At 35.0% G+C, this 461,373-nt stretch carries 411 protein-coding genes, 12 tRNA genes, 1 rRNA gene, 2 other RNA genes and 64 pseudogenes (2 of these 490 only partly in view); 273 read left to right on the forward strand and 217 right to left on the reverse strand.

What is annotated here, in order from left to right; genetic code table 11:
• A pseudogene (locus OPR17_RS00605) lies at window positions 1-540 on the reverse strand (complex I NDUFA9 subunit family protein) (it extends 413 nt beyond the left edge of the window).
• Between the two features lie 50 nt (window positions 541-590).
• Window positions 591-2,120: a UDP-N-acetylmuramoyl-tripeptide--D-alanyl-D-alanine ligase gene (locus OPR17_RS00610; protein ID WP_265021744.1), complete on the reverse strand. Its 1,530-nt coding sequence runs from the start codon at window positions 2,118-2,120 to the stop codon at window positions 591-593.
• Window positions 2,121-2,303: 183 nt separating this feature from the next.
• Between OPR17_RS00610 and OPR17_RS00615 the strand changes: the two genes are divergently transcribed.
• From OPR17_RS00615 to mdh, 7 genes are read left to right on the forward strand one after another with little or no spacing between them, the layout of a single operon-like run.
• Entirely contained in the window at window positions 2,304-3,098 is a 795-nt protein-coding gene (locus tag OPR17_RS00615) for a hypothetical protein (RefSeq protein ID WP_265021745.1), read from the forward strand.
• 16 nt (window positions 3,099-3,114) lie between these two features.
• Window positions 3,115-3,372 carry a hypothetical protein gene (locus tag OPR17_RS00620; RefSeq protein ID WP_265021746.1) on the forward strand — a complete coding sequence of 86 codons (258 nt, stop codon included), beginning with the start codon at window positions 3,115-3,117 and terminating at the stop codon, window positions 3,370-3,372.
• A gap of 3 nt (window positions 3,373-3,375) precedes the next feature.
• Window positions 3,376-3,744 carry an HIT domain-containing protein gene (locus OPR17_RS00625; RefSeq protein ID WP_265021747.1) on the forward strand — a complete coding sequence of 123 codons (369 nt, stop codon included), beginning with the start codon at window positions 3,376-3,378 and terminating at the stop codon, window positions 3,742-3,744.
• Window positions 3,745-3,762: 18 nt separating this feature from the next.
• Complete coding sequence (locus OPR17_RS00630) at window positions 3,763-4,116, forward strand: NADH-quinone oxidoreductase subunit A (protein ID WP_006279576.1); 354 nt, start codon at window positions 3,763-3,765, stop codon at window positions 4,114-4,116.
• Window positions 4,117-4,119: 3 nt separating this feature from the next.
• A complete protein-coding gene (locus OPR17_RS00635) occupies window positions 4,120-4,626 on the forward strand; it encodes a NuoB/complex I 20 kDa subunit family protein (RefSeq protein WP_265021748.1) in 507 nt (168 codons plus the stop codon).
• Complete coding sequence (locus OPR17_RS00640; RefSeq protein WP_265021749.1) at window positions 4,619-5,191, forward strand: NADH-quinone oxidoreductase subunit C; 573 nt, start codon at window positions 4,619-4,621, stop codon at window positions 5,189-5,191. The genes OPR17_RS00635 and OPR17_RS00640 overlap by 8 nt, the downstream gene beginning before the upstream one ends.
• A gap of 3 nt (window positions 5,192-5,194) precedes the next feature.
• On the forward strand, window positions 5,195-6,142 hold the full coding sequence (gene mdh / locus OPR17_RS00645; RefSeq protein WP_265021750.1) for a malate dehydrogenase: 948 nt from the start codon (window positions 5,195-5,197) through the stop codon (window positions 6,140-6,142).
• Between the two features lie 338 nt (window positions 6,143-6,480).
• Here the strand turns inward: mdh and OPR17_RS00650 are convergent, their stop codons facing one another.
• The 3 genes from OPR17_RS00650 to OPR17_RS00660 are packed head-to-tail and all read right to left on the reverse strand — an operon-like array spanning window position 6,481 to window position 8,364.
• Window positions 6,481-7,269 carry a TatD family hydrolase gene (locus OPR17_RS00650; RefSeq protein ID WP_265021751.1) on the reverse strand — a complete coding sequence of 263 codons (789 nt, stop codon included), beginning with the start codon at window positions 7,267-7,269 and terminating at the stop codon, window positions 6,481-6,483.
• Entirely contained in the window at window positions 7,266-7,712 is a 447-nt protein-coding gene (locus OPR17_RS00655; RefSeq protein WP_007548581.1) for an RNA pyrophosphohydrolase, read from the reverse strand. The genes OPR17_RS00650 and OPR17_RS00655 overlap by 4 nt, the downstream gene beginning before the upstream one ends.
• 34 nt (window positions 7,713-7,746) lie before the next feature.
• Window positions 7,747-8,364, reverse strand: coding sequence for an AAA family ATPase (locus OPR17_RS00660; RefSeq protein ID WP_265021752.1), 618 nt, complete (start codon window positions 8,362-8,364; stop codon window positions 7,747-7,749).
• 179 nt (window positions 8,365-8,543) lie between these two features.
• Between OPR17_RS00660 and rsfS the strand changes: the two genes are divergently transcribed.
• From rsfS to tyrS, 3 genes are read left to right on the forward strand one after another with little or no spacing between them, the layout of a single operon-like run.
• Window positions 8,544-8,861: a ribosome silencing factor gene (gene rsfS / locus OPR17_RS00665; protein ID WP_320109855.1), complete on the forward strand. Its 318-nt coding sequence runs from the start codon at window positions 8,544-8,546 to the stop codon at window positions 8,859-8,861.
• A complete protein-coding gene (locus OPR17_RS00670; RefSeq protein WP_265021753.1) occupies window positions 8,852-9,091 on the forward strand; it encodes a hypothetical protein in 240 nt (79 codons plus the stop codon). The genes rsfS and OPR17_RS00670 overlap by 10 nt, the downstream gene beginning before the upstream one ends.
• Window position 9,092: 1 nt before the next feature.
• Window positions 9,093-10,343, forward strand: coding sequence for a tyrosine--tRNA ligase (gene tyrS, locus OPR17_RS00675; protein ID WP_265021754.1), 1,251 nt, complete (start codon window positions 9,093-9,095; stop codon window positions 10,341-10,343).
• Window positions 10,344-10,956: 613 nt separating this feature from the next.
• Here tyrS and OPR17_RS00680 read toward each other — a convergent pair.
• Both OPR17_RS00680 and trmB read right to left on the reverse strand, forming a co-directional pair.
• A pseudogene (locus OPR17_RS00680) lies at window positions 10,957-11,867 on the reverse strand (IS982 family transposase).
• A gap of 236 nt (window positions 11,868-12,103) precedes the next feature.
• Window positions 12,104-12,767 (reverse strand): annotated as a pseudogene (gene trmB / locus OPR17_RS00685) (tRNA (guanosine(46)-N7)-methyltransferase TrmB).
• A gap of 140 nt (window positions 12,768-12,907) precedes the next feature.
• Here trmB and OPR17_RS00690 point away from each other — a divergent pair.
• The 3 genes from OPR17_RS00690 to OPR17_RS00700 all read left to right on the forward strand — a co-directional run bounded on the left by OPR17_RS00690 (window position 12,908) and on the right by OPR17_RS00700 (window position 15,267).
• Complete coding sequence (locus tag OPR17_RS00690; protein WP_265021755.1) at window positions 12,908-14,560, forward strand: 30S ribosomal protein S1; 1,653 nt, start codon at window positions 12,908-12,910, stop codon at window positions 14,558-14,560.
• Window positions 14,561-14,589: 29 nt separating this feature from the next.
• Window positions 14,590-14,868 carry an HU family DNA-binding protein gene (locus tag OPR17_RS00695; protein ID WP_265021756.1) on the forward strand — a complete coding sequence of 93 codons (279 nt, stop codon included), beginning with the start codon at window positions 14,590-14,592 and terminating at the stop codon, window positions 14,866-14,868.
• A 72-nt stretch (window positions 14,869-14,940) separates the two neighbouring features.
• Entirely contained in the window at window positions 14,941-15,267 is a 327-nt protein-coding gene (locus OPR17_RS00700; protein WP_065094745.1) for a cell division protein ZapA, read from the forward strand.
• On the opposite strand, the gene OPR17_RS00705 is transcribed toward OPR17_RS00700, so the two are convergent.
• Window positions 15,242-15,520, reverse strand: a complete 279-nt coding sequence (locus OPR17_RS00705; RefSeq protein ID WP_006279484.1) for an FAD assembly factor SdhE — start codon at window positions 15,518-15,520, stop codon at window positions 15,242-15,244. The two genes, OPR17_RS00700 and OPR17_RS00705, sit on opposite strands and share 26 nt — an antisense overlap.
• Before the next feature lie 99 nt (window positions 15,521-15,619).
• Here OPR17_RS00705 and rseP point away from each other — a divergent pair, with 99 nt between their 5' ends.
• The 8 genes from rseP to surE all read left to right on the forward strand — a co-directional run bounded on the left by rseP (window position 15,620) and on the right by surE (window position 27,832).
• Window positions 15,620-16,738 carry an RIP metalloprotease RseP gene (gene rseP, locus OPR17_RS00710; RefSeq protein ID WP_265021757.1) on the forward strand — a complete coding sequence of 373 codons (1,119 nt, stop codon included), beginning with the start codon at window positions 15,620-15,622 and terminating at the stop codon, window positions 16,736-16,738.
• 7 nt (window positions 16,739-16,745) lie between these two features.
• Window positions 16,746-19,082 carry an outer membrane protein assembly factor BamA gene (bamA, locus tag OPR17_RS00715; protein WP_265021758.1) on the forward strand — a complete coding sequence of 779 codons (2,337 nt, stop codon included), beginning with the start codon at window positions 16,746-16,748 and terminating at the stop codon, window positions 19,080-19,082.
• On the forward strand, window positions 19,083-19,634 hold the full coding sequence (locus tag OPR17_RS00720; protein ID WP_265021759.1) for an OmpH family outer membrane protein: 552 nt from the start codon (window positions 19,083-19,085) through the stop codon (window positions 19,632-19,634).
• Between the two features lie 4 nt (window positions 19,635-19,638).
• Window positions 19,639-20,070, forward strand: a complete 432-nt coding sequence (gene fabZ / locus OPR17_RS00725; protein ID WP_065094742.1) for a 3-hydroxyacyl-ACP dehydratase FabZ — start codon at window positions 19,639-19,641, stop codon at window positions 20,068-20,070.
• A gap of 45 nt (window positions 20,071-20,115) precedes the next feature.
• A complete protein-coding gene (locus OPR17_RS00730) occupies window positions 20,116-22,998 on the forward strand; it encodes an FAD-dependent oxidoreductase (RefSeq protein WP_265021760.1) in 2,883 nt (960 codons plus the stop codon).
• A 303-nt stretch (window positions 22,999-23,301) separates the two neighbouring features.
• Entirely contained in the window at window positions 23,302-24,861 is a 1,560-nt protein-coding gene (locus OPR17_RS00735; protein ID WP_265021761.1) for a proton-conducting transporter transmembrane domain-containing protein, read from the forward strand.
• The gene (gene ffh / locus OPR17_RS00740) at window positions 24,846-26,189 is read left to right on the forward strand and encodes a signal recognition particle protein (RefSeq protein ID WP_265021762.1); all 1,344 of its coding nucleotides are present in this window, start codon (window positions 24,846-24,848) and stop codon (window positions 26,187-26,189) included. Before OPR17_RS00735 ends, ffh begins: the two co-directional genes overlap by 16 nt.
• A gap of 890 nt (window positions 26,190-27,079) precedes the next feature.
• Window positions 27,080-27,832 carry a 5'/3'-nucleotidase SurE gene (gene surE / locus OPR17_RS00745; protein WP_265021763.1) on the forward strand — a complete coding sequence of 251 codons (753 nt, stop codon included), beginning with the start codon at window positions 27,080-27,082 and terminating at the stop codon, window positions 27,830-27,832.
• Between the two features lie 20 nt (window positions 27,833-27,852).
• Here the strand turns inward: surE and hisS are convergent, their stop codons facing one another.
• The gene (gene hisS, locus OPR17_RS00750) at window positions 27,853-29,079 is read right to left on the reverse strand and encodes a histidine--tRNA ligase (RefSeq protein ID WP_265021764.1); all 1,227 of its coding nucleotides are present in this window, start codon (window positions 29,077-29,079) and stop codon (window positions 27,853-27,855) included.
• Window positions 29,076-29,639 carry a NifU family protein gene (locus tag OPR17_RS00755; protein ID WP_265021765.1) on the reverse strand — a complete coding sequence of 188 codons (564 nt, stop codon included), beginning with the start codon at window positions 29,637-29,639 and terminating at the stop codon, window positions 29,076-29,078. Before OPR17_RS00755 ends, hisS begins: the two co-directional genes overlap by 4 nt.
• A 195-nt stretch (window positions 29,640-29,834) precedes the next feature.
• Here OPR17_RS00755 and OPR17_RS00760 point away from each other — a divergent pair, with 195 nt between their 5' ends.
• Window positions 29,835-30,059 (forward strand): DnaJ domain-containing protein, encoded by a 225-nt coding sequence (locus OPR17_RS00760; protein WP_265021766.1) that lies wholly within the window; start codon window positions 29,835-29,837, stop codon window positions 30,057-30,059.
• Between the two features lie 19 nt (window positions 30,060-30,078).
• On the opposite strand, the gene OPR17_RS00765 is transcribed toward OPR17_RS00760, so the two are convergent.
• The gene (locus OPR17_RS00765) at window positions 30,079-31,608 is read right to left on the reverse strand and encodes an N-acetylmuramoyl-L-alanine amidase (protein ID WP_265021767.1); all 1,530 of its coding nucleotides are present in this window, start codon (window positions 31,606-31,608) and stop codon (window positions 30,079-30,081) included.
• Window positions 31,609-31,706: 98 nt separating this feature from the next.
• Between OPR17_RS00765 and OPR17_RS00770 the strand changes: the two genes are divergently transcribed.
• Both OPR17_RS00770 and OPR17_RS00775 read left to right on the forward strand, forming a co-directional pair.
• A complete protein-coding gene (locus OPR17_RS00770) occupies window positions 31,707-32,600 on the forward strand; it encodes an IS982 family transposase (RefSeq protein ID WP_265021768.1) in 894 nt (297 codons plus the stop codon).
• Between the two features lie 89 nt (window positions 32,601-32,689).
• Window positions 32,690-33,256 (forward strand): hypothetical protein, encoded by a 567-nt coding sequence (locus tag OPR17_RS00775; protein ID WP_265021769.1) that lies wholly within the window; start codon window positions 32,690-32,692, stop codon window positions 33,254-33,256.
• A gap of 221 nt (window positions 33,257-33,477) precedes the next feature.
• Here the strand turns inward: OPR17_RS00775 and bioA (OPR17_RS00780) are convergent, their stop codons facing one another.
• The 8 genes and pseudogenes from bioA (OPR17_RS00780) to OPR17_RS00815 form a co-directional block, all read right to left on the reverse strand.
• Complete coding sequence (gene bioA / locus OPR17_RS00780) at window positions 33,478-34,758, reverse strand: adenosylmethionine--8-amino-7-oxononanoate transaminase (protein ID WP_265021569.1); 1,281 nt, start codon at window positions 34,756-34,758, stop codon at window positions 33,478-33,480.
• Between the two features lie 6 nt (window positions 34,759-34,764).
• Window positions 34,765-35,373, reverse strand: a complete 609-nt coding sequence (gene bioD, locus OPR17_RS00785; RefSeq protein ID WP_265021570.1) for a dethiobiotin synthase — start codon at window positions 35,371-35,373, stop codon at window positions 34,765-34,767.
• Window positions 35,358-36,116, reverse strand: a complete 759-nt coding sequence (locus OPR17_RS00790) for a methyltransferase domain-containing protein (RefSeq protein ID WP_265021571.1) — start codon at window positions 36,114-36,116, stop codon at window positions 35,358-35,360. Before OPR17_RS00790 ends, bioD (OPR17_RS00785) begins: the two co-directional genes overlap by 16 nt.
• Window positions 36,117-36,687: 571 nt before the next feature.
• Window positions 36,688-37,551 (reverse strand): annotated as a pseudogene (locus OPR17_RS00795) (IS982 family transposase); the annotation flags it as partial.
• Window positions 37,514-37,987, reverse strand: coding sequence for a helix-turn-helix domain-containing protein (locus OPR17_RS00800; protein WP_265021770.1), 474 nt, complete (start codon window positions 37,985-37,987; stop codon window positions 37,514-37,516). The pseudogene OPR17_RS00795 and the gene OPR17_RS00800, both read right to left, overlap by 38 nt.
• 20 nt (window positions 37,988-38,007) lie before the next feature.
• Window positions 38,008-38,295 (reverse strand): helix-turn-helix domain-containing protein, encoded by a 288-nt coding sequence (locus tag OPR17_RS00805; RefSeq protein WP_220468131.1) that lies wholly within the window; start codon window positions 38,293-38,295, stop codon window positions 38,008-38,010.
• A gap of 149 nt (window positions 38,296-38,444) precedes the next feature.
• The gene (locus OPR17_RS00810; RefSeq protein ID WP_265021771.1) at window positions 38,445-39,104 is read right to left on the reverse strand and encodes a JAB domain-containing protein; all 660 of its coding nucleotides are present in this window, start codon (window positions 39,102-39,104) and stop codon (window positions 38,445-38,447) included.
• An 84-nt stretch (window positions 39,105-39,188) separates the two neighbouring features.
• Window positions 39,189-39,311 carry a hypothetical protein gene (locus tag OPR17_RS00815; RefSeq protein WP_255317433.1) on the reverse strand — a complete coding sequence of 41 codons (123 nt, stop codon included), beginning with the start codon at window positions 39,309-39,311 and terminating at the stop codon, window positions 39,189-39,191.
• 122 nt (window positions 39,312-39,433) lie between these two features.
• On the opposite strand from OPR17_RS00815, the gene OPR17_RS00820 reads away from it, so the two are divergent.
• Together OPR17_RS00820 and OPR17_RS00825 are read left to right on the forward strand one after the other, a co-directional pair.
• Window positions 39,434-40,273 carry a polysaccharide deacetylase family protein gene (locus tag OPR17_RS00820; protein ID WP_320109856.1) on the forward strand — a complete coding sequence of 280 codons (840 nt, stop codon included), beginning with the start codon at window positions 39,434-39,436 and terminating at the stop codon, window positions 40,271-40,273.
• Window positions 40,228-41,802: a penicillin-binding transpeptidase domain-containing protein gene (locus OPR17_RS00825; RefSeq protein ID WP_265021773.1), complete on the forward strand. Its 1,575-nt coding sequence runs from the start codon at window positions 40,228-40,230 to the stop codon at window positions 41,800-41,802. The genes OPR17_RS00820 and OPR17_RS00825 overlap by 46 nt, the downstream gene beginning before the upstream one ends.
• Window positions 41,803-41,817: 15 nt before the next feature.
• Here the strand turns inward: OPR17_RS00825 and OPR17_RS00830 are convergent, their stop codons facing one another.
• A complete protein-coding gene (locus tag OPR17_RS00830) occupies window positions 41,818-42,753 on the reverse strand; it encodes an IS982 family transposase (RefSeq protein ID WP_458694340.1) in 936 nt (311 codons plus the stop codon).
• 884 nt (window positions 42,754-43,637) lie between these two features.
• Here OPR17_RS00830 and secF point away from each other — a divergent pair.
• Window positions 43,638-44,516: a protein translocase subunit SecF gene (gene secF, locus OPR17_RS00835; protein WP_265021774.1), complete on the forward strand. Its 879-nt coding sequence runs from the start codon at window positions 43,638-43,640 to the stop codon at window positions 44,514-44,516.
• Here secF and OPR17_RS00840 read toward each other — a convergent pair.
• Entirely contained in the window at window positions 44,513-45,028 is a 516-nt protein-coding gene (locus tag OPR17_RS00840) for a TIGR02281 family clan AA aspartic protease (RefSeq protein ID WP_265021775.1), read from the reverse strand. The two genes, secF and OPR17_RS00840, sit on opposite strands and share 4 nt — an antisense overlap.
• Window positions 45,029-45,162: 134 nt before the next feature.
• Here OPR17_RS00840 and yidC point away from each other — a divergent pair, with 134 nt between their 5' ends.
• The 3 genes from yidC to nusB are packed head-to-tail and all read left to right on the forward strand — an operon-like array spanning window position 45,163 to window position 47,760.
• The gene (gene yidC, locus OPR17_RS00845; RefSeq protein WP_265021776.1) at window positions 45,163-46,872 is read left to right on the forward strand and encodes a membrane protein insertase YidC; all 1,710 of its coding nucleotides are present in this window, start codon (window positions 45,163-45,165) and stop codon (window positions 46,870-46,872) included.
• Window positions 46,850-47,278, forward strand: a complete 429-nt coding sequence (locus tag OPR17_RS00850) for a 6,7-dimethyl-8-ribityllumazine synthase (RefSeq protein WP_265021777.1) — start codon at window positions 46,850-46,852, stop codon at window positions 47,276-47,278. Before yidC ends, OPR17_RS00850 begins: the two co-directional genes overlap by 23 nt.
• The gene (gene nusB / locus OPR17_RS00855) at window positions 47,278-47,760 is read left to right on the forward strand and encodes a transcription antitermination factor NusB (RefSeq protein ID WP_064125037.1); all 483 of its coding nucleotides are present in this window, start codon (window positions 47,278-47,280) and stop codon (window positions 47,758-47,760) included. The genes OPR17_RS00850 and nusB overlap by 1 nt, the downstream gene beginning before the upstream one ends.
• A 26-nt stretch (window positions 47,761-47,786) precedes the next feature.
• Here nusB and OPR17_RS00860 read toward each other — a convergent pair whose 3' ends face one another.
• The 4 genes from OPR17_RS00860 to OPR17_RS00875 form a co-directional block, all read right to left on the reverse strand.
• Window positions 47,787-47,936 carry a hypothetical protein gene (locus tag OPR17_RS00860; RefSeq protein WP_265021778.1) on the reverse strand — a complete coding sequence of 50 codons (150 nt, stop codon included), beginning with the start codon at window positions 47,934-47,936 and terminating at the stop codon, window positions 47,787-47,789.
• Window positions 47,937-48,378: 442 nt separating this feature from the next.
• A complete protein-coding gene (locus OPR17_RS00865; RefSeq protein ID WP_265021779.1) occupies window positions 48,379-48,825 on the reverse strand; it encodes a hypothetical protein in 447 nt (148 codons plus the stop codon).
• Between the two features lie 280 nt (window positions 48,826-49,105).
• On the reverse strand, window positions 49,106-49,567 hold the full coding sequence (gene dut / locus OPR17_RS00870; RefSeq protein WP_265021780.1) for a dUTP diphosphatase: 462 nt from the start codon (window positions 49,565-49,567) through the stop codon (window positions 49,106-49,108).
• A 546-nt stretch (window positions 49,568-50,113) separates the two neighbouring features.
• Entirely contained in the window at window positions 50,114-50,710 is a 597-nt protein-coding gene (locus OPR17_RS00875; RefSeq protein ID WP_265021432.1) for a transposase, read from the reverse strand.
• Between OPR17_RS00875 and OPR17_RS00880 the strand changes: the two genes are divergently transcribed.
• Complete coding sequence (locus OPR17_RS00880) at window positions 50,703-50,852, forward strand: hypothetical protein (protein WP_265021431.1); 150 nt, start codon at window positions 50,703-50,705, stop codon at window positions 50,850-50,852. The two genes, OPR17_RS00875 and OPR17_RS00880, sit on opposite strands and share 8 nt — an antisense overlap.
• The gene (locus OPR17_RS00885) at window positions 50,815-51,735 is read left to right on the forward strand and encodes an IS982 family transposase (RefSeq protein ID WP_265021781.1); all 921 of its coding nucleotides are present in this window, start codon (window positions 50,815-50,817) and stop codon (window positions 51,733-51,735) included. The genes OPR17_RS00880 and OPR17_RS00885 overlap by 38 nt, the downstream gene beginning before the upstream one ends.
• Window positions 51,736-52,024: 289 nt before the next feature.
• Here the strand turns inward: OPR17_RS00885 and OPR17_RS00890 are convergent, their stop codons facing one another.
• From OPR17_RS00890 to OPR17_RS00900, 3 genes are all read right to left on the reverse strand, one after another.
• A complete protein-coding gene (locus tag OPR17_RS00890) occupies window positions 52,025-52,525 on the reverse strand; it encodes a hypothetical protein (protein ID WP_265021782.1) in 501 nt (166 codons plus the stop codon).
• Entirely contained in the window at window positions 52,526-53,464 is a 939-nt protein-coding gene (locus OPR17_RS00895; RefSeq protein WP_265021783.1) for a hypothetical protein, read from the reverse strand.
• Window positions 53,465-53,531: 67 nt separating this feature from the next.
• Window positions 53,532-56,177, reverse strand: coding sequence for a valine--tRNA ligase (locus OPR17_RS00900; RefSeq protein WP_265021784.1), 2,646 nt, complete (start codon window positions 56,175-56,177; stop codon window positions 53,532-53,534).
• A 299-nt stretch (window positions 56,178-56,476) separates the two neighbouring features.
• On the opposite strand from OPR17_RS00900, the gene OPR17_RS00905 reads away from it, so the two are divergent.
• Together OPR17_RS00905 and OPR17_RS00910 are read left to right on the forward strand one after the other, a co-directional pair.
• Window positions 56,477-56,905 (forward strand): hypothetical protein, encoded by a 429-nt coding sequence (locus OPR17_RS00905; protein ID WP_265021785.1) that lies wholly within the window; start codon window positions 56,477-56,479, stop codon window positions 56,903-56,905.
• A 29-nt stretch (window positions 56,906-56,934) separates the two neighbouring features.
• Window positions 56,935-57,528: a hypothetical protein gene (locus OPR17_RS00910; protein ID WP_265021786.1), complete on the forward strand. Its 594-nt coding sequence runs from the start codon at window positions 56,935-56,937 to the stop codon at window positions 57,526-57,528.
• Window positions 57,529-57,717: 189 nt separating this feature from the next.
• Here OPR17_RS00910 and OPR17_RS00915 read toward each other — a convergent pair whose 3' ends face one another.
• Window positions 57,718-58,233, reverse strand: coding sequence for a gamma carbonic anhydrase family protein (locus OPR17_RS00915; RefSeq protein WP_265021787.1), 516 nt, complete (start codon window positions 58,231-58,233; stop codon window positions 57,718-57,720).
• A 144-nt stretch (window positions 58,234-58,377) separates the two neighbouring features.
• On the opposite strand from OPR17_RS00915, the gene secG reads away from it, so the two are divergent.
• The 3 genes from secG to OPR17_RS00930 are packed head-to-tail and all read left to right on the forward strand — an operon-like array spanning window position 58,378 to window position 60,738.
• Window positions 58,378-58,698 carry a preprotein translocase subunit SecG gene (gene secG / locus OPR17_RS00920; RefSeq protein ID WP_265021788.1) on the forward strand — a complete coding sequence of 107 codons (321 nt, stop codon included), beginning with the start codon at window positions 58,378-58,380 and terminating at the stop codon, window positions 58,696-58,698.
• Window positions 58,698-60,302, forward strand: coding sequence for a CTP synthase (locus OPR17_RS00925; RefSeq protein WP_265021789.1), 1,605 nt, complete (start codon window positions 58,698-58,700; stop codon window positions 60,300-60,302). Before secG ends, OPR17_RS00925 begins: the two co-directional genes overlap by 1 nt.
• A gap of 25 nt (window positions 60,303-60,327) precedes the next feature.
• Window positions 60,328-60,738, forward strand: coding sequence for a nucleoside deaminase (locus OPR17_RS00930; RefSeq protein ID WP_182319297.1), 411 nt, complete (start codon window positions 60,328-60,330; stop codon window positions 60,736-60,738).
• Window positions 60,739-61,114: 376 nt separating this feature from the next.
• Here the strand turns inward: OPR17_RS00930 and OPR17_RS00935 are convergent, their stop codons facing one another.
• On the reverse strand, window positions 61,115-61,711 hold the full coding sequence (locus OPR17_RS00935; protein WP_265021432.1) for a transposase: 597 nt from the start codon (window positions 61,709-61,711) through the stop codon (window positions 61,115-61,117).
• Between OPR17_RS00935 and OPR17_RS00940 the strand changes: the two genes are divergently transcribed.
• The 7 genes from OPR17_RS00940 (at window position 61,704) to OPR17_RS00970 (ending at window position 65,464) form a co-directional block, all read left to right on the forward strand.
• On the forward strand, window positions 61,704-61,853 hold the full coding sequence (locus tag OPR17_RS00940) for a hypothetical protein (protein WP_265021431.1): 150 nt from the start codon (window positions 61,704-61,706) through the stop codon (window positions 61,851-61,853). The two genes, OPR17_RS00935 and OPR17_RS00940, sit on opposite strands and share 8 nt — an antisense overlap.
• The gene (locus OPR17_RS00945; protein WP_265021790.1) at window positions 61,816-62,715 is read left to right on the forward strand and encodes an IS982 family transposase; all 900 of its coding nucleotides are present in this window, start codon (window positions 61,816-61,818) and stop codon (window positions 62,713-62,715) included. Before OPR17_RS00940 ends, OPR17_RS00945 begins: the two co-directional genes overlap by 38 nt.
• A gap of 19 nt (window positions 62,716-62,734) precedes the next feature.
• Entirely contained in the window at window positions 62,735-63,475 is a 741-nt protein-coding gene (locus OPR17_RS00950; RefSeq protein WP_265021791.1) for a riboflavin synthase, read from the forward strand.
• Window positions 63,476-63,532: 57 nt separating this feature from the next.
• Window positions 63,533-64,123: a CvpA family protein gene (locus tag OPR17_RS00955; protein WP_265021792.1), complete on the forward strand. Its 591-nt coding sequence runs from the start codon at window positions 63,533-63,535 to the stop codon at window positions 64,121-64,123.
• A gap of 124 nt (window positions 64,124-64,247) precedes the next feature.
• Window positions 64,248-64,584: a transfer-messenger RNA gene (gene ssrA, locus OPR17_RS00960) on the forward strand.
• A 23-nt stretch (window positions 64,585-64,607) separates the two neighbouring features.
• On the forward strand, window positions 64,608-65,045 hold the full coding sequence (locus tag OPR17_RS00965; RefSeq protein ID WP_006279412.1) for a ClpXP protease specificity-enhancing factor SspB: 438 nt from the start codon (window positions 64,608-64,610) through the stop codon (window positions 65,043-65,045).
• A 200-nt stretch (window positions 65,046-65,245) separates the two neighbouring features.
• On the forward strand, window positions 65,246-65,464 hold the full coding sequence (locus tag OPR17_RS00970) for a hypothetical protein (protein WP_265021793.1): 219 nt from the start codon (window positions 65,246-65,248) through the stop codon (window positions 65,462-65,464).
• A gap of 119 nt (window positions 65,465-65,583) precedes the next feature.
• On the opposite strand, the gene OPR17_RS00975 is transcribed toward OPR17_RS00970, so the two are convergent.
• The 5 genes from OPR17_RS00975 to OPR17_RS00995 form a co-directional block, all read right to left on the reverse strand.
• The gene (locus tag OPR17_RS00975; RefSeq protein ID WP_265021794.1) at window positions 65,584-66,498 is read right to left on the reverse strand and encodes an IS982 family transposase; all 915 of its coding nucleotides are present in this window, start codon (window positions 66,496-66,498) and stop codon (window positions 65,584-65,586) included.
• Window positions 66,461-66,595 (reverse strand): hypothetical protein, encoded by a 135-nt coding sequence (locus tag OPR17_RS00980; RefSeq protein WP_265021795.1) that lies wholly within the window; start codon window positions 66,593-66,595, stop codon window positions 66,461-66,463. The genes OPR17_RS00975 and OPR17_RS00980 overlap by 38 nt, the downstream gene beginning before the upstream one ends.
• Before the next feature lie 117 nt (window positions 66,596-66,712).
• The gene (locus tag OPR17_RS00985; RefSeq protein ID WP_265021407.1) at window positions 66,713-66,946 is read right to left on the reverse strand and encodes a transposase; all 234 of its coding nucleotides are present in this window, start codon (window positions 66,944-66,946) and stop codon (window positions 66,713-66,715) included.
• Window positions 66,947-67,178: 232 nt separating this feature from the next.
• Window positions 67,179-67,994: an SDR family oxidoreductase gene (locus tag OPR17_RS00990; protein WP_265021796.1), complete on the reverse strand. Its 816-nt coding sequence runs from the start codon at window positions 67,992-67,994 to the stop codon at window positions 67,179-67,181.
• A 5-nt stretch (window positions 67,995-67,999) separates the two neighbouring features.
• Window positions 68,000-68,644, reverse strand: coding sequence for an alpha/beta hydrolase (locus OPR17_RS00995; RefSeq protein WP_320109874.1), 645 nt, complete (start codon window positions 68,642-68,644; stop codon window positions 68,000-68,002).
• A gap of 240 nt (window positions 68,645-68,884) precedes the next feature.
• Between OPR17_RS00995 and OPR17_RS01000 the strand changes: the two genes are divergently transcribed.
• Window positions 68,885-69,106 (forward strand): hypothetical protein, encoded by a 222-nt coding sequence (locus tag OPR17_RS01000; protein WP_265021798.1) that lies wholly within the window; start codon window positions 68,885-68,887, stop codon window positions 69,104-69,106.
• Between the two features lie 37 nt (window positions 69,107-69,143).
• Here OPR17_RS01000 and OPR17_RS01005 read toward each other — a convergent pair whose 3' ends face one another.
• From OPR17_RS01005 to OPR17_RS01025, 5 genes are all read right to left on the reverse strand, one after another.
• Window positions 69,144-69,509 (reverse strand): hypothetical protein, encoded by a 366-nt coding sequence (locus OPR17_RS01005; RefSeq protein WP_265021799.1) that lies wholly within the window; start codon window positions 69,507-69,509, stop codon window positions 69,144-69,146.
• A gap of 121 nt (window positions 69,510-69,630) precedes the next feature.
• Window positions 69,631-71,298, reverse strand: coding sequence for an aminopeptidase P family protein (locus tag OPR17_RS01010; protein ID WP_265021800.1), 1,668 nt, complete (start codon window positions 71,296-71,298; stop codon window positions 69,631-69,633).
• An 8-nt stretch (window positions 71,299-71,306) separates the two neighbouring features.
• Window positions 71,307-73,241, reverse strand: coding sequence for a tRNA uridine-5-carboxymethylaminomethyl(34) synthesis enzyme MnmG (gene mnmG / locus OPR17_RS01015; RefSeq protein ID WP_265021801.1), 1,935 nt, complete (start codon window positions 73,239-73,241; stop codon window positions 71,307-71,309).
• Between the two features lie 102 nt (window positions 73,242-73,343).
• Complete coding sequence (locus tag OPR17_RS01020) at window positions 73,344-73,817, reverse strand: hypothetical protein (RefSeq protein ID WP_265021802.1); 474 nt, start codon at window positions 73,815-73,817, stop codon at window positions 73,344-73,346.
• Window positions 73,818-73,882: 65 nt separating this feature from the next.
• Window positions 73,883-73,958 (reverse strand) — tRNA-His (locus OPR17_RS01025).
• A gap of 150 nt (window positions 73,959-74,108) precedes the next feature.
• Between OPR17_RS01025 and murJ the strand changes: the two genes are divergently transcribed.
• From murJ to OPR17_RS01040, 3 genes are all read left to right on the forward strand, one after another.
• Complete coding sequence (murJ, locus tag OPR17_RS01030; RefSeq protein ID WP_265021803.1) at window positions 74,109-75,596, forward strand: murein biosynthesis integral membrane protein MurJ; 1,488 nt, start codon at window positions 74,109-74,111, stop codon at window positions 75,594-75,596.
• Between the two features lie 3 nt (window positions 75,597-75,599).
• A complete protein-coding gene (locus tag OPR17_RS01035; protein ID WP_265021804.1) occupies window positions 75,600-78,152 on the forward strand; it encodes an AsmA-like C-terminal region-containing protein in 2,553 nt (850 codons plus the stop codon).
• Between the two features lie 96 nt (window positions 78,153-78,248).
• Complete coding sequence (locus OPR17_RS01040; protein WP_265021805.1) at window positions 78,249-78,788, forward strand: hypothetical protein; 540 nt, start codon at window positions 78,249-78,251, stop codon at window positions 78,786-78,788.
• 182 nt (window positions 78,789-78,970) lie between these two features.
• Here OPR17_RS01040 and OPR17_RS01045 read toward each other — a convergent pair.
• A pseudogene (locus tag OPR17_RS01045) lies at window positions 78,971-79,237 on the reverse strand (phage portal protein); the annotation flags it as partial.
• Between the two features lie 88 nt (window positions 79,238-79,325).
• Between OPR17_RS01045 and OPR17_RS01050 the strand changes: the two are divergent.
• From OPR17_RS01050 to OPR17_RS01060, 3 genes and pseudogenes are all read left to right on the forward strand, one after another.
• Window positions 79,326-80,206, forward strand: a pseudogene (locus OPR17_RS01050) (IS982 family transposase).
• Window positions 80,207-80,224: 18 nt separating this feature from the next.
• Window positions 80,225-80,932, forward strand: a complete 708-nt coding sequence (locus tag OPR17_RS01055; protein WP_182319620.1) for a uroporphyrinogen-III synthase — start codon at window positions 80,225-80,227, stop codon at window positions 80,930-80,932.
• A complete protein-coding gene (locus OPR17_RS01060) occupies window positions 80,932-81,711 on the forward strand; it encodes an exodeoxyribonuclease III (RefSeq protein ID WP_265021411.1) in 780 nt (259 codons plus the stop codon). Before OPR17_RS01055 ends, OPR17_RS01060 begins: the two co-directional genes overlap by 1 nt.
• Window positions 81,712-81,731: 20 nt before the next feature.
• Here the strand turns inward: OPR17_RS01060 and OPR17_RS01065 are convergent, their stop codons facing one another.
• The 4 genes and pseudogenes from OPR17_RS01065 to OPR17_RS01085 form a co-directional block, all read right to left on the reverse strand.
• Window positions 81,732-82,856 (reverse strand): hypothetical protein, encoded by a 1,125-nt coding sequence (locus OPR17_RS01065; RefSeq protein WP_406828476.1) that lies wholly within the window; start codon window positions 82,854-82,856, stop codon window positions 81,732-81,734.
• A 49-nt stretch (window positions 82,857-82,905) separates the two neighbouring features.
• Window positions 82,906-85,482, reverse strand: coding sequence for a DNA polymerase I (gene polA / locus OPR17_RS01070; protein WP_265021409.1), 2,577 nt, complete (start codon window positions 85,480-85,482; stop codon window positions 82,906-82,908).
• A 171-nt stretch (window positions 85,483-85,653) separates the two neighbouring features.
• Window positions 85,654-86,387 (reverse strand): annotated as a pseudogene (locus OPR17_RS07570) (IS3 family transposase); the annotation flags it as partial.
• Window positions 86,383-87,267, reverse strand: a complete 885-nt coding sequence (locus OPR17_RS01085) for an IS982 family transposase (RefSeq protein ID WP_265021329.1) — start codon at window positions 87,265-87,267, stop codon at window positions 86,383-86,385. The pseudogene OPR17_RS07570 and the gene OPR17_RS01085, both read right to left, overlap by 5 nt.
• A 153-nt stretch (window positions 87,268-87,420) precedes the next feature.
• On the opposite strand from OPR17_RS01085, the gene der reads away from it, so the two are divergent.
• The 5 genes from der (at window position 87,421) to OPR17_RS01110 (ending at window position 92,028) form a co-directional block, all read left to right on the forward strand.
• Window positions 87,421-88,830 carry a ribosome biogenesis GTPase Der gene (gene der / locus OPR17_RS01090; RefSeq protein ID WP_265021807.1) on the forward strand — a complete coding sequence of 470 codons (1,410 nt, stop codon included), beginning with the start codon at window positions 87,421-87,423 and terminating at the stop codon, window positions 88,828-88,830.
• Window positions 88,827-89,348 carry a disulfide bond formation protein B gene (locus tag OPR17_RS01095; protein ID WP_065094847.1) on the forward strand — a complete coding sequence of 174 codons (522 nt, stop codon included), beginning with the start codon at window positions 88,827-88,829 and terminating at the stop codon, window positions 89,346-89,348. Before der ends, OPR17_RS01095 begins: the two co-directional genes overlap by 4 nt.
• Window positions 89,323-89,865 carry a demethoxyubiquinone hydroxylase family protein gene (locus tag OPR17_RS01100; RefSeq protein ID WP_006279362.1) on the forward strand — a complete coding sequence of 181 codons (543 nt, stop codon included), beginning with the start codon at window positions 89,323-89,325 and terminating at the stop codon, window positions 89,863-89,865. Before OPR17_RS01095 ends, OPR17_RS01100 begins: the two co-directional genes overlap by 26 nt.
• Before the next feature lie 579 nt (window positions 89,866-90,444).
• Entirely contained in the window at window positions 90,445-91,425 is a 981-nt protein-coding gene (gene mraY / locus OPR17_RS01105; RefSeq protein WP_265021808.1) for a phospho-N-acetylmuramoyl-pentapeptide-transferase, read from the forward strand.
• Between the two features lie 6 nt (window positions 91,426-91,431).
• Window positions 91,432-92,028: a ribonuclease HII gene (locus OPR17_RS01110; RefSeq protein ID WP_015589381.1), complete on the forward strand. Its 597-nt coding sequence runs from the start codon at window positions 91,432-91,434 to the stop codon at window positions 92,026-92,028.
• A 14-nt stretch (window positions 92,029-92,042) separates the two neighbouring features.
• On the opposite strand, the gene virB9 is transcribed toward OPR17_RS01110, so the two are convergent.
• The 3 genes from virB9 to OPR17_RS01125 all read right to left on the reverse strand — a co-directional run bounded on the left by virB9 (window position 92,043) and on the right by OPR17_RS01125 (window position 93,786).
• A complete protein-coding gene (virB9, locus tag OPR17_RS01115) occupies window positions 92,043-92,828 on the reverse strand; it encodes a P-type conjugative transfer protein VirB9 (RefSeq protein WP_064125428.1) in 786 nt (261 codons plus the stop codon).
• 185 nt (window positions 92,829-93,013) lie between these two features.
• Window positions 93,014-93,469, reverse strand: a complete 456-nt coding sequence (mlaD, locus tag OPR17_RS01120; RefSeq protein WP_007548591.1) for an outer membrane lipid asymmetry maintenance protein MlaD — start codon at window positions 93,467-93,469, stop codon at window positions 93,014-93,016.
• Window positions 93,470-93,471: 2 nt separating this feature from the next.
• Window positions 93,472-93,786: an NADH-ubiquinone oxidoreductase subunit NDUFA12 family protein gene (locus OPR17_RS01125; RefSeq protein ID WP_265021809.1), complete on the reverse strand. Its 315-nt coding sequence runs from the start codon at window positions 93,784-93,786 to the stop codon at window positions 93,472-93,474.
• A 64-nt stretch (window positions 93,787-93,850) separates the two neighbouring features.
• Between OPR17_RS01125 and OPR17_RS01130 the strand changes: the two are divergent.
• The 3 genes and pseudogenes from OPR17_RS01130 to purF all read left to right on the forward strand — a co-directional run bounded on the left by OPR17_RS01130 (window position 93,851) and on the right by purF (window position 97,884).
• Window positions 93,851-95,316: pseudogene (locus tag OPR17_RS01130) on the forward strand (proton-conducting transporter transmembrane domain-containing protein).
• A 53-nt stretch (window positions 95,317-95,369) separates the two neighbouring features.
• Window positions 95,370-96,473 carry a rod shape-determining protein RodA gene (gene rodA / locus OPR17_RS01135; RefSeq protein ID WP_320109857.1) on the forward strand — a complete coding sequence of 368 codons (1,104 nt, stop codon included), beginning with the start codon at window positions 95,370-95,372 and terminating at the stop codon, window positions 96,471-96,473.
• A 25-nt stretch (window positions 96,474-96,498) separates the two neighbouring features.
• The gene (purF, locus tag OPR17_RS01140; RefSeq protein ID WP_265021811.1) at window positions 96,499-97,884 is read left to right on the forward strand and encodes an amidophosphoribosyltransferase; all 1,386 of its coding nucleotides are present in this window, start codon (window positions 96,499-96,501) and stop codon (window positions 97,882-97,884) included.
• 19 nt (window positions 97,885-97,903) lie between these two features.
• Here the strand turns inward: purF and OPR17_RS01145 are convergent, their stop codons facing one another.
• Window positions 97,904-98,413, reverse strand: coding sequence for a DNA-3-methyladenine glycosylase (locus OPR17_RS01145; protein WP_265021812.1), 510 nt, complete (start codon window positions 98,411-98,413; stop codon window positions 97,904-97,906).
• Between the two features lie 63 nt (window positions 98,414-98,476).
• Complete coding sequence (locus OPR17_RS01150) at window positions 98,477-98,893, reverse strand: hypothetical protein (RefSeq protein WP_265021813.1); 417 nt, start codon at window positions 98,891-98,893, stop codon at window positions 98,477-98,479.
• Window positions 98,894-99,176: 283 nt separating this feature from the next.
• Here OPR17_RS01150 and OPR17_RS01155 point away from each other — a divergent pair.
• The 6 genes and pseudogenes from OPR17_RS01155 to OPR17_RS01180 all read left to right on the forward strand — a co-directional run.
• Window positions 99,177-99,710: pseudogene (locus OPR17_RS01155) on the forward strand (AAA family ATPase); the annotation flags it as partial.
• A gap of 22 nt (window positions 99,711-99,732) precedes the next feature.
• Window positions 99,733-100,540, forward strand: a pseudogene (locus OPR17_RS01160) (AAA family ATPase).
• 32 nt (window positions 100,541-100,572) lie between these two features.
• Window positions 100,573-101,061, forward strand: coding sequence for a hypothetical protein (locus OPR17_RS01170; RefSeq protein ID WP_265021816.1), 489 nt, complete (start codon window positions 100,573-100,575; stop codon window positions 101,059-101,061).
• On the forward strand, window positions 101,046-102,242 hold the full coding sequence (locus OPR17_RS01175; protein ID WP_265021817.1) for a helicase RepA family protein: 1,197 nt from the start codon (window positions 101,046-101,048) through the stop codon (window positions 102,240-102,242). The genes OPR17_RS01170 and OPR17_RS01175 overlap by 16 nt, the downstream gene beginning before the upstream one ends.
• Before the next feature lie 35 nt (window positions 102,243-102,277).
• Complete coding sequence (locus tag OPR17_RS07265; RefSeq protein ID WP_320109858.1) at window positions 102,278-103,012, forward strand: hypothetical protein; 735 nt, start codon at window positions 102,278-102,280, stop codon at window positions 103,010-103,012.
• A 35-nt stretch (window positions 103,013-103,047) separates the two neighbouring features.
• Window positions 103,048-104,385, forward strand: a complete 1,338-nt coding sequence (locus OPR17_RS01180) for an AAA family ATPase (protein ID WP_320109859.1) — start codon at window positions 103,048-103,050, stop codon at window positions 104,383-104,385.
• A 380-nt stretch (window positions 104,386-104,765) separates the two neighbouring features.
• On the opposite strand, the pseudogene tnpC reads toward OPR17_RS01180, so the two are convergent.
• Window positions 104,766-106,096, reverse strand: a pseudogene (gene tnpC, locus OPR17_RS01185) (IS66 family transposase).
• Between the two features lie 1,050 nt (window positions 106,097-107,146).
• Between tnpC and OPR17_RS01190 the strand changes: the two are divergent.
• Window positions 107,147-108,565: an AAA family ATPase gene (locus tag OPR17_RS01190; protein WP_265021818.1), complete on the forward strand. Its 1,419-nt coding sequence runs from the start codon at window positions 107,147-107,149 to the stop codon at window positions 108,563-108,565.
• Between the two features lie 650 nt (window positions 108,566-109,215).
• Here OPR17_RS01190 and OPR17_RS01195 read toward each other — a convergent pair.
• Window positions 109,216-110,331, reverse strand: a complete 1,116-nt coding sequence (locus tag OPR17_RS01195) for a hypothetical protein (RefSeq protein ID WP_265021819.1) — start codon at window positions 110,329-110,331, stop codon at window positions 109,216-109,218.
• The gene (locus OPR17_RS01200) at window positions 110,297-111,529 is read right to left on the reverse strand and encodes a hypothetical protein (RefSeq protein ID WP_265021820.1); all 1,233 of its coding nucleotides are present in this window, start codon (window positions 111,527-111,529) and stop codon (window positions 110,297-110,299) included. The genes OPR17_RS01195 and OPR17_RS01200 overlap by 35 nt, the downstream gene beginning before the upstream one ends.
• Window positions 111,530-111,746: 217 nt before the next feature.
• Between OPR17_RS01200 and OPR17_RS01205 the strand changes: the two are divergent.
• The 14 genes and pseudogenes from OPR17_RS01205 (at window position 111,747) to OPR17_RS01260 (ending at window position 124,017) form a co-directional block, all read left to right on the forward strand.
• Window positions 111,747-112,241, forward strand: a pseudogene (locus OPR17_RS01205) (crossover junction endodeoxyribonuclease RuvC).
• Between the two features lie 78 nt (window positions 112,242-112,319).
• Window positions 112,320-113,531 carry a DNA modification methylase gene (locus OPR17_RS01210; RefSeq protein WP_265021821.1) on the forward strand — a complete coding sequence of 404 codons (1,212 nt, stop codon included), beginning with the start codon at window positions 112,320-112,322 and terminating at the stop codon, window positions 113,529-113,531.
• A gap of 7 nt (window positions 113,532-113,538) precedes the next feature.
• Complete coding sequence (locus OPR17_RS01215; protein ID WP_015588412.1) at window positions 113,539-114,018, forward strand: hypothetical protein; 480 nt, start codon at window positions 113,539-113,541, stop codon at window positions 114,016-114,018.
• 3 nt (window positions 114,019-114,021) lie between these two features.
• A complete protein-coding gene (locus OPR17_RS01220; protein WP_265021822.1) occupies window positions 114,022-115,497 on the forward strand; it encodes an ankyrin repeat domain-containing protein in 1,476 nt (491 codons plus the stop codon).
• Window positions 115,494-117,323, forward strand: a pseudogene (locus OPR17_RS01225) (phage terminase large subunit family protein). The gene OPR17_RS01220 and the pseudogene OPR17_RS01225 overlap by 4 nt, the downstream one beginning before the upstream one ends.
• The gene (locus OPR17_RS01230; RefSeq protein ID WP_265021823.1) at window positions 117,316-117,540 is read left to right on the forward strand and encodes a gpW family protein; all 225 of its coding nucleotides are present in this window, start codon (window positions 117,316-117,318) and stop codon (window positions 117,538-117,540) included. The pseudogene OPR17_RS01225 and the gene OPR17_RS01230 overlap by 8 nt, the downstream one beginning before the upstream one ends.
• Window positions 117,541-117,566: 26 nt before the next feature.
• Window positions 117,567-118,597: pseudogene (locus OPR17_RS01235) on the forward strand (PDDEXK nuclease domain-containing protein).
• Window positions 118,597-120,009: a phage portal protein gene (locus OPR17_RS01240; RefSeq protein ID WP_265021824.1), complete on the forward strand. Its 1,413-nt coding sequence runs from the start codon at window positions 118,597-118,599 to the stop codon at window positions 120,007-120,009. The pseudogene OPR17_RS01235 and the gene OPR17_RS01240 overlap by 1 nt, the downstream one beginning before the upstream one ends.
• 33 nt (window positions 120,010-120,042) lie before the next feature.
• Window positions 120,043-121,038, forward strand: coding sequence for a S49 family peptidase (locus OPR17_RS01245; RefSeq protein ID WP_406828659.1), 996 nt, complete (start codon window positions 120,043-120,045; stop codon window positions 121,036-121,038).
• Between the two features lie 140 nt (window positions 121,039-121,178).
• Window positions 121,179-121,253 (forward strand): annotated as a pseudogene (locus tag OPR17_RS07270) (head decoration protein); the annotation flags it as partial.
• 161 nt (window positions 121,254-121,414) lie between these two features.
• Window positions 121,415-121,636 (forward strand): annotated as a pseudogene (terL, locus tag OPR17_RS07275) (phage terminase large subunit); the annotation flags it as partial.
• A 106-nt stretch (window positions 121,637-121,742) separates the two neighbouring features.
• Window positions 121,743-122,606: pseudogene (locus OPR17_RS01255) on the forward strand (IS982 family transposase); the annotation flags it as partial.
• Complete coding sequence (locus OPR17_RS07280) at window positions 122,586-123,299, forward strand: hypothetical protein (RefSeq protein ID WP_406828661.1); 714 nt, start codon at window positions 122,586-122,588, stop codon at window positions 123,297-123,299. The pseudogene OPR17_RS01255 and the gene OPR17_RS07280, both read left to right, overlap by 21 nt.
• Window positions 123,300-123,357: 58 nt before the next feature.
• The gene (locus OPR17_RS01260; RefSeq protein ID WP_265021826.1) at window positions 123,358-124,017 is read left to right on the forward strand and encodes a conjugal transfer protein TraJ; all 660 of its coding nucleotides are present in this window, start codon (window positions 123,358-123,360) and stop codon (window positions 124,015-124,017) included.
• A 6-nt stretch (window positions 124,018-124,023) separates the two neighbouring features.
• On the opposite strand, the pseudogene OPR17_RS01265 reads toward OPR17_RS01260, so the two are convergent.
• From OPR17_RS01265 to OPR17_RS01285, 5 genes and pseudogenes are all read right to left on the reverse strand, one after another.
• A pseudogene (locus OPR17_RS01265) lies at window positions 124,024-125,507 on the reverse strand (proton-conducting transporter transmembrane domain-containing protein).
• Window positions 125,508-125,842: 335 nt separating this feature from the next.
• Window positions 125,843-126,214: a holo-[acyl-carrier-protein] synthase gene (locus OPR17_RS01270; protein WP_182320717.1), complete on the reverse strand. Its 372-nt coding sequence runs from the start codon at window positions 126,212-126,214 to the stop codon at window positions 125,843-125,845.
• Complete coding sequence (gene proS / locus OPR17_RS01275; protein ID WP_265021828.1) at window positions 126,211-127,479, reverse strand: proline--tRNA ligase; 1,269 nt, start codon at window positions 127,477-127,479, stop codon at window positions 126,211-126,213. Before proS ends, OPR17_RS01270 begins: the two co-directional genes overlap by 4 nt.
• 60 nt (window positions 127,480-127,539) lie before the next feature.
• On the reverse strand, window positions 127,540-128,055 hold the full coding sequence (locus tag OPR17_RS01280; RefSeq protein WP_265021829.1) for a hypothetical protein: 516 nt from the start codon (window positions 128,053-128,055) through the stop codon (window positions 127,540-127,542).
• A gap of 8 nt (window positions 128,056-128,063) precedes the next feature.
• Entirely contained in the window at window positions 128,064-128,684 is a 621-nt protein-coding gene (locus OPR17_RS01285) for a hypothetical protein (protein ID WP_265021830.1), read from the reverse strand.
• A 299-nt stretch (window positions 128,685-128,983) separates the two neighbouring features.
• Between OPR17_RS01285 and OPR17_RS01290 the strand changes: the two genes are divergently transcribed.
• Window positions 128,984-129,874 (forward strand): IS982 family transposase, encoded by an 891-nt coding sequence (locus OPR17_RS01290; RefSeq protein WP_265021831.1) that lies wholly within the window; start codon window positions 128,984-128,986, stop codon window positions 129,872-129,874.
• 46 nt (window positions 129,875-129,920) lie between these two features.
• Here OPR17_RS01290 and OPR17_RS07575 read toward each other — a convergent pair.
• The 5 genes and pseudogenes from OPR17_RS07575 to OPR17_RS01325 all read right to left on the reverse strand — a co-directional run bounded on the left by OPR17_RS07575 (window position 129,921) and on the right by OPR17_RS01325 (window position 133,917).
• Window positions 129,921-130,902, reverse strand: a pseudogene (locus OPR17_RS07575) (IS3 family transposase).
• Window positions 130,903-131,111: 209 nt separating this feature from the next.
• On the reverse strand, window positions 131,112-132,041 hold the full coding sequence (locus tag OPR17_RS01310; protein ID WP_265021834.1) for an AEC family transporter: 930 nt from the start codon (window positions 132,039-132,041) through the stop codon (window positions 131,112-131,114).
• 103 nt (window positions 132,042-132,144) lie between these two features.
• On the reverse strand, window positions 132,145-133,032 hold the full coding sequence (locus OPR17_RS01315) for an IS982 family transposase (RefSeq protein WP_265021835.1): 888 nt from the start codon (window positions 133,030-133,032) through the stop codon (window positions 132,145-132,147).
• Complete coding sequence (locus OPR17_RS01320) at window positions 132,995-133,120, reverse strand: hypothetical protein (RefSeq protein ID WP_265021836.1); 126 nt, start codon at window positions 133,118-133,120, stop codon at window positions 132,995-132,997. Before OPR17_RS01320 ends, OPR17_RS01315 begins: the two co-directional genes overlap by 38 nt.
• A gap of 720 nt (window positions 133,121-133,840) precedes the next feature.
• A tRNA-Met gene (locus OPR17_RS01325) sits at window positions 133,841-133,917 on the reverse strand.
• A 60-nt stretch (window positions 133,918-133,977) separates the two neighbouring features.
• Here OPR17_RS01325 and OPR17_RS01330 point away from each other — a divergent pair.
• From OPR17_RS01330 to OPR17_RS01405, 16 genes and pseudogenes are all read left to right on the forward strand, one after another.
• Window positions 133,978-135,933, forward strand: a complete 1,956-nt coding sequence (locus tag OPR17_RS01330; RefSeq protein ID WP_265021837.1) for a ComEC/Rec2 family competence protein — start codon at window positions 133,978-133,980, stop codon at window positions 135,931-135,933.
• A gap of 66 nt (window positions 135,934-135,999) precedes the next feature.
• Window positions 136,000-136,863, forward strand: a pseudogene (locus OPR17_RS01335) (IS982 family transposase); the annotation flags it as partial.
• A gap of 30 nt (window positions 136,864-136,893) precedes the next feature.
• Window positions 136,894-137,789: pseudogene (locus OPR17_RS01340) on the forward strand (IS110 family transposase).
• 219 nt (window positions 137,790-138,008) lie between these two features.
• Window positions 138,009-139,238 carry a lipoprotein-releasing ABC transporter permease subunit gene (locus tag OPR17_RS01345; RefSeq protein ID WP_265021839.1) on the forward strand — a complete coding sequence of 410 codons (1,230 nt, stop codon included), beginning with the start codon at window positions 138,009-138,011 and terminating at the stop codon, window positions 139,236-139,238.
• On the forward strand, window positions 139,231-139,962 hold the full coding sequence (locus OPR17_RS01350; RefSeq protein ID WP_265021840.1) for a hypothetical protein: 732 nt from the start codon (window positions 139,231-139,233) through the stop codon (window positions 139,960-139,962). The genes OPR17_RS01345 and OPR17_RS01350 overlap by 8 nt, the downstream gene beginning before the upstream one ends.
• Complete coding sequence (locus OPR17_RS01355; RefSeq protein ID WP_265021841.1) at window positions 139,959-141,179, forward strand: heme biosynthesis protein HemY; 1,221 nt, start codon at window positions 139,959-139,961, stop codon at window positions 141,177-141,179. Before OPR17_RS01350 ends, OPR17_RS01355 begins: the two co-directional genes overlap by 4 nt.
• A 198-nt stretch (window positions 141,180-141,377) precedes the next feature.
• Window positions 141,378-142,250, forward strand: a complete 873-nt coding sequence (gene atpG, locus OPR17_RS01360; protein ID WP_265021842.1) for an ATP synthase F1 subunit gamma — start codon at window positions 141,378-141,380, stop codon at window positions 142,248-142,250.
• Between the two features lie 18 nt (window positions 142,251-142,268).
• Window positions 142,269-143,603: a TldD/PmbA family protein gene (locus tag OPR17_RS01365; RefSeq protein WP_265021843.1), complete on the forward strand. Its 1,335-nt coding sequence runs from the start codon at window positions 142,269-142,271 to the stop codon at window positions 143,601-143,603.
• A gap of 174 nt (window positions 143,604-143,777) precedes the next feature.
• A complete protein-coding gene (locus OPR17_RS01370) occupies window positions 143,778-144,029 on the forward strand; it encodes a cold-shock protein (RefSeq protein ID WP_006279919.1) in 252 nt (83 codons plus the stop codon).
• A 35-nt stretch (window positions 144,030-144,064) separates the two neighbouring features.
• Window positions 144,065-145,291 (forward strand): DEAD/DEAH box helicase, encoded by a 1,227-nt coding sequence (locus OPR17_RS01375; protein WP_265021844.1) that lies wholly within the window; start codon window positions 144,065-144,067, stop codon window positions 145,289-145,291.
• A gap of 203 nt (window positions 145,292-145,494) precedes the next feature.
• Window positions 145,495-147,801 carry an AAA family ATPase gene (locus OPR17_RS01380; RefSeq protein ID WP_265021845.1) on the forward strand — a complete coding sequence of 769 codons (2,307 nt, stop codon included), beginning with the start codon at window positions 145,495-145,497 and terminating at the stop codon, window positions 147,799-147,801.
• A gap of 110 nt (window positions 147,802-147,911) precedes the next feature.
• Window positions 147,912-148,805 carry an IS982 family transposase gene (locus tag OPR17_RS01385; protein ID WP_265021846.1) on the forward strand — a complete coding sequence of 298 codons (894 nt, stop codon included), beginning with the start codon at window positions 147,912-147,914 and terminating at the stop codon, window positions 148,803-148,805.
• Between the two features lie 59 nt (window positions 148,806-148,864).
• Window positions 148,865-149,923, forward strand: coding sequence for a hypothetical protein (locus OPR17_RS01390; RefSeq protein WP_265021847.1), 1,059 nt, complete (start codon window positions 148,865-148,867; stop codon window positions 149,921-149,923).
• Window positions 149,924-150,160: 237 nt separating this feature from the next.
• Window positions 150,161-150,976, forward strand: a complete 816-nt coding sequence (locus OPR17_RS01395) for a hypothetical protein (RefSeq protein ID WP_265021848.1) — start codon at window positions 150,161-150,163, stop codon at window positions 150,974-150,976.
• Between the two features lie 62 nt (window positions 150,977-151,038).
• A complete protein-coding gene (locus OPR17_RS01400; protein ID WP_265022135.1) occupies window positions 151,039-152,211 on the forward strand; it encodes a porin in 1,173 nt (390 codons plus the stop codon).
• 207 nt (window positions 152,212-152,418) lie between these two features.
• A pseudogene (locus OPR17_RS01405) lies at window positions 152,419-152,616 on the forward strand (IS4-like element ISWosp8 family transposase); the annotation flags it as partial.
• Between the two features lie 7 nt (window positions 152,617-152,623).
• On the opposite strand, the gene OPR17_RS01410 reads toward OPR17_RS01405, so the two are convergent.
• Window positions 152,624-153,505 (reverse strand): IS982 family transposase, encoded by an 882-nt coding sequence (locus tag OPR17_RS01410; RefSeq protein WP_265021320.1) that lies wholly within the window; start codon window positions 153,503-153,505, stop codon window positions 152,624-152,626.
• A gap of 77 nt (window positions 153,506-153,582) precedes the next feature.
• Between OPR17_RS01410 and OPR17_RS01415 the strand changes: the two are divergent.
• The 8 genes and pseudogenes from OPR17_RS01415 to OPR17_RS01450 all read left to right on the forward strand — a co-directional run.
• Window positions 153,583-154,431, forward strand: a pseudogene (locus tag OPR17_RS01415) (DNA-methyltransferase); the annotation flags it as partial.
• 7 nt (window positions 154,432-154,438) lie between these two features.
• Window positions 154,439-154,918 (forward strand): hypothetical protein, encoded by a 480-nt coding sequence (locus OPR17_RS01420; RefSeq protein WP_015588412.1) that lies wholly within the window; start codon window positions 154,439-154,441, stop codon window positions 154,916-154,918.
• Window positions 154,919-154,921: 3 nt separating this feature from the next.
• Window positions 154,922-156,397, forward strand: a complete 1,476-nt coding sequence (locus OPR17_RS01425; RefSeq protein WP_265021822.1) for an ankyrin repeat domain-containing protein — start codon at window positions 154,922-154,924, stop codon at window positions 156,395-156,397.
• Window positions 156,394-158,223, forward strand: a pseudogene (locus tag OPR17_RS01430) (phage terminase large subunit family protein). The gene OPR17_RS01425 and the pseudogene OPR17_RS01430 overlap by 4 nt, the downstream one beginning before the upstream one ends.
• A complete protein-coding gene (locus tag OPR17_RS01435) occupies window positions 158,216-158,440 on the forward strand; it encodes a gpW family protein (protein ID WP_265021823.1) in 225 nt (74 codons plus the stop codon). The pseudogene OPR17_RS01430 and the gene OPR17_RS01435 overlap by 8 nt, the downstream one beginning before the upstream one ends.
• A 26-nt stretch (window positions 158,441-158,466) precedes the next feature.
• Window positions 158,467-159,497 (forward strand): annotated as a pseudogene (locus OPR17_RS01440) (PDDEXK nuclease domain-containing protein).
• Window positions 159,497-160,909, forward strand: coding sequence for a phage portal protein (locus tag OPR17_RS01445; protein ID WP_265021824.1), 1,413 nt, complete (start codon window positions 159,497-159,499; stop codon window positions 160,907-160,909). Before OPR17_RS01440 ends, OPR17_RS01445 begins: the two are co-directional and overlap by 1 nt.
• A 33-nt stretch (window positions 160,910-160,942) precedes the next feature.
• Window positions 160,943-161,938, forward strand: a complete 996-nt coding sequence (locus OPR17_RS01450) for a S49 family peptidase (RefSeq protein WP_406828659.1) — start codon at window positions 160,943-160,945, stop codon at window positions 161,936-161,938.
• Between the two features lie 543 nt (window positions 161,939-162,481).
• Here the strand turns inward: OPR17_RS01450 and OPR17_RS01460 are convergent.
• Window positions 162,482-163,504: an IS110 family RNA-guided transposase gene (locus tag OPR17_RS01460; RefSeq protein ID WP_265021361.1), complete on the reverse strand. Its 1,023-nt coding sequence runs from the start codon at window positions 163,502-163,504 to the stop codon at window positions 162,482-162,484.
• Window positions 163,505-163,707: 203 nt separating this feature from the next.
• Here OPR17_RS01460 and OPR17_RS01465 point away from each other — a divergent pair, with 203 nt between their 5' ends.
• The 3 genes and pseudogenes from OPR17_RS01465 to OPR17_RS01475 all read left to right on the forward strand — a co-directional run bounded on the left by OPR17_RS01465 (window position 163,708) and on the right by OPR17_RS01475 (window position 165,389).
• Complete coding sequence (locus OPR17_RS01465; RefSeq protein ID WP_265021849.1) at window positions 163,708-163,986, forward strand: hypothetical protein; 279 nt, start codon at window positions 163,708-163,710, stop codon at window positions 163,984-163,986.
• Between the two features lie 180 nt (window positions 163,987-164,166).
• Window positions 164,167-164,463: a transposase gene (locus OPR17_RS01470; protein WP_265021288.1), complete on the forward strand. Its 297-nt coding sequence runs from the start codon at window positions 164,167-164,169 to the stop codon at window positions 164,461-164,463.
• A 65-nt stretch (window positions 164,464-164,528) separates the two neighbouring features.
• Window positions 164,529-165,389, forward strand: a pseudogene (locus OPR17_RS01475) (IS256 family transposase).
• Window positions 165,390-166,031: 642 nt separating this feature from the next.
• Here OPR17_RS01475 and OPR17_RS01480 read toward each other — a convergent pair.
• Entirely contained in the window at window positions 166,032-167,435 is a 1,404-nt protein-coding gene (locus tag OPR17_RS01480; protein ID WP_265021850.1) for an NAD(P)H-dependent flavin oxidoreductase, read from the reverse strand.
• A 423-nt stretch (window positions 167,436-167,858) separates the two neighbouring features.
• Here OPR17_RS01480 and coaE point away from each other — a divergent pair, with 423 nt between their 5' ends.
• Window positions 167,859-168,446: a dephospho-CoA kinase gene (gene coaE / locus OPR17_RS01485; protein WP_265021851.1), complete on the forward strand. Its 588-nt coding sequence runs from the start codon at window positions 167,859-167,861 to the stop codon at window positions 168,444-168,446.
• Between the two features lie 95 nt (window positions 168,447-168,541).
• Here the strand turns inward: coaE and OPR17_RS01490 are convergent, their stop codons facing one another.
• The 4 genes from OPR17_RS01490 to OPR17_RS01505 all read right to left on the reverse strand — a co-directional run bounded on the left by OPR17_RS01490 (window position 168,542) and on the right by OPR17_RS01505 (window position 171,493).
• On the reverse strand, window positions 168,542-168,670 hold the full coding sequence (locus OPR17_RS01490; protein WP_265021852.1) for a hypothetical protein: 129 nt from the start codon (window positions 168,668-168,670) through the stop codon (window positions 168,542-168,544).
• Between the two features lie 254 nt (window positions 168,671-168,924).
• Window positions 168,925-170,103 (reverse strand): ribonuclease D, encoded by a 1,179-nt coding sequence (locus OPR17_RS01495; protein ID WP_010962422.1) that lies wholly within the window; start codon window positions 170,101-170,103, stop codon window positions 168,925-168,927.
• Between the two features lie 37 nt (window positions 170,104-170,140).
• Complete coding sequence (locus OPR17_RS01500) at window positions 170,141-170,377, reverse strand: hypothetical protein (protein WP_265021853.1); 237 nt, start codon at window positions 170,375-170,377, stop codon at window positions 170,141-170,143.
• A 225-nt stretch (window positions 170,378-170,602) separates the two neighbouring features.
• Window positions 170,603-171,493 carry an IS982 family transposase gene (locus OPR17_RS01505; RefSeq protein ID WP_265021854.1) on the reverse strand — a complete coding sequence of 297 codons (891 nt, stop codon included), beginning with the start codon at window positions 171,491-171,493 and terminating at the stop codon, window positions 170,603-170,605.
• A gap of 166 nt (window positions 171,494-171,659) precedes the next feature.
• Between OPR17_RS01505 and OPR17_RS01510 the strand changes: the two genes are divergently transcribed.
• The gene (locus OPR17_RS01510; protein ID WP_265021855.1) at window positions 171,660-171,863 is read left to right on the forward strand and encodes a hypothetical protein; all 204 of its coding nucleotides are present in this window, start codon (window positions 171,660-171,662) and stop codon (window positions 171,861-171,863) included.
• 213 nt (window positions 171,864-172,076) lie between these two features.
• Here the strand turns inward: OPR17_RS01510 and pyrF are convergent, their stop codons facing one another.
• The 3 genes and pseudogenes from pyrF to OPR17_RS01525 form a co-directional block, all read right to left on the reverse strand.
• Window positions 172,077-172,745: an orotidine-5'-phosphate decarboxylase gene (gene pyrF / locus OPR17_RS01515; protein WP_265021856.1), complete on the reverse strand. Its 669-nt coding sequence runs from the start codon at window positions 172,743-172,745 to the stop codon at window positions 172,077-172,079.
• A 230-nt stretch (window positions 172,746-172,975) separates the two neighbouring features.
• Window positions 172,976-173,839 (reverse strand): annotated as a pseudogene (locus OPR17_RS01520) (IS982 family transposase); the annotation flags it as partial.
• Between the two features lie 196 nt (window positions 173,840-174,035).
• Complete coding sequence (locus OPR17_RS01525) at window positions 174,036-174,506, reverse strand: hypothetical protein (RefSeq protein ID WP_265021857.1); 471 nt, start codon at window positions 174,504-174,506, stop codon at window positions 174,036-174,038.
• Between the two features lie 352 nt (window positions 174,507-174,858).
• On the opposite strand from OPR17_RS01525, the gene nuoE reads away from it, so the two are divergent.
• From nuoE to OPR17_RS01540, 3 genes are all read left to right on the forward strand, one after another.
• Window positions 174,859-175,359: an NADH-quinone oxidoreductase subunit NuoE gene (gene nuoE / locus OPR17_RS01530; RefSeq protein WP_265021858.1), complete on the forward strand. Its 501-nt coding sequence runs from the start codon at window positions 174,859-174,861 to the stop codon at window positions 175,357-175,359.
• The gene (gene tgt, locus OPR17_RS01535) at window positions 175,360-176,574 is read left to right on the forward strand and encodes a tRNA guanosine(34) transglycosylase Tgt (RefSeq protein WP_265021859.1); all 1,215 of its coding nucleotides are present in this window, start codon (window positions 175,360-175,362) and stop codon (window positions 176,572-176,574) included.
• A gap of 275 nt (window positions 176,575-176,849) precedes the next feature.
• Window positions 176,850-177,074, forward strand: coding sequence for a WD_0736 family protein (locus OPR17_RS01540; RefSeq protein ID WP_458694341.1), 225 nt, complete (start codon window positions 176,850-176,852; stop codon window positions 177,072-177,074).
• A gap of 6 nt (window positions 177,075-177,080) precedes the next feature.
• Here the strand turns inward: OPR17_RS01540 and OPR17_RS01545 are convergent, their stop codons facing one another.
• Both OPR17_RS01545 and OPR17_RS01550 read right to left on the reverse strand, forming a co-directional pair.
• Window positions 177,081-178,352, reverse strand: a complete 1,272-nt coding sequence (locus OPR17_RS01545) for a M16 family metallopeptidase (protein ID WP_265021861.1) — start codon at window positions 178,350-178,352, stop codon at window positions 177,081-177,083.
• A gap of 1 nt (window position 178,353) precedes the next feature.
• Window positions 178,354-178,971, reverse strand: a complete 618-nt coding sequence (locus OPR17_RS01550) for a superoxide dismutase (RefSeq protein ID WP_265021862.1) — start codon at window positions 178,969-178,971, stop codon at window positions 178,354-178,356.
• An 843-nt stretch (window positions 178,972-179,814) separates the two neighbouring features.
• Here OPR17_RS01550 and OPR17_RS01555 point away from each other — a divergent pair.
• On the forward strand, window positions 179,815-180,717 hold the full coding sequence (locus OPR17_RS01555) for a transposase (RefSeq protein ID WP_265021314.1): 903 nt from the start codon (window positions 179,815-179,817) through the stop codon (window positions 180,715-180,717).
• An 874-nt stretch (window positions 180,718-181,591) separates the two neighbouring features.
• On the opposite strand, the gene gatA is transcribed toward OPR17_RS01555, so the two are convergent.
• Window positions 181,592-183,061 (reverse strand): Asp-tRNA(Asn)/Glu-tRNA(Gln) amidotransferase subunit GatA, encoded by a 1,470-nt coding sequence (gene gatA, locus OPR17_RS01560; protein ID WP_265021863.1) that lies wholly within the window; start codon window positions 183,059-183,061, stop codon window positions 181,592-181,594.
• A gap of 389 nt (window positions 183,062-183,450) precedes the next feature.
• Here gatA and mtaB point away from each other — a divergent pair, with 389 nt between their 5' ends.
• Window positions 183,451-184,677, forward strand: coding sequence for a tRNA (N(6)-L-threonylcarbamoyladenosine(37)-C(2))-methylthiotransferase MtaB (mtaB, locus tag OPR17_RS01565; RefSeq protein WP_265021864.1), 1,227 nt, complete (start codon window positions 183,451-183,453; stop codon window positions 184,675-184,677).
• A 45-nt stretch (window positions 184,678-184,722) separates the two neighbouring features.
• Complete coding sequence (locus OPR17_RS01570) at window positions 184,723-185,682, forward strand: P44/Msp2 family outer membrane protein (RefSeq protein WP_265021865.1); 960 nt, start codon at window positions 184,723-184,725, stop codon at window positions 185,680-185,682.
• Window positions 185,683-185,689: 7 nt separating this feature from the next.
• Here OPR17_RS01570 and OPR17_RS01575 read toward each other — a convergent pair whose 3' ends face one another.
• From OPR17_RS01575 to OPR17_RS01590, 3 genes are all read right to left on the reverse strand, one after another.
• Window positions 185,690-187,192: a type II secretion system protein GspD gene (locus OPR17_RS01575; protein WP_458694342.1), complete on the reverse strand. Its 1,503-nt coding sequence runs from the start codon at window positions 187,190-187,192 to the stop codon at window positions 185,690-185,692.
• Window positions 187,193-187,311: 119 nt separating this feature from the next.
• Complete coding sequence (locus OPR17_RS01580; protein WP_320109860.1) at window positions 187,312-188,676, reverse strand: ankyrin repeat domain-containing protein; 1,365 nt, start codon at window positions 188,674-188,676, stop codon at window positions 187,312-187,314.
• 766 nt (window positions 188,677-189,442) lie between these two features.
• Window positions 189,443-190,117 (reverse strand): septal ring lytic transglycosylase RlpA family protein, encoded by a 675-nt coding sequence (locus tag OPR17_RS01590; protein WP_320109861.1) that lies wholly within the window; start codon window positions 190,115-190,117, stop codon window positions 189,443-189,445.
• A 26-nt stretch (window positions 190,118-190,143) separates the two neighbouring features.
• Between OPR17_RS01590 and OPR17_RS01595 the strand changes: the two genes are divergently transcribed.
• The 4 genes and pseudogenes from OPR17_RS01595 (at window position 190,144) to cgtA (ending at window position 194,361) form a co-directional block, all read left to right on the forward strand.
• Entirely contained in the window at window positions 190,144-191,706 is a 1,563-nt protein-coding gene (locus OPR17_RS01595) for a UDP-N-acetylmuramate--L-alanine ligase (RefSeq protein ID WP_265021868.1), read from the forward strand.
• Window positions 191,707-191,899: 193 nt separating this feature from the next.
• Window positions 191,900-192,019 (forward strand): annotated as a pseudogene (locus OPR17_RS07365) (WPE palindromic element domain-containing protein); the annotation flags it as partial.
• Window positions 192,020-192,076: 57 nt separating this feature from the next.
• Entirely contained in the window at window positions 192,077-193,351 is a 1,275-nt protein-coding gene (eno, locus tag OPR17_RS01605; protein WP_265021869.1) for a phosphopyruvate hydratase, read from the forward strand.
• A complete protein-coding gene (cgtA, locus tag OPR17_RS01610; RefSeq protein ID WP_265021870.1) occupies window positions 193,339-194,361 on the forward strand; it encodes an Obg family GTPase CgtA in 1,023 nt (340 codons plus the stop codon). The genes eno and cgtA overlap by 13 nt, the downstream gene beginning before the upstream one ends.
• Before the next feature lie 101 nt (window positions 194,362-194,462).
• On the opposite strand, the pseudogene OPR17_RS07580 reads toward cgtA, so the two are convergent.
• The 3 genes and pseudogenes from OPR17_RS07580 to OPR17_RS01625 form a co-directional block, all read right to left on the reverse strand.
• Window positions 194,463-194,543, reverse strand: a pseudogene (locus OPR17_RS07580) (WPE palindromic element domain-containing protein); the annotation flags it as partial.
• A 354-nt stretch (window positions 194,544-194,897) separates the two neighbouring features.
• On the reverse strand, window positions 194,898-195,800 hold the full coding sequence (locus tag OPR17_RS01620) for a transposase (RefSeq protein WP_265021237.1): 903 nt from the start codon (window positions 195,798-195,800) through the stop codon (window positions 194,898-194,900).
• A 344-nt stretch (window positions 195,801-196,144) separates the two neighbouring features.
• Window positions 196,145-197,992, reverse strand: a complete 1,848-nt coding sequence (locus OPR17_RS01625) for an actin-bundling T4SS effector WalE1 family protein (protein ID WP_320109862.1) — start codon at window positions 197,990-197,992, stop codon at window positions 196,145-196,147.
• 155 nt (window positions 197,993-198,147) lie between these two features.
• Here OPR17_RS01625 and OPR17_RS01630 point away from each other — a divergent pair, with 155 nt between their 5' ends.
• The 5 genes and pseudogenes from OPR17_RS01630 to OPR17_RS01650 all read left to right on the forward strand — a co-directional run.
• A complete protein-coding gene (locus OPR17_RS01630) occupies window positions 198,148-198,363 on the forward strand; it encodes a hypothetical protein (protein ID WP_265021872.1) in 216 nt (71 codons plus the stop codon).
• An 82-nt stretch (window positions 198,364-198,445) separates the two neighbouring features.
• Window positions 198,446-199,480, forward strand: a complete 1,035-nt coding sequence (hflK, locus tag OPR17_RS01635) for an FtsH protease activity modulator HflK (RefSeq protein WP_265021873.1) — start codon at window positions 198,446-198,448, stop codon at window positions 199,478-199,480.
• A gap of 2 nt (window positions 199,481-199,482) precedes the next feature.
• Window positions 199,483-200,355, forward strand: coding sequence for a protease modulator HflC (gene hflC, locus OPR17_RS01640; RefSeq protein ID WP_265021874.1), 873 nt, complete (start codon window positions 199,483-199,485; stop codon window positions 200,353-200,355).
• A gap of 3 nt (window positions 200,356-200,358) precedes the next feature.
• The gene (locus tag OPR17_RS01645) at window positions 200,359-201,834 is read left to right on the forward strand and encodes a DegQ family serine endoprotease (RefSeq protein ID WP_265021875.1); all 1,476 of its coding nucleotides are present in this window, start codon (window positions 200,359-200,361) and stop codon (window positions 201,832-201,834) included.
• A 116-nt stretch (window positions 201,835-201,950) separates the two neighbouring features.
• Window positions 201,951-203,192, forward strand: a pseudogene (locus OPR17_RS01650) (phage terminase large subunit); the annotation flags it as partial.
• 237 nt (window positions 203,193-203,429) lie between these two features.
• On the opposite strand, the gene OPR17_RS01655 reads toward OPR17_RS01650, so the two are convergent.
• From OPR17_RS01655 to wmk (OPR17_RS01680), 6 genes are all read right to left on the reverse strand, one after another.
• On the reverse strand, window positions 203,430-204,452 hold the full coding sequence (locus OPR17_RS01655; protein ID WP_265021361.1) for an IS110 family RNA-guided transposase: 1,023 nt from the start codon (window positions 204,450-204,452) through the stop codon (window positions 203,430-203,432).
• Window positions 204,453-204,834: 382 nt separating this feature from the next.
• Window positions 204,835-205,755 (reverse strand): WO male-killing family protein Wmk, encoded by a 921-nt coding sequence (wmk, locus tag OPR17_RS01660; protein WP_265021876.1) that lies wholly within the window; start codon window positions 205,753-205,755, stop codon window positions 204,835-204,837.
• Window positions 205,756-205,780: 25 nt separating this feature from the next.
• A complete protein-coding gene (gene wmk / locus OPR17_RS01665; RefSeq protein ID WP_265021877.1) occupies window positions 205,781-206,695 on the reverse strand; it encodes a WO male-killing family protein Wmk in 915 nt (304 codons plus the stop codon).
• A gap of 88 nt (window positions 206,696-206,783) precedes the next feature.
• Entirely contained in the window at window positions 206,784-207,938 is a 1,155-nt protein-coding gene (locus OPR17_RS01670; protein WP_265021878.1) for a hypothetical protein, read from the reverse strand.
• A 100-nt stretch (window positions 207,939-208,038) separates the two neighbouring features.
• Window positions 208,039-208,695, reverse strand: a complete 657-nt coding sequence (locus OPR17_RS01675) for a JAB domain-containing protein (RefSeq protein ID WP_265021879.1) — start codon at window positions 208,693-208,695, stop codon at window positions 208,039-208,041.
• 173 nt (window positions 208,696-208,868) lie between these two features.
• Complete coding sequence (gene wmk / locus OPR17_RS01680; protein ID WP_265021880.1) at window positions 208,869-209,780, reverse strand: WO male-killing family protein Wmk; 912 nt, start codon at window positions 209,778-209,780, stop codon at window positions 208,869-208,871.
• Between the two features lie 120 nt (window positions 209,781-209,900).
• Here wmk (OPR17_RS01680) and OPR17_RS01685 point away from each other — a divergent pair, with 120 nt between their 5' ends.
• The 7 genes from OPR17_RS01685 (at window position 209,901) to OPR17_RS01705 (ending at window position 216,518) form a co-directional block, all read left to right on the forward strand.
• A complete protein-coding gene (locus OPR17_RS01685; RefSeq protein ID WP_265021881.1) occupies window positions 209,901-210,800 on the forward strand; it encodes an Rpn family recombination-promoting nuclease/putative transposase in 900 nt (299 codons plus the stop codon).
• Complete coding sequence (locus tag OPR17_RS01690) at window positions 210,801-211,340, forward strand: pyrimidine dimer DNA glycosylase/endonuclease V (RefSeq protein ID WP_265021882.1); 540 nt, start codon at window positions 210,801-210,803, stop codon at window positions 211,338-211,340.
• Window positions 211,316-211,513: a hypothetical protein gene (locus OPR17_RS01695; protein ID WP_406828598.1), complete on the forward strand. Its 198-nt coding sequence runs from the start codon at window positions 211,316-211,318 to the stop codon at window positions 211,511-211,513. Before OPR17_RS01690 ends, OPR17_RS01695 begins: the two co-directional genes overlap by 25 nt.
• 108 nt (window positions 211,514-211,621) lie before the next feature.
• The gene (locus tag OPR17_RS07285) at window positions 211,622-212,128 is read left to right on the forward strand and encodes a hypothetical protein (protein ID WP_320109863.1); all 507 of its coding nucleotides are present in this window, start codon (window positions 211,622-211,624) and stop codon (window positions 212,126-212,128) included.
• 218 nt (window positions 212,129-212,346) lie between these two features.
• Window positions 212,347-213,069, forward strand: coding sequence for a hypothetical protein (locus OPR17_RS07290; protein WP_320109864.1), 723 nt, complete (start codon window positions 212,347-212,349; stop codon window positions 213,067-213,069).
• A 13-nt stretch (window positions 213,070-213,082) separates the two neighbouring features.
• Window positions 213,083-213,985 (forward strand): hypothetical protein, encoded by a 903-nt coding sequence (locus OPR17_RS07295; protein WP_320109865.1) that lies wholly within the window; start codon window positions 213,083-213,085, stop codon window positions 213,983-213,985.
• Between the two features lie 280 nt (window positions 213,986-214,265).
• Entirely contained in the window at window positions 214,266-216,518 is a 2,253-nt protein-coding gene (locus tag OPR17_RS01705; protein WP_320109866.1) for a hypothetical protein, read from the forward strand.
• 278 nt (window positions 216,519-216,796) lie between these two features.
• Here the strand turns inward: OPR17_RS01705 and bioA (OPR17_RS01710) are convergent, their stop codons facing one another.
• Genes bioA (OPR17_RS01710) through OPR17_RS01730 form a run of 5 tightly spaced genes read right to left on the reverse strand, consistent with a single transcriptional unit; the run spans window position 216,797 to window position 221,124 of the window.
• Window positions 216,797-218,077: an adenosylmethionine--8-amino-7-oxononanoate transaminase gene (gene bioA / locus OPR17_RS01710; RefSeq protein WP_265021569.1), complete on the reverse strand. Its 1,281-nt coding sequence runs from the start codon at window positions 218,075-218,077 to the stop codon at window positions 216,797-216,799.
• A gap of 6 nt (window positions 218,078-218,083) precedes the next feature.
• The gene (bioD, locus tag OPR17_RS01715; RefSeq protein ID WP_265021570.1) at window positions 218,084-218,692 is read right to left on the reverse strand and encodes a dethiobiotin synthase; all 609 of its coding nucleotides are present in this window, start codon (window positions 218,690-218,692) and stop codon (window positions 218,084-218,086) included.
• Window positions 218,677-219,435, reverse strand: coding sequence for a methyltransferase domain-containing protein (locus tag OPR17_RS01720; protein WP_265021571.1), 759 nt, complete (start codon window positions 219,433-219,435; stop codon window positions 218,677-218,679). The genes bioD (OPR17_RS01715) and OPR17_RS01720 overlap by 16 nt, the downstream gene beginning before the upstream one ends.
• Window positions 219,398-220,051: an alpha/beta hydrolase gene (locus OPR17_RS01725; protein ID WP_265021572.1), complete on the reverse strand. Its 654-nt coding sequence runs from the start codon at window positions 220,049-220,051 to the stop codon at window positions 219,398-219,400. The genes OPR17_RS01720 and OPR17_RS01725 overlap by 38 nt, the downstream gene beginning before the upstream one ends.
• Entirely contained in the window at window positions 220,048-221,124 is a 1,077-nt protein-coding gene (locus OPR17_RS01730) for an aminotransferase class I/II-fold pyridoxal phosphate-dependent enzyme (RefSeq protein WP_265021573.1), read from the reverse strand. The genes OPR17_RS01725 and OPR17_RS01730 overlap by 4 nt, the downstream gene beginning before the upstream one ends.
• Before the next feature lie 78 nt (window positions 221,125-221,202).
• Here OPR17_RS01730 and bioB point away from each other — a divergent pair, with 78 nt between their 5' ends.
• From bioB to OPR17_RS01760, 6 genes are all read left to right on the forward strand, one after another.
• Window positions 221,203-222,153: a biotin synthase BioB gene (gene bioB / locus OPR17_RS01735; RefSeq protein WP_406828663.1), complete on the forward strand. Its 951-nt coding sequence runs from the start codon at window positions 221,203-221,205 to the stop codon at window positions 222,151-222,153.
• 403 nt (window positions 222,154-222,556) lie between these two features.
• Window positions 222,557-222,766 carry a hypothetical protein gene (locus tag OPR17_RS01740; RefSeq protein WP_265021575.1) on the forward strand — a complete coding sequence of 70 codons (210 nt, stop codon included), beginning with the start codon at window positions 222,557-222,559 and terminating at the stop codon, window positions 222,764-222,766.
• Window positions 222,742-223,938 carry a host RNA manipulator TomO gene (locus OPR17_RS01745; RefSeq protein WP_265021576.1) on the forward strand — a complete coding sequence of 399 codons (1,197 nt, stop codon included), beginning with the start codon at window positions 222,742-222,744 and terminating at the stop codon, window positions 223,936-223,938. Before OPR17_RS01740 ends, OPR17_RS01745 begins: the two co-directional genes overlap by 25 nt.
• A complete protein-coding gene (locus OPR17_RS01750) occupies window positions 223,901-224,833 on the forward strand; it encodes an IS982 family transposase (RefSeq protein ID WP_458694344.1) in 933 nt (310 codons plus the stop codon). The genes OPR17_RS01745 and OPR17_RS01750 overlap by 38 nt, the downstream gene beginning before the upstream one ends.
• A gap of 56 nt (window positions 224,834-224,889) precedes the next feature.
• Window positions 224,890-225,468 (forward strand): hypothetical protein, encoded by a 579-nt coding sequence (locus OPR17_RS01755; protein ID WP_265021883.1) that lies wholly within the window; start codon window positions 224,890-224,892, stop codon window positions 225,466-225,468.
• 125 nt (window positions 225,469-225,593) lie between these two features.
• Window positions 225,594-225,827 (forward strand): hypothetical protein, encoded by a 234-nt coding sequence (locus tag OPR17_RS01760; protein ID WP_265021884.1) that lies wholly within the window; start codon window positions 225,594-225,596, stop codon window positions 225,825-225,827.
• Window positions 225,828-226,238: 411 nt separating this feature from the next.
• On the opposite strand, the gene OPR17_RS01765 is transcribed toward OPR17_RS01760, so the two are convergent.
• The 4 genes from OPR17_RS01765 to OPR17_RS01780 all read right to left on the reverse strand — a co-directional run bounded on the left by OPR17_RS01765 (window position 226,239) and on the right by OPR17_RS01780 (window position 231,192).
• Window positions 226,239-227,165 (reverse strand): IS982 family transposase, encoded by a 927-nt coding sequence (locus OPR17_RS01765; protein WP_458694345.1) that lies wholly within the window; start codon window positions 227,163-227,165, stop codon window positions 226,239-226,241.
• A 218-nt stretch (window positions 227,166-227,383) separates the two neighbouring features.
• Complete coding sequence (gene ftsH, locus OPR17_RS01770) at window positions 227,384-229,222, reverse strand: ATP-dependent zinc metalloprotease FtsH (protein ID WP_265021885.1); 1,839 nt, start codon at window positions 229,220-229,222, stop codon at window positions 227,384-227,386.
• Window positions 229,223-229,234: 12 nt separating this feature from the next.
• On the reverse strand, window positions 229,235-230,530 hold the full coding sequence (gene tilS, locus OPR17_RS01775; protein ID WP_265021886.1) for a tRNA lysidine(34) synthetase TilS: 1,296 nt from the start codon (window positions 230,528-230,530) through the stop codon (window positions 229,235-229,237).
• A 182-nt stretch (window positions 230,531-230,712) separates the two neighbouring features.
• Window positions 230,713-231,192: an OmpA family protein gene (locus OPR17_RS01780; protein WP_182319815.1), complete on the reverse strand. Its 480-nt coding sequence runs from the start codon at window positions 231,190-231,192 to the stop codon at window positions 230,713-230,715.
• A gap of 275 nt (window positions 231,193-231,467) precedes the next feature.
• Here OPR17_RS01780 and OPR17_RS01785 point away from each other — a divergent pair, with 275 nt between their 5' ends.
• From OPR17_RS01785 to ppa, 5 genes are all read left to right on the forward strand, one after another.
• Window positions 231,468-232,892: a gluzincin family metallopeptidase gene (locus OPR17_RS01785; protein WP_265021887.1), complete on the forward strand. Its 1,425-nt coding sequence runs from the start codon at window positions 231,468-231,470 to the stop codon at window positions 232,890-232,892.
• Between the two features lie 20 nt (window positions 232,893-232,912).
• Window positions 232,913-233,989, forward strand: coding sequence for a rod shape-determining protein (locus OPR17_RS01790; protein WP_265021888.1), 1,077 nt, complete (start codon window positions 232,913-232,915; stop codon window positions 233,987-233,989).
• A 316-nt stretch (window positions 233,990-234,305) separates the two neighbouring features.
• Entirely contained in the window at window positions 234,306-235,418 is a 1,113-nt protein-coding gene (mnmA, locus tag OPR17_RS01795; protein ID WP_265021889.1) for a tRNA 2-thiouridine(34) synthase MnmA, read from the forward strand.
• Between the two features lie 106 nt (window positions 235,419-235,524).
• Window positions 235,525-236,796, forward strand: coding sequence for a WD1261 family protein (locus tag OPR17_RS01800; RefSeq protein WP_265021890.1), 1,272 nt, complete (start codon window positions 235,525-235,527; stop codon window positions 236,794-236,796).
• A 69-nt stretch (window positions 236,797-236,865) separates the two neighbouring features.
• Window positions 236,866-237,372, forward strand: a complete 507-nt coding sequence (gene ppa, locus OPR17_RS01805; RefSeq protein WP_265021891.1) for an inorganic diphosphatase — start codon at window positions 236,866-236,868, stop codon at window positions 237,370-237,372.
• Between the two features lie 71 nt (window positions 237,373-237,443).
• Here the strand turns inward: ppa and OPR17_RS01810 are convergent, their stop codons facing one another.
• Window positions 237,444-237,605: a hypothetical protein gene (locus OPR17_RS01810; protein ID WP_253302306.1), complete on the reverse strand. Its 162-nt coding sequence runs from the start codon at window positions 237,603-237,605 to the stop codon at window positions 237,444-237,446.
• Window positions 237,606-237,950: 345 nt separating this feature from the next.
• Here OPR17_RS01810 and OPR17_RS01815 point away from each other — a divergent pair.
• The 4 genes from OPR17_RS01815 to OPR17_RS01830 all read left to right on the forward strand — a co-directional run bounded on the left by OPR17_RS01815 (window position 237,951) and on the right by OPR17_RS01830 (window position 240,597).
• Window positions 237,951-238,041, forward strand: a tRNA-Ser gene (locus OPR17_RS01815).
• 167 nt (window positions 238,042-238,208) lie between these two features.
• Window positions 238,209-239,354 carry a SurA N-terminal domain-containing protein gene (locus tag OPR17_RS01820; RefSeq protein ID WP_265021892.1) on the forward strand — a complete coding sequence of 382 codons (1,146 nt, stop codon included), beginning with the start codon at window positions 238,209-238,211 and terminating at the stop codon, window positions 239,352-239,354.
• Between the two features lie 87 nt (window positions 239,355-239,441).
• Window positions 239,442-240,062 (forward strand): ferredoxin reductase domain-containing protein, encoded by a 621-nt coding sequence (locus OPR17_RS01825; protein ID WP_265021893.1) that lies wholly within the window; start codon window positions 239,442-239,444, stop codon window positions 240,060-240,062.
• Entirely contained in the window at window positions 240,046-240,597 is a 552-nt protein-coding gene (locus OPR17_RS01830) for a 5-formyltetrahydrofolate cyclo-ligase (protein ID WP_265021894.1), read from the forward strand. The genes OPR17_RS01825 and OPR17_RS01830 overlap by 17 nt, the downstream gene beginning before the upstream one ends.
• 41 nt (window positions 240,598-240,638) lie before the next feature.
• Here the strand turns inward: OPR17_RS01830 and OPR17_RS01835 are convergent.
• The 3 genes and pseudogenes from OPR17_RS01835 to OPR17_RS01845 all read right to left on the reverse strand — a co-directional run.
• Window positions 240,639-241,499, reverse strand: a pseudogene (locus OPR17_RS01835) (IS256 family transposase).
• 65 nt (window positions 241,500-241,564) lie between these two features.
• Window positions 241,565-241,861 (reverse strand): transposase, encoded by a 297-nt coding sequence (locus OPR17_RS01840; protein WP_265021288.1) that lies wholly within the window; start codon window positions 241,859-241,861, stop codon window positions 241,565-241,567.
• A gap of 320 nt (window positions 241,862-242,181) precedes the next feature.
• Window positions 242,182-243,045 (reverse strand): annotated as a pseudogene (locus OPR17_RS01845) (IS982 family transposase); the annotation flags it as partial.
• A 353-nt stretch (window positions 243,046-243,398) separates the two neighbouring features.
• Here OPR17_RS01845 and recA point away from each other — a divergent pair.
• The 6 genes and pseudogenes from recA to plsY all read left to right on the forward strand — a co-directional run bounded on the left by recA (window position 243,399) and on the right by plsY (window position 249,647).
• Entirely contained in the window at window positions 243,399-244,466 is a 1,068-nt protein-coding gene (gene recA / locus OPR17_RS01850) for a recombinase RecA (protein WP_265021895.1), read from the forward strand.
• A 171-nt stretch (window positions 244,467-244,637) separates the two neighbouring features.
• The gene (locus OPR17_RS01855; protein ID WP_265022137.1) at window positions 244,638-245,330 is read left to right on the forward strand and encodes a phosphatidylserine decarboxylase; all 693 of its coding nucleotides are present in this window, start codon (window positions 244,638-244,640) and stop codon (window positions 245,328-245,330) included.
• Entirely contained in the window at window positions 245,327-246,097 is a 771-nt protein-coding gene (locus OPR17_RS01860; RefSeq protein ID WP_265021896.1) for a CDP-alcohol phosphatidyltransferase family protein, read from the forward strand. Before OPR17_RS01855 ends, OPR17_RS01860 begins: the two co-directional genes overlap by 4 nt.
• Window positions 246,098-246,119: 22 nt before the next feature.
• Window positions 246,120-247,456, forward strand: a pseudogene (locus OPR17_RS01865) (alanine/glycine:cation symporter family protein).
• Between the two features lies 1 nt (window position 247,457).
• Window positions 247,458-248,924, forward strand: coding sequence for an alanine/glycine:cation symporter family protein (locus OPR17_RS01870; RefSeq protein WP_320109867.1), 1,467 nt, complete (start codon window positions 247,458-247,460; stop codon window positions 248,922-248,924).
• Between the two features lie 147 nt (window positions 248,925-249,071).
• On the forward strand, window positions 249,072-249,647 hold the full coding sequence (gene plsY, locus OPR17_RS01875) for a glycerol-3-phosphate 1-O-acyltransferase PlsY (protein WP_265021897.1): 576 nt from the start codon (window positions 249,072-249,074) through the stop codon (window positions 249,645-249,647).
• Here plsY and OPR17_RS07585 read toward each other — a convergent pair.
• A pseudogene (locus OPR17_RS07585) lies at window positions 249,638-250,741 on the reverse strand (hypothetical protein); the annotation flags it as partial. The gene plsY and the pseudogene OPR17_RS07585 overlap by 10 nt on opposite strands.
• On the opposite strand from OPR17_RS07585, the gene OPR17_RS01890 reads away from it, so the two are divergent.
• Both OPR17_RS01890 and OPR17_RS01895 read left to right on the forward strand, forming a co-directional pair.
• Window positions 250,710-250,853 (forward strand): hypothetical protein, encoded by a 144-nt coding sequence (locus OPR17_RS01890; RefSeq protein ID WP_265021900.1) that lies wholly within the window; start codon window positions 250,710-250,712, stop codon window positions 250,851-250,853. The pseudogene OPR17_RS07585 and the gene OPR17_RS01890 overlap by 32 nt on opposite strands.
• The gene (locus OPR17_RS01895; RefSeq protein WP_265021901.1) at window positions 250,816-251,700 is read left to right on the forward strand and encodes an IS982 family transposase; all 885 of its coding nucleotides are present in this window, start codon (window positions 250,816-250,818) and stop codon (window positions 251,698-251,700) included. The genes OPR17_RS01890 and OPR17_RS01895 overlap by 38 nt, the downstream gene beginning before the upstream one ends.
• A gap of 311 nt (window positions 251,701-252,011) precedes the next feature.
• Here OPR17_RS01895 and OPR17_RS01900 read toward each other — a convergent pair.
• The 5 genes and pseudogenes from OPR17_RS01900 to ndk form a co-directional block, all read right to left on the reverse strand.
• Window positions 252,012-252,374, reverse strand: a pseudogene (locus OPR17_RS01900) (KAP family P-loop NTPase fold protein); the annotation flags it as partial.
• On the reverse strand, window positions 252,374-253,255 hold the full coding sequence (locus OPR17_RS01905; protein ID WP_265021903.1) for an IS982 family transposase: 882 nt from the start codon (window positions 253,253-253,255) through the stop codon (window positions 252,374-252,376). The pseudogene OPR17_RS01900 and the gene OPR17_RS01905, both read right to left, overlap by 1 nt.
• Window positions 253,256-253,328: 73 nt before the next feature.
• Window positions 253,329-254,201 (reverse strand): annotated as a pseudogene (locus tag OPR17_RS01910) (P-loop NTPase fold protein); the annotation flags it as partial.
• Window positions 254,202-254,204: 3 nt separating this feature from the next.
• The gene (gene recR / locus OPR17_RS01915; protein ID WP_265021905.1) at window positions 254,205-254,810 is read right to left on the reverse strand and encodes a recombination mediator RecR; all 606 of its coding nucleotides are present in this window, start codon (window positions 254,808-254,810) and stop codon (window positions 254,205-254,207) included.
• A gap of 1,072 nt (window positions 254,811-255,882) precedes the next feature.
• Window positions 255,883-256,302, reverse strand: coding sequence for a nucleoside-diphosphate kinase (ndk, locus tag OPR17_RS01925; RefSeq protein WP_265021906.1), 420 nt, complete (start codon window positions 256,300-256,302; stop codon window positions 255,883-255,885).
• A gap of 113 nt (window positions 256,303-256,415) precedes the next feature.
• Here ndk and OPR17_RS07300 point away from each other — a divergent pair.
• The 3 genes and pseudogenes from OPR17_RS07300 to OPR17_RS01945 all read left to right on the forward strand — a co-directional run bounded on the left by OPR17_RS07300 (window position 256,416) and on the right by OPR17_RS01945 (window position 259,081).
• Window positions 256,416-257,241, forward strand: a pseudogene (locus OPR17_RS07300) (hypothetical protein).
• Entirely contained in the window at window positions 257,242-258,189 is a 948-nt protein-coding gene (gene hemH / locus OPR17_RS01940) for a ferrochelatase (protein ID WP_265021909.1), read from the forward strand.
• Between the two features lie 70 nt (window positions 258,190-258,259).
• On the forward strand, window positions 258,260-259,081 hold the full coding sequence (locus OPR17_RS01945) for a hypothetical protein (RefSeq protein ID WP_265021910.1): 822 nt from the start codon (window positions 258,260-258,262) through the stop codon (window positions 259,079-259,081).
• A gap of 3 nt (window positions 259,082-259,084) precedes the next feature.
• On the opposite strand, the gene gshA is transcribed toward OPR17_RS01945, so the two are convergent.
• A complete protein-coding gene (gene gshA, locus OPR17_RS01950; protein ID WP_265021911.1) occupies window positions 259,085-260,245 on the reverse strand; it encodes a glutamate--cysteine ligase in 1,161 nt (386 codons plus the stop codon).
• 115 nt (window positions 260,246-260,360) lie between these two features.
• Between gshA and hslV the strand changes: the two genes are divergently transcribed.
• Both hslV and hslU read left to right on the forward strand, forming a co-directional pair.
• The gene (hslV, locus tag OPR17_RS01955) at window positions 260,361-260,915 is read left to right on the forward strand and encodes an ATP-dependent protease subunit HslV (protein ID WP_077188416.1); all 555 of its coding nucleotides are present in this window, start codon (window positions 260,361-260,363) and stop codon (window positions 260,913-260,915) included.
• Between the two features lies 1 nt (window position 260,916).
• A complete protein-coding gene (gene hslU / locus OPR17_RS01960; protein WP_265021912.1) occupies window positions 260,917-262,407 on the forward strand; it encodes an ATP-dependent protease ATPase subunit HslU in 1,491 nt (496 codons plus the stop codon).
• 68 nt (window positions 262,408-262,475) lie between these two features.
• Here the strand turns inward: hslU and OPR17_RS01965 are convergent, their stop codons facing one another.
• Both OPR17_RS01965 and OPR17_RS07535 read right to left on the reverse strand, forming a co-directional pair.
• The gene (locus OPR17_RS01965) at window positions 262,476-263,417 is read right to left on the reverse strand and encodes an FKBP-type peptidyl-prolyl cis-trans isomerase (protein ID WP_265021913.1); all 942 of its coding nucleotides are present in this window, start codon (window positions 263,415-263,417) and stop codon (window positions 262,476-262,478) included.
• Window positions 263,410-264,417, reverse strand: a complete 1,008-nt coding sequence (locus OPR17_RS07535) for a polyprenyl synthetase family protein (protein ID WP_265021914.1) — start codon at window positions 264,415-264,417, stop codon at window positions 263,410-263,412. Before OPR17_RS07535 ends, OPR17_RS01965 begins: the two co-directional genes overlap by 8 nt.
• A gap of 145 nt (window positions 264,418-264,562) precedes the next feature.
• Between OPR17_RS07535 and acpP the strand changes: the two genes are divergently transcribed.
• The 6 genes from acpP (at window position 264,563) to thyX (ending at window position 269,480) form a co-directional block, all read left to right on the forward strand.
• Window positions 264,563-264,823 (forward strand): acyl carrier protein, encoded by a 261-nt coding sequence (acpP, locus tag OPR17_RS01975; protein WP_006279836.1) that lies wholly within the window; start codon window positions 264,563-264,565, stop codon window positions 264,821-264,823.
• Window positions 264,824-264,836: 13 nt separating this feature from the next.
• Window positions 264,837-266,108 carry a beta-ketoacyl-ACP synthase II gene (gene fabF, locus OPR17_RS01980; RefSeq protein ID WP_265021915.1) on the forward strand — a complete coding sequence of 424 codons (1,272 nt, stop codon included), beginning with the start codon at window positions 264,837-264,839 and terminating at the stop codon, window positions 266,106-266,108.
• A gap of 3 nt (window positions 266,109-266,111) precedes the next feature.
• Window positions 266,112-266,237: a hypothetical protein gene (locus OPR17_RS01985; protein WP_265021916.1), complete on the forward strand. Its 126-nt coding sequence runs from the start codon at window positions 266,112-266,114 to the stop codon at window positions 266,235-266,237.
• A 122-nt stretch (window positions 266,238-266,359) separates the two neighbouring features.
• A complete protein-coding gene (locus tag OPR17_RS07590; protein WP_458694346.1) occupies window positions 266,360-267,184 on the forward strand; it encodes a lysostaphin resistance A-like protein in 825 nt (274 codons plus the stop codon).
• A gap of 154 nt (window positions 267,185-267,338) precedes the next feature.
• Window positions 267,339-268,616, forward strand: a complete 1,278-nt coding sequence (gene murA, locus OPR17_RS01995; protein ID WP_265021917.1) for a UDP-N-acetylglucosamine 1-carboxyvinyltransferase — start codon at window positions 267,339-267,341, stop codon at window positions 268,614-268,616.
• A 9-nt stretch (window positions 268,617-268,625) separates the two neighbouring features.
• A complete protein-coding gene (gene thyX / locus OPR17_RS02000) occupies window positions 268,626-269,480 on the forward strand; it encodes an FAD-dependent thymidylate synthase (RefSeq protein ID WP_015589436.1) in 855 nt (284 codons plus the stop codon).
• Window positions 269,481-269,552: 72 nt separating this feature from the next.
• Here the strand turns inward: thyX and OPR17_RS02005 are convergent, their stop codons facing one another.
• Window positions 269,553-271,319 carry a hypothetical protein gene (locus OPR17_RS02005; RefSeq protein WP_265021918.1) on the reverse strand — a complete coding sequence of 589 codons (1,767 nt, stop codon included), beginning with the start codon at window positions 271,317-271,319 and terminating at the stop codon, window positions 269,553-269,555.
• Window positions 271,320-271,470: 151 nt separating this feature from the next.
• On the opposite strand from OPR17_RS02005, the gene priA reads away from it, so the two are divergent.
• Complete coding sequence (gene priA, locus OPR17_RS02010) at window positions 271,471-273,813, forward strand: replication restart helicase PriA (RefSeq protein WP_265021919.1); 2,343 nt, start codon at window positions 271,471-271,473, stop codon at window positions 273,811-273,813.
• 18 nt (window positions 273,814-273,831) lie between these two features.
• Here the strand turns inward: priA and petA are convergent, their stop codons facing one another.
• The 6 genes and pseudogenes from petA to OPR17_RS02040 form a co-directional block, all read right to left on the reverse strand.
• Window positions 273,832-274,431, reverse strand: a complete 600-nt coding sequence (petA, locus tag OPR17_RS02015; protein ID WP_265021920.1) for a ubiquinol-cytochrome c reductase iron-sulfur subunit — start codon at window positions 274,429-274,431, stop codon at window positions 273,832-273,834.
• Between the two features lie 92 nt (window positions 274,432-274,523).
• On the reverse strand, window positions 274,524-277,226 hold the full coding sequence (gene gyrA, locus OPR17_RS02020; protein ID WP_265021921.1) for a DNA topoisomerase (ATP-hydrolyzing) subunit A: 2,703 nt from the start codon (window positions 277,224-277,226) through the stop codon (window positions 274,524-274,526).
• A gap of 52 nt (window positions 277,227-277,278) precedes the next feature.
• Window positions 277,279-277,351: transfer RNA gene (locus tag OPR17_RS02025), tRNA-Val, on the reverse strand.
• A gap of 496 nt (window positions 277,352-277,847) precedes the next feature.
• Complete coding sequence (locus OPR17_RS02030; RefSeq protein WP_264707461.1) at window positions 277,848-278,723, reverse strand: tetratricopeptide repeat protein; 876 nt, start codon at window positions 278,721-278,723, stop codon at window positions 277,848-277,850.
• Window positions 278,724-278,891: 168 nt separating this feature from the next.
• A complete protein-coding gene (locus tag OPR17_RS02035; RefSeq protein ID WP_265021922.1) occupies window positions 278,892-279,281 on the reverse strand; it encodes a DUF1284 domain-containing protein in 390 nt (129 codons plus the stop codon).
• A pseudogene (locus OPR17_RS02040) lies at window positions 279,278-279,724 on the reverse strand (biotin transporter BioY); the annotation flags it as partial. The gene OPR17_RS02035 and the pseudogene OPR17_RS02040, both read right to left, overlap by 4 nt.
• Here OPR17_RS02040 and OPR17_RS02045 point away from each other — a divergent pair.
• The 5 genes from OPR17_RS02045 (at window position 279,693) to radA (ending at window position 283,659) form a co-directional block, all read left to right on the forward strand.
• Complete coding sequence (locus tag OPR17_RS02045; RefSeq protein WP_265021923.1) at window positions 279,693-279,848, forward strand: hypothetical protein; 156 nt, start codon at window positions 279,693-279,695, stop codon at window positions 279,846-279,848. The pseudogene OPR17_RS02040 and the gene OPR17_RS02045 sit on opposite strands and share 32 nt — an antisense overlap.
• The gene (locus tag OPR17_RS02050; protein WP_265021329.1) at window positions 279,811-280,695 is read left to right on the forward strand and encodes an IS982 family transposase; all 885 of its coding nucleotides are present in this window, start codon (window positions 279,811-279,813) and stop codon (window positions 280,693-280,695) included. The genes OPR17_RS02045 and OPR17_RS02050 overlap by 38 nt, the downstream gene beginning before the upstream one ends.
• A 98-nt stretch (window positions 280,696-280,793) precedes the next feature.
• Complete coding sequence (locus OPR17_RS02055) at window positions 280,794-281,519, forward strand: putative folate metabolism gamma-glutamate ligase (RefSeq protein WP_265021924.1); 726 nt, start codon at window positions 280,794-280,796, stop codon at window positions 281,517-281,519.
• A gap of 558 nt (window positions 281,520-282,077) precedes the next feature.
• The gene (locus OPR17_RS02060) at window positions 282,078-282,212 is read left to right on the forward strand and encodes a hypothetical protein (protein ID WP_265021925.1); all 135 of its coding nucleotides are present in this window, start codon (window positions 282,078-282,080) and stop codon (window positions 282,210-282,212) included.
• Window positions 282,213-282,315: 103 nt separating this feature from the next.
• A complete protein-coding gene (radA, locus tag OPR17_RS02065; protein ID WP_265022140.1) occupies window positions 282,316-283,659 on the forward strand; it encodes a DNA repair protein RadA in 1,344 nt (447 codons plus the stop codon).
• On the opposite strand, the gene ftsY is transcribed toward radA, so the two are convergent.
• Window positions 283,646-284,557 (reverse strand): signal recognition particle-docking protein FtsY, encoded by a 912-nt coding sequence (gene ftsY / locus OPR17_RS02070; protein WP_265021926.1) that lies wholly within the window; start codon window positions 284,555-284,557, stop codon window positions 283,646-283,648. The genes radA and ftsY overlap by 14 nt on opposite strands.
• 203 nt (window positions 284,558-284,760) lie before the next feature.
• Here ftsY and iscU point away from each other — a divergent pair, with 203 nt between their 5' ends.
• The 4 genes from iscU to OPR17_RS02090 are packed head-to-tail and all read left to right on the forward strand — an operon-like array spanning window position 284,761 to window position 287,850.
• A complete protein-coding gene (gene iscU / locus OPR17_RS02075) occupies window positions 284,761-285,153 on the forward strand; it encodes a Fe-S cluster assembly scaffold IscU (RefSeq protein ID WP_182319561.1) in 393 nt (130 codons plus the stop codon).
• Window positions 285,154-285,163: 10 nt separating this feature from the next.
• Entirely contained in the window at window positions 285,164-285,568 is a 405-nt protein-coding gene (locus tag OPR17_RS02080) for a HesB/IscA family protein (RefSeq protein ID WP_077188307.1), read from the forward strand.
• Window positions 285,561-286,019: an iron-sulfur cluster co-chaperone HscB C-terminal domain-containing protein gene (locus tag OPR17_RS02085; RefSeq protein WP_077188306.1), complete on the forward strand. Its 459-nt coding sequence runs from the start codon at window positions 285,561-285,563 to the stop codon at window positions 286,017-286,019. Before OPR17_RS02080 ends, OPR17_RS02085 begins: the two co-directional genes overlap by 8 nt.
• Window positions 285,997-287,850, forward strand: coding sequence for an Hsp70 family protein (locus OPR17_RS02090; RefSeq protein ID WP_265021928.1), 1,854 nt, complete (start codon window positions 285,997-285,999; stop codon window positions 287,848-287,850). The genes OPR17_RS02085 and OPR17_RS02090 overlap by 23 nt, the downstream gene beginning before the upstream one ends.
• A 7-nt stretch (window positions 287,851-287,857) precedes the next feature.
• Here the strand turns inward: OPR17_RS02090 and lepB are convergent, their stop codons facing one another.
• The 3 genes from lepB to OPR17_RS02105 form a co-directional block, all read right to left on the reverse strand.
• Window positions 287,858-288,604 carry a signal peptidase I gene (gene lepB / locus OPR17_RS02095; protein ID WP_010962911.1) on the reverse strand — a complete coding sequence of 249 codons (747 nt, stop codon included), beginning with the start codon at window positions 288,602-288,604 and terminating at the stop codon, window positions 287,858-287,860.
• 948 nt (window positions 288,605-289,552) lie between these two features.
• Entirely contained in the window at window positions 289,553-290,440 is an 888-nt protein-coding gene (locus tag OPR17_RS02100; protein ID WP_006280416.1) for an aspartate carbamoyltransferase catalytic subunit, read from the reverse strand.
• Between the two features lie 203 nt (window positions 290,441-290,643).
• Entirely contained in the window at window positions 290,644-291,669 is a 1,026-nt protein-coding gene (locus OPR17_RS02105; RefSeq protein ID WP_265022141.1) for an extracellular solute-binding protein, read from the reverse strand.
• A 614-nt stretch (window positions 291,670-292,283) separates the two neighbouring features.
• Between OPR17_RS02105 and OPR17_RS02110 the strand changes: the two are divergent.
• Window positions 292,284-292,869: pseudogene (locus OPR17_RS02110) on the forward strand (DUF6444 domain-containing protein); the annotation flags it as partial.
• A gap of 7 nt (window positions 292,870-292,876) precedes the next feature.
• Here the strand turns inward: OPR17_RS02110 and OPR17_RS02115 are convergent.
• Window positions 292,877-293,905 (reverse strand): annotated as a pseudogene (locus OPR17_RS02115) (IS4 family transposase); the annotation flags it as partial.
• A gap of 239 nt (window positions 293,906-294,144) precedes the next feature.
• Entirely contained in the window at window positions 294,145-295,167 is a 1,023-nt protein-coding gene (locus OPR17_RS02120; RefSeq protein ID WP_265021361.1) for an IS110 family RNA-guided transposase, read from the reverse strand.
• Window positions 295,168-295,370: 203 nt separating this feature from the next.
• Between OPR17_RS02120 and OPR17_RS02125 the strand changes: the two genes are divergently transcribed.
• Window positions 295,371-295,949: a Fic family protein gene (locus OPR17_RS02125; protein WP_265021929.1), complete on the forward strand. Its 579-nt coding sequence runs from the start codon at window positions 295,371-295,373 to the stop codon at window positions 295,947-295,949.
• 257 nt (window positions 295,950-296,206) lie between these two features.
• A complete protein-coding gene (locus OPR17_RS02130; protein WP_265021930.1) occupies window positions 296,207-297,241 on the forward strand; it encodes an efflux RND transporter periplasmic adaptor subunit in 1,035 nt (344 codons plus the stop codon).
• A 36-nt stretch (window positions 297,242-297,277) separates the two neighbouring features.
• Here OPR17_RS02130 and OPR17_RS02135 read toward each other — a convergent pair.
• Window positions 297,278-297,557, reverse strand: a pseudogene (locus OPR17_RS02135) (IS66 family transposase); the annotation flags it as partial.
• Between the two features lie 87 nt (window positions 297,558-297,644).
• On the opposite strand from OPR17_RS02135, the gene OPR17_RS02140 reads away from it, so the two are divergent.
• The 4 genes from OPR17_RS02140 (at window position 297,645) to OPR17_RS02155 (ending at window position 300,324) form a co-directional block, all read left to right on the forward strand.
• The gene (locus tag OPR17_RS02140; protein ID WP_265021931.1) at window positions 297,645-298,529 is read left to right on the forward strand and encodes an IS982 family transposase; all 885 of its coding nucleotides are present in this window, start codon (window positions 297,645-297,647) and stop codon (window positions 298,527-298,529) included.
• Window positions 298,530-298,578: 49 nt separating this feature from the next.
• Entirely contained in the window at window positions 298,579-299,481 is a 903-nt protein-coding gene (locus OPR17_RS02145; protein WP_265021237.1) for a transposase, read from the forward strand.
• A gap of 442 nt (window positions 299,482-299,923) precedes the next feature.
• Window positions 299,924-300,259, forward strand: a complete 336-nt coding sequence (gene cutA / locus OPR17_RS02150) for a divalent-cation tolerance protein CutA (protein ID WP_265021932.1) — start codon at window positions 299,924-299,926, stop codon at window positions 300,257-300,259.
• Window positions 300,250-300,324 (forward strand) — tRNA-Gln (locus OPR17_RS02155). Before cutA ends, OPR17_RS02155 begins: the two co-directional genes overlap by 10 nt.
• A gap of 610 nt (window positions 300,325-300,934) precedes the next feature.
• Here the strand turns inward: OPR17_RS02155 and OPR17_RS02160 are convergent.
• A complete protein-coding gene (locus tag OPR17_RS02160) occupies window positions 300,935-301,222 on the reverse strand; it encodes a hypothetical protein (protein WP_265021933.1) in 288 nt (95 codons plus the stop codon).
• Window positions 301,223-302,042: 820 nt separating this feature from the next.
• A complete protein-coding gene (locus OPR17_RS02165; protein WP_265021934.1) occupies window positions 302,043-304,064 on the reverse strand; it encodes an ATP-dependent DNA helicase RecG in 2,022 nt (673 codons plus the stop codon).
• Window positions 304,065-304,240: 176 nt separating this feature from the next.
• On the opposite strand from OPR17_RS02165, the gene OPR17_RS02170 reads away from it, so the two are divergent.
• The 3 genes and pseudogenes from OPR17_RS02170 to rnpB all read left to right on the forward strand — a co-directional run bounded on the left by OPR17_RS02170 (window position 304,241) and on the right by rnpB (window position 307,326).
• Complete coding sequence (locus tag OPR17_RS02170) at window positions 304,241-304,549, forward strand: hypothetical protein (RefSeq protein WP_265021935.1); 309 nt, start codon at window positions 304,241-304,243, stop codon at window positions 304,547-304,549.
• Window positions 304,550-304,605: 56 nt separating this feature from the next.
• A pseudogene (locus OPR17_RS07595) lies at window positions 304,606-305,469 on the forward strand (IS982 family transposase); the annotation flags it as partial.
• Between the two features lie 1,507 nt (window positions 305,470-306,976).
• Window positions 306,977-307,326, forward strand: an RNA gene (rnpB, locus tag OPR17_RS02180) — RNase P RNA component class A.
• A 51-nt stretch (window positions 307,327-307,377) separates the two neighbouring features.
• On the opposite strand, the gene OPR17_RS02185 is transcribed toward rnpB, so the two are convergent.
• The gene (locus tag OPR17_RS02185; RefSeq protein WP_265021937.1) at window positions 307,378-308,148 is read right to left on the reverse strand and encodes a response regulator transcription factor; all 771 of its coding nucleotides are present in this window, start codon (window positions 308,146-308,148) and stop codon (window positions 307,378-307,380) included.
• Window positions 308,149-308,473: 325 nt separating this feature from the next.
• Here OPR17_RS02185 and OPR17_RS02190 point away from each other — a divergent pair, with 325 nt between their 5' ends.
• Genes OPR17_RS02190 through OPR17_RS02205 form a run of 4 tightly spaced genes read left to right on the forward strand, consistent with a single transcriptional unit; the run spans window position 308,474 to window position 311,907 of the window.
• Window positions 308,474-309,457, forward strand: a complete 984-nt coding sequence (locus tag OPR17_RS02190) for an NAD(P)H-dependent glycerol-3-phosphate dehydrogenase (protein WP_265021938.1) — start codon at window positions 308,474-308,476, stop codon at window positions 309,455-309,457.
• 19 nt (window positions 309,458-309,476) lie between these two features.
• Window positions 309,477-309,959 (forward strand): phosphatidylglycerophosphatase A family protein, encoded by a 483-nt coding sequence (locus OPR17_RS02195; RefSeq protein ID WP_265021939.1) that lies wholly within the window; start codon window positions 309,477-309,479, stop codon window positions 309,957-309,959.
• Window positions 309,949-310,728, forward strand: coding sequence for a GNAT family N-acetyltransferase (locus tag OPR17_RS02200; RefSeq protein WP_006280097.1), 780 nt, complete (start codon window positions 309,949-309,951; stop codon window positions 310,726-310,728). The genes OPR17_RS02195 and OPR17_RS02200 overlap by 11 nt, the downstream gene beginning before the upstream one ends.
• 42 nt (window positions 310,729-310,770) lie before the next feature.
• Entirely contained in the window at window positions 310,771-311,907 is a 1,137-nt protein-coding gene (locus OPR17_RS02205; RefSeq protein ID WP_320109868.1) for a hypothetical protein, read from the forward strand.
• Between the two features lie 3 nt (window positions 311,908-311,910).
• Here the strand turns inward: OPR17_RS02205 and OPR17_RS02210 are convergent, their stop codons facing one another.
• The 7 genes and pseudogenes from OPR17_RS02210 to OPR17_RS07605 all read right to left on the reverse strand — a co-directional run.
• A complete protein-coding gene (locus OPR17_RS02210) occupies window positions 311,911-312,699 on the reverse strand; it encodes a succinate dehydrogenase iron-sulfur subunit (protein ID WP_265021941.1) in 789 nt (262 codons plus the stop codon).
• 86 nt (window positions 312,700-312,785) lie between these two features.
• On the reverse strand, window positions 312,786-313,238 hold the full coding sequence (ybeY, locus tag OPR17_RS02215) for an rRNA maturation RNase YbeY (protein WP_096616572.1): 453 nt from the start codon (window positions 313,236-313,238) through the stop codon (window positions 312,786-312,788).
• A 237-nt stretch (window positions 313,239-313,475) separates the two neighbouring features.
• Complete coding sequence (locus OPR17_RS02225) at window positions 313,476-313,874, reverse strand: EVE domain-containing protein (protein WP_096616568.1); 399 nt, start codon at window positions 313,872-313,874, stop codon at window positions 313,476-313,478.
• Window positions 313,874-315,070, reverse strand: a complete 1,197-nt coding sequence (gene ftsZ, locus OPR17_RS02230) for a cell division protein FtsZ (protein ID WP_265021943.1) — start codon at window positions 315,068-315,070, stop codon at window positions 313,874-313,876. Before ftsZ ends, OPR17_RS02225 begins: the two co-directional genes overlap by 1 nt.
• 247 nt (window positions 315,071-315,317) lie before the next feature.
• Window positions 315,318-315,770 carry a hypothetical protein gene (locus tag OPR17_RS02235; protein ID WP_265021944.1) on the reverse strand — a complete coding sequence of 151 codons (453 nt, stop codon included), beginning with the start codon at window positions 315,768-315,770 and terminating at the stop codon, window positions 315,318-315,320.
• Between the two features lie 84 nt (window positions 315,771-315,854).
• Window positions 315,855-316,331 carry a magnesium chelatase subunit ChlI family protein gene (locus OPR17_RS07600; RefSeq protein ID WP_265022142.1) on the reverse strand — a complete coding sequence of 159 codons (477 nt, stop codon included), beginning with the start codon at window positions 316,329-316,331 and terminating at the stop codon, window positions 315,855-315,857.
• A gap of 27 nt (window positions 316,332-316,358) precedes the next feature.
• Window positions 316,359-317,222, reverse strand: a pseudogene (locus OPR17_RS07605) (IS982 family transposase); the annotation flags it as partial.
• Between the two features lie 405 nt (window positions 317,223-317,627).
• Between OPR17_RS07605 and OPR17_RS02250 the strand changes: the two are divergent.
• Window positions 317,628-318,413: an enoyl-ACP reductase FabI gene (locus tag OPR17_RS02250; protein ID WP_265021945.1), complete on the forward strand. Its 786-nt coding sequence runs from the start codon at window positions 317,628-317,630 to the stop codon at window positions 318,411-318,413.
• Between the two features lie 16 nt (window positions 318,414-318,429).
• Here OPR17_RS02250 and secD read toward each other — a convergent pair whose 3' ends face one another.
• The 4 genes and pseudogenes from secD to OPR17_RS02275 form a co-directional block, all read right to left on the reverse strand.
• A complete protein-coding gene (gene secD / locus OPR17_RS02255) occupies window positions 318,430-319,935 on the reverse strand; it encodes a protein translocase subunit SecD (RefSeq protein ID WP_265021946.1) in 1,506 nt (501 codons plus the stop codon).
• Between the two features lie 164 nt (window positions 319,936-320,099).
• Window positions 320,100-321,081: pseudogene (locus OPR17_RS07610) on the reverse strand (IS3 family transposase).
• A gap of 67 nt (window positions 321,082-321,148) precedes the next feature.
• Window positions 321,149-321,244, reverse strand: a pseudogene (locus OPR17_RS07385) (IS110 family transposase); the annotation flags it as partial.
• A 294-nt stretch (window positions 321,245-321,538) separates the two neighbouring features.
• A complete protein-coding gene (locus tag OPR17_RS02275; protein ID WP_265021947.1) occupies window positions 321,539-322,249 on the reverse strand; it encodes a class II aldolase/adducin family protein in 711 nt (236 codons plus the stop codon).
• Between the two features lie 280 nt (window positions 322,250-322,529).
• Here OPR17_RS02275 and OPR17_RS02280 point away from each other — a divergent pair, with 280 nt between their 5' ends.
• Window positions 322,530-323,147, forward strand: a complete 618-nt coding sequence (locus OPR17_RS02280) for an AAA family ATPase (protein WP_320109870.1) — start codon at window positions 322,530-322,532, stop codon at window positions 323,145-323,147.
• Between the two features lies 1 nt (window position 323,148).
• On the opposite strand, the gene tsaB is transcribed toward OPR17_RS02280, so the two are convergent.
• From tsaB to OPR17_RS02295, 3 genes are all read right to left on the reverse strand, one after another.
• On the reverse strand, window positions 323,149-323,733 hold the full coding sequence (gene tsaB, locus OPR17_RS02285) for a tRNA (adenosine(37)-N6)-threonylcarbamoyltransferase complex dimerization subunit type 1 TsaB (RefSeq protein WP_265021948.1): 585 nt from the start codon (window positions 323,731-323,733) through the stop codon (window positions 323,149-323,151).
• Window positions 323,733-324,863 (reverse strand): dicarboxylate/amino acid:cation symporter, encoded by a 1,131-nt coding sequence (locus OPR17_RS02290; RefSeq protein WP_265022143.1) that lies wholly within the window; start codon window positions 324,861-324,863, stop codon window positions 323,733-323,735. Before OPR17_RS02290 ends, tsaB begins: the two co-directional genes overlap by 1 nt.
• A gap of 138 nt (window positions 324,864-325,001) precedes the next feature.
• Window positions 325,002-325,991: a ribonucleotide-diphosphate reductase subunit beta gene (locus OPR17_RS02295; protein ID WP_265021949.1), complete on the reverse strand. Its 990-nt coding sequence runs from the start codon at window positions 325,989-325,991 to the stop codon at window positions 325,002-325,004.
• A gap of 131 nt (window positions 325,992-326,122) precedes the next feature.
• On the opposite strand from OPR17_RS02295, the gene OPR17_RS02300 reads away from it, so the two are divergent.
• Entirely contained in the window at window positions 326,123-326,461 is a 339-nt protein-coding gene (locus OPR17_RS02300) for an outer membrane protein assembly factor BamE (RefSeq protein WP_006279908.1), read from the forward strand.
• An 11-nt stretch (window positions 326,462-326,472) separates the two neighbouring features.
• Here OPR17_RS02300 and OPR17_RS07540 read toward each other — a convergent pair whose 3' ends face one another.
• Window positions 326,473-326,688, reverse strand: coding sequence for a hypothetical protein (locus tag OPR17_RS07540; protein WP_265021950.1), 216 nt, complete (start codon window positions 326,686-326,688; stop codon window positions 326,473-326,475).
• A 78-nt stretch (window positions 326,689-326,766) separates the two neighbouring features.
• On the reverse strand, window positions 326,767-327,387 hold the full coding sequence (locus tag OPR17_RS02310; protein WP_265021951.1) for a hypothetical protein: 621 nt from the start codon (window positions 327,385-327,387) through the stop codon (window positions 326,767-326,769).
• Between the two features lie 171 nt (window positions 327,388-327,558).
• Between OPR17_RS02310 and OPR17_RS07395 the strand changes: the two are divergent.
• Window positions 327,559-328,590: pseudogene (locus OPR17_RS07395) on the forward strand (PDDEXK nuclease domain-containing protein).
• A gap of 195 nt (window positions 328,591-328,785) precedes the next feature.
• A complete protein-coding gene (gene recO, locus OPR17_RS02330; protein WP_253303463.1) occupies window positions 328,786-329,508 on the forward strand; it encodes a DNA repair protein RecO in 723 nt (240 codons plus the stop codon).
• 381 nt (window positions 329,509-329,889) lie between these two features.
• Here recO and OPR17_RS02335 read toward each other — a convergent pair whose 3' ends face one another.
• The 3 genes and pseudogenes from OPR17_RS02335 to OPR17_RS02345 all read right to left on the reverse strand — a co-directional run bounded on the left by OPR17_RS02335 (window position 329,890) and on the right by OPR17_RS02345 (window position 332,409).
• A complete protein-coding gene (locus tag OPR17_RS02335; protein ID WP_320109876.1) occupies window positions 329,890-330,219 on the reverse strand; it encodes a hypothetical protein in 330 nt (109 codons plus the stop codon).
• An 8-nt stretch (window positions 330,220-330,227) separates the two neighbouring features.
• Window positions 330,228-331,091, reverse strand: a pseudogene (locus OPR17_RS02340) (IS982 family transposase); the annotation flags it as partial.
• Window positions 331,054-332,409, reverse strand: coding sequence for a hypothetical protein (locus tag OPR17_RS02345; protein ID WP_265021954.1), 1,356 nt, complete (start codon window positions 332,407-332,409; stop codon window positions 331,054-331,056). The gene OPR17_RS02345 and the pseudogene OPR17_RS02340, both read right to left, overlap by 38 nt.
• Before the next feature lie 168 nt (window positions 332,410-332,577).
• Between OPR17_RS02345 and OPR17_RS02350 the strand changes: the two genes are divergently transcribed.
• Window positions 332,578-334,653 (forward strand): heme lyase CcmF/NrfE family subunit, encoded by a 2,076-nt coding sequence (locus OPR17_RS02350; RefSeq protein WP_265021955.1) that lies wholly within the window; start codon window positions 332,578-332,580, stop codon window positions 334,651-334,653.
• A 10-nt stretch (window positions 334,654-334,663) separates the two neighbouring features.
• On the opposite strand, the pseudogene OPR17_RS07400 reads toward OPR17_RS02350, so the two are convergent.
• The 7 genes and pseudogenes from OPR17_RS07400 to OPR17_RS02385 form a co-directional block, all read right to left on the reverse strand.
• A pseudogene (locus tag OPR17_RS07400) lies at window positions 334,664-334,864 on the reverse strand (transposase); the annotation flags it as partial.
• A 130-nt stretch (window positions 334,865-334,994) separates the two neighbouring features.
• Entirely contained in the window at window positions 334,995-335,144 is a 150-nt protein-coding gene (locus OPR17_RS02360; RefSeq protein ID WP_265021956.1) for a hypothetical protein, read from the reverse strand.
• A gap of 28 nt (window positions 335,145-335,172) precedes the next feature.
• Window positions 335,173-335,631 (reverse strand): transposase, encoded by a 459-nt coding sequence (locus tag OPR17_RS02365; protein ID WP_265021957.1) that lies wholly within the window; start codon window positions 335,629-335,631, stop codon window positions 335,173-335,175.
• Window positions 335,632-335,706: 75 nt separating this feature from the next.
• The gene (locus OPR17_RS02370; RefSeq protein WP_265021958.1) at window positions 335,707-336,042 is read right to left on the reverse strand and encodes a hypothetical protein; all 336 of its coding nucleotides are present in this window, start codon (window positions 336,040-336,042) and stop codon (window positions 335,707-335,709) included.
• A gap of 343 nt (window positions 336,043-336,385) precedes the next feature.
• Window positions 336,386-338,773, reverse strand: a complete 2,388-nt coding sequence (gene gyrB, locus OPR17_RS02375) for a DNA topoisomerase (ATP-hydrolyzing) subunit B (RefSeq protein ID WP_265022146.1) — start codon at window positions 338,771-338,773, stop codon at window positions 336,386-336,388.
• A 95-nt stretch (window positions 338,774-338,868) separates the two neighbouring features.
• Window positions 338,869-339,780: an IS982 family transposase gene (locus OPR17_RS02380; RefSeq protein WP_265021959.1), complete on the reverse strand. Its 912-nt coding sequence runs from the start codon at window positions 339,778-339,780 to the stop codon at window positions 338,869-338,871.
• Entirely contained in the window at window positions 339,743-339,898 is a 156-nt protein-coding gene (locus tag OPR17_RS02385) for a hypothetical protein (RefSeq protein ID WP_265021960.1), read from the reverse strand. The genes OPR17_RS02380 and OPR17_RS02385 overlap by 38 nt, the downstream gene beginning before the upstream one ends.
• A 543-nt stretch (window positions 339,899-340,441) precedes the next feature.
• Here OPR17_RS02385 and OPR17_RS02390 point away from each other — a divergent pair.
• The 4 genes and pseudogenes from OPR17_RS02390 to OPR17_RS02405 all read left to right on the forward strand — a co-directional run bounded on the left by OPR17_RS02390 (window position 340,442) and on the right by OPR17_RS02405 (window position 343,734).
• Window positions 340,442-341,548, forward strand: coding sequence for a D-alanyl-D-alanine carboxypeptidase family protein (locus OPR17_RS02390; RefSeq protein WP_265021961.1), 1,107 nt, complete (start codon window positions 340,442-340,444; stop codon window positions 341,546-341,548).
• Between the two features lie 114 nt (window positions 341,549-341,662).
• Window positions 341,663-341,962 (forward strand): DMT family transporter, encoded by a 300-nt coding sequence (locus OPR17_RS02395; protein ID WP_244662759.1) that lies wholly within the window; start codon window positions 341,663-341,665, stop codon window positions 341,960-341,962.
• 16 nt (window positions 341,963-341,978) lie between these two features.
• Window positions 341,979-342,323: a DMT family transporter gene (locus OPR17_RS02400; protein ID WP_006279756.1), complete on the forward strand. Its 345-nt coding sequence runs from the start codon at window positions 341,979-341,981 to the stop codon at window positions 342,321-342,323.
• A gap of 266 nt (window positions 342,324-342,589) precedes the next feature.
• Window positions 342,590-343,734, forward strand: a pseudogene (locus OPR17_RS02405) (transposase).
• A gap of 31 nt (window positions 343,735-343,765) precedes the next feature.
• On the opposite strand, the pseudogene OPR17_RS02410 reads toward OPR17_RS02405, so the two are convergent.
• A pseudogene (locus tag OPR17_RS02410) lies at window positions 343,766-344,622 on the reverse strand (Rpn family recombination-promoting nuclease/putative transposase).
• Window positions 344,623-344,832: 210 nt separating this feature from the next.
• On the opposite strand from OPR17_RS02410, the gene ppdK reads away from it, so the two are divergent.
• Complete coding sequence (gene ppdK / locus OPR17_RS02415; RefSeq protein ID WP_265022147.1) at window positions 344,833-347,568, forward strand: pyruvate, phosphate dikinase; 2,736 nt, start codon at window positions 344,833-344,835, stop codon at window positions 347,566-347,568.
• Window positions 347,569-347,653: 85 nt separating this feature from the next.
• Here ppdK and OPR17_RS02420 read toward each other — a convergent pair whose 3' ends face one another.
• Entirely contained in the window at window positions 347,654-348,178 is a 525-nt protein-coding gene (locus OPR17_RS02420; protein WP_265021962.1) for a hypothetical protein, read from the reverse strand.
• A gap of 252 nt (window positions 348,179-348,430) precedes the next feature.
• Window positions 348,431-348,922 carry a hypothetical protein gene (locus tag OPR17_RS02425; RefSeq protein ID WP_265021963.1) on the reverse strand — a complete coding sequence of 164 codons (492 nt, stop codon included), beginning with the start codon at window positions 348,920-348,922 and terminating at the stop codon, window positions 348,431-348,433.
• Between the two features lie 67 nt (window positions 348,923-348,989).
• Between OPR17_RS02425 and glpX the strand changes: the two genes are divergently transcribed.
• Window positions 348,990-349,907 carry a class II fructose-bisphosphatase gene (gene glpX, locus OPR17_RS02430; protein WP_265021964.1) on the forward strand — a complete coding sequence of 306 codons (918 nt, stop codon included), beginning with the start codon at window positions 348,990-348,992 and terminating at the stop codon, window positions 349,905-349,907.
• Window positions 349,908-349,998: 91 nt separating this feature from the next.
• A complete protein-coding gene (locus OPR17_RS02435; RefSeq protein ID WP_265021965.1) occupies window positions 349,999-350,781 on the forward strand; it encodes a hypothetical protein in 783 nt (260 codons plus the stop codon).
• Between the two features lie 339 nt (window positions 350,782-351,120).
• Here the strand turns inward: OPR17_RS02435 and OPR17_RS07545 are convergent, their stop codons facing one another.
• On the reverse strand, window positions 351,121-351,321 hold the full coding sequence (locus OPR17_RS07545; RefSeq protein WP_265021966.1) for a hypothetical protein: 201 nt from the start codon (window positions 351,319-351,321) through the stop codon (window positions 351,121-351,123).
• A gap of 179 nt (window positions 351,322-351,500) precedes the next feature.
• Window positions 351,501-351,996 (reverse strand): annotated as a pseudogene (locus tag OPR17_RS02445) (hypothetical protein).
• Between the two features lie 205 nt (window positions 351,997-352,201).
• On the opposite strand from OPR17_RS02445, the gene carA reads away from it, so the two are divergent.
• From carA to OPR17_RS02625, 36 genes and pseudogenes are all read left to right on the forward strand, one after another.
• Window positions 352,202-353,293 (forward strand): glutamine-hydrolyzing carbamoyl-phosphate synthase small subunit, encoded by a 1,092-nt coding sequence (carA, locus tag OPR17_RS02450; RefSeq protein ID WP_265021968.1) that lies wholly within the window; start codon window positions 352,202-352,204, stop codon window positions 353,291-353,293.
• Between the two features lie 114 nt (window positions 353,294-353,407).
• A tRNA-Tyr gene (locus OPR17_RS02455) sits at window positions 353,408-353,490 on the forward strand.
• Window positions 353,491-353,494: 4 nt separating this feature from the next.
• A tRNA-Gly gene (locus tag OPR17_RS02460) sits at window positions 353,495-353,565 on the forward strand.
• 78 nt (window positions 353,566-353,643) lie between these two features.
• A complete protein-coding gene (tuf, locus tag OPR17_RS02465; RefSeq protein ID WP_265021207.1) occupies window positions 353,644-354,816 on the forward strand; it encodes an elongation factor Tu in 1,173 nt (390 codons plus the stop codon).
• Between the two features lie 14 nt (window positions 354,817-354,830).
• Window positions 354,831-355,151 carry a 30S ribosomal protein S10 gene (gene rpsJ / locus OPR17_RS02470; RefSeq protein ID WP_012673184.1) on the forward strand — a complete coding sequence of 107 codons (321 nt, stop codon included), beginning with the start codon at window positions 354,831-354,833 and terminating at the stop codon, window positions 355,149-355,151.
• Window positions 355,152-355,160: 9 nt separating this feature from the next.
• The gene (gene rplC, locus OPR17_RS02475) at window positions 355,161-355,883 is read left to right on the forward strand and encodes a 50S ribosomal protein L3 (RefSeq protein ID WP_265021969.1); all 723 of its coding nucleotides are present in this window, start codon (window positions 355,161-355,163) and stop codon (window positions 355,881-355,883) included.
• A 2-nt stretch (window positions 355,884-355,885) separates the two neighbouring features.
• Window positions 355,886-356,500: a 50S ribosomal protein L4 gene (gene rplD, locus OPR17_RS02480; protein WP_064124641.1), complete on the forward strand. Its 615-nt coding sequence runs from the start codon at window positions 355,886-355,888 to the stop codon at window positions 356,498-356,500.
• A complete protein-coding gene (locus OPR17_RS02485) occupies window positions 356,497-356,784 on the forward strand; it encodes a 50S ribosomal protein L23 (protein WP_265021970.1) in 288 nt (95 codons plus the stop codon). Before rplD ends, OPR17_RS02485 begins: the two co-directional genes overlap by 4 nt.
• Before the next feature lies 1 nt (window position 356,785).
• Window positions 356,786-357,610, forward strand: coding sequence for a 50S ribosomal protein L2 (rplB, locus tag OPR17_RS02490; RefSeq protein WP_064124643.1), 825 nt, complete (start codon window positions 356,786-356,788; stop codon window positions 357,608-357,610).
• 3 nt (window positions 357,611-357,613) lie between these two features.
• Window positions 357,614-357,898 carry a 30S ribosomal protein S19 gene (gene rpsS, locus OPR17_RS02495; protein ID WP_265021971.1) on the forward strand — a complete coding sequence of 95 codons (285 nt, stop codon included), beginning with the start codon at window positions 357,614-357,616 and terminating at the stop codon, window positions 357,896-357,898.
• A 5-nt stretch (window positions 357,899-357,903) separates the two neighbouring features.
• Complete coding sequence (gene rplV / locus OPR17_RS02500) at window positions 357,904-358,251, forward strand: 50S ribosomal protein L22 (RefSeq protein WP_007549821.1); 348 nt, start codon at window positions 357,904-357,906, stop codon at window positions 358,249-358,251.
• A gap of 39 nt (window positions 358,252-358,290) precedes the next feature.
• Entirely contained in the window at window positions 358,291-358,905 is a 615-nt protein-coding gene (gene rpsC / locus OPR17_RS02505) for a 30S ribosomal protein S3 (protein ID WP_264329534.1), read from the forward strand.
• A 14-nt stretch (window positions 358,906-358,919) separates the two neighbouring features.
• Window positions 358,920-359,333, forward strand: coding sequence for a 50S ribosomal protein L16 (rplP, locus tag OPR17_RS02510; protein ID WP_265021972.1), 414 nt, complete (start codon window positions 358,920-358,922; stop codon window positions 359,331-359,333).
• Window positions 359,334-359,344: 11 nt separating this feature from the next.
• Window positions 359,345-359,548, forward strand: coding sequence for a 50S ribosomal protein L29 (gene rpmC, locus OPR17_RS02515; protein ID WP_064124648.1), 204 nt, complete (start codon window positions 359,345-359,347; stop codon window positions 359,546-359,548).
• On the forward strand, window positions 359,541-359,777 hold the full coding sequence (gene rpsQ / locus OPR17_RS02520; protein WP_064124649.1) for a 30S ribosomal protein S17: 237 nt from the start codon (window positions 359,541-359,543) through the stop codon (window positions 359,775-359,777). The genes rpmC and rpsQ overlap by 8 nt, the downstream gene beginning before the upstream one ends.
• A 13-nt stretch (window positions 359,778-359,790) precedes the next feature.
• Window positions 359,791-360,150, forward strand: a complete 360-nt coding sequence (rplN, locus tag OPR17_RS02525) for a 50S ribosomal protein L14 (protein WP_006279348.1) — start codon at window positions 359,791-359,793, stop codon at window positions 360,148-360,150.
• Window positions 360,150-360,467, forward strand: coding sequence for a 50S ribosomal protein L24 (gene rplX, locus OPR17_RS02530; protein ID WP_406828619.1), 318 nt, complete (start codon window positions 360,150-360,152; stop codon window positions 360,465-360,467). Before rplN ends, rplX begins: the two co-directional genes overlap by 1 nt.
• 6 nt (window positions 360,468-360,473) lie before the next feature.
• Window positions 360,474-361,007, forward strand: a complete 534-nt coding sequence (gene rplE, locus OPR17_RS02535) for a 50S ribosomal protein L5 (protein WP_265021973.1) — start codon at window positions 360,474-360,476, stop codon at window positions 361,005-361,007.
• Window positions 361,008-361,023: 16 nt separating this feature from the next.
• Window positions 361,024-361,332 (forward strand): 30S ribosomal protein S14, encoded by a 309-nt coding sequence (gene rpsN, locus OPR17_RS02540; RefSeq protein ID WP_265021974.1) that lies wholly within the window; start codon window positions 361,024-361,026, stop codon window positions 361,330-361,332.
• Between the two features lie 21 nt (window positions 361,333-361,353).
• Window positions 361,354-361,749, forward strand: coding sequence for a 30S ribosomal protein S8 (gene rpsH, locus OPR17_RS02545; RefSeq protein WP_265021975.1), 396 nt, complete (start codon window positions 361,354-361,356; stop codon window positions 361,747-361,749).
• A 16-nt stretch (window positions 361,750-361,765) separates the two neighbouring features.
• Window positions 361,766-362,311 carry a 50S ribosomal protein L6 gene (rplF, locus tag OPR17_RS02550; RefSeq protein ID WP_007551152.1) on the forward strand — a complete coding sequence of 182 codons (546 nt, stop codon included), beginning with the start codon at window positions 361,766-361,768 and terminating at the stop codon, window positions 362,309-362,311.
• Between the two features lie 5 nt (window positions 362,312-362,316).
• Entirely contained in the window at window positions 362,317-362,688 is a 372-nt protein-coding gene (gene rplR, locus OPR17_RS02555; RefSeq protein ID WP_006279867.1) for a 50S ribosomal protein L18, read from the forward strand.
• 12 nt (window positions 362,689-362,700) lie between these two features.
• Window positions 362,701-363,213, forward strand: coding sequence for a 30S ribosomal protein S5 (gene rpsE, locus OPR17_RS02560; protein ID WP_265021976.1), 513 nt, complete (start codon window positions 362,701-362,703; stop codon window positions 363,211-363,213).
• A gap of 3 nt (window positions 363,214-363,216) precedes the next feature.
• Complete coding sequence (gene rplO, locus OPR17_RS02565; RefSeq protein WP_265021977.1) at window positions 363,217-363,687, forward strand: 50S ribosomal protein L15; 471 nt, start codon at window positions 363,217-363,219, stop codon at window positions 363,685-363,687.
• Between the two features lie 3 nt (window positions 363,688-363,690).
• Window positions 363,691-365,019 (forward strand): preprotein translocase subunit SecY, encoded by a 1,329-nt coding sequence (gene secY / locus OPR17_RS02570; protein ID WP_010962747.1) that lies wholly within the window; start codon window positions 363,691-363,693, stop codon window positions 365,017-365,019.
• Window positions 365,016-365,657 (forward strand): adenylate kinase family protein, encoded by a 642-nt coding sequence (locus OPR17_RS02575; RefSeq protein ID WP_265021978.1) that lies wholly within the window; start codon window positions 365,016-365,018, stop codon window positions 365,655-365,657. The genes secY and OPR17_RS02575 overlap by 4 nt, the downstream gene beginning before the upstream one ends.
• A 59-nt stretch (window positions 365,658-365,716) precedes the next feature.
• Window positions 365,717-366,085 carry a 30S ribosomal protein S13 gene (gene rpsM, locus OPR17_RS02580; RefSeq protein WP_010962745.1) on the forward strand — a complete coding sequence of 123 codons (369 nt, stop codon included), beginning with the start codon at window positions 365,717-365,719 and terminating at the stop codon, window positions 366,083-366,085.
• Window positions 366,086-366,106: 21 nt separating this feature from the next.
• Window positions 366,107-366,493 carry a 30S ribosomal protein S11 gene (gene rpsK, locus OPR17_RS02585; protein WP_265021979.1) on the forward strand — a complete coding sequence of 129 codons (387 nt, stop codon included), beginning with the start codon at window positions 366,107-366,109 and terminating at the stop codon, window positions 366,491-366,493.
• A gap of 21 nt (window positions 366,494-366,514) precedes the next feature.
• Window positions 366,515-367,582 carry a DNA-directed RNA polymerase subunit alpha gene (locus tag OPR17_RS02590; protein ID WP_265021980.1) on the forward strand — a complete coding sequence of 356 codons (1,068 nt, stop codon included), beginning with the start codon at window positions 366,515-366,517 and terminating at the stop codon, window positions 367,580-367,582.
• 7 nt (window positions 367,583-367,589) lie between these two features.
• On the forward strand, window positions 367,590-368,018 hold the full coding sequence (gene rplQ, locus OPR17_RS02595; RefSeq protein ID WP_007550873.1) for a 50S ribosomal protein L17: 429 nt from the start codon (window positions 367,590-367,592) through the stop codon (window positions 368,016-368,018).
• 23 nt (window positions 368,019-368,041) lie between these two features.
• Window positions 368,042-368,392, forward strand: a pseudogene (locus OPR17_RS07315) (YraN family protein).
• A gap of 41 nt (window positions 368,393-368,433) precedes the next feature.
• The gene (atpH, locus tag OPR17_RS02605; RefSeq protein ID WP_010962742.1) at window positions 368,434-368,994 is read left to right on the forward strand and encodes an ATP synthase F1 subunit delta; all 561 of its coding nucleotides are present in this window, start codon (window positions 368,434-368,436) and stop codon (window positions 368,992-368,994) included.
• Window positions 368,991-370,532, forward strand: coding sequence for a F0F1 ATP synthase subunit alpha (gene atpA, locus OPR17_RS02610; protein ID WP_265021982.1), 1,542 nt, complete (start codon window positions 368,991-368,993; stop codon window positions 370,530-370,532). Before atpH ends, atpA begins: the two co-directional genes overlap by 4 nt.
• Window positions 370,533-370,541: 9 nt before the next feature.
• Window positions 370,542-371,036 (forward strand): transcription elongation factor GreA, encoded by a 495-nt coding sequence (gene greA / locus OPR17_RS02615; RefSeq protein ID WP_007549342.1) that lies wholly within the window; start codon window positions 370,542-370,544, stop codon window positions 371,034-371,036.
• Window positions 371,037-371,042: 6 nt separating this feature from the next.
• Window positions 371,043-371,687 (forward strand): 3,4-dihydroxy-2-butanone-4-phosphate synthase, encoded by a 645-nt coding sequence (ribB, locus tag OPR17_RS02620; RefSeq protein WP_265021983.1) that lies wholly within the window; start codon window positions 371,043-371,045, stop codon window positions 371,685-371,687.
• Window positions 371,688-371,758: 71 nt separating this feature from the next.
• The gene (locus OPR17_RS02625; RefSeq protein ID WP_265021984.1) at window positions 371,759-373,039 is read left to right on the forward strand and encodes a M48 family metalloprotease; all 1,281 of its coding nucleotides are present in this window, start codon (window positions 371,759-371,761) and stop codon (window positions 373,037-373,039) included.
• A gap of 21 nt (window positions 373,040-373,060) precedes the next feature.
• Here the strand turns inward: OPR17_RS02625 and OPR17_RS02630 are convergent, their stop codons facing one another.
• Together OPR17_RS02630 and fabG are read right to left on the reverse strand one after the other, a co-directional pair.
• On the reverse strand, window positions 373,061-373,396 hold the full coding sequence (locus OPR17_RS02630; RefSeq protein ID WP_265021985.1) for a TrbC/VirB2 family protein: 336 nt from the start codon (window positions 373,394-373,396) through the stop codon (window positions 373,061-373,063).
• A gap of 89 nt (window positions 373,397-373,485) precedes the next feature.
• Window positions 373,486-374,220: a 3-oxoacyl-[acyl-carrier-protein] reductase gene (gene fabG, locus OPR17_RS02635; RefSeq protein ID WP_265021986.1), complete on the reverse strand. Its 735-nt coding sequence runs from the start codon at window positions 374,218-374,220 to the stop codon at window positions 373,486-373,488.
• A 266-nt stretch (window positions 374,221-374,486) separates the two neighbouring features.
• Between fabG and OPR17_RS02640 the strand changes: the two genes are divergently transcribed.
• Window positions 374,487-376,007 carry an HlyD family type I secretion periplasmic adaptor subunit gene (locus OPR17_RS02640; protein ID WP_265021987.1) on the forward strand — a complete coding sequence of 507 codons (1,521 nt, stop codon included), beginning with the start codon at window positions 374,487-374,489 and terminating at the stop codon, window positions 376,005-376,007.
• Window positions 376,008-376,978: 971 nt separating this feature from the next.
• On the opposite strand, the gene OPR17_RS02645 is transcribed toward OPR17_RS02640, so the two are convergent.
• From OPR17_RS02645 to OPR17_RS02670, 6 genes are all read right to left on the reverse strand, one after another.
• A complete protein-coding gene (locus tag OPR17_RS02645; protein ID WP_265021237.1) occupies window positions 376,979-377,881 on the reverse strand; it encodes a transposase in 903 nt (300 codons plus the stop codon).
• Between the two features lie 587 nt (window positions 377,882-378,468).
• Complete coding sequence (gene folD / locus OPR17_RS02650) at window positions 378,469-379,356, reverse strand: bifunctional methylenetetrahydrofolate dehydrogenase/methenyltetrahydrofolate cyclohydrolase FolD (protein ID WP_265021988.1); 888 nt, start codon at window positions 379,354-379,356, stop codon at window positions 378,469-378,471.
• Window positions 379,340-379,915 (reverse strand): UbiX family flavin prenyltransferase, encoded by a 576-nt coding sequence (locus OPR17_RS02655; protein WP_265021989.1) that lies wholly within the window; start codon window positions 379,913-379,915, stop codon window positions 379,340-379,342. The genes folD and OPR17_RS02655 overlap by 17 nt, the downstream gene beginning before the upstream one ends.
• Window positions 379,908-380,174 (reverse strand): DUF2312 domain-containing protein, encoded by a 267-nt coding sequence (locus tag OPR17_RS02660; RefSeq protein ID WP_265021990.1) that lies wholly within the window; start codon window positions 380,172-380,174, stop codon window positions 379,908-379,910. Before OPR17_RS02660 ends, OPR17_RS02655 begins: the two co-directional genes overlap by 8 nt.
• A gap of 13 nt (window positions 380,175-380,187) precedes the next feature.
• Entirely contained in the window at window positions 380,188-381,471 is a 1,284-nt protein-coding gene (locus tag OPR17_RS02665) for an HlyC/CorC family transporter (RefSeq protein ID WP_265021991.1), read from the reverse strand.
• An 88-nt stretch (window positions 381,472-381,559) separates the two neighbouring features.
• Entirely contained in the window at window positions 381,560-382,738 is a 1,179-nt protein-coding gene (locus OPR17_RS02670; protein WP_265021992.1) for an aspartate aminotransferase family protein, read from the reverse strand.
• Window positions 382,739-383,013: 275 nt separating this feature from the next.
• On the opposite strand from OPR17_RS02670, the gene OPR17_RS02675 reads away from it, so the two are divergent.
• Window positions 383,014-384,186: an NADH-quinone oxidoreductase subunit D gene (locus tag OPR17_RS02675; protein WP_265021993.1), complete on the forward strand. Its 1,173-nt coding sequence runs from the start codon at window positions 383,014-383,016 to the stop codon at window positions 384,184-384,186.
• A 51-nt stretch (window positions 384,187-384,237) separates the two neighbouring features.
• On the opposite strand, the pseudogene OPR17_RS07615 reads toward OPR17_RS02675, so the two are convergent.
• A pseudogene (locus tag OPR17_RS07615) lies at window positions 384,238-384,971 on the reverse strand (IS3 family transposase); the annotation flags it as partial.
• Between the two features lie 86 nt (window positions 384,972-385,057).
• Between OPR17_RS07615 and OPR17_RS02690 the strand changes: the two are divergent.
• The 7 genes and pseudogenes from OPR17_RS02690 to OPR17_RS02720 form a co-directional block, all read left to right on the forward strand.
• A pseudogene (locus tag OPR17_RS02690) lies at window positions 385,058-385,921 on the forward strand (IS982 family transposase); the annotation flags it as partial.
• Between the two features lie 96 nt (window positions 385,922-386,017).
• The gene (gene dnaE / locus OPR17_RS02695) at window positions 386,018-389,347 is read left to right on the forward strand and encodes a DNA polymerase III subunit alpha (RefSeq protein WP_265022149.1); all 3,330 of its coding nucleotides are present in this window, start codon (window positions 386,018-386,020) and stop codon (window positions 389,345-389,347) included.
• 48 nt (window positions 389,348-389,395) lie between these two features.
• Window positions 389,396-390,169, forward strand: a complete 774-nt coding sequence (locus OPR17_RS02700; RefSeq protein WP_265021995.1) for a 30S ribosomal protein S6 — start codon at window positions 389,396-389,398, stop codon at window positions 390,167-390,169.
• On the forward strand, window positions 390,169-390,444 hold the full coding sequence (gene rpsR, locus OPR17_RS02705; RefSeq protein WP_007548890.1) for a 30S ribosomal protein S18: 276 nt from the start codon (window positions 390,169-390,171) through the stop codon (window positions 390,442-390,444). The genes OPR17_RS02700 and rpsR overlap by 1 nt, the downstream gene beginning before the upstream one ends.
• A 7-nt stretch (window positions 390,445-390,451) precedes the next feature.
• A complete protein-coding gene (rplI, locus tag OPR17_RS02710) occupies window positions 390,452-391,006 on the forward strand; it encodes a 50S ribosomal protein L9 (RefSeq protein ID WP_265021996.1) in 555 nt (184 codons plus the stop codon).
• A gap of 236 nt (window positions 391,007-391,242) precedes the next feature.
• Window positions 391,243-392,535 (forward strand): adenylosuccinate lyase, encoded by a 1,293-nt coding sequence (purB, locus tag OPR17_RS02715; RefSeq protein WP_265021997.1) that lies wholly within the window; start codon window positions 391,243-391,245, stop codon window positions 392,533-392,535.
• A tRNA-Met gene (locus tag OPR17_RS02720) sits at window positions 392,535-392,607 on the forward strand. The genes purB and OPR17_RS02720 overlap by 1 nt, the downstream gene beginning before the upstream one ends.
• Window positions 392,608-392,777: 170 nt before the next feature.
• Here the strand turns inward: OPR17_RS02720 and OPR17_RS02725 are convergent.
• Window positions 392,778-394,058: an iron-containing alcohol dehydrogenase gene (locus OPR17_RS02725; protein ID WP_265021998.1), complete on the reverse strand. Its 1,281-nt coding sequence runs from the start codon at window positions 394,056-394,058 to the stop codon at window positions 392,778-392,780.
• Window positions 394,059-394,100: 42 nt separating this feature from the next.
• On the opposite strand from OPR17_RS02725, the gene dapE reads away from it, so the two are divergent.
• A complete protein-coding gene (dapE, locus tag OPR17_RS02730) occupies window positions 394,101-395,297 on the forward strand; it encodes a succinyl-diaminopimelate desuccinylase (protein ID WP_265021999.1) in 1,197 nt (398 codons plus the stop codon).
• Between the two features lie 117 nt (window positions 395,298-395,414).
• Here the strand turns inward: dapE and nth are convergent, their stop codons facing one another.
• Both nth and OPR17_RS02740 read right to left on the reverse strand, forming a co-directional pair.
• Window positions 395,415-396,053, reverse strand: coding sequence for an endonuclease III (nth, locus tag OPR17_RS02735; RefSeq protein ID WP_265022000.1), 639 nt, complete (start codon window positions 396,051-396,053; stop codon window positions 395,415-395,417).
• Between the two features lie 21 nt (window positions 396,054-396,074).
• A pseudogene (locus OPR17_RS02740) lies at window positions 396,075-396,593 on the reverse strand (molecular chaperone DnaJ); the annotation flags it as partial.
• An 83-nt stretch (window positions 396,594-396,676) separates the two neighbouring features.
• Here OPR17_RS02740 and OPR17_RS02745 point away from each other — a divergent pair.
• The gene (locus OPR17_RS02745; protein ID WP_265022002.1) at window positions 396,677-397,561 is read left to right on the forward strand and encodes an IS982 family transposase; all 885 of its coding nucleotides are present in this window, start codon (window positions 396,677-396,679) and stop codon (window positions 397,559-397,561) included.
• 315 nt (window positions 397,562-397,876) lie between these two features.
• Here OPR17_RS02745 and OPR17_RS07620 read toward each other — a convergent pair.
• The 5 genes and pseudogenes from OPR17_RS07620 to OPR17_RS02765 form a co-directional block, all read right to left on the reverse strand.
• Window positions 397,877-398,302: pseudogene (locus OPR17_RS07620) on the reverse strand (J domain-containing protein); the annotation flags it as partial.
• Between the two features lie 21 nt (window positions 398,303-398,323).
• A pseudogene (locus OPR17_RS02750) lies at window positions 398,324-399,187 on the reverse strand (IS982 family transposase); the annotation flags it as partial.
• Window positions 399,188-399,467: 280 nt separating this feature from the next.
• Window positions 399,468-400,289, reverse strand: a complete 822-nt coding sequence (locus tag OPR17_RS02755) for an AAA family ATPase (protein WP_265022003.1) — start codon at window positions 400,287-400,289, stop codon at window positions 399,468-399,470.
• Between the two features lie 44 nt (window positions 400,290-400,333).
• Window positions 400,334-400,894 carry an L-threonylcarbamoyladenylate synthase gene (locus OPR17_RS02760; RefSeq protein ID WP_265022004.1) on the reverse strand — a complete coding sequence of 187 codons (561 nt, stop codon included), beginning with the start codon at window positions 400,892-400,894 and terminating at the stop codon, window positions 400,334-400,336.
• A 118-nt stretch (window positions 400,895-401,012) separates the two neighbouring features.
• A complete protein-coding gene (locus OPR17_RS02765) occupies window positions 401,013-401,483 on the reverse strand; it encodes a hypothetical protein (protein ID WP_096616617.1) in 471 nt (156 codons plus the stop codon).
• A 75-nt stretch (window positions 401,484-401,558) separates the two neighbouring features.
• Between OPR17_RS02765 and miaA the strand changes: the two genes are divergently transcribed.
• A complete protein-coding gene (gene miaA / locus OPR17_RS02770) occupies window positions 401,559-402,443 on the forward strand; it encodes a tRNA (adenosine(37)-N6)-dimethylallyltransferase MiaA (protein ID WP_265022005.1) in 885 nt (294 codons plus the stop codon).
• Here the strand turns inward: miaA and OPR17_RS02775 are convergent.
• From OPR17_RS02775 to OPR17_RS02785, 3 genes and pseudogenes are all read right to left on the reverse strand, one after another.
• Window positions 402,440-402,994: pseudogene (locus OPR17_RS02775) on the reverse strand (hypothetical protein); the annotation flags it as partial. The gene miaA and the pseudogene OPR17_RS02775 overlap by 4 nt on opposite strands.
• A 14-nt stretch (window positions 402,995-403,008) precedes the next feature.
• A pseudogene (locus OPR17_RS02780) lies at window positions 403,009-403,871 on the reverse strand (IS982 family transposase); the annotation flags it as partial.
• Window positions 403,834-404,019, reverse strand: a complete 186-nt coding sequence (locus tag OPR17_RS02785) for a hypothetical protein (RefSeq protein WP_265022006.1) — start codon at window positions 404,017-404,019, stop codon at window positions 403,834-403,836. The gene OPR17_RS02785 and the pseudogene OPR17_RS02780, both read right to left, overlap by 38 nt.
• 299 nt (window positions 404,020-404,318) lie before the next feature.
• Here OPR17_RS02785 and sdhA point away from each other — a divergent pair, with 299 nt between their 5' ends.
• Window positions 404,319-406,124 carry a succinate dehydrogenase flavoprotein subunit gene (sdhA, locus tag OPR17_RS02790; RefSeq protein WP_265022007.1) on the forward strand — a complete coding sequence of 602 codons (1,806 nt, stop codon included), beginning with the start codon at window positions 404,319-404,321 and terminating at the stop codon, window positions 406,122-406,124.
• Here sdhA and OPR17_RS02795 read toward each other — a convergent pair.
• The 5 genes from OPR17_RS02795 to ychF form a co-directional block, all read right to left on the reverse strand.
• The gene (locus OPR17_RS02795) at window positions 406,096-408,216 is read right to left on the reverse strand and encodes an ankyrin repeat domain-containing protein (RefSeq protein WP_265022008.1); all 2,121 of its coding nucleotides are present in this window, start codon (window positions 408,214-408,216) and stop codon (window positions 406,096-406,098) included. The genes sdhA and OPR17_RS02795 overlap by 29 nt on opposite strands.
• A 734-nt stretch (window positions 408,217-408,950) precedes the next feature.
• Window positions 408,951-409,556, reverse strand: a complete 606-nt coding sequence (gene gmk, locus OPR17_RS02800) for a guanylate kinase (RefSeq protein ID WP_265022150.1) — start codon at window positions 409,554-409,556, stop codon at window positions 408,951-408,953.
• Window positions 409,540-411,345, reverse strand: a complete 1,806-nt coding sequence (locus OPR17_RS02805) for a pentapeptide repeat-containing protein (RefSeq protein WP_265022009.1) — start codon at window positions 411,343-411,345, stop codon at window positions 409,540-409,542. The genes gmk and OPR17_RS02805 overlap by 17 nt, the downstream gene beginning before the upstream one ends.
• A complete protein-coding gene (locus OPR17_RS02810; protein WP_265022010.1) occupies window positions 411,338-412,531 on the reverse strand; it encodes an ankyrin repeat domain-containing protein in 1,194 nt (397 codons plus the stop codon). Before OPR17_RS02810 ends, OPR17_RS02805 begins: the two co-directional genes overlap by 8 nt.
• Window positions 412,532-412,619: 88 nt before the next feature.
• Complete coding sequence (gene ychF, locus OPR17_RS02815; protein ID WP_265022011.1) at window positions 412,620-413,714, reverse strand: redox-regulated ATPase YchF; 1,095 nt, start codon at window positions 413,712-413,714, stop codon at window positions 412,620-412,622.
• 117 nt (window positions 413,715-413,831) lie between these two features.
• Between ychF and OPR17_RS02820 the strand changes: the two genes are divergently transcribed.
• Window positions 413,832-414,776: an OTU domain-containing protein gene (locus tag OPR17_RS02820; protein ID WP_265022012.1), complete on the forward strand. Its 945-nt coding sequence runs from the start codon at window positions 413,832-413,834 to the stop codon at window positions 414,774-414,776.
• Between the two features lie 75 nt (window positions 414,777-414,851).
• Entirely contained in the window at window positions 414,852-416,024 is a 1,173-nt protein-coding gene (locus tag OPR17_RS02825; protein WP_265022013.1) for a CCA tRNA nucleotidyltransferase, read from the forward strand.
• Here OPR17_RS02825 and OPR17_RS02830 read toward each other — a convergent pair.
• From OPR17_RS02830 to OPR17_RS02850, 5 genes and pseudogenes are all read right to left on the reverse strand, one after another.
• Window positions 416,021-417,781 carry a coiled-coil domain-containing protein gene (locus tag OPR17_RS02830; protein ID WP_265022014.1) on the reverse strand — a complete coding sequence of 587 codons (1,761 nt, stop codon included), beginning with the start codon at window positions 417,779-417,781 and terminating at the stop codon, window positions 416,021-416,023. The genes OPR17_RS02825 and OPR17_RS02830 overlap by 4 nt on opposite strands.
• A 125-nt stretch (window positions 417,782-417,906) precedes the next feature.
• Window positions 417,907-418,799 (reverse strand): annotated as a pseudogene (locus OPR17_RS02835) (IS982 family transposase).
• 49 nt (window positions 418,800-418,848) lie between these two features.
• Window positions 418,849-419,307, reverse strand: a pseudogene (locus OPR17_RS02840) (hypothetical protein); the annotation flags it as partial.
• Between the two features lie 52 nt (window positions 419,308-419,359).
• Window positions 419,360-420,271: a cation diffusion facilitator family transporter gene (locus OPR17_RS02845; RefSeq protein WP_265022016.1), complete on the reverse strand. Its 912-nt coding sequence runs from the start codon at window positions 420,269-420,271 to the stop codon at window positions 419,360-419,362.
• A gap of 11 nt (window positions 420,272-420,282) precedes the next feature.
• Window positions 420,283-420,355 (reverse strand) — tRNA-Val (locus OPR17_RS02850).
• A gap of 100 nt (window positions 420,356-420,455) precedes the next feature.
• On the opposite strand from OPR17_RS02850, the gene OPR17_RS02855 reads away from it, so the two are divergent.
• Window positions 420,456-421,403 (forward strand): IS982 family transposase, encoded by a 948-nt coding sequence (locus OPR17_RS02855; protein WP_458694347.1) that lies wholly within the window; start codon window positions 420,456-420,458, stop codon window positions 421,401-421,403.
• A gap of 218 nt (window positions 421,404-421,621) precedes the next feature.
• On the opposite strand, the gene OPR17_RS02860 is transcribed toward OPR17_RS02855, so the two are convergent.
• From OPR17_RS02860 to OPR17_RS02880, 5 genes are all read right to left on the reverse strand, one after another.
• Window positions 421,622-422,380: a cell division protein FtsQ/DivIB gene (locus OPR17_RS02860; protein WP_006280710.1), complete on the reverse strand. Its 759-nt coding sequence runs from the start codon at window positions 422,378-422,380 to the stop codon at window positions 421,622-421,624.
• Window positions 422,361-423,314, reverse strand: a complete 954-nt coding sequence (locus OPR17_RS02865; protein ID WP_265022017.1) for a D-alanine--D-alanine ligase — start codon at window positions 423,312-423,314, stop codon at window positions 422,361-422,363. The genes OPR17_RS02860 and OPR17_RS02865 overlap by 20 nt, the downstream gene beginning before the upstream one ends.
• Window positions 423,315-423,374: 60 nt before the next feature.
• Entirely contained in the window at window positions 423,375-424,283 is a 909-nt protein-coding gene (locus tag OPR17_RS02870) for an RDD family protein (protein WP_265022151.1), read from the reverse strand.
• Window positions 424,273-424,419 carry a hypothetical protein gene (locus OPR17_RS02875; protein WP_265022018.1) on the reverse strand — a complete coding sequence of 49 codons (147 nt, stop codon included), beginning with the start codon at window positions 424,417-424,419 and terminating at the stop codon, window positions 424,273-424,275. Before OPR17_RS02875 ends, OPR17_RS02870 begins: the two co-directional genes overlap by 11 nt.
• Before the next feature lie 188 nt (window positions 424,420-424,607).
• Complete coding sequence (locus OPR17_RS02880) at window positions 424,608-424,982, reverse strand: ferredoxin family protein (RefSeq protein WP_077188509.1); 375 nt, start codon at window positions 424,980-424,982, stop codon at window positions 424,608-424,610.
• A gap of 61 nt (window positions 424,983-425,043) precedes the next feature.
• Between OPR17_RS02880 and dprA the strand changes: the two are divergent.
• A pseudogene (gene dprA, locus OPR17_RS02885) lies at window positions 425,044-426,130 on the forward strand (DNA-processing protein DprA).
• Between the two features lie 82 nt (window positions 426,131-426,212).
• Here dprA and OPR17_RS02890 read toward each other — a convergent pair.
• Both OPR17_RS02890 and OPR17_RS02895 read right to left on the reverse strand, forming a co-directional pair.
• Window positions 426,213-426,941 carry a triosephosphate isomerase gene (locus OPR17_RS02890; RefSeq protein WP_265022019.1) on the reverse strand — a complete coding sequence of 243 codons (729 nt, stop codon included), beginning with the start codon at window positions 426,939-426,941 and terminating at the stop codon, window positions 426,213-426,215.
• Window positions 426,942-426,965: 24 nt separating this feature from the next.
• A tRNA-Thr gene (locus tag OPR17_RS02895) sits at window positions 426,966-427,038 on the reverse strand.
• A gap of 78 nt (window positions 427,039-427,116) precedes the next feature.
• On the opposite strand from OPR17_RS02895, the gene rsmA reads away from it, so the two are divergent.
• The 5 genes and pseudogenes from rsmA to OPR17_RS02930 all read left to right on the forward strand — a co-directional run bounded on the left by rsmA (window position 427,117) and on the right by OPR17_RS02930 (window position 432,452).
• Window positions 427,117-427,929 carry a 16S rRNA (adenine(1518)-N(6)/adenine(1519)-N(6))-dimethyltransferase RsmA gene (rsmA, locus tag OPR17_RS02900; protein WP_265022152.1) on the forward strand — a complete coding sequence of 271 codons (813 nt, stop codon included), beginning with the start codon at window positions 427,117-427,119 and terminating at the stop codon, window positions 427,927-427,929.
• Window positions 427,930-428,053: 124 nt separating this feature from the next.
• Window positions 428,054-429,538, forward strand: coding sequence for an IMP dehydrogenase (gene guaB, locus OPR17_RS02905; protein WP_265022020.1), 1,485 nt, complete (start codon window positions 428,054-428,056; stop codon window positions 429,536-429,538).
• A gap of 63 nt (window positions 429,539-429,601) precedes the next feature.
• Window positions 429,602-430,583: pseudogene (locus OPR17_RS07625) on the forward strand (IS3 family transposase).
• A gap of 139 nt (window positions 430,584-430,722) precedes the next feature.
• Window positions 430,723-431,016, forward strand: a complete 294-nt coding sequence (locus tag OPR17_RS02925; RefSeq protein ID WP_265022021.1) for a hypothetical protein — start codon at window positions 430,723-430,725, stop codon at window positions 431,014-431,016.
• Between the two features lie 104 nt (window positions 431,017-431,120).
• The gene (locus OPR17_RS02930; RefSeq protein ID WP_265022022.1) at window positions 431,121-432,452 is read left to right on the forward strand and encodes a DNA recombination protein RmuC; all 1,332 of its coding nucleotides are present in this window, start codon (window positions 431,121-431,123) and stop codon (window positions 432,450-432,452) included.
• Window positions 432,453-432,887: 435 nt separating this feature from the next.
• Here the strand turns inward: OPR17_RS02930 and pstB are convergent, their stop codons facing one another.
• The 8 genes from pstB to OPR17_RS02970 form a co-directional block, all read right to left on the reverse strand.
• Window positions 432,888-433,646 (reverse strand): phosphate ABC transporter ATP-binding protein PstB, encoded by a 759-nt coding sequence (gene pstB / locus OPR17_RS02935; RefSeq protein ID WP_065094809.1) that lies wholly within the window; start codon window positions 433,644-433,646, stop codon window positions 432,888-432,890.
• Window positions 433,643-434,428, reverse strand: coding sequence for a 4-hydroxy-tetrahydrodipicolinate reductase (gene dapB, locus OPR17_RS02940; protein ID WP_151808073.1), 786 nt, complete (start codon window positions 434,426-434,428; stop codon window positions 433,643-433,645). The genes pstB and dapB overlap by 4 nt, the downstream gene beginning before the upstream one ends.
• 378 nt (window positions 434,429-434,806) lie before the next feature.
• Window positions 434,807-435,841, reverse strand: coding sequence for a Fic family protein (locus OPR17_RS02945; protein ID WP_265022023.1), 1,035 nt, complete (start codon window positions 435,839-435,841; stop codon window positions 434,807-434,809).
• A 169-nt stretch (window positions 435,842-436,010) separates the two neighbouring features.
• The gene (gene holA, locus OPR17_RS02950; protein WP_265022024.1) at window positions 436,011-437,003 is read right to left on the reverse strand and encodes a DNA polymerase III subunit delta; all 993 of its coding nucleotides are present in this window, start codon (window positions 437,001-437,003) and stop codon (window positions 436,011-436,013) included.
• A gap of 5 nt (window positions 437,004-437,008) precedes the next feature.
• On the reverse strand, window positions 437,009-437,188 hold the full coding sequence (locus OPR17_RS02955) for a hypothetical protein (protein ID WP_265022025.1): 180 nt from the start codon (window positions 437,186-437,188) through the stop codon (window positions 437,009-437,011).
• Window positions 437,189-437,319: 131 nt separating this feature from the next.
• Window positions 437,320-438,129, reverse strand: a complete 810-nt coding sequence (locus OPR17_RS02960; RefSeq protein ID WP_265022026.1) for a metal ABC transporter permease — start codon at window positions 438,127-438,129, stop codon at window positions 437,320-437,322.
• Window position 438,130: 1 nt separating this feature from the next.
• Entirely contained in the window at window positions 438,131-438,487 is a 357-nt protein-coding gene (locus OPR17_RS02965; RefSeq protein ID WP_406828633.1) for an Mth938-like domain-containing protein, read from the reverse strand.
• A 3-nt stretch (window positions 438,488-438,490) separates the two neighbouring features.
• Complete coding sequence (locus tag OPR17_RS02970; RefSeq protein ID WP_265022028.1) at window positions 438,491-439,357, reverse strand: 4-(cytidine 5'-diphospho)-2-C-methyl-D-erythritol kinase; 867 nt, start codon at window positions 439,355-439,357, stop codon at window positions 438,491-438,493.
• An 81-nt stretch (window positions 439,358-439,438) separates the two neighbouring features.
• Between OPR17_RS02970 and OPR17_RS02975 the strand changes: the two genes are divergently transcribed.
• The gene (locus OPR17_RS02975) at window positions 439,439-442,855 is read left to right on the forward strand and encodes a UvrD-helicase domain-containing protein (protein ID WP_265022029.1); all 3,417 of its coding nucleotides are present in this window, start codon (window positions 439,439-439,441) and stop codon (window positions 442,853-442,855) included.
• 39 nt (window positions 442,856-442,894) lie between these two features.
• Here the strand turns inward: OPR17_RS02975 and OPR17_RS02980 are convergent, their stop codons facing one another.
• From OPR17_RS02980 to OPR17_RS03000, 5 genes are all read right to left on the reverse strand, one after another.
• Window positions 442,895-443,083 carry a hypothetical protein gene (locus OPR17_RS02980; protein WP_265022030.1) on the reverse strand — a complete coding sequence of 63 codons (189 nt, stop codon included), beginning with the start codon at window positions 443,081-443,083 and terminating at the stop codon, window positions 442,895-442,897.
• 161 nt (window positions 443,084-443,244) lie between these two features.
• Window positions 443,245-443,919: a RadC family protein gene (radC, locus tag OPR17_RS02985; RefSeq protein WP_265022153.1), complete on the reverse strand. Its 675-nt coding sequence runs from the start codon at window positions 443,917-443,919 to the stop codon at window positions 443,245-443,247.
• Window positions 443,894-444,124, reverse strand: coding sequence for a hypothetical protein (locus tag OPR17_RS02990; RefSeq protein WP_041573522.1), 231 nt, complete (start codon window positions 444,122-444,124; stop codon window positions 443,894-443,896). The genes radC and OPR17_RS02990 overlap by 26 nt, the downstream gene beginning before the upstream one ends.
• Window positions 444,125-444,266: 142 nt before the next feature.
• Entirely contained in the window at window positions 444,267-444,863 is a 597-nt protein-coding gene (locus OPR17_RS02995) for an RDD family protein (protein ID WP_265022031.1), read from the reverse strand.
• Between the two features lie 24 nt (window positions 444,864-444,887).
• Window positions 444,888-444,970: transfer RNA gene (locus OPR17_RS03000), tRNA-Leu, on the reverse strand.
• 109 nt (window positions 444,971-445,079) lie between these two features.
• Between OPR17_RS03000 and OPR17_RS03005 the strand changes: the two genes are divergently transcribed.
• The 3 genes from OPR17_RS03005 (at window position 445,080) to OPR17_RS03015 (ending at window position 447,864) form a co-directional block, all read left to right on the forward strand.
• On the forward strand, window positions 445,080-446,519 hold the full coding sequence (locus OPR17_RS03005; RefSeq protein WP_265022032.1) for a replicative DNA helicase: 1,440 nt from the start codon (window positions 445,080-445,082) through the stop codon (window positions 446,517-446,519).
• A 116-nt stretch (window positions 446,520-446,635) separates the two neighbouring features.
• Complete coding sequence (locus OPR17_RS03010) at window positions 446,636-447,274, forward strand: hypothetical protein (protein ID WP_265022033.1); 639 nt, start codon at window positions 446,636-446,638, stop codon at window positions 447,272-447,274.
• Window positions 447,256-447,864: a hypothetical protein gene (locus tag OPR17_RS03015; RefSeq protein ID WP_265022034.1), complete on the forward strand. Its 609-nt coding sequence runs from the start codon at window positions 447,256-447,258 to the stop codon at window positions 447,862-447,864. The genes OPR17_RS03010 and OPR17_RS03015 overlap by 19 nt, the downstream gene beginning before the upstream one ends.
• A gap of 73 nt (window positions 447,865-447,937) precedes the next feature.
• Here OPR17_RS03015 and metG read toward each other — a convergent pair whose 3' ends face one another.
• Entirely contained in the window at window positions 447,938-449,575 is a 1,638-nt protein-coding gene (gene metG / locus OPR17_RS03020; protein ID WP_265022035.1) for a methionine--tRNA ligase, read from the reverse strand.
• A 139-nt stretch (window positions 449,576-449,714) separates the two neighbouring features.
• On the opposite strand from metG, the gene OPR17_RS03025 reads away from it, so the two are divergent.
• Window positions 449,715-449,882 carry a hypothetical protein gene (locus tag OPR17_RS03025; protein ID WP_265022036.1) on the forward strand — a complete coding sequence of 56 codons (168 nt, stop codon included), beginning with the start codon at window positions 449,715-449,717 and terminating at the stop codon, window positions 449,880-449,882.
• A 66-nt stretch (window positions 449,883-449,948) separates the two neighbouring features.
• Entirely contained in the window at window positions 449,949-450,833 is an 885-nt protein-coding gene (locus tag OPR17_RS03030; RefSeq protein ID WP_265021329.1) for an IS982 family transposase, read from the forward strand.
• On the opposite strand, the pseudogene OPR17_RS03035 reads toward OPR17_RS03030, so the two are convergent.
• The 5 genes and pseudogenes from OPR17_RS03035 to OPR17_RS03055 form a co-directional block, all read right to left on the reverse strand.
• Window positions 450,829-451,146: pseudogene (locus OPR17_RS03035) on the reverse strand (sugar phosphate nucleotidyltransferase); the annotation flags it as partial. The gene OPR17_RS03030 and the pseudogene OPR17_RS03035 overlap by 5 nt on opposite strands.
• A gap of 116 nt (window positions 451,147-451,262) precedes the next feature.
• Window positions 451,263-452,507 carry a hypothetical protein gene (locus OPR17_RS03040; RefSeq protein WP_265022038.1) on the reverse strand — a complete coding sequence of 415 codons (1,245 nt, stop codon included), beginning with the start codon at window positions 452,505-452,507 and terminating at the stop codon, window positions 451,263-451,265.
• 76 nt (window positions 452,508-452,583) lie between these two features.
• Complete coding sequence (gene sdhD, locus OPR17_RS03045) at window positions 452,584-452,949, reverse strand: succinate dehydrogenase, hydrophobic membrane anchor protein (protein WP_265022039.1); 366 nt, start codon at window positions 452,947-452,949, stop codon at window positions 452,584-452,586.
• Window positions 452,946-453,323, reverse strand: coding sequence for a succinate dehydrogenase, cytochrome b556 subunit (gene sdhC, locus OPR17_RS03050; protein ID WP_265022040.1), 378 nt, complete (start codon window positions 453,321-453,323; stop codon window positions 452,946-452,948). The genes sdhD and sdhC overlap by 4 nt, the downstream gene beginning before the upstream one ends.
• A gap of 100 nt (window positions 453,324-453,423) precedes the next feature.
• Window positions 453,424-454,928: ribosomal RNA gene (locus OPR17_RS03055) — 16S ribosomal RNA — on the reverse strand.
• 153 nt (window positions 454,929-455,081) lie between these two features.
• Here OPR17_RS03055 and OPR17_RS03060 point away from each other — a divergent pair.
• From OPR17_RS03060 to OPR17_RS03085, 6 genes are all read left to right on the forward strand, one after another.
• Window positions 455,082-455,696, forward strand: a complete 615-nt coding sequence (locus OPR17_RS03060; protein ID WP_265022041.1) for a hypothetical protein — start codon at window positions 455,082-455,084, stop codon at window positions 455,694-455,696.
• A gap of 507 nt (window positions 455,697-456,203) precedes the next feature.
• Window positions 456,204-456,374 carry a hypothetical protein gene (locus OPR17_RS03065; RefSeq protein ID WP_265022042.1) on the forward strand — a complete coding sequence of 57 codons (171 nt, stop codon included), beginning with the start codon at window positions 456,204-456,206 and terminating at the stop codon, window positions 456,372-456,374.
• Window positions 456,337-457,281 (forward strand): IS982 family transposase, encoded by a 945-nt coding sequence (locus tag OPR17_RS03070; RefSeq protein ID WP_458694348.1) that lies wholly within the window; start codon window positions 456,337-456,339, stop codon window positions 457,279-457,281. Before OPR17_RS03065 ends, OPR17_RS03070 begins: the two co-directional genes overlap by 38 nt.
• A tRNA-Ser gene (locus OPR17_RS03075) sits at window positions 457,259-457,346 on the forward strand. Before OPR17_RS03070 ends, OPR17_RS03075 begins: the two co-directional genes overlap by 23 nt.
• 168 nt (window positions 457,347-457,514) lie before the next feature.
• Window positions 457,515-458,531, forward strand: coding sequence for an NAD(P)/FAD-dependent oxidoreductase (locus OPR17_RS03080; protein ID WP_265022043.1), 1,017 nt, complete (start codon window positions 457,515-457,517; stop codon window positions 458,529-458,531).
• A 610-nt stretch (window positions 458,532-459,141) separates the two neighbouring features.
• Window positions 459,142-459,333: a hypothetical protein gene (locus OPR17_RS03085; RefSeq protein ID WP_265022044.1), complete on the forward strand. Its 192-nt coding sequence runs from the start codon at window positions 459,142-459,144 to the stop codon at window positions 459,331-459,333.
• Here the strand turns inward: OPR17_RS03085 and OPR17_RS03090 are convergent.
• The 3 genes in view from OPR17_RS03090 to rpmF are tightly spaced (at most 10 nt apart) and all read right to left on the reverse strand, a layout consistent with a single transcriptional unit that may run on beyond the window.
• Window positions 459,286-460,242: a beta-ketoacyl-ACP synthase III gene (locus tag OPR17_RS03090; RefSeq protein WP_265022045.1), complete on the reverse strand. Its 957-nt coding sequence runs from the start codon at window positions 460,240-460,242 to the stop codon at window positions 459,286-459,288. The genes OPR17_RS03085 and OPR17_RS03090 overlap by 48 nt on opposite strands.
• Window positions 460,235-461,272 carry a phosphate acyltransferase PlsX gene (gene plsX, locus OPR17_RS03095; protein ID WP_265022154.1) on the reverse strand — a complete coding sequence of 346 codons (1,038 nt, stop codon included), beginning with the start codon at window positions 461,270-461,272 and terminating at the stop codon, window positions 460,235-460,237. The genes OPR17_RS03090 and plsX overlap by 8 nt, the downstream gene beginning before the upstream one ends.
• Window positions 461,273-461,282: 10 nt before the next feature.
• Window positions 461,283-461,373: the final stretch of a 50S ribosomal protein L32 gene (gene rpmF / locus OPR17_RS03100; protein WP_010962967.1), read on the reverse strand. 92 nt of this gene lie beyond the right edge of the window; the window shows 91 of its 183 coding nt (coding positions 93-183); its start codon lies off the right edge, out of view — the gene reads right to left on this strand; its stop codon occupies window positions 461,283-461,285.

Genomic DNA, 461,373 nt, shown 5'->3' on the forward strand with positions numbered 1-461,373 from the left:
TTGCCAATTAGTGGTAAGCAAGGAAGAATAGTTGCTAATCTTGCAAATTTATTAAAGAAGTTGTCTTCTTTACCAAATACAAGGCTTGGCCTAATTATTATTGCTTTTTGAAATGCTGAAGTTACAGCTTTTTCACCTTCCAATTTACTTTTGGCATATTTTGACAACTTGCTATTTTCTATTCCCATAGCAGAAAAATGTATCATCATAGATACATTTTTCATTTTTGCAGCTTTTGCTATCCTTTCAGCTATTTTAACGTGAACAGCGTAAAAATCGTGCTTTTTTGCTTCATATAATATTCCCACTAAGTTTATAGCTACATCACATTCTTCCATACCCTCCAGAACTGATTTTTCATCAAAAAAAATCGCCTTTAAATATTGATATTTGTCCTAAATTGCCACACAATTTTAAACAAGCAGCTTTTTCCTGATTACGAGTGAATATCTTTATCAAATATCCTTCTGCTGCCAAGCGTCTTACGATGTGTTTCCCTATAAACCCCGTTCCACCAAAAATAATTACACGTTTTGTCACGATTAAAGTTCCTAACAATTTATTACTGTAAATTAATACAATGATTTTACTTAATATTCTATTATGAATTCTTGTATAATAAGGTCCATTTTCATTCCTCGTGAGCCTTTAACTAGAATTGCGTCATTATTCTGAATAATGTCAGCTAAATTACTTTTCAATTGATTAGAATCATTAAAATGCGCGCCTCTTATATTATCTGGCAAAAGCTCATGCAATTCTAACATAAATTTACCAACTGTATAAACTTTATCTATATTATTTCCTGTGATAATCTTAACCAAATCTGTATGAAACTCTATGCTTTCATCACCAAGTTCCAACATATCACCAAGCAAAGCTACTTTTCTCTGATTAGAATATGTACTCAAAGTTTTTATCGCAGTTTTCATCGAAGCAGGGCTGGCGTTATAGGAGTCATCAATTAAATGTATATATTTTCTATTGCATTTGACCTTATGAATATTGCCTCTACCTTTCGCTACACTAAAATTCTTAAGTGCAAGTGGTAATTTTGATAAATCAAGTCCGAGGCTTTGCACAACTGCTGCAACAGCAAGTAGCGAATAAGCAAAATGCTCACCTTGTACACGTAAATTACAGTTTATAATTTGATTATCACTCAGCCTGATTTTTAAACTTAATCTATTAGCAACTCGGTTTAATGTCATTCCAGCGCGTGACGCTGGAATCCAGTCTTTATTATACAACCGTCTGATATGCTCATTTGCAATTGAACTTCCTGGATCCAAGTAGTCAAGCACTGGGATGACAGAAGATAGTGCTGAAATGACAGAAGATTCATCGTTTCTTATTAAGTTTAGTAAACAAACTTCAGCATTTTTATCTTTACCGAAGCTTATTACATTTCTATTGGCGTGTGATGAGAGATAATCATAATATTTATTATCTCTGCTTAAAACCAAAGTACCGTTATTTTTCATACCATACAGAATTTCTAACTTCGCTTGTGCAACGTCAAATAGTGATGAAAAATTTTCAGTATGTGCAGGTTCGATGTTGGTAATAACTGCAATATTCGGATTACTAATTTTTGATAATTCTTTTATTTCACCAGCTTTATTCATTCCCATTTCAAGAATTAAGTACTGGCAGTTTTTTGGAGCTTTCAGAATTGTCAAAGGCAATCCTATATTATTATTTAAGTTACCTTCGTTTGCATGGGACACTCCATATTGCGATAAAACAGTATGCAGCATATCCTTTGTAGTGGTTTTCCCGACACTGCCTGTAACTGCAATAACTTTAGCATCAATAAGAACATTTCTAATGTAGTATGATGCCATATCGTGCAAAGCTTTCAGGGTATCTTGTACAATCATGAGAGGGAAACTTTTATATTTACCCTCACTCACTATTGCAGCGACAGCCCCTTTTAAAAACGCTTCATGCAAAAAATTATGGCCATCAAAATTCTTTCCCTTGAGGGCAATAAATAAATCACCTTTTTTTATGCTTCTTGTGTCCGTTGAAATATTTGAGCTATGTATCCAATTACAACCATTTACGTCTCTTCCGCCAGTTGCATCAATGATATTATTTGTGTTCCATTTAAACATAATTTAGAGTATTCTTTATAATAAATTGAACAATAAAAGTAGCGAAAATACTACATGTTTTAGACAATGTGCAAATAATGGTTGCAATCCCTATAATTCTATCTTATAATGGATATAGAAATTTAAATTTTTTCGTCTATAATTAAAATGTATTTAGTTATAGAAACTACCTTGGAGGTATGTATGGCAGAATCTATTTGGGCTAAGATAGGCGGAGCAGTTAAAACAGGTGTAGAAGCTACAGGTCGGGTGTTTGCTCTTGTGCCTAAAGCACTTATTTACCCTATAAAGAAGCCGTTTGCTTCAACGGGTGAAATGAAACATGATGCTACAGTTTCGTTAAAGAAAGCTGTTGGTATAGATGTACCTGAAGAAGAAAGGGAATATGATCCACCTATAGAAACCACACAGGCTAGCAAGGATCTTGGTGTACAAATAACAGAGCAAAAGAAAGGGATAGAAAAGGTAAGTTTTTTAGTGTCAAGAACTCTGACGGGAGATATACCTTATTTGAATGATGAACAATTGAATAAAATAAAAGCACTAAAAAGTGAGTATTCAAACATCACTATACATAGAGAAGAAAATAAAATTGTAATTGAAGTTGATGTTAAAAAAATAATTGAAGACATTAAAACTGACTATAAAGGAAAGAGTCCAGAGGAGATAAAAAAGCTTGCTATTGAAGAAATTAAACAAAAAGTTGACGGTAACCTTAAAGATCTAGCAAAAATTACTGGTGGAGAATTTAAAGTTCACACAGACTTAAAATTGCTGTATGGTATTGCAGAAAAATTGTATAAGGAATATGATAATCAAAAGCAGTCATCAGAAGCTACGAAACCTGCAGGACTTACAAGTAGCGAAGGGTTACTAAAGGCTGGTCAGCCTTCAGAAACTATAGCTTCAGGTGAGAAAAAATGGGCGCAAGAAGCTATAAAGCTAGGTAATTCGCAAAGTTGTGGAATGCAAAAATAAGTTATAGGGGAGTATTATGAGTGAAGCTAAAAAAATAGAGGAAAGACATCATAGTCTAACTGTTCCTGGGGATATGTATCACTTACAACCAGGAGTTATTACTGGAAAAAGGGTAAGTGGAATAGAACCCTTTTTGAAAGAACAGCAGGACATGGTAAAAGTAAGGGAACTTGTAGGCTCTTTAAATCTTGAAGATGCTTCTGGTGAAGCGATAAAACCACTATCTACACCTAATGTAGAGAAAAACGAAGAAAGAGGGAAAGGTCGCTCTTAAAATATGAGCAATGAAGTTTATGATAGCGATAACATCTTTGCTCAAATATTAAGAGGTGAGTTACCTTGTGAGAAGGTATATGAAAATGAAAATGTACTAGCTTTTCGCGATAAGTACCCTGATGCACCAGTTCACATTTTAGCTATACCCAAAAATCAATATATTTCATACGATGATTTTATTCTAAAAGCTTCTGAAGAGGAGATAGCAAATTTCTTCAAAACTGTAAGAGAGATAGCACATAAATATAATCTAGAAAAAACAGGGTATAGGTTAGTCACTAACTACGGTGAAAATGGAGAGCAGGTTGTACCACATTTTCATGTGCATATTTTAGGTGGTAAAAAGTTAGGAAAGCATGTAAACTCATAGTGTTATATGTTTTGTTAAATGAGCGAATATTTAACCATAGTAATTTTTATCTGCGTATCAATTGTAGTATCTTTTGCTTTAGGTATATTGCCTATGTTTCTTGCAGTGAGTAAGCCAGATGGTGAAAAGCTTTCCACATATGAGTGTGGCTTCAACCCACTATCCAGTGCAAGAAAAAATTTTGACATTAAATTTTACCTAGTTTCAATATTATTTATAATATTTGACTTAGAAATTGCTTTTCTTTTCCCTTGGGCTGTTTCTTTATCTAAGATAAGCTATGGTGGATTTTGGTCTATGATGGTATTTCTTGCAATACTCACTATAGGCTTTATCTATGAGTGGTGTAAAGGTGCATTAGAGTGGGAGTAGTTTATGACAAATCAAATTCTATCTAATGATGACTGGGGTCGTTATAAAAAAGAAGGGTTTCTTGTCACTAAATTTGGTGATTTAACAGATTATGTAATGAATTGGGCAAGGTCTGGTTCATTGTGGCCAATGACATTTGGTCTTGCATGTTGCGCAGTTGAGATGATGCATACTGCATCCAGCCGTTATGATCTTGATAGATATGGTATAATGTTTCGTGCAAGCCCACGTCAATCAGATGTGATGATTGTTGCTGGCACACTAACTAATAAAATGGCAGCAGCATTGCGCAAGGTTTATGATCAAATGGCAGACTCGAAGTATGTTATTTCCATGGGAAGTTGTGCAAATGGTGGTGGTTATTACCATTACTCTTATTCAGTAGTCCGAGGCTGTGATAGAATTGTGCCAGTTGACGTGTATGTCCCTGGATGCCCACCAACCGCTGAGGCGTTGCTATATGGAATGCTATGCCTACAAAACAAAATAAAACGGACTCGGAATGGATAAAACTGCAAAGTATATACAAAAAAAGACCAAATGCGAGTGCATTCAAAAAGATGATGGCATTATTGTAATATATTCAACTTTAGATGAAATTGAAAAGCACCTATTCTTTCTACGTGATGATGAAAAGTGTAGGTTTGAACTATTAGTTGATATTTTTGGGGTTGACTATCCAAATAGAGAGAAGCGTTTCGAGCTAATATACAATCTGCTCAGCATTGTGCATAATATTAGAGCACACATAAAGCTTCAGTTATGTGAAAGCGACATGCCTCCAAGTGTAGCGAAGATATTTAGTACGGCTTTGTGGTTTGAGCGTGAAGTGTTTGATATGTATGGAATAGAGTTTTCTGATCACCCTGATTTGCGTAGGATTCTAACAGACTATGGATTCAAAGGTCATCCAATGTTAAAAGATTTCCCTCTCACTGGTTATGAGGAAGTAAGATATGATATAGAGACAAAAAAGGTTGTGTATAATCCTATAGATTTACCGCAAGATTTTCGTATGTTTGATAGCTTATCGCCTTGGGAAGGTAAAACCATAAAAGTAAATACAAAGGAGTAGAAAATGACAGTACAAAGAAAAAAAATATCTTTAATCGGTGCAGGAAATATCGGTGGAACTCTCACCCATATGATTGCACTAAGGGAACTCGGTGATGTTGTTTTACTTGATATTAGTGATGGAATACCACAAGGTAAAGCACTCGACATAGCAGAATCATCCCCTATTGATGGATTTAATGTCAATATTACTGGCACAAATAGGTATGAAGATATAAAAAACTCCGATGCAATTATAATAACCGCTGGCATCGCTAGAAAACCTGGAATGAGCAGGGATGACCTCCTGCAAACCAATGCTAAAGTAATGAAGGAGGTTGGCGAAAATATTAAAAAATATTCTCCAAACGCGTTTGTAATAGTGGTTACCAACCCTTTGGATACCATGGTTTCAGTGGTGCATAAATTTTCAAACCTTCCAACTAATATGATTGTTGGCATGGCAGGAGTGCTTGATTCTTCCCGTTTTCGTTACTTTCTTGCAAGTGAGTTAAATATCTCAGTTGAAGATATATCTGCTTTTGTGCTTGGAGGACATGGCGACACTATGGTACCACTAATCAATTGTGCTTCAGTTGCTGGAGTTCCACTTACTCAAATTATCGATATGGGTCTTATCACACAGAAAAAAGTCGATGAAATAGTTGAACGCACTCGCAATGGCGGTAAAGAAATAGTTGATCTGCTTAAGTCTGGATCTGCATACTACGCTCCTGCATCTTCAGCTATATGCATGTTAGAATCATATTTAAAAGATAAGAGGCGCATATTACCATGTGCTGCTTACCTTAATGGTGAATATGGTGTAGAAGAGTTGTTTATTGGTGTTCCTGTAATTATTGGAAAAAACGGAATTGAAAAGATCCTAGAAGTTAAAATGAATGATAGTGAACAAGAAATGTTTAATAAGTCTGTAAACTCGGTGAGAGAGCTGGTGAAACTTCTAAGCTAAATTAAGTATCCGTTCAGCGGAGTGGCAAAATAAGGTAGACAAGATAAATCAAAAAATCAAGAAAAAGTGAGTTTACAACAAATGATGTCATCCCAGTGCTTGACACTGGGATCCAGGGATTTTGATTGGATACTGAGTATAAAAGTAGCTAACCTTATGTTAAAACACAATATTTTTGGTGAGGGGTTGCATTAAAAGCTGGATTCCAGTGTCAAGCACTGGAATGACACAACCATAAAGTGAAACTAGATCCCAGTGTCAGCTACTTGCATAACACCACTTTTGCTTCAATATTTGCATATTAGCCACGCCCTTGAACAGATACTAAATTAATTGCTCTATAGAGTTTCTTTGAGCTTAAGTTTCGTAAATAGCCTAAAAAAGTTGTTTGTAGTTATCTCTGCCACTTTATCAGGTGACTCATTCCACAACTCTGCCAAACAATCAACAACGTATTTCACCATTGCTGGTTCATTCTTTTTCCCCCTATAAGGCTCAGGTGATAGATATGGTGCATCAGTTTCGACTAAAACACGCTCGCGTGGTACATTTTGTGCAATTTCTCTGAGTAAGCTCGCATTTTTAAAAGTAATAATTCCAGAAAATGAAATACATAACCCCAAATCTATAGATTGATAAGCAAGTTCTTTAGAGGAAGCAAAGCAGTGCATTACTCCACTAAAAGCACCGGCTTTCATTTCTGACCTTAACATATCGATCATCTCATTATCAGCGCTTCTTGTGTGAATAACTAAAGGTAGTTCAGTTATTCTTGACGCTTCTATATGTAATGCAAAACTTTTTTTCTGATTGTCTTTGTTGTCAGATTTATAAAAATCTAACCCGGTTTCACCGATACTAATTACCTTTTGGTTCTTGGTAAATTCAACTAATTCATCAACATGTATACACTCACCGTTTTCTATAGCAGCATCAAGCGGATGTATACCAACAGAGGAGTAGACCTGATCATAGGATGAAGAAATTTTTAATAACTTAGGAACATCGTCAATGCTTACGCATATGTTATGCAAAACCTTTACACCATTTTGCTCTGCCCTTGAAATTACTTTTGGTATTTCATCGTCAGAAAAATAAATCAAGTGGCAATGAGAATCTACTATCATGAGCTTATTGTTGAGGCTTTTATTATAGAAGAAAACTCTTCTATCACTGTTTTATAAACTTCTTTTTTAAATGATATAGCACTGGCTACTAAACTATCTATACCTTGCCAACGCCACTCTTTGAACTCTGGATGACCAGTATAATTAATATCAATGTCCTCATCCTCTCCGCAAAACTTCATTAAGAACCACCTTTGCTTTTGACCAGAATATTTTCCATTCCAGCATATTGGTATAACTTCTTCAGGCAAGTTGTAGTATATCCAATCCTTGCTTTTAGTTATAACCTTTACTTTATTAGTACCAACCTCCTCTAGCAACTCACGTAACGCTGCTTGTTCCAGTTCCTCACCATCATCAACACCTCCTTGTGGCATCTGCCAGTAAGAATCGCTATCAAAGCGTTTTCCAATAAAGGCATGTCCTTGTCTGTTAAATAGCATTATGCCAACACAAGGACGGTACTTATCTTTCTGCTCAACCACGAGTACGCTCTGTTTTTAAATGATTTGTTACAGAAGTTTTAATTAATTTTCCATTTTTTTCTTTCTTCATCTCTTCAACAATTTTCTTTGCAACTTCCTTTGCACTCAAGTTCGAGTTATCAATTTCAAGCGAACCCTCAGGTATAAATAGCCTTTTCCCTTCAATTTTCTTTATAGCAAAATCCGGATCAGTAATTTTATTTTCCTGATATCTCTCTTCTGATTGGACACGTCTTACTAGTTTTTCATTATTACAATGTAATACTACAGAAAAAATTTCCATGTCCATTTTTTTACTTAAATTTACCACTGAGTTATATAATCTTTGGTCATAGGGATCACCCTCTATCAATTCATTTGTAAATATATAATGTTTTGATTTTACGTAGTGTTTTTCCAGTATTGCTAATACATTTTCCCTAACTGCAAAAATTTTTTCCCATAGGTCATCTGGAACTTCAGAGTTTTGTAATTTAACAATATCAAATATAATATTATTGAATAGATTATTGCTTACTATTACTGCACCAATGATTTTACACAGTTCCTTTGCAGTAGTAAACTTACCACTGCCTGGAAAGCCGATTAAGTAGATGAGAGTCTTGCCCATAATGAATACTAGTAAAAAGCTATTTTCAATTATATAAAAAGTATATACATTGTACATGCTAAAAACATGATGATAAAATAGATGCAGGTAATACCTTTAACAAGTAGTTGCGTTGAAAATAGTTCATATTTAGAAATTTTGAGTATATAATTATAAATGAATCATATAACCTGTAAACAATGTTTAGCAATATGGAATCGATAAGAAGTACAATTGAAGAGATAATAGATCAAAATAAAGGTCATGATATAGTAACTTTTGATGTGCAGAATAAAACCGTTATTGCAAAATACATGATTATTGCATCTGGTGATTCAAGCCGTCACGTTAAAGCTTTAGCTGAGCACGTAATAAAAAGCCTCAAGCCACATGATAAAATAGATGTAGAAGGTATGGATGAAGGCAATTGGGTGGTTTTGAATTTTCAAGGCATAATGGTTCACATATTCAGGCCGGAAGTAAGGGAGTATTATAAAATAGAAGAGTTATGGAATTGATTATCCAGATAGCTGGTACACAATTGCACAAACGTTGTAATTTTGAAGGCAACTCCTGTACAGGTAGTGGTGTCATGAAAGTAGCTGACACTGGAATCCAGTTTTTCATGCAATTTCATCGAAAACGTTGTATAGTGTGCTTGTTTATAATTAAGTTCCAGTGTCTGGGCACTGGCTTCTCTATTAGGGTTACCTTCGGCATTAATGACAGGATAGACTGGAGTTTATAAAATGAAACACGCATCTGAATTTTTAAATTTCATCCAAGAAAGAGGGTACCTATACCAATGCACAAACATTGAAGGACTAGATCAATTATTATTGCAGAGCAATTATATAGTTGCATACATTGGGTTTGATTGCACAGCACCAAGTCTTCATGCTGGTCACCTAATTCAGATTACGATGCTCTGTCACCTACAAAAATTTGGTTATAAGCCGATAGTCTTACTTGGAGGTGGCACAACAAAAATTGGTGACCCATCCTTCAAAGATAAAGCAAGAAGCATCTTGCCTGTAGAGAACATCAATCAAAATACATCCAGTATAAGGAGAATATTAGAGAAAATGGTGTCTTTTAATGACAGCAAGACTGGTGCAATGATAGTAAATAACGCAGATTGGTTGGATAACATAAAATACATAGATTTTTTGCGTGATATAGGAGCTTATTTTTCTGTAAATCGTATGCTAAGTTTTGATAGTGTGAAAACCAGGCTGGATAGAGAGCAAACCTTAAGCTTTCTGGAATTTAATTACATGCTATTGCAAGCTTACGACTTTATTGAATTAAACAAAAAATATGATTGTCGTCTGCAGATTGGAGGGTCAGACCAGTGGGGAAATATAGTAAACGGAATTGAACTTGGAAAAAAGTTGAATTTACCTGAGCTATTTGGCCTTACCATGCCTCTTTTATTAAATGCACAAGGAAAAAAAATGGGCAAAACTGAAAGTGGAGCAGTGTGGCTTGATGATAATATGCTAAAGCCTTACGACTACTGGCAATATTTTCGCAACGTTGATGATCAAGATGTTGGACGTTTTTTAAGATTGCTCACTGATGTGCCAATTGATGAGATTAGAAAATTAGAGTCTTTAAAGGATCAAGAAATAAATGAAGCAAAAAAGGTCTTGGCAACAGAAGTGACAAAAATATGTCATGGTGACAAAGAAGCGGAACTTGCACAATTTGCTGCAATTTCTGCTTTTGAGAATGAAGATAGCTCACTACTTCCTGATTACATCATAAAAAAAGAACAAGTGGCAAGCGGCATATCCTTAGTAGACCTACTACATGACACCGGTTTTGAACCTTCAAAAGGCGCTGCAAAGCGTTTAATACAGGGCAACGGATGCAAGATTAATGATAATGTTGTAAACAATATTGATCATGTAATAAATTTCGAGAGCTTTAAAGATCAGCCATTTATAAAATTATCTGCAGGAAAGAAACGCCATATAAAAGTTGTGGTAGATTAGGTCTCGAAGTAAGAAAACAAATTTTATACAAGTGAGAAATTAGATATGGAGCAAATTTTCAAAATTCGAGAATTATGTATAAAACAACTGGAAAGATAGTAGAAAGCGAAATTCTATTATATATAGCTAAAGTGGCTTAGGTTTACCTACAATTTGAAAAACAACAAATTCGTCATTCTGCTACTCATTAGCGGAATCTATACCGCGAATGAATCCATAGCTGTACGGACATTGCAATTTGGGCCTACCAGGAGGGCAATGCCTCTTATCCAAGTACCCTCTTCTTGTCATCCCAGTGCTTGACACTGGGATCCAGGAATTTTATTAAGTTGGTAAGTATAAAAGTAGCCGTTTTATGTTAAAACACAACGTTCTTGATGAGATTACGGCAAGGCTGGATTCCAGTGTCAGCTACTTTCATGACACCATTTGCTGTGCAATTTACCTTCAAAAATGAATGTTCATACAGTTATGGAATGAATCGCGGTATGACGTAGGGAAACCTTTCTTGAGTTAGCTATAGCACTATAAAATTGTCCGCAGGGCCATATAAAAGTCGTGGTGAGTTAATAAATTTTTATGGAAGAAAGGATATATTAGAAAATTGAGGGTTTTAAAGGAGGTAAAAATGAGACTGTATTATAAACGCGAATTCTGGATTAAGGAAGGAAGTATAGGAAATAGAAGGCTTTTTGGATTTGATGGAATAGGAGATGAGAGTAGAAAAGATATGAACCAAGAAATCAACAGGGGATCTATGGCGAGTGTGTTCAATTTCTAGTCTATTTTTTAGGTAACCAAAAACAGTCTCAATGATAGACCTTTTTCTCAGTAAAATCTTCTCATTTAGCGAAATTAATGTATTTTTCATACCTTTTTTCACCTTGGTAACAAGTTTCAAACCTCGGTCAAACAGCTTCTGAAAAAGCTCTTTTGCAATATAACCTTTGTCACCAAACAAAAGGCCGGTTAATTTTTCCGTCAAATTTGGCACAGGTATCCTATCATCAACATTGCCTTTTGTTAGCGTAAGTGCATGAATTTCACCATTTTCATTGATTACCATATGTAATTTGAAACCAAAAAACCAGCCGTAAGTACTCTTGCTTAATTTTGCAATTCCAGCAAAAACTTTGTTTTTGGATATTCTTTTTGCATGACAAACTGCAATGGGAGTTGTGTCTATATATGAAATTCCAGTGTTTTCTGACTGTCCACAAAGCCAATGCAACAACATTGCTAAATGCCACAAAACCCTAGGCTTTAGAGCAACAAACCTGGTATATGAAGGCAACTTTGGAAACTCTGATTTGTAGAGCAACGTTAGGTAATGTAGATAGAAAGTTTTGAAATTTTTACACGGAGATTGTTGATATAGCAGGATTATTGTCATGATTTCAGAGTGCTCAATTTCCGTTGTTCTTGTGGGTTTTTTACCATTTGGCAGTAGTTTGCCTGCAAAATTTTCTCTATATCTCTGCAAAAATCATCGACCAAACAAAACAGTTTTGTTATATCTTCCATGGGTAACCTCATCTATTTTTTTATAATTGCTGAGTTTACCCTGTTTTCTGCCTTTTCTATTCTCCTTTAATCCAGAATTCGCGTTAATTGGATGATACCTTTTTTCTACTTAGTTTGGGTTATGCAAGAAGTCTATTCCTTCATAAGGAGAAGTAGTTAAAGGAATTTACTCTATTTCTCCCTCTTTTTTTATTATTTTTAATCTATAGTTAACGTAAAAGAGATATGCAAAAACTCTATTGATCCATAGTCTGCAAATTATTAATAACACTTACTTTAAAGAACCTCACTTTACGCTGATCTTTGAGCGCTCTTCTGTGGTATTTTGTAAGAGTATAACTTGTGAAATCGTCTTCCCTATAGATTAAAGAGTTACACTGCTTTATATGTGATGCTATCCACTCTGCATAGTCCTGATGATCGGTTGCAATGAATATTTCCCCTGTTATAAGTATTTTTTTCTAATAAATTTAAAAATTCCGTATTAATTAATCGTCTTTTATTGTGACTTCTTTTTGGCCATGGATCTGGAAAGAGAATAAAGAATCTTTCAACACTGTTATCAGGAAAATTTGCAATCAATTCTCTTGCATCTTCTGTCCACATTAAAATATTTTTTATGTTTTGTATTTCTATGTTTGTTAGCAAGCGAGAAACCCCCTTTAAGTAGGGCTCACATCCTATAAACAATAGATCAGGTTCATTGAGCACCTGGTAAAGCATATTTTCACCGTTGCCAAAGCCTATTTCTACCCATATTCTTTTGTGCGAGTTTATGATCTCTTCTATAGATTTCTTACTATTTTGGATAGAATATTTTTCCAATGTTTCATCAACATCCGGTTTTAATCTGGACCTTCTGGAAAACGACCTAATCCACTTACTATCCTTAAATAGCATATTCTTAGTACATATACAATTTTCTCACTATAGTTTTATATAGCTCAAATAATTCTCGAAATGAATTAATGAAAAATTACTTGTCAATAATTGTTAATATTATATAATATATGAATTCTAATAAAGTTTAAGTTAAAGGTATGAATAATAATAATCCAGTTGTAAATCTACCGGTTACTATCAGAAAGCTATCATCAAACAAGTTTATAGAAGAGATATTTCAAGGTCAATTTGAGGATCAGGATAATGTCCTATTTGAGGATTCTTTTATTAATAAAATTAAAGAAGGAGATGTGGTAGAAGGTGTAATTACAAGAATAAACCCTAACGACGTTGTGGTTGATATTGGTTTAAAATCTGACGGGAGAATTCTGATCAAGGAACTCGGTTGTAATGATGAGGTCATTATTGGCTCGAAAATTAGAGTTTATGTGGAAAGAATTGAAGATTATCATGGTAATGTTGTTCTTAGTCGTGAAAAAGCAATTAGGGACGAAAAATGGAATAAGTTGGAAGAAGATACAGTTACAAGGGCTGAAGTAAGCGGAGTTATTAAACGCTCAATTAAATGTGGCTTTATTGTTGATCTTGGTGACGGAATAAGCGCTTTTTTACCGCTGAGTCATGTGGATTTGAAGCAAGTAAAAGATGCGAAGCACCTTATTGAAACTGAACAAAAGTTCATCGTGCTTAAAATGGATAAGAAGCAAGGTAATATTGTAGTATCAAGAAAGCTGGTGTTAGAAAAATTGCACGCTGGTGAAAAAATTAAATTTTTAGGATCTTTAAATGAAGGCGATGTAATAGAAGGAAAAATAAAAAGCATCACTCATTACGGTGTATTTGTCGGTATTCACGAATCAGATACAGTGGGAGTTATAGATGGATTGCTACATATTACAGATATCTCTTGGAGTAGAGTAAGTCATCCGTCTACAGTTTTTACTTGTGGTCAGACTATAAAAGTTAAAATTATAAAAATAGACAAGGAAAATGCTAAAATTTCCTTGGGTGTGAAGCAGCTAGAAGATAGCCCTTGGCAAGATGCAGAGTCAAAATATCCAGTTGATAGTGTGCATAAGGGTTATGTAACAAGCATAGAAGATTATGGATTATTTGTTGAGCTTAGACCTGGAATTGAAGGTTTAGTGCACTCGTCAGAAATAACTTGGGTTAAGAGTAATTTACCAGTTAGTAGTCTCGTAACAAGGGGACAAGAAGTATATGTAAAAATCCTCAGTATTGACATTGCTAAGAGTAGGATGAGTTTAAGCATGAAAAGGTGTGTAGACAACCCTTGGCAAGTATTTATCAATAAATATCCTCCTGGTTCTATTGTTTCTGGTGAAGTGAAGAATAATACCGGCTCATATGTATCTGTTGCTTTCGGTGATTCTGAAATAGATGAGAACGTAGAAGGGACAATATATGTGAAAGATTTTAGTTGGTCTAAAAATAGTTCAGATGAGATAAAGAAGTATAATGTAGGTGATAAAATAGAAGCAAAAGTAATAAGGGCTAACGTGAATCAGGCAAGAATTTATCTTGGAATAAAACAAATAGAGTATGATCCTCTTGAAGAACTGATAAAGAAAGTTGAGGTAGGCGATAAAATACAGGTTACTGTAGGTAAGAGAGAAGAGAATGGACTAGTCGTTGAAGTTGAGAACGATGTAACCCTTCTAATAGATCAAGAGCATTTACCAGAGAATAAAAAATTCTCTATATCAGAAAAAATAGAAGTTGAAGTATTGGGTGTTGAAGAATATAACATAGCATTATCTGCTAAGTGATAAGGTTTACTTATTTTGGCTTCATATAAATGGCAACAAAGTCTGATATAATAGCGAGGGTAGCAAAAAGACATCCTTTTTTAGATAAGATTGTTATAGCAGCTATAGTTGATAGATTTTTTGGGATACTTTCAAGCACATTGAAACATCATAATAGAGTTGAAATTAGGGGGTTTGGTTCTTTTTCAGTTAAAAGTTATAACTTGAAAGAAACAAGCCATTTAATGTTACAGAAGTTTACAAAGAATCAATACTTTAAAACATATTTTCGTAGCAGTAAAAAATTATCTGATTTGATAAATGAATAAAAATTTATACCATAAATAAGATGAAAGTAGGGGTTTGAGTTTATACTGTACGATAGAAATTTTTAGCACCATATGCAAGTAGTAGAAATAGTTATACGTAATAACACATATAAAATATCTTGCGAAAGTGGGAAGGGGAATCATTTATTACGCCTTGCTAATAGTTTTGACAAGTTAGTTAGTTCTGTATCTCAAAAAACTGGAGGTAAGGGTTCGGATGCATTAAATTTCTTACTTGCAGCACTAATTCTTGAGGATAAAATTTTAGAATTAACAAAGCGATTAGATGAAGTAAATCAAGAGCGCGCAAAGTATAGAAATGAGAAAAGAATAGAATATACTGAGGTACTAGATAAGGTAAATAAGATTATCACTAATCTTGAGTGCATAAAGGATTAGCTTCAATAAAGCAAGCAATTAAATTGACTATCTGACTATTCAAGCCAGGAGGGAGGTTTGTCTTACGAGTTATGTAACAATATAATTCGTAATCATCAAGATCAACTATTTTTTCGTATTCGATTAGTTCGCTTAAGGAAAATTTATCAAGATATTTCAATGCGAAATGCCCTAAAAGTATATCGGTTTCTTTGCAACCCCTATGCCAGCTTCTATATATTAATTTTCTTCTGAGTAGTGAGGTATCTGTCATTACAATTAAACTTTTTTTAATTTAAAAGTTAAACTAAATACTTGTCAAGCGAGGCGCATTTTAATATACTTAACATTTTGTTAAGATCTAAATATACAGGTGGAATTAATTTCTAATCTTATCCATCAATTTAGCGATGGAATATATTATTTTTTATCATTTTCTTTAATAATTTCTGTCATAGTATTCGTGCATGAATATGGGCATTATGTTGTTGCCAAAGCATGCAAAGTTAAAGTTGAATCTTTTTCTATAGGCTTTGGCCCTGAAATTTTTGGTTTTAACGATAAGTCTGGAACTAGATGGAAATTAAGCGCTGTTCCATTAGGTGGTTATGTTAAAATGCTAGGAGATACTAATGCAGCGAGTGTTCCAGCTGATCAACAAGAATTAACGGAAGAAGAAAAGTTGTATTCATTTCATACAAAACCGCGGCATAAAAAAGCAGCAGTAGTTTTTGCAGGGCCTTTTGCAAACATGGTATTTGCTGTTATAGCTTTTACAATATTTTTTAGCATAGCAGGTTATTATCGCACTCCACCGGTGATTGAAAATGTAATCGAAGGTAGTGCAGCTAAGCAAGCTGGTTTGTTGCCAGGTGACACTATTACACAAATCAATGAGCATAAAATAAAATACTTTGAAGATATTTCACGTGTGGTAATGTCGAATCCCAAGACGAGGATGGAAATTAAGTATAGCAGAAATAATGAGGAGCATAGAACTAGCCTGACTCCATTGACAGTTGAGGGTAGAGATGTCTTTGGCAACACAATAGAAAGAGAAACTATAGGGATTATTTCAGTCAATACATTAAAGCAGTCGTCTTTTCTTGGGGCTGCGAGCTTATCAGTCAGTGAAACTTACCACACTATGTGCTTAACGATCAAAGCTATCTTTCAAATTATCGTTGGTAAGAGAAGTGCAAGTGAAATAGGTGGACCAATAAAAATTGCAAAATATTCAGGGCAATCAGCCAAAAAAGGATTTATTATGGTTGTGTATCTCATGGCAATTATTTCAGCTAATTTAGCTGCGATTAACTTGCTACCAATTCCACTACTGGATGGTGGGCATTTATTTCGTTATATTATAGAAGCAGTTATACGTAGAGATTTAAGTTTGAAATATCAAAAATATGAGGCTACCTTTGGTGCTTTCATTTTGTTCTTGCTGATGGCAATTGCAATTTCGAATGATATTAGGAGTCTTTTTTAAAATAAATATGAAAAAGCTATTTTACATACTAATAGTAATTTTTATCTCCTTTCCCGCTCTACTTGTTGCTTTAGAAAACAAGGAAAAAATGCAGATAAAAGATATCAAATATATTGGTAATGAGCGTGTAAGCAATCAAACAATAGGTTTTTATATAAAATTGGAACCTGGTAATTATGTAAACGACGATGATATAGATTCGATTATAAAAGGTTTATATAAAACAAAGCTATTTGCTAGTGTTAATGCTTACATAGATGATAAAAAAAAATTAGTAGTAAAAATTCAAGAAAATCCACTAATTAACAAGATAATATTAAAGGGTAATAAATTATTTAACAGCAAAGAGCTGCTAAATAATGTAATTCAGTCAAAATCGCTAACTATTTTTACTGAAACAAAATTGCAAAACGATTTAGTGAATTTAGTCACTACTTATAGAAATAACGGTAAGGTTGGTGTTAAAATTGAATATGAGCTGAATAAGCTTGATAGTAATAGGGTCAATCTAATTTTCAAAATAAAAGAAGGTAAAACCTCTAAAATCAAGGATATAAGATTTATAGGCAATAAAAACTTTTCTGAAAATGAGCTAGAGCAAGTTATCAAAAGACATAGTAATGACATATTTAGTAAGTTATTTAGAGCCATTTTTAAAGGCGGAAATCATTATTCACCGCAATATCTATTGATTAACACAGAATTGCTCGATCGTTTTTATTCGTCCAAGGGATATATTCAAAATAATATTCAACCAATTGTTGAGGTTAATAATAACAATCAAACAGAGTTAACTTTTTTGATTGACGAAGGACAGCAGTATTTGTTTGGAAATAATGAGGTTAATATTGAAACTGAAATTCAGGATTTGAGCCTAAAAGAAGAAATATTGGACTTTATAACAGAGGAAAACGATAAGATATTTAATAGAGTTAAAATTAATAATACAGTAGAAAAAATAAACAAATATTTAAATGAGAAAGGATATATATTTGCAAAAGTTAATCCAGAGTATGCGCAGCGTGACAATGTTGTAGATGTAACCTACATAGTGCTGCCAGGTAAAAAGATTTATATAAATCAAATTACAATTGATGGTAACGATCGCACTTTAGATAAGGTGATCAGAAGTAAGCTAAGTATAGCAGAAGGTGATGCATACAATATATCTGAGATTCAAAAATCACGTAAAAAACTAATGAGTAGTGATTTTTTTGAAACAGTGAAAGTAAATAGTTACGCAGTTAATGACGATGCAGTAAATCTTGACTTAAATGTTAAAGAAAAAAGAACTGCCTCATTATCTTTAGCAGGAGGTATGTCCTTTCCTGGCGGAGTATTTGTAAAAACTAATTTCACAGATCGTAATTTATTTGGTAGTGGTAAAGAGCTCTCTTTTGCTCTTGAGAAAAATAAATATTCACTTTCTACTAATGTAGAGGTTGTTGAAAATAATTTTAACGATTCTGATACATCACTAGGTGTGGGCATATTTTATGAAAAACAAGATAAACCACACACTAGCTTCGATAGTTGTGACATGGGATTTTCAACAAAATTATCATACAAAGTTATAGAAAACTTAACTAATTCCATTCGCTACTCTTACAAGTATAATCGTATAAACATGGATAATAAGGGTGGAAAAGACAATGACATTTCTGATATAATAAAGGGGCAAGAAGGTGAACATCAGATTTCATCAGTAGGATACACATTAGCGTATAATAAACTGGATAATCTTTATGCTCCAAAAGAAGGATATTTATTGCGTATAAGTCAGGATATTTCAGGATTGGGAGGGAATGTAAACTTCCTAAAATCTGAGTTCTTGTCTTTTTACACGCATCCTATATTAAGTAAAATTGACGATAGCATAATACTACGCTTTAAGATGGCGGCAGGTCATATTTTTTCTTATACCGATGAAGATTTAAACATTGGCCAGCACTTTTTTAAAGGGGGTAATGAGATTAGAGGGTTTGATCTTTCTGGTATCGGACCAAGAACAATAGACAACGATAAAAGTTCGTTAGGAGGCAAAACTTATTTTAATTTAACACAGCAAGTAGATTTTCCACTACCAAAACTATATGACTATGCTGGTATCAAAGGCTCATTATTTGTTGACTATGCAACACTTTTTGGCTTAGATGATAAAAATGGGAAATGTAAAGATCCATATAATGATAGTAAGCTTATAAGAGTGTCACCAGGTTTTGGCTTTTCAATACCTTCTCCTTTTGGTAGACTTAGATTAGATTTTGGGTTTCCTTTAGTAAAGGAATCTTATGATATAATACCATCACCAAATGTTAAATTTTCTATTGAAGCGGGGATTTGAATGAAATATATACAGTTATTTATATCAGTTATTGCCTTAATTATTTCCTTATTTGTGGGGTATAAGTTTGTAGGATATCAACCTCAGAACACAAAGGCTGCCATTATTGATAGTGATAAAGTTATCAATGAATCACTTGCTCTGCAAAACATACAACAACAAATAAAGGAGCAGAATTCTAGATTACAACAAGAATTTGAAAGTGAGTTAGAAAAACTTAAGCCATCAAAAGAAGAATTTGAACTTTTGTCAGAAGAAGCAAAAAAAGAAAAGACAGAACAGTTTAATAAGCACACTGTAAATACTAGAGATAATTACGCTAAAAAAATGTTACATTTAGAAGAAAGCTATAGAGACGCAGTAGAGAGTGTTTTTAACAAGATAAAAGAAGTCGCTAAAAAAACGGCAGAAAAAAACAACATAGATTTGGTACTATTTATTTCAAAAAAGAACCAAGTTTTATACTCCATGGATGAAGTTGATTTATCGGATGTGGTATTAAACAATATAAATGAGGAAATACCTGAATTTGCTTTAAAAGGCATTGAGTAGGCTTATGCAATTTAATATCAGTGATATTATAAAAATACTACCACATTCTTATCCGTTTCTCTTAGTAGATAGGGTTATAGAGTGTGATCCTGGTAAAAGTATAAAAGCAATCAAAAATGTGACTTTCAATGAGCCATTTTTTATTGGCCATTTCCCTGGTCATCCAATAATGCCAGGAGTCTTGATAATTGAATCTCTAGCTCAGGCATCTGCTATATGTGTTCTAGGTAAAGAAACAATAGAAAATAAAGTTGTTTACTTGAGATCCATTGAAAATGCAAAATTCAGAAAGCTAGTTACTCCAGGGGACACATTGATTCTTCAAGCTAACATTCAAAGTGTGTGTTTAGGTGTACACAAATTTAGGTGTATTGCATCTGTTAGCGAAGAAAAAGTTGCAGAAGCAACAATCTCAGCAGTATTGCAAAATAAATAAAATCTTCATCTGTAAGAAACAGCATGTACACTGTATAGTATAGCAATGAAGCTGAATTTCAACATCTCATTTTCTAATCTATATACTCGCAATGGATTAATAAAATTAGATGAGACATTTTTGAATTATATCAAATCATGTGATGAGAGCTTGTTTTGTTCATTAATTGAAGCAAGAGAAAAAGCAGCTTCTTCTTCGATGTCATCCCAGTGTCACCTCCCATCATCCCAGTTTCACCCCCCGTCATCCCAGTGCTTGACACTGGGATCTAGAAAACAAGAAGGACGGTCAGCTACTTGGATGACAGATAGTCAGTTAATAGTAGACCTCTCATATTTACTTGATGAATTTATTGCAAAACTTTTCAATGTTGAAAAAGAAATAGAGGAGCTAAAGAAAAAGCACAACGACTTTGCTGTAATATATAAGTGCAAAAGATTATTTGTCCAACGCTATGCATTGAAGAAATACACTAATGTGGCGAATATAGATATTACTAACAAACTAAGTCATTTTCTCACTTTGCCAACAACAGAAAAAAATTTTGCTGAGCAGGTGATGCATTGGTTTGAAGATAAAGAAAATCACAAAGAAGAAATAGAACTTGCAGCACAATATGCAGTGTGGAGAGTAAAAAATAAACAGAGTATATTATTCAGTATTCATAAAAAAATCGACCACGAAAACCTCATACCATTTTCTAAAAAAGAAGTAGACAAAGTTAAAGTACTGCATTCAAATGAAGTAAAAAGACGATATGGTTTTGATCTAACAAGCAAAAAGGTGAGTTTGAATAAAGCACTAGATAATGCTCACTACTGCATATTTTGTCATAAGCAAAGTAAGGACAGCTGCTCAAAGGGGCTAATTAATAACGACAATACTTTTAAACAATCTCCACTAAAAGTTGAACTGCACGGCTGCCCACTAGAGCAGAAAATATCAGAAATGAATCTGGTGAAAAGCGAAGGGTACAGCATAGCAAGTCTTGCAATTGTGATGATAGATAACCCGTTATGTGGAGCTACTGGACACAGAATATGCAATGACTGCATGAATTCGTGCATATATCAAAAACAAGAACCCGTAAATGTGCCAGCAATTGAAACAAGGATTCTGGATGATGTGCTCAGTTTACCGTACGGATTTGAAATATATTCTCTGCTCAGCCGTTGGAATCCTTTAAATTTTCAGCGTCCATTGCCAAGAGGAAACACTGGAAAAAATGTTCTAGTTGTAGGCCTTGGTCCTGCTGGTTTTAATTTAGCTCATCATTTGTTGAATGATGGGCATAACGTTATCGCCATTGATGGACTAAAGATTGAACCTTTGATCGATAATTTCCAGCTAATTAAAGATTTCAAACACGAAAAATTGAGTGAACGCGTGGCAGGAGGGTTTGGTGGGGTGGCAGAATATGGTATTACTTCTCGGTGGGATAAGAATTACTTAAAGATTATTAGATTACTGCTGGAAAGACGTGAGCATTTTGCACTTTATGGAGGCATTCGTTTTGGTGGCACGATTAATGTTGATGACGCGTTCAACTCGGGTTTTGATCACATTGCCCTAGCACTTGGCTCTGGCAAGCCACGAATGATCAAAATAAAGAATATACTAGCTCGTGGAGTGCGTATGGCATCTGACTTTCTTATGTCGTTACAACTGACTGGCGCTCTTAAATTTGATTCTATAGCAAATCTGCAAGTTCGTATGCCGATAGTTGTAATAGGGGCTGGGCTTACTGCAATTGACACTGCCACTGAAGCTTTAGCGTATTATCCAATTCAAGTAGAAAAATTTCTTCTTCGTTATGAGATATTAGTTGATAAGTATGGAAAGGACTGTGTTGAAAAAGATTGGACAGAAGAAGAGCGCGAAATTGCGAATGAGTTTATATCACACGCACAATTGATCCGAGAAAAGCAAAAGTTAGCAAAAAAAGAGAATAGAGAAATAAAAATATTAGAGTTGATGCAGAGTCTCGGGGGAGTGAAAGTTATATATAGAAAAGAGCTAAAAGATTCACCAAGTTATCGATTAAATAGCGAAGAGGTGCAAAATGCGCTGTCAGAAGGGATTTACTTTATTGAAAACTTAGAGCCAGTTGAAGTTGTGACGGATAAATATAACCATGCTGAATCAATAAAACTAATAGACACAAAATCCGGCGAAATCAAACGTATAAAAGCACGTTCTATTTTTATAGCAGCAGGTACTGAGCCAAATACGGTTATTGCAACAGAAGATGAAAAGCATTTTAAATTAAGTAATGGGTATTTTGCTCAATTGAATTCATTGGGAAAAGAAATAGATCCAATATTTCCTCCAAAAATGCCAAATAAAGATAGAATATTAGTGTATAAGCAAGGCAATAAAACAATCAGCTTTTTTGGTGATCTTCACCCTTCGTATAGTGGCAGCGTCGTGAAAGCTATGGCAAGTGCTAAGAACGGCTACCCTATTATTTCTCAGCTTTTGAGTGGAGTTAATAGCTTCGTTTCTGTCATTCCAGTGTGTGATGTTGTGGGCCAGAAAAAAAATGCGTGGTCAAGTGTTGAAGACCTGGCTAATAAAGAATTCTTTAATAGAATCAAAGAGCAATTCACTGCAAAGGTTATAAAAGTTCAATATTTAACAGACAAAGTTGTGGAAATAGTGATCAAAGCACCACTTGCGGCAAAGAATTTTAAGCCTGGGCAATTCTTTAGATTGCAAAATTTTGAAACCAATGGCAGAAAAGCCAATAATACAAACCTTGCTATGGAAGGTATAGCCGTAACCGGCACTGAAGTAGACAAAAAAAAAGGAATTATTTCCACTGTTGTGCTTGAAACTGGCGGCTCCACTAATTTATGCAGACACTTAAGAGAAGGTGAGCAAATAATTCTTATGGGTCCAACTGGCAGCCCTACTGAGGTTTACTAAGTCTCAATATTAAAGTGATGCCAAATTTTATTTCAAAAAGTAAATAATTTACTAACGCTCGTGCACAAATTAAAAATAAATTATGCACGAGTGTAGCATTGTGAACTAAGAATGCTATATTAAAGCTTACCTCACTATTAAAGCTATCGGTCAGATTAGATTAAAAACCTAATCTGACCGGTTTCTCTATAACCCTCTAAACTCTGATATAATTATATGATAATTAGTTTAATTAGTGGTTAATATGCAAATTGATTTTATTCATATATTGAGATAGCATAAACCATATTGGTTTAAATTATTGTGCAATTTTATAAATCGTCACTGTTACTTCTACTGACTGTATTAATAGTTATAGTCCTAAAATTACCTGAAAATTTGAGCATTGCAGTAAATTGGTCTCTCCCAATTCTAGATTTTGATTTATCTTTTCGTACCATACTAATATCTTTTTTATCAGTTGCATTTTTAGCTGTTCTACCAGCACAAAATTTGACTTTTTCAGAGATGCTATCTTTTGCTGCTTACACTATTAGTTCACTTTATGCAGTTTTATCTGAACATATGATATTGGTTATAATATTCTGTGAATTAATGACCGTCAGTGCATTTTTTACTATCGCAGCTGGCTGTAGAGATAGTGGACCTGCAATAAGGTACGCTTGTGTACACTTTTTCGTTGGAGTTATATTAATAGCAGGATTGGCACTTCAAAGCACTAACCTGATAATTTTGGGTTTATTGATAAACTGCGCTTGTTTTCCTTTTTCATTTTGGGTTGTTGATGCATATCCTGCTGCATCGCTACATGGCACCACATATCTCTCTTTATTTACCACTAAAGTCTCTTTTTTAGTGATGCTTTTACACACTTATAACCTATGGCAAGATTGTACTGAAATATTAGCGCTTGTAGGCGCCATCACTGCAATTTACAGTATTGTATTTGCTTCTCTTGAGCAAAATATTCGCAGATTTTTATGCTATAACGTTGTAGGACAAATGGGCTTGCTGATTATTGCAGGAAGTTTGCTCAGTCCTTCGGAAAAAGCAATACCAATTTTGATACTGCATATAATCTTCTCTCTTGTTTATCAATCATTATTGTTTGTGGTTAGTAATTCGATTATTTCACAAACAAAAACAATTAGTTTTAATGGAGTGGGTAAACTGATATCAATGGAAGGCATGTGTGCTATAATCGCAATACTTACAATGGCTGCATTTCCTGGAACCGTTGGATTTATCAGCAAATCATATATCACAGCTGAAATTGAAATGAACACTGTTGCCTTAAAAGGGTACAAAAATTTATATAAGGTTCTAAATTTGCTGCTTCATTTAAGCGTTGGGCTAAAGTTTCTTTATTACTTATTTATTGCAAAAAGTAAGTCAAAACCTTTAGCAGAGAGGGGAGGCAAAATGACTATGATTATTTTAGCATTTATATGCGTAATCGCTGGCAATCCTTACTTACCTATTTACAATAAACCTTCGATTTTCGATTTTGTGTACAACACAAAAAATATTTTGTCGCAATTTAATTTGTTACTATGTACCACTTTATTGTTTATTCCTTTACGCAAGTTATTTTACCCGAGAGTAAATTTTAAAATGGATGTTGATTGGATTTTTAGAGTTTTCATATCCTATATTGTCTTGCTGTTCAATCAGTTAGTCTCTAAAACTAGAGAAATATTTGCCAGCGTAGTGCAAAACTTGACTAATTCACTTACTGGTTTATACTTTAATAATATTACTAAACTTAAAGAAGTGCTGGGTTATAACTCAGTGAGTTTTGTTTCAGCTTCTTCTCTCTTTTTAATGAGTATTCTACTAATGCTATTATGTTTAAATCGTTAACTGAAAGTTTAAATTCTGTATTTAGTAAACTGAGAGGAAAGTCAATCATTTCTGAAGATGATTTTAATCTTGCCATGCGTGAAATACGTATAGCTTTAATTGAAGCTGACGTTTCACTTGAAGTTGCAAAAAAATTCATCAACGACATTAAAGATAAAGTGATTGGGGAAAAAGTCATAAAAAGTGTTTCTCCAGCACAAATGATAATTAAAATTGTGCAGGATAATTTAGTTGCAGTTCTCGGGTCAGAGAAAAGTGACTTAAATCTAGCAATTAAACCCTCTGCTGTGATTATGATGGTGGGCTTACAAGGTGCAGGTAAAACAACCACCTCAGGAAAGCTTGCTTTAAAGCTAAAAAAGCAAAAGAAAAAAGTGATGCTTGCCTCTTTAGACATTTATAGGCCGGCTGCCCAGAAACAACTTGAGGTGCTGGGTAAACAAATAGACGTACAAACTTTATCTATAGTAATAAATGAAGGGCCTATTGCAATTACAAAAAGGGCACTAGCAGCAGCAAAGAACGATAATTATGATGTATTAATACTAGACACCGCAGGCAGGCTTCATATTGACAATAATATGATGAATGAGTTGAAAGCCGTAAAGGAAATAGCTTCACCTGCAGAAGTTATTTTAGTAGCCGACGCAATGATAGGCCAGGATGCGGTCAACATTGCCAAATCATTCAATGAGGTAATAGGTGTAACCGGCATTATTCTCACCCGTGTTGATGGTGATGCACGTGGTGGTGCTGCTCTTTCTATGAAAATGATCACCGATTGTCCAATTAAATTTATTGCTTGTGGTGAAAAATTAAGTGACCTCGATGATTTTTATCCCGATAGAATTGCAAAAAGGATACTTAGCATGGGTGATGTTGTATCATTGGTTGAAAAAGCTGCTGAGATTGTTGGTCAGGAAGAAATTGATAAGTTACAAAAGAAAGTAAAAAAGGGTAAATTCGACCTAAACGATCTAGTGGGAATGTTAAAAACTCTGAGTAAAATGGATGGCATTAGCAACATAATGAAATTCATCCCTAGTTCATTCACAAAAAAGCTAAGCAGTGGAGTGCCAGATGATAGTAAAGTGAAAAAATATATAGCTATCATAAACTCAATGACTGAAAAAGAAAGGCAAAACCCAGATATTTTAAATGGCAAAAGAAGACTTAGAATTTCTAAGGGGTCCGGAACAAGTGTAACTGACGTTAATCTTCTGATTAAGCAATATAATCAAATGAGCTCTATGGTAAATAAGTTCAGTAAAGTTGACCATAGTAAACTCAAAGAATCTGATTTGATGGATATGCTAAGCAGAAAGTAAGTCAGCAGGTAGTGGAATGAGACAAATCATCAGTAAACCTTTAGCTATATCAAAAGCGGCTTAGGTCTCGCAGAAAAATTTACAGCTTCTTGCTAGCCAAGAAATTTATTATTAATTTTAAGAAATACTATAGCTGACCCAAGCAACACGTCATACCGCGATTCATTCGCGGTATCTCATCCGCTAACAAGCAGCGAGATACTATACCGTCATGGTATCTCTAGATCCCGCTAACAAGTAGCGGGATGACGGTTGTCGTTTAGCTACAAACATTAAGAAATTTACCAAACGAAAAAAAAGGCAAAAGAAGCCCCGTGGTGGTTGGCTATTTACTATGTACTAAAATATCGGCGTTTTTTTATTCTAAAACGCTTGATTAAGAGCGATTTAGCTGCTTTTAACTTGCAACTAACCTACACCGCAAGTGTTTAAGAAATTTACTAAGCAGGAAAAAAGGCAAAGAAACCCCGTAGTAGCTAGCATTCAAATTCTCCCTTGTCAATTTGACGTTTTTTGCTGTCTTAAACGCTTTGTAAGCGCGTTTCGGCTTATATAGGTAAAAACCCAGAAATTTTTAAAGACATGCGATGCACGTAGTGCGAAAAATTAAACATGAGACACCAAATACCCTAAGTTTTTTGTCATTAACCTGCACAGATTGCGAAGATAAATAAATAGCTTCAGTTTCATGATAAGGGGGCTGGCGGAGTTTGTCAAGTAAGTTTTTTCTTTTCTATTGTAATGACAGTTATGGCCTGTGCAAGAAATCTATTGATTTACAGCAGGTTCTTTGTTACAGTTCACAGTTATGCAAAGAAACTTAAAGCCTCATGAGTTTATTTACAGCCAGTGGTTTACATAATTTGGAACTGTATAGCTGAGTATTGTATATGATAATATTGATAACAAACGATGATGGCTTTGGAAGTGAAGGAATAAAATTACTCAAAGAGATTGCACGGAATTTTGCGCCAGAAATATGGATAGTGGCACCAGATACTGATAGAAGCGGAGCTGCAAGATCTCTTGATTATCCAGTGAAACAATCTATTGGAATAAAACAACATAGTGAAAGGGAATTTAGTGTGTCTGGTACTCCTGCAGATTGTGTCATTATTGCGCTAAATAAAGTTATGAATAAAAAACCAGACTTAATATTGTCCGGAGTAAATATTGGATCAAATGTCGGGGACGATATTTGTTATTCAGGAACAATTGGTGCTGTAATGGAAGGTGCTGCAAGGTCTATACCTTCTATTGCGCTGAGCCAAGTTTATCATGATAAAATAGACTGGCACAATACAAAGGTTTTTGCACCAAAGGTTATTGCCAAGCTAGTTAAGGTTGGTTGGCCTAAAAACATAGTGATGAGTGTAAATTTTCCTGCTACGGAAAAAGTAAAAGGAGTAGAATTTGCTGAACAAGGTGAATATAACATTGATGGGGATTTAACTTTTACTGAAAATTCGAATGGCTCTTTTAGCTTAAATTGGTCTCGAGAGCACTCAGGCAGTGGTAGTGTAAATAAAATAAAAGAAGGATTTATTACTATCACACCAGTAAAATTAGATTTTACAGATTATGATACATTGAATGCTATGAAAAATTCTTGTGCAGACGAATTTTCTTCTATAGCTGACTAAGAAAAACATTTGCATTGCTCCTAATAGATATTTTCTATTGTGTTATCGCGAGCAATTATTTTTTCTTCACCTGTATCCATGTTTTTAATCTTTAAAGTTTTACTATTCAATTCTTCATCGCCAAAAATTAAAGCAGCTTTAGCATTTGCTTGATTTGCTTTTTTCATTCGGGTTCTGAGCGTTCCGCTATATTCATAGATTACATATAAACCATTTCTGCGCAATTCATTTGCAAGTGTTAAAGCATGTTTTTCAGCCTCTCTACCGATTGGAATTAGGTAAATAGGTCGCTCTTCTTTCGGAGAATAATTGATTAACTCCATTATGCGCTCAATACCCCCTGCAAATCCTATTGCTGGAGTGTGTTTTCCACCTACTGAAGATACTAAATTATCGTATCTTCCACCGGCAAAAACTGCCCCTTGTGCACCTAAATCCTCTGTAACAAACTCAAACACTGTGTGGCAATAATAATCCAAACCTCGAACTAGTTTATTGTTTACGGTATAAGGTATATCAAGAATTTTTAATCCATTTAGTATTTGTTCAAAGAAATCTGAGGACTCTTTCGTATAATAATTGCTGATTTTAGGCGCATCAGAAATTATTGATTTATCTTTCTCATCCTTGGAATCCAGTATTCTGAGTGGGTTTTTGATCAACCTATTTTTGCTATCTTCTGATAGATCATTTTGATACTTTGTAAAGTATAAGATCAAAGCTTCTCTATACTTAGTTATTGTTTCACCATCACCTAAAGAGTTGATTTCCAGCTTTACATTTTTATTGATGCCAAATTCAGTTAGTAAGTGCTGAACGAGTGATATCAATTCAATATCAGCTTTTGGATCTTCTATGCCAAAAACCTCAAAATTTATCTGATGAAATTGCCTTTGTCTTCCCTTTTGCGGTCTTTCATAGCGAAATGCAGGTCCTGTTGAGAATAATTTTATCGGTGTTTGCAGTTTTTTTTCAATGAGTAGCCTGACAATCGCTGCAGTGAACTCAGGACGTAAAGTTATGCTCTTTCCCCCTTTATCATTGAAGCTATACATCTCTTTAGTGATGATATCTGAGCTATCACCTAAGGTTTTTGTAAAAACCTCCGTGTATTCGAATATTGGAGTTTGGGCGGGCAAAAAGCCGTATAGACTTGAGATTCTATTTGCTGTTTGCTGAATGTATTTAAACTTGTACCATTCATCAAACAGGAGATCTTTTGTTCCTCTAACCGTTTGATTAGTCATAGTGTGGTCTCTATACCCGCAACCTCTGGTATGTGGTAGCTCAGCATATTCTGCACTCCTTGCTTGAGGGTAATTGCAGCACTTGGGCATCCAGAGCAGGCTCCTTGCAGCTCAACATAAACTATTCCATCTTTATAGCCACGGAATTTGATATCACCACCGTCTTGAGCAACTGCAGGTTTGATATAACTTTCCATCAATTCTTTTATTCTATTTACAATTTCTATATCACTTTCATCAAAAAATTCCTTATCTGTATCATTCACTTCTTCTTTATCTAGTGCTTTTCCACCTGAAGTAAAGTGATCCATAATTGTAGTTAAAATTTCTACTTTTAATATATCCCAATTAATTCCACCCAATTTTGTTACTGAAATAAAATCATGACCAAAAAACACTCTTACCACATGTTCTATTTGAAAAAGATTTGCTGCTAGTTTAGAATTTTTTATCTCATTTGCATTTGAAAAATCAGCCGTTTCTCCTTCGTTTAAAATTTCAAATCCAGGAAGGAATTTTAGCGTATTTGGGTTTGGTGTTTCTTCAATCTGGATGAACATGTTATTTACCATGACGATTATAATTGTTACTATTTAATCATAAAATGATAAAAAATATACATGTCATTCATCTTTTTCCTTTTTTTGATATTCATAGTAGTTACATTTGTCTTGCCTAGCGTTGTTGTATTTTTTCTTTTCCTGACAAAAAAAAATAACATAAGTTTCATGATGAACTCTATATTGAGTAAGTTTTTGAACGAATTTAATAGCAGTAGAAGTTGTACTGAAAATTACACTGGTGATAACATGTCCAAAGATGAAGCATTAAAGATACTAGGGCTGAATCCTGAGGCAAGTCAAAATGAAATCAATAAAGCATATCAAAATTTAATGAAGTTAGTTCACCCAGATAAGGGAGGCTCGGAATATTTTGCACAAAAGTTAAACGCGGCACGTGATAGGTTGCTGAAAAAATGATCTTAAAAAAAGTTTTCGTTTAACAAATTTCTTCCTTTGCTTTTTCTAAATACTCCAATATTGCTTCATGTAGCGCAGTCCATGTTATCTGTTCTTCCAGGGAAGGTATAAATTCTTGTCTCCAAGCATTCTTAAACTCCTGAAACCACTGTTTTTCAAAACCCTGAAATTCTAAAGAAATATCTACTTTAAAGCTATCAATTAAACTGGAAACTTCTGCAGCTTTAGAGCTATCTAGTGATTTTAAAGATAACACTCCACTCTTTAAAATGTCTAACTCTTCCAATACATTAAGCTTAAATGGTTCATAGAGTGAAGACCATATGCGATATTTTAAATAAGAATCATAGTATAACTTAATTTTGTACATTAAAGTGGTAGATGCATCAGGAGAAATGTTATTCTCATATTGTGCAAGAGAAGATAATAAATTCTCATAATCTACTTTGCTTAAACATGGTTGTAGAGTCGATTTAATTTTTTCACTAAAGGTTAGATAGCTAGAAGAAATACCATGACTATATTTACTAAAGAATTCAGGAAATATATCCGCTTGTTCTAATTTCAGAAGTAAATCTTTTCTAATTTCTCTTGGTAAATTATGTATTGAAAACTGATAAATAACCCATGCAAAATTCTCATCAAACTCATCTGAGTAATCAGCATTATTATCAGGAAAAATTACATTACCTTTCTTATCATTCCAGGGTAGTATCTTATAGAAAAATTTGTTCAGCCTTTGTTTTAATTTCAAAATACCTTCATTTCTATCACCTGCTTTATACAATATTTCGCCCATTTGCTGTTTAGCATTTTTAGGGTTTATTCTATCACTTATGTGCAATCCAATTCCATTTTTCTCTAATAACTCCCAATCAAACAATTTGTGTGGATCTGGTTTACGCATTGTATAGCTAAGCTCTGGATCATGCACTATAGTTCCTATTTCAGAATGACTAAATATCATATCCCTTTTAATTTTAAAACGCTCCATAAGGTATAAAATCAGCTCTTTAACAGATCTCATTTGCTCTTCCGGAAAAGGCTCAAGTCCTGTGTTTACAATTTCAATACCTACAGAATAATTGTTAAGCTTCTGCAGCTCTTCAAGCTTGCTATTTATCTTAACTCTTGCATAACTAATACCAGCATGCCATGCTTCTTTCTCTAATGGAACCATTAAGGTAACGCTGCCGTCCCTATCGACAATAAAATGAACTGACAATCCTCTAGCATTCAGCATATCTTTTGTACCTTTTAATGTTGATGTTTCAGTATGGTGAACTATAACCATTAACACTTTTTCACCGGCCCTATCACTATAATTTAAAGCTGAAGCTGGATCTAAAAATAACAAATCCTGATCTTTCAATAATGGTAATTTTTCTTGTAAATCTTGAAAATCATTCTCGATACTGCTTGAACTGGATACTTGCCCAGATATGAGAAATGCTGAGACAGTAATCAGTAAAACTAATAAATATTTGTTGATTTTAGATAGTTGGATTTTCATACCATCTTCATAAACACTTTGTAGATAACTTTTCATTATATAGTTAGAGTACGCGAATTCTGGATTAAAGGAGAATAGAAAAGGCAGAAAACAGGGTAAACTCAGCAATTATAAAAAAATAGATGAGGTTACCCATGGAAGACATAACAAAACTGTTTTGTTTGGTCGATGATTTTTGCAGAGATATAGAGAAAAATTTTGCAGGCAAACTACTGCCAAATGGTAAAAAACCCACAAGAACAACGGAAATTGAGCACTCTGAAATCATGACAATAATCCTGCTATATCAACAATCTCCGTGTAAAAATTTCAAAACTTTCTATCTACATTACCTAACGTTGCTCTACAAATCAGAGTTTCCAAAGTTGCCTTCATATACCAGGTTTGTTGCTCTAAAGCCTAGGGTTTTGTGGCATTTAGCAATGTTGTTGCATTGGCTTTGTGGACAGTCAGAAAACACTGGAATTTCATATATAGACACAACTCCCATTGCAGTTTGTCATGCAAAAAGAATATCCAAAAACAAAGTTTTTGCTGGAATTGCAAAATTAAGCAAGAGTACTTACGGCTGGTTTTTTGGTTTCAAATTACATATGGTAATCAATGAAAATGGTGAAATTCATGCACTTACGCTAACAAAAGGCAATGTTGATGATAGGATACCTGTGCCAAATTTGACGGAAAAATTAACCGGCCTTTTGTTTGGTGACAAAGGTTATATTGCAAAAGAGCTTTTTCAGAAGCTGTTTGACCGAGGTTTGAAACTTGTTACCAAGGTGAAAAAAGGTATGAAAAATACATTAATTTCGCTAAATGAGAAGATTTTACTGAGAAAAAGGTCTATCATTGAGACTGTTTTTGGTTACCTAAAAAATAGACTAGAAATTGAACACACTCGCCATAGATCCCCTGTTGATTTCTTGGTTCATATCTTTTCTACTCTCATCTCCTATTCCATCAAATCCAAAAAGCCTTCTATTTCCTATACTTCCTTCCTTAATCCAGAATTTGCGTTAGAAGGTATATAAAAGTTATACAAGATAAAAATATAGGCAGTAACCCTACTGGAATAGATAAAAGAGAAAAAGGTAAAAAAACTGATTTAGGAAGTAAAATATTGAGTTATATACCATGGAGAACAGCACTAATGCTTGCTGCCTTTGCTATTCCAGTTGCTGGTCCTATTGCTGGCACAGCTGTTGGAACTTTTTTGTACGGCAACTATAGAAACAATAATAGAACTGAAAACTCTGCTGCCACAAAGGAAAATAGAGCAGAAAGTGCAAAACCAAGTCTCACAAAGAAATTCTTGTTTAGAGTTGGTACTATTGCAATTGGTTTCCTTTTTGGAGGGCCGATTGGTGTTGTAATTGCTTTAGGTATTGTAGCTGTTGATGTCATATCAAATGGTAAACTTATTCAAGGGGCAGAAAAAGTACTGGATGCAGGTTATGATGCATTAAGTGCTGTAGGGGAAGAAATTTTAAATGTAGGGAAGACAGCATTCTCAAAGATTAAGGAAACTCAAGAACTGTCAAAAAGAGATATAGAAGTAAGTGACTCTAACCATTCTTCTAAATCTCATGTAACTTCCGAAGGTGAACCAAAAGCTAAAAGTCAAGTCGAAGCTGAGTTAAAAAGAAGAGCAAATGCAGCAAGTCAAGAGCAAAGTGTTGGGCGGTAGATAAGCCGGTATAGATAGGTAAATCCATATTAGAGAAAGCTAACTGCACTGAAGGTCTATTTTGCTATAAATTTACCATGAGTTTTTCTAATTACTCCCAAGTGAATTAATATTAATTTGGTATAAAATGCTACTAAAAACTTAAACAATATAACCATTTCTAGCAACCAAAAACCGCCGTACGTGAGAAGAATTTTTCTTGGAATTGGTAGGTAAAGTCACTATGAAAAAATCCTGAGAATATTTCTGATCTTATTATAAGCTTCTTCAAGCTCAAAAGTGCTTATTGAATAAGGCGGTAGTAAGTAAACTGAATTACCAAGTGGCCTGATTAAAAGTCCTTGCTCTAAAAATTTTATCTTTAGTGTTTGTGCATCATGAACATCAAAAGCTGCTATTGTACCAGTCACACGTGCACGCTCGACGTTCTTACAAGCTTCAGACAAATTTACTAATTCCTTTTTATGTATACTATGAATCCTCTTAATTGACTCCATGGTATCGTGTTTAACTAACGAGTCTAAAGAAGCAATTGCGGCTGCACAACCCAGGGGATTGGCAGTGTAGGAGTGACCATGAACGAACGCTTTAGTAAAATGTTCACTTAAAAATGCCGAGTAAACTTCTTCGGTAGTAATTGTGAGAGCAAGCGGAAGAAAACCTCCTGTTAATCCTTTAGAAATACACAAAAAATCAGGTATAATTTGAGTTTGTTCAAAAGCAAAATAAGTACCAGTACGTCCAAAGCCGGTCATAACTTCATCACAAATTATCAAAATTCCATGCCGGCGTACTAAATTGACAACTTTTCTAACAAACTCTGGACGGCACATCCTCATACCACTTGCCCCTTGTACTAAAGGCTCTAGAATTAATGCGGCAATTTTGTGAGAACCAGCACGTAAGTGACCCTCTAGTACTTTAAGAGAATGTTCCTCTTTATTTTCTATTTCTTCATCTTCGTCCCAGGTTTCTGGAAAAGGTATTGTTAAGACAGAAAATAACAGATTTGAAAATGCGTCATGGAAGCCGGACTTAACGCCTACACTCATCGCGCCAAATGTATCTCCATGATATCCACCTTCAAAACTCAGAAAAGTAGTTCTTTCACGGTTACCTTGATTCCACCAATACTGATAGGCCATTTTTAGTGCTACCTCAACGGCAGTAGAACCATTGTCTGAAAAGAAAAATCTGGATAATTTATCTGGTAATAAAGTTTTCAACTTTTCACAAAGCGTTACTGCAGGCTCATGGGTAAACCCTGCAAAAATTACATGTTCCAAAGTCATGCTTTGCTCATATATAGCCTGAGCGATCTTGGGATGAGCATGACCGTGCAGATTTACCCACCAACTGGAAATCAGATCCAAGTATGCTTTGCCATTTTCATCATAAAGATATGACCCATGGGCTTTTTTAATTGCAATTGGAAGTTTAGCTACTTTCTCTTGCGTAAAAGGATGCCATATAATTTTTCTATCGCGTTTGCTTAAATTCATAGTTGTTTAACTAAAAATAGCTTTTAATCGATTTGAGAGTGGTATTTGCATTAAACGTTCCATATTGACCTGCTGTAGTTTGGGTACTGATGCTAATACCTGTACTCTACCATAAAATTCTATTGCTTCAAGATTATCTTGGTTAGGTGGTCCATTTAAGATCACCCCCAAAATAGGAATATTTCTAGCACGTAGGGCTCCTAAACTAAGTAATGTGTGATTAATTGTGCCAAGTGTAGACCTTGCAACTAAAATTGTTGGAGTGGCAAGTTTTTTGATTAAATCAACCATTAGTAAGGTTTTATTGATTGGAACTAAAACTCCTCCAGCACCTTCTATGATTAAGTTACGTGCTTTGGGCAAGCTAATCCTATCGATATTAATGCTATCATTCTCTAGTAACGCTGCCAAGTGAGGAGATAGAGGTCTTTTATAAACAAAATTTTCTTTATAAACATTGGCGTTAGTCAAATTGCTTATTTGATGGCTGTCTGTACCTAGAATACTTCCAGTTTGGATAGGTTTGAAATACGAATACCCAGTGTGTAAGCAGAGCCAGCTGCTTACGGTAGTCTTACCAATGTCGGTATCTGTTCCTGTTACAAAGATCTGCATCTACTTAAAACTCCAAAAAATACTTTATAGGTAACATGAATCTTGCCAGTATAGGTTTGAACTACCTTCCTTAGGCCAGGCAGAGGAATTGTCTGACTACTTAAATTTGCTCCCAAATTTTTGAGATATCTGATAAATTCACTTGCACTTGGAAAACACAATATAAATTCTTGCGAATCGAAAAAATACCTTTTTGGCTCTAGGTGAAGTAGATAACTTTCTAATTCTTGTTTAGATGGATACTGATAAGTTGGTACAGGTAATGAGGATTTCATGAAAATCTTAGTCCATTCACTGAATGTACCATCTAGTAAACACGAAAAAACAAAGACATTTGAACTATTGTATGATTTCTTTATCATCTTTTTTAAATTGCACACCCATTGAAGTGCCAGGTTTGAAATGACAAGGTCGTGGAAACTAAGATTTAGCGTTTCCATGTCACTTAAGATGAATTCAACCTTTTTATACCCTACTAACTTTTCTCTTGTTTTTGCCAGCATATTAGGTGATATATCATTTAAAATAAATTTGCTCTGTGGAAACAAACTAAACAAAACCTCTGTAGCATAGCCTGTACCTGTTCCCAAATCTAAAATAGAGCGTGGGTAAAATCCAGGAAGATAACTTTTTAATAAACCGACTAGTTTTGCAGCACATTCTTTTTGGACAAAAGCTACATTATCATAAGACGAGCTTGCTCTGCTAAAATTGTCCTGTATATATCTCTTTTGTAATTCCATTACAAAAACTTATAATTTGCTCGTACACAAAATAACATTCACGTAAACCTAGATTATGGTAACCTCTGCTATGCATAACAACTTTAACATCTTTATTGAAGTTATCATAGATAAGTTCCTGGGGTACAATTGTATCATTTGTTGCACCTAATATTAATAGTGGTATGTGTGGTAGCTGATGTACTGTGGTGAGTAGCTCTAAATCTTGCATTAGTTTTGCTTTATTCAACCGATTAAAAGAGTTGTAGTTTACACCGCATCTTTTATGGAAGGATATCAGGGTATCTACTGGATCCATTTGAAAGTGCTGTGTCATTGCTTTTAACTCTAACTTGCGTTTTTTGTGTAAACGCAAATTAAATCCCAAAAAATTGGTAAAAGCTTGTATGCCGATAAGTGCGTTAAACTTTACATTTAAGGAAGCTAGCTTTATCAGTCCAAGGGAATGGCCAACACCAGTAAATGTACTATCTTCTGGTAAGTCAAGATTTTCTTCTCCAAAATAACCAAGATCCAAACAATGGTAGGGAACTTGAGAGAAATATTCATTTATAAACGCGAATTCTGGATTAAGGAAGGAAGTATAGGAAATAGAAGGCTTTTTGGATTTGATGGAATAGGAGATGAGAGTAGAAAAGATATGAACCAAGAAATCAACAGGGGATCTATGGCGAGTGTGTTCAATTTCTAGTCTATTTTTTAGGTAACCAAAAACAGTCTCAATGATAGACCTTTTTCTCAGTAAAATCTTCTCATTTAGCGAAATTAATGTATTTTTCATACCTTTTTTCACCTTGGTAACAAGTTTCAAACCTCGGTCAAACAGCTTCTGAAAAAGCTCTTTTGCAATATAACCTTTGTCACCAAACAAAAGGCCGGTTAATTTTTCCGTCAAATTTGGCACAGGTATCCTATCATCAACATTGCCTTTTGTTAGCGTAAGTGCATGAATTTCACCATTTTCATTGATTACCATATGTAATTTGAAACCAAAAAACCAGCCGTAAGTACTCTTGCTTAATTTTGCAATTCCAGCAAAAACTTTGTTTTTGGATATTCTTTTTGCATGACAAACTGCAATGGGAGTTGTGTCTATATATGAAATTCCAGTGTTTTCTGACTGTCCACAAAGCCAATGCAACAACATTGCTAAATGCCACAAAACCCTAGGCTTTAGAGCAACAAACCTGGTATATGAAGGCAACTTTGGAAACTCTGATTTGTAGAGCAACGTTAGGTAATGTAGATAGAAAGTTTTGAAATTTTTACACGGAGATTGTTGATATAGCAGGATTATTGTCATGATTTCAGAGTGCTCAATTTCCGTTGTTCTTGTGGGTTTTTTACCATTTGGCAGTAGTTTGCCTGCAAAATTTTTCTCTATATCTCTGCAAAAATCATCGACCAAACAAAACAGTTTTGTTATATCTTCCATGGGTAACCTCATCTATTTTTTTATAACTGCTGAGTTTACCCTGTTTTCTGCCTTTTCTATTCTCCTTTAATCCAGAATTCGCGTTATTAGTAAGAGCCTTTATCACTGAATGAATAATATCACGCAACGTTCCATCTTTAATTTTCCTGTATTCCCTCACTAGCCTTGATATTTCTTTACTACTTGTATCGCTATGGAAGGCCTTATCATGTAAATCCTCAGAGGCTTTTGTAAAAAAATATGACATATCAACTGACAAAGCTTCTGCCAAATTATACAACCTATCAACTACAAGCCTTACTTCTCCAGTTTCATATCCTTGTATACGCTGAAATGAAATTCCAAGCTTTTTTCCTAAGTCTCTTTGGCTAAAACCACACATTAGCCTTCTTTTCCTTATCCTTTCACCTATTTGTTTATCAATAGGATGTTGCATACCCATTTTTTAAAGAAATACTAACTCTTATTGTAACTTTGAGAAAAAGATTTTACTAACATATAAACTACACTACGCAACCTTTTGCTCTTAATTTCATTATATCCTTTGACTAACTTTAACACCTCTTCATCGTAAGCTTCATGTGAGTCAGCGTGCATATCAGTAAAAAAGTTAGCAACATCTATCGATAGGGCTTTTGCTAAGTCATATAGTCTACTGGCTAAAATGTAATTCGAACCATTTTCGTACCTTTGTATCTGTCTATATGAAACACCTATTCTTTTTCCTAATTCAGTTTGTGTCAAACCACAGTATAACCTAAGTTCCTTTATTTTTTTGCCTAATTCCACCTTTCATTGCTAATTTTATTTGTTCAAGCTTACAGCGAATTTCTTAATTCATAAAGTGGAAAAAAAAGAAGGAAAGCTAGAGAACTTTCCTTCCGGGTTACAGATTACAATAAGCCACTGTCATAAAAACTAAAGTGGCTCTTCTGTGTTACGATTATATGATCTATCAATTTCATTCCTACATTTTCGCAGGTTGCAGCTAATGTGAGTGTGTTATCCTCATCCTCCTTTGATGGTTCTATATCTCCGCTTGGATGATTATGTGAAATTGCAACAGATGCTGCATCAATCAGTAATCCCTGTTTTATTATTTCCCTCACATACAGAGGTACTCTGTCTATAGTTCCACAGTCTTGAATATACTCATATATTAAATGACCACCTCGATCTAAGTATACCACTCGTAAGCTTTCCTTTCGTGACTGCCCTATTGCTGCTTTAAAGTATTTTAGTAGCTCTTCTCTATTATCAAGAATCGACAGCTTTTTTAACTTGCCTTTCAATATCCTATCAAAAATCTCTTTCAGACAAAAGATACTTGCTATTGCTCCATCATTCATTCCTGTAACATTTTTTAGCTCATGAAAATCAGCATTAATTACCCTTCCTAAACTACTAAAGAGCTCCATTAGCCTTTTGGCAATTTCTCTTCCTTCTGCATATCCAGACAGAGTACGTTCTAGTAGCTCGTGATCCAATAAAGACCTGCCTCTGCTTGATAGAATACGAGTTTCCAATTTTTCTTTTCTCTCACTATTATTCATAAAAACCTCCAAGGTCAACATTATATACAAATTCAGCGCCAGCTTTCTGACGCAATAGTTCTCGAGGAACAACCCTTTTGAACTCTAAATTTGCAATGTTGTCCTTGTTGCTTTAAAAGCTGGAATACCATTTGCCATATGAATTTGTGCATTGACATTTACTGTGCTAATTCCCTGAAGCGCAACGGTATTTATATTTGCAATCATAATATATTATATAAAATTGTTAATACAATATATTAAAGAAGCGATGAAGTAAAGGCTACAGCAATTAAAGATGGCTTAACTTAGCAAAAAAGTGTAGTATTCTATCACTTTGCTGATTACAAATGTTTATAAGGATAATCACTTTTTTCTTACTATATTCAAGTACGGCTTTTTGTAGTGATTGTAATTTTAATTTACCATACTGTGGGCTCAGTTGTAATCTGGATCTATCATATAGAAATTTAAGTAATATAAAAAAATTATTGAATAACGACGATAAGTTTGTTGCGCTTACGTTTGATGATGGGCCTTCCAACAATAGAATAAACGATATTATTAATGTTCTGGAAAGCTATGAAGCAAAAGCAACATTTTTTGTGCTTGGTGAACGTATAAATGAAAAAACGTCTGAAATAGTAAAGAAAATTCATGAATCAGGTCATGAGTTAGGCAATCACTCTTGGTCGCATAGGAAGTTGACATCACTTTCAAGTGAGGAACAATTGCAAGAACTAGAAAAGACAAATACAGCAATTAAAAATGCAATAAAACAAGATGTAAAATGGTTTCGTCCGCCATATGGATGTTATGACGATAATCTGATTGAAAATACTGATCAATTAAATATGTATTCAATATTATGGACAGTTGATTCGCTAGATTGGCAAGGTGATAAGCCAGAAACTTTAGTTGAAAGAGTTTTAAGTAATGTACATAATGGAGCAGTTATACTGTTTCATGATCACAATAACAGGTCAAACACAATTGAAGCTTTACCTCATATTATTAAAATACTAAAAAAATCAGGTTATAAGTTTGTGACCTTAAGTGAGTGGGAAAAAAGGGTTTGTAATACGGTAAAAGCCAGAAGTGTAACAATAAAAGAGGGGGAAAAAGTGCGTTTTGAAGGAATGTTATGTGGACAAAAAACAAAGTCTTTAACCGCAGAGCATTCATATTAGGTGGTATTCAGCTTACCATTTCTGCGGTTTTTAGTTGCAGGTTATATAATTTACAAATACGAAACAGACAAAAGTACGAAGCACTATCTAATAGTAATAGAATAAGAGTTGCTACTATTATGCCTAAGCGGGGCAAAATTTTAGATAGGAATAGCATTGAACTTGCGGTAAACAAAATTTCGTATGTTGTTTTGTTTGATGGTTCTGGTAAGGAAGTTGATTTGCAGACATTATCAGAAGTCGAGTCTAAAATAGCAAAATCGTCAGAAAAAATAACTGCTCTTTATAAACGTTATTACCCGTTTGGTTCAATGTGTTCTCATGTAATCGGATATACAAAAAGACAGCAAGGCATAAGCGAAGTAGGAATCAGCGGTATTGAATATACATATGATCATATATTGAAAGGCAAGTCAGGAAAATCTGAGCAGGAAATAAATTCTAAAAAACGCGTCATAAAAGAATTATCAAGCATACCACAACAAGACGGACAAGATGTACAACTGACAATTGATATTAATCTGCAAGAGAAAACCGCAGAGGTATTTAAAGATCACCAAGGCTCCGCAGTGGTAATTGATGTAAATAATGGAGAAATTTTAGCATTATATAATTCACCTTCTTACGATAATAATCTTTTTGCTAGCAGGCTATCAAATGAGACTTGGGAGAGCTTGAATGCTCCTTCATTGCCGCTTGTGAATCGTGCATTGTCGTATCAAATTCCACCTGGTTCAATATTTAAAATCATAGTTGCGCTTGCAGGCTTAAAGGACGGAATAATCACACCAGAAGAAAAATTCTCGTGTAAGGGCTATATGAAAATAGGTGAGCGGAAATTTCGCTGCTTGAGAAGTAAAGTCCATGGGTATGTATCTTTAAATGAGGCAATGGCATTATCATGCAACACTTACTTTTATAATATAGGGAAAAAAATAAGTGTAGACTCTCTGGTAGAAATGGCCAGAAAATTTGGTATTGGAAGTGGGCCACTGATTGGAACGTTTAAAGAAGAAGCTCCAGGGTTGTTGCCAGATAGAGATTGGCGTACACGAAAGCTATATTCGCAGTGGTATTTAGGTGACACTATCAACTTAGTTATAGGACAAGGGTATATGCTTACAACACCACTACAGCTTGCAGTTCTTGCAGCGAGGATTGCAACAGGAAAAGAGGTAATTCCCCGCATTAAGATGAATGAAACAATACAAGATTTTCCCGATATTGATGTGGATTGTGAGCATCTTAGCATAGTTCGAAAAGCTATGTTTGATGTGGTGAATTCTAAAACTGGAACCTATAAGAAAGGGCTAAGCGGTATACAAATTGCCGGCAAAACCGGTACACCAGAAATAAACTCTAAGGGCGAAAGTCATAAGTTATTTATCGCCTATGGCCCTTACCATAACCCGCGCTATGCAATCTCTGTGTTTATAGAACACGGCAAAGCCCCACGCCAAGATGTTGCTATAGCTAATGAAATATTTCAGTATATGCTTGAAACTATGAGTATTAAACTTCTTGTATAACCATATAACAAACTTTTATTGGGAATAGAAACGAAAAAACTTACTTGACAAACTCTGCCAGCGCCCTTCTAACGCAAATTCTGGATTAAGGAAGGAAGTATAGGAAATAGAAGGCTTTTTGGATTTGATGGAATAGGAGATGAGAGTAGAAAAGATATGAACCAAGAAATCAACAGGGGATCTATGGCGAGTGTGTTCAATTTCTAGTCTATTTTTTAGGTAACCAAAAACAGTCTCAATGATAGACCTTTTTCTCAGTAAAATCTTCTCATTTAGCGAAATTAATGTATTTTTCATACCTTTTTTCACCTTGGTAACAAGTTTCAAACCTCGGTCAAACAGCTTCTGAAAAAGCTCTTTTGCAATATAACCTTTGTCACCAAACAAAAGGCCGGTTAATTTTTCCGTCAAATTTGGCACAGGTATCCTATCATCAACATTGCCTTTTGTTAGCGTAAGTGCATGAATTTCACCATTTTCATTGATTACCATATGTAATTTGAAACCAAAAAACCAGCCGTAAGTACTCTTGCTTAATTTTGCAATTCCAGCAAAAACTTTGTTTTTGGATATTCTTTTTGCATGACAAACTGCAATGGGAGTTGTGTCTATATATGAAATTCCAGTGTTTTCTGACTGTCCACAAAGCCAATGCAACAACATTGCTAAATGCCACAAAACCCTAGGCTTTAGAGCAACAAACCTGGTATATGAAGGCAACTTTGGAAACTCTGATTTGTAGAGCAACGTTAGGTAGTGTAGATAGAAAGTTTTGAAATTTTTACACGGAGATTGTTGATATAGCAGGATTATTGTCATGATTTCAGAGTGCTCAATTTCCGTTGTTCTTGTGGGTTTTTTACCATTTGGCAGTAGTTTGCCTGCAAAATTTTTCTCTATATCTCTGCAAAAATCATCGACCAAACAAAACAGTTTTGTTATGTCTTCCATGGGTAACCTCATCTATTTTTTTATAATTGCTGAGTTTACCCTGTTTTCTGCCTTTTCTATTCTCCTTTAATCCAGAATTCGCGTTTTATACTATAACGAAAAAACTTACTTGACACCCTTCGCCAGCCCCCCTATCATGGTACTGAAGGTATTCAGTTATTTTCATCTGTGCAGATTAAACAGCAAAAAAACAACGTAGTTGGCGTCTTATTTTTAATTTTTTGCACTATGTGCACCTTATCTCTTCACAACATTTCTGGGTTTTTACCTGTATAAGCTGAAACGCGCTTATAAGTCGTTTAAGACAGTATAGTACGCCAATTTGCAGGATTAGAAAGTGACAACTAGCTAACACGGGGTTTCTTTTGCCTTTTTTTCTGCTTAGTAAATTTCTTAAACATTTAAACTAAGGTGAGTTGCATTTAAAAGCAGCTAAATTGCAGTGTTTAAGACTTAAAAAACGCCAATACTGAAAATAGACAATGACTAGGGCTTCTTTTGCCTTTTTTTTCGTTTGGTAAATTTCTTAAATATTTGTAACTAAAGATTGCACGAATGTTGCAATTACAAAAGCGATTTCTACTAGGGTGTCATCCCAGTGCTTGACACTGGGATCCAGTTTTCCATGTAATCTCATCGAAAACGTTGTAACCACTTTCTATGCTAGTTTGCTTGTGAGCAACCTGGATCCCAGTGTCAAGCACTGGGATGACACCATTCTTTTTTCTGGATTCCAGACTGGAATGACACCGAAGGGGCTACTGTGATGACACCCTTTTGGATGGAACCCAGTGTCAGCTACTTGAATGACAGAGAAGTCCAACCACAAAATAAACTAGTGAATTTTTTGAAAAGTATATAAAATTCAAGTTTAAGTAAATAGCATGGCACTTAGACTCATTCCAGATAAACTCAATATCAAGTTTAGTAAATATAGGGATTTGACTGCACTCGTTAGCATTATTCTTATCATCTTTTCAATGCTCATTGTTGTGCTGCGTGGAGTGAACTTAGGCATAGACTTTGCAGGCGGAATTTTGATAGAGATAAAATCTTCAGATGAGAATCACTCTATTCTCGATGCATTAAAAGAAAATGGTTTTACAGTGCAGAGTTCAAAAGCGGGTGATAATTTAGTCATGCGTTTTAAAGATGAGGGAGACGAAAATAAAATCAAAAAGATAAAAAGCATACTAGAAGAAAAGCTGGGGAGCTCAATAAGCTATCGTAAAATAGACTATGTTGGCCCACAAATAAGCTCAACACAAATATTTGAAGGAATGTTATCCATGTTGATCGCAATTGTTGGAATATTTTTTTACGTTTGGTTTAGATTTAATTGGCAATGTGGATTCAGTGGAATAACAGCACTGATTCATGACGTGATTTTAACTGTTGGTTTTATTAGCCTAACTGGCATTGAGTTTAATATTTCATCAGTTGCAGCCCTTCTCACTGTCATTGGTTATTCAATCAATAACTCAGTAATTATATACGATCGAATTCGAGAATATCGCAAGAGTGGTAAAAGTGGGCAGATGAGTGAGGTAGTAGATGCAAGTATCAACGCTACATTATTTCGCACTATATTAACCTCGGGTACAACCCTTCTTGCTGCTCTTCCTTTGGCATTAATCTGCACAGATGCAGTGAAAGACTTCAGCTTGATCATTTTTTTTGGTATTTTGATTGGCACTTGTTCTGCAATATTTATTTCTGCTCCTATATTGACCTACAGAGCTTTAGATTGTAGAAGTGTTTAGTCGCGGTATAATATCAACTTATTATCTCTTATAGTGAAATGAAAATATCTTAAAAAGCTCATTCCAAGTAGTGAATGAGACATAGAATGAGTGTTAACGCTCGCCTGTACATCATTAACTAAAAAATTCCCTATTTTTACCTGAGGGATGTGAACAACACCAGCTTTTATTTGACCTTTCGCAGTTTCATATATTTTAAAATCCTGAACGTTTTGTAAGTTAATACCAACATGTAATGCGTCTTTTTGTGATAGAACAATATCGGTTGCTCCGGTATCAAGCAAAAACGTTATATTGCGATCATTGACTTGAGCCTGAATATAAAAGTGTCCATCATATGACTTCGTAAATTCGATACTTCCACTATTCTGACCACTATTTTGAATTCTTCCTTTATATGGTAAGAAAGTACTGAGAAATCTGTCGCTTAGTTTGTCCCTTTGTGAATCAATAAGCATTGCAGTAGTGGCTATTATTAGCAACCAAATAACTAGATTTTTCACCGCGTTCATATTGTTAAAATTTGAAGCTATTAAAATAAATTTTAAAGATCAGCGTTAAAAGTTATTATTAAAAATAAGTAAATTTCATTGTTTTAGTACAATATTTAGTATACACTTTAAGAAGATATGTTTGATTTAATTTCATGTCAGAAGCAAAAAGTTTAATTTTAGCAGCTATCCTTTCCATGTTGATCATGGTATCTTGGCGCATTATTTATGATAATTTTTTTAATGCAAACCAAAATCAGCCATTGATTGAAAATATTGAACATATCGAATCTTTTAACGACCTTGCTCCTATAATACACCAAAATCGTTCTGAAATTATTAATTCTACTCGAGAACAGAGGGTTAGTTTAACCAATAACATGATTAAAGGATCAATTTCTCTGAAAGGTGCAAGGTTTGATGACTTAATTTTAACTAATTACCACTTAGAACCGAGTTCTTCTTCTCCACAAGTGGTGTTACTGTCACCTGCAGAATCAAAAAATGTATATTTTGCAGAATTTGGGTGGCTCGATCCGAATAAAAAGATTAAAATTCCAGATTCTAAGACAGTCTGGCAAGCAGATAAACTCAATCAAAAAGAGGTGATTTTATTTTTGGACAATGAGAATGGCATTGTGTTTAAAATGAAAATTAGCCTTGACGATAACTACATGTTTAAAATTGAGCAGATTGTTGAAAATAACACAAAAGATAATGTAGTTTTGGTTCCTTATGGTAAAATTAACCGTAAACGTGACAATATCAACGAATCTTATTGGATATCCCATGAAGGAGTACTGGGTGCATTTGATAATAAACTAGAGGAGTGGACATATAAGGATATTTCCAAAAAACATTTAGTAAAAGCAAGCACGAGTGAAAAAAATTGGTTTGGTTTTGCTGATAAATACTGGCTTACAGCCATCATACCTGAGAAATCCGATAAAATAAATGTAAGCATTAAACACACAAACGTTAATAATACTGATAAATTCCAAGTAGATTTTGTCAAACCTTACAAGAGCATACTTCCTGGTGCAAGCGTTTCTAATGTGAATTATTTTTTTGCTGGAGCAAAAAAGTTGAATTTACTGGATTCTTATAAGGATACTCTCAATATACCTTTATTTGATAAAGCTGTAGATTTTGGTGTTCTTTACTTTATAACTAAACCAGTGTTTTTACTGCTTGAATACTTTAACTTCGTTTTAAAGAATTTTGGCTTAGCAATATTATTGCTGACTTTAGTAATCAAACTTTTGATGCTTCCCTTATCTACTAGATCATATATTTCGATGTTTAAGGTAAAAAGCCTGCAGCCTGAAGTAACTCGTATAAAAGAACTATATAAAAATGATAATTTAAAGCAGCATAAAGAAATAATTGCATTATACAAGAAAAATAATGTAAATCCAATGTCAAGCATTCTTCCTATGCTAATACAAATACCGGTATTTTTTGCTTTATATAAAGTATTATTTGTTACTATAGAGATGAGACACGCCCCTTTTTGTTTATGGGTTAAAGATCTTTCAGCTCCTGATCCAACGAACATTTTTACATTATTTGGGTTGTTTAATTACAATTTCCCTATTTCTATAGGCATTTTGCCTATAGTTTTTGGTATTACTATGATAATCCAGCAGAAGCTAAGTGAAAAAGATCAAACCAGCAAAGATGATATTCAAGTAAATGTTATGAAGTTTTTACCTTGCATTTCTGTCTTTATTTTTTCTTCTTTTCCTGCCGGCCTGGTAATATATTGGATATTTAGTAATATTATAACTTTAATTCAACAATTATTAATAAAGTTGTTTTTAACGAAAAAAGTGGTAGTGAATGTCGAAAATACTAATAGTTAATTCGATTTATTATACTGAAATAGCGAACCTTTTGCTTGAAGGTGCAATTGATAAATTAAAAGGCAGTAATGCCAGTTACGATGTAGTTGAGGTTCCTGGTACATTTGAGATACCAGCTACAATTCTTTTTGCAGTCAAGAGTGGGCATACTAATTATGACGGTTATTTAGCTCTTGGGTGCGTAATTCGTGGTGAAACTGATCATTATCAATATGTTTGTAAAGGAGTAATTGAAGGCTTAAATGCAGTTGTTATGCATTATGCAATGCCCCTTGGTATGGGCGTAATTACCGCTGACAGCAAAGATAAAGCACTAGTTAGAGCTGACAAAAACAAAAAGAACGTTGGTGGCCATGCAGCCTCAACTGTTTTGCATATGATAGATTTACACAATAAATTAAAATAATGGAGGAAAAACCAGTAGATAAAAAGTGGCGCATAAAAAGAAGCACGGCAAGATTTCTTGCTGTACAAATTGCTTATTCAAATATTTTCGTAGGTTACAACAAAAGCACTTTTAAACTGGAAAATTGTGAGCTTAAGGACTACATAAGTAAGTTGAGAGATATATTTGAATGTGAAGAATTTGAACATCAGTTCTTAGAAAACTTGTTATATAAGGTTATAAAAAGCAGTGAAGAATATGATAAAATAATAGAGTCTTACTTGCACCCAAGCTGGTCCCTCTCACGGTTAAATCTTATAAGCTTATCTATCTTGCGCGTTGCAATATGTGAGTTAGCTAATTGTGATACACCAGTTCCAGTTGTTATCAATGAGTATACTAACATTGCATCTGATTTGCTTGATAAACCAAGCGAAATTGGTTTTATTAATGGGTTATTAGATAAAGCAAAAGATGCAGTTAAATTAAATAAAAATCCTTAGCAGTTATAACCAGCAAGCACAAGGTGTCATCTGAGTAGCTGACACTGGCTTCCATGTAACCTCATCAAAAATAGACTTCTTGCGTTATCTCCTGTCATCCCAGTGCCCAGACACTGGGATCCAGTCCTTTCGCACAGTTCCATCAAAAACGTTGTAAAGGCTTTCGTGTTTATCAACTTAGTGCCCAATCTGGATCCCAGTGTCAAGCACATAACTGTACGAACATTGTAGTTTGGGCCACCAGTGGGGTGTCATCCCAGTGCCCAGACACTGGGCCAGCTTCTATTCAACTTAATTAAAAACGTTTATTTTAGCGTAAGACAACTACCTTTAGCTCATCAGCTCAGTTATAAGCAAAATTTCTGGATTCCAGTGTCAAGCACTGGAATGACATCATCTGTTGTGCAATTTACCTTCAAAAATGAATGTTCGTACAGTTATATGTCAAGCACTGGGATAACAAGAAAGGGAACACTGGAATTTTTGTTTCAGCATTAGCCATGCATCTAAACAGATACGTTGCCTTGAGAATCGCAACATCCATGCAGTTATGCGCGTAACACTGAAAATCAAAAAAACAAAGAGGCAGACTTAATCTACCTCTTTTATTTCACTTGGCTATGCTGCCTCTTTTCCTTGTTGTTTAGAAGCAACTTGTTCAACAATCAGTGAGCCTAAATAAGTGTTAACCCCTTTAGCACCATCTTTGTCTAAACCTAATGTTTTATTCCACTTTGTTTCATTTACTGCCTCGAACTTACCTTCATCATTTTTCTCTTTTAGTGAACCTATCTCGAAGAGTAAAGTATTGCCTAGCGTATTGGCAAGCTGATTAATATCAACAATAATACGGTAGTTCTTGCCTTCTAAGCTGAAGGCTATATAATATTTACCCTTTTCTACCTTACCTTCTTCATCTTTAACTTGGTTATTCCTTGCCATTTCCTTAAATGTGTCTTTTGTTACTAGCAATGCTGTTTCTTTACCGTTTTTTCTATCGTTATTAACAACAATCTTCGGAGCTCTCAACTCAGATATTTCATTGTTTTTGCTGATAGCGTACATTGCTGAACTAACCAGTGCAACAGCAACAATTGCTAATATACCGATTCCAAGTGGTGTAGCTGCAAAAGCTGCAAGTGGAGCAAGCGTGCAAGTTTGAAGACACCCAATATGGTGCTGAAAGTGCTACTGCTGCGCCTATGACATACAAAGAAGTAAGTGCAACAAGTGCAGTATTTGTTTTGTGGAATTGACCACAGTGATTTTTGAAAGTTAGCATAAACGACCTCAAATATTAATATGCTTAAATAAAAAAACTGTCATAGTCAAGATTTTTCGTAAGCTACCTGCCGCTTGAGCCAAAGCCCCCTGCATTGCGACCGGTTTCTTCTGCGCAGAATTCTTCTCTGTCATCCCAAATTACCTGAGATACAGGAGAAATAAGGATTTGTGCGATTCTATCTCCTCTTTTTATTTCGTATGGCTGATTATTTAGATTAATTAGACAAATTTTAACTTCACCTCGATAATCAGAGTCTATAGTGCCCGGAGAATTTAAGACAGTGATTCCATGTTTTGCAGCAAGACCAGAACGTGGGCGGATTTGCCCCTCAAAACCGTTTGGTATTGCAATCACAATTCCAGTTGGAACAAGTAATCTTTCAAGTGGATTTAAAACAGCAGAATCATTCAATGCAGCATAAAGATCCATGCCAGCACTCTGCGTAGTTGCATAACATGGAAGAGACAAGTCTTCTCCGTGTGATAATCTTTTTATTTCTACTTTAATTTTACTTCTTTGCACTCCAATTTACCATCTATGAAGACTCAATTATAGCATGTAAATTGTATCTGCAAAAGTGATAAATGTAAATGATGTCATTCCAGCGCGTGACGCTAGGCCATAAAATTCCTTGACAAGTTCAGTGCTCCTTTTTTTGTCATCCCAGTGCCTCTATGATGTCATTCCAGTCTGGAATATAGTCCTTATTATGCAGCCACTTGGTTGAAATTAAGTCTTCTGGATCCCAGTGTCAAGCACTGGGATGACATCATAGGGGCGCTGGGCATAAGTGTTGAAAGTATCAAAAATAACGTGATATGAGATGATCAACGGCATGTAAATTACCTCCCGACAGTAAAACAATCGAACGTATAAAAGAGTCATTTAGATCCAATGTGAATTGCAGTAATGCTATTTTGAACCCATGTAGATTATTTTTGATTTTATAAACAAGAAATAACAAAGCCGTAATAATAATCATGTAAATATACACCTTCATGCCATTCATAGTATGGCTTAAAAAGTGCTTATATCCAAGATTTTGCTTTATAAATTTAAAGAACACTTCTATATCCATCTGCGCCTATATAGCTCTGTTACTTCATAAGCTGGCATTTCAAACAAGTTTGTCAAAAACCATATTTCATCTCCAATTTTATTTCTGATTTTTATTAGCCGTAGATCATGCTTTTCTGCCACTTTACCTCGTGCACGATAAAGATTAACTATTATATCTTCTAAAATCTCTGATCCATCCGATTTTTGTTCTCTTATAACTTTGTTCCTGCTTATAACATCATGTTTTCTTCCTACTTTAACTCTTGTGATAAATTTGTACTCCTTTTCATCAAATTCGGCAAAAGTTCCAACTTTTCTGATTCCTCTATCAAATAATAAAATATCCTCTTTTTCAACTTTAGCTTCATTAATTGCTCTCACTAATGCCATATCTTCACTACTTTCTTCTTGTCCTTTACAAAATCTTATACTTGTCGGCAATTGATCCTTTAATCCTACACTCACTTTAACTTGACTGTCGTTACTTTTACCGCCTATTTTTAGCCCATCTTTTATGAGATATCCCGATAAATTTATGATCGTCGAATCAAACTTATGTAAGTTATTTGATGTTTTTTGGGGTAATAGCTTTTTAATCTTGCTCATCAAATCAATATATACTCCCTTAAAATATTCTGGATTAAAGGAGAATAGAAAAGGCAGAAAACAGGGTAAACTCAGCAATTATAAAAAAATAGATGAGGTTACCCATGGAAGATATAACAAAACTGTTTTGTTTGGTCGATGATTTTTGCAGAGATATAGAGAAAAATTTTGCAGGCAAACTACTGCCAAATGGTAAAAAACCCACAAGAACAACGGAAATTGAGCACTCTGAAATCATGACAATAATCCTGCTATATCAACAATCTCCGTGTAAAAATTTCAAAACTTTCTATCTACATTACCTAACGTTGCTCTACAAATCAGAGTTTCCAAAGTTGCCTTCATATACCAGGTTTGTTGCTCTAAAGCCTAGGGTTTTGTGGCATTTAGCAATGTTGTTGCATTGGCTTTGTGGACAGTCAGAAAACACTGGAATTTCATATATAGACACAACTCCCATTGCAGTTTGTCATGCAAAAAGAATATCCAAAAACAAAGTTTTTGCTGGAATTGCAAAATTAAGCAAGAGTACTTACGGCTGGTTTTTTGGTTTCAAATTACATATGGTAATCAATGAAAATGGTGAAATTCATGCACTTACGCTAACAAAAGGCAATGTTGATGATAGGATACCTGTGCCAAATTTGACGGAAAAATTAACCGGCCTTTTGTTTGGTGACAAAGGTTATATTGCAAAAGAGCTTTTTCAGAAGCTGTTTGACCGAGGTTTGAAACTTGTTACCAAGGTGAAAAAAGGTATGAAAAATACATTAATTTCGCTAAATGAGAAGATTTTACTGAGAAAAAGGTCTATCATTGAGACTGTTTTTGGTTACCTAAAAAATAGACTAGAAATTGAACACACTCGCCATAGATCCCCTGTTGATTTCTTGGTTCATATCTTTTCTACTCTCATCTCCTATTCCATCAAATCCAAAAAGCCTTCTATTTCCTATACTTCCTTCCTTAATCCAGAATTTGCGTTATTTTATACGAAAGTGCAAGCACCAAAACAGATAATGTAGCTAAAGCAAGAATTAGAGGAAGAGGCACATTAGAAGTTACAATAAACGCTAAAGATGTAAGTAACGTAAGAGTAGCTAAGGAACTGGCTATAAAATAAAATGTGTTAGCCTCACTAAGCAAATTGCTCATTACTCCCCTCCTCCCCCCACGTTCAGCAGTCTTGTATATATTTATTAAAATTCTCTTATCTATGGAGGAATTATAGTGCTGCACCTACAACAAACTTCCCATCTTCAGTCTGCTAGCTAAAAATGGCTAAGGATTTATGTATCCAGTGTACAACTGTACTCAAAATGTGTGGCAGCTATTGGTTCGGGTAGAACATCCACTAAAATATCCGGAATCACATGAAGCATCATTCAGCTCTTTATATGGCGGTCTTATTGGAGTGGATATATAAGGTGGTTTTGGTTTCGGGAACTGTTCATTAACAGACTTATTTTCACCTATTCCTTCAAGTTCTGATAAATGTTCACTGCTTATATCTGAAGAAATGGAATGACTTTGCTTGTCTTCCTGCCCAATTACTGCTTGCAGACGTTTAACTTTTCTTTTCAAATCAGAATTATGTTCTCTTAATTCATTGCATTCGTCATCCAACTTTTTTTCGCTACTTTTCAACTCACTGTTATTATCGCGCAACTTTTCATTAAGTTTTTTTAACTCTCCGATCTTATCAAGATTTTCATTGTTTTCCTCTTCTAATTCCTTGCATAGTTTTTCTTCTTGTTCTAAATCTGCAGCTAGCTGGATCGTTTCTTGCGCTTTTTCACTTAACTCTTTTTTCAATCATCTTTCTCTTTCTACTACATCCCCTAATTCAGATTGTAAACAAGAAGTTTCGCCTTTTTCTTTTCTTAACTGCACTACTAATTCTCCTACTTTTTTCCTTTTCTTTTCTAAACATGTTTCCAATTCTGTTATTCTTTCTTCTAATAAAAGAGCTAAAATTCCTTCATATTTTAATTCATCTAACTGCCTTTTTAAGGAATCTATTTCTTTTTGAGGTTGAGATAATTCCTCCATTAAAGAATCCACTCTTTCATTCAATCTTACATTTTCATCACGTAACTCTTGGTATTCAAGAGAAAGCATCTCCTCCTTATGTTCTAACTGACCTTGTACTTTTGCACTCAATTCTGTATTTTCATCGTGTAAATCTTTGTTCTTATTATTAAGAGCACCTATCTTACCCTCTAATTCTCGGATTTGATTACCTTTATTATTTAACTCTTTTGTAGCATCATCTAATTTTTGCTGTGCATCATCTTGTTGTTTCTTTAACTGCTCTATTTCCTTATTTAACCCTGCAATTTCGCTTTCCAAATCTTGCTTTTCTCGAGTTAATTGATCTTTTAATTCCTTCACTTCTTTATTTACAGCTTCTTTAGCTTTTTCTCCCAGAGCTATTTTACTTTCTAACTCTTGTACCCTACTCTCTGATTGTTGTTTTACGCTTTCTAACTCTTGCTCTTTTTCAGCAAATTTATTTTTCTCAACCTCTATTTTCTTATTATTACTAATTATTTTACATGAAAGTGCAAGCACCAAAATAGAAAGTATAGACAAACTCAAAGCAACAGGAAGAGCTACATTAAAAGCTGCAACTGAAGACAAGAACTTAACATAAGGGGCAACAGCAAGTGTCCCAGACGCAAGCAATACCAAAGTAGCAAGAGCACCAGCTATAAGATATGGTGCATTGGCTTTATTATATAAATCCCCCATTATTATTCTCTCACAACCAATAATGACTATGATAGCATAGATATCAAAGGAAGTGAAGCTATAAAAATCAGTATAAGTCTATATTCACTATGTATTTCCCGTCTTCAGTTTCAAGCTCAGATTGCATCCACTCTATCGTTTCCGCATTGCACACTGCCTGCAAATCATCCTGTGCGGATTGATCCAACTTATCCTCTCGTAGATCTGCTTTTATCATCAACTTTTTTATCAGATGCTTAACTGATACATTATTATCTGCCTTTATCTTTCTGATAATATTTAATATCTGAATAACATTATCTCCCATTTCCTCTAAATATTTATCGTAGATAAGTTCTTCTTTGCTCGGCCAATTACTTTGATTGTGTACAGAATTATAACTATACAACTGGTGGTATATCTCTTCTGTAATGTAAGGCAAGAAAGGTGCAAATAACCGCAAAATAATATTCAGTACATATGCCAAACTTTGCTTTGCACTTAAGTTTGTTTCGCTGTCTACTTTATCTCCATATGCGCGCTTTTTTGCTAGTTCCAAGTAGTTATCACAAAAATCCTTCCAAAAAAATTCCTCTATTACGCCCAAAGCTTCGCAGTATTCAAACTGTAATAGGTTATTTGTTGCTCTACCTATTACTTTGTACAGCTTAGACAGTATCCATTTATCCATCGTCTCACTGATGGAATTTATGCTTACTGTTTGATGCTTTTCCATGAACATGGAAACGAACTTGCTAGCGTTCCAAAGTTTTGTAACGAGGCGCTTGCCAATTTTGAATATATTTTCAGAGTAGACTGTATCAACTCCAAGCCTTGAGTTCGCTGCCCAATAGCGCACTACATCAGCTCCATAAGTTTCAAGTATTACATGAGGAGTGATGATGTTACCCTTTGATTTACTCATCTTTTTCTTATCATCTGCTAAACACCAACCGCTGATCATAATGTTTTTCCAAGGTAAAGAATTTGCATGATAATGTGCCTTTAAAATAGTATAAAAAGCCCAAGTTCTGATTATCTCATGGCTCTGGCCGCGCAGATCTGCAGGAAATATCGTATCATAGCGATGATTTGGTAAACTAAACTCACTGTTTACTGCCAGTGCACTCAGTTGAGGAGTAATTGAACTTGTGGCCCAGGTATCCATTACATCTTGATCTGGGATAACCTCTTCTTTGCTATACACTTTTGGCAAATCTTTCAATGGATCTATAGGCAGGTCCTTTACTTCAGCTAGAATAATTTTACCTTCTTCTCCCTTACGTTTGGAATACCATGCTGGAAATGGCACACCAAAATAGCGCTGCCTTGAAATGCACCAGTCCCAATTTAGCCCTTCTATCCACACTTCCATGCGTTTACGCATATTGCTTGGATACCAATTGCATTCTTTTACTTTATCTAATACTTGAGCTTTTTGCTCTAAAGTCTTGATAAACCATTGATAAGTAGGTAATATCTCAAGTGGTGCACCGGATCTTTCTGCGCACTTAACAGAATGAGAAATGTTAGTGCTTTCTATCAAAAGTCCTTTTTTAGTTAGGATTTCGATCATCCTCTTTCTTGCTGCTACAATTTTTAGTCCATTTATTTCATTTAGTATATCGTCTGTCATCCGAGTAGCTGACACTGGGATCCATTCTTCTTTCTGATCACACCCACCCTCTTTTGTCATCTGAGTAGCCCCTTCGGTGTCATCCGAGTAGCTTGACACTGGTTTTTTTTTCTGACCATACGCTGACATGATATCTTCCTCTGTCATCGCTGGCATTGGCTCTTTTTCCTGGATTCCAGTGTCAAGCACTGGAATGACATCATAAAGGCTTATCCTCCCATCCTGATCGATGATAATTTTCATTGGTAGATTATGCTTTTGCTGCCAATATATGTCGAGTTCATCACCGAATGTACAACACATAACAAGCCCGGTGCCTTTATCTATTTTAACCTTATCATCTGCTATTATTGGAACTTTCTCCTCTGTTATTGGCACTACCGCTGTTTTTCCGATCAGATGAGTGTAGCGCGTATCCTCTGGATGACAAAAAACTGCAACGCATGCTGGAAGTAGTTCAGGTCGCGTAGTTGCAATATTGATCTGCTCATTTTCTTGAGTAGAGAAAACTATCGTGTTTAAGGATGACTCAAAAACTTTATCTTCTATTTCTGCTTGCGCAATTGCTGTTTTATCAACCGGGTCCCAAAGGATGGGCTGCATTTTTCTATATGCATATCCCTTATTATATAGATCAATAAACGACATCTGTGAAAGCGTCACAGTTTCCTTGCTGATCGTGTGGTATTCCAAATCCCAGTCATAACTAATGCCGACCGATTTAAATAGTTCCTTGAATTCTTGCTTTGATTTTTCAATAACCTCATGGCACATCTCTATAAATTTTTCCCTGCCAACTTCTTTTGCGCGGGTTTTATAGGTTTGCTCAACCAATCTTTCAGTGGGAAGCCCATTATCATCAAACCCAATTGGGTAAAACACATCTTTTCCCAGCATGCGCTGAAACCTTGCAATAAAGTCCGTGTGGCAATAGCTAAATATATGGCCAATATGCAATTTACCCGATATTGTCGGTGGAGGTGTGTCTATAGTGAAAGTGTTATCCTTTTCACCATTCCACCTGTAAACTTTACTGCCTTCCCACAATATGTTGCATTTGTCTTCAATTTCTTTAAAGCCGTATTTTTCTTTTAACATAAATATTTCTCAATTTTAAACCATAGCTAACTATATATTAACTAAGTTTCCTGGATCCCAGTGTCAAGCACTGGGATGACACCCTACCATGATTACATAACGCCTAAAACCATGTCATTCCAGCGCGTGACGCTGGAATCCCACTTATTGCTTTAGCTATAGCACAATTAAGTAAACACGGCAATTTTACGCCAAAATTTTTTGTTTACGAACATAAATTTTCTATGCTATGATAAAATATTACTTGACCTTGGGTTCTAAAGGTATTATGTAATGTTAAATTATAATTGAGGTTCGTTATGCTAAGCTTAAAGAATGGTACAATACAGGTTGCCGATGATAAAATAGTGCTTGTTATAAAAAAAGATGATTATGAAGAATTTAAAAAGTATAAAAACGTAGATAAGAGTGGTGCTATAATTGATGACAAGTTTTATGTGGGCTGTACGCTAAATGATCAACAACTATATATTACTGGTTCTTATCCTCAAGAAGAACTAGGAGATAATACAATCATGAATGTAAAATCCGTTGGGAGAAAGGGTGGCAAATATTTTAGTCGCCTAGAAGAAATGAAAAATCTGTTAGGCCTTAACGATGGGAAAGAGGAGATTATGGTAAAAGCCCTATCTTGCCATCCCACAGTACAATTGTTAGAGGAGAAAAATGTTAAAACAACAGAATTGGAAGCTGCAGAAGAGCAGTTAAAGGGGAAAATGAAGAATTAGAAGCTGCAAAGAAGAAAGCTGAGGAGGAATTGAGAACCAAAACACAAGAATTACAAGATCAATTGGACACAGCTCAGCAGGAAAAACAAGACTTAGAAGCTGAAGTGGAAAAACTAAAGGCAATAGATTCTACAGCGTTACAGCAGCAGTTAGAAGAAAAAAATGCTAAAATAACAGAATTGGAAGCATTAGATGCTGTGGCGTTACAGCAAAAGTTAACAGAGAAAGAGAATGAAATAATAGCATTAAAAGCTCAACCAGATGCTGCTGTTACGAAGTTAGAGGGTGAAAAAACAACACTAACAAATAAAATAAAAGATTTAGAAGCACAGTTAAACAACCAACCAAATGCTGCTCAGTTAAAGGATAAAGAGGATAAGATAAAAGAATTAGAAGCTAAAATAAACCAACCAAATGCTGAAGTTGAAAGCCTAAAGAAAGACTTACAAGCTCGAAATGCTCGAGTTCATCAGTTAGAGAAGGAAAATAAAGAACTAGAAGCTAAAAACAAAACAACTGAGCAACCAAAACAAGGCAATGGAGCACGGTACACTGCTACTGTTGGTATGGGTCTTGCTGCTGGACTGATAGCATTTACTGCACTTGAACGTACAGTGGATTAGATATTTGGGTAATGGTTGGTATAGCAGTAGTATCTACACTCGCAGTTGGTAGTATTACATATGCAGCATTACCTAGCACTCAAGTGAATGGAGCGGAAGTGCAAGGAGTAAGTGGGGGAAAAACAAGGCAGCTTAACACAGTTTGTTGAGCTGAGACGTACGTGTCAAGTAAAACACTTGACGCGAACTTCAGTTTTTGTATTCCTTCATTAACATAATATAATTTTGTGCCGACTGCGCGATATGTTTAATTTCTTCATTTGACATTTTTTTGAAGAATTTTGCTGGTCTACCAGCCCATATTTCTCCACTTTTTATCACTTTTCCGTGTGTCACTAGTGAGCCAGCAGCTACCATAGCTTCAGACTCCACAACTGCATGGTCCATCACGGCAGAGCCCATACCAATAAACGCTCTATCATGCACCGTGCATGCGTGCAACATACAAAAATGTCCCACTGTTACCATGCTGCCAATAATTGTGTCACCACCTGGGTTTCTATCCACATGAATTACCGTTCCATCTTGAATATTTGTTCCATCACCTATTTTTATTGATCCAACGTCCCCTCTGATTACACAATTAAACCAGATGCTCGCATTTCTTCCTATTTCAACCTTGCCTATGATATGCGAACCACCTGCAATGAAAGCACTTTCGTCTATTTTTGGTTCATAATCTTTGTATTTTAAAATGTGATACATATTAAGCCCAAAGTCTTATGCATATGTTAATCAAAATAAGGTAAGCAGTAAATACATACTTAGATTTCAAACTACTTGGGTGACAGATGTTCTTGACTTACGTGCTTTGTACTGCTAAGATTTTTATTTTCAGCCCTATCTATAATGTCAGTAGCGGTATTAAGTATATTTCAAATAATATTGGTTGTTGTGTTAGTAATTTTAGTGCTCTTGGAGCCACCTGGAAGTAGTTCGTTAAGTGGTTTTAGTAATACACAACAGGGGGTCAATTCGATGATTCCGGTGAAATCTTCTGAAAACCCGCTCAGCAGAATAACGGCTATTGTTGCTGGATTGTTTATTATAAACACATTGCTATTGTCAGGATTATGTTCAAAAGACGTACATAAAAAATCGATCGCAGAAAAAATTATATTAGAAAAAAAGCAAGAAAGTGAATCTACTTCTGTTCCATTTGAAAATTAATGAAGGAAGCTAAATTTATCTTTGTCACAGGTGGAGTTGTGTCATCGCTTGGTAAAGGCTTAGTTGCTTCGAGTGTTGGTGCGCTTCTTCAAGCTCACGGTTTTAAGATCCGTATCAGAAAACTTGACCCGTATCTCAACATTGATCCTGGGACAATGAACCCAACTCAGCACGGAGAGGTATTTGTTACCGAAGATGGTGCTGAAACTGATTTGGATCTTGGGCATTATGAGCGTTTTACTGGAATTAAAGCAACAAAAGATGACAATATAACAACTGGTAAGATATATCATGAGTTATTGAAGAAAGAGAGGCGTGGTGATTATCTGGGCAAAACTGTGCAAGTCATTCCTCATGTGACAGATTTGATCAAATCGTTCATTTTTAATGGTACGGAAGGTTTAGATTTTGTAATATGTGAAATAGGCGGAACTGTAGGTGACATTGAAAGCCAACCATTTTTGGAGGCTATACGCCAAGTTAACTACACATTAGGAAAACAAAGAGTTATCCTGATTCACTTAACTTTAATACCATATCTTACCGCAGCGCAAGAATTAAAGACAAAACCAACGCAGCATTCAGTTCGAGAGTTAAATTCCGCGGGGTTACAACCAGATATTATATTATGCCGCAGTGAGAAAGAAATTTTCGATAATCAAAGAGAGAAAATAGCCAAGCTTTGCAATGTTTCTTTATCCAATGTGATACCTGCCCCTGATGTGAGTCATATATATGAGTTACCGGTGTTGTATAGCCAATGTGGGCTTGATACGCAAATTTTGGAGCACTTTCATTTAAGTGAGCCAAAACCAAGCTTGATTGAATGGGATCAAATAGTGCATTCCATAAGGCACCCAACACAGGAAGTTACTGTGTCTATAGTGGGAAAATACACCGAATTCCCTGATGCGTATAAATCACTAGTTGAAGCATTAAATCATGGTGCGATTAGTAATAAAGTCAAAGTAAGGATAAATTGGGTTAACTCAAGAGAGAAGGAAGAAAAACCTATAAATGAAAAACTTATAGGAGAGAAATTACAGAATTCTCATGCAATCCTTGTCCCAGGGGGATTTGGTGATGACGGAGTAGAGGGTAAAATATTAGCAATAAATTATGCCCGTACAAATAATATCCCATTTTTCGGAATTTGCCTTGGCATGCAGCTTGCAATTATTGAGTTTGCTCGTAATGTTGTTAAGCTTGAAGATGCACACTCTGAAGAATTTCATAACTGTAAACATCCAATCGTTAAGTTAGCTGGCGATCAAGATGACGATCTTGGTGGAACCATGAGACTTGGGGCATACAAATGTAATATAAATGCAAACTCTAAAATGATGGATGCATATAGTAACACTACTATTTCAGAAAGACACAGGCATAGATACATAATCAATTCAGATTATAAAGATGATTTGGAAAAAAATGGGCTGCTATGCAGTGGCATATCAGAAGATGGAACGTGCATAGAGGCAGTGGAGTTAGAGAGTCATCCGTGGTTTATTGGTGTGCAGTTTCATCCAGAATTTCAATCAAAGCCGTTTTCTCCTCATCCTCTTTTCGTGTCGTTCGTTAAAGCAGCAATTGATAAGAAATAAGTGCCTAGTGTTTAAGTATCAATATATGGAGCTTGCCATAGAGCAAGCCAAACTCGCTCAAAAAAATGATGAGGTGCCCATAGGTGCTGTAATAGTGAGTGGAGACAATATCATTTCTTCTGCACACAATATATCCAGCGATCCAACTGCACATGCAGAGATGTTAGCGATCAGACAAGCATTTTCAACTTCCACGCTTTGTGATGCTGATATGTACGTAACATTAGAACCATGTCCGATGTGTGCTCAAGCTATTTCCTTTGCCAGAATTAAACGATTGTACTTTGGAGCTTATAATCCAAAAGGTGGAGGAATTGAAAATGGTGCTAAGATATTTCAATTTTGCAGCCATATACCTGAAGTTTATGGTGGAATATTAGAAACAGAATGCTCTTTTTTGTTAAAGGATTTTTTTGAGAAACTAAGGAACATTTGATAAATCGTCATGCTACTTGTTTTCCGATACAAAATCGTCATCCCGCTACGTGTTAGCGGGATCTATGCTAGGAGACACCGTGACGGTATGGCGCATAAGTGTTGAAAGTATCAAAAATAACGTGATATGAGATGATCAACGGCATGTAAATTACCTCCCGACAGTAAAACAATCGAACGTATAAAAGAGTCATTTAGATCCAATGTGAATTGCAGTAATGCTATTTTGAACCCATGTAGATTATTTTTGATTTTATAAACAAGAAATAACAAAGCCGTAATAATAATCATGTAAATATACACCTTCATGCCATTCATAGTATGGCTTAAAAAGTGCTTATATCCAAGATTTTGCTTTATAAATTTAAAGAACACTTCTATATCCATCTGCGCCTATATAGCTCTGTTACTTCATAAGCTGGCATTTCAAACAAGTTTGTCAAAAACCATATTTCATCTCCAATTTTATTTCTGATTTTTATTAGCCGTAGATCATGCTTTTCTGCCACTTTACCTCGTGCACGATAAAGATTAACTATTATATCTTCTAAAATCTCTGATCCATCCGATTTTTGTTCTCTTATAACTTTGTTCCTGCTTATAACATCATGTTTTCTTCCTACTTTAACTCTTGTGATAAATTTGTACTCCTTTTCATCAAATTCGGCAAAAGTTCCAACTTTTCTGATTCCTCTATCAAATAATAAAATATCCTCTTTTTCAACTTTAGCTTCATTAATTGCTCTCACTAATGCCATATCTTCACTACTTTCTTCTTGTCCTTTACAAAATCTTATACTTGTCGGCAATTGATCCTTTAATCCTACACTCACTTTAACTTGACTGTCGTTACTTTTACCGCCTATTTTTAGCCCATCTTTTATGAGATATCCCGATAAATTTATGATCGTCGAATCAAACTTATGTAAGTTATTTGATGTTTTTTGGGGTAATAGCTTTTTAATCTTGCTCATCAAATCAATATATACTCCCTTAAAATATTCTGGATTAAAGGAGAATAGAAAAGGCAGAAAACAGGGTAAACTCAGCAATTATAAAAAAATAGATGAGGTTACCCATGGAAGATATAACAAAACTGTTTTGTTTGGTCGATGATTTTTGCAGAGATATAGAGAAAAATTTTGCAGGCAAACTACTGCCAAATGGTAAAAAACCCACAAGAACAACGGAAATTGAGCACTCTGAAATCATGACAATAATCCTGCTATATCAACAATCTCCGTGTAAAAATTTCAAAACTTTCTATCTACATTACCTAACGTTGCTCTACAAATCAGAGTTTCCAAAGTTGCCTTCATATACCAGGTTTGTTGCTCTAAAGCCTAGGGTTTTGTGGCATTTAGCAATGTTGTTGCATTGGCTTTGTGGACAGTCAGAAAACACTGGAATTTCATATATAGACACAACTCCCATTGCAGTTTGTCATGCAAAAAGAATATCCAAAAACAAAGTTTTTGCTGGAATTGCAAAATTAAGCAAGAGTACTTACGGCTGGTTTTTTGGTTTCAAATTACATATGGTAATCAATGAAAATGGTGAAATTCATGCACTTACGCTAACAAAAGGCAATGTTGATGATAGGATACCTGTGCCAAATTTGACGGAAAAATTAACCGGCCTTTTGTTTGGTGACAAAGGTTATATTGCAAAAGAGCTTTTTCAGAAGCTGTTTGACCGAGGTTTGAAACTTGTTACCAAGGTGAAAAAAGGTATGAAAAATACATTAATTTCGCTAAATGAGAAGATTTTACTGAGAAAAAGGTCTATCATTGAGACTGTTTTTGGTTACCTAAAAAATAGACTAGAAATTGAACACACTCGCCATAGATCCCCTGTTGATTTCTTGGTTCATATCTTTTCTACTCTCATCTCCTATTCCATCAAATCCAAAAAGCCTTCTATTTCCTATACTTCCTTCCTTAATCCAGAATTTGCGTTAAGAGATCTTTCATGGTAAAATTATTTATTTTCACCATATGTTCAAAGGAATTATCACGGATATCGGGACTATAACTGATACTACCACTCACTCCAACTCTGATCAAATTTTCCATATCAAGACACAAAATTTATCCTCTATAAATAAAGGAGATTCAATAGCTTGCTCTGGTGTGTGTTTAACTGTTGTTGATATAATGAGCGATACATTTACAGTCCAAGCATCTCAAGAAACTATGAAGGTTGCTAACTTAAATACGTGGAGAATAGGAAAAAAAATAAATCTCGAACAAGCAATGAGATTAAGCGATAAGATCGATGGCCACCTGGTTCAGGGTCATGTTGATGGGATAGTAAAAATTTTAACAATTAATCAAAATTTAGATTCTCATGAAATCAAACTATCGTGCCCACAAGAATTAATTAAATTTGTTGCAAAAAAAAGCTCCGTTACACTAGATGGGGTTTCCCTCACAGTGAACTCAGTTATCACCAGACCCCTTTCGAAATTTGTTTGTGGTGAGAAATTTTTAGGAGAAGCACAGGCGAGCACCGCAGAATACTTAAATGTATTTGAGGAGCACAGTCAAGCTTTGACAACAAAATTGCCATCAGAAATCGAATTTCAAAAGTGGTCTGCCGAATTTACAGTAAATATAATTCCCTACACATGGGAAAATACAACTTTTCAGTACAACAAAGTAAATGATTATTTGAATTTAGAAATTGACATAATCGCTAGGTATTTAGATCAATTGATGCAGCATAAATACAATTAATTTTACAACCTTGTTATTTACAACTATTATATCTTGAAAACCATATAGATATAAAACATGCTTTTCGATAGCCTAATTATCTTCATTGTTGTTCTATGCGTAATAATCTCGGTAACTAGAGGCTTTATAAAAGAGCTATGCGCACTAATGTTTCTATTTTTATCGGTCTTTCTGACAGCTAATCACTATGATTTTTTCACTCCAAATTATAGTAAATATTTTGATTCTAAAGTTACACTAAACATACTTTCTACAATCTCTGTATTTATTATACTTAATCTTATATTCATGATAATAAATAACTGGCTAATGTACATATTATCACCCATAAGGTTGGGGTTTATCGATAGAGTTACTGGAATCTTTCTCGGAGTGCTTAAAGGAATATTGCTCTCTTATGTATTATTTTTTGCTGTGCACTTATATTGCTACACAGTATATGACAAAAAAGATGGAGAGTATAAAATAGAAGCAGAAGACATATTGCCTAATTGGATAATAAATTCACACTCTTATCAGGCTTTATTTGTGACAGCAGAAGAAGTAATTGACATGTATGTACCAGAGTCGTTGATACTAAAAATAAAAGAGATCGGTGGAGAAATGGTTGATCAAGAAAAACCTAAAAACAATAAAAAAGAAGAGTAAATATTTATTTATAAATATTTTCATTGGGAGTATTCAAAAAGCCATATGTGTCAGGTTAAGAGCACAGAATTTTTTACTGGAAATATTAATTTTGTTTTAGCAATAAATCAACTTAAGGTCATAATATCTTGACATTTATTTAATGTTGCTATATAATAGCTATGTACATTTTGTGTACTATAGCAATAAAATTACCTTGTAATAGGTGTATTGGACCCGAGGGCAGTACTCGGCGTCTCCACCATGTTTTTTAATTTATACGGGGACGAATAAGGATCGACATGCATAGTAAAGATGGTAGCTTTGCTCGGTTAGACACCACCGCTAAGAGTTCATAATTTAAATGCAAACGATAACTTTGCTGCTGGTAGTAATGAATGTTGTGTTGCTGCTTAATTTAGCACAACCAATTTATTACTAAAGCACGGTTCAGGGAACGCCGGGTAACAGAAGTTCCCCCAAAATTTACGTATGTGAAAGTTATATGGAGCAAACAGATTACAAAAAACTGCTTAATTCTGCTAAGTTTCAAGTTATCAAAAAGACTTTAGATGTTATATCAGGTAATGGTTTTATCCCTCACTTAGAAATATTATTTTTCACATATTTTAATGGTGTGACCATGCCAGATCGTTTGAAAAAGTCATACCCTACTCAAATGCTTATTATATTACAGCATCAATTCTATGATTTAAAAGTTTCTGAGGATAAATTTAGCGTCAGTTTGAGTTTTCAAGGAAAACAAGAGCGAATCACTATACCGTTTTTTGCTATTAGTGAGTTTCGTGATAAAATTTCAGGAGATGTTTTAATATTTGACAAAATCAGTATCGACTCTGATAAAGAATACAAAAGTGAAAAATGTACTGAAAAACTATCAAACGGTAGTATTATATCCATAGATCAACTGCGTGATGAGTAACTGCTCATCTTTATAAACAAAAAATATTAATAGAAAAAAGTGGTCTAACTTAAGTAATAGAATAGAGGGTAGATAAATATGCTAAATCTTTAATTATTTATTAACGCAGGTGGCAAAATTTTTCTTACATATCATCAACTTCCTTTATTGAAAAATTCAGAAAAATGTTGTATAATTATTAGTAGACTTTGGTAAAACATATGACAGATTCAGGAATTAGTATAACTTTTGACCAAAAAACTTCACATAACCTTACTAAGTTAGCTGAAATCACCAAGGAATCCGTTCAAGAACTAGTAAAAAGGTTAGTCATCGAAGGAATCGAGTGCGAAGTAGAAGATATTGCGTTATATAAAACTATTAAGGAATGTGAGGATGTAGACTGGAACACAGTACTATCTGAAAGGGAGAGGACATAAACTGAAATACGATATTGTCTACTCAAAAAACTTTACTGAAAGAGATTTTCTAAATCTGCCAAAAACAATAAGATCAAGGATTACAAAAGCGATAAACGAGCGGCTTACAACTGATCCAATTAAATTTGGTAAACCATTACGTGGCAGGCTAAAAACGCGAATTCTGGATTAAGGAAGGAAGTATAGGAAATAGAAGGCTTTTTGGATTTGATGGAATAGGAGATGAGAGTAGAAAAGATATGAACCAAGAAATCAACAGGGGATCTATGGCGAGTGTGTTCAATTTCTAGTCTATTTTTTAGGTAACCAAAAACAGTCTCAATGATAGACCTTTTTCTCAGTAAAATCTTCTCATTTAGCGAAATTAATGTATTTTTCATACCTTTTTTCACCTTGGTAACAAGTTTCAAACCTCGGTCAAACAGCTTCTGAAAAAGCTCTTTTGCAATATAACCTTTGTCACCAAACAAAAGGCCGGTTAATTTTTCCGTCAAATTTGGCACAGGTATCCTATCATCAACATTGCCTTTTGTTAGCGTAAGTGCATGAATTTCACCATTTTCATTGATTACCATATGTAATTTGAAACCAAAAAACCAGCCGTAAGTACTCTTGCTTAATTTTGCAATTCCAGCAAAAACTTTGTTTTTGGATATTCTTTTTGCATGACAAACTGCAATGGGAGTTGTGTCTATATATGAAATTCCAGTGTTTTCTGACTGTCCACAAAGCCAATGCAACAACATTGCTAAATGCCACAAAACCCTAGGCTTTAGAGCAACAAACCTGGTATATGAAGGCAACTTTGGAAACTCTGATTTGTAGAGCAACGTTAGGTAGTGTAGATAGAAAGTTTTGAAATTTTTACACGGAGATTGTTGATATAGCAGGATTATTGTCATGATTTCAGAGTGCTCAATTTCCGTTGTTCTTGTGGGTTTTTTACCATTTGGCAGTAGTTTGCCTGCAAAATTTTTCTCTATATCTCTGCAAAAATCATCGACCAAACAAAACAGTTTTGTTATGTCTTCCATGGGTAACCTCATCTATTTTTTTATAACTGCTGAGTTTACCCTGTTTTCTGCCTTTTCTATTCTCCTTTAATCCAGAATTCGCGTTTATAGTAGCCACTAGCAGAAAATCCTACATAATTCCTGTACTTTATAGCAGTTACTATATAAAAAATATTTTACTCTTTTTGACTGGCCAGGGCTTTTTTTTAAATGTCTCTTTTCCTTGTTACTCTTGCTAACTCTCTTTGTAAATCAAACCTCTCTTTGTCGTAAGGAGCCATGTTACCTCTACCTGGAAATGCTTCTGCTGCCGACTTTTTTCGTTGTGTTTCTTTATCCATTTTCCTAATAAACCACCCTTTATTCCTAAATCCTTTGCTGTTTTTGTAATTGTTTGACCTGCCTTTCTTTGTTCATTTGCCAGTTTAACAGCTTCCAATTTGAATTCTGCTGTATATTCTCTTACCATTTCTAATCCTCCAAAATTTTATTTTACCCAAAAAAACTCTTTTCTTTCTCTCCACTTTTTCTGGGTAAGGTCACTATTTCTTAAGTAATTTACACTTCAGAGTTTATCTGCTTTAAAGTTTACTCTATTCTGTTTCAGTATTTGTCATAAATCCTTAATTATTTCTGACTTTTTAGTTCAGTTTTTAACCATTCTTTCCTTAACTTAATGGCAGTGACAATAAGCCTATCTATCATTCTGATGTGATTTCAGTTTTTTTTACATGCAAACTTTCTAATCCCACCTTGTAGTTAGGGTAAATTAGAGAGACATTAAGATCTTTTTTAATTTTAACATTACTTACTTTTTTTGATCCTAAATAAAAACTCTGTGCATAATCTGGTAGGGAAGAAGCCTCAATTGGTTCTGGAGGGCTAACATTGAGAAGTTTGGTCGCATATATTACCACTTCAGATTGTGTAGTGGGTAAATCGTCTGCACAATTGTATATTTCACCAGGTTTTATGTTTTGCATGGAAGAAAATAAAATATTCGATATATCTTCAACGTGAATACGAGAAAAAAAATGCCCTTCCTTTTTCACATTTCTTGCTTTGCCAAGCTGCAAGTCAATTAACACGTTCCTATTAGGGCCGTATATTCCAGCTAAGCGAAAAATATGTACAGGCAATCTGCTATTTAGCCACTTCTTTTCAGATTTAAGGCGCTTTTCTCCTCTGATTTCTATAGGTTTTGTTTCAGATTCCTCATCCACCCAATTACCAGAGTGATCACCATAGACGCTAGTTGCAGACAAATAACCAAGCCATTTGACATTTTGCAGGCAATCACCATATCTCTCCACAACATCATCACCATCTGGAGGAATAGAAATTAAAACGTGCGTTGCGCTTTTAAGTAGATCTTGGCTAACTTTCTCATAATTAAAGAGGATTACATTTTGTATATTTTTACTTCTTGATGTGCCACTAACTTTCCAACCTAAGTTCAGTAATTTTTTCGATAAAAATTTAGCTACATATCCATAACCAAAGCAAAACAAGTGCATGAAAATTAATTTTTAAAATTCTTCTTGATAAATTCTACTCCTAATTTTATTCCCTCTTCATTAATAATATGCCCTAATGCATGAATTGGATGCCCTTCAACATTTACCCCTGTTTCTTTCAGAGCTTTAACCGCTAAGTCGAGGGACGAAAAAGGTACTACGTCGTCAGCATCACCATGAATAACACATATGTTAGGTTTTGACTTGATCTCTGGTGCAGTTTTTGAAGGTGAAAGAAATCTACCAGAGTATGCAACAACTGATGCACAGGATTGAGAGCGGGTGAGAGCTGTATGTATTGCAAGCATTGCTCCTTGAGAAAATCCAACTAAAGAAAGTTGCGTATCTTTTAAATTAAGCTCCTTTAATTTTGTATCAATGAAATGATTTACAATTGATGTAGCATTTTTTACTCCATTATATAGCGCTTCCTCACTACGATCTTCCAAGCTGAACCACTGATAACCATCACCTATTTCTCTTTCAAACGGAGCATTGGGTACTGCAAAATATGAACCCAGTAAAAACTTGCTCATAACTTTAGCAAGGTGAATGAAATTATCGCCACTTGAGCCCCAACCATGTAAAAAAATAATCAAATTTTTCTTATTTCCGCCTGCACAAATTTCTGGGCCTTTAAGTTCAATCATTTCTTTTCCTTTTGCATTTATATTTTTATTTAACACTAATTTTCAAATTTGTAAAAACCCATGTGCAATTATGTACACTAGCTCATAACTGTATGAACATTGCAATTTGCAGGCAATTCGCGTGGCAGATTCCAGTGCTTGACACTGGAATCCAGCTTTTGATCGAAAATGTTGCATAGTGCACAATCAATTTTCTAGATCCCAGTGTCAAGCACTGGGATGACACCCTCCTGCTAGACAATGTTCGTACAGCTATGGAATGAATCGCGGTATGACGTAGGATTGCTGTCATTCCAGTGCTTAACACTGGAATCCAGGAAACTTAACTTTACACCAGGTAATAAGAACTGGATCCCAGTGCCAAGCACCGGGATGACACCTCTGGGCACTGCCGTCATAAAGGAACCAGTGTCAGCTACTTTCATGACATCAATAATTGACCTCGACTTACCGTCCAACTAGAAAGTTGTATATAGAATGACAGAAATCCAGATGTTATTTACTTACTTTCGATCTTTTCTATCAATTTTTTAACTAAGCCTCTTAGCTTTTTACTGGATTCATCAAGCTCTTGAATCTGCGAGCTGTGCTCTTTCATTAGTTCCTTATAGTTACCTCTTATGTAGTAAATCATTTCCTTCATCTGAGCAATCATCTTGTTAACATCCATACTGCCCAAATCAGGTATCATGCCAGGCATATCCCCTTCTAACATACCGCCAGCCATAAGCTGCTGAGACATTTGCATAAATGGTTTTAAAGTCTGATTAAGCAATTCAGGATCCTTGGCTAATTTTTCTATTTGCTCTTTGCAAGTATCCATATACTGCTTCATAAATTCATCTTCTTGCCCTTTGTCTATCATAATTATAACCTACCTAAAAATACGTGCTCTTTATTATATATTATTTTAAAATTAAAAACAATACAAAATACCTGTCACAATTGCATTAATACTTTTTAAATAATAAAAAATGCTCCTTTGCTTATAAAGGGTCACATACCTTCTTTAACCATTCCTTATCTTTTACGCTATTTTCTAAGTTTTTATAGACAAATTGATGGTAGCCATTTATCCATTCAATTTCATCCTTAGTAAGCATTTGCACATTTATTAGTCTTCTATCATATGGAATAGAGGTCAGTTGTTTAAAGTTTAAGAAGCCATTCTCTTGCCTGTCAACATATATCAGATTTTCAATTCTTATTCCATACTCTCCCGGAATGTAATAGCCAGGTTCGTTGGAAAGTATCATCCCTGGCGTGAGTTTCACTTTATTACTTTTTGATATTGCTTGTGGTCCTTCGTGTACTGATAGGTAACTCCCTACTCCATGCCCTGTACCATGCATATAGTCCATTCCAAATTTCCATAAATGCGTACGTGCCAATATATCCAATTCTCCACCAGTAGTGCCGGGGGGAAAGACAACACTTGCTATAGAAATGTGAGCTTTCAACACTATTGTATAGTGGGTTATTTGCTCATTAGTTGGACTGCCAATTGCTACAGTTCTTGTCACATCAGTTGTGCCGTCAAGGTATTGGCCACCAGAGTCAATCAAATATAGTCCACTTTTCTGAATTACCTTATTCGTCTTACTGTTTGCACGATAGTGAATTATTGCTCCATTCTCATTAAATGCTGAAATTGTTGGAAAACTTAGTTGCTTAAACAAATTCTGCTCTTTTCTGTATTCTAAGAGTTTCTCTTCAGCTTCAAGCTCTGTACCAACATTATTTTCAAGCCAATGTAGAAAGTTTGTAACTGCCACTCCATCTCTGATGTGCGCATTTATAGCCCCAGCTATTTCAGTTTGGTTTTTTACTGCTTTATGAATTAAACAAGGATCTTCTCTTTCAGCTACCTGTTTATCTTTTATTACAGCCATGATACTCATTGGAGTTGTGTTTGGATCTATAACTATTGAATTTAGCTTGTGCAGCGAATTTTCTAGCTCACTAATATCAAAAATATTTATATGATTGCCTAAATTTGCTTCTATAGTTGAATGTTCTTTATCTTGAATAAACAAATCAACATTACCGCTTTTATACAATATAGCACGGCCCAATATACATGGAGTATATTTAGCATTTTCATTTCTTAAATTTAATAACCATGAAATTGAATTTGGATCAGTTAAAAGCACTACTTCAGCTTCTTTATCTATGCTTTTAGCGACTTTTTCACATTTATTCTTGCTACTTTCACCAGCATATTTAATAGAATGTAAAACCACTGCTTGTTTTCGATAGTCACTTTTTTTTCCAGCTAAACAGGGTATTAATTTACAGATATTCTCATACTTTCTTATATCTTTTACGGTAAAATATTGCAAATAATAACCTAGTGAGGCAGTCGATGTTAAGTTTGCTTTTATCCATTCGCGTGGATCCTCTTCTTGTATATTATATACTTGAAAATTGCCCTGATCGAGCTGATTGTGAGCTTGTGTGATATAGCGTCCATCCGTAAAAAATGGGCACTTGTTGTCCTTTGTAACGATAAGTAGCCCATTTGTTCCTGTAAAGCCACACAGCTTTGTTAGCTCCTCTGAATACTCATTTAAATATTCATCTTTAGTATGCAATATAAATGCGTCAACATTTGTTTCACGCATAAAAGATCGAAATTCTTCGATTTTTGACATAGAACACCTCATACAAAATTAGCAGCCACTTTCGTTTTCCTGTTTCTCAAATACACTAATATGCTCACTATCGCTGCAGGAGTGATGCCTTGTATTTGCTTTGCAATGCCAATCGTCGCTGGTTTTATCGTCTGCAACTTTTCTATTACTTCACTTGACAGGCCTTTAACTTGTGAATAGTTGAAATCAATTGGAATTTGAGTGTTAATTTCCTCTCGTAAAAACTTCATATCCGCTTCTTGTCTTATTAGATAAGGTTTGTATTTTGCTTCAATTTCAACCGCTTCGCATATTTCATTCTTAGCTCTATTACCCGCTTTGGTGTGTCCCATTTTGTCATTCCAGCGCGTGACGCTGCTTAACTCCGGCCATATTTCTTGTAATTTATTCCAGTCGATGTTTGGATAGCTAAGTAAATCTAGTGCCGTTTTTCTTATCCCATCATAAGATATTTTGATACCATAAGACCTAAGCTGCTCAGGAGTAATCGTCAGACTCCCTAACTTCTCTTCAAGCTGCTTAATGGATTCAAGTTTATTCTGTAAAACAGAGTATCTCTCATGCAAAACAAGGGAAATATCATAACCTTTTTGTGTTAATCTTCTATCTGCATTGTCTGACCTGATAGCTAGCCTATATTCTGCACGCGAGGTAAATAATCTATAAGGTTCGATCACCCCTTTGATGACTAGATCATCTATCATTACGCCGATATATGAGTCTGTGCGATGAAGAACAAAGCTTTCTTTTTTTTTAGATGCAGAAAGTGCTGCATTGATCCCGGCAATAATTCCTTGCCCTGCTGCTTCTTCATATCCAGTGGTGCCATTAATTTGGCCAGCAAAATATAGGCCTTTAATTTTCTTAGTTTCAAGAGTATGGCTTAGTTCTCGTGGATCAATATAGTCATACTCAACTGCATATCCAGGCCTTAGTATTTCTGCGTTTTCAAGTCCCTTGATACTCTTTATCATTTCACACTGCACTTCAATAGGCAATGAATTTGAAATTCCGTTCGGGTATATAGTGTTATCGTCAAGCCCTTCTGGCTCTAGAAATATTTGATGACTACTTTTTTCTGCGAATTTTTTAACTTTAACTTCAATTGATGGGCAGTATCTTGGTGCAACAATATCATCTAAATATGAAGAAGCTGACCTGTGCAGATTCTCTCTAATTATTTTATGCGTGTTTTCATTAGTATGGGTAATAAAGCATGATACCTGAGGTTGGTTAATTTTTTCTGTTAAGTAAGAAAACGGCACAGGTGGATTATCACCCACTTGTTCTTGCAATATTGACCAGTTTATAGTGCCACGATCGAGCCTTGGCGGAGTTCCGGTGCGCAATCTACCTAATTTAAAATTATATTTCTTCAACGTATTTGCAAGTTCTACTGCAGGCTTATCTCCCATTCTCCCTGAAGGAGTTACCTGCTCTCCTATATGAATTACACCTTGCAGGAAAGTTCCCGTAGTTAAAACAACTTTACCTGTTAGTATATGTTCCCCTGAGCTTGTTATTACAGCTTTAATGCACGGTTTTCCATTGCCATTACTTTCTATAAGAAAATTGTCAACTGACTCTTCTTTTACCGTCAAATTGTTATAATTTAGAATAATTTCCTGTATTGCCTGCTTATATAATTTTCGGTCTGCCTGTGCACGCGGGCCCCATACTGCTGCACCTCTGCTACTATTTAAAATGACTGAGTGTATGCTTGCTTGATCGATTGTTCTTCCCATTATTCCATCAAGAGCGTCAACTTCCCTGACTACAACACCCTTTGCAACTCCTCCGATTGCTGGATTGCAGGACATTTCCCCTATAGTTGAAATTTTATGAGTTATAAGCAGCGTGTTTGCACCAAGGCGAGCTGCCGCTGCAGCCGCTTCGCACCCTGCATGGCCACCACCTACTACTACTACGTCATATTTATGCATGCTTTCTTGAGTAATTCTTACTCTACTAATATTCTAATTATTAGCGGTTAATGTCAAATTTTGTTATTCCAATGCTGCACACTGGAATAACAGAAACCTTACTTAATTGGTTTTAGGTGATTCGTACTCCTCCCCTTTTGAAGAAAAGTGCTCAATTATAGGTGATATAATATATTCATTCACTTTTTCAGCTGCAAGTGATATAGCTCCAACCACAAGTGTCCCTGCTACCAGCGCTATTACTCCTATTGTTGCACCTGCTAAAGCTGCATCAAGCATTGCACCAGGAAAAATAGCAGTTGCGGATGCAGCAAGACCAACCCCGATAGCAGAGCTTACGGGTGTTGTAATACTCCAACTGATAAGCCTAGCTTTTTCAATAGGATCTTTTTTGAAAAATTTATATAATGAGTCTACTATGCAAGAAACTGCCAAGCATGCTGGGACTATAGAACCAACAATTCCACCTACTACCAAAGGTGACAAAGCTGTAAAACTCAATCCCAAACCTGTCAATGCTCCTATTACTGATGCTGCACCACAAAGCATTAAAAAATCTTTAGTGTCGTCATCCATACAACCTCCATAATTAATTGATATATTACCATTTATTCATATTTTTGTAAAGCAGGAAATTTTAGTGGGGCGAGCGACCAGGATCGAACTGGCGACATTCAGTACCACAAACTGACGCTCTACCAACTGAGCTACGCCCGCCAAGATATAAAATATCTAACATACAAGCGCAAATAGTCAATTGATTATTTAACTCTCCTTTTGCAGAGGGTTTTAAGTTTAGCCAATAAATATTTTCATTGATACTTTTACTATTATAGTTAATTGTATTGATACTAATGAAGTAGTGGTATGTTTAAAAGTATTTTCACATTTAGTTTTTTTACAGCTATTTCAAGGATCTCAGGGTTAATAAGAGATGTATTGATTGCTACGGTTATTGGTGCAAACTCTCTTGCAGACATATTTTTTTCTTCGTTTCGCTTTGCCAATCTATTTCGCGCATTTTTTGCAGAGGGAGCATTTACCACGTCCTTTATACCGTTATATTCAACAGAATCACATGATAATAAGAAGGCATTTAATTTTGCAAGTGGTGTAATATCCATTACGTTTATTATCTTAGTAATTTTTTGCCTTATCATGCAAACTTTCTCTCCTTATATGATTCAAATTTTTGCTCCTGGATTTGACCAAAGTAAGTTTACCCTTACTGTTACTTTATCAAGAATTATGATGCCCTACATAATTTTTGTGTCAATTGCATCACTAATTGGTGGAATGCTGCAAGTAAAGCAGCATTTCGCTTCAACAGCTATTGCACCAATCGTTTTGAATCTCTGTTTAATCATCAGTTTATTTGTGCCTTATATAAAAACCTCAGCGCACAACCTTTCTATAGCTGTGCTAATCGGAGGGATTTTACAGTTACTTCTGATACTGTTTAGTGCATACAAGTTAAAGGCAGCTTTTTCTTTTAGCCTTGAATTAAGCAATGAAGTAAGGTTGTTTTTTAAGCGTGTAATACCTGCAACTATCAACAATTGTGTAATACAAATAAGTGTATGGATTGACACAATCATGGCGAGTTTTATACCAAATGCGGTGTCCTATATATATTATGCCGATAGACTAAATCAACTACCGCAGGGAATAATCGGTACTGCAATTGGTACAGTGCTTCTTCCTTTAATTTCAAAACAGGTGAATAATACTGAAAATATAGTCAAAATACAAAGCAAGGCTCTCAACATAGGATTAATGTTAATTATGCCAACAACTGCTGCCTTTATCATTATTCCCGACATAATTTTACTTACGCTTTTTTCTTACGGCCGGTTTGATCATTATGCAGTGCAGCAAACTGTTCCCACTTTAATAGCATTTTCTTTTTCTTTACCTGCATTTATTATAAATAAAGTATTGCTACCTACATTTTTTGCTAAAGACAATCTGAAAATACCAACTATGTTTTCACTAATGTGCCTTGGAATTAATGTAGTGCTAAACCTTTTGTTAATGAACGAGTATCAGCATACGGGGATTGCTATTGCTACTTCCGTTTCCACTTGGATAAATTCTATTCTATTAATTAGTTATTTAACAATAAATAAAATGTATAAGGTTAGCCAAGCGTTATTGTTAAATATCATGAAAATTTTTGTAGCAACGGTAGTCATGTCAATAGCTCTTTATATTTTTAATTCTTTGTTGGCAGGATTATTTTTTGATAAAATGTTAGCTCGTATTGTTTATTTAACAACTTTAATAGCTTTGAGTGTTATTGTTTATTTTGGTACTCTTTACCTAACATTTATAGGGAATTTTAAACATGTGTAAATTATGAGACTTTCTTTATATGCTATATTATCAATCTCGCTGCTATTAATTCTCATGCATGTTACTGCAACTTTTAAGGATTGGAGTGGCTACAAGGGATATGTTATAAAAGAGTTGGAGAAGACGTATGATGCTAAAGTGCATATTGGAGGAAAAATCAAAGTTTCATTGATTACCCCAAAGCTCACTATTTATAATGTGTATATACAATACAACGAAAATAAAGAGCAAAAGTTGTCAGATTTAATTAGTGTAAGAAAAATTGAGGTAAAACCGTCACTCCTATCGTTGTTTTTATTTTCGTTGCAACCAAAGTCAATCACATTGTTTGGCATGGAAAGCAATAAAGAAAATTTAATTAATATTATAAATACAAAAGCCAGTGGTAACACAGTCGATATAGTAATAAAAGACAGCCAAGTAAGTTTTAAGAATGATTTCGCTAATTATAGCAGCATTGTTAATATAAAGGAGGTTGCTGTAAAAAAAAATAGGCAATTCTCTGGTAAAGTAAAGGTAGGTGATAATAATTACGATTTTTCAGGAAAGGTTAATATCACAAAAAGGAATGTACACATTAGTGTTGAATCAAATTTTGTAAATTTGCTATTTACAGGTAACAGAAATCAAGAAGAACTCCAGGGTAATTTAACACTAACGATTAATAATAGTTTCGGTTCTGTGAGTGATTTAGCAAAAATCATTAATCTTAGCTTTTTCTCTTGTGTTATTCCTAGCGAAAATATCAAGATATCATCCAATATAAATCTTAATGAAAGTGAGTTTACGGTAACTGACTTAAAAATTGATTCCAAAAGCATGCAAGCCAGTGGTACAATACAAAACGATAGAAAAGGCAATCACACTAATCTCAATATTAGCTTCAGTAAAGTTGACTTAGATTCCATACAAAATGATTCACAAAGAACAACGAATATAAAAGACCTTCTGGAATGTTTTAGAGCAGTTGTGCCAAAGAACTTGAGCTTAAATTTTAATATGGAAGCTTCTAACATTCAATATCAAAACAAAATATTGGACAATTTCCGTGCTGTACTAAAATCCACTGATGGCAAAGTAAAAGTTAATACGCTTCTTAAATTTCCTGGAATCAATAATATATCTTATTTATCAGGAGAGATCTCAAACAATAATGTCCTATCTGAATTCAACGGTGATTTATTAGTCGAAGGAAATGATTTTGAGTCATTCATTTCATGTTTTTTCCCTTCTATAAAGATGAAAGAAAACCAGAAAAATCAATTTACACTAAGTTCTAAACTGCACCTTGCACCAAGAATATTATCTATCTCAGACATTAGACTGCTAAATAATAAGGAATCCTTGCAAGGATCAATTAGAGTAAGCCACACAAAAAAACGCAGTGTGATCGATGGTGAATTTAGCATGCATAATCTTGATGCAGATAAATATGATCATTCATTATTTAGCAGTTTACCTAAAATGCAATGGCTGAAAAATTTTCAGTATGATACAAATATAAAGGCCCGTGTTAATAACCTTACATTGAATGATACGAAAATTAAAAATTTGGATTTTTTGCTAAAAATGGAAAAAGGTAAGCTAGTTGCAGATAAAATAAAACTATCTGGAGAAGATTTCGATATTACCGGTAATGCAAAAATATTAGCAGATCAAAAATACGCCAAACCTTTATTAGATGTTAACCTTACGGGCAGTAAATTTAATGGAAAAATTATTACATTACCGAATTTAGTAGAGACGAAAAGAAATTCAAGAAATGAGATAGATCAAATTCAATGGTCAACAAAGCAGATTGATTTTTTGGATGACAAAGAAGGCTTTGATGCAAATGTGCAAATCAATACTGCAGAATTTAAAACCGAGCATAATGTTTTGAAAGATTTTAATTTGGATGCGGTAATAAGAAACAACACTATCACTATCAGGCAGGCAAGTTACGTATTAGAACGCAGGCAAGTGTTTTTTCAGGGTTATTTAAGATCAGGCTCAATGAATACAAGGTTTTCTATTGTAAATTTGGACACTAAAAAGATTGGTAAGGTTATAGGAATTGACAATGTAAATGGTCAGGTAAGCTTAAATGGTGAAATCAAAACTCAAGGAAAAAGTTTCCATGATTGGGCTAGTAACTTATCAGGAGATGTAAACTTACAAGCGCAAGGAATAGAAGTTACTAATGTAGATTTCAATTCATTTATCACTAATTTGTTAAGCAGTAAGAATAAATCTGAAATTTCCACACTTGCTTATATTGATATATATAACGGTAAAACATTTTTTGAAAATATTAGCGGAAAAGCAAGTATTAAGAGTGGTATATGTTCAACTAGTTTACAGTTCGGGATTGATCAAGCATCAGGATCAATCTCTTCTAATTTAACCTTATCTAACTTCGCTTTAAATTCTATATTCAGGTTCTTTTTCATACCACCAAATTATAGTAATCCAATCTATATCGATATGCATTTGGATGGCCCTATTTGGCGTCCTAAGATGAGTTTTGATGTAGACCAAATCTTCATCGCTCTGGTTGGCAAGAAAAATAGTTAATTTACTAACATCTGTTTATAAGAGTCATATGTGCTTGACACCTGGTTAATATTAGGTTAATATACTGATATGAGCGTTAAGTTGTAGGTAAAAAAAATGTTTAGCATGCTTTCGAATCTTTTTGGCAGAAGTTCTAATAATCCAAGTATTGTTGGAAGTGATGTAGAAGTTAGCCCTATAAAAGAAACAGTGGCTCCTGTAGATATTGATGAGGGTTTTGAAGAGATCGATCTTGCAGAAATTGATGAGGAAGAATTTTTTGAATGTGCAGCAACACAAGAAGAACTAAATTCGTTGCTTGAATCTGAATCACAAGGTAAAACTATTTCTTATGCCCTTAAGCCATTGCTTTATACTGCAAAATATGGAGCTAAAGCGCTATCAGCAACAACGGTAGTTGTATCATACGCCTTAAATGGGGCTTTATATGGTGTAGTTGGTATGTCTTATATTCCCCATAGTGCATCAAAAGTGCTTAAAAAATGCAAAGGAGAAGATAAAAACACAGTAGGGTATAAAATTACCACTTCTTCTCAGAACTTACTAGATTTTACGTCAAGTGCTATGTACGTTGTGTCATATGTACCATATGGTGCTGGAGTAGTTTTAAATGGACTGTTTGGTATAGCGAATTAATTAGATTCCTCTTTATCTTCTGAGAAAATAGAGCAGATCTGCACTAAATCAGATTTGTTTGTAGACAACTTATCCAGTAAATTAGAGGGAATAAAAATAGAGAATTTTTCACAAGCTCTAGCGGTAGCTTGTTAGACGTGTACGGTTTAGGGGACAATAAACTCATCTGAACGGATACAAACTTAACCTAACTCATCACCACCTGGCAGTGGTGGCAAGCCAAATGCTTCTCTCTTTTCGTTGAGCGTCATGAAGCTTGCGTTTTCTACGTATTTCCACAACTTTTGTCTTTTTTTCATGAGAATTTCTATTGCATCTTTGTCGTACGACAAGCACAGATCTTCACCAAATTTTGGTGTTAGCCAAGAATTCAGGTGATAGATAATATTTTCTAGCGTTGGTAAAACCGTCTGCTCCCAGAGGGACAAGCGTGCTTCGACTAAATTGCTATTAACGCGAATTCTGGATTAAAGGAGAATAGAAAAGGCAGAAAACAGGGTAAACTCAGCAATTATAAAAAAATAGATGAGGTTACCCATGGAAGATATAACAAAACTGTTTTGTTTGGTCGATGATTTTTGCAGAGATATAGAGAAAATTTTGCAGGCAAACTACTGCCAAATGGTAAAAAACCCACAAGAACAACGGAAATTGAGCACTCTGAAATCATGACAATAATCCTGCTATATCAACAATCTCCGTGTAAAAATTTCAAAACTTTCTATCTACATTACCTAACGTTGCTCTACAAATCAGAGTTTCCAAAGTTGCCTTCATATACCAGGTTTGTTGCTCTAAAGCCTAGGGTTTTGTGGCATTTAGCAATGTTGTTGCATTGGCTTTGTGGACAGTCAGAAAACACTGGAATTTCATATATAGACACAACTCCCATTGCAGTTTGTCATGCAAAAAGAATATCCAAAAACAAAGTTTTTGCTGGAATTGCAAAATTAAGCAAGAGTACTTACGGCTGGTTTTTTGGTTTCAAATTACATATGGTAATCAATGAAAATGGTGAAATTCATGCACTTACGCTAACAAAAGGCAATGTTGATGATAGGATACCTGTGCCAAATTTGACGGAAAAATTAACCGGCCTTTTGTTTGGTGACAAAGGTTATATTGCAAAAGAGCTTTTTCAGAAGCTGTTTGACCGAGGTTTGAAACTTGTTACCAAGGTGAAAAAAGGTATGAAAAATACATTAATTTCGCTAAATGAGAAGATTTTACTGAGAAAAAGGTCTATCATTGAGACTGTTTTTGGTTACCTAAAAAATAGACTAGAAATTGAACACACTCGCCATAGATCCCCTGTTGATTTCTTGGTTCATATCTTTTCTACTCTCATCTCCTATTCCATCAAATCCAAAAAGCCTTCTATTTCCTATACTTCCTTCCTTAATCCAGAATTTGCGTAAGTAGTGAAATAAATCAGAATGAAGTCTATTTTATTAACAAGGCCTTTATTGGACTCGTTCAATACAAGAAATATATTGAGAAAGTATGGATACAAAGTTTTTATAGAACCAGTATTCACAATAAAGTACTTAAATCCTGATATATCTGCGTACGAATTTGACGTTGTGATATCTACAAGTAAAAACAGTGTAAAGGCTTTTAGTCAAATATGCAAAGAGGATGACTTTCCGATTATTACAGTTGGTAATTCAACCATGCAGGCTGCAAAAAATTTGGGATTTTCTGATATAATCTCAGCAGACAGCAACGTTGATGGTCTGATATCATTCATAAAAGCTCATTATTCAAACGCAATAAAGTTCTTGTATATAAGGGGACAAGAAGTATCATGTGACCTAAAAAAGAGATTATCTGAAGAAGATTTTAACGTAAGAGAAGTTGTACTCTATAAAACAATTATAAAAAGGAATCTAACTAATAGGTGTAAAAATTTACTATTGGATGGTAAAATTGATAGTGTTGCTTTTTTTTCCTCACAGACAGCAAGGATATTTTGTTCATTAGTTCTAAAAAGTGGGCTATCTCATGTGATGAATAATGCAGTTGCATATACCATGAGTAAAAACATTGCTGATAGTTTAAAGTTAATCAAATGGAAAAAAATTATAACATCGAGGTTGCCTACTGGAGAGAGTTTAATTGATATAATTAATAAGGATTGTTGATGCTAAAGATTGCAACTTGGAATGTAAACTCCATACGTAAAAGAGTTAACCAACTTTGTAGTTTTATAGTTGATAGTCAGATAGATATAATTTTGCTGCAAGAGATAAAATGTATGGAAGAGCAATTTCCTTATGCAGAGATAGAGAAGCTGGGATATGAATGTGCTGTCTATGGACAAGTTGCAAGAAATGGCGTTTGTGTTTTATCTAAATATCCGATACTGGAGAAGTTTAAGATTGATATCGTAGAAGGTTATCAAGAAGCGCGTTATATAGAGTGCATAATAAAGCACAATAATCAGAAGGTAAGGGTGGGAAGTGTATACGTTCCAAACGGTCAAAGCCCGGACTCTCAAGCATTTGAATATAAACTCAAGTTTTTTGATAATCTATATGAAAGGATGAGCACTTTGTTAAAGAATGAAGAGTTAACTATTATAGCTGGCGATTATAATGTTGCACCTGATGAAATTGATGTCTTTGATTCAAACTTATTGAATGGCCAAGTGTGCTTTCATATAAGAGAACGTGAGAAATTAAGAGCGATCTTGAATCTTGGGTTTAAAGATGCGTTTAGAATATCTCACCCAAACTTGCAACAATTCACTTGGTGGCATTATCAAGGCAATTCACTCAGAAATAATCAAGGAATGCGAATAGATTATATGCTGTTATCACCACAAGCTGTAGATAAATTGGAAATATGCTACATAGATGATAGATTGCGTAAGCTAGAAAATCCGTCTGACCATACTCCTGTTGTATGTGCTATAGAATAATAGCAGATCTCTTACACAATTCACTTTTGGCAAACCTGAGTAGTCTTACCTTTGCTGCTCTGTGGTTTTTCCCTTCGTTTGTTTTCCTTTCCTGTCCAAGATTGATCGTGCTGCTCACTTTTTTCGTTTCCTACCTGGGAAATTTGCTCAGGAACAGGCTGTTGTTCACTCTTTTCTTTTCCTTGGGAAATTTGTTCAGAAACAGAGGTGCCTTTCTCAACTTCTGTAACTGGGGTTTTTAAAATATCATCAATGCCCTCGAGAATTTTTCCATTCAGTTTTTCTCTCTTTTCTGTATCATTTTTATCTTGTGAGTTAGGGTCATACAAAGTACCTTTTTTGTTATTTGAAAAAAGAACTCCCACTCCTCCTTTTATAGCAAATATTGCACCAATAGCAGCAACAACTACCGCAAGTGTAGTAGGACCAAAAATTGATATTGAAGCAATGGAAAAAAGAATAGGAAGAAAGATCTTACGTAAGAACGTTGTTACCATCTCTTCATCACTGAGTGGTGGTTCATCCTCTTCTTTTTCATCTTTACCTAAGAATGGTATTTTTTCTTTTACCCCATTCATAAAAGAGCTGGAAATATTTTTAGGATCTACCTTTATTCCAAACGGCCACCCGAGAAGCTTTATTAGTGAATCTTTAGCTTCTGTTTTACGTATATCAGCTATGCAATCATTTACTACTTGCTTTATTTTACCATTTTCTAAATTCTCTTCATTAGCTAAATTTTCTTTTTTAATTTTTTTAGATACGGAAACTAAAAACTGAAGAAAATTTTCTTCACTTAGTAACTTTATATCTTCTTGATTAATATTCTTGAATATACCTTCATGATTTTTTGATATAAAAGTAAAAATTTTCTTTTCATTTTCATCCTGTAATCGAGGTAACCGTTCCTTTAATGACTTCAGATCACTCTGTAATTTTTGTTTTTCTTTCAATTTCTGTTTCTTCTTTTCTATTTCCTGTTTCGTTTGCTCTTCTAGTTTTTCTGGATTTTTAAAAATATCTAGGAAAGTACGATAGATTAACTGATGTTTCTCTTTTTCAAATTTAAAAACTTTCTCATCTTTGTTAGTTACCTGAGTAGGTAACTTTGGAGGTTTTGAACTTTTTACTTGTGGGCCTGTCATGGCTGACCTATTTGCATTTGCTATGTTCTATTCTAACATATTTTCCGTATTAGTTCAAATGATTTATACTCCTAGAATTCACGATGTTTAAGTCATAATTAAGGGAATTTAGACCCCAGTTGTCGCCAACTTTTATTTCTACTTCAAGTGGTACAGAAATTTCTATTGCATTTTCCATTATATCTTTCATAAGTTTTGCTGTTTCTTGTACCTTTTCGTCCTCTACTTCAACCAGTAGTTCATCGTGAACCTGGAGGATTATTTTACCTACTTTCAATTGGTCAAAAAGCTGAATTGTCGCACGTTTTATTATATCAGCAGCGGTTCCTTGCAGTGGTGCGTTTATTGCTGCCCTTTCTGCAAATTGTCTTATATAAGGAATTGTATTGTTTATGTCTCTTACAAAGCATCTCCTGCCAAACAAAGTTTCTACATAACCATGCAATCTTGCGATAGACACTGCTTTTTCCATATAGGCCTTTATTTCTGGGTAACAGGAAAAATAGTAATTAATGTATTCAGCAGCTTCCGCAATGGTAATTCCAAGCCGCTTTGCAAGACCAAATGGGCTAATGCCATATATAATTCCAAAATTGATGGATTTTGCTTTGCGTCTTAATTGCTCATCTATTTCTTGCACTCCAAAAACTTGCCTTGCGGTGATCTCATGAATATCTTGTCCGTTTGCAAAAGCTTCTTTAAATGCTGCAACGTTTGCAACGTGTGCCAGGAGTCTTAATTCTATTTGCGAATAGTCAGCAGAAATTATCTTATGCCCTTTTGGCGCAATAAATGCTTGTCTGATAAGATTTCCCTCTTCGCTTCTGATAGGAATATTCTGTAAATTAGGATTGCTGGAGCTCAGCCTTCCAGTTGCAGTTGCAGTCGTTGAAAAGCTTGTGTGTATTCTACCATCAAGTGAATCAACTTGCTTTATTAATGCATCAGTGTAGGTGCCTTTTAATTTACTTAAATGTCGCCAATTTAAGATTTTACTTGCGATTTCTACCCCTTCTTCTTCGAGTGCCTCTAGAACTTCATAATTGGTGCTATACGATCCAGATTTTTTTGACCTTTTCTTTTTATTAAGCCCCATTTTGTTGAATAAAACATCACTTAATTGTTTTGGCGAAGCAATATTAAATCTTTCTCCTACCAAATTATATATCTCATCTTCAAGCACGGCAATTACCTGCTGAAATTTATCGGACAGCTCCTGTAATTTTTGTATGTTCAGTAATATCCCATTTTTCTCCATATCAAATATTACTTTCATAAGTGGCTTATCGAAGCGCTCGTAAATTGTGAACAATTTTTCCTGAAATAACCTTTGCTTTAGCTTTTCATGAATTGCTATTAAAGTTTTTGCCGAGAAAATTTCTGCATTTTCACTCAAATTATGCGCAACTATGTTTGGAATACTGTGATCGTGTTTTCCTGTATCCAAGCTATACGACATTATCATCAAATCATCAACTGAATCTAGCATCTTCTCTACTGTAGGGAAGATTTTCCTGATTTCTTTAATGTTATGTATTATTTTAAGCACTCCATTTGAGAGCAAAGTTAAGTTAATTATAATGAGTGCATCTTGTATGCTGTCTTGCTCTATATAAAAAATATTACTTTCGCTATAAGATAGACTTAATACATTGTTTTCAAGGTGGTAATGAATTGCAATTTTGCCTTCATATCTACAGTGCTCTAAAAATTTCTCTAACTCTTCACTACTATACTCTATTTTTTCTTCTGTGCTAGACCCACTATAGGAAAAAAGCTTTTCCACTTTCCCTATCAAGGAATTGAATTCATACTTCTTTAAAAAGGATAACAATTTCTCCATGTTTGGAGAATGGACTTCATATTTTGCAATATCATGTTGAAGGTCTACTTTTTCGCATAGTGATAAAAGTTCTCTTGAAATTAGTGCTTTTTCCTTATGTTCGGTAAGAATATTACGAATCCTCGTTTGCTCGATGTTATCAATGTTCTCTATAATATTATTCAATGAATCAAATTCATCTAATAATTTAGTGGCAGTTTTTGGGCCTATTCCTGGAACGCCTGGAATGTTATCAGATGCATCACCAGTTAGAGAAAATAAATCAAGAAGCTTGTGTGAGTTTACACCAAATTTTTCTACTACTCGTTTTTCATCTATGTATATATTTTTAATGGGGTCGAATATTAAAACATTGTGGTTCAAGAGTTGAAACAAATCTTTATCTGATGAAACGACTACCACTTTAAAGTCTTGGTGGTTGGCGTATTTTGCAGCTAGTGTTGCGATTATGTCATCTGCTTCATAACCTTCAATTTCTTCATAGCTGAAGTTAAAAGCTTCTACCGCTTCTCTCAATATTGCAAACTGTGAAGTGAGATCCTCAGGAGGCGTTACTCTGTTTGCTTTGTATTCAGAATATAAATTGTGCCTAAAATTCTTTTTCCCTGCATCAAGTGCTATAATTAAGTAGTCCGAATGGGCAATGTACTTAAGAATCATATTCAGAAAGCCATATACACCACCTATTGGCATTCCTGTTGTGGTAATTAAGTGAGGTAGTACATAGTAAGCTCTGAAAAGAAAACCATAGCCATCGATGATTGTGAAAGTTTTTTCTTTCATTGTAGATATTTATGCGTGCTTTTGATGGTCCACTATTTAGCTGAGAAAATCAAGTTTTTGTTTTTCTGCTTTTGAGCGTTGTAAGAGATTTTACCGAAAATAGCATTCATGATGGGGATGTACACATATGACCTTACCCAGAAAAAGTGGAGAGAAAGTTTGGAATGTTTTTTACAAAAAGAATGATGCATCAAATTGTTCTGGAATGCAATAGTTAATAGTGACGTTGTTTGTTATAAAAAATTTCTAAGTATTCAAATATTGCAGTTCTAGTTTGTTGAGCAGAGTGTTGTGAAGTATCAATAAGTATTTCTCTTTTCAATGAGCTAAAGAAGCTTTCTGCAACAGAATTGTCGTAACAACAGCCTTTGTTACTCATCTATATTGTTTACAGCTAAGAGATATTGATACCCTTGCGCAGTATATTGTGAACCTTGGTCACTGTGCAGCAGTAGATTTTTAACAGGTTTACGCCTATTAATGGCCATTAATAAAGAGTTCATAACCAATTGTTTATTTATTGCACTACTCATTAACTACCATACGTGAGAATTATTGCTGCCAAATATAGCCATCCCTCCTTGGTTTTGATGTAAGTAATCCCATACTTTATTTGGTTGATCAACAATAAAGTTTTGATCTAGTATATTGGGAGCTACAGCTCTATTATCTGTTTGTTGTTTTTTAATTTTAAACTTTCTTCTCAGTATAGCCCTGATGTCATTTTTCTGCATAATACTTTGCACCGTTTTTAAATTGCAACTTTTACCCAAAGCCTTCAATTCAGCATGAATTTTAGGAGCTCCATATCTACATTTAGAAACTTGATATATTTTTTGAATAGCTGCGAGTAGCTCTTTATTTGCTGATTCTCTACTGCTTATTTTCCTTGTGGTCCACTTATAACGCAAATTCTGGATTAAGGAAGGAAGTATAGGAAATAGAAGGCTTTTTGGATTTGATGGAATAGGAGATGAGAGTAGAAAAGATATGAACCAAGAAATCAACAGGGGATCTATGGCGAGTGTGTTCAATTTCTAGTCTATTTTTTAGGTAACCAAAAACAGTCTCAATGATAGACCTTTTTCTCAGTAAAATCTTCTCATTTAGCGAAATTAATGTATTTTTCATACCTTTTTTCACCTTGGTAACAAGTTTCAAACCTCGGTCAAACAGCTTCTGAAAAAGCTCTTTTGCAATATAACCTTTGTCACCAAACAAAAGGCCGGTTAATTTTTCCGTCAAATTTGGCACAGGTATCCTATCATCAACATTGCCTTTTGTTAGCGTAAGTGCATGAATTTCACCATTTTCATTGATTACCATATGTAATTTGAAACCAAAAAACCAGCCGTAAGTACTCTTGCTTAATTTTGCAATTCCAGCAAAAACTTTGTTTTTGGATATTCTTTTTGCATGACAAACTGCAATGGGAGTTGTGTCTATATATGAAATTCCAGTGTTTTCTGACTGTCCACAAAGCCAATGCAACAACATTGCTAAATGCCACAAAACCCTAGGCTTTAGAGCAACAAACCTGGTATATGAAGGCAACTTTGGAAACTCTGATTTGTAGAGCAACGTTAGGTAATGTAGATAGAAAGTTTTGAAATTTTTACACGGAGATTGTTGATATAGCAGGATTATTGTCATGATTTCAGAGTGCTCAATTTCCGTTGTTCTTGTGGGTTTTTTACCATTTGGCAGTAGTTTGCCTGCAAAATTTTTCTCTATATCTCTGCAAAAATCATCGACCAAACAAAACAGTTTTGTTATGTCTTCCATGGGTAACCTCATCTATTTTTTTATAATTGCTGAGTTTACCCTGTTTTCTGCCTTTTCTATTCTCCTTTAATCCAGAATTCGCGTTATAAAGTCAATAGTTAAATTGAAAAATTTTGGTTATAATCTACTTTACATAGAAGATGCCCTTAAATTATGCTAAAAATCGCCATAGTAGGCCTACCAAATGCTGGAAAATCGACCCTATTCAACAGATTAGTGGGAAGAAAAGCAGCAGTAGTGAGTAATATCCCAGGGGTGACGAGGGATAGACGTGAGGGAATAGGGAGAATTAGCGATTTGGAGTTTAAAGTTATAGATACAGGAGGATGGAACGACCAAACTAGTTTTTCACTGCAAGTTATTGAGCAAATAGAGTTTTCTTTATCCAGTTCAAACATAATTTTCTTTCTTGTTGACGCAAAAGTGCAAAATGAGCGAAATAAAGAGTTTGCAAAGTGGCTGAAGAGAAAAATGAATAAACCTGTAATCCTCATAGCAAATAAATGTGAGAGTCATAAATCCGAAAATGTTGATTATTTGCAGTTTTTTGATTTTCTTGGCCCGGTGTATATCTCTGCCGAACATAATCTTGGTATGGTTGATCTTTATGATGCGTTGGCTAGTGTTATTGAAAATATCAGTGCAAATAGTCCTCCTTTCGTTGTCATCCCAGTGCTTGACACTGGAATCCAGAAAAAAAATAGTATGGATCCCAGTGTCAAGCACTGGGATGACAATAAGAGCTCTAATGAGTCCGGTAAATTAAGAATTTCGATAATCGGTCGCCCAAACGTAGGCAAGTCAACTTTTTTAAACAGCCTACTTACAGAAAACAGACTAATAACAAGTTCAGAGCCAGGTACCACACGTGATTCTGTGGATATTACATATGATCATGATGGAGAGTTAATTACTCTAATTGACACTGCTGGAATCCGCAGAAAGGCGAATGTTGTAGATGGCTTAGAATCAAGATTTGTTGAGAAAAGCATGGAATCAATCAAGCGCTCTCATGTGGTAGTTTTAATGCTAGACTCCCTAGTTGGTATTGAGCAGCAGGATTTATCAATTGGTGAAGCTGCAATTAAGGGAGGGAAAGGGATTATTGTTGTTTTAAATAAGTGGGATTTAATAGGTAAGGATGACAGAAGCAGGTTAATAAAATTTGTCAAACAACAGGAAGTAACCAGGTTATTCTTGGAAGTGCCAACTATAACAATTTCTGCGTTAAAAGGCATGCGCTGCGGTGATGTGATAGATAAGTGTCTTGAAGTGAGTGAATCCTTGAACAAGAAGATCAGCACTGCAAAACTGAATAAGTGGCTCATAGATGCTGTAGGAAAACATTCTCACCCTCTTGTAAAAGGCAAAGCAGTTAAAATGAAGTATATCGCTCAAATTGGTACTAAACCTCCAGCTTTTTCTTTGATATGTAACATACCTGAAAGTGTTGATGAAAGTTACAAACGCTATTTAATTAACGATCTCAGAAAAAATTTCTTTGCAGACGGTGTGCCAGTTAGATTGCTTTTGAAAAAAAATAAAAATCCCTATGTAAAATGAATACTCTGCTTTATACTTTCAGGGATAATTTACTTAAAGTTATGTGTAATAATTCCAGAATTCCTGCAATCTTTCTGCTGTCGAGTGCCGCTGCTCTAATTTTTGCATATGTGCTAGAATACTTTTTCAACATGCTGCCATGCAAGTTATGTACATACGAGCGAATAGTTTACTATATCGCCGGATTACTTGCAGTAGCGTGCATGCTTAAAGACAACAAAATTCTAATCTATGCAATGTTTTGCAGCTACCTCATAGGTGCAGTAATATCTTTTTATCATGTAGGTCTTGAACTCCACTTATTTCATGATGTTTTAGGTTGTACAGAGCAAGCAAGTGGTAACGTTAGTATAGAAGAGCTCAGAAATAATCTACTAAATCCTAATTACTCTCCATCTTGTGACAGACCTCATTACGTTCTAGGTGTTTCCTTAGCAACATGGAATCTAATTTATCTCATAGTAGCTCTGTTCGTATCAGGTAAGGTGTATTGTGGAGAAAGAAAGAAATCTAAATAATTTAAGGTACAGCAACAATCAGTTCTTGCAACAGGCAATTAGAGTAGATCACGCTGGAGAATATGGAGCTATTTGCATTTATTCTGGTCAAAAATTTATTCTTAAGAAATCTTCTATAATCAATGAAATAATTGAAATGGAAGAGCAGGAAAAAAAGCATTTTCACTATTTTAATGAGAAAATCAAAGAGCAAAAAGTTCGTCCTACTGTTTTGTTGCCTGTTTGGCGTGTTTTAGGAGTGTCGCTTGGCGTTGCAACTGCCATTATGGGCAAAAAAGCTGCTATGGCTTGCACTGCTGCAGTTGAAGAAGTTATCGGGGAGCACTACAAAGAGCAAGTTTCACATTTAGAAGATGGGGAATTAAGAGAAACTATAAGTAAATTTCGCGACGAGGAGTTAGAGCACAAAGATATTGCAATTCAGCACAATGCTGAAAGCGCATTTGGCTACAACATTTTATCATCATTCATAAAAACAGGCTGCAAAACTGCTATTTACTTGTCTAAGTTAATTTAACTAAGCAGCTTTCTTAAAGTGTTTTAAATGTTCTGATAACAACAGAAACCAGGAAGGAATTCAAGTGTAACAATTATTTTATAACTATATTTACATATCACCATTATTAATAAATAATTAGTATTTGTAAATTAAATACATCTAAAGTATAGACTGCAAAGGAGGCAAAAGTGCGTTTTAATTTAGAAGAGGGAAATGCTCTTATGTAATACCTGCCACAGGTTCACAACTGTACGAACATTCATTTTTGAAGGTAAATTGACAGCAAATGGTGTCATTCCTGTCTGGAATCCAGAAATTTTGCTTATAACTGAGCTGATAAGCTAAAGGTAATTGTCTTACACTAAAACAAACGTTTTTAATTAAGTTGCATAGAACCAGTGTCTGGGCAATGGGATGACACCCCACTGGTGGTTCAAACTACAACGTTCGTACAGTTGTGGATTCCAGACTGGGATGACACCCTACTGATGGGCCCAAATCACAATGTTCGTACAGTTGTGGGTCAGGCTATAGGATGACAGAAGTTGACTTTATTAGCTATAGGTGGTATGACACTTAGTCAATTTAAGTAAGCAGATGATCTTAGCTACAAAAGTATTTTTTACCTCATTTGTTTTTGGGTTTATTCTTTTTCCCTATTTTATAAAGCTTCTAAAAAAAATAAGCAAAGATGGGCAACCAATTAGATCATGTGGACCAGAAAGTCATTTAATAACAAAAAAGAATGTACCACCTATGGGCGGAATAATAATACTGATTTCTTCTTTATTACCAATTTTACTCTGGGCTCAGTTAACACCAGAAATCTTGCTGCTGATATTGATAACTCTATTTTTTGCTCTACTTGGATTTATTGATGATTATTTAAAATTGAAGACAAATCACTATCGAGGTTTAAGTGCAAAAACCAAAATACTTATTCAGTTTATTGTTGCTCTGGTTGGTGTGTTTATACTTAAGCTATACTCTGCTGAAGGTTTTACAAAAACATCCCTATTTAAAGGAGTAATAATAGATTTTGGCTATCTATATGTTCCGTTTACTGCGTTTGTAATTGTCGGCTCTTCTAATGCTGTGAATCTCACAGATGGTTTGGATGGCCTTGCTGCAACTCAAGTTATCACTTCCTTTGCTTTTTTGGGGCTAATTGCATATATAACTCAGGCAGATATGAATATTACTTTATTCTGCATTGCATTTATAGGAGCTATTCTAAGTTTCTTGTGGTTTAACACACATCCAGCAAAAATATTTATGGGTGATGTTGGTAGCTTGTCGGTAGGTGCGGCTTTAGGGTTAACTAGTGTCCTAATTAAAAGAGAAATGCTTTTTGCCATTATTGGAATAATCTTTGTAATAGAGACTCTATCTGTTATTATTCAGATATCATATTTTAAATATACAAAGTTTAAGTATGGAGAAGGAAAAAGAGTTTTTCTTATGGCACCAATACATCATCACTTTGAGAAGAAGGGATGGTCAGAAAATGCAATCGTTATGAAATTTTGGATAATTTCTATTATCTGTTCAGTTTTTACTATAACTTTCTTATTATAAAAACCTATGAAATACCCAGACTTTACATTAGAAAATAAATTATCAGGAGTGATAGCAGGAGTGGATGAAGTTGGAAGAGGTCCGCTAGCTGGTCCAGTAATATCCGCAGCCGTAGTGTTTATTGATAGAAATACAATTATTGATGGAATCAACGACTCGAAAAAGTTGACTCCTCAATGTAGGCAAGTCCTATATGAAAAAATAATATCCGTTGCAAAATTTGGTATAGGAATGGCAAGCGTAGAAGAAATAAATTCATACAATATCTTGCAAGCAACAAAACTTTCAATGAAACGTGCGTTGATAGACTTGGACCTAGAGTTAGATTATGTGCTAGTTGATGGTAATCAACCACCTGAAGTGAAATGGCAAGTGAAATCCATAGTAAATGGTGATAATTTGAGTACATCAATTGCAGCAGCTTCAATCGTTGCAAAAGTTACGAGAGATCGGCTTATGCAAGAATTGCACAATAAGCATCCTGAATATAATTGGTATAAAAATAAAGGATATGGGACAAAAGAGCACCTTAACGCTATTGGCCTTTATGGAATTACAGAACATCATAGAAAAAACTTTGCACCCATATCTCGGGCATTATAGCCTTTAGATAGTAATCACTTACCTTTTTTGAAAGGCATGTTTTCATTAAATAGGCAAACTGTACTCGATCCATTCCTTAAGGTAAACACTGAACTTACCCTTTCGATTATCAGATAGTTGTCAACTGTACGGAAATTTACTAAAGACTCATATCCTGCAGAATCAACCATAAAAACTGCCGGGAAATCAGAGTTTATTTTATTGAATTGTAGATATGTAAATTTTCCATCATCAAAAACCTTGATTGGTATTATTGACTGACTGCCTTTAACGTGCGAGATGGAATAATTAAAATTTAAACCCTTCTTTACAACTTCAATATCGTTTATATCAGGAATAATGGTATGACTAGCTTGTTCGAGGATATCACCGTTATTTGTTGTGTAAATCTCATCACTGCTAAATAGTGGATAAAGAAACCTTACTTCATATGCTAATCTTGGATCATCTAGTCCAGTTGCTTCTTCAGCATGAAGTTCAAAGTAATAAACTCTTTTATTGGTAATTATAGTTGCGTTAGTATCGGCAATATCATCTATAGGCTTAATAAACAATCTGTTACCTTGAGGAAGGAGTTGCCAACCAGTTGAATCACCCATTGAAAGGTTTTGTATTACTTCCCCTGGTTCAAACAATATACTGGACTGATAACCATAAAAACCCGTATACTTATGTATAGCCTGTGGGTTATAATTTATTACCTTTATGTGATTATCTCCAGCTATTGAACGTGGCTCTTGTTTTGCAAGTGCATCACTACCACAGAGGAACAATAGTACGGCAAACAGTAAACCAATCATAATATCAAAATGAATTAATCTTCATTTTATCATTAATAGACATGCACTGCAACTGTTAAGGCACTTTCTATACTATAAACCCCAAAGCAAGCGGTAGAAAAGGCAAGAAATAAGGCAAACTCCTTAAATACTTTAGAACTACAGGAGGCTTTACCTGAACGGATATACTTGGAATCCTGCCATTTTCACTTTGTAAACATACCAAGAATTCTGTCCATTATTCCACCCATATTTGCTTCAGCTTGAGTATACTCTATTTTACCACCATGCAAGATTAGTTTAATATCTGATCCAGGTGATATATTAACAAATTTACTGCCAACAACTCCACTGCTAGTGATCAGAGCTGAACTATCAATTGGCAATTTTATGTCTTTGCTTATACACATATCGATTCGTGCTACGTAGGTAGCTTTGTCAAGTGATACACCAGTTATGCTTCCAACATCTACACCAGAGATCTTGACACTATCACCAACTCCTATACCGTTAGCGTTAGCAAAAAGACCATATATTTTATAGCAATCCTTATAGTTTTTCTTTATGTAAGATAGCTTATCAATAGCAAAGAAAATCAGAAAAATAGTAAAAATTAATACAAATAATCCAGCGGTTATTTCAAGTATATTTGACCTTCGCATCTTTAGTTATCAGGACTCCAGCTTTTATAGTAATTTTTCACTTTTTGGTTTGGATAGTATGCATCTTTTGTACCCGTTAAATTAGGAGTATGTTTTACTTTTCTTTTTTTATTATTAACTGTTACTACATTATCAGTATAGTGAAGCCATATATGCCATTCCGGAGGCACTGTTGTAGGCTCAGAAACACTGCTATACATAACCCACCTTTTTCCTTTACTTGATTCATAGTAAGAATTTCCATTTTCATCTCTTCCTACAAATTTATCTTCTCTTCGTAATAGGCGTTTTATTGCTTTACAAATTTTAGATAACATAAGGGTATTAAAACAAAAAGTATTATATATAATAATACTTTAACGATATATTAACAACAATTTAATGCAATTACCAATCTTACAAGTTATTATCCCAATAATTGCATCAATGTTTTGCTTTCTTGCCAAGAAACACAAGGTATCTTGGTTTATTTCTTTTATTGCAACAACAATCACTCTTATCATTTCATCAATACTACTCATTAAAACATATAAAGGTGAAATTATAACTTATCACCTTGGAAATTGGGCTCCTCCGTATGGAATAGAGTTAAGAATCGACGTGTTAAATTCCTTAATTCTAACCCTAGTGAATTTTATAGCGCTGATTAGTGTGCTTTATAGCTTTTATATTAACGAAAAAGAGATTAGCAAAAACAAAATCACTGGTTTTTACTCTCTATTTCTACTGTGCTTAAGCGGACTGCTCGGGATTCTAGTAACAAACGACATATTTAACCTTTACGTTTTCTTGGAAATTTCATCTCTTTCTTCTTATGTATTAGTTTCAATGGGAAGGGATAAAAAAGCCTTGGTTGCAGCATTTGAATATCTAATTAGTGGAACAATAGGCGCAACATTTTATTTATTTGGCATCGGGCTCTTGTATTCAATGACTGGAACGCTCAATATGTCTGACATGGCTGAAAGAATAGTTCCATTATACGATAACAACATCATAAAACTTGGCACGTTGTTCATTTTTGTTGGTCTCTCAATCAAAATGGCACTGTTTCCATTAAGCAGGTGGCTGGTTAATGCATATAGTGAGGCGCCAAGTTTCATTAGCATATTCTTTTCAAGCACAGTGACAAAAGTGATGATATATGTTTTCATCAGAATCTTTTATACTGTTTTTCATCAAAATTTTTTCTTGTTTAAGCCGCTACTGGACAATGTGATAATTATCCTCGCACTTTGCGCTATTGTATTTGGGTCGATATTTGCAATAACCGCAAAAGACATAAAAAGACTGCTTGCTCACTCTAGTATTAGCCAAATTGGTTATATAATTTTAGCACTGAGTTTTAACTCAAAAACAGGTGTATTTGCAGCAATTCTTCACATAGTAAACCACAGCATAATAAAAACATCTTTATTTATGGCTGCAGGATGTATTTCTTACAAATTTGATACAACAAAAATAGAGAATTTATCGGGACTCAAGAAATCAATGCCTTATACAGCACTTGCGTTCACTCTACTCAGTTTAGCATTAATCGGTGTGCCTTTAACAAATGGCTTTGTAAGCAAGTGGTATATAATGAAAGCAATTATCGAATCTCGCGCGTGGATTTCCCTGATAGCTTTTGCTGCCGGTTCTTTTCTTGCACTAATATACATGTGGAAGATGGTAGAGAAATGTATTTTGAAAATGATGCAACGTCACGCACTAGAATGACACTAGGCAAAATTAATGATGTGCCATTTCCTATGCTTTTCTGTCTATTGTTTATGGCAGCTTTAACAGTAGTAACTGGAATATATAGCACTCCAATTCGGTTAGTAGTTGAGAAGTTGGTTTTTTGATTTTTATCTTTGTTTCATATTTTACTATACTTTAAGGTTATAAGGTCTTTATTGTGGGTAGGCTGAAGAAGATTCATTGGTTATTAGTCATTAACGTGATAGCGCTGTTTTGCGTTGGCATTGTTGTTCAATACTCTTCTGCTGGAGGAAAGTGGGTGCCATTTGCGATTCACCAACTGGTCATATTTTCCTTCTTTTTCCTACTCGCTATAGCTATGTCATTCATAGAGCTAGATTTTTATTTGAAGTACGCCTACTTTTTTTATATAGCAGCAGCGATTTCACTATTAGCAGTAAATTTTTTTGGCTCACACATAATGGGTGCAACAAGGTGGATAAGAATTGGATCAATTAGTTTGCAACCATCAGAATTTGCAAAAGTAGGCTTAATACTTGCGCTTGCTCGCTATTTTGATAAGCAGAGTATGTATAAAATGATGGAATTTAAAAGATTGCTTAAGGCACTTATAATTATTTTCTTACCCGTGTTCTTGGTGTTAGAGCAACCTAATTTAGGCACAGCTATGATAATGTTATTTATAGGGATGTCAATTATATTCACAGCAATAATAAAAAGATCTCATTCGATAATATGTGGAACGCTTGGCATTTTTGCAGTACCAGCTATTTGGCCTTTTTTACGTCCTTATCACAAGCAAAGGATATTGTCATTTTTGGATTCATCAGTGGATCCACTTGGAATAGGTTATAATGCGCAGCAATCTCAAATAGCTATTGGTTCAGGAGGTTTGCTTGGTAGGGGCTTTGTTAACGGAAGTCAAACTCAACTTGGATTTTTGCCGGAGAAACGTACAGATTTTGCTTTTGCAGTGCTGAGTGAGGAATGGGGATTTTTAGGTAGCATGGCTTTAATTTTACTCTATACTACATTGCTTGCTATAATGCTCTCTATTGCTTATAGGTCAAAAAATTATTTTTCTAAGTCGGTATCTATCGGCATTTTTGCCTTTTTTAGTGCTCATTTCTTTATAAACATCGGAATGACAATGGGCCTCTTACCTGTAATAGGCGACCCATTGCCATTTCTGTCCTATGGAGGAAGTACAACTGCTGCAAGCTTAATATGTATAGGGCTATTGCTAGCAATAAAAGCAGATGAACAACAAAATACTTGTATTTTACCTATGCTAAAGTAAAATTTAACTTTACTTAATAGTTTTTATGCTAGATGAAATACGTGAGGAGTGTGGAGTATTTGGCATAAGTTGCAACCAAAGTGCTGCTTTTAACTCTATACTTGCTCTCCACGCTTTGCAGCATAGAGGTCAAGAGTCTTTTGGCGTAGTAACCAGTAACAACGATAAGCTGCACTCTTATCACTTTCAAGGTCAAGTGAGCAGCGTATTTGATGATATAGATGAAATAAAGAAATCCTTACCTGGAGATTGTGCAATAGGTCACGTTCGATACTCAACAAGTGGTAATAAGTTTGGAGTGCAGCCCATGCTTGGCAAAAGTGGCAAATTTGGGGATTTTGCCATAGCACATAATGGTAATTTAATTAATATTTCTCCAATACGCGAACAATTAATTAAACAAGAGTGCGTTTTTCAGTCAGATATTGATACAGAAGTAGTAGTGCATCTGACAGCAAGCGGTGAAAAAGATAGCTTCTTAGAGAGTTTTATATATGCATTAAAGCAAATACAAGGTGCTTATTCTTTTGTGGCAATCAATCAAGAAGTAGTTATTGGAGTACGTGATCCGTCTGGAATCAGGCCTCTTGTTTTAGGGAAGTTAAACGGTTCTTATGTTCTTGCATCTGAAACTTGTGCTCTTGATATAGTAAATGCAGAGTTTGTTAGAGAAATAGAACCAGGTGAGTTAGTCACCATTGATCGAAATGGTAATCTAGCTTCAGCATTTCCTTTCCCACAGCAAAAATCAAGTTTTTGTATTTTTGAATACGTTTATTTTTCAAGACCAGACAGCATAATGGAGAATAGGTCCATATATGATATAAGAAAAGAAATAGGAAGAATACTTGCAGAAGAGAGCCCACCAAAAAACAATATGGATATGGTTGTACCAATACCTGATTCTGGAATACCTGCAGCTATTGGATATGCAAAGCATTCAGGGTTACCTATGGAACTGGGAATAATTCGTAATCATTACATAGGAAGAACTTTTATACAACCAACCGCTGAAGTACGTAAAGTTAGAATAAAATTAAAATTCAATGCTAATAAGCACATTTTGAAAGGTAAAAACATAATTTTAATAGATGATAGTATAGTGCGTGGTAGTACGTTAACAAATATAATAGTTATGTTAAAGGATGCAGGAGTAAAAGAGATTCACCTCAAAATTTCAAGCCCACCAATTAAGCATTCTTGTTTTTATGGAATAGATACGCCAGAGTGCAAAGATTTAATTGCTGCAAATAAATCTGTAGAGGAAATTAAGGAAGTTATAGGAGTAGATAGCTTAGCCTTCTTGAGTATTGATGGACTATATCAGGCTGTTAAAGCAGAAAAGCGTAACAATGCTACACCACAATATTGTGATGCTTGTTTCACTGGTGATTATCCGATTGGCAAATAGTCTACGCAAGGTCTTAAGTTTAGAAAATCTTAAACCGCCAAAATTTCTCTTGGCCTTTACTAATTCCGATTCTCGGGGTGCAAATATAATCTGGTTTGAGGTAAGATTCATAAACACAAAATTCGTGGCTTATAGTAAGGTCCTGTTTGTTATGTTCTTTTGTAATATTTAATCTTTTACACAATATTCCTGGCCCACCTAAATTTGCCTCAAGCGGTTCAATGAGCTTTAATCCCCGTATTAACACTGCTGCTGGGAACCCTTCTGCTTCTGTTACAATATTTAAACAGTAATACATCCCATATATAAAGTACACGTATGAAAACCCCGGCATACCAAACATTACTGAGGTTCGGCTAGTATAACCCTTAGCTGCATGACAAGCTGGGTCACTCATTCCTATATAGGCTTCAACTTCGGTTATTATTCCACTAAAGTTAGAAAATTTGAGGACTTTTCCCAATAACTCTCCAGCTACAGTTAAGGTCGGCCGCCCGTAGAAATTTCTTGGTAGTATTATGTTGCTCATTATAAGAGTATAAGTTACTTGCAGGTGCAAGCAACTTATACTAATTACTACTTTTGTTTTTTCTTACTTACTCATTTGAGCAGCAGGAGCCTGATGTTTTTGTGTTGTGCTCTCTGTTACATCTGTTGAAGGTTGCGACAAAATTTTCACTGCTTCAGAGCTTTTTTGTCGTAATTGTGGTGCTAGCGCTTCATGTAAAGGTTTTGCTTCATATTGCCTTCCTACTTTTACTTCTTTATGTGCAGCTAATTGCTCCATAGTAACACCATTACCCTCAATAAGTTTTATAGAACCATCATCGTGAATGCTAATTTTTATGTTACACTCTTTTCCTTGAGCATTCCACTTCAGAGTCATCTCATATGACCCATTTGCCACTTCATAAATTCTTGTTCCATGTTTATCAACCCGGCAACGTAGCCCCCTTGCTTTACTTTGAGGTAGCAATAATGTAATTGCTTCACGCCATATTGTTTGCACAAATCGTTATTTAGAATGTCACTCATGCTTATTTCTTTTGTATTACTACCCATCGCAATTCTTACGGCAGGCTCAATAATATTATCTTCATTTTTGCTTTCTTTAAGTTTTATAAATTCTATATCATTATTTTCTATATTTTTAGATATCGCTTCTTTAATTTGTTCAGCAACTTTGCCTATAATGTTCTTACCACCATATTTATTCTCATCCCGAGCAGTATATGTATATATACCATTACTATCCTTATGAATATAAGGTGTTGGTTTCTTTTTATTCGCGTTATGAGCATGTCTGTAGCAAGCACAAAGATCTTCTTTCTGAAGTTTCTAAATACCGATGCATCTTTGTGGATAGTATAACCGTTGCTTCACGTTTATGTCTATTATGGGCAAGGATGCAACCTGAAGCTTTTTCTGATAGATCAGGAAAAGAAGATAAAAGAGCTGCTTATGGGTTACTTGCTCAAGAGATGATGGCTTGGCTCAATCAGTTTCAACATATCAGAGATAAAGACATCATCATAGTTGGCACATTAGGTCAATATCTCGATGACTGCAATCGTCCAACTTGGCTACCTCAATGTGAAGGAGCTAAAACTGCTAGTGAGATTTCAGGGATAGTTGATGAGGTAATCAGCATGGTTGGAATCAAGAAAGATGATGGTACAGAGAAACGTTCATTTGTCTGTCAGACTATTAATACTTGGGGATACCCTGCTAAAGATCGAAGTGGCTGCCTTGATATGGTTGAAGAACCTCATCTTGGTAGATTACTTGCGAAAATTAAAGCCAAAACCTTGGCTTCTGTTGCCTAAATTTAATTTTAAAAGGAGTAATATGGAACAAAGCTTTTTCAACATCGGTCAAAAAATTCCCTTTTTCAGTGTGAAAGAATACTTGAATGATCAAACGCCAATACCAGAAGATATAATCTCACCAAGAATTTTAACGAAAAGAGGTCTATTGGTACTGGGTGGCCCACCTAAAATTGGCAAAAGCGACTTTTTGATCTCTTGGCTTGTTTACATGGCTGCAGGTAGATCATTTCTTGGTATGACACCAAATAGACCTTTAAAAATTTTCTACATGCAAACTGAAATTGAATATGAATATATGAAAGAACGTTTGCAACAACTTCAACTGGATAACGAACTCTTGAATGTAGCTGCCAATAACTTAATTATCACGCCAAGAGTGCAATTATCATTTAGTAGTGAAGAAATAGATGAAATTAAAAATGTTGTCAAAGAGCGTTTCAAACCTGATATTATCGCCGTCGATCCTCTTCGCAACATCTTCAACTCAAGTGAATATGGTAATGAAAATGACAACAGCGCTATGCTATTCTTTTTGCAAAAAACGCTTGAAAGACTGAGGAACATTATTAATCCAGATGCAGGTATAATCCTCACTTACCACACAAAAAAAACTGTCCAAAAAGATGCTGGAAGAAGATCCATTTCAAGGCCTAAGCGGTGCTGGATCTTTACGTGGATTTTATAGCACTGGCATGGTGATGTTTGCTCATGATGAAGAAAGCACTACCCGTCAAATAGTGTTTGAGCTGCGAAATGGTGAACGTGTGGCAAGCAAGCTTGTCGATAAGATAAATGGTCGTTGGAAACTTGTAGACCAATGGAGTTGATTCTTTTTTTTACTTAATTTATAGGGAACAATATGCTAACAGATTTTTTAACTGATTTTAATAACACGAAACTGCAAAGCAGTTTAATACCGAAAGGTACAATAGTCAAGGTAAAAATGGCAATAAAGCCTGGAGGCTATGAGAATTGGTTCACGAAAAGCTACACTACTGGCAGCATCTATTTAAACGCTGAATTTACTATCACTGAAGGTCCATATGCAAAACGCAAGATTTTTCAGATTATAGGTGTCAAAAGTGGCAAAGCAGAAGGTGAAGAAGACATCTGGGGAGAATCTGGTCGTTCTATGCTTAGAAGCATTTTGGAGTCAGCACGAAATATTCATGCACATGACACTTCAGAGAAAGCAGTTAATGCTAGAAAAATCAACTCTATAGCTGACTTTAACGGGGTAGAGTTTACTGCAAAAGTTGGTATTGAAGCTGATCGGTATGGAGAAAAGAACAAGATTGCTACGGTTATTACTCCAGAACAATCTGAAGTTGATTGGTTGCCATTTTGAAGTACGACGAAGAGAAGCTCTGGATTGCTGTAATTGAGAGAGCTATCAAAGATGCAGCAGGAAAAAATCTAGAGCTAAAGAAAGAAGCAATTAAATGGTTTGATTCAGAGTCTTTTGAAACTGTTTGTGAGCTAGCTAATCTCAGCTCTAAACGTATGAAAAGTATGTATGGGGGTTTTATGCAGAGAAAAGAAATAAAAGGATTATTAATTGATAATATTAAGAAGTGTGTACCTTACCTAATTCCAAACGGTAATTTTTATCGAGAGAGGACTTATGTTGGCAACTGTGACGGGGATATGATTACAGTTAAAATAGTGGGTAAAGAAGCTGGAAATTGGCGTAATTTTACCAAAGGGACTAGTGGTGACATTATTGATCTTTGGACTTTAGTTAAAGGTGATATAAATTCCGCTAAGAAGTGGTTAAATACTAAAGAAAACACAACAGAACATAAAATTACATCGTTTTCAGCAAGGCATTACTTAAATGATAAATCACCAATGCCAAAAGATATAATAGGCCCAAGAATTCTAACTCCAAGTGGTCTTTTGGTCATAGGTGGAACTCCAAAAATAGGAAAAAGTAATTTTCTACTTTCCATGTTAGTACATTTAGCTGCTGGAGTATCATTTCTTGGTATGAAGCCTGCAAGGCCACTTAAGATATTCTATCTACAGAATGAAATGGAATATGATTACATAAGAGAGCGCTTACAGAAGCTAAGAATCAGCAAGAAAATTCTTGATGAAGGAACAGAAAACTTAGTTATTACTAAAAAAGTACAGTTAACTTTGAATGTGGAAAAAATAAAAGAAATTATGTCGGAAAATCTCGATGTAAAAACAGTTGATCTTATAGTAATAGACTCTGTTTTTGATTATAGGAGTATGATCTCTTTTCTGCAAAATAGTATTGATGAACTACGCTCTATAACTAATCCTGCTGCTGGAGTAATAGTTACACATTACACCAAAAAAGTGTCAACAACCACGTTAAAAAAGAATCCATTTCAAGCATTGAGTGGTGCTAATGTTTTAAGAAGTTTATATACATCTGGAGTAATGATATTTAGGCCAGAAAGGAATACTCTGCAATTGATGTACGAACTTAAAAACGGCAAACCAATACCAACAAAATTCATAAACATGGTTAACGGACGCTGGATAGCTACAGCTTAACCAAATTTCTAAACTTTAAATATATTGGAGATTTTATGGATATCTATTGTGATTTTAATACTGTAGCTTTCAAAAAAAATGGAAATTCTAAATTATCAGAAGAGAAAGAACAGCTAAAAGATCAACTTTTACTAAATATCAGATCTTGTCTTTCATACCTATTACCAAGAGGGATTTTTCGTGGTGATAAGTTTTATGTAGGCAATATACAAGGTGATAAAGGTAAGAGTTTAGTAGTAGAATTAAGTGGCAGTGAAGCTGGCCTATGGCATGATTTTGCAACAGGAGAAGGTGGTGATATCATTGATCTTTGGGCAGGAGTACATAGAAAAAGTACGAGAATAGAGTTTCCTGAAGTAATGACTTCTATAGCTCAGTGGCTTGGTCATTTCAAAACTTCAAGTAGTCCAACTGCATATTGGGATTATTACGATGAAAACGGCCAAGCTATTGTTAGAGTCTATCGTTATGATAATAATAATGGAAAGCGATATCTTCCTTTTGATATAAAAAAATCTGACTTTGGTGCACCAAAGATAAGGCCACTCTATAATATTCCAGGTATTTTGAAATCCGATAAAGTTATTTTTGTTGAAGGGGAAAAATGTGCAGAAGCGCTGATAGAGAAAGGAATAACTGCAACAACAGCAATGTCAGGAGCAAATGCACCTATTGAGAAGACAGATTGGACTCCACTTAAAGGTAAACACATTATTATATGGCCAGATAATGATGCACCAGGTAAGAAATACGCTGAAAATCTGCTATGAAACTTACTTATCTTGGAGTTGAAGAACTTTGCATTTTGGAAATACCTAAAGATAAACCAAAGGGTTGGGACGCTGCTGATTGTGTGAAAGAAGGTGTAAATGTTGAAGAGTTCATCCTTAGTACAAAAAAGGCTCCTTCAAAAAAATCGTTGAGAATAGATACCAGAGCTTGGGCTAATATTGCTCCAGAAAGAGAATGGATTGTTAAAGATTGGCTTCCTATTGGAAGTGTTACGGCTCTCTACGGTGATGGTGGTATGGGAAAGTCTCTACTTGCTCAACAACTAATGACAGCAGCGAGCACAGGTAAATCTTGGTTGGGAATGGAAATTGAGCAGATGAAGACATATGGTGTATTTTGTGAAGATGATACAGAAGAGCTATGGCGAAGACAGTGTGCTATAAATAGATTATATCAGTTAGATATGGAATCCTGTGACTTTCATGATAATATTGGCTTTTTATCGAGAGTGTGGAAAGATAATCTACTCATGGTATTTGATAACAAAGATATAGGTAAATTAACTCATTGCTTTGAAGAATTACTTGAAGATATTAAATTGTTTCAACCAAAGCTAGTAGTTTTAGATACAGCAGCAGACTTATTTGGTGGCAATGAAAACAATCGCTCTCATGTGAGACAATTTATTCAAAGTTGTTGTGGAAAAATAGTAAAAGTAATAAAAGGAGCTGTATTATTATGTGCTCATCCTTCTGATTCAGGAATAATACGTAAAACAGGTACAGGTGGTTCAACTGCGTGGAATAATACAGTAAGATCTCGTTGGTACTTGTCAAAGCCAGATAAAGCTGATGCTTCTGGTAATGAACGAGTACTTTGCCGTAAGAAGTCAAATTATTCTGCATCTAACGAAGAAAAGATTTCATTTTATTGGCATAACGGTGCGTTTGTACAATCTGATGATACATTAAATTCAGAAAGAATAGTAAGGTCTAGCTATAATACTAAATTGGATTTAGAACGTCTAAGAAGATGTGATATAATTTTAGAGTTAATTGCTAATGAAGCATATAAAGGCGAAACTTACACCGCGGCACACTTTGCTAGGTATTTTGAGGGAAAGCTAGGCCTTGGAAGTGAACGTAGCATCCGTGAAAGGATTAGCCATCTTGCAGCTCTTGGCCACATAAAGTTCTTTAAGGAAGCTCTTGGATATAAAGTATCAAGCACTAAATCAAAGTACGGCTATTTATGTGTTAAAGACATGGAGTTAAAAATTTCTGAAAATCAACATGTGCTGGTAAAGCCAGATTATTATCTTTCACCAAATAACGGAGTAACCTTACCAGTTGAAAATCCAGACGTTTGGGTGATACATAATTCTACAAAACAAGATGGCAAAATAGTATAGTAAGTTGGCAAGATGGCAAGTTGGCAAACTGAAGAATCTGCCATTCTACCAACTTAAGATTGATAAAAATATAAGAAAATCAATAGTTTAAAGAAATAGTAAGATGGCAAGTTGGCAAAAAGTTGCCAACTAGATAGCATGGGTAAAGTCCTCTTCTATAGCGGGTTTAGGGAAGTTGGCAAGATGGCAAAAATCTATATATATAAATATATACTATGCTATAGTACATAGTATATATCAGTTAAGAGAAGAACTTAACGTTTTTTGATGTTCTTTCATAATTTTGCTTTTTCTATGGAGTTGCAACCTATAATAAAAATATAAAGTAAAGGCAGTGAAAAACAAATGATCCATAATAGGTATCCGTTCAGAGGTGTGGCTTAAGAAACAACAGCCAGCAGGTTTTGAAAAGGGTTTAGCTCCTTTTGTCTCCAAGTCAGATACAACGAAATTATTCGTTCAAGGAATCTATTCCCTCGCTCTGACTGTGCAAAATATGAATTCTTACGATAAACAACATAATGCCGTATTTGTCGCTCAACATGATTATTCGTTAATGCCTGGGTCATCCAAAAATGTCCACATCATTGGCTCGGATTTTATAATACCCTTTACTGTTCGTGAAGCTCCTTTTGCTTCAAGTATATAAGATATTTTTATCATGCAGTACTGTATGTATCTTCGTAACTCTTTGGCTTAACTTTGAAATACTAATTTCATTTTCTGATAAAGCGTTTCTTAATACAAACAATCCATTAGCTGCATCTTTTAAACAATGGCCAAGTCTCATTACTTCACTATTCCAACTATGAGATAACCTCTCGAAATTTCTCAATAAGTGAGCCCAACAAATTTGTCGTTTTTCATCACTGAAGTGGTTGTAAACTGCATATCTGTCGGTAATTACCAGGTTTTTGTAATCACAAAATGTACTATTCTTTAAAAATTTCATTCCTTTTGTATCTGCTAACTTCATAAGACTTGCTTTATTGTTGGCAAACACCATCCCAATTTGCCTTTGTTGTAGTGACTGGTTTCATCAATATGCAAAATTTCGCCTGCTTTTACCTCTTCCTCTATTTGTTCATAGGCTTCTTTACATTTTGACGAAACCCTTGCTTCACTATTGGATATACTACCAACACTTATACTCATGTTAAAGATGTCTTTCATAATATTTGTTATTTCTCTCTTTGAGTTCTTGTAAAACCCACTCAATGCCGCAATTACTGACTTAACTCTAGGACCAAAGGTATCAGATGTAACTCCTTCTGGTAGTTTGCTGCTTTTTCTTTTTCCACACTTACAACAGCGACCGTGCTCTAGTTGATATTCAACAACATAAGGCTTAATCTCTGGCAGATCAACTTTTTGATAAATATAGGGCTTTCCTGATATTGCAATTTCTCCACCACACTTGCATTTATTTTGTAACTCCACTTTTACTACCTCATCTGCTTCCATTTTAGATCGATAATTTCCTTTATGTCCGATCTGACCACCTATCTTTCTATTACTTTCTGACTTATCTTTTAATGTATCTTTTTTTTATTTTATATAGCTCTTTAGAAGTTGGTATTGATGAATTCCTTGAATTTAGACCAAGTCTTTCTCTCAGCTCAGCATTCTCTATTTTTAAGATCTTATTTTTCTCTTCAAGCTTTACTACTTTCTGCTCTAAGTTTTTACATAACTCTACAATACTGATCAACAATTGGAGCATCTAGCCTTACCTTACTATCAACATTTTATGTTATTATTACTTTAGTATATTATGTCAATTATTTTTTATCCTTACCACACCTCTGAACGGATACCATAATAGCGTTTTAAAAAGATTCTATGACTTCAGGGTACAATTATACCACCAAGACCTAAGTTACTCATGTAGGGTAGCTTAAAACTCGATTACGAGGCATCTTAATACCCCAAACTTTTATTTATTAGAAAAAACCCTACAACTAGTTTATCATGCTTTTTGTTGATTGCAAAGAAAATTTTTTGAACCTAAAGAACAAATGGTTAGTAGACTTTTTGAAACATTATTTTTGCAATAGCTTTACTTCTACCATAAGTTTAACAGAGGCTCTAACCCTCATCTTTTTTTTAACAAACGCATAACGCTGGTCTACTGAGTTTAATAGCTGAACTAAGAATTCAGATCTCCGGATTTTCCGGAATACTCAATAACTTTCAAGTGAGCTGGGTCTAGTTGCTTTAATAAGGCTTTTATGCAAGCGCGATGAAGACTTGAGGTAGAAAAGATTGAAGAAAGCAAAATAAACAGCTTTATATTCTTAATTTTTTTAGATGAGGCAAAAGCTGCATTTTAAAGCTATCTGTAACTTTAGGGTAAACTTACTAGCCACACTAAAGAACGCTTATAATGTCCTCTAAAACGCAAATAAAAGGCATCTTTAGTAAACTTACTAGTAAGTTTAACACATTTTTTACACTTTGCAAAGAAAATTTTTCAAAAAAGATTGAACAACTTATGGTGAGTATAAGGGGTTATGGAGACTATTATGGGAATATAACAACTTTTATCGCAAACCTCTGAGCAATTAATTGCAAAACTCTCAGTAATGAAATTAGCAAATTGTAGAGGTAGCTCAAGGAAAAAAGTTTGAAGTTGCTGCCATAAACATAAGCTACAAAACCCTCTCAATAGTTCAAGATGGAGACAAAGATCTAAATTTATTTATTTACGTCTCCAATTTTATCTCGTATAACGGAGACAAAGATTTATATTTCGTATTTTATGTCTCCATTATTTATTGGTAGGCAAACTGAGTTAAAGCAACTACTGGAGCTTACAAAAAAAAATACTGCGTCTTTTGTAGTAGTAAAAGGAAGGCGTCGTATAGGAAAAAGTCGTTTAATTCAAGAGTTTGGTAAGCATTTCGAGCAGTATTACTCATTTATAGGTTTGCCACCAGAAAAGCATACTACAACATCCCACCAACTTAATGAATTTTCTAGACAAGTTGCTAGACAATTTAATACATCTTTTGCTAGATATGACGACTGGAGTGACTTACTATGGGCAGTTGGTGAACGTCTACTATCAGGGAAAATATTATTGCTATTTGATGAAATTTCTTGGATGGGCTCAAAAGATCCAACTTTTTTAGGCAAAATAAAGAATTTTTGGGATATACAGCTAAAAAATAATAACAAGCTAATTTTTGTCGTTTGTGGATCTGCATCATCTTGGATCGAGAAAAATATACTTAGTAGTACTGGTTTTGTAGGAAGAATATCGTTGACTTTAACACTCGGGGAGTTATCACTTTCTGATTGCAATGAATTTTGGCCAAAAAACATTTCAGCATACGAAAAGTTTAAGGTGCTTGCAGTAACCGGTGGAATTCCAAAATATTTAGAAGAGGTAAATTTTAGACACAGTGCTGAAAGAAATATTAAAACGCTTTGTTTTACAAAAGGTGGATTTTTAGTTGAGGAGTTTGACCAAATATTTTCAGATCTATTCATGCGAAAAACAGCTTTTTATAAGCAAATAGTGAGAGCTCTTTCTACTGGAGCTAAAGAACAGGAAGAAATTTGTACTGCTTTAAACATTGCAAGACATGGACGCATTTCTGAGTATCTACATGAGCTGGAGCTTGCCGGTTTTATTGCAAAGGATCACACTTGGAATATAAAAACGGGTACTGATTCACGACTCAGGAAGTACAGACTTCAAGATAATTATTTAAGGTTTTATCTAAAATATATCGAAAAAGATCTAGGAAAAATTAGTCGTGACACCTATTCTATAGGGTTCTTACCAGAGTGGTATACAATTATTGGGCTTCAATTTGAAAATTTGGTGCTGAACAATAGAAAGAGTATACATAATATCTTAGGAATTGATGGAATAATAAGCGAGAATCCATTTTTTCAGAAGAGAACGCGTAATAGTGCAGGTTGTCAAATTGATTATATGATTCAAACGAAGTTTAACACTCTCTACATTTGCGAAATCAAATTTTCAAAAGATAAAATTGGTCATTCAATAATACAAGAGGTACAAAAGAAAATAGATGCACTAAATCGTCCAAAAGGCTTTTCATGTCGTCCAGTCCTTATCCACGTCAATGATGTAAGTGATGATGTTATAGATAGTGATTACTTTTCAAACATAATTGATTTTGGAGAATTATTAAATTGTAAGTGATGTTTTTTCTGACTTTAAAAAATAATAGTTTCTATAGTTATTCTTAAGTTTATAGAGTTTGCTAACATTAGTATCTTTAGCTTTACAAGAAGGGAATGGAGCCAAAATAATCTCTCTACTACAATACCATTCTTTAAAACGTCTTTAGAGGGCTATTATAGCGTTATTGATGATTTAGATAGGTTTTGTATGTTTTTACCAAAAACTCATGTAATCTCTTTTCAGCTCAAGTAAAAAGTTGTTTCCAAAATGGAAAGGACTCAAATAGCGAAGATTTCTGTTGTAAAAGACATAATGCTCTTTTTAATTTCTTAGCTGTCTTAAAATTATTTTAACTTTTTTTTTCAGAAACTCCCGGAAAAAGTGGTCGGTATATATTAGTATAGGGGCATTGAATGTAGATGTGCTTCAAACACAAAAGTCGGCAAACGAACAGAGTAGAAAAGATTGAAGAAAGCAAAAGAAATTTAGGCTTTTACGTAATTGAGAATTTGTATTTTTTTTAGATAAGGCAAAAACTGTATTTTAAAGCTAGATGTGACTTTAGGGTAAAATACCAACCAAAGAACGCTTCTTTAAAACTTGATCACAAGCCTTGTCACAAATTTTACTTTTTCCATTGTAACATCTTTTACTTCTCTTCAACACAGTTAACGAACTACTTTTATCAGCACAGTGAAAGGGTTAATACGGTAACCATAATCTTTACGCGATGATCCAGGCCAACCAACTGTTTGAATCACATCATTACGTTCGATGTTTAATCCTAACTTTTTAGCTAAGGTGGTTTTTATTGTTCTTTGGATTGTATTTAGTGGTTTTCTGATGTGATGTTCTGGGTCTGCTTCTGGATCAAGATTTAGGCGTTTTTCTATTTCAGTTATGCTAAGCAACATGTGTTTTTCAGGAGGTAATTCTTTTTTACAATCATTCAAAAATTGTTCAAATAATACGCGCAAAACTTTCATACATGCTACAGCTTTCTTATTTAGAATCTCTATATTGTTTACGTAAAGTGAGCCCTCTATCAATTGCAACTTTAATAATTCCTTCTCTTTAGGAGGTTCAATTAGATTAAGTGCAGTATGTAAGATTTGCATTGAAGTATTTGGTATGAACTCTAGTACTCCTCTTTGTGCTGCTTCTTGGAATACTTCAATTAAAGTCTTATGCTGAAAGAAAAGGTCAACCATTTTTACTGTGGGCAAATCAAGAGGTATGTTTGATGGATTTTTTCTCAGTATTATTAATACAGTTGGATTAGCTTTAAGCTTATCTATCGTTAAGAATGTTGGATTGGTGCAAAAATCAAGTATGATTAAACTTACAATCTTACCTTGTCCACCAACATGATAAACTCCGCTTTCCACTTTTTGCCACATAAAATTTGTATCACTTAGCTGACCTTCAAACCAATTCATAAATTTCTCTGGGTTTAAATATGCAGATAAGCGGTGAAATCTTTGCTTCTTGTAGGTATTAGGTAAAATATCACGGTTGCAGTTTTCACAAATTATATTATCGCATGCTTCGTTAAAGTCCTCATCAATGAAAATCTCATTGTTACAGTATGGATCAACTATATTTGGCCAATCTAATTTATCTTGTCTACGAGAGCAGATAATGTAAGACCTCTCTTGCATCTTAATTAATTCAAGATCCGACAAATACCTTGCTGCTTCGATGTAATTTTGATTTGGATTAACCCAAGAGCTGCCAGAATTAAGAAGATCAGAGATTTGCTCTTGGCAAGATTGTAAGACCATAAAATTGTTTTATGTATGCTTTAAAATCCTCTCTTTCCCTTTTATTCAGAGGATGTTCAGAGTAGTAAATTGCTATGTACTCATCACTTCGCTTGAAAAATAAGCCTATCTTTTTGCCTTGAAATATTACTTTAATCGACTCTATAAATGGCACTATGTCTCCTACAAATGGCTTTAAAACATGCAATTCCGGTGCAATAGGATCATATGGAGCAACAGTCAAAGTGATATTAGTATAGCTGTAATTGAAACGATTTGACTGAAACTTTAACTCAAAAACACGAATATTTGAATCAGATTCATTAATACAAGTTTCTATAAATTTATGCACCTGTTCCGCGAAGTTTTTATCCTGCACATCTACAAAAATACATTCGCAACCAAAGTAACAACTTGCAATGCTATTTGCTATTTCTATAGCTTGATCAATATTTCTAGCACCAAGATCTACCTGAGTGCCATTTAGTAGAAAATCCAAAATCATCCACTCTGCCTTATGGCCATGAATAACTTTGTTTGAATTTAACAACAAATCTATATCGCTAGCTTTGCGTATTAACACATATAAACGATTCTGATGATAGAAGAAACCTTGTAGTTGATTCTCGAAACTGTCATTTCTCTTAATGTTATCTTCTTTCAGTATTTGTTGTATGATTTCCTCTGAGATAAAGTCTTTAAATGGAGTACTTGGTCGTCTTGGTATTTTTTGTAAGGCAAAAGACATGAAACTCTTTCTTTGTATTTTTTCAAAGTGATAGACAGACTTTAAAAGATTGTAATCTGCATGAAACAGTAGAAACAGCAAAGACTTCTTGTCATATTTATTATTATTTTTCACAAGGTAGGATTTCATGAGTTCCGTAGTTAATGCAGATCTTGCAATTTCACTGACAGTAACTTCTAGTTTTGCACGGTCAAAACAGGTAATCAAGTAGTAAGTAACGAGAGAATCGGAATAATTAGCAATCACTTTACGTTTGTATTGTACAGATGTATTATCGTAACTTTCATCATCAAAGAGTTGAGCATTTAATTTATCTTTAAAGGAGTTTTGAAAAATAATATTTAATTGCTTACCAGAAAGTGAATCTATCCAAGACTGACGTATTTTTGTATTGTGAAAACGGTCAAGGAAATGGTTAACAGGGACTTCTAAATCATCTTCCCAAAATTTACGATTTGGATAAATGTTCATAAGAAACTAACCACACCATAATAACATAATAGACTATTTAAATAGTTAAGATAGAAATCTGAAAGTCTTGACCAATAATTATGCAAGGGCTGTTTACTGATTTTTAACCAAGTTTTTTCTAAAAAGTTTGCTTAAGAAGAAGATTTTTTGGACAAAAATTTTCCAAATCCTGAATATATATTATATAGCACTCTAGCGAAACAAATTCTGAATATAAATGTCAATCCTAACACTGGACCTCGGCAAGCAAATGGGCTGGGCAATTCTAACAGATGGAGTAATTGAAAGTGGAAGCAAAAGCTTTCATGGTAGCCGTTTTAGCGGAGGTGGCATGTGCTTCTTGAATTTTCGTAATTGGCTTAATTCTTTGAAACATGAGTTCACTGCAGTGTATTTTGAAGAAGTGAGAAGACATCTAGGAACTGATGCAGCGCATTGCTATGGCGGTTTTCTCGCAGTTCTGTCTGCTTGGTGTGAAGAGAACAATATTCCCTACTAAGGTGTTAATGTTAAAACTATAAAACGCTTTATAACAGGCAAAGGCAATGCAAGTAAGAGTGAAGTTATTGAAGCGATACGTGAAAAAAGTTTTTTACCTAGAGATGATAATGAGGCCGATGCTTTGGCATTAATGTTCTATATTAGTAAAGATATTAATAAGACAAAAAAACCCATAAAAAGTGGGTCCTTTCAGCCAGAATGGCGGGTTTAGTGGGTTGGACCTCAGGCCTTCTCTAGCGTCAGATATATTTTGAATATTAACTTTTTAATTATTAAGGATTTAAATTATATGAATTTAGCAATCCACTACTATCCTGTTGAAAACCTAGTTGAATATGAGCGTAATCCACGTAAAAATGACGATGTGGTCAACAGAATGTGTGCTTCTATTCGAGAATTTGGCTTTCGTATTCCAATAGTTGCAAAAAGCGATGGCACTGTGGTTGATGGTCATTTAAGACTTAAAGCAGCAAGAAAACTTGGTATGGAGAGTATTCCAGTGGTCTTAAGTGATAATTTAAATGAACCACAAACTAAAGCTTTTCGGTTACTGGCAAATCAATCAGCTAATTGGGCAAAGTGGGACGATGATCTTTTGAGAGTGGAAATTCAAGAGTTAGAAGATTTACAGTTTGATCTTAAAATGACTGGATTTGAGCTAGAAAAAGTTCAAAACTTTCTTGATGATTTAGATGGTGAAGAAGAAGATCTTTCTGACTTAGTTGTTGATGACAAAAAAGTAGAAGTAACAAAACCAGGGGATTTATGGATTTTAGGTGATCATAGAATCTATTGTGGTGATAGCTCTGTAGTTGAATTATATAAAGCGTTGTTAGATGATAAAATGGCAGACATTACTGTTTGTGATCCTCCATATAACGTTGATTATGGTAATAGCCAAGATAAAAAGATATTAAATGATAATCAAGGTGAAAAGTACGAACTTTTTCTCTACGACATCTGTTCCCATATTTTAGCATATACGAAAGGTGCAATTTACATCTGCGTATCATCATCAGAGTTTTCAACGTTGCAAAAAGTATTTGAGGAGGCAGGAGGAAAATGTTCAACATTTATCATTTGGGCAAAGAGTCACTTTACGCTAGGAAGGTCTGATTATCAAAGACAATACGAAGCAATGCTCTACGGTTGGAAAAATGGCAATAAACGTGAGTGGCATGGAGGTAGAAATCAAAGTGATCTGTGGTTTTATGATAAGCCAACACACAATACACTACACCCAACAATGAAGCCAGTAGAGCTAATGGAGAGAGCAATAGTAAACAGCAGTAGACCAGGAGACATAGTTCTTGATCCATTTAGCGGCTCTGGAAGTACGCTGATTGCATGTGAGAGAACAGGAAGAATTTGTAGGACAATAGAGCTAGATTCAAAATTTGTAGATGTAACGATAAAACGTTGGCAAGTGTACACAGGCAGGGAAGCAATTCTTTCTGGTACTGGTAAAACCTTTTCAGAGATTCAAGAAGAAAAACAGTAAGAAAAAAGTGGAAAAGATAACGCAAACAGAATGGGCAAGAGAGATAGGAGTTTCAAAGCAATATGTCTGTTATTTAGTAAAAAAAGGAATAGTTGAGTTGGAGGATGGTTTGATCAATAGAGAACAGGCAAATGAAGCAGTGGCAGCAATAAGAGATCCAAGTCAGCCACTGAGGAGGAAAAATCCAGAAAACGAAAATACAAGTAACCTTTCTACAATGTTGCTAAAAACGCGAATAAAAAATGAGATGGAACGTGGCAAATTGCTTGAGGCAAAAGCTAAGGCTGAAATAGGAGAACTTGTAGCAGTAGAAGAAGTAAAAAGTGAGGCATTTAACGTAGCAAGAGTTGTACGTAATAATTTGCTTAATATTCCAAATAGAGTTTCAGCACTGCTTGCATCACTGAGTGACACTGAAAAGATTCATATGGCGCTAACCGAAGAGATTACAAACTCATTACAAGAATTATCTAATATTAAGTTTTAAATAATGTCTGCTAACTTAAGTTTAGAATTAATAAAGTGTCTCATTAATCAGCAAGGAGTGGATGTAAATGTTAGAGGATTAAATGGGAAAACCCCACTACATTATGCAGTAGAAATTAACGAGCTTAGTATGGTTGCGCTTTTACTAAATAGGAAAAATATTAATCCACTGATCACTGATGATGATGGTAAAAGTGCGCTCTCTTGTGCAAGAGAAGAGATATTACAAGCACTAATCAATCACAAATATGGATTGGAGAAAGATAGCTTACTTCATTTAGCTACGATGTTGAATGAAGCAAATGCTGTAAGGTTTTTACTCGACAAAGGGGTTAATGTTAATGAGCAGAATGCTTTACTACATACACCATTACATTTAGCATCAGGAGCTGGGCATGAAAAAATAGTAGAAATTTTAATTAAAGAAGGAAATGCGGACAAAGATGTTCTTGATGCAAGAAATCATGCAGCAATGCATTATGCAGTAAACAACAAGAGAATAGGAGTAGTAAAAAAACTAGTAGACCTTGATGCAAATGTAAATAGGACCGGTAGTGGAGAAAATGCAACAAAGTTATCACCTCTTCACAATGCTGTAAGCGTTAGCAATTATGATGAACGAGATTTGTGTTTGGATATTGTAAGGTGTTTAACAAATGCTCCAAACTCCAAGGTCAATTTACAAGACTATGAAAATAAAACACCATTACATTATGCTGAAAGACTTAAAACAATAGAGGTTTTACTAACCCGAGAAGATATAGATCCTTTGATTAGAGATGATAAAGGCAAAACACCATTTTGTTATGCAAGAGAAAGGAATAAACAAGATATAGTGGAAATTTTAGTGAGTAGTAAATATGGAGAAGATAAAAACAGTTTACTTCATTTAGCTGCAAAAAAAGGATATGAGGAGTTCCTAGAAGAGATTTTAGAAGAGGGAGTTGAAGTAGATATTTTAAACAATAAAGGAGAATCAGCGATATATCTTGCAGCAATAAATAGACATTTTAATATAGTAAAATTACTGCTAAAGAAAAGAGCAGATGCTACAGATGTTTTTCAGTACGCAATAACAACAAATAACGTAAAACTGATAAAGTTATTAAGCAAAGAAAAAGATATAGTTTTATTTGGAAAAAATGACAACTTTCCAACGTTTCATTTATTGAGCAATAAATATTTTGAAGAAAGGAAAATAGCAGACAAAAAAATAAAGAAATGCATCAATATCATCTGTGTTTCTATAACAGTATGTGCAATAGCGATAGTAGGAATTTACCCTAACATTATAGCTGCGGTAATGGTGGGAATAGTTGCGCTCATAGCTGCAATAATAATGAGTAATTTAATTCAGAAGTATATAGAAGAAGCGCTTGAAAAGAAAATGTTTATTGAACTCGAAAGTGGGAAAACAAGTAGTCCTAATTTAAGTGATGTGGAAATATCATCTAATGATGGTGAAGAGCTAGCAATATGATATACGCCACATCTTTTTCTGAAGGTTTAAAACCGGATCCGCAGCTTAAAGTGTCAGAGTGGGCAAATGAGTATCGAGTTTTAGCTCCAACTGCAGCATCAGAGCCAGGTAAATGGAGAACAGAGAGAACTCCTTATTTAAAAGAAATCATGGATTCACTATCTCCATCTTCACCAGCAGAGAAAATAGTATTCATGAAAGGAGCACAGATTGGGGGAACAGAAGCTGGTAACAATTGGATAGGCTATATTATAGATCAGACTCCTGGTCCAATGTTAGTTGTGCAGCCAACAGTTGAAATGGGAAAGCGTTGGTCAAAAGGAAGATTTGCACCGTTAATAGAGAGTACACCATGTTTAAAAAGTAAAGTAAAAGACCCAAGATCAAGAGATTCAGGGAATACTGTACAAAGTAAGGAATTTCCAGGTGGAATAGTAGTAATAACCGGAGCAAATAGCAGTGTAGCACTGAGATCTATGCCAGTAAAATATCTCTTTCTTGATGAGATTGATGCCTATCCAGGAGATTCGTGAGGTGAAGGAGATCCAGTTTTACTCAGCATAGCCCGTACTAATACATTTGCACGGAGAAAGATTTTTTTAGTATCGACACCAACGATTCATGGAATAAGCAGAATTGAGAAAGAATTTGAAGCAACAGATAAGAGATATTTTTTTGTACCATGTCCATATTGTAATTACTATCAAGTTCTGAAATGGTCACAAATTAAATGGGAAGATAATGACTCAAGAACAGCACATTATGTCTGCACTGAATGTAGCGGCAAAATAGAAAATCATCAAAAGACAGAGATGCTTGAACGTGGAGAATGGAGGCCTACTAATAGAGTAAAAGGTGAGAAAAAAGGATTTCATCTTTCAAGTCTTTATAGTCCAGTTGGGTGGTATAGTTGGACTCAAGCAGTAGAGGATTTTCTCCATGCAAAAGAAAGTGAACAATTACTGAAAGTTTGGATAAATACTACGCTTGGAGAAACCTGGGTAGATAAAGGAGAAGTACCAGACTGGAAGCAATTATTTAACAGAAGAGAATTTTTTCAGATTGGCACAGTACCAAGGGGCGAAGTAGTTCTCACAGCAGGAGTTGATGTTCAAAAAGACCGTTTAGAAGTAGAAGTTGTAGCATGGGGAAGAAGCCGTGAAAGTTGGTCAATAGACTACCAAGTATTTGAAGGAGATACAGGAGGTGGAGAAGTATGGGGAAAACTCTCTGAGCTCTTAAATCATCATTTTATCGGTGAAAATGGGCTTGAATATATGATAAGCATGATGGCGGTTGATGCAGGGTATGCAACACAAGAAGTATACAACTGGGTGAGAGGTCATCAAGGATCTGGAAGAGTAATGGCAGTGAAAGGTGTAAATAAAGCACTAGTACCACTTAGCAGCCCAAGTAGAGTAGATATAACAGTTGGTGGTCAAAAGCTAAAAAGAGGAATAAAGCTTTGGCCAGTGGGAGTATCGATATTAAAGTCAGAGCTTTTTCAATTACTTAATGTTTTAAAAGAAGAAGAGGGAAAAGCTCTACCTGGATACTGTCATTTTCCGGAGTATGCACCTGAATATTTTAAGCAGCTAACGGCAGAGCAATTAGTCAGCAAGGTAGTAAAGGGATATACCAAACAAGAGTGGCAAAAGGTAAGAGAAAGAAATGAAGTACTAGATTGCCGAATTTATGCCAGAGCTGCATCTATTGCGCTTGGAATTGATCGTTGGCCAGAGAGTAAATGGAATAGTCTGAGTGGAAAAATGGAAAGTAAAAAGCCTAAAAAAGTAAGACAGAGTAAGTGGTTGAAAAATGTATAACGAAGAGTATTTGTTTCAAGTTGAACAAGCAATAAAGAAGCTGCAAAACGGAGAGCGAGTAGTATCAATTGCATATGGTGACCATGTAGTGAGATATGCTGAAGTTCAGATAAATGACTTGCTGAATCTACGGCAACGTATTAAGGCTGAATTGAAAATTGCAGGTATAAAGCAAAAGAGAAAGATTGTTTTTTCAACGAGTAAGGGGATCATATAATGATAAAAATCGTTGAAAGGAACTCTATGACAAAAATTATAGCAAAAGAATATACAGATTTTTAGAGCAGCTCAAAGAACAGATTGCTACTAGTCGTTATAAAGCAGCAAGAACAGTAAATAAAGAGCTACTACTACTTTATCATTATATTGGAACACAGATTCTAGAAAAACAAAAGAGCCAAGGTTGGGGATCCAAAGTAATTGAGCAGTTAAGTAGAGACTTAAAGGCTGAGTTTCCAGAAATGAAAGGTTTTAGCACAAGAAATCTAAAATATATGAGGCAGTTTGCAGGGGAATATCAAGATATTGAATTTGTGCAACAACTTGTTGCCCAATTGCCATGGGGACATAATGTATTTCTGATGGACTTAGTTCGGGACAAAGAAGCGAGGCTATTCTACATAAAAGAAGCTATAGAACATGGCTGGTCAAGAAACATTATGGTAATGCAGATTGAACTTGGGTTACATAAACGTCAGGGAAAGGCTATCACTAATTTTAAAGAGAAGTTACCTTCACCTCAATCAGATTTAGCGCATTATACATTAAAAGATCCATATATTTTTGATTTTTTGAGTATAGGAGACGATGCTCACGAAAGAGAAGTAGAAAAAGGACTTGTAGGCCATGTAGAGAAGTTTTTGCTTGAGCTAGGGGAAGGATTTGCGTTTGTTGGTAGACAATTTCATTTAGATGTTGGCGATGACGATTTCTACATAGATTTATTGTTTTACCACTTGAAGCTACGTTGTTTTGTGGTGATTGAATTAAAAGATAAAAAATTTAAACCTGAATATGCAGGAAAAATGAATTTTTATCTTTCAGCCGTTGATGATTTACTGAAGCATGAGACAGATCAACCATCTATAGGATTAATTTTATGTAAATCTAAAAATGATGTACTAGCAAAATACACGCTAAAGGATATGACGAAACCGATAGGCCTTGCTGAATATCGAATAACTGAAAACCTACCAGAAGAGATAAAAACAGCGCTACCAACAATAGAAGAGCTAGAGGCTGAATTATTGAAAATTTCAGATAAGGAAAAGTAATGCTATTAAAATCGTTCAAACAACTATTTAGCAAGCCAAAAATCAAAAGTTCAGCCTGGGATGCGTCAGGCTCAGGAAGAAGGGTAATGTATTGGCAAGGAGAAACAGGAAGTATAAATAATTTACTTTCTCAGAGCCTTGAGCACTTGCGTAGCCGCTCTCGTGACATGGTAAGAAAAAATCCTTACGCTGCAAGTATAATTGATACAATAGTAAGTAACTCTATTGGAACAGGAATAAAGCCGCAATCAAAAGCAAGAGATGGAGAATTTCGAAAGAAGGTGCAAGAATTATGGCTAAGATGGACAGATGAAGCAGATAGTAACGGAGTAAGTGATTTTTATGGATTACAAGCTCTGGTATGTAGGAGCATGATAGAAAGTGGAGAGTGTTTTGTACGCCTCCGACATCGTAAACTCGAAGATGGATTTTCTGTACCATTGCAACTTCAAGTATTGGAATCAGAGCATTTAGATAACAAAAGTAATCAAACACTTGCAAATGGCAATATTATTCGTAGTGGTATTGAATTTAACCGACTTGGTCAAAGAGAAGCATATTACTTATTTAAAGAACATCCTGGTGAAAGTACCTTTGGAGAGTCAGTAAGAGTGCCAGCAAACGATGTTTTACATATCTATAAACCACTGAGACCTGGGCAAATTAGAGGAGAGCCATGGCTTTCGAGTATACTGCTAAAGCTTTATGAGCTTGATCAATACGATGATGCAGAATTAGTAAGAAAAAAGACAGCAGCGATGTTTGCAGGGTTTATTACGAGACTTGATCCTGAAGCAAATATTTTAGGAGAAGGTGAAGCGAATGAGCAAGGAGTAGCACTATCAGGTTTAGAGCCAGGAACAATGCAGCTTTTAGACCCAGGAGAAGATATAAAGTTTTCAGAGCCGTCTGATGTTGGAGGAAGTTATGAAGCATTCATGAGACAGCAGCTTAGAGCTATTGCAATAGGCACAGGAATAACATATGAGCAACTAACAGGAGATTTAACCGGTGTTAATTATTCATCCATTCGAGCAGGGCTGATAGAGTTTCGCAGAAGGTGCGCAATGTTACAGCACAACGTGATAGTGTTCCAGTTTTGTAGACCTATTTGGAATAGATGGCTAGAATTAGCAGTACTTTGTGGAGAACTGAGTATAGATGAAAAAGTAGTAAAAGCAGTGAAAGAAGAAGTAAAATGGATACCACAGGGATTTGATTGGGTGGATCCGCTAAAAGATCAGCAAGCACAGCAAATGGCAGTAAGGAATGGATTTAAGAGTCGAGCAGAGGTAGTATCAGAAATGGGTTACGATGTAGAAGAAATTGACCAAGAAATAGCAGAAGATCAAAAGCGTGCTAATTCTTTTGGACTTTGTTTCGATTCTGATGTTAATCACAAAGTAGAATAAAGGGAGGAAGTGGTGTGGATAAATAAACCAGTAATGGTAGAGAGAAGAAGCTTTGAACTACTATCATTATATAACAGCAAACAACCTATCTTTAAGAACTCAAAGTATTTTCATATAAACCCAAAAGGAATAGCAATAATACGTATTTATGGAGTTTTGACTAAAAAAACAGAAGCTTTTGATCATATTTTAGACATGACTTCGTATGAAAATATTCATGAAGAGATAGAGAGTGCTTTAGAAGATAAAAGCATAGAGACGATTCTACTTGACATAGACAGTCCAGGAGGGGAAGTAAAAGGTGTCTTTGACCTAGCTGATTTTATCTATAGTGCAAGAGGAAAAAAGAGGATAATAGCAATAGCAAATGATGATGCATATTCTGCTGCATATGCTATAGCTTCTAGCGCTGAAAAGATTTTTCTCACCCGCACTTCAGGAGTTGGGAGTATAGGAGTAATAGCAAGTCATATAGATCAAAGTAGGTTTGATGAAAAGCAAGGTATTAAGTACACCACAATCTTTGCTGGTAGTCGAAAGAATGATTTAAACCCACATGAGCCAATGACGTCTGAAAGTCTGGGAAGCTTACAAAAAGAAGTAGACCGACTATATGAAATGTTTTTGCAGCTAATAGCAAGGAACAGAGGTCTTTCAATTGAAAAGATTCGATCAACAGAGGCAGGGCTATATTTTGGGGAGAAAGCAATAGAAATAGGTCTTGCAGATGGAGTTACAACATTTTTTGAATTTATCAACAATCATAGGAGTGTTAGTATGACAACTATTGAGGAAGGCTACGAGAACTGTCGTAGAGAAGTTTTAGAGATAATAAGATTATGTAATGTATCAAAGATGCCAGAAAAGATAGGAGAATTTATTGAGCAAAGCGTAAGTGTTGAGCAAGCAAGGGAGGTTTTAATGGAATTACTTGCAGAAAGAACGAAGAAGACAGAGATACTGAGTGCAGTACCACGGAATTCGCAGGAAGATTTGATGACACAGGTAGCGAAAAGTCGGTGCATTTAAATTTTATAACCGCCATATATAGTGCTCTGCGGTAAATAAGTGTCCAAAATGCGCCATAATGGCTAATTATAAGGTAATAACCGCGGTGTATAGCAGTTATAAACACGGCGGTAAAAAATAAAAAAAGGAGAGAAAAAGACATGATAAGTATAACTGAAGGAAATAATTTAGGCGATCTTCTGAAATATGAAGTGTCCAACCTATATTCAAGAGAATTAGAACCATTTAGGTTTTTCTACGATACCGTCCAGCCTATACTTTTGAGAAGGGAACTCTTATCTCTTGCACAGATTTTATATCTAAGCCAAATGCCAGAGTTTTTCCCTTCTCCATCTAATGCTTAAGCTTAAAACATTAAATGCTTTTTACAAGATACAAGCTAAAGGCAAATAGCGATCTACCGATTATTGAAATAGTGCCACACAATGACAAGCTCACTCGATTTTATCAAATTGTTCCGGTGATAGAGTCCGGCAGGGTTTTTCTGCCACAGCAAGCGGTATGGCTCAATGATTTTGAGTACGAAATTTTAATGTTCCCAGAAGCTCGCTATGATGATCAAGTGGATAGTACGGTACAATACTTACAATGGACAAGAAAAATTAACACCAGTGCTTTCAACGCGAATTCTGGATTAAAGGAGAATAGAAAAGGCAGAAAACAGGGTAAACTCAGCAGTTATAAAAAAATAGATGAGGTTACCCATGGAAGATATAACAAAACTGTTTTGTTTGGTCGATGATTTTTGCAGAGATATAGAGAAAAATTTTGCAGGCAAACTACTGCCAAATGGTAAAAAACCCACAAGAACAACGGAAATTGAGCACTCTGAAATCATGACAATAATCCTGCTATATCAACAATCTCCGTGTAAAAATTTCAAAACTTTCTATCTACATTACCTAACGTTGCTCTACAAATCAGAGTTTCCAAAGTTGCCTTCATATACCAGGTTTGTTGCTCTAAAGCCTAGGGTTTTGTGGCATTTAGCAATGTTGTTGCATTGGCTTTGTGGACAGTCAGAAAACACTGGAATTTCATATATAGACACAACTCCCATTGCAGTTTGTCATGCAAAAAGAATATCCAAAAACAAAGTTTTTGCTGGAATTGCAAAATTAAGCAAGAGTACTTACGGCTGGTTTTTTGGTTTCAAATTACATATGGTAATCAATGAAAATGGTGAAATTCATGCACTTACGCTAACAAAAGGCAATGTTGATGATAGGATACCTGTGCCAAATTTGACGGAAAAATTAACCGGCCTTTTGTTTGGTGACAAAGGTTATATTGCAAAAGAGCTTTTTCAGAAGCTGTTTGACCGAGGTTTGAAACTTGTTACCAAGGTGAAAAAAGGTATGAAAAATACATTAATTTCGCTAAATGAGAAGATTTTACTGAGAAAAAGGTCTATCATTGAGACTGTTTTTGGTTACCTAAAAAATAGACTAGAAATTGAACACACTCGCCATAGATCCCCTGTTGATTTCTTGGTTCATATCTTTTCTACTCTCATCTCCTATTCCATCAAATCCAAAAAGCCTTCTATTTCCTATACTTCCTTCCTTAATCCAGAATTCGCGTTTGAAAAAGGAAAGGAGTTGTTAAGCGGCATTTATGAAGCAAATTTTAAGCTAAATAAGACAATCAATATAGCTGCTTTACCAAAAATTGGCTATCATATGCTCAATGATGAGCTTGTTGTACGTAATCATATTACGGAAGAGGAAGTAAAGATTCCTAGAGATTTTCATTACCTTAAAGTCGTTAAATCCGATCATGATAATTATAAATTAACGTTTTGTAATTTTTTAGGTAATGAGTTTTTTGAATATAAAAAGTATGATCCACAATATTCTTGCGTTTCAGATGAATATAAATTTGTGGATTTTGGTAGTGTAAAAAAGACTCATAATCTAAAATTTAAGGAATATGTTGGTCATGCACCTAAGTTTTTTGCTGCAGAAGGTCCTATTGAGCCTGGATCTCAAAACCACGCAATTGATCTATTTAGGCTAGTCAAAGATGGTAAAGGTAGCAAGGTGGGAACCCTCGCTGATGAATTTGGTTATTTTGATGATCAAAATAAATTACATTATTATAATTATCACAAAAGTGCTGAAAGTAATATTTACAATCCTGAAAATTTCAGTATAAAAATGATAGATATAGATGTGAGCAAAATCGACAAATTCTACCTTATTGGGGAACAAGGTGATATAATCATTCATCCTATTTTGGAAAATTTAGACATATTTTAAAGTTTTTTAGAGTATCTAATCTTGTTGTTATTATAATTGGATTTGGTAGCATTGTGTTATGGAAGATAAATTGCTTGAATCAGTAAAAAACAAAAGTTATTTTAGTAAAGCAGTCGAATGGTATTGCCATAGGTATCTGTTTTGTGTAGCAGAAAGATCTTGGATGGCATTAATAGTATCGCTTCTCCTAGTATGTATATGTTTATTAACATTAAACATATACCTGTTGTTTCCTATTAAAAAAGATTTAAATTTTGTGAAGTATATGAACCACACAGAAGATGAGTTCTCTGCAATGCATAAGCTTAGTTTCAGTAAAAAGGAAGATGAATACACTTCCACAGCGAGGTACTTAGTAAGTAAATACATTGAAATATACGAGTCCATTAAGATCGTTGAACCGAAGTACCAAGAAAATTTTATAAGAAATAATTCTATACATAAAATCTATCAAGGCTTTCAGGAAAAAACGAACAATGAAGCTGTTTCATCCAAAAGAAAAATTGCCAACATAAATGTAATAACATTATCTATTGATCGATCGACCAAGGACTTAGTTACATTTGCTGGAAATGCTACTGTAGTTTTTGCAACCGAGCAAAATAAGGGGGTGAAAAATCAGGCTGTTGAGATTAGCTTCACTTTGTCGAATATAAAAGCAACTCTGGCTGGTATAATACCATTTAAATTTATTGTTAATGGTTATAAGTACAGATAATCACGTTTAAAATATTACTTGGTAGCTAAAAAAAAATAACCAAGGTGCACATAGCAGTAATAACTGGAGGTAAAACTAGAAGAATTGGCGTTTTTTTAATGAAGTAATTCTGAGAAGGTTTTAAGAAAAAGGCATTGTAAATCATCGGTAAAAAGTACAGAGCGTTGAGTATAGTACTAACAATTAACACTAGAGTTACAAACACAGAAAGTATTACATTGCCAGAGTTGAAAACAGCTTGAAAAATGAGAAATTTACCCCAAAAAGTTGGAGCAGGCGGCACCCCTATCATAGACAACGCACCTATAGCAAATGCTGTCATGCTAATTGGCATACTGCGTCCTATACCGTAAATCTTATCTATATATTTCTCACCTGCTCTCGTTATTATTGCTCCGGCAACGAAAAACAAAGTGATTTTTGCAAATGCGTGGCAAACTAATTGAAAAATTGCAACCCTCATGCTGAGCTCACTAAAAATTGAAGCGAACAATATAATATATGACAATTGAGAGATGGTAGAGTAAGCAAGCAATTTCTTTAATTCTTTTTGCTTTAGTGCAATCAATGATGCAGTAATAATAGTAAATCCAGCAGCGTACGGAAGCCACCCTCCAGCAAACCAATTTTGCTGCACAAAACGTTGCATGTTATCGACGCCAAAAGTGTATAATATAACTTTTATGATGATGAAAACTCCGGATTTCACAACAGCAACAGCATGCAGTAGTGCACTCACAGGAGTTGGTGCAACCATTGCTTTTGGTAACCAAAAATGCATTGGCATTAATGCAGCTTTTCCTATTACGTAAATTAGCATAGCAAAACACACTGCAATAAAAGTGATGAGTGAAGTATCAAATTTGAATATTCCACCACTTACAAAGTCTAAAGTATGAAATTCATTATATAAAAGGCCTATTGCAGGAAAAAATAATACCAAAGAAGAGAAAAATAGCACGCCAAAGTAATAGCGTCCTGCAATCATTGATCCATTTGTTGAGTTGTAAGTAACCAGAGGGTATGTACTAATAGTTAGAAGCTCATAAAAGACAAATGTAGTGAGCAAATCTCCAGAAAAAGCAATAAACATTGCACAGCTAATCGATATTGAAAAAAAAGCATAGAAAACTTGAGTGATTGCTATCAGCATAGTTATTCTGCATATAACATATTGCATATATACTGGTTAGTATCCATAAAAACGATATCAATAAACTGAATATTACTCCGGTAGACTCTAGCTTTAAACTAATGTGCAAATTATTACCAAAATCCATGAGGATAAATTGAGAATGATCACCATACACCCAATATAAAGCGCACAGACACGTATACGCAAATAGAAGTAGAGAAGAAGTGACAGTAATACTATTGTTCACTCTGGGCCATTTACCAGTAAAAAAAATAGCTAACGCACTTAAAAGTGGAATCAACGCAGTAATTAATAAATAATTCTCAGTAATAAAAAATGGTAAGGAAAGATACATTGACATTAAATTTTTTGTTTAGGTAAAGTTAGAATTATACTCAAATCATAGAAAAACCGCTATGTTTTTTTAGTTATTTGTGTATGCTATAGCTATACTGCGATTCATTCCACAACTGTACGAACATTTGTTTTTGTTAAACACAACAAAGATGTCATCCCAGTCTGAGACCTAGGAAAGTTTGCTTGTGAGCAAGCAAACTAGCATAGAAAAACGTTTTCGGTGAGATTGCAGAAACCAGTGTCTGGGCACTGGAATGACACCATTTGCTGTACAGTTTACCTTTAAAAATGAATGTTCATACAGTAAGCCATAAGATGACAAAAGAGTAAACTTTATCTGTGTGAGCTATAGACGCAAATTATAACAAATGCAGTAGCGTAATCTCCATCGTCACTCAGAGAAAGATGAATTTTGGAGATAAAATCCTTGCTAACGGTAAGATATGGCTTGCCTCTTACATCATTGTATATTTCTATATCTTTCATTATAATACCCTGACCACTACCTCGTGCTTTAACAAAAGCCTCCTTTGCTGCAAAGCGCTTAGCGAAATACCTTGCTCGCATTTCTTGACTATTATACTTTCTACTTAGCTCTATTTCTTTTTCAGTGTAGATTCTATTGAGAAATTTTTCCCCGTATTTTTGTAATATCCTCGATACTCTTGGTATATATACTATGTCAGTGCCGATACCGTGTATCATTTTGTGCTAAAGTGATTTATTGCTTCCTCAATCTGCATTTCCTTTACCTCTCCAGTTGCTCTATTTTTTACTTCAACTATCTTTTCATCTATTGCCTTTTTTCCGACAATTATTTGCCACGGCAAGCCTATCAGATCCATTCTAGAAAATTTTACTCCTACACTTCCTTCCGTGTCATCGTAAAGCACTTCATCACTTTTCAAAGCTTTATATATTTTATCTGCAGCCTCCGTTACTTTCATTTGTAAATTGATTAAACCAATTCTGAAAGGAGCCACCGATTCTGGCCAGATAATTCCTTTATCATCATGAAAAGCTTCTATTATTGCACCGACAAGCCTTGAAACTCCAATGCCATACGAACCCATATGTATATTGACATTTTTTCCATCTTGAGAAGTAACACTTGCCTTCATAGGCTTCGAATATTTATCACCAAAATAAAAAATATGCCCTATTTCAATACCCTTACTAACATTTAACTGTTCTTGTGATATAGGGCAAGTCTCAGGATCATGCATATCATCTGCAACTGCATATATAATCTTTAAACTTTCAATATCTTCACTCTCTAGTAGTTCAGAAAATTTATTGTCATAATATAAAGTGCTCTCACCAGTGTTTGCCAATATATGAAACTCGTGGCTCAAATTTCCTCCAATTGGCCCCGTATCAGCTCTCACTCCAATTGGGGTAAGTCCCATGCGTTTGAAGATTTTTATGTAAGCTTTGTACATCAAATTATATGAATTCAGTGCACCTTCGTAATCTACATCAAAACTGTATGCATCCTTCATCAAAAATTCCCTGCCCCTCATAACACCATAACGTGGTCTTACCTCATCACGGAATTTCCATTGAATTTGGTATAAACAAAGTGGCAAATCTTTGTAACTTTTTACCACATCTCTAATTAAATCAGTTGCCACCTCCTCGTGCGTTGGACCAAAAAGCATATCTTCCTCATGCCTATCCTTTATGCGTAGCATTTCCTTACCGTAATCATCGTAACGCCCTGATTCTCGCCAAAGACTTGCTGGTTGCACACAAGGCATTAATGCTTCAATAGCACCGGATTTGTTCATTTCATCTCTGATAATATCTTCAATATTCTTAAGCACTAAGAGACCAAGTGGTAACCAGGAATAAATGCCAGATGCTATCTGCTTTATTAAACCTGCACGTAAAGAATATTGATGGGAGATAATTTTAGCATGGGCAGGCTTTTCCTTTAGAGTTGGTAGGTAATATTTGGATAAACGCATATAATAGATCTGATTGTATTAAGTAATCTTAATACAGTCAGACCTGTAGGTAAACTTATTTTAAGAAGAGCGTGGAACACCTCCCTTTGAAGCAGAAAATTTTGCGTGGTCCTCGATAGGAGGAATAGATAAATCTTGCACCTTATTATCCACTGGGTTAACACTCTTTACTTGTGCTATAGAAGATGAATTAACATGCGAACTTGGTGGCTCCTCTGTCTTTTGTTCAAAATATAACGGAGATGTGGCTCTAGATCCTATACCACTGTCAAGACCCCCGCTTCCTTCTTCCTTGCTTGATGGGGAATTTGTGTGTTTTGTCTGCTCCTCTTTTTCCTGCTCTATCTCTTTCTGTTTGTCTTTGCTTTCATCTGTAGTCCAATCTGAATCGCTAATAGAATCAGAATGCTCACTTTCACTATCTGAGAATTGCATGACTGCTACTCTCTCCTTAAGTCTCTTTGTCCAATCTGAATCATTATCATCCAACTTCTTTCTCTCTGCTTGCTCCCTATCTATTCTTGCAGCAAACTCTTCTGGTGTTTCTTTTTTGTCAGTGCCCCCACTACTTTCCAATTTTGCTTTCAATTCATTTGTAAAATTTTGTTGCTGCTCACTCTTTTTAACGTAGTGCCTCCTCTTATCTGTTCAAACAGAGTAGAATGATTATTATTCTCAGGTTCACCAGCCTTCTTCGGTGCATCATTCTTAGGTTGCTCCGTACGCTTGGAAGCTGTAAAAAAATGCGGAGGTGGAGGTGGTAGTGCAGCATCTTGTGGCAATGGAGGAGGTGGTGGCGGTGGCGGTGGTGGTACACTGACACTTGGATTTGGTTGTGTACCCAATGTTACTGGAGGCGGTGTAGGAGTAGGCACACTTGATTTATTCTCCAGATTAGTACAATTTTCACACACAAATTTTTGTGGTTCTTCTTTCTTATTGTCAGCTCTAGAAACGGCCAGTCTAATGAGATATATTTTTGAAATCAATGCAACAGCCGTAGAAACAGCAAAAATTGCTAAAGGAACTGCTGCAATAGGACTAGAACCAGAAACTGCTATAATAACATAAGGAAGATATTGACCAGATATGAAACTAAATATAGATAATAATGAAACAGCAATTAAAGGTTTCCATATAGTCTGCTTAGTTTTAGTAAGCTCCTGACTATCTTTTAGCAATGAAGAATTATTGGATATCATCATTTCTTTGCCTCACTTGTTAACGATAATTTAATAATAACCCAATTAATAATTTCTGTCAATAATTAATTATGAAAAACAAAGTTGCAATTTGAATAGATAAGCTATAAGTAATATACGACCAGCAATAGCCATACAATAGACTTCTTGTATAACCCACACTAAGTAGAAAAAAGGTGTCATCCAAGTAGCTGACACTGCTCTCCTTTGTCATTCCAACGCGAATTCTGGATTAAAGGAGAATAGAAAAGGCAGAAAACAGGGTAAACTCAGCAGTTATAAAAAAATAGATGAGGTTACCCATGGAAGACATAACAAAACTGTTTTGTTTGGTCGATGATTTTTGCAGAGATATAGAGAAAAATTTTGCAGGCAAACTACTGCCAAATGGTAAAAAACCCACAAGAACAACGGAAATTGAGCACTTTGAAATCATGACAATAATCCTGCTATATCAACAATCTCCGTGTAAAAATTTCAAAACTTTCTATCTACATTACCTAACGTTGCTCTACAAATCAGAGTTTCCAAAGTTGCCTTCATATACCAGGTTTGTTGCTCTAAAGCCTAGGGTTTTGTGGCATTTAGCAATGTTGTTGCATTGGCTTTGTGGACAGTCAGAAAACACTGGAATTTCATATATAGACACAACTCCCATTGCAGTTTGTCATGCAAAAAGAATATCCAAAAACAAAGTTTTTGCTGGAATTGCAAAATTAAGCAAGAGTACTTACGGCTGGTTTTTTGGTTTCAAATTACATATGGTAATCAATGAAAATGGTGAAATTCATGCACTTACGCTAACAAAAGGCAATGTTGATGATAGGATACCTGTGCCAAATTTGACGGAAAAATTAACCGGCCTTTTGTTTGGTGACAAAGGTTATATTGCAAAAGAGCTTTTTCAGAAGCTGTTTGACCGAGGTTTGAAACTTGTTACCAAGGTGAAAAAAGGTATGAAAAATACATTAATTTCGCTAAATGAGAAGATTTTACTGAGAAAAAGGTCTATCATTGAGACTGTTTTTGGTTACCTAAAAAATAGACTAGAAATTGAACACACTCGCCATAGATCCCCTGTTGATTTCTTGGTTCATATCTTTTCTACTCTCATCTCCTATTCCATCAAATCCAAAAAGCCTTCTATTTCCTATACTTCCTTCCTTAATCCAGAATTCGCGTTTTTATCATAAGAATAAATTGTGCAGGAATGCAATAGTTAATAGTAGAATGTCTACGTTATTTGTTATAAAAGATTTCTATGTATTCAAATATGGCAGTTCTGGTTTGTTGAGCGAGAAGTATCAATAAGCAGCTCCCTTTTAAGTGAACTTTTCTGCAACAGAGTTATCGTAACAACAGCCCTTATGGCTCATGCTGGAAATGATGTTTTTTGTATTCAATAGAAATTGGTAATTTTGAGAGGTATACTGTGACCCTTGATCGCTATGTAACAGCAGATTTTTATCGGGTTTGCGTTTATCAACGGCCATCAATAAAGAATCTTATAACTAATTATCATGTTACTCATTAACCACCATGCGTGAATATAGGTCAATTATTGCCGCCAACAACCTTCTTTAGTTTTTATGTAGGTAATCCCAAACTTTATTTGGCTGATCAGTAGTAAAATTTTGATCCAATGTGTTCGGAGCCACAACTCGGTTGCTTATTTGCTGTTTTTTATTTTTGAACTTTCGTCTAAGCTTGGCTTTAATGCCATTTTCTTGCATAACACTTTGTACTGTTTTAATTTTTGCCTAAAGCTTTTAATTCAGCGTGAATTTTAGGGGCTCCATATCTGCATTTAGAAGCTTGATGTATTTTTTGAATATCTGCTAGAAGCCCTTCTTTTGCTAATTCTTTACTGCTTTTTTCCTTAGCACCCCATACCACCAGCACAAAACCCTACATAGTTCCTGTGTTTTATAGCAATTTCTATATAAAAGAATACTTTACTCTTTTTCTTTGCCCAGGGCTTTTTTTAAAATGTCTCTTTCTCTTGTTAGTTCTTTTTTTAGATCAAATCTTTCTTTGTCATAAGGAGCCTTTGCCTGGAAATGCGTATGCTCCAGACATTTTTTCATCATATTTTCTTACTTAACATACTGCCATCTATACCTAGATCTTTTGCTATTTTTGTACTTGCTTGACCTGTTTCTTTAACCAGCTTAACAGCTTCTAATTTGAATTCTGCTGTATATTCTCTTCTATTTGTCATATTTTGAAAAAACGTTTTATTTTACTCCAAAAACGTCTTAACTTTCTCTCTACTTTTTCTGGGTAAGGTCAATTTACCGCCGCGGCGCTAACTAGTAGCGGGATGACGGGTTACCAAATTGTAGAAGTTGCTTTAGCTATAAATTCAAGTTTTATCAATGTCTTGTGTTGTTACCCAAATAATGGTTGTGCAAGCGCTTAATTTTTTGATCAAAAAGGAACAAGTTTAGTAAAAAATAATGATATTATTAGTGGAACATAAAACAGTCCCACTGCAGTACTGATTAGAAGCAACAGAGTAGCTTTATCTGGTTGATAATTCAAGATATTAGCAAGTATTATACTGGACCCAGAAACTGGAATAATAGCTAGCAACATCAGTGCTTTATATATGCTCTCATCGTATATACCTATAACATGCTTGTCTAAAAGGACAATTCCTAAAACAAACAGTGGCCAGAATACGTACTTTGCTGTAATAGTGATCAAAGCAAGCTTCCAATCTACTTTAAAGCTTGTAATATTCGCAATGCTCACTCCAAGTAGCACCATTCCTAATGTGACAAATGTACTTCTAATATTCATCATAACATCTGTTAAAAAAGTAGGTATCTGTATATCGTATATACTTAAAAAGAAGCCCAGAACCATCGCATAAAGCGAAGGAAGTTTGAACAACTTTAATATGCATTCTTTTGCGGTATAAATACCATTTGCAGCTATGTAAAATCCTAAGCTGTTTTCAAATAGCGCCATTCCTATATAACAAACAACATATACAGATACTGAATCTTCATCAAATAAAGCCATGGCAATCGGCAGGCCAAAATAACCCATACTTGTGCTGCCTGAGCTAAATGCTAATATGTTTCTCGTGTTATCCTTAAATAAAAAAGAAGAAAGATAATACACTGATAAGGACATAGTGCTACCTATAAACCATATCAAAATCGGCAGAGAAATTACTTTTAAATTAACTTCTGTATGAGAAACTCCATATAAAATCACTATTGGATTAGCTATATAAAAGAGTATTTGAGATATAGTGTTTCTATCAATTTTAAGACATTTTCCTGCTAAATAACCAATAAATATCGTAATATAAATAGGTAATATTTTTAAGAAAAGAGTAAAGAACATACTAGCCTATTGTGATACTTTTGACTGATAAAGTGATATTAGATCTTAAGGTATTGTAAAAGTAAACAAAATTTATTTTCCAATTTATCCAGCTCATAGTTAATTAAATTAACGCAAATTCTGGATTAAGGAAGGAAGTATAGGAAATAGAAGGCTTTTTGGATTTGATGGAATAGGAGATGAGAGTAGAAAAGATATGAACCAAGAAATCAACAGGGGATCTATGGCGAGTGTGTTCAATTTCTAGTCTATTTTTTAGGTAACCAAAAACAGTCTCAATGATAGACCTTTTTCTCAGTAAAATCTTCTCATTTAGCGAAATTAATGTATTTTTCATACCTTTTTTCACCTTGGTAACAAGTTTCAAACCTCGGTCAAACAGCTTCTGAAAAAGCTCTTTTGCAATATAACCTTTGTCACCAAACAAAAGGCCGGTTAATTTTTCCGTCAAATTTGGCACAGGTATCCTATCATCAACATTGCCTTTTGTTAGCGTAAGTGCATGAATTTCACCATTTTCATTGATTACCATATGTAATTTGAAACCAAAAAACCAGCCGTAAGTACTCTTGCTTAATTTTGCAATTCCAGCAAAAACTTTGTTTTTGGATATTCTTTTTGCATGACAAACTGCAATGGGAGTTGTGTCTATATATGAAATTCCAGTGTTTTCTGACTGTCCACAAAGCCAATGCAACAACATTGCTAAATGCCACAAAACCCTAGGCTTTAGAGCAACAAACCTGGTATATGAAGGCAACTTTGGAAACTCTGATTTGTAGAGCAACGTTAGGTAATGTAGATAGAAAGTTTTGAAATTTTTACACGGAGATTGTTGATATAGCAGGATTATTGTCATGATTTCAGAGTGCTCAATTTCCGTTGTTCTTGTGGGTTTTTTACCATTTGGCAGTAGTTTGCCTGCAAAATTTTTCTCTATATCTCTGCAAAAATCATCGACCAAACAAAACAGTTTTGTTATATCTTCCATGGGTAACCTCATCTATTTTTTTATAATTGCTGAGTTTACCCTGTTTTCTGCCTTTTCTATTCTCCTTTAATCCAGAATTCGCGTTCAAAGGGAGAGTTAGAAATTATCTATCAACGCATTGTTCATGGTGAAGAGCAAGTGTTAAAGGCTAAGCAGTCTGTATTGGATCTTAAGTTCACTCAGCAGTCATTAGTAGTTTAGTTATGCTCTTTGTTCATGGTTTTCCCATTTTGAGCAATAATTTTTTATATAAGCATTTTTGTTGCCTATCCTCAACACTTTCCACATTAGTGTTACTAGCAGAAGTTACTCTTAAATGTTTGTTCATGTTAGCTAAAAACGTTAAGAAATTTACCAAATAAAAAAAAGGCAAAAGAAGCCCCGATTACTATCTATTTTCAGTATTGGCGTTTTTTAAGTCTTAAACGCTGCAATTTAGCTGCTTTTAAATGCAACTCACCTTAGTTTAAATGTTTAAAAAATTTACCAAGCAGAAAAAAAGACAAAGAATCTCCGGAGTAGCTAGTTATTCCTCTCTTTATTTTAAAATTTGACGTTGGGTGATGTCTTAAACGCTTTATAAGCGCTTTTCAGCTTACGTGGGTAAAAACCCAAAATTTTTATAAAGACATAGTATGCATATAGTGCAAAAATTAAACAATAGTACGCCAAATACAAGTCTTCTTGTCGTTTTAACTTGCACAGATTGGGAAGTTAAATAATATAGCTTCAGTTTCATGATAAGGGGGCTGGCGAAGGGTGTCAAGTAGTTTCTACCTGAAACCACAATATTCGCACAGTTGGAAAATGGTTGCGGGAGTAGGATTTGAACCTACGGCCTTCAGGTTATGAGCCTGACGAGCTACCGAGCTGCTCCATCCCGCGTCGTTGTTTATTTAGTTATTATATATACAATAATAGAAAATAAAAGAACAAAATCACCCCATGGTTGTAACTTTTCTCGACATAATAGTTAGTTATATACGTCATAATGAAAAATATAACTTGATACTGTGGCTTCCTGTTTTTCAGTGTGCAGGAATTTTAACCTATTTTTCCCTAAGTTTTGAACCAAGCTGCATATCTATTTTTCTTTTGCTTTTACCCACACTAATTTTGATTGCAATATTGTATAAAAGGTACGCGATATTGTGTATCGCTTTAATTGCAGTGCTCATAGGATTTACAGCTAGTAAATTAAGAACAGCTTTAGTTGATACTCAAATTCTTGATAAAGAGAGATATGTAAAAGATATCGTTGCCACAGTGAAGGATATTAACGACAGGGGCTCATATAAACAATTTCTGCTTTCTGTTGAAAAATCCCCTACTATCTCAAAATCCTCTCCTGTTATCCCAGTGCCCCCTTTTGTCATCCCAGTACTTGATACTGGGATCCAGAAAAAAAAGATATGGATTCCAGCGTCACGCGCTGGAATGACACCGGATAGAGCTCTAGATAACATCAGAATATCAGTTAGAACCAAAGTGGAAAAAGGCATTAAAATAGGCGATCAAGTAAAATTATCAGCAAAACTCTTCCCTCTAAAGATTGCGCCTTCGGAGTATGCATACGATTTTGCAAGAATAGCATATTACCAGAAAATAAGTGCAACAGGTTTTGCAACAAGCAAAATAGCCCTACACAAAAAGGCTGAAGCAAGGCAATTTCTAGAGTATATAGAATCTTTCCGTCAATACATTTATGAAAACCTGCAGCAAAATATCAAAAAACCACATGCGGATATAATCTCTGCATTACTGATCGGTAAAAAAGATGGCATAGATCAAAAAACTATGGACGCGATACGAGATTCAGGTATAGCACATTTGTTTGCCATATCTGGTTTGCATTTATCATTTGTTGCTGGTCTGTTTTTTATAGTGTTTCGTAATTTATTCGCAATATCTGAAACTTTGACTCTTAAGTATAACACCAAGAAAATATCTGCATTTCTTACTATCTTGCCAACCACGTTCTATTTGTTGATTACCGGTATGCAAATTTCTGCTCAGCGTGCCTACATCATGGTGATTTTAGTACTCGTTGCAATAATGATAGAGAGAAAATATCGAGGGTTAATAGCAATTGCGTTTGCTGCTGCAGTGATACTTATCATAGAACCAGAAGTAATTTTAAAGCCTGGCTTTCAGATGTCATTTTCTGCTGTTTTGGCACTGGTTGCCAGTTATCAAATTAATGCTAATAAATTGTTCAAAATAAAAATAATGAAATATTTTGTGTCGATAATGATTAGCTCAGTAATAGCAAGTTTAGCAACTGTTCCGTACACGATATACAATTTTAATTATTTTTCAATTAGTGGCATTATCACAAATTTAGTTGCTATACCAATAGTTACATTAATTATTATTCCACTTGGAATAATCTATGTTTTGTTGATTCCTTTCGGTATTGAATGGATTATAGCGCCACTTATAGAACGCCCAATTGACAGCATTTTGTATATAACAAACGCTATCGCTAGTCTTCAGTATTTGGTTATTCCCATTCGCACTTTTCCTGCATCATCAATTATTATAATAACACTTGGTTTATTGTGGCTGTGCTTGTGGGAAAGAAATTGGCGTTTCTTCGGAATTTTCTTTATTGTGCTGGGTATTTGCTTTAGCACCGCATATAAAACCCCCGACATACTAATAAATGCTGATAATGTTGCTGTAAAAGAAAGTGATAACTTACTATATTCTCTCACCAGGAAAAATAGGAACTTTGTTGTCAAAACATGGGCGAAGCAAAATGGGCAGAACCAAATTTTGAATCATAAAAAATACAATAACTCAGATAAAAGTCTAAAGTGTAACGATTATGGCTGCATATATAATAAAGGAAATAATAAATCAGTGTTGCTAGCTTATAAGACGCGAATTCTGGATTAAAGGAGAATAGAAAAGGCAGAAAACAGGGTAAACTCAGCAATTATAAAAAAATAGATGAGGTTACCCATGGAAGACATAACAAAACTGTTTTGTTTGGTCGATGATTTTTGCAGAGATATAGAGAAAAATTTTGCAGGCAAACTACTGCCAAATGGTAAAAAACCCACAAGAACAACGGAAATTGAGCACTTTGAAATCATGACAATAATCCTGCTATATCAACAATCTCCGTGTAAAAATTTCAAAACTTTCTATCTACATTACCTAACGTTGCTCTACAAATCAGAGTTTCCAAAGTTGCCTTCATATACCAGGTTTGTTGCTCTAAAGCCTAGGGTTTTGTGGCATTTAGCAATGTTGTTGCATTGGCTTTGTGGACAGTCAGAAAACACTGGAATTTCATATATAGACACAACTCCCATTGCAGTTTGTCATGCAAAAAGAATATCCAAAAACAAAGTTTTTGCTGGAATTGCAAAATTAAGCAAGAGTACTTACGGCTGGTTTTTTGGTTTCAAATTACATATGGTAATCAATGAAAATGGTGAAATTCATGCACTTACGCTAACAAAAGGCAATGTTGATGATAGGATACCTGTGCCAAATTTGACGGAAAAATTAACCGGCCTTTTGTTTGGTGACAAAGGTTATATTGCAAAAGAGCTTTTTCAGAAGCTGTTTGACCGAGGTTTGAAACTTGTTACCAAGGTGAAAAAAGGTATGAAAAATACATTAATTTCGCTAAATGAGAAGATTTTACTGAGAAAAAGGTCTATCATTGAGACTGTTTTTGGTTACCTAAAAAATAGACTAGAAATTGAACACACTCGCCATAGATCCCCTGTTGATTTCTTGGTTCATATCTTTTCTACTCTCATCTCCTATTCCATCAAATCCAAAAAGCCTTCTATTTCCTATACTTCCTTCCTTAATCCAGAATTCGCGTTTCTAGGTACAAAAATGGCTAGAACAGTTTTCATTGGTATTGATGTTTCAAAAGAAACACTTGATATCTCAATCAACAATAAACATCAGCGTATAGAAAATGTAGAGACAGCTATATCTGAGTTTATAAAGTCAAAAATGGCTAACGTATTTGTTAAGTTATGTGTAAACAGGTGGTTATGAAAAACTTGTCACAAAGTTGTATAACATAGCTGTTCACAGAGCTCACCCAAATCGGGTATATGCATTTGCAAAAGCCTGCAACCACTTTGCAAAAACAGATAAATTAGATGCAAAATTACTAGAAAAATATGCTGAATTTATCACAAAAAATGACGAGGTAGTAGAATACATAGTTTCACAAAAGCAAGAAGAACTAAAAGAGCTAAGAGCAGTTGAGCGCAATCTAAACGATGAAGTTCACGCAAATAAGTGTCGTTTGCATAAGGTTACAGGAAAAGCCAGGGAATATATAGAAAAACAGATAGAATTTGCAAAAAAACAATTAGAGCAAATTAGGCAAGACATAGAAGATATAATAAACTCTGATCCTGATTTGAAGAAAAAAAGCAAACTGCTAACTAGCTATAAAGGTGTTGGACGGAAAACCGCAAGTATCCTACTCATAGAGGTTAGCAGGTTAGATAATAAGGAAATAGCTTGTCTAGTTGGAGTTGCACCAAAAACTAGTGAAAGCGGAAGGAAAGTGAGCAAAGCCCAGATCATAGGTGGCAGATTTTATGCTCGAAAAGCATTATACATGTCTGCTGTGGTTGCAATGCGTCATAATAAAAAAATGAAAGCAGCGTTTAGTTGACTCTGGCAAAGTCGCTTTAGTTGCTGTAATGAGAAAAATCATCATTTGTTTAAATACTATGATAAAAAACAATAATTCTTATCTTGATGTTTAAGACGGTAGATGCCAGTGTCAAGCACTGGCATGACACCATTTACTGTATGAATTACCTTAACAAAAACAAATGTTCGTATAGCTGTGTGTTAAGGTATTGAATATATTCTATAAGCCTGCTAAATTTAAGGAAGCAAAAATCTCTAGTTTTCAAATAAAGAAAAGTCTACAATTATATGAAGTTTCAAAAATATAATGTTTAACCTCAAAATATTTTGTAATGTCCATTGCCTTTGAAATTACTATGGCTGCTTGCTATTTGCGAGCGAAAAATGCCAGATTTTGCTCTACAATGACTTTGTTCTCTATTATCGGCATTGCCCTTGGAGTTGCAACACTAATAGTGGTGATGTCTGTGATGAACGGATTCAGAGCAAGGTTGCTTGACTCAATACTTGGCATTGATGGCCATATTAACGTTTATTTTGATAGGAACATAAATTCAGATTACTACGCAGTTTCAAAATCTATTGAGAGAATTCCTGGTATATTAAAAGCTACTCCTATGACCAATGATCAAGTTATTATTGTAGCAAATGGTAAAATTGCAGGTAGCGTAGTGCGAGGTGTATCAACTAAAGATTTGCTTGATAGTACTGCCGTTACAAATAATGTAATTATAGGTGATGTAAAAAAATTTGATGAAGGGGTAATAATAGGAGCACGATTGGCAGAAGCTTTGAACATTGACTATGGCGACGAAATTACGTTTATATCATCTGAAGAATTTGATGCATTACTTGGTGAAATGCCGCGAATGAAAAAATATAAAGTTATAGCAATATTTGATATGGGTATGTTTGAGTATGATAATACCTTGATATATATGCCTCTAAAATCAGCACAAGCCTTTTTTAATTATAAAAATAGCATAAAAAATATAGAAGTACTTGTAGACGACGTTACTAGAGCTGATAAGCTGGCAGATGCTATAGAAAAAGAAATAGGAATGGAAGCTGAGAGTTGGCAATCACAGCAAAGCCATTATTTTAGTGCTTTAAAAACTGAAAGAAATGTGATGTTTTTAATTCTTACTTTGATTATAGTTGTAGCAGCGTTTAATATTATCTCAAATTTAATGATGATAGTGCAAGAAAAGAAATCCGCGATTGCAATTATGCGCACATTTGGTGCAACAAGTGGAAGCATTATGCGCACATTTTGTGCTTGTGGTCTATTAATCGGTTTTACGGGAACTTGTCTTGGCTGTATTATAGGTGTCGTTTTTTCTCTCAATATCGAAAGTATTAGAGTGTTTTTAGAAAACATTACTAACGTCAAGCTGTTTGATCCTATGATATACTTTTTTTCAAGTTTGCCAGTGATATTAGTACCCCAAGACGTAGTAAATATTTCTGCACTTGCGTTATTCTTATCATTTTTAGCGACAATTGCTCCTGCGTTGCGGGCAGCTGCACAAGATCCTGCGGAGATACTACGTTATGAATAATACTCAGCAAAAGTACATAGGTTGGTTCTTAATTGTATTGTTATTTACCGGTTACATCACAATAAATAACATAAACTTTTTAAAAATAAATCAGCAAGAGAGTGAAAACAATGTGAAAGCTTTAACGGAAAACATGGATGAATTTAGAATGTTGCTTGAAGTTAATCAATCTAGAATAGAAAAAAAGATATTTGACCTCAAGAGAAGTCAGCATACTCAATGTGAGCAAGGTGATAATAACTCAAGATGTAAGAACCTTGCAAAATTGCTATTACTTGTGGTTAAAATGAAGAATTCGTTATTGCGAGAAGCAAAATTTGATAACCATATAAATTCAATAAAGCCTTTGATATCAGAGCTTGATGATCCAGAGATAGAAAATGCAGTAAATGAATTGGAAAGTTTGAAAGAGGTAGATACTTTACGTGAGTTGAAGTTATCTTTTGAGAAGACTATTGCTGTTATTAACTACAATAAAAGTACATTGTCTAAAAAAATCATTTCAAACTGGATTAGAATACAAAATAAAAATGACCCATTAAGGGCAAAATTCCCAGAAATTGAGGAGTCAATAAATGATAATGATTGGCAAAATATAACTGTTACAGCAAGCAATTTAACGCATTCAGAATTCAAGCCATGGCTGAATAAATTGAATGGTTTTATTGTAGCTTCTAAGAATATTTCAACAATATATCATCACTTGTTACAATATATCTCATGATTTATTTTATAATTTTCGCTTTTTCGTTTTTATTTGGTATATGGGTCAAGGTAAGTGGTGAAGTAATAAAATTGGAATTAGGCAATTACACTATAAGTATTGATCTATATTTCATTATTTTTACTTGTGTAGTTTTATTATTTTTATTAATTACACTTGTACGCTTTTTTTCCTCCATTTCATCAACATTTGCCAACATAAGAAATAGAAGAAGGGATAGGGAAGAATTGCTTCTCTTTGAAGCTTTCTTTAGCATAGACTTAGACAATATAGAGAATGCCCAAAAGCTAGTTAAAAGTCTGAGTGAGGAGAGCGATAGGTTGTCTTTAATAAAGCTCTTTAACTCAGGTAAGACGGGAAATTACAGCTTTTTCAGTAACGGTTTAACAAATATTGCAAATAAAAATCGTAACTTAGCTCTACTTCTAGCCAATAAGCTGATTGTCCACCTCAAACAAGAAAAAGTAGTCTTTCAAAAATTTATAGAATATTGCTCTAGTTCAATTAATGATAAAATGCTATCTATTCCCTTTCAAATAGAGCATTGCATATTGAAAGAAGATTGGATTAATGCAATTTTGAGGTTGAAGGAAGCAGTTAAGTCCAATATTTTTCTCCCCTTTGATCATAAAGAAATGTTTGCAGTGTTTTATTGCGCTTTAGCAAAGCAATATGAAAGTAAAGGAAATTTTAAGGAGGCTATAAAATCTTTATTTAGAGCACAACGTTATAGTGCAATTTTTCAGCCCATCAATTATTTAAAGGCAGAATTATATATTAAACTTGGAAAAATCAGAAAAGTTTCTGCAGTGCTAGAGGCAGAGTATACAGTAAATCCTACTCCTCAGTCAGCTAAAATGTACATCAATTTAAATAGTAAAGGTGCTGAAAGACTATACAACTTACGCCCTGATTATTATTTTAGTTACTGTTTACTTGCTTTGTCCTCAATGAGTTCAGGTAAATATGATCTTGCAAGTCAATATTTAGACACTGCTATGAAAAAAGCTAATTACATGTCAATCTACTTTGTTGTAATACAACTTAAGGTTACATTGCAAGAACACGACAAGGTAATTTATTGGCTAAACAAGATGGGCTCAGAAGCTTTGCCTGATCCAGGCTGGAAATGTAAAAATTGTAACAGGGAACTAGAACAATGGGATCATAAGTGTTCAAGTTGTAATAGTTTTAATTGTGTTTATTATATATTATAAAATTCCACAAAGTGTAGAAATTACCATTAGGCTACTTTCACATTGATATTGCTGAAGTTAGAGCACTTTCTTAATATAATCCTTATCTCCAAACAATAAACCTGCAAGTTTCTTAGCTAGACTTGGTTTTAATGTCAAAAAAACTTGCTTTTAGACACTAACAGTTATATATTTTAATAAATCAGGGTTGTATACAAAATGAAGAGCTTAAAGGAATTATCCTTAAGAATTAAGAATATTAGGTCTGTACAGAAAACCACGAAAATAATGCAAATGGTTTCTGCAGCAAAGTTGTTACAAAGCCAAAAGAAGTTATTAAATTCAAAATTATATGTATCTAAGCTGCATAACATTATTTCTTCATTAATGCTATCAGTTGATCAAGAATTACTGGCAAAAATTCTAAATGTCAGTAACGACGGTTCTTACCTAGTATTCATTGTTGCGTCTGATCGTGGCTTGTGCGGCAACTTTAACTCTTCTATTGTCAAATTTAGTCAAGAGCGTGTAAATAAGTCAATCGCAAATGGCAAAAAAGTAGATATTGTATTTCTTGGTAAAAAAGCTTTTGATGTAGGTAAAAATAGATTTGACTCTAAAAGTATCTTAAAAATTGAAAATAGTAAGGGAATCACGTTAAAGCACGTAGAAGCTTTGGTTGGTGGTATAGATCTAAGTAAATACGATAAAGTTAAAGTTTTTTATAGTAAATTCTATAATACCTTCACGCAAAAGCCAATGTTGGAAACAATAAAACCATGGAGTGAAGACTCATCCTTGATTGACAACTCTCTGGCTGGTCCAACAACAGATTACGGCTACGAGTATGAACCACAAAATATTGAATTTATTTTAAAATCTTTGGTTCAAGATTACGTTGTAATTGCTCTTTACTCTGCTTTGCTTGAAAGTGCAACAAGTGAGAATAGTGCTAGGATGGTTGCCATGGAATCAGCAAACAGAAACACTAAAGAGATGCTGAACAAACTAGCATTGCTTTATAATCGTTCTCGTCAAGCAGCAATTACAACTGATTTAATTGAAGTGATAGGTGGTGCAGAGTCTTTATAAAAATCTAAGGAATAGAAAATGAATATATTAAATATTGCAGCAGATATCACTAAATTAATAAAAAAGCAGAATCAAGACGCGGAAGTTACAATATATGAAACTAATAAGACTTCAGTTTCTCAGCGTCTATCAAAAATTGAGCAAATATCACAATCTAAAAATTGCACTGTAGGAATCAGAGCTATAGCAGGTAAAAACAAAGCTGCGTATATTTCTACAAACGATTTGAATAATCTTAGTGATACGGTAAGCCAAGTGGTAGAAATGGCAAAGAATGCGCCAGAAGATCCTTGCATTAATTTTGCTGTAAATGGTAGTAATTATACCTCTTCTGCAGATTTAAGTATCTCAGATAATAATGTTGTAACCGTTGATAACCTAAAAGAAATTGCTGAAGCTGCAGAAAATTCAGCCCTTGCACATAAGAGTATCACTAATTCTGAAGGAGCCTCTTCTTCATACGCTTTAGTGAATACAGTATTATCGACTGTTTCTGGTTTTATTGGCTCATTTAGTAAATCAACCTTTGCTAATTGGGTCTCTGTTGTTGCTGGAAGAGAAAGTGAAATGAAGGTTGGTTACGATTATGATATAGCATGTAATTTTAGTGATTTAAAGTTGCCAGAGTTAATAGGAAAAGAAGCAGCAAAAAGAGCAGTTGATCAATTGAATTCACGTACAATTAAAACTGGCAAATTTCCAGTTATTTTTGAAAAAAGAGCAGCAAAAGGGCTAGTAAAAAGTTTTGCTTCTGCTATAAATGGGAGCAGTATTATAAGCAACAGTTCTTTCTTGAGGGGTAGTTTAAACGCTCAGATTTTCAATGATAGAATTAACATTATTGATGATCCATTGTTGCCAAGATGCATAGCATCGAGACCATTTGACGGAGAAGGGATAACTAGCAAAAAAAATATATTTGTAAAAAACGGAATATTACAAAATTGGATTTTAGACTTATACTCGGTTAGAAAATTAGACTCAGAAACAACCGGAAGTGCAACTCGTGCAAGTAATGCTGCAGTTATTCCTGCAGCTAGTAACCTCTATATTGAGAATGGTAATGTATCGTTTGAAGAATTAATTCAGGAAGTGAAAGAGGGAATATATGTAACTGATTTATTTGGTTTTGGTGTCAATTTAATCAATGGCGATTACAGCCAAGGCGCTTCCGGATTTTTTATAGAAAATGGAAAAATAACGTATCCAATACATGAGATTACCATTGCTAGCAATTTGAAGGATATGTTTAGCAATTTAGTCGTTGCAGATGATCTAACTTTTTGTGGGCAATTTAATTCACCAACGATTAAAGTTAGCGAAATGACGGTTGCAGGTTCGCTTAACGATTAAAAAATTTATTTGCATCAAGTACAACAATTGTGTATTATTGTCATGTAATGTTAAGAATAGACTATGGAGTATAAAGGTTTAGTTTCAATAGCTAAGCTTAAAGCATTCTCAATCGTAATTTCAAAGTTTTTCATCACATTAGTAATGTTAGTTAATAATTTAGGAGTTGTTTAAATGGAATTTGGTAATGTAAAATGGTTTAATGCCGAAAAAGGCTATGGTTTCATCAAGCCAGAAGGTAAAGGGGGTGACGTTTTTGTACATATTAGCACGTTGGAACGTTCAGGAATAAGGCCTGAGGCACTTAAAGGAGAGAATAAAGAGAAAGGAATAAAAGGGGAAAGGGTGAGTTATGAGGTTAAAGAGGAGCGCGGTAGAAACGGAGAAGATAAAAAATCTGCAATAAATTTAAGATTGGAAGATTAATCTATTATGAAGTCTTTTAATAGGATTAACGTATTGTGAATAATTTTCATGAGATGGGTCTCCCAGTTTCGCTTACACAAGCTCTAGATAAAAATAATCTTTTTGTCCCGACCCCAATTCAAATACAAGCGATCCCTTTAGCCCTGCAGGGTAAAGATATTCTCGGATCTGCTCAAACAGGAACTGGAAAAACTTTGGCATTTGCTATTCCGTTGGTTGCTAAGTTGCTGAATGAGCCTAACACTGGTTCAGCTTTAGTCGTTGTGCCAACCAGGGAGCTTGCGCATCAGGTAACAAATGAGATAAGAAAACTCTTATTTCAAAATTCTGCACTAAGGGTCGCTTTGTTGATTGGTGGTGAGCCTATTTTTAGGCAGCTAAATCAACTTCAGAAAAAACCACAAATTGTAATAGGTACTCCTGGTCGTATTATAGACCATATTGGGCGTAAAACTTTGATTACTCGCAATGTTAGCGTTCTTGTGCTTGATGAAACGGATCGTATGTTTGATATGGGCTTTGGAATTCAAATTGAAGAGATCATGAAATATCTGCCAAAAATACGGCAGACTCTTATGTTTTCTGCAACTCTTCCTGGAGATATAGTAAAACTTGCTGAGAAGTACCTTAATCGACCAGAACGTATTTCTGTTGATTGTGAGGCTACAACTTCTGTAAAAATTAAGCAAGAAATTGTTTATGCATCAGAATCAGAAAAATATGAAAAGCTTGTTACACAACTATGTCAGCGCGAAGGATCAATCATTATCTTTGTCAAAACAAAGCGAGGAGCGGATCAGCTAGCTAACAGATTGCACAAAGATGACTATAGCGCTTTAGCAATTCATGGTGATTTAAGGCAGCACAAGCGCGAAAGGGTCATTAATTCTTTTCGTCGTGGCCGTAATCAAATCATGGTTGCAACAGATGTTGCTTCTCGCGGCCTTGATATTCCCCACATTCAACATGTTATCAATTATGATGCACCACAATCGCAAGCTGACTATATTCATCGTATAGGTAGAACTGCACGCGCTGGAGCTGAAGGATATGCGCTATCTTTTGTTACACCTCAAGATAAGAGAAGACTGCCTGCACTGGCAGACAAAGAAGGAGAGCTAAATTTTGATTGTAGTGTGCAATTTAAAAAACGTAACAGCAAAAAGGTCTTTAAAAGGCCAAGTACGTTAAAGACTAAATACGGTAGAAAAAAGATCAATGCATTTAAGAAGAAAAGCAGAGTACTAGAAAAAGCGTATTAAATAGGATTTACCTACAATTTGATAAGCGTAAAACTCGTCATTCCGCTACTCATTAGCGGAATCTATGCTGAGATATTGCGGTGCTATGACGTAGATCCAGAGTGGGATTCAAATTGGCTACAGCGAACTGCTGGATTTCAATTTTTTTAATAATTGTGTGCTATTCATTATATATGAGTTCCCACTTTTAAAGAGAATAGGAGATGATTTCCAAAAACTTAGAGGCAAGTTTGAATAGAGCACTATTCATTGCTTCTAATTTTAATCTTAAATATGCGAAAGTAGAACATCTATTGCTGGCGTTAACTAAAGACGTGGATGTAAATTACGTTTTATCAAGATGTAATATCAGAGCCGATGAAATCATCAATATGGATAACATTCTATCAAGATGCAATATTAAGGCTAATGATTATAATAATAATATAAAAGGGTTTTTACAAAGCAGTTCTGAATTGATTATCAGTGGAGTTAAACCTAGCTCAATGTTTCAATGCATAATACACAGAGCAATAATACGGGCTCATAGCTTGGGGAAAAAAGAAATAAATGGAGCAAGTGTTCTAGTAGAAATTTTGTCTGGGCAAGATTTATATGTTGAAGATCTATTGCAGAAACAAAGTGCGAAAGATTCCAATTTGATTTACCACATATCTAACATGAAATACTCTAACGATATAGATGAATACACCACTAATCATAAAGTAAAACTTGATAAAAATAATGACGCTCCTACTACAGTAAATAAAGGTGAGCTACTAAAAGATGAAGAAATTCTACAAAGTTATTGTAAAAATTTAAATGACTATGCAAGAAGCAAAAAAATAGATTATGTTATTGGTCGTGATTATGAATTAAATCGCACTATAGAAATATTATTGAGGCGTAGAAAAAACAACCCTTTATATGTTGGAGACCCAGGTGTTGGCAAAACAACAATAATTGAGGGTTTGGTATTAAAGATCATTGAAGGCAGTGTTCCGAGCGCACTCAGGTCCAGTATAATTTATGCTTTGGATTTAGGATCACTCCTTGCAGGGACACGCTACAGAGGTGATTTTGAAGAGAGAATAAAATCTATAATAAAAGCGATTGAGGCAAAACCAGGTGCTATCCTTTTTATTGACGAAATACACACTATCATTGGAGCAGGTTCTACAAGTGGTAGCTTTCTTGATGCAGGTAACCTACTCAAACCTGCGCTTGCAAGAGGTACACTGCGTTGTATAGGTGCAACCACATATAGAGAATACAGCGCTAGTTTTGAAAAAGATAAAGCACTAGCGAGAAGGTTTCAAAAAATTAATATTAAAGAATCTTCTGTTAATGAAACGATAAAGATACTAGATGGTATAAAGCACTACTATGAAGGGTATCATGGAGTATATTATACAAAGAATGCCATTAGGTCTGCGGCTGAACTTTCGCATAAGTATATTACTGGGCGAATATTACCTGATAAAGCGGTTGATGTTATTGATGAGGCAGGGGCATATTGTAAATTGCTAAGAAACAGGGGTAAAATTGTAAATAGTAGAGATATTAAGAATACCATTACTAGAATTACAAATGTGCCTTGCGGATCTGAATCTGATGATTTGCAGAAAGTAAAGTCTTTAAAAGCTAATCTAGAAAAGGTGATTTTTGGCCAAGAGCAGGCAATAGAATCTCTTGTTAGTTCTATTAAAATTGCTAAATCTGGGTTGAGAAATTACAATAAGCCTTTAGCAAATTATCTTTTTGCAGGGCCAACTGGTGTTGGTAAAACCGAGCTAGCAAAACAATTAGCAGAAAGCATGGGCATGAATCTTATACGCTTTGATATGTCCGAATATATTGAGTCTCATACGATATCAAGGATGATTGGTTCTCCTCCTGGATATGTAGGTTATGATCAGGGTGGATTACTCACAGAGTCTGTATCTAACAATCAATATAGTGTTGTGTTGCTTGATGAAATTGAAAAGGCCCATAGCGATATCTATAATATATTGCTACAAATTATGGATTATGGTTGTGTTACAGACACTTACGGACGTAAAGTTAACTTTTCCAATATAATCTTAATTATGACAACTAATGCAGGAGCAGCTGAACGTAGCAAAAGTTTTGTTGGCTTTGGGCATAAAAAATTTAACACTGGTGATAGTGAAAAAGCGATAGAACAGGTTTTTAGCCCTGAATTTCGTAATCGTCTTGATGCGATTATTTCTTTTTCTGACTTAAATGCGGATATAATTCTGCATATTGTAGATAAATTTATTCAGGAACTGAAAAAGCAGCTGACGCAAAAAGGCATAAACTGCTTGGTAGAAGATGAAGTGAAATCTTATCTTGCACAAACAGGTTATAGTAAGAAAATGGGAGCACGTCCGATAGAGAGACTTATTGAAAAGGAGATAAAAAGTTACTTAGCGGAAGAAATACTGAATCGTAAATTAATAAAAGGAAAGAAATTAAGAATCTATATGAGTAAAGTAGAAAATAAAATTGCTTTTGATATAGTTTGAAATTCTTGTTTTTTATTACACTGATAACGCGAATTCTGGATTAAAGGAGAATAGAAAAGGCAGAAAACAGGGTAAACTCAGCAATTATAAAAAAATAGATGAGGTTACCCATGGAAGACATAACAAAACTGTTTTGTTTGGTCGATGATTTTTGCAGAGATATAGAGAAAAATTTTGCAGGCAAACTACTGCCAAATGGTAAAAAACCCACAAGAACAACGGAAATTGAGCACTCTGAAATCATGACAATAATCCTGCTATATCAACAATCTCCGTGTAAAAATTTCAAAACTTTCTATCTACATTACCTAACGTTGCTCTACAAATCAGAGTTTCCAAAGTTGCCTTCATATACCAGGTTTGTTGCTCTAAAGCCTAGGGTTTTGTGGCATTTAGCAATGTTGTTGCATTGGCTTTGTGGACAGTCAGAAAACACTGGAATTTCATATATAGACACAACTCCCATTGCAGTTTGTCATGCAAAAAGAATATCCAAAAACAAAGTTTTTGCTGGAATTGCAAAATTAAGCAAGAGTACTTACGGCTGGTTTTTTGGTTTCAAATTACATATGGTAATCAATGAAAATGGTGAAATTCATGCACTTACGCTAACAAAAGACAATGTTGATGATAGGATACCTGTGCCAAATTTGACGGAAAAATTAACCGGCCTTTTGTTTGGTGACAAAGGTTATATTGCAAAAGAGCTTTTTCAGAAGCTGTTTGACCGAGGTTTGAAACTTGTTACCAAGGTGAAAAAAGGTATGAAAAATACATTAATTTCGCTAAATGAGAAGATTTTACTGAGAAAAAGGTCTATCATTGAGACTGTTTTTGGTTACCTAAAAAATAGACTAGAAATTGAACACACTCGCCATAGATCCCCTGTTGATTTCTTGGTTCATATCTTTTCTACTCTCATCTCCTATTCCATCAAATCCAAAAAGCCTTCTATTTCCTATACTTCCTTCCTTAATCCAGAATTTGCGTTTTTAAAGCATTAGAAGAATTCTTTGTTGGCAATATATTTAATATAGATGATCGAAAAGGATTCAAAGATTCTTTGGTAGAGTTAGTTATGAAACATTATTACTTTGGCAATAAAATTTTAACTTTAACTCTACCAAGAGAAGCAATACCTAATTCTTTCGCTTTAGAGCTTTTGTCTTCACTTTATAAAGAAAATGCGCTAGCTTTACCTATTATATTAAAATACCTTGTTCACAGGAATTTATCCAAAGATTTTGATGAGATCAGTAAAAAATTACAGGCCGAAATGGATCAAGATATACAAGAAGCGGAGCTACAACACAATTCTAAAATTTCTAAAGAAATTGAGGTATGCAAACAAGACATTTTAAATGTTCTGGATGGTGGTAAATCAGTATTGAGTGATCAATTGAAGCAAAAATACTATTCTATACTAGAAAATGAGGTTAAAGAATTAAAGGCTGAGATTTCAAAAGAACTAGAAGACTATACTAACAACACTAACATTCATGAAATATATCAAAGCCTTAATAACAAAAGAAAAGAAAAAGAACATTGTGAGGAAATAGGAGTTCCTGCACTTTGTACTTCTGGTATTGCCACACTTTGTATGTTGTTTTTTGCTCCACTTATAGCAATCCACATTTGTGATTTTAGAAGGGGTGGTATAGGTTTTTTAGAGGCTCTTATGTATACAGCAGCTCCATTTTTGATTGTTGCAACGTTAGCACTTATAATAGCAGGTGTAGCTTACTTAGTAAATAGGAACTATGAGAAAAGTTTTATAAAAGAAATGCAAAACTTTGTAGAAAAACCAAAATGTATGGATAAAGCAACTAATACTGAAGATGTGAAGAAGTTAGAACAAGAAGAAACAGGAGTAGGCGATTATGGTAAAAAACCTTCAGCACTACCATACGATGGACCTAAGCAGCCAGCAGATCTTTCAGAAGCACAACCACCATCATACGAAGAAGCTTGCAGCACTATCGTGCAATTGGAAGATTCAGGACCAAGCAGTAATCTTGATTTTGCTGAGCAGCTAAAACCTGGTACAGATCTTTTAGGGAGTCTTTCAGAACAACAAAAAGCAAAATTGGGTCCTGTTCTACTTCCATCTAATACAATGTAATAAAGGGGTATAACTCAGAGCTAGAGGTTATGATTGTAATAAAGACATAAAAAAACGGACAAGTCAAGCAAAGTTACAAATGTAATTTTGCTTGACTATCCATTTATTACCACCTAAAGCAGCTAACAAAGCCATCCCATATGACATTTTGCCTATACCCAATTAAGCATATTAATAAGTAAGTAAATCTTAATATAATCTTATTATACTTATAAATACGCTGTATAGAATGAAAGTATGGATGATTTCATAACTGCAAGAAGAAAAGATGATGCTGTGGTATCTGTTTGTCAGGATAATAAGAAAAAAAACGTGTTAATTTTAGGGCTCAATCAAGCCGCAAGGAATTTGTTAAAATACGAGGAAGGGAATTTACTTAATAAGCCGTTAATCAATATTTTAAGTGCAAGAGCAGCTGACGACATGAAGAATTATTTAGAGTATACCGAAAATGGACACGATTTACTTGATATACTACCTAAAGTGATAGATTTTTCCTTAATTGATGCTAAGGGAGAAGATATCAGGACAAAAGTAAAAGTTTTCCGCACTGCACAATTTGCCAGTAATAAAATAAATTATGAGCTGTTAATACGTGATATCAGTTTGTCCCATAAATTAGGAATCTTTAGAGATGAATATCTAATGGGTAAAAAATATAAAAACCATGACTTATTCGATATACCGGGCAATGAGTCCACTATTCTAGAGTTATACGTTATATTGAATTTCGCCTTTCAACATCAAATTAATGCAGCTATAGGAATAATTGGCTTAAATAGTAGCTGTAGCGAGACAAATGATGCACTGAAAGTTGTCATAGAACATTTTTATAAAAATTGCCGTAGTGATGATTTTCTAGGGTATATTGATGAGAATAAAGTGCTTTTTGTTTTGATTAACTGCGATGTAAAAAGTACATCTAAAATAATTAATCGTATACATTCTGCCATTAATAAGCAGTTATTAATGCAAAAATTACCAAGTGTATCAATAATTTATGGGAATATAGCTCAAAAACAGGCAGCAAAATCTACCAGCGGTACCTTCTGAAAAGTTGTTTTTTATTTATATTGAGTTTAAACTTAAATTTTTATAAAGATTTAAGTTTATTTATGAAGTTAAAGTACTACCTGGTAGCACTGCTTTCATCATTGTTTTTGCAGAATAGTGCTAGCTCTAAAACAATTTTGGATAAGGAAATATTTTATGCAGAACTAGACGGAAAAATAGATTTGAGATTCGGCTACGCCTTCAACAGAGATTCTTTCAATGCTAAGCCTAAGGATAAAACTTCAAGTGATTCATACTTGCGCTTTCTTTATTTACAGCAAGTTTATCCAAATACTCAAATGGGGGTTAATGTTAAGGCAGGGGTTTCTGGTATTGCAAACCTAAAAGCGTTAGACATAGAAAAGTTAGACATGGAGGAATGGTATTTTATCATAAAAAACCAGGAACTTGGATCAATTGAATATGGTAAAAGAAGTTTAGTTAGTCAGAGCATGTTAATTAACACTTCAAAAATTTATGCAGCTGCTGGAGGAGTAAATGGTTGCTGGGCAAACTATGCAAATTTGCGCGGTGATCCTAAAAAAGATGGTGACCCTGGATATGATAAAGACAAGGTATTTTTGGTAAAACCCAACATTTACAGTGAGTATAATGGGCTCGAACTAGGGTTAAAACAATCATCAATTAACTACATCTCCCCTAAAATCTATAACTTTCAACTCGGGTTCAGTTACGTCCCAGGAAAAAATAACTTACAATATAGCAATCTAATTGCTGCTGGCCTTTCCTATAAAAACAGCTTGTCAGATGATATAGGTTTTACTACTGCCTTAACTGGTGAATTTGCAAGAGAAAATTTAACTGATTGCTCAGATGGGACTTCTAAAAATTATGAATGCCGCAATCAATTACTACACTGGAATTTTGGTTTGAAGCTAAAATTGTTCGATCTTGATTGCATTTTTTCGTATGGTAATGGTGGTAAATCTGGTGAGAAGCGTAATCCTGAAACAAATAATACGTATTATATGAATGCAGGTATCGCTTACCGTTCTGATTCTTACAAATCGAGCTTAACATATTTTAGTAGTGGTAGAGATATTGCAGGCGAAGGTACAAACGAGTTAACATCATATGCTTTAAGTCTTGAAAATTCTCTTTTTTTAGGTACTTCATACTATTTCGATATTGTAAAGTTTAGTACAAAAGAGCCTAAAATAGAAAATAACAACTCTGGTTATGTGTTCTTGGCTGGACTGAAATTAAGTTTTTAATATTGCCTCCTTCCAATACTCTTTTCTGTCATCCAAGGTAACTGTTCACACAATGGCGTCAACTTAAGGAAAAATATCAGCGATAGTGTATAAAATTTCTCTCTAAAACTTTTACCATTAAATTATCCAGAAGCCGCAGGAAACAGCACTTTTGTTTCTATTTTATTTCAACAAAGAAGTTTAAAATGTGTCCTTTTTAGGTGAAACATGCAAAAAGGAAAAAATTTTATTCTACAAATTAAAAATATAATATACTCGAAAGCTTTTCAGAGAATCCATTGTGTTGGAAAGAACAGTTTCACGCGAACAAGAAAACTCCCTTTTACGACAGTATTTTCTATGATTTTAAAGTTAGTTAAAAAAAGTTTGGGAATAGAATGTGAACTTATGGAGCCATTGACATGTACCCTACTTACGCGAATTCTGGATTAAGGAAGGAAGTATAGGAAATAGAAGGCTTTTTGGATTTGATGGAATAGGAGATGAGAGTAGAAAAGATATGAACCAAGAAATCAACAGGGGATCTATGGCGAGTGTGTTCAATTTCTAGTCTATTTTTTAGGTAACCAAAAACAGTCTCAATGATAGACCTTTTTCTCAGTAAAATCTTCTCATTTAGCGAAATTAATGTATTTTTCATACCTTTTTTCACCTTGGTAACAAGTTTCAAACCTCGGTCAAACAGCTTCTGAAAAAGCTCTTTTGCAATATAACCTTTGTCACCAAACAAAAGGCCGGTTAATTTTTCCGTCAAATTTGGCACAGGTATCCTATCATCAACATTGCCTTTTGTTAGCGTAAGTGCATGAATTTCACCATTTTCATTGATTACCATATGTAATTTGAAACCAAAAAACCAGCCGTAAGTACTCTTGCTTAATTTTGCAATTCCAGCAAAAACTTTGTTTTTGGATATTCTTTTTGCATGACAAACTGCAATGGGAGTTGTGTCTATATATGAAATTCCAGTGTTTTCTGACTGTCCACAAAGCCAATGCAACAACATTGCTAAATGCCACAAAACCCTAGGCTTTAGAGCAACAAACCTGGTATATGAAGGCAACTTTGGAAACTCTGATTTGTAGAGCAACGTTAGGTAATGTAGATAGAAAGTTTTGAAATTTTTACACGGAGATTGTTGATATAGCAGGATTATTGTCATGATTTCAGAGTGCTCAATTTCCGTTGTTCTTGTGGGTTTTTTACCATTTGGCAGTAGTTTGCCTGCAAAATTTTTCTCTATATCTCTGCAAAAATCATCGACCAAACAAAACAGTTTTGTTATATCTTCCATGGGTAACCTCATCTATTTTTTTATAATTGCTGAGTTTACCCTGTTTTCTGCCTTTTCTATTCTCCTTTAATCCAGAATTCGCGTTAGAAAAAGTTCAAAACTTTCTTGATGATTTAGATGGTGAAGAAGAAGATCTTTCTGACTTAGTTGTTGATGACAAAAAAGTAGAAGTAACAAAACCAGGGGATTTATGGATTTTAGGTGATCATAGAATCTATTGTGGTGATAGCTCTGTAGTTGAATTATATAAAGCGTTGTTAGATGATAAAATGGCAGACATTACTGTTTGTGATCCTCCATATAACGTTGATTATGGTAATAGCCAAGATAAAAAGATATTAAATGATAATCAAGGTGAAAAGTACGAACTTTTTCTCTACGACATCTGTTCCCATATTTTAGCATATACGAAAGGTGCAATTTACATCTGCGTATCATCATCAGAGTTTTCAACGTTGCAAAAAGTATTTGAGGAGGCAGGAGGAAAATGTTCAACATTTATCATTTGGGCAAAGAGTCACTTTACGCTAGGAAGGTCTGATTATCAAAGACAATACGAAGCAATGCTCTACGGTTGGAAAAATGGCAATAAACGTGAGTGGCATGGAGGTAGAAATCAAAGTGATCTGTGGTTTTATGATAAGCCAACACACAATACACTACACCCAACAATGAAGCCAGTAGAGCTAATGGAGAGAGCAATAGTAAACAGCAGTAGACCAGGAGACATAGTTCTTGATCCATTTAGCGGCTCTGGAAGTACGCTGATTGCATGTGAGAGAACAGGAAGAATTTGTAGGACAATAGAGCTAGATTCAAAATTTGTAGATGTAACGATAAAACGTTGGCAAGTGTACACAGGCAGGGAAGCAATTCTTTCTGGTACTGGTAAAACCTTTTCAGAGATTCAAGAAGAAAAACAGTAAGAAAAAAGTGGAAAAGATAACGCAAACAGAATGGGCAAGAGAGATAGGAGTTTCAAAGCAATATGTCTGTTATTTAGTAAAAAAAGGAATAGTTGAGTTGGAGGATGGTTTGATCAATAGAGAACAGGCAAATGAAGCAGTGGCAGCAATAAGAGATCCAAGTCAGCCACTGAGGAGGAAAAATCCAGAAAACGAAAATACAAGTAACCTTTCTACAATGTTGCTAAAAACGCGAATAAAAAATGAGATGGAACGTGGCAAATTGCTTGAGGCAAAAGCTAAGGCTGAAATAGGAGAACTTGTAGCAGTAGAAGAAGTAAAAAGTGAGGCATTTAACGTAGCAAGAGTTGTACGTAATAATTTGCTTAATATTCCAAATAGAGTTTCAGCACTGCTTGCATCACTGAGTGACACTGAAAAGATTCATATGGCGCTAACCGAAGAGATTACAAACTCATTACAAGAATTATCTAATATTAAGTTTTAAATAATGTCTGCTAACTTAAGTTTAGAATTAATAAAGTGTCTCATTAATCAGCAAGGAGTGGATGTAAATGTTAGAGGATTAAATGGGAAAACCCCACTACATTATGCAGTAGAAATTAACGAGCTTAGTATGGTTGCGCTTTTACTAAATAGGAAAAATATTAATCCACTGATCACTGATGATGATGGTAAAAGTGCGCTCTCTTGTGCAAGAGAAGAGATATTACAAGCACTAATCAATCACAAATATGGATTGGAGAAAGATAGCTTACTTCATTTAGCTACGATGTTGAATGAAGCAAATGCTGTAAGGTTTTTACTCGACAAAGGGGTTAATGTTAATGAGCAGAATGCTTTACTACATACACCATTACATTTAGCATCAGGAGCTGGGCATGAAAAAATAGTAGAAATTTTAATTAAAGAAGGAAATGCGGACAAAGATGTTCTTGATGCAAGAAATCATGCAGCAATGCATTATGCAGTAAACAACAAGAGAATAGGAGTAGTAAAAAAACTAGTAGACCTTGATGCAAATGTAAATAGGACCGGTAGTGGAGAAAATGCAACAAAGTTATCACCTCTTCACAATGCTGTAAGCGTTAGCAATTATGATGAACGAGATTTGTGTTTGGATATTGTAAGGTGTTTAACAAATGCTCCAAACTCCAAGGTCAATTTACAAGACTATGAAAATAAAACACCATTACATTATGCTGAAAGACTTAAAACAATAGAGGTTTTACTAACCCGAGAAGATATAGATCCTTTGATTAGAGATGATAAAGGCAAAACACCATTTTGTTATGCAAGAGAAAGGAATAAACAAGATATAGTGGAAATTTTAGTGAGTAGTAAATATGGAGAAGATAAAAACAGTTTACTTCATTTAGCTGCAAAAAAAGGATATGAGGAGTTCCTAGAAGAGATTTTAGAAGAGGGAGTTGAAGTAGATATTTTAAACAATAAAGGAGAATCAGCGATATATCTTGCAGCAATAAATAGACATTTTAATATAGTAAAATTACTGCTAAAGAAAAGAGCAGATGCTACAGATGTTTTTCAGTACGCAATAACAACAAATAACGTAAAACTGATAAAGTTATTAAGCAAAGAAAAAGATATAGTTTTATTTGGAAAAAATGACAACTTTCCAACGTTTCATTTATTGAGCAATAAATATTTTGAAGAAAGGAAAATAGCAGACAAAAAAATAAAGAAATGCATCAATATCATCTGTGTTTCTATAACAGTATGTGCAATAGCGATAGTAGGAATTTACCCTAACATTATAGCTGCGGTAATGGTGGGAATAGTTGCGCTCATAGCTGCAATAATAATGAGTAATTTAATTCAGAAGTATATAGAAGAAGCGCTTGAAAAGAAAATGTTTATTGAACTCGAAAGTGGGAAAACAAGTAGTCCTAATTTAAGTGATGTGGAAATATCATCTAATGATGGTGAAGAGCTAGCAATATGATATACGCCACATCTTTTTCTGAAGGTTTAAAACCGGATCCGCAGCTTAAAGTGTCAGAGTGGGCAAATGAGTATCGAGTTTTAGCTCCAACTGCAGCATCAGAGCCAGGTAAATGGAGAACAGAGAGAACTCCTTATTTAAAAGAAATCATGGATTCACTATCTCCATCTTCACCAGCAGAGAAAATAGTATTCATGAAAGGAGCACAGATTGGGGGAACAGAAGCTGGTAACAATTGGATAGGCTATATTATAGATCAGACTCCTGGTCCAATGTTAGTTGTGCAGCCAACAGTTGAAATGGGAAAGCGTTGGTCAAAAGGAAGATTTGCACCGTTAATAGAGAGTACACCATGTTTAAAAAGTAAAGTAAAAGACCCAAGATCAAGAGATTCAGGGAATACTGTACAAAGTAAGGAATTTCCAGGTGGAATAGTAGTAATAACCGGAGCAAATAGCAGTGTAGCACTGAGATCTATGCCAGTAAAATATCTCTTTCTTGATGAGATTGATGCCTATCCAGGAGATTCGTGAGGTGAAGGAGATCCAGTTTTACTCAGCATAGCCCGTACTAATACATTTGCACGGAGAAAGATTTTTTTAGTATCGACACCAACGATTCATGGAATAAGCAGAATTGAGAAAGAATTTGAAGCAACAGATAAGAGATATTTTTTTGTACCATGTCCATATTGTAATTACTATCAAGTTCTGAAATGGTCACAAATTAAATGGGAAGATAATGACTCAAGAACAGCACATTATGTCTGCACTGAATGTAGCGGCAAAATAGAAAATCATCAAAAGACAGAGATGCTTGAACGTGGAGAATGGAGGCCTACTAATAGAGTAAAAGGTGAGAAAAAAGGATTTCATCTTTCAAGTCTTTATAGTCCAGTTGGGTGGTATAGTTGGACTCAAGCAGTAGAGGATTTTCTCCATGCAAAAGAAAGTGAACAATTACTGAAAGTTTGGATAAATACTACGCTTGGAGAAACCTGGGTAGATAAAGGAGAAGTACCAGACTGGAAGCAATTATTTAACAGAAGAGAATTTTTTCAGATTGGCACAGTACCAAGGGGCGAAGTAGTTCTCACAGCAGGAGTTGATGTTCAAAAAGACCGTTTAGAAGTAGAAGTTGTAGCATGGGGAAGAAGCCGTGAAAGTTGGTCAATAGACTACCAAGTATTTGAAGGAGATACAGGAGGTGGAGAAGTATGGGGAAAACTCTCTGAGCTCTTAAATCATCATTTTATCGGTGAAAATGGGCTTGAATATATGATAAGCATGATGGCGGTTGATGCAGGGTATGCAACACAAGAAGTATACAACTGGGTGAGAGGTCATCAAGGATCTGGAAGAGTAATGGCAGTGAAAGGTGTAAATAAAGCACTAGTACCACTTAGCAGCCCAAGTAGAGTAGATATAACAGTTGGTGGTCAAAAGCTAAAAAGAGGAATAAAGCTTTGGCCAGTGGGAGTATCGATATTAAAGTCAGAGCTTTTTCAATTACTTAATGTTTTAAAAGAAGAAGAGGGAAAAGCTCTACCTGGATACTGTCATTTTCCGGAGTATGCACCTGAATATTTTAAGCAGCTAACGGCAGAGCAATTAGTCAGCAAGGTAGTAAAGGGATATACCAAACAAGAGTGGCAAAAGGTAAGAGAAAGAAATGAAGTACTAGATTGCCGAATTTATGCCAGAGCTGCATCTATTGCGCTTGGAATTGATCGTTGGCCAGAGAGTAAATGGAATAGTCTGAGTGGAAAAATGGAAAGTAAAAAGCCTAAAAAAGTAAGACAGAGTAAGTGGTTGAAAAATGTATAACGAAGAGTATTTGTTTCAAGTTGAACAAGCAATAAAGAAGCTGCAAAACGGAGAGCGAGTAGTATCAATTGCATATGGTGACCATGTAGTGAGATATGCTGAAGTTCAGATAAATGACTTGCTGAATCTACGGCAACGTATTAAGGCTGAATTGAAAATTGCAGGTATAAAGCAAAAGAGAAAGATTGTTTTTTCAACGAGTAAGGGGATCATATAATGATAAAAATCGTTGAAAGGAACTCTATGACAAAAATTATAGCAAAAGAATATACAGATTTTTAGAGCAGCTCAAAGAACAGATTGCTACTAGTCGTTATAAAGCAGCAAGAACAGTAAATAAAGAGCTACTACTACTTTATCATTATATTGGAACACAGATTCTAGAAAAACAAAAGAGCCAAGGTTGGGGATCCAAAGTAATTGAGCAGTTAAGTAGAGACTTAAAGGCTGAGTTTCCAGAAATGAAAGGTTTTAGCACAAGAAATCTAAAATATATGAGGCAGTTTGCAGGGGAATATCAAGATATTGAATTTGTGCAACAACTTGTTGCCCAATTGCCATGGGGACATAATGTATTTCTGATGGACTTAGTTCGGGACAAAGAAGCGAGGCTATTCTACATAAAAGAAGCTATAGAACATGGCTGGTCAAGAAACATTATGGTAATGCAGATTGAACTTGGGTTACATAAACGTCAGGGAAAGGCTATCACTAATTTTAAAGAGAAGTTACCTTCACCTCAATCAGATTTAGCGCATTATACATTAAAAGATCCATATATTTTTGATTTTTTGAGTATAGGAGACGATGCTCACGAAAGAGAAGTAGAAAAAGGACTTGTAGGCCATGTAGAGAAGTTTTTGCTTGAGCTAGGGGAAGGATTTGCGTTTGTTGGTAGACAATTTCATTTAGATGTTGGCGATGACGATTTCTACATAGATTTATTGTTTTACCACTTGAAGCTACGTTGTTTTGTGGTGATTGAATTAAAAGATAAAAAATTTAAACCTGAATATGCAGGAAAAATGAATTTTTATCTTTCAGCCGTTGATGATTTACTGAAGCATGAGACAGATCAACCATCTATAGGATTAATTTTATGTAAATCTAAAAATGATGTACTAGCAAAATACACGCTAAAGGATATGACGAAACCGATAGGCCTTGCTGAATATCGAATAACTGAAAACCTACCAGAAGAGATAAAAACAGCGCTACCAACAATAGAAGAGCTAGAGGCTGAATTATTGAAAATTTCAGATAAGGAAAAGTAATGCTATTAAAATCGTTCAAACAACTATTTAGCAAGCCAAAAATCAAAAGTTCAGCCTGGGATGCGTCAGGCTCAGGAAGAAGGGTAATGTATTGGCAAGGAGAAACAGGAAGTATAAATAATTTACTTTCTCAGAGCCTTGAGCACTTGCGTAGCCGCTCTCGTGACATGGTAAGAAAAAATCCTTACGCTGCAAGTATAATTGATACAATAGTAAGTAACTCTATTGGAACAGGAATAAAGCCGCAATCAAAAGCAAGAGATGGAGAATTTCGAAAGAAGGTGCAAGAATTATGGCTAAGATGGACAGATGAAGCAGATAGTAACGGAGTAAGTGATTTTTATGGATTACAAGCTCTGGTATGTAGGAGCATGATAGAAAGTGGAGAGTGTTTTGTACGCCTCCGACATCGTAAACTCGAAGATGGATTTTCTGTACCATTGCAACTTCAAGTATTGGAATCAGAGCATTTAGATAACAAAAGTAATCAAACACTTGCAAATGGCAATATTATTCGTAGTGGTATTGAATTTAACCGACTTGGTCAAAGAGAAGCATATTACTTATTTAAAGAACATCCTGGTGAAAGTACCTTTGGAGAGTCAGTAAGAGTGCCAGCAAACGATGTTTTACATATCTATAAACCACTGAGACCTGGGCAAATTAGAGGAGAGCCATGGCTTTCGAGTATACTGCTAAAGCTTTATGAGCTTGATCAATACGATGATGCAGAATTAGTAAGAAAAAAGACAGCAGCGATGTTTGCAGGGTTTATTACGAGACTTGATCCTGAAGCAAATATTTTAGGAGAAGGTGAAGCGAATGAGCAAGGAGTAGCACTATCAGGTTTAGAGCCAGGAACAATGCAGCTTTTAGACCCAGGAGAAGATATAAAGTTTTCAGAGCCGTCTGATGTTGGAGGAAGTTATGAAGCATTCATGAGACAGCAGCTTAGAGCTATTGCAATAGGCACAGGAATAACATATGAGCAACTAACAGGAGATTTAACCGGTGTTAATTATTCATCCATTCGAGCAGGGCTGATAGAGTTTCGCAGAAGGTGCGCAATGTTACAGCACAACGTGATAGTGTTCCAGTTTTGTAGACCTATTTGGAATAGATGGCTAGAATTAGCAGTACTTTGTGGAGAACTGAGTATAGATGAAAAAGTAGTAAAAGCAGTGAAAGAAGAAGTAAAATGGATACCACAGGGATTTGATTGGGTGGATCCGCTAAAAGATCAGCAAGCACAGCAAATGGCAGTAAGGAATGGATTTAAGAGTCGAGCAGAGGTAGTATCAGAAATGGGTTACGATGTAGAAGAAATTGACCAAGAAATAGCAGAAGATCAAAAGCGTGCTAATTCTTTTGGACTTTGTTTCGATTCTGATGTTAATCACAAAGTAGAATAAAGGGAGGAAGTGGTGTGGATAAATAAACCAGTAATGGTAGAGAGAAGAAGCTTTGAACTACTATCATTATATAACAGCAAACAACCTATCTTTAAGAACTCAAAGTATTTTCATATAAACCCAAAAGGAATAGCAATAATACGTATTTATGGAGTTTTGACTAAAAAAACAGAAGCTTTTGATCATATTTTAGACATGACTTCGTATGAAAATATTCATGAAGAGATAGAGAGTGCTTTAGAAGATAAAAGCATAGAGACGATTCTACTTGACATAGACAGTCCAGGAGGGGAAGTAAAAGGTGTCTTTGACCTAGCTGATTTTATCTATAGTGCAAGAGGAAAAAAGAGGATAATAGCAATAGCAAATGATGATGCATATTCTGCTGCATATGCTATAGCTTCTAGCGCTGAAAAGATTTTTCTCACCCGCACTTCAGGAGTTGGGAGTATAGGAGTAATAGCAAGTCATATAGATCAAAGTAGGTTTGATGAAAAGCAAGGTATTAAGTACACCACAATCTTTGCTGGTAGTCGAAAGAATGATTTAAACCCACATGAGCCAATGACGTCTGAAAGTCTGGGAAGCTTACAAAAAGAAGTAGACCGACTATATGAAATGTTTTTGCAGCTAATAGCAAGGAACAGAGGTCTTTCAATTGAAAAGATTCGATCAACAGAGGCAGGGCTATATTTTGGGGAGAAAGCAATAGAAATAGGTCTTGCAGATGGAGTTACAACATTTTTTGAATTTATCAACAATCATAGGAGTGTTAGTATGACAACTATTGAGGAAGGCTACGAGAACTGTCGTAGAGAAGTTTTAGAGATAATAAGATTATGTAATGTATCAAAGATGCCAGAAAAGATAGGAGAATTTATTGAGCAAAGCGTAAGTGTTGAGCAAGCAAGGGAGGTTTTAATGGAATTACTTGCAGAAAGAACGAAGAAGACAGAGATACTGAGTGCAGTACCACGGAATTCGCAGGAAGATTTGATGACACAGGTAGCGAAAAGTCGGTGCATTTAAATTTTATAACCGCCATATATAGTGCTCTGCGGTAAATAAGTGTCCAAAATGCGCCATAATGGCTAATTATAAGGTAATAACCGCGGTGTATAGCAGTTATAAACACGGCGGTAAAAAATAAAAAAAGGAGAGAAAAAGACATGATAAGTATAACTGAAGGAAATAATTTAGGCGATCTTCTGAAATATGAAGTGTCCAACCTATATTCAAGAGATACCGTCTCGCCAGTCAACAAGAAAATTATAAAAATTGAATCTTAAGCTGCATTGTAAAATCAAAAAGTACTTCCAACTGTGTAGCGGTATACCGTCTCGCCAGTCAACAAGAAAATTATAAAAATTGAATCTTAAGCTGCATTGTAAAATCAAAAAGTACTTCCAACTGTGTAGCGGTATAGTTAATGTATATATTGATAAGTAAATTTCTGTTGTTTTGTATGTATAAAACTAATTTACTTATCAATATATACACTAACCAACTACATTCAATAAATTTGTATAAGATAATATTTTACATAAGATAAAATGGAAGCATTTTTTGATTTTAAAGCACTAAACCTTCAGTCAACATCCTAGCTCTGTAGTTCTTGATATGATTTGGATCAAAAGCACTTTTGGATGTCAGAATACCGAAAATGATATGGAGTAACTTACGCATTGCAGCACCAACGATGGCCATATTATGCTTACCCTTTTCCTTTAATCTTTGGCAAAAACTCATAATGATAGGATTGTGATTCTTAGCTACTATGGCAGGAAAGAACAGAGCCTTGCGTAGTGTTCGTGAACCTGATTTACTTAATCTGGGCTTGGCATGTACAGATGAACCTGACGTTATATTTTGTGATATAGTTCCTGCATATGCTGCCAATTGCCTGGCATTTATAAAATCCTTTATGTCAGGAATTTCCGCTAAAATAGCTATTGCTGATTCCTCTCCTATTCCTGGAATAGTCAGTAGAAGTTGAAAATTTTCCAACAACTCTTTGTGTTGCTTTAATAATTCACGTATGGAGTTTTTTATTGTTTCTATTTTTTGCTCTATGTTCATTGCAAGGTCTTCCCAAGCATTTGCAACTTCTTTAGGCAGTCTCTCTTTTTTTTCTAAGTGGTTATTTACTAATGTCAATTCATCTTTTAACGCAGCCGAGCAACGATAAAGATGTTTTAATTTTTTCTTTTCGGGAGAAGGTGGTGCCCAGCGAGTTGGTTCCTGCCTTTGGCAATAATCTGCAATAATTTCTGCATCGGTCTGATCATTCTTTTGTCGTACAAGCTTACTCCTCGCATAAGATTTTATGCAATAAGGATTTACAACACTAACAAAATATCCAGCATTGTGAAGAAATTCAGCCAAAGCTTCACCATAACAACCAGTAGCTTCCATACAGGCTTTTACTTCTTCTACATTATGTTTTTGTAGAAAGTCCTGCAAACCTTGAAACCCAGAATCCTCGTTTTTAAAATTCCTTTTCCTAGTTTCACGTTTTCCTTTTTTGCTTATGAATGAAAGAAAAACATCAAAGCGATCTTTTGATATGTCTATTCCTAAAAAGTTGTTGATCATATATAACCCCATACGTTACCATTAAAAATGAAAAGTAAGGCTTACCTTGTGAATACAGAATTAGAACCATTTAGGTTTTTCTACGATACCGTCCAGCCTATACTTTTGAGAAGGGAACTCTTATCTCTTGCACAGATTTTATATCTAAGCCAAATGCTAGAGTTTTTCCCTTCTCCATCTAATGCTTAAGCTTAAAACATTAAATGCTTTTTACAAGATACAAGCCAAATGCTTCCAATAGCCTTGCTTCTGCTGCATGCTTTGATAATGGATCTAGCAAAGAAAATACTGCAGATAAAAAAGAAAAACCATCAATGCAACAAAGACAAGCAATCACGGCTGGTAGTGTTGGTGCGGCGTTACTAGTCAGTAGTATTATAGCTTATATATTGAAAATGTATGCTATAGCGGTGATTGGGGGAATAGTTGGATTAGCTTGTGTGGTATCCGTTCAGCTAAGCAGTGTGAGAGATGATAGATAAGAGGTTTTGGAAAGGATGGAGACCCCTTTGTTTCCATGTCAAGTATAATGAAATTATCCGTTCAAGGAATGCATTTCCCCGCTTCGATTGGGTAAAATATGAATTTTGCGGGAATGTTCAAAAAAGTGTGTCAAACCGAAAAAAAGTAATAAATTGATATAAAAAAATGGAGGTTTGACAATGAGTCAGAAAGTAGTAAACAGAACTACCGGATTGGTAGATTATAAAGAGTTGGAAACAAATATCCTGTCGTCTATACGAGAAGGAAGACCGTTGACAGGAAGGGACGGAGCATTAACACCATTTATAAAAAAGCTGCTGGAGGCAAGTTTGGAAGGTGAAATAGAAAACCACTTGTTGGCTGAAAGCGAAGAAAATAATCGAAGAAATGGGAGAAATGGAAAGACTTTACGGACAAGTGCAGGTTCATTTGAGCTTTTGACGCCAAGAGATAGGGAAGGAAGTTTTGAGCCGTAAATAGTCAAAAAAAGGCAAACAAACCAGAGCTTGAAACGAAGATTTTGAGCACATTTGCCAGTGGTATGAGCTATAGAGATATAGCGTCACACGTTGAGGAAATTTATGATCACAAAATATCGGTTGCAGAGATATCAAGTATTACCGACAAATTACTGCCTATAATAAATGAATGGCGTAGTCGTCCACTGCAATCAGTATACCCGATAGTATTTATGGATGGGATGTTCTTTAAGGTCAAAGAGGATGGACATTGCGTAAGTAAATGTATGTACAATATATTGGGCATAGACCAAAATGGCAGAAAAGAAGTCTTGGGCTTTTATTTTGCTGAAAGTGAAGGAGCTAACTTTTGGTTGGGAGTGCTAAATGACCTCAAAGAAAGAGGAGTAGAAGATATTCTGATTGCATGTGTAGATGGGCTAAAAAGCTTTCCTGCAGCTATAAATAGTGCGTTTCCTAAAGCAGAAGTACAGCTATGTATAGTGCATCAGATAAGGAATTCACTGAAATATGTATCAAGCAAAGATGTGAAAGTTTTCATGAATGATCTGAAAAAATATATCGTGCTGCAAGCAGAGAAATTGCCGAGAATTACTTACTTGAGCTAGAAGAAAAATGGGGAGAAAAGTACCCATTGGTTGTAAAATCGTGGCAGAATAATTGGATCCGGCTATTTTAAGTATTCTGGCCCAATCAGGAGGCTAATTTATACTACCAATCCTATTGAGGGGTTGCATAGACAGATTAGAAAATTCACTAAAACTAAGGGCTCATTTACTAGTACAAATGCCTTGTACAAACAGGTATATTGTGCTATAAAAAAGGTAGAGGAAAAGTGGACGATGCCTATATCTGATTGGGCATTAACTATCTCTCAACTTGATATTTTCTTTCCTGATAGATTGAAAATTGAGTTGAACTAAAAATGCGGTTTGACACACTTTTTTGAACATTCCCTAACAAACAACGTCACTATTAACTATTGCATTCCAGAACAATTTGATGCATCATTCTTTTTGTAAAAAACATTCCAAACTTTCTCTCCACTTTTTCTGGGTAAGGTCAGAAAGGGTTTGGTTGGAAGAAGTGGAGTAGCGAATGGATATACAAAACGCTGGGTCTATATTCAGACTACAGAATAAGGTATTACAAACCGAAAGCATCACCAGCACAATATGTTATAAACTTTGGTAAAGAATCTGCTAGGAAAGCGTAGTGCGGATGCTGCGTTTGACGAGGCGGGAGCTGGAAACGTTAACATGGGAATTTGGATTGAGGCCTGTTGTGAAAACAATGGATCAGCCACCAAACCCTAAAGTAGGCGCGCCAGTTCTCGACCCTACATATTTTTTTGAAGGTTAAATCCAGCTTAGGGTCGAGAAACTTAGATAAAGCCATAGTAAAAATACTGAGAAAAGATTAATAATTATACACTATTCTATACAAATATTCAATCTTTTTTGATATTCGTTCAAGTGTGGCAGAAGAACTTATTCAAATAAAGTAGGTAGTAAAATATAAACATTTTATAAAGTGAAAAATGGACTTTTCAGGCCACTGCTGACTCAATACCCAGTCAATATCCTTTCCACCAGTTCTTTTACTGCCGGTACGTAGCCATTCTCATAAAATGGATCTTGCTTAAATTTGTACACATTGTGCCCGGAAAACATGAGTTCGTTCTCAATATCACCATCGTGTATAACGTTTTGCAGTGTTTTTTGTATGCAAAAACTACGCGGATCTGGCTTTCGTCCTGTTGAATGGTCACCATGATCTTTCCAATTGCTAAACAAACAATGACTTAAGCATCCCATACAATTGATTTGATCTTGTCTTATCTCTGCAAACCTGCCTGGCGTCACAAAAATAACAGTTATATCTGGAGTTTTCATTGCTTCTGTATACCCTGCTTTAGTCCATGTATTTGCCAGTTCTTTGTCTTTTGCAGTAAGGTAGATCTTTCTACCTCTGCTACCCATTGCAAATTCATTATTAAATTCTTCGCTAGCATTTTCTGAAAACTTTATTTGACGTGAATTCCGTTCCTGCAACTCACGTATGAAGTTATTTTTTACTGCAGATGAGTAAAACCCTGTTGGACTGAATTTATTTAAAAATACATCACCTTCTTCTAAAGTGAGTAGCTTCTTTTTCCACTCTGCAGAAATTGGGCTTTCTTTCGTCAAAAGTGGACGAGTGCCAAACTGAAAAGCTATTGGTCCAATTTGCAGATTGTCAAACCAATGTTCCCAATCTTTCAAATGCCACACTCCTCCTGCCATAACAATTGGTGTTTCTGAAAGACCGATCTCGTTCATGAAAGATCTAAGCTCTGCAACTCTTTCAAATGGAGCCTGTGGTAGCTCTGGGTCTTCACTGTTACTCAGTCCATTGTGCCCTCCAGCAAGCCATGGATCTTCATACACTACTCCACCAAGCAAATAGGAAGATATTTTTTGGTAAGTACGTTTCCATAATGCTTTAAAAGCACGCACTGATGAGATAATAGGGTAATAATAAACCTGATATTTAGCTGCAATTTCCCCAAGCCTATAAGGCATACCAGCACCGCAGGTAATACCATGAACTAAGCCTTTTGCTCTTTCCAATATGCCATAAAGCACGCGTTCTGCTGCCCCCATCTCCCAAAGTACATTCATGTGTATTCTTCCATGGCCTTTTGATATTTCATTTGCTATTTTTGCCTGACTAATTCCAGCTTTAATACTATACTCAATCAATTCATTATGCTTTTCATTTCTTGTTTTGCCTTTGTGAATCAGTGGCACTAACTCACCATTATCATCAATAAGCTTAGCATTTGCACCAGAAAATGTACCCACAGCATCTGCTGCAGCAAATGCTCCGCTTGATCTTCCATCACTAACTGCAATGCCTTTGCCGCCCTCGATGATTGGCCACACTTCCTTTCCTGAAATTACTATCTTTTTTATCTTATTTTTCAAAACTTCCTCGCAATCTTTCACTCTATTTTACTTAATTACTAAAAAAATGATAGCTGTTTATTTTTTCTTGTATCATCAGAGCCTCTATAGCTAACAAAGCCTATCCTATCCACGCTGCACAAATATTGTAGTTTGAGAGCAATTTCCACCGGAAGGGTGTCACTCCAGTGCTTGACACTGGAATCCAGTTTTTGATCAAAAATGTTGCTATAGTGCACAATCAATTTTCCTGGATCCCAGTGTCTGGGCACTGGGATGACATCTTTGTGTTTGAGGCAAAATCGGCTATAACATTTAACACACTGCCTTCGCAAATAAATGTTCGTATAGTTATGTGCTTGACATTGGGATCTAGAAAATCTAGTTAATATATATAGAGAAACCTTAGCTATAGTTTCAAAAGAAGTTAATGCATTTTGCTATATGATTATAGGTTTAACAGGTGGGATTGGAGTAGGAAAGAGCTTTGTAGCCAATTACTTTAAAGAGTTTGGTGCTGCTGTATTTGATGCTGATTCTGTTGTACACCAACTTTATAAAGTGGATAAAAGCATAATAAGTTATGCAGAGAAAAATTTTCCTGGAGTGGTGGCAAATGATGAAATAGATAGAACAGTACTGTCTAAATATTTTTTAGCCTATGATGAAAGTTGGAAACAATTTCAATCTTTGGTTCACTCTGCTGTGCTGCGTGAATTAGAATTTTTTATTGCCAAGGAAAAAAAGATCGATAGAAAACTTTTAGTTTTAGATGTGCCACTTCTATTAGAAACAAAATTTTATTTATATTGCGACCTTATTGTTTTTGTTCATGCAGATAGCGTTGTGCAAGCTCAAAGACTTAACGAACGCAACATAGATAAAGAAAAACTTAATCTAATCTCCGATGTTCAGTTATCTATTGAGGAGAAAAGGAAGATGAGTGACTTTATTATCGATACCAGTGTAAGCAAAGAGTATGTTTTTTCTCAAGTAAAAAAAATAGTGGATTCATTAAACCTAAACACGTAGCTCTACGTCATACCGCCGCGGTATCTCTAGATCCCGCTAACAAGCAGCGGGATGACGGTTGTCAGGGTGTCATCCTAAGTTGACACTGGTTCACTCTATAATGGTGTCATCCCAGTCTGGGATCCAGGAAAGTTTGCTTGTAAACTAGCACGGAAAGTGGTTACAACGCTTTCGATGAGATTATATGGAAAACTGGATTCCAGTGTTAAGCACTGGAATGACATCCTTTTTTAGTCCTCTAAGTAGCCTCCTTCTCCTGTCATCCAAGTAGCCCCTATGGTGTCATCCCAGTGCCCAGACACTGGGATCTAGCTTTTTGGTAATTTTATCGAAAATGTTTGCTCGTTTACAATCAATTTTCCTGGATCCAAGTAGTCAGGGCACTGGGATGACACCCTACTTAACCGTCATACCGCCGCGGTATCTCTTAGCCACTAACACGTAGCGGGATGACGATTGTCGATAAATCTAAGTTACTTTAGCAACAGTTATTCTCCACTAAATTACTCTGAATTTTGGTTATATTATTTGCGGATTTCACTGCTGAAATCTCAAATTTTGAGCTTGTGTTCAAAAATGATTCAACTGACCTGCCAAAAAAATCATATCTCCATCCCTTGAATAATTTATCTGTCTGTCCAGATATTGACCCGGTTAACTCATCTTTTGAAGAAACTAATTTCCTTGATATGTTACTTTCTTTACATTTACTATCTAAAATAATTGAGAGTATATCAAGTACAGATTTGTCATAATTACTCGATAAGGTGTTGTTCTGCTGCATCCAATTTCTCTCATTTTCATTAAAAATATTCACAAACTCTAGTAAATCCGCATCTTTTATATTTTTTGTATTCCTCTTGAGATCATCTAAAATCTCATCAACATGCTCTACATTTTTTTCAATAAAATCAGCTATTACAGCATTATTGATTATTTTATTACGGTTCATATTATAGCGCTGTGCTAAGGTTTCTTGCCACTCACTAACTGCTTTAACAGTTAGTATCAATCTTGGATTTACTTCATAATTAAATTTAATCCTCTTCCATGCATCTTTTGGGCTATGTAAATACTTATTTATATCAACTATTGATTCCATCTCTTCTTGAAACCAACCCATCCTATTATTTTCTTCAAGTTTATTGCACAATATTTGGTATAGGTCATATAGGTGTACCACGTCGTTTACTGCATAATCTAACTGATCTTCGGACAACGGACGCCTTAACCAATCTGAATTTTTAGCTTTAATTTTATCCAGTGCTATTCCTTGATATTGCTCCACTACTTTTGAGTAACCAATAAAGTCATGATAATAATGACAAAACATAGCAGCAACTTGGGTATCAAAAATGGGAGTGGGAATACATTTAAACACAGTGAGTAAGGATTCTATATCCTGCCGGCAGCTATGAAACACTTTGGTTATCCCCTGATTTAGCATTATTTTCTTAATGAATGATAAATCAATTTCTGGCACTAATGCGTCTACAATAAAACTCTTCTCTCCGTAAGAAATTTGAATTAACGATAATTTTGGGTAGTAGATTAAATTATTTCTAATGAACTCCGTGTCAACTGCTATAAATTTCGGCTTTTTTGCTATTAACTCTTCACATGTATTCTCCAGTTCTGATGTTGTACTAATTAGCATATATTTTTTATTCAGTGGATTTATTTTATAATTTATATTAAATTTTTGCAATTAATGACTTATTGTAGGACTTTCTATCACTCATTGGCATCACACAAATAGCCTTTTCCATCCCAATTCCAGTGCTTCCTTCTCCTGTCATCCCAGTGCCCTGACTACTTGGATCCAGAAAAAAGAATGGTGTCATGAAAGTAGCTGACACTGGTTCCTTTATGACAGCAGTAGCCCCTTCGGTGTCATTCCAGTGCTTGACACTGGAATCCAGCTTTTTCATAATCATTAAAACGTTGTATTTTAAGATAAAACAGCTATTTTTATGCTCGCCAACTTAATAAAATTCCTGGATCCCAGTGTCAAGCACTGGAATGACACCATTTGTTGTATTTAACAAAGTTCGTACTTAGCTTCATGTTAGCTATAAATATTAAGAAATTTACCAAATAAAAAAAAGGCAAAAGAAGCCCTGGGGTTATTATCCGCTTTAAAATATTGGCGTTTTTTATGTTTTAAACGCGAATTCTGGATTAAGGAAGGAAGTATAGGAAATAGAAGGCTTTTTGGATTTGATGGAATAGGAGATGAGAGTAGAAAAGATATGAACCAAGAAATCAACAGGGGATCTATGGCGAGTGTGTTCAATTTCTAGTCTATTTTTTAGGTAACCAAAAACAGTCTCAATGATAGACCTTTTTCTCAGTAAAATCTTCTCATTTAGCGAAATTAATGTATTTTTCATACCTTTTTTCACCTTGGTAACAAGTTTCAAACCTCGGTCAAACAGCTTCTGAAAAAGCTCTTTTGCAATATAACCTTTGTCACCAAACAAAAGGCCGGTTAATTTTTCCGTCAAATTTGGCACAGGTATCCTATCATCAACATTGTCTTTTGTTAGCGTAAGTGCATGAATTTCACCATTTTCATTGATTACCATATGTAATTTGAAACCAAAAAACCAGCCGTAAGTACTCTTGCTTAATTTTGCAATTCCAGCAAAAACTTTGTTTTTGGATATTCTTTTTGCATGACAAACTGCAATGGGAGTTGTGTCTATATATGAAATTCCAGTGTTTTCTGACTGTCCACAAAGCCAATGCAACAACATTGCTAAATGCCACAAAACCCTAGGCTTTAGAGCAACAAACCTGGTATATGAAGGCAACTTTGGAAACTCTGATTTGTAGAGCAACGTTAGGTAATGTAGATAGAAAGTTTTGAAATTTTTACACGGAGATTGTTGATATAGCAGGATTATTGTCATGATTTCAGAGTGCTCAATTTCCGTTGTTCTTGTGGGTTTTTTACCATTTGGCAGTAGTTTGCCTGCAAAATTTTTCTCTATATCTCTGCAAAAATCATCGACCAAACAAAACAGTTTTGTTATATCTTCCATGGGTAACCTCATCTATTTTTTTATAATTGCTGAGTTTACCCTGTTTTCTGCCTTTTCTATTCTCCTTTAATCCAGAATTCGCGTTTTGAAAATGAAATTAGAATGGAAATAAGGTAATAGGAACGGCACCCATAGATGTTTCCCACAGTTGTACGAATATTGCAATATGGTACATAGTAAACGATGTCATTCCAGTGCTCCCTTTCTTGTCATCCCAGTGCTTGACACTGGGATCCAACTTCTATGCAACTTAATTAAAAACGTTTGTTTTAGCGTAAGACAACTACCTTTAGCTCATCAGCTCAGTTATAAGCAAAATTTCTGGATTCCAGACTGGAATGACATCATCTGTTGTGCAATTTACCTTTAAAAATGAATATCCGTACAGTTATGTGCTTGGCACTGAAATGGCATCATTTTTTATCTGTTGAAAATGTAAACCGGAAAATAGCGTGGCACTCTGTGCCACGCTTAGTACTGTAAGCTTAATCCAGTAATTAAATTAAGCGAGGTAAAATGAAAGGTAATAGCACTATATAACGTTTGTTTTTTTTGTGTCAAGCACTTTTTTTATCTACTTCAATTAGATAAGGGATTTCAGTATTAATTCTGCACTACTTGCAGTTTTTGTAATGGGTCTGCCAATGACAATATAATCAGCTCCTGAATTTATTGCTTCTCTTGGTGTTACTGTTCTTTTTTGGTCGTCATGACCTGGATCTATACGAATTCCTGGAGTAATAATTTTAAAGTCTTCACCGCATTCTCGGCGCACTTCTTGAGCTTCTAATGCAGAACAGACTATTCCATGGAGTCCAATCTTTTTTGCAAGCTTTGCAAGCAAAATTACCTGTGATTTTACCTCTCTTGCTACTCCAAGCTCGTTTAAATCCTCATTGTTCATACTAGTTAGCACTGTCACTCCAATCAGCTTTATTTTTGTGCCTTGCACTACACTTAGCGCTTCTTCAAGCATTTTTGTTCCACCGCTGATGTGCAGAGTTAACATTTCAATGTTCAGAATTTTTATTACTTCAACTGTTTTGGCTACAGTGTTTGGAATATCATGCAATTTCAGATCTAAAAAAATTGGTACATTGCATTTTGCAACTTCTTGGACTCCAGAAAGACCTTGAGCAGCAAAAAATTCTAATCCCAGCTTTACCATGCCAACTTTACCACACAGAGCATTAGCTAGAGAAATAGCCTCATTTAAGTCTTGTGTATCCAGTGCACATATTATTGGGTTCATTATCTTGCATGGTTTATTTTATAATAAGACTAATTTGTTGTATTGTCAAGTTCTACATTCCGAAATTGACTGCGTTTACAACGTTCTGTCCACGGTAAATCTGGCAATTTGATCGGAGTGGATGAGCGACTGACAAATAATGATTCATATCCAAGATCTTCCAGCGAAGAAGAAGGCGTTTCGTCTGGCAAAAGCCGTGCAATTTCTCCTTGTAACGCAAATTCTGGATTAAGGAAGGAAGTATAGGAAATAGAAGGCTTTTTGGATTTGATGGAATAGGAGATGAGAGTAGAAAAGATATGAACCAAGAAATCAACAGGGGATCTATGGCGAGTGTGTTCAATTTCTAGTCTATTTTTTAGGTAACCAAAAACAGTCTCAATGATAGACCTTTTTCTCAGTAAAATCTTCTCATTTAGCGAAATTAATGTATTTTTCATACCTTTTTTCACCTTGGTAACAAGTTTCAAACCTCGGTCAAACAGCTTCTGAAAAAGCTCTTTTGCAATATAACCTTTGTCACCAAACAAAAGGCCGGTTAATTTTTCCGTCAAATTTGGCACAGGTATCCTATCATCAACATTGCCTTTTGTTAGCGTAAGTGCATGAATTTCACCATTTTCATTGATTACCATATGTAATTTGAAACCAAAAAACCAGCCGTAAGTACTCTTGCTTAATTTTGCAATTCCAGCAAAAACTTTGTTTTTGGATATTCTTTTTGCATGACAAACTGCAATGGGAGTTGTGTCTATATATGAAATTCCAGTGTTTTCTGACTGTCCACAAAGCCAATGCAACAACATTGCTAAATGCCACAAAACCCTAGGCTTTAGAGCAACAAACCTGGTATATGAAGGCAACTTTGGAAACTCTGATTTGTAGAGCAACGTTAGGTAATGTAGATAGAAAGTTTTGAAATTTTTACACGGAGATTGTTGATATAGCAGGATTATTGTCATGATTTCAGAGTGCTCAATTTCCGTTGTTCTTGTGGGTTTTTTACCATTTGGCAGTAGTTTGCCTGCAAAATTTTTCTCTATATCTCTGCAAAAATCATCGACCAAACAAAACAGTTTTGTTATATCTTCCATGGGTAACCTCATCTATTTTTTTATAATTGCTGAGTTTACCCTGTTTTCTGCCTTTTCTATTCTCCTTTAATCCAGAATTCGCGTTTGTAGATGAGGAGAGGATAAAGTATCTAAAACTATATAATCTATCCTAAAGGCAAAATTCGCTATGTATTGTACAGATTCCGCTAACAGGTAGCGGAATCGCAAGTTTTGACTAAGATTTTTGTTGACTCTTTCCTAGGGCTTCTGCCTTTAGCTCATCCATAATTGTTTGAACCTCAGGAAGCATTTGATGTTTTTCGTAATCTGATCCATATTTTTCCCTTTTATCAGAAACTTTATATTCGTTTTCTTGATAAAGTGAATATAAAAATCCAACTCCAAAAATAACAATTGATGCAAGTGCCATGTATTCAAGCGGTCTTTGCACTTTTTCTCTTAAATCAAAATATCGAGACAACAGAATCAGAGCACAAGATGCTATCACTACTGCACCAGAAGCAAATTTATTTTCTCTAAAATGCTTTTGATTATGACTCTGTTCATAATTTCTATAAATAGTTGTGGTATGAGCTCGAAGCCTTTCTTCTCTATCTTTTTCCTCACTGCCTAATATTGACGTAGTAAATTTTCTAAAATTCTCTTCACCAGTTTCCTGTATCCATAAGTTTAATTGTTTACTCATAGTTTAACCTCATATTAATAAATATAGTTTATTATACACAACATTTATAATAAATGTCAAGAATAGTATATTTATAAATAATATACCATAATTTCTTAAGCATTTTTTAAAGTAGTTAGCTGTAGCTAAAATAATTGAGATTTACCGAAACAAATTTATGGTTACGTCAAATAATTGAAGCTAGCGCATGACCAGATTTTGTTTAACTGAACCCTATAGCCAAGCCAAAAGAATTTACAAGTTGGGCAGTATGGGTAGTATGATACTGCAAAACGCTATTTCTCAAAAAACCAACAATTGCAATCATTGGTTCTACAGGTATAATCTGTTAAAGTTTACACGAGTCTCATGAATGATAGAAAAAGAAGAGCAGTTTAGTTTTACATCAGAAAACCTCAAGAAAGCGGGAAAGTTTATAGAGATGTATCCCAAAGGTAGAGAAGGTAGTGCTGTTATGCCTTTACTATATCTGGTTCAAGAGCAATGCGGATGGGTTTCTGAATCTGCTATGCGTTATGTTGCTGATATGCTGCATATTCCACATATTCGTGTATATGAAGTGGCAAATTTTTACACCATGTATAATTTAAAACCAGCAGGCAAATATCTAATACAAATTTGTAGAACAACTCCTTGCTGGTTGTGCAATAGTGAAGAAGTTTTAAATACCTTTAAAAGAAAACTTGGAATCAATATCGGTGAGACTACTAAAGATAATTTGTTCACTTTAAAAGAAGTTGAATGTCTCGGTGCATGCATTAATGCTCCCGTTGTGCAGATCAATAATGACTTTTATGAAAATCTTACTCCTGAGAAAGTAGAAAACATCATAGCAGAACTTTCAGGCAAATAGATGAAAAAAGAATTTGCATTTAAGATAATCAAGCAGTCAGGTTCTGCAAGAGTTGGAACAATTAAAACTCCAAATGGAAACGTAGAAACACCAGCTTTTATATTCTGCGCAACAAAAGCTGCAATTAAAGCTGTAGATACCGAAAGAATAAGTGAATCAGGTACTCAGATAATACTTTCCAACACCTATCACCTAATGCTTCAACCAGGAGAGAATACCGTTGCAAAACTTGGTGGTTTGCACAAGATGATGGGATGGAATGGGCCAATGCTAACTGACTCAGGTGGATATCAGATATTTAGTTTAGGCCACGGATCTGTTTCGGAAGAGATAAAAGGAATAAGAAAAAAACAAAAAACTCTGATCAAAATTAATGAGGATGGAGCAATTTTTCGTTCTTACATCAATGGCAAAACTTATTGTTTAACCCCTGAAAAATCTATACAAATTCAACAGAAATTAGGTGCAGATTTAATCCTGGTTTTAGATGAATGCACTCCATTTCACGTAAGCAAAGAGTACACAGCAAAATCAATGCTCATGAGCCACAGATGGGCTGAACGTTCTTTAAATGAATTTGAAAAAAACAATAATGGCAAGCAGGCACTGTATGGAATTAGTCAAGGCGGAATATATCACGATCTGCGTAGAGAAAGTTGTGATTTTATCAACGATTTGCCATTTTTTGGTCAAGCAATAGGTGGATCACTTGGTCAAAGTAAAGAGCAGATGTACGATGTAGTTTCTTTCACTATGGACCACCTGAAAAAAGACAGGCCTACTCATTTGCTTGGTATTGGTGGGATTGTGGACATCTTTCGCGGAGTTAGTCTTGGAATTGATACATTTGATTGTGTGCATCCAACCCGCTTAGCAAGGCATGGTGGCGCACTTGTTAAAGTAAAAAACAGAAATTCTATTTCTTCAAAGTGCAAAGAGCATATTAATTTGCGGAATCAACAATTTGAGTTGGATGATAACCCAATTGAAAGTGACTGTTTATGTTTTACCTGCAGAAAACATTCAAGAGCTTATATACACCATTTACTGAAAGCTAAAGAGCTCCTGGCTTACACGCTCGTTACCATTCATAATATTTTCTTCATGAATAAGTTAATGGCATCAATAAGGCAGGCTATATTAGATGATAGGCTAGATCGGGAGAAAAATAATTGGATTAGTGAGATACCATTACACTGTGAATTATACACCTAGTTCATATTTTTCTACGCTTATTTTATATTCCCTAAAACAGAAAAAGCCTTCCTCTTTCTTCCTTGGCTAATCCATAGTTAGCGTCTTTTGCACATGTGCGTTGCATTTTTTAATCTTCTTTAAAAACTTGACAATACATGATAACACTGGTATGTTAGAAATATAGTTTTTGTGAGGTATTTATGGTTAACAATAAAGAAAAACATCAAATAGCGTTTTGCGTTTAAGCCGTTACATTCTTAGCTGGGTTATCATTAATCGCAACTGCAATTGCAGTGGGTACCGTACCTGCTATAGCTGCTTGTCTAGTGATAGGAGGAATTTTGACTGTCTTGTCTGGTGTACAAGCAGTAGAAAGCTATTTATTTTTACGAAACAGCGAGAAAACTTTGAATAAACTGATGAGTAATATACGCGATGGACCAGAAAGCAAACTTTTTATAGAAAGGATTTTGCAACCGTTCATTGAACTTTTTAGTGAGCTTAAGCAACATAATTAAAGTACACTAAGCTTTAAGCATAGAAACCACTTTATCGTAACTTGGCAATGATTTAATTTCTCCAATTGCAGCTAGAGTGGTTTTTTCATGCTGAGATAACAATTCTTTTGCTGCTTTTTTTACGTTAGCAGTGGTAACTGCGCTAATTTTTTCTATTAATTCATTTTTACTGATATATTTATTATAGTTACCGTAGTAGTGCCCCAATGTTTCAGCACGTGAGCTCACGCTTTCGCGCGACATTAAAATTTGGGATTTTACTCGCTCTTTCACTCTATTTACTTCTTCTTCCTTCAAATCATCTGTAGACAACTTCTTCAACTCTGTTGTTATAGATTTTAAAAGCTTATCTAAGTTACTACTGTCTGTACCAGCAAAAATGGAAAATATTCCTGTATTAGTATAGCTGGAATTAAATGAATAAACAGAGTAAGCGAATCCCTGCTTTTCCCTTACTTCCTGGAATAAACGTGATGACATTCCGCTCCCTAATATAGAATCAAGCACTTGAAACGTGTGATATTTATCGTCATGGCGAGAAACACTAGGTAGACCAATTAGCAAGTGTACCTGATCTAATTTACGATGTTCTAAATACTCACCACCAGTACAGCTCGCATTTTGGCTTTTTTTCAGCTTTTTAGAATGAATCTTTGAGAGAAAATCTTTGGTTAATGCAACAACTTCTTCATGTTCAACATTTCCTGCAACGGCAAATAGCATATTCTCACCAAAGTAATGCTCATTTATGTAATTATCTAGATCTCCTCGAGTAAAAGATTTTACAGTATCTTGCGTGCCTAAGATTGACCTGCCGAAAGGTTGGTCTTTATAAGCTGCCTCAAAATATTTGTCGAAAATAATGTCACTTGGTGAATCATTAGTTTGAAAAATCTCTTGTATTACAACACCCTTCTCACGTTCCAATTCATCTTCTGGAAACGTAGAATTCATCAATATATCTATTAATATATCAATACCAGTTTTTATGTCTTTCTTGAGGACTTTTGCATAATAGGTGGTGCTTTCTCTGCCGGTGCTAGCGTTGAAAACTCCACCTATGTCATCAAAAGCTTTTGCAATTTCAAATGCAGTCCTTGTCTTCGTCCCTTTGAAAGCCATGTGTTCTAGAAAATGGGATATTCCATTTTGATTTGCACTTTCCGCTCTACTGCCAACACCAACTCGTATGCTTAAAGCTACGGAATCAACATCACGCACCTGCTCAGTTATTATGCGCAGACCTTTATCTAATTTTGTTACCTGGGGTACATTCATCTTATGTGTTCTTTTTTAAATTTTCTTCTGCAAAATCCCAATTAATTAAATGGTCAAGGAAAACTTTTATGTAGTCAATTCTACGATTTTGACAATCTAAATAATAGGCGTGCTCCCACACATCCATAGTGAGTAATGGAACTTGACCATAAATTAATGGCAAATCTGCATTTGGAGTTTTGGTGATCTTGAGCTTTCCTAACCTACCTTTTTCGAGCACTAACCATACCCATCCACTGCCAAACTGGCTTACTCCATGACTCGAAAATTCTTCATAAAATTTATCAAAGCCACCGATATCGTCTTGAATTTTTTTTGCTAGAAGACTACCATCTTTAGGCTTACCACCACCATTTTTTTTCATTGAATTCCAATAAAAAGTGTGATTCCAAACTTGTGCTGCATTATTAAATATAGGCAAGTTGCCTCTATTACCATGCACTTTTGTTATTAATTCCTCAATTTTTACATGTTGATAATCCGTATTTTCAACTAGCTCGTTGAGTTTATTTAAATATCCTTTATGGTGCTTATCATAATGAAAATCTAAGGTTTTTGCAGATATATAAGGCTCCAAAGCTGTTTTATCGTATGGTAATTCAGGTAAAGTAAAACTCATAAAAACCTCTTTATTTCTAACCTACTTGGATGGTAGGGCAATATATGCTTTTGTGCAACATATAATTAATAGCTAAAACATTTAGGTATCTATTGCATTATTCTAAATTATACTACAATAACGATTATTATATAAGCCATAGAAATGGATTAAATGCAAAAGTTACTTGACACCCTTCGCCAGCCCCCTTATCATGAAACTGAAGGTATTCAGTTATCTTCATCTGTGCAGATTAAACAGCAAGAAAACAACGTAGTTGGCGTCTTATTTTTAATTTTTTGCACTATGTGCACCTTATGTCTTCACAACATTTCTGGGTTTTTACCTATATAAGCTGAAACGCGCTTATAAGTCGTTTAAGACAGTATAGTACGCCAATTTGCAGGATTAGAGAGTGACAACTAGCTAATACGGGATTTCTTTTGCCTTTTTTTCTGCTTAGTAAATTTCTTAAACATTTAAACTAAGGTGAGTTGCATTTAAAAGCAGCTAAATTGCAGTGTTTTAGACTTAAAAAACGCCAATACTGAAAATAGACAATGACTAGGGCTTCTTTTGCCTTTTTTTTCGCTTGGTAAATTTCTTAATGTTTGTAGCTAACATGAACAAACATTTGAGAGTAACTTCTGCTAGTAGGGTGTCATCCCAGTGCTTGACACTGGGATCCAGGAAAGTTTGCTTGTTTACAAGCAAACTAGCATAGAAAGTGGTTACAACGTTTTCGATGAGATTATATGGAAAACTGGATTCTAGTGTCAAGCACTGGAATGATATCACAGGGGCACTGGGCATAAGTGTTGAAAGTAACACAAAAAAGACATAAAGAACTATTATTGCAAGAAAATGGAGGCAATAATGGATCAAATAGAAAGAGTACTAAATTTAATAAAAGATGAGGATTTAGAAAGGCTAGGAAAATTAAGTGAAGTAGATAAATGTAATACTAAATTGTTGGGCAAGATTATATTTAAAGGTCTAATGAAGTTAATATTAATGGGGCAAAAAACAAGCCTAAGAGCGCTAGAAATGGTAATAGACAGGTGTATAATGGATAAGAATAGCGATAAAAGTACAGTAACATACAGTGATTTGTCAAAAAGGTTAAAAGTTATAAATCCAGAATATTTTAAGGGAGTATATATTGATTTGATGAGCAAGATTAAAAAGCTATTACCCCAAAAAACATCAAATAACTTACATAAGTTTGATTCGACGATCATAAATTTATCGGGATATCTCATAAAAGATGGGCTAAAAATAGGCGGTAAAAGTAACGACAGTCAAGTTAAAGTGAGTGTAGGATTAAAGGATCAATTGCCGACAAGTATAAGATTTTGTAAAGGACAAGAAGAAAGTAGTGAAGATATGGCATTAGTGAGAGCAATTAATGAAGCTAAAGTTGAAAAAGAGGATATTTTATTATTTGATAGAGGAATCAGAAAAGTTGGAACTTTTGCCGAATTTGATGAAAAGGAGTACAAATTTATCACAAGAGTTAAAGTAGGAAGAAAACATGATGTTATAAGCAGGAACAAAGTTATAAGAGAACAAAAATCGGATGGATCAGAGATTTTAGAAGATATAATAGTTAATCTTTATCGTGCACGAGGTAAAGTGGCAGAAAAGCATGATCTACGGCTAATAAAAATCAGAAATAAAATTGGAGATGAAATATGGTTTTTGACAAACTTGTTTGAAATGCCAGCTTATGAAGTAACAGAGCTATATAGGCGCAGATGGATATAGAAGTGTTCTTTAAATTTATAAAGCAAAATCTTGGATATAAGCACTTTTTAAGCCATACTATGAATGGCATGAAGGTGTATATTTACATGATTATTATTACGGCTTTGTTATTTCTTGTTTATAAAATCAAAAATAATCTACATGGGTTCAAAATAGCATTACTGCAATTCACATTGGATCTAAATGACTCTTTTATACGTTCGATTGTTTTACTGTCGGGAGGTAATTTACATGCCGTTGATCATCTCATATCACGTTATTTTTGATACTTTCAACACTTATGCTCTTAGCCGCTAACACGTAGCGGTATGACGATTGTCGTTTAACTATAAATATTTAAGAAGTTTACCAAATGAAAAAAAGGCAAAAGAAACCCCGTAGTGCGAGTTTTGACTCTCTAATACTTTAAATTGGCGCTGTAATAATGTGCTGACGCTTAGTTTAAGCGCGATTTGACTGAATGTAGAAAAATTTTAAAAGACATGCAGCCGCTATAATTTTATGTAATCCGCCAAAAGATACCCTGAGTTTTTTACTGAATTTTGTCATTGAGCCTGCAGGTCAAAAACAAGTTTTGAGTCATAAATACCCTTAATGCCATAATAAGGGGGTTGGCAAAATGTGTCAAGCAAGTTTTTTCGTTTCTATAAATCTGGATTTCAGCGTTATGCGCTGGAATGACAACGTGAGGTAAATTTTTCAACATCCCAAAATTACAGAATTCAGTCTGTTTAATCAAGTGTGAACTGTTACACGAAAATTTTGTAAACAGATTAATATACCCTGTTTTTGCTATTCATCTAAAAATGGAACCATAGAGTACGTTGAGGAGCGTAAGCAAATTTTAATGCAAAAATTACTATCAAAAAATAGATTATGCAAGAGGTCTAATTATTCTGCCGCAATTTTGCTCTATCACGCTTGCCACATTTAATATTCCAGCTTCGTCATAATAATTTCCAATCACTTGCAAGGCAAGTGGTAAACCCTCATTGGAGAGCCCAACAGGAACAGAAATAGCAGGCAATCCTGCCAGACTTGCCGGTACAGTAAACACATCATTGATGCACATAATTAGCGGATCTGGCTTTTCATTTAAGCCAAAAGCTTCTGTTGGAGCAGATGGCACAAGTATGTAATCTATTTTTTCAAACGCTTTTATAAAATCATTTCTGATTAATGCTCTAATGCACTGCGCTTTTTCGTAATATTCATTATAATGACCTGAAGAAAGCGCATAAGCGCCAATTAAAATTCTTCTTTTCACCTCTTTACCAAAACCTTCTGCTCTTGTTAGTGAATACATTTCTTCAAGGGTATCAGCATCAACCCTTAATCCATAACGCACACCATCGTAACGAGCAAGATTGGATGAAGTTTCAGCAGAACAGATTAAATAATAGACTGGTATTGCATATTTAGTATGTGGCAGAGTAATGTCAACAACTTCAGCGCCATTTTCTTTTAAATAGGAAGTAACTCTTTCCCAATTATGAACTATTTCCTCTGAAATTCCATCCATCCTATATTCTTTTGGTATACCAATACACTTACCCTTGACATCACCATTTATAAAGCTAGAAAATTTAGGCACTGGCTTTTCGCTCGATATTGAATCTTTTGTATCATAGCCACAAATTGCTTCCAGCATTAATGCTGAATCAGAGACAGAACGAGTAATGACTCCTGCTTGATCCAGAGAACTCGCAAATGCAATCATACCAAAACGCGAGCATCTTCCATAAGTTGGCTTTATTCCAACTACTCCACAATAAGCTGCTGGTTGGCGTACAGATCCACCGGTGTCGCTTCCTAACGCTCCAGCGCATAAAAATCCAGCAATCGATGCTGCAGATCCACCAGATGATCCACCAGGAACAACTTTTTCCCCATCACTTTCTCTAATCCACACATTTTCAACAGGGCCAAAATAGCTGTTTGTGTTCGCAGAACCCATAGCAAATTCATCCATATTAAGCTTACCGAGCATGGCTGCTCCACTTTTTAAAAGCAAGTCAGATACCGTAGATTCGTAAGTCGGAACGAAATTTTCCAGCATTTTTGAGCATGCTGTTGTTTTTATTCCTTTTGTACAGAATAGATCTTTGATGCCAACTGGTACACCCATGAGCGGCGAGATTAAATCATCCTTTTGCCTAGAGAAATGTTCATCTGCAGCTTTAGCAGCTTTCATTGCTATCTCTGGGGTTTTTGTTATAAATGCATTTAATTTCTCATTTTCAACCGCACTGATGTGCGCCTCTACGAGTTCAACGGCAGAAAAACTCCTTTTTTTGAGCCCGTCATGCATTTGTGTAATACTTAACTTTCTTAGTTCATTCATCAATATTTAATTTTTAGCAAGACGTTAATTATAACATGGCACGATAAAAAATCCATACATTTATAGTTACAGCTAGAAATGTAGCTAAGGTAACTTAGATTCACCGACAATCGTCATCCCGCTACTTGTTAGCGGCTAAGAGATACCGCAGCGGTATGACGTAGAAGCTATACTTTTATACTCACCAACTCAGTATCCAATCCGGATTGTATCTTAAAAAGGTCAAAAGACTATAATAAGCAAAGGAGTGATACTGTGTCTGAGTGAAAATCGTTGAGATCCCAGTGTCTGCTGCTTGCATAGCATTTATTTACAAAAAAATAGTCATGCAAGAGACTTTGCTTGGATATTTGATATAATTTAGGTCTATTAAAGCAAAAAATACTAACATGAATGAAGTGATAACATTTGGTTGTCGTCTAAATTTTTACGAGAGCGAGTTAATCAAAGAAGCATTAAAAAAAGCAAAGAGAGAAAATGTTGTTGTGGTGCATAGCTGTGCAGTGACAAACGAAGCAGAACGTCAGGTAAAGCAAAAGATACGTAAGATTTACAAAAATGATCCAAATAAAGAAATTATCGTAGTTGGTTGTGCTGTTCAGTTGGATCCTGAATCGTATAGTGATATTCCTGGTGTAAGTAAAGTGCTCGGTAATCAAGATAAGCTAAAAGCTGAAAATTACTTACTAAATGACGATAAAATCTTAGTCAGTGATAGCCAAGTAGAACCTGTTCTAATTAATGGATTTGAAGATAAATCAAGGGCATTTATTGAAATTCAAAATGGTTGTAATCATAGCTGCACATTTTGCTCAATTACTGAGGCAAGAGGGAATAATCGATCTGTGCCAATAAACAGTATTATAGAGCAAATCAGGATCTTTGTAGAAAATGGATATCAAGAAGTAGTGTTTACAGGGGTTGATATTACTGACTTTGGTACAGATTTGTTGGGTAAGCCATCACTTGGTTCAATGATTAGGAGAGTTTTAAAGGATATACCAGAGTTGAAGAGGCTAAGACTTTCCTCTATCGATGTTGCTGAAGTTGACGACGAATTAATGGATTTAATAGCTAATGAGTCAAGACTTATGCCTCATTTACATTTGAGTCTACAATCTGGTAATAATTTAATACTAAAGAGAATGAAGCGTCGTCACAACAGAGAACAAGTGATAGAATTTTGTCATAAAATGAAGAGCTTGAGGCCTAATATAGCATTTGGCGCTGATATTATTGCTGGATTTCCAACAGAAACTGATGAAATGTTTCAGGATACAGTTGATTTACTAAAAAAAACAAATATAGTTTACCTACATGCTTTTCCATATTCAGAGCGGAAAAATACACCTGCTGCACGAATGCCACAAGTACCAGAGAATGTGCGTAAAGAACGAGTAAAAAATTTAAGAGAAGTAAATAAAGAAATTATGAGCAGTTTTTGTCAATCCTTGATCAACACTAAGCAAAGTGTTCTGGTTGAGCAAAATAATGTCGGTAGAGCAGAAAATTTTGCATTAATAAAGCTTGAATCAAGAGCGCAAGCTAAAAGTATTGTGAAAGTTAATGTTACAGGCGTAGAGAATAATTATTTAATTGGAAATACTCTTTCTTAATTTTTGTACATTAAAGAAATATATGATATGATGGTTATACTATAAATGATAATTATGGGTTCATTTGTTATAACTAAAATATCTATTACTTTATTTTTGATTTTCATTCCATGTGTCTATTTTTTTGTTACTTATATTAGTAATACACACATTGAGCAAGTACAACCCTTAAAATTAGAAGCAGACAATAATGAAAGTGTAATACGTTCTGAAGAGGTTACTGAAAAAGAAATACTAATAAATGATTTAAAATATCAAGAACTTGAAAGTAGTTCTATTGAACAACCTTCTATTCTCCAAGTAGCTGATCAGAAAAATATGTGGTCACGTATTGCAGATCAGGCTGATAATGAGCAGATTACAAAGGAAAAATCAAAAAAACTTGATTTTTATGTTAGCGCTAACGGTGGTAAGGTATACCATGATAATTCAGAAACATTTGTGAAGGGTATACGTGCAATAGGAAAAAGAGTTCTTGCTTTAGCTGAGGGCCGTTATGGTAGTTTTCTTTTAGATCTATTTTTAGGAGATGAAATTAAGAGTATACGGCAGTTTAACGGTAAAATTAATTTCCAATGGCTTAACAGCATATCTTTAGGTTACTATGCTGGAGAAAATGGCCGAGTTGATTTTGAAACCATGTATTCTAGAGCCAATATTGAAGATAGTAATTCTCCTCCGGTATTTGATAAATCAGCAAGTGTATTTGCGTTTTTGTTAAACTTCTATTATAATCCCAGCATTCAGGGTACACAATTTGCTCCGTACATCGTTCTTGGTATAGGGCCAACAGTTTTTAGATTAAAAAGGATTAGTGGGTCACCCCAAAATTCAATGCCACTTAATGTTCCTTGGTTTGCTTATCAAATAAAACTTGGTGTTGATTATTCAATAATCCCAGAAGTCAAAACCTTTCTCGGCTATCGTTACTTTAGCGTTCCGATACCTGTTGCAGATGACATATCTACTCACAATATTGAAGTTGGTTTGATATTTAATTTTTAGTGATAATTTAATATATATATAAATTCTTATCTTTTCTATCTAACAAACCAAATGTTGGTACGATTGTTGCTTTTAAAAAAATGACAGTTTCTACTGTTCTAATATTATTCGCTAGCCTTTTTGATTTCTGATGCAATAAGCTTTGCTTATCTTCTCTATGTTCTATAAGCCCGCCGATTACCATAATTTCACCGCTCTTAATTTTTAACATAGAGTTCATTTCTCTGATTTCAACAATTGGAATGTCGCTATTTAATTTCATTTTACTCTGCTGTGCAACGTACTCTATATCTGGATCTTTAGTGTAGCCGTTAATTCTTGATAAAGTTGGATGTATATCCATGAATATTTCACTAGTATCAATGTTAATGCTTGGGTGGATTATTAGCACAACACCTATTGGGACGCTATTCATCTTGGTAATTAAGGTCTGATTAGAGTTTCTAGTATCTTTTTGTATATCGGAGGTAAAATAAATATGGTTTTTAGTAAATGAAATCATCGCTTGCTGATTATTTATAGCATGTACTCTGGGGCTTGAAATTACAGTTGAAGTGCCAAATTTGTCTAAATTTTTTACTAAATCTCCTAGATCATTCGCACCAAAGTTCATTGCTAGGTTAATAATGGAGTTATCTTGATTTATTATAGACTTAGTTCCATCTTGTAAGTCATTTAAGTTCATACCAGAAAGGTATTTGTCATCTAGCACAACTTCAACTATTTTTGCCTCTATCATTACTTGAGAAGACGCTAACTTCTTAACCTTATTAATATATTCTTCAACAGCTTTGTGGATATCTTTTCTAGCATTCAAAATAATAACACCAGCTTCTCTGTTGGATGAAAGGAATTCGCCATCATCCACCCCGTTAACATCCATTATTGCATTCAAGCCTTTTTCTAATGAATTCCATAAGTCACTACTGTATTGAGACTTCATAACATTGTTATAGTCCCTATCAACGTTACTTCCATCACTGTTAGTAATATTGTTATTAATGACGAAACTGCTTTGAGCAGAATGTTGAATATTGATGAAGTCTACGTAATAATTTTGCGCGTATGGCAAGTCCTGCTCAATTCTAATTACACCATTACTTATTGAGTAACGCAGTTTGGCGCTATTTGCTATACTCTGAATTACTTCGTTTATATCCTTATCTTTTAGCTTTAAAATAATATTACCTGATATTTTTGGGTCCATATCCAAGTTAACGTCAGAAAGTTCTCCTATCTCAATCAGCAAATCTTTTACTGATACTTCTTCACTAACATTAATAGAAATAAGCTGATTACTGATTGTGAGATCGGGAAACTCTATTGGTAAAGGCATAATTTCTGGTATTGCCGGTTCATTAATCTCCAAAGAGGTGTTATATTGTTGCAACGGATAATCGTGCTTATAATTGTCTATGTTAATAGGATATTGCTTGGTAGGTAGATGTGTGCAAGAAATAATGAAGAGGAGTATTAAGCATTTAAAAATAGCCATTAGAACAGCATACAAAATCTATACTAATAGATTTCTATAAAAATATTAAAAATGTATTTAATCTCATTTTCATCGAGCAGATAATTGTCGTGTATTAGCTTTGGCTATGTATTTTTTGTATACTCTTCTTGTACTTAAATGTAGACCAGCATAGCCCTAATTTTTTTATATATTTTACTTCTTTCTCTGTATTTAATAATAGGCTTGAAAATAAATGGTAAGCCTATAATTGTTAAGCTTAGAGCTAGGGTTGAAAGTATACAACAGGCTTTGTGTTTACTATGTAGCTCTTTCAGGTAAAGCATCAAAAATCTACAAAATTTTTTGTAATTTTCTTCGATGTTTTTTTTGCTATGAGCCTTGCTAATGAACATATCTATTGCGGTATGACCGTTATTGCACTTAATGTTAAGGTCTGCACCTTTTTCTGTTAACAACTGAGCTATATCAAAATAATCCTTTTGAACAGCAAGATGTAGAGGTGCAAAACCTTGTTGTTCACAAATGTTCATATTGGCTCTAACTTCCAATAACATTTTCACAATTTGTGTATGGCCTTTTTTAACTGCGAGTAGCAAGGGAGTTCTGTTACATTTAGTAACAGCATTAACGTTTACCTTAAGCTTCAATAAGAGCTTAACTGTTTTAGTGTTACCATTATGGCTAGCTTTATGCAGCCTAGCGTTACCATTAAAATCTTGATCGTTTGCTTCTATTCCCTTTGAAACAAGAAATGTTACCATTTTTCTATTATTATGCTCAATAGCGCAATCTAACGCATCAAAACCATGGTTGTTTTTTGTGCAAAAAAACTCTTTAAGTTTAATTTTATCGTTACTTGCTTGCTGTTTTTTTGCAATAAGTTTTACTATTTGCATTTTGTTGTTATACGCTGCTAGGAAAAGCGTAGTGTTATTTTCTGCATCTTTGGCTTCTATATTTGCACCTTTCTTTATCAGATATTCTATAATTTCTGCTCTGCTGTCATAATGTGCGGTGCATTGATAAATGGTTAAAAACAAAGGAGTACGAAAATTGTTATCTTCACATTCGAGATTTGCTCTGCTATCAATTAAAATTTGGACGCTTTTTTTAGAACCGTATAGTGAAGCTATATGAAGAGGAGTATAGCCCTTTTTGGCATCTTTTTCATTAATTTTTGCGCCTTTTGTTATCAAAAAATCTATTAATTCCGTGTCATCTTGTAGTGCAGCAAGGTGCAGTGGAGTGAATCCATTTTTATCCTTGGAATTAATTGTCAGTTGGTTAACAAAAAGTTTAGCAACTTTCTTGTGTCCATGCATAATGGCGTAATGCAGAGGGTTTCTATTTTCGTTGTCTACGACATTGAAATCAGCTTCGTGCTCTAGTAATGACTTTACTCCAACTAAATCGCCTTCTTTTGTGAACTTATGCAAGAGAGTGATTCCACTTGCATCTTTTGAGTTAATATCAAATCCATTTTCTACTAATTGGTTTATATCTTCCTCACGCGCCATATCACTTAAATCTCTAATTAAACTCTTTTCGCGTTAATAATACCCCTACTTGATTAAGTTTAAATGAATCTGTGAGAAATGGCTAGTGCATTCTTGCATAACAAACTTTTGGCAGCGCATTGGATGAAACGAAAAACTTACTTGACAAACTCCGCCAGCCCTCCTGTCATGAAACTGAAGCTATTTATTTATCTTCGCAATCTCTGCAGTGGATTAATGACAAAAAACTTAATGTATTTGGCGTAAATCATGCTTAATTTTTTGCACTATGTGCACCTCATGTCTTTATAAAACTTTTAGGTTTCTACCTATACAAGCCGAAACGCGCTTATAAAGTGTTTAAGACAGTAAAAGACGTCAAATAGACAAGGGAGAATTTGAATACTAGCTACCCTAGGGTTTCTTTGCCTTTTTTTTCATTTGGTAAATTTCTTAATATTTATAGCTAAACGACAACTGTCATCCCTGTAAAGGTCAAGTATCCCGCTACTTGTTAGCGGGATCTAGAGATACCGTGACGGTATGACGTAGGATTGCTGTCATTCTGCTACTTGTTAGCGGCTGAGATACCGCGAATAAATCGCGGTATGACGGTTAGCGGTGGCGTGACGATAAGCTCGTCATTCCGCTACGTGTTAGCGGCTAAGAGATATCGCGGTGGTATAGCTATAAATTGTTGATATCTTTTTTATATCACATTTTTAACTTACAATAGTTAGCCAGCGTTCCTTACATTAACCAAATCTTTCAAATTCTGCACTCACCACTACCTATAACTCACTTTCACGCAATATTGATCGTTCTTAAAAAGCAATCTAACATTTTTTATTCCTTGATTGCGAAGCTTTGATGCAGCTGATTTAGCAGCCTGAGCACTTTTAAAAAATGCAACATATCCCTTACTTTCTGCACTGTCTTGTTTCGGGTGACGTTTCTGCATTTCTTTTTCATATTGCTTTCTGTAATGAGGAGTATTTTGTATCAATTGTTCTGACATCTTTCTTAGGTATTGAACTTTTACTTTTGCAAGCCCAGATTTATGAAATCCTAAGACTTGAGCTGCTTTTTCTGATAAGTCTATTATTCTGCCTTCAATAAAAGGCCCTCTATCGTTAACCCTTGTAACAAACTTTCTTCCATTTTCTAAATTAGTGACAAGAACAAAGCAGGGTAGGGGCAAAGTCTTATGCGCTGCAGAGATCAAGTGACGGTTAAACACTTCACCATTTGCTGTAAGCGTGCCATGATCTTCTATTCCATACCACGACGCTATCCCTATCTCTTCATAGTGTTTACAGTTTTTTGGATAATAAGTTATACCATTTATTGTGTAGCTGCTGCCAATTTTATAATGACCTGCAGTGCAGTTAAACCTGTTGCTAAAACTGCAGCTACTTATCAAAACAAATATTAGACATAGAAAGGTTAGGTTTTTTATCATTGTATTCGGTAAGAGGGTTCGATACTATGAGGATTTTAAATTATACTATAATAAATTTAGTAATGAGTAAACATCTACTGCTAAATATTAACAAAACTCAAAAAGGAATAATACATATTATTGGTATAGGTGGAATCGGAATGAGCGCTATTGCTGAAATTCTTCACAATTCCAATTACAAAGTTCAAGGCAGTGATGCACAATCAAACGACAATATAAATAAGTTACAAAAGCTAGGTATAGAGGTTTATATTGGTCACAATGCTAATAATATAAGCCAAGCTCAAATAGTTGTACATTCTTCTGCAATAGAATCTGATAATGTGGAGTTAATTGCGGCAAAAAATAACAATAAAACCGTTTTGCATAGATCAGACATACTTGCTGACATTATGAAAGGTAAATATGTGGTAGCGGTTTCAGGTTCAAGCGGAAAGACAACAACAACGGCTATGATTGCTTCCATTTTTGATCATTCTAATATTGATGCAACTGTAATTGTAGGAGGAATACTAAATTCGTATCAGAGTAATTCAAAACTTGGAAAGAGTGACACTTTTCTGATCGAGGCTGATGAGTCTGATGGAACTATGCTAAAAATTCCTGCAAATATTGCTGTTATAACGAGTATTAACGACGATCATATGGATCATTATGGTACATTCGACAATATTAAAAATGCGTTTTTTCAGTTTATAAGCAAAGCAGATTTTGCAGTTTTGCCTGATTCTGTAGGCATTAATTATGATGCAAGTAACTCTATGATGTTTGGGTTTGAGGATGCCAATATTAAAGCTGTTAATATTAAGCAGCATGCTAACAGCATAGAATTTGATGTGTTTATTGATGATAGTTGTATGGTTCAAAATAACTGGATCCCAGTGTCAAGCACTGGGATGACAAAGGAGAAGGAGCAACAGGAAAAGACGCTGATGTTGTTTCAAAAAAAATGGGTGTCATCCCAGTGCTTGACACTGGGATCCAGAAACATAAAAAATGTAATACTATCAAACGCAATAGGGATGCATAAGGTCAGCAACGCCTTAGCTGCAATATCAGTTGCGATAAAACTCGGGATTAGCGATGCAGATATTAAAAAAGGCCTTTTGGAATTTCAAGGAGTAGCAAGAAGATTCTCTTTGATTGCCAATATTAAAGGTGTTAAGTTAATTGAGGATTATGCCCATCATCCAAATGAAATATATGCAACTTTAACGGCTGCACGTTCGATTACTAAAGGAAAAGTAATAGGAATTATCGAACCACTTCGTTTTGCTCGCATTCGTAATTTTTTTGATGAATTCATACGAATTTTCATGATGTTTGATTATGTCATCCTTACTCCTGTTCATCCTCCAGAAGATAAGCCCATTCCTGGTTGTGGAATTGATGATATACAAAAAGCTTTAATCAGTAATGGATTTAATAACACAAAAATTATGAATGATGCTTTGCTCATTTCACATTTTATTAGTGATTCGACAAGTCCAGGTGATATAGTATTATTTATTGGTGCTGGTAGTAATATAGCTAAATTGGCAAAGGAAGCTGCAAAGCTCATAGCAGAAACTATACAAACATCTAGTTAAACGATAGAATAAATGCAAGTACTGGTGTCATGCAAACTGGAATCCAGTCAATTATATATGTGGAAAATGAATTTAATCGAGAAAGAGAATCCAGACTGGGAGGATTTATATGATAAAATTGTGTAATAAGGCTGGATCCCAGTGTCGAAGCACACAACTGTACGAACGTTGCGATATGGGGGTAACTTCCACTAAGAATGATGTCATCCCAGTGCCCAGACACTGGGATCCAGAAAACTTAATCGTAAATGAGCACACCAGGTGGCTGTATAGTAAAAGCTGGATTCCAGTGTCAAGCACTGGAATGACAACTAGAATTATCTTCAGATCACACGTTTGTACAGAAAGTTTACAGTAGGGATTTAATGCAATGAATAAGATAATCAATAACGTATTTGCAAGAGAAATTTTAGATAGCAGGGGTTACCCCACTGTTGAGGTGGGAATTGAACTCTGTGATGGAGCAATAGGCAGAGCATCTGTACCTTCTGGAGCTTCAACTGGTAAATTAGAAGCCTTGGAACTCAGGGACCAAGATGAGAAAAGGTATTGTAGTAAAGGAGTGCTGAAAGCTGTTCAAGCTGTAAATGGGATAATAGCAGATGAAATCATTGGAATGAATGCAGCGGACCAAAATGCAATTGATAAAGCATTAATTGAACTGGATGGAACAAAAAATAAATCTAAACTTGGAGCAAATGCAACTTTGGGTGTGTCTCTTGCAGTTGCAAAAGCAGCAGCAAACAGTTTCAAAGTGCCGCTCTACAGATATTTGGGAGGAGAGCAGACGAGTGTTATGCCGGTTCCGTTAATTAACATAATTAATGGTGGAGTACATGCAGACAATAAGCTCGATTTTCAAGAATTCATGATTCTTCCGGTCGGTGCCGAGACTTTCAGTGAAGCAATCAGAATGTCTGCGGAGGTGTTCCACAACTTACGTAGCATTCTTAAGAAAAAAGGTTATAGCACAAACGTAGGAGATGAAGGTGGTTTTGCACCAAATATTGAAAGTACTGAAGAAGCACTTGATTTGATCATATACGCTATAGAATCAGCAGGTTATTCAGCGCAAAGTGATTTTGCACTAGGCCTTGATGTTGCTTCATCTACTTTTTATGAAGATGGAATTTACAAATTTGAAAACAAAGAACTTACTTCGGAAGAATTGGCTGAATACTATTGTAACCTTGTGGAAAGATATCCAATAATTTCTATAGAAGATGCAATGAGTGAGGAGGATTACGAAGGTTGGAAATTACTTACTGCAAAATTGGGGAATAAAGTGCAATTAGTAGGGGATGATTTGTTTGTTACAAATTGTGAACTGATATGCAAAGGAATAGAGGAAAAAATGGCAAACGCTGTACTGATCAAGCCAAACCAGATAGGGACGTTAACAGAAACTTTTGCTGCTATTGAAATGGCAAAATCAAATGGCTATAAAGCTGTGATTTCTCACCGCTCAGGTGAAACAGAAGACACAACAATATCCCACATAGCAGTTGCATCAAATTGTGGGCAAATAAAAACCGGATCACTATCGCGTTCTGATAGGCTTGCAAAGTATAACGAGCTAATGAGAATAGAAAGCACATTAGGAAAAGATGCTAAATATTATCGTGGGTTAGCATGGGTTTTATAGACGAAGTAAAATTGTGTTTAAAAGCCGGTGACGGTGGTGACGGTTGTGCAAGTTTTCGTCGAGAAAAGTTCATTGAATTTGGTGGTCCAAATGGTGGTAATGGAGGAAAGGGGGGAGGTATAATTTTCATCAGCGATGCTAACCTTAACACTTTGCTTCATTTTCGTTATAGAAGACACATTAAAGCAGATAGTGGAAAAAATGGTGCAGGCAGGGATAGATCTGGCACAGCAGGGAAAGACGTTATGCTTAAAGTTCCAGTTGGTGCACAAATAATTGATGAAGAAAGTGAAGAGATAATAGTCGATCTTGACAAGCCTGATATGGAATTTTTAATAGCACAGGGTGGAAAAGGTGGACTTGGAAATACTAATTTTAAATCTTCTACTAATAAGGCACCAAGACATTTTACTTACGGTCAGCCTGGCGAAGAAAAACATGTATTATTAAAACTAAAAGTTTTATCGGAAGTTGGAATTATTGGCATGCCAAACGCAGGTAAATCAAAATTTTTGACTCGCTGCTCAAATTCCGATACAAAAGTAGGCGATTATCCATTTACCACCGTAAGACCCCACTTAGGTGTGACAAAAGTGGATGATAGCGAAGTTATAATAGCAGATATTCCTGGAATAATCACCGATGCTCACCTTGGAGTTGGGCTCGGACATAAATTTTTAAAGCACATAGAAAGGTGTAAAATTTTACTTCATTTAATCGATGTAACTCATGATGATGTTATTTCGGCTTATAATTGTATCCATAATGAATTGGAACTTTACAATAGTGATCTTGTTGAAAAAGAAGAGATTGTAGTACTGAACAAATGCGACTTATTGAGGGAAGCAGAAATTCTGGAAAAGAAGAATCACCTAGCTAATTATCTTAATAAAGAAGTGCTGTGCTTATCAATTAATGATGATTTACAGCCCATTTTGAGATTATTAAGTGAAAAATTGAAAAAGAGTAATCCTAAGAAAATCGATGTATATGATCCTTTTAAGATGTGAATTTCATTTATTTTATCATATAACTAGAATATATTTGTGCGAACATTTGTTTTTGTTGAACACAACAAATCCCAGTGTCAGCTACTTGCATCTACCACACAACTGTACGAACATTGCAATTTGCAGGCAATTTGCGTAGCAGATGGTGTCATCCCAGTGCTTGACACTGGGATCCAGCCTTTTCATAATCATCAAAATGTTGTATTTTAACATAAAATGGCTACTTTTATGCTTACCAACTTAATAAAATTTCTGGATCCCAGTGTCAAGCACTGGGATGACATCATAGGGGTGCTGGGCATAAGTGTTGAAAGTATCAAAAATAACGTGATATGAGATGATCAACGGCATGTAAATTACCTCTGTGAATTGCAGTAATGCTATTTTGAACCCATGTAGATTATTTTTGATTTTATAAACAAGAAATAACAAAGCCGTAATAATAATCATGTAAATATACACCTTCATGCCATTCATAGTATGGCTTAAAAAGTGCTTATATCCAAGATTTTGCTTTATAAATTTAAAGAACACTTCTATATCCATCTGCGCCTATATAGCTCTGTTACTTCATAAGCTGGCATTTCAAACAAGTTTGTCAAAAACCATATTTCATCTCCAATTTTATTTCTGATTTTTATTAGCCGTAGATCATGCTTTTCTGCCACTTTACCTCGTGCACGATAAAGATTAACTATTATATCTTCTAAAATCTCTGATCCATCCGATTTTTGTTCTCTTATAACTTTGTTCCTGCTTATAACATCATGTTTTCTTCCTACTTTAACTCTTGTGATAAATTTGTACTCCTTTTCATCAAATTCGGCAAAAGTTCCAACTTTTCTGATTCCTCTATCAAATAATAAAATATCCTCTTTTTCAACTTTAGCTTCATTAATTGCTCTCACTAATGCCATATCTTCACTACTTTCTTCTTGTCCTTTACAAAATCTTATACTTGTCGGCAATTGATCCTTTAATCCTACACTCACTTTAACTTGACTGTCGTTACTTTTACCGCCTATTTTTAGCCCATCTTTTATGAGATATCCCGATAAATTTATGATCGTCGAATCAAACTTATGTAAGTTATTTGATGTTTTTTGGGGTAATAGCTTTTTAATCTTGCTCATCAAATCAATATATACTCCCTTAAAATATTCTGGATTTATAACTTTTAACCTTTTTGACAAACCACTGTATGTTACTGTACTTTTATCGCTATTCTTATCCATTATACACCTGTCTATTACCATTTCTAGCGCTCTTAGGCTTGTTTTTTGCCCCATTAATATTAACTTCATTAGACCTTTAAATATAATCTTGCCCAACAATTTAGTATTACATTTATCTACTTCACTTAATTTTCCTAGCCTTTCTAAATCCTCATCTTTTATTAAATTTAGTACTCTTTCTATTTGATCCATTATTGCCTCCATTTTCTTGCAATAATAGTTCTTTATGTCTTTTTTGTGTTACTTTCAACACTTATGCCCAGTGCCCCTGTGATATCATTCCAGTGCTTGACACTAGAATCCAGTTTTCCATATAATCTCATCGAAAACGTTGTAACCACTTTCTATGCTAGTTTGCTTGTAAACAAGCAAACTTTCCTGGATCCCAGTGTCAAGCACTGGGATGACACCTTCCCTAGTGGAGAAATTACAATGTTCATACGGTTGTACTCGTACCGCTGGGATCTAGGATTTTTCTATAGTTTAAAAACAAAAAAAGGATGTTACTCATTGAGTAACATCCTTTTGGAGAAGGTGGATAGCTTTGTTTAGTTCGTTTTCACAGCTGTTTGTGCAGCTTGCTGTTGAACGTCAGTGTCAACAGCTACTTTCGTAGAAGGCTGTTCCACCAGTTCATTCAGATAACCTGTCTCTTTCAAATTTGCACGAGCTTCGGATAAGTTATTTTGAAAAAGATTTAGCTTCTTTGGTATAAGAGGATTAGGTAAATCTCCACTATCAATCCTGCCAAAGGGGTCCAAATTAATAAAAGGACTTTTTCTTTTCGGTGTAGAAGAACCAGATGAACCTCTTCCACTATCAAAAGAATTACTGCGAGTTAGAGTTCCTTCATTCGAATTACCAAAATATTGGTTTACTTTAGGATCACTGAGAACATCTTCACTGAAAGAACTTTGTCCATTTAAGTTAGTCAATGAGGCGCTTCTAGTTGGTACTTCTGGAGTTCCTACCCTAGTAAGGTTGCCAGTACTACCACGTCGTGCAACTCCTGGTCTTCCTCCTATTGTTGCAGTTTTATTAGTATTCTCAATTGGAGTAGGAGTATCAACGCAAAAACGACTATTTCCTACTCGTCTAGACGACGTGTCTGGTTCAGAAAGATCTTGATATTTAATGTTAGTAGTTTCTTCTGGTGCTTTCTTACCCCCAAGCCATGATGGCATTTTTTCTCTAAATGAAGAAGGTGCTTTTACTTCTTTATGCTCCGCAGGATTTAACAATTCCGCTTCGCTGCTAATGGTACTGTCAGTCCTTACAGAATTTAGTGAATTGCTTCTTGACAAGCTGTTAGATTGTTCAGAGCCTTTTCTTCCCAGTAAAGAGAATGATGGTAATGAAAAAGACTTACTAGCTTTTCTTTCTTCTACGTCTTTTGCGTTGTTACGCCTCACAGATTGATCAAATTCGTATTCTCTTTTACATTCTCCAACAATCCTCTTAATTTCATCGTGATGGTCAGAGAAAATTTCATAAAGATTGTTATTATCTTTAGATAACAAATTTTGCAACTTCTTAGCGTCTAATTTATTGACAAAATCTACTTGCTGTTTCAACTGATTGATCAACTGGTCCTTTTTGAAACCTGATTGACCATCAACAGAATAAGCTTTCTCTAATATTTTTCCCTTCAATTCAGAGAATATCTTTTTAATTAAAACAGAGTTATCTACGGCTTTATCTTCAAGAACTTCCTTAATAAACATCTCCTTTACACTATTGAAATTCCTTGTTTTTTCTTCTGTTTTCAAAACAACAGTTTGACCTTCGTTACCTATTGAATATGGAATGGCGTTTAAACTAGACATACTTTCACTTAAATTACTTAAACTGCGCCCCATTTTTCCTAACGTAGTACCAGTTCCCTCTCTTGTTGCTCGTCCCACAGAACTCACAGCTTCTTTTACTGAGTCCCTAACATGCACAGCACCATCTCTAACTTTTCCTGCAGCATACGTTGACGCGTCCTTAACTTTCCCGGCAGTATATTTCGACCCATCAACTGTCTTTTCTGCTGACCACTTGAGCCCTTTATATCCAGATTGAACTGCTTTTACAGCGACTTTTACAGCGAAATATAAAGCAAGACCAACTATAGCACCCGGTATAGCAAGTGTTGCACCAACTGCCAAAAGTGGTAGTACTGCCGTAAATAACCCACTTGCTGTACTTACTACAAGAATCTTATCTCCTTGTTTCATCTTAGAGAATTCTGTATCTCCTTTTAACAGGTTAGTCATTCTTTCTTTTAGCTTCTTGTGATCATTAGCAATATCTGAATTTGGTAGATTTTGCATCGTTTTATTCAAATCAAAACTATCTTCTGGTTGGTTTTGTTGAGTTCCAACAGAATTTGAATTTTTTTCATTATGTAACATTTTAAACCTCACTATTAATTAAATATATTATAATTGTATTCCTTGATTCTTAAGTTAGTGTTAAATTGATTGCCAGTATTTATTTGTCTTCAAATAATTTCGCTTGACGTGTTTTGTGGTAGCGTAGAAAATTAGGTCAAGAAGCTGCAGCATTTATGAAGTATAGAAAAAGAACACTCATCTTTTTGGCTGTTATAACTTTAATAATAATGGTTTTATTATTCAGCTATCATTTCCATTTTCACGAAGACGTAGTGCACTTAAAGAGTGACAACAAAGAATTCAAAAAAAAGCCAGAAAATTCCATAGAGTCGACCATATTACATAGAGAAAAGGAAGTGTACGATCATGTTTTCCATCCTGATGATTAATTTGTAAATAAAATAGCAATTTATGTTTGCATTTTCTTATTAAAGAAGTAATATTAGCGTATTAATTATAGAATCAATCATTATGTTTGATGATAATAATCCTTGGAATCTGGAAAAGAAACCGGTAGGGAACAAAACTCCTAATAATGAAGATATTTTAAGTAAAGCTGTATCTGATATAAGGTTCTTTCTTAATGGATTAACCAGAAACAGGGGCAAAAAACCTTATTTCATCATTTTCATTATTTTGCTGTTCTATGCTTGCACTGGCTTTTATATTGTCCATCCTAGTGAAGAAAGTATAGAACTTACCTTTGGTAAATATTCTAATACGGAAACACCTGGTTTGCGTTATCACTTCCCCCACCCTATTGGCAAGGTTTTTAAAGTGAACGTTAAGGAAGTAAATCGTGAGGAAATTGGGGTAAGTAGTTCTTATGGGCGAGATACAGATCGCGGTGAAGGTGTGATGCTAACTGGAGATGAAAATATAGTCAACGTTAACTTCGAGGTTCAATGGCGCGTTAGAGATGCTAAGGACTATTTATTCAAAGTGCGGGATTACAAACCCGGTTTCAGTGTTAAAAATGCTGCTGAAAGTGCCATGAGAGAAATAATAGGTAAAAACACGATCTCTTTTGCACTTGGTCAAGGCAGACCAGAAATTTCTAGAGATACTAGAATCCTATTGCAGCAGATTCTTGATGGATACCAAATGGGCATAGAGATTTTATCTGTTCAAATGAAAAAAATTGATCCACCAGAAAAAGTAATCAGTTCGTTTAGAGATGTACAAAGTGCTCGTGCAGACAAAGAGCGTACTATAAACGAAGCATATGCTTATAATAATGACATTATACCTCGAGCAAAGGGTGAAGCGATAAAGATAAAATTAGATGCACAAGCATATGAAAATGAAATAATAAATGAAGCAAAAGGTAATGCAAATCGCTTTTTATCTCTTTATGAGGAATATAGACAGAATCCTTCTCTCGTTAAGAATCGTATTTATCTTGAAACTATGGAAAATATTTTCAGTAAGGTAGATAAAGTTGTTGTAACTGATGATCTGAAAGGTATGTTTTCTTATTTACCTCTTACAAATTTAGGAAAATAACCATGAGTAGTAATATTAAAATTGTTTTTGTTTCTGTATTTGTTGTTTTATTGATTGTTTTATTTAATTCAATATTTGTTGTGCAAGAAACAAAGCAAGCGATAGTTATACAACTCGGTAAAGTTGTAAGAGATGTTAGGGAAAGTGGCTTATATTTTAAGTTACCATTCATAAATAGTGTAGAGTTTCTTGATAAAAGAGTTTTAGATTTAAGTCCTGATAAGATCCCAAGGGAAGTGATAACAGCGGATCAAAAACGTATTATAGTAGATGCATATGCAAAATATAAAATAACAAATCCTGTTATTTTTTACCAGGCTGTGAGGAATGAATCAGGGCTGGTTAGAAGATTATATCCGGTTATAGAAGCACACATAAGAGAAAATATAGGCAGATTTTCGTTGATTAGCTTGTTGAATGAAAAAAGATCAGAGGTTATGCAGTTAATTCAGCGTGGAGTTTATTCTGAAGCTGAAAAATTTGGCATAGAAATAATAGATGTAAGAATTAAGAGAGCAGACTTACCAGAAGAAAATAGTTCTGCAATATTTCGCCGTATGCAAACTGAAAGGGAAAAAGAAGCAAAAGAAATTAGAGCAGAAGGAGAGCAAGCTGGGCAGGAAGTTAGATCAAAAGCTGATAAATTAAAAAGGGAAATTATCTCTAGTGCAGTAAAAGAATCGTACGAAATAAGGGGCCGTGGTTATGCTGAAGCAACTAGAATTTATAATGAGGCATTTAAGGTCGATGAAGAGTTCTTTAACTTTTATCGTTCTATGAGCGCTTATAGTAAATCATTTACCGAAAATAATACTAAATTTGTACTTTCACCAAATAATAATTTTTTAGATATTTTAAATAAGGGGTGGAAATAGTCTATGAAAATTATTTTATCTATATTTGCATGTTTTTTGATTTCATTCTCTTCATACGCTAATGTGTTCGACTGGAACGCAAAAAAAGTTGTTGATGCTAGCACTACTGCATGCAACTGTAATCAAGGACTTGCCGATTTAGTGGAAGAACTCATTCCTGCGGTTGTAAATATTTCAAGCGAACAAATCATCAAACAAGAAAATAACAGCAAAACTAGAGTTCCATCTATGCCAGGAAATAATTTTTTTGATGATTTTAGAGAGTTTTTTGAGCACTTTGATCAGTTTTTTATGGATAGGGGCCCTAGTGTTAACAGAGAGGTGGTGTTGCTTGGCTCTGGGTTTATTATAGATAAAGGTGGAATCATAGTAACAAATTATCACGTTATTAAAAACGCCCAAGATATCACAGCTACCATGAACGATAATACTCATTTTAAAGCAGAAGTTTTAGGCTATGATGCAAGAACTGATCTTGCTGTGCTTAAGATCCATTCTGATAAAGACCTTCCTTTCGTCGCATTTGGTGATTCTGATGCAGCAAGGGTTGGCGATACTGTTATTGCAATAGGTAACCCATTTGGTTTGGGTAGCTCCGTTAGCAAGGGAGTTGTATCTGCAAGGTCTAGAGACATTAGTATCGGCACTATGAATGAATTTATTCAAACCGACGCTGCAATTAATAGAGGCAACTCTGGAGGGCCATTATTTGATTTAAATGGAAAAGTTATAGGCATTAACACCGCTATCTATTCCCCATCTGAGTCTGGCGGCAACGTGGGTATAGGCTTTGCTATACCATCTAATTTAGCTATGTCAATTATTGACACATTAAAAAGTGGCAAAAAAATAAAACATGGTTGGTTTGGTGTGCAAGTTCAGCCTATAACGAGAGAATTCGCTAAGTCCTTGGGTTTAAAAGATACAAAAGGTGCACTGGTTGCAAGTATAGTAAAGGATAGTCCTGCAGAAAAAGGTGGAATTAAGGTGGGTGACATATTATTAGAATTTGATGATAAAAAAATTGATAGAATGACACAACTGCCTCAAATGGTTTCAAGAACTGAACCTGGAAAAAAAGTACAAATTAAGTTACTTAGAAAGAGCAAAGAGGTCAATATTAAGGTTGTGATTGAAGAATCTGCAAATGATGGTCAAGGTAATAATCAAGAAGAAAATAAATCAACATCCGATTACATAACTGGTTTAACTGTTTCAAACCTGCCAAAAGAATCAAAAGAAAGTAATCCTACAAAAGGTGTGATAGTTACTAATGTAGATAGTAACAGTAATGCCACGCTGCGTGGTATTAAAAAAGGAGACATTATTATCCAATTAGATGGAACCGATATAGAAAATACTAATGATTTTCAAAAACAAGTTGATTCAGCAGTAAAGAAAAACGGTAAAGATTCAATAATGTTGCTCATTTACCGCAATGGAAATCAATTCTTTACTTCGATAAAGTTGAAGAAATAGCACTCATAGGTTATTTACTAAATTAGCAGCATTGTAAGCCTGCCATTGTAACACCTCAATCTTACAAGATAAATCAAAACTATTAAAGTCTACATTCCATTCACTAAAATACACATATGGATAATATAAATTTTCTAAAATTCATTGAACTGTGCTTTCAAACGGTGGTGCCGGAATGTGAGTATAATGATTATCAGTACATAAAAGTCATAGCAGACAGGCTGGAAGCAGCGAATGCTGGCGAAGCAAGGCGCATAATATTCAATATGCCTCCGCGCTCAATGAAGTCCATATGTGTAAGTGTTGCGTAGCCCGCATGGATACTGGGAAATCAGCCAACTGCAAGAATAATAGTTGCAAGTTATTCTAAGTTGCTTAGCGAAAAACATTCGCTCGATACGAGGTGCATAATGCAATCTGATTGGTATAAAAAGCTATTTCCAGAGGTAGAACTATCCAAAGACCAGAACACTAAATATAAATTCCAAACAGTGCAGAGAGGATACAGAATCGCAACATCAGTTGGAGGAACATTAACCGGTGAAGGTGGCGACTTTATTATTGTGGATGATCCGCTTAACCCTGCTCAAGCTTTGAGTGAAACATTTAGAAAACGTGTTACAAATTGGTTCGATCAGACTTTGGTAACGAGACTCAACGATAGAAAAAAGGAGTAATTGTGCTTGTGATGCATAGGCTCCACCTGGAAGACTTAACTGGGCACCTCTTATCCAAGCCAAAAAACATATGGCATCACATTTGTTTGCCAATGATTTCTGAAAATAAGGAGGTTATTTATTCAATTAATAACCATACTGGTGTCATTCCACCCCCCTCCTGTCATCCCAGTGCCCAGACACTGGGATCCAGAAAATTCAACCGCAAAAGACTGGATTTCAGCATCAAGTGCTGGAATGACACTACCTGCAAGAGTATTATACTCAAGAGAAGAAAATGAGTTATTATATCCCCTGGAGGGAGGAAGAGAAGAAGTTGAGATGATAAAAGTTGAACTCGGGAGTTACGCTTTTGCTGCTCAATATCAACAAAACCCCCTGCCGCTTTCAAGTGGTATAATAAAACAAGAGTGGCTAAAGCGCTATAAAAATTTCCCTGATAATCTCTCACATGTAACTCAAAGCTGGGACACTGCAGTTTCAACAAACGATTCCAGCGACTTTAGCGTCTGCACCACCTGGGCAAAAATAGATAATAAATTCTATTTACTTGATGTATATCGAGCAAAGCTTGAGTACCCAAAGCTTAAAGAGCAAGTTCTGTCACTAGCTGCAAGATGGGCACCACACGCAATTTTGATCGAAGCAAAAACAAGTGGTCAACAATTAACACAAGAGATACCGTCTCGCCAGTCAACAAGAAAATTATAAAAATTGAATCTTAAGCTGCATTGTAAAATCAAAAAGTACTTCCAACTGTGTAGCGGTATAGTTAATGTATATATTGATAAGTAAATTTCTGTTGTTTTGTATGTATAAAACTAATTTACTTATCAATATATACACTAACCAACTACATTCAATAAATTTGTATAAGATAATATTTTACATAAGATAAAATGGAAGCATTTTTTGATTTTAAAGCACTAAACCTTCAGTCAACATCCTAGCTCTGTAGTTCTTGATATGATTTGGATCAAAAGCACTTTTGGATGTCAGAATACCGAAAATGATATGGAGTAACTTACGCATTGCAGCACCAACGATGGCCATATTATGCTTACCCTTTTCCTTTAATCTTTGGCAAAAACTCATAATGATAGGATTGTGATTCTTAGCTACTATGGCAGGAAAGAACAGAGCCTTGCGTAGTGTTCGTGAACCTGATTTACTTAATCTGGGCTTGGCATGTACAGATGAACCTGACGTTATATTTTGTGATATAGTTCCTGCATATGCTGCCAATTGCCTGGCATTTATAAAATCCTTTATGTCAGGAATTTCCGCTAAAATAGCTATTGCTGATTCCTCTCCTATTCCTGGAATAGTCAGTAGAAGTTGAAAATTTTCCAACAACTCTTTGTGTTGCTTTAATAATTCACGTATGGAGTTTTTTATTGTTTCTATTTTTTGCTCTATGTTCATTGCAAGGTCTTCCCAAGCATTTGCAACTTCTTTAGGCAGTCTCTCTTTTTTTTCTAAGTGGTTATTTACTAATGTCAATTCATCTTTTAACGCAGCCGAGCAACGATAAAGATGTTTTAATTTTTTCTTTTCGGGAGAAGGTGGTGCCCAGCGAGTTGGTTCCTGCCTTTGGCAATAATCTGCAATAATTTCTGCATCGGTCTGATCATTCTTTTGTCGTACAAGCTTACTCCTCGCATAAGATTTTATGCAATAAGGATTTACAACACTAACAAAATATCCAGCATTGTGAAGAAATTCAGCCAAAGCTTCACCATAACAACCAGTAGCTTCCATACAGGCTTTTACTTCTTCTACATTATGTTTTTGTAGAAAGTCCTGCAAACCTTGAAACCCAGAATCCTCGTTTTTAAAATTCCTTTTCCTAGTTTCACGTTTTCCTTTTTTGCTTATGAATGAAAGAAAAACATCAAAGCGATCTTTTGATATGTCTATTCCTAAAAAGTTGTTGATCATATATAACCCCATACGTTACCATTAAAAATGAAAAGTAAGGCTTACCTTGTGAATACAGAATTAGAACCATTTAGGTTTTTCTACGATACCGTCCAGCCTATACTTTTGAGAAGGGAACTCTTATCTCTTGCACAGATTTTATATCTAAGCCAAATGCTAGAGTTTTTCCCTTCTCCATCTAATGCTTAAGCTTAAAACATTAAATGCTTTTTACAAGATACAAGCCAAATGAAATGATAGAGGACAACCAGAAATTAATAGATAAACTTTGCGATTTCATATCTTAATTTATACCAAGCAAAATTCAACTGAGCCAAAAAAGTTGGTTAGCAAATTCTACTGGTTAAATCATTAACTAACTTTACTTATATCTTAAACACATTCAATTTTCACACTCATCAGCAGTTAGGCCACTTGCTCGCACAATAATATCAATAGCAATACCTGCCTTAACTAGATCTTTTGCAATCTTTATTTTCTCTGCTTTTTTAACTTTTTCCTTGCCGCTTTTCATATCTTCAGATAGAGATTTAACTAACGCATCTAATGATTCTTGTTCTCTGTACTCGTCTATTAAACTCAATAGCCTATTTTCTTCTTTGCTTTCTCTTGTTTTAGGCAGCAGAACTTTAATATTCACTGATAATCCTTCTGCTATTTGATATAATTTGTCAAATGATATGGCAGTGTATCCTATTTCATACTCGTATATTTCCTTGAGTGTTAAACCAACTTTGTTTGCTAAATCTTTCTGAGTATACCTTTTTATCAATCTCCATTCTCTTATTCTTTGCCCTACTCTGTAGTATATAGAATCAGTGCAGACTTCTTTCTCTGTATTATCATACTCGTAAATAGATAAGCCGGTTGCTTGGGAAATTATGTCAACTGAAACTCCTTCTTTCACTAGATTTTTTGCTATTTCCAACCTTGCCTCCTCTTGATTGATTTTCTCGCTAATATGAACAAACCTGACTAATGAAGGTACTATTTTACCTAACTTTTGATTCTCGTATATTTTTGTTAAATAGAATATTTCTTCGTCTTCATCTTTATACTCTCTTACTACTACTAGTTCAGGTAGCAGATCTATAGCACTAACCGATAGTTCTTTTGCTATCGTATATAATACTTCAATTGGAATAGCGCTATAGCCATTTTCATAATTGTTTACTTTTTGATATGCTACCCCGATTTTACTTGTTAGTTCTACTTGATTATACCCTTGCATTAACCTGCAATTTTCCACTCTTTGCCCTATTTCGTAGTTTATAAAACTAACGCCACTTACAGAAACAAACATATACCTCAATTAAAAAAATAAACTTTTATGCAAATTGGTCAGCAGATAAGCCGATTATTTGCAAAATAATATCAACAGAAATTCCTTCTTTCACTAAATCCTTTGCAATTTTGATTCTTTCCTCTTTCCTCACTTTTTCTTCACAAATACGTATCCCTTCAAACAAAGATTTTATTAATGCATTACGTAGTTCTTGGCTCTCAATTTCTTTGTATTCTTTAATCAAATCAGGCAGCTCATTTTCTACTTTACTACCTTCATCTTCTTCTATTAGTAGATCTGTAATATTAATCGATAATGCTTCTGCTATTTCATATAATTTATCAAGTGGAACAGCAGTCCTTCCTTGTTCATAGTTGCTTATTTCGTCACGTGTTGTACTCATTTTCTCTGCTAAATCTTTTTGAGTATACTCTCTCACTAGCCTCCATTCTTTTATCTTCTTTCCTATTTTGTAGTAGATAGAAGCTGTTTTTTCTTCAACACATTCATCAGCAGATAGGCCAATTGTTTGCAATATAACATCAACAGAAATTCCTGCTTTAACCAAACCCTTTGCAATTTTTACTTTCTCTGCTTTCCTACTACTTTTTTCACTCACTTGAACAAATTTGGTTAGTAAACAAAACATTCTACGCAACTCTTGATCATTAACCTTTTTATATTCCCTTACTAGATTTAATATTTCTTCTCCTTCATCTTCAAGACAGCTTTTTGATACAGGAATAAGATCGGTAATATTGATTGATAGTGCCTCAATTATAGCATATAATCTTTCAATTGGAATTCTACGATTCCCTTTTTCATATTGAAGTATTACCCAGTACTTTACACCAAGTTTCTTTGCTAAATCTTTCTGAGTGTACCCTCGCTCTAACCTCCAACTTTTTAATTTTTCTCCCATTTTATAATCTAGACTTTTTTCCACAAAAAGAACCATACATATAATATTTTCTACTATAGCTCAAAGGCTCCAGATATAACGGTAAGAAAAAACCTCTGGAACCTTAAACTTGGCTGTAGACACATTAAAGTTTTCTAAAGGTTTCTTTACTACCTCCACATACCCTATTTACCCACGAAGACAATACTTCATTATTGCTAATATCTTTTATAGCATACTTTTCACTCCATATGCCACATCTAGTGAAATTACCTCTTTCTACCACTTCCTTAAGTTTCACTCCCCCAAAAAGGCAATTTTTTCCAATTTCTTCTCCTCTTTTTTGTAATTCAGCCCACATTTCCTTATCCGCTACTTTTACTTGTACCTGACTGCAGTTTTTTACGTCCTGGTACAATACAATATTTAGCTTACCAAGGCTTGTAGGAAATTCTAACACAACGGAGCTACCATCTGATACATCAACGTAATTTCTTGCACCTCCTTCCTCCCTTCTGATCTCAACTGCATTATTACCCATTTTTAAAATGTTACTCCCTAACTCTCTTTTTGCTTCCAGTATTTTGGCTACCTCTACCTTGCTATTCCCAGAAAACTCTATGTACGATGTTGTATTATCTATCTCAACATCTATTAATTCTCCTTTTTGCACAGCACTTTCGCCAGCTTTCTCTAGTTCTTCTAGTCTCTCATCTATCTGTGGCTGAACTTCTGGTTGTAGCTCATTATAGATTTCACCTATCAGTTTATTCTGTAGTAGAGTATCATGAAACTCTGCACCACTTAGCATTAGCTTACGCATTATCTTTTTTCGATCACTTTTTTCTAATCTGTGAAAGTGTGTGCCCAATATCATGTATTCTGCGAAGCTCCACTCCCCATCATTACATGCATTTACTCTTGCTCCAGAGGCTAATACTTGCTCTATAACTTTATGCAATGCATTTACGTTTTTTGTCTCTACTACAGCACTCTTAAACCAGCTCAACTTTTCACTTTCGCTTGCACTTGGTTTTATTTTTTGCAAATTTGAAGCAAATGGATTTAAATCTTCTGCTTGATCATTTAAAGGTTTTGTGCCATAAACATAGTCAAGGCTTTTCCCGTAGTTGATTTTGTTTTCGCGAATGTTTCTGCTAGGGGAAGCCTCCCGGTTTATCTCCTTCTGGTTATTAATTTTACTCACAAATTTAGACTGCTTTATATCAACGCCTTCAAGAGCACCAAATATTTTCTTGTGATTAACATTAGTCTTTTTATTCCGATCTTTACTAGTCATATAAACCTCATATTAAAAATACTTTTTAAGCGTACAATAAACTTTATACATCTTACTACTCATTATAAATTATAATGAGTAGATTTGCAAATACTTTCTACTATAACAATCCATTTTCTCGAAAGCTGAAATAGCCTCCACTTGTGATGATAATATGGTCAAACAATTTTACGCTTACAGTACTACATGCTGCTGCTAAGCTCTTCGTTACTGCTTGATCTTCTTCTGAAGGTTCTAAGCTTCCTCCAGGATGGTTATGTGACATTATTATTGATGTTGCATTTTTTATTAATGCTTTTCTTGTAATCTCCTTTATATACACTGGTGCTTTTTCCATTTCACCAATATAGGATTCTTCTCCAATTAGTTGACGCCTTTTATTCAAGTACAGTATTTTTACACATTCCCTCTCTGCATGACCTATACTGACGTTTAAGTACTCTACTAGCCCTTGTAAGTCCATTATTGGCTCACTCTTAAGCTTTTCTCTCAGTACCCTTTTTAGTGTTTCCTTAACGCACATAATCATTGCTACTGCAGAATCAGTTACTCCTTCTATAACTTTCAGGTCATCCATTTCTCGGCCTAAAATCCTTCCTACTCCCGTATAAGTATTCACCAGATTTTTAGCAATTTCTTGAGCTTGCGGCCTTTCATGTACTGCACTTAGAAACGTTTCCATTATTTCACAATCAAGTAGTGCTTTGCCTTTGCTTTCTAATATTCTGAATTCGATTTCTTCTTTACTTTTATTCATATAATTTACCCTTCACTAACAACAAACTTTTTTTTTAATATTTACTGCTGTTTTTTTTATCAGCATTGGCATAGAGCCATAGCTTCGGAGTGAAGTCAAATCAATTTTTAAATCTTTTTTACTTATTTTTTTATTAAAAAGTGAAGATATTAATATATGATGATTTTTTTATTTTAAACTTGTTGAATTTCGTCTAAAGAGAGGCCTACCGCTTGCAAAATAATATCAATAGAAATTCCTCCTTTTACTAAATCCTTTGCAATTTTCATCTTTTCTGCTCTTTTCACTTTCTCTTCGCAAATTTGTATGCTTTTATACAGAGATTTCATTAGTGCATTACGTAGTTCTTGGCTTTCTATCTTTTTGTATTCTTTTATTAAATCAGGTAGTTCATTTTCCACTATCTCATCTTCTTCTATGAGCAGATCTGTAATACTAATCAATAATGTTTTTGCTATTCCATATAATTTATCAAGTGGAACAGCAACCCTTCCTTGCTCATAGTTACTTATTTCGTCACGTGTTGTATTCATTTTCTCTGCTAAATCCTTTTGAGTATACTCTCTCACTAGCCTCCATTCTTTTATCTTTTTTCCTATTTGGTAGTAGATAGAACCAACTTTTTCTTCAATACATTCATCAGCAGAGAGGCCAATTGTTTTTACAACAATATCAACAGAAACTCCTGCTTTAACCAAACCCTTTGCAATTTTTACTTTCTCTGCTTTTTTACTATTTTTTTCACTAACTTGAATAAATTTGGTTAGTAAACAAAACATCTTACGTAACTCCTGACTGCTAATCTTTTTGTATTCTCTTATTAAATTTAGTATCTCTTCTTCCTTATTTTTAAGGCAGACTTTCTCACTTGATACAGGAATAAGATCCGTAATATTAATTGATAATACCTCTGCTATAGCGTACAACTTCTCAATCGAAATTTTACGTGTTCCTTTTTCATATTGTAGTACTATTTGATATGTTACACCGATTTTCTCCGCTAAATCTTTTTGAGTATAACCTTCCTTTAACCTCCAGCTTTTTACATTTTGTGCTATTTTGTACTCTATCGAGATATTTGCCATAAATATTGTATAGGTTAATACTACCAAATAAAGATATACAAAAACTTCTATGTTTGCATTTTAGTTGAATATTTCTTCACAATTGTGTATAATTATTAGTGCTTTTTAACTTACTTTCTCATGGCTTTTTCTAAATTTCTAGATCCTAAATTTGACCTGTCCTTCAAACGAGTGTTCGGCACTGAGAAAAACAAGAATATCCTTATTCACTTTTTAAATGATATCTTAGGCTTTACTGGTGTTAACACTATACAAGATGTTGAGTTTCTTAGCACTATTATGGATCCTGAAATTGCTTCTGATAAACAAAGTATCGTTGACGTTTTATGTAAGGACTCATATGGAAATAGACATATTGTGGAGATGCAGCTCGCTAGGGACAAGGGCTTTGAAAAACGTGCACAACTTTACGCTGCTAAAGCCTACTCAAGACAATCTGGCAATTACATTGATTTCAAAAAAGTATTCTTTATTGCTATTTCCAATAGTACGCTATTTCCTCCAGAGGTTGAATATCTTTCCACTCATAATATACGAGAGATAAAAACTAATGGCCATTATCTAAAGGATTTTCAATTCGTCTTTATTGAGTTGCCGAAATTTGCAAAAAACAAAGTAGAGCAACTAGAGAGCACAGTAGAAAGGTGGGTTTTCTTTTTTCGGTATGCAGAAAATACTACAGATGAAGACCTAAAAGATATTGCAGAGAAAGCCCCAATAATAAAGCTAGCATATGATGAATTAGACAAATTTAGTTGGAATGAAAAGGACCTAGCAGCATACGAAGAAAGAGTCTTGAATGTACAGAAAGAAGAGGCTATTTGGGCTCAACGTCTTGATGATGCTACTGAAAAAGGCATCCGAATCGGACATGAAAAAGGCAGAGAAGAAGGTGAGAAGCAAGCTAAAATAGCAGTTGCAAAGAATCTACTTAAAGCAAGGGTTTCTACCGATATCGTAGTTCAAACTACTGGTCTTACAGTTAACGAAGTCAAAGACTTAAGCTCTTTGGGTGTCTAGATGAACATCTTTATACTAGATGAAAACCCAGCAATTGCGGCTCAAATGTTATGTGATAAGCATGTAGTAAAAATGCCATTAGAAACTGCTCAATTATTGAGTAATGTTTTTTCAACAGCATTGAAAGTGCAAAATCCTTTTGTCAGTATCATAAATCAGAATATAGAAGTCCCATATAAACTGACTCACAACAATCATCCTTGTTCTTTATGGGCCAGACAATCAGAAGGAACCTTTCGTTGGTTGATAAAGTATGGGAAAGAGTTGTGTACAGAGTATACCTGGCGATACAAAAGAAAGCATAAATCAGAGGAAGTAATAAATTGGTGTGATAGTAATAAGGATTTACTCATTTTTCAATCAACCGATATACAAGCTTTTGTACAAGCACTGCCTGATCGCTATAAATGTAGTAGTCCCATAAAAGCCTATAGAAAGTACTACCTACATGAAAAGATGAGACTTGCTAAGTGGGAAAAGGGCAGAGAAGCACCTGATTGGATAATAGGGAATCATTGCACTACGGTTATCAGCCAATAAACACAGAAGTCATCCTCATCGGACATGAAAAAAGCAGGGAAGAGGGCGAAAAACAGGCTAAAATTGCTGTGGCTAAAAATTCTCTTAAGGCCGGTGTCTCTATAGATGTTATTGCTGAAATAACAGGCCTTTCTGTTGATTATATTAAGAAAATTCAAGAAAAGGAGTTTTAGCCATAACGTTTTTTTACTAAATCCTCTATTCTAGTAGTTTTAATGTTGCAATCCATTCTAATGTCTATACAATGCCTTTTTTACATAAATACTTAATAGGAGGGGTTAATGCCAACACAGAAAGAGCTTCGGGCTATGATGTCCAAAAAATTACAGGAAGCTATTAAACATCCAGATCCAACAGTTGCTGCTGGGAGGAAGTCAGCTATCAAGAGATGGGTGGGAGTCCTTCAAGATAACTTTATGGAGCACATAAAATACTTTAAGGGTGATAAGTTGAAGTTTTTGCACAATGTATTCCAAGATGAAGGTTGCTGGTCAGGTGTAAGGTTGGATAATGCTGCTTTAGGTCAAAGGTTTACTGAAGAAAAAATAGGTGGAATAGATAATCCACTTCGCAAATATGAGATGGCTTGTAGTTACTGTGTGGTAGATAAAATTCATCCACTCTTTCAAAAAGCATTTGAATCCTACAAAAATGGATTTTCTTCTGATGAACTTGATAGTAGAGGTAATCCTATAACTGATGAGTACATACGAAACTCGCTTTTGGGTGGCATTGGAAGGAAAGGTCCTGTATTTGATTCTGGATCGATAGAGAATCTGGGGAATTAAAGAAGTATGATGCAGTAGAAGGTTTTGACAGTGCTGTAAAACTTAAGTGGAGTGAAGGAGTAGAGTATTTTTATAATCATTTAAAAGAAGAAGATAAGGAAAAGAAACTTACAGAAGCTATTATTGCTCTGTCTCGCGTTCAATCTATTGAGAAAGATGCTCCTATTTTAGATTTTTGTGTAAGGAATATAGGTGATAAAGATACTCTTTTACAGAAATTGCTGCAGAAAGATAAGGGAGTATATTCCCTTCTTGCTGAATTAATAGAGTCATGTTTTTTTGATACGGTTCATGATTTGGTACAGTGCTGGTGTTATAAAGGCGTTTCAGCAGGAGGAGACTGTTCGGACAAAATATTCTCACAGGATGAGTATGACCTCCTTCTTTACTCACTTTCAAATATGATGTTGAAAAATCCTGAGTCAAGCGTTCAAGCTAGGTCTATTATTATGGAAATTTGGAAGTGTGGCCGCTTTGTTGAATACAGAAAGGCTTCTGTTAATATTTCTAATTATATAGTTCCTATACAGGACATGCTTGCAGGGTTAATAATTAACTGGAAACGAGAAGACATTTATAAGTCTGATGAGGAAAAAGAAGTAGAGAAAAGAGAAATATTAGATGTAATATTATTTGCTAAAGATTGCTTTCCTGAAAAGTTTGAGTTCTTTAAAAAATTAATAACAAGAAATCTTAGATTATGTGGTAGGGAAGGAATGGAAGAAAGTATAAACTACGATGATTTGGCGAAAGAATTGTTTTCTGAGTTAGAGAAAACAACTTTACCTCCTGGAGGTGATGGTCCTAGGTATAATTTACGGACACGATCTCAAGCTCATGATAGTAAGAAAACATCTTTGCCACTTGATGGTTCTGGTGATGGTCCACAGTCCAAGTTTGAAGCTCCTAGTGTGAGTGGTGTTTCTAGCCGTAGAAAATAGAGGGGTATCTTATATGAATAATGGTGATGGACTTATTAGGAGTTTAGTGGATGGAGATCTTGAAGGTTTCAGACAAAGGTTTGAATCTTTTTTAGATCAATGTCCATCTTTCTTGTATCATGTGAGTGCAGGTCGTTTCCTTCCTGTATTCTTTTTTAGCATGTTTGCTACTGCACATGATGCTGATATCTTGGATGCAAATGAGAGAGTCTATTTTCGTTTTGATAATCATGGTATTGATACAGATGGTAGGAATAGAAATACAGGAAACTTAAAGGTTGCTGTTTTAACTCGTAGTCGTAACGGACAGAGAGTTGTCAAGTGTTACAGCATTTCTGATCGCCCTAACAGTGACGGGTTAAGGTTTAGTACAAGGGAGAGAAATGCTCTAGTGCGAGAGATTAAACGGCAAAATCCAAATTTAAGGGAAGAAGACTTAAATTTTGAGCAATACAAAGTATGCATGCATGGAAAGGGCAAGAGTCAGGGAGAGGCAATTGCAACAGTATTCGAGGTGATTCGTGAAAAGGATTTTAGAGGTAGAGATAAATTTGTCAAGTATTCAGCATCTGAGATTAGTCTTCTTAGACAATTCTTAGGAGATCACGGATTGACAATTCAGGAAATAAAAGGAAGACAACTCAATCAAAATCAGCTCAGACAACTTGATAGATCAGTCAATTTTGCACAGGTAGCACAAGGTCAACAAAGGATTGACAACTTTATGGGAATACTAGCAAATAACCAAAGACAAAATGTAGAACGTAGAATGCACAGGGAAGTTTTGCCATACATCACTGACATCTATGATAATTGCAGACAAGCGCTAGAAAATAATATTGAAAATCGCAGTCAAAAGTTTGAGAGTCACGGGTTTTTATTAGGTTTCTTAGCAAATTTTAGGCATCGATCTTGACTTATCTCCTAGAAACTCACATGTTGCATTTCTTGTACGTCATCAAGCAGAAAGAGAAAATGTTCCTATTGTTGTCAATCTTGCTACAAGGGCACCGTCCAATATCGCATTAAACCGCGCCAGAAGTCACGCTGAAAGATTGCATGTTTTTTCATTTATACCTATCCATACTGAATCAAGAAATACTGTCTGTGTTGGATTAAATTTTAATTTAAATCGAATTCCTTTTAGGGTTGATACAGTAGGGCTTCAACAGGGTAGGTTTCCTTTAGTACAAAGATTGTTTGAGTATATAGAAGATGAAGAGGTTGGAGAGAATATTAGAGATTTCTTGCTTCAACATCTTCCTGGTGAAATACCAAGAAATGCAGAGAATTATAACAGAATATTTGATTGTATAACTGGTTTTGCTTTTGGGAGTAGTGCTTTTGCTAGAGAGTATTTAGAGCTGGAAGAAGGAGAAGATCGAGTACGTGTAAGAAAGTATATATTTAGATACGGTGATGGAGATTTAAGAAGACATACTTTAACTATGGTCTTTTATGCTCAGGGTTATAATATAGTTACACTTCATATTAGAGCTTACGATGCGCAACAGCAAGAAGCTATCGATTTACAAGCTCTTAATGTTAATAGAAATAATGTTCATGTATGGGAAGTTTCATGCACACTTAATGACCAATTTGAGCTAGATATTGATCAACCAAATGACCTTGGTTTATATCACGATTACCAAAATAATAATGCAAATAATTTTCTTGATGGTGATCTTATACAAGTGCCTAATGTTGAAAATGTACATGGTATTTCAGAAAGAGTTATGGATGATGGCTGGCAAGATGTAGGTCAGCATGGAGAGCTGTTTCAAGAGATCTCTGGAATATTGATGCCACTTAGGGACGCAATAAATGTTAATAGTGAGGATAAGTTTCGTTCTATACTACATGGTACATTTTATGCTAGTGATAATCCTTATAAAGTGCTTGCTATGTATAAAGTTGGTCAAACATATAGTTTGAAAAGGGGTCAGGAAGAAGAAGGAGAAAGGGCAATACTCACAAGAATTACAGAACAGAGATTAGACCTTTTATTATTAAGACAATCTACGGAGAATGCTCCAGATACTCATCCGATTGTATATGTATTAGGATTTGCTAATAATGCAGAAGAAGTAGCACAAAAGGAGAATAACGCAAAAGATCGAATAAAAGAACTTATGAACAAGCAAAGAGGATATTTGCTTATTACTTCTGGAAATGAGGTGGTTTTATTTCCTCTTATATTTAATGCAGGTGCAGGGAGAGTAGAAGGTCTTATATCTATTCCAGAAGGAATAGGAAGAGAAGAGTATGTACATAGACTTGATCGTGGTGGTCGTGACTCAAGACCAGGAGTATTAGTGGGACCTGAAAGTGTTATTGATGAAAATCCACCAGAGGGTCTATTATCAGATCAGACTCGTGAAAATTTAATAAATTATATTCGAGAAAATCCCGGACGGAACCGGATTTTACCGTTTGATCTAGGTGATAATCGATGTGTTAGTATTATTACCTTCGAAGGTAGTATACAACAACTCCTAGAAATACTAAGGTCAAGAATAAGGGGAGGTGATAATTCCATTCCTACAGCACAAGAGATAAGAAGACAAATAAGAGATATTCTTAGAAATCAAGGGATAGAAGTAAATGATCTACTTACACTAGAATTTGCGACGAGAAATGGACATTATGATTACTGGCTTCAACAAATTGATATAGCTCACGCTGGAAGATTGCGATATCAGCTTCGTACTGAAGGTAATCACACTTTTGAAGTAGCTAATTTGGCAAGGAATGACGGTAACAAGCACATTGTTAGAGTGTTAAATCAATTTAGGGAAAATGAAGAACAACAGCGTTTAACTTTAATCATTACTTTAAATAATACTCATTGGGTTACACTAGTGATTGAACATCAAAATAGGAACTATGTTGGATACTATGCTGATTCAACTGCTACTGCTGTTCCAGATGGTATTACCGATATCATTCAAAATAACTTAGGAAATAATATCAGGATTAATAATGTTTCTGTTCGTCAGCAAACAGATGGTTGGAATTGTGGTTTATGGGCATTAGAAAATGCTAGTGATATTAATCAAGTTCTAAACGAAAATCCTGTTGGGCAAGTGCAGAATATCATAAATATAATACGCGATTTTCTTGGAAGAGACCACCCAAACAGAGATAAAAATTATTTTCAGAACATAAGAGTGGGCATTTCACAATTATTCAGGAATGATCCGGGATTTCAAGATGTGCAATTGCAAGCATACATTCAAAATAGAGAACAAATTGATCCATTACTACGTACTTATCTAGAATTAGGATATCACAGAGTGGGAGGAGGGTGTGGACCAGTAGAAGCACCTATATCGCTTGGTGTTAGTGATTCCAGTAATTTTGGTGACCTGCCACAGTCGAGCTTAGAAAGTCCTGAAGCTAGTCGTGTTTCTGACCTTAGCAAAGGTAAAGGCGGTAGGTGGAGGTAATCGGTAGATGAAAGGAGTGTAACAAAAACCTTATGCGTCGAGTAGAGATTGTAAACAAATTTACAGAAGTTAAGGTGGGTAACCTGTTTTTTTCTACTTGCAGCAATGTTTCAAAAAGTATATGTGTCGAGTTGGGTAAAGTTGAATGAGGTTCTTAAATGAGCAGCTATTAATTTGGTAGTGTATAACATTAATAAATTTAAACGATGCAACCATTTTCAGCGCTCAAAACCAGTGGCGGTGAGAATTGTTCGTTTTGGAATTGGTAGGTAAAGTCACTATGAAAAAATCCTGAGAATATTTCTGATCTTATTATAAGCTTCTTCAAGCTCAAAAGTGCTTATTGAATAAGGCGGTAGTAAGTAAACTGAATTACCAAGTGGCCTGATTAAAAGTCCTTGCTCTAAAAATTTTATCTTTAGTGTTTGTGCATCATGAACATCAAAAGCTGCTATTGTACCAGTCACACGTGCACGCTCGACGTTCTTACAAGCTTCAGACAAATTTACTAATTCCTTTTTATGTATACTATGAATCCTCTTAATTGACTCCATGGTATCGTGTTTAACTAACGAGTCTAAAGAAGCAATTGCGGCTGCACAACCCAGGGGATTGGCAGTGTAGGAGTGACCATGAACGAACGCTTTAGTAAAATGTTCACTTAAAAATGCCGAGTAAACTTCTTCGGTAGTAATTGTGAGAGCAAGCGGAAGAAAACCTCCTGTTAATCCTTTAGAAATACACAAAAAATCAGGTATAATTTGAGTTTGTTCAAAAGCAAAATAAGTACCAGTACGTCCAAAGCCGGTCATAACTTCATCACAAATTATCAAAATTCCATGCCGGCGTACTAAATTGACAACTTTTCTAACAAACTCTGGACGGCACATCCTCATACCACTTGCCCCTTGTACTAAAGGCTCTAGAATTAATGCGGCAATTTTGTGAGAACCAGCACGTAAGTGACCCTCTAGTACTTTAAGAGAATGTTCCTCTTTATTTTCTATTTCTTCATCTTCGTCCCAGGTTTCTGGAAAAGGTATTGTTAAGACAGAAAATAACAGATTTGAAAATGCGTCATGGAAGCCGGACTTAACGCCTACACTCATCGCGCCAAATGTATCTCCATGATATCCACCTTCAAAACTCAGAAAAGTAGTTCTTTCACGGTTACCTTGATTCCACCAATACTGATAGGCCATTTTTAGTGCTACCTCAACGGCAGTAGAACCATTGTCTGAAAAGAAAAATCTGGATAATTTATCTGGTAATAAAGTTTTCAACTTTTCACAAAGCGTTACTGCAGGCTCATGGGTAAACCCTGCAAAAATTACATGTTCCAAAGTCATGCTTTGCTCATATATAGCCTGAGCGATCTTGGGATGAGCATGACCGTGCAGATTTACCCACCAACTGGAAATCAGATCCAAGTATGCTTTGCCATTTTCATCATAAAGATATGACCCATGGGCTTTTTTAATTGCAATTGGAAGTTTAGCTACTTTCTCTTGCGTAAAAGGATGCCATATAATTTTTCTATCGCGTTTGCTTAAATTCATAGTTGTTTAACTAAAAATAGCTTTTAATCGATTTGAGAGTGGTATTTGCATTAAACGTTCCATATTGACCTGCTGTAGTTTGGGTACTGATGCTAATACCTGTACTCTACCATAAAATTCTATTGCTTCAAGATTATCTTGGTTAGGTGGTCCATTTAAGATCACCCCCAAAATAGGAATATTTCTAGCACGTAGGGCTCCTAAACTAAGTAATGTGTGATTAATTGTGCCAAGTGTAGACCTTGCAACTAAAATTGTTGGAGTGGCAAGTTTTTTGATTAAATCAACCATTAGTAAGGTTTTATTGATTGGAACTAAAACTCCTCCAGCACCTTCTATGATTAAGTTACGTGCTTTGGGCAAGCTAATCCTATCGATATTAATGCTATCATTCTCTAGTAACGCTGCCAAGTGAGGAGATAGAGGTCTTTTATAAACAAAATTTTCTTTATAAACATTGGCGTTAGTCAAATTGCTTATTTGATGGCTGTCTGTACCTAGAATACTTCCAGTTTGGATAGGTTTGAAATACGAATACCCAGTGTGTAAGCAGAGCCAGCTGCTTACGGTAGTCTTACCAATGTCGGTATCTGTTCCTGTTACAAAGATCTGCATCTACTTAAAACTCCAAAAAATACTTTATAGGTAACATGAATCTTGCCAGTATAGGTTTGAACTACCTTCCTTAGGCCAGGCAGAGGAATTGTCTGACTACTTAAATTTGCTCCCAAATTTTTGAGATATCTGATAAATTCACTTGCACTTGGAAAACACAATATAAATTCTTGCGAATCGAAAAAATACCTTTTTGGCTCTAGGTGAAGTAGATAACTTTCTAATTCTTGTTTAGATGGATACTGATAAGTTGGTACAGGTAATGAGGATTTCATGAAAATCTTAGTCCATTCACTGAATGTACCATCTAGTAAACACGAAAAAACAAAGACATTTGAACTATTGTATGATTTCTTTATCATCTTTTTTAAATTGCACACCCATTGAAGTGCCAGGTTTGAAATGACAAGGTCGTGGAAACTAAGATTTAGCGTTTCCATGTCACTTAAGATGAATTCAACCTTTTTATACCCTACTAACTTTTCTCTTGTTTTTGCCAGCATATTAGGTGATATATCATTTAAAATAAATTTGCTCTGTGGAAACAAACTAAACAAAACCTCTGTAGCATAGCCTGTACCTGTTCCCAAATCTAAAATAGAGCGTGGGTAAAATCCAGGAAGATAACTTTTTAATAAACCGACTAGTTTTGCAGCACATTCTTTTTGGACAAAAGCTACATTATCATAAGACGAGCTTGCTCTGCTAAAATTGTCCTGTATATATCTCTTTTGTAATTCCATTACAAAAACTTATAATTTGCTCGTACACAAAATAACATTCACGTAAACCTAGATTATGGTAACCTCTGCTATGCATAACAACTTTAACATCTTTATTGAAGTTATCATAGATAAGTTCCTGGGGTACAATTGTATCATTTGTTGCACCTAATATTAATAGTGGTATGTGTGGTAGCTGATGTACTGTGGTGAGTAGCTCTAAATCTTGCATTAGTTTTGCTTTATTCAACCGATTAAAAGAGTTGTAGTTTACACCGCATCTTTTATGGAAGGATATCAGGGTATCTACTGGATCCATTTGAAAGTGCTGTGTCATTGCTTTTAACTCTAACTTGCGTTTTTTGTGTAAACGCAAATTAAATCCCAAAAAATTGGTAAAAGCTTGTATGCCGATAAGTGCGTTAAACTTTACATTTAAGGAAGCTAGCTTTATCAGTCCAAGGGAATGGCCAACACCAGTAAATGTACTATCTTCTGGTAAGTCAAGATTTTCTTCTCCAAAATAACCAAGATCCAAACAATGGTAGGGAACTTGAGAGAAATATTCATTTATAAGAGGCTGGAAAAACTTATGATCAAACCCCCACCCATGACAAAACACAAAGCGATAGTTCATATTTGCTGAAGAGCATGTACTAAATGGTCTAGGTTACTTTCAGTGTGATTCACACTTAGTGCAATGCGCAACCTTGACGTTTGAGGAGGAACAGTAGGTGGACGTATAGCAGAAACAACCAACCCTTGTTTCAAAAGCTTTTCTTTTGCACTCATTACAGTATTCTCATCACCTAGAATTATTGGTATAATGTGTGTAGCTGAATCACCTGTATTAAATCCAAGATTTTGCAAATTGTTTCTTAAATTTGCAGCTTTAAAAGATAAAGCTTGACGTTGATCAGCAAGATGTTGTACTAAATCCCAAGCCTTGGCTGCTGCACCAATTACCATTGGGGAAAGAGAGGTTGAATAGATAAACCCTGGACATTTGTTGATTAGGTAATTCTTTATAACATTGGAACAAGCAACATACGCACCAAAGCACCCCAGGGCTTTACTAAAAGTGCCTAAGATTAAATGTGGAATTTCCTGAAGATTAATGCTGGAGGATAAGCCATACCCATTATGACCAATAATACCTGTTGCATGTGCTTCATCTAAATATAGAAAAGCTTCATGTTCTTTACTCAGAGCAAAAATTTTCTCTATTGGCGCAATATCTCCATCCATACCAAAGATTGTTTCAGTAACAATGAACTTTGGTCTTAAGTCATTTTTGAATTTTGTAAGTAAATTACTTAAGTGATCTGCATCATTGTGTTGATATCGTATGAGTTCAGCGTTGCTCAAAAATACAGCTTGATATAAGCTTGCATGGTTTAACTTATCAAAAAAAACAATAGGTTTGTCACCAAGCACTGATTGATTAAGTAGGCTTGCAAGAACAGTTATATTGGCCTGAAAACCTGAATTGAAGATAAGAGCCGACTCAGTTCCTTTGTCTTGGGCAATCCTCTTCTCAAGGTCTTCAAATATTTTTTTATTACCTGAGAGCAACCGAGAACCAGTGGATCCTACTCCAAACTGTGCTCCAGAGAGCTTTGCTGCATCAAACAGTACTTCTGACTGACTTAGGCCAAGGTAATCGTTGGTAGAAAAATCGATGAAGCTTCCCAGGATAGTTTTTGGCAACTGTCGATATTTCCCTTTACTTTGTAATGTATTACAATACTTATTATATAACAATCTATTTACCGAGAAGGAGCCTAGATCATGACAGAAGAATGGACCTTTGCCAAGGCAAAACAAATCTTTAATCTTCCGTTTCCTGAACTAATTTATACAGCACAAACAGAACATAGAAAGCAGTTTAATCCTAGTGAAGTGCAAATTAGTACGCTTTTAAGTATTAAGACAGGTAGCTGCCCAGAAAATTGTTCTTACTGTCCCCAGTCAGCACACTACAACACTGGTTTGCAGAAAAAGCCTTTGTTAGAAGTTGCCGAGGTAATTGAAGCAGCAGAATGTGCAAAAAAGGCTGGGAGTACTCGTTTCTGTATGGGAGCAGCTTGGCGTGGTCCACGTGATCAAGATTTAAAAGTTGTTTGCGAAATGATTAGAGAAGTGAAAAAATTGGGTCTTGAAACGTGTGTGACTCTTGGGCTGTTAAAAGATTACCAAGCTAATATGTTAAAGGAAGCCGGCTTAGATTTTTATAATCATAATATTGATACATCCGAAGAATATTATCATAAGATCATAACTACGCGTACTTTTCAAGATCGCTTGAAGACATTAGAATACGTACGTGCATCTGGCATTAAGGTCTGTTGTGGTGGCATTCTTGGCATGGGTGAGACTAACGAAGATCGAATAAAGATGTTAGTTCTTCTTGCTAATTTGAATGATCCTCCAGAGTCAGTATCAATTAATATGCTGATAAAAATTCCTGGAACTCCTCTTGAGAATGTGGCTGATGTTGATCCGTTTGATTTTGTTCGTACTGTCGCAATAGCCAGAATTATTATGCCAAAGTCCTACATCCGCTTATCTGCTGGGCGAGAGAAAATGTCGGATGAACTGCAAGCATTATGTTTCCTTGCTGGTGCCAATTCAATTTTTTATGGTGAAAAGCTATTTACAGCTCAAAATCCAGTACCTGAACAAGACAATTATTTATTTCAAAGATTGGGATTACAAAAATTACACATAGAACATTAAAGGAATTTCTGCATTGACAGAAAAAAAGATCTATTTTTACTATGAATTTGCCTCAAATTTTCTTTCCATCCTCAGATAAGTTGCTATTAATTTAGTAGTATATATCATTAATAATTTAAATAATATAACCATGTTTAGCAACCAAAACCAGCAAGCGTGAGAATCGTTCGTCTTGAGATTAGTTGGTCTACCACGTAATACATACGAACTTTTTAATATAGTGATTTTGCTATACGCTAAAACTACCCATATTAGCCCATTTTATCCATATCTACATACGAACTGTTTTGCCTAACTTTGTTGCAACAATTTTTCGTTTTTATTTTCACAACCCCGTTTTTGCGCAACTTATTCTCACAAATATACGTACTTTTTTAGATTTTTGGACAAGTAAATAATTAAATTGTTGTTGCTACTAGTTATTGCAATATTTTACCTAAAAAATGCTCATTCAAAAAATATTGCTTGTATCGTGGAAGGCGGAGAGATGGATGATAATGATAGCCTATTTGTCAAGGAATTAATGATTTGCTTGGGAAGATTATTGTTTGGTGCTATACTTAATTGGTTATTAGTAGGAGATAAGATATGGTTAATCAAACTGACTCTCTAGATTCAAGTTGGGTTAATTTGGGCACAGAAGAGAATCAAGAAATAACCAAAGATCGTCGCTATTCTGGAGATTCAGGCATTGAAGAAAAGGAAGAGCTTGAAGTTTTAGATGGCAAAAATCAAGAGATACAAGCTAATCTATGTGATACACCCCCTGAAGATCTGAGTCTAGAGAATGCAATACTTACAAACTTTCCTGATAGTTGTGATAGATCATTTACCGTAGAGTCGAAAGATGAAGATTCATATGACATTATTCCTAAAAATTTAACTTTAACTGAAATAATCAATATCTTAAATCAAGCTATACGGGAAGATGATTGTGAAGAACTAGGCAGGGTTATACAAAATATTGAAAATTATGAAGGCAGATATATTACGCTGGACAATGTAAATTTAAAGAGTTTTTGTGAGCAACAACTTAATTTAGATTTACGAGATAGAAGGGATCACCAGCATATATACTCAAATATACTATCACGGTATAATTTTGATCAGGAGAATTTCAAGTGTGATTATTTAGTAAAAGAATTGGTATTAATGGCAATTGCAGCTAATGATAAGCTGATAGAACAATATCAGGGCATACTTTTTGCTGAAGGAAATTTGAGTCTTTTATCTTTACTTGTCGGTGGTCAAAAATATATTGAAGCTTTTATAGAAAAGTTCCGTGGTACCGATTGGATTTATAGAGCATTAAAAGATCAGGCTATACAATTTATTGAACCTAATAAGATTAGCTTCTTCTCAGCTATAGCATTAAGAAAAGAACGAAATTTATTAGACACAGTTTTTGTTGAATTCATCTTAAAAGATCTTGCACGAGCATTAAAAACAAGTAATCCTGATCTTTTGTATGGTGTGCTTGAAACAGCATCTCTGATCGAAAATGAAGAATTTATCATGATAGTGCTAGGTGCATTTGAAGGATATATTAATAATACGGATAAAAAAGATCTGTTAAGAAAAAGTTTTGTTACTTTGTTAGAAACTGCAATAAGCCAAGAACACATATCTGTCGTTGAATACTTGTGCAAACGATATACTAATAACGCGAATTCTGGATTAAAGGAGAATAGAAAAGGCAGAAAACAGGGTAAACTCAGCAGTTATAAAAAAATAGATGAGGTTACCCATGGAAGATATAACAAAACTGTTTTGTTTGGTCGATGATTTTTGCAGAGATATAGAGAAAAATTTTGCAGGCAAACTACTGCCAAATGGTAAAAAACCCACAAGAACAACGGAAATTGAGCACTCTGAAATCATGACAATAATCCTGCTATATCAACAATCTCCGTGTAAAAATTTCAAAACTTTCTATCTACATTACCTAACGTTGCTCTACAAATCAGAGTTTCCAAAGTTGCCTTCATATACCAGGTTTGTTGCTCTAAAGCCTAGGGTTTTGTGGCATTTAGCAATGTTGTTGCATTGGCTTTGTGGACAGTCAGAAAACACTGGAATTTCATATATAGACACAACTCCCATTGCAGTTTGTCATGCAAAAAGAATATCCAAAAACAAAGTTTTTGCTGGAATTGCAAAATTAAGCAAGAGTACTTACGGCTGGTTTTTTGGTTTCAAATTACATATGGTAATCAATGAAAATGGTGAAATTCATGCACTTACGCTAACAAAAGGCAATGTTGATGATAGGATACCTGTGCCAAATTTGACGGAAAAATTAACCGGCCTTTTGTTTGGTGACAAAGGTTATATTGCAAAAGAGCTTTTTCAGAAGCTGTTTGACCGAGGTTTGAAACTTGTTACCAAGGTGAAAAAAGGTATGAAAAATACATTAATTTCGCTAAATGAGAAGATTTTACTGAGAAAAAGGTCTATCATTGAGACTGTTTTTGGTTACCTAAAAAATAGACTAGAAATTGAACACACTCGCCATAGATCCCCTGTTGATTTCTTGGTTCATATCTTTTCTACTCTCATCTCCTATTCCATCAAATCCAAAAAGCCTTCTATTTCCTATACTTCCTTCCTTAATCCAGAATTTGCGTTAATAGTTGGTTTAACTTTTCATGGGTTCTATCAACCCTTTCGATGCTGCTGATGTTTATATCTGCATTCGTTCCAAATACTGAAGTTATCAAAAGTAACTATATTCCCGTGTTACAAAACAAATTATTTTTACTTGGACTCAGTTTATTTATTGCCAGTATATTAGTAAATACAATGCTAGCATACACATCAAAAAAAGAGGTTTCATATCTCTCTGTGGGGCAAATTGGGCTGGTTATTGTACTTGTTTCATCATTTCTTTGCTTTGTTTTAGCATATCAAAATATGCCTCCAGGTCTATATCATTCAGATAAGAATTTGTTTTACGAATATCTCTTTTGGGGAGGTGGACATTTATTGCAGTTTGCTTTTACTCAAGGAATGTTTTTAGTGTATTTAATAATCAGTGATGTTAGTTTAGCTTCAAACAGTAAAAATACTATTTTACCACTATTTATAAACACGATTTTAGCTGTAGGCGCACCGTTTGTATATTTTGTTTATCCAGTTGATAGTGCCAAGTTAATACAGTTTTTTACTTGGCATATGAGGATTGCTGGAGCAGTTTTGCCGTGCTTTTTGATAATATTAGTGTGCTCAACATCAGAACTTTTTTTAATGATAAAAGCAACTATTTATTGCATTCATTTTTGTTGTTCACTTATGGAGATGTGCTCGGAGTGTTGACTATTGAAGGAAATGTCACCATTCCCGCTCATTATCACGGTTCTGTAGTTGGGATCACTATAGCTTTTATGAATTTCATTTATTGGCTGTTACCCAAATTAAACTTTAAAGAGGTAAAAAACTCCATGGTAAGATTACAGATTTATGCCTACAGTGTAGGGCATTTTCTCCATATTACTGGCCTTGTTTGGCTTGGTGGGTATGGTGCTTTAAGGAAGGTTGCAGATCTGCCAAGTATTTCATCAATGTTAGCACGCACGTGCTTCATTATAGGTGGCGCTATATCAGTTGTTGGTGGAATGTTGTTCGTAATAATTGTGCTTTTACATCTGTTAAAAGGCAAAGCGCGTACCAACTGACCCATAGAAACGAAAAAACTTCCTTGACAAACTCCGCCAGCGCCCTTATCATGATACTGAAGGTATTCAGTTATCTTCATCTGTGCAGATTAAACAGCAAGAGACCCGTGCTTGAATGTTAAACAAAATACCATAGAGTTTAAGAGAACAATTCCTAGAAAATTCCTACATCCAAAAAAAGGCAAATCGTGTTAATGCTGTTTAGATGTAAAAGATAAGCTAAATCTTTACAGGGAATTTAAAACAGTAGAATACCTTTGATTGAAAGAAAGCACCAACTTTATGGGGTGAGCAACTGCAACTACTACAACTAAATCAATAAATCTTAATAGGGGAAAACATTATGGAAACATCAAAACTGACATTAGTATGTGATATATATGAGTTAACAAATAAAGATAGAAAGAATATTCAAAAGCTAGCAAGAGAAATAGAGGAGGGGAAAAGTATTGCTGGAAACGCGAATTCTGGATTAAGGAAGGAAGTATAGGAAATAGAAGGCTTTTTGGATTTGATGGAATAGGAGATGAGAGTAGAAAAGATATGAACCAAGAAATCAACAGGGGATCTATGGCGAGTGTGTTCAATTTCTAGTCTATTTTTTAGGTAACCAAAAACAGTCTCAATGATAGACCTTTTTCTCAGTAAAATCTTCTCATTTAGCGAAATTAATGTATTTTTCATACCTTTTTTCACCTTGGTAACAAGTTTCAAACCTCGGTCAAACAGCTTCTGAAAAAGCTCTTTTGCAATATAACCTTTGTCACCAAACAAAAGGCCGGTTAATTTTTCCGTCAAATTTGGCACAGGTATCCTATCATCAACATTGCCTTTTGTTAGCGTAAGTGCATGAATTTCACCATTTTCATTGATTACCATATGTAATTTGAAACCAAAAAACCAGCCGTAAGTACTCTTGCTTAATTTTGCAATTCCAGCAAAAACTTTGTTTTTGGATATTCTTTTTGCATGACAAACTGCAATGGGAGTTGTGTCTATATATGAAATTCCAGTGTTTTCTGACTGTCCACAAAGCCAATGCAACAACATTGCTAAATGCCACAAAACCCTAGGCTTTAGAGCAACAAACCTGGTATATGAAGGCAACTTTGGAAACTCTGATTTGTAGAGCAACGTTAGGTAATGTAGATAGAAAGTTTTGAAATTTTTACACGGAGATTGTTGATATAGCAGGATTATTGTCATGATTTCAGAGTGCTCAATTTCCGTTGTTCTTGTGGGTTTTTTACCATTTGGCAGTAGTTTGCCTGCAAAATTTTTCTCTATATCTCTGCAAAAATCATCGACCAAACAAAACAGTTTTGTTATATCTTCCATGGGTAACCTCATCTATTTTTTTATAATTGCTGAGTTTACCCTGTTTTCTGCCTTTTCTATTCTCCTTTAATCCAGAATTCGCGTTAATACTAACTGAATGATAGCATTATTGTGATGAAAATGCAATATTATGAATATTTTAATACAATTTATATTGACAGTTACAATTCTAAATTATTTTATTGCAGCGTTAGCTGATTAACATTTTTAAGATGAGGTCAACTCTCATAGAGAGAGGATTTTTTTATTTTCTCATTCTTCTCATTTTCCTCTCTAACAATTTTTTTTCCATTTAATATGTCCTTTATTTCATCTCCTGTTAAAGTTTCAAACTCCAGTAGATTTTCGGCAATGAGATCTAAGCCTTTCTTATGCTTGGTCAAAATCTCTTTTGCTTTTTCATAGCAAGAAGACACAACTTTCTTCACTTCTTCATCTATAAGTTTTAACGTATCTTCAGAAATTATGTCAGAACCATGCATGGTTTGTTCGCGATTGTGATAGATCGGGCCTATTTTGTCACTCATTCCCCATTTTGTTACCATAGCGCGTGATAAATCAGATGCTTGTTTTATATCCGAAGATGCACCGCTTGTGACTTTATCGTAGCCAAAAATTAGCTCCTCTGCCACTCTTCCACCCATAGCAACAGTAATATCTGCTATCATCTTTTTTCTTGTGAGGGACACTCTATCTGTTTCTGGTAGTCTCATAACTAAACCGAGTGCTCTACCGCGTGGAATAATTGTTGCCTTGTGTATAGGATCAGAAGCAGGCATATTAACAGCAATTATCGCATGACCAGCTTCATGGTATGCAGTCAGTCTCTTTTCCTCTTCTGTCATAATTAGGGATCGTCTTTCTACGCCCATCATCACTTTATCACGTGCATATTCAAAATCGTCCATGGTAACAATCTTCTTGTTTCTTCTTGCAGCAATAAGTGCAGATTCGTTCACTAAATTTGCTAAATCAGCTCCAGAAAAGCCTGGTGTTCCTCTTGCAACTGTTTTCACGTTTACATCTGGTGCTATTGATATTTTCTTTATATGAGTATTTAATATCTTTTCACGCCCATTTATATCGGGTAAAGAAATAGTAATCTGTCGGTCAAAACGACCAGGTCTAAGCAGTGCTGGATCTAAGACATCCGGACGGTTAGTCGCAGCAATTATTATTACACCTTCATTAGACTCAAAGCCATCCATCTCAACTAATAACTGATTTAATGTTTGCTCTCTTTCGTCGTTGCCGCCACCAAGGCCAATGCCACGATGCCTACCCACCGCATCTATTTCATCTATAAAAATTATACAAGGAGCATTTTTCTTGCCTTGATCAAACATATCACGAACACGACTTGCACCAACACCCACAAACATTTCAACAAAATCAGATCCAGAAATACTAAAGAATGGCACATTAGCTTCTCCTGCAATTGCACGAGCAAGTAAAGTTTTACCAGTTCCAGGAGAGCCAATTAAAAGGCACCCTTTTGGTATTTTTCCACCTAATATTTGAAATTTTTGCCTTTGTTTAAGAAAATCAACGATCTCTACTAGCTCTTCTTTTGCTTCATCAATTCCGGCAACATCATCAAATGTTACTTTTTTTCCACTAGTCATGAGTCTAGCCCTTGACTTGCCAAAGCTTATAGTTCTGTTGCCCCCCGCTTGTGTTTGTTTAAGAAAGAATAGCAAAAAGCCAATAAAGATAAATGTTGGGACCCATGAGATAAGTAATCCACCAATTAAGCTCATGGCAGAATCTCCAGTTGAAAAGGAGAATCTCACTTTTCTATCATGTAAATTTTTTATTAGGTCGCTATATATGACACCGTTTGAATTGAAACTTGAACCATCCCTGAACTTGCCTTCAATGCTCTGGTTTTTTATGACAATATTTTCTACATCATTGTCTTCTAGTCTAGTTAAAAATTCCGAAAAAGGTATAATTGTTTTACTTTTACCTACATTTCCGCTGAACTGAATATAAGCAACTGAAATAAGAACAATAATTACTAACCAGATCAATAAGCCTTCTAAAAATTTTTTCATTTCTATTTCTAACTAAATACTAATCAAGCTTACCAAATTTTGTTTTATTGTGCTATTAATAATGCATTGAGCCTTATCGTCATTGGTATTTTTTTCGTTATAATTTACATCAGGATAAGCAAGCACCTTTCCATCTTTTAGCACTACAGGCAAAGAATAGAAAACTTCAGGGCAGCAGTTGTAATCCTTCGGAAATTCAGGAATTTTTTGTGTTTTTTTTAATGGAGCGATGATAACTGAACACTCTTGATTTCCGAGTATTGTGCAGCTAAATCTGTTATCCCATTGAGTAGGTTCATTTAAAGGTAGGTTTACGGTAATTTCTTGTATCTTTGACGATTCTCTAATTATCAAGATATTTTCTCCATACTTTCTTATTTTGCACCCAGAAAGTGTACAGTTAACATTACTATCCTTTTGCAATATTTTATTAAATATTACGATAAGGCTATTATACCTTGGTTTATAGTGTTTACTGGCAATTGCCATTATAGAGTAAAGAAGAAGCCTCAAGGCTATTTCCTCTGGCAATTGATAAAATTCACTTAGTTTAATTTCAATATAACCAAGATCATGCACATTAACGCAGTCATTAAACGCAAGGCGTGTGTAGTGCATCAACGCTTTTGCAGCTCTTTTCATATGAAGGGCTGTGAGGCATATTCGCTCTGTTAAAATCTCTTGATTATCACTTGCTTTAAGTAAGTTACGGTATAAAGTTCGCCTGTATTTTAAGTCATAGTTGCTTCTATCTTCGATCCATTTTAACTGGTGAAGCTTAGCGTACTTTTCTATTTCACTACGACTAAAATTTAACAATGGTCTAAATATATAAATACCATTTAGGAAAGACTTGTAGTCCATTGATGATAATCCATCTACGCCGCTACCTCGCTCTAATCTTAATAAGAACGTTTCTGCTTGATCATCTTTGTGATGAGCGACGAGCAAACATTTAACATTATTGTTTTTACACCACTCTGCCAGTAACTTATACCGTGCTTTTCGTGCCTGTAACTGAATATTGCCTTTAATATTTTGCTTTTCCCAATTTAATATGAACGATTCCTTTGCTCCAAGTTCCTTTGCATAACTTACAACAAAATCAGCTTCTTTTTGAGACTCTGGACGTAATCCATGATTTACTGTTAATGCTATAGGAAGTGAAAGCTTGTTTTTTTTTGCCCAGTTAGTCATTAAGTGCAGTAAGACTATACTATCTACACCACCTGATACTGCAACTGCAACTTGATTGTTATAGAAAGCAAAACTATTAACCACATTTTGAAATAATAACTCTAATTCCATTATGTCTCTTGATGGCCAGATAGGTCAGATCTCTTACGTCATACCGCGACTTATTTGTGGTATATATAGATCCCGCTCAAGCAACGAAATATGACAAGTTTGTCCTTTTTTGTCTACCCCATTGCCCTTTCTTTATGTCATCCCAGTGCTTGACACTGGGATCCAGGTTTTAATGCAAGAAACTATTTCTTTATTCCAGAAAATGAAAATTCCACTCTACGATTTTTAGCATGCTCTTTTTCATATTTAGAATTTCTAGAATCATCTTTTACATTAACCAAAGGCTCAGTTTCACCTTTAGAAGCAGTTTTTATTCTGTTTTCTATGTAGGGTGTACAACTAACCATAAATTTTTTAGCTGCATCTGCCCTTCTAGCGCCTAGCGCAAGATTATATTCATGAGAACCACGGTTGTCAGTGTGACCAGTTAAAGTAACCTTCGCGTCAGGGTTATCTTGTAACACCTCCATTACGTCAAGTAATGCATCTGCACTTACTTCAGTAATATTAGATTCATCATAACCAAAGAAAACTCTTTTATCACCTATCTGCTTAACAACAGAATTTATTTTATTTGTTGTATTTGCTCCTTTTTTTGGGCAAGAACTTACACCAGTAAGTAATAAACAAAAACAGCACATTATAACCAGTCTACTCCACATTACTAAACCTCCATAAATTTTAAATAGTGCGTAACTTTAATTTCAGTAGCTAATATCTCTCCATATTGTAATATAGTCAAGAGAAATAAAATACTAAATACTTTTTCTACAACCTTACAATTAATTTTCCTATAATATGCTGGACTCTGAGTAGAAAAATCCAATAAAGGAATAAAAAGTACAATTTTTTATTGTACTTTAAGTAAATATACTTTTAACTTTATTATTAATCTATCACGATGTTAAACAGATGTTTTCTAAAATAATGGACAAATATGAAATCTTATAAGTTTTTAGAGGAAGTATTATATAGGGTAAAGAATATCGAAGATACGCTAAAAGTACTAAACCAAAGCCAATTGAATATAGAGGACAAAGTTGAACAAATGAGTCTTCTAGAAGAAATCAGACATGAAATTATCTCTCATGACGCAATAAAGGAATCATTAGCAGATGCTCTTGGTAACAAAAAAAGTGCAAATACTCAGCAGCTAAAGTTAATAGAGAGAATACATAAAAGCAACAGTGCTGTTCCTATTGATTTAGTAAAGTCTTTATCCAAAGCTAAGGTTGAATGCCAAAATTTATGGAGGCTAACCAATTCTGCAGTCAGTAATTTGGAAAAACTAAAAGAACGTTTTGCTGATTTAATCAAACTCATTCGCGAAGTAGCTTCTATAAAATCGCAGCAATTAAAATGCTCAAAATACGACTCACTGCTTGCTGACTATGATTCTGATATCACAGAAAAGAACATAAAGGAAATATTTCCCAAGGTAGGCAAATTTTTTAGCGGAAATGTAGATAAAATAATTGAAAAGCAGAAAAAGGATAAGGTTACTAATATACAAAAAGTTGCTACTCAGAAGCAGATTGAACTTGGCTCGTTATGTTTACAGCAAATGGGCGTTGCACTGCATGAGGTTCGTACTTCTTATTACTGCCCTATAGATTATGATGAATCTGACTTTTGTTATGGTTTATTTTCTCTTTTACGGCATAGTGGTTATGCAATTTATCAAAAATGTTTAGCGCAAAATTCTATAAATAGCCCAATTACGAGACATGTTATGTATGAAACTCAAGGGTTATTTATGGAAAGGATGATTGGAACATCCAGAGAATTTATTGAGTTCATTCAACCACACATAAAAGAGAAATTTGCTATAAAAGGCAAAACTAACGAGAAAGTTAGCAGTGTTGAAAATTTGTACTTGATTTTCAATGAAATAAACCTTTCTTCTTTTTTAAAAAATGCAGATGAATTTAGTCTGTTAGCTCATATTATGTTGAGAACTAGGTTAGAACAAGATATAATAAATGGTACATTGGAAGTCAAAGACCTGCATGATGCGTGGCTGGAAGGTATGAAGCACTATAAAATTCCAGTAAAAGCTGAAAATGAGCTAAACACTTATTTTCAAGATGAATATTGGGCAAGTGGTGTTATGGGCTACTTTCCTATAAAAATTATTGCTTTAATTGCTGCTGTGCAGATTTTCTCTTTCATTAAAAAGAATCATTACGAATCTTTAGGTGCTATAATAAAAGGAGATTTTAGTTTACTTATCAGTTGGTTATCTCAAAATATATACAGTGCAAAGTGTGACCTGGAACTGCTAAAAAAAGTAACAGGTAAGGGTTTAGACGTTGAGTGTGTTACTTACTACTTATCTGAAAAGTATAATTTGTCTCAATAAATGGTTTTCTTGAGTTATGTATGAATTTTGTTCGAAAATTAACCGGAAAGTTTTATAGCCTTTTTACTTTCAAAGGTTTGTTTGCTAGCGATATTGCTATAGACCTTGGTACTGCAAACACTTTAGTTTATCAGAAAAATCAGGGAATAGTGCTTGATGAGCCTTCAGTTGTAGCAAGAATAAAGGAAAAAGGAAGCTACGTTCCTTATGCTTTTGGTAAAAAAGCTAAAATGATGCTTGGAAAAACGCCTGGAGAGATAGAGGCGATAAGGCCCTTAAAAGATGGAGTTATTGCTGATTTTAAAAGTGCGGAAGAAATGCTAAAATATTTCATACGCAGTGCAAACACAAAATTCACTGTTAATAAACCTAATATTATCATATGCGTTCCATCTGGATCCACGCCAGTTGAAAGGCGTGCTATACAAGATGCAGCAGAAAGTGCTGGTGCAAATGAAGTATTTTTAATTGAAGAACCAATGGCTGCAGCAATCGGAGCTGGGCTCCCGGTTACTGAACCTGAGGGTTCTATGATTGTTGATATAGGAGGCGGTACAACTGAAGTTGCAATTATTTCTTTAGGTGGAATTGTTTATTCACGTTCTGCCAGAGTAGGTGGCGATATTATGGATGAGGCAATAAAGTCATATATTCGTGAAAATCATAAATTATTAATCGGTGAAACAACCGCTGAGAAAATTAAGAAAAGCATAGGTTCAGCCAGTCTGCCAGGTGAAGATAACAAAGAGGGAATGATAATTAAAGGCAGGGATTTAGTGAGTGGCATGCCAAAAGAAATGCTTTTGTCAGAGTATCAAGTTGCAGAGAGTTTAATAGAGCCTGTACATCAGATAATTTCTGCTATTAAGACTGCGCTGGAGAGCACTCCACCTGAACTTTCTTCTGATATAGTCGATAGAGGAATAATTTTATCCGGTGGTGGTGGACTATTGCGTAACTTAGGCAAAGTTATCAGTGAAACAACAAAACTACCAGTTCGTGTTGCAGATGACCCACTTTGTTGTGTTGCCTTGGGTAGTGGAAAAGTGCTTGAAAACATGGATTATTTTGGCCATGTTTTATTCAAGCAAGATTAAATTGTTTTTGAAGGTAGTTTATCGAATTGTTTTGATGGAATTATGTAATATAAATAAGATCCCAGTGTCATGCACCAAGTAATTTGAAGGCAACTTCTAGCAGAAAAGGGTGTTATCCGAGTAGCTGACACTGGGATCCAGGAAACTTGATTACAAATAAATATGCTGTTTTAATGAATTTGTGTAATAGAAACTAGATTCCAGTGTCAGCTACTTTCATGACATCATCTACTATGTGAATTGCCCCCAAATCAAAACGTTTGCACAGTTGTATGTTGGAATGACACAAGATTTGCATTTATAAATTAAGACAATTATGCTAAAAGAATTTAAAATTGAACCTCTGCTAAAAGATAAAGCTCCGCACCAGACCAAGGCTATTGTTGCAATGTCCGGGGGAGTTGATAGCTCCGTTGCTGCAGCACTGCTATATAACTTTGGGTACCAGGTGATAGGTGTAACTCTGCAACTCTATGGCACCGACGGTAATGCTAACGCAAGAAAAGGTGCATGCTGCGCTGGACAGGATATTTATGACGCTAAGCGCGTGGCTGAAAGTGTTGGCTTTCCTCACTATATTTTAAACTATGAGGAAATATTCAAAAAGGAAGTAATAGAGGATTTTGCAAGTACCTACATGCGTGGGGAAACTCCCATACCATGTGTAAAATGCAACCAAACGGTAAAATTTCGTGATCTATTGCAAGTTACAAAAAATCTTGGTGCGGATGTGCTCGTAACAGGACATTACGTGAGAAGGTTAGAAAAAAATGGTGAGGTAAAGTTGTGCAGAAGCATTGATAAAAGTAAAGATCAAAGCTATTTTCTGTTTGCCACAACAAAGGAGCAGTTGAGGCTTTTGCGATTTCCACTCGGTGGGTTCTATAAAAGTGATATAAGAAAACTAGCAAAGTATTTTAGTTTGCAAATTTCTGAAAAAACAGACAGCCAAGACATATGTTTCGTTTCCGAAAGCTATAGCAAAACAATAGCTAAACTAGCTCCACGATCTGTACAGAAAGGCAAAATAGTGGACATTAACGGAAGAGTGTTAGGTGAGCACAGTGGCATAGTAAATTTTACAGTGGGCCAAAGAAGAGGCCTCGGTATCGCACACAATGAACCTCTTTATGTGATAAAAATTAATACAGAAAATAATGAGGTTATAGTCGGGCCGATCAACGCATTAATGCAAAAAAAGATATTGATCAAAGAATTAAATTGGCTTGAGCAGCCAAAGGAAGGTATGGAAGTAACTGTGAAGCTGAGATCATCACATGTGGGAAGTGTAGCAACAATACATTCAACTGACGAAAAAAATAAAGCCTGTATCATTTTAAACGACGATTACTTTGGCATCAGTCCTGGTCAAGCCTGTGTAGCGTATAAAGATGAGCAAGTAATTGGCGGTGGATGGATATGTTCTTAACTAAAGGGCTTAATTCTTTGATACAGAATGTAAACGTACAATAATATTTATTGCTATTTTACCCCATATCACTTATACTATAAAGTAGGACATTATAGGTTTTGCAATGGTAAAAGAAGTTGAAGAGCTGATAAAAATTGTTGGTAAGGGTGATTTATTAGAGACGTTATTTATTTTTTTAGGTAGTTTTCAACATGTTGGTTTGTATTGCAACATGGATGGCAGAAATCATGTTGATTTACCTGCATTTATTAGAAAAGAAGAAGAACCATTAGATAAATATTTTAACTTAAAATTCAGCCTACAAGGGCTATTTTTAATTTATATTCAAGCTTATGAAGCTCTTGTAGAGAATACTCAGCTAAATACTCAAGAAGTAATTGATAAAATATATGCTGCAATTGAAAATGAAAGAATGTCTACTAGTCATATGGTGCTGAAAGAACTGCTAGAGGAAGTTATAGATCGAGCAGAATTGACAGAAGATCAAAAAAAATTAAAGCTTCTTAACGTTTTGGCAAATCCAAAGAGAAACCCAGTATTTGAAACAGTAGAAGATTTTGAAAATAAGGTATTTACTGACATCAAAAAACTGTTAAATGAAAAATCTGATAAAGAGTTTTATTTTAATAAATTTGTTATCGATTGTTACTATTCTATTCATCAAGATATAAAAGTAGATAGAGATGTGGCTTTATTATTTTCTCTATTATATCCTTTGAGAGGTAGTTATAAGAAACCTTTGTCACCTGATAAAATAGTAAAAAGAGAAGTATTAGGGCTAGGTAAAAGTTCGTCAATATTAAGCGACTTAACTGGAATATTACGGTGTATCGATTTACCAAATGAGAATGGGTCTACTAAATATACGCTGAATTACAAAGGGATAGGTGAATTAAACAAAATATTAAATATAATAGCAGATCAAGATAATCAAGATTTTTTAACCTTTAAAAGCATTGGACCAACTTTGAAACAGCTGTTAAAGAAGCAAAATAGCAATAAGTTTGAAGAGAGAATAATAAACAACACATATTATTCAGCACCGCAAAAAGAGAATGAATGCAGGCCAGATTTCATCATCAGCAAGAAAAAAGACCATAAAAACACAGTCTGTAAGCTCATTTTAGGCATGTTTGTATTATCTATTGGGTTATCTGTTGCTGATTATTTCTTTATGGAGCAAAAATTGCTCAACTCAATAAAAGATGTTTTGCCACAAAACAACCTTACTAACCTAATAGTTGCTGCTGTGCTGACTATTGTAGTAGTATATGCTTTATTTCAACTATTGAAATCACCACAGGAACCACCGCTTTCAACAGTCGATGATGTGCAGAATAAGAAATTAGAACCGTTCCATGCAAAACAAGCCTAGAACTACATAAATGTAGCAACTTAAAAGCATATATTGTATAATGCTTATTCTTAAGTTAAGAGGTGATTTATGGATTTAAGTAAAATAACAGCGGTACCAAATGCGGTGAATGTGGTAATTGAAATAAGTGCAAATGCTGAGCCTGTAAAGTATGAATTTAATAAAGAGCTTGGATTGTTACAAGTTGACAGATTTTTGTCTACCTCAATGACTTATCCTTGCAATTATGGGTTTATACCAAATACCTGCGCAGGTGATGGTGATCCTGTGGATGTTTTGCTGCTAACTCAATTTCCCTTAGCATCTAGTGTTTTAATATCGGTGCGTCCAATAGGCGCATTACTCACTAAAGATGAAAAAGGAGAAGATGAAAAAATATTAGCTGTGCCTATTTCCAGTGTTGATAGCTATTATGACAATATAAAGGACTATTCTGACTTATCTAAAAACCTATTAGATAAAATTGTTCATTTCTTTTCTCATTATAAAGATCTAGAAAAGGGAAAAGAGGTAGCAGTTGGAGAATGGGTTGGTATAGAAGAAGCAAAGAAAATCATTGAAAAAAGCAGAAGTTAGTTTTTATTGATTTATAGCTAAAGTGGCTTAGGTTTGCCTACAATTTGAAAAACAACAAATTCGTCATTCAGCTACTTGTTAGCGGAATCTATGCTGAGATACCGCGCACAACTGTACGAACATTCATTCTTGAAGGTAAACTGCACAGCAAATGGTGTCATTCCAGTCTGGAATCCAGCTTTTTCATCCAAGACGGCAGCGCCTCCTTCTTCTGTCATCCCAGTGCTTGACACTGGGATCTCATTTTACTTTATGATGATGTCATGAAAGTAGCTGACACTGGGATCCAGAAGACTTAATTTCAACCAAATAATAAAGGCTAGATCCCAGTGTCACGCACTGGGATGACAAAAAAGGAGCACTGGGATGACATCATAGGGGCGCTGGCCTCCTGCTAGACAACGTTCGTACAGCTATGGAATGAATCGCGGTATGATGTAGGGAGACCTTTCTTGGGTTAGCTATAGATTTTTGTACCACAGATCTAAAAATTACAGTTGTTCGGAAAAATGTTGCGATTAAAAGCATTAGACAGGTGGTAGAGGTCTTGGTATTATATAATCTTTAGTTCTAAATTTGGAAGGGTGGCCGAGCGGCTGAAGGCGGCGGTTTGCTAAACCGTTATACGATTGAAAAGTCGTATCGAGGGTTCGAATCCCTCTCCTTCCGTATACTGTTTTAGCACGGTCTGAATTCGCTATATTGGCATGTTTTTAGCCTGTTTACCTGATCTTGTTGCAATGGTTTTTATTTCCGTCTTTAACTATTAAAAAGTTGGCTAGCATTGACTCAGTATTTATTATAGAATTGGTTATTAACTAAACAACTTTACTTGTATGTATAAAATACTAATCTTACTGTTAATAGTGTTGCCACTTAGGTTGCTTGCAATCGAGATTGAAATTGTTGCAGATGTAAATGGTGAGCCAATTTCAAATTTAGATATCGAAAAACGCATCAACTTTATAAATTCATTGTTTGGCACTCAAAGTGTTGATCAAAAAGGAGCAAAACCTCAAATTCTTAGGGAGCTAATAGACGAAATTATCATCATCAATGAAGCGCAGAGGCTGAATATAAAATTGAGCAACGAGGAGTTAGATAATGCTATCATATTATTTTTAACCCAAAGTTTTAAACTTAAGGCTAATGAAGTTGATCAATACATAAAAAAGCATAATATAGATCTTAGTATTTTAAGAAAACAAATAAAATGTCAGTTACTATGGAGCAAAATTATTGAAGTAAGAATTGTGCCATTTATTAATATAAGCGATAAAGAAGTGGATGATGTAAAAAGGCAAACAGAAAAGCCGGATTATCTTATCACGTTCCAAGAGTTTATAATTCCTGATCAAAAAGACAAGGATGTTTATGGTATAGCTGAAGATTTAGTAAAAAAATTACGTAGTAGTAATAATCCAGAATCTCCAATAAGGATGCGTAAAGCAACAGTTAATTTAAGTCAGCTAAAAGGCAAACTCAAGGGCGTTTTAGAAGGGTTGGAAACCAACAACATAGCAGGTCCATTCAGTTTCAGTGAAGGTTGCTCTGTGATAAAAGTAATAGATAAAGTACAGCTTAATCATGCACTGCTGGAAAGCACTTTAAAATTAAAACAGATTGTGGTTGAGGGTTCAGAAAGTCTATTCTCTAATTTTAAAGAGCAAAAGGTCAATTGTTTAAATTTTGACAAATTAGCAGATAATTTTAAGCTGCCAAACGCAAAAGAATTTGAAATAAAAATGCGAGATTTAAACCCTGATTTACAGATTTTATTTAGTAGAACAAGCGTGAATGAAATAGTAGAATTGAGAGAAAATGGCACTGCAAAGTTAATGATGTTGTGTGATATCAAGAGTAATGCAGCGGATATAGAAGCAATTAAACAGCAGATATACCAACAAAAGATTATGATACAAAGCAACTTGTTATTAGATGATATGCGTAAAAATTCAGCTGTCAGTTATCGGTATAGTTGAAGTCAGAGAGTGTCCTTGTCTCTGTCTTTGTGTGCCTTTGTTCTACAAAATTTCAAAAAATTTGAACAAATGTAGTTAAAGTAGCACATGAAGAATATAATGCTAATTGGTGGTGGAGTTGGAAATGCAGTATTATTTTCGATAGGGAAGGCATGTCTTGAAAATAATAACAAGGTTTTGTACTTCGCTGGCTATAAGAAATTAAGTGATGTATTTAAACGAGCACTGATAGAGCGTGCATCAAATGCAGTAGTTTGGGCATGTGAAGAAGGATTGATAGAAACAAGCAGAGATCAAGATAAATCCTTTCATGGTAATATAGTTGATGCAATAGTCTCTTATCAACAAGGAAGATTAGGTATTAATTTAAACACTATAGATAAAATTATCACTATTGGTTCTGATAAAATGATGAAAGCTGTGAATGAAGCTAGAAAAACAATTTTAAAGCCATATCTGAAGTCAAGTCACATAGCAATATCATCAGTTAATTCTCCTATGCAGTGTATGATGAAAGAAATCTGCGCTCAGTGTGTGCAGCAACATATAAATGCAAAAACAGGAGAAAAGAGTTTTGTTTATAGTTGCAGTAATCAAGACCAGGATATGGAGTGTGTTGACTTTGACTTTTTAAGTGAGCGCTTGAAGCAAAATAGTTTACAAGAAAAACTTACTGCAAAATGGATAGATCATGTTCAAAGATATTAAACAGCACAAAAAGGAAATAAGAGAGCAATATAGAGCTATAAGAAAAGATATTGATGAAAGTTATTCCAGTTATGCGGCAAATTCCCTTATTAATCTCTTTAATCAGAACTTAAGCTACGTTAAAGGCAAAACAATAGCAGCTTACATTCCAATGGATGAGGAAATAGATGTTGTGCCTTTGATGCATAATTTACTCGATTTAGATTATAAAGTAGCAATTCCTAATAAAAATAAGTTACTAAAATTTGAGGAATGGAACGAAACAAATGAAGATGTAATTCCCGACACAATCATTACTCCTATTATTGCTTTTGATAATCACTTTAATAGGTTGGGTTTTGGCGGTGGTTGGTATGATGAAATGATAAAAAAATTACGGCCACTTGGAAAAATATTTATAGGTGTAGCCTATGAGAAACAATATTGTAAAAATCTACCTGTAGAACAACATGATCAAAAATTAGATATTATAATCACTGAGATGTGTGTTAGATGTGGAGGTGGATTGCTCAAAAAAGTGGATAAAAAGGAGTAGATCTCTAGGGAATGTTCAAAAAAGTGTGTCAAACCGCATTTTTAGTTCAACTCAATTTTCAATCTATCAGGAAAGAAAATATCAAGTTGAGAGATAGTTAATGCCCAATCAGATATAGGCATCGTCCACTTTTCCTCTACCTTTTTTATAGCACAATATACCTGTTTGTACAAGGCATTTGTACTAGTAAATGAGCCCTTAGTTTTAGTGAATTTTCTAATCTGTCTATGCAACCCCTCAATAGGATTGGTAGTATAAATTAGCCTCCTGATTGGGCCAGAATACTTAAAATAGCCGGATCCAATTATTCTGCCACGATTTTACAACCAATGGGTACTTTTCTCCCCATTTTTCTTCTAGCTCAAGTAAGTAATTCTCGGCAATTTCTCTGCTTGCAGCACGATATATTTTTTCAGATCATTCATGAAAACTTTCACATCTTTGCTTGATACATATTTCAGTGAATTCCTTATCTGATGCACTATACATAGCTGTACTTCTGCTTTAGGAAACGCACTATTTATAGCTGCAGGAAAGCTTTTTAGCCCATCTACACATGCAATCAGAATATCTTCTACTCCTCTTTCTTTGAGGTCATTTAGCACTCCCAACCAAAAGTTAGCTCCTTCACTTTCAGCAAAATAAAAGCCCAAGACTTCTTTTCTGCCATTTTGGTCTATGCCCAATATATTGTACATACATTTACTTACGCAATGTCCATCCTCTTTGACCTTAAAGAACATCCCATCCATAAATACTATCGGGTATACTGATTGCAGTGGACGACTACGCCATTCATTTATTATAGGCAGTAATTTGTCGGTAATACTTGATATCTCTGCAACCGATATTTTGTGATCATAAATTTCCTCAACGTGTGACGCTATATCTCTATAGCTCATACCACTGGCAAATGTGCTCAAAATCTTCGTTTCAAGCTCTGGTTTGTTTGCCTTTTTTTGACTATTTACGGCTCAAAACTTCCTTCCCTATCTCTTGGCGTCAAAAGCTCAAATGAACCTGCACTTGTCCGTAAAGTCTTTCCATTTCTCCCATTTCTTCGATTATTTTCTTCGCTTTCAGCCAACAAGTGGTTTTCTATTTCACCTTCCAAACTTGCCTCCAGCAGCTTTTTTATAAATGGTGTTAATGCTCCGTCCCTTCCTGTCAACGGTCTTCCTTCTCGTATAGACGACAGGATATTTGTTTCCAACTCTTTATAATCTACCAATCCGGTAGTTCTGTTTACTACTTTCTGACTCATTGTCAAACCTCCATTTTTTTATATCAATTTATTACTTTTTTTCGGTTTGACACACTTTTTTGAACATTCCCGATCTCTATTTTTCCCATTCCCTCCCCAAGCCATCAGAGGGTTTTATTTTCTTCTTCACTCACTCGTTCAGTACTTGAACTACCTAATTGAGAATCTGGCTTCATTTCCTGAGCTTTCTCATTAACTTTTTGTTCTACCTCTTTTATGTCACTACCAATTACCATAATTGCAGGTTGAAATTTATCTATAAGATCACCAAGTGCTTCTTGATCATCTAGATGAGTACTAAGACACGCGAATTCTGGATTAAGGAAGGAAGTATAGGAAATAGAAGGCTTTTTGGATTTGATGGAATAGGAGATGAGAGTAGAAAAGATATGAACCAAGAAATCAACAGGGGATCTATGGCGAGTGTGTTCAATTTCTAGTCTATTTTTTAGGTAACCAAAAACAGTCTCAATGATAGACCTTTTTCTCAGTAAAATCTTCTCATTTAGCGAAATTAATGTATTTTTCATACCTTTTTTCACCTTGGTAACAAGTTTCAAACCTCGGTCAAACAGCTTCTGAAAAAGCTCTTTTGCAATATAACCTTTGTCACCAAACAAAAGGCCGGTTAATTTTTCCGTCAAATTTGGCACAGGTATCCTATCATCAACATTGCCTTTTGTTAGCGTAAGTGCATGAATTTCACCATTTTCATTGATTACCATATGTAATTTGAAACCAAAAAACCAGCCGTAAGTACTCTTGCTTAATTTTGCAATTCCAGCAAAAACTTTGTTTTTGGATATTCTTTTTGCATGACAAACTGCAATGGGAGTTGTGTCTATATATGAAATTCCAGTGTTTTCTGACTGTCCACAAAGCCAATGCAACAACATTGCTAAATGCCACAAAACCCTAGGCTTTAGAGCAACAAACCTGGTATATGAAGGCAACTTTGGAAACTCTGATTTGTAGAGCAACGTTAGGTAATGTAGATAGAAAGTTTTGAAATTTTTACACGGAGATTGTTGATATAGCAGGATTATTGTCATGATTTCAGAGTGCTCAATTTCCGTTGTTCTTGTGGGTTTTTTACCATTTGGCAGTAGTTTGCCTGCAAAATTTTTCTCTATATCTCTGCAAAAATCATCGACCAAACAAAACAGTTTTGTTATATCTTCCATGGGTAACCTCATCTATTTTTTTATAACTGCTGAGTTTACCCTGTTTTCTGCCTTTTCTATTCTCCTTTAATCCAGAATTCGCGTTTATACGGTAGTAATTTACAATAAATTCATGTAGCCATTTCGAATTTAGTCATTTCAGTGTTGGCTACTTGGATGACACCACCTGCTATGCTGCAAATTGCAACGTTCGTACACTAAAGTATAGTGTGTTACTAACGAAGGCAAACAAATATCTGCTTTATGAAAACGTTAATATTTTTCATTGAAATAATACATAAATACTAGAAAAACCTTGGCAGGTTATTCGCGTTTGATTATCATAGAGAATTATATAAATTAATAAATGATCTATGGCAAGTAACCCAGAAGAAAGAAATAGTGATAAACAAAAAGCGCTAGATAACGCAATAAGCCAGATTGAAAAAGCATTCGGTAAAGGTGCAATAATGAAGTTGAAGCAAAACCCTGTAGAAAAAATAGACACAATATCCACAGGATCAATTGCGCTTGATTCGGCTCTAGGTGTTGGAGGTCTGCCAAAAGGGCGTATAATTGAAATATTTGGCCCCGAGAGTTCTGGTAAAACCACTCTTGCCTTGCACGTGATTGCTGAAGCACAAAAAAAAGGAGGATCATGCGCATTTATCGATGCAGAACATGCATTGGATGTCTTATATGCTCGTAAACTTGGGGTAAGCACTGATGATTTAGTGATTTCACAACCAGACACTGGAGAGCAGGCGTTGCATATTGTTGAGTATTTAGTGTGTTCTGGTGCGGTTGATGTGATAGTTATTGACTCTGTCGCAGCATTAACTCCAAGAGCTGAAATTGAAGGTGATATGGGTGATCAACATATGGGGCTGCAAGCAAGGCTTCTAAGTCACGGGCTACGAAAGCTAACCTCTGCCGTTTCAAAAGCGAACTGTATATTGATATTTATTAATCAAATTCGTATGAAAATAGGAGTAGTGTATGGAAATCCTGAAACTACCACGGGTGGAAATGCATTAAAATTCTATACTTCTGTAAGGCTTGATATAAGAAAAATTGGTGTAATAAAAGACAAAGAAAATATTACAGGCAATGAAACAAGAGTTAAAGTTGTAAAAAATAAAGTTGCTCCTCCATTTAGAGAAGCGAAATTTGATATAATGTACAATGAAGGTATATCAAAACTCGGAGAAATAATAGATATGGGAGCAAAGCTTGGTGTGCTTGAAAAAGCAGGCGCTTACTATTCATATAACAACACACGTCTTGGGCAAGGAAGAGAGAATGTAAAAACTTACCTAAAAACAAACAAAGAAGTCGCAAATGAAATAGAAACGAAAATCAGAGATTTACTCAGAAATCATGATAATTCTATCATAATAGACGAGGATAGTGAGCAATTTTTAGAAGAATCAGTTTTCTGATCTAAACTTAGGCATTAGATTTTGTGTTGGACGGGTTGTTACAGTATGATGCTGTGCTAATATAACAATCTGTCTTGTATCAAAAAGACTTTGCTGAAGCAGTTAAAAAAAGCTTTTCATGAGAAATTATAAATGATAAATTGTTAACAATAGGTTATTGTGAATAAGATTATGTGTTTTAGTTTACCTAATATAAACAGGGAAGGTTATTCATTTATAGTAGTTTCCTTTATAGTAACGTGTATAGCATTCTCTATATCTTGGGGGTTTGGTGTTACGTGCTTGTTCCCGACATTATTGTGTACTTATTTCTTTCGTGATCCAGCAAGAGCTGTGCCAAACAATAAGGATCTTATATTAAGTCCTGCTGATGGTGTGATTTCAAAAATTGAAGAAGTTAATTATCCTTTATCGGCAGAAAATGGAGAAGAGAAGAAGTTTACGCTTGTTAGCATATTTTTAAGTGTTTTGAACGTCCATGTGAACCGTATACCAATATCTGGTACGATAAAGGAAATGAGTTATAAAAAAGGCAAGTTTGTATCCGCAATGAGCAATAGGTCTAGTAATGAAAATGAAAAGCAGGTTATTGTGATTGAATACGAAAAGGGAAAAGAAATTATTGTGGAGCAAATAGCTGGATTAATTGCACGTCGTATCGTTTGTAATTTAGGAGTATCCCAGAACGTAAAAGCAGGTGAAAGGTTTGGAATTATAAGATTTGGCAGTAGAGTGAATATTTATGTTCCTGCTGATATAGAAGTAAGAGTTTCAGAAGGGCAAACTGTTATTGGTGGTGAAACAATTATAGCAAACTTAAATAAGGAAAACGTTCAAGAGAAGCTTACTTTTGATGTTATATGAATAACGATGAAAGTAACAGTAGATTCTTACCTATTACTAAATTATTCCCAAACTTTATAACTTTATTGGGTTTATGTTCTGGTCTCACTTCACTTAAATTTACATTTAATGAACAATGGGAATTCTCAGTAATTTTTATCATCATTGCAGCAATACTAGATGGAATGGATGGCAGAATAGCTAGAATTCTAAAATCAACTAGCGATTTTGGAGCCCAGCTTGATTCTTTTGCAGATTTTCTAAATTTTGGTGCAGTGCCTGCATTTCTTTTGTATTTTTGGAAGCTAAACGAAATCAAAGTCATAGGTTGGATTTTAGTAATGATATATGTAATCTGCATATCAATAAGACTTGCAAGATTTAATGTTTCGCTACACTCAGAACAATCACACTGGAAAAAATTTTTCTTTTCTGGTATTCCAGCTCCAGTGTGTGCTTTACTTTCTTTGTTACCAATAATTATTACCTTTCAATCTCATGAGAGTGAATACTTACTTCTCATAGAGCGATTTTTTAACACAAGAAACGTAGCTTGTTACTTTCTGGCCATTTCATTTTTTTCGATAAGTCACATTCCAACTTTCTCTGCAAAATATATTTATATTCCCAAAAGCCTATCCTATATATTTGTGTCATTTTTTGGAGTACTTATTGTATTTTTCATCAGTAAGCCCTGGATGACTCTACCAATTTTAGGTATAGTGTATACACTTACTATTCCAATAAGCATCGGGTTTTACATATATTTTACATATAAAACTCGTTAGCTAACAAAAAATAGAAAACCGCATGATTTTGAAGATAAGTGAACTATTAAATTCATTTCTGTATATAAAGATATTCAACATTCCATTTATAATTATTTGGGTAATTGCAACTGGAATCTTTTGTACTGACCAGTTCAAATTCATTAACTTTAGGTTACTTAAATATGGAATACAGACGCTATTTAATCTAAAGTGTAATAACAATGGCATAATCACTCATATTCAAGCGTTTGCAACAGTAATTTCAGGAACAGTTGGTCTTGGAACAATATCAGGAGTTGCAATAGCTATCACAATAGGGGCCCAAGTGCAGTTTTTTGGATGGTAATTACCGGAATACTTGTTATGTCGATAAAGTTTGCCGAGGTGGTGCTTGCATTCACTTATCGCTCTGAAAATACAACTGGTGGTGCTTTTTATTACATGGAATACGGGCTTGCAAAGATTGGATTTGCAAAAACTGGTAGATTTCTTGCCTTCACTTATGCGATTATGCTACTTATTGCAATGATTTTGGGCGGTATACCATTTCAAGCAAATCAAATAGCAGCGCTATCAAATAACCTCTTCGAATACAACGCATCCATCATTATATCCCTGCTTGTCTTCATTGTAATATTGGGAGGAATAAAGCGCATTGCTTTCGTTTCAACGAGCTTAGCACCAATTATGATAGTGCTATACGTGGGTATGTGTATATATTTAATTTATATAAACGGAAGTAACTTGCTGAATGCTTTATCCATAATATTTCAAGATATCTTTAATAAATCAGCTATAGGAGGCGGAGTATTGAGCGGATTAATAGCCGGAGTGAGAAGATCAGTGTTTGCTAACGAAGCAGGTACCGGAACAGCAGCTATAGCACATTCAGCTGTAAAAGAGGAAGATCCAATTAAAGTTGGGTGCATTGCAATGATTGCACCACTTATATACACAATATTAATCTCATTTTTGACCGGTATCGTGATAATTATCACTGGTATGCACAGCACTGATAACGTGGGTGATATTATACTAATTAGTTCGGTATTTTCAACAGCTTTGCCCTTGTTTAGCAAGTTAGTTTTTCCGCTAATGATGTTTTCCTTTGCATTTTCCACAATAATAGCTTATTGTTACTACTGTGAAGTTGCTTTGCTGTACTTATTTGGTAATAAAAAAATACTGATACTGTTTCAAATTCTTATAGTGATTTCAGTGTATATTGGTTGTATGTCAAAAAATATAGAATTTATATCTTACCTAGGTGACAGTTTGTTCATGTGCCTTATGATTCCAAATGCTGTTGCAATATATCTACTGAGAAGGGAAGTTTTGAATACAATAGATTCTTATTACAATCCTAAAGGGTATTAACATGATTTATAGATTACTTTATATGGTGTTATTTTGCCTATTGTTTAATGATGTGTACGCTGCTTCAGGTTTTTACGAAAGTTATGATGCTGTGTCGAGTGAAGTAAATAACTTCATGAATGAAGTGCTGTTTTTCAAGATCTTTTACGTGCCATTTATAATTTTTCTACTAGCTTTTGGGTATGTGTTCCTAACATTGCGTTTTAAATTTCTCAACATAAGAATGTTTAAGCACGCGTTCGCTATTTTATGTGGAAAATATGACACAGATCATCACGATGGTCACATTACGCATTTCCAGGCATTTATAACTGCACTTTCAAGCACAGTAGGCCTTGGAACTGTTGCTGGTGTTGCAATTGCAGTTTCAATGGGAGGGCCAGGAGCGGTGCCTTGGATGATGATCACAGGTTTTTTTGGTATGTCAGCAAAATTTGCCGAAGTGACTTTAGCATTTAGACATAGAACAGAAGATCAGGAGCAGTTGTTTAGTGGTCCCTTTCAGTATATAAGGAATGGTCTGGAGGAATTTGGATTTAAAAGACTTGGTATTGTTCTGGCTGCTATGTATGCAGTATTTTTTATATTATCAGGTCTTGGTGGAAGTGTAGCGTTTCAAACCAACCAAATGGTCTCAATATTATCTGGCTATTCAAGTTGGGTAGATGGTCACCCTTGGTTTCTTTCTTCCATAATATCTGCGCTGCTTGCTCTGGTAATTATTGGCGGAATTAAAAGGATAGCTAGGATATCTTCTGCATTAGTACCTATTATGTCACTTATATATATCTTTAGTTGTATTATTATTATTGCATTTAATATTCATAACATTGGTTATACGTTGAAAATATTATTTTCCACTATGATAGATTTCAATGCTGTTGGTGGAGGGATAGTAGGTGCATTTGTTACCGGAATCCAAAGAGCAATCTTTGCCAGTGAAGCAGGTGTTGGTTCTGCCTCAATTACTCATGCAGCAACTAAAGATGAAGAACCAGTAAGAACTGGGCTTGTTGCTATGATAGAACCATGCTTTGACACAATGTTAATTTGCTGTTTAACAGGAATAACAATAGTAATAACAGGTGCATACCAGGCTAGTGTTGGTGAAGGGATATTAATTACTCAAAAGGCATTTGAGACAGTTTCTCCATGGTTTCCTATACTTTTAACCATAGCTGCACCTTTGTTTGCATTTTCTTCGGTAATTTCATTTGTATATTGTTGTGAAATGGGGTGGTTATATTTGTTTGGTGCAAAAAGTATAGTGATATATCGCATAGCGGTAATAATTGTGGCGTTTTTCTCTGGCCTTTCTAAAGACATAATGGCTATTGCTAATATTGGCGGAACTTTATTCTCTTGTTTAGCTTTGATCAACATGACAGCGCTTATACTGTTTAGCAATCAGATTAACGATGAAGTTCAGTGCTACCTAAAAAGGCTGAGGAATAATAAAATTAATTAAATCTTGGCATATGCGGAGAGGTATAGCTATAATAAGTAAGATTTCCCTACGTTATACCGCGATTTATTCGCGGTATCTCAGCATAGATCCCGCTAACAAGCAGCGGGATGACGAAATTTTGCGATTATTAATCAGTAAATTTTACCTGTGTTAGTTATAGTCCTTACACTATCCTACATACTCGGTTCAATACCGTTTAGCTTAATTATTACAAGAATAAAAGGGATAAACTTAAGAGAAGTAGGTTCAGGAAACATTGGTGCTACAAACGTTGCAAGGACGGGAAATAAATTTCTTGCTGCTTTGGCATTACTTCTGGATTCCTTGAAAGGATTCATTGCAGTTTATATAGCACAACAATTTTGTGATAATAACGATTTTTATATATATGCATCTGCAATTTTAGCAGTTTTAGGACATATGTTTCCTATTTGGCTAAAATTCAGTGGAGGAAAGGGCGTTGCAACCACTCTAGGGATACTGATAGCATTTAACATTGATATTACTTTAGTATTCGTAATAATTTGGATAATAGTCTTTCTTGCCTTTAGATACTCTTCCCTTGCTTCACTCAGTGCTACTTCAACGGCTGTAGCATGGTCCTTTTTTTTTCAGAGGAATTTGTTCTTAACATTACTAGTTATAGGAGCACTAGTTTTCCTAAAACACCACAGAAATATTGTGAATCTTCTGCAAGGTAAAGAGTATAAATTTTATAGATAATGTGCTGCCAAATTATTGACACTTAAACTACGAGACAAATTGCTTGACGGTATGATTTTGTCCCTTTCGTTTAAGTCTATGATTTTTGCTTTTGTTATATTCTCTACTTCTTGAGGTGTTAAAAGTCCGTCTTCAATGAATTCCTTTTTTGTTTCTATTATTTTTTCATAAAGCTGAGTAACATTACCTTTACTTGACTCATATACCCTTTTTACCCTTAACTTCAATAGTTCTTTTGGAGCTTCTTCTGCTGTGATTTGTAGTTTACTGTTTAAAACGCTATCTATTTGTTCCTTTCTTGCAGCGTTCAAGTCATGATATCCGCTTTCTCTAAGAACCCTATAATATACTTCTATTTTTTCTTGTCTTAAAGCAAGCAATATATCTATTTTTCCATTTATTTGATTCTCAATAGTTTTTTCAGTTTTCAACTCAAATTCCTTCACTTCCTTCTCTATTATTTTATCAGCTATCTCCTCAGCTTCATCCAGAGATGAATCCTTGAGAGAAAAATCTGTCTCGAGTAGATCTCGATTTAATAGCTCTAAGAATACTTTTTTTTCCGATGTTTTCGAGTAAACTTTCTTGGTCATCTAAATCATGCTCCTGCAGTTTATTTCTCATGTGCTGAACCAGCTCACAACATTGTAATTTATTTAACTTTATAGAGCTAATATTTTTCATTAACGTCAGCACAATTTGTTCACTATATTGAGAAGTAAAACTCAGTAATTTTCTCATTAAAGGAATACTTACTTCTGAAATAAAATCATCAACTATCTTCTGACTTTCATTATCTTTATGGTTATTTTGAACTGTATGCCAAGCCTTAAGAATTTCTTTACTGTTTTTCTTGTTTTTTAACCTGTCTAACATGAACTTACGTGCTTCATTTTCTGCCTCTGAACAGGATGAATACCTTCTAATGTACTTAACATCCTATAAACAATACCGGTAAAGCAGGTGTTAGGAATACGCTCTTTTCTAGAGAAAGTTTGGCTATCAAGCAAGTTTGTAATTAACGCGTCTTTTTTATTTTTTACAGCTTCTCTATCTCCATCATTGCAGGCTCTCAGAACTAGAAACGCGAATTCTGGATTAAAGGAGAATAGAAAAGGCAGAAAACAGGGTAAACTCAGCAATTATAAAAAAATAGATGAGGTTACCCATGGAAGATATAACAAAACTGTTTTGTTTGGTCGATGATTTTTGCAGAGATATAGAGAAAAATTTTGCAGGCAAACTACTGCCAAATGGTAAAAAACCCACAAGAACAACGGAAATTGAGCACTCTGAAATCATGACAATAATCCTGCTATATCAACAATCTCCGTGTAAAAATTTCAAAACTTTCTATCTACATTACCTAACGTTGCTCTACAAATCAGAGTTTCCAAAGTTGCCTTCATATACCAGGTTTGTTGCTCTAAAGCCTAGGGTTTTGTGGCATTTAGCAATGTTGTTGCATTGGCTTTGTGGACAGTCAGAAAACACTGGAATTTCATATATAGACACAACTCCCATTGCAGTTTGTCATGCAAAAAGAATATCCAAAAACAAAGTTTTTGCTGGAATTGCAAAATTAAGCAAGAGTACTTACGGCTGGTTTTTTGGTTTCAAATTACATATGGTAATCAATGAAAATGGTGAAATTCATGCACTTACGCTAACAAAAGGCAATGTTGATGATAGGATACCTGTGCCAAATTTGACGGAAAAATTAACCGACCTTTTGTTTGGTGACAAAGGTTATATTGCAAAAGAGCTTTTTCAGAAGCTGTTTGACCGAGGTTTGAAACTTGTTACCAAGGTGAAAAAAGGTATGAAAAATACATTAATTTCGCTAAATGAGAAGATTTTACTGAGAAAAAGGTCTATCATTGAGACTGTTTTTGGTTACCTAAAAAATAGACTAGAAATTGAACACACTCGCCATAGATCCCCTGTTGATTTCTTGGTTCATATCTTTTCTACTCTCATCTCCTATTCCATCAAATCCAAAAAGCCTTCTATTTCCTATACTTCCTTCCTTAATCCAGAATTCGCGTTATAAAGGTAAAAAGCTCTTTAGCTTAGGCGATATGTCGAGTAATTCGTCTTCATGGTAGTGAAAAAAGCAATATTTCAGATGTAAGCGATAAGTCTAATAATTCAAACATTGTCAGATGTAATATTACTAGGAGTAACAGTAAGGAAGACCTTCGTAAACCTGATGCTTCACATAATGACAAATCTGCAGGTAAAAAATTATCTAATGTCAATGTAAGCGAATTAATCAGAAAGTTTGAACAAGGTAATGACATAGTAAAAGGGCGTTAATCAAATGTTACCCTATCTTTGTATATGTGAAGGTAGGGTATCTTTTCAAAATAGTATATCCTTTATAGCTTTGTTAATTTTTGACTCCCTCTCTGCAAAAGCAGTTTCTAGAGAGGTTTTAAGTTTTTCCCATTCTTCTTGACCATTTAGAACTAAAGATTTATATTCACTTTCAATTTTTTCCAATGCTGTTTGATATGAAAAACCTAATTCCTCATATATATCAATATTTATCGATTGCAGTATTACCAAAAATGAAAACAAATTCGGATCAGGTAATTCTTCCTTTATATAATTCAGAAGACATAGTTTTATTTTTTTTACGCAGTATTCTATTGTTTTCAGCGATAGCAATAGACTTTCTGCATAAAATATAAAACTATCTATAATTAAACTTTTTGATTTTTTCACGCGAATTCTGGATTAAGGAAGGAAGTATAGGAAATAGAAGGCTTTTTGGATTTGATGGAATAGGAGATGAGAGTAGAAAAGATATGAACCAAGAAATCAACAGGGGATCTATGGCGAGTGTGTTCAATTTCTAGTCTATTTTTTAGGTAACCAAAAACAGTCTCAATGATAGACCTTTTTCTCAGTAAAATCTTCTCATTTAGCGAAATTAATGTATTTTTCATACCTTTTTTCACCTTGGTAACAAGTTTCAAACCTCGGTCAAACAGCTTCTGAAAAAGCTCTTTTGCAATATAACCTTTGTCACCAAACAAAAGGTCGGTTAATTTTTCCGTCAAATTTGGCACAGGTATCCTATCATCAACATTGCCTTTTGTTAGCGTAAGTGCATGAATTTCACCATTTTCATTGATTACCATATGTAATTTGAAACCAAAAAACCAGCCGTAAGTACTCTTGCTTAATTTTGCAATTCCAGCAAAAACTTTGTTTTTGGATATTCTTTTTGCATGACAAACTGCAATGGGAGTTGTGTCTATATATGAAATTCCAGTGTTTTCTGACTGTCCACAAAGCCAATGCAACAACATTGCTAAATGCCACAAAACCCTAGGCTTTAGAGCAACAAACCTGGTATATGAAGGCAACTTTGGAAACTCTGATTTGTAGAGCAACGTTAGGTAATGTAGATAGAAAGTTTTGAAATTTTTACACGGAGATTGTTGATATAGCAGGATTATTGTCATGATTTCAGAGTGCTCAATTTCCGTTGTTCTTGTGGGTTTTTTACCATTTGGCAGTAGTTTGCCTGCAAAATTTTTCTCTATATCTCTGCAAAAATCATCGACCAAACAAAACAGTTTTGTTATATCTTCCATGGGTAACCTCATCTATTTTTTTATAATTGCTGAGTTTACCCTGTTTTCTGCCTTTTCTATTCTCCTTTAATCCAGAATTCGCGTTTTTCGGTAATTTAATATTTTCAAATAGTTCTTTTGTAAATTTTTCTATCGGTTGTTTTGGCAAATGTAAAGAGAGATCAGTAAAAGATTTTAGGTCAAAATTTGGTCCAAGTATTGTGCTGATTGCTCTTTGTACATTACTCTTATCTTTACTTACAGGAATAATGAAAACCAGCCCCTCCACATCAAGCATATACTTTATAGATTCCAAAAAATCGACAACGAATTTAGGACGGCACACATCAAGATTATCCACCATTATATAAATGTTTTTGTCTTTTCTGATTTTATTAACCACATCCGCTAACTGTGTTTTAAAATCTCTAGTACTCTCTTTTCTTCTTTGGAGAAGACTTAATTCACTCAAGACAAAACCTATGTCTTTTTTATCAGCCTCTTTTGCAGCATCAAGAAATACTGAAAGCATAGCAAGTGGAGATTTACTGATCAGCTTTCCTAGTGTGTTTAGAGAAAATAGCTCTTGGTTTATGTTCTTGAACTGTTGTATAACGCTTCTTTTTACTTCATACGGTGCAAATAAATCTTCAAATAGAAAATTTAAAAAAGAAGGAAGTGGTTGGTCCAATGCATTGATATCCCATGCGCTATAATAAGCTGCAATTTCATTTTGCTGTTTTAACTCTTTTACCCATTCTTTCAAAAAAAACGTCTTGCCCCATCCACTATATCCTTCCAAAGATATTATTGTAAAAGACTGATCAATCGTTTTTACTATAGTGCTGAACTTATTCGTAAATTGCTTATAGTTTAGGCGGTCATTTTTCCAAGCCACCACTTTAAGTGGTGGCGCTATTCCTTTCTTTTTGAATGTTATTAGCGATATAAGTTTTTTTAAGCACATGTCTTATTTTATATTTAACTCATATTCTTGTCTTGAAGTAAGTGCTATCCTCAGCGTTTCTTCATCAAGATAGTCAATTTCTCCGCCCATTGGTATGCCGCAAGCAAGACGTGATATTTTCACATCCAAATTTTTTAGCAATTCAATTATATATTGTGCAGTAACTTGACCCTCTAATGTCGGATTAATTGCGATAATTATCTCTTCAATTTTAGACTCTGTCACTCTTTTTAGAATAGTATCAAGGTTGAGTTCTTTTGGACCTATGCCATTTATCGCAGACAATCTGCCCCCCAAAACATGGTATAAACCTGAATATATATTTCCTTTTTCAAACGCCCATAAATCACCCAATTCTTCTACTACACACAGTAACTTAGTGTCACGTTTTGGGTTAGTACAAATAGAACAAGGTGATTTAGTATCTAGATTTCCGCAAACTTCACACTCTATTATAAGATCTGCTAGCTCTTCAATCAAAGATGCAAGTGGTAGCATAACTTTTTCTTTGTTTTGGAGTAAATGTATAACTAACCTGCGTGATGATGATGGCCCTAAACTTGGCAATTTAGAGAAAGCATGAACTAGATTCTTTATGTTAACGTTCATTCAATAAATTCAGAATAGGCAGTCAAATGGTAACATCAAACCCTTTGTAAAGAAAGTGGTAAATTTCTCTTGATCCACTTTGATTAGCTATAGAAAAAATTTTTTACTCTAACGCAAAAAATTACTTCCGCACACTTAAAGCCTGATTATAATAGACTTCTTGCATAACCCAAACTAAGTAGAAAAAGGTATCATCCGAGTAGCTCTCCTTTGTCATCCCAGTGCCCAGACACTGGGATCCAGGAATTTTATTAAGTTTGTAAGCATAAAAGTATAGCTAACGTGAGCTCTACGTCATACTGCCGCGAACCGTCATACCGCGATTCATTCGCGGTATCTCGGCCGCTAACAAGTAGCGGGATGACGGTTGTCAGGCTAGCTGTCATCCCAGTGCCCAGACACTGGGATCCAGAAATTTTAATTGTAAGTAAGCATACTAGGTTGATAAGTATAAAAGTAGCTAGAAAATAAACATTTTTGATGAGATTATATGGAAAACTGGATGCCAGTGTCAAGCACTGGCATGACACCCTTCACGGACTTTTAAATTACTTTAGCTATAAATATTAAGAAATTTACCAAATAAAAAAAGGCAAAAGAAGCCCCGTGGTGGTTGGCTATTTACTATGTACTAAAATATCGGCGTTTTTTTTATTCTAAAACGCTTGATTAAGAGCGATTTAGCTGCTTTTAACTTGCAACTAACCTACACCGCAAGTGTTTAAGAAATTTACTAAGCAGGAAAAAAGGCAAAGAAACCCCGTAGTAGCTAGCATTCAAATTCTCCCTTGTCTATTTGACGTCTTTTACTGTCTTAAACCCTTTATAAGCGCGTTTCGGCTTGTATAGGTAGAAACCTAAAAGTTTTATAAAGACATGAGGTGCACATAGTGCAAAAAATTAAGCATGATTTACGCCAAATACATTAAGTTTCTTGTCATTAATCCACTGCAGAGATTGCGAAGATAAATAAATAGCTTCAGTTTCATGATAAGGGGGCTGGCGAGGTTTGTCAAGGAAGTTTTTTCGTTTCTATGTTGTCAGCTACTTGGATGACGCCAATCTGAGTTGACTACACCAACTCACATTCAGCAAAAAAGAAAGCTATCTCCTTACGAGCATTTTCTAGACTATCTGAGCCGTGAACTCTATTTTCACTAATATCATCAGCAAAATCACCCCTGATTGTGCCTTTATCTGCCTGCTTTGGATTGGTAGCTCCCATGATTTGTCTGTATTTACTTACTGCATTTTCACCAACTAAAACTTGAACTACCACAGAACCAGAGGTCATAAACTCTACTAATTCCCCAAAAAAAGGCCTATCTTTATGAATTTCATAAAACAGCTCTGCTTGTTTTTTTGTCAGTAACATCATTTTTTGTGCTATAATTTTGAGCCCAGAGCTTTCAATGTATGAATTTATCTTGCCTGTAATATTATTTTTTACTGCATCAGGTTTTAATATCGAAAGTGTCTTCTCAATTGCCATATTGTTTCCTTATATAAAATAGTATATTTATAGATTTATTTTATTGTAAATTTTGATTTGATAAAAGTAGTTTTTTATTTATAGTTAAGAACAAATCATCAAGGGAGTATTGTATGCATACTTGTTGTAAAAAAACTAATGAAAAACCTGAATCTACTACTAAACAACCGGTTGAAACTGAATCTACTGCTAAAAAATTGGTCGATAACTTGAAATCGTCAATTTTTTGCGGGACAAAAGGGTTTTTGACTTTTAGTTTGGCATTTTTAAGTTATTTGGAATATAGTTCACATCATAATACAAAATTAAAAGAAGGCGCTGCCTTTGCAATGAAAAGAAACACTATTCCATTTCTTGAAATGACAGTCATAGTGCCATTTGTTTGTTTTGCGCTGCCAGCTATGGTAGGTGGTATAAGTCTTATGAAATGCGTACTTAATATGCGCTGCGTTGATGATTGTTACATGTTTTATTGTCAGAACTTTTAATCTACGTGAAAAATTATTAGAAAAACAAACAGGTTGCCCAAAAGAAACAGTGAATAAGGAATTTAAGAAGGATACTATAATCTACCCTATTTTTGATCAAAATAGAAAACACATCGAGTATAATTCGCCTAACTCAGGGCGAACACTGGATGAAACAAGTAGCACCTCTCTTTTCGTTAAAGTTTTACTTTTCCCTCTAAAGGTTCTTTTGAAGGTCCTGCAAAGTTGTATAATGCTATCTTTAGCTGCCGTTGAACTTCTTGAAACGGTACCAAGTCTTTTTGTCGATACATTTTTCGATTGGAGCTTCACATCTACCAAGAGTAACCTGCAGAGATCAGGTCATTTATTGTATGCTAGTGTGAGAAATTTAGTGCCTATATCTATACTTGATGAACCTGTAGCTGAACGTATAGGCACCCCAAAAGTAACTTGTTGTAGTAGTGCGTAGGTGAAAAAGGCAGTTATCTTATTTAACCTTGGCGGACCTAATTCATTGAATGCGGTTCGTCCTTTTTTATTCAATCTTTTTTATGACAGGAGAATAATCAATCTACTGAATCCCTTTCGGTTTCTTTTAGCAAAGTTTATATCTGCAAAACGAGAAAATACTGCACGAGAAATATATGAGCAAATCGGAGGCAAATCGCCGATTTTGGATAATACGAAAGCACAAGTTAATGCTTTAGAACTAAAATTAAATGAAGATAGAAACCATGTATACAAGGTATTCATCTGCATGCGCTACTGGCACCCTTTTGCCGACGAAGTTGTTAAAAGTGTAAAACAATTTGATCCTGACGAAGTAATTCTGTTGCCACTGTATCCACAATATTCAACTACCACAACTCTGTCATCCATCGAGAATTGGCAAAAAAATGCTAAACGGTATGGCCTAAAATGCAATACAAAAATGATTCACCGTTATTATGATAACCAAGATTTTATTGAAGCTCACGCTAATCTGATAGCTAAGTACTATAAATTGGCTAGCAAAATCGGTAAACCAAGAGTCCTATTTTCAGCCCATAGCTTACCTCTTAGTATCATTAAAAAGGGCGACCCTTACGCTTCACAAGTGGGAGAAACAGCAAGGCTAATAGTAGAAAAGTTAGCTATCAATAACTTAGATTGGTCAATATGTTATCAGAGTAAGATTGGTCCTGTAAAATGGCTAGAGCCAAGCACTGAAAGTGAGCTATTACGCGCAAAAATTGGTGATGTACCTGTAGTTTTATCACCTATATCTTTTGTTTCTGAGCATTCAGAAACTCTAGTTGAACTTGATATAGAATATAAAGCAATTATCAAGGATGGATATTACTTTCGCGTGCCAACTCTCAGTGCCGATTCTTTGTTTATTAAATGCTTGGCTGATTTATGCATAAATCTCCCTTAAAGCCCTGATTTATAGGGCTTTTCTTTTAGGATTTTATGTGATAGAATAACAGAAAGTTATTAACTATTTCATGCCAAACAAGCTAAAAAAGAAATCTAACATACTTGCACAAAAGGTGCATGATATTTATGATCATGATTTCAGGAAGGTAATCTGCATCACAACAGGTTTAACAGCCCTATTGTGTAAGATTTCACTGCAATTTTGCTGCGAGTTTATTGACAATAATAGATCCAATATCTTTCTTATACGGAATGTTGCTCGACTAGTAAAGTTTCCGACATCTATTCTATACATTGCCCATTCTGCATTTACTCTACAGGATCTAATTAAGGATTACAGAAACCCTGAGAGTAAAAAAGAGCTGGCAAAAATTGTGGGTAAATCGGCTAATCTTGCAAGCAGTATCATAGAAGCATTGATGATGTTGAAAGTCATCCATTTTTTTACTAGGAGTAATGCAGACGTAATAAGTCACATTCACTTAACATCAACGATCCTATTTCTGTTTATTTCGGAACCTATAAGCTACTATTATTCATGGAGAAAATACCTAGATAATAAGGATCCTAAAAAGTCTGCTAAGTGTAAAAAGGACCTTATTATCAGCACATTAACTTTGTCATTAGGTTTGTTAAACTTCATATTAAAAAGAATGGAGACTGCAACCATACCAATAAACTTAGGTAATGGTATAATCTATAATTTCAACTTAAGCGTAACAGTTAGCATAATATATAGTGCAGTATTTCTGGCAGTTCAGCTTGACAAATTGTTTCAACAACCTGTCAATGATGATCCTTCCACTGAACTTGATAGTGCTGGCCATAACCATATTCAGCACGGTAATGATGGTAATGATCTGCCCGATGGTAACGCTGTGGGAATGTAAGGGTTAGAGGTGAAAAGATTTTATTTCTACTGCCAACGCTAGTACTGCTAATTTGCTAACAATACTCCAAAGTGACAGAATTTTACCTTCCACAACCTGGCTAACATCATGAAACTCACAGTCAGTGGCATTCAAGCTAGAATATACATCTTTTCTGCTATTACATCGGTATAAGTAACATGTTGGAGTATCTCCTATATAGTATATTAGCGGTTCTGCAGAACTGCTTTTAAACATGTCAATGGTTGGTACACCTTCTTGTATAATAACGCTATTGATTGCTATTCCTTCTTTTATCTTTTTCATTTTATGACGCTTTTTTTTATTGAGGTTTAATATTTCCTCTCCACTTGTTGCTGTTATAATGCCCATCCCATATGTGCCATTGCTTGCTTTGATAAAAACGTAAGGTTGTGTTTTTATTTCATATTCCTCATATTTTTTTTGCACTAGAGATAATATTTGGTCAACTTTAGTTGCTACTGCTCCTAGTGACAAATCATCATCAAAATCAACTCCATCACAGCTCTCTGTAAGCACAGAAATTAGCCATGGGTCTATTTTAAATTCGCCACAAAACTCAGATGCTAATTCTTGATAGATTTCAAAATACTTAAATTTCTGCCTGCTATGCCAACCGTATAGTGGGCTTGGTACTATATCTTGCTTTACGTCTTTCAGCGTGTCTGGAATGTGGCTCGTCATATCATGGTTCAGTATAATAACATCAGGCACAAATCCTGAAGTTGTCTTTAGCAGAGAGTTTTCTTTCACAACAGTTTCATACTGTTCTATTAAATTGTATACTTCATTATGTAAAAGGCCAATTCTAGTTTCAAAACCTGCGAGTTGCAGTACTTTCTCTATAACAAATACGTTTTCTATATACATTTTATTGCGTGTATAATTTTCCGGTATTATAAGAACCTTTTTGTATTGGTGTCTTTTAAAGTAGCTTTTTATCAATCTTGCTGCCATTGTTCTTGATTCTTCACTTAAGTTATTGAATCCTGCAGGAAATAAATTAGCGTCCACTGGGGCAATTTTGTAGCTGGAGTTTCTAAGATCTATAGAGCTATAAAATGGCGATGTAAGGCCATTAAATTTTGCTTCGAACCAATTATTTATACTTTTTTCCAAATCTGGGTGAATTATGTTTTGCATCTACACTTTAAATGTTATAAGGAAGGTATTATATTATAAGCTATAATTAAACATATTTAGCAAATTTGACTAAAGATTAAAGTATAATGGGATTCTTATTTAAAGTGATAGAAAAATGATTCAACACGATAACAATAAAATGTATGGAACTACTATACTGTCAATTAGAAAAGATAAAAGCGTAGTAGTAATAGGTGATGGACAGGTTTCACTGGGCCACACTGTTATAAAATCTGGAGCAAAAAAAGTTAGGCGTCTTTCTGGTGATTCCGTAATTGCTGGATTTGCCGGGGCAACAGCCGACGCATTTACTCTTTTTGAAAGATTAGAATCTAAACTTGACAAGCACCCAGGGCAATTAATGAGGGCATGTGTTGAACTTGCAAAAGACTGGAGAATGGATAAATATCTAAGAAAATTAGAGGCTATGATGATTGTTGCAGATAAATCTATTTCATTAGTAATTACGGGAACAGGTGATGTTCTTGAACCTGAAGATGGAATCGCAGCTATTGGCTCTGGGGGAAATTTTGCTCTATCTGCAGCAAGAGCTTTAATTGACATTAAAGGAATATCAATAGAGGAAATTGCGAAAAAGGCTATGAAGATAGCTGCTGATATATGTGTTTATACAAATCATAATGTGATTATTGAAAAAATAGAGGAGTGATATGTCTTCCAAGCAAAAAACTTTATGCACCAATTTTTCCAATCAGCCTATAACCCTTTCAGAAGGACGGTCTTGTAGTAGTGACACCTACGATGAAAAAAATGACCTCTATAAAGATACTAAGAGTGGTTTTGATTCAAATGACAGCGATGTTCAAGTTAATGACAGTACTCAAGTTTTGTTAGATGACCTGCCACCACAGAAGATAGTTAAAGAATTGGACAGATTCATAATCGGACAGGATGATGCAAAGCGTGCTGTTGCTATTGCGCTCAGAAATCGTTGGCGTCGCAATCAGGTTACATTTCCATTGCGTGATGAAATCATACCTAAGAATATATTGATGATCGGTCATACAGGGGTTGGTAAAACTGAAATAGCTCGCCGCTTAGCAAAACTTGCCGGTGCACCGTTTATAAAAATTGAGGCAACGAAGTTTACTGAAATAGGATACGTTGGACGTGACGTTGATTCGATAATACGTGATTTAGTTGATGCAGCAATAGTTTTAGTTAAAGAGAAAGCCCGTAAAGCCTTAGCTAAAAAGGCTTTAATTTTAGCTGAGAAAACAATAGTAAACTCTATGGTAGGCGAAGATGCAACCGAAGAGAGTAAAAAAATTTTTAGAGAAAGGTTGAGGAATAAAGAGTTTGAGGACGGAGAAGTTTCTATTAACGTCAGAGAGAGCAAGAGTATGTTACCTACTTTCGATATACCAGGTATGCCAGGTGGGCAAGTTGGTGTGATGAATGTAACAGAAATAATGGGCAAGGTGTTTAACGGGAGCAAAAAAACAAAAACTATTACGGTGAAGGTAAAAGAAGCGCGTGAAATATTAATTAATGAAGAAAGTGAAAGGCTAATGGATGAAGATAAGACAATCAAAGAAGCCATTGATCTTGTTAGTAATGACGGTATAGTATTTTTGGATGAAATAGACAAAATTGCAGCGCGTACAGAAGTAAAAGGTGAAGTAAACAGAGAAGGAGTGCAACGCGATCTGTTACCATTACTTGAAGGAACAACTGTTACAACTAAGTATGGCCATGTAAAAACAGACTATATATTATTTATTGCATCTGGTGCTTTTCATCAGTCTAAACCATCTGACCTCTTACCGGAATTGCAGGGCAGATTACCGATCAGGGTAGAACTTAAGGCACTTACTCAAGAGGATTTAATAAGAATATTAAAGGAACCAGAATCTAGTTTGTTAAAGCAGTACATAGCTTTAATGAAAACAGAAAATGTGACGCTTAAGTTCACTGATGATGGTATAAAAACCATAGCTGAAATAGCGTTTACAGTTAATAGGCAAGTGGAAAATATAGGTGCAAGAAGGCTTCACACTGTCATGGAGAAGCTTTTAGATGAAATAAGTTTCATTGCTTCTGAGAAAAATAGCGAAGAATTCATTATAGACAGCAAGTATGTGAAAGATAAACTTGAGTCAATTTCGAAGCAGTTGGATTTATCTAAGTTTATACTTTAGAAAAAACGAAAAGCCTACTTTAAGTAGTATAGAAAGTGTTCAGAAGGTCAGCCAGTAGACCTAAAATTTCAGCTATATTCTTTAGGCTGTTTTTCAACAGTAGAATGGTGTGCTGCGACCTCTTGCTTAACATCTAAGCTTAAGTCAATTATTGAGATATTTTCTTCATCATAATCTATGTCTTTTATTAACATATCGTCAGTAATAGTCAAAAGGTCAGGCGGAGAAAGAATAGTTCTTTTATTACCAGCTCTCATTCCCACAACTCCAAGCTCTATAGCAAGTGGTATTTTTTTATCGCCAACCCTAAATTGCACTGTTTGATCTTTGGCTATATATTCTCCATTATGCTCCTTTACGCTATATTTAACCGATATCTCATCACCGCACCTTACTTGTTTTCCAGTCTTGTTAATTAAGTCATTAAAAACCATCAGATTATTTACTGAGTCGGGATATTTATCCTTTACTTCAATCAGTTTGACGTAATAAGAATTAAAATTCATTTTGTTATCATTGGCAATAGTAACTACACGCTCTCCGCCTTCTTTCATACCTATTACCCCTAAACTCACTTCTTTTAGGTTATCTTGACCTATTTTCAAAGTAACATCAGAAACTTTGCTAGGGAGTGTTGCTAAGTTATTATTAGAAATTTTATATATTTGCAATAGGACTTCCAGGCCACAAAAAGCCTTGCTGCCACTGCCTTCAGTAATTTCATAAAAATTTATTGAATCTTCTTCTTTTTGCTGCGTCATTTCTTCTAAATATTCTGTCAGCCCATGCTTTTCAATATAGCGGTCAAGTGCTGATTCAAGTATTGGCTTCACTAGGTAATATGCTATCGTCTGTATCAAACCACCATGCGTGGCATTTATCTCATAAAGCTTGTCCTTTTTTTCCGGTTTACCTTTGTTTATATAGACAATAGTAAACACAAAAGTAGAAGTTAAAGTGAGAATCGTTACTACGGAAATAAGCATTTGTAATATAATTTTTCTAACCATCTTTCTTTACTTGATTCAATAAATCATATAAATAATTAGTATCCCCTGAAAGCGCACTCAAATTATCCAAGCCTTGTTTAAAGAGGCCGTCTATATAGTCCTCTGCTTCACTTTTACCAAGCACAGACATTAGGTTATTTGTTTTATCTTGTTCGTAGTCTTCAATATCATCCTTAGCTTGAAAGATAAGCCCTAGATTTATTCCATAGTTATATAACGCTTTACGTTGCTTGTCTGTAGCACCCCCTATTATAGCACCTATTTCACATGAAGCTGCAAATAGTTTTGCGGTTTTCATCAAATGAATTTCTTTTATTTTATCAGCTTGGCCCGACGTCATTCCAGCGTCATACATACAGCCGTACGAATGTTGTAGTTTTAAGGTAGAAAGGGTGTCATGCAAGTAGCTGACACTGGAATCCATTTCATGTTCAGCTCCACCATCGCATGGCTTTTTGCACGAAATGCTTGTAGGCAAAGCCTTCTGGATCCCAGTGTCCGCTACTTGAATGACAGAGGGTTGGGGGCTAAAATCTATATGCTCACTGTTAATATCCAAAGCCTGTCCTCCCACCATTCCCCTAATTCCTATTGCCTGAGAAAGAACTTTTATGATCTCACAGCGTTTCTCATTTAACGAAGATAATACCTCAAAAGCCAGAGTAAGTAGTGCATCTCCGGCAAGCACTGCTGTTGCTTCATCAAATTTTTTATGGCAGCTTAGCTGGCTTCTGCGAGTATCACTGTTGTCCATGCACGGTAAATCATCGTGAATTAGAGAGTAAGCATGAACAAATTCAATTGCTGCAGCAACTGATATTACTTTTTTAGCTTCCGCGTTAAACACTCGCGATGAAGCTACGACTAAAAAGGAGCGTATATGTTTTGCAGGAGCAAGGAGTATATAACGCATAGCTGATATAAGCTTATTCTCGCTATTTTCGGGTAAGAGTTTATTTACTTCTACAATAAGCAAATTTTTTGTTGTTTCGTCTAGCATTTTTGAATTGTTAATTGTTTAGCACGTAACGCTAGCCAGCTAGGGCAGTAGAAAACTTTACTGTAGTTTACCAGTTATAAAAGATATTGCAAACATAAAAATTTTTTATAACATCAAAGAATAGGTTATTTTTTTGGTAAGAAATGTGAATAGCGAACTAGCAAAGAGCACTAGAGAAGACATAGAAGAAAAAGTGAAAAAGATTATACTAGAGCACATTAGTAAGGATGTAGAGAAATTCAACAGCTCTTCAAAGCTTTCGGAGCATGGTACAGACAGCTTAGATGCAGTTGAAATCATCATGGCAGCAGAAGAAGAGTTTGGAATAGAAATTCCAGATGAAGACGCACAAAAAATGGAAACTATGGAGCAAATAGTTGAGTACATTAATAATAAAAAAGGCTAATAGTTAGTGTTAAATGAGCAGAAGAGTAGTAGTCACTGGTGTTGGTTTAATCACTCCACTAGCGGCAGATGTTGACAACACTTGGTCAAGGCTAATAAAAAGTGAGTCTGGCATAAAAGCAATCAATACGGATAGATTTGACTCTTCTGATCTTGCTTGCAAAATTGCAGGGCAGGTGCCGTTGCAATCAGACAACATTGAGCACCATTTCAATCCACTAGATTATATTTCTGAGAAAGACTCAAAAAGGACAGATCGTTTTATCCATTACGGTATTGCAGCAGCTATTCAGGCAGTAGATGATTCATTAATTTTGGAAAGCCAAAATATCAATCGGGAGCGTATTGGTGTGACTATTGGCTCTGGTATAGGTGGTCTACCATCAATTCAGGAAAATGTTATTACCATGCAGGAAAAAGGGCCCAGACGTGTCAGTCCATTTTTTGTCCCTGCAAGTCTAATAAATTTGATATCTGGCCATATTTCTATTAAATACGAATTTACAGGTCCAAACGATTCAGCAGTAACCGCATGTGCAACAGGTGCGCATGCAATCATAAACTCAGCAAGAACTATAAAACTTGGTGAAGCAGATGTTATGATTGCAGGTGGAGCAGAAAGTGCACTGTGTAGAGTTGGAATTGCAGGTTTTGCATCTATGAAAGCGTTATCAACTAAATTCAATGATAAACCCAAAGAAGCTTCAAGGCCATGGGATGAAGAACGCGATGGATTTGTCATGGGTGAAGGAGCAGGTATATTGGTGCTGGAGGAATACGAACATGCAAAAAAAAGGGGGGCAAAAATACATGCTGAACTGGTTGGGTACGGACTCACAGGAGATGCGCACCACATTACAGCACCACATCCAGAAGGAAGAGGCGCATTTAAGACAATGCTGCTTGCTTTAAAGAGCACACAAATTAATCCCAATCAAGTAGGGTATATCAATGCACATGGAACTTCAACGCCACTTGGAGATAAAATTGAAGTAATAGCAATGAAACAGTTATTCGGTGACTACGTTTATAAAATACCTGTTTCTTCAACTAAATCTTCTATAGGACATTTACTTGGTGCTGCAGGGGGCGTTGAAGCAATATTCAGTATTCTTGCGTTAAATAATGGAATTATTCCGCCAACCTTAAATTTACACAAGCCTTCAGAAGGATGTGATTTAAATTTTGTACCGTTTAAAGCTCAGGAGCATAAAATTCAATATGCACTTTCTAATTCGTTTGGTTTTGGTGGCACTAATGCATCGCTCATATTTGGACAAGTTTAGTTGATGTCACCCCAGTGTCTTCCTCTTGTCATTCCAGTACCCTTCTCTTGTCATGCAAGCAGCTCTCCTACTGTCATCCCAGCACGTGACACTGGGATGACAAACGGTTGTGAAAGGGAATACATATAAAAATTAAACTATCAATAGCAATTCAAAAAGAAAAAATATTCTATTCATCCCTGAAGAAGTATTTTATTGACAATTTATGAATAAAGATCAATAATGCAGAAAAGGAATTGATAGGCGTATGCATGAATTTAACCACTATTAATTGTACATTATTTGTTGTAATTACATATTTTTTGACGTGCATTATAGCTTGGTGCTTACCTTTCAAAGACATAATATTATTAACAACATTTGTTCCGGCTTCAGTTGCAATTTTGCTAACCATTTATAATAAACAGAAGGTAAGGGATCTTTTTAAACTTAGTTCGCCAAAAAACTGTCTATTAGGGTTTATACTTATTCTGGTAAGTATGCTAATTTCCAATGGTCTTTTGTCAATTTACTGCGGTTTTTCATTTTTCCGAGAGTCTTTTACGTTAGACCGTGTAAAGGATTTGAGTGCAGTTTTGAGTCCATTAGTGATGTTATTTGTTTTATTATCAACCTTTGTGATGTGGATCATTATGTCTCTTGGTGAAGAGATCGGTTGGCGTGGCTATCTTTTGAAAAATCTTAAAAGCAAAATATCAAATTTTTATATCAGAGCAATTATTGTCGGTATTATTTGGTCAGTATGGCACATACCAACTTATGTGGTTGCTGGCTCAGCTTTGTGGAAGGATGGCTTTACATTCCCGACTATTTGTGCTTATACCCTTTATATTTGTGCAATGTCTATAATGTTTACCTGGTTGTTTGAAAAAGACAACTCGATTTGGCCAGTAACTATTGCTCATGCAACAAATAATCTTGTGTATAGTGTTTTGAGCATTCTAATGCCGTCTCCTCCTCTGTCAACTTTCGATGCAGTAATTCGCCTTACATTAGGAGCAGCTGGTTATTTCATTGTTGCAATTGGTGTTATTTGGTTTGATAAAGCTCGAGAGCGTCATTTGAGTAATTCATAGTATAAAATTCGGGGGCAATTCGCATCAGGTGTCATGCAGGTAGCATGACACTGGGATGATGAGGAAGAAAAAGCAAATTTTGCCTTTTACGGTCAATCTATTATACTTAGTAAGACTTCAATAAACTAATGAATTATACTTTATATCTAATTAAATGCACAAGATATTAATAAGAAATAACTACAAACCTTTGGTCGGAAAAATCAAGATTAATGGCTCAAAAAATGCTGTTTTACCAATAATGGCAGCAAGTCTATTAAGTAGCTCCCTGGTAATTTTGCATAATGTACCTGATTTAATTGATGTGCATCTAATGTCTAAGTTGCTTGAAAGTCTTGGAGCAGAAGTGAACTTTATGCACAATAAAAATTATAAAGCGAACCATACTTTGAAAATTGACTGCAGCAATATCAACAATCACGTGATGCCATATAAAACCGCAAGTAAGCTAAGAACTTCTTTTCTAATATTGGGTCCAATGCTTAGCAGATTTGGCAAAGCGAGAACAGCATTTCCTGGTGGATGCAACATTGGAAAGCGTCCCGTTGATATGCATATTAAAGCATTAGAAGAAATGGGAGCTAAAATTGAAATTGACGGCTATAATATAATTGCAACAGTGAAAGGAAAGCTACAAGGAAAAGAAATCACATTTGAGAAAATAAGTGTTGGCGCAACAGAAAATGTAATAATGGCAGCAACATTTGCAGAAGGAGTGACAACAATAAACAATGCTGCAACTGAGCCGGAAGTTCTTGATTTAATAGATTTTCTGAAGAAAATGGGTGCTGATATTGAAATTGATAATACAAAGGTCATAATAACAGGAGTTGAAGCACTAAATGGATGTGTTCATAAAATAATACCAGATCGCATAGAAGCAGGCACCTATGCACTAGCTGCTATAATAACCGGTGGTAAGTTGGAGTTGGAAGGAATAAATCTATCTGATATAAGGTGTATTACAAATGAGTTGGAGACTATAGGAGCTATGGTTGAACTGTATGATGGAGGTATTGTGATTTCCAGAAAAAATGGCTCTATTAAGTCTGCTAACGTTGCGACAGATCCATACCCCAATTTTCCCAGTGATATGCAACCACAACTGATGTCTGCAATGTGCATCGCTGATGGGATATCAGTAATTGAAGAGAACATTTTTGAAAACAGATTTACACATGCAGATGAATTGAGAAAGTTAGGTGCTAATATCAGCATCGAGAAAAGCAAAGCTACTATAAGTGGAATAAAAAGCTTATCTGGAGCTAATCTATATGCTACTGACTTAAGATCAACAGCAGCTTTGGTGCTTGCTTCTTTGGTAGCCGGTGGAGAAACTATAATAAACAATTTACATCATTTATGGAGAGGATATGAAGCAATGCATGAAAAACTCAATTCATGTGGAGCTGATATCTCCATTTCGTCTTGAGGATATTTTATGAATGAAGCAACCAAACGAACTATAGTAAAAGAAATAGATGCAATCTTATATGAAGAACATAAGGTATTAGACCATGGATTTATTCGAGTAGTGGATTATATGGGCTCTGATAGCGCTATAGTTCAAGCTGCTCGTGTTTCTTATGGCAAGGGAACAAAACAGATAAGTCAGGATGAAGCACTTATAAAGTATTTAATGAGACATCATCATACAACTCCATTTGAAATGTGTGAAATTAAGTTTCACGTGAAACTTCCAATTTTTGTTGCAAGGCAATGGATAAGGCATAGAACTGCAAATGTGAATGAATATTCAGCAAGGTATTCAATACTTGATAATGAATTTTATACACCTAAACCAGAACAAGTTGCAAAACAATCTGACAATAATAAACAAGGTAGCGGGGAAGCTTTTGATCCAGATACATCAAAGGAAATAATAGATTCTCTAACAAATGACTCTAATTTAGTATATTCTCATTATGAAAAATTTATTGAGCAGGGGCTTGCAAGAGAAATTGCCAGAACTAACCTAATGCTTAATTACTACACGCAATTTTATTGGAAAATAGATCTGCATAATCTCCTTCATTTTTTGAAGCTTAGAGCTGATAAGCATGCCCAATATGAAATCAGAGTTTATGCAGAAGTTATGCTGGATATAATAAAAAAATGGGTTCCACTGGCCTACAATGCCTTTGTTGAATATTGCCTAGAATCAGCCTGTATTTCAAGAACTGGTCTAGAAATAATTCGCAAATTAATTAAAGGGGAAAACGTTACTAGAGAAGAAAGTAATATTGGTAAAAGAGAATGGGGCGAGCTGATGTCTATACTTGATAAACAATCTTAAAGATAAAGGCATACGTGTCAATCTCCTCTGTCAGTTAACTCTCGTTCACCAGATTGAATCTTGCTTTTTACATCACATTAACTCATCACTTTTATAGAACATCTCATTAAAATCATTTAGAGTTCCAAAATCCTGACCCTTGATAAACAGGTGATCATTAGCAACATGTGCTTCATCAAGAGTAAACAGCTCGTAATGATGATTGTGAGCGGGCCTAACAATTTCATTATATAAAACCATTACTTGTTCGTAGTTATATCCATCGCCAGCATGATATTTACCACGTACGGTATCATAAAAATTCTTTACATCATCATATGTCACTTGCAGCTCCACCTTATACTTTCCCACTTCAAGAGGACTTCCTGTCTTTATTTTTAAGGGATGTTGTGAATTTGCAACACTGTTAGAAGTTTCTGCTTCAATATCAGAATTTTTATCCATATTTTCTATCACACTTGCCATAACAGTTTCTTGTTCATCTTCTGTTTGTTTTTCAGTCTTATTACTGCTACTGTCAGTTTCCACAGTTACTTTTTTTACTTCTATATCTTTTTGAGCTTTCTCATTACTTTGCCTGTGTATTTCATCTCCATGCAATTTTTCCTGCAGAGCTTTTTTCGTATCAGCATAATCATCACGATTGCTTTGCAAAGCTGGTTTATAACTGCTGCTATCATCCGCTTGCATTTGATCTATATAGTTAGATTCTTCTTCCTGTATAGTATTTTTTGCGTTATCCTCACCAACCGTTCCTTTCTCCCCAGACTTGGCTTCACTCTCTACCACAACTTCTTCGTCTACTTGCTCATCATCAATTGTAAATTCAGTACCTATCTGATTGCTATCTTCCTCCAACTCATTAGATAATTTTTCAGATAGCTGATCACCACTCAAATATGGTTCCTTTGAATATTTAGCATAATTATGGGGATCGGTTCTGTCTTCTGAATAAAACCCACTTTCAAAGCCGGAATAGGAGCTTTGATTGAGCACAAAAAATAAGTTTCCATAATCAACCAGCATAGCATCTCTAGGGCCAACAAAATGCAAGTATTCATCGCCTTCCCATTCTGGGTGGTGTCTATACTCTGCTATATAGTATTTACTAGAGTCGAGAGGTATCTTGTCACCTTCTTCCCCATCAAGTTGTAAAACTACTGCTGAACGCCCGTTGTCTATATCATGACCTTTTATCACTTTAAATATCTTAATCTCATCCTTTTCTATAAGTTCTTTTAATTCCTCGTTCTTTTCATTTAACTCTTCCTCCCTTTGTCTTTCTTCTTCTCTTTCTCTTGCCAATCTTTCTGCTTCTTCATCAGCTTTCTTCTGCAGTTGTGAGAATACGTTTTGTAATACATCTTGTGTAGTTAAGTTGTTTGCATTGCTTAGCAATTTATTTAGTATGTTCGATACAGTTGGTAATAATTTACCATGGTCATCGAATTCTTTTTCCTTTGCTTTGTCATAGTAATTTGGGTTATAGATTGCACGTAGAGGATAAAAACCATAATCTGCGCTTGATACATCATTAGATGATAGTTCCATTGAGAACCAGTAGTGATTAAGCGGAAGGTTGGAGGTTAAATGTCTACTGTTGTCATCCCTAACGGTTAGCTCATTTCTGCCACCATATTGGTTATAAGAGATATAAAAATTTTCAGGGTTGAGATTGAAGTGGTCATCTAAGTTATCAAATCGAACTGTACTGCCAAGTTGCTCACGCAAAAGATTTTTGCTTTCGTTTGTAAGCTTTATACGCGCAGAAAAGTAATATGGATCTATAAACTCGCCTTTTTCTATCTCAAAATTCAAAGTAATCTTGTCGTTGACCATTGGTAGCCTCCAAACATTATGTAAATCTATTCATTATTTTATTTATCAATCATACGGTGTGTACTATGAAAAATGTGTTAAATGTTAAGATTTTCTCTGTACCGATTCATCTATATTGCCAACTTAATAAAGTTACAAGCTCTTTAAAACAATGTTAAACTCAATCACTATGGCAAAAACAGTTGACGTATTACTACCACTTCCAATTGATCAGTTATTTTCATATGCAATTGAGGAAAATACTGAGATTTTACTTGGAGATTACGTAGTGGTGCCATTTGGCAAAAAACGCTTAATCGGAATAGTTTGGAAATACAGTGATAAAAGTAACCGAGAATTAAAATTTATTGAGCAAAAAATCGATTTACCAAATATTAGACCAAAATTGATTGCATTTGCAGAGTGGGTTGCGCAATACAACTTAATACCTGTTGGTATGTTTGCCAAAGTGATAATGGGGGGAGTGTTAAAAGTAAATCACATAGATAAATTAGTTTGTGCTAAGCAGAAGCAGGAAATAAGTGAAATAAGTTGCCAATTGAGCCCTGAACAGCAGGTAGCTAGTGATAAAATAATCAGCAATTTGAACGAATATTCAGTGACTTTGCTTGACGGTGAGACCGGGTCTGGAAAAACCGAAGTTTATCTCTCTGTGATTGCACAATTGATTAAGAATTACACTGCCGTTCCAAATGCTGCTCAGACTTTACCATCCCAGTGCCCAGAGACACAACTGTACGAACATTGTGATTTGGGTATACCAAGAGGGTGTTATCCGAGTAGCCTGACACTGGGATCCAGTTTTTCATATAACCTCATTACAAATGTTTATTTTAACTTAAAACCAATACCTAATTTACAATCAAAATTCCTGGATTCCAGTGTCAAGCACTGGAATGACACCTTTATACTCAAGGCAAAACCCACTGTAACATTTAGCATACCGTCTTTGCCACGTACTAGTATGACACCAGAATATGTTGAAATGACATCAGGAGAAGGTAATACACAAATTTTAATCCTCCTACCTGAAATTGTTTTAACTTCACAATTGGTAAATCGTGTTCGCGGTCAGATATCAAAAAACTTAGTTGAATGGCACTCAGGGCTCACTCCAAAAACTCGCCGGAATAATTGGCTCAATATAGCAAATGGAAATGCGCAGATAATTATTGGTGCACGGTCAGCGCTTTTTTTGCCTTATAAAAACCTAAAATTGATTATCGTTGATGAAGAGCACGACTCATCTTTTAAACAAGAACAGGGAATTATATATAATGCTCGAGATATGGCGATAATCTTAGCCAAATTTGAAAATATTCCGATTATTTTATCATCAGCTACTCCACTGCTTGAAACGATTCATCATGTTAAAAACGGGAATTACAATCATGTAAAGCTAACTAAACGATTTGGTGGTGCAGAATTGCCACTCATTAAAGTAGTAGATATGAGGAACAACAAGCAATGGATCTCCTCTGAGCTTTTTGAAAGCATCAAACAAACCATAGAGAAAAAACAGCAGGTTATGCTTTTTCTAAACCGCAGAGGGTATGCACAACTGGCAATTTGTAAAAAGTGTGGATATAAAATTTCCTGCTTAAATTGTGCTGTTTGGCTTACATATCACAAGAAAAAAAATGCTCTTTTGTGCCATCATTGCTCTTATCAATTAAAACTTCTAGAGAAATGCTCTAATTGCCAAAGTGAACAGCCATTGTCCCTCTACGGCATAGGAATTGAAAGGTTGCTTGAAGAAATGGTGAAATTAATACCAAACGCAAAAACTGCGATGATAAGCAGCGATCAGAAGTCGGTTAGTAACGTAATTGACTTGATATTGAAAGAAGAGGTGAACATTATAATCGGCACACAAATAATTGCTAAAGGGCACAATTTTCCCAAATTAACTTTGGTTGGAGTAATGAATGCAGATTTGAGTCTCGAAAATTCTGATTTGAGAGCAGCGGAAAAGACGTATCAATTATTGCACCAAGTTGCAGGCAGATCAGGAAGGTTTAATGAAAAAGGAATGGTAATAGTGCAAACCAATAATCCTGAAAGTTCAATAATAAAAGCATTGCTGCATCAAAAAAGAGACTCATTTTATGAAATCGAACTTAAGTCAAGACGCGAAGCCAAAATGCCACCATTTAGCAGATTAATAGCGCTTATAATCTGTGGTAAGAATCAGATTGCAACACAAAAAGCAGCGAATGAAATAGTAAAATCTCTTCTCTGTCATTCAAGTAGCTCAACTATTTGTATCCAGGAAAAAAATGTAGGTGTAGACAAAAAGGAATTTGAAATTCTTGGCCCATCACCAGCAGCGATAAATTTTTTAAATAATAAGTATCGGTATAGGGTATTATTAAAAATACACAATAAGTATAGTCTATCCATACAAAAAAAGCTGAAATATTGGATTAAAAATTGTAACTTAAATTCGAGTATTGCAGTGATAATAGATGTTGATCCTGTGAGTTTTTTTTAACGAGTTTATTTATATTCGTTAAGCCTTCTTGCCAATTACCACAACATTCTCACTGGGAAAAAAATAATCAGGTACAGCCATATTTTTCGGTGCAGGACCCCCAATTACTCGACCTGATGTATCATAATATGAACCGTGGCAAGGACAGAACCAACCATTACCATCTCTTGTGGCGTGGTCAATCGGTACACACCCAAGATGTGTACATATTCCAAGCATAATTAACCATTCGTCTTTTCCTTCGTATACTCTCTGCTCATCTAATTGAGGATCCCTCAAGCTCTTCACATTCACAGCTCTTGCAGCCTCAATTTCTTGCTTTGTGCGTCTACGAATGAATACTGGTTTACCTTGCCACTTTACTTTTACTCCGTGTCCTTCCTGAATTCCAGACAAATTCACCTCCACTGTGGAAGTTGCTAGAACTTCAGCAGAAGGATTCATAGATTTAACCAGTGGCCAAAGTCCGCTTGCAGCTCCTATACCTGCCATAGCGCATGTAGTTAATGTTATAAAATCTCTCCTACTCTTATTTTTAGTAAGATCTTTAACAGGAGGTGTTTTTTTATCCTCTTTGTCTGCCAGTGGTTTTTTATTTTTAGTTAATTTTTTGTCCATTGATCTTTACTTAGCCATAAGTATATATTTTAATTTAAATACTGCGTATTAATCAACAAAAACTTGCGCTTTTTGTTTAACCTATACTACGGTTAAGAAGCGATAGAGTTTTCAACTTCAAAAATACTATCTTCAGTGGAATCAGGATCTTCAATTTTCGCTACTGACACCACTTTTTCTCTACTTTCTGTTTTAAACAGAGTGACTCCTTGAGTGCTGCGTCCTGCAATTCTAATCTCATTGACCGAAATGCGAATTAACTTTCCTTTATCTGTAATAAGCATTATATTATCACCCTGCTCAACTGGAAAACTAGCAACAACATTACCGTTTCTGCTAGTAGTAAGAATATTGGTGATACCAACACCACCCCTGTTAGTTACTCTATACTCATACGCAGAAGTTCTTTTACCAAAGCCATTTTCAGTAATAGTTAATATAAACTCCTCATTCACTGCAAGTTTTAAGAATAATTCGTTATCTATTCCTAAATCATTCAAAGTCTTTTCCAATTTAGAATCAATGGAGTTATTAATTGCAGTCCCCAGTCTTTTTGCAAGTGGAACTTTTAAGTAAAGTTCTTTTGTTTCTGTTGCTACACCTATCCCATTTAATATGGTCATGGATATCACGCTGTCATTCTTTACAAGTTTGATACCTCTTACGCCATCTGAATTGCGACTCTTAAATTGACGCACATCACTTACAACAAATCTGATACTTTTTCCAAGCGTTGTTGAAAGTAAAACATGGTCAATTTCATTACATACCTTAACCGATACTAATTTGTCTCTTTCATCGAGCTTTATTGCTATTTTTCCATTGCTTGGAATATAGTGAAAGTCCGCTAAGGAGTTACGCCTTATGTTTCCATAGGCAGTAGCAAAAACTATGTTTTGATTTTCGTCATTTTCACTTGGCAATGGCATGATATTAGTTATAGTTTCACCATCGCTAAGCGGAAATATGTTAACAATTGCTCTTCCACGTGCGGTTGGCTCTGCAAGAGGTAACTTATAAACTTTTAATCTATAAACTCGACCAATGTTAGAAAAGAATAAAAAGCTAGTATGGGTATTTCCAACAAATAATTCTGTGATTACATCCTCTTCTTTTAATCCCTGTCCTAGCTTTCCTTTTCCACCACGACGCTGAGTTCTGTAGTGAGAAAGTTTTACACGCTTGATATAACCATTCATAGTTACGGTTATCACCATATCCTCTTGTGGAATTAGATCTTCAGCTTCAATGTCCGCGTCTGACTCTTCTATTGAAGTTTTTCGCGGCACAGCAAATCTGTTCTTTATTTCTTGTAGATTGTTTTTTATTTCTTTCATCAACTTCTCTCCTGGGCCAAGAAAAGCGATATATTCTTTTATCAGGTTGATCATTGAACTTAGCTCAGCTTCTAATTTGTCTTTTTCAAGGCCTGTTAAACGCTGCAGTTTCATATCAAGGATAGCTTTAATTTGTAGCTCAGTTAATCTATACACTCCATCTTTCAAAAAACTTGCGCTATCTGAAATCAACTCGATAATAGTGTTGATTTCATTCGAAGTTTTCCATTCTTTATTTAAAAGTTCTCTACTTGCTTCCGCAGGATCTTTTGCACCGCGGATGATTTTTATCACTTCATCTATGCTGAGGACCGCAATGTAGAGCCCTATATATATATGAGCTTTTTCTCTCGTTTTTCTTAGACGAAATTCTGTTCTCCTGATTAACACTTCTTTTCTAAAATCAATAAAGGCCTCTATGATTTCTTTCAATGACATCAAAACAGGCCTGTTGTTATTGAGCACTAAAGTGTTAACACTAAAACTACTTCTTAGTGGAGTTAGCCCCAATATTTGATTAAGTATAAAACTTGCTTCAGCATTTCTTTTGAGGTCAATTACTACTCTAATACCAGACTTATCGGACTCATCCCTAATTTCTGTTATACCATCAATTCTTTTTTCTTTTACAAGCTCACCTATCTTCTCAATTAATTTTACTTTATTTACCTGGTAAGGTATTTCATCAATCACTATTGCTTGCCTATCTTGTGGCAGATCTTCTATATGAGTCTTGCCTTGCACAACAATTGATCCACGACCAGTTGCAAATGCTGATCTTATTCCAGACCTTCCAAGAATTGTTCCCCCAGTTGGAAAATCCGGCCCTGGCATCACTTCAAGTAACTCATCCAAAGTAACTTCAGGATTATTTACATATAATATACAAGCATCTATTATTTCTCCAAGATTATGAGAAGGAATATTGGTTGCCATACCAACTGCAACACCACTTGCACCGTTTACCAATAGATTCGGAAACTCTGCAGGCAGCACAACTGGTTCTGTTTCATTTCCATCGTAGTTTGGCCTAAAATTAACTGTATCTTCATCAATATCATTCAGTAAAAAGTGCGACACTTTTTGAAGTCTTGCTTCTGTGTATCGCATTGAAGCTGGTGGATCTCCATCTATCGAACCAAAGTTACCTTGCCCATCAACAAGTGGTAAAAGAAGAGAGAAATCTTGGGCCATTCTAACCAAGGAATCGTAAATAGCTGCATCACCATGTGGGTGATATTTCCCCATTACGTCCCCAACTATACGAGCCGCTTTTTTATATGGCTTACCGGCATCGAATCCAGCTCTTGACATTGCATATAATATGCGCCTATGAACAGGTTTAAATCCATCCCGCACGTCAGGTATAGCCCGGCTTATGATAACGCTCATTGCGTAGGAAAGATAAGAATCTTCCAGCTCTTTTACTATTGAGATTGGTACTATATTATCCTGCATTTTCTATACTTTAATTGAAGTAATTAATAATACTAACATTCAGTTAAGCAAATGGGCAATGACAGACTTGAACTGCCGACCTCCTCGGTGTAAACGAGATGCTCTACCAGCTGAGCTAATTGCCCCTTTAGATCTAATTCTATAGCTCAATATTATTATTGTAAACAAAAATAGCAATAAATTGTATCCGTTCAGCAGAGTGGCAAAATAGGTAGACAAGGTGATCTAAAAAGATAATCATAGAGTAAATGTGAGGTAAGTCCTTACAATAAATGGTGTCATCCAAGTAGCCGACACTGGGATCCAGAAAAAAGAATGGTGTCATTCCAGTGCTTGACACTGGAATCCAGCTTTTTCATAATCATTAAAACGTTGTATTTTTACATAAAACAGCTATTTTTATGCTCGCCAACTTAATAAAATTCCTGGATCCCAGTGTCAAGCACTGGGATCTGATGGGCCAAAATCACAATGTTCGTACAGTTATGCATTTGTTGTGCAAATTACCTTTGCAAACAAATGTTCGTACAGCTGTGTGTCACACACTTTGCTTCAATATTTGCACATTAGCCACTCCCTTGAACAGATACGATAAATTAGCTTTAGGTAAGCTATAAGCTTTTATGAAATCTTTGGGTGCGTGCTGTGAAGTTTTATAAATTTTAGTCTTGCTGTCACTTTGTATAAAGGTATTTTTTCACTCACATCTTTCGAAGTTGTAGCCATGTTTAACAACTTTAAGTAGAATATTGTAGCATTTTGAAAATCTGAAAGTTTATCTAGAATAACAGCTAAATTATAAGTATAAAAAATATTGTTTTCATCGAGGGAAATAGCAGTTATCATATACTCTTTACCTTTTACATAATCCTCCTTTTTCATATAGATCAGACCTAAATTTGCTAATAAAGGAGCATAATTTTTATGTATATCATACAATTTTAACATTTCACTCAACGCCAGATCAGGATCATATTGTGAGATTATCGTCAGAAAATTTTTTAATATGTAAGGGTTACTAGGGTGTTCTTTTAACAGTCTTGTGTAAATCTCTACAGCTTTTTTGTATTCTTTATTAGCGTAATAAATATTTCCCAATCCAATTAAAGCATTTTTATGATAAGGAAACTTTGCGATAATCTGATTAAGGAGAGAAATAGCTGCTTCATTATCTCCTGATTCAAAGGAATCTTTTGCTTTTTTTAAAGTAGAGTATATGTCAAAACTCTTGCCAGAATTCTGCGAAATTTTGATATTAAATTTGTCACTTTTTCTCTCAATAACATCAAGATCTTTATATTTTTTATCAGCTTTTATATGCTTGACAACACTATCGAAGGCCTTTTGTATCTCCAAATTTTCACTAGCATAGGTAACAGAAGACCTCCATAAAATCACAACGCAAATTAACATGCAGATAAACATAGGTCCTAGTGTTGTGGCATTGGCTGCAGCGTGTAACCAGTAAACCTTATTTCTTTGAGCTATGCGTAACACATTACAAATTCATAAATGCTAAATTACCTATCTCATACAATAATAAAGATATTATTAATTAGCGGGACGAACATGCTGTGTAGCTTTTCAGAATGCATTTATCTTTTGTCTTCCATATTTCGCTTTATTTCCACAAAAATGCTTCAATTTATCTTAACATTTTGTCAACTACCTTTGTAGATTTAAAAGGGCATTTTTACATATTCCATATGGCTGCCAGTTGCACCCCTCACATGCGTACTCGAATTTCTTTAAAGACATTTTCTCCCTAATCTTTTTTACTGCCTCATTCCAAGTTAAAGTCTCGCCAATTTTAATTCCTAAAATTTCCATATGCCTTCTATCTAGCTCTAAAACTTTAGCTTGTTCGGTGCATTTACCTTGTTTAGTCTGGTTTGGGCAAGCACTACAAATACTATCAAGGTTACCAACTACTTCGATTTGAGTACTAACCACTTCACTTACTATCTTCCTATAATTTTCTACAAAACCCTGAGAATACCCATATCCCCGAAACGCGAGGGTGCACATGAAATGATGAGGGCGAAATTTTATCATTTTTTCAAATATTGCAAAGCTGCTACAAGTAGAAAAATTTTTATCAAACCAGGAAGGATAAATGGTAAAACACCCACCATTATTGCTTGTCCCAGATCCAAGTAAACAGCAAGCCAACTAACACCACAAATAAAGATTATAACTGTACCAGCCAGACAACTTAAAGAATTACATACAAATGATTTATACTTAGAGTTCAGTAATTCATTTACTTTGCTCATTACCATAACAGCAGCTAAACAGCCAATTAAATATCCACCTGTTGGTCCAAGGAGAGCGTGATAACCACCAGAAAAATTTGCAAGAACAGGCAATCCTGCTGCACCAAGTGATAGATATGTAAGCACAGAATAGAATGCTGTTCTGCGGTTAAATTTAAGCCCAATAAGCATTACTCCTAAAGTTTGCAATGTGATAGGCACAGGCTGCAATGGTATGCTTATTTACGCGAATTCTGGATTAAAGGAGAATAGAAAAGGCAGAAAACAGGGTAAACTCAGCAGTTATAAAAAAATAGATGAGGTTACCCATGGAAGACATAACAAAACTGTTTTGTTTGGTCGATGATTTTTGCAGAGATATAGAGAAAAATTTTGCAGGCAAACTACTGCCAAATGGTAAAAAACCCACAAGAACAACGGAAATTGAGCACTCTGAAATCATGACAATAATCCTGCTATATCAACAATCTCCGTGTAAAAATTTCAAAACTTTCTATCTACATTACCTAACGTTGCTCTACAAATCAGAGTTTCCAAAGTTGCCTTCATATACCAGGTTTGTTGCTCTAAAGCCTAGGGTTTTGTGGCATTTAGCAATGTTGTTGCATTGGCTTTGTGGACAGTCAGAAAACACTGGAATTTCATATATAGACACAACTCCCATTGCAGTTTGTCATGCAAAAAGAATATCCAAAAACAAAGTTTTTGCTGGAATTGCAAAATTAAGCAAGAGTACTTACGGCTGGTTTTTTGGTTTCAAATTACATATGGTAATCAATGAAAATGGTGAAATTCATGCACTTACGCTAACAAAAGGCAATGTTGATGATAGGATACCTGTGCCAAATTTGACGGAAAAATTAACCGGCCTTTTGTTTGGTGACAAAGGTTATATTGCAAAAGAGCTTTTTCAGAAGCTGTTTGACCGAGGTTTGAAACTTGTTACCAAGGTGAAAAAAGGTATGAAAAATACATTAATTTCGCTAAATGAGAAGATTTTACTGAGAAAAAGGTCTATCATTGAGACTGTTTTTGGTTACCTAAAAAATAGACTAGAAATTGAACACACTCGCCATAGATCCCCTGTTGATTTCTTGGTTCATATCTTTTCTACTCTCATCTCCTATTCCATCAAATCCAAAAAGCCTTCTATTTCCTATACTTCCTTCCTTAATCCAGAATTCGCGTTATAAAGGTGATGTATATTTCAACTTAACACTTCTTAGTGGATGGAATAAAACCGCTCTTGCTCAAACAAAAGATTATACTATATGTAGGCTAATACGTTAATATGCATGTTGAAGCAATTTATACCCACCGCATTGAATGTGGAGAAGTATTAGAGCAAGTTCTTGATCGCTATGTTTCAGAGTTGCTAAGAGAGGAAGTTGTTCTTGCTATCACATCAAAAATCATTTCAATTTGTCAAAAACGAGTAGTTTATAAAACTGCTTGTTCTAAAGAAGAGCTAATCAAAAGGGAAGCTGATGCAGTTGTTGATGTGGCTCACAGTATCTGTTTAATGATTAAAGATAATATCTTAATTCCATCTGCTGGTATTGATGAATCAAATGGTAATGAAATGTATATTTTATACCCAAAGGATGTTCAGAAAACAGCTCTATCAATATGGAACTATCTCAAGACAAAACACTGCATAAAACATCTTGGTATTTTGATTACAGATAGTAACATAACACCTATGCGCCTTGGGGTTACAGGCGTTGCTCTTGGTTGGTGTGGATTTGAACCACTTTATTCCTATATAGGCAAGCCAGATCTTTATGATCAACCACTGCAAGTAACACAAGTCAATCTTCTTGATGCGCTGGCAACGTCTGCTGTTTTAGTTATGGGAGAAGGGGCGGAGCAAACACCAATGGCAATAATTAGTGGTGCACCAAAGATTCACTTTCTTACTCGTCCGCCAACTGTAGAAGAAGAAAAAAGTGTTAAGATATCTATGGAAGAAGATCTTTACTTTACTCTCCTCTCCTCATGCGAGCCCGCTGGTTAAAGAGTTAAAGAGGAACTTAAAAATTTGCTATTAGACTTCTTACATAACCATATAACATTGGGAATAGAAACAAAAAACTTGCTTGACACCCTTCGCCAGCACCCTTATCATAAAACTGAAGCTATTGTATTTGCTTTCGCCAATCAGCAGATTAAAAGGTAAGGATTACTTAATGTATCGGCGTCTTATGTTTAATTTTTTGCAGTACATAGATACTGTATGTCTTTACAAAACTTCATCTACATCTAGATTTTTATCTAAATAAGCTGAACGCGCTTATAAAGCGTTACAAGACATCAAAAAATGCCAATACTTGACAGAGATAGTAAAAGACTAGCTAACTCGGGGATTTTTTGTCTTTTTTTTCGTTTGGTAAATTTCTTAAACATTTATAGCTAACATGAACTGGGCAGCGCGTGATGCTGATTTACTTTATGACGGTGTCACCCCAGTGCCCAGACACTGGGATCCAGCCTTTTTATAATCATCAAAACGTTGTATTTTAACATAAAACGGCTACTTTTATGCTTACCAACTTAATAAAATTCCTGGATCCCAGTGTCAAGCACTGGGATGACACCATTCTTTTTCCTGGATCCAAGTAGTCAGGGCACTGGGATGACGGGAGAAGGGGCTACTTGGATCCTGGAGGGTGCAATTATTGTGCATGAATTAAAATGGCACAACTTATGACAATTATCTTCGCACCACAACGTTTGTGAGACTCAGTGTTTAGATTTACTTCGCCTATTCAGCTAATTTTTATTACAATTACAACAAAATAATTTTGGCTTTGATGAAAACTGTATATGTATGTCAATCCTGTGGTCATAGCACTGGCAGGTGGGTAGGGAAGTGCATCGCATGTGACAATTGGGATACAATTGTTGAGGAAATAGCAGTAAAAACGGGCAAAAGAAGTATATCTGCGCCAATTTTAATAAAGACGTTATCGGGTAGCGAAATTATCACTCCAAGTCGTTTTTTAACAGGAATAGAAGAATTAGATAGAGTTTTTGGTGGGGGTATCGTTCAAGGTGCTAGCATTTTAATTGGTGGCGAACCTGGTATTGGAAAATCCACCCTTTTGCTTAAAATTGCAGCTAATGTTGTGCAACTTTCCTCTTTTGAATGTCTTTATGTATCCGGCGAGGAATCTTTAGAGCAGGTGAGTCTCAGAGCAAAGCGTCTTAAGATAAATGAACCTAAAATTAAGCTTTTATCTACAGTGTCTTTAACTGATGTAGTAGCAACAATAAAGGAAAACAAAAGTATTAAATTCTTAGTAATTGACTCTATACAAACAATGTATGATAGCAGAATTACATCGGCACCAGGAACTGTAACTCAGGTTCGTACTTGCGCACATGAATTAACTATTCTTGCGAAACAATATGATGTTTCTCTTTTAATAGTTGGTCATATAACTAAGGATGGACAAATAGCTGGACCCAAAACTCTGGAGCATATGGTGGATACGGTATTATATTTTGAAGGTGAAAATAGCAACCAATATCGCATTTTGCGTACTATTAAAAATAGATTTGGCCCTGCAAATGAAATTGGTGTTTTTGAGATGTCTGAAGCAGGACTTGTGCCTGTTGATAATCCATCATCATTGTTTCTGATGGCCCATGACAGAGAAGTGGTTGGCAGCGCCGTATTTGCAGGAATTGAAGGTTCAAGACCAATTTTAATGGAAGTGCAAGCATTAATAGCAGGGACTAATATGGCAACCCTAAGAAGGGCAGTAGTTGGGTGGGATATTAATCGATTGGCTATGATCATTGCGGTGCTAAATGCTCGTTGCAAAATGTTTTTGCATGATAAAGAGGTATACCTAAACATTGCAGGGGGACTCAAAATACAGGAACCATCGGCTGATCTTGCTGTTGCTGCTTCCCTTATTTCAAGTGTAGTAAATTTACCGCTGCCAACTTCTTCAATAATCTGCGGTGAAGTTGCACTTTCAGGAGAAATTAGGAATGTCTCGCATGCTGATCTCAGACTAAAAGAAGCACAAAAGTTAGGATTCAAAAAAGCAATTATGCCTAAAAATGGCAATTATTCTTCTCATGATATTGAGATAATTAAGCTTGGTCATGTAAGGGAATTAAGAGAAGTCTTTAATTACAATTAAATAATGCTTCAGCAAATTCTTTACTAGTAAACTCCCTTAAGTCCTCTATATTTTCGCCAATTCCTATAGCATGTAACTTTACCTTATAAGCTTCTGCAAGTCCAATTACTACTCCGCCCTTAGCGGTGCCATCTAGCTTTGTTACGATTAGCCCGGTAACATTGACCATCTTACTAAATGCCTCTAATTGGCTATAAGCATTTTGGCCGGTAGTTGCGTCAAGAACTAAAATAACGTCATGAGGGGCAGTATCATCCAATTTCTTTATCGTTCTATATATTTTTGATAACTCCTCCATAAGGTTCACATTATTTTGCAGCCTTCCTGCTGTGTCAATTAGAACAACATCAACGTTATCTTTTATAGCTTGACTTACAGCTCTATATGCCACACTTGCAGAGTCGCTACCGTACTCTCCAGTAACAATCAAGCAATCAGAACGTTCTGCCCAAATGTTTAACTGCTCACTAGCAGCAGCTCTAAATGTGTCACACGCAACAAGCATAACGGATTTTCCCATCTCCTTATATTTATATGCAAGCTTACCTATAGTCGTGGTTTTACCATTACCGTTTACTCCGCATACCATTATTATATGTGGTTTTTTATTTAAAATTAACGGCTGTACAACTGGGCTCAATATAGCTTCTATTTCATTCATTAACTGCTGTGTGATAATGTTATGTTCAACTTCCTTGTCAAACTTGATGCTTGTGAGCCTATCGATAATCAACTTAGAAGTTTTATGACCAATGTCCATGCTAATTAGCAATTCTTCTAATTCATCTAAAAGCAACTGATCTAATTTTTTTTTGCCAGAAAAAATACTTTTCACCCCGTCGCTAAAGCGAGAAGAAGTTTTTAACAAGCCTTTATAAAGGTTACTAAACAAACTCAAGGGAATACTCCTTTTTAAATTATAAACTTAATGACAACATAGAGACGCTGATTGTAAAGAAATACACGTATTATGTGTATTTGTAAAGTTAAACAGTCGTTTTACGGGAATTTTGAAAGTAAAAATCACGTAAAACGATTGTTTTCCTTTAGTTTTTAACCTAAATATGTTATAATGTAGAATAGCGGTTCACAGGTAATTTTATGAGTTATAATGAGAAAATTTTAGATCATTACGAAAATCCAAGGAATGTTGGCTCTCTGGATAAAAATGATCCAAATGTTGGTACTGGTTTAGTTGGTGCACCATCGTGCGGTGATGTAATGAAATTGCAGATAAAGGTCAATGACAAAGGTGTTATTGAAGATGCAAAATTTAAAACTTTTGGTTGTGGTTCTGCCATTGCTTCAAGTTCCTTGTTAACAGAGATGATAAAAGGAAAAGCTATTGAAGATGTAACACAGATAAAGAATACTCAAATAGTGGAAGAGTTGTCTTTACCTCCAGTGAAGATACACTGCTCGGTGCTTGCTGAAGATGCTATAAAGGCTGCTATTCATGATTATCAAAGTAAACAAAATAAAGGTGGACATTGAGAACTAAAGCATGAGTGAATATCAAGGAGTAAACGCTATAAAGAAAGATAAAAAACTTATTACTATAACTGCAAAAGCAGTAGAAAGGATAAAGTATTTATTGGACCAAAAGAAGCATACTAACCTTGAGAAATCAGAAGAAGCAATAGGAATAAGAGTGCTAATTAAACAAAAAGGATGTTCTGGTTTAAAATATGATATTGAATATGCGTATGATACTCGTCCTTTAGAGTCGATAATTGAGGAAAACTGCAGTGATGACCAAAAAGTTAAAGTGTTGATCGATCCAAAATCCGTCATGTTTATTCTTGGCTCTGAAATGGATTATGTAGAAGAAAAATTTTCATCGGGTTTTGTTTTCAAAAATCCTAATGAGAAAGGAAAATGTGGTTGTGGAGAGAGTTTTCATGTCTAGCAGCTATTTTACATTGTTTGAAATTGAACCAACTTTCAATATCAGCTTTGATGAGTTAGAGAAAAAATATATTGAGCTAAGCAAGACTGATATAAATGAAAGACAGTCCAAAAACATGGAAAATATCAACAAAGCTTATCAAGTGCTAAAGTCACCACTAGAACGTGCTGAGCATTTGTTGAATCTTTTTGGTGTGGGAAGCCCAAAGGATCATCCAAATTCTGAAATATTAAATGAATCAATGGAAATAAGAGAGTACTTACTAGACTGCGATGATCTACAATTTGCAAGCAGGATGATTGATGAAAAAATAAAAGATTGCGTTAAAAACCTAATTAACACTTTTGCTGTAAAGAATTTTGATGGAGCTGCTACACAAGTCTTAAGATTGAAATATTTATATAAGTCATTTGAGGAGGTGAAAAAGAATGCAACCAATTCAAATTTCTGAACCAAATTCAAGTGAAGTAGTTTTTGGTATAGATCTTGGTACCACCAATTCTTTAATTGCCATGGTAAATAAAGCTAGCAACGTGGAGATATTTAAAGATGAGCAGGGAAGAGAGCTACTGCCTTCTGCTCTTTCATATGAAAATAATACATTGAAAACTGGCTGTGACGTCGGTCAAAATGCAATCTACTCAATAAAGCGTTTAATGGGTAAAAGTGTTGAAGAATTAAATAAAGAAGGCGTCAATTTTGAAATAGATCATGAAAGCGAAAAAGTTATTAGAATAAAATGCGCAGAGGAAAAGTATCTTACTCCTGTTGAGATTTCTGCTGAGATATTAAAAGCTTTATGCAAGAGGGTAGAAGAGTCTACAGAGATGAAAGTAAAAAAAGCAGTGATTACTGTGCCAGCTTACTTTGACGATTCAGCACGTAACGCAACTAAATATGCGGCAAAATTAGCTGGAATAGAAGTTCTTTGCCTCGTTAACGAGCCAACCGCTGCAGCGCTTTCTTACTCCATTGAAAAGAACAATAACAGTGGAATATATGCAGTTTATGACCTTGGTGGTGGAACATTTGATATTTCGATATTGAAATTGCATCAAGGAGTGTTTCAAGTTCTTGCAGTTGGTGGTGACACTAAACTCGGTGGAGATGATTTTGATCATTTGCTTAACCTTATTGTGCTTGATAAGTATAGAGAAAAGGTAGGTTTAAACAAAGAATGCTCTAGTGTCATCCCAGTCTGGGATCCAGAAAGTTTGATTACAAATGAACACACTAGAAAGTTATATAATAAGAACTGGATTCCAGTGTCAGCTACTTGCATGACAACACTTATTGAATCACGTATTGTAAAAGAATACCTGAGCGAAAACACCGTAGGCACTTTTGAATTCAATATTAACGGTGAATTATTTGAATGCGAAATTACCAGAGAAGAATTTGAACATGCAATCAGTTCTTTGGTCAATAGGACTATCAATATAGTCACTCGTACTATAAGTGATATAGATCTTAAAATTGATGATATAAAAGGAGTAATTTTAGTTGGTGGTGCAACTAGAACACCATTGGTTCAAAATTCACTAGTCGAACTTTTTGGAAATAAAGTACTAAATGACGTGGATCCGGATAAAGCAGTTGCCATTGGGGCAGCTCTGCAGGCTCATGATTTAACTTCGAGCTCAAAAGATAGGAATATTCTCCTGGATGTTCTACCTTTATCACTTGGCATAGAAACTATGGGAGGCATAGTTGAAAAAATCATACCAAGAAATACACCACTACCAGTTTCAGAGATAAAAGAGTTTACAACTTATGTTGATGGGCAACCAGCAATGAAAATTCACGTTTGTCAGGGAGAACGTGAAATGATAGAGGATAACAAATCTCTAGCGCAGTTTGAACTAAAAGGTATACCGCCACTGCCTGCAGGTTCTGCAAGAATTGAAATAGAATTTACAGTTAATGTTGACGGAATCTTGACTGTTACTGCAAGAGAAAAAGCTACTGGAATTGAGCAGACAGTTGAAGTAAATTCAAATTTTGGCTTGAGTGAAGCTGATGTTCAAAATATGGTTAACCAGTCAATAAACAGCTTTGACGAGGATATGAAGGCTCGTTCCCTTGCAGGCGCTAAAATTAATGGAAATAAACTCATACACTTGGTTGAAAACAATAATAACCTTTTCACTGATCAAAAGTTGAAAAACCTATTACAAAATGCAAAAAACGCTTTACAAGGCAATGACTTGAATGAAATTAACAACACTATCGCCGAGTTAGAAAATTCTTCTTTAGAGTTGTGTGAATTAACAAATAGGTAGAAAAAGCTTACACAACCTTGTGCAATACCCTATTTAATCTCAAAGCAACAGGTAACCTGAAATTAAATGGTAACCAATCGACCTTTCCTAATTTAAATGATAAACCAACTATGCTTACACGCCCAATGATATTTTCCATTGGTACAAAACCAACTTCAGGAAACCTACTATCTAAAGAATTATTTCTATTGTCTCCCATAACAAAAAATTGATCGTTAGGTACATAATAAACCGGAGTGTTATATGATAGCTTATTAGAAATGTCATCTACCAAAATCTCATGTTCCTTGCCACTTAAAAGCGTTTCTATATATCTTGGTATGTTACGATTTGACTCATAATCAAAAAAACTTTCAATTTGCCTTCGCTCTACTTTTTGATCATTTAGGTATAATTCTCCCTCTATCATTTGCACTTTGTCACCTGGTGTTCCTATCACTCGCTTAACAAACCTGATGCTGTCATTTCTTGTGGGTTTGAAAACTACTATGTCGCCACGCTTTGGAGGGGTGTAAAAAATCCTGCCGCTAAAAATGTTTGGAGAAAATGGAAAGGAGTGTTTACTGTAACCGTATGAATATTTACTAGTAAAAATGTAATCCCCTTCAAGTAGGGTGCTTTTCATTGAACCAGAAGGTATATGAAATGGCTCGAATAAAAAACTACGTATTGATAGCGCAATCAACAGTAAAAAAAACAATGAAGATAAAAATCTTCCCGTTCTTATCACCCAGTTTTTGCTTAGTTCTTCCAACTTTTCCAACTTTGTTTTTCTTATAGATTAAGCTTATTATAATACATAAATTAAAAAATGGTAATATGAAATTTTACTTGTGAATGTTATTCCTCTATTCAAAACAATTTTGAAAAGGCGGTTCATTTCTTTCAACGGTGTCATCCAAGTAGCGTGACACATAACTGTACGAACATTGCAATTTGCAGGTGGCAGATGAAAGTAGCTGATGCACATCTGTACGAACATTTGCTTTTGTTAAGGTAATATGGTATTATGAAAGTAGCTGACACTGGAATGGCTTTGTTGCATCGCTACTTATGAAAGGCTAACTATAGTTAGGATTATAAGCAACCTATTGAAAATCTTGTTTTTTTGCAATCAATCTGATCAAATTTAAGAATAGTAACTTGTTATTTATATTAATAAATTTAATTCTATTGAAAATAGCTAAAGCATTGAAATTCTTGAATTTTAGCCGGATTGGTAAATGGTAGTGAAATTTCTTTTACTCAAATTTAGGTATTCATTGACCGTTCTTGTTATAAATACCAGAATAATAAACTACTGATATTCCCTATCTTTTTTATCTTTAATCCATCATAGCTAGCGATGCAACAAAGCCCACTGTAATCCAGGTTGTAACCGTTCACGGATTGTGAGAATGAATAAAGAACTAAGCAGTCGTAACTTTTGGAAGGGATTTTGGCCATTGAGACGTGATGTCAAAAATATCGACAACATTCTTTCCACAAATCTTTCTCCATGTTCCGACCAGGTGAAAAAGCTGTTTTTACGATAGCCGTCTAATTTGCCGTTCTGCAAGGTTGTTGATTGACTTCAGGCTTTCGTAAAAACTTCCACACCATATCCTCGGCCTTAACATCTTAATGGCCATTCTCAAACCATTTACAAGCCTTGTCATTTCATGCCCCCCTTTTTGCATTAGTTGTGTAGCATCTTTTAATATTAGCAAGGCCTATAATAGTGCAACACTGCCTTACGTATTGCCAATCCAAATTCTACTTGCTGTAAAATAACACAATCTGCTACATCGCTGCTAATCTCAATCCCTCTGTTTATTGGCCCTGGGTGCATAACAATCGCATCTGGTTTTGCGTATGATAGCTTTTGTGAATCAAGTCCATACAAATAAAAATATTCTTTCTCTGAAGAACTATTATTCATGCGCTCTTTCTGCAATCTCAAAAGCATAATTACGTCAGCATCCTTTATACCTTCAATTAATGAATAATGGACTGAATCTACTTCAGGAAAATGCTTACAAATCAAAGTTGGTGGTGCGACCAAGTTTATCTCTGCTCCAAACATTTTTAGCAATCTTATATTTGATCTTGCAACTCTACTGTGCAGAATATCTCCACATATCACAACTTTGAGGTCCTTTATTTGCTTTTTGTGATTGCTGATTACAAGATAGTCTGCAAGAGCTTGAGTTGGATGTTCACTACTTCCATCGCCTGCATTGATTAGCGAGCAGTTAACATACTTTGCCAGTGTATTAATGATACCACTACTTTTATGCCTGATTATTATGTAATCAGGATTCATTGCATTTAATGTTTTGATCATGTCTTTTAGATCTTCTCCCTTGTTAATAGAAGAAGATCTTATTGGCAAAGTTACAACATTTGCTCCAAGGCTTTTTGCTGCTATTTCAAAAGACGCAAGTGTACGCGTTGAATCTTCAAAGAATAAATTTATTACTGTCTTATTTTCCAAGATATGACTATTTGCAACTTCTTTTTTAAGGTACTGGTTGGCCAACTTAGTTATATTTTCTACATCATCGACTGTAAGGTCTGAGATGTTTAACAAATTCCTTCTCTTGTTCATAGTTTCCTTTTCAACTACTTGAACCTATTCTACTTTCTTATTACCTTTTTTCAATAGACTTCTTGTGCAGCAATTGTTTTGGTGAAAGAACGGAAAAAGATAGTAAAGTCAAAATTAAGTTAGAAGGAAGAAAAAGTTCAGCGAGTCAAGAGCAAGGTATATTAGCATAAATCTTTCATCCCAATGTTTAGTGGTGCTGGGGATTACTTCCACTTACACTCATCCGCTATCATAACAGCCTCAAAAAGATGCTTCTCAAGTTCACTTAGAGGCAAATCACTTTGTGAATAATTTCCCCAAGATTTTAGTATATCGGAAGTTTCAACGCCTTCAATAATAGGATATTCTTGGTTTTTTTTAGCGTATAACTCTTGAGCCTGCTTGCTTACTAAAAATTCCAATAAGACTATAGCATTTTCCCTGTTTTTTGCGTTTTTTGTTACTGCTGCACCACTGATGTTTACCATTACACCGTGATCGTTGCGATTAGGAAAAAAAGCCCCTAGCTTGTCTGCAACACTCTTTTTATTTTCTGATGAAAGAATTCTCGCAAAGTAGTAGCTGTTTACTATTGCAACATCTCCCTCACCGGCTGCTACAGCGTAAATTTGATCAGTATCACCACCACTTGGTTTTCTTGCCATATTGCTCACAATTCCGCTTACCCATTTTTTCGTCTTTTCAAAACCATTATTTGCAATCATAAAAGCAATTAACGATCTGTTATATGGACTTGTAGAAGAACGCACTAATATTTTTCCTTTCCATTTTTCATTTGCTAAATCTTCATAAGTACTTAAGTCCTTAGGGTCTACTGACTCTTTATTGTAAACCAATATCCTAGCTCTTTTTGTAAGACCAAACCAATAATCTTCACTGTCTCTAAATCTTGCAGGTATAACACTTTTTAAAACCTCTGAATCTACTTGAGATAAAAGCCCTCTTTTTTTTGCTAGAATTAAGTTGACTGCATCAGCAGTTAAAAATAAGTCAGCTTCACCACCGTTTTCTATTCGTGAAAGTAGCTGAGAATAATCATCAATGATGTAACGTACTTTAATGCCTGTATTTTCCGTGAATTCATCAAATAAAGTGCGTACTAATTCTTCTTTGCGCGATGAATAGACATTTACCACTTGTGAGTCATTAGTTCCGTTGTTTCTGTATAAATAAGTAATGACTATTAATACAACTGCTATTAAGGATGTGAATATAAAGGCTTTTTTCATATTGGATAAAAAATAACTTTTTTCAGTTAAAGATACCAAGGTGGTGCAACTTTAGCAAGTGTAAAATTCGTTAGATAAGTCATAAAAACTTCCTTGACAAGCTTCGCCAGCGCCCTTATCATGATAGTGAAGCTATTGTATTTGCTTTCGCCAATCTGCAGATTAAAAGGTAAGGATTACTTAATGTATCGGCGTCTTATGTTCAATTTTTTGCAGTATATAGGTACTGTATGTCTTTACAAAACTTCATCTACATCTAGATTTTTATCTAAATAAGCTGAACGCGCTTATAAAGCGTTACAAGACATCAAAAAATGCCAATACTCGACAGAGATAGTAAAAGACTAGATAACTCGGGGATTCTTTGTCTTTTTTTCTGCTTAGTAAACTTCTTAAACATTTGCAGCGTAAGTTAGTTGCAATTAAAAGCAGCTTGATCTTGCTTGTCAAGCGTTTAAAACATAAAAAACGCCAATATTTTAAAGCGGATAATAACCCCAGGGCTTCTTTTGCCTTTTTTTCTGTTTAGTAAATTGTATCCGTTCAGCGGAGTGGTAGAATAAGGTAGACAAAGCAAGATAATAAAGATAATCATAGAGCAAAAGTGAGGTAATGTGGTAAACCTTTTAGAACTTTGCAAAAATTTACAGCAAAAAATAGAAAAACTGGAAGCAGAGATAGAAAACTTAAAAGCAGAAAATAAAGCTTTAAAGATAGAGAACGCTGAATTAAAGGAAAGGCTCGGTTTAAATTCAAAAAACTCATCCCTGCCCAGCTCAAAAGAGCTATACAAAATAAAAAAGGACAAGCCAAAAAGCGAAAGGAATGTTGGCGATTAGGTTGGGCATAAAGGAAATTTTCATGCCACAATGGAAGCGGATAAAGTAGTAAAAATAGAGTTGCTTAATATTTGCGAATGCGGAGGAGAGCTTGTAATATGCGAAAAACCTTATGTTCACCAAAAAGTTGATCTTCCGGAAATTAGGCCTTATGTAGTAATTGGAACATGGTCGTTGTCGGAGATGCAGAAAAAGAAAAAGTAGCAAGTTACCAGAAGGTGTTACGCCAGATACATTTGGTCCAAGGGTTAAGTCTATAATTGCAGCACTCAGCGGATTTTACAAAAACTCAAAGCGTGAAGTGGCTAGTATCATAAATGACATTTTTAATTTGAACATAAGTGTCGGCAGCATATCAAATCTTACTATTACCCACAAATATGAGGTTCGTGAGCAAGTCGCCATCCTTCTGCTAAATCAAAGAGACGTTTATATCCTTTCCAAAGAACATAAGGTCCTGGTTCTGGGTCATTTTTTCTTGCTAAATGGCCTCCAAGTTCATGAAACAGCTTCTTTTATGTTGGGAACTACACTTGGACATGGTTTTCTGTGTATTTTAACGTATAAAACTTTCCATTCTTCTTCAGATAATAAGGTAGTACATGGTAATATTGGGTTAGCTCTTGCAATTGATGTAATAAAGAAGATCCTCCAAGCAATAATACTCACAACTGTTAGATATCTCATTAGTCTTTCTGCTATTCCAAGCCTACATTCTTCAACTTTGAGACCGGATTTAAAATTTTATGTAATATCTCTATTTTCCATCTAAGGCAATACCAACTAATTTTTTCAACAGCTTCATCGAAAGTATTAACTGAAAGATTCGTTAATAGCATCCATTCTAGCGGTTTTTTTTAAGGGAAGGGGAGTTTTCTCAACAACATAAACTGCATAAAGTGGTAATTTAGGTAGTTCTTCCGTCTTATGCCTAATATTATTCTTAGATGGATTCATCATAAACTTTCCAAATCTAACTTCCAAACGTGCTGTTCTTTTTGGCTTATTATCTTTTACAGGAACTTCAACTTCTACCGTACCTGCACAATGAGAGGATTTAATAAATGCCCATAACTTCTGCTCACCTTTTTCAGGATATCGAGATTTTCTATTTACTGCTCTATCTCTGCATGCTCTAACTAGCACTGCCGAATTAAGATTATGTGCAAGCTCAAAAAAGTCATATATATCTGCTTCTCTATCGCATACAGTTATAGTCTCAGTTTGAGTTGGATCAATAATATTATTTGTTTTTCTTAAAGTTTCCAACCACTTTACGCTTTCTTTATCTTCAATGCGATCGCTCTTTTTTTAAGGTTTTCAGTTTCTTCAGGTCTTGAATAAACTTTTTGATCTAGTATCCCTAGTACCAAACCTTCTATACTAACGGCAAGAGATACCGTCTCGCCAGTCAACAAGAAAATTATAAAAATTGAATCTTAAGCTGCATTGTAAAATCAAAAAGTACTTCCAACTGTGTAGCGGTATAGTTAATGTATATATTGATAAGTAAATTTCTGTTGTTTTGTATGTATAAAACTAATTTACTTATCAATATATACACTAACCAACTACATTCAATAAATTTGTATAAGATAATATTTTACATAAGATAAAATGGAAGCATTTTTTGATTTTAAAGCACTAAACCTTCAGTCAACATCCTAGCTCTGTAGTTCTTGATATGATTTGGATCAAAAGCACTTTTGGATGTCAGAATACCGAAAATGATATGGAGTAACTTACGCATTGCAGCACCAACGATGGCCATATTATGCTTACCCTTTTCCTTTAATCTTTGGCAAAAACTCATAATGATAGGATTGTGATTCTTAGCTACTATGGCAGGAAAGAACAGAGCCTTGCGTAGTGTTCGTGAACCTGATTTACTTAATCTGGGCTTGGCATGTACAGATGAACCTGACGTTATATTTTGTGATATAGTTCCTGCATATGCTGCCAATTGCCTGGCATTTATAAAATCCTTTATGTCAGGAATTTCCGCTAAAATAGCTATTGCTGATTCCTCTCCTATTCCTGGAATAGTCAGTAGAAGTTGAAAATTTTCCAACAACTCTTTGTGTTGCTTTAATAATTCACGTATGGAGTTTTTTATTGTTTCTATTTTTTGCTCTATGTTCATTGCAAGGTCTTCCCAAGCATTTGCAACTTCTTTAGGCAGTCTCTCTTTTTTTTCTAAGTGGTTATTTACTAATGTCAATTCATCTTTTAACGCAGCCGAGCAACGATAAAGATGTTTTAATTTTTTCTTTTCGGGAGAAGGTGGTGCCCAGCGAGTTGGTTCCTGCCTTTGGCAATAATCTGCAATAATTTCTGCATCGGTCTGATCATTCTTTTGTCGTACAAGCTTACTCCTCGCATAAGATTTTATGCAATAAGGATTTACAACACTAACAAAATATCCAGCATTGTGAAGAAATTCAGCCAAAGCTTCACCATAACAACCAGTAGCTTCCATACAGGCTTTTACTTCTTCTACATTATGTTTTTGTAGAAAGTCCTGCAAACCTTGAAACCCAGAATCCTCGTTTTTAAAATTCCTTTTCCTAGTTTCACGTTTTCCTTTTTTGCTTATGAATGAAAGAAAAACATCAAAGCGATCTTTTGATATGTCTATTCCTAAAAAGTTGTTGATCATATATAACCCCATACGTTACCATTAAAAATGAAAAGTAAGGCTTACCTTGTGAATACAGAATTAGAACCATTTAGGTTTTTCTACGATACCGTCCAGCCTATACTTTTGAGAAGGGAACTCTTATCTCTTGCACAGATTTTATATCTAAGCCAAATGCTAGAGTTTTTCCCTTCTCCATCTAATGCTTAAGCTTAAAACATTAAATGCTTTTTACAAGATACAAGCTTATTGATTGGTATCACTGGTCCTTAAATAATAAATTTAAGCATCCTCTTATTATTGTTGCTAACTTTGTTTTTGAGTATCTGGCAATACACCCTTTTCAAGATGGGAATGGCAGAACTAGTAGATTGATGACTAATTTAATGCTGTTGCAGCAGGGTTATGATTTTGTATCTATTGTATCACATGAAAAGATAATTGAAACTAACAAACTTGATTACTATTTAGCGCTTAATAAAACACAAAGTAGCTGGAAAAGTAGCAAAGAAGATATTTCCCCATGGTTAATATTTTTTCTTAATGTGCTCAAAACGCAAGCAAATGAAGCGCATTATATTCTTGAGAGGGAGAATACTGAATATTTATTATCAAGAAAACAATTATTCTTCTGGGAGTGGGCACTTAGCCTTGCAGATAAAGAATTTAGTAGAAAAGATGCTATAGAAGCCCTAGGATTTCCTCCAAGAACAGTAGAGGCAATTACAAAGAAACTGCTAGGGATGAAATACTTACAGCGTCTTGGAGAAGGCAAAGCCACTAGATATAAAGTTATTATTTAAAAGTTTTAGTATGTTTTTCGAGATTTTTTTAAATCCAGTTTTATGCACAACTTTATTTGCAATTTTACATTTTTATTCGATTAAAAATTGCATTTTTGCAATAAAAAACTTACTTATTGTAGGAAAATCTTGTGTTTGTTCTCATATAAAATTATTTATGGAGTGACAATGGTGCATGTATTATACTTACATTTCTGATTCGAAAATTTATACAGTTGTTTCTAACAAAATTAGTTAACAAATTCTATTGTTTAAAGATGAGAAATAAAGTAATCATCATTTCCAGTATTGCTTTTATTCTACTGTTTTTTATCAGCAGTGCATTTTTAAAAAAAGATCAGGCGGTTCATAGTGATAATGCAACTAGTAGCTTTTCAGTAAAAACTCAAGAATGTGCGCCGCAAAACCGCACTATATATTTAAATTTTTCTGGTACAGTAAATCCCTTACATAGAGCTAGCCTTGTCTCAAAAATAAGTGGTAAGATTATTGCTATTTATTTACCTGATGGTGAAAAGGTAAAAAGAGATGATATAGTGTTAAAGATAGAAGATTATGACAGGATTGAGCAAGCTCAGAAAGCCAAAGCTTTATTAAAGCAGCGTGAAATTGAGTATGATTCCTCTCACAAACTGAATAAAAAAGGCTATGGGGCACAAATACAAGTAGAAGCAGCTTTTACTGCGTTACAAAGTGCAAAAGCTGACCTAAAAAGGCTAGAATTGGATTTAGAAAATACTGCAGTCACATCTCCTATAGATGGTTATATTGATAAAATCAATGCAAACGAAGGGGATTTTGTTAATGCTGGGCAAAAAATAGCTGACGTGGTTAATTTCGATCAAATTCTTGTAGTGTTATACGTTTCGGAAAATGAAGTAAATAAAATAGAGCTAGGCAGCACAGCTCAAATTAATTTGCTGGATGGAAAAGAATTGGCAGGAGAAGTAAGTTTTATTAGTAAAATTGCTGAGCCTAAAACCGGGTCTTATATGGTAGAAGTAAAGGTAACTAATAATAAAATGATATCCTTGCAGGGACTAACTGCCAACGTAAGGCTACCTTCAGGCGAAAGATTTGCATATAAAGTTCCTTCTTCAGCCCTGAGCTTAAGTGACGAGGGTGCTCTTGGAATAAAGATTGTTGATGATAATAATTATGTAGTATTTGCACCAATAGAAATTGTTGATCATGAGAGCGATGGGGTTTGGATAGTAGCAAATAACGAAGGTAAATCCATAAAGTTAATAGTATTGGGCCACCTATTTGTTAAGCCTGGTGATAAGGTTTAAGACATAAGATCCTTTGTATCCGTTCAGCAGAGTGGTTTAAGAAACGATAGATAGGAGATTGTGAAAAGGCCCTTTGTTTCCATGTCAAGTATAACGAAATTATCCGTTCAAGGAATGCATTTCCCCGCTTCGATTGGGTAAAATATGAATTTTTGCGATAAACGACATAATGCCGAATTTGCCGTTCAGCGTGGTTATTTGTCAGCGGAATATTTTCTGGGTCATCTAAAAATTTCCACATCATTCTTTCAGATTTCAAAATATTTTTTGCAACTCGAGAAGCTCCAATTGCTTCAGGTAAGTGGAATATCTCCTTAAAACGCGAATTCTGGATTAAAGGAGAATAGAAAAGGCAGAAAACAGGGTAAACTCAGCAGTTATAAAAAAATAGATGAGGTTACCCATGGAAGACATAACAAAACTGTTTTGTTTGGTCGATGATTTTTGCAGAGATATAGAGAAAAATTTTGCAGGCAAACTACTGCCAAATGGTAAAAAACCCACAAGAACAACGGAAATTGAGCACTCTGAAATCATGACAATAATCCTGCTATATCAACAATCTCCGTGTAAAAATTTCAAAACTTTCTATCTACACTACCTAACGTTGCTCTACAAATCAGAGTTTCCAAAGTTGCCTTCATATACCAGGTTTGTTGCTCTAAAGCCTAGGGTTTTGTGGCATTTAGCAATGTTGTTGCATTGGCTTTGTGGACAGTCAGAAAACACTGGAATTTCATATATAGACACAACTCCCATTGCAGTTTGTCATGCAAAAAGAATATCCAAAAACAAAGTTTTTGCTGGAATTGCAAAATTAAGCAAGAGTACTTACGGCTGGTTTTTTGGTTTCAAATTACATATGGTAATCAATGAAAATGGTGAAATTCATGCACTTACGCTAACAAAAGGCAATGTTGATGATAGGATACCTGTGCCAAATTTGACGGAAAAATTAACCGGCCTTTTGTTTGGTGACAAAGGTTATATTGCAAAAGAGCTTTTTCAGAAGCTGTTTGACCGAGGTTTGAAACTTGTTACCAAGGTGAAAAAAGGTATGAAAAATACATTAATTTCGCTAAATGAGAAGATTTTACTGAGAAAAAGGTCTATCATTGAGACTGTTTTTGGTTACCTAAAAAATAGACTAGAAATTGAACACACTCGCCATAGATCCCCTGTTGATTTCTTGGTTCATATCTTTTCTACTCTCATCTCCTATTCCATCAAATCCAAAAAGCCTTCTATTTCCTATACTTCCTTCCTTAATCCAGAATTCGCGTCATAAGTGTTGAAAGTAACACAAAAAAGACATAAAGAACTATTATTGCAAGAAAATGGAGGCAATAATGGATCAAATAGAAAGAGTACTAAATTTAATAAAAGATGAGGATTTAGAAAGGCTAGGAAAATTAAGTGAAGTAGATAAATGTAATACTAAATTGTTGGGCAAGATTATATTTAAAGGTCTAATGAAGTTAATATTAATGGGGCAAAAAACAAGCCTAAGAGCGCTAGAAATGGTAATAGACAGGTGTATAATGGATAAGAATAGCGATAAAAGTACAGTAACATACAGTGGTTTGTCAAAAAGGTTAAAAGTTATAAATCCAGAATATTTTAAGGGAGTATATATTGATTTGATGAGCAAGATTAAAAAGCTATTACCCCAAAAAACATCAAATAACTTACATAAGTTTGATTCGACGATCATAAATTTATCGGGATATCTCATAAAAGATGGGCTAAAAATAGGCGGTAAAAGTAACGACAGTCAAGTTAAAGTGAGTGTAGGATTAAAGGATCAATTGCCGACAAGTATAAGATTTTGTAAAGGACAAGAAGAAAGTAGTGAAGATATGGCATTAGTGAGAGCAATTAATGAAGCTAAAGTTGAAAAAGAGGATATTTTATTATTTGATAGAGGAATCAGAAAAGTTGGAACTTTTGCCGAATTTGATGAAAAGGAGTACAAATTTATCACAAGAGTTAAAGTAGGAAGAAAACATGATGTTATAAGCAGGAACAAAGTTATAAGAGAACAAAAATCGGATGGATCAGAGATTTTAGAAGATATAATAGTTAATCTTTATCGTGCACGAGGTAAAGTGGCAGAAAAGCATGATCTACGGCTAATAAAAATCAGAAATAAAATTGGAGATGAAATATGGTTTTTGACAAACTTGTTTGAAATGCCAGCTTATGAAGTAACAGAGCTATATAGGCGCAGATGGATATAGAAGTGTTCTTTAAATTTATAAAGCAAAATCTTGGATATAAGCACTTTTTAAGCCATACTATGAATGGCATGAAGGTGTATATTTACATGATTATTATTACGGCTTTGTTATTTCTTGTTTATAAAATCAAAAATAATCTACATGGGTTCAAAATAGCATTACTGCAATTCACATTGGATCTAAATGACTCTTTTATACGTTCGATTGTTTTACTGTCGGGAGGTAATTTACATGCCGTTGATCATCTCATATCACGTTATTTTTGATACTTTCAACACTTATGGGGCACTGGGATGACACCTTTACGTTTGAGGCAACCTAGCTATAACACTTAACACACTACCTTTGCAAACAAATGTTCATACAGTACGCGCTGGCGTTATTTTCTCTTGATGAATAAATCTCGGTAGAGTATAGTAGCAATGCATTTATGTAGCTACTAATGAATAATTTAGTTTTGGTTTATACAACTTTTTCAAATTTTGAGGAGGCTAAGACTGTTTCTGAGGAATTGTTAAACGAGAAATTAATTGTATGTGTAAATATATTTCCTGAAGTGAATTCTCTGTATTTATGGAAGGGTGAAATTAACAGTAGTTGTGAAATAGTAGCAATTATGAAAAGCAAAAATGATCAAGTTGATAAAATTGCAGAAAAAATCGAAGCAATGCATTCTTATGATCAGCCAGCTATTGCTGTGATGCCCACAGAAAAAGCAAATAAATCTTTTACTAATTGGGCTAATAGTGTTATTGATGTAAGTAGTATTGGGGTGTAGCCAAGTGGTAAGGCAGCGGTTTTTGATACCGCCACGCGAAGGTTCGAATCCTTCCACCCCAGCCATATTGAAGTGGGTGTGAAATGATATCGCTTTTCTATAGATTAAGGTTATTTAATTATATACTAGGCAGCTTGAAAGATATAGTTGTAAAGCTGTTTCTCTGCACAATGTATCTTTACACGTTCAGCATTATGCTCATGTTTCTCAGCAATGGTTTTTGGTATGCTGTAGAATTTTGCTCTTTCAAAAATGCGTTTTACCGTTTGTTTCAATATTGCAAGTGGTATTATGAAAATAGGGAAGATCTCGGTTGCGGAATTTCTATTCGAATATTAGTGGCGTTTCTTACTCCGCATTTTCTCTATAAATTATTACTTGGCACAGGCTGGAAGTCCTTTTTAAAGGAAAAGATAATACAGATACTCAACACAAGAAGAAAAAAAGGGTAGTGAGTTCAGTAACAGTAGCAAACCAAGTGGCAGTAGTTATAGTGATAAGAATAATTACAGCAATAACAGTGGTAACAATGAGCGTCAAGCTCAAGATGCAAAGCGAAAAGTAAACATGATAAAGCAGCTATTAATCAAAGATATAGAGGAAACTATAGATAGGAGATTGCATTATATTTTTTTCGGTAAAAGGAGTAAACCTCATTGAGTATATAAAAAGGCTTTATCTAGTAAGGCTTTTTAAGATTGGCTGTATTTTGTTTTTTACGTATACCGGATCACAATCAGCCAATATACATGTGTGCACAAAATCTTGACTAAAGTCTGACAACCAAGAAATCGCCTTACGTTTCTCTACCAAGCTTTCTGTTTTTTCACAGTTACTTGCTGCATCAGTCATCGCCTGCGCTATTACTGATTTCCACAGCAAATAATACCTTTGTATATCATCTGACGTACTATTTGTTTCATAGCGGTTAAAAAATTCTTTAAAATTGAAGTTGTTTAACATAATGACACCTCTTTGGATTGAAATTTGAATGATTTGAGTTTATGTTGCCACAGCAGATTCCGCTAACACGTAGTGGGATGACGATTGTCAGGGTGTAATTCCAGCGCCCCTATGATGTCATTCAAGTAGCTGACACTGGTTCCTTTATGATGATGTCATCCCAGTGCTTGACACTGGGATCTAGCCCTTCCATAATCATCAAAACATTGTATTTTAACGTAAAACAGCTATTTTTATACTCACCAACTTAATAAAATTCCTGGATTCCAGTGTCAAGCACTGGAATGACATCATAGGGGCACTGGAATGACACCCTTTGCGGGCTCTTAAATTGCAACTAATCTAAATATTTAAGAAATTTACCAAATGAAAAAAAGGCAAAAGAAGCCCCGTAGTTAACTAGTTATTTATATGTACTTCAAAATATTGGCGTTTTTTATTCTAAACGCTGCAATTTAGCGACTTTTAAACTGCAACAGACCCTTAGCTTAAATGCTAAGAAATTTACTAAGCAGAAAAAAAAGGCAAAAGAAACCCCGTGTTAGCTAGTTGTCACTCTCTAATCCTGCAAATCGGCGTACTATACTGTCTTAAACGACTTATAAGCGCGTTTCAGCTTATATAGGTAAAAACCCAGAAATGTTGTGAAGACATAAGGTGCACATAGTGCAAAAAATTAAAAATAAGACGCCAACCACGTTGTTTTCTTGCTGTTTAATCTGCGCAGATGAAGATAACTGAATACCTTCAGTATCATGATAAGGGGGCTGGCGAAGGGTGTCAAGTAAGTTTTTTCGTTTCTGCGGGTTACCTGATTTTCCTACTGAAATTTTGAAAAATGTAATCTACTTCTATATTCAAATATATCAAGCAGTAATTCAAAATCAGCCATTGCGCCTTTTGCGTTATTATACGCAAGATTGAGCAGCTCTTTGTCCTGATATAAATCAGCAAATTTAAATTCCATACATCCTGATTGTTTTGTGCCTAAAATATCTCCACTGCCTCTTAGCATCATGTCCCTTTCAGCAATGTAAAATCCATCTTGTGACTCACACATGATCTTTAACTTTGAAGATGAGCTTTTACTTAAATTATCGTATAATAATACACAAAAAGATGGCTTGTTTCCTCGCCCTACTCTGCCTCTTAACTGATGCAATTGTGATAACCCAAATTGCTCTGCATTTTCTATAATCATGATGGTTGCATCTGGCACATCTATACCAACTTCTATCACAGTGGTTGCAACAAGCAGAGAAAATTCATTCCTTTTGAAGGAAAACATAACTTGATCTTTCTGCTCCTGAGTCAATTTTCCGTGTATTATCCCGACTTTATCAAGAAATGTTTTTTGTAATTCCTGAAAACGCATCTCTGCTGCAGCAATATTGGTCTCTTCGTTTTCTTCTATATATGGACAAATCCAATATGCTTTTTCGCCCCTGTTTATAGCACCTTTTAGCTTTTCAATAACATCTGGCACTCTACTAATGTTCATAGTTACAGTTTTTATTGGCAATCTGGATTTTGGTTTTTCTTTCAAAATTGAACATTCAACGTCACCATACATAGCTTGCTGCAAAGTTCTTGGAATGGGAGTTGCAGTAACGAAAAGTATATCGGCATTTTCTCCTTTTCCTACCAAGCGATTTCTCTGCATCACTCCAAATCGCTGTTGTTCGTCTATGACTGCAAGCCCTAAATTTTTAAATGTAACGTTAGCTTGAAATAGTGCATGAGTGCCAATCACTATATTTAAAACGCCACTTGCAAGTTCGTTCATGATAATCTTTCTTTCCTTGCGCGAAGTTTTACCAGTAAGCAGCGCAACTTTTATGTCGGTACAGGATAAAACTTCCTCAATCCAATTATAATGTTGCTCCGCCAAGATAGTAGTCGGTGCCATTAGAGCTGCCTGCATGTTGTTTTCTACCACATTTATCATCGCAAAAAGTGCAACTAAGGTTTTGCCACTACCAACATCACCTTGCAGCAAGCTTATTATGCGGTACTTGGATTTTTGCCTCTCTGAAATTTCATCTATTGCACGAATTTGATCGTTTGTTAATTGAAACGATAATTCATTTAAAACTTGCTCTTTATATTGACTCAATACTATAAATTCTCTTCTCCTTTCTTCTACATGATTTTCTCTTGCAAGTTTCAGTGCTAGCTGATATGCAAACAATTCATCATAAGCAAGCCTTTTTCTACAAACCTCGGCTTCCGCTAATGAGCTTGGTCTGTGCAACTTTATGATGCTTTCCCTCCAACTTAGCCATTTTTTTTGCTTGATTAATGTATCATCGATCCACTCTGGCAAATCAGGCAATTCTTTTAGACTAGAGCTTATTATGTTCCCAATGCTCTTATTGGTAATGCCACGGCATAATTGGTAGACTGGCTCTATGCGAGCTATTTCTTTAAATTGGTTGATGTTAAGCGACACGTAATCTGGGTGAGTAATCTGCCAATGTTCAGCAAACTTTTCGAGTTTACCACTGATGATTACAGAAGCTCCAATTGGAAATAACTTATATAAATACTTAACTGAGTAATTAAAAAAGACTATGAATATATACTGACTCTCACTTTCAACAACTATTTTATATGGTCTACCTCTAAAAGTGGGCGGCTGATGTTCATAAACTTTTGCCATGAAAGTTGTAAATTCTCCAACTTGAGCATCAGATAGCGACTTACTTCTGTCTATATAACTAAGCGGCCTATAAAATAGCAGGTCCATCACTTTGTCCCCACCACAAAGTTTAGGCAATATTGCGGAATGGAACTTAGGTATATTCTCCAGCCTGCTATTTAGAAAAATCTGATTGCTCATTGAGATTCATACATGTGTAAAACTGTTATAGAGCCTTTTTAAAATCTTGTCACCTTATGGTCAAGCCATGCACTGTTTGCTATCATAGAACTTGCGTTTACATAAAATATTTATTGACTTATTAATCATTTTTATGTATTATTATACCGTTAGCAGTCTATATCAAGATATTAATAATGAGTAGCTCTATATCAGAAGAAAAGGAAAATCCAGTAGTTACATTAAGAGCTCAGGCAGAAAAGTTTGATTTTAGCAAATTAAGAGCTGGTAAAGACAATGCTGAAGCGAATTCTGGTAGTACAGCGTTCTGCGATCTTCGCAGAATGGATTTTGTTATTAATAAGAAAAGCACAAGTAGGGATTTATTGCCAAGCTATACAAAGAACATGATAGTTTACTGCCAAAAAGTGAAGGTAAAAATGAAGACTACCGCCCATTTGCAAAAAAAGTTTTTAAGACGCGAATTCTGGATTAAAGGAGAATAGAAAAGGCAGAAAACAGGGTAAACTCAGCAATTATAAAAAAATAGATGAGGTTACCCATGGAAGATATAACAAAACTGTTTTGTTTGGTCGATGATTTTTGCAGAGATATAGAGAAAAATTTTGCAGGCAAACTACTGCCAAATGGTAAAAAACCCACAAGAACAACGGAAATTGAGCACTCTGAAATCATGACAATAATCCTGCTATATCAACAATCTCCGTGTAAAAATTTCAAAACTTTCTATCTACATTACCTAACGTTGCTCTACAAATCAGAGTTTCCAAAGTTGCCTTCATATACCAGGTTTGTTGCTCTAAAGCCTAGGGTTTTGTGGCATTTAGCAATGTTGTTGCATTGGCTTTGTGGACAGTCAGAAAACACTGGAATTTCATATATAGACACAACTCCCATTGCAGTTTGTCATGCAAAAAGAATATCCAAAAACAAAGTTTTTGCTGGAATTGCAAAATTAAGCAAGAGTACTTACGGCTGGTTTTTTGGTTTCAAATTACATATGGTAATCAATGAAAATGGTGAAATTCATGCACTTACGCTAACAAAAGGCAATGTTGATGATAGGATACCTGTGCCAAATTTGACGGAAAAATTAACCGGCCTTTTGTTTGGTGACAAAGGTTATATTGCAAAAGAGCTTTTTCAGAAGCTGTTTGACCGAGGTTTGAAACTTGTTACCAAGGTGAAAAAAGGTATGAAAAATACATTAATTTCGCTAAATGAGAAGATTTTACTGAGAAAAAGGTCTATCATTGAGACTGTTTTTGGTTACCTAAAAAATAGACTAGAAATTGAACACACTCGCCATAGATCCCCTGTTGATTTCTTGGTTCATATCTTTTCTACTCTCATCTCCTATTCCATCAAATCCAAAAAGCCTTCTATTTCCTATACTTCCTTCCTTAATCCAGAATTTGCGTGTCTAAAAAGTGGAAAGGAAGATGAATGTTTGCTTGGTAAGAAAAATTGTCAGATAAATAAAGTGCCATCTTTTTCTAGTGAATATGAAATAAGTTTTTTGCAGTATGTAAAGCAAATAAAAGGAGATGATCTAGTTGCTTTTCTTGCAGAAGACCGCTTGCCTAATAGACAAACGTTACATTTAACAAGTCTTGTTAAGAATGGATCAAAATCGAACTTTACTGTTTGCGAATTTGCAGATTCTATAGAGAAATTGTACGTTAAAGACAATGGTCAAGACAGTTTTATTGTAACTGCAATAAGTGAAGGAAACATCACAATTTGCAATCATCAAAGATTTGAAAAACCTTCCAAGGTAACAATAATACCGGCAAATAGCATCAAAACTCTCAGTGATTTTGTTAATATCATTAACGGTCGATTAACGCCAGATATTATTTCTAGTAGTACCGTGGCTCCTGTAACTATTACAGAAACGGTTGTGACTTCTAAGAAAACGCCGACTGCTGCAATTGCTAGTACAGCAGAAACCGACACTGTGAAGACTACTAAATTGACAACGGAAGCCGTTGCACCTACTTCTACAATAAGTAAACCTTCAACGGAGTCAACGACAGTAGCAAAAACAACTACTACTTCACAAGCGACCACGGTTGCTACAACGTCAACTAGTGTGCCGATAGTAACTTCAGGGACTGAGACAAGTACTGTAAAACCCACATCAGCGACTGTTGCGTCGACTTCTACAGCAAGCAGTGCTACGATGAGTAAGCCTTTAACAGAGTTAACAACTAAAATAAGCACGGCATCTACATCATCAGAGCCAACAACAGTAGCTGAAACTATTGCCACCTCACAAGCAACTGTGATTACTACAATGCCAACTAATGCGCCAACAACAAACTCAGAGAAAACTACACAAACAGTATTTAGTATACCAAGTACTAGAACAAAAGAGTCAACAACTCCTATATTCACCACGACTTTACTTCCTCAGTCTACTTCTTCACCACAACCTACTCAACTTGCTATAGGGTCTAATAAGGCAGGAATGATAGGGGGATCTTTGGTTGGAGCAATAGGTATTGTTGGAATTATAGGATTCATAGCATATAGATATGTTAAGGGTCGTAATGCTGCTCCTGTATTAGAACTAACTGATTTGGGTTATAGAAGGCGATCATCTTCAAGTAGCGATGAAGAAATTTTTACCACTGGTAACAGAATGCTAACTATATATCAATCTGAAACAGTGCTAAATAGTATATCAGTAGAAAGTAGTAGTCGATCAAGAAGTAGCTCATCGTCTTCAAGCGGTGGACCAGGCTCTTGACTAACTGAAGCGGAGTCTAAAAGTGAAAAAAGCTTATCTTGGGATAGTGATGATGTGCCGGAATATCACCTTTAGCTATTTGTCTAAATGTTTTTAATATGTAGACTGTTAGGAAATTGTCTTTTGCTTTTGTGATTTTCATGTTAAAGTATAATTCCTAGGTGAAATAAGTAGCTGCTGTTGTGTGATAAACATAGCAGAGGAAAGTCCGGGCTCCAAGGAAAAATAGTGACGGGTAATGCCCGCCGGAGGTAACTCCAGTTATAGGGCTACAGAAAATTACCGCCTAAAATATTCTTAGGTAAGGGTGAAAAGGTGTGGTAAGAGCACACCATGGCAATGGCAACATTGGTAGTCAAGTAACCAACACTAGGAGCAAGATTAAATAGAAGTAGACTTTATGTTTTCCTCATATCTACTTGGGTAAATCGCACGCAGTAAATGGTAACATTTACTCCAGATAAATAGCTACATAAACAGAACTCGGCTTATATTTCACCTAGGCGTTCACATGATATGTGCAATATAAGCCATGCTATACTTAAATGTATAGGCATTTCATGCGTTGTCCTTCACTTGTTCTGCTTGATAGCCATCACTACTTTCGCCTACATTAACATTAGAATATTCTTCATCATCAACATACTCTTTCAGAACATATCCTCTGCCCCAAACGGTTTCTATGTGGCTTTTTCCATCATTTGCACTTTCAAGTTTCTTACGTAATTTGCACATAAAAACATCAACTATCTTGTTATCTGAAGGTTCATCTAAGCCATTGTAAAGATGATTTAAGAACATTTCTTTTGTTAATACTGTTCCTTTACGCAGTGCTAGCAATTCTATCATAGAATACTCTTTATTAGTAAGGTGAACCGTTTTACCTTTCACCTCAACAATCCTGTGATCAAAATTGATATTTATATTACCAATCTTTATCACCGATTCAGGATGGCCTTTAGTACGACGCACTATGGCCTTAATTCGAGCTAATAACTCACTTTTATGAAATGGTTTGGTTAAGTAATCATCGGCACCATACCCGAGTCCTTTAGCTTTGTGATTGACAGCGGATATACATGAAAGTATTAAGACAGGAACTTTGATTTTTGCATTTCTTAGTCTTAGCAATATATCATATCCGTCAATATCACCAGGCAAGTGTATATCTAAAATAACTAGGTCATAGTAATCTCCGTTTGAGGAAACCATATTATTGTTATAATCTTGTGCAGAAGTAACAATGTCACAGAAATGTCCATCAGAAGTTAAGGCGTTAACCACAGTCTTTGCACTTACTTGATCATCTTCAATTAATAATATACGCATATTTTACACCCCATAAATAATTTATAATTTTAGTAATATATATAACTAAGGAAAGTAATAAATCAAATTTTTATTAACAAATGATCAAAATTACACTTATTAATTAATAGTAAATATATTGTTCCAAAGTTATATAAATAGATCTAAAATATAATAGACATACCATGATAGTAATAATATTTTTAGTAAATATTGAATTAAAGTTACTATTATTAAAAGAATACTTCGGTTAATAAATATTTAACTATTCTATATGTCTGTGTTATATTTTTAATTTACTTATCCTACTATTTTAAAGTATAAGTAATATTTTCAGGAATATTGTGTGGCAATATCAATTTTAGGTGCTGGTGCATGGGGTACAGCAATCGCAATTTCATTAGGTAGTAAGAAAGATGTGATTTTGTGGACTCGCAATGAAACTACATTTGAATCAATCAACGGGAAAAGAGAAAGTGACAAGCTACCCGGTTGTCGAATTTCTGATAATGTGTCAGTAAAATTGGCTATTGAAGACACAATTAATGCTTCAGTAACAATCCTCGCTGTTCCCACTCAGTCTCTGAGGAAGGTATGTCAGCAATTGCATAATTGTAATCTGAAAAAAGATGTAGCAATAATTTTAGCTTGTAAGGGAATAGAAAAGTCTACATTAAAATTACCTAGTGAAATAGTAAATGAAATTTTACCTAACAATCCTATTGCTATTTTTTCAGGTCCTAGCTTTGCTGTAGAAGTTGCAAGAAAATTACCCTATTCAATGGTTCTTGCATGCCAAAATAACACATTAGGTTCAAAGCTAGTATCAGAGCTGCAACAAGAAAATGTTAAATTGGAGTTTAGTAACGACATTATAGGAGTACAGATTTGTGCAGCGTTAAAGAACGTTTTTGCTATAGCGTGTGGGATTGTTCTAGGTAGTAAACTTGGGTTTAATGCTCATGCAGCATTGATTACGAAAAGTATGAGCGAAATTAAGGCTTTATACTCAGCAAAAATTGGTGAAGGTAGTGTGGATATAAATACACTACTTGGGCCAGCATGTCTGGGTGACCTAATCATGACATGCACATCCTTGAATTCAAGAAACTTATCTTTTGGGTTTAAAATAGGTAATAGTGACAATGGCTTTAATGTTCAGCAGATTTTGTCAGAAGGCAAGTCAGTGATTGAAGGTTTTAGCACTGCTGAGTCCATATTTAATTTAGCAGGAAAGCTAAAGATAAAAATGCCTATATGTGAAGCGGTCTATAGATTATTGTATGAAAGCGCCTCTATAGAGGATACTATTTCTGTTCTTATAAGTTAATTTTGTATTTGGATATATTGTGAAATTTTTATATAAATTAATATCAACGTGGTGGCTGTCTGGAACAGTAAAAAAAATGCCAGGTACTGTGGGTAGTTTGGCTTCTTTTCCGCTTGTTCCTGTAATCCTGAGCAACAAAATTTTAGGTGCAGCAATTATTTCTTTTTTATTCTTAATTGGATTATGGTCTACAGGTAATTATATAAAACATTACAAGACTTCATGTGATCCAAAAGAGGTAGTAATTGACGAAGTGGTTGGTCAATTGCTGACGATACTTTTAGTTTCGATATTGTTAAGCCAAGAGATGAATTGTTCTCCATTGTTGTTGTGCTTTTTTTCTTTTAGGTTTTTTGATATAATAAAAACGTGGCCTATAAATTTAATCGATAAAAATACCAAAGGTCCTTTAGGTATTATGCTAGATGACGTTATAGCTGCAATTTTAGCCTGTGTTCTTATAGGAGCCTTTTATTGTTTATTGTTGGTGTATGCAGGATAAAAAAATTTATTATTCAAGCTTAATTGTTCAAAATCTAAAGGATTATATACTGTACACAGCGAATTTATCTGAGTGGGAAGTACACGATGAATTTGATAATATCATATTTACAATAAATGGTACCAGGGAGTCATTATTTAATTTTGTGTTCTGTGGAGATCAATGTACCGAGCTTTCTATACAAAAAACTCTAGATTATCTCAGAACAAGAGATATAGAAGCAACATGGGTAATAAATTCACATATGAAAATAAGAGATATTTTAGAAAAGTGTGAAATAAAACACGTTAGCACACCAAAAAAAGCTTTACTTAATATGAAAAATTACTTTTTACCTGCTGATGTTATTCCAAACTTGAGGTTAAATGCTGTGAATGGTAGCAACCTCTTAGAACAGTTAGATCTACACACTTCTAAAATTTTTTATCATGGCGTCGGAATTGTCAGCACATTTTTTCGCGGATTATCAAATTATGATGATAAGAACTCAAGATTAAGATTTTTTCTTGTAACACTAAATAATGAAATTATTGGGACATGCGGTCTTTATGTTCAAGACAGCGTAGCTGGTTTTTATAGTGATGGAGTTTTACCAATTTACAGGAATCGTGGAATAGGTACCCAAATGGTTTTAGAAAGAATAAAGATAGCTAAACAGCTTGAATGCAAATATATAGTAGCACATTGTATGAAATCTTCTGTGAACCTTTATAAGAGATTGGGCTTTCAAATGTTAGGCAATCTTTACTTATATACCTCTTCAGCATAATTCTGAGCGGTTACAAATTTTTACATTTGTTTTAAAAGTGCTATGTTTTTTTTGTATGAAGTGGTTTTAATATTGATTCTAATATTATTCTTTCTCTCTTATTTTAAATTAAAAATTAGTAATAAGATTAAGAACTTACAGCATCAAAATGTTATCATAAATAATTTAATTGATACTGTGAATGATGGGTTTTATATTTGGGATGCAAAAAAACGTATAGAAAAGTTCTCTCCCAATTTACTAATTTTGCTTAATACTGTTTTTTACTCATTTAATGAGTTTGTGAATTTTTTTGAGCAATCAGAAAGTTTAATTAAAAATTTTGCTGAGGCAAAGGAAATAAATAAATCTTTTACTCTAGATTTAAAGTCAAAAGACAGTGAGGTTTATTGCATATGTTATGGCAGAAGTATAATAGATGATTCTAACAATGTGATTGGTGTGCTGTTATGGATAAGGAATGTTTCAGACTGTAAAATAAAAGCTCACGGACTTGAGCTAGAAAATAGTAAGCTTACACAAGAAGTGGAAAGCTATAAAAATGTTTTCAACTCTTTGCCATTTCCAATACTAAAATATAACAAGAATAGAAAGGTAGAATTTTATAATTTATTTTATGATAAATATGTAGATGGCTCTAAGAAATTTGCTATTACCAGTAGCGCCCATAGCACAAAACCAGGAAGGCGTGTCGTAACTTACAAGAACGAACCTAAGGTTTTCGATTTTGTTAAAATTCCAATACAAGGTTCTGGTAGCATAGTAATGTATGGGAAAGATGTTAGTGATGCAGAGAAATTATGTACTGAATTAAACAGTTATTTAGCTACACAGAAAAATTTGCTTGAGAGGTTGCCGGTTGCTATAGTAATATATAGTAAGAATCAAAAGCTAAAATTTTATAATAATGCTTTCATAAAAACTTTTCAATTTGACCCAAAATTTTTGGCATCTTATCCAACTTATCATGAAGTTATGCTTTACCTCTTCGAATCTAAAAAGCTTTTAGAAAAAGAGGATTTTCAAACTATTAGTAACCAAAGACATGAGTTATTCAAAAAATTATTTGCATCGTATGATGATACGATGCATTTTACGAATGGAAAAGCGTTCAGGGTATTAACAATACCCTACGCTTCGGAAGGTTTGCTGTTCTCTTACGAAGAATGCAAAAGATGATACTTAAACTCCTTCTTTCTCTACCATGAGCTGTTTTACTTTCGCTATTGCTCTTGCTGGATTAAGTCCTTTAGGACAAGTTTTTGTGCAATTCATTATTGTATGACAACGATACAACTTGAATGGGTCGTTTAAAACATCAAGTCTTTCGCCTGTCTTATTATCACGGCTGTCAGCAATCCATCTGTAGGCTTGTAATAGTATTGCTGGTCCTAAAAATTTATCACTATTCCACCAGTAGCTTGGGCAACCAGTCGAACAGCAAGCACATAATATACAGTCGGACAAGCCATCTAATTTTTTTCTATCTTTAGGAGATTGAGAGTATTCTTTATTTGGTAGGGCAGGCTTATCTGCTTGTAACCAAGGTTTAATTGATTTGTATTGCTCATAAAATTGGCTCAAGTCCGAGACTAGGTCCTTTATCACATACATGTGAGGTAATGGATATATTTTTACGTCACCTTTTATATCGTGTATAGATCTAGTACATGCAAGAGTATTGGTTCCATCAATATTCATGGCACAAGATCCACATATGCCTTCTCTACAAGAACGTCTGAAAGTTAAAGTCGAATCTATTTCATCCTTTATTTTTATTAATGCATCAAGTACCATAGGGCCACAACTATCCATATCAATAAAAAATATGTCTATTCTAGGGTTTTTCTCGTCATCAGAAGACCAACGGTAAATTTGAAATCTTCTGATGTTTTTTGCTCTAGCAGGAATAGGATAAATTTTGCTCTTTTGATTAATTTTAGAATTCTTTGGCAAAGAAAACTGAACCATATCACTTACCTTTTATTGTTTATAGCTAAAACCCTTTGTAGATAACATATTTTATTATCATCTACTATATTTTTATTAAATTCCTTTTAAATCGCGCACATATTGTAGCCAAGCGAAGCTAAAATCTCTCTTTCTAGATTTTGCATTATAATTTCTTCATCTTTTTTTTGGTGATCATAACCAAGTAAATGTAGTAATCCATGCACTAACATGTGTGCAATGTGAGCAAGAATGGGTATACAATACTCATGCGATTCTCTTTTTATTGTGTCTATTGAAATTGCTATGTCTCCTAAATCGCACTCATTAGACAATTGTTCACACGGAAATGATAGCACATTAGTTGGCTTATCCATTTCTCTAAATTTTAAATTAAGTTGATGTAGCAAGTCATCATCAGCCAGAGCTATTGATATATTTGGTTTATAGTGGTCTATTTTTAATTCTTTTAGAGAAGTGTTTATAATATTTAATACAAAACCCTCTGGATCATCTGTAATGCTGCGCCATCTCTCATCAAGAACATTTACTTCTAACATGAGTAACGCACCAGTAAGGGTGTCATGCAAGTAGCTGACACTGGAATCCAGTTTTTATTATACAACCATTTGGTGCACTCATTTAAAATCAAAATTCCTGGATCCCAGTGTCTGGGCACTGGGATGACATCCTTCCTAGCATAGACTACTTTCAAATCGCAACATTTGTACAGTTGTGTGCGTGACCATAAAAGGAGAACTATAGATTCCAGTGTCAAGCACTGGGATGACAGGGTGTTACACATCACTCATGCTTATTATTTCATTCCATTCAATTTCCGAAACTGGGGCAATTGATAAACGTGGTTGTTTTAATATAGCCATATTTTTCAAAAGTGGGTTTTGTTTTATATTATTTAACGTTACTTGGTTATTTAAAGGTTTCAAAAACTTTACATTCACTAATCCGAACTTGTGATCATTAACATGATAATACTCTTTAAATACTTCAACGATTCCAAGTATTGCTTTCTCTTTGCCTGTATGATAAAAAAACGCAAGATCGCTTACTTTCATAATTTTCATGTAATTTTGAGCTTGATAATTGCGCACGCCATCCCACTCAACTACCTGCTCCTTTTCCATTTTTTGCCATGAATATTCACTTGGCTCTGACTTGAGTAGCCAAAGTTGCATTATTTTTTTCTTCTTAAATAAGCCGGTATATCATAAACATTGCTGCCCCATTTAGCTCCTTCGCTTACCTGTTCAGTTGGTTTTGTTTCCAGTGTTTTGTCTTGCATACTTTCACTGTGACTATAGGGCCACTTAAATTTCTCTTTCTCTGAGTCTTCACTCTGACTTATAGGTGAAGTTTCTGATTTATTATTGCGACCATCAATGCCAGTTGCAAGAACAGAAACTCTAACTCTTCCCTCCATCGCTTGATCAAAAGTAGCACCAAATATTATATTTGCATTTTCATCTACTTCTTCACGCACTCTATTGGCTGCAGCATCAACTTCAAACAGAGTCATATCTCCGCCACCAGTAATGTTAATTAATATTCCTTGAGCACCTTTCATTGATACATTGTCAAGCAATGGATTGGATATTGCAGCTTCCGCAGCACTAATTGCTCTATCTTCTCCTTCTGCCTCTCCGGTGCCGATCATCGCTTTGCCCATCTCGCTCATTACTGTTTCTATATCAGCGAAGTCAAGATTAATAAGCCCTGGCATGACCATCAAGTCAGTTACTCCTCTGATGCCAATATGCAGAACATTATCAGCAAGTTTAAATGCATCAGAAAATGTAGTTTTTTCATTTGCAATTCTAAATAAATTCTGATTTGGAATGACAATAAGTGTATCCACGTATTTTTGCAGTTCTTCAAGTCCAAGCTCTGCAATGCGCATGCGGCGCACACCTTCAAAACCGAACGGTTTAGTTACAACTCCAACAGTCAATATCTTTTTTTCTTTTGGCGCTCTATCCTTAACTGCGGCTCTTGCTTCTCTGGCTGCTTTTGCAATTACCGGTGCAGCACCGGTTCCAGTACCACCACCCATTCCTGCTGTGATGAAAAGCATATGACTATCTTTTATATGCTCCATAATTTCATCGATTGATTCTTCTGCTGCACCTTTGCCAACATCAGGCAAGGCACCAGCACCAAGACCCTTGGTTAAGTTAATACCCAGTTGAATTTTTTTATCGCATAACGACTTTTCCAGCGCTTGAGCATCAGTGTTTGCGACAACAAAATTTACTCCTTGCAAATTGGATTGGATCATGTTATTTACAGCATTTCCACCAGCACCACCCACTCCCACAACGGTAATCCTTGGGTGTAATATAGGTAACTCCGGCAGACTAAGATCAATAGACATTTAAATTACTCAAATTTAGCGAATTCACTTGATAGTAAGTTACCGCTTTTTTAATAATATGCAAATACTTTTCACTTCTATAGGCGTAAACAGTAAACGGGATTTACTTATTCTTAATATTTATACTAATAAGTGCCGTTAATTATAATAACTAGATTCTTAAATGACATCACTTAACCGATGCAAAAAATAGAAAATGTTTATAAAAAGGGACATAAACCTATCCCTTTTTGTTTTGTTGAAGTTATTATGCAGTTTTTTCTTTTCCTTCACATGCTTCAACCGCAACATCTTTTAATTTTGAGGTAACTTGATATGTTCCATAAAGAACAGCAGCTGCAGCAATTGCCATTATGGCACCCGCAACTATCTGACCAGCAACACCTGTTCCGATAAATCCAGGTAATGAAGCAGCTATTGCTTGATTTGTCCCAACAAAGTAACTGGCAGTCTTAGCAAGAAACCCAGAAGCTTCTGCTGCACTAACAAAGCCTGCTTTCATATGCATTGCTGTAAAGACAATACTTGCAAATGCAAGCGGAAATAATGCTGTTCTTAACTTATTATTCTTAATATACTGACCAAACCCACCAGCAGCACCTGTAACTCCCCAGTGTTCATTACCAGCTTGTTTATATCCTTCTGAAGTAGCATAAAAAATGCTATCCCCTTCTTCATACTCATAATTTGTTAATGTCATAACTCTACTCCTTAAATAGAATGTTAAAATTTCATTAAGGGCAGTATATAGTGAAATAAATTATCTGTCAAGTAAACTAATGTTTTAATATATCCTTATTCTGTAATTCAGCGCTTCAGCAATGTGTGCTCTTTTTACTTCTTCACTTTTTGCAAGATCTGCAATGGTTCTTGCAACTTTTAATACACGTGTGTAGTCTCGATTGGAAATGTAATTTTCTTTTAGTACGTATTTTAGCAATTCTAACCCTGCCTGATCTGGTTCAGTAAATTTATTAAATGCTTCACCGCTTACTTCTGAATTGCAACGAATATTTAATTCACTATAGCGCTCAGTTTGAACTTTTCTTGCTGCTATCACTCTTTCTCTTATGATTTTAGTACTTTCTCCCTCCACAGAGATTTCAGGAGAGAGTATGCTAACGTTTGGCATTTCAATGCATATGTCTATTCTATCAAGCAATGGGCCCGATATTTTGTTTTTGTAATCTGTGCCACACTTTGGAGCTTTGTTGCACGATCTGCTTGCATCACCTAGATAACCGCACCTGCAGGGGTTCATTGCAGCTATAAACGCGAATTCTGGATTAAGGAAGGAAGTATAGGAAATAGAAGGCTTTTTGGATTTGATGGAATAGGAGATGAGAGTAGAAAAGATATGAACCAAGAAATCAACAGGGGATCTATGGCGAGTGTGTTCAATTTCTAGTCTATTTTTTAGGTAACCAAAAACAGTCTCAATGATAGACCTTTTTCTCAGTAAAATCTTCTCATTTAGCGAAATTAATGTATTTTTCATACCTTTTTTCACCTTGGTAACAAGTTTCAAACCTCGGTCAAACAGCTTCTGAAAAAGCTCTTTTGCAATATAACCTTTGTCACCAAACAAAAGGCCGGTTAATTTTTCCGTCAAATTTGGCACAGGTATCCTATCATCAACATTGCCTTTTGTTAGCGTAAGTGCATGAATTTCACCATTTTCATTGATTACCATATGTAATTTGAAACCAAAAAACCAGCCGTAAGTACTCTTGCTTAATTTTGCAATTCCAGCAAAAACTTTGTTTTTGGATATTCTTTTTGCATGACAAACTGCAATGGGAGTTGTGTCTATATATGAAATTCCAGTGTTTTCTGACTGTCCACAAAGCCAATGCAACAACATTGCTAAATGCCACAAAACCCTAGGCTTTAGAGCAACAAACCTGGTATATGAAGGCAACTTTGGAAACTCTGATTTGTAGAGCAACGTTAGGTAATGTAGATAGAAAGTTTTGAAATTTTTACACGGAGATTGTTGATATAGCAGGATTATTGTCATGATTTCAGAGTGCTCAATTTCCGTTGTTCTTGTGGGTTTTTTACCATTTGGCAGTAGTTTGCCTGCAAAATTTTTCTCTATATCTCTGCAAAAATCATCGACCAAACAAAACAGTTTTGTTATATCTTCCATGGGTAACCTCATCTATTTTTTTATAATTGCTGAGTTTACCCTGTTTTCTGCCTTTTCTATTCTCCTTTAATCCAGAATTCGCGTTTTAAAAGGACAACAGTTTTTCTCTAATTTTACTTTTATAATACTGCTTAACATCGTAACCTCACTAATTATTTTATGCACGCAGTTTAACACTATTTTAATTACTTGTCAAAAGAGTATAATTATTAACTATAATATTTAATTAATAAAGCTTTGTTTCGTTTAATAAGGAGCAATCTAAGATAGACGGCTGTTAGAAACTCTCATTGCTGCCTTTTTGTTAACAGTGGTATTAGACTTCAAGTTACTGCAAAAAATGTTTTAAAACATAATTGACTTTGCTTAGTTAATACTCCAAATTATAAAAAAACAGATAGTTCTATGACGACAAGTCTATTACAAGGCAAAAAGGGGTTAATAACTGGAATAATAAATAAGAGATCAATAGCATACGGTATAGCAAAAGCTCTCTCAGAACATGGGGCAGAACTTGCAATCACCTACCAGAATGAAATAATAAAAGAAAAACTATCACCAATAGCAGATGAATTAAATGTGGAGCTAATATTACACTGTGACGTTTCAAATGAAAAAATCATAGATAACACTTTTGAAATAATAGAGAAAAAATGGGGTACTCTTGACTTTTTGGTGCATGCAATAGCATTCTCCGATAAAAATGAGTTAGATGGTAAATATGTCAATACTTCACTGAATAACTTCCTCAATGCAATGCATATATCGTGCTATTCTTTTACTGCTTTAGCGCAAAGGGCTGAAAAAATGATGTCAAATGGTGGTAGTTTACTTACTTTATCTTATTATGGCGCTGAAAAAGTTATGCCAAATTATAACGTTATGGGTTTATCTAAAGCGGCACTTGAAGCAAGTGTAAAATATATAGCATGTGATCTCGGGCCACAAAATATCAGAGTAAATGCAATTTCCGCTGGTCCAATCAGAACTTTAGCATCTTCTGGAATAAGCGATTTTCACTCCATATCAGAATGGAATAGAAATAATTCTCCGCTCAGACGCAATGTTACAATAGAGGATGTTGGCAAGGCAGCGCTATACTTATTAAGCGACTTAAGTAGTGGCACTACTGGAGAAATTTTGCACGTCGATTCAGGATATAACGTTGTGGGAATGAAGGTGGTTAACTGAGATCTAAATCCTTAATTCAAAGCGCTAGTTCCTTCGGGTTCATACACAACTCTATCAGGAGTTTTGTGACTGTGATTGCAGAAAACATCGAACATAAAATTCCTATTGATAGAGTGACAGAAAAGCCTCTAATTGCTCCACTGCCAATAATGAACATTATTCCTGCAGTAATGAGTGTTGTGATATTTGAATCCAGTATTGTTTTTATAGCGTTTTTAAACCCTTCTTCAATAGCACGTTCCACTCTCTTGCCAGATTTGATTTCCTCACGAATTCGCTCAAATATTAAAACATTTGCATCCACCGCCATACCAACAGTAAGTGCAATACCGGCAATTCCAGGTAAAGTTAGAGTTGCTTCAAGCAGAGTGAGAATTGATAATATAAGAACTACATTAGAAAAAAGTGCAACAGAGGCCAATACACCTAATTTGCCGTAAGTGATGATTATAAATAAAGCCACGGCTATAATAGAGATTGTTGCTGCCATTTCCCCTGCCTTTATTGATTCTTCTCCAAGACTTGGGCCAATGTTTTTTTCTTCAATTATTTTAAGTGGTGCTGGCAGTGCTCCAGATTTTAAAAGTATTGCAAGTTCGCTTGCTTGTTTTTCAGTGAAATTACCGCTAATTTCTCCCTCTCCATTTAAAATTGGCTCACGTATTGTAGGTATTGTTAAGACTGTGTTATCCAGAACAATTGCAAAAGGTTTTCCCACATTTTCTTTAGTGATTTTTGTGAATCTTTTACTCGCTATGCTGTCAAATTTAAAATGCACTGTTGGTTTACCCAAGTGACCAAATCTAACTGATGCGTTAACCAGCGAATCACCACCTATTTCAGTTTTGCGGAATATTGGATAAGAATTACCTAAAGAATCCTTGAGCATGACAGTGGTTTCATGGTCTATATCCTGCACCTTGGCTATGTTAGTGTTTGCCAAATGAAAAGCTAGCTTAGCAGTTTTGCCAAGCAGAGATTTTATCTGCTTGGTATCTTCTACTCCAGGCACCTGCACTAATATTTTATTCTGCCCTTGTTTTTGAACGCTGACTTCCTTTGTGCCAAGTTTGTCCAAACGGCGCTGGACATTGTTTATTGATTCTGCAGCTACTTCACTGATCAAAGAATTTTTATAATGGGGTTTATACGAAATGAGAATCGAAGAATCTTTTCTATTTAGCTCTAAATTTGGATTTATCGCATTAATCAACACAGATGCTTTTTTATAATCATCAATATTATTTAAAGTTATAACGCTATTTTGTACGTTAGATTCAATATTTTTTGTTAGCAATGTCTCTTTTATTTCGTTAGCTAGCATGCTTAGCTTTTCCTTAAAATAGAAGTCTAAGTCTATGTTTAAAAGCAAAGATGCCCCTCCTTTTAGGTCAAGGCCTAAGTTTATTCTTTTTTTCGAAATAAAAAGCTTATTATCAAAGAAATTTGGCAGTGTTATGTATAAAGCAAATAAACAGATGCATAATACTGAAAAAGATTTGACTATAAGTCTGTTATACATAAGTTGTAGGTTTAAAATTGTAATAATTGATTGTAAGTTAAAAATAGATTTTTGTAAAATTCTCTATTTGACCTTACCCAGAAAAAGTAGAGAGAAAGTTAAGACGTTTTTATCATAAGAATAAATTGTGCAGGAATGCAATAGTTAATAGTAGAATGTCTACGTTATTTGTTATAAAAGATTTCTATGTATTCAAATATGGCAGTTCTGGTTTGTTGAGCGAGAAGTATCAATAAGCAGCTCCCTTTTAAGTGAACTTTTCTGCAACAGAGTTATCGTAACAACAGCCCTTATGGCTCATGCTGGAAATGATGTTTTTTGTATTCAATAGAAATTGGTAATTTTGAGAGGTATACTGTGACCCTTGATCGCTATGTAACAGCAGATTTTTATCGGGTTTGCGTTTATCAACGGCCATCAATAAAGAATCTTATAACTAATTATCATGTTACTCATTAACCACCATGCGTGAATATAGGTCAATTATTGCCGCCAACAACCTTCTTTAGTTTTTATGTAGGTAATCCCAAACTTTATTTGGCTGATCAGTAGTAAAATTTTGATCCAATGTGTTCGGAGCCACAACTCGGTTGCTTATTTGCTGTTTTTTATTTTTGAACTTTCGTCTAAGCTTGGCTTTAATGCCATTTTCTTGCATAACACTTTGTACTGTTTTAATTTTTGCCTAAAGCTTTTAATTCAGCGTGAATTTTAGGGGCTCCATATCTGCATTTAGAAGCTTGATGTATTTTTTGAATATCTGCTAGAAGCCCTTCTTTTGCTAATTCTTTACTGCTTTTTTCCTTAGCACCCCATACCACCAGCACAAAACCCTACATAGTTCCTGTGTTTTATAGCAATTTCTATATAAAAGAATACTTTACTCTTTTTCTTTGCCCAGGGCTTTTTTTAAAATGTCTCTTTCTCTTGTTAGTTCTTTTTTTAGATCAAATCTTTCTTTGTCATAAGGAGCCTTTGCCTGGAAATGCGTATGCTCCAGACATTTTTTCATCATATTTTCTTACTTAACATACTGCCATCTATACCTAGATCTTTTGCTATTTTTGTACTTGCTTGACCTGTTTCTTTAACCAGCTTAACAGCTTCTAATTTGAATTCTGCTGTATATTCTCTTCTATTTGTCATATTTTGAAAAAACGTTTTATTTTACTCCAAAAACGTCTTAACTTTCTCTCTACTTTTTCTGGGTAAGGTCAAATTTGGTGACACCTTTTTGTTCATTAACTGCAGTAACAAATTCAAGTTTTCCGATATTAATGCCAATAAAATTTTGATAAGATGTAACCATAAAAAACCTCGAGAGTTTAAGTTAAAATTTAAGATTGTAAACGGGTGCATATATATGTCCCAAGCAACTATTCAAACGTCTCAAAGAATAGACCTTGATATCTACGTATGTTATAATACTACCGTCTTACGGTCGCTCAAGCCTGCGATAATCACATTTTTATAGAGTTATCTTCCTTCTTGCTTCTTTTATATCACATTTCCAACTTACAACCTTCATAAAGGAACCAGTGTCAGCTACTTGGATGACGGGAGAAGGCGCTACTTGGATAACAGATAGTAGTGCGAAAGTCTCTTACAACTTACTTTTAATTAGTCTAACCCATGCGTGCCAATCCCTCTCACCAAGATTGCTTTCAAAAGATAGGAGATCCTTTACAGCTTTTGAGCAAATTTCTTCACTTGGAATTGATAACTCCTTATTCATTGCTAACGTTAAACATTGAGTTTTGCACGCTTGTTCTAAATGATACGTGTAAAACATTGCTTCTTGTATAGTCCGACCACACGTTATAGATCCATGATTACGCATTAACATGACAAAATTTTCTTTCAGATCAGCTATTAACCTCTTTCCTTCTGTATCGCTAAGTGCTAGGGAATTATAATTATGGTAAGAGATTTTATTGTAAAAGTGCAGTGCCCATTGACTTATAGGAAGCAGCACATCTTTGAGAGAAGAAACCGCTACAATAGAAGGTGTATGCAAGTGAAAAATTGCTTGAATATCTTTCCTTGCTTGATAAACAAAACCATGAATTATATAGCCAGTTCTATTATATTGATATTCTTTGCCTTCAATTACATCTCCATCAAATGATACTTTCATTAACGAACGTTCATCTACTTCATCAAAACGCATACCAAACGGATAAATATAAAACGACTTTTGATCTTCAGAACGCACTGAAAGGTGAGTATATGTATGATCATCGAACTTAAGGTAGGACAAAATCTGATAGGCATAGACTAGATCCCTTTTTACTCTGCTCTTTGTTAACAACACAATCCTCTGTTAGAATCTTCTGAAGGTTTATACGCGAAAAGAGACTTGTAGTAAACTAATAAGTCTATGCCACTCTGTCTTGCTTTCTGAATACCAAACACTTTTGTGTTGTAGCTTGCTTAAAAATAGTTATCGTTATTATAGAGTTTATATACAGAATTTATGTTTTTAAATTACATAATATCTTAACTACAAAAATAATTTTCTATATAATATTTCATATGTTTTAAAGCTTCATTTTTATGTTATTATAAATGTAAGTTTCAAGATTGAAAATAATATGGTAAATATTAACACAAAAAAACAGCCAGCAGGATTTTTCATATATCTCTCTGGTCTTTCGGGAAGTGGTAAACTTTCCACAGCAATAGAATTATCTAATATGATAAACGCATTAATTGTAAATAGTAAGTTCTATAACAATGTTCAAGCTTGCTCTATATACGATAGTGTCTTTGAACGTGATCAAATACCTAAAGAAGTTCAAGATAGAATATATGGCATTATGCAAATTATGCTTCAGGTAATAGAAAATTATCCGATTCACTCAAAAAATTACATATTTATTGATGAGTTGATGGAAAATAATGACCAGAACATGAGGATGTATGATTCAATAGTAAGGCTTAGTAAAAAAATGAACACAGAAATCCTTCCTGTGGTACTTAGGTGTGATCTACCGACATTACAAAAGCGTATTGCATTAAAAAGGCAAAGAAAAAATAGGAAGGTGATTAATCTAAATAGCATGATAGAGCAATGTAGGATTAACAATTTATTTACACCACCGAGTGCTATAGAGATAGAAAATTCAAATATGAGTATAAAAGAAGTAGCTCAAGAGATAGTAAACCAGATGCACAAGCTTAGCCAAATTGCGTGTATGCAAAAAAAATAGTCTATAGCAATTTCATATACTGAGGCTCATTTAAATATAGAGCTTCAACTTCATTTAATTTTTGCTTGTTCTTCAGTCTATAATGAACTAATAGCCCTGCATGGCTAGCATTTAAATTGCAATCCATATGTGTACTGCTTGTAGCGTGACCAGGGTCACATGCTGCAGTTGGACCAGACAGCGGCAATAAATTGAAATCAAATAACTGCGTATAAAACCCTTGAGCATTTTTGATTATAGCTCTGATATTTTTTTTGCTATTTGTACAAAGCAAAGATATCGCATAGGCTTGAACTTCCAGTGCATTAACTCCGTATAACGGCTTATTTGTAGCAAGATTTATACCTTGTGCAGCTGATATACCAACTCTAATTCCAGTAAAACTTCCTGGTCCAACTACTACCGCTAAATGGTCTATTTTATCGTAGTTATAATTGTGCTTATTAAATAAAGTATTTAAAGTTTTAAAAAATGATTCTGCATGACTATTGCTGGTGGAATTGCGCTCTACAAAACAATTACCATCATAATCAACTATTGCTATTGAACTACCAATACCTACAGTATCAATCGCTAAAATAGACATTACTTAAGCTTATCATAGGGTTTTGCAAACATCATAGTAAAGGCACCATTACCCATAACATTTGCTGAAGTGATTATTGGATCAAACACTATATACAATGCTGTAATTAACGAAAGCATTTCTGGAGAGAATTTGAGATATTTCTCAAGAATAGGTAGCATTACCATAATTCCTCCTGCAGGCACTGCCACGATAGCAAACTTAAATAACAAAAAATAGAGAAGAAAAGTTACATAATCTATTGTGAACAATGAATAACCGGAGGCAATTATCATTGATAATATTATGATAAAAAAGCAATCACCTACTAAATGAAAGCTAGCAGTTATTGGTACAACAGACGATGCTATGTCAGGTTGCTTTACATTTTTTTTACTTCCTTCAAGAGTAAGTGGCATAGTTGCATTACTAGACATTGTGCTCATTGCAGTAATAAATGCCGGTATCATATTGCCTATACTAGCTATCCAGCTTGTGATCTTGAATGAATTTGCTACTCCATATAAGAGGAAAACATAAAGGTAGGTTGCAGATGCTATAATAATGAAAATTATTGAGTAATCCTTAAATATTATAGATAAAACTTGATCATGCTGCATTTTTAAAGCAAGCCCAAGTACAAATATTGGAATAATCGGCGTCAAAAACGTCTTCAAAATAAAGAGAGTTAAATCTAACATTTTGTTCGAAAGCTCTTTGCTTTTCTTGGGTAGCAGTGTGGACACTACTATGCTGGACACAAATCCACAGGCAAGGGCATAAAAATTAGAAAGCAATGCAGGCAGCCTAAACGACCATAAGGGAACAATTGTTTCTTCATACGTTATATCTTGTATTGAATGAGTGTTTTGTATGATAAAATGCCCAACAGAATAAGCTATTAAACTTGAAGCCAGATTTGACAAGAAGATCATTATAATAAGTAACAATATGAACTTTATAGCTGACTGCTTAAGATTGTTAACACTGCTAAAGATTAACGCAAAAATAATAAAAGGCATTATAAATAGCAAAACCTCTTTTATACTCAGGCTCGTTGAGTACAAGAAGGTTTTTGCTTCCATTGGAACTAAATGACCAAAGAATGCAACTGAAGTGATGACCGTGAGTAAGATTAATAGTTGTAGCACGTTCTTATATACCAATGTCCTATGGACATATATATGGTAAGTTAGTTGTTAAGTAAAGCAAAACTGTCTAAACTGCACAGCAAATGGTGTAATGAAAGTAGCTGACACTGGAATGACAAAGAAGAGTGAAATTAGCACTCACTTATTATTCGTGTCGTTTTCAGTAAAAGCCTCCTCCCATGTGCCTTGAGTTGCTGCACGGCTATACTCTGTTACTCTATTTTCAAAGAAATTCGTATGTTCCACGCCATTTAGTATTTCATCAAGCCACGGAATAGGATTATCATTAACATCATATATGGACTCAAGACCTAATTGCATTAACCGTCTGTTTGCTACGTAGCGTATGTAATTGCGCACTTCTTCTGCGGATAGTCCTTCAACGTCTCCGAAATCAAAAGCAAGCTTTATGAATTCATCCTCAAGTTCAACGATGGTGCAACATGCAGAATATAATTCCTCTTTAAACTCGTCGTCCCAAATTTCATTATTCTCTTTAATAAATGTATTAAACAACATGATAATTGAATTGGTGTGCAAAGTTTCATCACGTGCTGACCAGGCAATTATTTGTCCCATGCCTTTCATTTTTCCAAAGCGTTGAAAATTGAGCAAAATTGCAAATGATGCGAATAACTGCAACCCCTCGGTAAATGCACCAAACACCGCTAGAGTTTTAGCTACATGTTTTTTATCGTGTTTTTTGCTTTCCTCGAATTCTAACATGTATTCATACTTCTTTCTCATAGCATCATACTTTAAGAATGCTTGATACTCGCTTTCTGGCATGCCAATTGTGTCTAAAAGATAAGAATAAGCTGCAATGTGTATAGTTTCCATATTGGAAAAGCTTGCAAGCATCATGCATATTTCCGTTGGCTTAAATATATTTGAATAATGCCTCATGTAGCAGTTATTTACTTCAATGTCTGCCTGAGTAAAAAATCTAAAGATCTGGGTTAGTAGATTTTTTTCTACACTTGAAAGTTTAGTTTTCCAATCCTTTACGTCATCAGCAAGCGGAACTTCCTCAGGTATCCAATGGATTCTTTGTTGCTGCAGCCACGCATCATACGCCCAAGGGTAATTAAAAGGTTTGTATATTGGATCTGCTTTTAACAATGACATAAGACACCTATTATTTTCTAAAGTAAATATTATATTAAGTGATATTGAGAATCAGTCAATTTAACTTTTTTGAAATTTGACGGCAGATAATTTATTAGTGTATTATAGCTTCAAGTAATTTATCAACAGAAATGCGAGTATTAATATCTTTTATTTTATTATTTACAGTGAGCTGCACTCACACTATTCACAATCACGGAGCTCCTGGCATTAGTGTTGAATTGTGGAGCAAGATAAAAGTAGGTGACGATAAAGAAAAAGTGGTTCACACTTTAGGATCACCAACATTAGTATCAAAGTTCGATGACAATGTTTGGTACTATGTCTCATATAAAATTAAACAAGCCAATTTTTTAGGAAAAAGGAAGTATAGTAGTAAGTCTCTGCAAATTTCATTCGACCAGGACGGTAAAGTTGAAGATACAAAAGAAACTGACATCTTAGAGAGATCTTTGGCTGTTTCTGATTGAAAGTTTGCTAACTATAGAGTTTTTCTCACTCTTCTTTGCATCCAAGAACCGTATAATGTCATCCCAGTGCCCAGACACTGGAATCCAGGAAACTTAATTGCAAGTAATGCATTGGGTTTGGTGAGTATGGGTTTTGCGTTATAAAATGAAGCACTTTTGGTGAATTTGTAAAGAAAACTGGATCCCAGTGTCAAGCACTGGGATGACACCATTTGTTGTAAACTCACTTTTACTCTATGGTTATACTACCTTGCTGCTATCCTGAACGGATACAGTGGGCTTATTAAATTATAGAATTACTTTAGCTATAGAATAAAGTCTAGTGTTACTTCACGCCAAATGTGGTGGTGCTGAGTAGGCAAGCCGGTTAATGGGCTACATTTATATACTGCACGCATTGCGTTATCTGCTATCGACCTGAAAAGTGGATTATTTCGATAGGAATCATTGTCTGCTACATCCGCCATAATTATCTCGCCTTGACTGGATAACAATAAGTTAATTTTTATATTAAAATTTTCTTTGTAAGCTATGCTTTCAGGAATGCTCCAGCATTTTGTGAGCTTGTCTCTTATAGAGTTAATAATTTCTGTTACAACTAATTCATCCTTTTTGCTCTCAACGCTTTTTTCGTTTCCTATTTCATTTTTTGCCCCTCTAACATCCCTTCTTAGTTTTTTCTCTACACTTTTTTTTCTTTTTGGAATTGGAATGAATTCTTTACCCTCGTTAATAATGACTTCTTCTTGCATTTCGATAATTTGCCTCGGTTGTGCTACAACAGTGTGCTCAACCAATTCTTTTTTCCTTTGTGGTATAGGAACAACTGACGTATCATTCGTTTGGGCTTTTGTTGAAGGTAACGAAAAAAGCAGAAAACAACATAAAGACAAAAAAAGAATATAATTAGAATAGAAAAAACGCATATGTTAAGCAGCTTGTTTTACTGGTTTAAAGCTAATATTGCACATAAAGTCAATATATTTTAGTTGATGGACAACTTTGAAGTCAATAAGGAATCCCTTCAAAGTTGCAGGCAAGCGAAAGATTGTCTTCTCGACAGACAAAGAATTGTATAATGGATTAAAAGGGACCGTATGACAAAAATTATAGGAAAAGAATATACAGAACTTTTAGAGCAGTTGAAAGATCGTATTGCAACAAATCGTTATAAGGCAGCACTTGCAGTAAATAGTAAGCTTATTTTGCTTTACCACCATATTGGTACAGAGATCCTAAAACGCCAAAAAGAACATACCTGGGAGCTAAGGTAATTGATCAATTAAGTAAGGATTTGAGAAGTACATTTCCAGAAATGAAAGGCTTTAGCACGAGAAATCTGAAGTATATGCGTAAGTTTGCCGAAGAATATCCTGATGTTGAATTTGTGCAGGAGCCTCTTGCACAATTAACTTGGTATCACAATATCACTCTTTTGGAAAAAATAGAAAGTCATGAAATAAGATTATTTTATGTAAAAAAAGCTATTGAACATGGCTGGTCACGTAACATTATGGTGATGCAGATAGAACTTGGACTACATAAACGTCAAGGAAAAGCAATAACTAATTTTAAAGAAAAATTACCATCTCCACAATCCGATCTAGCACATTACACATTAAAAGATCCGTATATTTTTGATTTTTTAAGTATAGGTAAGGATGCTCATGAAAGAGAAGTAGAAAAAGGACTCGTAAGGCATATGGAAAAATTTCTGTTAGAACTCGGTGAAGGATTTGCATTTGTTGGTAGACAATTTCATTTAGATGTTGGTAATAAAGACTTTTATATTGATTTATTATTCTATCATTTAAAGTTACGTTGCCTCGTAGTGATTGAACTAAAAGATAAGGATTTTAAGCCGGAATATGCTGGTAAAATGAATTTTTATCTTTCTGCAAGTTGATGATTTACTGAAGCACTCGACAGATCAACCTTCTATAGGGTTAATCTTATGTAAATCTAAAGACGATGTACTTGCTAAATATACACTCAAAGACATAAATAAACCAATAGGATTAGCGGAATATCGAATAACTGAAAATCTACCAGAGAACATAAAAACAGCTTTACCGACGATAGAAGAATTAGAAGCTGAATTATCCAAAATTTCAGATAAGGAAAAGTAATGGTTACTAAAATCATTCAAACAATTATTTAGCAAACCAAAAGCTCAGCATGGAGGCTCAGGAAGAAGAGTGGCAGCCAATAACTTACTCTCTCATAGCCTTGAAACTTTGGAATAGTAACGGAGTAAGTGATTTTTATGGATTACAAGCTCTAGGTGTACTATCCTATAATATCATACGGTCAATACACTCTAAATGAGATGGAAAGATGAAGGCATCATTATAGCTGCTAAAAAATACGGCGATAAAAACTTAATTCTTTCTCTGTTTACAAAAAGTCATGGAAAGCGCAGGGGATTAACTAAGCTAACAAACAATAGCAATTATAAGTTTCAGATAAGTAATCTATTACATGCAGAATGGAGTGCTAAGTTACCTGAAAATCTAGGTTTTTTTAAGTGCGAATTAATCGAATCTCCATTCCATCATTTCTTTCAAGATAGGTTAAAAAGCATTACTATTGTTTCTTTCTCCTCTATTTTAGAAAAAGTGCTTCCAGAAAGTGAACCCTGTGCCATGCTGTATGACAATTTTCGATATTTCATCGATGTAATTAAACACAACAATCAGTCTTGGCAAAGCCATTATCTTAACTTAGAGCTTCTGCTTCTTACGCAATTGGGATTCAAGTTAGACTTATCCAAATGCGCTGTAACAGGTGTTAAGGAAAATCTGCAATTTATTTCTCCAAAAACTGGTAGAGCAGTGTCAAAAAAAGTAGGAGATTATTATGCAGATAAACTCCTACCTTTTCCACAAATGTTGCATGATGTATACAATAATACCCTACAAAACAGCTACTCATTCCAAGAATTTCAGTTAGGACTGAAAGTCACAGGATATTTTTTAAATAAGTATCTATTTTTGCAGTTAAACGTGAAATTTCCAGAGCTGAGAAACCTCATGTTGTCGCTTTAATCTTAGCAGTCCTACGTCATACCGCGATTCATTCGCGGTATCTCTTAGCATAGATCCAGCTAACAAGCAGCGAGACGACGGTTGTCAGGCCAGCGCCCCATAAGTGTTGAAAGTATCAAAAATAACGTGATATGAGATGATCAACGGCATGTAAATTACCTCCCGACAGTAAAACAATCGAACGTATAAAAGAGTCATTTAGATCCAATGTGAATTGCAGTAATGCTATTTTGAACCCATGTAGATTATTTTTGATTTTATAAACAAGAAATAACAAAGCCGTAATAATAATCATGTAAATATACACCTTCATGCCATTCATAGTATGGCTTAAAAAGTGCTTATATCCAAGATTTTGCTTTATAAATTTAAAGAACACTTCTATATCCATCTGCGCCTATATAGCTCTGTTACTTCATAAGCTGGCATTTCAAACAAGTTTGTCAAAAACCATATTTCATCTCCAATTTTATTTCTGATTTTTATTAGCCGTAGATCATGCTTTTCTGCCACTTTACCTCGTGCACGATAAAGATTAACTATTATATCTTCTAAAATCTCTGATCCATCCGATTTTTGTTCTCTTATAACTTTGTTCCTGCTTATAACATCATGTTTTCTTCCTACTTTAACTCTTGTGATAAATTTGTACTCCTTTTCATCAAATTCGGCAAAAGTTCCAACTTTTCTGATTCCTCTATCAACGCAAATTCTGGATTAAGGAAGGAAGTATAGGAAATAGAAGGCTTTTTGGATTTGATGGAATAGGAGATGAGAGTAGAAAAGATATGAACCAAGAAATCAACAGGGGATCTATGGCGAGTGTGTTCAATTTCTAGTCTATTTTTTAGGTAACCAAAAACAGTCTCAATGATAGACCTTTTTCTCAGTAAAATCTTCTCATTTAGCGAAATTAATGTATTTTTCATACCTTTTTTCACCTTGGTAACAAGTTTCAAACCTCGGTCAAACAGCTTCTGAAAAAGCTCTTTTGCAATATAACCTTTGTCACCAAACAAAAGGCCGGTTAATTTTTCCGTCAAATTTGGCACAGGTATCCTATCATCAACATTGCCTTTTGTTAGCGTAAGTGCATGAATTTCACCATTTTCATTGATTACCATATGTAATTTGAAACCAAAAAACCAGCCGTAAGTACTCTTGCTTAATTTTGCAATTCCAGCAAAAACTTTGTTTTTGGATATTCTTTTTGCATGACAAACTGCAATGGGAGTTGTGTCTATATATGAAATTCCAGTGTTTTCTGACTGTCCACAAAGCCAATGCAACAACATTGCTAAATGCCACAAAACCCTAGGCTTTAGAGCAACAAACCTGGTATATGAAGGCAACTTTGGAAACTCTGATTTGTAGAGCAACGTTAGGTAATGTAGATAGAAAGTTTTGAAATTTTTACACGGAGATTGTTGATATAGCAGGATTATTGTCATGATTTCAGAGTGCTCAATTTCCGTTGTTCTTGTGGGTTTTTTACCATTTGGCAGTAGTTTGCCTGCAAAATTTTTCTCTATATCTCTGCAAAAATCATCGACCAAACAAAACAGTTTTGTTATATCTTCCATGGGTAACCTCATCTATTTTTTTATAACTGCTGAGTTTACCCTGTTTTCTGCCTTTTCTATTCTCCTTTAATCCAGAATTCGCGTTAGTTAGCTCAGTTTTAACGTTAATGTGTGAAACTCTGAGTTCTGTTGAAGGATTTTCCAGCTGAATATCTAGCTCATTCTGTATGTTCGATAAACAAATTAAAGCTGAATCAAAAATTTCATCACACTGCTTTGCTTCATGTATATCATCAATTATTTCCTCGAATTCTTCCACATCATCCATTTCTTGCGGCGCACTTTTTAATATCACTTTTATTTGGTTTAAGTTTTGACGAATTTTCTCCTGATATCCAACAATTCTCTCTTGATATATATCAATCATTTTTTGACATGCGTTGCCTCTAAATGGATGTTCTTTTTTCTCTTTTATGTAAGAACTTTGAAAGTCTTTGCAGTTAAGGATTGCTTCTCTATGTTTTTTTATGTCATTAATTGCGCTGATTATCGACTTATCTATTTTCTTTAAATTTTCTTCCCGTTCTTCTCTTCTAATTATACTTTTGGATTCATTTTTTATCTGGTTCATTTTGTCATACAGGTTTCTGCATCCTTTGTAAGATGCCATTGGTTGTAATATTCCTTTTTCTACACCTTTATTGTAAAAATTCTTCAACTCATCACTTGATAGTATTGTTATAGCATCTTCCCTTTTACCTTGTGATTTAGGATGCTTTTTATTCAATAAACTAACATGATTTAACAAGAAATCTTTAACTAGCCCTTCTTTTTTTACTTCGGATAATCTTTCTAGTGTTTCTATATATTTCAGAGTTTCCGCAAAGAGCTGTCCACCAGAGGGAGCAAATCCTTGAAGTGATTTACTCTGTGCTTTACAAAAATCGGTTTGTAAAAAATCTTCAGCTTGTTTTTTTATTACTGAAAGTTCATTAAAGGCTTTTTCTGGATTGATTTTTCTCAAAATACTAATAGCTTTTCTAATCGCTTTTTCTCTCTTTTTATTATCTTGCTTTTCATTTAATATGAGATGTTCAGTTTTGGTAAAAGCATTACCTTGATCACTCTTTGCAATGTTACAAACGATGTTTTTTACAACTTCTTCAGTTGCTGCATAATCTATTTCTTTTGCAAAGCAGTCAACAAATGATTGCCAAACTTTTTTATTAACAAGTTTACTTGTCTTATTTTCAAAATCTTCTATATCTTTGAATCCTAAAATAGTATAGAGATTTTTTTCGATTATTGGTTCGGCATGTTGTTTTGCCACTTTACCTTTTATATTGAATGGAAATTTACTAATCTTAGTTGTACCCACAATGTTACCTCAATATTAACGCTATCTATAAAAGTATAAAGATTTAATATTTAATTTTTAATTAATACTAGCACAGCTAACTACGGGAGCATTATGCTAGCATCAATTAACACTTTAACTTCTAACTTGTCATCAGTAATATTGTTTATATAAAAATTATAATTTTTTATGCCTGAATTTGGGAATATATTGCTATTGGTAGCCTGCTTATTGTCTTTGACATATTTGTTTTTACCGCTTAGTTCTTGTCGGTTTATTACCACTGCCATATTTTTTTGTGTATCAGCGTCAATGGCTATTTTGATCTACTGCCACATTACAAATGATTTCTCACTCGAAAACGTATATTACCACTCACACACAACAAAACCTTTGATCTATAAGATTTGTGGTGTTTGGGGAAATAAAGAAGGGTCCATGTTGCTTTGGGCATTAGTGCTTGTCATGTATTTATTACTAATGGATATTTATATACCTTCTGTCATCCCAGTGCCCAGACACTGGGATCCAGATAATTTAATTGCAAATGAGTACATCAAATGGCAGTGTAATAAAAACTGGATTCCAGTGTCAAGCACTGGAATGACACCAGAACGAACTAATGGTAGTAAATTAAAAAAAATATCTCTTATCACTCATGGGCTGATTTGCTTTTGTTTTTTGCTGTTCACTTTAATTGAATCCAGCCCCTTCACTAAAATGCCAGGCATTGAAACAGATGGATTGGGTTTTAATCCGATATTGCAGGATATAGGCCTTGCTATTCATCCACCGATATTATATTTGGGGTACCTTGGATTTAGCGTTCCTTTTTCGCTCTCTATAGCTGGATTAATTTTAAATACTGAAGGAAATGTTTGGGCTAAAATTGTCAGGCCTTGGGTACTTATTTCTTGGTCGCTGCTCACTTTGGGCATCAGCTTGGGTAGCTGGTGGGCATATCGCGAACTTGGGTGGGGTGGATTTTGGTTTTGGGATCCAGTGGAAAACGTTTCTTTGATGCCGTGGCTAATTGCAGTAGCGCTGACACATTTGTTGCTCGTTGTACGAAATTTCAATACTTTAAGGAATTTTGCTATTTTACTTACGCTCACAACTTTTATATTGAGTGTGACTGGAACATTTCTAGTCCGCTCAGGAATACTTACCTCAGTGCACACGTTTGCAGATGACCCAAGGTATGGACTGTATATATTAGCTCTACTTGGTGTAATTACAGTCAGTAGCTTAGTAATATTTGTAGTATTTACGAGAAAAAATCACACGTCTGCGATGTCATTCCAATGCTTGACACTGGAATCTGAAAAGAAACCTGCTACTCAAGTGACAGAGGGTAGAAGATTCTTTTCACGCCTTACGATGATGCTGATGAACAATTTATTATTCATCACTGCCTTTTTCATTGTGTTCGTTGGCACTTTATACCCTACAGTGCTCGAATATTTAACCGGTGAATTAATTTCAGTTGGAGTACCATATTACAATTCTTTATTTAATCCTATTGCACTGGCTATTCTAGCCCTCACGATAATTGGGCAATACTGCAGTTGGCAGGGAAATAGTCTATTGCCAATATTCCGTGAATATAGATTTTCATTTTGTAGTGCTGCAGCTATTTTGCCGTTTATTTTTCACATGGAGCTAATAATTGTGCTATCAATTACTATCTCCATAGCATTATTAATCTTTGTTTTAGAAGCATACAGTAAAAGAATTCGTTTATTTAAGGTAGCATTTGGTGAATCAATTTTATTAGCAAGAAGAGTTTCTAAGTCCTACTATGCAATGATGCTTGCTCATGCTGGAGTGGCAATTCTAGTGTTTGGTATAACTTATTCAGTTGGTTGGCAGGAGAAAAAAGAAAATTACTTAAAAATAGGGGATAGCATAACAGTCAATAAATTTAAAGTTACTTTACGAAATATTGAGCTAATAAAAGAAAAAAATTTCCATGCAGTGAGGGGTACAATGGATATCAGGAATTTGCTGAATAATAAGATATTAGGTGAAGTAACTCCTGAATATAGATTTTACCTTGCGGAAGGTCAGAAAAATGTTGAAAGCAGTATCTACCACAATTTATTTTCTGATATTTATGTTGTAATTGGAGAAATTGATAGGAGTAAGAGCAAAATTGCAGCTAAAGTGCACTATAAACCTGGAATGTCTATAATCTGGTTTGGACCCTTTCTTATCGCTTTTGGTTCGCTCCTTGCCGCTTTTTCTTTATTGAGAAGATTTTAATAGTACTCCTTTAAAACGCGAATTCTGGATTAAGGAAGGAAGTATAGGAAATAGAAGGCTTTTTGGATTTGATGGAATAGGAGATGAGAGTAGAAAAGATATGAACCAAGAAATCAACAGGGGATCTATGGCGAGTGTGTTCAATTTCTAGTCTATTTTTTAGGTAACCAAAAACAGTCTCAATGATAGACCTTTTTCTCACGCGAATTCTGGATTAAAGGAGAATAGAAAAGGCAGAAAACAGGGTAACCTCATCTATTTTTTTATAACTGCTGAGTTTATCATGTTTTCTGCCTTTTCTATTCTCCTTTAATCCAGAATTCGCGTTAATTGGGCTTTAACTATATCTCAACTTGATATCTTCTTTCCCGGCAGATTGAAAATTGAGTTGAATTAAAAATGCGGTTTGACACACTTTTTTGAACATTCCCAAACTCCCAAAACAAAGTCATTAATAGAGTCTTTTGGCTGTCATTTGCTTTATCTTCCAACATATTCACCTGATCTAAATCCTCACTTTTACCCACAATTTTGAGAGGTCATTATGTGAAGCATAACTATGCTCTCATTAAGGTTTTCATAGCCCCGCCATAGAGTCATAGACCCTGGTAAATTATCACTTTTTCTATTCATAAATCCACCCAATTTTCCTAACCAAATAATAGCTTGTTTTATGTTTTGAGGTTCTTCCGGTAATGTTGCTACCCGATACTCACGCATGTAAAGGACCTTCCACTCTTCGTTGCTTAAAATTTTAGTACAAATTTCCATGGGATTTGATAAAGCCACTTTTGTCAAATATAAAATTTTAAACGCGATTATACTTTTTATAGCAATTAACTTCTGTAATCTTTCTTTTGTAGCTAAGCGAGAGCTTTCTATCTTACATCCTGATTTTAAAATCCTAAAATACTCTTCAATTTTCCATCTTAGCTTATACCAATTTATCTTTTCTATGGCATCTAAAGTATGGTACATTAGTTAGTAGAGTCCAGTCGACAGCTTCCAATCCATCAGGAGCTTTTGCACTTACCACATATACAGGGACATATTTTATGTATTGTATCTTTTGACCCATAAATGGAAGAAGATCTGATAGGCTTTCATATACTTAACTTCAATATTAGCTTTTCTTGATCTCTGGTTTCCACCTTTAGTAACTTCTAGAGAAATTTTCTTTTTTACTGGCAGTTGAATGATGCGTGTTTGCAAATCTGTTTTTCCGACTTCAGTACAGATAAATCTTCTATTAGCTCGATTGCGGATTGCATAAAAACTACCTAACGTCTCAGCCACCCATAAAAATTTGAAGATGTCTGCTTCCCTATCACCAAAAGTTGTACATTTGGAGGAAGGTTGTTTATAGTTTCTTTGAGAGCTGTTATCCACTTATAACTTTCTTTTTCTTCTATGGAGGTACGGTATTTTCTGTTTGCTTTTTCTTGTGCCGTTTCTTCTTCCCTAATAGAACGCGCCCAACATTGTTGGGAAGATAGACCTAAAGGTAATCCGTCTTTGCTAGGCACTATGCAACAGTAAACCCATTTTATGCTTTGTATAAGCTTTAGAAATACTGCCTAGTCTCTTGGTCTTTATATGAGAGTCAAAATCCAAATAACTGGATTCCAGTGTCAAGCACTGGAATGACACCGTTATAAAGGAACCAGTGTCAGCTACTTGAATGACACAGTCTTTGCTTAAACCCGTAACGTTCGTACATTTTGCTAAAAGTTCAAATATCAACATCATGCACGTTGAGTGCATTGCTATTAATAAAATCACGGCGTGGTTCAACTATATCACCCATTAGTATTGAAAATATGGAATCAGCTTCTTCACAATCTTTTATTTCAACCTTTAATAAAGTTCTAGCCTCAGGATTTAACGTAGTATCCCATAGCTGATCAGCATTCATTTCACCAAGACCTTTAAATCTCTGCAGAGTTAAACCTTTTTTACCATAGTCCATTATTATTTTTGCAAGCGTACTTGGAGAAGTGATTCTTATTTCAGTTTCTTGTGATTTTAAAAATGAACCACCATTAAATAAATTACTTATACCATCAAGCAAACTTAATATGTTTTGCATATCTTTGCCTTCAAGCATACTAAGTGCAAATATATATTTGTCTGCCAATCCTTGAAACAATTTAGAGATGTGAATTTCTTTTTCTTCATCTTTTATTTCCACTTCCCAAGTATGTTCGCTGTACATTAACTTCAAATACTTTGATATCTCATCAGCCGATGATAGAGCATTCTTTTTGCTTAAAATTAGCAATGACTCTAAGAGATTTTGTGGTATCTCTCTATCATAATTTTTGCTAATATTAGAAATGCTAACGCATTTATTCAAAATAAGGCGCAAATCGTTAAATTCTGTAGCTGTACTACTTAGTGTTAATCTTTTAACTGCTGAGTTTATTATATACTCTTCAAAAGTTTCGTCATCTTTAATATAAGTGTCTTTAGCATTCTTTGTAACTTTATAGAGGGGTGGCTGTGCTATATATAAGTAGCCTTTTTCAATAACTTCACGCATGTGTCTAAAAAAGAAAGTCAGAATCAAAGTTCTTATATGTGAACCATCAACATCTGCATCTGTCATGATGATAATTTTATGATATCTAGCTTTTTCAATATCGAAGTGTTCACTCCCTATTCCAGCACCAATTGCAGTAATTAAAGAACCTATTTCTGCAGATGAAAAAATACGATCTAAACTTACACGTTCTACGTTTAGAATTTTTCCTCTTAAGGCAAGCACTGCTTGTGTTTTACGATTACGCCCCTGCTTTGCAGTACCACCTGCTGAATTACCCTCTACTATAAATAATTCCGATAACTCAGGAGCTTTTTCCTGACAATCAGCAAGCTTTCCTGGCAGAGTTGCAATATCAATATTGTTTTTGCTTTTAACTAGCTCTCGTGCTTTTCTTGCGGCTTCTCTTCCTTTTGCTGACCTAATTGCTCTTTCTACTATGCTTGCCGCCAATTTGGGATCAGTTTCAAGGATTGTGCTCAATTTATCAGAAACTATACTTTCTACAACTGCACGTGCTTCAGAACTAACTAGTTTATCTTTTGTTTGTGAAGAAAACTTAGGGTCAGGCATCTTGAGAGATAAAATACAAGTTAAACCTTCTCTAACGTCCTCTCCAGTTAAATTTACTTTTGCTTTCTTTAAAAACCCTTCATTAGTTGCATAGTTATTGATACATCTAGTTAGTGCAGATCTAAAACCTGCCAAATGCGTACCACCATCTCGTTGCCGTATATTATTAGTGAAACACAACATATTCTCATAGTAGGAATCATTCCATTCCATCGATATTTCCAAGCTGATGCCAAGATCTTCTGCATCTCCTTTCATACTGGCAATTTTAGTTACATGTGTCTTATTCTTATCTAAATACTGCACAAAATTTGCTGTACCAAAATTGTCTTTAGATTGATTGCTCTGATTGAAATGAGATTCTATATATGGTTCATTGCGCAGATCACGTAAAGTAATGTCGATATTTGAATTTAAAAATGCTAATTCTCTTATACGACTTTCAAGCGTTGAGTAACTGAAATTAATGCCATTAAAAGTCTCTGTTGATGGCATGAACGTGACTTTAGTTCCTCTTTTGTTTGTATTTTCGTTGACTACCTTTAAAGGTTCAATAGACTCACCATCTTCAAAACGCATAAAGTGTTCTTTCTTATTGCGCCAAATAATTAATTCCAACCAGCTTGATAATGCATTCACAACTGAGATTCCAACACCATGTAATCCCCCAGAAATTTTATAGGTATTGCTGTCAAATTTACCACCAGCATGGAGTTGAGTCATTATTACCTCTGCTGCTGATATTCCTTCTTCTTCATGAATGTCAGTTGGAATGCCACGACCATTATCAGTTACAGATACTGAACCATCTTTATTTATGCTAACTTCAATTTGATCACAATATCCAGCTAAAGATTCATCTATTGCGTTATCAACAACCTCATATACCATGTGGTGCAAGCCAGATCCATCGTCAGTGTCACCAATGTACATACCTGGACGTTTCCTTACAGCATCAAGACCCCTTAAGATTTTTATTGCATCGGCATTATAACTATTTTCCATGGTATTGCTTCGTTTATGAATGTTAATTAATATTACATTCATATATGCTGATTAGCAACATTTTTAAACTGATAACCCATATTAAAAGCACAACTTTACGAATGTTTATTTTTGAAGACAGCAAATAACGCGAATTCTGGATTAAGGAAGGAAGTATAGGAAATAGAAGGCTTTTTGGATTTGATGGAATAGGAGATGAGAGTAGAAAAGATATGAACCAAGAAATCAACAGGGGATCTATGGCGAGTGTGTTCAATTTCTAGTCTATTTTTTAGGTAACCAAAAACAGTCTCAATGATAGACCTTTTTCTCAGTAAAATCTTCTCATTTAGCGAAATTAATGTATTTTTCATACCTTTTTTCACCTTGGTAACAAGTTTCAAACCTCGGTCAAACAGCTTCTGAAAAAGCTCTTTTGCAATATAACCTTTGTCACCAAACAAAAGGCCGGTTAATTTTTCCGTCAAATTTGGCACAGGTATCCTATCATCAACATTGCCTTTTGTTAGCGTAAGTGCATGAATTTCACCATTTTCATTGATTACCATATGTAATTTGAAACCAAAAAACCAGCCGTAAGTACTCTTGCTTAATTTTGCAATTCCAGCAAAAACTTTGTTTTTGGATATTCTTTTTGCATGACAAACTGCAATGGGAGTTGTGTCTATATATGAAATTCCAGTGTTTTCTGACTGTCCACAAAGCCAATGCAACAACATTGCTAAATGCCACAAAACCCTAGGCTTTAGAGCAACAAACCTGGTATATGAAGGCAACTTTGGAAACTCTGATTTGTAGAGCAACGTTAGGTAATGTAGATAGAAAGTTTTGAAATTTTTACACGGAGATTGTTGATATAGCAGGATTATTGTCATGATTTCAGAGTGCTCAATTTCCGTTGTTCTTGTGGGTTTTTTACCATTTGGCAGTAGTTTGCCTGCAAAATTTTTCTCTATATCTCTGCAAAAATCATCGACCAAACAAAACAGTTTTGTTATATCTTCCATGGGTAACCTCATCTATTTTTTTATAACTGCTGAGTTTACCCTGTTTTCTGCCTTTTCTATTCTCCTTTAATCCAGAATTCGCGTTACTAGCGGAAGTTATTCTCAAATGTTTGTTCATGTTAGCTATAAATATTAAGAAATTTACCAAACGAAAAGAAAGGCAAAAGAAGCCCCGTGGTGGTTGGCTATTTACTATGTGCTAAAATATCGGCGTTTTTTTATTCTAAAACGCTTGATTAAGAGCGATTTAGCTGCTTTTAACTTGCAACTAACCTACACCGCAAGTATTTAAGAAATTTACTAAGCAGGAAAAAAGGCAAAGAAACCCCGTAGTAGCTAGCATTCAAATTCTCCCTTGTCAATTTGACGTTTTTTGCTGTCTTAAACGCTTTGTAAGCGCGTTTCGGCTTATATAGGTAAAAACCCAGAAATTTTTAAAGACATGCGATGCACGTAGTGCGAAAAATTAAACATGAGACGCCAAATACCCTAAGTTTTTTGTCATTAACCTGCACAGATTGCGAAGATAAATAAATAGCTTCAGTTTCATGATAAGGGGGCTGACGAAGGGTGTCAAGGAATTTTTATGTAAGAGATCTATTGAAATGCCCCTGTAAAATTATACTATTAATTAGTACACTGTAAATTTAAAATTATAAATATGTTAAGCAGATTGGTAATTTTGCTATTAGTTTTTATACTTCCTTTTTCTTCATACTCATACCAGTTTAGAACCAAAGCAAAGCAAGCAGTAGTCTTAGATTTAGCTTCAGACTCATTCATTTTTGACCATAATTCTGATGAAAAAATGGCCCCATCTTCAATGAGCAAGCTAATGACTTTATATATAGCCTTCGATTATCTAAAAGCTGGAATAATACACATGGAGGATAAATTTCGAGTAAGTAGAAAAGCATGGGAAAGGAGAGGCTCTTCTATGTTTTTGAAAGAAGGTCAATCCGTTACGGTGAGGGAATTACTTGAAGGAATTACAATAGTCTCAGGCAATGATGCCTGCATAACACTAGCCGAGGGCATTGCAGGATCAGAAGAGAATTTTGTGGCTGAAATGAATGAAGTTGCACAAAATTTGAATCTGAATGACAGTCATTTTGTCAACTCAAGCGGGTGGCCAGACGAAGATCATTTCATGAGCGCAAAAGACTTGGTAATGCTGGCAAAAAGGATTTTCACCGATTTTCCTGAATATTATGATTTATTTTCCGAACAATATTTGACATATAATGAAATTGTACAAAAGAATAAAAATCTTCTACTTTTTCACGATATTGGGGTTGATGGCTTAAAAACCGGTTATACAAATGCTGGTGGTTACGGCATTGTAGCATCTGCAAAACGAAATGATAGGAGAATTTTTGCTGTCGTAAATGGTTTAAACACTGAGAAAGAGCGAATAGAAGAAGCAAAAAGATTGATACAATACTCCTTAAATCATTTTAACACTAAGAAAATATTCGTTAAAGACAGCGTAGTTGAGGAAGTAAATGTTCTCTATGGAAAAGATAGAAAAGTGCCTATTACAGTTGCAAACGATGTTACCATAACTTACAACCGCAAATTGCATGACCAAATTAAGGTGCGTATTGAATATAAAGATATGATACCTGCACCCATTAAAAAAGGTCAAGAAGTGGGCAAAGTTTTTGTAGAAATACCAGGTATTGAGCAACAAACTACACCACTTTATGCAGCAAATGACGTGCAGGAATTGAATTTCGTAGAAAAGTTTTTTAGGATGTTGTTTTAAGTTTGATATTAAAGCAATTCCGAAAGAGAGATCTATTGCACTTTAGTGTAGTTTTAACTAACAATTTCTGTTACAATACAAGATTGAAGTGTTACGAAAATGTGCTGGTTATATTTGTTGCTGTCTAGTATCCTAGAGATACTGTGGGCTGTAACGCTAAAGTTTAGTAATAGTTTTACTAAAGTTGTGCCTTCGATTGCAACATTGGTAATTATGATCATTAGCATTTATTTTTTATCTCTTGCAGCATGCTTTCTACCTATTAGGGTATGCTATGCAGTTTCCTCTGGAATATGCACAATTGGAATAACTATAATTGGTGCAACCACTTTCACAGAGAATATTAATTTATCTCAAGTTTTATGTATCGTTTTAATTGTAATAGGAAGCATAGGGCTAAAGCTCTCTATTTAAACCTAAAAATTTATGCATGAATTGGATATATTTACTCTTATCGTCACTAATTGAAGTGTTCTGGGTCATAACACTTAAGCATAGTTATGGATTTACTCATCTCGTACCATCAATAATTAGCATACTCTCCATGGCTCTTAGTACATATTTACTTTCGCTCGCTACACGTTCTATACCTATCGGAGTATGCTATGCAATTTGGACTGGAGTGGGCGCTATAGGAGCTTCGATACTTGGAGTTTACCTATTTGATGAACCAGTTAATTTATTCGAAGTAATATGCTTTATTTTAGTTACATTCGGGATTATAGGATTAAAATTGTTTGATACTGCAAAACAAACTGTTGATAAAATGGAATAAAAGATCCCACTGGGATGAAAGAAGCAGATACTCCATATTGTCATGCAAATTGGAATCCAGACTTTTTTCTATACAGCATGGTGAAGACGGGAAACCGTAACCGTTCACACAATGGTGTCAACTTAAGGAAAAATATCAGCGATAGTGTATAAAATTTCTCTCTAAATTTTTTATCATTAAATTATCCAAAGAGTGCAAGGGACAGCACTTTTGTTTCTATTTTATTGCAACAAAAAAGTTTAAAATGTGTCTTTTTTAGGTGAAACATGCAAAAAGGAAAAAACCTTATTCTACAAATTAAAAATGCAATATACTCGAAAACTTTTCAGAAAATCCATTGTGTTGAGTTTTACACGAACAAGCTTTTTCGACAGTATTTTCTATGATTTTAAAGTTAGTTAAAAAAAGTTTGGGAATAGAATGTGAACTTATGGAGCCATTGACATGTACCCTCAAAGCAAGCTTTTTCTAAAGCAAGGTATAAGATTTGCCATACAGGCTTTCAAGAATTTAAGCATCCAAACAGCCTATCAGGATGAACCTGAGTTGGAGAGGCTATAGACTTATTGCAGCAGATGGTTCTGGTATGAGATTACCCAGCTCTGGGGAAATTGTATCCGAGTTTGAACCAAATGGAACAACAGGCACCATTGGCAATTTGTTTGTTGATTTGTGTACTTCGCTGATTTGTAGTGCTCGTCTTGCAGCTTGGAATATAGGTGAACAAACGTTGGCGGCAGAGCAATTACCCGAAGTTATCACTCAAATGCGTTTATTAAATCAAATTATTTATCTATGATCGTCTTCAGTAAAATTCATTCAGCAGCATTATGATTTGGAAGTAGATTTTATTTTTCGCTTGCAAAAAAGAAATTATAGTAAGCTATGGGAACGCTGGCGAATCAGATTTTGATTTTATATTAGAAAATGAAAAGCTAAAAAATAAAATGAAAGGACAGAAAGTAAGAGTTATAGTGCTGACATTAGCCAACTGAGAAACAGAGTTTTTGACCGAGACTTTGGAGCAAAGCTTATGTATTAAGGTGGCACATAGAGGAAACGACTCAAAGTAGGAGCAGAGTTAGAGAATTTTTCTAGAGAGGATGTATTACAAGAATTTTGGGCAAACTTGGTCATGTGCAATATATTATCGCTTCATATGTGTGATGCACAAGAGCCTTGGAACCCAGATCAAATTGCCGAGTACCGTTTAAATTTTTCAGTTTTATTTGGTGTGATGAGACAGAAACTTTATCAAGTGCTTGTTGGAAATTGTTCGCCAAAAGATTTTCAAGCCCTTTTTGATAGAGCAAGTATACGCGCCAAAGTTAAGATCCGACCGGGAAGATTGTATAGCCGCAATAAAGTAGATAAGCCCAAACGCCATCATGTCTTTAGGAGAGTCTGCTAATGTATGCTCTTAAGTTGACGCCATTGACCGTTCACAGATTTCCACTTAATTTTTCAATCTCACTCATGGAGAGGCCAGTAAACTTAACAATAGTGGTGACATCAACATTATTAGCCAGCATTGTTTTTGCAACTTCAATTTTTCCTTCCTTTTTAGCATCATCAAGTTTTTGTTCAAGAACAGCCCGTTCATCACGAATACGTTTTATTTCCTGTTCGTAGGCAATAAATTCTTTCTCTGACCAGTTGAATCTATTTAGTTCTTCATATGCCTTTTTAATTATTACATCACTACCTATTATCTTTTCCAATTCTTCTTCGCTAGTTTCATCTGCATATTTAAAATAATAGATCCATTTTTCAACTATACTCTCCAATTGGTCTTCTTTAGTTTTAGGAAATTTTGGTAACTCAATAAATGTAAAATAGAAATCTTTTAGATCATGCTCATTAGTGTCTTCATCTCGAATATTATGCTTTGATTTGTACTCAGATTTATTAGGAAAGAGAATACAATCAGCAATAGCTATAAAAATGATTTCTTTAAGATCCTGATATTGATCACCTTTATCATCTTGCCTTGAATAAGCTTTAGCAGCGTAATATTGAGCGCGTTTTTCAAAGCCTTTAGTTTTGGCAACTTGCATTTCGACTATTACTTGCACCCCATTTTCATCCCTGCAAAGAACATCAACGATACTTTGTTTTTTAGAGGCAATTTCAGCATCTTGAATAGTGCTGAGGAATTCTATTTCTTTTATTTCATCTTTGCCAGTGAACCCCAAAATATCATTGAGAAAGTGAATGAGGATGTCTTTATTTTTTCAGTACCAAAAATACGCCGGAACGCAACATCATTCTTGGGGTCGAGAAATTTAGAAAGAGCCATAAAAAAATTTTTAAATATATCTTTATATTATATATTCTTATTAATAATAATTCAATAATTTGTCGTCTTTTTTGTTAACTTTACTGATGTTGTTGTAAGGAACGTTGTTGCCAAATTTTGTAAAATTTATTATCCTAAGGTTTCAAGTTCTCACAGGTTTATTGGAACTATATGTACAATGTGTTTATCAGTGAAAATCAGGAGAAAATGATGGGAGAAAAATTAATACATTACTTCAGCCAGAACAAGTGCGAAGGCAATGCAGAAATGAAAAATCTGCTGGGAGGGAAGGGGGCAAATTTAGCAGAAATGTGCAATGTTGGCATTCCTGTTCCACCTGGTTTCACAATTTCCACCTCTGCTTGCAAAGTCTATTATCAAGACAATAGATCTTCTGTCATCCAAGTAGCTGACTACTCGGATCCAGAAAAAAATGTGGTCACGCACTGGAATGACATATGTAGTGAAATCAAAAACTACATGGCGATGCTCGAAAATGACATCGGTTGTAAATTTGGGGATTTAAATAACCCCTTATTAGTTTCAATACGCTCTGGTAGTGTTAGTTCAATGCCGGGCATGCTTGATACTATTTTAAATGTTGGCCTAAATGATGAAACCGTTGTTGGGCTTGCAAAAAAAAGTGGCGAACGTTTTGCTTGCGATAGCTACTGCCGTTTCATCATGATGTACTCCAATGTTGTACTACAGCTTGACCATCACCTATTTCAAGATGTTGTTGATGATAAGCAGCAAAAGAGTGGAGCAAAAAGCTTAGCTGATCTTGATGTTGATGTTTTAAAGAGAATTGTTAACGATTTTAAAAAGATAGTATATGAAAAAACTGAGAAACATTTCCCGCAGAACGTTGAAGAGCAATTGTTAAACTCAGTTAATGCGGTATTTGCCTCTTGGAAAAATGATAGGGCTGTTTCCTATAGAAGAATACATAATATTCCTGAAAACCTTGGAACAGCAGTCAACGTGCAAGCAATGGTTTTTGGTAATTTAAATGATAATTCTGCAACTGGTGTGATATTTACACGAAATCCTTCAACTGGAGAAAAAAAGCTTTTTGGTGAGTTTTTGGTTAATGCTCAGGGTGAGGATGTGGTTTCTGGTGTTTATACTCCTTTGCCAGTTGACGGAGAGCAAAAAAACACCATGGAGAAGTTGCTGCCAAGTGTTTACCTGGAATTATGCGCAGTATGTGAAAAACTTGAAAGGCATTATAAAGACATGCAGGATATCGAATTTACTGTGCAGGACGGTAAGTTATGGATTTTGCAAACTAGGTCTGGCAAGCGTACGGCTGAAGCTGCTATTCGCATAATAGTTGATATGGTAAACGAAGGAACGATTACAAAAGAAGAAGGAATATTGAGAATTGATCCAAAAACTTTTGACAATTTATTGCATCCAGTTCTTGACGTTAAGAGCGATCAAAAAGTAATAGGGAAGGGGCTGCCGGCTTCTCCAGGGGTTGCTTCTGGATATGTAGTGTTTAGTGCAAGTGATGCTGAAAAAGCTACAGAGCAGGGCAAAAAAGTGATTTTAGTAAGGTCAGAAACGAGTCCTGAAGATATTAATGGAATGAATGCTGCAAGTGGCATAGTAACAGCACGGGGAGGGATGACCTCGCATGCTGCTGTTGTAACCCGTGGAATGGGTAAGCCATGCATTTGCAGTGTAAGTGGACTTTATATCGATAAAGATGGAACTTTCTTTTCTGTAGGGGATACAAAAGTAAATAAAGGTGAACCAATTACCATCAACGGAGGAACAGGGGAGGTTATGCTTGGCATTCTCCCTACAATTTCACCTGAATTATCGCAAGAATTCAAAACGATAATCAACTGGATAGATGAAATTAAAACGATCAAAGTGAGAGCGAACGCTGATACTCCAAAAGATGCAAAAATTGCAAAAGAATTCGGTGCAGAAGGTATAGGCTTATGTCGCACAGAACATATGTTTTTCGCTAGTGATAGAATCGAATTCATTCAAAAGTTGATAATAGCTGACGATGAAAATGAAAGGGCAAATGCGCTCATTAAACTGGAAGAAATGCAAAAGTCTGATTTCAAAGAAATATTTTCTATTATGGAGGGCAGGGAAGTCACTATACGTTTGCTTGATCCACCTTTGCATGAATTTTTACCCAATAATCAGTCTACTATAGAAAAAATCGCCAAATCGCTTAGTAAGTCAGTTGAATCAGTAAAAAATAAAATAGCACAGTTATCAGAAAAGAACCCAATGCTTGGCCATCGAGGTTGTAGACTTGCCATTTCTCATCCTGAAATATATAGCATGCAGATTAGGGCAATACTTAGTGCTGCAAATGAGCTAAAGGAAGAGAAAAAGGTAGAAGTTAAGCCTGAAATCATGGTTCCCTTTATCATGAATGAGAAAGAGTTTGTTTTGATATGCGAGTTAGTGAAGAAAGAATCTTCTGTCATCTCAGCTAGGATCAAGAAGCAGATTCCAGCGTCATGCACTGGAATGACATCAGACAAGGCGTACTCAATTGGAACAATGATAGAACTGCCACGAGCGGCACTGATTGCTGATAAGTTAGCAAAACACGCAGAGTTTTTTAGTTTTGGCACTAATGATTTAACGCAAACGACTATGGGACTTTCAAGAGATGATTCAGTTAATTTCCTCGATTCTTATAAGGAAAGCAACATATTTGAAAACGACCCATTTGAAGTGCTGGACATCGAAGGGGTAGGGGAGTTAATCAAGATAGCTATTGAAAGAGGCAAAAAAACCCGAAAAGAAATAAAACTGGGTATATGTGGAGAACATGGTGCAGATCCAAGATCTATAGAGTTTCTCATCGAATCAGGGGTGGATTATGTTTCATGCTCACCCTATAGAGTAGCGATTGCAAAGTTAGTGGCAGCACAGTTTAGTGTTAGATCTAAATTTGCTAGGTAAGTATAGTGGCAGTGTTGGCTACTCATATGGTTTGAGCCCACCAGAGGGTGTCATTCCAGCGCGTGACGCTGGAATCTAGTTTTTATTATGACCTTCTGGATCCCAGTGTCTGGGCACTGGGATGACATCCTGTTACACGTTCAACTTCATTCTCTCTCATCTCCCTATAACTTGGTAATGTAGAATTTTTTACATGCAACCCGGTGTATATTGCAACCAAAGCAGCTATGACACTGCAAACTACTGCACCAGCTACAAATGGAACCATCACAGCAGCAGTAATGAATAATCCTGTAATAACAACTCCAACAACATCTTTTGTCAATGAGGTGTAAAAATCCTTTTTGCTCTCTTTATATTTAGTTTCTTGTTCATTTGGCATAGAAAATTGAGCATCTACGAAGCCGTTAGCTTTATTATCATTATTTGGTGTGGCAGTTTGGTCAATCCCTGTTGCTACAGGTCTACTACCAATGTTTCCATTACTACTGCTGGGTTCTGCTCTATTTTCTTCATTAAGCTTACCACTATTCAAGAACGCATTAACAATTTCAGTTTTACCTACCTGTATGGCCACTTCTAAAGCCTCTTTCCTGTTTGCAGGACTCACGTAACCTAAAATAGCTCAGCTTCTTGGGCATTATCCTGAGTAATAACAAGACGCAGAGCGTTAAATTTTTCTTCTTCATTAAATTTGCCACTATCTAAGAGTATTCTTACAACGTCAGCTTGTTTTGTATTGCAGCTATATCCAATATAGTCCTGGAAGCAGTATCTGTAAGATGGATTACAGCATCTAAATCTGTAAACAATTTTACAACATCTAGAAATACGCTACGATCGCCGGTAATATTGGGCTCTCTTACAGCATTTGCAAACGAGTCAAAATTGCCGGATTTGTTTCTTTTCCTTGTATTAGTTGCCCGTAAAGTACTTCAGCAGTCATACCAGGGTTTATGAAGTTACTAGAATCTACTTCATTGCTGTCTGCTTTATTTTCTTCTACATTAGGTGCCTCTTCTTCCTCATTTATCGCTGCAGCTATTTGTTCTTGTTGAGGAAGCTTGAACCCATTTCTAAGAAAAAGATTCTTAACGCGTGGGTTGTTATTTTCGGTTGCATGCTTTAGAAGTAAGTCTCCTAACGAATTGCCTCCTTCACATTTATCTTGGAAATTAACTTCTTTCCATCTTGAACCTTTTAGCAAGTCTTCCAGATCAATGTCCTCTGTATATTGCAACATTCCAGCTATGTGCAAGACCAGGTTTTCAATATCATCATTACTATACGGCATAACTGCAATCCCACTACTATAAATATAACCTATTATACCAATTCCATCAAAACCAGTCAAGACATATTGCAGTTTCAAGCAGCATGATATATATTCAATGCTTTATTTATAGTTCTTAAAGCAAATGATGGAAGATTTAGCCTATAAATTAGTTAAAGTGACCGAAGCTGGAGCACTTGCTGCGTATAAATTGGCGGGTTTAGGTGATGAAAAAAGGGCTGATCAGGTTGCAGTTGATGCAATGCGAACAGTGTTAAATTCTATGGAAATAAATGGTGCTATCGTAATTGGTGAAGGTGAGAGAGATGAAGCGCCGATGCTATATATTGGCGAGAAGGTTGGCACTGGAAATGGTCCTGAAATCGACATTGCTGTTGACCCACTTGAAGGCACTACAATCTGCGCTCACTACAAACAGGGGGCAATGTCTGTTCTTGCTGCAACAAAAAAAGGTAACTTTTTACACGCACCTGATGTTTATATGGAAAAGATAGCAGTAGGAAAAAATCTTCCAGAGGGTGTAGTCTCACTAAAAAATAGCATTGAAAAGAATCTAGACAATTTAGCCAAGGCAAAAAAATGCAAAGTGAATGATCTCGTGGTAACTGTACTTAAACGTGAAAGGCATGGTGAATTAATAGAGAAAATCAGGAAATTAGGAGCAAAAATTAAACTAATAGATGATGGTGATGTTGCGGCCATAGTTTCACTAGTAAATGGCAATTATGATATGTATATCGGTATAGGAGGAGCACCAGAGGGAGTGCTTGCGGCTGCAGCGCTAAGCTCTATCGGCGGACAGATGGAGGGAAGATTGATATTTGACACAGATCAGTTAAAAGAAAGAGCAAAAGATTTGAACATTCACGATCCAGAAAAAATCTACACCGTAAAAGATATGGCAAGAGGTGAATCAGTGTTCATTGCAACTGGAGTAACAAGCGGAGGACTTGTGGATGGAGTTAAATTGAATCATAATACCTGTTCAACTAGTTCTTTAATAATTCTGCCTAACAAGCTGATAAAGCTGCAAGTTATAAGTTAGGTTAATTATTTTTCAATACACCTAAATTTTAGCTTGACAATATACCAATACTAAAATATATTATTTTTATCTAAAAATTAAAGGGGGTATAATGTTAGGTTCATCACAGAATATTTCGCAAGAAAAATTAATTGTACAAGGAGTTCCTCAAGATAAGCATGGATTTGATGGTGATCCTGAAGTACAAATAATATTAGATGTTATAAATAAAGATAAAAAGGCAAATCTGTTTTATGAAATAGCAAAATATTATAGAGAAAATAAAAATATTTTCCTTTTTACTGCTATGCTACGAGACAAAGAACGGCTAAAAAAGATAATTGATATAATAGATAAGGAATGTAGTGTTCAAGCTAAAGAGCAATTCGTAAGAGGAATGAATAGTTATTTGGATGGAATTAGCGTAGGAGAGCATGATGCAAAAGAATTTTTAAATAAGGAATTTTTAAATAGTGATCTAGTTGCTCTATTTAATGGACCTCCAGCACCGTATCAAGGACAAGTTCGTAATATACATAGAAATCTTAATATCAACGTTATTAAACTTGGGCAGGCTTTAAAAACCAGCAGTTTTTTCAGTAGAAAAATTAAAAGAATGGAAGAAGAGAAAAGTGAAATAAAAATCGTAAACATACACAGCAATGGTAAAAAAATAGTAAAAATTGAGAAAAATGAGAAACAACAGAGGAACTACTCCTTTACAGAATTTGCAATATGTGACATCGAAATTAGTTGGGGTGCAAAAGATGAATCTGAAAAAGACCTTAACTGTACTGTTGTTCTAAATATAAATTTTGGTCAAGTTAGTATTCAAAAGTCAACTATTAATGGTGAAAATGTTGAACCAAAGAAAATTTTAGAGTTAGCTAAGTAAAACGAGGCTGTGCTTATAAAAGGTAAAGCTTTACATGAAGTTTTAGCAGCACATTTCATTAAGCAAACACCATGCGAGGAAAAGAAGAGTACGCAATCGCACGAGAGTATTATCGTACCTGGCTCTTCTCTTGATGGGGGAACAACTGTAGAAGAAGGGATTGTATCCGTTCAGGGGAGCGGAAAATAGGGTAGACAAAGTAATCTAAAAAGATAATCATAGAGAAAATGTGAGTTTACAACAAATGGTGTCATGAAAGTAGCTGATACATAATTGTACGAGCTTTTGTTTGCGAAGAAATGTTATAGCAGGTTTTGCCTCAAACACAAAGGTGTCATTTCAGTAGCCTCCTTCCCCTGTCATCCCAGTGCCCAGACACTGGGATCCAGGAAACTTAATTGCAAGCAATGCATTGGGTGTGGTGAGTATGGGTTTTGCGTTATAGAATGAAGCACTTTTGGTGAATTTATAAAGAAAACTGGATTCCAGTGTCAAGCACTGGAATGACACCGCCTTGGATGGAAACCAGTGTCTGGGCACTGGGATGACATCCTCCCTAGTGGATTCAAATCACAATATTCGTATAGTAAGCACTGACCACTTTTGCTTCAATATTTGCGATGCCCCTGAACAGATACAATTATTCTATTATCAGGAGGATGCCGTTAATCGCCTTGTATGATGCTACTTGTAACACTTATGCCCTGAACGGAGACAGTTTAGGCTGTTATGCCTGGCGGCTTTGTTGGAATAAGTTTTTCAACACTGCTAACAATAAAATTGATTGTATCGTCAGCTACCTTATCGAATTTATCATTTATCTCTTTTCCTATTTCTTGATTTTTAACATATTCGTGTAGAGCTAAAGCAGTTATAGCTGCACATGCTGCAATTAAGCCAGTTTGTGCTATAATGAATAGTGATAATCCTCCTACGAATATAGATGTTAATCCAATAGCCAGGTTTATAATTTTACTTTGTGTTGTTTGTTGCGTCGCTTGGCTTTGATCTGCCTGTTTATCCTCTAAAGCATTCGATATTGTTTTTAAGGCAACTTTTATCGCTATTGCTGCAACTGAAACCATAATTAGCCCTATAGCTATTTTTGCTAAAAGAAGAATCGACGGTAGCATCATTACAAATAATAGCGTGCCAATTCCTCCAGCTAACCACTTCTCATTTATTTTTTTTTGATTGATTTGTACCAGTGTTCATTATTACCCTCCACTTTACTTATGATTTACCTATATCTAATACGAAATATGAAGGTAGTCAACTATATATTTTATATAAAAGATTGTATTAAAAGTTTTTCATGTTATTTTTTGCTGCTTCGTGGTTAAATTTGGAATTTTAGAAAGAGTTACGTATTATTTGAAATTCTTGTATACTGTTTTGAATCAGTTAAATAGATAATGAAGTGCAGGACGCAGTTTTAATTTTACAAGATGGTAAATGCTTTTGGGGAAAATCAATAGGTAAAAAAGGTCAGTGCATAGGTGAGGTCTGTTTTACCACTGGTATGACCGGTTATCAGCATACTATAACTGATCCTTCTTTTGCCGATCAAATTATAACGTTCACTTTTCCTCATATTGGTAACGTTGGAATAAACCATAAGGATAATGAAGGAAAGAAAATTTTTGCAAGTGGTGTGGTTATGCGTGAACTTTCTTCTATGTCCCACCCTTCTTCATATATCAGTTTAAATGATTGGTTAGAGAAAAATAACGTGATTGGGATATCAGGAGTTGATACTAGAGCTTTAACGAGACATTTGAGAGAACATGGATCTCAAAATGGAATGATATGCTCATCGAGTAAGGCGCATGCGTTGGACGAATTGAAGGAATACAAATCTGTAAATGGGATAGAAATAACCAATAAAGTCAGCTTGCATAGTAATTTTAAAAGTGACCTTAATGCAAAATATAGGGTTGTAATCGTTGATTTTGGCGTGAAAATCAGTATAGTTTCACGCTTAATAGAACTTGGTTGTACAGTTGAATTAATCAGACCAAGCACAGGTTTTGCTCAAAAAGTGTTGAGTATGAATCCAGATGGGATAGTGCTTTCAAATGGTCCTGGTGATCCGCAAGAAATAGGAGAAAGTGTAGTTTCAGAAATAGACATTATTATAAAATCTAAAATACCAATTTTTGGCATATGCATGGGCCATCAATTACTTGCGATTACTTTGGGGGCAAAGACCATCGAGATGGATATAGGTCACCGAGGGAGTAACCATCCAGTTTATGATGTAAGTAGTGGAAAAGTTGAGATCACTAGCCAAAATCATGGTTTTGTTGTTGATTCAGCTTCTCTTCCAAGTAATGTTGAAATTACTCACATTTCTCTATCTGATAATAGTGTAGAGGGAATAATGATGAAGGATTACTCAGTCTTTTCTGTGCAATATCATCCAGAAGAAGCGCCAGGTACGCATGATTCGCATTATTTGTTTAGACGTTTTATTGACAATATTGTGTTGTATAAAATGAAATCTGCATGATTTTAATTAGGGTAGGTTTTATTGCTTGATTTTTTAATTTTAGGCGTTTAGTATTAAATACAATAAGAGCTTAAGTTAAGATGCTAAAATAGTATTCTCTTAACAAATTTTTGCGGAGGAGTGACCGAGTGGTTAAAGGTAACAGACTGTAAATCTGTCCGCGTGAGCGTACGTAGGTTCGAATCCTACCTCCTCCATTGTGCGGGTATAGCTCAATGGTAGAGCTCTAGCCTTCCAAGCTAGTGACGTGGGTTCGATTCCCACTATCCGCTCTTTTTTTTGTTGTATTTTTATAAAATCAACATATTATTTATTGATGTATTTGTATTTTAGGTAGAAAAGTTTAAATTATGACAGCAATAGTGGAAGCATTTGGAAAGCCGCATGTAAATGTGGGAACAATAGGACATGTGGATCATGGGAAGACAACGTTAACAGCGGCGATAACAAAGCATTATGGAAATTTTGTAGCGTACGATCAGATAGATAAAGCGCCAGAAGAAAGGAAGAGGGGGATAACGATAGCAACAGCGCATGTTGAGTATCAGACAGAGAAAAGGCATTATGCACACGTTGATTGTCCTGGACACGCTGACTATGTAAAGAACATGATAGTAGGTGCAGCACAGATGGATGCGGCGATATTGGTAGTGTCAGGGGTTGATGGGCCAATGCCACAAACGAGAGAGCATATATTGCTGGCGAAGCAGGTGGGTGTTGGATATATCGTGGTGTATATAAATAAAGCTGATGTTGCTGATGCTGATATGATAGATTTAGTAGAAATGGAAGTGAGGGAATTGCTGAATAAATACGGATTTCCAGGGGATGAAGTGCCTGTGGTAGTTGGTTCAGCACTCAAGGCGCTGGAGGATGACAGCAGCGAATATGGAAAGAAATCAATAGATAAATTGATGGAAAAGTTAGATGAATATGTGGCGGTTCCACCAAGGCCTGTGGATTTACCATTTTTATTGCCAATTGAAGATGTGTTTTCGATATCGGGGCGAGGAACGGTGGTAACAGGAAGGATAGAGAAGGGAGAGATAAAGACGGGAGAAGAGATAGAGATAATAGGTCTGAAGGGAACGCAAAAGACGATATGCACAGGTGTAGAAATGTTTAAGAAATTGCTGGATAAGGGGAGTGCAGGACTCAATGTAGGAATATTGTTAAGAGGAACAAAAAGAGAAGAAGTAGAGAGAGGGCAAGTATTGGCAAAACCGGGGACGATAACGCCGCATAGAAAGTTTAAGGCGGAGGTTTATATATTAAAGAAAGAGGAAGGAGGAAGGCATACACCATTTTTTGCGAATTACCAGCCACAGTTTTATTTAAGGACAACGGATGTAACTGGGAGCATAAAATTGCTAGATGGGAAGGAGATGGTAATGCCAGGAGATAATGTGAGTGTAGAAGTAGAATTGCAAGTACCGATAGCAATGGATAAGGGATTGCGTTTTGCGATAAGAGAAGGCGGTAGAACTGTTGGTTCTGGTGTTGTTTCTGAAATTTTGGAGTGAGTGTAGTAACTAAGATGAAGCAAGATATATATATTAACATTAAGGCTTTCGATTGTTCTTTATTGGAGGAGTGTGTTCGAAAGTTTGTTGATGAATTAAAGCGGTCCAGTGCAAAATTATCTGGTCCGATTGCGTTGCCAAGAAAAGATTCTAAATTTATTGTTAATAGATCTCCTCACGTTGATAAAAAATCTCGTGAACAGTTTGAAATGAGAACTTCTAGACGTTTGATTGTTTTACATGATCTTACTCCTACTATGATGCAGATGCTTACAGGTTTATCTTTTTCTGCTGGCGTAGAAGTGGATTTAAAAGTCAAGGAAGTTAAGGTTTAGGAGAAGGAAATGAAGAGAATAAATTCACTGAGGAGAATTGGTTTATTAATGACGAATATTGGTCATACTGCTATATACTCTGACAATAGTCGCATGGCTGTAACTTTATTGCATCTCAGCGAAACTTATATTGTTGATATAAAAGGACAAGATAAATGTGGCTATAATTCAGTCATTTTAGGCACAGGAGATTTTAAAAATATAGCAAAACCTCAGTTGGAATATTTAAAGAAAAAGGGTATAAATAATAAATGTAAGTTATACGAAAGTAGATTAAATGATCTGTCGGGAATAGAATGTGGTAAAAAAGTGGGAATCAATCATTTTGTGGTTGGTCAATATCTTGATATTACGGGTTATTCTATCGGTAAAGGATTTGCTGGTGTGATGAAGCGGCATAACTTCAGTGGGCTTAGGGCATCTCATGGTGTTTCTATTGCTCACAGATCACAAGGTTCCACTGGTCAATGTCAGGATCCTGGTAGAGTATTCAAAGGAAAGAAAATGGCTGGTCATTTAGGTAACAGCAGAATAACTGCACAAAATATGAAGATATTATCCATTGATCATGAAAATAGTATAATTGCTGTGAAGGGTAATAATGTTCCTGGGTTTAAAAATTCCTATGTTTTTGTAAGAGATGCAGTTAAAAAATCTTTACATAAAGATGTTCCTTTTCCGGTAGGTTTACTGTTAGATGTAAATGATGATGCTAGTAATTTGGTAAGTTAGTTATGGAATGTAATTTAGTTAATCTATCTAATAATAATGTGGGTACTGCTCAGCTCAATCCTTTGATATTTTCTGCTAAGCAAAAATTGAGTATTTTGCATGATATAGTGAGATGGCAATTAGCGAAGAGAAGAGCTGGTACTCATAAAACAAAAGGTATCAGTGATGTCTCTGGTACAACAGCTAAACCTTATGGTCAAAAACGTACCGGTAGGGCAAGACAAGGGAGCTTGCGATCTCCTCAATTTAGAGGTGGTGGGATTATTTTCGGCCCTGTTGTGAGGAGTCATACTTATTCTCTTAATAAGAAAGTACGCAAATTTGGTTTAAAAATTGCTTTATCTCTAAAGTATTTAAATAATCAAGTGATTATTCTGGATAATTTAAATATTGATGTGAAGAAAACGTCTGAAATGTGTAAATGTATTAAAAATTTTAAATTTTCTTCCTTTTTGATAGTTGGTGATTATGGAGATGATTTGTTGCGTGCTGTTAGAAACTTGCATTATGTAGACTTAATCAAACCTATTGGGTTAAATGTCTTTGATATATTGAATCACGAGTGCGTGATGTTGACAAAGGATACTTTAAAGCATCTTGAAGGTAGATTGTTATGATCAAATATAATAATATAATAAAATCTCCTATAATTACAGAAAAGGCCTCTTTTTTGAGGGAGAAGTTTAATAAATATTCTTTGTATGTTTTTGTAAATGTAAATAAGCGTCAAATAAAGTTGGCAATAGAGTTTCTATTTGATGTTAAAATTTCTTCTATAAATGTTATTAGAATTAAGCCTAAATATAGGCGTTTCAGGGGTGTGATTGGTTGTGAAAAACAGAAAAAGAAAGTTTATTTTTCTTTGATAGATGGTCAAAAATTAGATATAATGAGCGTTTAATATGGGTATGAAATTTTTTAATCCTGTTACTCCGTCTTCTCGTGGGACTGTGTTAGTAAGTAAAGTTGGTTTATCAAAAGATGAGCCAGAAAAGTCTCTTACATCCGGTAAAAAGTCCAGTGGTGGAAGAAATAATTATGGTAGAATTACAACTCGTCATAGGGGTGGTGGTCACAAAAAGAAGTATAGAGTTATAGATTTTAAGCGTAATAGAAGTGGTCAGGGTATAGTTGAAAAAATAGAGTATGACCCAAATAGAAGTGGGTTTTTGGCGTTAATATCATATAAGGAAGATGATATTAAGTCTTATATATTAGCTCCTCAAGGTATGAAGCCAGGTGATGTTGTTACAGCTGGGAATGATGCTGATATTTTGCCAGGGAATTGTTTGCTACTCAAGCATATACCTGTTGGTTCTTTCGTTCATAATGTTGAGCTGAAGCCAGGTAATGGTGCTGCGATTGCTAGAGCTGCTGGTTGTTATGCACAAATCGTTGGTCGTGATGGCCAATATGTTTTATTACGACTCAGGTCTGGTCAAATTAGGTTGATTTTATCTTCTTGCAAGGCTACTATTGGTGTAGTATCTAACCCTGACCATAAGAATAGAAAGTTGGGTAAAGCTGGGAGAAGTAGGTGGCTTGGGATTAGACCTACTGTACGTGGAGTTGCAATGAATCCGGTTGACCATCCTCATGGAGGCGGGGAAGGAAAAACCTCTGGTGGTCGTCATCCTGTTACTCCTTGGGGTGTTGCAACAAAAGGAAAGAAAACTCGAAGGAGAAATAAATCTAGTGATAAGTATATAAAACAATTGAAAGGTTAGTTTATGAGTAGATCTGCATGGAAGCTTCCTTTTTGTCATCCTTCTATATTAAAGTCGGTGAATAATGCTTTAAACAAGGGGTTTGTTAACATGGCTATAAAAGTTCATTCCAGGGCTTCTGTAATTCTTCCTAATTGTTTAGGTTTAAAGTTTGCTGTTTATAATGGTAAGGATTACATTCCTGTGAATGTTAATGATCAGAATATGATAGGTCATAAGTTTGGTGAGTTTTCACCCACTCGTAAATTTACTGGGCATAGTGGTGATAAAAAGGCGACAAGAAGGTAATTGATATGAAAAACAGAGATGTAATAGTTAAAGCTGGTTCTAGGGTTTTAAAATCAACTCCTCGTAAATTGAATTTGGTTGCTGGTTTAGTACGTAATAAAAAAGTTTCTTTTGCCACTGTGCAATTAAGATTTTGTGAAAAGAAAGCTGCAGGTCTTATAAGGAAGGTATTAAATTCTGCGATTGCTAATGCTCAAAATTATGGATTGGATATCGATAATTTATATATAAAAGAAATTTTAATAGGTAAGTCTCTTACTTTGCGTAGGGTATGTCCAAAAGCTATGGGTAGAGCTAATAGAGTTAGTAAACGTTATAGTAATATAACTGTAAAATTGGGGGAAATTATATGATTCATAAAAATAGAAAATTAACAAGGAAAGTGCAAAAATATGGGAAACGTTAATCCTAAAGGATTTAGGTTAAAAATAATTAATACTTGGTCATCTATTTGGTATGCTGAGAAGGGTTATAAACAAGGGTTGCATCAAGATTTATCTATTCGCAGTTATATAAATGAATCTTTTAAGCATGCTGGTGTTTCTAAAGTAATTATAGAGCGTACGATCGATTTGGTATCTGTAATAATACATTCTTCTAGACCTGGAGTGATAATAGGTAAGAAAGGCTCGGATATTGAGAAGATAAAGCAAAAGATAGCTGAAAAAGTAAAAAATAATGTGGAAGTGAATGTAGTAGGGGTTAAAAGGTCTGAAATAGATGCAGTTTTAATATCAAACAGCATTGCACAGCAGTTAGAAAAAAGGGGTTCATTTAGAAGAGCGATGAAAAAAGCTATTCAAAGTTGTTTGAGGATGGGTGCTAGAGGTATTAAAGTAAGTTGTTCTGGGCGCCTTGGCGGAGCTGAGATAGCTCGTACTGAGTGGTATAAAGAAGGCCGTTTGCCTTTGCATACTTTACGTGCTAATATAGATTATGCTTTTGCTGAAGCAAAAACTATATATGGCATCATAGGAGTTAAGGTCTGGGTTTATATTGGTAACTAATTAGGTATATTGAAATGTTTGTTCCTAAAAAAAGTAAATATAAAAAAGTATTTAAAGGACGAATTAAGGGTAACACGAAAGGTGGTAGCACATTATCTTTTGGAGATTATGGTCTAAAGGCTATGGAAGCAGGTAGGATTCAATCTAAGCATATTGAAACTGCAAGGCGTGTAATATCTAGAATATTAAAACGCTCTGGTAAAGTGTGGATAAGAATTTTTCCTGATACCCCTGTTAGTAAAAAGCCGGCGGATGTGCGTATGGGTAAAGGGAAAGGTAGTGTTGAGTTTTGGGTATTTAAAGCTAAGCCCGGTAGAATGTTGTTTGAAATTAGCAGTGATGTTCCCATGCATTTAGCAAGATTGGCGCTTGAAAAGGCAACTGCTAAGCTTCCTATGAAGTGTAATTTTGTATCTAATCATAATTAAATGGAGTTGCAATGGATATAGCTGACATTGAATCGAGGTCCTCGCAAGAATTGCATGAAATTCTTGTGAATTTGAGAAAAGAGTTTGTTAATTTGGTTTTTCAAAAAAAGCTGGGCCAGTGCAACAATATTTCGCGTTTTAGCTTAATAAAAAAGAGCATAGCTCGTATTCTAACTACATTAAATAAAAGAAGAAGAGAGGAAAAGAATGCCTAAAAAGGTTTTTTGTGGTACTGTAACTAAGGCTGAGTGTGATAAGACTGTAAAGGTTTCGGTATTACAAGTGTATAAGGATGAGCTGTATAAAAAGGTTATAAAAAAATACAAGAAGTATACAGCACATGATGAGAATAATAGTTGTAAAGAAGGGGACAAGGTTTTAATACAAGAACACAAGCCTATTTCTACTACTAAAAAATGGGTTGTTGTTAATAGCTCACATTGAATAGGATATTTACATGATTCAAAAAAATACATTATTGGAAGTAGCTGATAATTCTGGTGCGCGTGCAGTGCTTTGTATTGGTTTATTGGGTGGTAGAAAATCTGCATCTATAGGTGACACAGTTATTGTATCTACTAAATCTATTACTCCAAGAGGGAAGGTTGAGAAGGGAAAAGTATATAGAGCAGTTGTGGTGAGGGTGAAAAGCCCTATTAGAAAATCTGATGGTTCTGTAATTCGTTTTTCTAGCAATGCTGTAGTTTTGATTAATGATCAAGGTGAACCACTTGGCACTCGGGTGTTTGGTCCGGTAAAAAAGTTATCATCTGGTTCTTTTATGAAGATAATGTCATTAGCTGTTGAGGTTTTATAATGAGTGCTAAAATAAAAAGTGGTGACGACGTTATAGTTTTAACTGGTAGAGATAAGGGAAAAATTGGTAAGGTAATCAAAGTTATAGCACGTGATGCTAAAAAGAAAGTAATTGTTTCTGGAGTGAATGTGCATAAGAGACATACTAAACCAAAAGCTGGTAGTAGTGGTGGTATATTAAATAAAGAGTTAGCTATTGATATATCCAACGTTGCAACATTGGACCCTAAATATAAAACTCCAACTAAAGTGGGGTTTAAGGTTATAGACAGTAGAAAAGTGCGTTTTGCAAAAGTTTCTGGAGAAGTGATAGATTAGGTTGATATGTTCAAAGAATTATATAAAGATAGCGTAGTAAAGTCCTTAAAGGATAAGTTTAATTACGGCAATATAATGCAAGTGCCTAAACTTGTCAAGGTGTGTATCAATATGGGCGTTGGAGATGCTGCTACAGATAGTAAAGCAATAAATGAACCACTTGATAGCCTATATTTGATTGCTGGGCAGAAGCCTTTATCAACTTTTGCAAAAAAATCTATTTCTGGCTTCAAGATCAGAAAAGGTGCTACAGTAGGTTGCAAAGTAACTTTGCGTAGAGATAAAATGTATGAGTTTTTAGAAAGATTGATATATATTGCTTTGCCAAGGGAAAAAGATTTTAGAGGATTTAGTGTGAAGCAATTTGACGGTAATGGTAATTTTTCCTTTGGTATAAAGGAACATATCTCGTTTTTAGAAATAGACTATGATAAAATAAGTAAAATTAGAGGTGTGGATATTAATATTATAACAAGTGCAGTTAGTGATAAGGAAGCAAAGGAATTATTACTGGCTCTTAAATTTCCTTTTTTTGATTAATTGAGAGGAGAAATATATGGCAAAAAAATCTATGATAGAAAGAAATCTTCGCAGAATAAAGTTGTGCGATCAATATAAAGAAAAAAGAGAAAAATTGAAATCTATAATAAATAATAAGGATTTGTCTATTGTAGAAAGGTTTACAGCTCAAAATAAATTAATTAAAAAATTGCCTAGAAATTCTTCTAAAACCAAAATTAGAAATAGGTGTGCTTTAACTGGGAGACCAAGAGGAGTATATAGAAAATTTGGTTTATGTAGAATTATTTTGCGTGATTTATGTTCTTTTGGGCAAATTCCAGGAGTTACAAAGTCTAGTTGGTAAATATAATATAAGGAGTATATTGTGGCGTTATCTGATAGTATTGGTGATTTTTTAACAAGGATACGTAATGCTCAATTGGCAATGCATAGGGCAGCAAGGGTACTATTTTCTAAGATGAATTCTTCTATATTGGAGATTTTAAAAGAGGAAGGGTATATCCTTGATTATGAAAAGCAAGTTGTAGATAATTTACCTTCTTTCATTGTAAAATTGAAGTATTATGAGAAGTCACCTGTAATTAGTGACATAGTTAGGGTGTCAAAGCCTGGTTGTCGTCGTTATTCTAAGTATAAGGACATTTCTAAAGCATATAATGGTCTTGGTATTTTTATTATATCGACACCCAAAGGAGTGATGACTGATTATAATGCACATAAGTTAAAGGTTGGTGGAGAAGTTTTGTGTCGTGTGTTTTAAATAATAGGAGAAATTCATGTCTCGTATAGGTGCTGCTCCTATCAATATTCCTGCTGGTGTTTCAGTTGAATATAATAATGGTAGTATGTTAATAAAGAGTGCTAAGGCTGAAAAGGAAGTTAGCTTGATCAGGGATGTTGTGTGTCAGATTATTGATAATCAGCTATTGCTTTCTGTTGATCAAGATAAAGATAATTATGATAAAATAAAGCCTATGTGGGGCACTTATAGGAGTAATATTAATAATATCATTAACGGCATGGTTGATGGTTTTTCTGTTAATCTTGAGATTAACGGTGTGGGATATAAGGCAGAGTGTGATGGTAAGTATTTGACTTTGTATCTTGGTTATAGCCATAATGTTAAATATAAAGTGCCTAAAGATGTTGAGATTAAGTGCATAAAGCCAACTCACTTAGTAGTTAGTGGTATGGATAAGCAGAAGGTCTATATGGTGGCGTCTGATATATGCAAAATTAGAAAATATGATCCTTATAAAGGTAAGGGTGTTGTAATAAAAGGCAAATTTATGCTGCGTAAGGTTGTAAGTAAAAAGAAGTAATAAAAATGAAAAGATCGTATAATTTTTTAAGTAATTCTGAAAAAAGGAAGTTACGTAATAGAGCGAAGCTTGACAAGAGCGCTGAACGTTTACGTATATCCATATTTAAATCTAATAGGCATTTTTATGTCCAATTAATTAATGATGTAAAAGGAATAACTCTCACTTCAGCTTCTACTTTGGATGCTAAAATTAAGGATGTATGTAAAGGGAAAGTCAACGCTGAAACTATAAAACAGGTTTCTTCTTTAATGGTTGAGCGTCTGTCTGGCATGAAATTAGAGCAGCAGCTTACGTTTGATCGTGGAGCGTATAAATACACAGGATTAGTTTCTCAATTTGCTGAGGCTTTAAGAAGTTCTGGATTTGAATTTTAGAAGGTTTTGAATATGGCTATAAAGAATTTACAAAATAATAATGATTTATCAGAGCTTTTAGTTTCGGTACGAAGAGTGACAACGGTTACCAAAGGTGGTAGAAGATTTTCATTTTCAATTTTGGTTGTTGTTGGCGATGAGAAGGGTAGGGTAGGGTGTGGAATAGGTAAGCACGCAGAAGTTGCTGAAGCAAGAGTCAAAGCTGTAAATGCTGCAAAGAAATCAATGATTAGAGTGTACTTGCGTGAAGGTAGAACTTTGCATCATGGTATTAAAGCTAAATTTTGTTCTGGTGAGATAGTTTTAAGAACCGCAAGAGCCGGAACAGGTATTATTGCTGGTGGAGCGATTAGATCAGTTTTTGAGGTGTTAGGTATAAAGGATGTGGTAGCTAAATCCACTAGATCAAATAATCCTCATAACGTTATATGTGCGGTGTTTAAGGCTTTTGATAGTATGTTATCTCCTCGTCAGGTAGCAAGCAAAAGAGGCAAAAAGATTAGCGAGATAGTTGGGAACAGGTAAAGTATGAATAATGCTGTAAAATTAAACTCTATATTTACTAAGTTATCTAAGAAAAAGAAGCCTAAGTTGCTGGGTAGAGGTATCGGTTGTGGTAAAGGTAAAACATCCGGTAGAGGGCATAAAGGGCAAAAGGCTAGAAGTGGAGTTTCCATAAATGGTTTTGAGGGTGGACAACAGTCTATATATACTCGTTTGCCTAAAAGAGGTTTTAAGCCTATACGTAGGAACATATACTCTATAATTAATGTTGGCGATATACAGCGCTTAATGGAAGCTAAAAAAATAGTGAAAGACTCTGTTATAGATAAGGAGAAGCTGTATGAATTAGGTTTTATAAAGTCTATTAAGGATAAAATTAAACTTCTTAATAAAGGTAAGTTGAGCGAAGAATTTGTGTTTCATGTTGATTTTGCGTCAGAAGCTGCAAAAAAATCTGTAGCTTCAGTTGGTGGTAGTGTGGAAATACTATCGTAAATCATGGGCAATAAATCTGCATTTAATAGCTTGGATCCTACGTTGTTATATAAAGGTGATTTATTAAAGCGTATATTTTTTACGCTAATAGCTTTGATTTGCTATCGCTTGGGTACTTATGTGCCTATTCCTGGAATTAATCTTGATGTAATTAATGATATATTTCCCAAAGATGGCTCAGGCGTTTTTGGAGTATTTAATTTATTTTCTGGTGGTGCATTGGCTAGAATGACAATTCTAGCATTGAACGTTATGCCATATATAATGGCTTCTATCATTATTCAGTTACTTTCTTCTGCGATTAAAGGAATGAAGGAAGTTAAGAATGATGGAGAGTCAGGCCGTAGAAAGATGAATTCTTATATACGCTATCTGACCATAGTAATTTGTGTATTTCAATCAATTCCAATTTTGGTTGGATTGGAAGGGATGAATAGGGAAGGGGTATTGGTTGTAATCGAACCTGGTGTTATGTTTCGTACAATAGGTGTTTTCAGCCTTTTAGGTGGAACTATGCTTTTAATATGGCTTGGTGAACGAATCAGCGCTAGCGGTATAGGCAATGGTATCTCATTAATCATTTTCACGGGTATAATATCAGAGTTACACAGCGCTTTGTCATCTTTGTTAACGTTAAATAAAAACGGTAGCGTATCGTTATTTATTATCCTTTTTGTTTTGGTATTGTTTTTTTTGCTGCTACTCTTAGTCATTTTTGTAGAGTCTTCTTATAGAAAGGTTATTGTTCAACATCCTAAAAAGCAATTTAAAAGATTACATAATGACGATTTTACTTATATTCCATTGAAGATTAATTTATCTGGTGTAGTACCAACCATTTTTGCTAATGCAATTTTATTGACACCTATTTCAATTGCAAATTTCTATAAGGGGCACGCTTTTTCTGATTTTATTTTGAATTACTTTATGGCAAATAAAGTAGTATATATTGTAGCCTATTTGGTGCTGATAGTATTTTTTAATTTTTTCTATACCAATTTTATATTTAATCCAGAGGAAAACGCAGATTTTCTTAAAAAAAATGGTGGTTTTATACCTGGTAGAAGGCCTGGGAAACATACTTCTGATTACCTTCAAGATATAGTTTTTAAGTTGACATTCATTGGCTCTGCGTATTTGGTAGTCATATGTACTGTACCTGAAGTTATGAGATATTATTATGATATACCATTTATTTTTGGTGGGACGAGCTTACTGATTATAGTGAACGTTATTACTGATACTATTATGCAAATACAATCTTATATTTTTTCAAATAGGTACGACAACTGGATAAAGAAATATGAGTCTAAAACGAGGAAAGTAAGATGATCATTACGATTTTTGGTCCTCCAGGTTCTGGTAAAGGTACTCAGTCAAGCTTGTTAATAGCAAAATATAATTTAAAATTAATTTCAGTAGGGGATTTATTAAGGAATATTATATCTAGCAGTAGTGAGTTAGGTAGAAAAATAAAGGGTACCGTGGAATCTGGTAATTTAATTCAAGATGAAATTATATGTGGATTATTACGTGACCAGCTTGCATTGGTGGATGATAATTGCTTATTAGATGGTTTTCCGAGAAATTTAAACCAGGCTCATTTTTTGACTCAAGTTTTGCAAGAAAAATATAATAGGGATGTTGACATTGTAGTTGAGCTGCAGCTTGACGATAATATTGCAATCGATAGGTTAAAAAATCGTCTCGCGTGTTTGGACTGTAAAAGCATATATAGTGTATCTTCTTTTAAGAGTACTACTTGTGCTAAATGTAAAAGTACGAGGTTAGAGAAAAGAATTGATGATGCTGATATGTCTGCAATTAATAAGAGAATAAGTGAATATCACCTTCAAATGAAAGGTTTACGCGAGTATTATAAAGGCAAATTATTAACAATTGACGCTAATTTGAGTGTTGATGAGGTAACGCAAGAGATTGAAAGTAAAATTTCTTGTAATTTGGTTTGACTCTGAGTTGTTTTATGGTATAAATTAAGAGTTGTTATTAATAAAGTATCGAGGTACCAGTGGCACGTATTGCAGGCATAAATATTCCAGTGAGGAAATGTGTTCCTTTTGCATTAACTTATATATATGGTATAGGTATTGCTACTGCGAATGTAATTTGTCACGCTTGCGAAGTTGATAAGCGCAAACGTGTTTCAGAATTACGAGATGAAGATATAGAAAAGATCAGCGGTTTCATTAGACAAAATTATGTTATAGAAGGTGAGCTCAGAAAAGAAGTGGCTATGAACATAAAATCTTTAGTGGAAATGGGATGCTATAGAGGGGTGAGACATAGAAAAGGTTTACCTGTGAGAGGGCAAAGGACTCATACTAATGCTAAGACTCGTAAAGGTAGATCTCGGTTGCCTATTGCTGGGAAAAAATAAAATTTATTATTGTGAGTTTTAATGAAAAAAGTCAAAACGGTTGGTAAGAGTAAGAAGGAGTTTATTACTGGTGTTGTCCATATTCGTGCAACTTTTAATAATACTTTTGTAAATGTAACTGATGTTCATGGTAATACGCTATGTCAAACTTCTGTGGGTGCATGTGGTTTTTCAGGTTCGAGAAAATCCACACCTTATGCTGCAGGTAAGGCTGCGGAGTCTGCTGCGAAGAACGCAATGGAGAGATTTGGTATGAAGGTTGTCTCTGTAATAATTCGCGGTCCTGGCTTTGGTAACGAAGCTGCAGTTAAAGCACTTCAGAGCTGTGGGTTGACTGTGACTTCAATTGCAGATAAAACCGCAATTCCTCATAATGGGTGCAGGTTAAGAAAAAAAAGAAGAGTATAGGATATTTGAAAGGGTTGTTTTATGTATTATAATAATGATGTTTCTCTCTGTAGCAATTTAGATAAATTGATTAAACCTAGTTCAGTTAAGGTAATATCAGATGATTCAAGTGAAAAAAGTGATATAGTGCTAGAACCGTTGGAAAGTGGTTTTGCTTTAACATTAGGTAATGCATTAAGACGTGTAATGTTATCTTCTCTTAAAGGTAGTGCTGTTTATGGAATAAAAATTGAAGGTGTAACTCATGAGTTCACTTCAATTCCAGGGGTGAGAGAAGACGTAACTGATATAGTATTAAATATGGGTATGTTGAGGTGTAAATTAAATGGTGCTTCTAATAAATGCTTAAATTTAAACGCTAAAGGGCCTTGCCAGGTATTAGCTGGGATGATAGAAACTGATGATCAATGCTCTATTGTTAATAAAGATTTGTTAATATGTACGCTAGGGCAAAATGTAGAGCTTAACATGACCATATATGTGGCTAGCGGAAAAGGTTATCTTCCTGTAACTAAATATAAAGAAAATGAACTTTTGAAGCTTATGAGTGAACAGGATTTAATTGGTTTTATTCCAGTTAATGCTTTGTATAGCCCTGTCAACAGGGTTTCGTACAGGGTAGAGAACAGTCGTGTTGGCCAAGTGACTGATAAGGATAAGCTGATATTGTCAATTGAAACTGATGGTACAATTTCTCCGAGTCAAGCTGTTGACTCTGCTGCAAGAATATTACAGGAGCAACTTCAGCCCTTTATTAGTTCTGATGTAAGTTATAAAAAATCGCAGGTTTCTTCGTCTAGTGGTGCTAAAGATTTGGGTTATGACCCTGTCTTATTGCGTAAGGTAGATGAAATGGAATTATCTGTCAGGTCTCATAACTGTCTGAAAAACGAAAACATCACTTATATAGGTGATCTTGTGCAAAAGACAGAAGGTGAAATGTTAAGAACTGCTAATTTTGGCAGAAAGTCTTTGAATGAGATTAAGGCGGTTTTGACTAATTTTGGCTTGTCTTTGGGTATGAATGTGCTAAACTGGCCACCTAAGGATATAGATGAGTTGGCTAAACAACATACTGATGAAGATTAGGTGATATATGAAACATGGAATAAAAAAACGTAAACTATCTCGTTGCACTGAACATAGATTATCGACGTTAAAGAATCTATCTATCTCATTAATTAACCATGAGCAGATTGTAACTACTTTACCAAAAGCTAAGGAACTTCGTCCATATGTCGAAAAGTTTATTACAATTGCTAAGAATAAGAATACTTTACATGGTAGAAGACTTTTGCTTTCACGCCTTCATAATAGTAAGTTAGCAGTTGATAAGTTATTAAACGTCTTAGCCAGCCGTTATCAAGATCGTAAAGGTGGGTATTCTAGAATAATAAAATTTAGCACTCGAAAGGGTGATTGCGCTTCAATGGCAGTGATAGAACTGGTTGATAGGGATATTGCAGCAAGAGGTAAGGTTTATAGTAAAAATAAAGAAGGAGGCAAAGTAGTTACACAAAGTTAATTGTTATCATAATTGTTCTTCTTGTGGTAAGTAGGTTACGCTACTTTGTAGGTTACTTTGGCGAGTTATTAGTTTTGGTATATTTAAAACTGAAATGGTATAATGTTATAAAACGCCGTTACCGTTGTAAGTTCGGTGAAATTGACTTAATTGTATCTAAAAAAAAGGAGCTGATTTTTATAGAAGTTAAAACAAGTTTGCTTGGAAAAGAAATACCGATATCTCATCTTTAATGTCAGTCTATTATAAATTCTTCTAAGTATTTCTTAAGTAAAAACTTTAGTTTTTTAGATTATTCAGTCAGATATGATTTATATTTTCTTTCCTTAAAGAGAAGACCTGTTTATATAAAAAATGCTTGGATTGAAGAATGAAAGATTTGTAGCTGAATTAATTTAGATTTACTGGATTTAATATGAAAAAGACCCAATACAATAATTTAGTTTCATCTTACGCTAGAGTGCTATTTCATGTCTCAGGAAGCAGGTTAGGTATTATAAGGAAAGAAGTAGAATTTTTGTTGGCTTTTTTTAAGGATCAACGTGATGTTTTTGTGTACCTATCTCATCCTATGATTTCTTTTGCACACAAAAAAGAAGTGATGCTTTCTATAAATGAGCACTTGAGTGAGAATTTAGTAAAATTTATTATGGTTATATTTGCAAATAAACGCTCTAGTTTATTGATCCTTATATTAGAAAAATTCTTAAGTCTTGCAAGAGAAAATGAAAATGAATTCGAAATTACTATAAAGTCAGCAGAAACTTTAAAGGAATCTGATATAAAAATAATTACTGAATCTTTGAGCTTTCTTGGTAAAATAATAAAAGTAAGCAATGTGGTTGACCCTTCTATACTAGGTGGCTTCGTAGTTAGGTATGGTTTTAATTTGATCGATGCTTCGCTAAAAAGTTACTTGGATAGGTTAGTTGACTTAAGTAAAATGGAAATATTAAAAGTAAGGAATTTTGTATGAAGAACAGTATGAATGTTTCTGAGATAGCAAGTATAATAAGAGAAAAGGTTGAGACGTTTGATAATCCTATAAAGCGGGAAAATATAGGTGAAGTAATTTCAGTAACAGATGGTATCGCATTGGTTTATGGGCTGGAAAAAGCAAAATTCGGTGAAAAGGTATTTTTTGCAAGTGGTGTAGAAGGAATAGTTCTCGATTTAGATCATGATACGGCTGGAATAGTTGTGCTTGGTAATGACCGTGATGTGAAAGAAGGGGACGTTGTAAAATGTAGTGGTGATGTTGTGCAGGTGCCTGTAGGGCATGAATTGTTAGGGAGAGTTGTAAATGCGTTGGGCCATCCTATGGACGACGGTGGGGAAATTAGAGCCAAAAACAGAATGGATATAGAATCTAAAGCGCTAGGCATTATTGATCGTAAGTCTGTGCATGAGCCACTGCAAACAGGAATTAAAATTATAGATTTGCTAATTCCAATAGGTAGAGGGCAGCGTGAATTAATTATTGGTGATAGACAAATTGGTAAAACTACTATTGCGCTTGATACTATTATCAATCAGAAGAAGATTAACGATGAGGTAAACGAAAATCAAAAAGTTTACTGTGTTTATGTTGCTATTGGGCAAAAAATTTCAACAGTAGCAAAAGTGGTAAATAAGCTGAAAGAAGGCGGAGCATTAGAGTATACAACTGTAGTTGTGGCTAGTGCATCTGACTGCGCGCCTATGCAATTTTTAGCACCTTATGCTGGTTGCACTATTGGGGAATTTTTCCGTGACAATGGAATGCATTGTTTGATTATATATGATGATTTATCTAAGCATGCTGTGGCATATAGGCAGATGTCTTTATTGCTCAGACGTCCTCCTGGTCGTGAAGCTTACCCTGGAGATATATTCTATGTACATTCTCGCTTGCTTGAAAGAGCTGCTAAAATGTCTGATAAAAAAGGGCAGGGTTCTTTAACTGCTTTGCCAATTGTCGAAACTCAAGCTGGTGATGTATCTGCATATGTGCCAACAAATGTTATTTCAATCACCGATGGGCAGATCTTTCTTGAGTCTGAATTATTTTATAAAGGATTTCGACCTGCAGTAAATATAGGTTTGTCAGTTTCACGGGTTGGTTCTGCTGCACAACTAAAGTCTGTGAAGAAAGTTGCTGGTTCTATAAAGCTAAGCTTAGCTCAGTATAGAGAATTAGAAGATTTTGCAAAATTTGGTTCTGATCTTGATGCTAGTGTTCAATTATCCTTGAATAAGGGTAAATATCTTGTCGAGTTATTAAAGCAAAAACAACATTTACCTATGTCAATAGAAGAGCAAGTAGTGCTGATGTATATTTTTTCTAACCTATATAATCAGTTAAGTAAAGTACAAATAAGTTACATTAATAAATTTGAACATGATCTTATTAATTATTTTCATACTGTACACCCTGGGGTTTTAAAAAAGTTGTCAAATGACATGAGTGATGATATAAAAGGTGATATTTTTAACATTGTGAGTAATTTCGTTACTCAATTTAATTGCGTTTAGGTGGTGATTATGGCTTCATCCATTATTAATAAATTTCCTATGACGAGGGAAGGTTTTGAGAATATGCAAGCCGAACTTGAAAAATTAAAGGAAGAAAAACCTTCTGTGATACAGGCTATTTCTGATGCTCGTGATCAAGGTGATTTGTCTGAAAACGCAGAGTATCATGCAGCACGGGAAAGGTTAGGTTTTATTGAAGGCCGTATAATGGAGATAGAAAGTAAGCTCTCACATGCGGAAGTAATAGAAGTAAAAAATTTGTCTGGTGATTCAGTAATGTTTGGTGCAACTGTGACATTAAGCATGTTAAGTGATAATAACGGTGAAGTGGAATATGTTTATAAGGTTGTAGGCGAATATGAAGCTGATGTTTCAAAGCAGTTAATATCTACTAGTTCACCACTTGGGAGTGCCTTAATCGGCAAAAAAGTCGGTGAATATGTGGAAGTGACAGTGCCAAATGGAGAGAAATTGTATAAAATAGTTAAGATTGAATTTAAGTAAATTATTATGGTACAGGCCACTTATGCTTCAATGAGTCTACCAGGTATTTCTTCTGTGGAAGATGTATTAGAGGATGTTCGTTCCGGTAAATTATTCATTTTAGTTGATGATGAAAATAGAGAAAATGAAGGCGATTTGATTGTCTTAGCTGAGAAAATAAAGCCGGAACATATGGCTTTTATGGTTAGGTACGGTACAGGGGTTGTTTGCTTAGCAATGACTAAATTTCACATGAAAAGGTTGGGCCTTAATTTCATGGAAAAGAAAAATATTAGTGAAAATCATACCGCATTTACTACATCAATTGATGCACGTTATGGCATTACAACCGGTGTTTCAGCAGAGGATAGAACGAAAACTATACATGCTGCTATCAACAAGGATGGTACTCAGGATGACATCATAACTCCAGGTCATGTTTTTCCTGTAATTGCACATAAAGGTGGGGTGGCACAACGTGCTGGTCATACTGAAGCGAGTGTTGAAATGGCGAAGTTAGTAGGGTTTGATCATTCAGCAGTTATTTGTGAATTAGTGAATGATGATGGCTCTATGATGCGCTTACCTCAGTTACTTAAATTTGCTGAACAACATAAAATTAAGTTAACTACCATCGACAAACTTATCAGTTACGTTAAAAATTTAAACTAGCGTTTATAAATTTGTATAATTTAAGTGTTAAAATATAGAATTCCTATAAATTATACAAGCACAGAATTTTCATGTTTAGAGTTGCTAAGTTTTTGACCTTATTGTTCTTTTTTGCATATTATAATAATGCTTACTCTATTAACATTATTAGAGATAGTGAAGTGGAAGCAATAGTGAAAGAGCTAGCGCAACCTTTATTTTTCGCTGCAAACATTGATAGTGACCGAATGAAAGTTTTTATAATTAATGATAATTCGATTAATGCTTTTGTAATTAACAACAACAGTATTTTCATTCATTTAGGACTTTTACAATACTCGGCTAAACCTTATGTCCTGCTTGGTATATTAGCACATGAGATTGCTCACATATCTGCTGGTCATATATTGCAAATGAGTAATGCTATGGGTTATTTTCAATCGATAGCAATGATTAGTTATATGGTAGGATTAGTTTCTAGTATTATCATTAACCCTCAGGTTGCTGGTGCAATTTTGCTTAGTGGTGTAGCGTTCAGTTCAAGGCCATTTTTTAACTATTCTCAAGAGCAAGAAAGTATAGCAGATAGCTATGCTTTAAGGTATCTTGATGAATCTGGCTATGATAATTCAGGTATGAAAGATATTTTTGATTATTTTAAAAGTATTGAGCATGAAAACACCGAGGAATATTTCCGCACTCACCCACTTAGTGAGAAACGCATATTTGCTGTACAAAATTATAAGGTCAAAAACAACGTAAAACCAATTTTTGCGGATAAGTTACTAAAGTTTGAGCGTGTGGTTGCAAAGCTAGACTCTTTCTTTGCTCCTATTCATGTGTTATCTAATAAATATGAAAATAGTTCTGAGTATGTAAATGCTATAGTTTGCTATAGGCAAGGAAAGATAGAAGAGGCTATTGCTAAAATGAATTCATTGATTCAAGAGTCACGCAATGACCCATACCTATATGAATTAAAAGCAGAAATGCTATACAAGGCTGGAAACTTAAGTGAAGCAATAAAAATGTATGAAGAATCGCTTAGGTATTTATCTGAGAAAAACAGTTATTTAGTGAAACTTGCATTATCTCATACTTTATTATTACACGGTGATGCAAAAAAGGCAATTTTTTACCTGGAGCAGATTTTGAATGTAGAACCAAATAACGCTTTTGTCTGGAAGTATTTAAGCATTGCATATAAATGTGAAGCTGATACGGCAATGCATTATTTTGCTTTGACAAAAAAGGCTTGTATTGAAGGTGATTTAAAGCAATTTGCAAAATATGCTGAGCTAGCTGTTAAAACTTTACCAAAAGATAGCCCTTATTTTTTGCAAGTTGAAGATATGAAGCGATTTAATGGATAACAAAAAAGCATTTCTGTACTTTTATGGGTTTCTCTTTCCACAATTTTCCAACATATCTTTTGTTCCAGCGCTTACGTTGGGCATAATTTTCGTTATGATAGTTTTAGCGCCAAAAAATACACCACAGAACATGCCTAGAGCAAAGAGAGCTGGCCACGGCATCCTGCCAAATATTGCAAGCAAAGCTGCACCAATTATTACTACCGTCATAAGTGGACCGCCTATCTCCCAAACATAACCAATAATATTGCATATTACTTTAGTTGTGTCATCCATATCAGGGTCAGCTGCATAACCTGAGAAAGAGAAAAGCAATACTACGCAAAAAACACTAAAAAATTCCATTATAGAGCTCATTTTTTTGCCTCTAAATAATAAATTAACGTAAACCTACACATATTTTTATTTTAAAGTAAAAATTATAATTTGTCCATACATAAGTGTTGCTACATAAATAACCCACCATTAATGTTAAGCACATGTCCTGTTATATATTTTGCTTCATCACTTGCTAAAAATAAGACCCCTGCTGCTATTTCTTCCCCTGTTCCCATTCTTTTCATTGGAATATTATCTAATATTTTTCCCTTTTGTCCTTCATTTAAAACTTCAGTCATTTTAGTATCTATAAACCCAGGAGCAATACAATTTACTGTTATATTACGACTTGCAACTTCTTTTGCTATAGATTTGCTCATAGCTATTATTCCAGCTTTAGACGCTGCATAATTTGCTTGCCCGGCGTTTCCTGTCAGCCCTATTATTGAGGAAATATTTATAATTCTTCCCCAATTATTCTTAATTAGCTTCCTGCATGCTTCTCTACTCAGCTTAAATGTAGAACTCAAGTTAATATCAATTACTTTTTGCCATGTTTCATCTGTCATTCTCAATAATAAACTGTCTTGCGTAATGCCCGCGTTGCATACAAGCCCGTCAAAGCCTTCCATCAACTCACTTGCTCTGTTTACTAGTTGATTTACTTCCTCAGCATTTGATAAATCAAAAGGGAGTACATGCATGTTTTTTTCATATTGTTTAGCAACTTCTCCGAGCACTTCTTTTTTTGTGCCAGAAATACATAAAGTTGCTCCGGCTTTGTGCATAATTTTTACAATTGCTTGCCCTATTCCGCCTGATGCGCCAGTGATCAGGAACTTTCTGCTTTCCAATCCAAACACAATAACTTTATATTATCTTAATTCCTAACAGAATATTGACTGGTTGGCAATAGATTTCTTACATAATATAAGTAACTCAGATATTCACAAAATAAAGAAAAAGTTATAATAAGGTTAAACGTCAAAAAATTTTAAAAACATAGTTGATGCAGGAATTGTTACTAAATAGTTTATTCTGGTGCTCTACAGTCTAAATGGAATGCTTAAATTATAGATTCTTTGTTTTTGTGTGTTATCTTGAGTTAACACAAATTCACAGTAGTATTATGATCAGTAAGTTAAAAAAGCTTAGCACTGGATTTTCTTTGACAGGCTTGATTGGCCATAGTGATAATATAAATATGCAAGAAGCAAAAAATAAAAAGAAGAAGTACCCAAAGTTTTTGGATAAGACGTTCGCATTGATTGATGCAGTGATAAATTTTATTTTAAAACGCGAAAGTAATAACGTAAATGAAGTTCTGAGAGTAACATGGGGACCACTATTTTTTGGTCTGGTAGTAATACTTATCTTTTTTGGGATAGGTGGTGTTTGGTCGGCTATAGCTCCAATTGACGGTGCGGTGCATGCAAGTGGAGAAGTTATTGTATCTTCAAATAGAAAAATAGTTCAACACTTGGGCGGAGGAATAATTAGCAAAATTTTAGTAAAAGAGGGTCAAGCAGTTAAAAAAGATGAGCCTCTAGTTTTGTTGAGTGATGTTAACGAGAAGGCGAATTTAAGTATCATCAAAGAGAAGCTCTTATCATTTTTAGCAACAGAAGCAAGGCTTCTTGCAATCAGAGTAGATTTGGACACGCTCGAGTTTCCTGATGAGGTTAAAAAATTATCTCACGATGAACTTGTAAATAAAGCGATAAAGAATCAAGTAAAGTTGTTCAACTCTCAGAGAAAGAGCATATTGGGAAAAACAGACATACTGCAACAACGTATAAAGCAGTTAAATGATGAATTAGCGGGGCTAAACTTTCAACTAAATGCAGCTCATAAGCAATATGACTTGATAACTGAGGAGTTGGAAACAAAAAGACAATTACTTGATAGTGGCCATATAAGCAAACCACACATTTTAGCTTTAGAAAAGCAGTTTGCTGAAATTGAAGGCAGAGTTGGACATTACCGTTCTGCAATATCTCAAGTGCAGCAAAAAATTGGAGAGAACGAATTAGAAATTATAAACGTGAGAAATGATTCTCAAGAAAGAGCAAACGCTGAACTTAAGGAAGTTAGTACGTCTATTGCAGACTTGAAAGAGAGACTGATGGTTGCTGAAGATTCATTAGCACGTACAATAATTAAATCGCCTCAAGATGGGATAGTCACAGATATAAGATACCATACTGAAGGTGGTGTTATACAATCTGGAGTTCCGATCATGAGCGTAGTGCCATCGGATGATGACCTAATAATAGATGCTAAAATTCAGACCAGAAACATAGAAGAGATACTGTCAGCACAAAAGAAAGATAGCAATATAGTCTCTATTGATGGGCTAGAAGGGCTAAAGGTTAAAGTTCGTTTAAGTGCTTACAGTGCACGTCGTTTAAGTTTAATTAATGGTATAGTAAGCAATATTTCTCCCGATGCCCTTGATGATCCAAGGCTAGGGCGTTATTATTCAGTACGTGTAGTGATACCAAAACCAGAGCTTGCTCAGTTTAAAAACGTATACCTATACCCTGGTATGCCAGCAGAAGTGTACATAGTTACTCAATCTCGTACTCTTTTATCATTCTTGTTTACGCCTATAATTGCAACAGTCGATAGGTCTTTTATAGAAAGGTAGATTAGAGTAAATAGGCTTTTTTCATAACGGTGCTAAGGTCTTAGAGTGGACTTTTTGCATAACAAGCCAGTTTTGGCAGCGCGTAGCCGTCATTCAGTAGAAACGAAAAAACTTACTTGACACCCTTCGCCAGTCCCCTTATCATGAAACTGAAGCTATTTATTTATCTTCGCAATCTGTGCAGGTTAATGACAAAAAACTTAGGGTATTTGGCGTCTCATGTTTAATTTTTCGCACTACGTGCATCGCATGTCTTTAAAAATTTTTAGGTTTTTACCTATATAAGCCGAAACGCGCTTACAAAGCGTTTAAGACAGCAAAAAACGTCAAATTGACAAGAGAGAATTTGAATGCTAGCTACTACGGGGTTTCTTTGCCTTTTTTTTCGTTTGGTAAATTTCTTAATATTTATAGCTAAACGACAATCGTCATCCCGCTGCTTGTTAGCGGGATCTAGAGATACCGCGGCGGTATGACGTAGGACTGCTGTCATCCCAGTGCCCAGACACTGGGATCCAGTTGAGCTATTTCAACAAAAATACTGCATTTTGAGATGAACGTTTATTTTCACCAGATTATTTACAAGTATAACAATTAAAGTCTGGATTCCAGTGTCAAGCACTGGAATGACACCGTCTTGGATGGAAACCAGTGTTGGCTACTCGGATGACATCATAGGGGTGCTGGGCATAAGTGTTGAAAGTATCAAAAATAACGTGATATGAGATGATCAACGGCATGTAAATTACCTCCCGACAGTAAAACAATCGAACGTATAAAAGAGTCATTTAGATCCAATGTGAATTGCAGTAATGCTATTTTGAACCCATGTAGATTATTTTTGATTTTATAAACAAGAAATAACAAAGCCGTAATAATAATCATGTAAATATACACCTTCATGCCATTCATAGTATGGCTTAAAAAGTGCTTATATCCAAGATTTTGCTTTATAAATTTAAAGAACACTTCTATATCCATCTGCGCCTATATAGCTCTGTTACTTCATAAGCTGGCATTTCAAACAAGTTTGTCAAAAACCATATTTCATCTCCAATTTTATTTCTGATTTTTATTAGCCGTAGATCATGCTTTTCTGCCACTTTACCTCGTGCACGATAAAGATTAACTATTATATCTTCTAAAATCTCTGATCCATCCGATTTTTGTTCTCTTATAACTTTGTTCCTGCTTATAACATCATGTTTTCTTCCTACTTTAACTCTTGTGATAAATTTGTACTCCTTTTCATCAAATTCGGCAAAAGTTCCAACTTTTCTGATTCCTCTATCAAATAATAAAATATCCTCTTTTTCAACTTTAGCTTCATTAATTGCTCTCACTAATGCCATATCTTCACTACTTTCTTCTTGTCCTTTACAAAATCTTATACTTGTCGGCAATTGATCCTTTAATCCTACACTCACTTTAACTTGACTGTCGTTACTTTTACCGCCTATTTTTAGCCCATCTTTTATGAGATATCCCGATAAATTTATGATCGTCGAATCAAACTTATGTAAGTTATTTGATGTTTTTTGGGGTAATAGCTTTTTAATCTTGCTCATCAAATCAATATATACTCCCTTAAAATATTCTGGATTTATAACTTTTAACCTTTTTGACAAACCACTGTATGTTACTGTACTTTTATCGCTATTCTTATCCATTATACACCTGTCTATTACCATTTCTAGCGCTCTTAGGCTTGTTTTTTGCCCCATTAATATTAACTTCATTAGACCTTTAAATATAATCTTGCCCAACAATTTAGTATTACATTTATCTACTTCACTTAATTTTCCTAGCCTTTCTAAATCCTCATCTTTTATTAAATTTAGTACTCTTTCTATTTGATCCATTATTGCCTCCATTTTCTTGCAATAATAGTTCTTTATGTCTTTTTTGTGTTACTTTCAACACTTATGGGGCTAAGAGATACCGCGGCGGTATGACGGTTAAGTATCCCGCTACTTGTTAGCAGGATCTATGCTAAGATATCGCAAATGAATCCACAACTGTACGAACATTGCAATATGGCACGATATCACATAATAAACGATGTCATTCCAGTGCTTGACACTGGAATCCAGCTTTTTTGTAATTTTATTGAAAATGTTGTATAGTCGTTTGTTTACAATCAATTTTTCTGGATCCAAGTAGTCTGGGCACTGGGATGACACCATTTGCTGTGCAATTTACCTTCAAAAATGAATGTTCGTACAGCTATGGATTCATTCGCGGGATAGATTCCGCTAACGAGTAGCGGAATGACGAATTTGTTGTTTTTCAAATTGTAGGTAAACCTAAGCCACTTTAGCTATACTTGTAGAGAAAAAAGAATAGATGATGATCCTAAATATTTAATAAATTTGACTACCGAGGAATTTCAAAAATCTCAATTTTTTATTAATTGTGAGATGTGGTACATTCTATCTTCATACAGCTTCCTCTTCATACCTCAACTAATGAAATTAGAAGCATCAACTCCCTTCTGCAAGCAAGCAGCAATAACAGTGTTCATCATTAGAAATGCAATGGTCATTGGGCCAATGCCCCCGGGTACTGGGGTAATAGCTTTGACTTTTTCTTTTATTCCCCCGAAGTCAACATCACCTACGAGCTTACTTTGTTCTCCTACGTTAACGCTATTTATGCCAACATCGATCACTATTGCACCTTTCTTTATCCAGTCTGCTTGAAGAAAATTTGGCTTTCCGACTGCTGCAACTACTATATCCGCTTTAGAGCAATATTCAGCTAAATCCTTGCTTTGTGAATGCAAGATGGTGACAGTGCAGTTTTCTTGCAATAGCAGGTGAAACATTGGCTTGCCCACGATATTTGACCTACCAATTACCACTGCGTTTTTACCGGAAAGGTTCTCTTCAATTGACTTAATTAAATGCAAAGAACCTTTAGGAGTGCAAGGTATAAGGCAGTTTTTTTCACCTTTAACTAATCTGCCAACGTTTTCATCATGGAAGCCATCTACATCTTTTTCAATACTCACTGCATTAATTACTCTGCTTGCACTAATATGATTTGGTAAAGGCAACTGTACTAAAATGCCATGCACAGATGGATCTTCATTTAACTCATTGATTTTCTCAATCAATTCATCTTCTGAAATATTATTAGGCAAAACAATGGTCTCAGAACTTATGCCTATTGATTCTGCTTTTTTCTGTTTGTTGCAAACATAAACCTGACTTGCTGGATTGCTACCCACGAGAATTACTTTCAGGCAAGGAAAAATGTTATACTCTCTCTTTAAAATATCAACTTTTTGTGATAGCCTCTCACATAGGTCATTTGCTATTTTTTTACCATCAATAATAATTGTCACTTCCTTGCCACTCCTTAAAGTCAGGTAATTTGATATCAAATAAATCCAATACTTTGCCAACAGAATGATTAATAATATCATCCAACGATTTCGGTTTAATATAAAAAGCTGGTACTGGTGGAGCAATTATTGCTCCCATCTCCGTTAATTTTAACATATTTTGTAAATGCCCAAGATGTAGTGGTGACTCTCGCACCATAAGAACTAATTTCCTTCTTTCTTTTAGCGTTACATCTGCAGCTCTTGTCAATAGATTGGAAGTAACACCTGATGCGATTTCAGACATTGTTTTCATAGAGCATGGAGCAATAATCATCCCTGAGGTTTTAAATGAGCCGCTTGCTATTTTTTCTCCTATTTTTTCTTCAGAATAGTAAAAATCTGCAAGCGATATAATATCTTCAAGTTTTTCTTTAATCTCGTGAGCTAAAGTTATTTTCCCAGCACTGCTTATCACTAAATGAGTTTCATAATCGACGTCTTTCAACGCTTCTAAAATACGCACACCATAAATAGAACCAGATGCTCCACTTATTCCAATTACAATTCTGCTATTCACTTAACTCTTCTTCGTAGTTCATTCCCAATGCACGTTTATAGGTATCAAGCAATATTTCTTGTTCCTCTCTGTCATCATCATCCATCTTCCTCAGCCTAATAATTTGTTTTATCACTTTTGTATCCCAACCTTCATCTGCGGCTTTTGCATATACATCACGAATGTGATCTTGCACATCCCTCTTTTCTTGTTCAAGTTTTTCGATTCTCTCTATGTAACCCTTCAACTCTTCAGCCGTTATTTTTACTGTATCTTCCATGAAACTCCACTAATTAATTGCTGCCACTAGTATTACCAGTTTTTACTTGCACTTCAACAACAGTAATAATATTTTTATCTTTTTTTAAAATCTTAAAGCGAAAACCATACATGGAAAACTCCTCTCCTTCGTCAGGAATGCGCTCTATTTCATTCACAATCATACCTGCTAGAGTTGTAGCTTCTTCATCAGGGAGATTCCAGTGTAACTGCCTGTTAATGTTCCTAATAGTAGATTTTCCTTCTATGTGATACATATTATCAGATATTTTCTTTATAAAATTTTCCGTGATCAAATCATGTTCATCCGAAATTTCCCCAACTATTTCTTCCAGTATATCCTCAAGGGTTACAATTCCCTGCAGTGCTCCATACTCATCAATAACAAATGCAAGGTGTTTCCTGTTCTTACGGAAGTTGTGAAGTTGCACGCTGAGCGGCGTACTTTCTGGTATAAACCAAGGCCTTGACATAACTTGGGCAATGTCAACTTCTTCTGTTTTACTATCCTTTTCACGCAAGGCGTTTATTAGATCTTTCACGTGAATCACCCCGACAATGTTATCTGGTTCCTTCTGCCATAAAGGTACTCTACTGTGACTACTGGTTAAAATCTCTCTTATTAACTCTTCTTTATTCCGATCTATATCAAGAGAAAATAGGTTTCTTCTATGGGTCATAATTTGTGATATTTCTGTCTCAGCCAAATCAAGTATGCTGCTTAGCATATCTAAATCCTGTTGTAACATAGTTCCTTCACTGCGGTGAAGAGTAATCATATTACGCATTGCATCCGCTGCAGATATCACTTCCTTATCTTTATGTAGTCCACATAATTTCAAGATGAGGTTAACAATAAATTGAATACCTAGCGTCAATGGAGAAAAAATCTTTACAAAAAACAATACAAAATAAGCAGAAAATGATGCAAATTTTTCAGGATTTTGAATAGCATAAGTTTTTGGTAGAACTTCGCAGAACAATAAAATACAAAATGTCATTATAATTGTTGATAGGAGAATGCCCTCATTTCCAAAAAGATTGATAAATATTGCTGTAAATAGAGCAGAGCAAGTAATATTAATAATTGTATTGCCGAGCAATACCGTTCCTATTGTCAATTCTTTCCTATTTAATAAGCGGTCTATTATCCTGGCTCTTTTGTTACCGTCTAGCTTTAGCTTATTAACTCGAGAATGGCTAATTGAGGTTAAGCCTATTTCTGCTCCTGAGAACAAAAACGATAAAATTAACAAAATAAAAATTGCTGATGATACTAAGACCAATAACCAATCCATTAAAGTACGATGTTATTGTGATAAAAAACAAAATTAATTTTACATGTTATGAGAGGCATTTGCAAGCCTAAATTTATATTGCCAAATTTTATATATCTTTAATCTTAAAAAATAAATCATAAAGCATATTACACGCTGCGTTCACATGCTCATCCTCAATGATAAGTGGTGGGGTTATCCTTACTACTTTGTTGTTTAAAACCCTAGTTATTATTAAACCTTTATCAAGAGATCGACTAATAATTTTATCAGCTACAGGAGTTGCTAGTTCTATTCCCATTAGTAACCCTTCTCCACGAACTTCCAAAATCATCTCAGGAAATTCTTTAGCTAAAAGCAACAGCTTTTCTTTTAAATCTTTACTAATTTTTTTAACATGATCAAAAAAGCCTTCTTTTAGCATTATATCGAGCACTGCATTACCAACAATCATGGCAAGTGGATTGCCACCATAGGTTGATCCATGAGTTCCTGGAGTGATTGCTTCTGCTATGTAATCTTTCACTAAACATGCAGCTAAAGGAAAACCGTTACCCATAGCTTTTGCACAGGTTAGCATATCAGGTTCAATGCCGACATTTTGATAATGAAATAAAGAACCGATGCGTCCATATCCGCACTGCACTTCATCAAAGCACAAAATTATTCCTTGAGCTTTTGTTATTTCCCTTACTTTTTGAAGATATTCTACGTCTAGTGGATATACTCCACCTTCGCTTTGTATGGGCTCTAAAAATACAGCAGCTATTTCATTATTGATTTTTTCTTCTAATGCTTTAGTGTCATTTCTTGGCACTTTATCAAAACCAGAAAGGAGCGGAGCAAAACCTTCGCGTAATTTTTCACTGCTTCCAGCAGAAATTGCAGCAATACTGCGGCCATGAAAGCCTCCTTCAATTGTAATAATACGATTACGTTTTGCTTGCCCTTTTGAATAAAAGTAACGACGAATAAACTTAATTGCAGCTTCTGTTGCCTCAAGCCCACTTGAGCAGAAAAAAACTTTATCTGCAAAAGTCAGGGTTGTTAAACGCTCGGCAAGCCTTTCTTGCTCGGGAATAGTGAAAATGTTAGAGCAGTGCCATAGTGAGCTCAATTGCTCTTTCAGCTTATCTGTAATGTATGGGTGACAATGCCCTAAAGAAGTTGTAGAAATACCTGCAGCAAAATCTAAATATTTTTTACCATCTTTATCAAAAAGATATGCCCCTTCTCCCCTGACTATAGGAGTGTCAAGTCTATTATACGCATTAACAACATGATCCATTTTATAAGTATTGTGGTATTATCTATACTATACCTGAAATGAATCCATTAACACAAAGCTTTTCCTTTAACCTCTTATGCTACTTCAACTAAAAATTTGGCTGATGCAAACCTTTTTTGTCATTCTATAGCTAAAGTGACTTAGTTTTACCAACACTTATTAGCCATTGTAAAAGTTTTTGTTTCTATTGAATGATAGTTGTAGCCTATGCAAGAAGTTTATTGACTTTGAGCGCACTTTAGCCTATACAATTTTAATATCTTAAATTACTGGACATGCCCGATCTAAAGACAATGATGTTAAATTTTGGACCTCAGCACCCAGCTGCACATGGAGTGTTGCGTCTTGTTTTAGAGATGGATGGTGAAGTGATCGAGAGGGCAGATCCCCATATTGGGCTTTTGCACCGTGGTACTGAAAAATTAATAGAACATAAAACGTATTTTCAAGCTTTGCCTTATTTTGATCGCCTTGATTACGTATCACCAATGTCACAAGAGCATGCATATTCACTTTGTGTGGAGAAATTGTTGCAATGTGAAGTGCCAATTAGGGCAAAGTATTTACGTGTCTTGTTTTGTGAACTTACGAGAATACTAAATCATTTACTGAACGTTTCTTCTCAAGCACTTGATGTTGGAGCAATGACCCCTCTTTTATGGCTCTTTGAAGAAAGAGAAAAAATACTGGAATTTTACGAAAGAGCTTCAGGTGCAAGGTTTCACGCAGCTTACATCAGGCCAGGTGGAATTGCAGCAGATGTTCCAGAAGATTTGATTGAGGATATTGCAAAGTTTATAGAGCAATTTCCAAAATATATAGACGATGTTGATGAACTTTTAACAGAAAATAGGATATGGAAGCAACGCACTGTAGGAATTAGTGAAATATCAATTAAACAGGCACTTGATTGGGGCTTTAGTGGCCCAATGTTGCGCGCTGCTGGGCTTGCTTGGGATTTGCGAAAAAGCCAGCCATATGAGATATATGATCAACTAGATTTTGATATACCGATCGGCCAAAATGGCGACTGTTATGACCGTTATCTAGTTAGAATGGCAGAGATTAGGCAATCTATCAGTTTGGTGAAGCAGTGCATAGAGAAAATGCCTGAAGGGCCAATAAAAACTGAAGATAGAAAAATTTCTCCACCGTCAAGAGCAGAGATGAAAAAATCTATGGAAGCTCTGATTCACCATTTTAAGCTCTATTCAGAAGGATATCACGTACCAGAAGGTGAGGCTTACGCAGTTGTTGAGGCACCAAAAGGTGAGTTTGGAGTGTATATAGTTTCAGATGGTACCAATAGACCTTATAGGTGCCGAATAAGAGCACCTGGCTTTGCGCATTTACAAGCCTTAGACTTTATGGCAAAAGGACACATGCTTGCTGACGTTGCAGCAATTATTGGCTCACTCGATATAGTTTTTGGTGAGATTGATAGGTAATCATTGGTTGACCTTACCCAGAAAAAGTGGAGAGAAAGTTTGGAATGTTTTTTACAAAAAGAATGATGCATCAAATTGTTCTGGAATGCAATAGTTAATAGTGACGTTGTTTGTTATAAAAAATTTCTAAGTATTCAAATATTGCAGTTCTAGTTTGTTGAGCAGAGTGTTGTGAAGTATCAATAAGTATTTCTCTTTTCAATGAGCTAAAGAAGCTTTCTGCAACAGAATTGTCGTAACAACAGCCTTTGTTACTCATCTATATTGTTTACAGCTAAGAGATATTGATACCCTTGCGCAGTATATTGTGAACCTTGGTCACTGTGCAGCAGTAGATTTTTAACAGGTTTACGCCTATTAATGGCCATTAATAAAGAGTTCATAACCAATTGTTTATTTATTGCACTACTCATTAACTACCATACGTGAGAATTATTGCTGCCAAATATAGCCATCCCTCCTTGGTTTTGATGTAAGTAATCCCATACTTTATTTGGTTGATCAACAATAAAGTTTTGATCTAGTATATTGGGAGCTACAGCTCTATTATCTGTTTGTTGTTTTTTAATTTTAAACTTTCTTCTCAGTATAGCCCTGATGTCATTTTTCTGCATAATACTTTGCACCGTTTTTAAATTGCAACTTTTACCCAAAGCCTTCAATTCAGCATGAATTTTAGGAGCTCCATATCTACATTTAGAAACTTGATATATTTTTTGAATAGCTGCGAGTAGCTCTTTATTTGCTGATTCTCTACTGCTTATTTTCCTTGTGGTCCACTTATAACACGCGAATTCTGGATTAAAGGAGAATAGAAAAGGCAGAAAACAGGGTAAACTCAGCAATTATAAAAAAATAGATGAGGTTACCCATGGAAGATATAACAAAACTGTTTTGTTTGGTCGATGATTTTTGCAGAGATATAGAGAAAAATTTTGCAGGCAAACTACTGCCAAATGGTAAAAAACCCACAAGAACAACGGAAATTGAGCACTCTGAAATCATGACAATAATCCTGCTATATCAACAATCTCCGTGTAAAAATTTCAAAACTTTCTATCTACATTACCTAACGTTGCTCTACAAATCAGAGTTTCCAAAGTTGCCTTCATATACCAGGTTTGTTGCTCTAAAGCCTAGGGTTTTGTGGCATTTAGCAATGTTGTTGCATTGGCTTTGTGGACAGTCAGAAAACACTGGAATTTCATATATAGACACAACTCCCATTGCAGTTTGTCATGCAAAAAGAATATCCAAAAACAAAGTTTTTGCTGGAATTGCAAAATTAAGCAAGAGTACTTACGGCTGGTTTTTTGGTTTCAAATTACATATGGTAATCAATGAAAATGGTGAAATTCATGCACTTACGCTAACAAAAGGCAATGTTGATGATAGGATACCTGTGCCAAATTTGACGGAAAAATTAACCGGCCTTTTGTTTGGTGACAAAGGTTATATTGCAAAAGAGCTTTTTCAGAAGCTGTTTGACCGAGGTTTGAAACTTGTTACCAAGGTGAAAAAAGGTATGAAAAATACATTAATTTCGCTAAATGAGAAGATTTTACTGAGAAAAAGGTCTATCATTGAGACTGTTTTTGGTTACCTAAAAAATAGACTAGAAATTGAACACACTCGCCATAGATCCCCTGTTGATTTCTTGGTTCATATCTTTTCTACTCTCATCTCCTATTCCATCAAATCCAAAAAGCCTTCTATTTCCTATACTTCCTTCCTTAATCCAGAATTCGCGTTTATAGGCTTTTGTTCTCATGAAAATTATGTTCTCATGAGTAAATTAATGTTATCCTTTTTTGTTGATCTAAAGTTTTTTATGTTCATACACTTGCGTGTTCATAGTGTTTATTCGCTGCTTGAAAGCTCGGTTAAAATTGAGGAGCTGATTAGCCTTTGTTTGCGAAATAAAATGCCAGCGGTTGCAATTACTGATTCAGGTAATTTATTTGGTTCACTTGAGTTTGCAGAATATGCGGCAAGTAGGGGAATACAGCTAATAATAGGATGCAATATTATAGTTAAACATTCAGAACAAAATTTACCTATATTATTGCTTGCAAAAAATGAGCAAGGGTACACTAATTTAGTCACTTTGGTGAGTGAGTCTTTTAGAAAGCGCAAGAATAACAGCGATATTCCTTACGTTGATTTTGATGAGCTATTGAATTTAAGTACGGGTCTGATCGCTTTAACCGGTGGATGTTTGGCTCAACTATTGTTGGGGCAAGATAAAGAAACGGTTGAAAAACTGCTTTCAGCATTCAATGGTCATTTATATGTTGAATTGCAGCGTCATGAGTTGAATAAAGAGCTAGAGCTTGAAGAAGCTTTAATAGATTTTGCTTATCAGCACAATGTACCACTGGTTGCAACGAACGATGTGTTTTTTCCAAATAGGTCTGATTATGAGGCTTATGATATATTAACGTGTATATCGGAGGGGAGTTATGTCCTGGAGAATAACAGAAAGAAGTTAACTACCGAGCATTATTTCAAATCTGTGGCAGAAATGGAGGAACTGTTCAGCGACATTCCTGAAGCAATTCATAACACTTTAGTGATAGCTAAGCGGTGCTCTTACATGCCAAGAAGCAGGGAGCCTATTTTGCCTAAATTTCCTTGTCGAGAAAATAAAACTGAGAATGAAAAACTGAGGGAGCAGGCAGTTGCAGGATTAGAATTCCGTATTGCGAATGAGACAGACATAGACCTTAAACAATACTACGATCGGCTGAATTACGAACTGAGTGTGATAACTTCGATGAACTACGCTGGCTATTTTTTGATAGTTTCTGATTTCATTCGTTGGAGCAAAGCAAATGGCATTCCAGTTGGTCCAGGAAGAGGCTCTGGTGCTGGATCAATTGTTGCTTGGGGCTTGCAGATTACAGACCTTGATCCAATAAAGTTTGGCCTAATATTTGAAAGATTTTTGAATCCTGATCGTGTATCGATGCCTGACTTTGATATCGATTTCTGCCAAGAGAAAAGGGACCTGGTTATTGATTATGTTCAGAAAAAGTACGGTTATGTTGCTCAAATAATCACTTTTGGTAAATTGCAGGCAAGGGCAGTATTGCGTGATGTTGGTAGAGTATTGCAAATGCCTTACTCTCAAGTGGATAAAATATCTAAAATGGTTCCATTTAATCCAGTAAATCCTGTAACTTTATCACAAGCGATAGAGTTTGATCAAAACCTGCAGAAAGAGCGGGATAGTGATGAGGTAATTGCAAAGCTTCTTGATATATCTCTTAAGCTTGAAGGAATATATCGTCACGTTTCAACCCATGCTGCTGGAATTGTAATATGTGATCAAAAGTTGGAAAATTTTGTTCCTGTGTATTATGATCCAAATTCAGCTTTGCCAATCACTCAATACAGCATGAAATATGTGGAGAAAGCTGGGCTAATAAAATTTGATTTTCTTGGGCTTGGTACGCTAACGCTAATAGATCATGTATGTCGTTTAATTAATCGTGATGGAAAAAAGATTGATATTTCTTCAGTTCCTTTGAATGACCAAAAAACCTATGAGATACTCTCAAGCGGTGATTCAATTGGAGTGTTTCAGCTTGAAAGTTCGGGAATGAGAGAAGCTTTAATTAAACTAAAACCGGACTGCATTGAAGATATTATCGCTTTAATTTCCCTTTATCGTCCAGGACCTATGGATAACATTCCAACTTATGTTGCAAGAAAACACGGACTTGAAAAGCCAGATTATATTCATCCGTTACTTGAGGAAGTATTAAAAGAGACATTTGGGGTAATAATTTACCAAGAACAAGTGATGGAAATAGCCCGTATTCTTTCCGGGTATAGCTTAGCGGAAGCAGATCTGCTGAGACGTGCCATGGGTAAGAAAATCAAGGAAGAGATGGATAAACAACGTGAACTTTTCATCCAAGGGGCAACGAAGAATGGCGTTGATTATGACAGGGCAAGTTATATTTTTGACCTTGTTGCAAAATTTGCTGGTTATGGGTTCAACAAATCTCACGCAGCCGCATATGCGGTTATATCTTATCAAACGGCTTACCTTAAAGCTAATTATCCGTTAGAATTTTTTACAGCACTAATGAATCTGAATATTGATGATAGAGATAAACTGAATTTATTTTATCATGCAGTAAAGTTTAGTGGCGTTACCGTTCTTCCACCTGATATAAACAAATCTAAAGCTGAATTCTCAATAGAGAACGAACGCATGCGTTATGGTATTGCTGCCTTGAGGAATGTTGGTTTTTCTATAGCGGAAGGAATAGTGAACGTACGTTCAAGCGCTTGTAAGGACATATGGGAATTCATTCAAAATTCAGGTCATATAATAAATAAGAGAGCGCTAGAAAGCCTGATTAAATCCGGAGCATTCGATAGCGTGCATAAGAACAGAAAGCAGCTATATGAGTCAATGGACATGCTGATTTACTTTGCAAATAAAAACAAACAGGATAGAGAATCAAGTCAAGCTGCTTTGTTTGGTAGTCTTGATGTCCTCAAACCGAAACTTGAGAATGTGGAAGATTTTGATGAGGAGGAAAAATTAGAACATGAGTTATTTTCACTAGGATTTTATTTAACTAATCATCCACTTGAAAAATTTAGAACTCTTCTGGAAAAGTTAAATATTGGGTTTATCGGAGAAAATAGAACAGCAAAAACTGCTGGGGTAATATTAAATGCACGTATGAGAACTTCAGAGCGTGGAAGGTTTGTTATCCTCACACTTTCTGATCCCCATAACGTTTCTGAAATAGCATTCTATAATAATGAAATAATAGAAGAAAAAAGAGATTTATTTTCACCAGGAACATTTGTGATAATTGATCTTGAAGCTTCGGAAAATACGACAAGATTAGCAGGCAAGGATATATCTGAGTTTACAAAAAGAGTCACTTCTACAATAAAAGAATTAGTTCTCACCACTGAGTGCACGGATTCGCAAAAAGCCGCTATGGAATTAAACACAATATTGAAAGATGAAGGCAGAACCAAAATAATGCTAAAACTTCTTCTCGAAAAACATAAAGTGAGCATCTTATTACCAGGTACATACTCAATTGCTCCTCAAGTAATTTATGAAATATCTAACTTAAGCTGGATTAAAGGCGTAGAAATTAATACAAATAACTTGCTTATATAAAAAAGCTTTATATAATGAAATATTTAATCGGCATTAAAGGAAGATATAGTGAATCTTTATGAATTTACTTTTATAGCACAACAAGGATTATTACGGCAAGAAGTAGAGGAGATGGTCCAAGAGCTAGCTGTCTTGTTGAAAAACATTAAAACAGATGTTATGTTCCAGCAAATTAGGGATATTCTGAAAAAAGGAAATGACAAGCTTACAAAACAAGAGTTAGAAGTGCGTGCTGAGAACATTAAAGAAAGTCTAGTTGCTTACTCTGATTTCTTGGAAGATCTTACAAAAATTTTATGGGTTGAATTAGAAGAAGATTTTTCAAATTTGAAAGAAGTGAAGTCAAAAATCGATAAAGAGTTGAAAGATGACCTAAAAGATTTAGGAATAACGCAAGATTTTACAAAATTTCTAGGAGGCAGTACTAAAAGTGCGTTTATCCATAACGCAGTAAATGCTTTGAAGAGAAATATTTCAGAACATCTAATAAAGATTTTTCAAGATATTTTGAAAGATTTTAGAATAAACGGTCCAACTCAATCGAGCAAAGCATTGGAAATGCTTTTGAAAAACATTGAAGCATCAGGATTAATCAAGTATGAACATTGGGGTCTTTTGGATTTTGCATATCACACAAATAAAATGAAGAGCGGTCATTATTGTATAATGTGCATAAGTTCTACTGCAAGCATTCTGGATGAATTTGTGCGTAGAATAAAACTTAATGAGAACGTTATTCGCCACTTTCCTGTGCAGGTTGATAAAATTTTTGAAGGTAAATCTTATATGATGGATAAACAAATTGAGGAGCAAAGCGCATAATGATGAAAAGACGAAATAGTTTTAATAATTCTTACGTATCTGTAAATAATAGGACTGGCTTTAGGCGTTCTAAAGTTTGCCCTCTTGCTGCGTCTAAAGATGAAGACATAGATTATAAGAATATAGATTTATTATCCAAGTTTACCTCTGACTATGGTAGGATATTACCTAGAAGATTAACAGGCGTATGTGCAAAAAAACAAAGGAAGTTACGCTTAGCGATCATAAGGGCACGTTTTTTAGCTCTTATTCCTTACTGTACTAAAAAAGTTTAGGTAATTTATGTTGATAATTTTAAAGGAAAATATAAGGACTTTAGGTAAGCTTGGTGAAGTTGTCAAAGTTAAACCAGGTTATGCACGTAATTTTCTTTTTCCACAAAAAAAAGCGGTGAAAGCTACCAAGGAAAATTTAACAAAGCTAGAGGAACAACGTTTATTACTGGAAGAAGAGAATATAAAAAGATTAAATGTAGCAAAAGAGCTTGCATTGTCACTACATGATAAGTTTGTGGTATTAATAAAGCAAGCTTCAGAGGATGGTAAAATTTTTGGTTCTGTGACAACACGTGAAATTGCGAAAGTTTTACTACAAGAAGGACATGTGATAGATCACCGTAGTTTATCTTTTGGTGGAATAAGCATCAAAAACTTGGGTGAATACCAAGTAAACGTAGAATTACATAGTGAAGTAGTAGTACCAATTACTATATACGTCGTGAAATCCGAAACAGATGCAAATGAGCTAAGGCAAGTAAAATTGCAAAATCAGAAATCTGAGCAACAAGAGGCAGAACAAGATGCGAATAAAGAAGCTACTGATGGTGATGATAGCTGATCAAAGATGATCCCTTGTTATAGTCGTAAAGAAATGCCTGCCATGGCTAAGCTGGTGTCATCCCAGTGCTGCCCTCCTGTCATCCCAGTGCGTGACACTGGGATCCAGTTTATTTCATCATGGACATTATTTTATGCTTCTAGAATCCGTTGTCCATTGAATAATTTGCAAATACTTTTATACCTGGATTCCAGTGTCACACACTGGAATGACACCATTATTGGAATAAATCAAAAATGATTCCCCGCTATAGCAGAAAAGAAATGTTTTCCATTTGGGAGGAAAATAATAAATTTAATATATGGCTTAAAATAGAAAAATTAGCGTGTGAAGCTCAAGCAAAGTTAGGAGTGATTCCGAATAATATTGCTGAGAACCTCTCTGGTGCTATTGAATTTGATGTTGAATGTATCAACGAAATTGAATCCATTGTAAAACATGATGTTATAGCTTTTCTGACACATATTGCTAAAAAAGCGGGAGTTGATGTTCGTTATCTTCATCATGGAATGACAAGTTCTGATGTTTTGGATACATGCCTTGCGGTGCAACTGAAAGAGTCCTGTGATATTTTGCTCGAGAATCTAAAAAATTTACTTGCAGCATTAAAAAAAAAAGCTGAGGACTATAAAGATATTGTTTGTGTTGGACGCAGTCACGGAATGCATGCAGAACCAACAACTCTTGGAATAAAATTTGCCAGATTTTATGCTGAATTTAAACGCAATTATCAGAGATTAATTAGCGCGCAAAAAGAGATCTCAATTTGTAAAATATCAGGTGCAGTAGGCAATTTTGCAAATGTTGATCCGTTTGTTGAAGAATATGTAGCGAAAGAAATAGGACTCATACCTGAAATCATATCGTCTCAAGTCATTCCTCGTGATAGACATGCTATGTTCTTTTCAGTTTTGGGAGTGATTGCAAGCTCAATAGAAAATGTTGCTGTTGAAATTCGTCATTTGCAAAGAACTGAAATCGGCGAAATTTCTGAGCATTTTTCCACTGGGCAGAAGGGAAGCTCTGCTATGCCACACAAATGTAATCCTATTTTAAGTGAAAATCTGACTGGACTCTCACGTTTAATACGCAGTTATGTTTTTCCTGCGTTAGAAAATGTTGCATTGTGGCACGAACGTGATATATCACACTCGTCTGTGGAAAGATGCATTGCTCCTGATGCTTGTATAACAATGGATTTTGCTTTAGTGCGATTAACAGATTTGATAGATAAATTGGTGATCAATAAGGAAAACATTGAAAAGAACTTAAATTCTTCAAAAGGTTTAGTTTTCTCACAGCGTGTATTGCTTGAGTTAGTAAATAGTGGTTTGGCGAGGGAAGAGGCGTATAAAATTGTTCAGAGCAATGCAATGAAAGTGAAACAAAACAACAGTGATTTTCTGGCCGAATTGAAACAAGATAAACCCTTACTTAAGGTTATTAACTCGGAAAAACTTGAATCTTTGTTTGATTTGAAGTATTATACGAAACATATAGATCGTGTGTATAATAAGGTTTTTAATTAGGCTGAGTAGCTCAGTTGGTAGAGCAGGAGGATCATAATCTCTTGGTCGGGGGTTCAAGTCCCTCCTCAGCCACTCGAACTAAACTATGTTTAGCAAAGCAGTGCTATTGGTGAAACCCAGTGTCAGTTACTTGGAATGAGTTGTATATCCACTCAGGTGAGGAGACAATGGATAAGAGATTGTGAAAAGGGTTTAGCTTTTGGCCTATGATCTCTTTAAATGACAGAATTTCACTACAAAACTTAACTTTCTTCTATGCAGTTAGCTAAGTCAAGAAAGGTGAATCTATCTCTTGTTGTAAACGCAAGATCGACCACTTTACAATATTGTTCTTTATTCCAACTGAGGTGCTCTGGTAAGTGTGGAATTGATAGATCTTCAAATATTTTTTGCAGGTGTTTTGCAGGTAGTAAATTTTGCTTAATTAAACTGGAAATATTATGCCATTCTTTGCAAATAATCTCTTGGATTTTTTGCTGCATAATTTGCTTCTGTTCAAAAGTTCTTACAAATTCGATATTATCAAAGCACTGAGTTATATGTTTTACATCTAAAGTGGTCGGTTTGATAATCGGGTTTTGTATTGATAATATCTTTTCCTGCAAATTAGCCATGGTAATCGTCGTAACAGCAATTTTCTCGCCATGTAGTAAGGAATGATCTCTTGTTACCATTTCCATTGCGTGAGCTATCATATGCTCTCCTTGGCTTGCAGAATAGCTGCCTTTTGATATTACCATTCCAAGTCCTGAAATTAGTAGAACTTCCATAAGTAATAGGACCACTTTTCTACTTCTTTTAGTAAGCGCCGTATACTCTCTTAGCAAAATTTGCTCCAAATCGCGAACAAGTGTAAAAGGTAATTCATTGTATTCTGTGCTAAGCAACAAATGAGATAGTAGCCAGTCAGCCTGAACTGTTGAACGACAAATGAAATCTGCAAATCCGCTCAATGTGAGACGCAGTGGTGCATTGGCAAGTATGTCTATATCTATATATACTGCTCTTGGAAGATGTGCTTTGAACGATTTTTTATATCCATTTACTAATATTGAAGCATTTGCAGAGGTATATCCATTCATAGAAGCGGCTGTTGGGAACGATATATAATCTTTTTTCTCGAGGTAGCTTGCATATTTGCAGATATCGTTAACAGTGCCGCTACCAAATGCAACTATTAAGTCACTGTCTTTTGCTTTGTTTCTAACTAGATCTACGGTTTCAAGAGAGGCAGCTCTGCTTGGTGTCATGCAAGTAGCTGACACTGGGATCCAGGAAAACAACTTATGGATTCCAGTGTCACGCGCTGGAATGACAGGTGGAGCTGGAATAATTAAGTTAGGAATTTTATTAAGTACGTTTTTGTTTAAAAGTTTTGCTGTATTTTTATCTGCAACTAGAAAGACGTCATTTCCGTGTCGTGTGCATATTTCATAGATATCATCAGCAAGGTAGTAATCTGTTATTACTTCCCTTAGAAAAGTTTGTTCGGTTTGATGTAATATTTGTTTTAAATAGTGCATAGAGTGTTTACAATATAGCAGTATAAGTATTTTAAGATTGACATGAAAATTGACCCTGTAGAGCTAACTAGGAAATTGATCTCTTTTGAGAGTATAACACCAGAAGACAGCGGGGCAATAGAGTATATAGCAACAATCTTCAAGAAGAGCGGCTTTGATTGTGAGATTTTAGAATTTGGTGATAAAGTTAAAAATCTTTATGCGAAATATATAAATGGAGTACCAAATTTGTGCTTTGCTGGGCACGTTGATGTTGTACCACCGGGTCAGTTAAAAGATTGGGCATTTGGTCCATTTAATCCAGAAGTGAGGGATGGAATGCTATATGGAAGAGGGGCCGCTGATATGAAAAGCGGAGTAGCTGCATTTATTGCTGCTATGGTAAATTTGATTGCAGAGAAGTTTCAATTTAATGGTTCGATAAGTGCATTGATTACCAGTGCTGAAGAAAGCATGGAAGAATATGGAACAAAGGCAGTTTTGGAATGGATGAAAAATAAGCAGAAAAAGATAGATTTTTGTGTGGTTGGCGAACCAACCAGTAGTGAGAAATTAGGTGATACCATAAAAATAGGCAGAAGAGGTTCTGTAACATTTGAATTAATTTGCCATGGAAAACAAGGGCACGTTGCCTACCCAGACCTAGCAGACAATCCAATATATAAGGTAATATCGATATTGAGTAAGGTAAAAAATACTACTTTTGATCATGGTAATAAATATTTTCAGCGTTCACATTGCGAAGTTACTACTATCGATGTTGGAAATAATACTAGCAATCTAATACCTGGCTCAGCAACTACACGTTTTAACATTCGATATAACAATGAACAAACACCGGGTGGCTTATATAAGCTGATTGATGAAATATGCTCCAGTGTAACTAGCGATTATAAACTTTCTGTGCATAGCAGCAGGGACGTTTTCCTCTCTACTCCCGATAGAAATACTGATATTATGCTTGATGCAATAAGTAAGGTTACCAACATTGATGCTATACTTAGCACAAGTGGTGGCACATCTGACGCTGCGTTTATCAAAGATGTTTGTCCAGTGATTGAATTTGGTATAATCAACAAAACCGCACATCAGATAAACGAATGCGTATCAGTAAACGATATACACAAGTTAACAGCTATATATAAGGAATTTATAGAAAATTATTTCAATCCCACTAATAAAATATTGAATCAGGTCAACGTGGTTAGTAATATATCTAGTGGTCCATTGTTAGCTTAGATGTAATCAGATCTCTTGCATAACTGTTGTTTGAATAATAACTTGTATCATTCCAGCAAAATGTGTCAAGTAAGTTTTTTCGTTTCTATAGCTACTTGGATGACAAAAAAAGAAATACTAGACTTTATACCTTTTGCACTCAAATTCACATAAATCATGAATTATGCACGTTTCACACGAAGGTTTCTGTGCTTTGCAAACATATCTACCATGCAAAACTAGCCAATGATGAGCATAAAGCAGGTATTTTTTGGGAACCACATTTAAAAGAGATTGTTCTGTTTTAAACACATCTTTTTCTTTCACAAGCCCGATTCTATTGCTCACTCTAAAAACGTGAGTATCAACTGCCAATGTTGGAATGCCAAGCCCCGAATTTAAGAACACATTAGCGCTCTTTCTTCCCACTCCCGGCAAAGACACCAAATCATCGAAATCAGTAGGCACTTTGCTATTGTACCTCTCAATCAATATTTTGCTGAGCCCGATTATGTTTTTTGCTTTGGAATTATATAAACCAATACTGCTTATGCATTTTCTTAGCTCACTCTGCCCAAAACCCAGCATTTTTTCTGGCGTATCAGTGATACTAAATAGCTCCTTTGTAATTTTATTAACGCTTATATCAGTTGTTCGCGCTGATAGAACTATCGCAACTAATAACGTAAAATCATTGGTATAATTCAGCTCTATTTTTGGTGCAGGATTTGATTGCTTGAATTTTTCAAATATCAGTTCTACTTTTTTTGAGTCCATGCATAGAGCTAAAAGCTTATACTACACTGGTTGCTGTGCAAATTCAATTCCTTTAGGCTTAGATAGTCCTTCAGCATTAACATCAGACATATCAGTTTTTACCTCATCAAAATTCCTCTCAGCAAATTCGCTTGCCACTTCCGCAAAACACTTTTTAATAAGAGGCATAACAATTGGCATTAACAGTTTTCGTGGATCATACCATTCTAACAGGTCAGTTTCCTTTTGCACCCTATCTCTTGGATCCTCTTCTAGTAAATCTTTTGTGTGCTTTTCAGCATATATTTCACAGCCTTTTGAGAAAACAGGAGCTAACATTTCAATTAATACTGCCAATAACAATAGTGAACCAAGTATGGTTCCACCAACAGTTAATCTATTAGCAATGAAATTTGTTGTAAGTAGATAAACAGAAAAAGCATCTAAAGGATAGTTGATAAGAAGCTTACTACCTAGTGCGATATAGTTTATTTTACTCATGAATTCATCAGTAGAAATTTCTGAGTTGGCATACTTTTTCATATAATGACCTATTAATAACGCGAATTCTGGATTAAAGGAGAATAGAAAAGGCAGAAAACAGGGTAAACTCAGCAATTATAAAAAAATAGATGAGGTTACCCATGGAAGACATAACAAAACTGTTTTGTTTGGTCGATGATTTTTGCAGAGATATAGAGAAAAATTTTGCAGGCAAACTACTGCCAAATGGTAAAAAACCCACAAGAACAACGGAAATTGAGCACTCTGAAATCATGACAATAATCCTGCTATATCAACAATCTCCGTGTAAAAATTTCAAAACTTTCTATCTACATTACCTAACGTTGCTCTACAAATCAGAGTTTCCAAAGTTGCCTTCATATACCAGGTTTGTTGCTCTAAAGCCTAGGGTTTTGTGGCATTTAGCAATGTTGTTGCATTGGCTTTGTGGACAGTCAGAAAACACTGGAATTTCATATATAGACACAACTCCCATTGCAGTTTGTCATGCAAAAAGAATATCCAAAAACAAAGTTTTTGCTGGAATTGCAAAATTAAGCAAGAGTACTTACGGCTGGTTTTTTGGTTTCAAATTACATATGGTAATCAATGAAAATGGTGAAATTCATGCACTTACGCTAACAAAAGGCAATGTTGATGATAGGATACCTGTGCCAAATTTGACGGAAAAATTAACTGGCCTTTTGTTTGGTGACAAAGGTTATATTGCAAAAGAGCTTTTTCAGAAGCTGTTTGACCGAGGTTTGAAACTTGTTACCAAGGTGAAAAAAGGTATGAAAAATACATTAATTTCGCTAAATGAGAAGATTTTACTGAGAAAAAGGTCTATCATTGAGACTGTTTTTGGTTACCTAAAAAATAGACTAGAAATTGAACACACTCGCCATAGATCCCCTGTTGATTTCTTGGTTCATATCTTTTCTACTCTCATCTCCTATTCCATCAAATCCAAAAAGCCTTCTATTTCCTATACTTCCTTCCTTAATCCAGAATTCGCGTATTAATAAATGAGAGGCGTTATTAATAATGATATTAAATGCTATGATCCACCATGAAAAATAGCAACCTATAGTAACTGTGGTTAACAGGCCTAAGGTTAGAACACTTATTTTTTGGACGAGCAGTAGAGCATTTTTACGCTCTATAAATTTCAATGCTAATGTCTTTTTATCTTCTTCAATTAGGCTTCTCTTTTCTTCTAGAGGAGAAATATAAAGAAATAGCCGCATACTAGGTTTTGATAAGCGTTTATTAAGCTCGCCAGGGTCTGACGATCTAAAAAAACTGCTATAAATATCTCCTAAAAAACAGTATTCCACATCCTCTTCAAACGCACTATCATTCTTTTTTAATATAGAAGTCAATTCATCAAAATCTTTACCTATAGCTTCTTCACCAATCCCTAGTGTATCGAACAGCTTCTTTCTATAATGAAATTCACATGCTGTTAAACGTCCATTACTTTCAGCACCAACACTGACTTTAACACAAGGATTTCCTGATTCCAAAGGTTCAATATATTTTTTTAGTTCTTGATAAGCTTTATAAATTTGATCAAATCTATTTTTATCTCTACCCTTGTCAGGATGATTTACAAGAATTAACTGCTTATGCTGTTTCTTCAAAATTGCGCTAAGCTCTTCATAATTCTTGTCTACAACTTGCTTAGCTTCTACTTCCAATACGTTGAACAGGTCAGTATTATCACAAAACTCCTGACCAGTTAACTTGAAATGTTGACCCATTACTAACGCAAATTCTGGATTAAGGAAGGAAGTATAGGAAATAGAAGGCTTTTTGGATTTGATGGAATAGGAGATGAGAGTAGAAAAGATATGAACCAAGAAATCAACAGGGGATCTATGGCGAGTGTGTTCAATTTCTAGTCTATTTTTTAGGTAACCAAAAACAGTCTCAATGATAGACCTTTTTCTCAGTAAAATCTTCTCATTTAGCGAAATTAATGTATTTTTCATACCTTTTTTCACCTTGGTAACAAGTTTCAAACCTCGGTCAAACAGCTTCTGAAAAAGCTCTTTTGCAATATAACCTTTGTCACCAAACAAAAGGCCGGTTAATTTTTCCGTCAAATTTGGCACAGGTATCCTATCATCAACATTGCCTTTTGTTAGCGTAAGTGCATGAATTTCACCATTTTCATTGATTACCATATGTAATTTGAAACCAAAAAACCAGCCGTAAGTACTCTTGCTTAATTTTGCAATTCCAGCAAAAACTTTGTTTTTGGATATTCTTTTTGCATGACAAACTGCAATGGGAGTTGTGTCTATATATGAAATTCCAGTGTTTTCTGACTGTCCACAAAGCCAATGCAACAACATTGCTAAATGCCACAAAACCCTAGGCTTTAGAGCAACAAACCTGGTATATGAAGGCAACTTTGGAAACTCTGATTTGTAGAGCAACGTTAGGTAATGTAGATAGAAAGTTTTGAAATTTTTACACGGAGATTGTTGATATAGCAGGATTATTGTCATGATTTCAGAGTGCTCAATTTCCGTTGTTCTTGTGGGTTTTTTACCATTTGGCAGTAGTTTGCCTGCAAAATTTTTCTCTATATCTCTGCAAAAATCATCGACCAAACAAAACAGTTTTGTTATATCTTCCATGGGTAACCTCATCTATTTTTTTATAACTGCTGAGTTTACCCTGTTTTCTGCCTTTTCTATTCTCCTTTAATCCAGAATTCGCGTTTATAGGGTTACGTCTTGATCTGAAGCTATATTCTTAATTAAGCTTAATTTTTTCTGCATGTTCAATATGGCTTTCGTCAAAACTTCTATTGATTGCCATACAGTTAATTTATTATCAGTCAAATTATATACTTCGAGTATTAAATTAACAGAATTTTATCATGAATTTATGTTAAAAGTATTATACTTCGTAAACTTATGTCATGATATTAACTACATTAGCTAAAACATGCTTTTTATCTAAGTGGAGTTGCTTTGCGGCAACGAAAAGTTTATCTATTTTTTTCCACTGACTTAGCAGAATTTCAACACCATTTACCTCTCTCTTTATGCTTTCTAAAATGAAGGCCTGAATTATATATGATGCTAGTTCTAGTTCGATTTCGCTATTAATTACTTTATTAATCATATTGGGATTCTTTAAATCATGAAGAAATTTATAAAAGCATTTGTATGCTTCATAAGCATCACTACTTATTGCATTTATTATCATTCCTGGCATTCCAGGAAATAAAGTGATCATTTCATCAAACGTTTGATCATCAAATTTACATTGAGATGAAGCAACTTGCTTTGTTTCATCATAAGTTAATGGAAGTAAATTTAGCTGAAAGCACCTACACCGGATAGTAGTTTGTATATCATATGGCTTATGGCTAATTATAAATATCTTAGAATTTTTTGGCGGCTCTTCTAATATTTTCAATATTGCGTTTTTAGCGTTATTAGTCATTGCCTCTAAGCTATCTATTATAGCTATTTTGTGTTCTGATTGAATGGGACTTAAGTGTAGAAAGTTTTTCATCTCTCTGACTTTTTCTATTCCGATAGTATCACCTTCAACAATGTGTAAGTCCAATGCTACTTCATTATAGCTTTTTATGAGTAACCAATTGGAGAAGGATTTTGCAAGTGTTGCTTTTCCTATACCTTTTTTACCACAGATCAGCCAAGACTGAACAGATAAGTTATTCATTAATTTTTTTTTTGGCTGGTTGTGACCTATTACTTTTTTCATTCTTTCTCCTATAGATCTTAGTTTACAAATGCATTGGTTACTGTTTATAATAAAATTGCACCTTCCCTTAAAACCTTAATCTTATCTTCGGTTAAGTCAATAATAGTAGATTCTATACCAGAAACTAATTCATCATCTTCAATCACTGCAGATAAATGTTGCTTAATGGATTGTGGTATATCGTCTGCCTTACATACACTTTTTTCTCCTGAAATATTTATACTAGTTGCCACTATTGGAACTTTCAGTTTATTTAATATTGAAATTGCAATAGGATGCTCAGGGATTCTGATGCCTATACTATCTTTAAAGAATGCGTTTGGCAATATATTATTGTTTTTAAGTGGTAAAATATAGGTAATCGGTCCAGGAGAAAAGTGGTTTATTAAATCAATATATCTTTCCTTCACCTTTGCTATTTTTATCAAATTGTAAATATCACTAACAAATATGGAGAGTGGCTTATTTTGAGAGCGTTTCTTTATCTGATATATTTTTCCTATAGATTCATTATCTAGTGAATTACAAGCAAGAGCATACACTGTTTCTGTTGGAAAACACACTAACAAGTTGTTCTGTATTGCATTTATTATTTTAGATACCATATAGCTCAAAACTTATTCATAACAACTAGATCAGTTTTGTTGCATTGTATCTTATATAGTAACTGCTAGTTTTTGTGAACGTAATGCAACGCAGTTTACCATTTGTTATGCAGACTTGCTACAATCCAAACTCTTCATTGACTTTATCAACTATTGCCTGTGGTGGATCCTCTCCCCATCCTGAATACAAAATCTCTCCATAGTCTGCAACATCTATAGAGCCAGTTCTGCTTTTTGCTAAAAACATTTCTCTTTTCTCTTTATCAACTAATACATAATGCCACGCTGATTTTCCACGATCTTTACCACGGACTAAATATATAAGATCTGACCTACTTCTTTTTGTTGCATCAGCAAAAGATCTTTCATTGACAGTTCTGCTTTTACTTTTTATGCCGCCACTTTCAGAAAAAGCTTCCTTGGATTCGGTTTTTTTGTTTGCCAATTCAGAAATTTTTCCTTTTGCTCCTAGTGCACGTTCCTTGGTATTTCCAGATGAATACTTACTGGAAAAACCTTCCCCTGTACCGCCAGGAGTCCTGTTTGTAAAACGCTTAGTAAATGAATTATTGTCATTGTTTTCTGCCATAAAAATCTCCAAACTTTAGATTGTAGAATCCAAATTTTTACTACACCTTATCATATGTTAATTAAATTAATATAAATGAAAAATAATATAGTAATCATTACAGGAATTACAGCTTCAGGTAAATCAGAATTGTGTGATAACCTGATAGAAAAATATAATAATATCAGCATAATAAATTGTGATTCAAAGCAGGTATACAAAGAAATTCCCATAATTACTGCTCAACCACCAAAGCAAGAAGAATTTTATAAATTATATGGTTATGTTTCAGCAAAAGAAAATTATTCCGTGGGTCTATGGTTAGAGGATTTAGAAAAAGAAGTTAATCACGCATTAGAAAATGCTCAAATACCTATCATCACTGGAGGAAGCGGGCTTTACATCAGCAGTTTAATCAAAGGCTTATCATCAATGCCACAAATAAGTCAGGAAGTGAGGAAAAATGTAAGCGAATTAAGGAAAAATTTAAGTAAAGATGAGTTTTACAAATTAGTGCTAAGCAAAGATCCAAGGATTCAAGGTAAAGTATTCATGAATGACTCGCACCGCCTTTCAAGGGCACTTGAAGTTATCACTGAAACTGGTAAGACAATCTTTGTATGGCAAGAAAATAGACAGCCTCCTTTATTCAATAACTTTAAGATATACACAATTCTGCCTAAACGTGAAGATGTATACCGAAAAATAAATTTTCGTTTCATTACAATGATTGAAAATGGAGCAATTGATGAAGTAAAAAAGTTACTTAGCATGAACCTAGCCCCACATTTACCAGCTATGAAAGCACACGGAGTGCCAGAAATTATAAAGTACTTGAAAGGTGAGATTACTTTAGACGAAGCGATACAAATTGCTCAAACAAACACAAGACACTACGCGAAACGTCAGTATACCTGGTTTAAAAACCAATTTCTAAATGCTGAAGTGATTGATTGTGCAAATGAGCTCAAGATATTTTAATTCAGGCCGTGCTCATTACTATGAATAGGGGGTTCCATATTTTCCAGATGGCTGTTTACTTCTAGTGGCTTATCCAAGTTATGCTCTATTTTTAACTTAAATCCTAGCTTCTCGCAGAATTTGTAAAAATACTCCTTAATGACATCAAATAAATTTCTGCCATCAATTTTGTAATCTCTCAATTTTCGAGGAACAGTGAGCAACAATTTACCATCTTTATATGTCACATCATCTTTCCCATCTTGAGATTCAAGTGTGAATTCTAGTGAGCTATCCAATTTACATAATTCTTCTTCTGGTTTTGCTAAAGTGCAAACTGCAATTTTTTCTTCAATTCTGATTGCTGCATGACTTGGATCACTACAATTAATATATGTTATATGACTAGAACCGAAAACTAACTCATGCGCCGTAGCTACATGAAAAAGAGGTTTATCTTCAGCGTATAATGCACCTACGTACCCTGCTTGATTACAATTGATAACCAGTTCTTCCAAAATAGGATCACTTGGAACTTTAGCTCCAGCATGTTCGAACATCTCCTTAAAAACGCAAATTCTGGATTAAGGAAGGAAGTATAGGAAATAGAAGGCTTTTTGGATTTGATGGAATAGGAGATGAGAGTAGAAAAGATATGAACCAAGAAATCAACAGGGGATCTATGGCGAGTGTGTTCAATTTCTAGTCTATTTTTTAGGTAACCAAAAACAGTCTCAATGATAGACCTTTTTCTCAGTAAAATCTTCTCATTTAGCGAAATTAATGTATTTTTCATACCTTTTTTCACCTTGGTAACAAGTTTCAAACCTCGGTCAAACAGCTTCTGAAAAAGCTCTTTTGCAATATAACCTTTGTCACCAAACAAAAGGCCGGTTAATTTTTCCGTCAAATTTGGCACAGGTATCCTATCATCAACATTGCCTTTTGTTAGCGTAAGTGCATGAATTTCACCATTTTCATTGATTACCATATGTAATTTGAAACCAAAAAACCAGCCGTAAGTACTCTTGCTTAATTTTGCAATTCCAGCAAAAACTTTGTTTTTGGATATTCTTTTTGCATGACAAACTGCAATGGGAGTTGTGTCTATATATGAAATTCCAGTGTTTTCTGACTGTCCACAAAGCCAATGCAACAACATTGCTAAATGCCACAAAACCCTAGGCTTTAGAGCAACAAACCTGGTATATGAAGGCAACTTTGGAAACTCTGATTTGTAGAGCAACGTTAGGTAGTGTAGATAGAAAGTTTTGAAATTTTTACACGGAGATTGTTGATATAGCAGGATTATTGTCATGATTTCAGAGTGCTCAATTTCCGTTGTTCTTGTGGGTTTTTTACCATTTGGCAGTAGTTTGCCTGCAAAATTTTCTCTATATCTCTGCAAAAATCATCGACCAAACAAAACAGTTTTGTTATATCTTCCATGGGTAACCTCATCTATTTTTTTATAATTGCTGAGTTTACCCTGTTTTCTGCCTTTTCTATTCTCCTTTAATCCAGAATTCGCGTTAGAGATACCGCGAATGAATCGCGGTATGACGGCTAAGTAGGGTGTCATTCCAGTGCTTGACACTGGGATCCAGAAAAATTGATTGTAAACAAACGACTATACAACATTTTCAATAAAATTACAAAAAAGCTGGATCCCAGTGTCAAGCACTGGAATGACATCATAGGGGCACTGGGATGACAGGCTAGCCTGACAACCGTCATCCCGCTACGTGTTAGTGGCTGAGATACTGCGGCGGTATGACGTAGGATTGCTGTCATTCCGCTACTAGTTAGCGCCGCGGCGGCATAGCTATAGAAAACTTGTATAGATTTTTTCTACTTCTGTGATATCATAAGCCTGTAATGATAAAATAAGTAAATATGGATAAGTCAGCGTATGAGATCATAGAACATGAGTATGATGTGGTAGTAGTAGGTGCAGGTGGAGCAGGGCTCAGAGCAACGCTTGGGATGGCTGCAACTAATTTTTCAGTTGCCTGCATTTCTAAAATTTTCCCTACACGAAGTCATACAGTTGCAGCACAAGGCGGAATTAGTGCAGCTTTAGGTAATATCGGTGAAGACGATTGGCGCTGGCATGCATATGACACAATAAAAGGTTCAGACTGGCTTGGTGATCAAGATGCAATAGAATATATGTGTAAAAACGCTGCTAAAGCTGTTATTGAACTTGAAAATTTTGGCGTACCTTTTTCTCGTACAGAAGATGGCAAAATATACCAGCGCTCTTTTGGTGGAATGACAACTCACTTTGGTAAAGGAAAATCAGCTCAACGCACTTGTGCGGCAGCAGACAAAACTGGGCACGCAATACTTCACACTCTATATCAGCAGTGTCTTAAATTCAACGCTGAGTTTTTTGTTGAATACTTTGTGATTGATTTAATTATGGATAGCGAAACCGGAGCATGCTGCGGAGTTCTTGCTTGGTCGCTATGCGACGGTACATTACATAGATTTCGCGCGCATAGGGTGGTGCTAGCAACAGGTGGATATGGACGTGTTTATTTCTCTGCAACAAGTGCGCATACCTGCACAGGTGATGGTAATGGCATGGTAGTAAGGGCTGGATTACCACTTGAAGATATGGAATTTGTACAATTTCATCCAACAGGAATATATGGCTCAGGGTGCTTGATGACAGAAGGGTGCCGTGGCGAAGGGGGATATCTCGTTAATTCTCAGGGCGAAAAGTTTATGGAACGTTACGCACCAAAAGCAAAAGATTTAGCTTCTCGTGATGTGGTAAGTCGCGCAATAACAATTGAAATTAGAGAGGGAAGGGGAGTTGGACCGAAAAAAGATTACATGTATTTAACTATAGCACATCTTGATCCGGAAGTAATAAAACTCAGATTGCCGGGCATTAGCGAAACCGCAAGAACTTTTGCTGGAGTTGATGTCACTAAAGATCCAATACCGGTCATTCCGACTGTTCACTATAACATGGGTGGCATTCCAACTAATTATTATGGAGAAGTGATCACGCTGAAGCAAGGTAAGGAAGAAGTGGTAGATGGACTATTTGCAATTGGAGAAGCTGCGTGTGTCTCTGTGCACGGTGCAAATCGACTTGGTTCTAACTCGCTTCTTGATCTTGTGGTTTTTGGCAGAGCTGCAGCGCTCAGAGCAAAAGAGAAACTAAAATCCTGTACACCACATAAAAAATTGCATTCAGACTGCACAGACTGGATAGTAGATAGATTCAATAAAATGCGATTTGCTTCCGGTGGGCTAAAAGTAGCAAAAATACGCAGTGAAATGCAGAACACTATGCAAAAATACGCATCAGTTTTCCGTGTTGCTGAAGTTTTAGAAGAAGGTAAAAAAGCTATAAAAAAGGTAGCAAAAATGATGCCTGATATTGCAATTGAGGATCGCAGTATGATGTGGAACAGTGATTTAGTTGAAGCACTGGAGCTTGCTAACATGATCCCACAAGCGGTTATTACCATGGAATGCGCAGCTAATCGCAAGGAAAGCAGAGGTGCCCATGCTCGTGAAGACTTTCCTGAACGTGATGACAAAAACTGGATGAAGCACACTATAGCGTGGCCTGAAGAAAAGAAAGGGCAAATTAACGTAAAAATTGATTATAAAAAAGTGGCTGAAAAAACTCTGAGCGGTGAGATTGATTTCATAGCGCCAGAGAAGAGGGTTTATTAGTCAGCCCATCTAGCTTATTCATGAATTGACGTAGTATTGATACATCGCTCATTTTAGTAGCTGGGTTTTCTGTATGCTCTGGTTGATTTGGTGACTCTTGTACTGCTTGATTTTTAGTCTCATTTCTTAAATTCTGTTGATCATTATTAACAAGGTTCTTCGAAGCTTGATTCTGCTCTGTTGTTGAATTAGAGCGGTTTTTGTCGTTAAATGTGTCCTGTGCTTTGTTGGTTGATTTTTCAAAAAGTTTCTTAATACCACTAAATCCTAAAGTTAAAGTAAGGCATATAACTCCAGCAACAGCTATGATAGGAATGGCTGCTCCAATTGCCATTTGACCCTGAAAGAAAGCAAATGTTACCATTGCAATAACAGTAGTCGTTATCGTGATTGCTAACAGTTCGCGGGTCCTTTTTGCTGGATCTATGAATCCTGCTACAGCAGATACTCCTTTTTTTATACCAGAACCTGCTTCTTTAATGCCAGACTTGCATTTTTTTGAAGCAGTTTTACAGTGGTATTTTTCTTCAAGCTTCTCTTTTAGTTCTTTAGCTTTCTCCTGTGCTTTCTGTGGAGTCCCTGAATAATCTTTTAGATCTCGTAAAGTTAAATAGTACTTTTTAGTATGGAATTTTGGATCTTTCAGCTCCAGAGAACAGGGATCAGCGCCTATTTCTAGCAGCATTGTACAAAATTTTGTTGTATTGTCATAAGCAGTTGCTGTATCAAAAATTGTTCCTTGCGGTAGGTATTCGATACTTCTTTTTTCTGCTTTTTTCTTTAATGCCAATTCTAGGGGTGTGTTCCCTTCTCCATTCTTAGCATTTATAGCTTTACCTAATTTATCTTTAGATATTGTTCCATTTTTTACTAAACCTAAAATCAATTCCAAACATGTAACTTTTTGTTCTCCTTTGAATGAAGCAATATAGTGCAGAGCATTTTTTTCATCTTTATCTTGCACAGTAATATCTGCACCGTTTTTTAGCAATAGTTCTAGGGTTTCATACCTTTTAGTTTTTTCAAATTTTCTATCTGTACATGATCGATCCTCATTCTTTTCTTTTATATGCTGAAGCAACTGATGAAAAGGTGTTAATCCTTCCCTGTTAGTAGTATTTACAGCATCATCTTTATTTGAAATCAACTCTAAACATGTAACTTTTTGTTCTCCTTTGAATGAAGCAATATAGTGCAGAGCATTTTTTCCATCTTTATCTTGCACAGTAATATCTGCACCATTTTGTAGAAATAACTCTAAGGCTTTATACCTATTTGTTTTTTCAAATTTTCTATCTGTACATGATCGATCCTCATTCTTTTCTTTTATATGCTGAAGCAACTGATGAAGAGGTGTTTGTTCTTCCTGATTTTCACTATTAATGAGTTGTGCTAAATCTTCCTCGGTGACCGTTTTTATTAGGGTACCTAGAAACTTGCATTTCTGTTTCTTTTCCAACGACACGATAAGGTGTAAAATATTGTTGTCTTTTTCACCTTTCACACTATTAATATCCGTACAATCTTTTAGATATTTTTTAAATTTCCTGTTATTTCCATCTTTGATCGCTTTTAGTAATAGAGCATTGCTATTTGTTATTTCGTTGCTTATTTCTACTTTATGATCATCTTCAACATCGCTACCGTAGTCACTTTCAATTCCACTGTCTTCACTATTTCTACGATCATTTTGGTTGTGGGTAAAACAATATTTGCTATTATAAATAATTTCAGAAATTACTTGCTTTACTCGCTCTTTTGTTTCATCTGGTATTTTTTTCGATCGTTCTATTACTTCATCTAGCACTGGAAGAAAGCATTGGACATAATACCTATAATATTTTTCTTGTTCTCTAAGTGATTCTTCTAATTTAGTTAATACTTCAGCTTCCTCAAATAACCTTTTGCACTTCTTGAGGGTTCCATCTCGACTTCTTGGTTTTTCACGCTTATGCTCTTCTTTTTTTACCTTTCTCTCTATAATGCCATACAATTGCTCGTCTTTTCTATCCTGCTCTCGCTTTTCATTTTTATCTATGTATTCATCTAATTTTTTTGCATTAGTAGCTAGTGCACTTAGATCTGTACTCATACTAAAACCTCAATATTAAAAGCTATTTAAGTTGTCAGCACTGATGTTTTTTCTACTTAAACTAACAACAAAAAAGTTGAATTTAAGATTCAATTTTTTTAATTAAGTCAAACGTTGTATATAGCTAACGAAACCCGCTTCTGTCATCCTATGATAGGATCCAGTCTAAAAAATCTGGATTCCAGCGTCACGCGCTGGAATGACAACTTAAGATATCGCCTATAATTAACCATAAACATATTTCGGTAAACCTAAGTTACTTTTAGCTATATGTAGTTGAAATACAGATAGAAAGGCAGGTAAGAAGGCAGAAAATTAATTTCTGTAAGAAAGTTTGCCGTCATAGTTAAACCTCACTTGAACAGTTATCTACTATTTTAACCATTTAATCTTAAAAAATAATAAATATAGCTAAACTGCGAAACTTGCTACTGGCTAAAATAGGATAAGAAACTATAGCTGCAAATTAATGTGTATCTGTTCAGATGCATGGCTAATGCTGAAACAAAAATTCCAGTGCTCCCTTTCTTGTCATCCCAGGGCTTGACACTGGGATCCAGATTGGGCACTAAGTTGGTAAACAGGAAAGCGCTTTACAACGTTTTTGATGAAACTGTGCAAAAGGACTGGATGCCAGTGTCACGCACTGGCATGACATCCATTTGTTCCTATAGTTGTCTTTTCTCGTCTACCTTATTTTGCCACTCTGCTAAACAGATACATTAATGTTTTTATCAGTCTTCCAGACTTGGTTTTTCTTTTAGTTTTTTAAGCCTTTCTTTATTTAGTATGGAGCTTATCTCTTCTACACTTTTATCAATATTATCATTGATTATTACGTAATCATATTTATCACGTTTGCTTATCTCTTTTTGAGCTTCGGCTAATCTGCGCTCTATTTCATCCGCACTGTTGCTATTACGCTTTTGCAAACGCAACCTAAGCTCTTCCATTGAAGGGGGAAGTATAAAAACACTCACAACTTTTTTTCTCATGAGCTTGAATAAGTGAAATGCTCCTTGCCAGTCTATGCTTAGTAAAACGCTTATTCCACTGCTCAGGTTTTGCTCTATAAAATCTCTTGGTATACCATAAAAATTCTCAAAAACTTTGGCGTATTCAAGCATCTGACCAGCTTCGCATAACTCGTGAAATTTTTCTTCGGTAACGAAAAAATAGTCTTTTCCATTTATTTCGCCGGGGCGAGGCTTGCGTGTAGTCATAGAAACAGACCTAACTAAATTAGTTGATTGCTCAAGTAATTTTGCTGATATAGTAGTTTTTCCAGCTCCAGAAGGGGAGGATAGAACCAATAATACGCCCTCACTTTTTACGGTCATTTTTCTTTGCATTTTTTAACATGGTGCTTTTTGGATCAGAGTTTAAAAAGCTAGAACCTTCTAAATTAGAATTTGATAAGTTGGTGCCAATGAGAGAAGAGTTATCAAAGACAGTATAGCGCAAATCGGTTTTTTCAAAATTTGCCTTATTCAAATTAACGTTTACAAACTTTGCTCTACTCAATGTTGAATTAGCAAAATCAGCATTTTCTAAATTCATATCCTTAAATTCAAAGTAAGAATAATTTACATTAAATTTTTCACCCTGTGATATTTTCTCTTGCAAATCTTCAATTGAAGTTATAGCATTTTCTGAACCTGTGAGTTTCTCCTGCCCTTGATTGTCAATCAAAATTGAATTATCAAATTTGCAACCTGTTAAGTGAACATCAGCAACTGAACTTTTATATATGCTTGAAGAGTGAAAAGACATATCACTAATTGTTGAATTGCTCAAATTGCTAAGAAAAAAGCTAGTTTTCCTAAAGGCATTAGCGTGAAGCAAAGAAGATCTGAAATCGCTTTCAATAAAATTTGAATTAGTTACTTTTAAATTAGACCAGCTTGAATTATCAGCTAATAAATTAAAGAATGTTGAATTTTCTATTTCACTGGAATCAATATTATGGCGAGAAAGTGTACTGTTATAAACTTGAGAGTCTTGGATTTTTATCTTATACATTGAAGTTGTAGAAAGGTCTGAATCTTCTATCTTCGCAGAGGTGAATAGTGAATGGTCAAAAAATGAGCCATTCATGTTAGAATTCGCAACTTTAGTATTATGAAACTTTCCGTGACGAATGTCAGCATTAGAGACATTAACTTGATGCAGTTCACTAAAACTAAAATCAATATTGGATAAATCAGCATCCTGAAGATTTGCTTCAGAAACATATGTATGCTTTATCTTGGAACCATTTAGTATAGATTGAACGAAACTTGAATTATCGTCATTTACATAGGAAATTTGTGTATTGCTTAAATTAGTTTCATCGAAGTTACTGTTAATTATGATAGAAGAATTAAGGTAGGCAGCGGAAAGATTGCTACCTGTAAAGTCTGATTCTTTTAACTCTGCACCATATATGTTAGCATTTTTTAATGAAGAAAATTGTATCTTTAATTTATATGCATCCACTCCAAAGAAACTTGCATTATCAAGGTTGTTTTTCTGCATAACGGTATCGTTTATTTCACTATCACTAAAATTTACGTGGCTAACATTTGAGTTTGATAAGTTGGAGAAATTCATTTTCACATTCGAGAAATTAGTATGCAAACCAATTACGTTGTGCATACTCACTTTTTTGAGATCGGAACTGATAAAATCAGCATAACTAACATTAGACTGATCAAATACGATATCTGTTAAGTTTGCAGAAACAAATTTTGTAAAACTCAAATTTGTACCTTTTATTTTAATGCTATGTAAATTAGCATTGGAGAAATTAGCACCACGTAAATCAACATCAATGAAAGACACGTAGGATAAATCGGTGTTAGAAAAATCAGCACCAATCAGACTTACTCCATCAAAAACAGATTTATTGAGATATAATTGACTAAAATTAGCTCCATTTAAGTTAGAACCAAAACCTTTCTTAAAATCTTCTGGCACGCCCTCTTTGTGGCACTGCACCAAAAATTCAGCAAAGTCTTTTTTACTGTAAGATACATATTTTACATCATGCAGAGCGTTTAAAAAATCACTAATCGGATTTTTTTCATCATTTATTTCGTTTCCATAACATAAATGACCAACTAAAATTAACATCAAGAATCTAATCATCTTGCTTATCGCACTGTATTTCTTTCGTTTTTACAGCCCAATCGTACATTGCTGAGCTTTCTTTATTGTCTATTTTTCTATCCTCCAAAAGGTGTGGCATCATTTCGGCAATCGCATTTATTATATTGATCTGCTTTTTTTTGATTGCTATATCAATTGGGGATTGAAAATTATTATTAACTACTCTAAGATCAGCACCTTGTAATAAGAGAAAACGAACTGTATCTATTTCACCTTGCTTCACTGCATAAATTAGAGGAGTGTCACCCAATTTATTTCTAAATCTTAGTATCTCTTGAATTGTTAATCCAATTTTTTCTAGCTTACTTATTACTCCTCTTAAGCAAGTTAAGTTGTTCTTCTTAATGCAGTAAAAAAATTGTTTACTGTAATCGTCAATAAATATAGGTGTAGGAAGATGCTCATTAAGGCTATCATATTGTCGTTTATATATTGACTTGCTTTGTATATCTTTATGATCCCATTCTTTTATTGGTTCTCTGTTTAGCTTTGTCCATTTTTGTAAATTTTTCTTTTCACTTTGCTCTTCTTCATCTTTTTTAGTTATAGGTTTTACTCTATTGCGGTCCTTAGAATTATTACTTCTTCTTTTTACTTTTTTTTCTTCAGACTGACTTCCTACTTCTTCTTTTTTTTCTTCTAATAATTGACTCGCATCACTTTTTGAAAGTTCATTGTCTTTTATATCAATCTTCTGATCAGCTTGTAGATTTTTTTGCGGGTTAGCTGTATTCTCATTTAAATCAGCACTTAAAGGCAAAGGCTCTGGTTTCAAATCTTTATTCACTTCTTTATTGGCCACATTTGGTAAATTTTGAGCAAATTTGTCTGTGCTTCCTTCTAGCTGGTCATTTGGCAAATCTTTATCAATCCTTTCACCTTCACTTATAGTTTTTTCAACCACGGAAGCTTTGTCCTCGTTGTGTTGCAGTTTCTCTTTATCGGTAGTGACGTCTAATCTTTTGCTCTCAGCCTCTTGTGTTTGTTTAGCATCGACGTTGCTTTTTAACTCATCTTTTTGATTTGTGCTATCTTGCTTCCTTACACCTACATTTTCGTTTTTATGAACTGATTCAATTTTCTTTTCTTCAAGCTGCTCTACGGCAAACAGGATGGGTGATCCGAATACGACAGCTAATAATATAAAATATAAAATATTCTTCATAAATATCCCAAGCATAAGCTTAATTAAAATGATACTATAATCAAATGATTAATCTACAGTAAAAAATGCCTTAGATAAAAAACCAAAGCTACACATTAAACCTAAAGTGCATTATATCGCCATCTTGTACGATATAATCTCTGCCTTCAAAGCGAATTTTTCCTGCATCTTTGCAAGCTGATTCACTTCCATACTTTATGTAGTCTGCAAAGCTTATTGTCTCTGCTTTTATAAAGCCTTTCTCAAAATCAGTGTGGATTACACCTGCTGCTTTATCGGCTGTTGACCCTATTTTTACTGGCCATGCCCGTGCTTCTTTGGGGCCCACAGTAAAGAAAGTTATCATACTCAGCACTTCATACATAATACGCGCTACTCCATCAAGGCCTGATTCTTGTAAGCCAAATTCTGATAAAAAACTCTGTTTTTCCTCTTCACTATCAAGATTTGCAATATCTGCTTCGAGTTTTGCTGAAATGCAATAAAATTTGCTTTTATTTTCCTCCGCCATTCTCTCTACCTTTTTAGATAATTCATTGCCAGTTATAACATTTGTATCTTCAACATTGCAAACGTACATAACGGGCTTTGTTGTCAACAATTGAAGCGACTTCATCTCATCTCCATCGATATTCTCCAAACTTCTTGCAGGTTTACCTAATTTTAAAGTAGCTAATACCTCTTGCATTAATTCAAGTTGTCTCTTTAGCTCTTTATCACCTTGCTTTGCCTTCTTTTCGAGTTGTGGCAGCCTTTTTTCTATGCTATCAATATCAGCTAGGATTAATTCCATTTCTACCACTTCAGCATCTGATATTGGATCTATTTTACTGTGTATATGGCTGATATCGTTATCCGTAAAGCACCTGAGCAGATGAACGATGGCATCAACTTCTCTGATATGGCTTAAAAATTTATTGCCGAGCCCTTCACCTTTGCTCGCACCCTTTACCAGACCTGCAATATCTACAACTTCTAATTGATTATAAATTATCTTCTCTGAGCCTGCAATTGCTGCGATTTGTTTCAAACGCTGATCTTTTATCGAAATCTTGCCTATATTTGGCTCAATTGTGCAGAAAGGATAATTTGCAGCTTCGGCTGTACTTGACTCTGTAAGTGCATTAAATAAGGTTGATTTTCCTATGTTTGGTAACCCAACTATACCGCAGTTAAAACTCATATTTGCTATGTAAAATTATAACTATTGCATAATTTAAAAATTTCTACTATACTTAATTAGTCTCTTATTGAAAATTTTGTTGGTATAGTAATATATAGCTTAAATTAAGGTAAAACTATGACTACAGCTAAGAAACGGAAACTACCAAGTGACTTTCATGATGTTGAGGTTGGAATAAAAAGGCCCAGGATCTCAGGGCAAGAAATAACTCTTTTAAATAGTAACCATTACCCTGACAATTTCTATGTAGGACAAGCAATTGGTAATGGAAGCTGCTTTTTTGACTCGTTCAGACAAAGTCTAGAACAACAGACAGGAGAGCAAGTTACTATCGAAAAATTAAGAAATGATTGTAAAGAATTTGCGCAAAAGAATCCACCAAAGTGGTTTACAAATGCAATTGTCAATAGTCATGATAACAATGGCCAGCACCGTAGTGAAACTGTAGATGATTATACAGCAAACATTATGCGTAACGATAGGTGGGGTGATCCTGACGTTGAAGGCAGAATACTTTGTGAAAAGTATGGTGTAAAATTACATGTTATAGAGAGTAACCCATTGCATGCTATTGACACCCAACAAGATCGGTTTTTGCATGAATTAATAGACAATTCAGGTTCAAAAAGTGCAGGTGAATACAATAAAGTTGATTATAATGATAGTAGTATTGTGCATATAATAAACAAAGGCTATTCTCATTTCGAACCATTGCTTGATATAAACAAAAGTTTAGCAAAACAACTGCAAGAGGAAACCAAACTTAAACAAGAGCAAGAACAAGAAGATTTCCTATTAGCAAAAAAACTTCAGCTAGACGAGATCTTAGAATATTGTAACCTTTCAAAGGATATCTCTGAGAGAGCAGAGGTTGAGAAGAGATTTGATGAGTTATTGGCAAAAAATGCTGGTGGAAAAATTTGTGATGTTGTAGAGCAGTGCGTTAGTGATATAAAGCAGCGCATAGAGCAGCAAAACCCTTCAAGTTTACTAAGATGTGGTACGGAATCGATGGCAGAACCATTTCATCAACAACGAGCACCACAACTTGTAAAATCTTAATAGCCCTGTATATTTTTATATAGGGCTTTTGCAAGCATTTCATATAATATGAACTTGCAGTACGTACTAACCTAAATGCAAGTTGACCATGAGACTAGTTTAATTATTGATGCCATAGAGGAATTTGGTGGTGAGGCTAGGCTTGTCGGCGGGTGTGTGAGAGACTCAATTTTGCAGCGTGATGTCCACGACATCGATTTAGCTACTAATTTGCTTCCCAATCAAACGATTAAAGCGCTAAAACTCCGTAATATAAAAACTATTCCAACTGGCTTAAAACATGGAACTATCACTGCGGTTCTAAATCAAAGATCTTTTGAGATCACAACACTAAGGCATGATGTGAAATGTGATGGTAGGCATGCAAAAGTAGAATTTACCAATAATTGGCAAGCGGATGCTTCAAGGCGCGACTTTACATTTAATGCTCTGTATGCAGATAAGCATGGCCATATATATGACTACTTTGGTGGTATAGAGGACTTAAAAGCGCGAAGGTTAAACTTTACAGGCAACGCTGAAGATAGAATTAAAGAAGACTATCTACGTATTTTAAGAGCATTTCGTTTTCATGCAAAAATATGTGTCGGAGATTTGAGTGATGAAATACTAAACGTATGCAAAAAGCATTCGCATATGATTCAAAACCTCTCTGGAGAGAGAATAAGAGATGAAATACTTAAATTGCTGGAGTGCAATGATCCTTTTCCAACACTTAAGAGCATGCAAGAATCTGATGTTTTGCAAAAGATTATCCCAAAAGAAGTAAAATGCGAAATTCTGTCTTCGTCACTTCTTTTGGGCACTGATGCACTAGTAAAATTAGCGTTACTTCTTAGGACCACCAAAAATGACAGGCTAAGTCTTGGAGAATATGTAAGCAAATTTTTACGTCTTTCGAACAAGCAAAAGAAAAAGCTGCTATTTTTACTATCCAACGATATCAAAACAGAACTCTCAGAAAAAGAGCAAAAAAAATACATATCTTTATTTGGTAGAGAATTATATTGTGATTTAGTAAAAATTTGTGGTGTTGAGTCTGGAGAAAATGTTGATAAATACATTTCATTTGCTAATATATTCAATATTCCAAAATTTCCTCTATCTGGTAATGATTTGATAAATATAGGTCACCAGCCAGGAAAAAGTTTAGGTAAAAACTTAGAGTTGCTCAGGCAACATTGGGAAGACAGCTCCTACACTTTAACAAAAGAGGAGCTGGTGCTTTATGCTAAGAGCCTACTTTAACTTGCTTTCCGACTGTTCAATGAATGTATGCTTACAGTATTAGTGTGACTCATCGAGGAATTAGGTGTGTATTCTTTTTTAGCTTTTTCTGTTAATTGGTATTCGTTTACTCCTCCTTGAGTTTGATTACACATTCCCTGATCTGTAGATAAAAATTTATCTCTTATGCTTGATGTCAGTTGTAACTCTTGAATCTTATCTAAAAAAAATCTCATTCTAGCTTCTACTAGCTCTTTCACAACAATTTCTTTAAGTAATTCTACTGAGTCGTTATTATTATTCTTGCTATTAAAGCTGTGCAAGATAGAGTCTACAATCTTATTTACCCCTTCTTGTTTGTTAAATTCTAATTTTTTTACGGATTTTCTAACAGAAGGTGACAACTTGGCTTTTAACGTGTCATCTCGTAGTTCTTTACCCATATTTTTTCCAATGTTACAATGTTCGTTGACAACTTCTTTAACCTTAGCTTCTATGATCTCCCTTGCGGATTGTTTCAAATTACTTTCTAATAATTCAAGCAGCTTACTGCTTTCAAATTTGCCATCATCTTGATTTGATAGAGACTTTATAGTTTCATTAAGCACGTTATGGCAAAAGTGTTTCTCTTTAAATTCAGGAAAACCTTTTTTTAACTCCTCGTTTTTCCCAGATAAAAAGTTATTGAGACCCTTATCCCTAGAAAGCTTATTGGGCAAGTTTCGTAATTTTGAAAGAGTTGATTTTGCAGTAGATACTGTACTCACTGCACCTGCCTTTTTAGCCAATTGAACTTCTTTTGCTTCCTGTAGTTTCTTAGTGTCAGCTTTCAATTGACCTTCTAAATCAATTTCTAATTGTTGTTTAGATTCTTGAACACTTTGTAATTGCTTCCCCAAGTTCTTCATTTCACCCAATTGAGCAGTCAATGTATTCACACTTAATCGTAGAGCTTTGTTTTCATGACCTAAGTCACTGACTTTATTTTCTAATTCAGTATTTTTGTCTTTAGCCTGACACAATTTATCAGTCTGTGATTTAAGTAAAGCCACTAATTTGCTAGCTTGCCATTGTTGATTCAATTCAATTAATTTATCCTCCTTGTCCTTTAACCTACTCTTAAGTTCTATTATTTGTGCTTGCAGACTTTCATTATCTTTCCTAGTAGCTTCAATTTCTTCTCCTTGCTCTCTTATTATCATGTATTGATCAAATATAGTTTTCTGTTGTTCATCAACTTTATCCTGCATTGCTTTTTTATCTTGTTTGTATTTGGTTAGTTCCTCTTCTCGTTCGCCTGCATCTTCTGTAAGTCCCTTATAACTCTTTTCAAGTCCTTCAATTGCAGATCGTAATTCTCTATTTTCTTCTTTTAAGGAAGCATTTTGTAAACGTTCAAGTTCTAATTCCTGATTTATGCCCTCCAGCTGCTCTTCTAATGCTTCATCATCTTCCTCTGTTATCAATGCTACTCCATCAGTCTGAACCCCTCCATCTTTGTTTATCACTACACTTTGGCTCTCTTTCTCTACAACTTCAGGTTTTAAGTCAACTTGAACACTTCCATCTATTGTCTTAAAAGCATCAGTTTGAACTTCATTGTTTGCAGTAGTTTTATCGTAGTACAAAATATTTTCTGCCCATCTATTCCATCTCTTGGGCAATATTCGTCCAATCGTTTTTAGATATAACCAAGCAAATACAGTAGACCAGCTGTATTTTTTTTCCTTTCGCTTAATATTAATTTCATAATTAACCTTATTATTAATATTTAGCATAAAATTACCTCATTTTTTAACTTTAATTTACAAAAAATTTTAATAGTAATAAAATTATATATATTAGTATAAATGTTAAATAAATACTAACACAGGTGTCAAATTATGGTAAAGTCTTTGCCCGCCTAATACACTTTAAACGCGAATTCTGGATTAAGGAAGGAAGTATAGGAAATAGAAGGCTTTTTGGATTTGATGGAATAGGAGATGAGAGTAGAAAAGATATGAACCAAGAAATCAACAGGGGATCTATGGCGAGTGTGTTCAATTTCTAGTCTATTTTTTAGGTAACCAAAAACAGTCTCAATGATAGACCTTTTTCTCAGTAAAATCTTCTCATTTAGCGAAATTAATGTATTTTTCATACCTTTTTTCACCTTGGTAACAAGTTTCAAACCTCGGTCAAACAGCTTCTGAAAAAGCTCTTTTGCAATATAACCTTTGTCACCAAACAAAAGGCCGGTTAATTTTTCCGTCAAATTTGGCACAGGTATCCTATCATCAACATTGCCTTTTGTTAGCGTAAGTGCATGAATTTCACCATTTTCATTGATTACCATATGTAATTTGAAACCAAAAAACCAGCCGTAAGTACTCTTGCTTAATTTTGCAATTCCAGCAAAAACTTTGTTTTTGGATATTCTTTTTGCATGACAAACTGCAATGGGAGTTGTGTCTATATATGAAATTCCAGTGTTTTCTGACTGTCCACAAAGCCAATGCAACAACATTGCTAAATGCCACAAAACCCTAGGCTTTAGAGCAACAAACCTGGTATATGAAGGCAACTTTGGAAACTCTGATTTGTAGAGCAACGTTAGGTAGTGTAGATAGAAAGTTTTGAAATTTTTACACGGAGATTGTTGATATAGCAGGATTATTGTCATGATTTCAGAGTGCTCAATTTCCGTTGTTCTTGTGGGTTTTTTACCATTTGGCAGTAGTTTGCCTGCAAAATTTTCTCTATATCTCTGCAAAAATCATCGACCAAACAAAACAGTTTTGTTATATCTTCCATGGGTAACCTCATCTATTTTTTTATAATTGCTGAGTTTACCCTGTTTTCTGCCTTTTCTATTCTCCTTTAATCCAGAATTCGCGTTAATAGTAGCCTTAAATAACGTAACTGGATTAAAATCTTTTGGTCTTAGCTCACTCTGCAATAGAATTAACGCCATTGTGAGTGGTATCGTTGCCAGAAACGAAATTAGTAAGAAAGTAGTTGTAAAAGTGAGATGTGTTATAAATGCTGAAAACAAGAAGAAAGATACTAGCTTTATCATGTTATTCTTAAAAAATATCTCCCAATAGTCTTTTTTGGTTATTTTCTCACGCTTTGCGGCCTTTATTTCTTTGTAAATGTAAAAAGTTTTTATCTCAGCTCTAAAGAATATAGTAGCAAAGGACAAGAACGCGTTAGCAGGATTAACTAAAATACTTAACGCAACGAAATTTACAAAATAACTAGCGAATTTCAGTCTACTAGAATCTTTTGAAGGAAATTGCAGTTGAGAAATGCCTATCATAGCCTACCTTTGACATCATTACATTCTAGTAATAGCATAATAATTTAAAACGTCAATGTTTAAGTATTTTATTATCCGCACACTCATCGTATTCGATCTCGACTGTAGAGTGTGCTATCTCGAACCTATTTAGTAGTATTTTTTTTATCTCATACAAAATATCAGTGTGTTGTGCATCTTGCTTTACTTTGGCATGCATGGTAATTATAAAATAATTATCAGACAGTGACCATGCATGTATGTGGTGCACATCTATCACTTCAGGTAATTCTGATGTGATCTTACTTTTTATTTCCTCAGTAGATATCCCTTCAGGTGTGCCTTCAAGAAGTATGTGGCAAGAATTCTTTAGAATTTTGTAGCCACTATTCAAAATGATTACACTGACAAATACCGATAAAATCGGATCCACCATTTGCCATCCAGTAAACATGATAATTATGGATGCAAGTATAGCAGCTACAGAACCTAAGATATCTCCTATAACGTGTAGTACAGCACTTTTTATGTTTATATTGCTTTCGCATTTACTATGTAATATAAAAAAGACTATGATATTAGAGATCAGGCCAAGTGTAGCAATTATTAACATTACTTTCCACTCAACATTGACTGGAAAAATAAACCTCTTTATTGATTCAATTATAATGATTACTGCAATGAGGAATAGAGTTAAACCATTAACAAATGCTGCAATTATCTGCAACCGATGATATCCGTATGATCTCTGCAAATCGGATTTCTTAGCTGAAAACCTATGTGCTAACCAGCTTAAAACCAAGGCAAAGAGGTCAGTGAGCATATGCCCTGCATCTGATAATAGAGCAAGCGAATGTGAAATTATTCCACCTACTATTTCCATAAACATTGTTATCGCAACTATTATTATGGAATAGATTAAGCGCTTGGACTGCGCTGCTGAGTGTTTACCGTTATGCACTGCTGTCATATAAAATCTTTTCATAAACAAAAACGTGGGTAACACTGGGTTCGAACCAGCGACCGCTTGCACGTCAAGCAAGTGCTCTACCAACTGAGCTAATTACCCATCGTAGCTTTAGTATACGCGAATTCTGGATTAAAGGAGAATAGAAAAGGCAGAAAACAGGGTAAACTCAGCAATTATAAAAAAATAGATGAGGTTACCCATGGAAGACATAACAAAACTGTTTTGTTTGGTCGATGATTTTTGCAGAGATATAGAGAAAAATTTTGCAGGCAAACTACTGCCAAATGGTAAAAAACCCACAAGAACAACGGAAATTGAGCACTCTGAAATCATGACAATAATCCTGCTATATCAACAATCTCCGTGTAAAAATTTCAAAACTTTCTATCTACATTACCTAACGTTGCTCTACAAATCAGAGTTTCCAAAGTTGCCTTCATATACCAGGTTTGTTGCTCTAAAGCCTAGGGTTTTGTGGCATTTAGCAATGTTGTTGCATTGGCTTTGTGGACAGTCAGAAAACACTGGAATTTCATATATAGACACAACTCCCATTGCAGTTTGTCATGCAAAAAGAATATCCAAAAACAAAGTTTTTGCTGGAATTGCAAAATTAAGCAAGAGTACTTACGGCTGGTTTTTTGGTTTCAAATTACATATGGTAATCAATGAAAATGGTGAAATTCATGCACTTACGCTAACAAAAGGCAATGTTGATGATAGGATACCTGTGCCAAATTTGACGGAAAAATTAACCGGCCTTTTGTTTGGTGACAAAGGTTATATTGCAAAAGAGCTTTTTCAGAAGCTGTTTGACCGAGGTTTGAAACTTGTTACCAAGGTGAAAAAAGGTATGAAAAATACATTAATTTCGCTAAATGAGAAGATTTTACTGAGAAAAAGGTCTATCATTGAGACTGTTTTTGGTTACCTAAAAAATAGACTAGAAATTGAACACACTCGCCATAGATCCCCTGTTGATTTCTTGGTTCATATCTTTTCTACTCTCATCTCCTATTCCATCAAATCCAAAAAGCCTTCTATTTCCTATACTTCCTTCCTTAATCCAGAATTCGCGTTAATAGGGTGTCATCCCAGTGCTCCTTTTTTTGTCATCCCAGTGCTTGACACTGGGATGACAAGGTAGAGGGCACTGGGATGACAGGAGAAGGAGGCTACTGGGATGACAGCTAGCCTGACAACCGTCATCCCGCTACGTGTTAGCGGGATCTATGCCAAGAGATACCGTGAATGAATCGCGGTATGACGTAGGATTGCTGTCATTCCGCTGCTTGTTAACGGCTGAATACCGCGAATGAATCGCGGTATGACGGTTAAGTATCCCGCTGCTTGGATGACAGCAGATCACCTCTTCACAAAGATTTTATCAGTAATACGCATATCAATAATACTCCAATCGCTGAAAGTAAAATCAGTTGTATTGTGTAAGTGGTTTAAATAGTCCCATGCACTATAAGGGTTATCTTCAGGCAGTTTTACTGTGGAATCGTTATCAAGTATGATATTCCATCTTCTATTCCCTATATAAGCAAAAGAAGAAATGTGGTCTCTTAATTGAGTTTTACTCTCCAACACATCTCTAACAAATTCTAGGTTTGATAACGAGTTTTGTCCTGTAATTACAACAAGATCATCTACTAGATAGTCATCTACGATCACTTTACCTTCAAAATCGATTACCGAGGTTTTGTTATTATCTTTCCAGAGAGCAAACGGTTTATGCTCATCTATATTAATGTGTAGAGTATTGGGCAAAATTCTGTGAACTCTTACGTGTTTTATCCACCTGCTTACGGATTGTATGTTACCGGCAAGTTTTGAAAGTGATATATACAGGATAGGTTGCGTTCTATCTGTCAAACTTAGAATATCCTTTTTGTTTGTAAATTTATTGCCGCTCACGACTACTTCGTCGATTGAAAATCCACTACTGAGTAATAAACTAGATAGGCAGTCATTATACCAAGTAAAGTAGTAATTAAATCGATTTATTATTTTATCAAGTGAGCTGTAAAGTATTAGCGTAAGAAAAAGTGCTGTGATAATAACCAAGGCACACTTACGCAAAAAACTCCTTTGGCTTCTAGTAATACTGCTCAACATGACTTAAATCCCTAATATTTTTGTGCTGCAAACTATCTTCAATAATAATTTTAACTAATTCATTAAAATTGATTCCTTTTGCCAATTTTGCAATTTCTGGCACTAACGATAACTCAGTAAAGCCAGGATGTGTATTAATCTCAAGCATTTTTAAAGTGTTATTTTTGGGATTATAACGGAAATCTGAGCGGGAAATAGTTTTGCATCCTAAAAATTGATGGACTTTCAGTGCGTGTTCCAAGGTCATTTTATATATATTGTCAGGAATTTTAGCAGGAAATATATGTTCTGCAAATCCATCTGTATACTTTGCTTCATAATCATAGAATTTATTTTTTGGTCGTACTTCTATAGTGCCAATTGCTTCATCCAGCAATACAGCAGTATGTAACTCTATGCCCGGTATGTATTCTTCTACGATCATCTTTTCCATTATAGTAGAACTATTATCTTTCAGTTCTAAGTAATCCTCGTGCGAGAAAATTATGTACACTCCAATACTTGAACCTTCATTAATTGGTTTTAAGACGTACGGATAATCGATTTTAATATTATTTTTTAGTACATCTTCTCGGCTAATTACATAACCTTTTGGAGTATCAATACTAAGGGACCAAAATATATGCTTTGACATTGCCTTGTTCATAGCAACAGCAGAAGCCATAACTCCTGAGTGTGTATATTTTATACCTAAGATTTCCAATAAACCTTGAATGCAGCCATCTTCACCATAAGGTCCATGCAGAGCGATAAAAGCAAGGCCCGGATTAATTTTTTTAAGCTTTTCAGCAATGTTGCTGTCAACATCTATTTCTATTGCATTATATGAAAGGCTATCAAGTGCCTTCTTTACTGCTCTTCCACTCATAAGTGATATTTCTCTCTCACAAGAAAATCCACCACTTAAAATTGCTATAGTTGGAACCATGGGCACTCTTAGAAGAACCTTATTAATTATAACTACATATATGAACCTTGTAAACAGAAGGGAAAGTTAGCTTGGAGGTTTATAATCTACTGCCACTGTCTTTGCAATTTTATCATGAAGAAACTGCTTGCATTGGTCAAATATTGCACATATGAAAATTAGTATTGTGGTCATAAAGATTAAGCCTAATAAAGGATCAAACCACCATTCAGAGGTATACTTATCAAAAAATTTCCTTCTCGTGATGAATATGGGGAAGCAAATAACTTCAAATGAAATATGCCTAACTATTGCTTGCACTAGAGTAACATTTTCAAGTGTATTTGCATCTTTGATATTAATACCGCATAACAATTGTCCTGGAGTACCACCAAATCTTCTTATCATGAATACTCCGAATACTATCGATAGCAAAAAAGATAAGCAAATACGTATAATTAATAATTTAGGTCTAGCAATGTGAAAAACCACTCTTACAAGAATCAAACAGAATAAAGGAATTCCCTTAATAATAAGACTGTCAATAATATGCGCTAACACACGCCTAGTTATTCCCACATATACATAGTTTAATTTTGGGTAGCATGCTTCAGACCTATAATCCATTACTACTGTTTTTGTAATTTTGTCGTAGAAAAGCTGCTTGCGCTTATCAAATATTGCAAACATTAGAACCAATATTGGTAAAATAAAAAACCACTCAGAAATGTAGGTGGGTACCCACAAAAGTGCCTTGAGAGTGCTTCTCATCACTACTTGCATTAAAGCAGAGTTTTTAAGTGTGTTTGCATCTTTTATGTATATACCAAGTAGCAACCTTCCTGGAGTCCAACCAAGTCTTGTTATCATTAATACTTCCAATGCTATATATACTAAATCTTTCAATAATATATCTAAGTCTTCTAATATTTCATATCGCTCTGATATAAGGTCACTATTAGTGTCAATATCAGGAAAGACATAATTAAAAAACATCGGCAAGGGGCTCTCCTGATAATATGAATAAAATTAATAAATAAAATAATGAATAACAGACTAGGAATATAATTTGGTCAACTATATAAGCTGCAGCACGCTTAGTTATTCCCGCATATTTTACTTTAATATCCATTTTATACCCCATATGATCCGTCTAATGTACCTATTAACAGTTAAATAGCAGTAAAATTGCTGTATTACTATTTGTATTCTCAAGTAAACTAGTTATGCTATCAAGGACATAAACAATACAGCCACTTTCAGCAATGCAAAACAATAATTGTGAGATACAAGAGAAATTTTCTTTTTCCTTCAGTAGCATTATTCTAAATTTTCGTCAAAATAAGCTGTTTTATCCTTTTTTTCCTTATACTCTTCTGCAGTATAGAGAGGTTGCTTCTTAGCTGTGATATTTGGCCATTTTTGTGAGTATTCTACGTTTATGTTGTAAAATGATTTGAAGATTTTTTGTTCACTGTTCAGTAACTCTTCATCTAGTTCTAAAATATCTTTTATGGAATCATCAGTTACAATTGCATCTACTGGACACTCAGGTATGCACACTCCGCAATCAATACATTCATCTGGGTTAATCACGAGCATGTTTTTACCTTCATAGAAGCAGTCAACGGGACATACTTCCACACAGTCCGTATATTTACATTTTATGCATTTATCTGTAACAAAATGCGTCATAAAACACTGTATATTTGTATTATCTTGGGTACACTAAATTGATAAGAAATTCAAGTCTTTTATGAAGATAAATAAATTGAATAACAAAGAATTAGAAGTATGGTTAAGCTTGGCTAGGACTATAGGAACAATAAAGTTTTTTAGTATACTAAGAACACATGGATCGCTAGATGAGGTGTTAAAATATCTCAATAGGGTGGCTAATAATAAGGTGTATGGCATTCAAGATGCACGAGAAGAAATCAATAATGCAGAAAGAATTGGAGCTAAAATTATACCCGCATGTGACCCAGATTACCCTGATCTTTTAAGAAATATCTCTAGTTGTCCTCCTGTAATAACTGCACTTGGTGATATATCATTATTAAGCCGTGAGATAATTGCAATAATCGGTGGCGTAACTCTTCAATGAATGGAAGAAATTTTGCCAATAAGTTGGCACTTGATTTAAGCAAAGCTGGTTTTGTTATTGTTTCTGGACTTGCAAAAGGAATCGATACTGCAGCAAACAGTGTAATATACAAAAATCATCCCACTATTGCTGTTACAGCAAGCGGAATTGATGTGGTGTATCCAAAAGAGAATTTTGATCTATACAAAAAAATCACTGGGAACGGTGGGTTAGTAATTACTGAGCTTCCATTTGCTACTAAACCAAAGCCTCAATATTTTCCTCAGAGGAATCGAATTATATCTGGTCTATCGCTGGGTGTTGCAGTGATTGAAGCATCGAAACGTTCTGGCTCTCTAATAACAGCAGATTTTGCTTTAAATCAGGGAGAGAGGTGTTTGCAGTTTCTGGTTTCCCTTTAGATTCACGCTGTAGTGGTAGTAATTATTTAATTAAAAACGGTGCTAAGCTTATCGAATCCGCTGATGACATAATAGAGAGTATTAGGTTTAGTTTACCTCAGCAGCAAAAAAACCTATTTGATGTTGAGCACCACTCTGTTAACCAAAAACAAGAAAAATTACAACAGGCAAAATCTGTTATAGTTGATCATATTAACTCTGTACCTGTTGATATAGATGAACTTATATTAGCAAGCGGACTTTCTACCAACATAGCTCTAATGGCTCTTTTGGAACTAGAGTTGGAAAACAAAATAGAGCGTTCACCGGGGAATAAAATATCGTTAATTTTCTAGATTACTTTAGCTATGTCGTTTTACTAGATGTTCGTACAGAGATATGCTTGACACTGGAATGATGACATTTATCATAGGATTCTTAGTTGCTGATTTTAGAATTGATAAGAGAAAACTTTTTTTCAACTTGTTGTATAATTTTATAAAAGTGATCGAAATCTAAGCTTGCACTGCCAATTAAAACTCCTGATAAATTTGAAATATTTAACAAATTTTCTATATTTTCTGAACTAACTGAACCACCATATATAATGTGTTTTTTACCAGTACACAATTTTATTACCTCTATCACCTCAGTAATTGCATCATTATTTGGCACATGACCTGTGCCTATTGCCCATATTGGCTCATATGCTACGGTATATTCACCGTGTGTTGGCAAGCGGTTTTTACATTGATATTCTATTACTTCTTTTGTTTTTTCATTCTTATAATCTTCTGAATTTTCACCTACACAGATAATTGGGTGTAAGCCTGATTCTATTGCTATTTCCGACTTAAGTTTTATTTCACTATCTTTTTCATTAGCCCTTTCAGAATGCCCAAGTATTACGTAAGTACACCCTAGTTCTTTTAACATTTCTGCGCTAATTTCACCTGTGTAAGAACCGAACTTTTTATGATGGCAATTCTGTGCTCCTATATTAATATTATTGTTCAACTCTATACTGCTTGGAAATGACGTAAAAGGAGGGCAAATTACTAATTTAGAGGTAATTTCGTTGCTCTTGTCGTTAAGTTTGCCTATAAAGTCAACAAATGAAGAACGCATTCCATTCATTTTCCAATTTGCTACTATTAAAAAGGACATCAACTTTACTTATATGAGTGAGAGTGCCGGCTGTCGGACTTGAACTGACAACCTACTGATTACAAGTCAGTTGCTCTACCAATTGAGCTAAGCCGGCGTTAAACACATTAATAATATACAATTATCAATGAATTTTAGTCAACTAATTTTTAAAATACTGTATAATGAAAATAATATGAAAAAATTTTTACTAAAGCCAAAAAAGAGTCTAGGGCAAAATTTTATTTTATCGAGTGAGATAACAAAAAAAATCGTCGCTTTAGCTGGTAGTCTGGAAAATTTTAATGTCATTGAAATTGGTCCTGGATATGGTGCATTAACAAGAGAAATATTGGTGCATAATCCAAAGTCTCTACTTTCTATAGAAAAAGATAGAGATTTAGTAAAACACCATGACCAACTGCTAAATGAGCATCAAGGAAAGTATAGAATTATAGAAGCGGATGCACTGCATGTTACAGAAGAAGAGCTGATAGAGCGCCCAGTTAAAGTTATTGCTAACTTGCCTTACAATATCTCGTTAGCGTTATTTTTAAAGTGGTTAAATAGTATAAAATTTTTTACGAGTTTGACATTAATGTTTCAAAAAGAGGTAGCAGATCGCATTACAGCAAGACCCAATTCTAAAGATTATGGTCCTCTATCAGTGCTAAGCCAGTTACTATGCGATATAAAAAAGGAATTTGATATTGAACCTAAAGAGTTTTTTCCAAGACCAAAAATACATTCTTCAGTAATTACAGTAAATCCTTTGCCTACCCCAAAGTTTGTAGTAAACTTGGAAACCTTAATAAAATTAACACGTGCTGTTTTTTCTCAAAGAAGAAAGATGCTGAGAAATAGCTTGCAAAATATAACGAACCACGCTGAAACTGTCCTTGAAAACGCTAAATTGAGCGGAAACCAGCGTCCAGAAAACTTAACTATTGAGCAGTTTTGTTTGCTGGCAAATAATGTAGAATGCTTATTTTGCAATAAAATGTATTAGCAACTATATAGCTTTTCTATCTCCTAAAAACAGTTAGAGCTATACAATTAAAGGCTCCTAGCTAATTTTGCCTATTGCAATTTAATTAATTGGCGTATAAGCTTTAAATAAAGCCTATAAAAAAATGGAAGCTTGTTATTCGTTTGACGATATACTTCTTTTGCCAGCCTATTCTAATATATTGCCTTGCGATGCAGATACAAAAACTTATTTAACAAATAGTATAGAACTAAATATCCCTCTCATATCCTCTGCAATGGATACTGTTACTGAATCGGGCTTTGCAATAGCTATTGCCCAACATGGAGGGATAGGTTGCATACATAAGAATTTATCAATAGATGAACAAGTTTTAGAAGTGAGAAGGGTGAAAAAATATGAAAGTTGGATCGTGTATAACCCAATTACGATTTCACCGAATAAAACAGTTGCGGAAGCAATTTCATTAATGAGAGAGCACAATTATTCTGGCATTCCTGTAGTCGATCAACGCAAGTTAGTTGGAATTTTAACTAACCGAGATGTGAGGTTTATTGAAGACCAGAACATGAATGTAAAAGTTTCCGAAGTGATGACAAAAGATAAGTTAGTGACAGTGCGGGAGCAGGGAGTGAATAGTGCCTCAGCAATGAAATTGTTGCATGAAAATAGAATAGAAAAGCTTTTGGTCGTAGATGAAAATTCTTGTTGTATAGGTTTAATTACGGTTAAAGACATTGAAAAATACAATAGATACCCAAATTCATGTAAAGACAGTAAAGGACGGCTCAGAGTTGCCGCTGCAATTGGCACTGGTAAAAAAGATGGTATAGAAAGATGTGAAGCTTTGATCGGAGAAGAAGTTGATGTAGTTGTTGTGGATACTGCTCACGGTCATTCCGAAAACGTTATCAATACCATTAGGGAAATAAAAAAGATGTATCCTAATACGCAATTAATTGGCGGAAACATTGCAACAAAGGAGGCTGCTGAAGTGTTGATTGATGCGGGTGTTGATGCAGTGAAGGTTGGAATAGGACCAGGATCAATCTGTACAACCAGAATAGTTACAGGTGTTGGTGTGCCACAATTCTCTGCAATCAAGAATGTTGCAGAGGCGTGTAGAGCAAGAAACGTAAGACTAATTGCTGATGGTGGGGTAAAATACTCAGGAGATGTTGCAAAAGCTATTGCAGCTGGTGCTGACTCTGTGATGATTGGTTCGATTTTTGCTGGCACTGACGAAAGTCCAGGTGAGATTATCATGTATAAGGGCAGAGCATATAAAGGCTATCGAGGAATGGGATCTATTAGTGCAATGAAACGAGGTTCAGCTAGCCGTTATTTTCAAGATAAAGATTCAAAACTTAAATTAGTTCCACAAGGAGTGGAAGGAAGAGTTCCATTTAAAGGTCCAGCTTCAGGAGTGATCCATCAATTAATTGGCGGATTGCAAGCTGCAATGGGGTATACTGGTAATAGGAATATAGAAGAGATGAAAAAAAATTGTAAATTTGTTACTATTACTGCATCAGGATTAAGAGAGAGTCACGCTCATGATATAGTCATTACACAAGAAGCTCCAAATTATACTTATCAAACGTCCAATTTGTCAACCGATTCGGAGTAGTCCAGAAAAAGTAGAGAGAAAGTTAAGACGTTTTTGGAGTAAAATAAAACGTTTTTTCAAAATATGACAAATAGAAGAGAATATACAGCAGAATTCAAATTAGAAGCTGTTAAGCTGGTTAAAGAAACAGGTCAAGCAAGTACAAAAATAGCAAAAGATCTAGGTATAGATGGCAGTATGTTAAGTAAGAAAATATGATGAAAAAATGTCTGGAGCATACGCATTTCCAGGCAAAGGCTCCTTATGACAAAGAAAGATTTGATCTAAAAAAAGAACTAACAAGAGAAAGAGACATTTTAAAAAAAGCCCTGGGCAAAGAAAAAGAGTAAAGTATTCTTTTATATAGAAATTGCTATAAAACACAGGAACTATGTAGGGTTTTGTGCTGGTGGTATGGGGTGCTAAGGAAAAAAGCAGTAAAGAATTAGCAAAAGAAGGGCTTCTAGCAGATATTCAAAAAATACATCAAGCTTCTAAATGCAGATATGGAGCCCCTAAAATTCACGCTGAATTAAAAGCTTTAGGCAAAAATTAAAACAGTACAAAGTGTTATGCAAGAAAATGGCATTAAAGCCAAGCTTAGACGAAAGTTCAAAAATAAAAAACAGCAAATAAGCAACCGAGTTGTGGCTCCGAACACATTGGATCAAAATTTTACTACTGATCAGCCAAATAAAGTTTGGGATTACCTACATAAAAACTAAAGAAGGTTGTTGGCGGCAATAATTGACCTATATTCACGCATGGTGGTTAATGAGTAACATGATAATTAGTTATAAGATTCTTTATTGATGGCCGTTGATAAACGCAAACCCGATAAAAATCTGCTGTTACATAGCGATCAAGGGTCACAGTATACCTCTCAAAATTACCAATTTCTATTGAATACAAAAAACATCATTTCCAGCATGAGCCATAAGGGCTGTTGTTACGATAACTCTGTTGCAGAAAAGTTCACTTAAAAGGGAGCTGCTTATTGATACTTCTCGCTCAACAAACCAGAACTGCCATATTTGAATACATAGAAATCTTTTATAACAAATAACGTAGACATTCTACTATTAACTATTGCATTCCTGCACAATTTATTCTTATGATAAAAACGTCTTAACTTTCTCTCTACTTTTTCTGGGTAAGGTCAGTTCAAAATTGCTTACAGCGAACTTCCTATCATTAGCGATAATGTGATATCTTTTATAGCAAGGTCGGTAGAGGATGGTAAAACTTCGTTTAGTGAGTTAGAAGGCATGAAAAGGATGTTAGGTTTAAATAGTAAGCATATAGTTGGTACTATAACTCAGATATCTCAGAAACCTGAAGTTGCAAATTCTGCATCTGAAGTGCCTGTAAATGATAGCAAGGCACTAAGCTTGGAAGCTGCTAATACTGTTAATAACAATAGTAAACCTGATAAGCTGCTAGGGAATACATCTAAAGAACGACTTATGTTGTCAAAAATTATTATACCAACTCTCTAAAAGAGTGCTTTCCCTTCAAAAGTGGCACCTCTTTAGGTGCTCCTTTTTTCTTTCTTATACACACAAAAATCATATAGAATTGTAAACGCAGTTTTTTTATTCTGATGCTTTTCAATTCTATAGCGATGGTTGTCTCTTTATTACTATTTTTCTACATTATCGTAAAAAAACTGAGCGAAAAGAAAGCAAACCTTGAGGGTAATTTATGTAAATTAGAGCAAGAACTTCAAGAGACAAAACAAAGTTTGCTTACGAAGAATGAAGAAATAGTTGATTTAAGGGTCAAAAGAGCAGAACTTGAAGTAACTCTGCAAAAAGAACGTGAGGAAAAGAAAAAGGAAATAGAATTACTAACAAAAGCAGAGGAGAGATTAACAAACACTTTTAAAGCGCTCTCTCTTGATGCTTTGCAGACAAATAACAATAATTTTCTGAACTTAGCGAAGGAAGTCATTGATAACAAATTAAAAGAAACGGAAAGTGATTTCAAAAAAAGACAAGCAACGATTAACGAAGTTGTAACTCCGATAAAAGAAAAATTAGAAAAATTCGATAATGAAATACGCGAGCTGGAAAAAGAGAGGGTAGGGGCCTATGAAGGTTTAAAGGAGCAAATTGGAGCGATGATGAACCAAACTTCCAGCCTTGCTAATGCCTTGAGAAAGCCCCATATTAGAGGAAAATGGGGTGAAATGCAACTCAAAAGAGTGGTAGAAATGGCGGGAATGATTGAATATTGCGATTTTTTTACTCAAGCCTCAGTGATTGATAAAAATGAGGATAATTTATTGCGTCCTGATTTAATAATCAAAATGCCATCTGGAAAGCAAATAATAATAGATGCTAAAGTGCCACTGGATTCTTACATGGATGCTATATCACAAAATGATTTGCAAATACAAAAGGAGAAATTAAAGAATCATTCCCTGGCAATAAAAAAACACATAAATGACTTGGGTAAAAAAGAGTACTGGAATCAATTTGAAAATACGCCAGAACTTGTGGTGCTTTTCTTAACAGGGGAGGGGGTTTTTAGCGCAGCACTGGAATATGAGCCTGCTTTGATAGAGATTGGAGTGGAAAAAAAAGTGATCATTGCAACACCGATCACTCTAATTGCGTTGCTGAGGGCAATAGCGTATGGGTGGAAGCAAGAGATGATAGCTGAAAATGCAAAGAAAATCAGTGAACTAGGTCATATTTTATATGAGCGCATTTGCACAATGGGTGAAAACTTTGATAATTTACGCAGGAGCTTAAAAAGCGCTGTTGATCATTATAATAAAACTGCTGGTTCGCTTGAAGCAAGGGTGTTTCCTGCTGCCCGAGAATTCAATAAGCTTGGTATACATGCAAAAAATAAAAGTTTAAGTACTGCAAAGGAATTAGAATCTTTACCACGCAATTTACATACTGGAGAATTGAAAGTAGATTAGACTTCTATTGCACTATAGCTAACCTAAGAAAGGTTTCCCTGTGTCATACTGCGATTCATTCCATAACTGTACGAACATTGCGATTTGGGCCTACCAGAAGGGCAATGCCTCTTATCCAAGTACCCTCTTCTTGTCATTCCAGTGCTTGACACTGGAATCCAGCCTTTCCATAATCATTAAAACGTTGTATTTTAACATAAAACAGCTATTTTTATGCTTGCCAACTTAATAAAATTCCTGGATCCCAGTGTTAAGCACTGGGATCTGATGGGCCCAAATCGCAATGTTCGTACAGTTGCGCGGTATCTCTAGATCCCGCTAGCGGGATGACGGTTGTCGGTAAATCTAAGTCAGTTTAGCTATACCATGCTGAATGACAGATACGGCATACGGATACATTTTTTAAAGTAGCCAAGCTACTTTGATGACAGAAATTTAATGATCCAGGATATACTCCTTTGTTAAGGGAGATTGAGCATTTTCGAATATTTCTTGAGTGCTTCCAGACTCAACAATTCTGCCATTATGAAAGAAAATTACACTATCAGATAACTTTTTAGCTTGCTTCATTGAATGAGTCACCATAATGATAGTAAATCTTAATTTCAGCTCTTGTATAAGATTTTCGATTGCATTGGTTGCCATTGGATCAAGAGCAGAGCACGGTTCATCCATTAATAAAATAGTTGGCTTCACTGCAATTGCGCGAGCGATGCATAGCCTCTGTTGTTGGCCACCGGATAAATTGAGTGCGCTATCTTGCAATCTGTCCTTCAATTCTTCCCATAAACCAACCTTGGTTAAACTATTTTCCACCATCTCATTCAATTTTTGCTTATCCTTCGCCATACCATGCAATTTTGGCCCATAAGCAACATTATCATATATTGATTTTGGAAAAGGATTTGGCTTTTGAAATACCATACCAACTTTTGCTCTAAGTAGTACAACATCCATATCGCGTGAATATATATCACCCAGCCCATCGATATCTAATTCACCAACAGTTTTGCAACCTGGTACATAGTCATTCATACGATTAAAACAACGCAAAAATGTTGATTTACCGCACCCGGATGGTCCGATAAAAGTAGTAACTTTTCTTTTATAAATATTCAAATTTATATCGAATAAAACTTGCTTAGAGCCGTACCAGAGATTTAAATCTTTAACAGAGGCACGTGTATTGCTCATATCACATCCTGCATTGAATAGAGCCCCGGAATTTCTCTTTTATTTTCGTATAGCCATACTGCTGCTTGAACAGCTCCTCTAGCAAATGTTGTGCGATCAATTGCTTTGTGGTTTAGTTCTATCCGTTCATCAGAATTAACAAACATCACGCTGTGATCTCCTATTACTCCACCTCCACGAGATACTGCAAAACCTATTCCCCCCTTTTTCCTTATGTTTGAACCACTATGTAAATATTGATTGGACTGAAAATCCACTTTTGAAGCGTTAGCAATTGTTTTGCCAAGTTCTATAGCTGTTCCAGATGGTGAATCCTTTTTTAAGTTATGATGCATTTCCCAAATCTCAACGTCATATTCATTACCTAAAAGCTCAGCAGCTTTTTTTACCAATTTCAGCAACACATTAACCCCAACACTCATATTTGCTGACCATAATATTGGAACTTCAGCAGCATATTCTTTCAAATTGACACCTTCTATTCCAGTTGTGCCACTAACCAGCGGTGTTTTAAATTTTACAGCTGCTTTAAGGCAGTCTAACATACATTCTTTAGTTGTAAAATCTATTACAACGTCGGATAACTCAAATATGCCACTAATAGAACTTGTAACCTTGATTCCTAGATTGGCTATAATTGGTCCAATATCTGAATCTATGTACTTACTGCCTGAACGGGCAACAGCACCTGCTATTTCCACTTTGGTATTTGTAATTAATTCATTGAGTATTTTCTTGCCCATTTTGCCTAAGCAGCCTATTACTCCAACTCTGATTTTCATAAAGCTTTCTAGCGTTTATTAAGAATATTAGGCCTTTTTTTAAGCTCTGTCACTTCTGATCTATATTCTATAGCTGTACGAACACTGCAATTTCAGATCCCAGTGCCTTGACCACAACTATTGCAATATGGTACATAGTGAACGATGTCATTCCAGTCTGGAATCTAGCCTTTCTGCAATCTCATCGAAAACGTTTTTCTATGCTAGTTTGCTTGCTTACAAGCAAACTTTTCTGGATCCCAGTATCTGGGCATTGGGATGACAAGAATAGGGCGCTGGGATCTAGTGGGCTCAAACTACAATGTTTGTACAGCTGTGATCTATATTCTATAGCTGAATAATTTAACAATTCAAAATGAATACATATCCTATTGAGCTCTATATTACATACCAGGTTGCTTTGCCTTTTCCATGCTGAGTGATGTGATTACTCTTTACGAGATTAGATACGTGCTTCTTTAAGGTATTGCAGTTTGCTTTAGTAATATTTTCTAAATCCTTAATTGTAAGACGTCCATGTTTGCTGAGTAGTGCTAATACTTTAGCAGAAAGTGGTGGTAAATAGAGATTTAACACTTTTTCATGTGACACCTTTTGTTCAAGATAAAATTTTTGCTTTTGTAGTGACCTTAAAAAGAACATAAGCCATGGATTAAAATCATTGTTGCTCGTCTTCAAGGATTGTTGAGTACGACGCAAAGCTAAGTAGTAACTCTCCTTATTACTTTCAAGGGAACTGTAAGGTACATAGATATACCCTAACTTTAGTAACAAGAAAGTTGTGAGAATGCGTGATAATCTGCCATTTCCATCCTGGAAGGGATGAATAGCTAAAAAAGTAACTATAAAAATGCCAATAATTAATAGAGGGTGTAACGATTTCACCTCTAATTGCTGGCTAGTCCAATAAATAAGTTCTTGCATTTGTGTTGCTGTCTCAAATGGAGAGGCTGTTTCAAAAACTATGCCCAAGCTTTTTCCAGATTCATCAAACGCTTCAACATGATTGGGGAATTTTTTATATTCTCCCATGTGCCTTTGATCTTTATATGAAAATTGTAAAAGCCAGATGTGAAACTGTTTTATAGTGTTTTCTGTAAATGGCATCTTTTTAAAATTTTGAAATACTTCTTCACACACATACGCATATCCGGCTATTTCTCGTTCATCTAGAGAACGAAATGAACGTGTATCAAGTTTGGATAATAATTGTTCAATTTCACGGTCTGATAGTTTTGCCCCTTCAATACGGGTAGAAGAACCAATACTTTCAATTGTTGCAATTTTCTTGAGCATTTGTAAACGTTCTGGAGCTAAATTACCAAACAATTGCCATGCTCCTTTAAATTCATCAATTTCAGCAACTAATTTTAACATTTCAGGTGTTATTACAATTTTTGAAATGTCAAACATATCTGTATTTTTATCTAGTTATATTCAATTATATTCGAAAATATCCTATTAGCAAAGAATACTTGTGAGACACACACTAAAGAATGAATTTTGGTAGGCATAAAAGCAGCTATTTTATGTTAAAATACAACATTTTGATGAAATTATAAGAAAGGCTGGATCTGAGTAGTCAGCTACTCGTCAGTGCATGTTGAAAAATCATTTTATGATCCAAGTCAGTTTTTTTACAGGTAACTTCTAAGCTTATCAATTTTTCCAAGATCTTCTTAAGTTCTGAAAGTTGCAAACTTTTTAAATGAGATTTAAAGCTCTGCAATTGTTTAAAAAACAATGGAGGACTCAGTTGATCAATTGCAACCTGCTCACTCATTCCACCTTGCACTGACAGCAAAACGTTTTCAAGGCGTAGGAAATAACTTGATATAATGCGAATCAGCGCTATCGGTGAAAAATTTTCTTGCGATATCAATGCATCAGAAATTCTAATGAAGCGCGACATATCTTTACTTGCTATGGCAGAGCATAGATCATCAAGTGTAGCATAGTCGTTGCCGGAAGTTGAAAAGCATAATTCTATATCAGTAAGTTTTAGGTCTTTTCTCTCCCCTAAGTACAAAACTAACTTCTCAAGTTCTGAACATATAGGCAGCTTGCTATGATTAAAGTAAGATTGCAAATGGTAGATTATCTCATTTGTGCATTTTATATCATTTTGTTTTAAGTAACTTGATATAATGTCATAAAGATTGCTGTTGCTGTCCTTATAGCAAGCAATCACACCAAAAATTTTTGAACTCTCCATATAACTTTTAGTCGCAGAATTATATGGAAGATCACTTGCTACCATCATTACATAGTGACCACTTGCGTTATAATCCAATACGTTTTTTAACTCTTTGGATATACCTCCACTCACATTTATCAGCTTAATTAATTTTTTGCTGGTAAACATCGAAATGTTTGCCAATTCAGAAAACAGTAAACCGGGTGACTTATTCACTATTGCAAAATCCATCACCTGAACTGAATACTCACCCAAACTGGCAATTATTTCTTGTACATAAAAACCAACCCTACTGTTATCACTTCCATGAATTAACACACCACTTAAAGCGTCAGGTTTCTCTAGGAATCTTTTAACTTTGGATGGTGTAACCCTCATGCCACCTATATGATATCATTCTCATTTGATTGTACATGAGTATCCAAAGACTCTGAGCTTTCTTGTACAATATCATCTGCCGTACTCTGCACATTATCCAACTCTTCTGTTTTTCCTGTAATATAATTATAAAATTTTTTCACAGGTTGAGATATATATTTGGAAAAAAATCCTTCTTCGCTCATATTGCTTACTCCATAAAATTAACAACTTATCATTAGCATATAAATAATAGTATAGCAAAAACTATTTTGTGCTAAGATAGTGATGTTTTATAATGAGTATATTACAAAATTATTAACATTCGAGATTAAAATTAAGCCAACCTGCTTAATACTAGCCTTATAAAATAAGCGATAATTAAATATACAGCTGCAACAAGTATAATTGCAGGACCAGTTAACAAATCAAAACTTGCAGATAACATGAGACCTGATATCCCAGAAATCACAGAAAAAACTGTTGCAACAATAATCATCTGCATCGGAGTTTTCGAAATGAGCCTTGCAGATGCTGCTGGTATTAGCAAAAATGCAGCAATGAGTAATATTCCTATTAATTGGGCAGCAATTGCTATAAATATAGCAAGAGTGATTGAAAATTCTAGTCTCACAAAATTGACATTAATCTTCTCAACTACTGCTAAATCTTGATTAATTGAAATCATTAACCAATAACGCCATCTAAATATTAATATCAAAGTAACTACTGCAGAGGTTAAAAAAATCAATGCTATATCACTTTGATCGAGCGTTAATATATCACCAAACAGTGAGCTAATAATACTATTATTGCCAGATGGAAGAAAAGACATAAGTATTAAACTCGATGATAAAACTACATTGGTAACAATGTTCAATATCGTATCAGCAGAATATAATCTGTTAAAATTAAGAGAAAGTAGTATAGCAAATGTAATTGCAATGAGCATTATGCTAAGCGATGGGCTAATCTTAAAAATTAAAGCAAGTGCAACACCGAGCAATGAAGAATGGGACAAACTATCACCAAGATAAGATAACCTTTGCCATATCATAAACGATCCTAAAGCGCCTGTTACTAGGCTAATTACGACTACTGCAACTAGACTGTTGATGAAAAAATCCTGGGTAAACATTTCAAACATGCTATATGGCTATTAGATAACTGACAACAAATCTATCTTCGGATATCAGAACATTATGGGTTCTGCATGCAGAACCTGTTGTCATAAATTCAAAATTTAAACCTTTTTGTTCCATAAGATAGGACTTCACTGAAGAACATAGTATATTGCGTGTTTTACCAGTACCTATTATCAAAATTTCTATTTCCTCTGTTAAAAAAGATTCAAAATGTTCCTTGCTATTTATATCACTTTCTTTCAATTTAATCACCTTTTCAGGAAAAACTATAATTGAGCCGCAATATTCTCTATTATTCACCAAAAATTTTCCTTCCCTGTAACCATTTATAAGATTTTTATTCTCGGAAATTAAGGGCATAAGTCAAACTATTAATTGAGTGTCACATACCCACCATTCTGGTTGCTTTTTTCCGATATTAACTGCAGCAACTTTTGCATTTTCCTCACTATCGAATATTCCAAAACATGATGCACCACTGCCTGACATGCGAGAAAGTATAGAGCCTTCTTGTGACTCAAGTGTTGATATCACATCCTTAATTTCAGGTACTAGGCTTATTGCTATTTCTTGAAGATCGTTTCTCGTCTCTTTAAGAAGCTTCAACAAATCCTTTTCAGCGTCATCGCTCCACTCAATTGGCTCAGAAAATTTTCCTTCATGTTTGGAAAATACCTCTGGTGTACTCAAAAACTTTTTTTTCGGTTTCACAAGCACCACATTCGTGGGTAAAGAGAACTTTTTAATGTGGCATAATTCTTCGCCAATACCCCTAACAAAGACAGGCTTGCTATCTACACTTGCGGGAACATCAGCGCCAACGCTTAGGGCTATTTCATTTAAAATCGTCCTATCAATCTCCCACAGCTTCCCTAGCGTGCGTATCACAGCTCCAGCATCTGAGGATCCGCTACCGAGTCCTGCAGCAATTGGTATGTTCTTTACAACTCTAATAGAAACTTTAGTACGCACTGGAGCATGTCTAAGCAGCAGATTAACCGCTTTCGTTACAGTGTTATACTGGTTATTTATTCTAGACTCGGAGTTTATAAATTCAACTGTAGAGTTATCGTATCTAGAATCCTTCTCACCTACTTTTATTTCCAAAAAATTAGAGAGATTAGCAAAGACAAATAAACCTTCAATCAAGTGATATCCTGTTTCTTTCTTATGTACAACATGCAAAAAAAGATTGATTTTTGCAGGCGCCTTTACACAAAAACTTTTCATTATATATCTTCACTAACACTATTTTTACATTATATGTATAATGCTATTTTAGTCAACTTATATAAGGTTTTCGCACTTCTGATGAGATCAAATGCCATAAATCCTAATTTCTCTGTGTGGGTAAATGCATCTGCTGGTACAGGCAAAACAAAAATCTTAATAGACAGAGTATTGAGACTTTTATTAGAAAACAAAAGAAATATTCTTTGCTTAACATTTACCAATGCTGCAACAAACGAGATGGAGAATCGCATTCACAGCATACTCAGTAAGTGGGCAATATGTTCAGATAGTGTGTTGGCAGCAGATCTAGAACAACTAGATTTCTTTCCGATGTCATTCCAGCGCGTGACGCTGGAATCCAGTAAAAAAAAGAGTGGATCCCAGTGCGTGACACTGGGATCCAGAAAAAATAAAGATTATTTAACAAGAGCAAGAAGGCTTTTCTCTGAACTGGAAAATCTTGGTCTAACTATACAAACCATACACGCTTTCTGTTACAAATTAATTTCCAACTTTCCTATAGAAGCTGGTATCGCTCCAAATTGTACACTGAGTGAATGTAAAGAATTACATTCCATCATATTCAATAAAGTGCTTCATAACAAAACTGTGCAGGATGATATCAACCTTATTGCAACTGAAATTGATGAAAATAAACTACGCGATTTGCTTTATACTTTATGTGTAAAAAGATCGATGTCAGCAAATGATTCGAAATATATCAAAGATAAATTGAGCGCCCCAGATGAAATTCATGACTTACAGAGCGAAACAATTGAGCACGTGGGAAGACTAGCCGAGATATTAAGTGAAGGCAGTAAAAGAGATCAGAGTTATAGTGAAATACTTTATTCTACTGTCATCCCAGCTGGGATCCAGAAAAAAAGAACCAGTGTCAGCTACTCGGATGACACCGGAATAAAGTGGAATGACACCAAAATAGAAAACCTAGCCAAGGTATTTCTAAAATCAGAATCGCACGAAAAAAAGAGCATATCATCCATTGCAACAAAAAGTATTTTGGAGAAATTCAAAGATGCAGAACAAATAATAGAGAGCGTTCAGAATGTAGTATTTACCCATATAAGAGACATGAACTCTTATCAAATATTCAAGAGAACTAGTAGCTTACTTGGTGTATTTAAAGTATATGTTGATTTATATAATAGTGAAAAATCAAAAAATGCACTGCTTGACTACAATGATATAATCAACTTAGCAATAAATCTTCTCAGCAATCCAAACTATAAAGATTGGATATTGTTTAACTTGGATCAAAAAATAGATCACATCCTTGTTGATGAGGCACAAGACAATAGCATCAGACAGTGGAAAATTATAACAAATCTCTGCGATGAATTTTTTGCCGGTAATGATGAAAAGCGAACCTTATTTGTAGTTGGTGACGTAAAACAATCCATATACAGATTTCAAGGAGCAAATCCCCATCTATTCAACTATATGCAACAATACTTTCATACGAAAACTGGTGGTAGAGATTGGATATCATGCCAACTTGAAAAGTCATTTCGTTCAACTCCAGAAGTTTTGATGCTTGTAGATAGAATATTTAATAACTTCCGCGCAGAAATATCTTTTAATGATAATGAAATAAAACATGTTCCACATAGAGAAAATGACCAAGGATATATTGAAATTTGGCCAGCGTTACCAAGGCGCAAAGAGAAAGAACAGCAAGCTTTACAAATTCCTCTGACATGCAGGGAAAATTATATAATAGCAGACCGATTACTTGCTCAAACAATAGCCAACAGAATTCACAATTGGTTAAATGAAGGGCGAATTTTAGTCGCTAAAGATCGCCATATAGAGCCAAGAGACATTATGATTTTGGTGCGACAACGAAACGTGTTAGTTGATTGCATAATAAGCGAACTTAAAAAAGCAAATGTGCCAGTTGTAGGCCGAGATTATTTTAGAATTATGGACTATATAGCCGTGCAGGACTTAATAGCTTTGGCCGAATTTTTACTCCTCCAGGCAAATGATCTAGCTCTTGCAAATGCTTTAAAATCACCGTTATTCAATTTTACCGAGGATGATTTATTTAATATTGCATACGACCGTAAAGAGCATTCGCTATGGGAAAGAATTGAGGATTATTCTGTGGTTATCTATAGTGAATTAAACTATCTCATTAACTTATCTCGCATAGAGTCTCCTCTTACACTATTTACACATATATTGCGTACAGGTAAGAAGAAATTTGCTGCAAGGCTAGGTCTTGAGTGCTTCGAGGTTCTAGACGAATTTATGAACCTTGTGTTGCAATTTGAAAATCCATCTCTTCAAGCATTTGTTCAGTGGATCAAGGAGAATAATCCGGAGATTAAGAATGATATGCAATCAGAACGCAATGCTGTGCAAATAATGACAATTCACAAATCAAAAGGTCTGCAAGCTCCCATAGTATTTTTGGTTGATACAAACACAGTGCCAAGAAACAGTGAAAGCATTATCTTTGATGGAACAGAAGTGCCATTTTGGTGTGGAAAAAACAACAACGCTTATTGCGATCAAGTAAAAAGAGAGAAAAAACTAGAGGATTATAATGAATATTTGCGTTTATTATACGTAGCACTCACGCGTGCTGAAGATGAGTTATACATCTTAAGTAAAGAGCCAGTGCAAAAGGGCTCTTGGTATGATCTAATCACTCAGTATGGAACATCATATGAAAAGAAACAAGCATACTTACAGCCAATATTTAAAGAAAAAGTTGAAGTATTATGCGTGAATGCAAACTACCCTTACATTTATAAAAAACGTGATTATTTTGACGTTCCAGTGATTTCGCTTCCGCCAAACCTATCAATGTCATTCCAGTGCTTGACACTGGAATCCAGTAAAAAAGAAGGAGAACCAGCATCAGCTACTCGCTCTCCGGTGTCATTCCAGCACTCTCTTTCGTCATTCCAGTGCGTGACGCTGGAATCTAATTTCTGGATCCCAGTGTCAAGCACTGGGATGACAAATAGGGGTATTGGAATGACAGATGAGAGTGCTGGAATGACAACAAGGAGCATTGGGATGACAGATGGTTATGCAAGAGGCCTGATTATTCACAGCATATTGCAGTATATGCCCAAGATAGAAAAAGAAAGGAGAAAAAATTGGGTCAGAAAATACCTTGATAACATCAGTGAAGATAAGGATGAAATTTACAGTAAAATATTAGCCTTTAATGAAAAATATGGCTATTTGTTTGACTTGGAAGGCAAATCAGAGATTACACTGAGTGGAACAATTGATGGCAAGTCAGTATTAGTACGACTAGATAGGCTATGCATAACGCAAGATAAAGCAATCATAATTGACTACAAATCACACCGTAACGTTTCTGTTTCCTTATTAAATGAAATAAAAAAACAGATGTTAATCTATAAAACCTTAGTACAAGAAATATATCTAAACAAGCAAGTAGAGTGCGTGGTTATTTGGGTGGAAGATTTAACCATTCAATCTGACTTTTAACGAAACTTGATTACAAGAGTGCGGTAAAAGAATCTATAGCTAAAGTAATTCTGGTTTAGCAACCAATTTAAAAAACAACAAATTCGTCATTCCAGTGCCTTCTTCTCCTGTTATTCCAGTGCCCTCTTTCTTGTCATCCCAGTGCGTGACACTGGGATCCAGAAAACTTAATTGCAAGTAATACATTGAGTTTGGTGAGTATGGGTTTTGCGTTATAGAATGAAGCACTTTTGGTGAATTTGTAAAGAAAACTGGATTCCAGTGTCAAGCACTGGAATGACAAGTTCTCGGCAACCTCTACGTCATCCCGTCACGGTATCTCTTAGCCGCTAACACGTAGCGGAATGACGATTGTCGGTAAATCTAAGTTACTGTAGCTATAAAGGCTTTCACAACAACCTATTTTCCTTGAAACTAAAATAGCTACTGAATGTAATAATAATGTGATCTATTAATTCTATTCCTATACTTTGGCAAGCTTCTGCTAGTTGTCTAGTGAGAGATATATCGCTATTTGAAGGTTGTGTATCTCCGCTTGGATGATTGTGAGATATTACAATGGATGTTGAACCAATCAAAAGTGCGCGCTTGATGATCTCTCTGACATAAAGAGGAGTTTGATCTACTGTACCAATATTTTGCAGGTCTTCCGCTATTAGACGATACTTTTTATTCATATAGATGACGCGAAAATTTTCCTTATTGAGGCTTCCTATACTTATTCTTAAATAATCAAGCAATTTTTCCCAGTTATCGATTACAGGCAGGTTTTTTATTTCTTCTCTTGCAGAACGAACAAAGGCTTGTTTTACACAAAAGATGGCAGATATCGCTGCATTGCTGACACCATCAACGTTTTGCAGCGCTTCCAGGTCAGCATTAAAAACTTTATTTAAGCTGCCAAAACTTTCTATCAAACTCTTTGCCACCGGTTTTACATCAATTCTACTATATGCTGAATATAAAATGTGCTCTAAAACTTCACAATCAAGTAATGATTGTCCATTATCTAAAATAATTTTCTCTCTTAGGCGCTTTCTATGCCCCTTTTTGTAATTTTTCATCATCAATGAATTGCTTATCTCTTGTATAATAAGAAATTAGATTTTTAAGTAAAATATTTAATAAAGCGCATGACGCACAATTGTAAGAACATTCATTTTTAAAGACAGCAAATGGTGTCATGAAAGTAGCTGAGACACTGTCCTCCTTTGTCATCCGAGTAGCTGACACTGGTTCCTTTACGACGGCAGTGCCCAGAGGTGTCATCCCAGTGCGTGCACATAGTGCAAAAAATTAAAAATAAGACGCCAATACGTAATACTGTTGTCGTTTAATCTGCACAGATTGAAGATAAATGAATACCTTCAGTATCATGATAAAGGGGCTGGCGAAGGGTGTCAAGTAGTTTTTAGCTCTGCCTTCTAAGGCTTTTACTCGTGACAACCACTGTGCCTGCGATCTTATCGTGCCAAGTTTGACAGCGTTTGTTGAAATTTGACCATAAAAAGCCCAAGAACAATGGTGCAACTGACAATATAAAGGAAAAAAATCTCTTGGTTGCTTGCCTTAAAGTCATTTTTCCGAAGGTTTGTGCATCCACAACTCTGAGCCCAAATAATAGTTTTCCAGGTGTAGCAGCAAACTTTACCCACATATATATTACATAGCAAAAGAGCATAATAAACTGGACTATTTGATTTAGGATCCACAGTTTACCAAGTCTACTCTGCATTGCCTTTTCTTCTATAGAAAGTGGCACTTGCATTGGGGATTTTGCATCAATTTGACTTAATATTTTGCTATCCTCTGAGTTTGTAAAGAGCTGATTAAAGGCTTGGCTGCAAAACTGCAAGAACAAAACGATAATAATCAAATCAAGCAATACTGATATATAGCGCCTGAGGCCCGTTACATAACACATTCCATTTTCATCCTTTTTCACCTTTTGAATAACATTTATAGAAGAAAAAATAGAGAATAAACGATCAAAAAATTTATGTAACATATATACGCTTTCCAATATTTAATGTGCCCCTGGCCGGACTTGAACCAGCACACTTTCGCAAGCAGCAGATTTTGAGTCTGCCGTGTCTACCATTCCACCACAGGGGCATTAAGTTTTAATGCTATAGGCAACACAGGATTAGTCAATTTTTTTATCTTTCAAATAAGGACTGAATATTCTACAATAATCAACAGTTACTCTCAAAACTTAAAATGAATGAATTACCTCAGTTCAAAAAGTGTAGACAAAGAAATATGTAAATTACCGCATAACTTAGAAGCTGAACAGATGCTTATTGGTGCAATGATTCGTGATAATAGAATCTGTGATGCAGTTGAAGACACAATTACAGCAGAAAATTTCTATGATCCACTGCATCAAAGTATTTTTACGCAAATATCCAAAACCAGAAAACACGGCATAGTTGCCAATGAACTGAGCCTTAAAATGTTTTTTGAGAACGACCAAGCGTTTACCGAGTGTGGTGGGGTAGAGTACTTAGCAAAGCTTGCAGCGAAGGCAAGTATTGCGCTTGATATCTATAGTTTGACTAGAATAATCCGTGATACTTACTTAAGGAGATGTTTAATTAAGCTCGGGCAAGAAATAGTTGGTGATAGCTACAACTACGATATTGAAAATCCTGCACAGGCGCAAATTGAACAAGCAATGACAAAATTGTTCAATTTGGCAGTAAAAAAACAAGGTGAGAAAACATATATAAAACTTGCAAGTTCAATTAAAGACGTAGTTGAGAAGATCAGCGCACTGAAAAATAATCCAGAGGCGCTAGGTATTACAACCGGACTTCAAGATCTAAATCAACTTCTTGGTGGTTTGCAGAAATCTGATCTGTTAATTCTAGCTGCAAGGCCTTCTATGGGTAAAACAGCATTGGCGCTAAACATCGCACTTAATGCTTGTAAGATTTTGCAAAAAAGAGCAGATAAACAACACCATGTAGCGTTTTTCTCACTTGAAATGTCAGCAGAGCAATTAACTGCAAGATTGATTACTATAGATTCAGGGATTAGTTATTATAAAGCATTAACTGGGAGAATTAGTGATTTTGAATTGCATGAATTTATCAATACTAGTACAGAGTTATCTGAATTACCTTTCCTAATAGATGATACTCCTGCGCTGTCAATTAGTGCCCTTCGCACCAGAATACGCTTGCTGTATCAATTATATAATGTAGAAGTGGTATTCATTGATTATTTGCAGCTAATCAGAGGAACAACAAAAAGGAGTAATGAAAATAGAGTGCAAGAAATCTCGGAAGTGACGCAGGGTTTGAAAGCAATTGCAAAGGAGCTAAATATTCCCATTGTTGCACTATCTCAGCTCTCCCGTTCTGTTGAGCAGAGGGATGACAAAAAACCACAACTTTCTGATTTGCGTGATTCAGGAAGCATAGAGCAAGACGCAGATATAGTAATGTTTCTCTATAGAGAAGAGTATTATGAACTAAGAAAACAGCCAAATGAAGGAAACAATAAACATCGGGAATGGCAAGAGAAAATGGAAAAAATTAGAAACATTGCAGAGCTCATTATTGCAAAGCAGAGAAATGGACCAATTGGCAGTGTGAAGCTATATTTTGACTCTAACAGAGGTGCATTTAAAGATTACACGGAAAGGCATAGTTCATAGCTTGGCAGCAATCTTCTTGTTCCCAAGTTCATTGATTATTTTTTTATGTAAAGATAGCTTGACAATTTCTTAAAAATCCTTTTATAATGGTATTATATTTTATAATACGTGAGATGATGAATAAAAACAATGTACCCTATCTTATAGCTGGTGCTCTGGCTACTGCAACTTTGTTAGCATCGGGAGTGTTTGCTATAGCTCCTTATATTGGTTTCTTAGCTCCAGTTGCAGCCTTAAGTGTTGGCCTTCCATTTATTATTGGTTGTGCTGTATTTTCTGCTGTAGCTATTGCACTTTCGTATGCAGCAGTTAGTAAGAACAAAACTATTTCTGAGTTAAAAAATGAAATGAAAGCTCAAGAGCAGGAAATTTCTGAGTTAAAAAATCAAGTACAAACTCAAAAGCAAACAATTTCTAAGAAAGATGATCAACTTGCTAAGCAAGTGGAAGAGATAAAAGGTAAAGGCAAAACTATTGTTGAGCAAAAAAAACTTATCACAGAAAAAGATAAAAAGATAGAAGAAGACGCATTAAAAGTAGCGGTTGTTGATAATGCTGTACATGGTTTGAACACTGCTGGGAACGCATCGTATCGGCTTGTAAAAGAAACAGTTAATGGTGTTTTGTATTCTAGCAAATATATTTACAATCATATACCATCAACTAAGTCAGTGAAAGAAAAGCTTAGTAATGCTTCTAATGCTGTTGGAAATAGCTTAAAGGTGTTTATAATGCTATGCCATCAACTAGAATAGGATTTTCATGGGTTTCAGAAAAATTTTCATCATACTGGGATAGTGCTAAAAACTTGATGTTTGGTAATAAGGCAGATCAAACAAGTGATGCTAGTCAACTTTCAAGTAAATCTCAAAATAATGGTATTGTCATTCCAGAGGGGGCAAGGATAGAGCTTTTTCCAATATTATCTGATTTTTTGTTTAGAGAAAAACAGAAGATGGTAAGGCAATTTTTAAGAGAGCAAACTGATGAAAAAAAGAATGTGGCTACACAAGAAAATTTAAAAACTGAGACTCCTAGCCAGGAAAATCAGATGAATATTGATAACGTTCCTAAGCAACCTGATCATTTAAATGTTGATGCTGCTAAAAGTTATTTAATGAGTCTTTCTGAGGATCAGGATGTATTTTATGATGCAGAATCTGGTGATGAAAAAGGTACTGAGATTTCTAGCCCAGAAAGTCAGCCAACTAAAGAAGAAAATGGTCAAGGCTGGTTTGCATGGAGCCTAGGAAAGGTTAAGTCGGCAATGACTGAAGTAGTAGTGATAGATGCTGATGTTACTAAACCATATTTTGCTAAAGTAACTAAGGCACTTGCCACCTAACTTGAATATGTAGACAGCGGTGTGCACCGTTGTTAACTAAAGATAATCCCATCCAGGAGAAATAGTGTAAAAACTATTTCTCCTCTTTAGCATCAACCCTCAAAAAAACCGGCGTAGGTTTAGGCAGCGTAATGCCTAAGCTTACGCATGCGTTGCACAGAGATTTTAAATCTTGTTGCTCTTTCGGGATTTGCAGTTGATCAAGTATCATTTCCGCTGACCTCGGGACAATTGCCTGCAATAAAATGCCAATTATCCTGATATATTCTAGTAATTTGTAGATTACTAAATTCATACGCGCTCTATCGGTTTTGCTTAATGTCCAAGGTGCACTTTTGTCTATGTAGGCATTTGCTTCAGAAGAGATGTTGATGATTAGAAGTATGATATGGTTAAATTCATACTTTGATAGGTGATTCATCACTTGATCGAGTATAGCTTTGCAACCTGGAAGACTTTCTTCACCTTTAAGTAGGCTTTGATCGATTGTTGGTACAATTCCAGAACATTGCTTGTGTAAAAATGAAATTGTTCTTTGTACTAAATTGCCTATGTTGTTTGCCAGTTCTGAATTTATCCGGCTGATCATATTTTTCTTACTAAAGTTGCCATCTTGGCCGAAGCTTGCTTCCCTGAGGAGAAAATAGCGTAGCTGATCAACACCAAACTCTTGAGCGAGGCCAATTGGATCTATGACATTACCAAGGGACTTGGATATTTTCTCTCCCTCGTTCAACCACCAACCATGAACTGCAATTTGTTTTGGCAGTGGCAGGTCTGCTGCAAGGAGAATCGCTGGCCAATATACAGCATGAAAGCGCAATATGTCTTTACCGATTACATGAACGTTGAAAGAGTTGTTAGCTAGGTTTGCAGCGCTTGACACTGGAATCTGCGTTTTCCCTTGGTTTGGTGTCATTCCAGTGCTTGACACTGGAATCTGTGTTTCTGGTTCTGCCCAAAACCTCTTATATTCCTCACCTTCAGTACTAGGGAAACCTATTGATGTAAGATAATTGGTTAATGCATCTATCCAGACATAGATTACGTGTTTGTCATTACCTGGTACTTTTATTCCCCAGTTAAAACTAGTGCGAGAGATTGAGAGGTCAATGAGCCCTGATCTTACAAACGATATCACTTCATTTCTTCTGCTCTCAGGAAAGATAAAACTTGGCTGATTTTTATAGAGTTCCAGTAATTTTTCTTGCCAGTTTGATAAGCGAAAAAAGTAACTCTCTTCTTTTATCCACTGGACCTCAGCACCTGTTGGTGCTTTGCCATCTATCAGCTCTGACTCCTGATAAAATGCTTCATCACGAACTGAATACCAACCCGAATAGGAATCCAAATATATTTGTCCTCTCTCTTCAAGTATATTCCATAAAGCTACCACTGCTTTTTTGTGACGTTCGTCCGTAGTGCGAATAAAATCGTCATACTCAAAATTCATGAACTTAGCTAATTCTTTAAATGAAACGCTCACTTCATCTGTAAATTCTTTTGGCTGCATTTCCTTTGCTTTAGCTGCTTTTTCTATTTTTTGTCCATGTTCATCTGTACCGGTGGTAAATTTGACATTTTTCCCAGCTAGTTTCATGAACCTTGCCACCACGTCACACAAGAGAGAAGTGTATGCATGACCAATATGCGGCTTATCGTTTACGTAATATACTGGCGTGGTGATGTAAAAGTTCTCGAATTGTTCCATGGTTCAGCATTTTGATAAAAATCAACTGAGTTAATTATAGTATTAAAAAGGCAGTAATAAATAAATATTGATTGGGTTAAGCATAATTTTTGAAAGAAGCTATTTACTGAAATTTTATTAAAATAAGAAACAATCAGGCATGATTATTGAAAGAACAATGAGAAATTTTCTTGTAATTCTATTTATAGTTTTCTATGCATTTGATGCACACGCTGATGGAGCAACAGATGTAATGTGTAATGTAATAGGTTACGTTCATGGAATAGGTGGACCAATGATTACAGTGGTAACGCGAATTCTGGATTAAAGGAGAATAGAAAAGGCAGAAAACAGGGTAAACTCAGCAATTATAAAAAAATAGATGAGGTTACCCATGGAAGATATAACAAAACTGTTTTGTTTGGTCGATGATTTTTGCAGAGATATAGAGAAAAATTTTGCAGGCAAACTACTGCCAAATGGTAAAAAACCCACAAGAACAACGGAAATTGAGCACTCTGAAATCATGACAATAATCCTGCTATATCAACAATCTCCGTGTAAAAATTTCAAAACTTTCTATCTACATTACCTAACGTTGCTCTACAAATCAGAGTTTCCAAAGTTGCCTTCATATACCAGGTTTGTTGCTCTAAAGCCTAGGGTTTTGTGGCATTTAGCAATGTTGTTGCATTGGCTTTGTGGACAGTCAGAAAACACTGGAATTTCATATATAGACACAACTCCCATTGCAGTTTGTCATGCAAAAAGAATATCCAAAAACAAAGTTTTTGCTGGAATTGCAAAATTAAGCAAGAGTACTTACGGCTGGTTTTTTGGTTTCAAATTACATATGGTAATCAATGAAAATGGTGAAATTCATGCACTTACGCTAACAAAAGGCAATGTTGATGATAGGATACCTGTGCCAAATTTGACGGAAAAATTAACCGGCCTTTTGTTTGGTGACAAAGGTTATATTGCAAAAGAGCTTTTTCAGAAGCTGTTTGACCGAGGTTTGAAACTTGTTACCAAGGTGAAAAAAGGTATGAAAAATACATTAATTTCGCTAAATGAGAAGATTTTACTGAGAAAAAGGTCTATCATTGAGACTGTTTTTGGTTACCTAAAAAATAGACTAGAAATTGAACACACTCGCCATAGATCCCCTGTTGATTTCTTGGTTCATATCTTTTCTACTCTCATCTCCTATTCCATCAAATCCAAAAAGCCTTCTATTTCCTATACTTCCTTCCTTAATCCAGAATTCGCGTTATGAAATGATCTGAAGGCAGAATTAACATTGTCTCGTTTTCATTGCAGAGAAGCGCAGCAATTAATATTGCCGCTGCTGTTCCAATTTTCACTGGTTCGAAAATCACTTTATATTCTTGCAGTGCATGCAATTCCTCCATCACTAATGACTCGTATTGTATATTTGTGGCAATTATGGGTGGCATATAACCACTTTTTAGCCTTAATAAAGTGTTCTGAAACATAGTATTCTGACTAAATATTTTCTGAAATTGCTTTGGCTTCGATAAAGGCCAAAGTCTGCTGCCACTACCACCACACAATATTACAGGGTGCATTAGTTAAGAAAATTGATTAAATAATTAATATCTTATACTGAGGATAAAATGTATGCAAGTTTTTGTTGTGGAATAGCTAATAAAGAAAGTAAATGTTAACTTAAAATAATGGCTGATTAGTGTGGTGGATGTGACAGAGCGCTTGCGCCTGCCTGTCTTTCTTGTGTTATTTTATCAGCATGGTTGCTCAATTTCTCCTGAGCAATAGCCTTTTTTCTAGACTCAGCTATGCTTTCATTATTTAAGCTTTTTCCAACACCTGGTTTTCTAGATTTATCTATACTTTCACTACTTTTGTTTAGCCCCTCTTCTAATTCTTTCTCAATGTCTGGCCTTCTAGCGTTAAGCTCATCCCATGTGCCCACTATACTAAGTGGCTTATGATCCTTTTGCCCTGGCTTTAGCCTTTCTCCACCTTTAATAACATTAAAGTCACTTTTTGCTTCTTCCCAACATCCTTTCAATTGGTGTTTCCACATAGTGAAGTAAGCATCACCATACTTCTTCTTATCTGCTACAAATAATAAAATTGGAGCCTTAAGTATGGTAGCTCCCATATTCACTAAATTTTTTACTGCCATTGCAGGGGTGAACAAAAGATAGCCAAAAGACTTTGCAATTGGGTTTTGTTTGCTTATTAAATGCTCCCCTAATTTTATAGGAAGAGAAGTCAATAATTTAGCACAAACTTTAGCCAAGCTTGTAGCAAAAACGATAGGAACAGATATAAGACTTTTATCTCGCTCTAGATTACCATTCTGATCTCTAATTTCAGAAAAACTAGTGTTTAATTTCTTATAATCACTAGTGTATAATAATTTTCCATTTCTTCCTTTTTCATCTCTATCTTTCTCATCAACTTCTCCCGTGTCATCATTGATGAAGCAACCTTTTTTAGCAAGAAAAGAAGAATTAGTTAATCTAAGTAACTTAGTATCAACCTCAAAGAACGGCACGTGTTTTTCAAGATCTATTTTTGAAAACTTAAATGGCTTATAAAATTTACTATAATCATTAACCTCACGCCTACCTTTACTAACTAAAAAGTCAATAGTAAAGTAAGATTTTTTATCAATTTCCTTAACCAAGGCTAGATCAAACTTGTATCCATTATATGCAGGCTGGTATTCGGGATTTCCCTTTTCATCCTTTACAAGCTTTCCATTCCTATCTTTTTTTTCTATAATTTCCCCAGACTCTACAATCTGATCATAATTCTTTGGATATTGACACTTTCGTCCATCCTCATATACCATTACCTTTCTAAGGTCTTTGACATAAACTTGAGATTCAGGTGAAATAAACAGATCCTTTACCTTTAGCGTAAGGTCCGTTCCCCACTTTTTCAATGTCTCTAACATATTGCTAAACCAAAATCGCTATAGTTCAATAATAAAACTAGTACACTAATAATATATTAACACAGCACCGGTGATTTTACAAGAAAATATGCCTGTAAAAGAAAAAAATTGTGAAGGCAAGAACTATATAAGTAATGCTTGATAAGTACTTTATGCATGTAATTGTAAAAATCCTTAGAGATACGCTGTGTATATAATCTTCACACACTACCTGCATTCCAAGAACTGCATGCCAGAAAATACAAAACAATAATACAACAAAAAATAAAAGCTCTAGAGGATGATCAATGGCCTGAAATAATTTTTCATTAAAAGACAAAGGGCTATCAGCATAAAGTGCGCAAGAAAATGAATAGATAAACCAAGGAAACAGGAGCAGTAAAATTACCGCAAAAACACGCTGGACCCACCAATGATGTACTGAATTTCCAAATTGACTCATATAAACATAAATAAAAAAGCAATAGTAGAAAGAAGTAGCGTTACTGTCAGCAGTATAGCACTCCTTGAAACGCCAGTAATTTCTAAATTAAGCCCAGCATTCCACAATAAATGACGAATACCATTAAGAAAATGATATACAAAACTTATAAAACATAAGACATAAGCTAATTTAGCAACAGGAGTGAATAATAATGCATTTAAGTACCTTACTATAAGTAACTCAGGAGAGTAAATATGTAATATGAAATACCAAGAAAGTATCATTAATAAAAGGAATAGCAAGATACCAGTCAATCTATGCATAATAGAGAAAAAACTAGTAACTTGTACTTTATATATTTGTAAATGTGGAGAAAGAGGTCTATCACTCATAAAATTCCGTTATCGGGAAATTAAAATAAAGTAGAAGTAAAGACAGCAGTATAGCACATAACAACACCATCATTAAAAATGGTAAGTTATGCGCAAAGCCTAAGGAGGTAATCCAGCTGCAGATTCCCCTACTGCTACCTTGTTACGACTTCACCCCAGTCACCGATCCCACTTTAAATAACTCCCTCCTTGCGGTTAGGTCGTTAGCTTCGAGTGAAACCAATTCCCATGGCGTGACGGGCAGTGTGTACAAGACCCGAGAACGTATTCACCGTGGCGTGCTGATCCACGATTACTAGCGATTCCAACTTCATGCACTCGAGTTGCAGAGTACAATCCGAACTGAGATGGCTTTTAAGGGATTGGCTTAGCCTCGCGACTTTGCAGCCCATTGTAGCCACCATTGTAGCACGTGTGTAGCCCACTCCATAAGGGCCATGATGACTTGACATCATCCCCACCTTCCTCCAGTTTATCACTGGCAGTTTCCTTAAAGTCCCCAGCATTACCTGATGGTAACTAAGGATGAGGGTTGCGCTCGTTGCGGGACTTAACCCAACATCTCACGACACGAGCTGACGACAGCCATGCAACACCTGTGTGAAACCCGGCCGAACCGACCCTATCCTTTCGAATAGGTATAATTTCCATGTCAAGGAGTGGTAAGGTTTTTCGCGTTGCATCGAATTAAACCACATGCTCCACCGCTTGTGCGGGTCCCCGTCAATTCCTTTGAGTTTTAATCTTGCGACCGTAGTCCCCAGGCGGAATGTTTAACGCGTTAGCTGTAATACAGAAAGTAAAACTTCCCACATTTAACATTCATCGTTTACAGCGTGGACTACCAGGGTATCTAATCCTGTTTGCTCCCCACGCCTTCGCGCCTCAGCGTCAGATTTGAACCAGATAGACGCCTTCGCCACTGGTGTTCCTCCTAATATTTACGAATTTCACCTCTACACTAGGAATTCCTCTATCCTCTTTCAATCTCTAGATTAGCAGTTTTAAAAGCAATTCCAAGGTTGAGCCTTGGGATTTCACTTTTAACTTACTAATCCGCCTACGCGCCCTTTACGCCCAATAATTCCGAATAACGCTAGCCCTCTCCGTATTACCGCGGCTGCTGGCACGGAGTTAGCCAGGACTTCTTCTGTGAGTACCGTCATTATCTTCCTCACTAAAAGAGCTTTACAACCCAAAGGCCTTCTTCACTCATGCGGCATGGCTGGATCAGGCTTTCGCCCATTGTCCAATATTCCCCACTGCTGCCTCCCGTAGGAGTCTGGACCGTATCTCAGTTCCAGTGTGGCTGATCATCCTCTCAGATCAGCTATAGATCATTGCCTTGGTAGGCTATTACTCCACCAACTAGCTAATCTAATATAGGCTCATCTAATAGCAATAAATTTTTCCCCCGTAGGGCGTATACGGTATTAGTTGCCGTTTCCAACAATTATTCCGTACTACTAGGTAGATTCCTATACATTACTCACCCGTCTGCCACTAAGTTATAACATAGCAAGCTACAATATAACTCCGTTCGACTTGCATGTGTTAGGCCTGCCGCCAGCGTTCATTCTGAGCCAGGATCAAACTCTCAAATTTAGACTTCAACCTATAAAAGGTTGAGGGTACATCGGATAAATCCGACAAAAAATAATTTAGCTTAATACTGCTGTCTTTATTTCTACTTTAGAAATATTTTAATCTCCAACTATTCAAACAACTTTAAGAATATTATTATGTGATATAATCACTATGTCAATATGTTTTTGCAAATCAAAAGCATTAATGTATAAATATATAACTATTTGGAATATTACCATGAAAAAATACATCTTTCTGCTTGCACTCGCGCCAATGTTAGTTGGCATCACATTATACTTATTGCACAATATTGATAACACAAAACAATCTATAACTGCAGGTGACAAGTTTTACGAAGTATTATTCTTAAAAAAAGATAATAAGCCGCTGCTAGAAGAAATAGATTCAAATTGGGAGTATTTAGCAAATTTTGAACGCGTATCCAATCATATCTCAGATTCAATGCCAACAGACACAGCATCTATTTATAATGATTTGGCAGATGATAAAGATGCTCCTGGTGTTTTGCGTGAGTTAGCACAATATTTAGAAGTAATGAGCTTACTTCACTCCAACGGTGAAAAAATAAATAAAGACAAAATTGATAATTTAGAATCAAGCACAGTATACCCTTATTCAAGCCAAGAAGCCATCGCTATAGTAAAGATACACAATAACGACGTTAAGGGTACAACTGAAATATTGCGTTCCCTATTAAATGATAGAAAATGCCCTATCCTAATCAAAGCTAATGCACAAGAATTACTCAGGATATATGGGAGTTAACTCATTGGACTTTTTGCATAGCTTTTGGCAGCGCATTGAATGAAACGAAAAACTTCCTTGACAAGCCTCGCCAGCTCCCTTATCATAAAACTGAAGCTATTTATTTATCTTCGCAATCTGTGCAGGTTAATGACAAAAAACCTAGGGTATTTGGCGTCTCATGTTTAATTTTTCGCACTACGTGCATCGCATGTCTTTAAAAATTTCTGGGTTTTTACCTATACAAGCCGAAACGCGCTTACAAAGCGTTTAAGACAGCAAAAAACGTCAAATTGACAAGGGAGAATTTGAATGCTAGCTACTACGGGGTTTCTTTGCCTTTTTTCCTGCTTAGTAAATTTCTTAAACACTTGCGGTGTAGGTTAGTTGCAAGTTAAAAGCAGCTAAATCGCTCTTAATCAAGCGTTTTAGAATAAAAAAAACGCCGATATTTTAGTACATGGTAAATAGCCAACCACCACGGGGCTTCTTTTGCCTTTTTTTTATTTGGTAAATTTCTTAATGTTTATGGCTAAAGATTGCACGAATGTTGCAATTACAAAAACGATTTCTACTAACGCGAATTCTGGATTAAAGGAGAATAGAAAAGGCAGAAAACAGGGTAAACTCAGCAATTATAAAAAAATAGATGAGGTTACCCATGGAAGACATAACAAAACTGTTTTGTTTGGTCGATGATTTTTGCAGAGATATAGAGAAAAATTTTGCAGGCAAACTACTGCCAAATGGTAAAAAACCCACAAGAACAACGGAAATTGAGCACTCTGAAATCATGACAATAATCCTGCTATATCAACAATCTCCGTGTAAAAATTTCAAAACTTTCTATCTACATTACCTAACGTTGCTCTACAAATCAGAGTTTCCAAAGTTGCCTTCATATACCAGGTTTGTTGCTCTAAAGCCTAGGGTTTTGTGGCATTTAGCAATGTTGTTGCATTGGCTTTGTGGACAGTCAGAAAACACTGGAATTTCATATATAGACACAACTCCCATTGCAGTTTGTCATGCAAAAAGAATATCCAAAAACAAAGTTTTTGCTGGAATTGCAAAATTAAGCAAGAGTACTTACGGCTGGTTTTTTGGTTTCAAATTACATATGGTAATCAATGAAAATGGTGAAATTCATGCACTTACGCTAACAAAAGGCAATGTTGATGATAGGATACCTGTGCCAAATTTGACGGAAAAATTAACCGGCCTTTTGTTTGGTGACAAAGGTTATATTGCAAAAGAGCTTTTTCAGAAGCTGTTTGACCGAGGTTTGAAACTTGTTACCAAGGTGAAAAAAGGTATGAAAAATACATTAATTTCGCTAAATGAGAAGATTTTACTGAGAAAAAGGTCTATCATTGAGACTGTTTTTGGTTACCTAAAAAATAGACTAGAAATTGAACACACTCGCCATAGATCCCCTGTTGATTTCTTGGTTCATATCTTTTCTACTCTCATCTCCTATTCCATCAAATCCAAAAAGCCTTCTATTTCCTATACTTCCTTCCTTAATCCAGAATTCGCGTTTATATATTGCTTAAAATCAAATGTTGTGATAGAAAAGAAATGGACGGATGGCCGAGCGGTTTAAGGCACCAGTCTTGAAAACTGACGTACGTGATGAGCGTACCATGGGTTCGAATCCCATTCCGTCCGCACAGCATCCCGCTATGTTAGCTGATTTTTAGAGCTTATTTGGACTATGTGGTTCATAACGCTGGAAATCTTATCTAATCTAGCCACATCTTTTAAAAATACATCCCTTTGTAAATTGACCTTGTTAGCAAAGAAAGCTAATATCTATAAATAGATCGCCATCTGAATATGGAAACCGATATCGTAATAATAGGTGCAGGGCCTGTTGGAATATTCACTGCTTTTCAAGCGGGAATGCTTGATATGAGATGTCATATAATAGATGTTTTGGATCAAGCAGGAGGACAATGCACAGCTCTTTACCCAGAAAAGCCAATATATGATATACCTGGTTATCCTGTAATTACTGCTCAAAAATTAATTGAGCAGCTAATGGAGCAAGCTTCGCCATTTAAGCCTGTTTACCATTTAAGTCAAAAAGTGGAAAAGATTTCAAACAACGAAGGTGAAAACTTTACTATCATAACGAACATAGGTACAGAGGTAAAATGCAAAGCCGTTATCATTGCTGCAGGTAACGGAATGTTTGAACCTAACCGTCCACCCTTGAATGGTATATTAGAATATGAAAATAAATCTGTATTTTATAGTGTAAATAAAATTTCTGATTTTCAGGACAAAACTATAGTCATTGCAGGAGGGGGTGATTCTGCGGCTGATTGGACTGTAGAACTTTCTAAAGTTGCAAAGAAAATTTATGTGATACATAGAAGAAAGGAATTTCGCTGCACTCCTGAAACTAGAAATAAATTAGAATCACTTGAAAATAATGGAAAGATAGAACTGGTAGTGCCATATCAATTACACGAACTAGTCGGAAATAGTGGGCAGTTGAGCGCAGTTATAGTAAAAAACATTGCCTCTAAGGAAGAAAAAGAAATATCCGCTGATTTTTTGCTGCCATTTTTTGGACTATCAATGAATCTTGGTCCAATAAACAATTGGGGTATACAGTTAGAACATAGCCGCATAATTGTCGACCCAGCTACACTTAGAACCAGTAGAGATAGAATATATGCAATCGGAGATATAGCTATTTATTCAGGCAAACTAAAGTTAATATTAAGTGGTTTTGCCGAGAGCGCCATGGCTTGTTATGATATATACAAAGTAATCCACAACTCTCCAGTCAATTTTCAATACTCGACTTCAAAGGGAATTCACGGAAAAGAAAAACTTACTTGACACCCTTCGCCAGCCCCCTTATTATGAAACTGAAGCTATTTATTTATCTTCGCAATCTGTGCAGGTTAATGACAAAAAACTTAGGGTATTTGGTGTCTCATGTTTAATTTTTCGCACTACGTGCATCGCATGTCTTTAAAAATTTTTAGGTTTTTACCTATATAAGCCGAAACGCGCTTACAAAGCGTTTAAGACAGCAAAAAACGTCAAATTGACAAGGGAGAATTTGAATGCTAGCTACTACGGGGTTTCTTTTGCCTTTTTTTCTGCTTAGTAAATTTCTTAAACACTTGCGGTGTAGGTTAGTTGCAAGTTAAAAGCAGCTAAATCGCTCTTAATCAAGCGTTTTAGAATAAAAAAACGCCGATATTTTAGTACATAGTAAATAGCCAACCACCACGGGGCTTCTTTTGCCTTTTTTTCGTTTGGTAAATTTCTTAAATATTTATGGCTAAACGACAACCGTCATCCCGCTGCTTGTTAGCGGGATCTAGAGATACCGCGAATGAATCGTGGTATGACGTAGGACTGCTGTCATTCCAGTGCTCCTTTTTTTGTCATCCGAGTAGCTGACACTGGGATCCAGGAAACTTAACTTTACACCAGGTGAATGTACAATAAGAACTGGATTCCAGACTGGAATGACACCGAAGGGGCTACTGGGATGACAAAAGGGGGCACTGGGATGACAGGAGAAAGAGGTACTGGAATGACAAGAGAGGGTACTTGGGTGACAGGAGGTAATGCAGGAAGTCTAATAGTGCAGCAACACGGAACCCCAGGTCAGGCCTGCACCTATTGAAATCAGCAGTACCAGATTTCCTGATTTTATTTTTGATTTTTGTATTGCATCGTCTAAGGACAGTGGAATTGATGCCGCTGAGGTGTTTGCATGCTTATCAACGGTGTTAATCACTTTCTCTATAGGAAAATCTAATTTCTTTACTACTGCTTCAATAATACGAATGTTTGCTTGATGGGGAATTAACCAGTCAATATCAGTAATTTTTAAATTGCTGCATCTTAGTGTTTCCTCTACTGAAGCTGTTAACTTATCCACTGCATGTTTAAACACTTCTCTTCCATTCATGCATATTTTTCCAGAATCACCAGTTGAGGATATCCCTCCGTTCGTACATAGTATGTCCACATTGCCATCAGAGTGTAAGTTTGTTGATATGATGCCGCTGCTACCCATTTCTGATTTTATTATCACTGCACCAGCACCATCACCAAAGAGTACACAAGTTGACCTATCTTCCCAGTCAACAATCCTAGACATTATTTCAGCACCAATAACGAGCGCATATTTTATTCTATTGTTAGATTTTATGAGCGAATCAGCAACTGTAACTGCATATATAAAACCAGAGCATGCTGCTTGTACATCAAAAGAAAATGCATTTTTACATTTTAACTTACTTTGTACAATCGTTGCACAGCTAGGCAAAGTTTTATCAGGTGTTGTTGTTGCAACTACAATTAAATTAATTTCATCTACTGAGATCCTCGCTTTTTCTATAGCACTTTTTGCTGCATTTACAGCTAGATCTGACGTTAATTCCCCTTCATCTGCTATATGCCTTTGAACTATTCCTGTTCTCTGCCTTATCCATTCATCGCTTGTCTCAACTATTGATGCAATTTCGTTGTTACTCAACATTTTTTTTGGTAGGTAAGATCCAGTGCTTAATATGAAACTCTTATTCAATATGACTTACCCCGTTAATTATCTTTTGATTTAAATTTTCACTAATTGCATTTACTGCAAATTTTATGGCATGGGCAAAAGAAATAGCATCAGAATTTCCATGACTTTTAATGATGATACCATTCAGCCCTAAAAACATAGCTCCACTTCTAATTTTGGGATTAAAACGCGTTAATGCTTTATTTAGTTTGGATTTTAACAATATACCAACAAGCATTTTCGCTATCCACGAGTTGAATACTTCCTGCTTTATTAGATTGATAAAGGTACTAGCGGTTGCCTCAGCCGTTTTGAGCATTACATTGCCAACAAAACCATCAGCAACAATCACATCTATATTACCCTCTAAAAATTCACTTGCCTCTATATACCCTTTGAAATTAATGCCTGGAGCGTTTTTAAGCAACTCAAAAGCGCCGCGCACTGAGTCATTACCTTTAACTTCTTCTGTACCGATATTTAGCAAAGCAACTTCAGGATTGTCAATTTTTAATGCTATTTTTGCAAATATACTACCCATTAACGCAAATTGAAATAATGAGTCAGCATTACAATCAACATTTGCACCAAGGTCAAGCAAAGCGAAGCTTTTTGTCTTAGTTGGACAGATAGAGGCAATAGCAGGACGATAAATATTTGGTAATGTTCCTAAAACAAATCTGGAAATTGCCATCAACGCTCCGGTGTTACCTGAAGATACCACTCCGAAAGCTTTACCTTCTTTCACTGCAACAATTGCAGCTTTCATACTTGAGTCTTTACGATGTCTCAGTGCAAAAGATGGCTTATCATTTGCAAGGACATTGTCAGAACAATGAGTAAACTCAGAATTGTTACTTACTTTTTTATATTTCAAAAGCAAAGGAGATACTTCTTCCTTATCTCCATAAATATGAAAAAAAACTTTAATGCCTGAGTCAACAAGGTTGTCTAAAAAAAAACCAGCACCCTGAATTACGGAAAGAGGCGCAAAATCGCCCCCCATAGCGTCAAGTGCAATAACTATATTATTATTGACCGTAGATAACATATCATAATAGTCATTCTGCCTGTTGCTTAATGAAAACTCGTTTTCCCTTGTAACTGCCATCGACTGCTACATTGTGAGGCAACATGAATTCCCCAGTTGTT

This window comes from Wolbachia endosymbiont (group A) of Icerya purchasi (assembly GCF_947251635.1).
Classification (GTDB): Bacteria; Pseudomonadota; Alphaproteobacteria; order Rickettsiales; family Anaplasmataceae; genus Wolbachia; species Wolbachia pipientis.

Coding starts and splice junctions, on each gene's coding strand:
- OPR17_RS00985 (WP_265021407.1), bottom strand. CDS start 66,946: ATGGTAAGAGAATATACAGCAGAATTCAAATTGGAAGCTGTTAAACTG.
- OPR17_RS01580 (WP_320109860.1), bottom strand. CDS start 188,676: ATGGCGCGTGAGGAAGATATAAACCAATTAGTAGAAAATGGATTTGAT.
- OPR17_RS00630 (WP_006279576.1), top strand. CDS start 3,763: ATGAGCGAATATTTAACCATAGTAATTTTTATCTGCGTATCAATTGTA.
- ftsZ (WP_265021943.1), bottom strand. CDS start 315,070: ATGTCTATTGATCTTAGTCTGCCGGAGTTACCTATATTACACCCAAGG.
- OPR17_RS00930 (WP_182319297.1), top strand. CDS start 60,328: ATGGAGCTTGCCATAGAGCAAGCCAAACTCGCTCAAAAAAATGATGAG.
- OPR17_RS00825 (WP_265021773.1), top strand. CDS start 40,228: ATGTGGACAAAAAACAAAGTCTTTAACCGCAGAGCATTCATATTAGGT.
- OPR17_RS01170 (WP_265021816.1), top strand. CDS start 100,573: ATGCTAACAGATTTTTTAACTGATTTTAATAACACGAAACTGCAAAGC.
- OPR17_RS01355 (WP_265021841.1), top strand. CDS start 139,959: ATGATTTATTTTATAATTTTCGCTTTTTCGTTTTTATTTGGTATATGG.
- rplF (WP_007551152.1), top strand. CDS start 361,766: ATGTCTCGTATAGGTGCTGCTCCTATCAATATTCCTGCTGGTGTTTCA.
- OPR17_RS02160 (WP_265021933.1), bottom strand. CDS start 301,222: ATGTTAAACAACTTCAATTTTAAAGAATTTTTTAACCGCTATGAAACA.
- OPR17_RS02005 (WP_265021918.1), bottom strand. CDS start 271,319: ATGGTCAACGACAAGATTACTTTGAATTTTGAGATAGAAAAAGGCGAG.
- OPR17_RS01315 (WP_265021835.1), bottom strand. CDS start 133,032: ATGGAAGATATAACAAAACTGTTTTGTTTGGTCGATGATTTTTGCAGA.
- cutA (WP_265021932.1), top strand. CDS start 299,924: ATGAATAATTTAGTTTTGGTTTATACAACTTTTTCAAATTTTGAGGAG.
- OPR17_RS01230 (WP_265021823.1), top strand. CDS start 117,316: ATGTATAACGAAGAGTATTTGTTTCAAGTTGAACAAGCAATAAAGAAG.
- OPR17_RS02210 (WP_265021941.1), bottom strand. CDS start 312,699: ATGGTTCAGTTTTCTTTGCCAAAGAATTCTAAAATTAATCAAAAGAGC.
- OPR17_RS01750 (WP_458694344.1), top strand. CDS start 223,901: ATGGAAGATATAACAAAACTGTTTTGTTTGGTCGATGATTTTTGCAGA.
- OPR17_RS02645 (WP_265021237.1), bottom strand. CDS start 377,881: ATGGAGGCAATAATGGATCAAATAGAAAGAGTACTAAATTTAATAAAA.
- OPR17_RS01965 (WP_265021913.1), bottom strand. CDS start 263,417: ATGGTTAGAAAAATTATATTACAAATGCTTATTTCCGTAGTAACGATT.
- OPR17_RS02745 (WP_265022002.1), top strand. CDS start 396,677: ATGGAAGACATAACAAAACTGTTTTGTTTGGTCGATGATTTTTGCAGA.
- dapB (WP_151808073.1), bottom strand. CDS start 434,428: ATGAAAATCAGAGTTGGAGTAATAGGCTGCTTAGGCAAAATGGGCAAG.
- secG (WP_265021788.1), top strand. CDS start 58,378: ATGTCAGTAGCGGTATTAAGTATATTTCAAATAATATTGGTTGTTGTG.
- OPR17_RS01690 (WP_265021882.1), top strand. CDS start 210,801: ATGAACATCTTTATACTAGATGAAAACCCAGCAATTGCGGCTCAAATG.
- thyX (WP_015589436.1), top strand. CDS start 268,626: ATGAATGAAGCAACCAAACGAACTATAGTAAAAGAAATAGATGCAATC.
- OPR17_RS01840 (WP_265021288.1), bottom strand. CDS start 241,861: ATGAGTCAGAAAGTAGTAAACAGAACTACCGGATTGGTAGATTATAAA.
- murJ (WP_265021803.1), top strand. CDS start 74,109: ATGTTTAAAAGTATTTTCACATTTAGTTTTTTTACAGCTATTTCAAGG.
- cgtA (WP_265021870.1), top strand. CDS start 193,339: ATGGGTTTTATAGACGAAGTAAAATTGTGTTTAAAAGCCGGTGACGGT.
- OPR17_RS02625 (WP_265021984.1), top strand. CDS start 371,759: ATGTTTAGAGTTGCTAAGTTTTTGACCTTATTGTTCTTTTTTGCATAT.
- OPR17_RS02765 (WP_096616617.1), bottom strand. CDS start 401,483: ATGGCAGAAAACAATGACAATAATTCATTTACTAAGCGTTTTACAAAC.
- mraY (WP_265021808.1), top strand. CDS start 90,445: ATGATCTTAGCTACAAAAGTATTTTTTACCTCATTTGTTTTTGGGTTT.
- OPR17_RS01425 (WP_265021822.1), top strand. CDS start 154,922: ATGTCTGCTAACTTAAGTTTAGAATTAATAAAGTGTCTCATTAATCAG.
- wmk (WP_265021876.1), bottom strand. CDS start 205,755: ATGTTTGTTTCTGTAAGTGGCGTTAGTTTTATAAACTACGAAATAGGG.
- OPR17_RS00820 (WP_320109856.1), top strand. CDS start 39,434: ATGTTTATAAGGATAATCACTTTTTTCTTACTATATTCAAGTACGGCT.
- OPR17_RS00915 (WP_265021787.1), bottom strand. CDS start 58,233: ATGTATCACATTTTAAAATACAAAGATTATGAACCAAAAATAGACGAA.
- OPR17_RS02380 (WP_265021959.1), bottom strand. CDS start 339,780: ATGGAAGATATAACAAAACTGTTTTGTTTGGTCGATGATTTTTGCAGA.
- OPR17_RS01625 (WP_320109862.1), bottom strand. CDS start 197,992: ATGTTACATAATGAAAAAAATTCAAATTCTGTTGGAACTCAACAAAAC.
- sdhD (WP_265022039.1), bottom strand. CDS start 452,949: ATGAGTCAATTTGGAAATTCAGTACATCATTGGTGGGTCCAGCGTGTT.
- bioA (WP_265021569.1), bottom strand. CDS start 34,758: ATGAATTTAAGCAAACGCGATAGAAAAATTATATGGCATCCTTTTACG.
- tgt (WP_265021859.1), top strand. CDS start 175,360: ATGAAAAAAGAATTTGCATTTAAGATAATCAAGCAGTCAGGTTCTGCA.
- OPR17_RS00995 (WP_320109874.1), bottom strand. CDS start 68,644: ATGATTGAACTTAAAGGCCCAGAAATTTGTGCAGGCGGAAATAAGAAA.
- OPR17_RS02280 (WP_320109870.1), top strand. CDS start 322,530: ATGGTAAATATTAACACAAAAAAACAGCCAGCAGGATTTTTCATATAT.
- OPR17_RS00810 (WP_265021771.1), bottom strand. CDS start 39,104: ATGAATAATAGTGAGAGAAAAGAAAAATTGGAAACTCGTATTCTATCA.
- OPR17_RS03005 (WP_265022032.1), top strand. CDS start 445,080: ATGAATTACCTCAGTTCAAAAAGTGTAGACAAAGAAATATGTAAATTA.
- OPR17_RS02310 (WP_265021951.1), bottom strand. CDS start 327,387: ATGCGTTTTTTCTATTCTAATTATATTCTTTTTTTGTCTTTATGTTGT.
- OPR17_RS02100 (WP_006280416.1), bottom strand. CDS start 290,440: ATGAACAAGAGAAGGAATTTGTTAAACATCTCAGACCTTACAGTCGAT.
- OPR17_RS00770 (WP_265021768.1), top strand. CDS start 31,707: ATGGAAGACATAACAAAACTGTTTTGTTTGGTCGATGATTTTTGCAGA.
- OPR17_RS02385 (WP_265021960.1), bottom strand. CDS start 339,898: ATGAACAAACATTTGAGAATAACTTCCGCTAGTAACGCGAATTCTGGA.
- OPR17_RS07600 (WP_265022142.1), bottom strand. CDS start 316,331: ATGAACCCCTGCAGGTGCGGTTATCTAGGTGATGCAAGCAGATCGTGC.
- OPR17_RS00925 (WP_265021789.1), top strand. CDS start 58,698: ATGAAGGAAGCTAAATTTATCTTTGTCACAGGTGGAGTTGTGTCATCG.
- wmk (WP_265021877.1), bottom strand. CDS start 206,695: ATGGTTCTTTTTGTGGAAAAAAGTCTAGATTATAAAATGGGAGAAAAA.
- radA (WP_265022140.1), top strand. CDS start 282,316: ATGAAAACTGTATATGTATGTCAATCCTGTGGTCATAGCACTGGCAGG.
- rplN (WP_006279348.1), top strand. CDS start 359,791: ATGATTCAAAAAAATACATTATTGGAAGTAGCTGATAATTCTGGTGCG.
- OPR17_RS02880 (WP_077188509.1), bottom strand. CDS start 424,982: ATGACGCATTTTGTTACAGATAAATGCATAAAATGTAAATATACGGAC.
- recR (WP_265021905.1), bottom strand. CDS start 254,810: ATGAACGTTAACATAAAGAATCTAGTTCATGCTTTCTCTAAATTGCCA.
- virB9 (WP_064125428.1), bottom strand. CDS start 92,828: ATGATTGGTTTACTGTTTGCCGTACTATTGTTCCTCTGTGGTAGTGAT.
- tilS (WP_265021886.1), bottom strand. CDS start 230,530: ATGGAATTAGAGTTATTATTTCAAAATGTGGTTAATAGTTTTGCTTTC.
- OPR17_RS07295 (WP_320109865.1), top strand. CDS start 213,083: ATGAATAATGGTGATGGACTTATTAGGAGTTTAGTGGATGGAGATCTT.
- OPR17_RS00620 (WP_265021746.1), top strand. CDS start 3,115: ATGAGTGAAGCTAAAAAAATAGAGGAAAGACATCATAGTCTAACTGTT.
- bioD (WP_265021570.1), bottom strand. CDS start 35,373: ATGCAGATCTTTGTAACAGGAACAGATACCGACATTGGTAAGACTACC.
- OPR17_RS01490 (WP_265021852.1), bottom strand. CDS start 168,670: ATGTCATTCCAGTGCTTAACACTGGAATCCAGTTTTCCATATAATCTC.
- OPR17_RS02295 (WP_265021949.1), bottom strand. CDS start 325,991: ATGTCATTGTTAAAAGCAGATCCAATATACAAACCTTTTAATTACCCT.
- OPR17_RS01310 (WP_265021834.1), bottom strand. CDS start 132,041: ATGTTCTTTACTCTTTTCTTAAAAATATTACCTATTTATATTACGATA.
- sdhA (WP_265022007.1), top strand. CDS start 404,319: ATGGATAAGTCAGCGTATGAGATCATAGAACATGAGTATGATGTGGTA.
- OPR17_RS02870 (WP_265022151.1), bottom strand. CDS start 424,283: ATGTTTTTTAATTATGTCTTTCCTGATATTGACACTAATAGTGACCTT.
- OPR17_RS01065 (WP_406828476.1), bottom strand. CDS start 82,856: ATGACAGGCCCACAAGTAAAAAGTTCAAAACCTCCAAAGTTACCTACT.
- OPR17_RS00975 (WP_265021794.1), bottom strand. CDS start 66,498: ATGGAAGACATAACAAAACTGTTTTGTTTGGTCGATGATTTTTGCAGA.
- rpsQ (WP_064124649.1), top strand. CDS start 359,541: ATGCCTAAAAAGGTTTTTTGTGGTACTGTAACTAAGGCTGAGTGTGAT.
- OPR17_RS00815 (WP_255317433.1), bottom strand. CDS start 39,311: ATGATTGCAAATATAAATACCGTTGCGCTTCAGGGAATTAGCACAGTA.
- nuoE (WP_265021858.1), top strand. CDS start 174,859: ATGATAGAAAAAGAAGAGCAGTTTAGTTTTACATCAGAAAACCTCAAG.
- OPR17_RS02675 (WP_265021993.1), top strand. CDS start 383,014: ATGCCCGATCTAAAGACAATGATGTTAAATTTTGGACCTCAGCACCCA.
- OPR17_RS00885 (WP_265021781.1), top strand. CDS start 50,815: ATGGAAGATATAACAAAACTGTTTTGTTTGGTCGATGATTTTTGCAGA.
- OPR17_RS02955 (WP_265022025.1), bottom strand. CDS start 437,188: ATGAGCGAAGAAGGATTTTTTTCCAAATATATATCTCAACCTGTGAAA.
- mdh (WP_265021750.1), top strand. CDS start 5,195: ATGACAGTACAAAGAAAAAAAATATCTTTAATCGGTGCAGGAAATATC.
- OPR17_RS02120 (WP_265021361.1), bottom strand. CDS start 295,167: ATGATCAACAACTTTTTAGGAATAGACATATCAAAAGATCGCTTTGAT.
- rplC (WP_265021969.1), top strand. CDS start 355,161: ATGAAGAGAATAAATTCACTGAGGAGAATTGGTTTATTAATGACGAAT.
- OPR17_RS00900 (WP_265021784.1), bottom strand. CDS start 56,177: ATGTTAAAAGAAAAATACGGCTTTAAAGAAATTGAAGACAAATGCAAC.
- radC (WP_265022153.1), bottom strand. CDS start 443,919: ATGAAAAATTACAAAAAGGGGCATAGAAAGCGCCTAAGAGAGAAAATT.
- OPR17_RS02590 (WP_265021980.1), top strand. CDS start 366,515: ATGTATTATAATAATGATGTTTCTCTCTGTAGCAATTTAGATAAATTG.
- OPR17_RS01595 (WP_265021868.1), top strand. CDS start 190,144: ATGAGGATTTTAAATTATACTATAATAAATTTAGTAATGAGTAAACAT.
- rpsC (WP_264329534.1), top strand. CDS start 358,291: ATGGGAAACGTTAATCCTAAAGGATTTAGGTTAAAAATAATTAATACT.
- OPR17_RS01505 (WP_265021854.1), bottom strand. CDS start 171,493: ATGGAAGATATAACAAAACTGTTTTGTTTGGTCGATGATTTTTGCAGA.
- OPR17_RS02485 (WP_265021970.1), top strand. CDS start 356,497: ATGATCAAATATAATAATATAATAAAATCTCCTATAATTACAGAAAAG.
- OPR17_RS00765 (WP_265021767.1), bottom strand. CDS start 31,608: ATGAAAAGTTATCTACAAAGTGTTTATGAAGATGGTATGAAAATCCAA.
- secD (WP_265021946.1), bottom strand. CDS start 319,935: ATGTATAACAGACTTATAGTCAAATCTTTTTCAGTATTATGCATCTGT.
- ychF (WP_265022011.1), bottom strand. CDS start 413,714: ATGAGTTTTAACTGCGGTATAGTTGGGTTACCAAACATAGGAAAATCA.
- OPR17_RS00625 (WP_265021747.1), top strand. CDS start 3,376: ATGAGCAATGAAGTTTATGATAGCGATAACATCTTTGCTCAAATATTA.
- secF (WP_265021774.1), top strand. CDS start 43,638: ATGGCACTTAGACTCATTCCAGATAAACTCAATATCAAGTTTAGTAAA.
- OPR17_RS00700 (WP_065094745.1), top strand. CDS start 14,941: ATGCAAGTAGTAGAAATAGTTATACGTAATAACACATATAAAATATCT.
- coaE (WP_265021851.1), top strand. CDS start 167,859: ATGATTATAGGTTTAACAGGTGGGATTGGAGTAGGAAAGAGCTTTGTA.
- dnaE (WP_265022149.1), top strand. CDS start 386,018: ATGTTCATACACTTGCGTGTTCATAGTGTTTATTCGCTGCTTGAAAGC.
- OPR17_RS01820 (WP_265021892.1), top strand. CDS start 238,209: ATGTATAAAATACTAATCTTACTGTTAATAGTGTTGCCACTTAGGTTG.
- OPR17_RS01055 (WP_182319620.1), top strand. CDS start 80,225: ATGAAGTCTATTTTATTAACAAGGCCTTTATTGGACTCGTTCAATACA.
- OPR17_RS01760 (WP_265021884.1), top strand. CDS start 225,594: ATGGTAAGATTACAGATTTATGCCTACAGTGTAGGGCATTTTCTCCAT.
- mnmA (WP_265021889.1), top strand. CDS start 234,306: ATGCTAAAAGAATTTAAAATTGAACCTCTGCTAAAAGATAAAGCTCCG.
- OPR17_RS02435 (WP_265021965.1), top strand. CDS start 349,999: ATGTTAGGTTCATCACAGAATATTTCGCAAGAAAAATTAATTGTACAA.
- fabZ (WP_065094742.1), top strand. CDS start 19,639: ATGCAATTTAATATCAGTGATATTATAAAAATACTACCACATTCTTAT.
- OPR17_RS02795 (WP_265022008.1), bottom strand. CDS start 408,216: ATGAGTACAGATCTAAGTGCACTAGCTACTAATGCAAAAAAATTAGAT.
- rsfS (WP_320109855.1), top strand. CDS start 8,544: ATGTTTAGCAATATGGAATCGATAAGAAGTACAATTGAAGAGATAATA.
- sdhC (WP_265022040.1), bottom strand. CDS start 453,323: ATGAGTGATAGACCTCTTTCTCCACATTTACAAATATATAAAGTACAA.
- OPR17_RS01785 (WP_265021887.1), top strand. CDS start 231,468: ATGAAATCTTATAAGTTTTTAGAGGAAGTATTATATAGGGTAAAGAAT.
- OPR17_RS03085 (WP_265022044.1), top strand. CDS start 459,142: ATGTACAATAAGAACTGGATTCCAGACTGGAATGACACCGAAGGGGCT.
- rplE (WP_265021973.1), top strand. CDS start 360,474: ATGTTCAAAGAATTATATAAAGATAGCGTAGTAAAGTCCTTAAAGGAT.
- OPR17_RS03030 (WP_265021329.1), top strand. CDS start 449,949: ATGGAAGATATAACAAAACTGTTTTGTTTGGTCGATGATTTTTGCAGA.
- OPR17_RS02670 (WP_265021992.1), bottom strand. CDS start 382,738: ATGGATCATGTTGTTAATGCGTATAATAGACTTGACACTCCTATAGTC.
- rplI (WP_265021996.1), top strand. CDS start 390,452: ATGTTGATAATTTTAAAGGAAAATATAAGGACTTTAGGTAAGCTTGGT.
- OPR17_RS00945 (WP_265021790.1), top strand. CDS start 61,816: ATGGAAGATATAACAAAACTGTTTTGTTTGGTCGATGATTTTTGCAGA.
- OPR17_RS00695 (WP_265021756.1), top strand. CDS start 14,590: ATGGCAACAAAGTCTGATATAATAGCGAGGGTAGCAAAAAGACATCCT.
- OPR17_RS02630 (WP_265021985.1), bottom strand. CDS start 373,396: ATGAGCTCTATAATGGAATTTTTTAGTGTTTTTTGCGTAGTATTGCTT.
- OPR17_RS03065 (WP_265022042.1), top strand. CDS start 456,204: ATGGCTAAAGATTGCACGAATGTTGCAATTACAAAAACGATTTCTACT.
- greA (WP_007549342.1), top strand. CDS start 370,542: ATGGCTTCATCCATTATTAATAAATTTCCTATGACGAGGGAAGGTTTT.
- rpsK (WP_265021979.1), top strand. CDS start 366,107: ATGAAAAAAGTCAAAACGGTTGGTAAGAGTAAGAAGGAGTTTATTACT.
- OPR17_RS02085 (WP_077188306.1), top strand. CDS start 285,561: ATGTCTAGCAGCTATTTTACATTGTTTGAAATTGAACCAACTTTCAAT.
- petA (WP_265021920.1), bottom strand. CDS start 274,431: ATGGACAAAAAATTAACTAAAAATAAAAAACCACTGGCAGACAAAGAG.
- OPR17_RS01000 (WP_265021798.1), top strand. CDS start 68,885: ATGTTCGTACAGCTATGGAATGAATCGCGGTATGACGTAGGATTGCTG.
- OPR17_RS01745 (WP_265021576.1), top strand. CDS start 222,742: ATGGTTAATCAAACTGACTCTCTAGATTCAAGTTGGGTTAATTTGGGC.
- OPR17_RS02640 (WP_265021987.1), top strand. CDS start 374,487: ATGATCAGTAAGTTAAAAAAGCTTAGCACTGGATTTTCTTTGACAGGC.
- OPR17_RS01855 (WP_265022137.1), top strand. CDS start 244,638: ATGTGTTTTAGTTTACCTAATATAAACAGGGAAGGTTATTCATTTATA.
- OPR17_RS02945 (WP_265022023.1), bottom strand. CDS start 435,841: ATGTTTGACATTTCAAAAATTGTAATAACACCTGAAATGTTAAAATTA.
- nusB (WP_064125037.1), top strand. CDS start 47,278: ATGGAGGAAAAACCAGTAGATAAAAAGTGGCGCATAAAAAGAAGCACG.
- OPR17_RS01020 (WP_265021802.1), bottom strand. CDS start 73,817: ATGGATGACGACACTAAAGATTTTTTAATGCTTTGTGGTGCAGCATCA.
- OPR17_RS00640 (WP_265021749.1), top strand. CDS start 4,619: ATGGATAAAACTGCAAAGTATATACAAAAAAAGACCAAATGCGAGTGC.
- OPR17_RS00690 (WP_265021755.1), top strand. CDS start 12,908: ATGAATAATAATAATCCAGTTGTAAATCTACCGGTTACTATCAGAAAG.
- atpA (WP_265021982.1), top strand. CDS start 368,991: ATGAAGAACAGTATGAATGTTTCTGAGATAGCAAGTATAATAAGAGAA.
- OPR17_RS01500 (WP_265021853.1), bottom strand. CDS start 170,377: ATGAAAAAGCTGGATTCCAGTGTCAAGCACTGGAATGACACCGAAGGG.
- OPR17_RS01685 (WP_265021881.1), top strand. CDS start 209,901: ATGGCTTTTTCTAAATTTCTAGATCCTAAATTTGACCTGTCCTTCAAA.
- atpG (WP_265021842.1), top strand. CDS start 141,378: ATGAAGAGCTTAAAGGAATTATCCTTAAGAATTAAGAATATTAGGTCT.
- OPR17_RS07535 (WP_265021914.1), bottom strand. CDS start 264,417: ATGCTAGACGAAACAACAAAAAATTTGCTTATTGTAGAAGTAAATAAA.
- gyrA (WP_265021921.1), bottom strand. CDS start 277,226: ATGCAGGATAATATAGTACCAATCTCAATAGTAAAAGAGCTGGAAGAT.
- ndk (WP_265021906.1), bottom strand. CDS start 256,302: ATGGCAATTGAGAAGACACTTTCGATATTAAAACCTGATGCAGTAAAA.
- OPR17_RS01590 (WP_320109861.1), bottom strand. CDS start 190,117: ATGATAAAAAACCTAACCTTTCTATGTCTAATATTTGTTTTGATAAGT.
- proS (WP_265021828.1), bottom strand. CDS start 127,479: ATGCGTTTATCCAAATATTACCTACCAACTCTAAAGGAAAAGCCTGCC.
- rplD (WP_064124641.1), top strand. CDS start 355,886: ATGGAATGTAATTTAGTTAATCTATCTAATAATAATGTGGGTACTGCT.
- guaB (WP_265022020.1), top strand. CDS start 428,054: ATGGAAGCTTGTTATTCGTTTGACGATATACTTCTTTTGCCAGCCTAT.
- OPR17_RS01260 (WP_265021826.1), top strand. CDS start 123,358: ATGGAAGATAAATTGCTTGAATCAGTAAAAAACAAAAGTTATTTTAGT.
- purF (WP_265021811.1), top strand. CDS start 96,499: ATGCTAGATGAAATACGTGAGGAGTGTGGAGTATTTGGCATAAGTTGC.
- OPR17_RS01040 (WP_265021805.1), top strand. CDS start 78,249: ATGTTTAGCATGCTTTCGAATCTTTTTGGCAGAAGTTCTAATAATCCA.
- OPR17_RS02055 (WP_265021924.1), top strand. CDS start 280,794: ATGCATGTTGAAGCAATTTATACCCACCGCATTGAATGTGGAGAAGTA.
- OPR17_RS00895 (WP_265021783.1), bottom strand. CDS start 53,464: ATGGGGGATTTATATAATAAAGCCAATGCACCATATCTTATAGCTGGT.
- dapE (WP_265021999.1), top strand. CDS start 394,101: ATGAAAATTGACCCTGTAGAGCTAACTAGGAAATTGATCTCTTTTGAG.
- OPR17_RS00790 (WP_265021571.1), bottom strand. CDS start 36,116: ATGGAATTACAAAAGAGATATATACAGGACAATTTTAGCAGAGCAAGC.
- OPR17_RS02125 (WP_265021929.1), top strand. CDS start 295,371: ATGCTTTTTACAAGATACAAGCTTATTGATTGGTATCACTGGTCCTTA.
- OPR17_RS02050 (WP_265021329.1), top strand. CDS start 279,811: ATGGAAGACATAACAAAACTGTTTTGTTTGGTCGATGATTTTTGCAGA.
- OPR17_RS02035 (WP_265021922.1), bottom strand. CDS start 279,281: ATGATAAAATTTCGCCCTCATCATTTCATGTGCACCCTCGCGTTTCGG.
- OPR17_RS01945 (WP_265021910.1), top strand. CDS start 258,260: ATGCCAAACAAGCTAAAAAAGAAATCTAACATACTTGCACAAAAGGTG.
- OPR17_RS00615 (WP_265021745.1), top strand. CDS start 2,304: ATGGCAGAATCTATTTGGGCTAAGATAGGCGGAGCAGTTAAAACAGGT.
- rplO (WP_265021977.1), top strand. CDS start 363,217: ATGAATAATGCTGTAAAATTAAACTCTATATTTACTAAGTTATCTAAG.
- OPR17_RS02400 (WP_006279756.1), top strand. CDS start 341,979: ATGAATTGGATATATTTACTCTTATCGTCACTAATTGAAGTGTTCTGG.
- pyrF (WP_265021856.1), bottom strand. CDS start 172,745: ATGAACCCAATAATATGTGCACTGGATACACAAGACTTAAATGAGGCT.
- OPR17_RS00935 (WP_265021432.1), bottom strand. CDS start 61,711: ATGAGCAAGATTAAAAAGCTATTACCCCAAAAAACATCAAATAACTTA.
- hisS (WP_265021764.1), bottom strand. CDS start 29,079: ATGACTAATCAAACGGTTAGAGGAACAAAAGATCTCCTGTTTGATGAA.
- OPR17_RS01445 (WP_265021824.1), top strand. CDS start 159,497: ATGCTATTAAAATCGTTCAAACAACTATTTAGCAAGCCAAAAATCAAA.
- rpsE (WP_265021976.1), top strand. CDS start 362,701: ATGGCTATAAAGAATTTACAAAATAATAATGATTTATCAGAGCTTTTA.
- OPR17_RS01720 (WP_265021571.1), bottom strand. CDS start 219,435: ATGGAATTACAAAAGAGATATATACAGGACAATTTTAGCAGAGCAAGC.
- OPR17_RS00955 (WP_265021792.1), top strand. CDS start 63,533: ATGCTTTTCGATAGCCTAATTATCTTCATTGTTGTTCTATGCGTAATA.
- OPR17_RS01525 (WP_265021857.1), bottom strand. CDS start 174,506: ATGAGTAAACAATTAAACTTATGGATACAGGAAACTGGTGAAGAGAAT.
- OPR17_RS01005 (WP_265021799.1), bottom strand. CDS start 69,509: ATGATAGACAAAGGGCAAGAAGATGAATTTATGAAGCAGTATATGGAT.
- hslU (WP_265021912.1), top strand. CDS start 260,917: ATGTCTTCCAAGCAAAAAACTTTATGCACCAATTTTTCCAATCAGCCT.
- der (WP_265021807.1), top strand. CDS start 87,421: ATGCTAAAAATCGCCATAGTAGGCCTACCAAATGCTGGAAAATCGACC.
- OPR17_RS00650 (WP_265021751.1), bottom strand. CDS start 7,269: ATGATAGTAGATTCTCATTGCCACTTGATTTATTTTTCTGACGATGAA.
- OPR17_RS02390 (WP_265021961.1), top strand. CDS start 340,442: ATGTTAAGCAGATTGGTAATTTTGCTATTAGTTTTTATACTTCCTTTT.
- OPR17_RS02855 (WP_458694347.1), top strand. CDS start 420,456: ATGGAAGACATAACAAAACTGTTTTGTTTGGTCGATGATTTTTGCAGA.
- OPR17_RS02825 (WP_265022013.1), top strand. CDS start 414,852: ATGCAAGTTGACCATGAGACTAGTTTAATTATTGATGCCATAGAGGAA.
- mlaD (WP_007548591.1), bottom strand. CDS start 93,469: ATGCGAAGGTCAAATATACTTGAAATAACCGCTGGATTATTTGTATTA.
- murA (WP_265021917.1), top strand. CDS start 267,339: ATGCACAAGATATTAATAAGAAATAACTACAAACCTTTGGTCGGAAAA.
- OPR17_RS01285 (WP_265021830.1), bottom strand. CDS start 128,684: ATGATGATATCCAATAATTCTTCATTGCTAAAAGATAGTCAGGAGCTT.
- OPR17_RS00730 (WP_265021760.1), top strand. CDS start 20,116: ATGAAGCTGAATTTCAACATCTCATTTTCTAATCTATATACTCGCAAT.
- OPR17_RS01110 (WP_015589381.1), top strand. CDS start 91,432: ATGAAATACCCAGACTTTACATTAGAAAATAAATTATCAGGAGTGATA.
- OPR17_RS02200 (WP_006280097.1), top strand. CDS start 309,949: ATGCAGGATAAAAAAATTTATTATTCAAGCTTAATTGTTCAAAATCTA.
- OPR17_RS01010 (WP_265021800.1), bottom strand. CDS start 71,298: ATGTCAAAAATCGAAGAATTTCGATCTTTTATGCGTGAAACAAATGTT.
- OPR17_RS02760 (WP_265022004.1), bottom strand. CDS start 400,894: ATGGTATCTAAAATAATAAATGCAATACAGAACAACTTGTTAGTGTGT.
- OPR17_RS00875 (WP_265021432.1), bottom strand. CDS start 50,710: ATGAGCAAGATTAAAAAGCTATTACCCCAAAAAACATCAAATAACTTA.
- OPR17_RS01240 (WP_265021824.1), top strand. CDS start 118,597: ATGCTATTAAAATCGTTCAAACAACTATTTAGCAAGCCAAAAATCAAA.
- ppa (WP_265021891.1), top strand. CDS start 236,866: ATGGATTTAAGTAAAATAACAGCGGTACCAAATGCGGTGAATGTGGTA.
- OPR17_RS00840 (WP_265021775.1), bottom strand. CDS start 45,028: ATGAACGCGGTGAAAAATCTAGTTATTTGGTTGCTAATAATAGCCACT.
- OPR17_RS02860 (WP_006280710.1), bottom strand. CDS start 422,380: ATGTTGAGCAGTATTACTAGAAGCCAAAGGAGTTTTTTGCGTAAGTGT.
- pstB (WP_065094809.1), bottom strand. CDS start 433,646: ATGAGCAATACACGTGCCTCTGTTAAAGATTTAAATCTCTGGTACGGC.
- rplR (WP_006279867.1), top strand. CDS start 362,317: ATGAAAAGATCGTATAATTTTTTAAGTAATTCTGAAAAAAGGAAGTTA.
- rpsN (WP_265021974.1), top strand. CDS start 361,024: ATGGCAAAAAAATCTATGATAGAAAGAAATCTTCGCAGAATAAAGTTG.
- holA (WP_265022024.1), bottom strand. CDS start 437,003: ATGAGGGTTACACCATCCAAAGTTAAAAGATTCCTAGAGAAACCTGAC.
- OPR17_RS02365 (WP_265021957.1), bottom strand. CDS start 335,631: ATGTACCATACTTTAGATGCCATAGAAAAGATAAATTGGTATAAGCTA.
- OPR17_RS01670 (WP_265021878.1), bottom strand. CDS start 207,938: ATGACTAGTAAAGATCGGAATAAAAAGACTAATGTTAATCACAAGAAA.
- OPR17_RS01380 (WP_265021845.1), top strand. CDS start 145,495: ATGATTTCCAAAAACTTAGAGGCAAGTTTGAATAGAGCACTATTCATT.
- OPR17_RS01800 (WP_265021890.1), top strand. CDS start 235,525: ATGGTAAAAGAAGTTGAAGAGCTGATAAAAATTGTTGGTAAGGGTGAT.
- OPR17_RS01780 (WP_182319815.1), bottom strand. CDS start 231,192: ATGTGGAGTAGACTGGTTATAATGTGCTGTTTTTGTTTATTACTTACT.
- yidC (WP_265021776.1), top strand. CDS start 45,163: ATGTCAGAAGCAAAAAGTTTAATTTTAGCAGCTATCCTTTCCATGTTG.
- OPR17_RS00865 (WP_265021779.1), bottom strand. CDS start 48,825: ATGTACGCTATCAGCAAAAACAATGAAATATCTGAGTTGAGAGCTCCG.
- OPR17_RS01570 (WP_265021865.1), top strand. CDS start 184,723: ATGATAATTATGGGTTCATTTGTTATAACTAAAATATCTATTACTTTA.
- mtaB (WP_265021864.1), top strand. CDS start 183,451: ATGAATGAAGTGATAACATTTGGTTGTCGTCTAAATTTTTACGAGAGC.
- tuf (WP_265021207.1), top strand. CDS start 353,644: ATGACAGCAATAGTGGAAGCATTTGGAAAGCCGCATGTAAATGTGGGA.
- OPR17_RS02995 (WP_265022031.1), bottom strand. CDS start 444,863: ATGTTACATAAATTTTTTGATCGTTTATTCTCTATTTTTTCTTCTATA.
- ftsH (WP_265021885.1), bottom strand. CDS start 229,222: ATGAAAAAATTTTTAGAAGGCTTATTGATCTGGTTAGTAATTATTGTT.
- OPR17_RS00970 (WP_265021793.1), top strand. CDS start 65,246: ATGACAGATTCAGGAATTAGTATAACTTTTGACCAAAAAACTTCACAT.
- OPR17_RS01035 (WP_265021804.1), top strand. CDS start 75,600: ATGAGACTTTCTTTATATGCTATATTATCAATCTCGCTGCTATTAATT.
- ybeY (WP_096616572.1), bottom strand. CDS start 313,238: ATGTTAGAAGTAAATGTTCTTGATGAGAGATGGCGCAGCATTACAGAT.
- OPR17_RS02830 (WP_265022014.1), bottom strand. CDS start 417,781: ATGCTAAATATTAATAATAAGGTTAATTATGAAATTAATATTAAGCGA.
- OPR17_RS03070 (WP_458694348.1), top strand. CDS start 456,337: ATGGAAGACATAACAAAACTGTTTTGTTTGGTCGATGATTTTTGCAGA.
- OPR17_RS01220 (WP_265021822.1), top strand. CDS start 114,022: ATGTCTGCTAACTTAAGTTTAGAATTAATAAAGTGTCTCATTAATCAG.
- OPR17_RS01395 (WP_265021848.1), top strand. CDS start 150,161: ATGGATGATTTCATAACTGCAAGAAGAAAAGATGATGCTGTGGTATCT.
- OPR17_RS03025 (WP_265022036.1), top strand. CDS start 449,715: ATGATTATTGAAAGAACAATGAGAAATTTTCTTGTAATTCTATTTATA.
- polA (WP_265021409.1), bottom strand. CDS start 85,482: ATGAAAGAAAAAACTTTCACAATCATCGATGGCTATGGTTTTCTTTTC.
- OPR17_RS01365 (WP_265021843.1), top strand. CDS start 142,269: ATGAATATATTAAATATTGCAGCAGATATCACTAAATTAATAAAAAAG.
- OPR17_RS01905 (WP_265021903.1), bottom strand. CDS start 253,255: ATGGAAGATATAACAAAACTGTTTTGTTTGGTCGATGATTTTTGCAGA.
- OPR17_RS01825 (WP_265021893.1), top strand. CDS start 239,442: ATGAAGAATATAATGCTAATTGGTGGTGGAGTTGGAAATGCAGTATTA.
- OPR17_RS02235 (WP_265021944.1), bottom strand. CDS start 315,770: ATGACATTAACAAATTATGAGTATGAAGAAGGGGATAGCATTTTTTAT.
- OPR17_RS02250 (WP_265021945.1), top strand. CDS start 317,628: ATGACGACAAGTCTATTACAAGGCAAAAAGGGGTTAATAACTGGAATA.
- OPR17_RS02845 (WP_265022016.1), bottom strand. CDS start 420,271: ATGAAAAGATTTTATATGACAGCAGTGCATAACGGTAAACACTCAGCA.
- OPR17_RS00850 (WP_265021777.1), top strand. CDS start 46,850: ATGTCGAAAATACTAATAGTTAATTCGATTTATTATACTGAAATAGCG.
- OPR17_RS01450 (WP_406828659.1), top strand. CDS start 160,943: ATGGTAGAGAGAAGAAGCTTTGAACTACTATCATTATATAACAGCAAA.
- OPR17_RS00755 (WP_265021765.1), bottom strand. CDS start 29,639: ATGTTCATCCAGATTGAAGAAACACCAAACCCAAATACGCTAAAATTC.
- OPR17_RS02185 (WP_265021937.1), bottom strand. CDS start 308,148: ATGCGTATATTATTAATTGAAGATGATCAAGTAAGTGCAAAGACTGTG.
- nth (WP_265022000.1), bottom strand. CDS start 396,053: ATGGACTCAAAAAAAGTAGAACTGATATTTGAAAAATTCAAGCAATCA.
- OPR17_RS02575 (WP_265021978.1), top strand. CDS start 365,016: ATGATCATTACGATTTTTGGTCCTCCAGGTTCTGGTAAAGGTACTCAG.
- tyrS (WP_265021754.1), top strand. CDS start 9,093: ATGAAACACGCATCTGAATTTTTAAATTTCATCCAAGAAAGAGGGTAC.
- rsmA (WP_265022152.1), top strand. CDS start 427,117: ATGAAAAAATTTTTACTAAAGCCAAAAAAGAGTCTAGGGCAAAATTTT.
- bioD (WP_265021570.1), bottom strand. CDS start 218,692: ATGCAGATCTTTGTAACAGGAACAGATACCGACATTGGTAAGACTACC.
- OPR17_RS01085 (WP_265021329.1), bottom strand. CDS start 87,267: ATGGAAGACATAACAAAACTGTTTTGTTTGGTCGATGATTTTTGCAGA.
- OPR17_RS01870 (WP_320109867.1), top strand. CDS start 247,458: ATGATTTATAGATTACTTTATATGGTGTTATTTTGCCTATTGTTTAAT.
- OPR17_RS01460 (WP_265021361.1), bottom strand. CDS start 163,504: ATGATCAACAACTTTTTAGGAATAGACATATCAAAAGATCGCTTTGAT.
- OPR17_RS01465 (WP_265021849.1), top strand. CDS start 163,708: ATGCTTTTTACAAGATACAAGCCAAATGCTTCCAATAGCCTTGCTTCT.
- OPR17_RS01350 (WP_265021840.1), top strand. CDS start 139,231: ATGAATAATACTCAGCAAAAGTACATAGGTTGGTTCTTAATTGTATTG.
- surE (WP_265021763.1), top strand. CDS start 27,080: ATGATAATATTGATAACAAACGATGATGGCTTTGGAAGTGAAGGAATA.
- OPR17_RS02080 (WP_077188307.1), top strand. CDS start 285,164: ATGAGTGAATATCAAGGAGTAAACGCTATAAAGAAAGATAAAAAACTT.
- OPR17_RS00905 (WP_265021785.1), top strand. CDS start 56,477: ATGCTAAGCTTAAAGAATGGTACAATACAGGTTGCCGATGATAAAATA.
- gshA (WP_265021911.1), bottom strand. CDS start 260,245: ATGCAAAACATAATTCACCCAGATTTGGAAAAAAGTATAAATAATTGG.
- bamA (WP_265021758.1), top strand. CDS start 16,746: ATGAAAAAGCTATTTTACATACTAATAGTAATTTTTATCTCCTTTCCC.
- fabF (WP_265021915.1), top strand. CDS start 264,837: ATGAGCAGAAGAGTAGTAGTCACTGGTGTTGGTTTAATCACTCCACTA.
- eno (WP_265021869.1), top strand. CDS start 192,077: ATGAATAAGATAATCAATAACGTATTTGCAAGAGAAATTTTAGATAGC.
- OPR17_RS02890 (WP_265022019.1), bottom strand. CDS start 426,941: ATGTCCTTTTTAATAGTAGCAAATTGGAAAATGAATGGAATGCGTTCT.
- purB (WP_265021997.1), top strand. CDS start 391,243: ATGATTCCCCGCTATAGCAGAAAAGAAATGTTTTCCATTTGGGAGGAA.
- OPR17_RS02725 (WP_265021998.1), bottom strand. CDS start 394,058: ATGCACTATTTAAAACAAATATTACATCAAACCGAACAAACTTTTCTA.
- OPR17_RS00655 (WP_007548581.1), bottom strand. CDS start 7,712: ATGCTATTTAACAGACAAGGACATGCCTTTATTGGAAAACGCTTTGAT.
- ribB (WP_265021983.1), top strand. CDS start 371,043: ATGGTACAGGCCACTTATGCTTCAATGAGTCTACCAGGTATTTCTTCT.
- OPR17_RS01210 (WP_265021821.1), top strand. CDS start 112,320: ATGAATTTAGCAATCCACTACTATCCTGTTGAAAACCTAGTTGAATAT.
- OPR17_RS01550 (WP_265021862.1), bottom strand. CDS start 178,971: ATGAGTTTTACTTTACCTGAATTACCATACGATAAAACAGCTTTGGAG.
- rplV (WP_007549821.1), top strand. CDS start 357,904: ATGAAAAACAGAGATGTAATAGTTAAAGCTGGTTCTAGGGTTTTAAAA.
- OPR17_RS01385 (WP_265021846.1), top strand. CDS start 147,912: ATGGAAGACATAACAAAACTGTTTTGTTTGGTCGATGATTTTTGCAGA.
- OPR17_RS01370 (WP_006279919.1), top strand. CDS start 143,778: ATGGAATTTGGTAATGTAAAATGGTTTAATGCCGAAAAAGGCTATGGT.
- OPR17_RS07590 (WP_458694346.1), top strand. CDS start 266,360: ATGAATTTAACCACTATTAATTGTACATTATTTGTTGTAATTACATAT.
- OPR17_RS03060 (WP_265022041.1), top strand. CDS start 455,082: ATGTCAATATGTTTTTGCAAATCAAAAGCATTAATGTATAAATATATA.
- OPR17_RS02965 (WP_406828633.1), bottom strand. CDS start 438,487: ATGCCCTTAATTTCCGAGAATAAAAATCTTATAAATGGTTACAGGGAA.
- OPR17_RS01555 (WP_265021314.1), top strand. CDS start 179,815: ATGGAGGCAATAATGGATCAAATAGAAAGAGTACTAAATTTAATAAAA.
- secY (WP_010962747.1), top strand. CDS start 363,691: ATGGGCAATAAATCTGCATTTAATAGCTTGGATCCTACGTTGTTATAT.
- OPR17_RS01630 (WP_265021872.1), top strand. CDS start 198,148: ATGAAGTATAGAAAAAGAACACTCATCTTTTTGGCTGTTATAACTTTA.
- OPR17_RS00660 (WP_265021752.1), bottom strand. CDS start 8,364: ATGGGCAAGACTCTCATCTACTTAATCGGCTTTCCAGGCAGTGGTAAG.
- OPR17_RS02755 (WP_265022003.1), bottom strand. CDS start 400,289: ATGAAAAAAGTAATAGGTCACAACCAGCCAAAAAAAAAATTAATGAAT.
- OPR17_RS00635 (WP_265021748.1), top strand. CDS start 4,120: ATGACAAATCAAATTCTATCTAATGATGACTGGGGTCGTTATAAAAAA.
- OPR17_RS03040 (WP_265022038.1), bottom strand. CDS start 452,507: ATGTTAGAGACATTGAAAAAGTGGGGAACGGACCTTACGCTAAAGGTA.
- OPR17_RS02990 (WP_041573522.1), bottom strand. CDS start 444,124: ATGACACCTCTGGGCACTGCCGTCGTAAAGGAACCAGTGTCAGCTACT.
- OPR17_RS02165 (WP_265021934.1), bottom strand. CDS start 304,064: ATGAGCAATCAGATTTTTCTAAATAGCAGGCTGGAGAATATACCTAAG.
- rpsR (WP_007548890.1), top strand. CDS start 390,169: ATGATGAAAAGACGAAATAGTTTTAATAATTCTTACGTATCTGTAAAT.
- rplX (WP_406828619.1), top strand. CDS start 360,150: ATGAGTGCTAAAATAAAAAGTGGTGACGACGTTATAGTTTTAACTGGT.
- OPR17_RS00720 (WP_265021759.1), top strand. CDS start 19,083: ATGAAATATATACAGTTATTTATATCAGTTATTGCCTTAATTATTTCC.
- OPR17_RS01410 (WP_265021320.1), bottom strand. CDS start 153,505: ATGGAAGATATAACAAAACTGTTTTGTTTGGTCGATGATTTTTGCAGA.
- atpH (WP_010962742.1), top strand. CDS start 368,434: ATGAAAAAGACCCAATACAATAATTTAGTTTCATCTTACGCTAGAGTG.
- OPR17_RS01655 (WP_265021361.1), bottom strand. CDS start 204,452: ATGATCAACAACTTTTTAGGAATAGACATATCAAAAGATCGCTTTGAT.
- OPR17_RS01270 (WP_182320717.1), bottom strand. CDS start 126,214: ATGATACACGGTATCGGCACTGACATAGTATATATACCAAGAGTATCG.
- ppdK (WP_265022147.1), top strand. CDS start 344,833: ATGGGAGAAAAATTAATACATTACTTCAGCCAGAACAAGTGCGAAGGC.
- OPR17_RS03015 (WP_265022034.1), top strand. CDS start 447,256: ATGCCATCAACTAGAATAGGATTTTCATGGGTTTCAGAAAAATTTTCA.
- glpX (WP_265021964.1), top strand. CDS start 348,990: ATGGAAGATTTAGCCTATAAATTAGTTAAAGTGACCGAAGCTGGAGCA.
- priA (WP_265021919.1), top strand. CDS start 271,471: ATGTTAAACTCAATCACTATGGCAAAAACAGTTGACGTATTACTACCA.
- OPR17_RS02665 (WP_265021991.1), bottom strand. CDS start 381,471: ATGGATTGGTTATTGGTCTTAGTATCATCAGCAATTTTTATTTTGTTA.
- OPR17_RS01725 (WP_265021572.1), bottom strand. CDS start 220,051: ATGAACTATCGCTTTGTGTTTTGTCATGGGTGGGGGTTTGATCATAAG.
- OPR17_RS00670 (WP_265021753.1), top strand. CDS start 8,852: ATGGAATTGATTATCCAGATAGCTGGTACACAATTGCACAAACGTTGT.
- rplQ (WP_007550873.1), top strand. CDS start 367,590: ATGAAACATGGAATAAAAAAACGTAAACTATCTCGTTGCACTGAACAT.
- rpmC (WP_064124648.1), top strand. CDS start 359,345: ATGGATATAGCTGACATTGAATCGAGGTCCTCGCAAGAATTGCATGAA.
- OPR17_RS02205 (WP_320109868.1), top strand. CDS start 310,771: ATGTTTTTTTTGTATGAAGTGGTTTTAATATTGATTCTAATATTATTC.
- OPR17_RS01675 (WP_265021879.1), bottom strand. CDS start 208,695: ATGAATAAAAGTAAAGAAGAAATCGAATTCAGAATATTAGAAAGCAAA.
- wmk (WP_265021880.1), bottom strand. CDS start 209,780: ATGGCAAATATCTCGATAGAGTACAAAATAGCACAAAATGTAAAAAGC.
- OPR17_RS01790 (WP_265021888.1), top strand. CDS start 232,913: ATGAATTTTGTTCGAAAATTAACCGGAAAGTTTTATAGCCTTTTTACT.
- OPR17_RS01200 (WP_265021820.1), bottom strand. CDS start 111,529: ATGAACATTTATCCAAATCGTAAATTTTGGGAAGATGATTTAGAAGTC.
- OPR17_RS02225 (WP_096616568.1), bottom strand. CDS start 313,874: ATGCAACTTTGGCTACTCAAGTCAGAGCCAAGTGAATATTCATGGCAA.
- gmk (WP_265022150.1), bottom strand. CDS start 409,556: ATGACCGTAAAAAGTGAGGGCGTATTATTGGTTCTATCCTCCCCTTCT.
- gyrB (WP_265022146.1), bottom strand. CDS start 338,773: ATGGAAAATAGTTATAATGCCGATGCAATAAAAATCTTAAGGGGTCTT.
- bioA (WP_265021569.1), bottom strand. CDS start 218,077: ATGAATTTAAGCAAACGCGATAGAAAAATTATATGGCATCCTTTTACG.
- rpsJ (WP_012673184.1), top strand. CDS start 354,831: ATGAAGCAAGATATATATATTAACATTAAGGCTTTCGATTGTTCTTTA.
- OPR17_RS02105 (WP_265022141.1), bottom strand. CDS start 291,669: ATGAAAAAAGCCTTTATATTCACATCCTTAATAGCAGTTGTATTAATA.
- OPR17_RS02805 (WP_265022009.1), bottom strand. CDS start 411,345: ATGATTAGATTCTTGATGTTAATTTTAGTTGGTCATTTATGTTATGGA.
- OPR17_RS02130 (WP_265021930.1), top strand. CDS start 296,207: ATGAGAAATAAAGTAATCATCATTTCCAGTATTGCTTTTATTCTACTG.
- iscU (WP_182319561.1), top strand. CDS start 284,761: ATGAGTTATAATGAGAAAATTTTAGATCATTACGAAAATCCAAGGAAT.
- OPR17_RS02170 (WP_265021935.1), top strand. CDS start 304,241: ATGAGTAGCTCTATATCAGAAGAAAAGGAAAATCCAGTAGTTACATTA.
- OPR17_RS00800 (WP_265021770.1), bottom strand. CDS start 37,987: ATGCAACATCCTATTGATAAACAAATAGGTGAAAGGATAAGGAAAAGA.
- OPR17_RS01470 (WP_265021288.1), top strand. CDS start 164,167: ATGAGTCAGAAAGTAGTAAACAGAACTACCGGATTGGTAGATTATAAA.
- OPR17_RS01095 (WP_065094847.1), top strand. CDS start 88,827: ATGAATACTCTGCTTTATACTTTCAGGGATAATTTACTTAAAGTTATG.
- hflK (WP_265021873.1), top strand. CDS start 198,446: ATGTTTGATGATAATAATCCTTGGAATCTGGAAAAGAAACCGGTAGGG.
- rplP (WP_265021972.1), top strand. CDS start 358,920: ATGTTTGTTCCTAAAAAAAGTAAATATAAAAAAGTATTTAAAGGACGA.
- mnmG (WP_265021801.1), bottom strand. CDS start 73,241: ATGCATAAATATGACGTAGTAGTAGTAGGTGGTGGCCATGCAGGGTGC.
- ffh (WP_265021762.1), top strand. CDS start 24,846: ATGTTTAAATCGTTAACTGAAAGTTTAAATTCTGTATTTAGTAAACTG.
- metG (WP_265022035.1), bottom strand. CDS start 449,575: ATGGAACAATTCGAGAACTTTTACATCACCACGCCAGTATATTACGTA.
- rplB (WP_064124643.1), top strand. CDS start 356,786: ATGGGTATGAAATTTTTTAATCCTGTTACTCCGTCTTCTCGTGGGACT.
- OPR17_RS02140 (WP_265021931.1), top strand. CDS start 297,645: ATGGAAGACATAACAAAACTGTTTTGTTTGGTCGATGATTTTTGCAGA.
- OPR17_RS01435 (WP_265021823.1), top strand. CDS start 158,216: ATGTATAACGAAGAGTATTTGTTTCAAGTTGAACAAGCAATAAAGAAG.
- OPR17_RS02350 (WP_265021955.1), top strand. CDS start 332,578: ATGCCTGAATTTGGGAATATATTGCTATTGGTAGCCTGCTTATTGTCT.
- OPR17_RS01245 (WP_406828659.1), top strand. CDS start 120,043: ATGGTAGAGAGAAGAAGCTTTGAACTACTATCATTATATAACAGCAAA.
- OPR17_RS01290 (WP_265021831.1), top strand. CDS start 128,984: ATGGAAGACATAACAAAACTGTTTTGTTTGGTCGATGATTTTTGCAGA.
- OPR17_RS03010 (WP_265022033.1), top strand. CDS start 446,636: ATGAATAAAAACAATGTACCCTATCTTATAGCTGGTGCTCTGGCTACT.
- OPR17_RS01195 (WP_265021819.1), bottom strand. CDS start 110,331: ATGGTCTTACAATCTTGCCAAGAGCAAATCTCTGATCTTCTTAATTCT.
- OPR17_RS02300 (WP_006279908.1), top strand. CDS start 326,123: ATGCGAGTATTAATATCTTTTATTTTATTATTTACAGTGAGCTGCACT.
- OPR17_RS01510 (WP_265021855.1), top strand. CDS start 171,660: ATGGTACATAGTAAACGATGTCATTCCAGTGCTCCCTTTCTTGTCATC.
- OPR17_RS02820 (WP_265022012.1), top strand. CDS start 413,832: ATGACTACAGCTAAGAAACGGAAACTACCAAGTGACTTTCATGATGTT.
- OPR17_RS02975 (WP_265022029.1), top strand. CDS start 439,439: ATGAGATCAAATGCCATAAATCCTAATTTCTCTGTGTGGGTAAATGCA.
- OPR17_RS02960 (WP_265022026.1), bottom strand. CDS start 438,129: ATGTTTGAAATGTTTACCCAGGATTTTTTCATCAACAGTCTAGTTGCA.
- plsX (WP_265022154.1), bottom strand. CDS start 461,272: ATGTTATCTACGGTCAATAATAATATAGTTATTGCACTTGACGCTATG.
- OPR17_RS02660 (WP_265021990.1), bottom strand. CDS start 380,174: ATGGAAGATACAGTAAAAATAACGGCTGAAGAGTTGAAGGGTTACATA.
- OPR17_RS02145 (WP_265021237.1), top strand. CDS start 298,579: ATGGAGGCAATAATGGATCAAATAGAAAGAGTACTAAATTTAATAAAA.
- OPR17_RS01330 (WP_265021837.1), top strand. CDS start 133,978: ATGGTTGTAACTTTTCTCGACATAATAGTTAGTTATATACGTCATAAT.
- tsaB (WP_265021948.1), bottom strand. CDS start 323,733: ATGTCTATTTTAGCGATTGATACTGTAGGTATTGGTAGTTCAATAGCA.
- OPR17_RS01145 (WP_265021812.1), bottom strand. CDS start 98,413: ATGAGCAACATAATACTACCAAGAAATTTCTACGGGCGGCCGACCTTA.
- OPR17_RS01495 (WP_010962422.1), bottom strand. CDS start 170,103: ATGCTAATTAGTACAACATCAGAACTGGAGAATACATGTGAAGAGTTA.
- OPR17_RS00965 (WP_006279412.1), top strand. CDS start 64,608: ATGGAGCAAACAGATTACAAAAAACTGCTTAATTCTGCTAAGTTTCAA.
- OPR17_RS01345 (WP_265021839.1), top strand. CDS start 138,009: ATGTCCATTGCCTTTGAAATTACTATGGCTGCTTGCTATTTGCGAGCG.
- hslV (WP_077188416.1), top strand. CDS start 260,361: ATGATTCAACACGATAACAATAAAATGTATGGAACTACTATACTGTCA.
- OPR17_RS01985 (WP_265021916.1), top strand. CDS start 266,112: ATGTCACCCCAGTGTCTTCCTCTTGTCATTCCAGTACCCTTCTCTTGT.
- OPR17_RS01860 (WP_265021896.1), top strand. CDS start 245,327: ATGAATAACGATGAAAGTAACAGTAGATTCTTACCTATTACTAAATTA.
- OPR17_RS00950 (WP_265021791.1), top strand. CDS start 62,735: ATGTTCAAAGGAATTATCACGGATATCGGGACTATAACTGATACTACC.
- OPR17_RS01545 (WP_265021861.1), bottom strand. CDS start 178,352: ATGAATGTACCCCAGGTAACAAAATTAGATAAAGGTCTGCGCATAATA.
- OPR17_RS02970 (WP_265022028.1), bottom strand. CDS start 439,357: ATGAAAAGTTTTTGTGTAAAGGCGCCTGCAAAAATCAATCTTTTTTTG.
- rpsS (WP_265021971.1), top strand. CDS start 357,614: ATGAGTAGATCTGCATGGAAGCTTCCTTTTTGTCATCCTTCTATATTA.
- OPR17_RS02930 (WP_265022022.1), top strand. CDS start 431,121: ATGCTTTTCAATTCTATAGCGATGGTTGTCTCTTTATTACTATTTTTC.
- OPR17_RS01765 (WP_458694345.1), bottom strand. CDS start 227,165: ATGGAAGATATAACAAAACTGTTTTGTTTGGTCGATGATTTTTGCAGA.
- OPR17_RS01645 (WP_265021875.1), top strand. CDS start 200,359: ATGAAAATTATTTTATCTATATTTGCATGTTTTTTGATTTCATTCTCT.
- hflC (WP_265021874.1), top strand. CDS start 199,483: ATGAGTAGTAATATTAAAATTGTTTTTGTTTCTGTATTTGTTGTTTTA.
- OPR17_RS00610 (WP_265021744.1), bottom strand. CDS start 2,120: ATGTTTAAATGGAACACAAATAATATCATTGATGCAACTGGCGGAAGA.
- gatA (WP_265021863.1), bottom strand. CDS start 183,061: ATGAATGAACTAAGAAAGTTAAGTATTACACAAATGCATGACGGGCTC.
- OPR17_RS07285 (WP_320109863.1), top strand. CDS start 211,622: ATGCCAACACAGAAAGAGCTTCGGGCTATGATGTCCAAAAAATTACAG.
- OPR17_RS01620 (WP_265021237.1), bottom strand. CDS start 195,800: ATGGAGGCAATAATGGATCAAATAGAAAGAGTACTAAATTTAATAAAA.
- OPR17_RS01895 (WP_265021901.1), top strand. CDS start 250,816: ATGGAAGATATAACAAAACTGTTTTGTTTGGTCGATGATTTTTGCAGA.
- OPR17_RS02810 (WP_265022010.1), bottom strand. CDS start 412,531: ATGAAGAATATTTTATATTTTATATTATTAGCTGTCGTATTCGGATCA.
- OPR17_RS01830 (WP_265021894.1), top strand. CDS start 240,046: ATGTTCAAAGATATTAAACAGCACAAAAAGGAAATAAGAGAGCAATAT.
- recA (WP_265021895.1), top strand. CDS start 243,399: ATGGCAAGTAACCCAGAAGAAAGAAATAGTGATAAACAAAAAGCGCTA.
- OPR17_RS02875 (WP_265022018.1), bottom strand. CDS start 424,419: ATGGATATTAAAGTAAAATATGCGGGAATAACTAAGCGTGCTGCAGCT.
- OPR17_RS00705 (WP_006279484.1), bottom strand. CDS start 15,520: ATGACAGATACCTCACTACTCAGAAGAAAATTAATATATAGAAGCTGG.
- OPR17_RS01400 (WP_265022135.1), top strand. CDS start 151,039: ATGAAGTTAAAGTACTACCTGGTAGCACTGCTTTCATCATTGTTTTTG.
- OPR17_RS01125 (WP_265021809.1), bottom strand. CDS start 93,786: ATGTTATCTAAAATTTGTAAAGCAATAAAACGCCTATTACGAAGAGAA.
- OPR17_RS02090 (WP_265021928.1), top strand. CDS start 285,997: ATGCAACCAATTCAAATTTCTGAACCAAATTCAAGTGAAGTAGTTTTT.
- OPR17_RS03080 (WP_265022043.1), top strand. CDS start 457,515: ATGGAAACCGATATCGTAATAATAGGTGCAGGGCCTGTTGGAATATTC.
- miaA (WP_265022005.1), top strand. CDS start 401,559: ATGAAAAATAATATAGTAATCATTACAGGAATTACAGCTTCAGGTAAA.
- OPR17_RS07265 (WP_320109858.1), top strand. CDS start 102,278: ATGGATATCTATTGTGATTTTAATACTGTAGCTTTCAAAAAAAATGGA.
- OPR17_RS01190 (WP_265021818.1), top strand. CDS start 107,147: ATGTCTCCATTATTTATTGGTAGGCAAACTGAGTTAAAGCAACTACTG.
- OPR17_RS00990 (WP_265021796.1), bottom strand. CDS start 67,994: ATGCACTTGTTTTGCTTTGGTTATGGATATGTAGCTAAATTTTTATCG.
- OPR17_RS00830 (WP_458694340.1), bottom strand. CDS start 42,753: ATGGAAGACATAACAAAACTGTTTTGTTTGGTCGATGATTTTTGCAGA.
- OPR17_RS01060 (WP_265021411.1), top strand. CDS start 80,932: ATGCTAAAGATTGCAACTTGGAATGTAAACTCCATACGTAAAAGAGTT.
- recO (WP_253303463.1), top strand. CDS start 328,786: ATGAGATGGAAAGATGAAGGCATCATTATAGCTGCTAAAAAATACGGC.